The 447,817-nt window shown below is 68.4% G+C and carries 457 protein-coding genes, 5 tRNA genes and 1 riboswitch (1 of these 463 running past the window's edge); of the genes, 231 read left to right on the forward strand and 231 right to left on the reverse strand.

The features are described from left to right. Both VV02_RS05855 and VV02_RS05860 read left to right on the forward strand, forming a co-directional pair. A protein-coding gene (locus tag VV02_RS05855; RefSeq protein ID WP_083449951.1) for an MFS transporter crosses the window boundary here: on the forward strand, positions 1-1,501 show its 3' portion. The gene continues 224 nt to the left of window position 1, outside the view; 1,501 of the gene's 1,725 nt are visible here — the last part of the coding sequence; its start codon lies off the left edge, out of view; the stop codon is at positions 1,499-1,501. Further along, positions 1,498-2,154: a nucleotidyltransferase domain-containing protein gene (locus tag VV02_RS05860; RefSeq protein ID WP_083449952.1), complete on the forward strand. Its 657-nt coding sequence runs from the start codon at positions 1,498-1,500 to the stop codon at positions 2,152-2,154. The genes VV02_RS05855 and VV02_RS05860 overlap by 4 nt, the downstream gene beginning before the upstream one ends. A gap of 7 nt (positions 2,155-2,161) precedes the next feature. Here the strand turns inward: VV02_RS05860 and VV02_RS05865 are convergent, their stop codons facing one another. From VV02_RS05865 to VV02_RS05875, 3 genes are all read right to left on the reverse strand, one after another. After that, the gene (locus VV02_RS05865; protein ID WP_052590417.1) at positions 2,162-3,634 is read right to left on the reverse strand and encodes a flavin-containing monooxygenase; all 1,473 of its coding nucleotides are present in this window, start codon (positions 3,632-3,634) and stop codon (positions 2,162-2,164) included. Between the two features lie 101 nt (positions 3,635-3,735). After that, positions 3,736-4,326 carry a superinfection immunity protein gene (locus tag VV02_RS05870; protein WP_052590418.1) on the reverse strand — a complete coding sequence of 197 codons (591 nt, stop codon included), beginning with the start codon at positions 4,324-4,326 and terminating at the stop codon, positions 3,736-3,738. Positions 4,327-4,415: 89 nt separating this feature from the next. Further along, positions 4,416-5,399, reverse strand: a complete 984-nt coding sequence (locus tag VV02_RS05875) for an N-acetylglucosamine kinase (protein WP_052590419.1) — start codon at positions 5,397-5,399, stop codon at positions 4,416-4,418. Between the two features lie 192 nt (positions 5,400-5,591). Here VV02_RS05875 and VV02_RS05880 point away from each other — a divergent pair, with 192 nt between their 5' ends. From VV02_RS05880 to pntB, 7 genes are all read left to right on the forward strand, one after another. Continuing rightward, positions 5,592-6,518 carry a MurR/RpiR family transcriptional regulator gene (locus VV02_RS05880; protein ID WP_052590420.1) on the forward strand — a complete coding sequence of 309 codons (927 nt, stop codon included), beginning with the start codon at positions 5,592-5,594 and terminating at the stop codon, positions 6,516-6,518. After that, entirely contained in the window at positions 6,515-7,273 is a 759-nt protein-coding gene (locus VV02_RS05885) for a sugar isomerase domain-containing protein (RefSeq protein WP_052590421.1), read from the forward strand. Before VV02_RS05880 ends, VV02_RS05885 begins: the two co-directional genes overlap by 4 nt. Positions 7,274-7,324: 51 nt before the next feature. Continuing rightward, the gene (ngcE, locus tag VV02_RS05890) at positions 7,325-8,743 is read left to right on the forward strand and encodes an N-acetylglucosamine/diacetylchitobiose ABC transporter substrate-binding protein (protein ID WP_052590422.1); all 1,419 of its coding nucleotides are present in this window, start codon (positions 7,325-7,327) and stop codon (positions 8,741-8,743) included. After that, positions 8,740-9,744 carry a carbohydrate ABC transporter permease gene (locus VV02_RS05895; RefSeq protein WP_052590423.1) on the forward strand — a complete coding sequence of 335 codons (1,005 nt, stop codon included), beginning with the start codon at positions 8,740-8,742 and terminating at the stop codon, positions 9,742-9,744. The genes ngcE and VV02_RS05895 overlap by 4 nt, the downstream gene beginning before the upstream one ends. Next, complete coding sequence (locus VV02_RS05900; RefSeq protein WP_052590424.1) at positions 9,744-10,664, forward strand: carbohydrate ABC transporter permease; 921 nt, start codon at positions 9,744-9,746, stop codon at positions 10,662-10,664. Before VV02_RS05895 ends, VV02_RS05900 begins: the two co-directional genes overlap by 1 nt. A 137-nt stretch (positions 10,665-10,801) precedes the next feature. Beyond that, a complete protein-coding gene (locus VV02_RS05905; RefSeq protein WP_052590425.1) occupies positions 10,802-12,370 on the forward strand; it encodes a Re/Si-specific NAD(P)(+) transhydrogenase subunit alpha in 1,569 nt (522 codons plus the stop codon). Continuing rightward, a complete protein-coding gene (pntB, locus tag VV02_RS05910; protein WP_052590426.1) occupies positions 12,367-13,758 on the forward strand; it encodes a Re/Si-specific NAD(P)(+) transhydrogenase subunit beta in 1,392 nt (463 codons plus the stop codon). Before VV02_RS05905 ends, pntB begins: the two co-directional genes overlap by 4 nt. A 107-nt stretch (positions 13,759-13,865) precedes the next feature. Here pntB and VV02_RS05915 read toward each other — a convergent pair whose 3' ends face one another. The 4 genes from VV02_RS05915 to VV02_RS05930 form a co-directional block, all read right to left on the reverse strand. Next, a complete protein-coding gene (locus tag VV02_RS05915) occupies positions 13,866-16,301 on the reverse strand; it encodes a serine/threonine-protein kinase (RefSeq protein ID WP_052590427.1) in 2,436 nt (811 codons plus the stop codon). A 126-nt stretch (positions 16,302-16,427) separates the two neighbouring features. Then, on the reverse strand, positions 16,428-16,955 hold the full coding sequence (locus tag VV02_RS05920) for a TIGR03086 family metal-binding protein (protein WP_052590428.1): 528 nt from the start codon (positions 16,953-16,955) through the stop codon (positions 16,428-16,430). Between the two features lie 85 nt (positions 16,956-17,040). After that, positions 17,041-18,366: a serine/threonine-protein kinase gene (locus VV02_RS05925; RefSeq protein ID WP_157063288.1), complete on the reverse strand. Its 1,326-nt coding sequence runs from the start codon at positions 18,364-18,366 to the stop codon at positions 17,041-17,043. Positions 18,367-18,433: 67 nt separating this feature from the next. Continuing rightward, entirely contained in the window at positions 18,434-19,456 is a 1,023-nt protein-coding gene (locus VV02_RS05930; RefSeq protein WP_052590430.1) for a hypothetical protein, read from the reverse strand. Positions 19,457-19,605: 149 nt separating this feature from the next. On the opposite strand from VV02_RS05930, the gene VV02_RS05935 reads away from it, so the two are divergent. From VV02_RS05935 to VV02_RS05945, 3 genes are all read left to right on the forward strand, one after another. Next, positions 19,606-20,112 carry a GNAT family N-acetyltransferase gene (locus tag VV02_RS05935; RefSeq protein ID WP_052590431.1) on the forward strand — a complete coding sequence of 169 codons (507 nt, stop codon included), beginning with the start codon at positions 19,606-19,608 and terminating at the stop codon, positions 20,110-20,112. 129 nt (positions 20,113-20,241) lie between these two features. Next, the gene (locus VV02_RS05940) at positions 20,242-21,774 is read left to right on the forward strand and encodes an AMP-binding protein (protein WP_052590432.1); all 1,533 of its coding nucleotides are present in this window, start codon (positions 20,242-20,244) and stop codon (positions 21,772-21,774) included. A 175-nt stretch (positions 21,775-21,949) separates the two neighbouring features. Continuing rightward, complete coding sequence (locus tag VV02_RS05945; RefSeq protein WP_157063289.1) at positions 21,950-22,408, forward strand: hypothetical protein; 459 nt, start codon at positions 21,950-21,952, stop codon at positions 22,406-22,408. Here the strand turns inward: VV02_RS05945 and VV02_RS05950 are convergent. Next, positions 22,399-22,752 (reverse strand): hypothetical protein, encoded by a 354-nt coding sequence (locus VV02_RS05950; RefSeq protein ID WP_157063290.1) that lies wholly within the window; start codon positions 22,750-22,752, stop codon positions 22,399-22,401. The genes VV02_RS05945 and VV02_RS05950 overlap by 10 nt on opposite strands. 223 nt (positions 22,753-22,975) lie before the next feature. Between VV02_RS05950 and VV02_RS05955 the strand changes: the two genes are divergently transcribed. Next, positions 22,976-24,091, forward strand: a complete 1,116-nt coding sequence (locus tag VV02_RS05955; RefSeq protein ID WP_169787648.1) for an integrase core domain-containing protein — start codon at positions 22,976-22,978, stop codon at positions 24,089-24,091. Between the two features lie 90 nt (positions 24,092-24,181). On the opposite strand, the gene VV02_RS05960 is transcribed toward VV02_RS05955, so the two are convergent. After that, positions 24,182-24,973 (reverse strand): exodeoxyribonuclease III, encoded by a 792-nt coding sequence (locus tag VV02_RS05960; protein WP_052590436.1) that lies wholly within the window; start codon positions 24,971-24,973, stop codon positions 24,182-24,184. Positions 24,974-25,003: 30 nt separating this feature from the next. Beyond that, positions 25,004-25,438: a GNAT family N-acetyltransferase gene (locus VV02_RS05965; RefSeq protein ID WP_052590437.1), complete on the reverse strand. Its 435-nt coding sequence runs from the start codon at positions 25,436-25,438 to the stop codon at positions 25,004-25,006. A 23-nt stretch (positions 25,439-25,461) separates the two neighbouring features. Between VV02_RS05965 and VV02_RS05970 the strand changes: the two genes are divergently transcribed. Then, positions 25,462-27,264 (forward strand): S9 family peptidase, encoded by a 1,803-nt coding sequence (locus tag VV02_RS05970; protein WP_052590438.1) that lies wholly within the window; start codon positions 25,462-25,464, stop codon positions 27,262-27,264. A 60-nt stretch (positions 27,265-27,324) separates the two neighbouring features. Then, positions 27,325-28,098 (forward strand): SDR family NAD(P)-dependent oxidoreductase, encoded by a 774-nt coding sequence (locus VV02_RS05975; RefSeq protein ID WP_052590439.1) that lies wholly within the window; start codon positions 27,325-27,327, stop codon positions 28,096-28,098. Positions 28,099-28,246: 148 nt separating this feature from the next. Here the strand turns inward: VV02_RS05975 and VV02_RS05980 are convergent, their stop codons facing one another. Further along, on the reverse strand, positions 28,247-29,695 hold the full coding sequence (locus tag VV02_RS05980) for a Gfo/Idh/MocA family protein (RefSeq protein WP_083449954.1): 1,449 nt from the start codon (positions 29,693-29,695) through the stop codon (positions 28,247-28,249). Between the two features lie 152 nt (positions 29,696-29,847). Between VV02_RS05980 and pyrE the strand changes: the two genes are divergently transcribed. Beyond that, positions 29,848-30,408, forward strand: a complete 561-nt coding sequence (gene pyrE / locus VV02_RS05985) for an orotate phosphoribosyltransferase (protein WP_052590440.1) — start codon at positions 29,848-29,850, stop codon at positions 30,406-30,408. Then, entirely contained in the window at positions 30,405-30,923 is a 519-nt protein-coding gene (locus VV02_RS05990) for a GNAT family N-acetyltransferase (RefSeq protein WP_052590441.1), read from the forward strand. The genes pyrE and VV02_RS05990 overlap by 4 nt, the downstream gene beginning before the upstream one ends. 19 nt (positions 30,924-30,942) lie before the next feature. Here VV02_RS05990 and VV02_RS05995 read toward each other — a convergent pair whose 3' ends face one another. Continuing rightward, on the reverse strand, positions 30,943-31,428 hold the full coding sequence (locus VV02_RS05995; RefSeq protein ID WP_052590442.1) for a TY-Chap domain-containing protein: 486 nt from the start codon (positions 31,426-31,428) through the stop codon (positions 30,943-30,945). A 36-nt stretch (positions 31,429-31,464) separates the two neighbouring features. Then, the gene (locus VV02_RS06000; RefSeq protein ID WP_157063292.1) at positions 31,465-32,403 is read right to left on the reverse strand and encodes a hypothetical protein; all 939 of its coding nucleotides are present in this window, start codon (positions 32,401-32,403) and stop codon (positions 31,465-31,467) included. Between the two features lie 191 nt (positions 32,404-32,594). Between VV02_RS06000 and VV02_RS06005 the strand changes: the two genes are divergently transcribed. Continuing rightward, complete coding sequence (locus tag VV02_RS06005; protein ID WP_052590444.1) at positions 32,595-32,843, forward strand: hypothetical protein; 249 nt, start codon at positions 32,595-32,597, stop codon at positions 32,841-32,843. 34 nt (positions 32,844-32,877) lie between these two features. Here the strand turns inward: VV02_RS06005 and VV02_RS06010 are convergent, their stop codons facing one another. After that, a complete protein-coding gene (locus VV02_RS06010) occupies positions 32,878-33,909 on the reverse strand; it encodes a phosphotransferase enzyme family protein (RefSeq protein ID WP_052590445.1) in 1,032 nt (343 codons plus the stop codon). Positions 33,910-34,158: 249 nt separating this feature from the next. Here VV02_RS06010 and VV02_RS06015 point away from each other — a divergent pair, with 249 nt between their 5' ends. The 10 genes from VV02_RS06015 to VV02_RS06060 all read left to right on the forward strand — a co-directional run bounded on the left by VV02_RS06015 (position 34,159) and on the right by VV02_RS06060 (position 47,468). Continuing rightward, a complete protein-coding gene (locus tag VV02_RS06015; protein WP_052590446.1) occupies positions 34,159-35,517 on the forward strand; it encodes an HNH endonuclease signature motif containing protein in 1,359 nt (452 codons plus the stop codon). Between the two features lie 169 nt (positions 35,518-35,686). Next, positions 35,687-37,093 (forward strand): MFS transporter, encoded by a 1,407-nt coding sequence (locus VV02_RS06020; RefSeq protein ID WP_052590447.1) that lies wholly within the window; start codon positions 35,687-35,689, stop codon positions 37,091-37,093. Then, positions 37,093-39,216 carry a molybdopterin oxidoreductase family protein gene (locus VV02_RS06025; protein WP_052590448.1) on the forward strand — a complete coding sequence of 708 codons (2,124 nt, stop codon included), beginning with the start codon at positions 37,093-37,095 and terminating at the stop codon, positions 39,214-39,216. Before VV02_RS06020 ends, VV02_RS06025 begins: the two co-directional genes overlap by 1 nt. Next, complete coding sequence (locus tag VV02_RS06030) at positions 39,213-40,913, forward strand: FAD-dependent oxidoreductase (RefSeq protein ID WP_083449955.1); 1,701 nt, start codon at positions 39,213-39,215, stop codon at positions 40,911-40,913. Before VV02_RS06025 ends, VV02_RS06030 begins: the two co-directional genes overlap by 4 nt. Beyond that, positions 40,910-43,519, forward strand: coding sequence for a nitrite reductase large subunit NirB (gene nirB, locus VV02_RS06035; protein WP_052590450.1), 2,610 nt, complete (start codon positions 40,910-40,912; stop codon positions 43,517-43,519). Before VV02_RS06030 ends, nirB begins: the two co-directional genes overlap by 4 nt. After that, a complete protein-coding gene (gene nirD, locus VV02_RS06040) occupies positions 43,516-43,932 on the forward strand; it encodes a nitrite reductase small subunit NirD (RefSeq protein WP_052590451.1) in 417 nt (138 codons plus the stop codon). The genes nirB and nirD overlap by 4 nt, the downstream gene beginning before the upstream one ends. Continuing rightward, positions 43,919-45,073: a uroporphyrinogen-III C-methyltransferase gene (cobA, locus tag VV02_RS06045; RefSeq protein ID WP_052590452.1), complete on the forward strand. Its 1,155-nt coding sequence runs from the start codon at positions 43,919-43,921 to the stop codon at positions 45,071-45,073. Before nirD ends, cobA begins: the two co-directional genes overlap by 14 nt. Positions 45,074-45,089: 16 nt before the next feature. Beyond that, positions 45,090-46,202 (forward strand): uroporphyrinogen-III synthase, encoded by a 1,113-nt coding sequence (locus tag VV02_RS06050; RefSeq protein ID WP_083450477.1) that lies wholly within the window; start codon positions 45,090-45,092, stop codon positions 46,200-46,202. Beyond that, positions 46,199-46,918 carry a sirohydrochlorin chelatase gene (locus VV02_RS06055; protein ID WP_052590454.1) on the forward strand — a complete coding sequence of 240 codons (720 nt, stop codon included), beginning with the start codon at positions 46,199-46,201 and terminating at the stop codon, positions 46,916-46,918. Before VV02_RS06050 ends, VV02_RS06055 begins: the two co-directional genes overlap by 4 nt. Positions 46,919-46,928: 10 nt before the next feature. Beyond that, a complete protein-coding gene (locus tag VV02_RS06060) occupies positions 46,929-47,468 on the forward strand; it encodes a YbhB/YbcL family Raf kinase inhibitor-like protein (RefSeq protein ID WP_052596586.1) in 540 nt (179 codons plus the stop codon). 65 nt (positions 47,469-47,533) lie between these two features. Here VV02_RS06060 and VV02_RS06065 read toward each other — a convergent pair whose 3' ends face one another. Beyond that, a complete protein-coding gene (locus VV02_RS06065; protein ID WP_052590455.1) occupies positions 47,534-48,301 on the reverse strand; it encodes a S1 family peptidase in 768 nt (255 codons plus the stop codon). Between the two features lie 278 nt (positions 48,302-48,579). Here VV02_RS06065 and VV02_RS25895 point away from each other — a divergent pair, with 278 nt between their 5' ends. The 7 genes from VV02_RS25895 (at position 48,580) to VV02_RS06100 (ending at position 54,338) form a co-directional block, all read left to right on the forward strand. After that, a complete protein-coding gene (locus VV02_RS25895) occupies positions 48,580-49,452 on the forward strand; it encodes a LemA family protein (protein ID WP_083449956.1) in 873 nt (290 codons plus the stop codon). 324 nt (positions 49,453-49,776) lie between these two features. Next, positions 49,777-50,466: a LysM peptidoglycan-binding domain-containing protein gene (locus VV02_RS06075; protein ID WP_052596590.1), complete on the forward strand. Its 690-nt coding sequence runs from the start codon at positions 49,777-49,779 to the stop codon at positions 50,464-50,466. A gap of 291 nt (positions 50,467-50,757) precedes the next feature. Then, positions 50,758-51,906 (forward strand): MacS family sensor histidine kinase, encoded by a 1,149-nt coding sequence (gene macS / locus VV02_RS06080; RefSeq protein ID WP_052596592.1) that lies wholly within the window; start codon positions 50,758-50,760, stop codon positions 51,904-51,906. 5 nt (positions 51,907-51,911) lie between these two features. Next, on the forward strand, positions 51,912-52,592 hold the full coding sequence (locus VV02_RS06085; RefSeq protein WP_425412255.1) for a response regulator: 681 nt from the start codon (positions 51,912-51,914) through the stop codon (positions 52,590-52,592). Positions 52,593-52,674: 82 nt separating this feature from the next. Beyond that, positions 52,675-53,703: a hypothetical protein gene (locus VV02_RS06090; RefSeq protein WP_052590456.1), complete on the forward strand. Its 1,029-nt coding sequence runs from the start codon at positions 52,675-52,677 to the stop codon at positions 53,701-53,703. A gap of 27 nt (positions 53,704-53,730) precedes the next feature. Further along, positions 53,731-53,952, forward strand: a complete 222-nt coding sequence (locus VV02_RS06095; RefSeq protein ID WP_052590457.1) for a type II toxin-antitoxin system Phd/YefM family antitoxin — start codon at positions 53,731-53,733, stop codon at positions 53,950-53,952. Then, entirely contained in the window at positions 53,943-54,338 is a 396-nt protein-coding gene (locus VV02_RS06100; RefSeq protein ID WP_052590458.1) for a type II toxin-antitoxin system VapC family toxin, read from the forward strand. Before VV02_RS06095 ends, VV02_RS06100 begins: the two co-directional genes overlap by 10 nt. A 34-nt stretch (positions 54,339-54,372) precedes the next feature. Here the strand turns inward: VV02_RS06100 and VV02_RS06105 are convergent, their stop codons facing one another. Beyond that, positions 54,373-55,287, reverse strand: coding sequence for an acyltransferase domain-containing protein (locus VV02_RS06105; RefSeq protein WP_052590459.1), 915 nt, complete (start codon positions 55,285-55,287; stop codon positions 54,373-54,375). 139 nt (positions 55,288-55,426) lie between these two features. On the opposite strand from VV02_RS06105, the gene VV02_RS06110 reads away from it, so the two are divergent. Next, positions 55,427-57,160, forward strand: coding sequence for a DUF2339 domain-containing protein (locus VV02_RS06110; RefSeq protein WP_083449958.1), 1,734 nt, complete (start codon positions 55,427-55,429; stop codon positions 57,158-57,160). 69 nt (positions 57,161-57,229) lie between these two features. On the opposite strand, the gene VV02_RS06115 is transcribed toward VV02_RS06110, so the two are convergent. After that, positions 57,230-57,910: a DedA family protein gene (locus VV02_RS06115; RefSeq protein ID WP_052590461.1), complete on the reverse strand. Its 681-nt coding sequence runs from the start codon at positions 57,908-57,910 to the stop codon at positions 57,230-57,232. Positions 57,911-57,979: 69 nt separating this feature from the next. On the opposite strand from VV02_RS06115, the gene VV02_RS06120 reads away from it, so the two are divergent. Then, the gene (locus VV02_RS06120) at positions 57,980-58,846 is read left to right on the forward strand and encodes an ABC transporter substrate-binding protein (RefSeq protein ID WP_052590462.1); all 867 of its coding nucleotides are present in this window, start codon (positions 57,980-57,982) and stop codon (positions 58,844-58,846) included. Between the two features lie 9 nt (positions 58,847-58,855). On the opposite strand, the gene VV02_RS06125 is transcribed toward VV02_RS06120, so the two are convergent. Further along, on the reverse strand, positions 58,856-59,329 hold the full coding sequence (locus VV02_RS06125) for a nitroreductase/quinone reductase family protein (RefSeq protein WP_052590463.1): 474 nt from the start codon (positions 59,327-59,329) through the stop codon (positions 58,856-58,858). 45 nt (positions 59,330-59,374) lie between these two features. Next, positions 59,375-59,971 carry a DinB family protein gene (locus VV02_RS06130; RefSeq protein WP_052590464.1) on the reverse strand — a complete coding sequence of 199 codons (597 nt, stop codon included), beginning with the start codon at positions 59,969-59,971 and terminating at the stop codon, positions 59,375-59,377. Positions 59,972-60,067: 96 nt separating this feature from the next. Between VV02_RS06130 and VV02_RS06135 the strand changes: the two genes are divergently transcribed. From VV02_RS06135 to VV02_RS06170, 8 genes are all read left to right on the forward strand, one after another. Further along, a complete protein-coding gene (locus tag VV02_RS06135; RefSeq protein ID WP_052590465.1) occupies positions 60,068-61,024 on the forward strand; it encodes a helix-turn-helix transcriptional regulator in 957 nt (318 codons plus the stop codon). A gap of 91 nt (positions 61,025-61,115) precedes the next feature. Then, a complete protein-coding gene (locus VV02_RS06140) occupies positions 61,116-61,784 on the forward strand; it encodes a TrmH family RNA methyltransferase (protein WP_245633003.1) in 669 nt (222 codons plus the stop codon). 41 nt (positions 61,785-61,825) lie between these two features. Continuing rightward, on the forward strand, positions 61,826-62,257 hold the full coding sequence (locus VV02_RS06145; RefSeq protein ID WP_083449959.1) for a YciI family protein: 432 nt from the start codon (positions 61,826-61,828) through the stop codon (positions 62,255-62,257). Then, the gene (locus tag VV02_RS06150; RefSeq protein WP_052590467.1) at positions 62,254-62,613 is read left to right on the forward strand and encodes a YciI family protein; all 360 of its coding nucleotides are present in this window, start codon (positions 62,254-62,256) and stop codon (positions 62,611-62,613) included. The genes VV02_RS06145 and VV02_RS06150 overlap by 4 nt, the downstream gene beginning before the upstream one ends. Further along, positions 62,610-63,866, forward strand: a complete 1,257-nt coding sequence (locus tag VV02_RS06155) for an RNA polymerase sigma factor (RefSeq protein ID WP_052590468.1) — start codon at positions 62,610-62,612, stop codon at positions 63,864-63,866. The genes VV02_RS06150 and VV02_RS06155 overlap by 4 nt, the downstream gene beginning before the upstream one ends. 95 nt (positions 63,867-63,961) lie before the next feature. Further along, positions 63,962-64,993 carry a class II fructose-bisphosphate aldolase gene (fbaA, locus tag VV02_RS06160; protein WP_052596600.1) on the forward strand — a complete coding sequence of 344 codons (1,032 nt, stop codon included), beginning with the start codon at positions 63,962-63,964 and terminating at the stop codon, positions 64,991-64,993. Positions 64,994-65,164: 171 nt separating this feature from the next. After that, complete coding sequence (locus VV02_RS06165; RefSeq protein ID WP_052590469.1) at positions 65,165-65,569, forward strand: DUF3151 domain-containing protein; 405 nt, start codon at positions 65,165-65,167, stop codon at positions 65,567-65,569. Positions 65,570-65,698: 129 nt separating this feature from the next. Further along, a complete protein-coding gene (locus tag VV02_RS06170; protein WP_052590470.1) occupies positions 65,699-66,661 on the forward strand; it encodes a helix-turn-helix domain-containing protein in 963 nt (320 codons plus the stop codon). 8 nt (positions 66,662-66,669) lie between these two features. On the opposite strand, the gene VV02_RS06175 is transcribed toward VV02_RS06170, so the two are convergent. After that, positions 66,670-67,773 carry a carcinine hydrolase/isopenicillin-N N-acyltransferase family protein gene (locus tag VV02_RS06175; protein WP_052590471.1) on the reverse strand — a complete coding sequence of 368 codons (1,104 nt, stop codon included), beginning with the start codon at positions 67,771-67,773 and terminating at the stop codon, positions 66,670-66,672. A gap of 196 nt (positions 67,774-67,969) precedes the next feature. Between VV02_RS06175 and VV02_RS06180 the strand changes: the two genes are divergently transcribed. Genes VV02_RS06180 through VV02_RS06190 form a run of 3 tightly spaced genes read left to right on the forward strand, consistent with a single transcriptional unit; the run spans position 67,970 to position 70,129 of the window. After that, a complete protein-coding gene (locus VV02_RS06180) occupies positions 67,970-69,271 on the forward strand; it encodes an adenylosuccinate synthase (RefSeq protein WP_052590472.1) in 1,302 nt (433 codons plus the stop codon). A gap of 2 nt (positions 69,272-69,273) precedes the next feature. Further along, positions 69,274-69,660 carry a nitroreductase/quinone reductase family protein gene (locus VV02_RS06185; RefSeq protein ID WP_052590473.1) on the forward strand — a complete coding sequence of 129 codons (387 nt, stop codon included), beginning with the start codon at positions 69,274-69,276 and terminating at the stop codon, positions 69,658-69,660. Further along, entirely contained in the window at positions 69,653-70,129 is a 477-nt protein-coding gene (locus VV02_RS06190; RefSeq protein ID WP_052590474.1) for a DUF3592 domain-containing protein, read from the forward strand. Before VV02_RS06185 ends, VV02_RS06190 begins: the two co-directional genes overlap by 8 nt. A gap of 62 nt (positions 70,130-70,191) precedes the next feature. On the opposite strand, the gene VV02_RS06195 is transcribed toward VV02_RS06190, so the two are convergent. Beyond that, a complete protein-coding gene (locus VV02_RS06195) occupies positions 70,192-70,890 on the reverse strand; it encodes a TetR/AcrR family transcriptional regulator (protein WP_052590475.1) in 699 nt (232 codons plus the stop codon). Positions 70,891-70,975: 85 nt separating this feature from the next. Here VV02_RS06195 and VV02_RS06200 point away from each other — a divergent pair, with 85 nt between their 5' ends. The 3 genes from VV02_RS06200 (at position 70,976) to lysS (ending at position 74,076) form a co-directional block, all read left to right on the forward strand. Further along, positions 70,976-71,521 carry a dihydrofolate reductase family protein gene (locus VV02_RS06200; protein ID WP_052590476.1) on the forward strand — a complete coding sequence of 182 codons (546 nt, stop codon included), beginning with the start codon at positions 70,976-70,978 and terminating at the stop codon, positions 71,519-71,521. A gap of 30 nt (positions 71,522-71,551) precedes the next feature. Beyond that, positions 71,552-72,109, forward strand: a complete 558-nt coding sequence (locus VV02_RS06205; RefSeq protein WP_052590477.1) for a dihydrofolate reductase family protein — start codon at positions 71,552-71,554, stop codon at positions 72,107-72,109. A gap of 119 nt (positions 72,110-72,228) precedes the next feature. After that, positions 72,229-74,076, forward strand: coding sequence for a lysine--tRNA ligase (lysS, locus tag VV02_RS06210; RefSeq protein WP_425412256.1), 1,848 nt, complete (start codon positions 72,229-72,231; stop codon positions 74,074-74,076). A gap of 29 nt (positions 74,077-74,105) precedes the next feature. On the opposite strand, the gene VV02_RS06215 is transcribed toward lysS, so the two are convergent. The 4 genes from VV02_RS06215 to VV02_RS06230 form a co-directional block, all read right to left on the reverse strand. Then, positions 74,106-74,537 (reverse strand): type II toxin-antitoxin system VapC family toxin, encoded by a 432-nt coding sequence (locus VV02_RS06215; protein WP_052590478.1) that lies wholly within the window; start codon positions 74,535-74,537, stop codon positions 74,106-74,108. 4 nt (positions 74,538-74,541) lie between these two features. Next, entirely contained in the window at positions 74,542-74,778 is a 237-nt protein-coding gene (locus VV02_RS06220; protein ID WP_052590479.1) for a type II toxin-antitoxin system VapB family antitoxin, read from the reverse strand. A gap of 65 nt (positions 74,779-74,843) precedes the next feature. After that, positions 74,844-75,629, reverse strand: coding sequence for a helix-turn-helix domain-containing protein (locus tag VV02_RS06225; RefSeq protein WP_218917358.1), 786 nt, complete (start codon positions 75,627-75,629; stop codon positions 74,844-74,846). Positions 75,630-75,645: 16 nt separating this feature from the next. Beyond that, positions 75,646-76,041, reverse strand: coding sequence for a VOC family protein (locus VV02_RS06230; protein WP_052596606.1), 396 nt, complete (start codon positions 76,039-76,041; stop codon positions 75,646-75,648). A gap of 199 nt (positions 76,042-76,240) precedes the next feature. Between VV02_RS06230 and VV02_RS06235 the strand changes: the two genes are divergently transcribed. The 3 genes from VV02_RS06235 (at position 76,241) to VV02_RS06245 (ending at position 80,446) form a co-directional block, all read left to right on the forward strand. Continuing rightward, positions 76,241-77,365, forward strand: a complete 1,125-nt coding sequence (locus VV02_RS06235) for a DUF4185 domain-containing protein (RefSeq protein ID WP_052590481.1) — start codon at positions 76,241-76,243, stop codon at positions 77,363-77,365. 127 nt (positions 77,366-77,492) lie between these two features. Continuing rightward, the gene (locus tag VV02_RS06240; RefSeq protein ID WP_052590482.1) at positions 77,493-78,659 is read left to right on the forward strand and encodes a DUF4185 domain-containing protein; all 1,167 of its coding nucleotides are present in this window, start codon (positions 77,493-77,495) and stop codon (positions 78,657-78,659) included. Between the two features lie 92 nt (positions 78,660-78,751). Further along, positions 78,752-80,446 carry a galactose oxidase early set domain-containing protein gene (locus tag VV02_RS06245; protein WP_052590483.1) on the forward strand — a complete coding sequence of 565 codons (1,695 nt, stop codon included), beginning with the start codon at positions 78,752-78,754 and terminating at the stop codon, positions 80,444-80,446. A gap of 5 nt (positions 80,447-80,451) precedes the next feature. Here VV02_RS06245 and VV02_RS06250 read toward each other — a convergent pair whose 3' ends face one another. The 4 genes from VV02_RS06250 to VV02_RS06265 all read right to left on the reverse strand — a co-directional run bounded on the left by VV02_RS06250 (position 80,452) and on the right by VV02_RS06265 (position 86,711). After that, a complete protein-coding gene (locus VV02_RS06250; protein WP_052590484.1) occupies positions 80,452-80,796 on the reverse strand; it encodes a chorismate mutase in 345 nt (114 codons plus the stop codon). Continuing rightward, on the reverse strand, positions 80,793-83,009 hold the full coding sequence (locus VV02_RS06255) for a HelD family protein (RefSeq protein ID WP_052590485.1): 2,217 nt from the start codon (positions 83,007-83,009) through the stop codon (positions 80,793-80,795). The genes VV02_RS06250 and VV02_RS06255 overlap by 4 nt, the downstream gene beginning before the upstream one ends. Before the next feature lie 144 nt (positions 83,010-83,153). Continuing rightward, positions 83,154-85,535 (reverse strand): glycosyl hydrolase family 95 catalytic domain-containing protein, encoded by a 2,382-nt coding sequence (locus VV02_RS06260; protein ID WP_052590486.1) that lies wholly within the window; start codon positions 85,533-85,535, stop codon positions 83,154-83,156. Between the two features lie 114 nt (positions 85,536-85,649). Beyond that, a complete protein-coding gene (locus VV02_RS06265; protein ID WP_052590487.1) occupies positions 85,650-86,711 on the reverse strand; it encodes a response regulator transcription factor in 1,062 nt (353 codons plus the stop codon). 395 nt (positions 86,712-87,106) lie between these two features. Between VV02_RS06265 and purD the strand changes: the two genes are divergently transcribed. Further along, entirely contained in the window at positions 87,107-88,375 is a 1,269-nt protein-coding gene (purD, locus tag VV02_RS06270; RefSeq protein ID WP_052590488.1) for a phosphoribosylamine--glycine ligase, read from the forward strand. Between the two features lie 147 nt (positions 88,376-88,522). Here the strand turns inward: purD and VV02_RS06275 are convergent, their stop codons facing one another. Both VV02_RS06275 and VV02_RS06280 read right to left on the reverse strand, forming a co-directional pair. Next, the gene (locus VV02_RS06275; RefSeq protein WP_169787649.1) at positions 88,523-89,962 is read right to left on the reverse strand and encodes an MFS transporter; all 1,440 of its coding nucleotides are present in this window, start codon (positions 89,960-89,962) and stop codon (positions 88,523-88,525) included. Positions 89,963-90,009: 47 nt separating this feature from the next. Then, on the reverse strand, positions 90,010-91,338 hold the full coding sequence (locus VV02_RS06280) for a 6-phospho-beta-glucosidase (RefSeq protein ID WP_052596609.1): 1,329 nt from the start codon (positions 91,336-91,338) through the stop codon (positions 90,010-90,012). Between the two features lie 151 nt (positions 91,339-91,489). Here VV02_RS06280 and VV02_RS06285 point away from each other — a divergent pair, with 151 nt between their 5' ends. The 4 genes from VV02_RS06285 to VV02_RS06300 all read left to right on the forward strand — a co-directional run bounded on the left by VV02_RS06285 (position 91,490) and on the right by VV02_RS06300 (position 96,851). After that, complete coding sequence (locus VV02_RS06285) at positions 91,490-92,596, forward strand: carbohydrate kinase family protein (protein WP_245633004.1); 1,107 nt, start codon at positions 91,490-91,492, stop codon at positions 92,594-92,596. Positions 92,597-92,719: 123 nt separating this feature from the next. Beyond that, complete coding sequence (locus VV02_RS06290; RefSeq protein WP_052590491.1) at positions 92,720-93,877, forward strand: sensor histidine kinase; 1,158 nt, start codon at positions 92,720-92,722, stop codon at positions 93,875-93,877. Positions 93,878-93,894: 17 nt separating this feature from the next. Beyond that, on the forward strand, positions 93,895-94,560 hold the full coding sequence (locus VV02_RS06295) for a response regulator (protein WP_425412292.1): 666 nt from the start codon (positions 93,895-93,897) through the stop codon (positions 94,558-94,560). Between the two features lie 185 nt (positions 94,561-94,745). Further along, entirely contained in the window at positions 94,746-96,851 is a 2,106-nt protein-coding gene (locus VV02_RS06300) for an MMPL family transporter (RefSeq protein ID WP_052590493.1), read from the forward strand. Positions 96,852-96,924: 73 nt separating this feature from the next. Here VV02_RS06300 and VV02_RS06305 read toward each other — a convergent pair whose 3' ends face one another. Both VV02_RS06305 and purL read right to left on the reverse strand, forming a co-directional pair. Then, complete coding sequence (locus VV02_RS06305) at positions 96,925-97,764, reverse strand: Fpg/Nei family DNA glycosylase (protein WP_052590494.1); 840 nt, start codon at positions 97,762-97,764, stop codon at positions 96,925-96,927. A gap of 3 nt (positions 97,765-97,767) precedes the next feature. Continuing rightward, positions 97,768-101,934: a phosphoribosylformylglycinamidine synthase gene (purL, locus tag VV02_RS06310; RefSeq protein ID WP_052590495.1), complete on the reverse strand. Its 4,167-nt coding sequence runs from the start codon at positions 101,932-101,934 to the stop codon at positions 97,768-97,770. 205 nt (positions 101,935-102,139) lie between these two features. On the opposite strand from purL, the gene VV02_RS06315 reads away from it, so the two are divergent. Both VV02_RS06315 and VV02_RS06320 read left to right on the forward strand, forming a co-directional pair. Continuing rightward, positions 102,140-103,243 (forward strand): flavin-containing monooxygenase, encoded by a 1,104-nt coding sequence (locus VV02_RS06315; RefSeq protein WP_052596612.1) that lies wholly within the window; start codon positions 102,140-102,142, stop codon positions 103,241-103,243. A gap of 61 nt (positions 103,244-103,304) precedes the next feature. After that, positions 103,305-104,927, forward strand: a complete 1,623-nt coding sequence (locus tag VV02_RS06320; protein WP_052596615.1) for a helix-turn-helix transcriptional regulator — start codon at positions 103,305-103,307, stop codon at positions 104,925-104,927. Here VV02_RS06320 and VV02_RS06325 read toward each other — a convergent pair. Together VV02_RS06325 and VV02_RS06330 are read right to left on the reverse strand one after the other, a co-directional pair. Then, positions 104,920-105,948, reverse strand: coding sequence for a DUF4073 domain-containing protein (locus VV02_RS06325; protein ID WP_052590496.1), 1,029 nt, complete (start codon positions 105,946-105,948; stop codon positions 104,920-104,922). The two genes, VV02_RS06320 and VV02_RS06325, sit on opposite strands and share 8 nt — an antisense overlap. A 116-nt stretch (positions 105,949-106,064) precedes the next feature. Then, a complete protein-coding gene (locus VV02_RS06330) occupies positions 106,065-106,487 on the reverse strand; it encodes a PPOX class F420-dependent oxidoreductase (protein ID WP_052590497.1) in 423 nt (140 codons plus the stop codon). A gap of 145 nt (positions 106,488-106,632) precedes the next feature. On the opposite strand from VV02_RS06330, the gene VV02_RS06335 reads away from it, so the two are divergent. From VV02_RS06335 to VV02_RS06345, 3 genes are read left to right on the forward strand one after another with little or no spacing between them, the layout of a single operon-like run. Beyond that, positions 106,633-108,069: a DHA2 family efflux MFS transporter permease subunit gene (locus VV02_RS06335; RefSeq protein ID WP_218917359.1), complete on the forward strand. Its 1,437-nt coding sequence runs from the start codon at positions 106,633-106,635 to the stop codon at positions 108,067-108,069. A gap of 9 nt (positions 108,070-108,078) precedes the next feature. Then, positions 108,079-109,056, forward strand: coding sequence for a sigma-70 family RNA polymerase sigma factor (locus VV02_RS06340; protein WP_052590498.1), 978 nt, complete (start codon positions 108,079-108,081; stop codon positions 109,054-109,056). Between the two features lie 6 nt (positions 109,057-109,062). Continuing rightward, positions 109,063-109,434: a VOC family protein gene (locus VV02_RS06345; RefSeq protein WP_052590499.1), complete on the forward strand. Its 372-nt coding sequence runs from the start codon at positions 109,063-109,065 to the stop codon at positions 109,432-109,434. Positions 109,435-109,506: 72 nt separating this feature from the next. Here the strand turns inward: VV02_RS06345 and VV02_RS06350 are convergent, their stop codons facing one another. From VV02_RS06350 to VV02_RS06360, 3 genes are all read right to left on the reverse strand, one after another. Beyond that, on the reverse strand, positions 109,507-110,004 hold the full coding sequence (locus VV02_RS06350; protein ID WP_052590500.1) for a DUF6584 family protein: 498 nt from the start codon (positions 110,002-110,004) through the stop codon (positions 109,507-109,509). A 182-nt stretch (positions 110,005-110,186) separates the two neighbouring features. After that, positions 110,187-110,981: a spermidine synthase gene (locus VV02_RS06355; RefSeq protein WP_342667822.1), complete on the reverse strand. Its 795-nt coding sequence runs from the start codon at positions 110,979-110,981 to the stop codon at positions 110,187-110,189. Further along, the gene (locus VV02_RS06360) at positions 110,978-111,481 is read right to left on the reverse strand and encodes an ArsR/SmtB family transcription factor (protein ID WP_052590501.1); all 504 of its coding nucleotides are present in this window, start codon (positions 111,479-111,481) and stop codon (positions 110,978-110,980) included. Before VV02_RS06360 ends, VV02_RS06355 begins: the two co-directional genes overlap by 4 nt. Positions 111,482-111,537: 56 nt before the next feature. On the opposite strand from VV02_RS06360, the gene VV02_RS06365 reads away from it, so the two are divergent. Together VV02_RS06365 and VV02_RS06370 are read left to right on the forward strand one after the other, a co-directional pair. Beyond that, on the forward strand, positions 111,538-112,404 hold the full coding sequence (locus VV02_RS06365; RefSeq protein WP_052590502.1) for a S41 family peptidase: 867 nt from the start codon (positions 111,538-111,540) through the stop codon (positions 112,402-112,404). Positions 112,405-112,502: 98 nt separating this feature from the next. Then, on the forward strand, positions 112,503-113,126 hold the full coding sequence (locus tag VV02_RS06370) for a hypothetical protein (RefSeq protein WP_052590503.1): 624 nt from the start codon (positions 112,503-112,505) through the stop codon (positions 113,124-113,126). 51 nt (positions 113,127-113,177) lie between these two features. Here the strand turns inward: VV02_RS06370 and VV02_RS06375 are convergent, their stop codons facing one another. Beyond that, positions 113,178-113,792, reverse strand: coding sequence for a hypothetical protein (locus VV02_RS06375; RefSeq protein WP_157063294.1), 615 nt, complete (start codon positions 113,790-113,792; stop codon positions 113,178-113,180). A 72-nt stretch (positions 113,793-113,864) separates the two neighbouring features. Between VV02_RS06375 and VV02_RS06380 the strand changes: the two genes are divergently transcribed. Continuing rightward, the gene (locus tag VV02_RS06380; protein WP_052590505.1) at positions 113,865-114,479 is read left to right on the forward strand and encodes a TetR/AcrR family transcriptional regulator; all 615 of its coding nucleotides are present in this window, start codon (positions 113,865-113,867) and stop codon (positions 114,477-114,479) included. 8 nt (positions 114,480-114,487) lie between these two features. Further along, positions 114,488-115,270: a CPBP family intramembrane glutamic endopeptidase gene (locus VV02_RS06385; RefSeq protein WP_052590506.1), complete on the forward strand. Its 783-nt coding sequence runs from the start codon at positions 114,488-114,490 to the stop codon at positions 115,268-115,270. Here the strand turns inward: VV02_RS06385 and VV02_RS06390 are convergent. Further along, positions 115,240-115,878, reverse strand: coding sequence for a GNAT family N-acetyltransferase (locus tag VV02_RS06390; RefSeq protein ID WP_052590507.1), 639 nt, complete (start codon positions 115,876-115,878; stop codon positions 115,240-115,242). The two genes, VV02_RS06385 and VV02_RS06390, sit on opposite strands and share 31 nt — an antisense overlap. Before the next feature lie 35 nt (positions 115,879-115,913). Here VV02_RS06390 and VV02_RS06395 point away from each other — a divergent pair, with 35 nt between their 5' ends. Then, on the forward strand, positions 115,914-116,288 hold the full coding sequence (locus tag VV02_RS06395) for a sterol carrier family protein (RefSeq protein ID WP_052590508.1): 375 nt from the start codon (positions 115,914-115,916) through the stop codon (positions 116,286-116,288). 9 nt (positions 116,289-116,297) lie between these two features. Continuing rightward, positions 116,298-117,167: an LLM class flavin-dependent oxidoreductase gene (locus tag VV02_RS06400; RefSeq protein ID WP_052590509.1), complete on the forward strand. Its 870-nt coding sequence runs from the start codon at positions 116,298-116,300 to the stop codon at positions 117,165-117,167. A gap of 217 nt (positions 117,168-117,384) precedes the next feature. On the opposite strand, the gene VV02_RS06405 is transcribed toward VV02_RS06400, so the two are convergent. Beyond that, a complete protein-coding gene (locus VV02_RS06405) occupies positions 117,385-118,527 on the reverse strand; it encodes a hypothetical protein (RefSeq protein WP_052590510.1) in 1,143 nt (380 codons plus the stop codon). A gap of 111 nt (positions 118,528-118,638) precedes the next feature. Here VV02_RS06405 and VV02_RS06410 point away from each other — a divergent pair, with 111 nt between their 5' ends. The 4 genes from VV02_RS06410 to purM all read left to right on the forward strand — a co-directional run bounded on the left by VV02_RS06410 (position 118,639) and on the right by purM (position 122,277). Beyond that, a complete protein-coding gene (locus tag VV02_RS06410; protein ID WP_052596621.1) occupies positions 118,639-118,893 on the forward strand; it encodes a hypothetical protein in 255 nt (84 codons plus the stop codon). 25 nt (positions 118,894-118,918) lie between these two features. Beyond that, the gene (locus tag VV02_RS06415) at positions 118,919-119,371 is read left to right on the forward strand and encodes a carboxymuconolactone decarboxylase family protein (RefSeq protein ID WP_083449964.1); all 453 of its coding nucleotides are present in this window, start codon (positions 118,919-118,921) and stop codon (positions 119,369-119,371) included. 171 nt (positions 119,372-119,542) lie between these two features. Beyond that, positions 119,543-121,150, forward strand: a complete 1,608-nt coding sequence (gene purF, locus VV02_RS06420) for an amidophosphoribosyltransferase (protein WP_052590511.1) — start codon at positions 119,543-119,545, stop codon at positions 121,148-121,150. 11 nt (positions 121,151-121,161) lie between these two features. After that, positions 121,162-122,277: a phosphoribosylformylglycinamidine cyclo-ligase gene (gene purM, locus VV02_RS06425; protein ID WP_052590512.1), complete on the forward strand. Its 1,116-nt coding sequence runs from the start codon at positions 121,162-121,164 to the stop codon at positions 122,275-122,277. 54 nt (positions 122,278-122,331) lie between these two features. On the opposite strand, the gene VV02_RS06430 is transcribed toward purM, so the two are convergent. The 3 genes from VV02_RS06430 to VV02_RS06440 all read right to left on the reverse strand — a co-directional run bounded on the left by VV02_RS06430 (position 122,332) and on the right by VV02_RS06440 (position 123,376). Next, on the reverse strand, positions 122,332-122,538 hold the full coding sequence (locus VV02_RS06430) for a DUF3073 domain-containing protein (protein ID WP_052596623.1): 207 nt from the start codon (positions 122,536-122,538) through the stop codon (positions 122,332-122,334). A gap of 234 nt (positions 122,539-122,772) precedes the next feature. Beyond that, a complete protein-coding gene (locus VV02_RS06435; RefSeq protein WP_157063295.1) occupies positions 122,773-123,123 on the reverse strand; it encodes a hypothetical protein in 351 nt (116 codons plus the stop codon). 43 nt (positions 123,124-123,166) lie between these two features. Further along, a complete protein-coding gene (locus VV02_RS06440; protein WP_157063296.1) occupies positions 123,167-123,376 on the reverse strand; it encodes a hypothetical protein in 210 nt (69 codons plus the stop codon). Positions 123,377-123,593: 217 nt separating this feature from the next. On the opposite strand from VV02_RS06440, the gene VV02_RS06445 reads away from it, so the two are divergent. Genes VV02_RS06445 through VV02_RS06465 form a run of 5 tightly spaced genes read left to right on the forward strand, consistent with a single transcriptional unit; the run spans position 123,594 to position 127,530 of the window. Continuing rightward, positions 123,594-124,565 (forward strand): ABC transporter ATP-binding protein, encoded by a 972-nt coding sequence (locus tag VV02_RS06445; RefSeq protein ID WP_083450480.1) that lies wholly within the window; start codon positions 123,594-123,596, stop codon positions 124,563-124,565. Continuing rightward, complete coding sequence (locus tag VV02_RS06450; protein ID WP_052590515.1) at positions 124,562-125,419, forward strand: ABC transporter permease; 858 nt, start codon at positions 124,562-124,564, stop codon at positions 125,417-125,419. Before VV02_RS06445 ends, VV02_RS06450 begins: the two co-directional genes overlap by 4 nt. A 10-nt stretch (positions 125,420-125,429) precedes the next feature. Beyond that, positions 125,430-126,044: a VOC family protein gene (locus VV02_RS06455; protein ID WP_157063297.1), complete on the forward strand. Its 615-nt coding sequence runs from the start codon at positions 125,430-125,432 to the stop codon at positions 126,042-126,044. A gap of 8 nt (positions 126,045-126,052) precedes the next feature. Next, positions 126,053-126,619 (forward strand): flavoprotein, encoded by a 567-nt coding sequence (locus tag VV02_RS06460; RefSeq protein ID WP_052590517.1) that lies wholly within the window; start codon positions 126,053-126,055, stop codon positions 126,617-126,619. Continuing rightward, on the forward strand, positions 126,616-127,530 hold the full coding sequence (locus tag VV02_RS06465; protein WP_245633005.1) for a patatin-like phospholipase family protein: 915 nt from the start codon (positions 126,616-126,618) through the stop codon (positions 127,528-127,530). The genes VV02_RS06460 and VV02_RS06465 overlap by 4 nt, the downstream gene beginning before the upstream one ends. Positions 127,531-127,560: 30 nt before the next feature. On the opposite strand, the gene VV02_RS06470 is transcribed toward VV02_RS06465, so the two are convergent. Further along, positions 127,561-128,142 (reverse strand): TetR/AcrR family transcriptional regulator, encoded by a 582-nt coding sequence (locus VV02_RS06470; RefSeq protein ID WP_052596628.1) that lies wholly within the window; start codon positions 128,140-128,142, stop codon positions 127,561-127,563. Positions 128,143-128,315: 173 nt separating this feature from the next. Here VV02_RS06470 and VV02_RS06475 point away from each other — a divergent pair, with 173 nt between their 5' ends. Both VV02_RS06475 and VV02_RS06480 read left to right on the forward strand, forming a co-directional pair. Next, positions 128,316-128,939 carry an NADPH-dependent F420 reductase gene (locus VV02_RS06475; protein ID WP_052590518.1) on the forward strand — a complete coding sequence of 208 codons (624 nt, stop codon included), beginning with the start codon at positions 128,316-128,318 and terminating at the stop codon, positions 128,937-128,939. Between the two features lie 43 nt (positions 128,940-128,982). After that, entirely contained in the window at positions 128,983-129,819 is an 837-nt protein-coding gene (locus tag VV02_RS06480; protein WP_052590519.1) for a phosphoribosylaminoimidazolesuccinocarboxamide synthase, read from the forward strand. Between the two features lie 6 nt (positions 129,820-129,825). On the opposite strand, the gene VV02_RS06485 is transcribed toward VV02_RS06480, so the two are convergent. Beyond that, positions 129,826-132,519, reverse strand: coding sequence for a LuxR family transcriptional regulator (locus tag VV02_RS06485; RefSeq protein ID WP_052590520.1), 2,694 nt, complete (start codon positions 132,517-132,519; stop codon positions 129,826-129,828). A 275-nt stretch (positions 132,520-132,794) separates the two neighbouring features. Between VV02_RS06485 and VV02_RS06490 the strand changes: the two genes are divergently transcribed. Genes VV02_RS06490 through VV02_RS06510 form a run of 5 tightly spaced genes read left to right on the forward strand, consistent with a single transcriptional unit; the run spans position 132,795 to position 142,724 of the window. Then, entirely contained in the window at positions 132,795-135,077 is a 2,283-nt protein-coding gene (locus tag VV02_RS06490) for a TOMM precursor leader peptide-binding protein (RefSeq protein WP_157063298.1), read from the forward strand. Beyond that, positions 135,064-136,473: a SagB family peptide dehydrogenase gene (locus VV02_RS06495; protein ID WP_052590522.1), complete on the forward strand. Its 1,410-nt coding sequence runs from the start codon at positions 135,064-135,066 to the stop codon at positions 136,471-136,473. The genes VV02_RS06490 and VV02_RS06495 overlap by 14 nt, the downstream gene beginning before the upstream one ends. Then, positions 136,473-137,300, forward strand: a complete 828-nt coding sequence (locus VV02_RS06500) for an HlyD family efflux transporter periplasmic adaptor subunit (protein WP_052590523.1) — start codon at positions 136,473-136,475, stop codon at positions 137,298-137,300. Before VV02_RS06495 ends, VV02_RS06500 begins: the two co-directional genes overlap by 1 nt. Position 137,301: 1 nt before the next feature. Continuing rightward, positions 137,302-139,767 (forward strand): NHLP family bacteriocin export ABC transporter peptidase/permease/ATPase subunit, encoded by a 2,466-nt coding sequence (locus tag VV02_RS06505; RefSeq protein ID WP_052590524.1) that lies wholly within the window; start codon positions 137,302-137,304, stop codon positions 139,765-139,767. After that, entirely contained in the window at positions 139,764-142,724 is a 2,961-nt protein-coding gene (locus VV02_RS06510) for an NHLP bacteriocin export ABC transporter permease/ATPase subunit (protein ID WP_052590525.1), read from the forward strand. The genes VV02_RS06505 and VV02_RS06510 overlap by 4 nt, the downstream gene beginning before the upstream one ends. Before the next feature lie 97 nt (positions 142,725-142,821). On the opposite strand, the gene VV02_RS26315 is transcribed toward VV02_RS06510, so the two are convergent. The 3 genes from VV02_RS26315 to VV02_RS06520 are packed head-to-tail and all read right to left on the reverse strand — an operon-like array spanning position 142,822 to position 145,222. Continuing rightward, entirely contained in the window at positions 142,822-143,019 is a 198-nt protein-coding gene (locus VV02_RS26315; RefSeq protein ID WP_157063299.1) for a hypothetical protein, read from the reverse strand. Further along, the gene (locus tag VV02_RS06515) at positions 143,016-143,864 is read right to left on the reverse strand and encodes a class I SAM-dependent methyltransferase (protein ID WP_052590526.1); all 849 of its coding nucleotides are present in this window, start codon (positions 143,862-143,864) and stop codon (positions 143,016-143,018) included. Before VV02_RS06515 ends, VV02_RS26315 begins: the two co-directional genes overlap by 4 nt. Beyond that, positions 143,861-145,222 carry a cytochrome P450 gene (locus tag VV02_RS06520; RefSeq protein WP_083449966.1) on the reverse strand — a complete coding sequence of 454 codons (1,362 nt, stop codon included), beginning with the start codon at positions 145,220-145,222 and terminating at the stop codon, positions 143,861-143,863. Before VV02_RS06520 ends, VV02_RS06515 begins: the two co-directional genes overlap by 4 nt. 269 nt (positions 145,223-145,491) lie before the next feature. On the opposite strand from VV02_RS06520, the gene VV02_RS06525 reads away from it, so the two are divergent. Further along, positions 145,492-145,857: a hypothetical protein gene (locus tag VV02_RS06525; protein WP_052590528.1), complete on the forward strand. Its 366-nt coding sequence runs from the start codon at positions 145,492-145,494 to the stop codon at positions 145,855-145,857. 114 nt (positions 145,858-145,971) lie between these two features. On the opposite strand, the gene VV02_RS06530 is transcribed toward VV02_RS06525, so the two are convergent. Continuing rightward, on the reverse strand, positions 145,972-147,045 hold the full coding sequence (locus VV02_RS06530; protein WP_052590529.1) for a cytochrome P450: 1,074 nt from the start codon (positions 147,043-147,045) through the stop codon (positions 145,972-145,974). 104 nt (positions 147,046-147,149) lie between these two features. Between VV02_RS06530 and VV02_RS06535 the strand changes: the two genes are divergently transcribed. From VV02_RS06535 to VV02_RS06550, 4 genes are read left to right on the forward strand one after another with little or no spacing between them, the layout of a single operon-like run. After that, positions 147,150-148,367 carry a flavin monoamine oxidase family protein gene (locus tag VV02_RS06535; protein ID WP_083449967.1) on the forward strand — a complete coding sequence of 406 codons (1,218 nt, stop codon included), beginning with the start codon at positions 147,150-147,152 and terminating at the stop codon, positions 148,365-148,367. Position 148,368: 1 nt separating this feature from the next. Beyond that, the gene (locus VV02_RS06540; RefSeq protein ID WP_052590531.1) at positions 148,369-149,247 is read left to right on the forward strand and encodes a Rieske 2Fe-2S domain-containing protein; all 879 of its coding nucleotides are present in this window, start codon (positions 148,369-148,371) and stop codon (positions 149,245-149,247) included. After that, positions 149,244-150,050 (forward strand): alpha/beta fold hydrolase, encoded by an 807-nt coding sequence (locus VV02_RS06545; RefSeq protein WP_052590532.1) that lies wholly within the window; start codon positions 149,244-149,246, stop codon positions 150,048-150,050. Before VV02_RS06540 ends, VV02_RS06545 begins: the two co-directional genes overlap by 4 nt. A 23-nt stretch (positions 150,051-150,073) precedes the next feature. Further along, positions 150,074-150,721, forward strand: a complete 648-nt coding sequence (locus VV02_RS06550) for a YigZ family protein (RefSeq protein WP_052590533.1) — start codon at positions 150,074-150,076, stop codon at positions 150,719-150,721. Positions 150,722-150,842: 121 nt separating this feature from the next. Here VV02_RS06550 and VV02_RS06555 read toward each other — a convergent pair whose 3' ends face one another. Next, positions 150,843-152,087 carry a phosphodiester glycosidase family protein gene (locus VV02_RS06555; protein WP_083449969.1) on the reverse strand — a complete coding sequence of 415 codons (1,245 nt, stop codon included), beginning with the start codon at positions 152,085-152,087 and terminating at the stop codon, positions 150,843-150,845. Positions 152,088-152,213: 126 nt separating this feature from the next. Here VV02_RS06555 and VV02_RS06560 point away from each other — a divergent pair, with 126 nt between their 5' ends. Both VV02_RS06560 and VV02_RS06565 read left to right on the forward strand, forming a co-directional pair. Further along, the gene (locus VV02_RS06560) at positions 152,214-154,166 is read left to right on the forward strand and encodes a neutral/alkaline ceramidase (RefSeq protein ID WP_052590534.1); all 1,953 of its coding nucleotides are present in this window, start codon (positions 152,214-152,216) and stop codon (positions 154,164-154,166) included. Positions 154,167-154,368: 202 nt separating this feature from the next. Further along, positions 154,369-155,313: an SGNH/GDSL hydrolase family protein gene (locus tag VV02_RS06565; RefSeq protein WP_052590535.1), complete on the forward strand. Its 945-nt coding sequence runs from the start codon at positions 154,369-154,371 to the stop codon at positions 155,311-155,313. A 68-nt stretch (positions 155,314-155,381) separates the two neighbouring features. Here the strand turns inward: VV02_RS06565 and VV02_RS06570 are convergent, their stop codons facing one another. Genes VV02_RS06570 through rpmG form a run of 3 tightly spaced genes read right to left on the reverse strand, consistent with a single transcriptional unit; the run spans position 155,382 to position 156,115 of the window. Beyond that, positions 155,382-155,639 carry a type B 50S ribosomal protein L31 gene (locus tag VV02_RS06570; protein WP_052590537.1) on the reverse strand — a complete coding sequence of 86 codons (258 nt, stop codon included), beginning with the start codon at positions 155,637-155,639 and terminating at the stop codon, positions 155,382-155,384. A gap of 2 nt (positions 155,640-155,641) precedes the next feature. After that, on the reverse strand, positions 155,642-155,947 hold the full coding sequence (gene rpsN, locus VV02_RS06575) for a 30S ribosomal protein S14 (protein ID WP_052590538.1): 306 nt from the start codon (positions 155,945-155,947) through the stop codon (positions 155,642-155,644). Beyond that, complete coding sequence (gene rpmG / locus VV02_RS06580; RefSeq protein WP_052590539.1) at positions 155,948-156,115, reverse strand: 50S ribosomal protein L33; 168 nt, start codon at positions 156,113-156,115, stop codon at positions 155,948-155,950. It lies immediately after the preceding gene. A 73-nt stretch (positions 156,116-156,188) separates the two neighbouring features. Here rpmG and rpmF point away from each other — a divergent pair, with 73 nt between their 5' ends. From rpmF to VV02_RS06600, 4 genes are all read left to right on the forward strand, one after another. Next, complete coding sequence (gene rpmF, locus VV02_RS06585; protein ID WP_052590540.1) at positions 156,189-156,365, forward strand: 50S ribosomal protein L32; 177 nt, start codon at positions 156,189-156,191, stop codon at positions 156,363-156,365. Positions 156,366-156,452: 87 nt separating this feature from the next. Continuing rightward, positions 156,453-157,550, forward strand: a complete 1,098-nt coding sequence (locus VV02_RS06590) for a GTP-binding protein (protein ID WP_052590541.1) — start codon at positions 156,453-156,455, stop codon at positions 157,548-157,550. Positions 157,551-157,716: 166 nt separating this feature from the next. Next, the gene (locus VV02_RS06595; RefSeq protein ID WP_218917360.1) at positions 157,717-158,820 is read left to right on the forward strand and encodes an SGNH/GDSL hydrolase family protein; all 1,104 of its coding nucleotides are present in this window, start codon (positions 157,717-157,719) and stop codon (positions 158,818-158,820) included. 141 nt (positions 158,821-158,961) lie between these two features. Beyond that, the gene (locus VV02_RS06600) at positions 158,962-159,585 is read left to right on the forward strand and encodes a tyrosine-protein phosphatase (protein ID WP_169787651.1); all 624 of its coding nucleotides are present in this window, start codon (positions 158,962-158,964) and stop codon (positions 159,583-159,585) included. 36 nt (positions 159,586-159,621) lie between these two features. On the opposite strand, the gene VV02_RS06605 is transcribed toward VV02_RS06600, so the two are convergent. The 8 genes from VV02_RS06605 to VV02_RS06640 form a co-directional block, all read right to left on the reverse strand. Continuing rightward, positions 159,622-159,697 (reverse strand) — tRNA-Phe (locus VV02_RS06605). Between the two features lie 13 nt (positions 159,698-159,710). Beyond that, positions 159,711-159,787, reverse strand: a tRNA-Asp gene (locus tag VV02_RS06610). Positions 159,788-159,815: 28 nt separating this feature from the next. Beyond that, a tRNA-Glu gene (locus VV02_RS06615) sits at positions 159,816-159,888 on the reverse strand. Positions 159,889-160,018: 130 nt separating this feature from the next. Beyond that, positions 160,019-160,507 (reverse strand): cupin domain-containing protein, encoded by a 489-nt coding sequence (locus VV02_RS06620; protein ID WP_052590545.1) that lies wholly within the window; start codon positions 160,505-160,507, stop codon positions 160,019-160,021. A 26-nt stretch (positions 160,508-160,533) separates the two neighbouring features. Beyond that, on the reverse strand, positions 160,534-161,094 hold the full coding sequence (locus VV02_RS06625; RefSeq protein WP_218917361.1) for a DUF6886 family protein: 561 nt from the start codon (positions 161,092-161,094) through the stop codon (positions 160,534-160,536). Next, on the reverse strand, positions 161,076-162,095 hold the full coding sequence (locus tag VV02_RS06630) for a PHP domain-containing protein (RefSeq protein WP_052590549.1): 1,020 nt from the start codon (positions 162,093-162,095) through the stop codon (positions 161,076-161,078). Before VV02_RS06630 ends, VV02_RS06625 begins: the two co-directional genes overlap by 19 nt. Positions 162,096-162,202: 107 nt before the next feature. Further along, a complete protein-coding gene (locus VV02_RS06635; protein ID WP_052590550.1) occupies positions 162,203-163,168 on the reverse strand; it encodes an LLM class F420-dependent oxidoreductase in 966 nt (321 codons plus the stop codon). Between the two features lie 51 nt (positions 163,169-163,219). Then, positions 163,220-163,837, reverse strand: a complete 618-nt coding sequence (locus VV02_RS06640; RefSeq protein WP_052590552.1) for an SGNH/GDSL hydrolase family protein — start codon at positions 163,835-163,837, stop codon at positions 163,220-163,222. A gap of 48 nt (positions 163,838-163,885) precedes the next feature. Between VV02_RS06640 and VV02_RS06645 the strand changes: the two genes are divergently transcribed. Continuing rightward, a complete protein-coding gene (locus VV02_RS06645) occupies positions 163,886-164,365 on the forward strand; it encodes a hypothetical protein (protein WP_052590554.1) in 480 nt (159 codons plus the stop codon). A gap of 5 nt (positions 164,366-164,370) precedes the next feature. Here the strand turns inward: VV02_RS06645 and VV02_RS06650 are convergent, their stop codons facing one another. From VV02_RS06650 to VV02_RS06665, 4 genes are all read right to left on the reverse strand, one after another. Further along, positions 164,371-164,925 (reverse strand): hypothetical protein, encoded by a 555-nt coding sequence (locus tag VV02_RS06650; protein WP_052590555.1) that lies wholly within the window; start codon positions 164,923-164,925, stop codon positions 164,371-164,373. After that, positions 164,922-166,172: an MFS transporter gene (locus VV02_RS06655; protein WP_052590558.1), complete on the reverse strand. Its 1,251-nt coding sequence runs from the start codon at positions 166,170-166,172 to the stop codon at positions 164,922-164,924. Before VV02_RS06655 ends, VV02_RS06650 begins: the two co-directional genes overlap by 4 nt. Positions 166,173-166,281: 109 nt before the next feature. Continuing rightward, entirely contained in the window at positions 166,282-166,944 is a 663-nt protein-coding gene (locus VV02_RS06660; RefSeq protein ID WP_052590560.1) for a maleylpyruvate isomerase N-terminal domain-containing protein, read from the reverse strand. Further along, the gene (locus VV02_RS06665; RefSeq protein WP_169787652.1) at positions 166,941-167,633 is read right to left on the reverse strand and encodes a DUF305 domain-containing protein; all 693 of its coding nucleotides are present in this window, start codon (positions 167,631-167,633) and stop codon (positions 166,941-166,943) included. The genes VV02_RS06660 and VV02_RS06665 overlap by 4 nt, the downstream gene beginning before the upstream one ends. 170 nt (positions 167,634-167,803) lie before the next feature. Here VV02_RS06665 and VV02_RS06670 point away from each other — a divergent pair, with 170 nt between their 5' ends. Together VV02_RS06670 and VV02_RS26880 are read left to right on the forward strand one after the other, a co-directional pair. Beyond that, complete coding sequence (locus tag VV02_RS06670) at positions 167,804-169,273, forward strand: LVIVD repeat-containing protein (RefSeq protein ID WP_052590571.1); 1,470 nt, start codon at positions 167,804-167,806, stop codon at positions 169,271-169,273. Between the two features lie 356 nt (positions 169,274-169,629). After that, entirely contained in the window at positions 169,630-170,760 is a 1,131-nt protein-coding gene (locus tag VV02_RS26880) for a TetR/AcrR family transcriptional regulator (protein WP_281177335.1), read from the forward strand. A gap of 78 nt (positions 170,761-170,838) precedes the next feature. Here VV02_RS26880 and VV02_RS06680 read toward each other — a convergent pair whose 3' ends face one another. Both VV02_RS06680 and VV02_RS06685 read right to left on the reverse strand, forming a co-directional pair. After that, the gene (locus tag VV02_RS06680; protein ID WP_218917362.1) at positions 170,839-172,218 is read right to left on the reverse strand and encodes an SPFH domain-containing protein; all 1,380 of its coding nucleotides are present in this window, start codon (positions 172,216-172,218) and stop codon (positions 170,839-170,841) included. Further along, positions 172,215-174,122: an SPFH domain-containing protein gene (locus VV02_RS06685; RefSeq protein ID WP_052590580.1), complete on the reverse strand. Its 1,908-nt coding sequence runs from the start codon at positions 174,120-174,122 to the stop codon at positions 172,215-172,217. The genes VV02_RS06680 and VV02_RS06685 overlap by 4 nt, the downstream gene beginning before the upstream one ends. A gap of 253 nt (positions 174,123-174,375) precedes the next feature. On the opposite strand from VV02_RS06685, the gene VV02_RS06690 reads away from it, so the two are divergent. The 3 genes from VV02_RS06690 to VV02_RS06700 all read left to right on the forward strand — a co-directional run bounded on the left by VV02_RS06690 (position 174,376) and on the right by VV02_RS06700 (position 179,323). Beyond that, the gene (locus tag VV02_RS06690; RefSeq protein ID WP_052596635.1) at positions 174,376-175,605 is read left to right on the forward strand and encodes a polysaccharide deacetylase family protein; all 1,230 of its coding nucleotides are present in this window, start codon (positions 174,376-174,378) and stop codon (positions 175,603-175,605) included. Positions 175,606-175,705: 100 nt separating this feature from the next. After that, a complete protein-coding gene (locus tag VV02_RS06695) occupies positions 175,706-176,206 on the forward strand; it encodes a hypothetical protein (RefSeq protein WP_052590582.1) in 501 nt (166 codons plus the stop codon). 210 nt (positions 176,207-176,416) lie between these two features. Next, a complete protein-coding gene (locus VV02_RS06700; RefSeq protein WP_052590584.1) occupies positions 176,417-179,323 on the forward strand; it encodes an AfsR/SARP family transcriptional regulator in 2,907 nt (968 codons plus the stop codon). Positions 179,324-179,387: 64 nt separating this feature from the next. On the opposite strand, the gene VV02_RS06705 is transcribed toward VV02_RS06700, so the two are convergent. The 3 genes from VV02_RS06705 to VV02_RS06715 form a co-directional block, all read right to left on the reverse strand. After that, positions 179,388-180,245, reverse strand: coding sequence for a phage tail tip lysozyme (locus tag VV02_RS06705; RefSeq protein ID WP_083449972.1), 858 nt, complete (start codon positions 180,243-180,245; stop codon positions 179,388-179,390). A gap of 151 nt (positions 180,246-180,396) precedes the next feature. Continuing rightward, a complete protein-coding gene (locus VV02_RS06710) occupies positions 180,397-181,296 on the reverse strand; it encodes a peptidase inhibitor family I36 protein (protein WP_052590586.1) in 900 nt (299 codons plus the stop codon). Between the two features lie 69 nt (positions 181,297-181,365). Then, on the reverse strand, positions 181,366-182,205 hold the full coding sequence (locus VV02_RS06715) for a peptidoglycan-binding protein (RefSeq protein ID WP_052590588.1): 840 nt from the start codon (positions 182,203-182,205) through the stop codon (positions 181,366-181,368). Between the two features lie 233 nt (positions 182,206-182,438). Between VV02_RS06715 and VV02_RS06720 the strand changes: the two genes are divergently transcribed. The 3 genes from VV02_RS06720 to VV02_RS06730 all read left to right on the forward strand — a co-directional run bounded on the left by VV02_RS06720 (position 182,439) and on the right by VV02_RS06730 (position 185,410). Next, positions 182,439-182,939, forward strand: coding sequence for a hypothetical protein (locus VV02_RS06720; RefSeq protein WP_052590590.1), 501 nt, complete (start codon positions 182,439-182,441; stop codon positions 182,937-182,939). Between the two features lie 54 nt (positions 182,940-182,993). Beyond that, complete coding sequence (gene cax / locus VV02_RS06725) at positions 182,994-184,100, forward strand: calcium/proton exchanger (RefSeq protein ID WP_052590592.1); 1,107 nt, start codon at positions 182,994-182,996, stop codon at positions 184,098-184,100. Between the two features lie 107 nt (positions 184,101-184,207). After that, positions 184,208-185,410 (forward strand): MFS transporter, encoded by a 1,203-nt coding sequence (locus tag VV02_RS06730; protein WP_052596640.1) that lies wholly within the window; start codon positions 184,208-184,210, stop codon positions 185,408-185,410. Between the two features lie 4 nt (positions 185,411-185,414). Here the strand turns inward: VV02_RS06730 and VV02_RS06735 are convergent, their stop codons facing one another. Beyond that, entirely contained in the window at positions 185,415-186,029 is a 615-nt protein-coding gene (locus VV02_RS06735; protein ID WP_169787653.1) for a response regulator, read from the reverse strand. A gap of 78 nt (positions 186,030-186,107) precedes the next feature. Between VV02_RS06735 and VV02_RS06740 the strand changes: the two genes are divergently transcribed. Next, positions 186,108-187,334: an NAD(P)/FAD-dependent oxidoreductase gene (locus VV02_RS06740; RefSeq protein ID WP_083449973.1), complete on the forward strand. Its 1,227-nt coding sequence runs from the start codon at positions 186,108-186,110 to the stop codon at positions 187,332-187,334. Between the two features lie 136 nt (positions 187,335-187,470). On the opposite strand, the gene VV02_RS06745 is transcribed toward VV02_RS06740, so the two are convergent. The 6 genes from VV02_RS06745 to VV02_RS06770 all read right to left on the reverse strand — a co-directional run bounded on the left by VV02_RS06745 (position 187,471) and on the right by VV02_RS06770 (position 194,212). Next, on the reverse strand, positions 187,471-187,926 hold the full coding sequence (locus VV02_RS06745; protein WP_052590603.1) for a carboxymuconolactone decarboxylase family protein: 456 nt from the start codon (positions 187,924-187,926) through the stop codon (positions 187,471-187,473). Positions 187,927-188,006: 80 nt separating this feature from the next. Then, positions 188,007-189,134 carry a glycerate kinase gene (locus VV02_RS06750; protein WP_218917364.1) on the reverse strand — a complete coding sequence of 376 codons (1,128 nt, stop codon included), beginning with the start codon at positions 189,132-189,134 and terminating at the stop codon, positions 188,007-188,009. After that, positions 189,131-191,002 carry a DUF2264 domain-containing protein gene (locus VV02_RS06755; protein ID WP_052590604.1) on the reverse strand — a complete coding sequence of 624 codons (1,872 nt, stop codon included), beginning with the start codon at positions 191,000-191,002 and terminating at the stop codon, positions 189,131-189,133. Before VV02_RS06755 ends, VV02_RS06750 begins: the two co-directional genes overlap by 4 nt. Positions 191,003-191,016: 14 nt before the next feature. Next, positions 191,017-191,910, reverse strand: coding sequence for a sugar phosphate isomerase/epimerase family protein (locus VV02_RS06760; protein ID WP_052590606.1), 894 nt, complete (start codon positions 191,908-191,910; stop codon positions 191,017-191,019). Continuing rightward, positions 191,910-193,067: a dihydrodipicolinate synthase family protein gene (locus tag VV02_RS06765; RefSeq protein WP_052590609.1), complete on the reverse strand. Its 1,158-nt coding sequence runs from the start codon at positions 193,065-193,067 to the stop codon at positions 191,910-191,912. The genes VV02_RS06760 and VV02_RS06765 overlap by 1 nt, the downstream gene beginning before the upstream one ends. Further along, complete coding sequence (locus tag VV02_RS06770) at positions 193,064-194,212, reverse strand: Gfo/Idh/MocA family protein (protein WP_052590611.1); 1,149 nt, start codon at positions 194,210-194,212, stop codon at positions 193,064-193,066. Before VV02_RS06770 ends, VV02_RS06765 begins: the two co-directional genes overlap by 4 nt. Before the next feature lie 184 nt (positions 194,213-194,396). Between VV02_RS06770 and VV02_RS26320 the strand changes: the two genes are divergently transcribed. Next, positions 194,397-195,488: a LacI family DNA-binding transcriptional regulator gene (locus tag VV02_RS26320; protein WP_052590613.1), complete on the forward strand. Its 1,092-nt coding sequence runs from the start codon at positions 194,397-194,399 to the stop codon at positions 195,486-195,488. A 123-nt stretch (positions 195,489-195,611) separates the two neighbouring features. Continuing rightward, positions 195,612-196,619 (forward strand): hydroxyacid dehydrogenase, encoded by a 1,008-nt coding sequence (locus VV02_RS06780; RefSeq protein WP_157063302.1) that lies wholly within the window; start codon positions 195,612-195,614, stop codon positions 196,617-196,619. A 242-nt stretch (positions 196,620-196,861) separates the two neighbouring features. On the opposite strand, the gene VV02_RS06785 is transcribed toward VV02_RS06780, so the two are convergent. From VV02_RS06785 to VV02_RS06795, 3 genes are read right to left on the reverse strand one after another with little or no spacing between them, the layout of a single operon-like run. Continuing rightward, a complete protein-coding gene (locus tag VV02_RS06785; RefSeq protein WP_052596645.1) occupies positions 196,862-197,965 on the reverse strand; it encodes a LacI family DNA-binding transcriptional regulator in 1,104 nt (367 codons plus the stop codon). Then, positions 197,962-199,938, reverse strand: coding sequence for a DUF2264 domain-containing protein (locus VV02_RS06790; protein ID WP_052590618.1), 1,977 nt, complete (start codon positions 199,936-199,938; stop codon positions 197,962-197,964). The genes VV02_RS06785 and VV02_RS06790 overlap by 4 nt, the downstream gene beginning before the upstream one ends. Further along, positions 199,935-200,990, reverse strand: coding sequence for a hydroxyacid dehydrogenase (locus VV02_RS06795; protein ID WP_245633006.1), 1,056 nt, complete (start codon positions 200,988-200,990; stop codon positions 199,935-199,937). The genes VV02_RS06790 and VV02_RS06795 overlap by 4 nt, the downstream gene beginning before the upstream one ends. A 202-nt stretch (positions 200,991-201,192) precedes the next feature. On the opposite strand from VV02_RS06795, the gene VV02_RS06800 reads away from it, so the two are divergent. The 9 genes from VV02_RS06800 to VV02_RS06840 are packed head-to-tail and all read left to right on the forward strand — an operon-like array spanning position 201,193 to position 214,549. After that, on the forward strand, positions 201,193-202,218 hold the full coding sequence (locus VV02_RS06800) for an ABC transporter permease (RefSeq protein WP_218917365.1): 1,026 nt from the start codon (positions 201,193-201,195) through the stop codon (positions 202,216-202,218). Next, positions 202,215-203,147: a carbohydrate ABC transporter permease gene (locus VV02_RS06805; protein ID WP_218917366.1), complete on the forward strand. Its 933-nt coding sequence runs from the start codon at positions 202,215-202,217 to the stop codon at positions 203,145-203,147. Before VV02_RS06800 ends, VV02_RS06805 begins: the two co-directional genes overlap by 4 nt. A gap of 44 nt (positions 203,148-203,191) precedes the next feature. Continuing rightward, positions 203,192-204,862, forward strand: a complete 1,671-nt coding sequence (locus tag VV02_RS06810) for an extracellular solute-binding protein (RefSeq protein WP_052590620.1) — start codon at positions 203,192-203,194, stop codon at positions 204,860-204,862. Beyond that, entirely contained in the window at positions 204,859-206,133 is a 1,275-nt protein-coding gene (locus VV02_RS06815; protein ID WP_052590622.1) for an alpha-L-fucosidase, read from the forward strand. Before VV02_RS06810 ends, VV02_RS06815 begins: the two co-directional genes overlap by 4 nt. 39 nt (positions 206,134-206,172) lie before the next feature. Next, a complete protein-coding gene (locus tag VV02_RS06820) occupies positions 206,173-207,609 on the forward strand; it encodes a M1 family metallopeptidase (protein ID WP_052590623.1) in 1,437 nt (478 codons plus the stop codon). Beyond that, positions 207,606-209,837: a galactose-binding domain-containing protein gene (locus VV02_RS06825; RefSeq protein WP_218917367.1), complete on the forward strand. Its 2,232-nt coding sequence runs from the start codon at positions 207,606-207,608 to the stop codon at positions 209,835-209,837. Before VV02_RS06820 ends, VV02_RS06825 begins: the two co-directional genes overlap by 4 nt. A 54-nt stretch (positions 209,838-209,891) precedes the next feature. Further along, on the forward strand, positions 209,892-212,318 hold the full coding sequence (locus VV02_RS06830) for a polysaccharide lyase 8 family protein (protein WP_052590627.1): 2,427 nt from the start codon (positions 209,892-209,894) through the stop codon (positions 212,316-212,318). Positions 212,319-212,363: 45 nt separating this feature from the next. After that, on the forward strand, positions 212,364-213,755 hold the full coding sequence (locus VV02_RS06835; protein WP_052590629.1) for a M60 family metallopeptidase: 1,392 nt from the start codon (positions 212,364-212,366) through the stop codon (positions 213,753-213,755). A 29-nt stretch (positions 213,756-213,784) separates the two neighbouring features. Then, positions 213,785-214,549 carry a hypothetical protein gene (locus VV02_RS06840; protein WP_157063303.1) on the forward strand — a complete coding sequence of 255 codons (765 nt, stop codon included), beginning with the start codon at positions 213,785-213,787 and terminating at the stop codon, positions 214,547-214,549. Between the two features lie 371 nt (positions 214,550-214,920). Here VV02_RS06840 and VV02_RS06845 read toward each other — a convergent pair whose 3' ends face one another. Genes VV02_RS06845 through VV02_RS06855 form a run of 3 tightly spaced genes read right to left on the reverse strand, consistent with a single transcriptional unit; the run spans position 214,921 to position 217,705 of the window. Further along, on the reverse strand, positions 214,921-215,511 hold the full coding sequence (locus tag VV02_RS06845; RefSeq protein ID WP_052590633.1) for a LutC/YkgG family protein: 591 nt from the start codon (positions 215,509-215,511) through the stop codon (positions 214,921-214,923). Continuing rightward, a complete protein-coding gene (locus VV02_RS06850) occupies positions 215,508-216,971 on the reverse strand; it encodes a LutB/LldF family L-lactate oxidation iron-sulfur protein (protein WP_052590634.1) in 1,464 nt (487 codons plus the stop codon). Before VV02_RS06850 ends, VV02_RS06845 begins: the two co-directional genes overlap by 4 nt. Further along, positions 216,968-217,705: a (Fe-S)-binding protein gene (locus VV02_RS06855; RefSeq protein WP_052590636.1), complete on the reverse strand. Its 738-nt coding sequence runs from the start codon at positions 217,703-217,705 to the stop codon at positions 216,968-216,970. Before VV02_RS06855 ends, VV02_RS06850 begins: the two co-directional genes overlap by 4 nt. A 35-nt stretch (positions 217,706-217,740) precedes the next feature. Between VV02_RS06855 and VV02_RS06860 the strand changes: the two genes are divergently transcribed. Next, positions 217,741-218,427: a FadR/GntR family transcriptional regulator gene (locus tag VV02_RS06860; RefSeq protein ID WP_052590638.1), complete on the forward strand. Its 687-nt coding sequence runs from the start codon at positions 217,741-217,743 to the stop codon at positions 218,425-218,427. 96 nt (positions 218,428-218,523) lie between these two features. Here the strand turns inward: VV02_RS06860 and VV02_RS06865 are convergent, their stop codons facing one another. The 4 genes from VV02_RS06865 to VV02_RS06880 are packed head-to-tail and all read right to left on the reverse strand — an operon-like array spanning position 218,524 to position 223,448. Further along, entirely contained in the window at positions 218,524-219,525 is a 1,002-nt protein-coding gene (locus VV02_RS06865; RefSeq protein WP_052590639.1) for an ABC transporter substrate-binding protein, read from the reverse strand. Between the two features lie 59 nt (positions 219,526-219,584). Next, complete coding sequence (locus tag VV02_RS06870) at positions 219,585-220,583, reverse strand: ABC transporter permease (protein ID WP_052590642.1); 999 nt, start codon at positions 220,581-220,583, stop codon at positions 219,585-219,587. Then, complete coding sequence (locus VV02_RS06875) at positions 220,580-222,175, reverse strand: sugar ABC transporter ATP-binding protein (RefSeq protein WP_052590644.1); 1,596 nt, start codon at positions 222,173-222,175, stop codon at positions 220,580-220,582. The genes VV02_RS06870 and VV02_RS06875 overlap by 4 nt, the downstream gene beginning before the upstream one ends. Next, the gene (locus VV02_RS06880; protein ID WP_052590646.1) at positions 222,168-223,448 is read right to left on the reverse strand and encodes an enolase C-terminal domain-like protein; all 1,281 of its coding nucleotides are present in this window, start codon (positions 223,446-223,448) and stop codon (positions 222,168-222,170) included. Before VV02_RS06880 ends, VV02_RS06875 begins: the two co-directional genes overlap by 8 nt. Before the next feature lie 188 nt (positions 223,449-223,636). Here VV02_RS06880 and VV02_RS06885 point away from each other — a divergent pair, with 188 nt between their 5' ends. The 6 genes from VV02_RS06885 to VV02_RS06910 all read left to right on the forward strand — a co-directional run bounded on the left by VV02_RS06885 (position 223,637) and on the right by VV02_RS06910 (position 228,401). Then, the gene (locus VV02_RS06885) at positions 223,637-224,512 is read left to right on the forward strand and encodes a fumarylacetoacetate hydrolase family protein (RefSeq protein WP_052590649.1); all 876 of its coding nucleotides are present in this window, start codon (positions 223,637-223,639) and stop codon (positions 224,510-224,512) included. Next, the gene (locus VV02_RS06890; protein WP_052590650.1) at positions 224,505-225,257 is read left to right on the forward strand and encodes an SDR family NAD(P)-dependent oxidoreductase; all 753 of its coding nucleotides are present in this window, start codon (positions 224,505-224,507) and stop codon (positions 225,255-225,257) included. Before VV02_RS06885 ends, VV02_RS06890 begins: the two co-directional genes overlap by 8 nt. Positions 225,258-225,266: 9 nt before the next feature. After that, positions 225,267-225,590 (forward strand): L-rhamnose mutarotase, encoded by a 324-nt coding sequence (locus VV02_RS06895; RefSeq protein ID WP_052590652.1) that lies wholly within the window; start codon positions 225,267-225,269, stop codon positions 225,588-225,590. Next, complete coding sequence (locus tag VV02_RS06900) at positions 225,590-226,582, forward strand: aldo/keto reductase (RefSeq protein WP_052596652.1); 993 nt, start codon at positions 225,590-225,592, stop codon at positions 226,580-226,582. The genes VV02_RS06895 and VV02_RS06900 overlap by 1 nt, the downstream gene beginning before the upstream one ends. Next, positions 226,579-227,427, forward strand: coding sequence for an amidohydrolase family protein (locus VV02_RS06905; protein ID WP_052590654.1), 849 nt, complete (start codon positions 226,579-226,581; stop codon positions 227,425-227,427). Before VV02_RS06900 ends, VV02_RS06905 begins: the two co-directional genes overlap by 4 nt. Before the next feature lie 62 nt (positions 227,428-227,489). Next, a complete protein-coding gene (locus tag VV02_RS06910) occupies positions 227,490-228,401 on the forward strand; it encodes a sigma-70 family RNA polymerase sigma factor (protein ID WP_052590656.1) in 912 nt (303 codons plus the stop codon). Between the two features lie 322 nt (positions 228,402-228,723). On the opposite strand, the gene VV02_RS06915 is transcribed toward VV02_RS06910, so the two are convergent. The 6 genes from VV02_RS06915 to VV02_RS06940 all read right to left on the reverse strand — a co-directional run bounded on the left by VV02_RS06915 (position 228,724) and on the right by VV02_RS06940 (position 235,897). Next, positions 228,724-229,383 (reverse strand): Pr6Pr family membrane protein, encoded by a 660-nt coding sequence (locus VV02_RS06915; RefSeq protein ID WP_052590657.1) that lies wholly within the window; start codon positions 229,381-229,383, stop codon positions 228,724-228,726. Next, positions 229,380-231,008, reverse strand: a complete 1,629-nt coding sequence (locus VV02_RS06920; RefSeq protein ID WP_083449977.1) for a dipeptide ABC transporter ATP-binding protein — start codon at positions 231,006-231,008, stop codon at positions 229,380-229,382. Before VV02_RS06920 ends, VV02_RS06915 begins: the two co-directional genes overlap by 4 nt. 5 nt (positions 231,009-231,013) lie before the next feature. After that, positions 231,014-232,693, reverse strand: coding sequence for an ABC transporter substrate-binding protein (locus tag VV02_RS06925; protein WP_052590661.1), 1,680 nt, complete (start codon positions 232,691-232,693; stop codon positions 231,014-231,016). 32 nt (positions 232,694-232,725) lie between these two features. Beyond that, positions 232,726-233,715, reverse strand: coding sequence for an ABC transporter permease (locus VV02_RS06930; RefSeq protein WP_052590663.1), 990 nt, complete (start codon positions 233,713-233,715; stop codon positions 232,726-232,728). 3 nt (positions 233,716-233,718) lie between these two features. Further along, the gene (locus tag VV02_RS06935; protein WP_052590665.1) at positions 233,719-234,660 is read right to left on the reverse strand and encodes an ABC transporter permease; all 942 of its coding nucleotides are present in this window, start codon (positions 234,658-234,660) and stop codon (positions 233,719-233,721) included. Between the two features lie 202 nt (positions 234,661-234,862). Further along, positions 234,863-235,897 (reverse strand): LacI family DNA-binding transcriptional regulator, encoded by a 1,035-nt coding sequence (locus VV02_RS06940; RefSeq protein WP_218917368.1) that lies wholly within the window; start codon positions 235,895-235,897, stop codon positions 234,863-234,865. A 201-nt stretch (positions 235,898-236,098) separates the two neighbouring features. On the opposite strand from VV02_RS06940, the gene VV02_RS06945 reads away from it, so the two are divergent. The 8 genes from VV02_RS06945 (at position 236,099) to VV02_RS06980 (ending at position 243,288) form a co-directional block, all read left to right on the forward strand. After that, positions 236,099-237,235: an ABC transporter substrate-binding protein gene (locus tag VV02_RS06945; protein WP_052590669.1), complete on the forward strand. Its 1,137-nt coding sequence runs from the start codon at positions 236,099-236,101 to the stop codon at positions 237,233-237,235. A gap of 1 nt (position 237,236) precedes the next feature. Next, positions 237,237-238,802 (forward strand): sugar ABC transporter ATP-binding protein, encoded by a 1,566-nt coding sequence (locus VV02_RS06950; protein WP_052590671.1) that lies wholly within the window; start codon positions 237,237-237,239, stop codon positions 238,800-238,802. A gap of 58 nt (positions 238,803-238,860) precedes the next feature. Further along, entirely contained in the window at positions 238,861-239,826 is a 966-nt protein-coding gene (locus VV02_RS06955; protein WP_052590673.1) for an ABC transporter permease, read from the forward strand. Further along, the gene (locus VV02_RS06960) at positions 239,823-240,875 is read left to right on the forward strand and encodes an ABC transporter permease (RefSeq protein ID WP_245633007.1); all 1,053 of its coding nucleotides are present in this window, start codon (positions 239,823-239,825) and stop codon (positions 240,873-240,875) included. The genes VV02_RS06955 and VV02_RS06960 overlap by 4 nt, the downstream gene beginning before the upstream one ends. Positions 240,876-240,941: 66 nt before the next feature. After that, on the forward strand, positions 240,942-241,376 hold the full coding sequence (locus VV02_RS06965) for an RbsD/FucU domain-containing protein (RefSeq protein ID WP_052590675.1): 435 nt from the start codon (positions 240,942-240,944) through the stop codon (positions 241,374-241,376). A 118-nt stretch (positions 241,377-241,494) separates the two neighbouring features. Continuing rightward, positions 241,495-241,851 (forward strand): hypothetical protein, encoded by a 357-nt coding sequence (locus VV02_RS06970; RefSeq protein WP_052590677.1) that lies wholly within the window; start codon positions 241,495-241,497, stop codon positions 241,849-241,851. Positions 241,852-241,908: 57 nt separating this feature from the next. After that, a complete protein-coding gene (locus tag VV02_RS06975) occupies positions 241,909-242,802 on the forward strand; it encodes an aminoglycoside phosphotransferase family protein (RefSeq protein WP_052590678.1) in 894 nt (297 codons plus the stop codon). A 162-nt stretch (positions 242,803-242,964) separates the two neighbouring features. Then, complete coding sequence (locus VV02_RS06980) at positions 242,965-243,288, forward strand: histone-like nucleoid-structuring protein Lsr2 (protein WP_052590681.1); 324 nt, start codon at positions 242,965-242,967, stop codon at positions 243,286-243,288. Between the two features lie 89 nt (positions 243,289-243,377). On the opposite strand, the gene VV02_RS06985 is transcribed toward VV02_RS06980, so the two are convergent. After that, positions 243,378-243,450 (reverse strand) — tRNA-Lys (locus tag VV02_RS06985). Positions 243,451-243,574: 124 nt separating this feature from the next. Between VV02_RS06985 and VV02_RS06990 the strand changes: the two genes are divergently transcribed. After that, positions 243,575-244,006 carry a TFIIB-type zinc ribbon-containing protein gene (locus VV02_RS06990; RefSeq protein ID WP_083450483.1) on the forward strand — a complete coding sequence of 144 codons (432 nt, stop codon included), beginning with the start codon at positions 243,575-243,577 and terminating at the stop codon, positions 244,004-244,006. A gap of 190 nt (positions 244,007-244,196) precedes the next feature. Here the strand turns inward: VV02_RS06990 and VV02_RS06995 are convergent, their stop codons facing one another. Beyond that, on the reverse strand, positions 244,197-245,345 hold the full coding sequence (locus VV02_RS06995; RefSeq protein ID WP_218917369.1) for a glycosyltransferase: 1,149 nt from the start codon (positions 245,343-245,345) through the stop codon (positions 244,197-244,199). Positions 245,346-245,445: 100 nt separating this feature from the next. On the opposite strand from VV02_RS06995, the gene VV02_RS07000 reads away from it, so the two are divergent. From VV02_RS07000 to VV02_RS07015, 4 genes are all read left to right on the forward strand, one after another. After that, positions 245,446-246,354 carry an aldo/keto reductase gene (locus tag VV02_RS07000; protein ID WP_052590684.1) on the forward strand — a complete coding sequence of 303 codons (909 nt, stop codon included), beginning with the start codon at positions 245,446-245,448 and terminating at the stop codon, positions 246,352-246,354. A gap of 42 nt (positions 246,355-246,396) precedes the next feature. Then, a complete protein-coding gene (locus tag VV02_RS07005) occupies positions 246,397-246,999 on the forward strand; it encodes a GNAT family N-acetyltransferase (protein WP_052590685.1) in 603 nt (200 codons plus the stop codon). Positions 247,000-247,049: 50 nt separating this feature from the next. After that, on the forward strand, positions 247,050-247,718 hold the full coding sequence (locus VV02_RS07010) for a helix-turn-helix domain-containing protein (RefSeq protein WP_052590686.1): 669 nt from the start codon (positions 247,050-247,052) through the stop codon (positions 247,716-247,718). Between the two features lie 125 nt (positions 247,719-247,843). Then, a complete protein-coding gene (locus VV02_RS07015; RefSeq protein ID WP_052590688.1) occupies positions 247,844-248,419 on the forward strand; it encodes a dihydrofolate reductase family protein in 576 nt (191 codons plus the stop codon). 43 nt (positions 248,420-248,462) lie between these two features. On the opposite strand, the gene VV02_RS07020 is transcribed toward VV02_RS07015, so the two are convergent. Both VV02_RS07020 and VV02_RS07025 read right to left on the reverse strand, forming a co-directional pair. Continuing rightward, a complete protein-coding gene (locus VV02_RS07020; RefSeq protein WP_052590690.1) occupies positions 248,463-248,684 on the reverse strand; it encodes a hypothetical protein in 222 nt (73 codons plus the stop codon). A gap of 3 nt (positions 248,685-248,687) precedes the next feature. Next, positions 248,688-249,062 carry a VOC family protein gene (locus tag VV02_RS07025; RefSeq protein WP_052590691.1) on the reverse strand — a complete coding sequence of 125 codons (375 nt, stop codon included), beginning with the start codon at positions 249,060-249,062 and terminating at the stop codon, positions 248,688-248,690. Between the two features lie 192 nt (positions 249,063-249,254). On the opposite strand from VV02_RS07025, the gene VV02_RS07030 reads away from it, so the two are divergent. After that, positions 249,255-250,583 (forward strand): HNH endonuclease signature motif containing protein, encoded by a 1,329-nt coding sequence (locus VV02_RS07030; RefSeq protein ID WP_052590693.1) that lies wholly within the window; start codon positions 249,255-249,257, stop codon positions 250,581-250,583. Between the two features lie 139 nt (positions 250,584-250,722). Here VV02_RS07030 and VV02_RS07035 read toward each other — a convergent pair whose 3' ends face one another. After that, positions 250,723-251,181, reverse strand: coding sequence for a MarR family winged helix-turn-helix transcriptional regulator (locus VV02_RS07035; RefSeq protein WP_052590695.1), 459 nt, complete (start codon positions 251,179-251,181; stop codon positions 250,723-250,725). Positions 251,182-251,259: 78 nt separating this feature from the next. Between VV02_RS07035 and VV02_RS07040 the strand changes: the two genes are divergently transcribed. The 5 genes from VV02_RS07040 to VV02_RS07060 all read left to right on the forward strand — a co-directional run bounded on the left by VV02_RS07040 (position 251,260) and on the right by VV02_RS07060 (position 259,252). Beyond that, on the forward strand, positions 251,260-251,745 hold the full coding sequence (locus VV02_RS07040) for a methyltransferase family protein (protein WP_052590696.1): 486 nt from the start codon (positions 251,260-251,262) through the stop codon (positions 251,743-251,745). Between the two features lie 68 nt (positions 251,746-251,813). Beyond that, positions 251,814-254,390, forward strand: coding sequence for a DEAD/DEAH box helicase (locus VV02_RS07045; RefSeq protein WP_052596658.1), 2,577 nt, complete (start codon positions 251,814-251,816; stop codon positions 254,388-254,390). After that, the gene (gene treY, locus VV02_RS07050; RefSeq protein ID WP_052590698.1) at positions 254,387-256,813 is read left to right on the forward strand and encodes a malto-oligosyltrehalose synthase; all 2,427 of its coding nucleotides are present in this window, start codon (positions 254,387-254,389) and stop codon (positions 256,811-256,813) included. The genes VV02_RS07045 and treY overlap by 4 nt, the downstream gene beginning before the upstream one ends. Next, positions 256,813-258,621 carry a malto-oligosyltrehalose trehalohydrolase gene (gene treZ, locus VV02_RS07055; protein WP_083449980.1) on the forward strand — a complete coding sequence of 603 codons (1,809 nt, stop codon included), beginning with the start codon at positions 256,813-256,815 and terminating at the stop codon, positions 258,619-258,621. The genes treY and treZ overlap by 1 nt, the downstream gene beginning before the upstream one ends. Further along, entirely contained in the window at positions 258,614-259,252 is a 639-nt protein-coding gene (locus tag VV02_RS07060; protein WP_052590700.1) for a hypothetical protein, read from the forward strand. Before treZ ends, VV02_RS07060 begins: the two co-directional genes overlap by 8 nt. Before the next feature lie 182 nt (positions 259,253-259,434). Here the strand turns inward: VV02_RS07060 and VV02_RS07065 are convergent, their stop codons facing one another. Then, positions 259,435-259,710, reverse strand: a complete 276-nt coding sequence (locus VV02_RS07065) for a hypothetical protein (RefSeq protein WP_218917371.1) — start codon at positions 259,708-259,710, stop codon at positions 259,435-259,437. Positions 259,711-259,833: 123 nt separating this feature from the next. Between VV02_RS07065 and VV02_RS26325 the strand changes: the two genes are divergently transcribed. Further along, the gene (locus tag VV02_RS26325) at positions 259,834-260,019 is read left to right on the forward strand and encodes a hypothetical protein (RefSeq protein WP_157063304.1); all 186 of its coding nucleotides are present in this window, start codon (positions 259,834-259,836) and stop codon (positions 260,017-260,019) included. A gap of 3 nt (positions 260,020-260,022) precedes the next feature. On the opposite strand, the gene VV02_RS07070 is transcribed toward VV02_RS26325, so the two are convergent. The 8 genes from VV02_RS07070 to mshD form a co-directional block, all read right to left on the reverse strand. Continuing rightward, entirely contained in the window at positions 260,023-260,547 is a 525-nt protein-coding gene (locus VV02_RS07070; RefSeq protein WP_052596660.1) for a GNAT family N-acetyltransferase, read from the reverse strand. A 225-nt stretch (positions 260,548-260,772) separates the two neighbouring features. After that, positions 260,773-261,549 carry a phosphate ABC transporter ATP-binding protein PstB gene (gene pstB, locus VV02_RS07075; RefSeq protein ID WP_052590705.1) on the reverse strand — a complete coding sequence of 259 codons (777 nt, stop codon included), beginning with the start codon at positions 261,547-261,549 and terminating at the stop codon, positions 260,773-260,775. A 42-nt stretch (positions 261,550-261,591) separates the two neighbouring features. Further along, positions 261,592-262,497, reverse strand: a complete 906-nt coding sequence (pstA, locus tag VV02_RS07080; protein WP_083450485.1) for a phosphate ABC transporter permease PstA — start codon at positions 262,495-262,497, stop codon at positions 261,592-261,594. Positions 262,498-262,508: 11 nt separating this feature from the next. Continuing rightward, complete coding sequence (pstC, locus tag VV02_RS07085; protein ID WP_052590708.1) at positions 262,509-263,525, reverse strand: phosphate ABC transporter permease subunit PstC; 1,017 nt, start codon at positions 263,523-263,525, stop codon at positions 262,509-262,511. Between the two features lie 79 nt (positions 263,526-263,604). After that, the gene (gene pstS / locus VV02_RS07090) at positions 263,605-264,756 is read right to left on the reverse strand and encodes a phosphate ABC transporter substrate-binding protein PstS (protein WP_052590710.1); all 1,152 of its coding nucleotides are present in this window, start codon (positions 264,754-264,756) and stop codon (positions 263,605-263,607) included. 217 nt (positions 264,757-264,973) lie between these two features. Continuing rightward, positions 264,974-265,930 carry an NUDIX hydrolase gene (locus VV02_RS07095; protein ID WP_245633008.1) on the reverse strand — a complete coding sequence of 319 codons (957 nt, stop codon included), beginning with the start codon at positions 265,928-265,930 and terminating at the stop codon, positions 264,974-264,976. Beyond that, a complete protein-coding gene (locus tag VV02_RS07100; protein ID WP_052590712.1) occupies positions 265,927-268,215 on the reverse strand; it encodes an RNA degradosome polyphosphate kinase in 2,289 nt (762 codons plus the stop codon). Before VV02_RS07100 ends, VV02_RS07095 begins: the two co-directional genes overlap by 4 nt. 19 nt (positions 268,216-268,234) lie before the next feature. Next, complete coding sequence (gene mshD, locus VV02_RS07105) at positions 268,235-269,113, reverse strand: mycothiol synthase (RefSeq protein ID WP_083450486.1); 879 nt, start codon at positions 269,111-269,113, stop codon at positions 268,235-268,237. Between the two features lie 125 nt (positions 269,114-269,238). On the opposite strand from mshD, the gene VV02_RS07110 reads away from it, so the two are divergent. Then, complete coding sequence (locus tag VV02_RS07110) at positions 269,239-271,080, forward strand: bifunctional metallophosphatase/5'-nucleotidase (RefSeq protein ID WP_083449981.1); 1,842 nt, start codon at positions 269,239-269,241, stop codon at positions 271,078-271,080. Positions 271,081-271,180: 100 nt separating this feature from the next. On the opposite strand, the gene VV02_RS07115 is transcribed toward VV02_RS07110, so the two are convergent. Both VV02_RS07115 and VV02_RS07120 read right to left on the reverse strand, forming a co-directional pair. Continuing rightward, positions 271,181-272,224 carry a GNAT family N-acetyltransferase gene (locus VV02_RS07115; RefSeq protein ID WP_052590715.1) on the reverse strand — a complete coding sequence of 348 codons (1,044 nt, stop codon included), beginning with the start codon at positions 272,222-272,224 and terminating at the stop codon, positions 271,181-271,183. Positions 272,225-272,297: 73 nt separating this feature from the next. Continuing rightward, complete coding sequence (locus VV02_RS07120; RefSeq protein WP_052590717.1) at positions 272,298-273,002, reverse strand: response regulator transcription factor; 705 nt, start codon at positions 273,000-273,002, stop codon at positions 272,298-272,300. A gap of 96 nt (positions 273,003-273,098) precedes the next feature. Here VV02_RS07120 and VV02_RS27060 point away from each other — a divergent pair, with 96 nt between their 5' ends. Together VV02_RS27060 and VV02_RS07130 are read left to right on the forward strand one after the other, a co-directional pair. Next, the gene (locus VV02_RS27060) at positions 273,099-273,353 is read left to right on the forward strand and encodes a MoaD/ThiS family protein (RefSeq protein WP_245633009.1); all 255 of its coding nucleotides are present in this window, start codon (positions 273,099-273,101) and stop codon (positions 273,351-273,353) included. A gap of 16 nt (positions 273,354-273,369) precedes the next feature. After that, positions 273,370-274,131, forward strand: coding sequence for a hypothetical protein (locus VV02_RS07130; protein ID WP_157063305.1), 762 nt, complete (start codon positions 273,370-273,372; stop codon positions 274,129-274,131). On the opposite strand, the gene VV02_RS07135 is transcribed toward VV02_RS07130, so the two are convergent. Beyond that, positions 274,128-274,622, reverse strand: a complete 495-nt coding sequence (locus tag VV02_RS07135) for a heme-binding beta-barrel domain-containing protein (RefSeq protein WP_052590721.1) — start codon at positions 274,620-274,622, stop codon at positions 274,128-274,130. The two genes, VV02_RS07130 and VV02_RS07135, sit on opposite strands and share 4 nt — an antisense overlap. A 25-nt stretch (positions 274,623-274,647) precedes the next feature. Further along, positions 274,648-276,168, reverse strand: a complete 1,521-nt coding sequence (locus VV02_RS27065) for an LCP family protein (protein WP_245633010.1) — start codon at positions 276,166-276,168, stop codon at positions 274,648-274,650. Between the two features lie 65 nt (positions 276,169-276,233). On the opposite strand from VV02_RS27065, the gene ygfZ reads away from it, so the two are divergent. The 4 genes from ygfZ (at position 276,234) to VV02_RS07160 (ending at position 279,920) form a co-directional block, all read left to right on the forward strand. Beyond that, the gene (gene ygfZ, locus VV02_RS07145) at positions 276,234-277,298 is read left to right on the forward strand and encodes a CAF17-like 4Fe-4S cluster assembly/insertion protein YgfZ (protein WP_052590723.1); all 1,065 of its coding nucleotides are present in this window, start codon (positions 276,234-276,236) and stop codon (positions 277,296-277,298) included. Positions 277,299-277,380: 82 nt separating this feature from the next. Continuing rightward, complete coding sequence (locus tag VV02_RS07150; protein ID WP_052590725.1) at positions 277,381-277,731, forward strand: helix-turn-helix domain-containing protein; 351 nt, start codon at positions 277,381-277,383, stop codon at positions 277,729-277,731. 35 nt (positions 277,732-277,766) lie between these two features. Beyond that, positions 277,767-278,432, forward strand: coding sequence for a hypothetical protein (locus VV02_RS07155; protein WP_052590727.1), 666 nt, complete (start codon positions 277,767-277,769; stop codon positions 278,430-278,432). A 318-nt stretch (positions 278,433-278,750) separates the two neighbouring features. Further along, entirely contained in the window at positions 278,751-279,920 is a 1,170-nt protein-coding gene (locus VV02_RS07160; RefSeq protein WP_052590729.1) for a DUF2382 domain-containing protein, read from the forward strand. Between the two features lie 69 nt (positions 279,921-279,989). On the opposite strand, the gene VV02_RS07165 is transcribed toward VV02_RS07160, so the two are convergent. Beyond that, positions 279,990-281,090 (reverse strand): peptidoglycan-binding protein, encoded by a 1,101-nt coding sequence (locus tag VV02_RS07165; RefSeq protein WP_169787654.1) that lies wholly within the window; start codon positions 281,088-281,090, stop codon positions 279,990-279,992. A gap of 179 nt (positions 281,091-281,269) precedes the next feature. On the opposite strand from VV02_RS07165, the gene VV02_RS07170 reads away from it, so the two are divergent. Further along, entirely contained in the window at positions 281,270-282,238 is a 969-nt protein-coding gene (locus tag VV02_RS07170; protein WP_052596670.1) for an asparaginase, read from the forward strand. Next, complete coding sequence (gene dtd / locus VV02_RS07175; protein ID WP_052590733.1) at positions 282,238-282,663, forward strand: D-aminoacyl-tRNA deacylase; 426 nt, start codon at positions 282,238-282,240, stop codon at positions 282,661-282,663. The genes VV02_RS07170 and dtd overlap by 1 nt, the downstream gene beginning before the upstream one ends. Before the next feature lie 12 nt (positions 282,664-282,675). Here dtd and VV02_RS07180 read toward each other — a convergent pair whose 3' ends face one another. Together VV02_RS07180 and VV02_RS07185 are read right to left on the reverse strand one after the other, a co-directional pair. Next, positions 282,676-284,169 carry a coiled-coil domain-containing protein gene (locus VV02_RS07180; protein ID WP_052590735.1) on the reverse strand — a complete coding sequence of 498 codons (1,494 nt, stop codon included), beginning with the start codon at positions 284,167-284,169 and terminating at the stop codon, positions 282,676-282,678. Positions 284,170-284,177: 8 nt separating this feature from the next. Further along, a complete protein-coding gene (locus VV02_RS07185) occupies positions 284,178-284,711 on the reverse strand; it encodes a hypothetical protein (protein ID WP_052590737.1) in 534 nt (177 codons plus the stop codon). A 134-nt stretch (positions 284,712-284,845) separates the two neighbouring features. Here VV02_RS07185 and VV02_RS07190 point away from each other — a divergent pair, with 134 nt between their 5' ends. Genes VV02_RS07190 through manA form a run of 4 tightly spaced genes read left to right on the forward strand, consistent with a single transcriptional unit; the run spans position 284,846 to position 288,165 of the window. Next, on the forward strand, positions 284,846-285,172 hold the full coding sequence (locus VV02_RS07190) for a DUF2516 family protein (protein ID WP_052590738.1): 327 nt from the start codon (positions 284,846-284,848) through the stop codon (positions 285,170-285,172). Further along, entirely contained in the window at positions 285,169-285,969 is an 801-nt protein-coding gene (locus VV02_RS07195) for an alpha/beta fold hydrolase (protein WP_245633011.1), read from the forward strand. The genes VV02_RS07190 and VV02_RS07195 overlap by 4 nt, the downstream gene beginning before the upstream one ends. Continuing rightward, positions 285,966-287,012 (forward strand): zinc-binding dehydrogenase, encoded by a 1,047-nt coding sequence (locus VV02_RS07200; RefSeq protein ID WP_052590740.1) that lies wholly within the window; start codon positions 285,966-285,968, stop codon positions 287,010-287,012. Before VV02_RS07195 ends, VV02_RS07200 begins: the two co-directional genes overlap by 4 nt. A gap of 10 nt (positions 287,013-287,022) precedes the next feature. Further along, positions 287,023-288,165 (forward strand): mannose-6-phosphate isomerase, class I, encoded by a 1,143-nt coding sequence (gene manA / locus VV02_RS07205; RefSeq protein WP_052590741.1) that lies wholly within the window; start codon positions 287,023-287,025, stop codon positions 288,163-288,165. Positions 288,166-288,233: 68 nt separating this feature from the next. On the opposite strand, the gene VV02_RS07210 is transcribed toward manA, so the two are convergent. Further along, positions 288,234-289,025, reverse strand: a complete 792-nt coding sequence (locus VV02_RS07210; protein ID WP_157063308.1) for a class I SAM-dependent methyltransferase — start codon at positions 289,023-289,025, stop codon at positions 288,234-288,236. A gap of 52 nt (positions 289,026-289,077) precedes the next feature. Here VV02_RS07210 and mshA point away from each other — a divergent pair, with 52 nt between their 5' ends. From mshA to VV02_RS07225, 3 genes are read left to right on the forward strand one after another with little or no spacing between them, the layout of a single operon-like run. Beyond that, entirely contained in the window at positions 289,078-290,382 is a 1,305-nt protein-coding gene (gene mshA, locus VV02_RS07215; RefSeq protein ID WP_052590744.1) for a D-inositol-3-phosphate glycosyltransferase, read from the forward strand. Continuing rightward, positions 290,379-290,873: a YbjN domain-containing protein gene (locus VV02_RS07220; RefSeq protein WP_052590746.1), complete on the forward strand. Its 495-nt coding sequence runs from the start codon at positions 290,379-290,381 to the stop codon at positions 290,871-290,873. The genes mshA and VV02_RS07220 overlap by 4 nt, the downstream gene beginning before the upstream one ends. A gap of 26 nt (positions 290,874-290,899) precedes the next feature. Beyond that, positions 290,900-291,643: a phosphoglyceromutase gene (locus VV02_RS07225; protein ID WP_052590748.1), complete on the forward strand. Its 744-nt coding sequence runs from the start codon at positions 290,900-290,902 to the stop codon at positions 291,641-291,643. A 73-nt stretch (positions 291,644-291,716) separates the two neighbouring features. Here the strand turns inward: VV02_RS07225 and phoU are convergent, their stop codons facing one another. Beyond that, positions 291,717-292,388, reverse strand: coding sequence for a phosphate signaling complex protein PhoU (phoU, locus tag VV02_RS07230; protein ID WP_052590750.1), 672 nt, complete (start codon positions 292,386-292,388; stop codon positions 291,717-291,719). A 196-nt stretch (positions 292,389-292,584) separates the two neighbouring features. Here phoU and VV02_RS07235 point away from each other — a divergent pair, with 196 nt between their 5' ends. Together VV02_RS07235 and VV02_RS07240 are read left to right on the forward strand one after the other, a co-directional pair. Continuing rightward, positions 292,585-293,922: a sensor histidine kinase gene (locus VV02_RS07235; protein ID WP_245633012.1), complete on the forward strand. Its 1,338-nt coding sequence runs from the start codon at positions 292,585-292,587 to the stop codon at positions 293,920-293,922. Continuing rightward, positions 293,919-294,602 carry a response regulator transcription factor gene (locus VV02_RS07240; protein ID WP_052590752.1) on the forward strand — a complete coding sequence of 228 codons (684 nt, stop codon included), beginning with the start codon at positions 293,919-293,921 and terminating at the stop codon, positions 294,600-294,602. Before VV02_RS07235 ends, VV02_RS07240 begins: the two co-directional genes overlap by 4 nt. 105 nt (positions 294,603-294,707) lie before the next feature. Here the strand turns inward: VV02_RS07240 and VV02_RS07245 are convergent, their stop codons facing one another. After that, entirely contained in the window at positions 294,708-295,265 is a 558-nt protein-coding gene (locus tag VV02_RS07245) for a hypothetical protein (protein WP_157063309.1), read from the reverse strand. A gap of 228 nt (positions 295,266-295,493) precedes the next feature. Between VV02_RS07245 and VV02_RS07250 the strand changes: the two genes are divergently transcribed. The 4 genes from VV02_RS07250 to VV02_RS07265 all read left to right on the forward strand — a co-directional run bounded on the left by VV02_RS07250 (position 295,494) and on the right by VV02_RS07265 (position 298,653). Continuing rightward, positions 295,494-295,976 carry a CarD family transcriptional regulator gene (locus VV02_RS07250; protein ID WP_052590756.1) on the forward strand — a complete coding sequence of 161 codons (483 nt, stop codon included), beginning with the start codon at positions 295,494-295,496 and terminating at the stop codon, positions 295,974-295,976. A gap of 55 nt (positions 295,977-296,031) precedes the next feature. Next, positions 296,032-297,246, forward strand: coding sequence for a 2-C-methyl-D-erythritol 4-phosphate cytidylyltransferase (gene ispD / locus VV02_RS27395; protein WP_342667823.1), 1,215 nt, complete (start codon positions 296,032-296,034; stop codon positions 297,244-297,246). Beyond that, entirely contained in the window at positions 297,239-297,739 is a 501-nt protein-coding gene (gene ispF, locus VV02_RS07260; protein ID WP_052590758.1) for a 2-C-methyl-D-erythritol 2,4-cyclodiphosphate synthase, read from the forward strand. Before ispD ends, ispF begins: the two co-directional genes overlap by 8 nt. Positions 297,740-297,801: 62 nt before the next feature. Then, positions 297,802-298,653 (forward strand): CYTH domain-containing protein, encoded by an 852-nt coding sequence (locus VV02_RS07265; protein ID WP_052596672.1) that lies wholly within the window; start codon positions 297,802-297,804, stop codon positions 298,651-298,653. Between the two features lie 58 nt (positions 298,654-298,711). Here VV02_RS07265 and VV02_RS07270 read toward each other — a convergent pair whose 3' ends face one another. Beyond that, positions 298,712-299,446: an SDR family oxidoreductase gene (locus VV02_RS07270; protein ID WP_052590760.1), complete on the reverse strand. Its 735-nt coding sequence runs from the start codon at positions 299,444-299,446 to the stop codon at positions 298,712-298,714. Positions 299,447-299,550: 104 nt separating this feature from the next. Between VV02_RS07270 and VV02_RS07275 the strand changes: the two genes are divergently transcribed. The 3 genes from VV02_RS07275 to VV02_RS07285 all read left to right on the forward strand — a co-directional run bounded on the left by VV02_RS07275 (position 299,551) and on the right by VV02_RS07285 (position 302,278). Beyond that, positions 299,551-300,396, forward strand: coding sequence for a LysR family transcriptional regulator (locus VV02_RS07275; protein ID WP_052590761.1), 846 nt, complete (start codon positions 299,551-299,553; stop codon positions 300,394-300,396). A gap of 152 nt (positions 300,397-300,548) precedes the next feature. Next, positions 300,549-301,634 carry an S-(hydroxymethyl)mycothiol dehydrogenase gene (locus VV02_RS07280; RefSeq protein WP_052590763.1) on the forward strand — a complete coding sequence of 362 codons (1,086 nt, stop codon included), beginning with the start codon at positions 300,549-300,551 and terminating at the stop codon, positions 301,632-301,634. Further along, the gene (locus VV02_RS07285) at positions 301,631-302,278 is read left to right on the forward strand and encodes an MBL fold metallo-hydrolase (protein ID WP_218917372.1); all 648 of its coding nucleotides are present in this window, start codon (positions 301,631-301,633) and stop codon (positions 302,276-302,278) included. The genes VV02_RS07280 and VV02_RS07285 overlap by 4 nt, the downstream gene beginning before the upstream one ends. A 6-nt stretch (positions 302,279-302,284) precedes the next feature. On the opposite strand, the gene VV02_RS07290 is transcribed toward VV02_RS07285, so the two are convergent. Continuing rightward, positions 302,285-302,737, reverse strand: coding sequence for a hypothetical protein (locus VV02_RS07290; RefSeq protein WP_052590766.1), 453 nt, complete (start codon positions 302,735-302,737; stop codon positions 302,285-302,287). Positions 302,738-302,773: 36 nt separating this feature from the next. Here VV02_RS07290 and VV02_RS26330 point away from each other — a divergent pair, with 36 nt between their 5' ends. Further along, entirely contained in the window at positions 302,774-303,052 is a 279-nt protein-coding gene (locus VV02_RS26330; protein ID WP_052590768.1) for a DUF6412 domain-containing protein, read from the forward strand. A 128-nt stretch (positions 303,053-303,180) separates the two neighbouring features. After that, on the forward strand, positions 303,181-303,726 hold the full coding sequence (locus VV02_RS07300; RefSeq protein ID WP_169787656.1) for a YidC/Oxa1 family membrane protein insertase: 546 nt from the start codon (positions 303,181-303,183) through the stop codon (positions 303,724-303,726). Here the strand turns inward: VV02_RS07300 and VV02_RS07305 are convergent. Further along, entirely contained in the window at positions 303,716-304,918 is a 1,203-nt protein-coding gene (locus VV02_RS07305; protein WP_157063310.1) for a hypothetical protein, read from the reverse strand. The genes VV02_RS07300 and VV02_RS07305 overlap by 11 nt on opposite strands. Positions 304,919-305,089: 171 nt before the next feature. Between VV02_RS07305 and cysS the strand changes: the two genes are divergently transcribed. From cysS to VV02_RS07320, 3 genes are all read left to right on the forward strand, one after another. After that, the gene (cysS, locus tag VV02_RS07310; RefSeq protein WP_052590771.1) at positions 305,090-306,520 is read left to right on the forward strand and encodes a cysteine--tRNA ligase; all 1,431 of its coding nucleotides are present in this window, start codon (positions 305,090-305,092) and stop codon (positions 306,518-306,520) included. A 1-nt stretch (position 306,521) separates the two neighbouring features. Further along, the gene (gene rlmB / locus VV02_RS07315; RefSeq protein WP_052590772.1) at positions 306,522-307,517 is read left to right on the forward strand and encodes a 23S rRNA (guanosine(2251)-2'-O)-methyltransferase RlmB; all 996 of its coding nucleotides are present in this window, start codon (positions 306,522-306,524) and stop codon (positions 307,515-307,517) included. An 88-nt stretch (positions 307,518-307,605) separates the two neighbouring features. Further along, positions 307,606-308,484 (forward strand): TIGR03560 family F420-dependent LLM class oxidoreductase, encoded by an 879-nt coding sequence (locus VV02_RS07320; RefSeq protein WP_052590773.1) that lies wholly within the window; start codon positions 307,606-307,608, stop codon positions 308,482-308,484. 51 nt (positions 308,485-308,535) lie between these two features. On the opposite strand, the gene VV02_RS07325 is transcribed toward VV02_RS07320, so the two are convergent. Then, positions 308,536-309,780 carry a DUF4032 domain-containing protein gene (locus tag VV02_RS07325; protein ID WP_052590774.1) on the reverse strand — a complete coding sequence of 415 codons (1,245 nt, stop codon included), beginning with the start codon at positions 309,778-309,780 and terminating at the stop codon, positions 308,536-308,538. Positions 309,781-309,986: 206 nt separating this feature from the next. On the opposite strand from VV02_RS07325, the gene VV02_RS07330 reads away from it, so the two are divergent. Next, positions 309,987-310,907 (forward strand): hypothetical protein, encoded by a 921-nt coding sequence (locus tag VV02_RS07330; protein WP_052590775.1) that lies wholly within the window; start codon positions 309,987-309,989, stop codon positions 310,905-310,907. Between the two features lie 142 nt (positions 310,908-311,049). On the opposite strand, the gene VV02_RS07335 is transcribed toward VV02_RS07330, so the two are convergent. Then, positions 311,050-312,129: an ABC transporter ATP-binding protein gene (locus VV02_RS07335; RefSeq protein ID WP_052590776.1), complete on the reverse strand. Its 1,080-nt coding sequence runs from the start codon at positions 312,127-312,129 to the stop codon at positions 311,050-311,052. A 310-nt stretch (positions 312,130-312,439) separates the two neighbouring features. Between VV02_RS07335 and VV02_RS07340 the strand changes: the two genes are divergently transcribed. The 6 genes from VV02_RS07340 (at position 312,440) to ggt (ending at position 321,105) form a co-directional block, all read left to right on the forward strand. After that, positions 312,440-313,777: a sugar ABC transporter substrate-binding protein gene (locus VV02_RS07340; RefSeq protein WP_052590777.1), complete on the forward strand. Its 1,338-nt coding sequence runs from the start codon at positions 312,440-312,442 to the stop codon at positions 313,775-313,777. A 105-nt stretch (positions 313,778-313,882) separates the two neighbouring features. Then, entirely contained in the window at positions 313,883-315,463 is a 1,581-nt protein-coding gene (locus tag VV02_RS07345) for an ABC transporter permease subunit (RefSeq protein ID WP_052590778.1), read from the forward strand. Next, a complete protein-coding gene (locus VV02_RS07350; protein WP_083449986.1) occupies positions 315,463-316,374 on the forward strand; it encodes a sugar ABC transporter permease in 912 nt (303 codons plus the stop codon). The genes VV02_RS07345 and VV02_RS07350 overlap by 1 nt, the downstream gene beginning before the upstream one ends. Beyond that, positions 316,371-318,209 (forward strand): glycoside hydrolase family 13 protein, encoded by a 1,839-nt coding sequence (locus tag VV02_RS07355; protein ID WP_218917373.1) that lies wholly within the window; start codon positions 316,371-316,373, stop codon positions 318,207-318,209. The genes VV02_RS07350 and VV02_RS07355 overlap by 4 nt, the downstream gene beginning before the upstream one ends. 3 nt (positions 318,210-318,212) lie before the next feature. Beyond that, a complete protein-coding gene (locus VV02_RS07360; RefSeq protein WP_052590779.1) occupies positions 318,213-319,223 on the forward strand; it encodes a LacI family DNA-binding transcriptional regulator in 1,011 nt (336 codons plus the stop codon). Positions 319,224-319,281: 58 nt separating this feature from the next. Then, positions 319,282-321,105, forward strand: coding sequence for a gamma-glutamyltransferase (gene ggt, locus VV02_RS07365; protein WP_052596683.1), 1,824 nt, complete (start codon positions 319,282-319,284; stop codon positions 321,103-321,105). A gap of 15 nt (positions 321,106-321,120) precedes the next feature. Here the strand turns inward: ggt and VV02_RS07370 are convergent, their stop codons facing one another. Beyond that, positions 321,121-322,008: a LysR family transcriptional regulator gene (locus VV02_RS07370; RefSeq protein ID WP_052596685.1), complete on the reverse strand. Its 888-nt coding sequence runs from the start codon at positions 322,006-322,008 to the stop codon at positions 321,121-321,123. A 96-nt stretch (positions 322,009-322,104) separates the two neighbouring features. Between VV02_RS07370 and VV02_RS07375 the strand changes: the two genes are divergently transcribed. Together VV02_RS07375 and VV02_RS07380 are read left to right on the forward strand one after the other, a co-directional pair. After that, positions 322,105-322,959 (forward strand): alpha/beta fold hydrolase, encoded by an 855-nt coding sequence (locus tag VV02_RS07375; RefSeq protein ID WP_052590780.1) that lies wholly within the window; start codon positions 322,105-322,107, stop codon positions 322,957-322,959. Beyond that, positions 322,956-323,798 carry an LLM class flavin-dependent oxidoreductase gene (locus tag VV02_RS07380; protein WP_052590781.1) on the forward strand — a complete coding sequence of 281 codons (843 nt, stop codon included), beginning with the start codon at positions 322,956-322,958 and terminating at the stop codon, positions 323,796-323,798. The genes VV02_RS07375 and VV02_RS07380 overlap by 4 nt, the downstream gene beginning before the upstream one ends. A gap of 3 nt (positions 323,799-323,801) precedes the next feature. Here VV02_RS07380 and otsB read toward each other — a convergent pair whose 3' ends face one another. Both otsB and VV02_RS07390 read right to left on the reverse strand, forming a co-directional pair. After that, a complete protein-coding gene (gene otsB / locus VV02_RS07385; RefSeq protein WP_052590782.1) occupies positions 323,802-324,581 on the reverse strand; it encodes a trehalose-phosphatase in 780 nt (259 codons plus the stop codon). A gap of 15 nt (positions 324,582-324,596) precedes the next feature. Then, positions 324,597-326,012 carry an alpha,alpha-trehalose-phosphate synthase (UDP-forming) gene (locus tag VV02_RS07390; protein ID WP_052590783.1) on the reverse strand — a complete coding sequence of 472 codons (1,416 nt, stop codon included), beginning with the start codon at positions 326,010-326,012 and terminating at the stop codon, positions 324,597-324,599. Between the two features lie 144 nt (positions 326,013-326,156). On the opposite strand from VV02_RS07390, the gene VV02_RS07395 reads away from it, so the two are divergent. The 7 genes from VV02_RS07395 (at position 326,157) to VV02_RS07425 (ending at position 333,057) form a co-directional block, all read left to right on the forward strand. Next, a complete protein-coding gene (locus tag VV02_RS07395) occupies positions 326,157-326,591 on the forward strand; it encodes a CBS domain-containing protein (protein ID WP_052590784.1) in 435 nt (144 codons plus the stop codon). Positions 326,592-326,654: 63 nt separating this feature from the next. Next, a complete protein-coding gene (locus VV02_RS07400; RefSeq protein ID WP_052590785.1) occupies positions 326,655-328,640 on the forward strand; it encodes a serine/threonine-protein kinase in 1,986 nt (661 codons plus the stop codon). 8 nt (positions 328,641-328,648) lie between these two features. Continuing rightward, the gene (locus tag VV02_RS07405; protein ID WP_052590786.1) at positions 328,649-330,190 is read left to right on the forward strand and encodes a threonine/serine exporter family protein; all 1,542 of its coding nucleotides are present in this window, start codon (positions 328,649-328,651) and stop codon (positions 330,188-330,190) included. 204 nt (positions 330,191-330,394) lie between these two features. Beyond that, a riboswitch (cyclic di-AMP (ydaO/yuaA leader) is annotated at positions 330,395-330,548 on the forward strand. Positions 330,549-330,553: 5 nt separating this feature from the next. Then, the gene (locus VV02_RS07410; RefSeq protein WP_052590787.1) at positions 330,554-331,273 is read left to right on the forward strand and encodes a transglycosylase family protein; all 720 of its coding nucleotides are present in this window, start codon (positions 330,554-330,556) and stop codon (positions 331,271-331,273) included. Positions 331,274-331,402: 129 nt separating this feature from the next. After that, complete coding sequence (locus tag VV02_RS07415) at positions 331,403-332,047, forward strand: prepilin peptidase (RefSeq protein WP_052590788.1); 645 nt, start codon at positions 331,403-331,405, stop codon at positions 332,045-332,047. A gap of 146 nt (positions 332,048-332,193) precedes the next feature. After that, positions 332,194-332,269 (forward strand) — tRNA-Thr (locus VV02_RS07420). A gap of 170 nt (positions 332,270-332,439) precedes the next feature. Next, positions 332,440-333,057 (forward strand): hypothetical protein, encoded by a 618-nt coding sequence (locus VV02_RS07425; RefSeq protein ID WP_052590789.1) that lies wholly within the window; start codon positions 332,440-332,442, stop codon positions 333,055-333,057. On the opposite strand, the gene VV02_RS07430 is transcribed toward VV02_RS07425, so the two are convergent. Next, positions 333,054-333,320, reverse strand: a complete 267-nt coding sequence (locus tag VV02_RS07430; protein ID WP_052590790.1) for a hypothetical protein — start codon at positions 333,318-333,320, stop codon at positions 333,054-333,056. The genes VV02_RS07425 and VV02_RS07430 overlap by 4 nt on opposite strands. Positions 333,321-333,459: 139 nt before the next feature. Here VV02_RS07430 and VV02_RS07435 point away from each other — a divergent pair, with 139 nt between their 5' ends. The 5 genes from VV02_RS07435 (at position 333,460) to VV02_RS07450 (ending at position 335,404) form a co-directional block, all read left to right on the forward strand. After that, the gene (locus tag VV02_RS07435) at positions 333,460-334,233 is read left to right on the forward strand and encodes a hypothetical protein (RefSeq protein WP_052590791.1); all 774 of its coding nucleotides are present in this window, start codon (positions 333,460-333,462) and stop codon (positions 334,231-334,233) included. Between the two features lie 83 nt (positions 334,234-334,316). Beyond that, positions 334,317-334,517 carry a hypothetical protein gene (locus tag VV02_RS07440; RefSeq protein WP_052590792.1) on the forward strand — a complete coding sequence of 67 codons (201 nt, stop codon included), beginning with the start codon at positions 334,317-334,319 and terminating at the stop codon, positions 334,515-334,517. Next, a complete protein-coding gene (locus VV02_RS27290) occupies positions 334,514-334,636 on the forward strand; it encodes a hypothetical protein (RefSeq protein ID WP_281177288.1) in 123 nt (40 codons plus the stop codon). Before VV02_RS07440 ends, VV02_RS27290 begins: the two co-directional genes overlap by 4 nt. 112 nt (positions 334,637-334,748) lie before the next feature. Continuing rightward, positions 334,749-334,964, forward strand: a complete 216-nt coding sequence (locus VV02_RS07445) for a type II toxin-antitoxin system HicA family toxin (protein ID WP_052590793.1) — start codon at positions 334,749-334,751, stop codon at positions 334,962-334,964. Further along, complete coding sequence (locus VV02_RS07450) at positions 334,961-335,404, forward strand: hypothetical protein (protein ID WP_052590794.1); 444 nt, start codon at positions 334,961-334,963, stop codon at positions 335,402-335,404. The genes VV02_RS07445 and VV02_RS07450 overlap by 4 nt, the downstream gene beginning before the upstream one ends. 165 nt (positions 335,405-335,569) lie before the next feature. Here the strand turns inward: VV02_RS07450 and VV02_RS07455 are convergent, their stop codons facing one another. The 73 genes from VV02_RS07455 to VV02_RS07770 form a co-directional block, all read right to left on the reverse strand. After that, positions 335,570-335,947, reverse strand: a complete 378-nt coding sequence (locus VV02_RS07455; RefSeq protein ID WP_052590795.1) for a hypothetical protein — start codon at positions 335,945-335,947, stop codon at positions 335,570-335,572. Between the two features lie 31 nt (positions 335,948-335,978). Then, on the reverse strand, positions 335,979-336,155 hold the full coding sequence (locus VV02_RS07460) for a hypothetical protein (RefSeq protein WP_157063312.1): 177 nt from the start codon (positions 336,153-336,155) through the stop codon (positions 335,979-335,981). After that, the gene (locus tag VV02_RS07465; protein WP_052590797.1) at positions 336,152-336,904 is read right to left on the reverse strand and encodes a hypothetical protein; all 753 of its coding nucleotides are present in this window, start codon (positions 336,902-336,904) and stop codon (positions 336,152-336,154) included. The genes VV02_RS07460 and VV02_RS07465 overlap by 4 nt, the downstream gene beginning before the upstream one ends. A gap of 9 nt (positions 336,905-336,913) precedes the next feature. Next, positions 336,914-338,050 carry a hypothetical protein gene (locus tag VV02_RS07470; RefSeq protein WP_052590798.1) on the reverse strand — a complete coding sequence of 379 codons (1,137 nt, stop codon included), beginning with the start codon at positions 338,048-338,050 and terminating at the stop codon, positions 336,914-336,916. A gap of 11 nt (positions 338,051-338,061) precedes the next feature. Further along, positions 338,062-339,204, reverse strand: a complete 1,143-nt coding sequence (locus VV02_RS07475) for a hypothetical protein (RefSeq protein WP_052590799.1) — start codon at positions 339,202-339,204, stop codon at positions 338,062-338,064. Further along, the gene (locus tag VV02_RS07480) at positions 339,204-340,274 is read right to left on the reverse strand and encodes a hypothetical protein (RefSeq protein ID WP_052590800.1); all 1,071 of its coding nucleotides are present in this window, start codon (positions 340,272-340,274) and stop codon (positions 339,204-339,206) included. Before VV02_RS07480 ends, VV02_RS07475 begins: the two co-directional genes overlap by 1 nt. Position 340,275: 1 nt before the next feature. Then, positions 340,276-340,467: a hypothetical protein gene (locus tag VV02_RS07485; RefSeq protein ID WP_052590801.1), complete on the reverse strand. Its 192-nt coding sequence runs from the start codon at positions 340,465-340,467 to the stop codon at positions 340,276-340,278. 14 nt (positions 340,468-340,481) lie between these two features. After that, a complete protein-coding gene (locus tag VV02_RS07490; protein ID WP_052590802.1) occupies positions 340,482-341,180 on the reverse strand; it encodes a peptidoglycan-binding domain-containing protein in 699 nt (232 codons plus the stop codon). After that, a complete protein-coding gene (locus VV02_RS07495; RefSeq protein WP_052590803.1) occupies positions 341,177-342,094 on the reverse strand; it encodes a hypothetical protein in 918 nt (305 codons plus the stop codon). Before VV02_RS07495 ends, VV02_RS07490 begins: the two co-directional genes overlap by 4 nt. A gap of 62 nt (positions 342,095-342,156) precedes the next feature. Beyond that, entirely contained in the window at positions 342,157-342,597 is a 441-nt protein-coding gene (locus VV02_RS07500) for a hypothetical protein (RefSeq protein ID WP_052590804.1), read from the reverse strand. 3 nt (positions 342,598-342,600) lie between these two features. Continuing rightward, entirely contained in the window at positions 342,601-343,032 is a 432-nt protein-coding gene (locus VV02_RS07505; RefSeq protein ID WP_052590805.1) for a hypothetical protein, read from the reverse strand. Then, the gene (locus tag VV02_RS07510; protein ID WP_052590806.1) at positions 343,029-343,682 is read right to left on the reverse strand and encodes a hypothetical protein; all 654 of its coding nucleotides are present in this window, start codon (positions 343,680-343,682) and stop codon (positions 343,029-343,031) included. The genes VV02_RS07505 and VV02_RS07510 overlap by 4 nt, the downstream gene beginning before the upstream one ends. A gap of 31 nt (positions 343,683-343,713) precedes the next feature. Then, positions 343,714-344,829 (reverse strand): hypothetical protein, encoded by a 1,116-nt coding sequence (locus VV02_RS07515; RefSeq protein ID WP_052590807.1) that lies wholly within the window; start codon positions 344,827-344,829, stop codon positions 343,714-343,716. Beyond that, on the reverse strand, positions 344,784-346,526 hold the full coding sequence (locus VV02_RS07520; RefSeq protein WP_052590808.1) for a sialidase family protein: 1,743 nt from the start codon (positions 346,524-346,526) through the stop codon (positions 344,784-344,786). The genes VV02_RS07515 and VV02_RS07520 overlap by 46 nt, the downstream gene beginning before the upstream one ends. Next, positions 346,526-351,472, reverse strand: a complete 4,947-nt coding sequence (locus VV02_RS07525) for an aggregation-promoting factor C-terminal-like domain-containing protein (protein WP_052590809.1) — start codon at positions 351,470-351,472, stop codon at positions 346,526-346,528. Before VV02_RS07525 ends, VV02_RS07520 begins: the two co-directional genes overlap by 1 nt. Before the next feature lie 47 nt (positions 351,473-351,519). Continuing rightward, positions 351,520-351,954: a hypothetical protein gene (locus tag VV02_RS07530; RefSeq protein WP_052590810.1), complete on the reverse strand. Its 435-nt coding sequence runs from the start codon at positions 351,952-351,954 to the stop codon at positions 351,520-351,522. Continuing rightward, positions 351,951-352,301, reverse strand: a complete 351-nt coding sequence (locus VV02_RS07535; protein ID WP_052590811.1) for a hypothetical protein — start codon at positions 352,299-352,301, stop codon at positions 351,951-351,953. Before VV02_RS07535 ends, VV02_RS07530 begins: the two co-directional genes overlap by 4 nt. Positions 352,302-352,402: 101 nt before the next feature. After that, positions 352,403-352,984 (reverse strand): phage tail tube protein, encoded by a 582-nt coding sequence (locus tag VV02_RS07540; protein WP_052590812.1) that lies wholly within the window; start codon positions 352,982-352,984, stop codon positions 352,403-352,405. Between the two features lie 73 nt (positions 352,985-353,057). Beyond that, a complete protein-coding gene (locus VV02_RS07545; RefSeq protein WP_052590813.1) occupies positions 353,058-353,300 on the reverse strand; it encodes a hypothetical protein in 243 nt (80 codons plus the stop codon). A gap of 3 nt (positions 353,301-353,303) precedes the next feature. Continuing rightward, positions 353,304-353,714 (reverse strand): hypothetical protein, encoded by a 411-nt coding sequence (locus VV02_RS07550; protein ID WP_052590814.1) that lies wholly within the window; start codon positions 353,712-353,714, stop codon positions 353,304-353,306. Continuing rightward, positions 353,711-353,986, reverse strand: coding sequence for a hypothetical protein (locus VV02_RS07555; RefSeq protein ID WP_052590815.1), 276 nt, complete (start codon positions 353,984-353,986; stop codon positions 353,711-353,713). The genes VV02_RS07550 and VV02_RS07555 overlap by 4 nt, the downstream gene beginning before the upstream one ends. Further along, positions 353,986-354,351 carry a hypothetical protein gene (locus tag VV02_RS07560; protein ID WP_052590816.1) on the reverse strand — a complete coding sequence of 122 codons (366 nt, stop codon included), beginning with the start codon at positions 354,349-354,351 and terminating at the stop codon, positions 353,986-353,988. The genes VV02_RS07555 and VV02_RS07560 overlap by 1 nt, the downstream gene beginning before the upstream one ends. Beyond that, entirely contained in the window at positions 354,351-354,875 is a 525-nt protein-coding gene (locus tag VV02_RS07565) for a hypothetical protein (protein ID WP_052590817.1), read from the reverse strand. The genes VV02_RS07560 and VV02_RS07565 overlap by 1 nt, the downstream gene beginning before the upstream one ends. A 7-nt stretch (positions 354,876-354,882) precedes the next feature. Then, positions 354,883-355,128 (reverse strand): hypothetical protein, encoded by a 246-nt coding sequence (locus VV02_RS07570; protein WP_052590818.1) that lies wholly within the window; start codon positions 355,126-355,128, stop codon positions 354,883-354,885. Positions 355,129-355,211: 83 nt separating this feature from the next. Further along, positions 355,212-356,444 (reverse strand): phage major capsid protein, encoded by a 1,233-nt coding sequence (locus tag VV02_RS07575; protein ID WP_052590819.1) that lies wholly within the window; start codon positions 356,442-356,444, stop codon positions 355,212-355,214. A 3-nt stretch (positions 356,445-356,447) separates the two neighbouring features. Next, on the reverse strand, positions 356,448-357,245 hold the full coding sequence (locus VV02_RS07580; protein ID WP_169787657.1) for an HK97 family phage prohead protease: 798 nt from the start codon (positions 357,243-357,245) through the stop codon (positions 356,448-356,450). A 13-nt stretch (positions 357,246-357,258) separates the two neighbouring features. Further along, positions 357,259-357,435, reverse strand: a complete 177-nt coding sequence (locus VV02_RS26335) for a hypothetical protein (RefSeq protein WP_157063313.1) — start codon at positions 357,433-357,435, stop codon at positions 357,259-357,261. 11 nt (positions 357,436-357,446) lie between these two features. Beyond that, positions 357,447-359,222: a phage portal protein gene (locus VV02_RS07585; RefSeq protein ID WP_052590821.1), complete on the reverse strand. Its 1,776-nt coding sequence runs from the start codon at positions 359,220-359,222 to the stop codon at positions 357,447-357,449. Then, the gene (locus VV02_RS26340; RefSeq protein ID WP_157063314.1) at positions 359,222-359,371 is read right to left on the reverse strand and encodes a hypothetical protein; all 150 of its coding nucleotides are present in this window, start codon (positions 359,369-359,371) and stop codon (positions 359,222-359,224) included. The genes VV02_RS07585 and VV02_RS26340 overlap by 1 nt, the downstream gene beginning before the upstream one ends. Positions 359,372-359,383: 12 nt before the next feature. Further along, on the reverse strand, positions 359,384-360,748 hold the full coding sequence (locus VV02_RS07590; protein WP_157063315.1) for a terminase family protein: 1,365 nt from the start codon (positions 360,746-360,748) through the stop codon (positions 359,384-359,386). Between the two features lie 34 nt (positions 360,749-360,782). Next, positions 360,783-361,091 (reverse strand): hypothetical protein, encoded by a 309-nt coding sequence (locus VV02_RS07595; RefSeq protein ID WP_218917374.1) that lies wholly within the window; start codon positions 361,089-361,091, stop codon positions 360,783-360,785. 95 nt (positions 361,092-361,186) lie between these two features. Then, positions 361,187-361,474, reverse strand: a complete 288-nt coding sequence (locus VV02_RS07600) for a hypothetical protein (RefSeq protein WP_052590824.1) — start codon at positions 361,472-361,474, stop codon at positions 361,187-361,189. Positions 361,475-362,065: 591 nt separating this feature from the next. Beyond that, positions 362,066-362,914 carry a hypothetical protein gene (locus VV02_RS07605; protein WP_052590825.1) on the reverse strand — a complete coding sequence of 283 codons (849 nt, stop codon included), beginning with the start codon at positions 362,912-362,914 and terminating at the stop codon, positions 362,066-362,068. Between the two features lie 83 nt (positions 362,915-362,997). Continuing rightward, on the reverse strand, positions 362,998-363,186 hold the full coding sequence (locus tag VV02_RS07610) for a hypothetical protein (RefSeq protein WP_052590826.1): 189 nt from the start codon (positions 363,184-363,186) through the stop codon (positions 362,998-363,000). After that, complete coding sequence (locus VV02_RS26345) at positions 363,183-363,353, reverse strand: hypothetical protein (protein WP_157063316.1); 171 nt, start codon at positions 363,351-363,353, stop codon at positions 363,183-363,185. Before VV02_RS26345 ends, VV02_RS07610 begins: the two co-directional genes overlap by 4 nt. Further along, positions 363,350-363,571, reverse strand: coding sequence for an invasion associated locus B family protein (locus VV02_RS07615; protein WP_052590827.1), 222 nt, complete (start codon positions 363,569-363,571; stop codon positions 363,350-363,352). The genes VV02_RS26345 and VV02_RS07615 overlap by 4 nt, the downstream gene beginning before the upstream one ends. Next, entirely contained in the window at positions 363,568-363,792 is a 225-nt protein-coding gene (locus tag VV02_RS07620) for a hypothetical protein (RefSeq protein ID WP_052590828.1), read from the reverse strand. The genes VV02_RS07615 and VV02_RS07620 overlap by 4 nt, the downstream gene beginning before the upstream one ends. Beyond that, complete coding sequence (locus VV02_RS07625; protein WP_052590829.1) at positions 363,789-363,980, reverse strand: hypothetical protein; 192 nt, start codon at positions 363,978-363,980, stop codon at positions 363,789-363,791. Before VV02_RS07625 ends, VV02_RS07620 begins: the two co-directional genes overlap by 4 nt. Next, a complete protein-coding gene (locus VV02_RS07630) occupies positions 363,977-364,285 on the reverse strand; it encodes a hypothetical protein (RefSeq protein WP_052590830.1) in 309 nt (102 codons plus the stop codon). Before VV02_RS07630 ends, VV02_RS07625 begins: the two co-directional genes overlap by 4 nt. Further along, positions 364,272-364,406, reverse strand: coding sequence for an MPN domain-containing protein (locus tag VV02_RS27295; protein ID WP_281177289.1), 135 nt, complete (start codon positions 364,404-364,406; stop codon positions 364,272-364,274). Before VV02_RS27295 ends, VV02_RS07630 begins: the two co-directional genes overlap by 14 nt. After that, a complete protein-coding gene (locus VV02_RS07635; protein WP_052590831.1) occupies positions 364,396-364,788 on the reverse strand; it encodes a hypothetical protein in 393 nt (130 codons plus the stop codon). Before VV02_RS07635 ends, VV02_RS27295 begins: the two co-directional genes overlap by 11 nt. Then, entirely contained in the window at positions 364,775-364,942 is a 168-nt protein-coding gene (locus VV02_RS26350) for a hypothetical protein (protein ID WP_157063317.1), read from the reverse strand. Before VV02_RS26350 ends, VV02_RS07635 begins: the two co-directional genes overlap by 14 nt. Beyond that, positions 364,911-365,207 (reverse strand): hypothetical protein, encoded by a 297-nt coding sequence (locus VV02_RS07640; protein ID WP_052590832.1) that lies wholly within the window; start codon positions 365,205-365,207, stop codon positions 364,911-364,913. The genes VV02_RS26350 and VV02_RS07640 overlap by 32 nt, the downstream gene beginning before the upstream one ends. Then, the gene (locus VV02_RS07645; protein WP_052590833.1) at positions 365,197-365,430 is read right to left on the reverse strand and encodes a hypothetical protein; all 234 of its coding nucleotides are present in this window, start codon (positions 365,428-365,430) and stop codon (positions 365,197-365,199) included. Before VV02_RS07645 ends, VV02_RS07640 begins: the two co-directional genes overlap by 11 nt. Next, positions 365,427-366,236: a hypothetical protein gene (locus VV02_RS07650; protein WP_157063318.1), complete on the reverse strand. Its 810-nt coding sequence runs from the start codon at positions 366,234-366,236 to the stop codon at positions 365,427-365,429. The genes VV02_RS07645 and VV02_RS07650 overlap by 4 nt, the downstream gene beginning before the upstream one ends. After that, positions 366,233-366,694 carry a hypothetical protein gene (locus VV02_RS07655; RefSeq protein ID WP_052590835.1) on the reverse strand — a complete coding sequence of 154 codons (462 nt, stop codon included), beginning with the start codon at positions 366,692-366,694 and terminating at the stop codon, positions 366,233-366,235. Before VV02_RS07655 ends, VV02_RS07650 begins: the two co-directional genes overlap by 4 nt. Further along, positions 366,691-366,828 carry a hypothetical protein gene (locus tag VV02_RS26355; RefSeq protein WP_157063319.1) on the reverse strand — a complete coding sequence of 46 codons (138 nt, stop codon included), beginning with the start codon at positions 366,826-366,828 and terminating at the stop codon, positions 366,691-366,693. Before VV02_RS26355 ends, VV02_RS07655 begins: the two co-directional genes overlap by 4 nt. 175 nt (positions 366,829-367,003) lie before the next feature. Further along, positions 367,004-367,399, reverse strand: coding sequence for a hypothetical protein (locus tag VV02_RS07660; RefSeq protein ID WP_052590836.1), 396 nt, complete (start codon positions 367,397-367,399; stop codon positions 367,004-367,006). Then, on the reverse strand, positions 367,396-367,683 hold the full coding sequence (locus VV02_RS07665) for a MerR family transcriptional regulator (RefSeq protein ID WP_052590837.1): 288 nt from the start codon (positions 367,681-367,683) through the stop codon (positions 367,396-367,398). The genes VV02_RS07660 and VV02_RS07665 overlap by 4 nt, the downstream gene beginning before the upstream one ends. Further along, entirely contained in the window at positions 367,680-368,105 is a 426-nt protein-coding gene (locus VV02_RS26650; RefSeq protein WP_169787658.1) for a hypothetical protein, read from the reverse strand. The genes VV02_RS07665 and VV02_RS26650 overlap by 4 nt, the downstream gene beginning before the upstream one ends. A gap of 29 nt (positions 368,106-368,134) precedes the next feature. Continuing rightward, positions 368,135-368,800: a hypothetical protein gene (locus tag VV02_RS07675; RefSeq protein ID WP_052590839.1), complete on the reverse strand. Its 666-nt coding sequence runs from the start codon at positions 368,798-368,800 to the stop codon at positions 368,135-368,137. Then, complete coding sequence (locus VV02_RS07680) at positions 368,790-369,356, reverse strand: HNH endonuclease (RefSeq protein ID WP_052590840.1); 567 nt, start codon at positions 369,354-369,356, stop codon at positions 368,790-368,792. Before VV02_RS07680 ends, VV02_RS07675 begins: the two co-directional genes overlap by 11 nt. 34 nt (positions 369,357-369,390) lie before the next feature. Next, complete coding sequence (locus VV02_RS27300) at positions 369,391-369,513, reverse strand: hypothetical protein (protein ID WP_281177290.1); 123 nt, start codon at positions 369,511-369,513, stop codon at positions 369,391-369,393. Beyond that, complete coding sequence (locus VV02_RS07685; RefSeq protein ID WP_052590841.1) at positions 369,510-369,773, reverse strand: YegP family protein; 264 nt, start codon at positions 369,771-369,773, stop codon at positions 369,510-369,512. Before VV02_RS07685 ends, VV02_RS27300 begins: the two co-directional genes overlap by 4 nt. Continuing rightward, on the reverse strand, positions 369,773-370,114 hold the full coding sequence (locus VV02_RS07690; RefSeq protein WP_052590842.1) for a hypothetical protein: 342 nt from the start codon (positions 370,112-370,114) through the stop codon (positions 369,773-369,775). The genes VV02_RS07685 and VV02_RS07690 overlap by 1 nt, the downstream gene beginning before the upstream one ends. Next, on the reverse strand, positions 370,114-370,698 hold the full coding sequence (locus VV02_RS07695; protein ID WP_052590843.1) for a hypothetical protein: 585 nt from the start codon (positions 370,696-370,698) through the stop codon (positions 370,114-370,116). Before VV02_RS07695 ends, VV02_RS07690 begins: the two co-directional genes overlap by 1 nt. Further along, complete coding sequence (locus VV02_RS07700; protein WP_052590844.1) at positions 370,698-371,384, reverse strand: lambda exonuclease family protein; 687 nt, start codon at positions 371,382-371,384, stop codon at positions 370,698-370,700. The genes VV02_RS07695 and VV02_RS07700 overlap by 1 nt, the downstream gene beginning before the upstream one ends. After that, complete coding sequence (locus tag VV02_RS07705; protein WP_052590845.1) at positions 371,381-371,563, reverse strand: hypothetical protein; 183 nt, start codon at positions 371,561-371,563, stop codon at positions 371,381-371,383. Before VV02_RS07705 ends, VV02_RS07700 begins: the two co-directional genes overlap by 4 nt. After that, a complete protein-coding gene (locus VV02_RS26360) occupies positions 371,560-371,697 on the reverse strand; it encodes a hypothetical protein (protein ID WP_157063320.1) in 138 nt (45 codons plus the stop codon). Before VV02_RS26360 ends, VV02_RS07705 begins: the two co-directional genes overlap by 4 nt. Beyond that, complete coding sequence (locus VV02_RS07710) at positions 371,694-373,256, reverse strand: DNA cytosine methyltransferase (protein WP_052590846.1); 1,563 nt, start codon at positions 373,254-373,256, stop codon at positions 371,694-371,696. Before VV02_RS07710 ends, VV02_RS26360 begins: the two co-directional genes overlap by 4 nt. Before the next feature lie 106 nt (positions 373,257-373,362). Continuing rightward, complete coding sequence (locus VV02_RS07715; protein ID WP_052590847.1) at positions 373,363-373,626, reverse strand: hypothetical protein; 264 nt, start codon at positions 373,624-373,626, stop codon at positions 373,363-373,365. 112 nt (positions 373,627-373,738) lie between these two features. Next, entirely contained in the window at positions 373,739-374,080 is a 342-nt protein-coding gene (locus VV02_RS07720; RefSeq protein WP_052590848.1) for a hypothetical protein, read from the reverse strand. Positions 374,081-374,219: 139 nt separating this feature from the next. Next, positions 374,220-374,693, reverse strand: a complete 474-nt coding sequence (locus VV02_RS07725; protein ID WP_052590849.1) for a hypothetical protein — start codon at positions 374,691-374,693, stop codon at positions 374,220-374,222. Further along, the gene (locus tag VV02_RS07730; RefSeq protein ID WP_052590850.1) at positions 374,690-375,091 is read right to left on the reverse strand and encodes a hypothetical protein; all 402 of its coding nucleotides are present in this window, start codon (positions 375,089-375,091) and stop codon (positions 374,690-374,692) included. Before VV02_RS07730 ends, VV02_RS07725 begins: the two co-directional genes overlap by 4 nt. Continuing rightward, entirely contained in the window at positions 375,088-375,402 is a 315-nt protein-coding gene (locus tag VV02_RS07735; protein ID WP_052590851.1) for an ead/Ea22-like family protein, read from the reverse strand. The genes VV02_RS07730 and VV02_RS07735 overlap by 4 nt, the downstream gene beginning before the upstream one ends. Then, a complete protein-coding gene (locus VV02_RS07740; RefSeq protein WP_052590852.1) occupies positions 375,399-375,689 on the reverse strand; it encodes a hypothetical protein in 291 nt (96 codons plus the stop codon). The genes VV02_RS07735 and VV02_RS07740 overlap by 4 nt, the downstream gene beginning before the upstream one ends. Next, positions 375,686-376,438: a hypothetical protein gene (locus VV02_RS07745; RefSeq protein ID WP_052590853.1), complete on the reverse strand. Its 753-nt coding sequence runs from the start codon at positions 376,436-376,438 to the stop codon at positions 375,686-375,688. The genes VV02_RS07740 and VV02_RS07745 overlap by 4 nt, the downstream gene beginning before the upstream one ends. Further along, positions 376,435-376,569, reverse strand: a complete 135-nt coding sequence (locus VV02_RS27305; RefSeq protein ID WP_281177291.1) for a hypothetical protein — start codon at positions 376,567-376,569, stop codon at positions 376,435-376,437. The genes VV02_RS07745 and VV02_RS27305 overlap by 4 nt, the downstream gene beginning before the upstream one ends. Beyond that, the gene (locus VV02_RS07750; protein ID WP_052590854.1) at positions 376,566-376,982 is read right to left on the reverse strand and encodes a hypothetical protein; all 417 of its coding nucleotides are present in this window, start codon (positions 376,980-376,982) and stop codon (positions 376,566-376,568) included. Before VV02_RS07750 ends, VV02_RS27305 begins: the two co-directional genes overlap by 4 nt. Positions 376,983-377,172: 190 nt before the next feature. Further along, positions 377,173-377,535: a hypothetical protein gene (locus tag VV02_RS07755; RefSeq protein ID WP_157063321.1), complete on the reverse strand. Its 363-nt coding sequence runs from the start codon at positions 377,533-377,535 to the stop codon at positions 377,173-377,175. After that, on the reverse strand, positions 377,517-377,678 hold the full coding sequence (locus tag VV02_RS07760; protein WP_157063322.1) for a hypothetical protein: 162 nt from the start codon (positions 377,676-377,678) through the stop codon (positions 377,517-377,519). Before VV02_RS07760 ends, VV02_RS07755 begins: the two co-directional genes overlap by 19 nt. Before the next feature lie 618 nt (positions 377,679-378,296). Then, entirely contained in the window at positions 378,297-378,506 is a 210-nt protein-coding gene (locus tag VV02_RS07765; protein ID WP_157063323.1) for a hypothetical protein, read from the reverse strand. Further along, positions 378,503-378,757, reverse strand: coding sequence for a helix-turn-helix transcriptional regulator (locus VV02_RS07770; protein WP_052590858.1), 255 nt, complete (start codon positions 378,755-378,757; stop codon positions 378,503-378,505). The genes VV02_RS07765 and VV02_RS07770 overlap by 4 nt, the downstream gene beginning before the upstream one ends. A gap of 99 nt (positions 378,758-378,856) precedes the next feature. On the opposite strand from VV02_RS07770, the gene VV02_RS07775 reads away from it, so the two are divergent. Together VV02_RS07775 and VV02_RS07780 are read left to right on the forward strand one after the other, a co-directional pair. Then, the gene (locus VV02_RS07775; RefSeq protein WP_052590859.1) at positions 378,857-379,201 is read left to right on the forward strand and encodes a helix-turn-helix domain-containing protein; all 345 of its coding nucleotides are present in this window, start codon (positions 378,857-378,859) and stop codon (positions 379,199-379,201) included. 330 nt (positions 379,202-379,531) lie between these two features. Beyond that, positions 379,532-379,900, forward strand: a complete 369-nt coding sequence (locus tag VV02_RS07780) for a hypothetical protein (protein ID WP_157063325.1) — start codon at positions 379,532-379,534, stop codon at positions 379,898-379,900. On the opposite strand, the gene VV02_RS07785 is transcribed toward VV02_RS07780, so the two are convergent. Next, the gene (locus VV02_RS07785) at positions 379,878-380,423 is read right to left on the reverse strand and encodes a hypothetical protein (protein ID WP_157063326.1); all 546 of its coding nucleotides are present in this window, start codon (positions 380,421-380,423) and stop codon (positions 379,878-379,880) included. The two genes, VV02_RS07780 and VV02_RS07785, sit on opposite strands and share 23 nt — an antisense overlap. Before the next feature lie 63 nt (positions 380,424-380,486). On the opposite strand from VV02_RS07785, the gene VV02_RS26365 reads away from it, so the two are divergent. Then, entirely contained in the window at positions 380,487-380,636 is a 150-nt protein-coding gene (locus tag VV02_RS26365) for a hypothetical protein (protein WP_157063327.1), read from the forward strand. Between the two features lies 1 nt (position 380,637). On the opposite strand, the gene VV02_RS07790 is transcribed toward VV02_RS26365, so the two are convergent. Continuing rightward, positions 380,638-381,840, reverse strand: coding sequence for a tyrosine-type recombinase/integrase (locus VV02_RS07790; RefSeq protein WP_052590862.1), 1,203 nt, complete (start codon positions 381,838-381,840; stop codon positions 380,638-380,640). Positions 381,841-382,038: 198 nt separating this feature from the next. Here VV02_RS07790 and VV02_RS07795 point away from each other — a divergent pair, with 198 nt between their 5' ends. After that, positions 382,039-382,557 (forward strand): hypothetical protein, encoded by a 519-nt coding sequence (locus tag VV02_RS07795; protein WP_052590863.1) that lies wholly within the window; start codon positions 382,039-382,041, stop codon positions 382,555-382,557. 47 nt (positions 382,558-382,604) lie between these two features. Here VV02_RS07795 and VV02_RS07800 read toward each other — a convergent pair whose 3' ends face one another. The 4 genes from VV02_RS07800 to VV02_RS07815 all read right to left on the reverse strand — a co-directional run bounded on the left by VV02_RS07800 (position 382,605) and on the right by VV02_RS07815 (position 385,863). Beyond that, positions 382,605-383,510, reverse strand: a complete 906-nt coding sequence (locus tag VV02_RS07800; protein ID WP_052590864.1) for a Vgb family protein — start codon at positions 383,508-383,510, stop codon at positions 382,605-382,607. A 55-nt stretch (positions 383,511-383,565) separates the two neighbouring features. Next, on the reverse strand, positions 383,566-383,847 hold the full coding sequence (locus tag VV02_RS07805; RefSeq protein ID WP_052590865.1) for a hypothetical protein: 282 nt from the start codon (positions 383,845-383,847) through the stop codon (positions 383,566-383,568). A 74-nt stretch (positions 383,848-383,921) separates the two neighbouring features. After that, entirely contained in the window at positions 383,922-384,686 is a 765-nt protein-coding gene (locus tag VV02_RS07810) for an SDR family NAD(P)-dependent oxidoreductase (RefSeq protein WP_052590866.1), read from the reverse strand. 25 nt (positions 384,687-384,711) lie between these two features. Then, positions 384,712-385,863 (reverse strand): acyl-CoA dehydrogenase family protein, encoded by a 1,152-nt coding sequence (locus VV02_RS07815; RefSeq protein ID WP_052590867.1) that lies wholly within the window; start codon positions 385,861-385,863, stop codon positions 384,712-384,714. 123 nt (positions 385,864-385,986) lie between these two features. Between VV02_RS07815 and VV02_RS07820 the strand changes: the two genes are divergently transcribed. The 8 genes from VV02_RS07820 to VV02_RS07855 all read left to right on the forward strand — a co-directional run bounded on the left by VV02_RS07820 (position 385,987) and on the right by VV02_RS07855 (position 393,884). Then, positions 385,987-388,113, forward strand: a complete 2,127-nt coding sequence (locus VV02_RS07820; RefSeq protein ID WP_052590868.1) for a DUF6421 family protein — start codon at positions 385,987-385,989, stop codon at positions 388,111-388,113. Then, positions 388,110-388,955 (forward strand): SDR family NAD(P)-dependent oxidoreductase, encoded by an 846-nt coding sequence (locus VV02_RS07825; protein WP_083449991.1) that lies wholly within the window; start codon positions 388,110-388,112, stop codon positions 388,953-388,955. The genes VV02_RS07820 and VV02_RS07825 overlap by 4 nt, the downstream gene beginning before the upstream one ends. Positions 388,956-388,995: 40 nt before the next feature. Further along, the gene (locus tag VV02_RS07830; RefSeq protein WP_052590870.1) at positions 388,996-389,547 is read left to right on the forward strand and encodes a DinB family protein; all 552 of its coding nucleotides are present in this window, start codon (positions 388,996-388,998) and stop codon (positions 389,545-389,547) included. A 31-nt stretch (positions 389,548-389,578) separates the two neighbouring features. Then, on the forward strand, positions 389,579-390,658 hold the full coding sequence (locus VV02_RS07835; protein WP_245633013.1) for a threonine aldolase family protein: 1,080 nt from the start codon (positions 389,579-389,581) through the stop codon (positions 390,656-390,658). Positions 390,659-390,964: 306 nt separating this feature from the next. After that, positions 390,965-391,750 carry a polysaccharide deacetylase family protein gene (locus VV02_RS07840; protein WP_052590872.1) on the forward strand — a complete coding sequence of 262 codons (786 nt, stop codon included), beginning with the start codon at positions 390,965-390,967 and terminating at the stop codon, positions 391,748-391,750. Further along, the gene (locus VV02_RS07845) at positions 391,743-392,534 is read left to right on the forward strand and encodes an NAD(P)-dependent oxidoreductase (RefSeq protein ID WP_218917375.1); all 792 of its coding nucleotides are present in this window, start codon (positions 391,743-391,745) and stop codon (positions 392,532-392,534) included. Before VV02_RS07840 ends, VV02_RS07845 begins: the two co-directional genes overlap by 8 nt. 37 nt (positions 392,535-392,571) lie before the next feature. Continuing rightward, positions 392,572-393,048 carry a hypothetical protein gene (locus tag VV02_RS07850; protein ID WP_157063328.1) on the forward strand — a complete coding sequence of 159 codons (477 nt, stop codon included), beginning with the start codon at positions 392,572-392,574 and terminating at the stop codon, positions 393,046-393,048. Further along, complete coding sequence (locus VV02_RS07855) at positions 393,018-393,884, forward strand: HTTM domain-containing protein (RefSeq protein ID WP_245633014.1); 867 nt, start codon at positions 393,018-393,020, stop codon at positions 393,882-393,884. Before VV02_RS07850 ends, VV02_RS07855 begins: the two co-directional genes overlap by 31 nt. Here the strand turns inward: VV02_RS07855 and VV02_RS07860 are convergent. The 7 genes from VV02_RS07860 to modA form a co-directional block, all read right to left on the reverse strand. Next, positions 393,864-394,238 (reverse strand): PH domain-containing protein, encoded by a 375-nt coding sequence (locus VV02_RS07860; RefSeq protein ID WP_052590876.1) that lies wholly within the window; start codon positions 394,236-394,238, stop codon positions 393,864-393,866. The two genes, VV02_RS07855 and VV02_RS07860, sit on opposite strands and share 21 nt — an antisense overlap. A gap of 9 nt (positions 394,239-394,247) precedes the next feature. Next, complete coding sequence (locus VV02_RS07865) at positions 394,248-395,285, reverse strand: SIS domain-containing protein (protein ID WP_052590877.1); 1,038 nt, start codon at positions 395,283-395,285, stop codon at positions 394,248-394,250. After that, positions 395,282-395,446: an acetylxylan esterase gene (locus tag VV02_RS25920; RefSeq protein ID WP_083449992.1), complete on the reverse strand. Its 165-nt coding sequence runs from the start codon at positions 395,444-395,446 to the stop codon at positions 395,282-395,284. The genes VV02_RS07865 and VV02_RS25920 overlap by 4 nt, the downstream gene beginning before the upstream one ends. Beyond that, the gene (locus VV02_RS07870; protein ID WP_052596688.1) at positions 395,446-396,735 is read right to left on the reverse strand and encodes a hydroxyacid-oxoacid transhydrogenase; all 1,290 of its coding nucleotides are present in this window, start codon (positions 396,733-396,735) and stop codon (positions 395,446-395,448) included. Before VV02_RS07870 ends, VV02_RS25920 begins: the two co-directional genes overlap by 1 nt. A gap of 78 nt (positions 396,736-396,813) precedes the next feature. After that, a complete protein-coding gene (locus tag VV02_RS07875) occupies positions 396,814-397,884 on the reverse strand; it encodes an ABC transporter ATP-binding protein (protein WP_245633015.1) in 1,071 nt (356 codons plus the stop codon). Positions 397,885-397,889: 5 nt separating this feature from the next. Continuing rightward, the gene (locus VV02_RS07880) at positions 397,890-398,678 is read right to left on the reverse strand and encodes an ABC transporter permease (RefSeq protein ID WP_245633016.1); all 789 of its coding nucleotides are present in this window, start codon (positions 398,676-398,678) and stop codon (positions 397,890-397,892) included. Continuing rightward, the gene (gene modA, locus VV02_RS07885; protein ID WP_052590878.1) at positions 398,675-399,436 is read right to left on the reverse strand and encodes a molybdate ABC transporter substrate-binding protein; all 762 of its coding nucleotides are present in this window, start codon (positions 399,434-399,436) and stop codon (positions 398,675-398,677) included. Before modA ends, VV02_RS07880 begins: the two co-directional genes overlap by 4 nt. 243 nt (positions 399,437-399,679) lie before the next feature. Here modA and VV02_RS07890 point away from each other — a divergent pair, with 243 nt between their 5' ends. Then, on the forward strand, positions 399,680-401,113 hold the full coding sequence (locus VV02_RS07890) for an HNH endonuclease signature motif containing protein (protein WP_169787660.1): 1,434 nt from the start codon (positions 399,680-399,682) through the stop codon (positions 401,111-401,113). A gap of 84 nt (positions 401,114-401,197) precedes the next feature. Here the strand turns inward: VV02_RS07890 and VV02_RS07895 are convergent, their stop codons facing one another. Both VV02_RS07895 and VV02_RS07900 read right to left on the reverse strand, forming a co-directional pair. Further along, a complete protein-coding gene (locus VV02_RS07895; RefSeq protein ID WP_052590880.1) occupies positions 401,198-402,031 on the reverse strand; it encodes an SGNH/GDSL hydrolase family protein in 834 nt (277 codons plus the stop codon). After that, positions 402,028-402,705 carry a uracil-DNA glycosylase gene (locus VV02_RS07900; protein WP_052596700.1) on the reverse strand — a complete coding sequence of 226 codons (678 nt, stop codon included), beginning with the start codon at positions 402,703-402,705 and terminating at the stop codon, positions 402,028-402,030. Before VV02_RS07900 ends, VV02_RS07895 begins: the two co-directional genes overlap by 4 nt. A 157-nt stretch (positions 402,706-402,862) precedes the next feature. Between VV02_RS07900 and VV02_RS07905 the strand changes: the two genes are divergently transcribed. Continuing rightward, a complete protein-coding gene (locus VV02_RS07905) occupies positions 402,863-404,212 on the forward strand; it encodes a pyridoxal phosphate-dependent decarboxylase family protein (protein ID WP_052590881.1) in 1,350 nt (449 codons plus the stop codon). Positions 404,213-404,294: 82 nt separating this feature from the next. Here the strand turns inward: VV02_RS07905 and VV02_RS07910 are convergent, their stop codons facing one another. The 3 genes from VV02_RS07910 to VV02_RS07920 all read right to left on the reverse strand — a co-directional run bounded on the left by VV02_RS07910 (position 404,295) and on the right by VV02_RS07920 (position 406,423). Next, positions 404,295-404,654: a YciI family protein gene (locus VV02_RS07910; RefSeq protein WP_052590882.1), complete on the reverse strand. Its 360-nt coding sequence runs from the start codon at positions 404,652-404,654 to the stop codon at positions 404,295-404,297. Positions 404,655-404,762: 108 nt separating this feature from the next. Beyond that, positions 404,763-405,650, reverse strand: coding sequence for a transporter substrate-binding domain-containing protein (locus tag VV02_RS07915; protein ID WP_052590883.1), 888 nt, complete (start codon positions 405,648-405,650; stop codon positions 404,763-404,765). 104 nt (positions 405,651-405,754) lie between these two features. Then, positions 405,755-406,423, reverse strand: coding sequence for a winged helix-turn-helix transcriptional regulator (locus VV02_RS07920; RefSeq protein ID WP_052590884.1), 669 nt, complete (start codon positions 406,421-406,423; stop codon positions 405,755-405,757). Between the two features lie 199 nt (positions 406,424-406,622). Here VV02_RS07920 and VV02_RS07925 point away from each other — a divergent pair, with 199 nt between their 5' ends. From VV02_RS07925 to VV02_RS07970, 10 genes are all read left to right on the forward strand, one after another. After that, on the forward strand, positions 406,623-408,266 hold the full coding sequence (locus tag VV02_RS07925; protein WP_245633017.1) for an MFS transporter: 1,644 nt from the start codon (positions 406,623-406,625) through the stop codon (positions 408,264-408,266). Positions 408,267-408,445: 179 nt separating this feature from the next. Beyond that, a complete protein-coding gene (locus VV02_RS07930; protein ID WP_083450492.1) occupies positions 408,446-408,733 on the forward strand; it encodes a DUF3263 domain-containing protein in 288 nt (95 codons plus the stop codon). 128 nt (positions 408,734-408,861) lie between these two features. Continuing rightward, a complete protein-coding gene (locus VV02_RS07935; RefSeq protein WP_052590885.1) occupies positions 408,862-409,245 on the forward strand; it encodes a hypothetical protein in 384 nt (127 codons plus the stop codon). Between the two features lie 92 nt (positions 409,246-409,337). Further along, on the forward strand, positions 409,338-410,021 hold the full coding sequence (locus tag VV02_RS07940) for a hypothetical protein (RefSeq protein ID WP_157063330.1): 684 nt from the start codon (positions 409,338-409,340) through the stop codon (positions 410,019-410,021). A 185-nt stretch (positions 410,022-410,206) separates the two neighbouring features. Continuing rightward, positions 410,207-411,835: a chaperonin GroEL gene (gene groL / locus VV02_RS07945; protein WP_052590887.1), complete on the forward strand. Its 1,629-nt coding sequence runs from the start codon at positions 410,207-410,209 to the stop codon at positions 411,833-411,835. Between the two features lie 227 nt (positions 411,836-412,062). Next, on the forward strand, positions 412,063-413,958 hold the full coding sequence (locus VV02_RS07950) for a potassium transporter Kup (protein WP_218917376.1): 1,896 nt from the start codon (positions 412,063-412,065) through the stop codon (positions 413,956-413,958). A gap of 53 nt (positions 413,959-414,011) precedes the next feature. Beyond that, positions 414,012-414,950: a universal stress protein gene (locus VV02_RS07955; protein ID WP_052590888.1), complete on the forward strand. Its 939-nt coding sequence runs from the start codon at positions 414,012-414,014 to the stop codon at positions 414,948-414,950. Between the two features lie 57 nt (positions 414,951-415,007). After that, positions 415,008-415,790 carry an SDR family NAD(P)-dependent oxidoreductase gene (locus VV02_RS07960; protein ID WP_052590889.1) on the forward strand — a complete coding sequence of 261 codons (783 nt, stop codon included), beginning with the start codon at positions 415,008-415,010 and terminating at the stop codon, positions 415,788-415,790. Next, positions 415,787-417,046, forward strand: a complete 1,260-nt coding sequence (locus tag VV02_RS07965; RefSeq protein ID WP_083449995.1) for an aminotransferase class I/II-fold pyridoxal phosphate-dependent enzyme — start codon at positions 415,787-415,789, stop codon at positions 417,044-417,046. Before VV02_RS07960 ends, VV02_RS07965 begins: the two co-directional genes overlap by 4 nt. Beyond that, on the forward strand, positions 417,047-417,517 hold the full coding sequence (locus tag VV02_RS07970) for a GNAT family N-acetyltransferase (protein WP_052590890.1): 471 nt from the start codon (positions 417,047-417,049) through the stop codon (positions 417,515-417,517). It abuts the gene before it with no gap. A 9-nt stretch (positions 417,518-417,526) separates the two neighbouring features. On the opposite strand, the gene VV02_RS07975 is transcribed toward VV02_RS07970, so the two are convergent. Continuing rightward, complete coding sequence (locus tag VV02_RS07975) at positions 417,527-418,363, reverse strand: alpha/beta fold hydrolase (protein WP_052590891.1); 837 nt, start codon at positions 418,361-418,363, stop codon at positions 417,527-417,529. 11 nt (positions 418,364-418,374) lie between these two features. Continuing rightward, entirely contained in the window at positions 418,375-418,965 is a 591-nt protein-coding gene (locus VV02_RS07980) for a TIGR03086 family metal-binding protein (RefSeq protein WP_052590892.1), read from the reverse strand. 62 nt (positions 418,966-419,027) lie between these two features. On the opposite strand from VV02_RS07980, the gene VV02_RS07985 reads away from it, so the two are divergent. Continuing rightward, the gene (locus VV02_RS07985) at positions 419,028-419,456 is read left to right on the forward strand and encodes a MarR family winged helix-turn-helix transcriptional regulator (RefSeq protein WP_052590893.1); all 429 of its coding nucleotides are present in this window, start codon (positions 419,028-419,030) and stop codon (positions 419,454-419,456) included. Between the two features lie 16 nt (positions 419,457-419,472). Here the strand turns inward: VV02_RS07985 and VV02_RS07990 are convergent, their stop codons facing one another. After that, positions 419,473-420,144, reverse strand: a complete 672-nt coding sequence (locus VV02_RS07990; protein ID WP_052590894.1) for a VOC family protein — start codon at positions 420,142-420,144, stop codon at positions 419,473-419,475. A 70-nt stretch (positions 420,145-420,214) separates the two neighbouring features. On the opposite strand from VV02_RS07990, the gene VV02_RS07995 reads away from it, so the two are divergent. Then, the gene (locus VV02_RS07995) at positions 420,215-420,781 is read left to right on the forward strand and encodes a PadR family transcriptional regulator (protein ID WP_052590895.1); all 567 of its coding nucleotides are present in this window, start codon (positions 420,215-420,217) and stop codon (positions 420,779-420,781) included. Then, positions 420,778-422,787: an NADPH-dependent 2,4-dienoyl-CoA reductase gene (locus VV02_RS08000; protein WP_052590896.1), complete on the forward strand. Its 2,010-nt coding sequence runs from the start codon at positions 420,778-420,780 to the stop codon at positions 422,785-422,787. The genes VV02_RS07995 and VV02_RS08000 overlap by 4 nt, the downstream gene beginning before the upstream one ends. A gap of 78 nt (positions 422,788-422,865) precedes the next feature. On the opposite strand, the gene VV02_RS08005 is transcribed toward VV02_RS08000, so the two are convergent. Then, positions 422,866-423,192: a WXG100 family type VII secretion target gene (locus VV02_RS08005; RefSeq protein WP_052590897.1), complete on the reverse strand. Its 327-nt coding sequence runs from the start codon at positions 423,190-423,192 to the stop codon at positions 422,866-422,868. Positions 423,193-423,411: 219 nt separating this feature from the next. On the opposite strand from VV02_RS08005, the gene VV02_RS08010 reads away from it, so the two are divergent. From VV02_RS08010 to VV02_RS08020, 3 genes are read left to right on the forward strand one after another with little or no spacing between them, the layout of a single operon-like run. Beyond that, a complete protein-coding gene (locus VV02_RS08010) occupies positions 423,412-424,581 on the forward strand; it encodes an alpha/beta hydrolase (protein WP_218917377.1) in 1,170 nt (389 codons plus the stop codon). A gap of 10 nt (positions 424,582-424,591) precedes the next feature. Beyond that, complete coding sequence (locus VV02_RS08015) at positions 424,592-425,347, forward strand: ABC transporter ATP-binding protein (protein WP_052596710.1); 756 nt, start codon at positions 424,592-424,594, stop codon at positions 425,345-425,347. Between the two features lie 54 nt (positions 425,348-425,401). After that, entirely contained in the window at positions 425,402-427,891 is a 2,490-nt protein-coding gene (locus tag VV02_RS08020) for an ABC transporter permease (RefSeq protein ID WP_245633018.1), read from the forward strand. A gap of 60 nt (positions 427,892-427,951) precedes the next feature. Here the strand turns inward: VV02_RS08020 and VV02_RS08025 are convergent, their stop codons facing one another. Then, positions 427,952-428,326 carry a cupin domain-containing protein gene (locus tag VV02_RS08025; RefSeq protein ID WP_052590899.1) on the reverse strand — a complete coding sequence of 125 codons (375 nt, stop codon included), beginning with the start codon at positions 428,324-428,326 and terminating at the stop codon, positions 427,952-427,954. 70 nt (positions 428,327-428,396) lie between these two features. On the opposite strand from VV02_RS08025, the gene VV02_RS08030 reads away from it, so the two are divergent. After that, positions 428,397-428,834: a MarR family winged helix-turn-helix transcriptional regulator gene (locus VV02_RS08030; protein ID WP_218917378.1), complete on the forward strand. Its 438-nt coding sequence runs from the start codon at positions 428,397-428,399 to the stop codon at positions 428,832-428,834. A 21-nt stretch (positions 428,835-428,855) separates the two neighbouring features. On the opposite strand, the gene VV02_RS08035 is transcribed toward VV02_RS08030, so the two are convergent. Next, positions 428,856-430,943, reverse strand: coding sequence for a HelD family protein (locus tag VV02_RS08035; protein ID WP_052590901.1), 2,088 nt, complete (start codon positions 430,941-430,943; stop codon positions 428,856-428,858). A gap of 103 nt (positions 430,944-431,046) precedes the next feature. Between VV02_RS08035 and VV02_RS08040 the strand changes: the two genes are divergently transcribed. Continuing rightward, positions 431,047-432,165 carry a glycosyltransferase gene (locus VV02_RS08040; RefSeq protein WP_052590902.1) on the forward strand — a complete coding sequence of 373 codons (1,119 nt, stop codon included), beginning with the start codon at positions 431,047-431,049 and terminating at the stop codon, positions 432,163-432,165. A 147-nt stretch (positions 432,166-432,312) separates the two neighbouring features. Here the strand turns inward: VV02_RS08040 and VV02_RS08045 are convergent, their stop codons facing one another. Next, complete coding sequence (locus VV02_RS08045; RefSeq protein ID WP_083449998.1) at positions 432,313-434,466, reverse strand: MMPL family transporter; 2,154 nt, start codon at positions 434,464-434,466, stop codon at positions 432,313-432,315. A 233-nt stretch (positions 434,467-434,699) separates the two neighbouring features. Here VV02_RS08045 and VV02_RS08050 point away from each other — a divergent pair, with 233 nt between their 5' ends. Next, complete coding sequence (locus VV02_RS08050) at positions 434,700-436,994, forward strand: hypothetical protein (RefSeq protein WP_052590903.1); 2,295 nt, start codon at positions 434,700-434,702, stop codon at positions 436,992-436,994. Between the two features lie 162 nt (positions 436,995-437,156). Here the strand turns inward: VV02_RS08050 and VV02_RS08055 are convergent, their stop codons facing one another. Genes VV02_RS08055 through VV02_RS08065 form a run of 3 tightly spaced genes read right to left on the reverse strand, consistent with a single transcriptional unit; the run spans position 437,157 to position 441,069 of the window. After that, complete coding sequence (locus VV02_RS08055) at positions 437,157-438,716, reverse strand: S1C family serine protease (protein ID WP_245633019.1); 1,560 nt, start codon at positions 438,714-438,716, stop codon at positions 437,157-437,159. Positions 438,717-438,763: 47 nt separating this feature from the next. Continuing rightward, complete coding sequence (locus VV02_RS08060; protein ID WP_245633020.1) at positions 438,764-440,368, reverse strand: sensor histidine kinase; 1,605 nt, start codon at positions 440,366-440,368, stop codon at positions 438,764-438,766. Then, positions 440,365-441,069: a response regulator transcription factor gene (locus VV02_RS08065; protein WP_052590904.1), complete on the reverse strand. Its 705-nt coding sequence runs from the start codon at positions 441,067-441,069 to the stop codon at positions 440,365-440,367. Before VV02_RS08065 ends, VV02_RS08060 begins: the two co-directional genes overlap by 4 nt. 264 nt (positions 441,070-441,333) lie before the next feature. On the opposite strand from VV02_RS08065, the gene VV02_RS08070 reads away from it, so the two are divergent. Then, positions 441,334-441,756 (forward strand): MarR family winged helix-turn-helix transcriptional regulator, encoded by a 423-nt coding sequence (locus VV02_RS08070; RefSeq protein ID WP_052590905.1) that lies wholly within the window; start codon positions 441,334-441,336, stop codon positions 441,754-441,756. After that, on the forward strand, positions 441,753-443,045 hold the full coding sequence (locus VV02_RS08075; protein ID WP_052590906.1) for an MFS transporter: 1,293 nt from the start codon (positions 441,753-441,755) through the stop codon (positions 443,043-443,045). Before VV02_RS08070 ends, VV02_RS08075 begins: the two co-directional genes overlap by 4 nt. Positions 443,046-443,234: 189 nt before the next feature. Here VV02_RS08075 and pepN read toward each other — a convergent pair whose 3' ends face one another. The 3 genes from pepN to VV02_RS08090 all read right to left on the reverse strand — a co-directional run bounded on the left by pepN (position 443,235) and on the right by VV02_RS08090 (position 447,817). After that, positions 443,235-445,835 (reverse strand): aminopeptidase N, encoded by a 2,601-nt coding sequence (gene pepN / locus VV02_RS08080; protein WP_052590907.1) that lies wholly within the window; start codon positions 445,833-445,835, stop codon positions 443,235-443,237. A 61-nt stretch (positions 445,836-445,896) separates the two neighbouring features. Beyond that, positions 445,897-446,649 carry a GNAT family N-acetyltransferase gene (locus VV02_RS08085; RefSeq protein ID WP_218917379.1) on the reverse strand — a complete coding sequence of 251 codons (753 nt, stop codon included), beginning with the start codon at positions 446,647-446,649 and terminating at the stop codon, positions 445,897-445,899. A gap of 718 nt (positions 446,650-447,367) precedes the next feature. Further along, entirely contained in the window at positions 447,368-447,817 is a 450-nt protein-coding gene (locus tag VV02_RS08090) for a pyridoxamine 5'-phosphate oxidase family protein (RefSeq protein WP_052590908.1), read from the reverse strand.

Consider the following 447,817-nt stretch of genomic DNA (forward strand, 5'->3'; position numbering starts at 1 on the left):
CCGGCAACGGGTGCTGCTCGCCTGCCTCGCGCTGTTCGTCGTCGGATCGGCGATCACCGCGCTGTCTGTCGAGCTGCCCGTGCTGGTGACCGGTCGGGTGCTGCAAGGTATCGGCGGCGGCGGGCTCGTGCCGGCCACGCTGGCGCTCGTCGCGGACTTGTGGCCGGTCGGCAAGCGAGGCACACCGCTCGGTGTCGTCGGCGCGGTCCAAGAGATCGGGAGTGTGCTCGGCCCGCTGCTCGGGGCCGCCGTGCTCGCGATCTGGGACTGGCGAATGATCTTCTGGATCAACGCCATTGCCGGGATCGTGCTCGGTCTGCTCATCTGGGCTGTCGGCGGTCGAGGCGAACGCAGCGAGACTCGCAGTCCACGTCACCGATGGTGGGTCATCGCCTCACTCCTCGCGTCGGCCGCGACCATCGTGCTGCTCGGACTGGCTCTCTGGGCACCCGACCGGCTGGTCTCGGACATCACCCTCGGCGAGCCGTTCGTGCCGTACGCCGGGCACACCTCGCGGCTCTACACGCAGATCGGGCTGTGGGGTGCGATCGCTCTCGCCATCACGGTCGCGGTGTCCGTGCCGCTGTGGTGGCCGGTGCTGCGTCGGGCCGATCTCATCGGCGCCGCGCTGATCACGGTCGCGCTCGGCTCACTGGTGCTCACCTTTTCTTCGGCCAACCCCGAGAAGCAGGTCGTCGGTCCGATGGGCTGGTGGCTGCTGCCGGTCGCGGCCGTCGCAGCGGCGGCGTACCTCTGGCGCCATCACACGGCGTCCGCTCCGCTGATCGCGCGGGGAGTGGTCCAGGGACGCGTACGCCCGGCGCTGGTCGTCTCGCTCCTCGTCGGCACCGCTCTCGTCTCGATCGTCGTCGACATCCCGGTGCTGGCCCGCCTCACCGGCACCGAGTCCCAGACCGACGCGGCCCTCGTGCTCGTACGTTTTCTGCTGGCCGTCCCGGTCGGCGCCCTCGCGGGCGGCTGGCTGCTGCGCCGCTACGGTCCAGGTCTCGTCGCGGCGCCGGGGCTGGCCGTGACCGCGGTCGGGCTCGGCTTCATGTCGAGCTGGGGCAAGGGCTCACTGGATGAGTTCCTCTCCACCGTGGTCCTCGTGCTGGTCGGACTCGGCATCGGCCTGGCGATCGCCCCGGTCAACGACGCCGCGCTCGCGGACGCACCGCAGACCGATCACGGCGTCGCCTCCGCGCTCGTGGTGGTCGGCCGGATGATCGGCATGGTGGTCGGCCTCGGACTGCTCACCGCGATCGGGCTGCACCGCTTCTACAACAAGATCCAGTCGCTGCCCAACCCCAATGGCGATCAGGTACGCGCCGCCGGAGTCGTGCAGGTACAGACCGTCTTCGTCGGCGCGGCCATCGCGGCCGGCGTGGCCGCGGTCGTCGCCCTGATGCTTGGTCGGCAGCGCGTCGCCCATCATGACCTGACGGACGAGACGATCCTGGACGAGCCGGTAGAGCTCTCGTCGTCGACGGGGGCGCCGTGAGTCAGGACCGCGTGCCGCTGCAGCGCACCGCGGAGGAGCAGGCCGAGGAAGACGCATTTCAGGCCTTGTACGGCGCGTGGGCGCCGATGAGCCCGACCGAGCTCGCACGCGAGCTGGCCGGCTTCGACCGTCCGTGGTGGGTGGTCGGCGGCTGGGCGATCGAAGCGGCCACCGGCTATCGCCGGGAGCACGAGGACATCGACATCTCGATCCTCGCGTGCGACGTGGCCCACCTCGTGTCGTTCTGGACCGATCGGTGGCATGTCTGGAACAACGTCGGTGGGGTCCTGCACCCCCTCGGGCGCCGGTGGCCGACGGTCGATGAGCCCGAGAGCCAGCTCTGGATCCGGGCGCACGCGACGGCACCGTGGGTCGCCGACATGCCCCTGACCCCGGATCGGGATGGCTTGTGGACCAACAAGCGGATGCCGTCCCACGTCGCGCCCGTTGAGGACGTCACGTGGGTCGCCCCGGATGGCATCCGCTACCTCAACCCCGAGATCGTGATGCTCTACAAGGCTGCGCTCAAACGGCCCAAGGACGACCCGGACTTCGAGGCCACTCTGTCGGTGCTGACCGACGAACGGCGGCGTTGGCTCGCCGATGCGTTGCGAGAGGTTGCACCCGATCACCACTGGATCGCCCGGCTCTGAGCTGCTGTCAGGCGAAGTGGTAGTCGACCATCTCGGGGCGGGTGGTGCGCTTCTCGTACTCCGCGACCGACCCTGGCCACAAGGTGCGGTTGCGGCCCTCCTCGTCGAGGTACCAGCTGTCGCAGCCGCCCGACGCCCACACCGTCTGCTTGCTCCGCCGATCCAGCTCAGCGAGGAACTCCGGCACCACCTGCGGACGGACGCCGACCGTCTTCAGGTGCCGACGGTCGCGTTCGCGGATCAGCTGCATGACCAGGCCGACCTGCGCCTCGATCATCTGCAGGTCTGAGGTGTGGCCGAGCAGAGTGTTGGGTCCGAGCAGCAGGAACAGGTTGGGGAAGTGCGGCACCGTGACGCCAAGGTACGCCGTCGCCCCGGCATCCCAGTCGCTGCTGAGCAGGTGGCCCTCGGCGCCCTTGATGCCGAGGTAGCGGTAGGACCCGAGGGGGTCGAAACCGGTGGCGAGGACGAGCACGTCGACCTGGTGCCGTTCGCCTGCAGTAACGATCGCGTCCGGCTCCACGTGGTCGATGGCCGCGGTCTCGACGGTCACGTTGGGGCTCGCCAGCGCCGGGTAGTAGTCGCTGGACAGCAGCACCCGCTTGCAACCCATGGCGTAGTCCGGGGTCAGCTTGGCGCGCAGCTCAGGTGACTTGATGGAGGCGTGCAGGTTTTCGAGTGCCAGCCGGGAGGCGGCCTTGAGCAGCTTGGGTGCGCTGGTGATCCCGCGCTCGCGCAGGTCGCTGGTGGCCTTGAGCTTGGCCCGATGAGCCCGCATCGCGGCAGGGTGCTGCTCGAAGGTATCGATGAGCCGGTCGGCGTACAGCGTGTTCGACCGCGGCATCACCCACGGCGCGGAGCGCTGGAACACGGTCAGGTGCGCGGCGTCCTCGGCGAGCGGCGGGATGATCTGGACACCGCTCGAGCCGGTGCCGATGACGCCGACCCGTTTGCGGCTGACCGTGGTGCCGCGGTCCCAGGTCGCGGTGTGCATCAGCTCACCCGCGAACGTCTCCAGGCCCGGGATCTCAGGGATGTGCGGCTCGTGCAGTGCCCCGACGCCGAGCATGACGTCGCGCGTCCGGATGGTTCGCAGCGTGCCCCAGGAGGTCGCGATGGTGAGCGTCCAGGTGCCGGTCTCGTCGTCGTACGCCGCATCCTGGACGGTCGAGTCGAACTCGAGGTGCCGACGGAGGTCGTACTTCTCGACGCAGTAGAGCAGGTAGTCCTGGATCTCGTCGGCGGGCGCGTACGACTGTGACCAGTAGGGGTTGAGTTCGAAGGAGTAGGAGTACAGGTGGGCGGGCACGTCGCACTCGCAGCCCGGGTAGCGGTTCTCGCGCCAGGTGCCGCCGACCTCGTCAGCCTTCTCGAGGATGGCGAAGTCGTCCCGGCCGGCTGCCTTCAACGCGATCGCCATGGCGATCCCAGAGAATCCGCTGCCGACCACGACGGCGTCGTGATCCACCTGAATGCTCATATGTGGCAAGGCTATCCGCGCCTCGCCCGAAGTCGTCGCACCCCGCGACGGCGAGCGCGTCGTACGCCGTCCGCACCTGGGTGCCGACGACCGGCGGTCGGTCAGTAGCGGGGCGGGTACTGCTGCCCGTAGTGCGGCTGCTGGTTGACCACCACGACGTTGGTGCTGCTCTCCGAGCCGCACGCCATGACCAGGGAGGCGACCCAGCCGAGGAAGGTCCAGCCGAGCAGGAAGTTCAGGATGCCGATAGCGCCCATGTTGGAGCGGTTGCGGGTCACCGCGACGGCCCACGGGAGCATGTAGAAGAACGTGATGACGGCGATGATCCAGGCCACCGCGACCAGCCCGCCCGACACCGGCTGCCGGCCGACCATGCCGACGGAGGTCTGCGGGTAGTAGCTCGGTGCGTACTGAGGCTGCGCGTACTGCGGCTGGGCGTACGCCTGCTGCTGCGGTGCGTACGACTGCTGCGGTGCGTACGACTGCACGGGGTAGGACGGCTGGCCCGGGTAGGGCTCGAGCGACCGGTGGTGCTGCTCGCTGTCCTGGAGGTGCTGCTGCACGTCCGCCGCGGAGTAGGTCTGGGTGTCCTGGTAGGCGTTGGGCGCCGTGTGAGTGGCTCCGTACGACTGGGCCCGGTGCACCTCTGTCGGCTCGTAGGCGCGCGACTGCTCCGGGTAGTGCTCACTCATGGCTGGTGTGTCTTCCTGTCGTCCCCGATGTGTTCGCCAGAGTACCGGTGCGTAGGGTCGCCCGCCTCCGTGTCACAGAGGTCGACAGCTCACGGTGAGCTGAGGGCGGCCAGGGTTGACCGGACCGTGTCATGGGTCGCCGCGTCGACTGTGATCCCGGCGGCGCGCAGCGCGAGCGTGGCAGCGCCGACCAGTCCGTCGTCGACCACCCGGACGTCCCGGCCGTCGTCCGACGACGCGAGGGAGTGGCGTACGGCATCGGAGAACGACTGCTGTCGTGAGAGCAGGGTGCCGCCGAGGACGATCGGCCCGTCGACGTCGTCGACCGTGACGCGGCGAAGGGTGGCCACGAGGGCCTCACGCGCCCGCTGCAAGATGTCCGACGCGACCGCGTCGTTCTTGAGGGCGAACGCCGCGGGTGCCAGGCGTGACAGTCGGACCGGCGGCATCGCATAGACCCGGTCGCCGAGATCCTCTAGTGCGACGGGGCGGCCCTCGTCGCCGATCTCGTCCAGGTCTGCCGTCACCTCCAACGCCTCGAGCGCGAGCCGGGTGAGCCCGGTGGATGGCCCGCCGTCGAGGTCTGCGACAGCGGCGAGCGCGACCTCGCGGCCGATCCAGAAACCGGACCCTGCATCACCGAGCAGCCACCCGAGACCGTCGGCCGTCGCGACGATCTCGCCGTCCGCGACGCGGACGGCGGCGGCACCCGTGCCCGCGACGAGCGCGTAACCGTGCTGCTCCGCGGCGCCACTGGTGAAGAGCGCGAGGACGTCGGAGGCCAGCTCGCACGGGGCATCGATACCCGCCCCGAGCAGCGCCTCACCGACGACGTGCTCCGCATCTCGACCCCCGGCAACCGCTCCCATCGAGAGCTCGATCGCGGACCCGGGCAGCTGCCCGCTCCGGAGAGCGGCGGCGGCTGCCTCGCGGATCGAGATCGGTGCGAGGTCCGGTGTCGCCGTGGGGTTGCCGTGACCGGATCGGCCGTAACCGAGGCAGGTGCCGGATCGATCGAGCACGACCGCACGCGTCGATGTGCCGCCGGCGTCAAGGGCGAGGAGATTCGGCATCGTTACCCAGTCGAGATGGCGGGCCGTTGACCCGGAAGTGGCTTGGGAATAGTTTTCTATCACTATCGCATGACCACGGAATGGATTTTCACTGTGCCTGACGAGACGACGCTGCCGGTCCGGGGGAGCCTGCGACCTCGGCCGGAGAAGGAGTCTCGTCCAGAAGGAACAGGTAACGGAGCGTCAGCCCCGATGAAGGCGCTGAGGGGCAGGGCGTACGGCGCCCAGCAGCGCATTCGGCTGCATCGCTCCGAGATGTCGTCGGCGATGGCCAAGCTCGCAGACTTGATCCTGGCTGACCCGGCGGCGCCGATCGAGCTGTCGATCACCGAGCTGGCCGAGCGGGCCGGTACGTCGGCGGCGACCGTGACCCGGTTCTGCCGGGTGCTCGGCTACTCCGGTTATGTCGCGCTCCGCGTCGGGGTGGCCTCGGACATCGGCCGGGGCGATGCGCAGGCGAGCTGGCGGACCGACATCGGGCAGGCGTTCGGACCGGACGACTCGGTCGAGGACGTCGTGCAGGCGCTGGTCAGCTCGCACACGCGGTCGATCGAGACCACGGCGAGCACGCTCGACCTCGCCGATCTCGAGGAGGTCGCGGTCCGGATCGCCGAGGGTCGGCAGGTCGACCTCTACGGCGTCGGCGGCAGCGGCGTGATGGCGGTTGAGCTGCAGAGCCGGCTCTACCGGATCGGGCTGAACGCGCATGCCTGGACCGAGGTGCATGCGGGGTTGGCCAGCGCGGCGATCCAGTCGGAGGACTCCGTGGCCATCGGCATCTCGCACACCGGAGCCACGCAAGAAACGATCCAGATGCTCGCTCAGGCGCGGTCAGCAGGGGCGTTCACGGTCGCGATCACGAGCAAGGCCGGGTCACCTTTGACTGATTTTGCACGAAAGAGCCTTACATCGGCCACAATTGAGCATTATCTTCAACCAGACGACCTGTCCGCCAAGCATTCGCAACTCTTTGTGGTCGACGTCCTGTACCTCTTGGTGGCTCAGCAGGACTTCGTCCGCACGACCACCAACCTGGCGGCATCGGCGATGGCCGTGAGTCCGCATCGCAAGGCGCCACGGGGCGTACGGCACAACGAACGGAAGGAAGGAGCGCGATGACCGAGCTGACCGAGAAGTTCCTGCACGAGACGACCTCACGCCTGGAGCGGTTGACCGCGCTCGCAGCCGACGGTGGGCTCGACGAGGCCATCACGCTGCTGGCTGACTCGATCAACGCCGGTGGTGTGGTGCAGGCGTTCGGGACCGGCCACTCGCAGGCCTTCGCGATGGAGATCGCCGGCCGTGCCGGCGGGCTCATCCCGACCAACGCGACCGCGCTGCGTGACGTCGTGCTCTTCGGCGACCGCGATCCGAGCGTGCTGTCCGACGGGATCCTCGAGCGCGATGCCTCCATCGGCGAGGAGCTCTGGGCCACGATCGTCACGGATCCTGCTGACGTCTTCGTGATCGCGTCCAACTCGGGCGTCAACGGCTCGATCGTGGGCCTGGCCCTGCTCGCGAAGCAGCACGGCCACCAGGTCATCGCGGTCACCAGTCTCGACCACACGAGCAAGGTCGAGCCCAAGGACCCGAGCGGCAAACGACTCAGTGAGGTCGCCGATGTCGTCATCGACAACCTCGCCCCCTACGGCGACACCACGCTCGCCCTTGACGACAACACCACCGGCGTAGGCGCCGTGTCCTCGATGACCGCCGCCTTCATCGCTCAGCTGCTGACCATCGGAGTGGCTGAGCGGCTCGCGGCGGGTGGCGACACGCCTCCCGTCTACATCTCGGCCAACATCCCGGCTGGGGACGAGCACAACCGGCAGCTCGAAGAACGCTACGCAGGCCGCCTCCGGCGACACGCTTGACCGCCACGCCTGAGCGCGTGGCGACACCATCCAAAGGAGAGAAGGAGCACCATGGTTGTTGAGAAGAAGGCGATCGACCGTCGCAGTGTCGTACGCGGCGCGCTCGGTCTGGCAATGCTGGCACCCCTGAGTGGGGTGCTGGCGTCGTGCGCTGGCAGCAGCAGCGACGACGACAAGACCACGGCTGCCGGCACCGCTCCGGCGTCGGGGGACAACCCGTTCGGCATGAAGGCCAAGTCGTCCGTCGACGCAGTCATCTTCAACGGTGGCTACGGGGTCGACTACGTGACCTTCGCCGGCACCGTCGTGCAGAAGAAGCAGGCCGGCTCGACCGTGAAGGTCGCGCCGTCGACCCAGATCGCCCAGCAGCTGCAGCCGCGCTTCGTCGGTGGCAACCCGCCGGACCTGATCGACAACTCGGGCGCCAACGCGATCGGCCTCAACACGATCGTCGACCAGCTCGAGGACCTCAAGGAGGTCTTCGCCGCGAAGAACTACGAGGGCACGGTCATCAAGGACACGCTGTACCCGGGTGTCGAGGCACCGGGCACAGTCGGCGACAAGTTCGCCGCGATCAACTACGTCCTGACGCTCTATGGGGTGTGGTACTCCGCGAGCCTGTTCGAGGCGAACGGCTGGACCGCGCCGAAGACGTGGGACGAGGCGCTCGCCCTCGGTGCCAAGGCCAAGGCCAAGGGCAAGTTCCTCTTCGTCTGGGGCAAGGAAGCAGCCACGTACTACCAGACGCTGGCCATCGGCTCGGCGATCAAGGAGGGCGGCGACCCGGTTCGCCTCAAGCTGGAGAACCTCGAAGAGAAGTGCTGGTCGGACCCGTCGATCCAGGCCGTGTTCGGCAAGCTCGAGCAGGCCGTCAAGTCCGGCTACTTCAAGCCGGGCGGCGCGGGCACCGTGTTCACCGCGGCTCAGGCGCAGTGGAGCAACGACCAGTCGGCGCTCCTCTACCCCTCGGGCTCGTGGATCGAGAACGAGATGATCAAGCAGACCAAGGCCGGCTTCAAGATGACTGGCGCGCCGGAGTTCACGGTCACGGCCACCTCGAAGAAGCCGTACAAGGCCCTGCACAGCACGGCCGGCGAGCCCTTCGTCGTGCCGAGCAAGGCAAAGAACGCAGCTGGTGGCAAGGAGCTGCTGCGGGCGATGCTGTCCAAGGAAGCCGCGACCAACTTCGCCAAGAAGAAGCTGGCCCCGACCATCGTCAAGGACACCGTGCCGGCAGACGGCTTCGGCTCCACGGCGCTCCAGTCGCAGACCGCGATGCTGTCGGCCGCCGGCAGCGAGGTCTTCACCTGGAACTTCGTCGACCTCTACGGCATGAACCAGGACATGCTCGTGCCGTGGAACAGCTTCCTCTCCGGCGACATCAACGCCGCGAAGCTGACGTCTGCGCTCCAGGCCATCACTGACAAGGTCCGTAACGACAGCTCGGTCAAGAAGGTCAAGGTGACATGACCATCATTCCCGTGGGTGAGACCACCCCGGGAGCACCGCCTGCACCCCCGAAGGTCAGGCGCCGCCGCCGGCGGCCCCTGACCTTCGGGCGGATCAGCTTCTTCGTGGTGTTCCTCGGCCTACCTCTGGCCCTGTACCTGGTGTTCGTCATCTGGCCGTTCGTGCAGGCGTTCTACTACTCGATGACCAACTGGTCGGGGTTCTCCTCGTCCATGGACTTCGTCGGGCTGGACAACTACAAGACGCTGTTCCACGACGACATCTTCATGAAGGCGCTGCGCAACAACATCATCCTGGGCATCGTCGTGCCGCTGGTGACGATCGTCCTCGCGCTCGCGCTGGCGACGATGGTCACCGTCGGAGGCGCGACCAGTGGCGCCCTGAAGGGACTGCGCCACTCCAGCTTCTACCGGGTGATCTCGTTCTTCCCCTACACGATCCCGGCGATCGTGATCGGCATCATCTGGTCGCGGATCTACGACCCCTCGAACGGCCTGCTCAACGGCGTCCTCACCAAGGTCGGGCTGAGCGGCTTCGCGTCGTACGCCTGGTTGGGTGAGACGGCTGTGGCGCTACCGGCGTCGGTGTTCGTCATCATCTGGGGATTCGTCGGGTTCTACATGGTGCTCTTCGTGGCCGCCATCAAGGGCATCCCGGCAGAGCTGTACGACGCCGCACGCGTCGACGGTGCCGGCCGGCTCCGGATGGCGTTCTCGGTGACGATCCCGCTGATCCGGGACACGATCCAGACGGCGTACATCTATCTCGGCATCCTGGCCCTCGACGCGTTCGTCTACATGCAGGCGCTCAACCCTGGCGGCGGGCCCGACAACAGAACCCTGACCATGTCTCAGGACCTGTTCAACACGGCGTTCAAGAAGGGCCAGTTCGGCCAGGCCAGCGCGATGGGTGTCCTGCTCGCCGTCGTCACTCTGGTGTTCGCGGCCCTGGTGTTCCTGGTCAACTACCTGACCGGCGGACGTGAGCGGAAGGGATCTTGATGAGCACCATCGATACGGATGTGCAGGACACACCGCAAGACACGCCGCCGCACGAGCCGCCGCCCGCCGGTCCGCCACGCAGGTCTGAGGGCGAGGGCGGGCGTCTGGTCGCCGGCATCTCGCACACGGTCCTGGCGATCTGGACGATCCTCATCATCGCCCCGCTGCTGTGGTCGCTCCTGTCGTCGTTCAAGACGACGAAGGAGATCTTCGCCTCGCCGTTCTCGCTGCCGAAGAAATTCAGCTTCGACAACTACGCGAACGCGTGGACCGACTCGCACATCGGGTCGTACTTCCTCAACACCGTCATCGTGGTCGGGTCCGCCCTGGTGATCGTCATGATCCTCGGCGCGATGTGCGCGTACGTCCTCGCGTGCTACCCGTTCCCCGGCAGCCGGGCGATCTACTACCTGATGCTGGCGGGACTGACGTTCCCGGTGTTCCTGGCGATCGTGCCGCTGTTCTTCGTGCTGAAGAACGCCGGACTGCTCAACACGCTGCCCGGGTTGATCCTGACCTATGTCGCCTTCGCACTGCCGTTCACGGTGTTCTTCCTCTATCCGTTCTTCAAGGGGCTGCCCAACGAGATCGCGGAGGCTGCCGAGCTCGACGGTGCGGGGGACTGGCGCACGTTCTTCCAGGTCATGCTGCCGATGGCCAAGCCGGGGATCGCGTCCGTCGCGATCTTCAACTTCCTCGGCCTCTGGAACCAGTTCCTGCTGCCGACCGCGCTCAACACGGTGCCGGGCAACTACGTGCTGTCGCAGGGCATGGCTGAGTTCGCCTCGCAGGCGGGCTACGCCGTGGACACCGGCGCGCTGTTCGCGGCGGTCGTGATCACGATCGTGCCGGTGCTGGTGGTCTACGTGATCTTCCAGCGCCAGCTGCAAGGCTCCGTCAGCCAGGGCGCGCTGAAGTAGAAGCGCGTTGCTGCACTGAATCCGCTGTCGCGATCGACGTTATGCGCACGCGTTCATGGGCATGCTGGCAGCATCAGTGCCGCCGTCCGTTCGGACGGCGGCACTGCGGAGACTGACAACGGCTCGGAAGGAACGACGTGCGGATCGGCGTACCAAGGGAGTACAAGTCCGGAGAGACGCGGGTTGCCGCGACCCCGAAGACGGTCGGGCAGCTGGTCGACCTGGGCTACGACGTCCTCGTCGAGGCGACGGCCGGCGAGCGCTCGTCCTATCCGGACGGGGCGTACGTCGAAGCCGGGGCTCGCGTCGTCAACGCGGTGAGCGTGTGGTCCAGCGAGATCATCATCAAGGTCAACGCACCGGATGACGCTGAGATCGGGTCCCTCAAGCAGGGCAGCACCCTGATCGCACTGCTCAGCCCGGCGCTCAAGCCGGAGCTGCTCCAGCGGCTGGCGATCCGAGGCGTGACCTCGCTCGCGATGGACTCCGTCCCGCGGATCTCGCGGGCGCAGTCGCTGGACGTGCTGTCCTCGATGGCCAACCTGGGCGGCTACCGCGCCGTCGTCGAGGCGGCGCACCAGTTCGGGTCGCTGTTCACCGGCCAGGTGACCGCAGCGGGCAAGGTGCCGCCGGCCAAGGTCTTCGTGATCGGCGCCGGTGTGGCCGGGTTGGCTGCCATCGGCACCGCCTCGAGCCTTGGAGCGGTCGTGCGGGCTTTCGACGTACGTCCGGAGGTCGCCGAGCAGGTCGAGTCGATGGGCGCCCAGTTCGTCACGCTCGAGGTGCCCGACGCGGATGACGCTCCTTCGGCCGATGGCTACGCCAAGGAGATGTCCGGCGACCTCGAACGTCTCGCCATGGAGATGTACGCCCGCGAGTGCGCCGACGCGGACATCGTCATCACGACAGCCCTGATCCCGGGGAAGCCCGCACCGCGTCTCGTCACCGCTGCCACCGTGGCCGCCATGCGCCCCGGCTCGGTCATCGTCGATATGGCAGCAGCCAACGGCGGCAACTGCGCGCTCTCGCAGCCCGATCAGATCGTCACCAGCGACAACGGCGTCAAGATCGTCGGCTACACCGACCTGCCCGGCCGGCTGCCGACGCAGGCCTCCCAGCTCTACGGCACCAACGTCGTCAACCTGATCAAGCTGCTCACGCCCGACAAGGACGGACAGCCGATCCTCGACCTCAATGACGAGGTCCAGCGCGGTCTCACCGTGACGCATGCCGGCAAGGTCACGTGGCCGCCGCCGCCGGTCACCGTGTCGGCTGCTCCAGCCGCGTCACACCAGCAGCCCGTGCCGCGCGGCGGGGCTCGCAAGATCGAGGCGCCACCATCACCACCTGACCCACGTCGCAAGTGGGCCGGAATGGCAGTGGCCGCAGGCGTTTTCGCGCTCGCTGCCGCCTTCTCGCCCGCGTCGTTCCTGGGTCACTTCACCGTCTTCGCGCTCGCGGTCATCGTCGGGTTCTACGTCATCTCCAACGTCGCGCACGCGCTGCACACCCCGCTGATGTCGGAGACCAACGCGATCAGCGGCATCATCCTGGTCGGCGCGCTCCTCCAGGTCGGCAGTGACGACATGCTCGTCCGCATCCTGGCGCTCGGTGCCACGGTGCTCGCGAGCATCAACATCTTCGGTGGCTTCGCGGTCACGGGTCGGATGCTCAAGATGTTCACCCGCGATGAGGTGCAGCGATGACCGACAACCTGGTCCAGGCGGCGTACATCATCGCTGCAGTGCTGTTCGTGCTCTCGCTCGCCGGCCTCTCCAAGCACGAATCTGCCCGGCAGGGCAACGCTTTCGGCATCGTCGGCATGGTGATCGCGCTCGTCGCGACCATCTGGCTCGCGGCTGATCGCGCCTCCAACTCCGGCCTGACGCTCTTCCTGATCCTGATCGCCATGGCGATCGGTGCTGGGATCGGGCTCTGGCGCGCACGCGTGGTCGAGATGACCGGCATGCCCGAGCTGGTTGCGATGCTGCACAGCTTTGTTGGCGCGGCCGCTGTCCTGGTCGGCTACAACTCCTTCAACACCGCCGACGGGCTGACCGGTTCAGAGGCCAACATCCACCTGGTCGAGGTCTATCTCGGGGTGTTCATCGGGGCGGTCACGTTCACCGGCTCGGTGGTCGCCTTCCTCAAGCTGAGCGCGCGCATCCCGTCCAAGCCGCTGATGCTGCCGCACCGACACCTGCTCAACCTCGGCGCGCTGGTCGTGTCGGCGCTGCTGCTGATGTGGTTCATGGCCTCGGAGTCGGTGTTCCCGCTCATCCTGATGACGTTGGTAGCGCTGGCGTTCGGCTACCACCTGGTTGCCTCGATCGGCGGCGGTGACATGCCCGTCGTCGTCTCGATGCTCAACAGCTATTCGGGATGGGCCGCGGCCGCAGCCGGCTTCATGCTCGGCAACGACCTGCTGATCGTCACGGGTGCGCTCGTCGGGTCCTCGGGTGCGATCCTCAGCTACATCATGTGCAAGGCGATGAACCGGTCGTTCTTCTCGGTCATTGCCGGCGGATTCGGTTCTGACGGCAGCGTTTCCGGTGAGGAGCGCGACTACGGCGAGCACCGCGAGACGACCGCCGAAGACGTTGCTGACCTGTTGAAGCAGGCGAAGTCCGTGGTCATCACGCCCGGCTACGGCATGGCCGTGGCGCAGGCGCAGTACCCCGTCGCCGACCTCACGTCCAGGCTGCGCAAGCTCGGCGTCGACGTACGCTTCGGCATCCACCCGGTCGCCGGTCGGCTGCCCGGCCACATGAATGTCCTGCTCGCCGAGGCCAAGGTGCCCTACGACATCGTGCTCGAGATGGACGAGGTCAACGACGACTTCCCCGACACCGACGTCGTCCTCGTCATCGGTGCCAACGACACGGTCAACCCGTCCGCCACCGACGAGCCCGGCTCACCCATCGCGGGGATGCCGGTGCTCAAGGTGTGGGAGGCGCGCAACGTCGTGGTCTTCAAGCGTTCGATGGCCACGGGCTATGCAGGCGTACAGAACCCGTTGTTCTTCAAAGACAACAGCCAGATGCTCTTCGGCGACGCCAAGGAGCGCGTGGAGGACATGCTCAAGTCCCTCTGACCGATCCGCTGGTTGAGCCGACCGGGAGCGCGTCTCGATACTCGGGCTCGCCCGGCTCAACCAGCGGGGACGGCTCGGGCTCGCCCGGCTCAACCAGCGGGGTCGGATCAGGTCGAGCCGCCGCCGGACTGCATCATGCAGCCCATCACCGCGTTCTGCGCGCCAGAGTTGTCCAGGCCGGGGATGTCGCGCTCGGTGGTCGGGTCGTCGACGAAGGACCAGAGCGCCGCATTGGTGCTCTTCGACTTGTAGAGCGCACTGCCCATGCAGTCGTACATGCTCTGGGGGTAGTGGTCACCGTGGGCTTCTGCGCCCCGGCGTTGCGCGGCAGCGAGCGTCGCCGGGCTCGGGCGTCCGGTGTGCGCGCCACCTGTCGGGGTCGGTGAGCTGGCCGGCGGGGCTGAGGTGTCGACGACGGTGAGCTTGCCTGCAGCCCAACGGACTTCGCTGTTGTGGCTGACCATCTCGAAGCTCGCGCCGTCGTACTCCTTCCAGGTCATCAGGACCTTGCCACCGCTCACGGTGAGGGTGTCGACGTTGGCGTGTTCCTTCTGATGGTTGACCGTCTTGAGATCGACCGAGCCGAGTAGCTTGCCGCCGTCACCGGTCAGCACGAGGACCTGCGGCCAGCCGACTCCGCCGGCGCTGCAGTCGTACGCGAACAGGCCCTGCTTGTAACCGAGTCCGGCCAGATCGGTGAAGACGACCTTGTCGCTGACCTGGCCGAGGCCGCCTCCGAACGGCTTCGGCGCCTTGCCGCCGACGAGTCGTTGAGCGGTGGCCTGGCAGGCTGCCGGCACCTGCGCGGTCTGCAGCGTGGCGGGCGTGACGTCCGCCGGCGGCTTGGCTGCGGATCCGGCGCTGAGGGTGCGAGCCGCGCCAGTGGCGACGTCCTGGATCTTGTAGTTGCTGAGAGCCTTCGCGGTCTTCTCGATCAAGCGAATTCGGCTGGGGCTGTAGCCCGCCCATGCGGTGCCGACCACCTTGCGGTCGTTGCCGCTCGGCGGTGCGAGCAGCGGGTTGCCGCAGTTGCACTTGGTGCGTGGCATGCCGTACTGGTCCACCAGGACGGCGGTGCCGGCCTGGAGGACGGCGGGGTAGGACTCGGGCTTGCCGTTCTTGTAGATCGTGTTGGTGACGTAGGTGTCGGCGCGCAGCACGACCGACGTGAAGCTCTTGATGGTCGCGGAGATCTGGTCGACCCGGATGCCCTGCAGCTGGGCCCACGCCTTGGCGACCGACGGCTTGGCCATGATCAACGAGATCAGCCGCTCGCTGTCGCACGAGACCTTGTCGCCCTCGCGGCCGTAGAGCCCGGCCTGGTCACCCGTGGTGCTCTGCGGGTCGAAGTCGCCCGACGCCGCGGTGTTGGTCGCGCCGCCGGCGGGTCCGTCTTGGCGCACATGCGGCTGCTTCACCGTGTCGGACGGCTTGTCCGTCACGACCGAGCCGGTGAACACCTCAGGCTGGGTCTTGTCGGCCGGGATGAGCTGCACGGCCTGCGCGTTGTTGTCGTCCGAGCCGAACACCTTGGGTCCGAGGAGGGCACCGATCAGCCCGACCGAGACGGCCGCGACGAGCAGCGGGATGATCCAGCGCTTCCAGCTGCCGGCCTGCGGGGGTACGCCGCCCGGTCCGGTCGCGAGAGCGTGCGCCCCGGCCCCGCCGGCAGCCCCGCCCGCGCCACCGGTGGCCGCGGAGGATGGCGGACCGTACTGGCCCGTCAGCGTGTGCTGGGCGGCCTGGGCGAACGCCTTGGCCGTGGGGTAGCGCTCACTCGGCCGCTTGGCCAGGGCATAGCCGATCACGTCGTCCAGCGCGGACGGGAGACCCGGCCGCAGCTGCGACATCGGTGGCGGTGGTTGCTGCATGTGGGCGTCGATCAGCGACCGTTGGGAGCCACCTCTGAATGGCGGTGCGCCCGTAAGGCATTCGTACAGAACGCAACCCAGCGCATAGATGTCGACAGCGCCCGTGAGCGGCTGGTCGTCGTCGAAGCGCTCAGGCGCCATGTAGGCGAACGAACCGATCGCGCCGCCGGCCGTCGTGAGGCGGGTGTCAGCCGTACTGCTCGCAATGCCGAAGTCGGAGAGGTACGCGTGGTCCCCGGCCAGCAGAATGTTGGCCGGCTTCACGTCCCGGTGCACGAGATGAGCGGCGTGCGCGGCATCGAGAGCGCCGGCAATCTGGGTGACGACCGACACCGCCTCCTGCGGGTCCATCGGCCCGCCGGACTGGATCCGGCTCTTCAGGTCGTGGCCGTCGATGAAGGCCATCTCGATGTAGAGGACGTCGTCGATCGCGCCGAACGTGTGGATCGGGACGATGTGAGGGTTCTGCACGCGGGCCGCGGTGAGCGCCTCACGACGGAAACGCGCTTGGTAGGACGGGTCTTTCGCGAGACGCGGCGGCAGCAGCTTGACCGCGACGATGCGGTCCTTCTCGGTGTCCAGAGCGCGGTAGACCTCGCCCATCCCGCCACGACCCAGCAGCATCTGCAGCTGGTAGGGACCGAACATCTCCCCCGAACGATCGTCCGCCATCAGCGGACCCGGTCGGACGCGTGACCCCAGGTGCTCATGGTGCGTGAGATTACGCGATCAGCAGGCGCCGCAGGCGGACTGGACAGCGAGGCGTCAACCGGCGGCCTTGCGCGGTGAGTGCCGTGCTCACACCGGCTGCGGGCGCCACTCCGGATCACGGCCCGTCACAGCGAGGATCCGGTGCAGGCTCGAAGCCCCGGGAGCAAGCTCGACCGGTGTGCCCCACAGCTCCGGGACCGGCGCGTTCGGGACGAAGGTGGCCACATGCGCCAGACATGCCTGCAGCGTGTCCTCGGGCAGCTCGAAGGTCTGGCCACTCGCGACGGCGAGGTCCCAGCCGTGCACGACCATCTCCGTGAGAGCGATCTTTCCCCAGGTCGCGTTCGAGAGGCCGACGTCGCCGCCGCTGCTCCCGTCCCAGGCGGCCGAGTCGTCCCATGCGTCACCGAGACCCATGACGTGGGCGACCGGCGAGTCCTCCTCGGAGGACGAGCCTCCGGCGAGGCCGATGAAACCGTGCGCCACCTGGTCTACATGCTCCACCAGGTCGCGAACTCGGTACTCGGCGCACGGAGTCGGTTCGGCCAGGTGTCGGTCGGTGAGCGCCGCGAGCACGTTGCGCATCTCAGCACAGGCCGGCTTCAGATCGATCATGTGTCCTCCTCGGTCGGGGTTGCACCGGTGACGTCGGAGTCGTCGATGCGATCTCGACATTCGCCTTCAGGGACGCATAGCTCGCTCAGCCGGCGTTGGGCAGGCTGGCGCACGACAGCGCTACACCGAGGGCGGTGCTCTGGTAGCCGGGCGGGTCCTCGGAGGGCTTATCGACGTACGCCCACAGCGCGGTGTCGGTGGTGCGCGAGGCGTACAGCCCCTTGCCGACGCAGGGGTAGAAGCTGGGCTGGTACGCCTGTGTCACCTTGCCCATGACCGCGGCCCGACGTGTGGCATCGGTCAGGATCTGCTCCGAGGGTCGACCCGTGTGCTTGCCGCTTGGCGCGCTGGTCACAGGTGCGGTCCCCGTTGCCGATGCAGTGGTGGGAAGAGGGCGATCGGACACGGTGGTGCTGACCGCAGGGAGGGCAGCCGGCGCGCCGTCGTCAAGCAGTCCGGGCGCGACGACGGCGCCGGTCAGCGCGACGGCCGCAGCGCCGACCAGTGCGGGTACGGCCCAACGTCGCCGGCGCGGCGCGCTGGGTGTGGACCCTGCGGCCAGCTGCGGTTGCGTGATGGGACGGCCGGCGAGGGCTTGCTGAGCCGCCCGAGCGAGATCACGCGCGGACGAGAACCGAGCGGCCGGCTCTTTCGCCAGGCAGGTGGCGAATACCGTGTCGAGCGCCGGCGGCAGACCCGGGCGGCTGGCCGACAACGGTGGCGGCGGATCGTCCAGCTGCGCGCGGATGAGGGCACGCTGCGACGTGGCACGGAACGGAGGCGCTCCGGTGAGGCATTCGTACAGCACGCAGCCGAGGGCGTAGACGTCCACCGCGCCCGTCGTCTGTCCGTCGTCCTCGAACCGCTCTGGCGCCATGTACGCGACCGAGCCGACCGCGACGCCGGTGGACGTCATGCGAGTGTCGGTGTCGTTGCTGGCGATTCCGAAGTCGGACAGGTAGGCGTGCTCGCCGGTCAGGAGGATGTTGCCGGGCTTGACGTCCCGATGAACCAGACCGGCCGCATGGGCTGCGTCCAGGGCCGCCGCGATCTGTCCGACGACAGCGACGGCGTGACGCGGGTCGAGGGGACCACCCGAGCGGACGCGGGTCCCGAGGTCCCGGCCATCGACGTACGCCATCTCGATGAAGAGCACGTCGTCGATGGCGCCGAAGGTGTGGATCGGCACGATGTACGGACTCTGGACCCGGGCGGCCGCGTGCGCCTCCCGGCGGAACCGAGCCTGGTAGGTCGGGTCCTGCGCCAGGTCGGGTGGCAGCAGCTTGACCGCGACGATCCGGTCCTTCTCGGTGTCGAGCGCGCGGTAGACCTCGCCCATACCGCCGCGACCGCGCAGCGACAGCAGCTGATACGGGCCGAACATCTGCCCTGAGCGATCGGTCGCAGTCACGACGAGCCAGCGTAGTCACCCGCTGGTTGAGCCGGCATGGTCTCCGGCTCAACCCGGCGGTGTGCGGTCAGTCCTTCTGGCCGTACAGACCAGCGAGGGCGGAGCCGCCTGCCCAGTGGATGTGCTTGATCTTGTTGAGCGTCTTCTTGTCGCCGAAGTACGTCTTGGAGCCGCTCTCATAGAGCGCCCACACGTGCTTGTTGCCGTCGGAGTTGCCGTACGCCAGGCCCTCCATCATCGAGGGGGCGCGCATGCAGAACGACGTGCCATCGGTGAGGTCCGAGGTGTACTTCGAGGGGCGTACCCACACGTTGCTGCGGTTGTCGCGGCCCGACGAGGTGGCGAAGACGTACTTGTCGCCGACGACGGTCATGCCCTGGGTCTTCGAGGGCACCCAACGCTTCTTGCCGGTGTAGGTCAGCTTGCCGGAGCTGCTCGGCTTGTACTGCCACATGCTCTGGTGGCTCTTCTCGGAGAAGTCGCCGGTCCACAGGGTGGTGCCGTTGCCGCCGCCGAGTCCGAGGAACGAGCCTTGGCCGGCGAGGTTCTGCTTGCCCTTCGGCTTGACCGTCTTGCTGGAGTTGGCGCCCGACAGCGCCTTGCGGACCGTGCTGGTCGACCAGTACTGCACGCCGCCCTCGCCGCTGACGTAGACGTGACCGCCGGTCACGACGATGCCGCCCGCGTGTGTGTTGGGGATCAGCATGTGACCCAGGCTCTGGCCGCGGTGCGGGCCGCTGAGCGCGATGCCCCAGATGGCGCTCGAGCCGTCGGGCGTCTTGTTCTGGTTGCCGTCGTGGTAGGCCGAGACGAGCAGGATGTCCTCGCTGGTGCCGTTCCAGTTGTTCCAGTACGCCAGACCCTGCGGCGTGAACTCGCCGTCGTACAGGCCCTTCGGCACCGCCACGCTGTTGTGGAAGGTGCTGTCGTACGTCTTGCTCGCCGACGGGCCGTTGTACGTGTCGTGCGAGCCCGTGGTCGTGCGGCAGTTGGAGTCCTCGGCCGAGGCGGCCTGCGCCGAGACGGTGGTGATCACGCCTCCGGCCACCAGGGCGGTCAAGGCGATCGCTACGGGTCGGGTGGAAAGCATGGTGAGTCTTCTCCTTCGTCGCGCGGCGCTTCCTGTCATTGGTGCGTGCACCGCTTGGGGTCCGACGGGCCCGAGCCGGCTCAGGTTTCGTGCGATCTGATCCCGGATATCCCGTTGCGACGCGCCGTCGAGACTGCTTCGGTCGCGCTATGTCTGCCCTTCGCACCGCACGCCTCCAGCTGCACGCCATCGATGTCCCAGAGGGTGAGCGCATCGCCGAGCGGCAGCCCGCGCCCGACGACGCGTGGGCGGAGGACTTCCCGTGCGACGGCGACACCTTCGGGGCCAGGGCCTTCGTGAGTGCCACCGCCGAGCACGGTGACCAGCGACCGTTCGGCTTCTACCGGGTCACTCGCCTGGCTGACGGGCTCGCTGTCGGGGGAGTCGGGTTCAAAGGGCAGCCGGACGACGGGTGCGTCGAGATCGGCTTCGGCCTGGCCCCATCGGCTCGCGGTCACGGCTACGCCGCGGAGGCAGCCGCTGCCCTCCTCGGACTCGCGACCGAGCAGGGTCTGTCCCGTGTCATCGCCGACACGACCACGGACAACATCGCGTCGCAGCGCACTCTCGAGCGGGCCGGATTCCGCCTCGTGGGCACCGCGGACGGGCTGCGACAGTACGAGATCCTTCTCGGAAGCGGACACCCGGCGTCGTAGCCGCGGCCGCTCGCGAGCTGTTGACCGGGCTACCACCCAGCGAGATCCCCTCGGCGTAGGGGAGGACAGCGGCGACCGGGCGGCGTACAAAGGGGGTGACTGAGCGCACACCGTCCCAGGAGGTTCACCGTGCAGTACCCCCTGATCGTCCGCGACTTCCTCGATCGCGCGACCACCGTCTATCCCGACCGCGTTGCGGTCATCGACGAGCCGGACCAGCCGGCGCCGCCGCTGGGGGAGGGCGGTCGGCTGACGTACGCCGAGCTCGGGCGCCTCGCGCGGGCGCAGGCTGCCAACCTCGAGGCGATGGGCGTGCCCGTCGGTGGGCGCGTCGCCGTCGTGTCGCACAACTCGGCGCGGCTGCTCACGTCGTTCTTCGGCGTCAGCGGCTGGGGCCGAGTCCTGGTGCCGATCAACTTCCGGCTGTCGGTGCCGGAGGTGAAGTACATCGTCGAGCACAGCGGCGCCGAGGTGCTCATCGTCGACCCTGAGCTGAAGCACCTGATCGATGAGGTGGCGTGCCAGCGGTCGTACGTCATCGGTCAGGACGACGAGGCGATCTGGGGCGGGGACGGAGAGCCCACTGAGTGGGAGGGCGACGAGAACGCGACCGCCACCATCAACTACACGAGCGGTACGACGGCGCGGCCCAAGGGCGTACAGATGACGCACCGCAACCTCTGGCTCAACGCCACAGTGTTCGCGTTGCACGGGACCGTCACCGATCGCGATGTCTATCTCCACACGTTGCCGATGTTCCATGCCAACGGATGGGGAATGCCTTTTGGTGTCACCGGAATTGGCGCGCAGCACGTCGTCCTGCGCAAGGTCGACGGTGCCGAGATCCTCCGAAGGATCGACGAGCACGGCGTGACGTTCATGTGCGCCGCGCCGGCCGTCGTACAGGCTGCGCTCGATGCAGCTAAGGACTGGGACGGCGAGATCCCGGGGCGGGACACGGTCCGCATCATCGTGGCCGGTGCGCCGCCGCCGACCCGCACGATCGAGCGGGTGCGCGAAGAGCTCGGGTGGGAGTTCATCCAGATCTACGGGCTGACCGAGACGGCACCGCTGCTGACGATGAATCGCATGCGTTCCGAATGGGATTCGCTCGATGCGACGGAGATCGCGCGCAACTTGGGTCGTGCAGGCGCGCCGGCGATCGGCGTACGGCTGTCGGTGGATGTCGACGGCGAGGTGCTGGCTCAGTCCAACCACAACCTCGAGGCCTACTGGGACAACCCGGACGCGACGGCCGAGGCGCAGTCCGGCAACTGGTTCCACACCGGCGACGGCGGGACGTTCGAGGACGGCTACCTGGCGATCGCGGACCGCAAGAAGGACGTGATCATCTCCGGCGGCGAGAACGTCTCCTCGATCGAGGTCGAGGACGCGCTCATGTCGCACCCGGACGTACGCGAGGTGGCCGTCATCGGCATCCCGGACGAGAAGTGGGGTGAGCAGGTGACCGCGCTGGTCGTGCGTGACGGGGACGTGACCGAGGCTGACTTGGTCGCGCACTGCCGGGCGTCGCTGGCCGGCTACAAGTGCCCGAAGAAGATTGAGTTCCGGGACGAGCTGGCACGGACGGCGACGGGCAAGCTGCAGAAGTTCAAGCTGCGCCAGCCCTACTGGGAAGGCCACGACCGTCAGGTGAACTGACCCGCCCGCCGGCGGCGTCGGGAGAGCGCCCGTCGTATCGAGACCGGGCCGCATGAGAGTGGCCCACAACCTGCACGAGCGGCCCACCACTCGGTGGGCCACCGGTGACACTGGTGGGCCACTCTCGGAGCGGCCCGGCGAGCAACCTTTCGCTGACCTGCTGCGTAGTTCACGTATGGGTGTGTGTTCCCGACGGGTGGCGCTGGGCACGGTGGTGGGCTCCGCCGTGCTCAGCGTCGTCACGGGATGTGATGTCGGTCTGATGCCCGATGAGCCGGCCACCGGTGGCATCGAACCGCCCTCCCGCGATGCGCCCATCCATGCGTACCTGCCCTCACCGGACGGCCGGGTCCTGACGGTGTACGTCAACGGCGGGCTGGGCGACCGCATCGCCTGGATGGGGGTCGCCGCCCTGTCCGCCGCGGAAGTGCGGGTCGAGGGCCATGTCACCAACTCGCTTCCGTCGGGCCCGCGGCCGGCGATCGGCTACACGATGTCCTGGCAGCTCCGGCTCGAGCAGCCGCTGGGGACACGCGTGGTGCGTACGGCCTCGGGCGCCGCGATCCGGCGACTGTCGAAGCCGCCGTTCGACAGTGCTTATCCAACGGCGGCGCCGACTCGGATTCAGAGCTGACCGGGGCCGCCCGCCACGCTGATCGGCGCGAGTGCGGCGCAGGCTGCGACGAGCCATGCCCAGCGCAGAGACCACTCCTGGCGCAACGAGTGATTCAGCAGCAACCAGCCGCCCAGCAGCACGAGGTTGGCGGCCACAGTGACATTCCGCTCGAGGCCAGGGTCGAGGTAAATGAAGCCAGGATCGTTCGACAGCCCGAGTGGCGCGAGCACCTCCGCCTGGAGGATCGGCCAGCCGAACACCATGGGGACGATCGCCACGGAGCCGAGCACGACGTTGACGCCGACGAGCAGCAACCATCGGCCCGCTACTGAGCGCGGGTGGTCGGTGCTGGCGAGCGTCACGTCGACAGACTGGCACGGTCGGCGCATCCACGAGGAGGTCCTGGGAAGCGCGCGCTCCAACGCGCTGTCAAGGCTCAGGACATCGGTAACACTCTTTCGGTCCAGGACATCGGTGACGGTGTCCTGGACCGGATGATGAGTTATGGGTAGAAGTGATGCTGAGCCGATCGGTCCTGAAGTAGCGGCGGCGGTAGCTGCGAAGCATCGAGGCGACTGTGTGAACGTGGCGGCATTTTGTGCCCAGCAGGGCCTGTCGCGTAAGTCGTTCTACAAGTACTTGGCCCGGTTTGCCGCTTCAGGAGTGTCGGGCTTCTACCCCGATTCGCGCCGCCCGCACGCCTGTCCGACAGCCGTCTCGTCCGTTGTCGAGGACCTGATTGTGTTGGCCCGCAAGCGTTTAGAGGATCAGGGCTGGGACGCCGGAGCGAACTCGATCGTGTACTGGCTGCTGGATCACCCCGCTGAGTGGCCGGTCACGATGCACGGTGTCCCATCGCGGTCGACGATCAACCGAGTCCTTAAGCGTCGCGGTCTGCTGGTCCTGGTGCCACGGCGGGCTCCCAGCCGGCATCGGCGTCGGTTCGAGGCCGCCCACCCCAACACCCGTTGGCAGATGGACGGATTCGAGTACACCCTGGCCTCCGGAGCCATCGTTGTCGTGCTGCACCTCGTGGATGACTGCTCACGGATGGACCTGGCTTGCCACGCCGCTCGCAGCGAGAACTCCCAGGACGTGTGGGCGGCATTCGCCGGCGCAGTCCAGAGGTACGGGCTGCCAGCACAGCTGCTCACCGACAACGGCACCGCGTTCTCAGGTCGCCGTCGAGGCTGGACATCGACCCTGGAAACGAACGCCAATGTCCTCGGCGTGCACCACTTCACCTCCTCGGTCGGACACCCGCAAACCTGCGGCAAGGTCGAACGAGCCCATCAGACCTGCTTGAAATGGCTCCGCAAACGCCCGCCTGCCCAGGACCTCGCACAGTTGCAAGACCTGCTGGATCGCTACCGCGAGCACTACAACCATCGGCGGCGTCACCAACATCTCGATGGCCTGACACCAGCCCAGCGCTACGAGCTAGGTCCCAAAGACCAGCCCGGGCCAGCCACGACTGCACCGGTCTATGTAACCCGCCGCATCGTGGCCAAGAACGGCTCCATCGGGATCGAAGGCGTCCTGGTCGGCGTCAGCAAGAAAGTCGCCTCGCAGGAGGTCCTCGTGATCCACCGCGGACGCCACCTGGCCATCTTCATCGGCAACAACCTCATACGCGAGATCACCCTCACTGTCGCCAAAGGTGGCTACCAACGAATCGCCAAAGCGTCACCGAAGTCCTGAACCGCAAACTGTCACCGATGTCCTGAGACATCACAGCGCGTTCCAGCGCGCGCTGCCCAGGACGCAGACCGGACGTGGTCGCCAGCCGCGTCAGTCGGAGAGGTCGACGATCACGGGGGCGTGGTCGGACGCGCCCTTGCCCTTGCGCTCCTCGCGGTCAATCGAGGCGCCGGTCACCCGCGCGGCCAGGGCCGGCGTACCGAGGACGAAGTCGATGCGCATCCCGCGCTTCTTCGGGAACGCCAGCTGCGTGTAGTCCCAGTAGGTATAGACCCCCGGGCCAGGCGTGTGCGGCCGCACCACATCGGCAAAACCCGCGTCCACCATGCCGTTGAACGCCGACCGCTCCGGCGCGCTGGTGTGCGTCCTGCCCGCGTAGTACTCCACGCTCCACACGTCATCGTCCGTCGGCGCGATGTTCCAGTCGCCGGCCAGCACGATCTGCGCCTTGGGGTCATCGGCCAGCCAACCCGCGGCTACCGACCGCAGCTGCGCCAGCCAGTCGAGCTTGTAGCGGTAGTGGTCGTGCTCGAGCTCGCGGCCATTGGGGATGTAGAGCGACCACACGCGTACGCCGCCGCACGTGGCACCGAGGGCCCGCGCCTCCGCGACGGCTGGGTCGCCATAGGTCGGCATGCCAGGAAAGCCGCGCTCGACCTCGTCGATGCCGACGCGGGAGATGATGCCGACGCCGTTCCACTGGTTGAGGCCGTGGTTGACGTAGTCGTAGCCCGAACCCTCCAGCGCCAGCGCCGGGAACTGGTCGTCGCGGCACTTGGTCTCCTGCAGCAGCAGGACATCGAGGTCGTGCCGCTCCAGGACACCGACCACGCGGTCGATACGGGAGCGGACGGAGTTGACGTTCCAGGTCGCGATACGCACGGCCTCACTGTAGGAGCGGCCGCCGACAGCTCAGAGCGTGGTCTCGTAGACGATGAAGCCGCGAAACTCTGCGACCCGGTCGTACAGCCGGCGCCCGGTGACGTTGCTCTCGTGTGTCTGCCAGTAGAGCTGGCTGCACCCCTGCTCGCGCGCCCACTCGCGGACGGCTTCGATCAGCGCGCGAGCGACGCCTTGCCCTCGCGCTTCAGGAGCGGTGAACAGGTCCTGGAGATAGCAGACGTCCGGCGTCGTCGTGCTCGCGTGCACCAGGAAGTGCACGATCCCCACCAGCCGCCCATCGAGCCACGCGCCCCTGGCGTGCATCCGGCTGCCCGTCTCGAACTCCTGCCAGGCGCGCTCGTTGATCTCCGGCGAGCGTCCTCGCCCGTAGAACTCGTGGTAGCCGTCGAACAGCGCCTCCCATTGCTCACGATCTGCCGGCTTTAATCGTTCGATGGTGATCATCTGCCGAGGCTAGGCTCGCGCCGATGCCCAATGACAACGATCGCCTCATTCAGACCCTCCTCAACCTGCGCACCTGGAGCCTGTTCGATGTGGACGATGCGGGTCATGTGCTCGCCGGTCACGATGAGCTTGGCACGATCCAGCTGATCGAGATCGCGCCGGACGGCACCCGAACTCCGTTGACACGCATGCCAACTCGCGTTTCTGGCAAGTACGTGCCGGGGAGACGTGCGGTCGTCGTACAGCATGATGCGGGTGGCAACGAGCTGCATCAGCTCGGTCTCCTCGACCTCACCGCTGCCGCGCTTCCCGCCGGGCCGGACGCCCTCACTCCCCTGGTCGACGACCCCGAGCACATGAACGTGCTGCGTGAGGTCACCGCGGACACGCTCGTCTACTCCAGCAACCGCCGCAACGGCGTGGACATGGACGTGTACGCCCGCGACCTGGCCTCGGGTGAGGAGCGCGCGGTCTACGAGGAGGGCGGCTTCGTCGCCAACGTCGCCCTGTCGCACGACGGCGCTCATCAGGCCGTGACGTGCTACAGCCTTCAGCCGGCATCAACCTCGGTCTCGATCGACGGGGAGCCCCTCACCGCGCCCGACGAGCAGGCGGAGCACGGCGGCGTCGCCTGGTCCGCCGATGACGCGACGGTCATCATGTCGAGCAACCACGATCGCGACATGGCGGCCATCGCGCGCGTGAGTCTTGATGGTTCCCAATGGAATTGGCTCGTTGAGGACGACGAGCACGAGCTCGGCTGCTGGGTGTCGCCGGACGGTCTGGCGATGGTGGTCGGGCGCCACGTGGATGGCGTCTTCGAGCTGGCGGTCCATGAGGCCGACGGCACGCTGCGCTGCCCGATCCGTACGCCCGTGGCCGGCGTGCCGGAGGTCGTCTGGGCGCCCGACGGGTCCCGGGTCGCGATGAGCATCTCGGCTGCCACCGATCCTGGCTCGATCCATCTGGTCGACGCCCGCACCGGCGAGTCGACCGTTGTCGTCGATGCCCTCGAAGGCGTCGACGTCGCAGCCCGCGAACAGCTGGTCACGCCGACCGGTGGCCGAGTGCCGACACCGGACGGCGAGCAGGTCCCGTGCTTCGTCTACGCGGGCTCGTCCGATGCCGACCCCCAGCTGCAGGGTGCGTCAGTCCTGCTGATCCACGGCGGACCTGAGGCGGCGGCGTACCGCAACTTCATGCCGGTGCCGCACGTGCTCGCGGCGGCCGGCTTCACGGTCCTGGTCCCCAACGTGCGTGGCTCGGCGGCGTACGGCAAGCGCTGGGTCTCCCTCGACGACGTCGAGCGTCGGCTGGACTCCGTCGCTGACCTGGCCGCGATCCGCGAGTGGCTGCCGAGCCAGGGTCTCGATCCGGAGCGCGCGGCGCTGTGGGGCGGCTCGTACGGCGGCTACATGGTGCTGGCCGGTGTCTCGACGCAGCCGGACCTCTGGGCGGCCGGCGTGGACATCGTCGGGATGAGCTCGCTGGTCACCTTCCTGGAGAACACGTCGGACTACCGGCGAGCGCTCCGCGAGCGCGAGTACGGCTCGCTGGAGCATGACCGCGCTGTCCTCGAGAAGGCGTCACCGCTGACCTACCTCGACCAGATCCGCGCGCCGCTCTTCGTCATCCACGGCGCCAACGACCCACGCGTGCCGCTGTCGGAGGCCGAGCAGATCAAGGCTGCACTCGACCAGAAGGGTGTCGAGTGCGAGCTGCGGGTCTACGCGGACGAGGGCCATGGGCTGGCGAAGCGTGCCAACCGCCTGGACGCCTATCCGGCCGCGGTCGCCTTCCTCGTACGCCACCTGACGAGAGCCTGACTGGCCGGTCCACGGCGGTGCGAGGCGGCGTACGACGGCCGCGCTCCTAGACTCGCGGCCATGGCTACCGCACTGATCACCGGCGCGAGCGCCGGCATCGGGAAGACCTTCGCCCAACAGCTGGCCGCCAAGGGCCATGACCTGGTCGTCGTGGCGCGCGACGAGGCGCGCCTCGCTGATCTCAAGTCCAGACTCGAGTCCGAGCACGGCATCTCGGTCGAGGTGCTGCCCGCCGATCTGACCGAGCGGCTCGACGTGCAGGACGTCGCCGCTCGACTCGCTGACCCGGCCAAGCCGGTCGACATGCTCGTCAACAACGCCGGCTACGGCCTGAAGAAGGGCTTCCTCGACAACGACATCGTCGACGAGGAGCACATGCTCACGATCCTGGTGCGTACGCCCGTGGTCCTCAGCCACGCGGCTGCGAAGGCCATGCGCGAGCGCGGCCACGGCGCGATCATCAACGTCTCGTCGATGGCCGGCTTCCTCGCGACGGGAACCTACGCCGCGGCCAAGAGCTATCTCACGACGTTCTCCGAGTCGCTGGCCGCTGAGCTCGACGGCACCGGCGTGACCGTCACGGCACTGTGCCCCGGGTTCACTCGCACGGAGTTCCACCAGCGCGCGGGCATCACCCGTCAGCAGCTCCCGGATGCCTTGTGGCTGGATGCCGACAAGCTGGTGTCCCAGTGCTTGCGGGACGTCGACCGCGGCAAGGTGATCTCGGTGCCGGGCGTGCACTACAAGGCCGCGGCCGGACTGCTGGACGTGCTGCCGCGCGGGGTCGCACGCAACTCCGCCTTCAAGTCACGGCACCGCCCGCAGGCGCGATAGCTCTGGAAGGTGCCGACACCGCCCACGGGCTGAACGTGGGCGGCGCCGACTGGCACGGTGTGACGACGCGATGGCGACGCTGAACACGTGCAGCGACCCGGCGCCCGGTAGGACGTCGAGGTCGACAGTCTTGGCCGGATCGATCCGGCTAGCGTGCCGGGACCGGCGGCATCGCCGAGGGCTTGGAGTCCAGCCCCGGACGCAGCTTCTGCCACTGGCCACGAGTGAAGTCCGGGATGGCGACCGGGCGGCCCTTGTCGGCGAGCGACACGACGCTCAACGGGACGGGTGCGCACCAGGCGGCGGAGTCGTACACATCGATGTCCGGCACGAGTCCTGCGCGCATCTGCTGGATGATGCGCCACTGGAGGACGTAGTCCATCCCACCGTGGCCGCTGCCGGCAGCATCGTCCTCGAGCTCCTTCCAGAGCCAGTGGTCGAATTCGCCTCGTAGTGCTTCAAATCCGCGCCATGCGTCGCCGCTGTGGTTCGGCTCGACGTAGACCCGAGCGCCCGTCTTGTCGCCGCCGACGTAGTCCTCGAAGACGCCGTGGCTGCCCTCGAGGCTGTTGATCCTGCTGTACGGCCGGGGCTGGCTGACGTTGTGCTCCGCGCGGATCGTGCGGCCCTGGGCGGTGTTGATCATGCAGGTGGTCAGGTCACCGTTGACGTAGGTCTCTTTCCACGATCGGTGGTCGCGGGGCACGAACCGCTCGCGGTAGTCGGCCAGACCCTTGGGCTCGGTGGACGTCGCGGACAGGGTCGTCATCCGGTCGCCGCGGTTGATGTCCATCGCCGCGGCGATCGGAGCCAGTCCGTGCATCGGGTAGAAGCTGGCTGTGCTGCGGGTGTGCCAGAGGCGACGCCAGTCATCGGTGTAGTAGCCGTCGTTGAACAGCAGTGAACGCAGGTCGTGCAGGTAGCCGCCGTGACCCGAGGTGACATCACCGAAGACGCCCTCGTGGGCCATCTTGAGCATCGCGAGCTCGTTGCGGCCGTAGCTGCAGTTCTCCATGAGCCACAAGTGTTTTCGCGTCGACTCCGACGTGTTGACCAGGTCCCAGAGCTCGCTCAGCTGCGTGGCGATGGGCAGCTCGACTCCGACATGCGCGCCGGCCTTCAGGGCCGCCTTGCCATGGGTGTAGTGGAACTCCCAGGGCGTCGCGATGTAGACCAGGTCGAGCTCTTCGCGGCTGAGCATCTGCTCGTACGACGTGCTCGTGCCGCCGTACTCCTTCGGCCGGGGCTTGCCCTTGGCGGCGACACGGTCGGCAGCCGTCTTGGCGCGGTCGGCGCGGATGTCGCAGACGGCGACCACCTGCGTACCGGGCACGTCGGTCCAGCCGGTGACCATTCCCATGACGCGGTTGCCGAGGCCGATCAGACCGATCTTGACGGTCTCGACGGCGGCGAACGGCACGTTGGCCATTGATCGCTGGCCGGTCGCGCGTGGGGGCTCGGCAGCTGTGGCGCGAGCGCTCGCGCCGAGCAGAACGCCTCCGGCCACAGCCCCACCGAGCACGGTCCGGCGGGACCAGCCTGAGGGCTCGGCGGTCGCTTCGTGGTGAGCATGACCAGGTGCGGATGCATCGTGCATGACTGACTCCCTGGGAGGTGGCTGCGGTGTCCATCACCCTGATGGGGGCCGGCGAGCGTGTCAACAAGTGCACGAAAACTTGGACAAACAATCACTAACGATCATTCAGGTGGTATCGAGCGCGGACCAGCGCCCGGCTAGGCTCGGGAGCCGTGACTGACGCTGCCAACTCCGCCGACCGCGACGCGCTCCTGCAGATCATCCGTGACGAGGCCATCGTGCACGGCACGGTCACGCTCTCCTCGGGCAAGGAAGCCGACTACTACGTCGACCTGCGCCGCGTCACCCTGTCCGGGGCCGCCGCACCGCTCGTCGGTCGGGTGATGCTCGAGCTCACCCGGGACCTGTCGTACGACGCCGTCGGCGGCCTGACCATGGGAGCCGACCCGGTCGCGACAGCGATGCTGCACGCCGCCTCCGAGGACGGTCGGGCGCTCGACGCATTCGTCGTTCGCAAGGCAGGCAAGGCGCACGGTCTCCAGCAGCGCATCGAGGGCCCGTCGATCAAGGGTCGGCGAGTGCTCGTCGTCGAGGACACGTCCACCACCGGTGGCTCTGCTCTCGAGGCTGTCGCCGCCTGCCGGGAGGCCGGTGCCGAGGTCGTCGGGGTGGCCGTCATCGCTGACCGCGCGACCGGTGCCAAGGAGCGCGTCGAACAAGACGTGCCCGTCTACGAATTCGCTTACGGCCTGGACGATCTCGGGCTCGCGTGACTCTCACGATCACGTCCCATCTCGGGCTGGCCAGCCCGCCTGATGGCGCACTCGACGTCCTGACGGACGCGTTCGCCGAGCCGCCGTACGGCTACGACCGCGCGAGGTTCGAGCGACGCCTCGAGCAGTGGTCGTCGTACGCCGAGGTGCCCGGCTTTCGTACGGTCACGGCCCATCGCGACGGTCAGCTGGTCGGCATCGCTTGGGGTTGGAACTCCGGTGTCGGCAGCTGCGCCGGACTCCCTGGATATCGCGAGCTCTACACACGTCTGGAAGCCAAGCCGTGGGGCTCCGAGCTGCGAGGGGTCGAGGTTGTCGAGCTCGGCGTCGCTCGCAGCGAACGCGGCACGGGAGTGGGGCGTCAGCTGCTCGATCGTCTGGTCAGCGGTGGGCCGGGCTGGCTGATCGCCTATGCCGAGGCGCCCGCAGCGCAGTGGTACGCCCAACGTGGCTGGCGTCGTCTCGGGCCTCTCGAGGGCGAGCCTCCGCTCCTCGTCTTCGCGGCGCCGGAGTGAAGGGCGCCCGACTGAAGAGTCAGCCGACGTTGGCCTGGGTGACGTCCAGGTCGGCGGGTGCGCGTACGACGGCGACATCGCGCATCATGCGCGCCACGATCTGAGCCGCCTCCCTCGCCGCGTCCTCGGCCAGCCCGATCCCGACCGGCTTCGTCCGCGGCAGCCACAGCTGCAGGGTTGCGGTCTCGCGCGCCTGAGGCCAGCCCAGTGCCTCCAACGACTCTCGCTCATCGGGAGACCACACCTCGGCGACGGAGTCGAGGAGCACGCAGTCGTCGTCGCGGAGCAGCTGCACCCATGGGGCCGCGACCGACCGGACCTCGCTCTCGCGCCAGAAGGCCCACGCGCTCGGCTTCTCCTCAGCCGTGAGTGGTGTGCTGCGCGGCGGTGCGCCGATCACGATGTTGTCATCCACGCGATTGGCCAGAAGGGCACTGGTCAGCGACTGCTGCCACGACTCCCAGGACGCGGTCTCGAGCCGAAGCGGGCGGTAGTCGGTCCCCATGGGCTGAGCCTCGCACGTCCGTCCACGGACTGTGGGTCAGTCCTCGCTGAGGCGCTCTCCGCCGCGGATCGTGTCGGGGTCGATCTCGCCGTTGCGCACGCGTGCTTCCAGATAGACGCGAGCCATGATCGCCACGACGAACGGCGACAGTACGAAGCTCGCGACCCCGGTGCCGATCGAGCTGTTGGCCATGAAGCGTGCGCCCTGGGCCAGGTCGGTCGCGTGCGAGAACCCTTGCGACGGCTCGACATAGTCCAGCGCGACCCGCTGGACGACCTGGCCGATGGCCGTACCGATGACACCGACCACGACGCCCGTGCTGATCAGCACGCCGAACACCCGCGGTTTGAGGTCGCCGGACGTCAGCTCGACCGACCGCCAGGGTGCGAGCAGTGGGCCGACCCGCTCCACGGACATCACCTGTGGCGCCAGGATGAACCGCAGGAACAGGTAGAAGAAGAGACAGGCGGCGGCGAGCAGGACGAGTCCGGCGAGCACCGCGAGGAGAGGGTGATCGTTGCCGATCGCCCACGCGACGCCGGCGCCGAGCGCACCGTTCACCAGGACGACGGGGATCAGGCCCGGCAGCATGAGCGGCCACGCCCGCAGGACCGAGTAGGTGCCGACCGGGAGGAGCCGGCTGACCGGCGTACGCAACCGTTGTGCGTCATCGATCGTGGCCGGGTTGAGCACCATCGAGACGCCGATCCCGAGCATCACGGCGAGCGTGCCGACGGCGAATCCGAGCCCGCTGATGGCGACGAGGGAAAAGTCGGTGTCCGCGGCGCCCTTCGCCTCTGCCCGGTCCTGCGCGAGCCGCGACATGAGCACCGACGGGAGGGTGCCGACGAGGGCGGCCACGAGGGAGACGCCGAAGTAGAGCAACGGTCGCCTGAGCACCGCCTTGATCGCATCCGAGACGAGCCGCGCATCACGGAACTCGGCTGCCGCGGCCGCCCTGCTCGTCGTTGCCATGGCCGCACCCTCCCACGTGATGGCGGCCACGAGTTGGCTGCGAACCGCGTGCTTGCGTCGCGATGGGCCGGCATCATCTGCACATGAGGCAGGTGCTGGTCTGGTGCGGAGCGATCTTCGGCGTGGCCGTGGTCCTGTACGGCTCGTTGATCTGGTGGCTGCTCGCATCGACAGCAAACGTGGACTGACAGGTGGACGGTCCTTCGCGCTTCGCCCGGCTACGCAGCTGGCGGGAGCGGCACCGGGTGATGTCGACGTTCGTGCTCCTGCTGGTTCTCTTCATGATCAAAGGCCTCCTCGAGCTCGATGCCCGAGACGACTTCGTGGGCTTCGTGCTCCTGGTTGTGCCCGCTGTCGCCGCGCTCACCCTGTTCGGCGCACTCTTGAACCGTGCCGAAGGCTGGGTGCGAGCCAGGTGGAGTCGACGCAAGACCGGGTGAGGTCGGCCTCGCCTGTCGGGCCGACCGTGGGTGGTCAGTCGTCGATGCGTTGCAGGGCGTACAGGGCGGTCCTGGCGATGCCGGTCGAGCTGACCTGCTTGCGCAGCATGGTGAGCGCGTGGCGGCGCGCGGCCGGATCGTTGGTCCGGTCTCGAACTTCGGCGCCGTACGCCGCGAAGTCCTGGACCGCCCACGAGCACAGGTAGTACGCCAGCCTCAGCGGATCGACCTCAACGTCGCCATAGCCGTCAAGGAACCACTCCTGCTGTCGCGCGCTGATCGGTGCCGTTGCGATGACACCGCCGAGCACGAACATCAGGTCGCGCTCACGAGGCGCTATCACGGCCCCGTCCCAGTCGATCAGATTGAGCGAATCATCCTCTGCCAACAGGAGATTCGCCGCATGTGCATCGCCGTGACAGAGCACCGGAATCATCGGCTGCGAGCGCAGGCGGGCGCCGATGACGTCGATCGCGTGCAAGATCGTGGTGATCTCGTCGCGGTGCGCCTCGAAGAGTTCCAGGAGCGCCGCGGTCAGCTCGTCGACGGGACGAAGCCGTACGCCGGCCGCCTCGCTCGCGATCGACCGCACCGTCGCGCGACCGGGCACGTGATGCGTCTCGCGCGGCAGCAGGCTGTCGAGGTCGCAGGGGAGACGTGTGGTGTGCACCCGAGCCAGCAGCTCGCCGTACGCCCGCCAGTGACCCTCGGTCATGTCGACGGTGTACGCCGGCCGCCCGTTGATCCAGGGCGTCACCGTCACCTGGAGTCCGCCGAGGTCGAACCACGGTCGACCATCGCGTGCGGGCAGGGGGGCCGTCGCGCCGTCGATGCCGCGGTCGACGAGGTAGCGAGTGACGAGGAGCGTTGCAGGAGAGACAGATCGGGTGATCTTGATGGCGTACGCACGGCTATCGACATCGACGGCGCGCAGCACGCGCGCGGAGATGTCCTCGCCACCATCGACGTCGGTCAGGCGAACCACCTCGAGGTGGTGCTCGCGACGTACGGCATCGAGCACCGCCTCCGTCGAGACGGATGTCCGAGTCAGCCGCCAGGTGCTCACGCTCCGAGCCTATCCACATCCCCCGTCTCGGCGGATCAGGTGTCCTGTGGATGAACATGGTTGCTCAGAGGGGATGTGGATATCTTTGATGCGCGAATAGCGCTGGTAACAAACAAGATTCGATAGATTCGATCTTGCGTCGACGATGCGAACACCTGTACGGTCGGGGCATGGCTCAAGTGACCATCGACCATCGACCAACGGCTGGAGTGGCAGGACCGGGTGCCGCCCGGTCCTGCAGCTGAAGCCGTGCATGCTGCCGTCGAGGCGGCGCGGGCGCTGGCCGGGCTGCCGGAGGCGTTGCATCAGGTCGGGTCGGCGGATCTTGCGGGGTTGGTGGAGCTGCTGGGTGCCTTGAGTGATCGGGTGCAGGCGTGTGTGGTGATGGTCGCGGCGGAGGCGTTGGAGCGGGGTGTGGTGCGGGAGTCGCAGGCTGCCAGCGCCAGCCAGTGGGTGGCCACTCATGCGGGCCACCTTGAGCCGGGTGAGGCGTCGCGGGTCGCGACTGTTGCTGCTGCTGTGAATCAGCCCGACAACGTGCTGCTGCGGGAGGCGGTCGCGACGGGGGCGTGTAGTGCGCGGGCGGCGCAGGTGGCGTTGCGGGAGCTGGGCAGGATCCTGCCGGTGCTGCCGGGTTTTGCTCGCCAGGAGTGTTTGGCGTACTTCGTGCAGGTGGCCGCGGCTGGTGGTGGTGCTAGGGAGCTGCGGCATCTGTCGCGGTGGTTGGTCGCCACGTATGCCGGTGACTGGCTTGAGGATCAGGATGCGGCGTTGGAGCGGGTTGAGGAGTTGTCGTGGTCGGATCTGCCGGGTGGGTTGCGGCGGTTCATCGTGGATCTGGCGCCGGGGAACGCGGCGCGGTTGGTGGCTGCGGTTCAGGCGGGTGCTGCACCCCAGCCGACCGTCGACCCGGATACGGGCGGGCAGTGCCCGGATCCGCGGAGTCCGGGGAAGCGGCGCGCGGATGCGTTCATGGACCTGCTGAACCTGGCTGAGTCGGCGGACGCCTCGACCTCGCACGGTTCGACGACCAAGCTCGTGGTCACGATGGGCTTGGACGACCTTCGCGCCGAACAGACGAGCGGTCGAGCGGGTGGTGGGCTCGGGGTGACCAGTCTGGGTGACACGATCGATGCCGGCACGATCCGGCGGATGGCCTGCGACGCGGACATCATCCCGATGGTCCTGGGATCACGCTCCGAACCGTTGGACGTCGGCCGGGAGCAACGCCTGGTCAAGGACGGACTACGCACCGCGGTCGTGGCCCGAGACCGGTGCTGCACCTTCCCCGGATGTGATCGACCGCCAGGGTTCTGTCAGGTCCATCACGTGCAGCCCTGGTACCTCGGCGGGAAGACCTCGCTGCTGAACTCAGCCCTGCTCTGCCGCCGCCACCACACCATCGTGCACCGCGACGACCTGACCGCCACCGTCACGCCCTTCGACGTGACGTGGACCGTGAACGCGCCTCCTCGGCGGGATATGAGCGCCGTCCTTCGCGGTGACACCGGTGATGCGGGGTCCGGCCCTGACCCTGGGACGCCCGGCTCGGCGCCGCGATGTGACTCAGGTCTCGTCGGGTCGCCGGCCGGCGCTGAGGGGACGTAAACCCGCAGGTCAGCGGGGTCGTACAGACACTTCTCACGGCCGTGTCGTCGTGGTGTGAGCGAAAGGTGACACCCGCGAAACGGAACCGAGGTGCTGGCGGTAACAGCCCGCTCCTTGACTTCCGGGCAATCGCTCGCCACCCAGGTGGGCGCTGCTCCGGGAGGCCCGCATGGCAGCAACCGTGGCCGAGTCCACCACCACAGCACCCCCGTCCGTCGCTGGGTTGCACCGCAGGTCCGGGCGCTGGATCGACGGCTGGGACCCCGAGGACACCATCCAATGGGCCGCCGAGGGCCGTTCCGTCGCCCGGCGCAACCTGTGGCTGTCCGTCTTTGCGGAGTTCCTCGGTTTCGGGGTCTTCGCCCTCTGGGGCATCGTCGTCCCGCAGCTGAAGAACTATGGGTACGCCGGCGCCGCAGCTCTGTCGGACACACAGCAGTTCTGGCTCATCTCGATCCCCGTGCTCGTCGGGGCGACACTGCGCATCCCGTACACCTTCGCGGTCCCGAAGTTCGGCGGCCGCAACTGGACCATCGCCTCGGCGCTGCTCCTGCTGTTCCCGACGGTCGGCCTGGCACTTGCCGTCGGCGCGACGGCTCCTTTCCCCGTCCTGGTCATGATGGCGGCCCTCGCCGGGCTCGGTGGAGGCAACTTCGCCTCGTCGATGGCCAACATCTCCTTCTTCTTCCCGCAGGCGGAGAAGGGAAAGGCGTTGGGATTCAACGCGGCTGGAGGGAACCTGGGTACGGCCGCTGTCCAGTTCGCGGTGCCGCTGGTGGTTGTCATCGGTGCGGCTGCCACGACCAAGAACCCAAATCTCAACCTCGCGGGTTGGATCTTTGTCCCCTTGATCGCGCTGTCCGCCTTCCTGGCCTGGCGGTGGATGGACAACCTGTCGTCAGCCAAGGCTGACCCGCGCAGCTTCGCTGTCGCCGCTCGCCGCAAGCACACCTGGGTGCTGTCGTTCATCTACTTCGGCACGTTCGGCTCGTTCATCGGCTTCGCCGGCGCGTTTCCCAAGATCATGACCGACGCGTTCCCTGATCACGGTCTGAAGCTGGCCTTCCTCGGTGCGCTGGTCGGCTCCGTCGCGCGACCGCTGGGCGGCATCGTGTCCGACCGGTTCGGCGGGTGGATCGTCACCGTGATCTCGTTCGTAGCCATGGCGATTGGCGCACTTGGAGCCATCTATGCGCTGAAGGAGCACAGCTTCGGCCTGTTCATGGCGACCTTCCTGCTGCTGTTCGTGTTCACCGGTGTCGGCAACGGCTCGATCTACCGGATGATCCCGGCGGTCTTCCACGCCACCAGTGGGGATGACGCGGAGGCGCAGCGCATCACCCGACGTATCGCGGCGGGTGCGATCGGGATCGTCGGAGCGGTCGGTGCGTACGGCGGTTTCGTGATCCCCCAAGGCTTCTCGTACGCCAAGTCGCACACCATCGACGCCGCGCACAAGACCGGGACGATCATCCCCGCGCTCTGGGTGATCATCGCGGTCTACCTGGTGATGGCCGCGACGACGTGGGCTGTGTACGGCCGCAAGGGAACTGATCTCAGCGAGGCTCGAATCTGATGGCCCCCGCGACCGTCACGGACACTCACTGCCCGTACTGCGCGCTCCAGTGCGCGATGCGGCTGACCGTGGACGACACGGGCGTGACGGTCGAGCCACGAGACTTCCCGACCAACCGGGGCGGGTTGTGCCAGAAGGGCTGGACCTCGGCCGCCCTCCTCACAGCACCCGACCGGATCACGACGCCACTCATCCGCAACGGCGCGGGTGAGCTGGCTCCGGCGAGCTGGGACGAGGCGTACGACCTGATCGTGCGCACCGTGGCCACGGTGCAGTCGGAGAGCGGGAGCGATGCTGTCGCAGTGTTCGGCGGCGGGGGTCTGACCAACGAAAAGGCATACGCCCTCGGCAAGTTCGCGCGAGTGGCGCTGGGCACGGCGATGATCGACTACAACGGTCGGTTCTGCATGTCATCCGCCGCGGCCGCCGGCAACCGGGCCTTCGGTCTCGACCGCGGCCTGCCATTCCCTCTCGCGGATCTCGGTGACGCGGACGCCATCCTCCTCGTCGGCAGCAACCTCGCGGAGACGATGCCGCCTGCGGTCCAGCACATCGCCCCGGTCCGGGAGAGGGGCGGACTCATCGTCATCGACCCACGTCGTACGCCGACCGCGCAGCTCACCGAGGACGGTGGCGGTATCCATCTGCAGGCTCTCCCCGGCACCGACATCGTGGTCCTGCTCGGACTGCTCCACGTCGTCATCGCCGAGGCCGGTGTGGACGAGGAGTATGTCGCAGAGCGTGTCAACGGTTGGGAGGCCGTGCGACGCTCGGCCGCACAGTGGTGGCCGGAGGCTGTCGAGCGAGCCACAGGCGTACCCGCTTCTCAGATTCGTTCTGCAGCAAGGGAACTGATCGCCGCGAGCCCCGCGCGCGGCGGTCGTGGAGCGTACATCCTCACGGGTCGCGGAGCGGAGCAGCACGCGCACGGCACCGACACGGTGACCGCGGCGATCAACCTGGCTCTGGCGCTCGGCCTGCCGGGACGCGTCGGCAGCGGTTACGGGTGCGTGACCGGTCAGGGCAATGGGCAGGGCGGTCGCGAGCACGGTCAGAAGGCCGACCAGCTGCCGGGGTACCGCAAGATCGATGACCCCGCCGCGCGGCAGCACGTCGCGAGCGTCTGGGGGGTCGACGTCGACGCGATCCCGGGACCCGGCGTACCCGCTGTCGAGCTGCTGTCACGGCTCGGCGAGGCCGACGGGCCGAGAGTCCTGATGGTGCATGGCGCGAATCCGGTGGTGAGCGCGCCAGATGCCGCCCAGGTGCGACGACGGATGGCGGCGCTCGACCTGCTTGTGGTGTGCGACTTCGTACCGTCCGAGACGACTCAGCTCGCTGACGTCGTGCTGCCGATCACCCAGTGGGCTGAGGAGGCAGGGACGATGACATCGCTTGAGGGGCGAATCCTGAGGCGGCACAAGGCGGTCGAACCGCCGACCGGAGTACGTGATGAGCTGACCATCCTGCATGACCTGGCGGAGCGGCTTGGGTCGGAGGCGGCGTTCTCCGTCGAGCCGTCCGAGGTCATGGACGAGCTCGCGCTGGCCAGCGCCGGGGGAGTTGCGGACTATGCCGGTGTCAGCCACGACCGACTCGACGACGGTCCGCCGCTCTACTGGCCGTGCCCGACGCCCGAGCATGAAGGCACCCCAAGGCTTTTCCTCGATCGGTTCGCGCACGCGGACGGCAAGGCCGTCATGGTCGACGTACGGCCCACGCCGGTGGACGACGACCTGCGCGCCGACGCTCCGATGTACCTCATCACCGGCCGGCTGTTGCAGCACTACCAGTCGGGCGCGCAGACCAGGCGGGTGCGAGCCCTGGTCAAGGCGCAGCCGCACGGTTTCGTCCAGATCCACCCGGTTGCCGCGCAGCGTCTGGGGATCGAGGAGGGCGAGCGGGTCCAGGTCACCTCCTCCCGTGGCACGGCGGTCGCGCCCGCTCGGCTCTCGGACGAGGTCCGTCCGGACACGGTGTTCATGCCGTTCCACTTCGGCGGCGACGCCTGCGCCAACGACGTGACCAACCCCGCCACCGACCCGATCAGCGGGATGCCCGAGTTCAAGGTCTGCGCCGTCAGCGTCTCCCGCCTCGACCCGGCCGCAGAGGTCGTCGCATGAGGCCACACCGCGTGGTCGTCGTCGGGCACGGCATGGTCGCCGCGCGCTTCCTGGACGATCTGGATCGACTGTCCCGTACGACGTCCGCTCGCCTTGACGTCACGGTGCTGGGTGAGGAGCCGTACGAGCCGTACAACCGGCTCATGCTGAGCGAGGTCATCGCTGGGAGGGCCGATCTCAACGCACTCACGCTGCCCGCGGCGCCCGCCGCGATGGCGGTTCATCGAGGCAGCCGGGCTGCGGTCCTCGACCGCGACCGCCACTTGGTCATCGATGAGTTCGGCCGCGAGCACCCTTATGACACAGCCGTTCTCGCGACCGGATCAGCCGCGCGCATCCCTCCGATCGAGGGACTGCACGATGCTGAGCACGGCCTGTCCGGCGTCCGTGCGCTGCGGAGCATCGACGACTGCCGCGAGCTGCTCGCCGCGTGCAGCCGGGTCCGTCATGTGACGGTGCTGGGGGCGGGATTGCTGGGCGTCGAAGTCGCTTGTGGGCTTCGCACCCGCGATGTCGAGGTCACTGTCGTGCACCTCGGTGAGCACGTGATGGATCGTCAGCTCGATAGCACCTCAGCGGCGGTTGCCAGCCGGACGCTGCAGGACCTCGGCATCGACGTACGTGCGGGGGTCGGCCTCGACCAGGCCGTCAGGGACGGTGCGAGTGTCACCGAGGTCGTCCTGAGTGACGGTTCACGTGTCCGCACGGACCTGGTCGTCCTGACCGCGGGCGTGGCTCCGCGCGTTGAGATCGCTTCTGCGGCAGGGCTTCCCGTCGATCTCGGCATCGTTGTCGGCAGCGACCTGCGCTCACCGGCGGACCCATCGGTCGCCGCTATCGGCGACTGCGCCCAGACACCCGACGGCTGCCCAGGTCTACTCGCTCCCGGATGGGACCAAGCCCATCGCCTCGCCACCGACCTCGCTGGTCGAGTAGGCGAGCCCAACCCCTCCGGTCGAGTAGGCAAGCCCAACCCCGCTGGTCGAGTAGGCGAGCCCCCCAGGGCGAGCCGTATCGAGACCACCGACACGGCGGACGTCGAGTCTCCCCAGGACTCAACGGGTCTCGATACGCCCTCGGCTAGCGCCTCGGGCTACTCGACCAGCGGTACGAGTGTGGTGAAGCTCAAGGCGGTTGGACTGGAGATGGTGACGCTCGGCGAACCGCTGCCCACGGACGAGCTCGCCCCCGACGCCGGTCGCGTCGTCTCGCTGGTCGACGCCCGAGCCCGCCGGTCCGTCCGCGTCGCGATCCGCGACGAGATGGTCGTGGGCGCGGTCTGCATCGGTAGCCCGGACGTTGCCGCGGACCTCACGGTGGCGTACGAGCGTCGTACGCCGATCCCGACCGACCCGGCACTGCTGCTCGTCCGCGGACCGGCGGGCGCCGGCGTACCCACGGTTCAGACCCCGACGGCGATGCCCGGGTCGGCGACGGTCTGTCGCTGCAACGGCGTCACCAAGAAGGAGATCGTCGACGCCCATGTCTGCGGCGACCGCTCCGTGGCCGAGGTCGCCTGCCGGACCCGCGCGACGACCGGCTGCGGCGGCTGCACCGGCATCGTCCAGGGCCTCCTCGACTGGATGGACGACGTCAATCCCACCTCGATCGAACCCGACGATCGACCTGCCTTTCCGTCAGCCCTCGTGCACCAAACGTCACAACGATCGTCAAGGCAGCAAGGAGAGACGGTATGAGGCATCCCCAGCAGGTTGTCGTTGTCGGGGGCGGCATGGTCGCCCACCGATTCGTCGAGGCCCTCCGCTCCCGCGACGACGAACGGCGTTGGCACGTAACGGTTCTCGCGGAGGAACCACGCCCGCCGTACGACAGAGTCGCCCTGACGTCGTACTTCACCGGCCGTGACCCCGAGGATCTCAACCTCGGTCACGAGGACTTGTGGGCCGACCCGTCGGTCCGGCTGCGCAAGGGCATCGCCGTGACGAGCATCGACCGGGACGCGCAGCAGGCGACGCTGTCCACCGGCGAGACGATCGCGTACGACCACCTCGTGCTGGCAACCGGGTCGTACGCCGCCGTGCCGCCGGTCAAGGGCAAGGACACTCGGGGCTGCTTCGTCTACCGCACCATCGACGATGTCGCCGACCTGCGCGGCTACGTCGAGAAGCTCCGCGCCGACCACCCCAGCCGGCCCGTCCGCGGCGCCGTCATCGGTGGCGGTCTGCTCGGGCTCGAAGCCGCCGGCGCGCTGCAGGCTCTCGGCGCCGAGTCGACGGTTGTCGAGTTCGCGCCTCGCCTGATGCCGTTGCAGGTGGACCCCGGTGGCGGTCAGGAGCTGCGCCGCCTCATCGAGAACCTCGGCGTCGACGTTCGTGTCGAGACCGCGACCTCCGAGGTCGTCTCTCGTCGCGGTGTCGTCAGTGGGATGAAGTTCGCCGACGGCGAGCGGATGGAGGTCGAGGTCGTCATCTTCGCGACGGGCGTCCGGCCCCGCGACGAGCTCGCTCGCACCGCCGGCCTGGACGTGGGCGAGCGCGGCGGCGTGATCGTCGACGACGCCTGTGCCACCAGCGATTCCGCGATCAGTGCCATCGGTGAGGTGGCGTGCATCGAGGACCGTGTGTGGGGGCTGGTCGCCCCGGGCTACGCCATGGCCGAGATCGCGGTCGACCGGCTGCTCGGGGGTGACGCCACGTTCCCCGGCGCTGACTCCTCCACCAAGCTCAAGCTCCTCGGTGTCGACGTCGCATCCTTCGGCGACGCCTTCGCCACCACGCCCGGCGCGCTCGAGATCGTGTACGCCGACTCGGTCACCGGCGCGTACAAGAAGCTCGTCGTCTCGGACGACGCGAAGACCTTGCTGGGCGGCATCCTCGTCGGTGACGCATCGGCGTACGCCGCGCTCCGGCCCATGGTTGGGCGTGAGCTCCCGGGCGACCCGTCGTCGTACATCGTGCCCGAATCTGCAGGCGGTGCAACAGGACTCGAGCTGCCGGACGACGCTCAGGTCTGTTCCTGCAACAACGTGGACGCCGGCCGCATCCGGTGCGCGGTCAGCGAGGACGGCTGCGACCTGGCCGGAGTGAAGGGCTGCACCAAGGCGGGTACCAGCTGTGGTGCCTGCGTACCGCTGGTCAAGAAGCTCGTCGAGGCCGAGCAGGAGAAGGCCGGCATCACGGTCGACCGCAGCCTGTGCGAGCACTTCGCCATGACGAGAGCGGAGCTGTTCAAGGCCGTACAGGTCAGCGGCCACACGACTTTTACGCAGATCATCGAGCGGCACGGGAGCGGCCGCGGCTGCGACATCTGCAAACCCGTCGTCGGCTCGATCCTGGCCAGCCTCAACAACGGCCACATCCTGAGCGGTGAGCAGGCGACGCTGCAGGACACCAACGACCATGTCCTCGCGAATCTGCAGAAGGACGGCACCTACTCGGTCGTCCCGCGCATCCCCGGCGGCGAGGTCACGCCCGAGGGCCTGATCGTCATCGGTGAGATCGCGCGGGACTTCGGGCTCTACACCAAGATCACCGGCGGCCAGCGCATCGACATGTTCGGTGCGCGCATCGATCAGCTGCCGGCCATCTGGCAGCGGCTGGTCGACCACGGCTTCGAGTCGGGCCACGCCTACGGCAAGTCGCTGCGCACGGTGAAGTCCTGTGTCGGATCGACGTGGTGCCGGTTTGGCGTCCAGGACTCGGTGGGCATGGCGGTGGAGCTCGAGCTGCGTTACCGCGGTCTGCGCAGCCCCCACAAGCTCAAGGTCGGCGTCTCCGGCTGTGCCCGCGAGTGCGCCGAGGCGCGTGGCAAGGACGTCGGTGTGATCGCCACCGAGAAGGGCTGGAACCTCTACGTCGGCGGCAACGGCGGCCAGACGCCGAAGCACGCGGTGCTGCTGGCGGAGGACCTCGACAGCGAGACGCTCATCCGCAGCATCGACCGGTTCTTCATGTACTACATCCGCACCGCCGACCGGCTGCAGCGCACCGCCCCCTGGCTGGAGGAGATCGAGGGCGGGATCGAGCACGTACGAGCCGTGGTCCTGGAGGACAGCCTCGGTATCGCCGACGATCTCGACCGGGCGATGGCCGAGCACGTCGGCGCCTACCGCGACGAGTGGGCCGAGGTGCTGGCCGACCCGGCCAAGCTGGCCAAGTTCACCTCCTTCGTCAACGCTCCCGACCGCGCGGACGCCTCGCTCACCTACGTGATGGAGCGCGGCCAGCGCCGCCCGGCCAACGCGCACGACCGCGAACGTGCGGCCAGGGGAGAGGTCGAGCTGATCACCGCCGACCGCGATCCGGTCGTCATCGCGGGCACCCGTCTCGAGGTGCGATCATGACTTGGACGGCGGTGTGTCGGCTGGAGGAACTGCAGCCGGAACGCGGCGTCGCGGCCCTGGTCGGCGAAGCCCAGGTGGCGCTCTTCCGGCTGCTGGACGGCACGGTGCTCGGGATCGACCACACGGACCCGTTCAGCGGGGCCAACGTGATGGCCCGCGGCATCGTGGGCACGAAGGTCGTGGAGGGCGAGGAGGTCCCTGTGGTGACCTCACCGATGTACAAGCAGGTGTTCGACCTGCGTACGGGTGTCTGCCTCACGGACGGGGCGACGATGCCGGACCGAGGGAGCCTGCGACCTCGGCCGGAGGAGGAGGGTCGTCACATGGACTCAGGGAACGAGACCGTCACCCTCAAGACCTGGCTCGTCCGTGTGAACGGCGAAGCGGTGGAGGTGAAGGATGCACGCACTTGACCTGACGGGTCGGTGGGTTCTGGTGCTCGGCGGCGGTCCGACCGCAGAGCAGCGAGTACGCACCCTGCTCGCCGAGGGTGCCCGCGTGCGCCTTGTCGCGCCGCATGCCTGCGAGGGCGTACGAGACCTGGCCGCCCACCATGACGACGTCACCTGGGAGCGGCGCGATGTCGTACGCCGGGACCTCACCGATGTCTGGCTCGTCTCCTTGCAGGAGGTCGACTCCGCCCGCGACGAGCTGGTGCGGACTTGGTGCGAGGCCGACCGGATCTGGTGTGAGGGCATCGACAGCCGAGTCGTGACGACCACCGACCTGGACGGCTACTCCATCGCTGTCGACGGACCCGACACCGAGCTGGCTCGGCAGGTGCTCGCCCAGCTCACCACGGCACTGCAAGAGGGCGACGTCGCCCTACCGGCCCGGCGTACGGGCCAGGGCAAGGTCGTCCTCGTCGGGGGCGGACCCGGCAGCCCCGAGCTGCTGACCCTGCGGGCGCGCCGCGAGCTGGCCCGCGCGGACGTCGTGGTCACCGACCGTCTCGCTCCGACCGAGGTGCTGGCCGAGCTGGCGCAGCACATCGAGGTGATCGACGTCGGCAAGACGCCCTACCACCACCCCATCCCGCAGCCCGAGATCAACCGCATCCTCGTCGAGCGCGCCCAGCGCGGCCAGCACGTCGTCCGGCTCAAGGGCGGCGACCCGTTCGTCCTCGGCCGCGGTGGCGAAGAGCTGCTCGCCTGCCGCAAAGCGGGCGTCGAGGTCGAGGTCGTGCCGGGCGTGACCAGTGCGCTCGCAGCACCCGCAGCCGCCAATATCCCTGTGACACATAGGGGTACGGCGACCGGTTTCCTCGTCGTGTCCGGCCACGACGAGATGGAGACCTCCATGCTCGCCGAGTGGCCAGGCACGATCCTCGTCCTGATGGGCATGAGCCGGCTGCACGAGCTGACCTCCCGGCTGCTGCGCGACGGGCGCCCCGCGGAGACTCCGGCAGCCGTCGTACACAAGGCGTGGACGTCCGAACAGCGAGTCGTACGAGGCACATTGGCCGACATCGCTGAGCGCGTGACCACGGCCGGCGTCGCCAACCCCTCTGTCATCGTCATCGGCGACGTCGCCACGGTTCTCGACCAGGCCTGACCGCATGGTCCCCAACATGCAGGACCAGCTGTCGGGCTGCACCGTCGTGCTGACCGCCCAGCGCAGGGCCAACGAGCTCGCGGCCGCGCTCGAACGCCGAGGCGCCGACGTCGTGCATGCGCCGTCGCTGTCTGTTGTCCCGCACGTCGATGACCCGGAGCTGATGGAGCGGACGCGGGAGCTGCTGGCGCACCCGCCGGACGTGGTGGTCGTGACCACGGGCGTCGGCTTCCTCGGCTGGGTGGAGGCGGCCGACGCGGTCGGCTTGTCGCAGCAGCTCACCGACATGCTGACCCGTAGCCGCATCGTGGCGCGTGGGCCCAAGGCGAGGGGAGCCCTGCAGGCTCAAGGCCTGACGGCGGACTGGGTGGCCGAGTCCGAGACCAGCGCGGAGATCCAGGACCTGCTGCTGACCGAGGGCGTCCAGGGTCAGCGCGTCGCCGTGCAGCACCACGGTGCCGGCGCAGATGGGCTCGACGAGGCCTTCGCGCTCGCAGGCGCTGACGTGGTGTCCCTCGTGGTCTACCGCTGGGGGCCGGCCCCCGACGCAGATGCCGTACGGGCCGCAGCGCACCGTGTGGCCGAACAGGCTTGTGACGCAGTCGTTTTCACGAGTGCACCTGGCGCGGTGGCGTTCCTCGACGTGTGTCGCACCGAGAAGGTCCTGCCTCAGGTCATCGCGGCGTTCAACGCGCCTGACGGGGTCGTGGCAGCGGCAGTCGGCACGGTCACCGCCGGGCCGCTCGACTCGGTCGGCATCCGTGCCTTGATCCCGGACCGCTTCCGTCTCGGCGCTCTCGTACGCACCCTCGTCCGCGAGCTCGCCGAGCGTCGCGGGCTGCGGGTGCTGACCGCGCAGGGTGAGCTGCGAGTACTCCGCGGAGCGGCCGTGCTCGACGGCGAGGTCCTCGCGCTGTCGCCCAATTCCCTTGCGGCACTGAGGGTTCTGGCCGCCGCGGGCGGGAGCGTCGTGTCGCGCACGGACATTCTCGAGGCGCTCCCGGGTTGCTCCAGCGACCTGCACACCGCGGAGGTCGCCGTCGCGCGGCTGCGCGAAGGGCTCGGGTCGCGCGACCTCGTGGCGACAGTGGTCAAGCGCGGCTACCGCCTCGCGGTGACGGACGCATGACACCACTTGTCCTGTGCGCTCACGGGACTGCTGACCCTGACGGGCGGCGTACGGTCCTCGACATTCTCGACGCAGTCCGTACGGCGCGTCCCGGCATCCGGGTCGAGGTCGCCTACGTGGACGTTCAGGAGCCGAGCCTTGCCGATGTCGTCGCCCAGGTGCACACGCAGGATGGTCCGCCCCTGATCGTCCCGCTGCTGCTCAGCACGGGCTATCACGTCAGGGTCGACATCGCGGGTGTCGTCGAGGCGTACGCCGGCACCCGGGCCGCGCCTGCGCTCGGACCTGGGGAGCGGCTGGCTCACGTCCTGCACGACCGACTGGTCGAGGTCGGCGCGACGCCCGATGACGAGGTCGTCCTCGCGGCGGCCGGTTCCTCGCGCTCGGAGGCGGCCAACGATGCCGAGGCGATGGTGGCGCTCCTCGCCGCACGCTGGCAGGGGCCGGTGCGGCCGGCGTACGGCTCAGCGGCGCAGCCCGATGTCCCGACGGCCGTCGCGAGCGCGCGTGAGGCGAGACCTGGCGTACGCGTGGTGGTGGCCTCCTATCTTCTGGGGCGTGGTCACTTCCACAGCCAGCTGTTGCGTGCTGGTGCCGACCTGGTGACGGAGCCGCTCGGGGCTGATCCCCTCGTGGTGGAGCAGGTCCTCGCCCGCGCGGGCGACCCCTTTGGCCTAGGCCGAAATGGTGGTGACGCTCGGCCAGCGTCTGGCTAGGTTCGCGACCATGAACCTCGACCGGCCGCTCGCGCCGAACCCCAACGACCTCCACCCAGCACCGGCGACGTTCGTCGTCACCAGCACCGATCTGGTGGACGGACAGGCGATGCCGGCGGCGCAGGTGGCCTCCAGCGCTGGTGGCGAGAACCGCAGCCCCCAGCTGAGCTGGTCCGGAGCGCCGGCCGAGACGCAGAGCTACGTCGTCACCTGCTTCGACCCGGATGCGCCGACGTTCAGCGGCTTCTGGCACTGGCTCGCCGGGGACATTCCCGCGACCGTGACCGAGCTGGCGGCCGATGCCGGCGCTGAGGGCGGTGCGGGCCTCCCCGAGGGCGCAGTGCAGCTGCGCAACGACGGCGGGGCCAACGCCTACATGGGTGCCGCGCCGCCGCCCGGAGACCGCGTGCACCGCTACATCTTCACGGTGCACGCCCTGAACGAGGCCGACCTGGAGCTGGAGTCGGACGACGCCGCGGCGTTCGTCAGCTTCGCCGCCCTGGACTGCGAGATCGCTCGCGCCACCCTCACGGTGACCTACCAGCGCTGAGGGCTCCTGGCGAGGGCGCCGGTGGGCTTTGGAGGTCCAAAAGCCCACCGGCGAGATGCGTCCTACTACAGGGTCGGGATCCCGGTGGTCTCGCGGATCCAGGCTCGCCATGCGACCACGTCGGTATAGATCGTTGGAGCCTGGCCGTCGCCATCGTCTTGGACGAGACGGCTCGCAGCCCCGACCAGCTGCCACTGACCGTCGACCTTGGTGAGAGCCGGACCGCCCGAGTCCCACTTCGAGCTCGTGGGGCTGTAGCAGTTCTCTTGGTAGACGTGAATGATGCCCTGCCAGCAGTCGAGGTCCGGCAGACGCGGAATGTCACGCTGGTTCAAGGTGATCGACGGTGGGCAAGCAGCGGTGTCACCAACGCACTGACGTCCCCAGCCGACCAGCCGGGTCTCTCCCTCGCTGACGGTCGGCGCGATCTGGACAGGCTTGTTCAGAATCGGTTCCTTCAGCTTGAGCAACGCGATGTCCGTGCCGTAGCCCGGGAACGGGTTGCCCGGTGGCGTCGGAATCTCAGCAACATCGGCCCAGACGCCACCCTCCAGCAGGCTGAGGCTGCCGAACCGCACATGCAGCTGGTCGGGAGTGTTGTACACGCCGGTGTCGATGTTCATGATGCAGTGTCGTGCGGTGACCGCCCACTGCGGCGCGATCAGCGAGGCGCCGCACACGTGGTTGTGCTGCGAGTCCCGGTTGATGGAACCCATGAATGAGTACGGCTCTTGAACTGGCTCGCCGCCGATCACAGCCTGCGCCGGTCCGATGCCACTCAGTGCGGCCAGTCCGACAGCGGCTACGACGCCGAGTGCTATGCGAGATCTCATCGGGCTCTCCCCTTGGTGTGATGCGGTCACATGGTGGTGCTCGGCCCGCGATATCACGGACAATGGTAATTCTTACCGTAAAACCGACCAGTCATGTAAATCACGAGGCGGCAGGTGATCCATGGGTGGGTGAGCCTGAGGGCGTGCGGTGCTTTGGCCCCCGGTCGTACGTGGTTGATACCGCCGACCGAGGGCGCGCTGTGGATGACCTCTGCTGGGGCCTCGCGCTTGACTAGGCTCGGCGCCAGTCCTCAAGTCCCGAGAAAGCTGGTATTGCCATGGTCTGGGTCCTGATCGGCATCGTCGTGGTGCTGGTGCTGCTCGTCCTGTGGGCGGTCATGTCCTACAACCGCCTGATCAAGCTGCGCAACCTGGTGCAGGAGGCCTGGCACCAGATCGACGTCGAGCTCAAGCGACGGCACGACCTCATCCCCAACCTGGTCGAGACGGTCAAGGGTTACGCCGCCCACGAGCGCGGCACGCTCGAGGAGGTCATCCGGGCCCGTGGCGCGGCCATGGCAGGCGCCTCCACGCCGGCCGCCGCCGCGCAGAACGAGAACATGCTGACCCAGGCCCTGGGCCGCCTGATGGCGGTGGCGGAGGCCTACCCCGATCTCAAGGCCAACCAGAACTTCCTCTCCCTGCAGGCCGAGCTGTCCTCCACCGAGGACCGCATCGCTGCTGGCCGGCGCTACTACAACGCCAATGTGCGCGAGCTCAACACCAAGGTCGAGACCGTGCCGACCAACGTCATCGCCGGCTTCGCCAAGATCGGCAAGGAGGAGTACTTCGAGGTCGAGGACCAGGCCCGCAATGCTCCCAACATCAGCTTCGGCGCGGGTTCGGGTGCGGGTGGCCCGGGGTCGCCGACCATCGCTGATGCGGGTTCGCCGGTCCAGCCCTCGTCCGTGGAGTTCGGCCAGGCCGGTACGCCGGCTGGCCCCGGCCAGGCACCTCCGGCCGGCCCCGGGCAGACGCCTCAGGCGCCCCAGGCACCTCAGGCGGCCCCCGGTCAGGTGCCTCCTGCGGCACCTCAGCAGGGCCAGATCCCGCAGGATCAGCCGCCGTATGGCCAGCCGCCCGTGACGCCGCAGGCGCCGATTCCGCCCGCTGAGGGCAATCCGCCGTTCCAACCGCCGCAGCAGCCCTGAAACCGCTGGTCAGAGCGGGTTTCCATATACCTTCGGAGGGCTTTTCAGGCTCCTCATCTGTGTGATGCCGATCACAATTGGGTGTTTTCGGGTAACGATTTGGTGCTACCGGACGGTTACCCCCTGACCTCACGGTCGTACTCGGTCCGTCCCCAAGATCAGGACCGAGTACTGGTGCGCCCCCGCCGAACCCTCCTGAGGGCGCGTAACCGGAACTTCCGGAGCCATTTTCGAGGGGCGGCGTACACACGCAGCTGGCACACCCGTTTGACGGGTGCGCCTGGTGCCGTGCGCCGCGAGGCGGCAACACCGAAGGGAAACACCTTGCTCATTCGTACCGAGAGCAACCGCAAGGCACGTCTGACCACTCTCGCCGTCACCGGCGCCGCGGCCGCAGCTGCGGTCTCGGCCGGCACCGCTGGCTCCGCTTCCGCGGACAGTGGCGTCTGGGACCGCGTGGCACAGTGCGAGTCCGGTGGCAACTGGAACATCAGCACCGGCAACGGCTTCTACGGCGGCCTGCAGTTCACTCAGTCGACCTGGCGCGCCTACGGCGGCAGCGGCTCCCCGCAGAACGCCAGCAAGGCCGAGCAGATCCGCGTTGCGAAGCGCGTTCTCGCGGGCCAGGGCGCCGGCGCATGGCCGGTCTGCTCCAAGCGTGCGGGCCTGACCAGCGGCAACGGCGGCTCCGCCTCCTCGATCGACCGCTCCTCGCGCAGCACCGAGAAGCGCGTCGAGACCAAGCGCACCGTCAAGGCTGCGCCGAAGCACACCGCCAAGACCGAGCGCAAGGTCGTGCGTCACCAGGCCGCGGCCCCGAAGCACTCCGCTCCCGCGACCCCGTCGGTCAAGGCCAGCGGCAACACCGTCACGGTGCGCTCCGGCGACACCCTCTCCAAGCTGGCCGAGCGTCTCGACGTCTCGAGCTGGCGCCAGCTGTGGGCCGCTAACAGCAAGACCGTTAGCAACCCCAACCTGATCTTCGTCGGCCAGGTCCTGCACCTGCCTGCGTGATCTCTCGCGCGTAAGCCCCGGGAAGCCTCGTGCTTCCTGGGGCTTTCGCATGTCCCGAGCCGGCCGTCGAGCGTCCGCCCGACTGTGCCCGTAGGCCGGGGTCGGCCGGCCTGCCATGCCCGTCCTGAGGCACTTCCCAGACTTCTTTCAACTTCTCTGCCCTCCGACGCAACCTTGGGGAGGGGTCAATGCGTCTATGGGAGTAGCAGTGACAAGCCGAGGGGTCGGTGATGGGGCTGGGCGTCGGGGGGCGCCCGGCCCCTTCTGCATGTTCGGGCCATGATGTGGCTCATGCGCGAAGACAACGAAGAGGCCACCCGCCCTCTGTGGCGCGCTGCCCAGGCCTTCCGCATCGCTACCGTGATCTACGCGGTCGCCACTCAGATCTCCTCCGATCAGTTCCACACCCGCCCAGGGCTGAGCTGGACGTTCATCGCGCTCCTGGTGGTCTGGTCCGGAGTCGCTGTCGTGGCCCTGACCGCCGGCCGGCACCGCGCCGAGATCGTGATCGCCGACCATGCCGTGGCGATTGCGCTGCTGTACGCGAGCCGGCTGGTCAGCGACGAGAAGTTCTGGAGCCAGCACCAGCCGCTGCCCACCACGATCTGGGTGACCAACGCCGTGCTGTCGGCGGCCGCTCTGTGGGGGCCGTGGGCCGGTGTGGGGAGCGGGCTGCTCGTCGGGCTGGCGAGCCTGTCCGCCACGAACGACCTGCCCAACGTCCTGAAGGACTCCACCGTCCCGGTCCTCGTGACCGCCGGTCTCACCATGGGGGTGGCCGCCGCTGCGGTCCGCCGGGCCAACGAGCAGGTGGCCGAAGCCATCCGCATCCGGGCCGCGACCGCCGAGCGTGAGCGGCTGGCCCGTGAGGTGCACGACGGGGTGCTGCAGGTGCTGGCGCTGATGCGCCGTCGCGGCGCCGGCGCTCCGGGCGAGCTCGGCGAGCTGGCCGAGCTGGCGGGGGAGCAGGAGCAGGCCCTTCGGGTCCTCCTGTCCGAGCAGGCGACGCCGATTCATGGCCCGGGAGGTTCGGTCGACGTACGACGTCTGTTGCGTGGCGTCGCGCCGTCCGGTGTCGATGTCTCCGCCCCTGCGTCCGCCGTGCTGGTTCCGCGACGGGATGCGGAGGCGCTGGAGGGTGCGGTGCGTACGGCGCTGGCCAACGTCGAACGGCATGCCGGACCCGAGGCCCGGGCCTTCGTGCTCGTCGAGGATCTGGACGACGAGGTCGTCGTCACGGTGCGAGACGACGGCGTCGGGATCCCGCAGGGCCGACTTCGAGAGGCTGAGGCAGAAGGCAGGATGGGCGTCAGCAAGTCCATCCAGGGGCGGATCGAGGAGCTCGGCGGCACCGCCGTGCTCGTCACCGCGCCAGGGGAGGGCACCGAGTGGGAGCTGCGCGTCCCACGCCAGCGCGACGTGGACCCGAGAAGGAAGTGACCAGGGTGGGAGATCCAGGGCAGGTCGGCGAGGACGAGTCTCGGGTGACGGTCATGGTGGTCGACGACCACCCGATGTGGCGCGACGGAGTGAGCCGTGACCTGGACGCGGCCGGCTTCGAGGTGGTGGCCACTGCCGATGGCGTCCAGGCGGCGGCGCGTCGGGCCGCCGCGACGTCGCCGGACGTCGTGCTGATGGACATGCAGCTCCTCGACGGCAACGGCGCCGAGGCGACGGCTGCCGTGCTCGAGGTCGCGCCGGATGCTCACGTGCTGGTGCTGTCGGCCTCATCCGAGCGGGACGACGTGCTCGAGGCGGTGAAGGCCGGGGCGTCGGGCTACCTCGTGAAGTCCGCTTCCTCGGCCGAGCTGATCGACGCGGTGACCGCTACGGCCGCCGGGCAGGCGGTCTTCACGCCCGGTCTGGCGGGCCTGGTCCTGGGCGAGTACCGCCGGATGTCGACGGCGCCCGCACCGGCCGACGGCCCCGCGCTGCCGACGCTGACCGAGCGGGAGACCGAGGTGCTTCGGCTGGTGGCCAAGGGTCTGACGGCGCGGCAGATCGGCACCCGCCTCAACCTCAGCCACCGCACGGTCGAGAACCACGTGCAGTCGACGTTGCGCAAGCTGCAGCTGGCCAACCGGGTCGAGCTGGCCCGCTATGCGATCGAGCAGGGCCTCGACTGACCGGCCCTGTGGATAACTTCGGAGCCGCAAGGCTCGCTCCTGGCAGCGTGGGCGCCCTACCCACGAGACGCAGGAGGGGCGCATGCCCGACGACAACATCCACTCGATGTACGACCGCCAGACCACCTGGGTCGAGCCCTGGGGCTATGAGGACCTGGGCTACGACGAGGGGCCGACGAGGTCGTACGGCAGCGGGTCGTACGGCGCTAGCTCGTACGGCGGCAGCTCGTACGACAGCGGGTCGTACGGCGCCGGCCCGGGCAGTCGGTCCGAGCCCCTGTCGTACGACGACCTCATGCCCGAGCCGGACGGCGTTCGGGGTCGGCTGACGCAGCTCAGCCTGGTCGATGGTCGCGTCGTCGACATCACCTCAGGGCCGGTGGCGGGCACCCGGTTCCTGGAGTACGCCGATGAGCATGACCGCGAGATCCGGCGGCTGGCCGACCAACGGCTCCGTCGGATGGCGCCGCCGCCCGAGCCCTATGAGGTCATGCTCGGCTGGCTCGACGGTCTGGTCGGCGGTCGGGCCAACCTGGAAGCGCTCGACACCGCGACGCTCTCACCTGCCGCACCCGACCTGGGCCTCGCCGATCGCACGGCGTTCCAGCGACAGGTCGTGGTGAGCGTGGCCGAGCACCTCGATCGAGTGGCGGATCGCTGGTTCGACGACGAGGTGCGCTCGGCGCTGCACGGCGCCCTGTCCGCGGTGCTGACCCATCACGCTGTTCGAGTGCTGACCGCGAAGTCGCCTGAGCATGCGGCGGGTGCGCTCTGCTGGGCGGTCGGCAAGGCCAACGACCTGCTCGGTCAGGGCAAGGTCGTCACCCAGACCGCGGTCGCCGAGCAGCTCGGGCTGGGCTCGCTGTCGAGCGGCGGCTCGCAGATGGCCGAGTCGATCCGCGGGCTGAAGCCGCAGGGCGCACATCGGCCACACCTGCTGTCCTGCCCCGACCTGCTCGCGCTCGCCAGGCCCGAGCTGCTGGTCGCCCGGACGCGGGCCCAGATCATCGGCTGGCGGGATCAGGCGCTGGCAGCGCAGGCCGAGCACCGCGCCCAAGGCGGGATGTGCAGCAGCTGCCGACGCGAGGCCGCTCTCAACACCACGGACTAGGTTGACCAGACCAACTAGACTAGGCACATGGTGACGGTCAACGTGCAGCACGCCAAGACGCATCTGTCGGACCTGCTGGCACGCGTCGAGCGCGGTGAGGACGTCGTGATCGCGCGGGCGGGCGCGCCGGTGGCGCGGCTCGTGGCAGTCGGCAGCGCTCCGGGTCGGTCCTTCGGGCCGATGACGTTCGAGGTGCCGGATGACTTCGATGCCCCGCTGGAGGGCGAGGAGCTGGCGGCGTGGGAGTGAGCTACCTGGTCGACACTCACGTGCTGCTCTGGCTCCTCGGCAGCCCTGACCGGGTGCCGGCCGGAGTACGCGAGACGCTCAGCGACCCGACCGTCGCGCTGCACGTCTCCGCGGCGTCGGCGCTGGAGGTGGCCACCAAGACCCGGACCGGCAAGCTGCAGGCCGTGGGCCTGGTCGAGTCCTGGGATCGGCGGCTGTCCGACATCGGCGTCACCGAGCTCACCGTCACCAGCGAGCACGCGCTGATGGCCGGATCCATGACGTGGGAGCACCGTGACCCGTTCGACCGCCTCCTCGTCGCGCAGGCTGTCATCGAGGGACTGGTCCTCGTCACGGTGGACCGGGCGATGACGGGGCTCCCGGCGCCGCGCGTACTCACCTGGTGACGGTGCCCGTACGCGGCCAGCGTGAGACGCGAGCTCAGAGCGGGAACCAGCCGTGCCCCATGTGCCAGTGCCCGCCCGCCCGCAGGTGGTCGCCGACAGCCCGCTCCACGGACGTACGCCGGGGCAGGCTCTCGACCGCCAGCTCTCGGTTGCCGAAGACGAACATGACCGGCTCGGTGTCGACCGGCTCCGTGTCCTCGCGGATCACCCGGAACCGGTCCTGGAAGCGGGCGATGTTGGAGGTGTCGGACAGATATTGCTTCAGCTGCGGGTCGAGCAGCCAGGAGTGGCAGACCACGATCTCGTGGCGCTCCTCAGGGAAGTGCTGAGCGAAGAACGCGCGGGCCAGGCTCACCGAGCGATCGCAGGCGGCCGGCGAGAACGGCCCGAGGAAGTCGGGGATGTGCAGGTTCAGGCAGGCCGCGCCCGGCTCCACGTCCAGCCCGGCTGCTAAGAGCGCCTGCCCGGTGCGCTCACCGAGCCGCGCACGCTCGTACTGCAACCGCCCGAGCTGGTAGAGCTCGCCGCGGAAGTGCGGGACGAGCCACTGCGGGATCGGCACCCCTCCGCCGCCGAACCGTCGGTGGTTCACCGCGATGTTGCGTCCCAGGTCGGCGAGGGTGCGACGGGAGATGTCGGCGGAGATGCCACGCTCGCGGTGATAGGCGCGCGTGTAGGGCAGGGCGGCGACGAAGGCGTACACGGCGAAGTAGGTGCCCACGTCCGCTGGGGCGTCGGGCAGCCGTGCCACGAACAGCTCGGTGAGGTGCGGCCAGTGGCCGAACTCTCCGATGTCCTTGACCAGCGCCTCGACACACTCCTCCAGGAGTCGCATCGCGTCGGCATCCGACGTCACCACCCGCCGCAGTCGGATGAGCTCGTTGATGTCCTCGTGGGGCACGGCGAGGTCGAGCAAGATCTCGGCCAGCTCGTCGGATTCCGGCAGCATGGTGCGCTTCCCCTCCCTCTGGAACGCCCTCTGGAGAACGTCGACCCGAAGATTACGTGGGCCGGACGCGTCACTGCCTAGGTGATGCAGGGGGAACTACGCATCCGCCGGACCACCCTCTGGAGCGAGCCTGGTCAGCATGAGCACTCCGACCTATAACCCGTACTCCGCGCCGAGCCCGTCGCACGCCGCGGTCCCTCCTAGTACCTGGCCCTCTGGTGGACCCGCCAGCCCAACCGCGCCGGGCCAACCAGACCTCTTCCCCGGCTGGTCCGCTGACTCGCGGCACCGCCCACTTCCGCCGGCTCCGCCGCCCGCGATCCCGTGGTGGCAGCGCGACGGCATGGTCAGTCGACTTCTCGTCCTCGCCGGCGTCGCCGTCACCCTCGTCGGTGTCGTGATGCTCCTGGTCCTGGCTGCTCAGCACGGTCTCTTCAGGCCGCCGATCCGGGTCGCCGGCGGTGCGCTCCTCGCGGTCGCACTCGTCGTCACCGGTTGGCGCGTCATGGACCGCCCCGGTGGTCGAGTGGGCGGAACCGCTTTGATGGCAACCGGATTCGCGGGCGCCTACCTCGACGTCCTCGCGGTCACGACCGTGTACGACTGGATCGCCCCGCCCGTCGGCCTCGCCCTCGCGCTGGTTTGCGCGGTGTCCGGTGTCGTGGTCGCGATGCGCTGGAACAACCAGCTGCTCGCCCTCATCGTGACCCTCGGCTGCGCGGCTCTCGCGCCCGTCCTGACCTCGGGTCTCACCCTGACGCTGGTCGCTTTCTTGGCCGTCCTGCAGATCGCGGGCAGCGTCCCGGAGCTGGTCCGCAGCTGGATGTGGCTCGCCCCGGCGCGCACCGTGCCGGCAGTCGTCGCCATCCTGGTCGTCATCCCGATGAAGTCGATCGGCACGGACGCCGTGCACCCGCAGCTCCTCGCGGCCGCAGCAGTCATCGGCGCAACGGGCTTGTCCTCAGGTCTGCTCGCGCTCCGTCGGCGCTCGGATGACGTGGTCGCCGCCGTGAGCATGGTGCTGTCCTGCCTGCCGGTCGTCCTCGTCGCCAACACCCTGGGTACGACCGCAGCCGCAGCCTGGTCCGCGGGCGTTGCCGCCATCGTCATCGTCGCCGGGTTCGCCACGCGTCCGCTCGGTACCCCGGCCCGCTTCGCTCTGGCCTCAGTGATCGTCCTCGCGGTCTTCCAAGGCTGCGCGCTGCTGTCGGCCGACTACTCCACGGCGATGCCCTTCCTGGTCACCGCTCTCGTGGTCGCCGCTGCCGCGGTCCAGCAGCGATCGGTCCTGGCGCTCGCCGGAGCCAGTGCGCTGTACGCCGTCGGCATGCAGCTGCTGCTGATGGATGCCGGTCCACGGACCCTGAGCAGTCAGCGCCAGGCCATCGCGCGGCTCGACGAAGGAGCCCTCCTGAGTGGTCTCCTCGGCGTCGCCACCGCGGCCCTCCTCGTGCTGGCGGTTCTGCAGATGCGGACCAAGCTCGTTGCCGACCTCCGCCGCGGCATCGTCGTGAGTGCCGGCCTGGCTGCGCTCTACTCAGCCACCGTCGTTGCCGTTGCTGCTGGTGTCACGGCCATGACCGACGAGGACGGCTTCTACCTGGGCCACTTCCTCGCGACCGCGGTCTGGATCGCGGCGGCGTACGGCCTGCTCACCCTGGGACTGAACCGACCGGCGTACGCGCACCTCACGCTGGGCGCCGGCCTCACCTTGGTCGCTGCGGCCCTGACCAAGCTGTTCGTCTTCGACCTCGCGGCACTGGGCGGCGTTGCACGGGCCGGGTCGTTCCTGGTGGTTGGTCTGCTGCTGCTGGTGGCCGGCACCCGGTACGCCCGCTCGTTCGCCGAGCGTGAAGCGGGCACGCACGCCTGAGTCAAGGAAGGAGTGCCGACAAGGAACGAGCCCGCGGGAAGTCTCCCGCGGGCTCGTTGCTGTCTGAGGTCAGGCTCCGCGGCGCCGCTCGGCGCGCGTGCTGCCCTCGCGCTCGACGGGCGGCTCGGCAGCCTTGTCCTTGCGGTGCTTGTAGTACTCCCACACCATCGGCAGCACCGACACCAGCACCACCAGCAGGATCGCGATGTCGATGTTCTTGCCGAGGCCGGGGAACGCTTTGCCGAGGATGTGACCGGCCATGACTACGACCGTCACCCACAGGACGGCACCGACAGCACTCCACGTGAAGAAGCGCTTGCGGTCCATCCGGGTGGCACCGGCGACGAGCGTGATGAAGGTGCGGACGATCGGCACGAAGCGGCCGATCACCAGAGCCTTGTTGCCGTACTTGTCGAAGAACGCCGACGTCTGGTCGAAGTACTCGCGTTTGAGGATCTTGCCGTCGCGCTCGTACAGCGGCTTCCCGGCCAGCCGGCCGATCTCGTACCCCGCCACGTTGCCCGCGAAGGCGGCCAGCATCAGCAGCGGCAGGGCGACCCAGATCGAGTAGTCGATCTTGTCCGTGGCGATGAACAGACCCATCGCGAAGAGCAACGAGTCGCCCGGCAAGATCGGGAAGAGGACACCGCACTCGATGAACACGATGAGCATCGAGACCCAGAAGAAGGCGCCGCCGAACTCCTTGAGCAGGTAGTTGGGGTCCATGAAGTCTGGGCCGAGTGCGTGCATCACGAGGCCCAAGGGTACGGCGTCGTGGTGGGTGCCTCGTCACATTCGCGGACTGACTAGGGTCGCTGCATGAGCTCTCTGCGCTCGTCCTTGCCGCTGCTCGCGGCGGTTGTCGTGACCCTCGCATCGTGCTCGGAGCCGGCCGACTCCGCGAGCAGCCCCACCGACACAGGACCGACGCAGACCAAAGGGTGTGACAAGGACAGCCTGCGGACCGTCGAGGACGGCCGGCTGACCATCGGGACGAGCGATCCGGCGTACGCGCCCTGGTTCGTCGACAACGACCCGGGCAACGGGCAGGGCTTCGAGTCGGGGATGGGTTATCGCCTGGCGCAGCACCTCGGCTACGACCCCGCTGACGTCCGGTGGGTCCGGGTGCCGATGGGCGAGGCGATGGCCCGCGGTCCGAAGAGCTTCGACCTCGCCCTCGTCGAGGCGTCGATCACGCCGAAGCGTCGCGCGGCCGTCGACTTCTCGACCCCGTACCACGCCGTGCGACAGGCAGTCGTGACCTATGAGGGCAGCCCCATCGCAGGCAAGCACTCGGTCGCCGAGCTCAAGGGTGCGCGGCTCGCCGCCGCCCAGGGCACGACGTCGTACGACGCGATCACCCGGGTGGTCGCGCCCACTCAGGCTCCGGTTGCCTACCCCACCGTCACCGAGGCCGGCAACGCGCTCGCCGCGCACCAGGTCGACGGCCTCGTCACGGACGTACCGACAGCGATCTACCTGTCGACCGCCGTCGTCGACGACGCGAGCGTGCTCGGCGAGCTCCCTGCTGGGTCGGACGAGCAGGTCGGCGCGGTGCTGGCCAAGTCGTCCTCGCTGACGCAGTGCGTGAGCACCGCCGTCCGGCAGCTCAAGGCCGACGGAACGCTCGACCGGTTGGGCGAGCACTGGCTCTCGTCCAGCAAAGAGGTGCCGACCCTTTCCTGACCGGACGTCTCAGTCGCGAGTCGTCAGGGCGAAGACCCGCAGCTCGCGACCGGCGCGTTCGGCATAGGTGTCGTACGCCGGCCACACCCGCACGACTGCGGGCCAGACCCGTTCCCGCTCGGTCGGTGTGAGCTGTTCGGCGCGCACGGGCGTCGACCGTCCCGCGATGGTCACCGTGGCATCCGGATTGGCGCGCAGGTTGCCCGACCAGGCGGGATGGTTCGGCTGCCCCCAGTTGGACGCGATGACGATGTAGCGCTCCCCGTCGCGCGCGTAGAGCAGCGGCACGGTGCGCTCGGCACCCGTCTTGCGACCGATCGTGGTCAGCAGCATCTCCGGCAGACCGGCCCTGCCGATGACGGTGAGGCGGCCGCCGGTTCGGCGCTGGATCGCGCGGTCGAGGGGTACGGCCTGACGGCCCAACCAGGCGAACCAGGGCTGGTGTCCGAGCCGGCGTACGACCGTGCCGTAGCGATCACTCATAGGCCGGAGTCTGCCCGACGCCGGCCTACGAGCGGTGCTGAAGGGTCAGACGGTCTGTGGTTTCCAGGGCTTGAGCCAAGCGGTCTCGGGCCAGCCCTCGACGCCGGCGAGCAGCTCGTACATCGTGGCCTGGTCGATCGACTCACGGATGATGTCCGCGTGGCCTGCGTGGCGCGCGACCTCTTCGACGATGTGCAGCAGGACCCAACGGACGTCCCACGCGTCGAGGTCCTTGGGGAACCACGGCGCGTCCCGTGGCACTGGGACCGGTGTGCTCGCCTCGAGGTTCGGCACCTCCTCGCGGACGCGGGTGATGACCTGCTCGAGTGCCGCGATCAGACCGACGGCCGTCTCGTCCGTGATCTTGAAGTCGTCGCCGTACGCCGCCGCCTGGGCCTCGAGGTCGCCCTCCGGCTTGGGCGGTGTGCTGGGGCCGGCGAACGCCATGTCAAGCCAGCCGGTCGCGCACGCTGTCGTGTGCTTGATGAGGCCGCCGATCGACAGGGCTGAGGTAGTCGGGGTGGCGCGGATCTGCTCGTCGGTGAGCCCGTACGCGGCAGCCTTGATGCCGTCGAGCTGCTGGGCGACGTAGCCCGCGAGCATCTCGATCTCGTTGCTGGTCATGGGTGCTTGTGCAGGCATGGCGGGCTCCTCAGAATCTGGCGGTTCGGGCTGTTGGATCCACTGTGGCGAGGATGGCGGACAGGATCTGTCCGCTACGTCCAGCACGATGGACCTATGTCCGACACCACGGCCCGCATCCTCCAGCTCCTCGGCCTGCTCCAGTCGCGTCCGGTCTGGACCGGTCCGGAGCTGGCCGAGCGTCTCGGCGTGACGACGCGCAGTGTCCGCCGCGATGTCGAGCGTCTGCGCGATCTCGGCTACCCGGTACAGGCGTCGCAAGGCGTCGGCGGCGGCTACCAGCTCGGCGCGGGTCGCGCTCTCCCGCCGTTGCTGCTCGACAGCGAGGAGGCCGTCGCGGTCGCCGTCTGTCTGCGGCTCGCCGCGGGAGGCACCGTCGCCGGCGTCGGTGAGGCGGCCGTACGCACCATGGCCAAGCTCGACCAGGTCCTGCCCGCGCGCCTGCGCGCTCAGGTCGCGGCGGTGCAGCAGTCCACGATCACGCTCGAGTACAACCCGGTCACGGTCGATCCGGCGGCGCTGCTCGCGCTCGCGCACGGCATCCGCGAGGAGGTGCGGGTGACGTTCGGCTACGAGGCACGCGGCGGCGAGCGCACCGAGCGGCGGATCGAGCCGTATCGCCTCGCGGCAACCGGAAGGCGTTGGTATCTCATGGCTTTCGACCTCGACCGTGAGGACTGGCGTACGTTCCGGCTGGACCGGATGGAGAACGTCGAGGTTGGCACCTGGCGGTTCAAGCCGCGCGACGCACCTGACGCCGAGGAGTACATCCGGCGTTCGGTGACGCACGGCGCGTACGAGAGCACGGCTCGTCTCAGGATGGCCGTCAACGCCGAGACGATGCAGAAGATGGTGCCGCGATCGGTCGGCACTGTCACGCCCGTCGACGACGAGTCCTGCATCCTCGAGATCGGCGCTGAGGACCTGGACATGATGGCCTCGCACCTGCCGCGATTCGGTGTCGACTTCGTCGTGCTCGACCCGCCGGAGCTGCGAGAGGCCCTGCAGCGGGTCGCCGATCGCATCTCCCGTATTGCCGCGACCACCGCCTGAGCCGGCGCCACACCGCTGGTCTCGATACGGCTCGCCCTGGGGGCTCGCCTACTCGACCGGCGGGGTGGCGGGTCGGCGTAGGGTGCGCGGCGTGGACGAGAGAGCGCCCGAAGAGGTCGGGGTCGGGCCCTGGACCGGGGCGTGGCCGACGCTCGCCGACGGGAGACCGGATCCGGCGTACGACACGGAGCTGTTGCGTGAGGGAGACCGGCGCAACGTCGTGGACCGCTACCGCTACTGGACCCACGAGGCGATCGTGGCCGACCTCGACGCGCAGCGGCACGACTTCCACGTTGCCGTCGAGAACTGGGGTCACGACTTCAACATCGGCTCGGTCATCCGCACGGCAAATGCGTTTAACGCCAAGGCTTTTCACATCATCGGCAAGCGCCGCTGGAACCGTCGCGGCGCGATGGTCACCGACCGCTACCAGCACGAGCATCACCATCCGACGGTCGACGACCTCGTCGCCTGGGCGGACGGTGTACCCCTGATCGGGATCGACAACCTGCCAGGGTCGCGGCCGCTGGAGACGTACGACCTGCCGCGCGAGTGCGTACTCGTCTTCGGCCAGGAGGGCCCCGGGCTGAGCGACGACATGCGAGAGGCGTGCGACGTCGTACTGCACATCGAGCAGTTCGGCTCGACCCGGTCGATCAACGCCGGCGCGGCGGCGGCCGTCGCGATGCATGCGTGGGTGCGACGACATGTTTTCGGGCAGGCTGTCGATATCGGGCCGAGTCGCTCGTCAGGGGAGTGAGGTCGCGCCCGCGGCCCGGACTCAACCGAAGGAGCACAGCCATGAGTGCCGACGATGCCGGATCGACGGAGCCTGCGACGGCGACCGGAGGAGGAGACGCGCGAAAGGGCACAGCGACGTATGTCGTCCTCATCGTCGGAGACGCGGACCGCTGGTGGACCTCGATGAATGAGGAGCAGCGCAAGGCGGGGTACGCGGAGTACAACCGTTTCGGTGAGGAGCTCACCAAGCGTGGGCACAAGATCACGGGCGGTGCCGAGCTGCACCGGACCGACGAGGCCAAGCGCATCGCCCCCGGAGGCGGACCGGCGACGGACGGACCGTTCGCCGAGCTGACCGAGCAGGTCGGCGGTTTCTACCAGATCGAGACGGACGACCTGGACGACCTGCTCGACTGCTGCCAGATCATCGCCAAGGTCGGCGAAGGCATCGAGGTGCGGCGAACGGTCAGCGCTGAGGATCGCGACTCGTGAGATACGTCGTGCTCATCGCCTACAAACCCTGGGACTGGGAGCACGCCGACGAGGCCACGCAGCAGGAGTACTTCGAGGCGCACCGTGCCTTCGAGAAGTACGTCGAGGAGCGCGGGGGACGGATCGACGGCGCAGCACTTGCGGGGACCGATCTGGCGACCACGGTTCGTCACGGGGATGACGGTCCAGTGGTCACCGACGGGCCGTTCGTCGAGCTCACTGAGCAGATCGGTGGCTACTACGACGTCGAGCTGCCCGACCTCGACGCCGCGATCGAGGCGGCCAAGCTGCTGCCGCGCAGCTACACACTCGAGATCCGTCCGACGGTGAAGATCGAGGGGTACTCGGACGCATGAGTCCTGGTGCCGACGCGCATCAGGCACTCACCGACGCGGTGCGCGAGGAGTGGGGACATCTGGTGTCCCTGCTCCTCGCGCGCTTCCGTCGACTCGACCTGGTCGAGGACGCCCTGGCCGATGCCGTCGAGTCGGCGGCCAGACGATGGCCGGTCGATGGCGCTCCGGACAACCCGGCCGGCTGGCTCCACACGACCGCTCGCCGTCGGATCCTGGACCGGTTGCGGGCCGAGGCGATGGCACAGCGCAAGGCGCCGCTGCTCCTCGTCGAGCATGAGCACCGAGAGACGACCGTGCGGGCGGATCCGGGTGATCTCGTGGAGGACGACCTGCTCCGGCTCGTGCTCATGTGCACCCACCCCGCGCTCGACTCTGCTGCGGCCAGCGCACTCACGCTGCGACTCGCTCTCGGCGTGAGCACCCACGACATCGCCAGGCTGTTCCTCGTTCCTGAGCCGACCATGGCGGCGCGACTGACCCGAGCGAAGAAGAAGATCGTGGCCGCCGGCATCCCCTTCGCGCTGCCGTCCGCGACGGAGCTGCCGGACCGGCTCGACGTCCTCGCGCAGACGGCCTACCTCGCCTTCACCGCCGGCTACGCCCCCGGCAGCGGTCCCGATGCCGTACGAGTCACTCTCGCTGGTGAGGCGATCCGGCTCGTACGCGTCGTGCTCGGTCTTCGTCCCGCCGAACCTGTGCTGGTCGCACTGCTCGCGCTGATGCTGCTGCAGCACTCGCGGCGAGACGCGCGGGTCGACGCGGACGGGCGGATCGTGCTGCTGCCCGAGCAGGATCGCGACCGGTGGCACGACGACGAGATCGGCGAGGGCGTTGCTCTGCTGGCGTCGCCCTCGCTGGTCGGTCCCATTCCGTTGCGCGCCGCCGAGTACGCCGTTCAAGCCAGGATCGCCGCCGAGCACGCCACGGCCAGGTCGGCGGATGCGACGGACTGGGAGCGGGTGGTGGCGCACTACGACAGCCTGCTCACGCTCGCACCCAGCCCGAGCGCTCGCCTGGCGCGCGCCGTCGCGGTGGGGGAGGCGTACGGCCCTGGGGTGGGACTCCTCGCCCTGGACGGGCTCGAGGCCGAGCTGCCGCGCAGCCATCGGCTGCCTGCCGTGCGGGCGACCCTGCTGGAACGCGCGGGCGACCTCGCTGGTGCGCGAGCGGCGTACGGCGAAGCGATCGATCGGTGTGCCAACGACGCCGAGCGCGCGGACCTGACCCGCCGTCGTGACGCACTCGTACGCTGAGACCCGCACCTTCTGGGGTACGCCCCGTGGAAGACTGGCGGGCGGACCTGGCCGGTGGAGCACCCCGGCCGATCGCACATCACGAGGGAGTGACCATGCCCATCGCGACCCCTGAGGGCTACGCGGACATGCTGGACCGGGCCAAGAAGGACGGTTTCGCCTACCCGGCGATCAACGTGAGCAGCAGCCAGACCCTGAACGCCGCGATCCGTGGCTTCGCCGAGGCCGGCAGTGACGGCATCATCCAGGTCTCGACCGGCGGTGCCGAGTACTTCTCCGGCTCGACGATCAAGGACATGGTCAGCGGCTCGCTCGCGATGGCGGCCTTCGCCGAGCAGGTCGCCAAGAAGTACGACGTGCAGATTGCCCTGCACACTGACCACTGCCCCAAGGACAAGCTCGACGGTTTCGTGCGCCCGCTGCTGGCGGCCTCGACCGAGCGCGTCAAGGGCGGCGGACTCCCGTACTTCCAGTCGCACATGTGGGACGGCTCCGCGGTGCCGCTCGATGAGAACCTCACCATCGCCGAGGAGCTGCTGGCGCTCGCCGCCGCGGCCAATGTCATCCTCGAGATCGAGGTCGGTGTCGTCGGTGGTGAGGAGGACGGCGTCGAGGGTGCAATCGACGACAAGCTCTACTCCACGCCCGAGGACGCGATCGCGACCGTCAAGGCACTCGGTGCTGGTGAGAAGGGCCGCTATCTGACGGCGCTCACCTTCGGCAACGTGCACGGCGTCTACAAGCCGGGCAACGTCAAGCTGCGTCCGTCGATCCTGGACGACGCCCAGAAGGCTGCTGCCAAGGAGCTGGGATTGAATGGCGCTGCCGGGAGGCCCTTTGATTTGGTCTTCCACGGTGGCTCCGGCTCGACGCCGGAGGAGATCAAGGAAGCGGTCTCGTACGGCGTCGTGAAGATGAACGTCGACACCGACACCCAGTACGCCTTCACCCGCCCGATCGCCGGCTGGATGCTCGCCAACTACGAGGGCGTGCTCAAGGTCGACGGCGAGGTCGGCGACAAGAAGAAGTACGACCCGCGCGCCTGGGGCAAGGCCGCTGAGACCGGCATGGCGGCTCGCGTCGTCGAGGCCTGCCAGAACCTCGGCTCCGCCGGCACCAAAGCCTGACACCCCGCCGGTCGAGTAGCCGGAGCGCCAGCGGAGGCGTATCGAGACCAAGGGGCCACGCGCACCTGGTCTCGATACGGCTCGCCCTTGGGGGCTCGCCTACTCGACCGGCGATTCTGGGGCGCTCGCCCTACTCCACCGGCGATGTGGCGGGTGGGTGATGATGGCGGCATGACGGACAACTTGCTCGGGATCCCCGAGACGCACCTGCCCGAGGACCCGGCCGCGGCCAAGCTCGCCGACGGCGTCGACCCGCGTGAGGTGGCTGCGGCGTACCCGACGTCGTCGCTCGCCTGGGCCCAGCTCGCCGAGGACGCGTTCGCGGACGACCTGACCATCGAGGCGTACGCCTTCGCCCGCACCGGCTACCACCGTGGCCTGGATGCACTGCGCAAGTCGGGCTGGCGCGGCCAGGGTCCGGTGCCGTGGGAGCACGAGCCCAACCGGGGCTTCCTGCGCGCACTCGCCGCCCTGTCGAAGGCGGCCGGCCAGATCGGTGAGACCGAGGAGCAGCGCCGGTGCGCCGACTTCCTGCGCGACTCCTCGACGACAGGCGCGCGCGAGCTCGGCCTCTGAGCTCGCCGAGAGGCAAACCAACACACCGAGAGGCACACCCGGCGGGTGTGCCTCTCGCGTGATCGGTGTGCCTCTCGGTGGAAGGTTCTGAGCCACCGTTGGGATGGGCTCCCTGCGTAGGGTGAAGGAGTGACGGGGCGACTGCTGGTTCTCGGGATCGGGCCGGAGGGTGAGGAGCTCTACCGGCACGTGCTCCGTACGCCGGGGCTCGCCTTGACGGCGTACGTCGCCCGCCTCGGCTGGACCGACTACGAGGCCGATCACGCGCTCGAGCAGCTCCGCGCCCGACGTCTGGTGCGCACCACCGAGGCCGGCGAGCTGCACGCCGACCATCCGCGCGCGTCACTCGAACGTGTCCTGAACGCCGAGGAGGCGCGCCTCGCCACCCGCAGGCAGGACCTGGCTCGCGTGAGGGACGCCATCGATCAGTTCGCCGCTGACCATCGAATGGGCCAATCCTCTTCTGACACAAAGCAACCCGCGCGTGAGCGGGTCGACGCCAGCGCGGTGCAGTCGGTCCACGAGCACCTGGCCGCCAGCACGGTCGGCACGATCCGCATCGCACACACGACGGCGCCGGACCCGACCGAGGCGCTCCCCGTCGTACGACAGCTGCTCGAGGGTGGCCGCGAGCAGCGCGCGCTGTACGTCCCCGATGCCGCGCAGGGCGTCACCGAAACGATCCAGGGGTGGGCAGCCGCTGGGGAGCAGCAGCGCGTAGCCCCTACTCTCCCTTCACGATTCGTGTGCTTCGGCCAGGACGTGGCGCTGGGTACGACGGAGTGGGGCAAGGCGGACGGCGACTTCGTCGTGCTGCGCGACCCGATGGTGGTGTCCGCGTTCGTCGAGCTCTTCGACCGGCTCTGGGTGACCGCCGCGCCGCACGAGTCCGACGGGCAGGACGCCTCGGCACTGATCGAGCTGATGCAGCAGGGACTGAAGGACGAGGCGATCGCGCGGGTGCTCGGCATCTCGCTGCGCACCGTCCGCCGCCGGATCGCCGGGCTGATGGACGAGCACGGCGTGGACACGAGGTTCCAGCTCGCGATCGCCCTCGCCGAGCGAGGCGGGTTGCCCGGCGGCAAGGCCTAGGCCGCCGGTCAGAGCGCGATCTGGTGCACGCGGTCCCGGCGTTGACCGGCGTAGATCCACGACTCGCATGTGGCGAGGTCGTAGACGATCGACCACTGCGTGTGGCCCTGCTTGACGTCGTGCAGAAGGTCGAGCGCCCCTGGTACGCCAGGCTTTCCGCGCGTTGCGGCTAGTCGTGACTGACAGCCGTTCCAGCGGGAGAAGGATGACCACTGATCGCGCGGCGTACTGAGACTGAAGTTCTCCAGGACCCACCACGGCTGCGCGGCAGGCCGGTCGTGGAAGCGCAGTGCGCCCTCGCTGAACTCCGCCACTGTTGCCGCTCCTGAGCGGTCGGCGATCAGGTAGTGCAGCGCCGGCCCACCGTCGAAGTCGAGGTTGTACGACGTCATGAGCGTCCGTGCCTGCGCGACCGTCCGGCATCGATCCAGGACGAGTCGTTGGACGCCAACGCCGCCGACCGCGCTGTGCCCCGGTGTGGTTGTGGCAGCTGCACCTTCGTCGGCGGCCAGCCCGATGAACAGGCCGTGCTCGTTGATGCCGTCGAACGGCAGGCTGGGAGCGCGTTCGAGAGGAGCGCGTCGGGCCGGGTCGTCCAGTGCGCCGGTCTTGCCGGGACCGAGACCGTAGTAGGTCAGATCGGTCACTGCGAGAGACCGCGCTGCTCCGGCGGGCCGTGCATGTACGACGAGGGCAGGGCTCGGCTCCCAGTCGAAGTTGCGTCCTATCAACGGTTTTCGCGGGTCGCCGAACGCTGCGAAGAGTGTGCAGCCGAACGGCGGCCGCTCGTCACCGGAGCGAGACGCCGGCGATGGCGTACCGCCCACGACGGTCGGAGCCTGTCCCCACCACGTCATCTCGTACAGCGGATGCTCGTCGAGGCGTTTCACCGTCGCGAAGGACTGCGCGCGCTCGGCCTGGCTCTGGACGATCCGGAGCGGTTGCGCAACGGCTGCGGCGACACCTTTGGCGCCCGCGCCCGGCGGGGGAGCGGTCTTCGACGCCGACGCGCGCGGCGAGAGCCGGTCGGTCGACCCGCACCCGGCGATGAGCGCCGCACCGATGCCGGTGGCCGCCCCCGTGAGGACCTGGCGTCGCGACAGTGCGGTCATAGGTCGAGCGTCCATCGCGGGCATCTGATTCGCAACCGAACTAGTTGTGTCGTGTCCGAGCTGAGACCTGGCTGCAGCCGGTCGGGCGGAGCGTTCCAGGGCGGAACTCGTGGTCCGGGTAACCTGTGGCTGCCTTCGGCCGCCGTCAGGGCGGGCTCGGGCGGACCGACACACCGACGTAAAGGCGGATCGACGTATGCCAGGCATCGTGCTCGTGGGGGCCCAGTGGGGCGACGAGGGCAAAGGCAAGGCGACCGACCTGCTGGGTGACCGCGTCGACTACGTCGTCAAGTTCAACGGCGGCAACAACGCGGGCCACACCGTCGTCATCGGCTCGGGGGACCAGGCGGAGAAGTACGCCCTGCACCTCCTGCCGAGTGGCATCCTCAGCCCCAACGTGGTGCCCGTCATCGGCAACGGTGTCGTCGTTGACATCGGCGTGCTCTTCGAGGAGCTGGACGGCCTCGACAAGCGTGGCGTCGACACCTCGCGGCTGCTCGTCAGCGCCAACGCGCACGTGATCACCAGCTATCACACGACGATCGACAAGGTGACCGAGCGTTTCCTCGGCAGCCGCAAGATCGGCACGACGGGGCGCGGCATCGGACCGGCGTACGCCGACAAGATGAACCGCGTCGGCATCCGCATCCAGGACCTCTACGACGAGTCGATCCTGCGCCAGAAGGTCGAGGCCGCCCTCGACGTCAAGAACCAGATGCTCCTGAAGATGTACAACCGCCGGGCCATCGAGGTGGACGAGGTCGTCGAGGAGCTGCGGTCGTACGCCGAGCGCTTGCGTCCCATGGTCGCGGACACCTCTCTTGTCCTCTCGAAGGCGCTGGACGAGGGCAAGAACGTGCTCTTCGAGGCCGGCCAGGCAACGCTGCTCGACGTCGACCACGGCACCTACCCCTACGTCACGTCCTCGAACGCGGTGTCCGCCGGCGCGTGCACCGGCTCGGGTGTACCGCCGACCCGGGTGGACCGGGTGATCGCGATCCTCAAGGCGTACGCCACGCGCGTCGGTGAGGGCCCGTTCCCGACCGAGCTGAACGACGACAAGGGCGAGTTCCTGCGCAAGACGGGCGCCGAGTTCGGTGTGACCACGGGTCGACCGCGACGCTGCGGCTGGCTCGACGTCGTCGTCGGCCGCTACGCGACGCGGATCAACGGTGTCACCGACTTCGTACTGACCAAGCTCGACATCCTCACCGGCTTGGACAAGGTCCCGGTGTGTGTGGCGTACGACGTCGACGGCGTCCGCCATGACGAGATGCCCATCAGCCAGACCGACTTCCACCACGCGAAGCCGATCTACGAAGAGCTCGACGGCTGGTGGGAGGACATCTCCAAGTGCCGCACCTGGGACGAGCTGCCGCCCAACTGCAAGGCCTACGTGGAGTACGTCGAGAAGCAGATCGGCGCGCGCATCTCCGTGATCGGCATCGGCCCGGGCCGTGAAGAGGTCATCGTGAGGCACGACCTGCTCAAGGACTGACGGTGGCTGACGCCGCAGGCACCATTCCCGCCGTGCTCCCAGTGACGGGGACCGTGGACCTCCAGACGACGGGTCGCCGCACCGGTCACCAGCGCTGGGTCGAGATCTGGTTCGTGTACGTCGACGGGCAGCTGGTCGTGACGGGTACGCCTGGTGCGCGCAACTGGCTGGCCAACCTGCGGTCGACGCCGGAGGCCAGGGTCCGCTTCCGCGATCCGCTGCGTGAGGTGGCTGTGGTCGCGCGGCTCGTGAAGGACCCGGCGGAGCGACGGCGACTGGTGCCCCTGATCTGGGAAGCCCAGCCGTGGTACGCCGAGCAACCGTTCTCGATGGAGGACTGGGTGGCTGATGCACCCCTCGTGGTCTTGACCGGGACAGACCATGGGTGACCCGGTCATTGCCATCGCGCCGTTCCTGCTCGCCCTCGGTGCCTGGCTGCTCATCAGGTTCGGCTGGCGGGTGACTCGGCTCACGATCGGGCTGATCCGGCGGGCCAGGTGGCGCTCGGTGCAGGCGGTCGTGACCGACGTGTCTCTGCGTGAGGGCCGCGACGCGTCAAGCCGGGGTGATGGCGTTGTCAGGCCCGCAGCGTGGGCGACACCTGATGCGTGGTTCGTGACGTACAGCTACGACATCGGTGGCGAGCCGTATACCGGGCGAGCGCGTTGGCACACGTTGCCGCCGCCCGCGGACGGGATCACACTCACGGTGCACGTAGACCCCGAGCGCCCGGGTCATTCGGAGTTCCTCGACTTCTCCCACCCGGCGTGGACGCTGGTGGGCTACGTCGTGGCCGCGGCCATCGGAGCACTGCTGGTCGGCCGGTCGGTACTGGCGTTCACGCACATCGGGGACTGAGTCCCGGCGTCATGCAGCACGCGGGCTATGGCGCCGGTTCTGCATGACCGAAGCGACCGCGGCTAGGCCTTCTTCTGGAGGTGCTGGTCGATGCCGTCGAGGATCCGTTCGAGCCCGAAGGTGCGCCGATCGGCTGAGACCGCCCGGCCCTTGAGGATGTGATCCAGGGCGGGGTAGTCAGCGCCCGCGCGGGACATCACGTCGGCCAGCACCGGGTCGGCCCGCAGCTCAGGAGTCCACGGCTGCGACCCGGCGGTGCTCGGCGCATGTGAGTTGTGCAGGTGAGCACTGAGCAGGGCGACTGCGTCGACGGCCTCAGCACGCGTCAGCGCCGTGCCGGTGAAGATCGAGAGCCCGGCGACGGACCAGCCGACCTCGTTCGGCCCGACCGCGCGCTCGCCGACCGTCACGACAGGTACCCACGGGTGACGGTCCCACGTCTCCCACATCAGCGTGGCCCAGCGGCGCGCCTGCGCACGCCAACCGCCTTTGACCCCAGTCAGATCCGGCGGTTCGTCGATGGCGAGCTCGATCATCACTGCAAGCAGCTCGGACTTGCTCTTGACGTAGCGGTAGAGCGACATCTTGGTGTAGCCGAGTCGCGCCGCGACCTGCTCCATCGAGACCGCGTCGACTCCATCCGCGTCGGCGATAGCGACCGCGGCTGCGGCGATGTCGGACACCTCAAAGGCTGCCTTCGGCCCGCGCTTCGCCGGTGTGCGAAGTCCCCAGAGCAGCTCGAGTGTGGTGTCGGAATCCATGTGCAACTTCCTCTTGGCAATTATGTGTCCTCTGGATACTGTATCCCACAGACACGGTTCACCGACCACCACGAGGGGTAGCAAAATGGGCACCATCGCAGTTCACGAGTTCATCGCTCTCGATGGAGTGTTCCAGGACCCGACCTGGACCTTCGAGTACGGCTTCGACCCCAAGATGGGCGAGACGCTCGGCGCCATCATGGGCGATGCGAAGGCACTCCTGCTGGGGCGCAAGACGTTCGAGATGTTCGCGCCAGCCTGGCGGGACCGTACGGCCGAGGACGACCCGGGCGCACCGTTCTTCAACGAGAGCACGAAGTACGTCGTCGGCTCCCAGGAGCCGAGCGAGGAGTGGGGTCCGTCGGAGCGACTCGGCGCGTACGACCCGGACGCGATCCGCAAGCTCAAGGACGAGACCGACGGCACGCTCTACATCAGCGGCAGCGGGCAGCTCGTCCGTGGGCTGCTCAAGGAGGGCCTCGTCGATGAGCTGCACCTCTTCGTCTACCCGATCGCTCTCGGCGAGGGCGACCGCCTCTTCGGCGACGGCGTGGATGCGACCAAGCTGAAGCTGAACGGCCAAGACACCTACGAGAACGGCGTGGTCCACCTCAACTACGGGCCGGCCTGACCGGCGTACGAATCAGAGCGGAGCAGAGCAATGGGCAGAATCGTTTCCAACTTCTTCATCTCGCTCGACGGCGTCGTCGAGTCCCCTGAGAACTGGCACTTCCCGTACTTCGACGACGCGATGGGTGAGGTCGTCTCCAGCGGTATGGGAGGGTCCAAGGGCCTGCTCATGGGCCGCCGGTTGTACGGCGAGTGGTCGCAGTACTGGCCGACGTTCACCGACGACCCGGACCTGGCGACCTACTTCAACGACATCCCCAAGTACGTCGTGTCCCATCGCGACGGCGACGCGGACTGGAACAACACGACCGTGCTCACCGGTGCGGACGATGAGGCGGTTGCGGCGAAGGTCCGTGAGGTCAAAGACCAGGTGGACGGCGACCTGATGATGTCGGGCTCGGCCACGACGGTCCGCTGGCTGCTCGCCAACGACCTGCTCGATGAGCTGCGGCTGCTGATGCACCCGATCGCGGTCGGTCAGGGTCAGCGGCTGTTCGAGGAGACGCCGACCCACAAGCTGGAGCTCGTCGACAGCAGCGCGCTGCCGAGCGGCGTCCTCAACCTCACCTACAAACCGGCCACCACCTGACTTGGCCGACAGTGCAAGCCGCGTCGCTACCCGGAGCTGGGTAGCGACGCGGCTTGCACTGTCGGCCCGGAAGGGCTGGGATTCGGCGCCCGACGGCGTACGGCATAAACTTCACCGTCGTGGCTGAGGTGCAGAAGGACGAGACGACGATGCCGGACCGAGCGAGCCTGCGAGCTCGGCCGGAGGAGGAGCCTCGTCGGGACAGCGCAGGAGACGACTGGGTTTCCCGACTTGCCGACGAGGCCATCGCCGAGGCGGAGAAGCGCGGGACCAAGGTCGTCTGCGCCTCGGGCATCAGCCCGTCCGGCCCCGTTCACCTCGGCAATCTGCGCGAGGTGATGATGCCGCACCTGGTCGCGGATGAGGTCCGTCGCCGCGGCATCGAGGTCGAGCACATCATCAGCTGGGACGACTTCGACCGCTTCCGCAAGGTGCCCAACGTGCCCGGGGTCGACGAGTCGTACGCCGAGCACATCGGCAAGCCGCTGACGGCCGTCCCCCCACCCCAGGGCTCGTCGTACGACTCCTGGGCCGCCCACTTCCGCGCGCAGTGTGAAGACGGCCTCAAGCAGCTCGGCATCGTCTACCGCGGTATCAGCCAGACCGAGCAGTACACCTCGGGCGCGTACGTCGAGCAGGTGCTGTTCGCGATGTCGCACCGCACCCAGATCGACAAGGTCCTCGACCAGTACCGCACGCTGCCCAAGCAGACCGGCGCCCCGCAGAAGGGCGGCCAGAAGAAGCTCTCCGAGGACGAGGCTCTCGCCGCAGCCGAGGCCGCTGAGGGCTCGGGTGCCGCGGCCGAGGACGACGGCTCGAGTGGCGGCGGCTACTACCCCTACAAGCCGTACTGCTCGGTCTGCGGCACGGACCTCACCACCGTGACGTCGTACGACGACGCGTCCACCGAGCTGACCTACACCTGCCAGTGCGGCCACACCGAGACCGTGCTGCTGCGCGAGCACCGCAACGGCAAGCTCGTGTGGAAGGTCGACTGGCCGATGCGCTGGGCGTACGAGAAGGTCGTCTTCGAGCCGTCCGGCGTCGACCACCAGAGCCCGGGCTCGTCGTACGTCGTCGGCAAGGAGATCGCGCCGATCTTCGGCTGGGAGCGCCCGCTCGGCCCGATGTACGCCTTCGTCGGCATCCGCGGCATGGCCAAGATGTCGTCGTCCAAGGGTGGCGTGCCGACGGCGGTCGAGGCGCTGCAGTTCATGGAGCCGCCGCTGCTGCGCTGGCTCTACGCCCGCAAGCGCCCCAACCAGGCGTTCGACGTCGCGCTCGACGCCGAGATCCAGCGGATGTACGACGAGTGGGACAGCCTGGTCCGCAAGGTCACCTCGGGCGACGCTCAGGCCGGCGATATCGCGGCGTACACCCGTGCATCGTCCACTGCGGAGGGCGAGCTACCGCTGACGAAGCACGTGCTGCCTTACCGCGCGATCGCGTCGGTCGTCGACATCACGACGGGTGATGAAGAGCAGACGCTGCGCATCCTGTCGGCGCTCGACCCGAGCGACCCCATCGGTTCGCTGGACGAGCTGCAGCCGCGCCTCGGTTGCGCGACGCGTTGGGTGGAGCAGCAGGTCGCGCCCGAGGACCGTACGGTCGTGCGCGCCGAATCCGACAGCGAGGCGCTTGGTGCGCTGACCGACGAGCAGCGCGAGAGCCTGCGAATCCTGTTGGACGGCAACGGATCTGACCTCGACCGCCTCGAGGACGACTGGACGATCGACGGGCTCACCCACCACGTCTACGGCGTGCCCAAGGTGCAGTCGGGTGAGTCCGCCGACTTCAAGCCGGACCGCAAGGCCGAGCCCGAGAAGGCGGCCGCGCTGGGCGCAGCGCAGCGTGAGTTCTTCAAGCTGCTCTACAACCTGCTGATCGGCAAGGACACCGGCCCCCGCCTGCCCACCCTGCTCCTCGCCGTCGGCCCCGAGCGCATCCGTGGTCTCTTGACCCCATAGCTGTTTTTCGGTGTCAACGTCCGGCAGGGTCAGTGCAGTGGGTTGCGCGTCCGTAGCTGCGGGAAGGCACTGAAGTCGCGATCCGCGCTCCACAGCTCGGTCACACCGTGACCCAGGCAGATGGCGGCGATGCGGGCGTCGTGGATCTTGGGTCCGACGACACCTGACCTGCTGAGCAGGGTGGCCAGGATGCGCCCGTGGTCGGCAGACTCCGACAGCATCGCCACGCCCGGAAATGCCATGAGGTCGTTGATGGATTCGAGGGCCGCGTCGGGAGCGGACGGTGGGTCGTAGACGCGGGGATGTGTTGCTATGGCGAGAAACTCGTGAGCACATGGCCATGGCACCGCGATCGCCCGTGGGCCTTCGGCGAGCCCGGCCAGCGCGGTCATCGCGGCAACGTGGTGTGGACTGTCCTCGCGGTGGGCGTACACGAGGACGTTGGTGTCGACGGCGATCATCGAGTCACTCAGGCAGGTCGTACGCCAAGGAGCTCACAGGGCGCCCGACCGCCTCAGCTCTCATCCCTCGCCCGCCTACGGTGCGGAAGCGAAATGTGCGCTCCGCCGGATGCTCGTCTCTGCGTGCAACCTCGGCGCGCAGGCCGACGACGACCAGCTCGCGCAACGTCGTTCCCTGGGACAGAGCGATCCGCTTCGCCTCCGTGGCCAAGGCGTCAGGGATCTCGATGGTCGTCTTCATACGGATAACCGTATCAAGTGACCCGTACTCCCGTACTGGGTGGAATCATGCCAGCAGTGAGCGGATCAGGCGGGGGTGAACTCCTCGAGCGCGCGCCAGCTGCTGGGGGAGAGGCCCGCCATCTCGCGCCACTCGCGGGCGAGGTGCGCCTGGTCGGCGTACCCGCACCGCGCGGCCACATCGGCGAGACGACCGCCCTCGCGGACCTGGCTGATCGAGCGCCCGAACCGGAACAGCCGTGTTGCCGTCTTCGGGCCGACGCCCATCTCCTGGGTGAACTGGCCGCTCAGGTGCCGGACCGACCACCCGGACTCCCGTGCAAGATCGGCGACCGTCGCCGCTCCCTGCGTGGCCTCCAGTCGGCGCCACACCTGAGCGGCGAGGCCGTCGTCCGGGCGGTCGGGGAGTCGGGCCAGCAGGGCGTCGCCGAGGATGTCGAGGCACGACCATCCGGGCGCGGAGCGGAGTCGGTCCTCGAGGGCAGCGGCTTCGGGGCCGATGACGTCCGACAGGTGCACGGCGCCGTCGACCAGCTCCGCGGCAGGCATCGCGAACAGATCGCGGAGTCCGAGCGGCGTGAGATAGAGCATGATGCCGTGCTGCGAACCGTCGTGGTGGATCCGTGCGGGGATCGTGGACAGCCCGGAGAAGACGGACGAAAAGCGTTGCTGTCGTTGCAAACCCTGGCCGCTGAGGACGATGCCGTCACTCAGGTCGAACACACAGGTCAGGCTCGCGGACGGCAGGCCGATGTGGGTGCCCGGACGGAAGCCGTCCATGCGATAGCCCGAGATGCGTTGGACGTACGGCCGCAGCACAACAGGCAGAGGATGTTCGACGTAGTCCTCCACGCCCCCACGGTACGACTCAGCCGGCGTAGGTGCCGAAGCTCCAGCGGTTGCCCTCCGTGTCCTTGATGCTGAACCCGCGCGAGCCGTAGTCGGAGTCCGCCAGGTCGCGGACGACCTGGGCGCCGAGTTCCCGCGCTCGCTGCCACACCGCATCCGGATCCGCGGTGACGACATAGATCTGCCCGGACCCGGGCGTCGTGTCGAAGTCGGACCCGGTCTCGGTGCCGCGAGTGCTCACCATGACCCGACCGCCCTCCGGCCAGAGCATCTCGCTGTGGTGCACGGCCGTGCCGTCGTCGCCCTGCACGAGGGTGCCGTCCTCGAAGCCCAGCGCCTTGAGCCACGCCCGCGCAGCGATCGCGTCGTCATAGCTCAGTCCGGGCCAGATGTTGCTGTCCTTGCGCTCTGTCATGAGCACCACACTCCTCCGCCCAGCCGGCGCGGGCTTGAACGAATCGGCACCACTGGTGTCGGAGTGTCCCGATGGGCGGAACCTGACCGGAACTTTGCCGTCGCGACCTTGTGCCCGTCGCCGTGAGGTGTGCACCATGGCGAGGCCAACCCCTCATGGTGCACGACTACGAGAAATCGAATCCTTCAAGGAGTTTCGCATGTCGGAGTCAAAGACCCTCCGAGAGTTGGGGCTCAGCAGCAGACGCACTGTCCTCAAGGGCGGGCTGGCCGCAGCTGCTGCCGTCGCGCTCCCCGCGGGCGTCGCACGAGCCAACCCCAGTCGTACGCCAGCCGCGCCTCTGCCGCTCGGACCGACGGCCACCCGCATCAAGAACCTCACCGGCCCGAACGAGACCGGCCAGTGGGGTGCAGCCCTGACCGACCTCGGCATCCCCGCGCTCTGCCCGAACGGCACGATGCTGTTCGTCTGCGGCGACACGTTCGAGGGGCCGAACGTCGGCGACGGCCAGTGGACGGCGCCCGCGGGCCTGCGCTCGAGCAGCGCCGACCTGGGCAACCTGACGATCGATGGCGCGGTCGGTGGCGCGCATGTGCAGTCGATGGTGCCCGAGCCGCACACTCCGGTCCCGCCGGACAAGGCGACGACCGCCATTCCCTCTGACGCCTTCACGGTCGGCGACACGATGTACATGCACCTCATGCGTGGCGTCATCTACGACACCCACCACACCGAGCTCTGGAGCTCGAAGGACAACGGTGACACGTGGACCCTCGCGTGCTCCTGGGACGACCCGGGCCTGCATCGCGGCAACTTCCAGCAGAAGACGTACGCGATCGGGGACAACGGCACGGCGTACGTCTTCTCGGGACTCTTCAACCGCGGTCCCGTCAGCGAGCTGTTGCTGCACCGCGTTGCGCTCGACCGTCTCGGCGACCCGGCGGGCTACGAGCCGTGGGGCTGGGACGGGTCGAAGTGGGGCTGGGGCATTCCCCCGACGACGGTCGCCACGCCGCGCAAGTGGGGTGAGATCTGCTTCCGTGCGATGGGCGGCAAGTTCGCCTTCAGCTTCTTCGACGAGAGCGCTGCACAGATCAAGCTGCAGGTCTTCCCGATCCCGGAGTCGGATCTGTTCACCACGCCGGAACAGGTGCTGATCCAGGGCAGCGACCACGACGCCGGCAACGATCTGCGCGCCCCCTACGGCGGCTGGATCGTGCCCGGGTCGACGTTCGACAACTTCCACGCGGTGATCAGCCAGTGGATCTATCCGACACCGGACTACCGGGTCATCCACTACAAGTTCGACGGCATCGCCAGCTGAATGCAACCGCCGAGGCGGCATACGACGTCCCAGACGGGTATGCCGCTTCGGCGCGTCCCTTGCGGGGGAGCGAGAGCTGCGCCGGGCGCTCACATGACCTCGAGAAATCGAATACTCAGGAGCACCCATGTTGGAGAAGAAGACGCTGACTCAGCTCGGTGTCCCCAGCCGCCGCGCAGTACTGAGGGGCACCGTCGGTGCCGCAGCAGCCGCCGCCCTCGGGGGAGCGACGATCAAGGGTGCGTCCGCAGCGGAACGCGGTTCGTCGCGGACGCAGATGCCGATCGGCGGCACGAGCGCGACCTTGCTGCAGGACCTCACTGGCCCTGATCTGACCAGCCGGTTCGACGCGCCGTTCACCGACCTCGGTATCCCGGTTCGTTGCGCGGACGGCTCCATGCTGTTCATCGGTGGCGACACCTACGCCGGAACCGATGTTCTGCAGGGCCGCTGGAGCTGCCCGGTCGGGCTGCGCTCGAGCAGCCGAGTCATCGACGAGCTGGCGATCGACAGCTGCGTCGGCGGAGACCGGGTCCGACAGCTCGTCGACGAACCGCACACTCCGGTCCCGGGGACCAATCCGACCACCGCGATCCCGACCGATGTCTTCCGCGTCGGAGACACCCTCTACATGCACCTGATGCGGGGCCCGATCTATCAGGCCCACCACACCGACTTCTGGAAGTCCGACGACAACGGCGAGACCTGGCAGTTCCTGTGCAAGTGGGACGACGTTGGGCAGTACAAGGGCGCGTTCCAGCAGAAGACGTACGCCGTCGCGGACAACGGGACTGCCTACGTCCTCTCGACCCGGTTCGATCGAGGGCAGGACAGCGATCTGCTCCTGCACCGCGTCGCGCTCGACCGCCTGGGTGACCCGTCGGCGTACGAGCCGTGGGGCTTCGACGAGAACGACAGCGGCTGGGCCTGGGGCCATGAGCCGACCAGCGTCGCCAAGCCGCGGCACTGGGGTGAGATCTGCTTCCGTGCGATGGACGGGAAGTACGCCTTCACCTTCTTCGACGACTCGGCGGCACGCATCGCGCTGCAGATCATCCCGGTCCCGGAAGGCGACCTGTACGCGACGCCGGAGCAGCCGTTGCTGTTCGGCGCCCCCTTCGACCACGGCAGCTTCCTGCGCAACCTGTACGGCGGCTTCATCGTGCCCGGGTCGACCTTCGACGACTTCCACATCATCGCGAGCCAGTGGGTCGGACACCCCGAGGCGAACACGCCCGACGAGTACCACTTCATGCACTACCGCATCGACGGTATTTCGAATTCTCACCCGTAGCCGCGGGTCCTGCGAATCCTGGGTGACGCCCCTCTGCGAGTGGTTACCGTGGCCCTCCGCCATGGAGGCGGAGTGCCACGGGGGAGTCGGAATTGAACACACAGACGCGTCGACGCATCGTTCTCGGAGGAGCGGCGGTCACGGTGGCCGGAGTGATCGGCTACGCGATGGCTCAGCCAACATCTGCCGTCACATCGAGTGGCCATCACCACGGCCAGACGTCGGGGCCGGCCCATCAGCAGCATGTGATGGCGGCGTTCACCGCCAACGGCCTGGACCCGTCGTACGAAGAAGCCCAGCGGGTGCCGGACGGTCCGGTGATGCGCGGGGAAGGCGTACGCCCATTCGTGGGCGTGCCCGCGTCGGGTGACCCGGTCAAGGGCAGCTTCTCTCCCGTGGTGGACTGGCCGATCATCGGCATTCACGCGGTGGTGCTGCCGGATGGGCGAGTGTTCAGCTATGGCTCGAACGCTCAAGGGGCGCAGACCGGCCAATACATCTACGACGTCTGGGACCCGAAGAAGGGCACCGGGGCCGATGCGCACCAGGTGCTGCCGAACCGCACCAGTGTCGACATCTTCTGCAGTGCGCAGCTGCTTCGGCCGGATGGCAAGGTCGAGATCTACGGCGGCGACGTGGATGTCGACGGGGTCACGACCAATAAGCCGAACGCGGACATCACGACCTTCCAACCCTCCACCAACACGCTGACCCGCACCGGTGAGATGCAGCGCAAACGTTGGTACGCCAGTGCCACGACGCTGCACAACGGACAGGCCTATGTGCAGGGAGGCTCAGGTGGCGCTGACCACCCCGAGGTGCGTGAGGCCAGCGGAGGCACTCGGCTGCTCACGGGCGTCGACACCTCCCAGCTCGCCAGCGGCTACCCGCGCAACTTCGTGCGGACCGACGGCACGATCTTCGGCATCAGTGCCAAAGCGATGTACTCGGTCAACACGGCGGGCGTCGGGTCTTTGACCACCAAGGGGACGTTCCCGGCGACCAACACCGGCGGCACCTCCAGCGCGGTGATGTACGAGCCCAACAAGATCCTGCAGGTCGGCGGTGGGGTCGTCTCGGGGCAGGCGGGCAGCAAGGAGGCGCGCGTCGTGGACATCAGTGCCGCGGCCCCGGTCATCAGCAGCGTCCCGTCGATGGCCAGCGGTCGGCACTGGAGCAACGCCACCGTCCTGGCGGACGGACGCGTCTTCGTGGACGGCGGTAGCAGCAAGGCCAATGCCGTCGACCCGGCGTTGCCCAATGGCGGGGTGGCTTACACCAGCGAGCTGTTCAACCCGAAGGCAAAGACGTGGGCGAGCGGTCCGACGGCCAAGCGGATGCGGCTCTATCACGGCACGTCCACCCTGCTGCGCGACGGCTCGGTGCTGACCATGGGAGGTGGAGCGCCAGGCCCGCAGCGCAACCTCAACGCCGAAATCTATTATCCGCCATACCTTTTCACCGCAACCGGACAGCGTGCCGCACGTCCCAAGATCACCTATCTGAAACCCAGGCTCGCGCCTGCGTCGGCGTTCTCCGTGGCCAGCGACCAGGCGCGCTCGATCCGCAAGATCGCTCTGGTGAAGACCGGCTCGACCACGCACTCGTTCAACCTGGACCAGCGCCGACTTGAGCTGTCGTTCTCCATGCGGCCCGGCGAGCGTCGGATGATGCAGGCGCAGCTGCCGAGCGCCGGCTACACGCCGCCCGGCTACTACATGGTGTTCCTCATCGACGACAAGGGAGTCCCGTCAGAGGCGGGCATCGTCAACATCGCCGCACACTGACCTGGCTACTCCTGCGCAGCCTGGATGCTCTCGTGGTGGTGGATGACCTCATCGATCACGAAGCGCAGGAACTTCTCGCTGAACTCCGGATCGAGCTGCGCCGCGCTGGCCAGTGACCGCAGCCGGGCGATCTGCTTCTCCTCGCGCGCGGGGTCGGCCGGCGGCAGGTTGTGACCGGCCTTGTAGTGGCCGACGGCCTGGGTGATCTTGAAGCGCTCCGCGAGCATGTGGATGAGTGCGGCGTCGATGTTGTCGATCGACTGCCTGTACGCCGTCAGCACCTCGTGCGGGTCGGCGTCGCCTGCCGCCTGGGCCAGGTGCTCGTGCGCATTGCCGGAGACCTCGCTCATGGCTGCACCTCCAGCACCGTCATCCGGTGGGCCGCGCGCGTCAGCGCGACGTAGAGAACCCGGATGCCACCGGGCGACTCCCGGGTGATCTCGGGCGGATCGACGACGACGGTGGCGTCGTACTCCAGACCCTTGGTCGACATCGGGTCGATGAGCATGGCCCGCTCAGGAGCAAGGTCGGCCACGTGCTGCAGGTGCGGGCGCCAGCGGGCCGGTGCAATCACCGCGATGGCTCCTTCGACCTCGTCCAGCAAGAGCTTGGTCGCATCGAGTGCCGCGTCCGCGACCGCCGATCCGGCCACCCGCGTCACGACCGGATCCACACCGGTCTCGCGCACGGCATCCGGGATGTCCGCACCCGGCACCTCACGACGGATGACCTCGGCGGCGTAGTCGAAGATCTCGCGGGCGTTGCGGTAGTTGGTCGTCATCTGAAAACGCTGTCGCGGCTTGGTGCCGAACGCGTCCTCGCGAGCCGCGGTCGACTCGGCCTCGTCCGGCCAGGACGACTGGGCTGCGTCGCCGACCACCGTCCATGAGGCGTAGCGGCCGCGTCGTCCCACCATGCGCCACTGCATCGGCGAGAGGTCCTGCGCCTCGTCGACCAGCACGTGCGCGTAGTCCTCGGACTTGGCAATCCGCCCGGCCAGCAAGCGTTCTCGCGCGTCGGTCGGGTTGCGCTCGAAGGTCACGTCAGCGGTCTGGGCTCGTGAGCCCGCCACCTCGACCTCCGTGACGCCGTACTCGGAGAGGTTGCCCATCTCCTCGATCTGATAGAAACCGGCCTCCTCGCGCGGACGCTCCTGCACGATGCCGAGGCGGAGCGAGACGTCGTCGATAAGCGCGGCGTCCGCGACACTCCACGTGCTCGACTCCAGTGCCTCGACCATTGACTGCCGCAGCACCCGCGCGTCCGCCTCGGAGAGGATGCCCTGGGTGTAGCGCGCGATGCGTCGGTCGTCCGCGAGCCAGAGCAGCACCTCGCGCGGATCGATCGGTCGCCACCACTCGCGGACGAACGCCTCGACCTCGAGGTGGTCCTCGAACCGGTCGATGAACTCAGCCTTCTCGAGGCTGGCGACGTGCGGGCGGACCTGCAGCCAGGCCGCGTCACCCAGCGCCTCGACGACCGCGTCGTGGGCGAGGTTGTGCTGGTGGTTGCGCAGCACTCGACGCCGAATCTGTTGCAGCTGTTGACGATCCAGCCGTACGGGCTGTCCGGCAACCATCGTGCGCAGCTGGTCCGGGGCCTCGGGAGGCAGGTCACGCGCTGCGCGCGAGAGCACCTGGCGGATGGTCAGGGAGCCCTTGACGCGAGCCGCCTCCGGCTCGTCCAGGCGAGCGGCCGTCGTACCGTCCACGACATCGCCGAGCGAGCGGAGGGTGACGGTGTCCTCACCGAGTGAGGGCAGCACACGCTCGATGTAGGCGGTGTAGGCCGACGACGGTCCGACCACGAGGATCCCGCCGCTCTCGTAGCGGCGGCGGTCGGAGTAGAGGAGGTAGGCCGCACGGTGCAGCGCGACGACCGTCTTGCCGGTGCCGGGTCCGCCGGTGATCTCGGTGATACCGCGCGCGCTGGCCCGGATCGCTTCGTCCTGGTGGCGCTGGATGGTGGCGACGATGTCGCGCATCTGTGCCCCACGCGTACGAATGAGCGCGGCCATCAGCGCGCCGTCGCCGACGATGACCAGGTCGTCGGGAGCCTCGGCGACCATGAGGTCGTCCTCGACACCGATGACGACGGCGTCCCGGCAGCGCAGGACGCGCCGGCGCAGCACGTCCATGGGCTCGACGGGCGTGGCCCGGTAGAACGCCGACGCGGCCGGTGCTCGCCAGTCGATGACCAGCGGCTCGTAGTCGTCGTCACGAACCCCGATGCGGCCGATATAGCGCAGCTCGCGACCGTCCTGGTGTTCTAGGTCCAGCCGCCCGAAGACGAGACCCTCGTACTGCTGCTCCAACGACGCGCGGCGCTTGCCGGCGCTGAACATCAACGCATCGCGCTCGAAGAGACCAGTGATCTCCTCGTCCCGCGCGACTCCTGTGCGATCTGTACGCCCTCGCGCCAGACCCTCGGCCTCGACCAGGCTGACTCGGTCACCAGCTTTGCGGAGCTCGGAGTAGACCCGGTCGACGTGGGCCTGCTCCAGCTCGATCTCGGCGGCTACTTCCGGTGGAATTCCCGGCGCGCCGGTCTGTTGTGCAGTCACGCTCACATGCCCCCATGGTCGAGTGATGTCCACACGCTCGAAAGAGCGAACGGGCAAGTCTACTGTTCCCGGCGGCGTGCAAGATCACCGTCTCATCGTGTATAGACGACGGCTCGGTGGAGATTCCGTGACCTGCGGCCAAACTCAGGCGTGGCGCGGCGGCGTGATGGTCACCGAACGTCCGCGTGCCAGCCGTATCTGCTTGGACCACGCGCCAACTCGCAGGGCGGTCGAGGTGCCGCCGATGCTGTGAATGGTCACGCGGCTGACCTGCCCGTCGCTCCAGTCGAGGTCGACGACGAAGCCACCTCGGGCGCCGAGGCCCTTGGCGTGGCCGGACCGCCACGCGTCCGGCGTGGCAGGCAGCAGCTCGATCACTCCAGGCCGGGAGTAGACGAGCATCTCGAGCATCGCGGTCGGCGTGCCGTAGTTGGCATCGATCTGGAACGTCGATCGGTCGCCGAAGGAGTACATGTCGAAGAAGTTGATGGCCGCGCCGTTGCTGAAGTCGACCGACGGCTTCATCACGGTGAGGACCGCTTGGTAGGCCTTGTCGGCGTCCTTCAGGCGCGCCCAGCACAGGCCACGCCAGGCCATCGCCCACCCGAAGCTGTTCATGCCGCGCGCGGTCAGCAGGCTGCGTACGCCGGTGAGCAGCTCGGGCGGTGAGGTGTCGGCGGTGATCCGGTCGCCGGGGTGCAGACCGATGAGTGGCGACAGGTGCCGATGGGTCGTCTCGCCGAGGTTGTCGGGCGACATCCACTCCTCGAACCAGCCGCTCGTCGGGCTGACGGCCGGGAGATAGAGCTTGGCGCGGAGTCCGTCGACCGTCCGGGCGTAGCTCGCGTCGCGGCCGAGAACCTTTGCTGCTTCTGCAAATTCGCGGAACAGCTCCCAGACCAGCTCTTGGGAGTAGGTGTTGCCGCGGGTGTCCTCAGGCCCGTGCTCCGGTGACCAGTCGTGGTCGTCGACGAGCACCTCCTTGCCGTCGACCGTGGTCGTGACGAGGCGGCTCTCCCAGAACTCGCAGGCGCCTTTGAGCAGCGGGTAGATCTTGCGGAGGTAGGCCTTGTCCTGGGTGAACTGGTAGTGCTCGAACAACGAGTGGCACAGCCACGCGCTGCCGGCCGGGTGCCACCACCAACCGTTGCCGCCGAAGATGTTGGTCGAGATCGCCGTGGTCCAGCCGGCGACCTTGCCACTGGTGTTGCGGAACCTGTTGCGGCTGTCGTTGAAGAGCTTCTGCGTGTTCGACGTCCAGCAGGGCAACTGGGAGACGCAGTAGTCGGCGAACGCGTCGAAGCACCCGCCGAGGCCGGCCCGGTCGGGCAGCCAGTAGTTCATCTGCAGGTTGATGTCGGTGTGGTAGTCGGCCATCCAGTCGGGGTCGTTGCGGTCCAGCCACAGTCCCTGCAGGTTGGTCGGCACGCTGTCCCGTGAGCCCGTGATCGTCAGGTAGCGCCCGAACTGCAGGTACGACGCCTCCAGCTCGGGGTCCGGCGTCGCCCCCGCCTCCGCTCGGGTCGCGAGTCGTGTGGGCGTGTCCAAGGCGCGCTGCGCCGGAGTCGAGGCTCCGAGGTTGACGGTCGAGGCGTCGTACAGCCGCCGGTAGTCCGCCACATGGGTGGCGAGCAGGTGGGATGCCGACACCGCGGCGGCGTCAGCGACCTTGCCGCGGGAGACCGACACGGGATCGAGGCCGGGGTTCTTGAACTGGGTCTTGGGGTTCGGCACGTAGTTGGTGCCGCCCGCGATGAGGATCAGGACTTCCTCGCAACCGGTGAACGTCACCCGCGAGCCATCGGTCGCAATGGTGCCGGTCTTGCTAACTGCCGTCAGGGCCGCGCCGTAGCGCAAACCGTTGCCCAGCGTGCCGCCGAACGTCGCAACCTTGCCGGCCGCGGTGGTGGACTCGCCGTGCGTGCCGGCCAAGGCGACGCTGCCGGTGTAGCTGCCGCCGCCGGACTGCGTGAGCCGGATGACGAGGACGTCGTCCGGATGGCTGACGTAGACGTCGCGGCGGTAGGTCACGCCCTTCGCCGTGTATCGGGCGGAGACGAAACCGTTGCTGAGATCGAGCTGCCGTTGGTAGTCGGCGATGGCGGTGCTCGTGTGGCCAGGCACCTCGACCGTTGCCTTCGCAAGCATGGACAGGGTGCCGAAATTCGTTGTCTCGTAAGAGAACTGGCCGTCCGACTGCAGTGAGTCGTTCAGGCCCCCCGTCCAGAGGGTCGCGTCCGTGACGTAGAGCGTGTCGGCCGCCGGATCGCTGGTGACCAGCGCGCCGAGCCGGCCGTTGCCCACGGGCAGCCCCTCTTCGAGGATCTTCGGGACGGAGCCGGGTGCGCGGTACCAGAGCGTGGTCGCCGCGCTGTCGGGTACGAGGCCGGCCTCGGCCGGTCGTACGACGGCGGCGGCCCGCGGCGCGAAGGCGGGCAGGCCGCCGAGGGACAGGGCAGCGCCGAGGCCGCCGAGCTTGAGCAGGTCTCGCCGTGAGGGGGAGGGCAGCTTGGACTCGTGGGTCATCGGGACTCCTGTGTCAAAGGCGACGTTGCCGTTCAGTGACCCGATGTTAGAGCGATTGACGCCTCGCGTGTGATCGATAACACTCAAAATTTGCCAAATTAATCCGATGTCTGGTCAGATCCAGCCGCGCTTGCAGGCCTGGACGCCGGCCTGAAAGCGGGTCTCTGCGTTGAGGAGATCGAGCATCCGGCGTACCCGACGCTCGACGGTGCGCTGCGAGATCCCCAGCTGGCGCGCGATCGTGGCGTCGGCGGCGCCGCTCGTCAGCAGGGTCAGGATGTCGAGGTCCTTGGTGTCCAGCGCGGCTGTCGGTTGCTGAGCGAGGTCGGCGCTGCCACGCCACGGCACACCCATCTGCCAGGTGGAGTCGATCACTCGCTTGATCGATGCGCTCACGCCCGGGTGGGTGATGCGCAGGCCGGCGGTGCTGCCGTCGGGGTTGTCGATGTCGACCACGGTGACGCCCTCGTCGGAGACGGTCGCGGTGAACGGCACCCGGCTGTAGAACCGGATCTGGTCGCCGACGCGGCTGCGTGCCTCCACGGCCGCGTGCAAGTTGGGGTGCTCGAGCAGGGACGAGTCGAAGGTCGTCCGCACCTGGAGCTGGTGCCCCTCGGCGTTCAACGTCGGCTCCTCGGGAGAGTTCAACGAGTCATCCAGCAGCTGCAGGACCCGCGGCGAACCCCGACGCATCGACACGAAGCTCTCGCGCGCGCCGGCCAGGAGCTCGTTCGTCGCCTTCTGGATCCCGTCGATCGAGCGCAGCAGGTGCACCCCGAACGGCATCTCGTCCTCGGCTTGCGCAGCGGAGATGGTCTCGTGCAGGCGAGTCAGGCCGGTCATCGAAGAGCGCACGGTCCGCGCGCGCTCCTCGAGGCGGGTGGCGTACGACGCGAGAGCACGCTCCGGCGGGAGCACGGCCCAGCGTCCGGGCTCGATGTACCGGACCAGCCGCCCCGCCTCCAGCGCACGTAGCGCGAGAGAGACCTCCTCGGGATCCTCGCCCTGCGAGATCAGCTCGACCTCGGTCATGGTCGGGCTCTGCAGGAGCATGAGGTAGAGGTTGGCGGTCAGGTCGCTGCCCAGCAGGTCACCGAGGCCACGCCGCTGCTGGCGCGTTGGCGGGGTGCGCTCTGCGGTGTCGCTCGCGTTTCCGGTCGGGGGCTCGTCGGCCATGTGGTCGCCTCTCGGAGGTGGCGGATTCCCGACATTGACTGTAGTCCGACATCCTCAGATGGCCCATGGGTGACAAGTCGTGCAATATTTGATCTTGCCGGTCTCCGGACCGGGCGAGCAATCTGGACGTGTCGCCGACCCCCGTGGCTGACCCCTTTGCTCGTAACACGGGCTCTCCCGGGAGACCTCCCCCCTGACTTCCGGGGGAGCCCGTGTCATTCATGTTGCTTCTTGTCGCAGCGCCTCTTTCTTCGGGCTTCGCAGGCTCTGCCCGAAGACATGGCCTGAGCCTTTGGCTGCGACTCCTCCTCCGTTCGGCGTCGCAGGCTCCGCCGAGCCGGCATCGTCGGCGCAGCATGTGCGACGGCGCGCATGTGCCCTCTACGCTCTTGGGCGTGAAGATCCTTGTCATCGGCACTGGTGCTCGTGAGCACGCCCTCGTCCGCGGCCTGGCCCAGGACCCTGACGTCGAGGTGGTGATCGCCGCACCGGGCAACCCCGGCATGGCACTGGTCGCCGACTGCCGTCCTCTCCCGATGGGAGTGCTCGACGGGGCCGGCATCGCCGACCTCGCCGAGGAGCTCGGCGCGGACCTCGTCGTGGTCGGCCCCGAGGCGCCGCTGGTCGCCGGTGTCGCCGACATCGTCCGGGAGCGTGGCATCGCCTGCTTCGGTCCGTCGGGAGAAGCGGCCCAGCTCGAGGGCTCGAAGGCGTTCGCCAAGGAAGTCATGGCCGCGGCCGATGTGCCGACCGCCCGCGCGTACGTCTGCGACACCCCCGACCAGGTGCTCAACGCGCTCGACGCAACCGGTGCGCCGTACGTCGTGAAGGACGACGGACTGGCTGCCGGCAAGGGCGTCGTGGTGACCGACGACCACGAGGCCGCGGTCGCTCACGCGCAGTCGATCCTGGACGCCGGCTCGTCCCTCGTGATCGAGGAATACCTCGATGGCCCCGAGGTCTCGCTCTTCTGCATCTCGGACGGTACGACGGTGCGGGCGCTCGAGCCCGCGCAGGACTTCAAGCGGGTCGGCGACAACGACGAAGGGCCGAATACCGGTGGTATGGGCGCGTATTCGCCGCTCAACTGGGCGCCCGATGGCTTGGTCGAGGACGTCGTACGCCGGGTTGCGCAGCCGACCATCGATGAGATGCGTCGGCGTGGGACACCGTTCGCAGGTGTGCTCTACGTCGGGCTCGCGCTGACGCCGCGTGGCCCGCGAGTGGTCGAGTTCAACGCGCGGTTCGGTGACCCGGAGACGCAGGTCGTGCTGGCTCGCTTGAAGTCGCCGCTGGGCGCGCTGCTCGATGCGGCCGCACGCGGTCAGCTCGCCGACCACCCTGAGCTGACCTGGAGCCGTGATGCGGCCGTCACCGTCGTTGTCGCATCCGACGGCTACCCGACAGCACCGCGCACCGGCGACGCGATCGCGGGCTTGGACGACCTCGTCGACGCCTATGTCCTGCACGCCGGCACTGCGCAGGATGCGGACGGCGCCCTGGTGTCGGCCGGCGGCCGAGTGTTGTCCGTCGTCGCGGTGGGGCAGGACCTCGCGCAGGCGCGGCAGCGGGCGTACGCCGCGGTCGAGCAGGTCGAGCTCGCCGGCTCCCACCACCGCACCGACATCGCCCTCAAAGCCGAGCGCGGCGAGATCACCGTCTGACCCCACCACGCTCGCTCGCCAGTCGACCCGCTCCCACCCTTCTTGGCCGACAATGCAAGCCGTGTCGCTACCCAGTTCCGGGAAGCGACGCGGCTTGCACTATCGGCCCGGCGCGGTGGGCGGCTAATCGACCGGCGGGATGTTCGGCTAGTCGACTGGCGCGGGCGGGCGTACGCCGGCTTGTGGGGCGAAGCGGAAGCCGAGGGCTCCCATCAGCACGGCGACGCCGATGATGGCGGTGAAGACCCAGCCGGCCAGGTCGTCGGCCTGGGTGGCGATCAGTGCGCCACCGACTGCTGCACCGACCGCGCCGGCGAGCGAGGCGGCCATGTTCGAGGCCGCGCTGTTGGCGCCCTCGTCGCCGTGTTTCGACAGCGCGAGCATCTGCGTGGAGAGTGTCGGCGATACGACACCCATGCCGAGGCCAGACAGTGCCCACAGGGCCAGGCCGGGCACCAGCGGCAGCACATCGATCGCGATGAGTGCCGGCCCGATGAGCCCTGTGGTGATCGCCCCGAACCCGATGCGCAGCCGCAACGTCGGCGCCAACCGGGCCTGCACGACATCGAGACTGTGCACGAACGAGCCGGTCGCCCAGAACACGCCGGTGAGCGTCAGCGTGATGCCGGCCAGGGCCGGGCTCAGCCCGCGCGTGGTCGTCAGCATCAGCGGGAGGAACGATCCGGCCGTGCCGAACGCGGCCGCCGCCAGCCCGCGCGACGCGGTGACGGCTGGGATGCCGGTGGAGCCGGTCAGCGTGCCTGAGGGGAGCACCCGGCGTACGAGCAGCACGAGACTGGTGAGCGCCGCGAGCATGGCCGCGAGGGCGACGACCGCCCACGTGGTGCCCGCAGCCGACCCGGTCGCCGTGAGGACGGCAAGGAGCGCAGCCGCCCCTGCCGCGCTGCGGGCCACCGTGCGCTGACGGTCGGACCACGTGCCGAGAGGCTCCACCGGCGTACGACGCATGGACGGCACCAGCAGTGCGAACGAGGGCACGAGGAGGATCACCGCCAGGAGGAAGACGGCTCGCCAGCCGACATGGTCGGCGATCAGCCCGGCGATGGACGGGCCGAGCAGTGACGGCAGTACCCAGGCCGCCGCGAACGTGGCAAACACCTTGGCGCGCAACGACTCCGGCAGGGCGCGTGCAATCAGCACCGTGAGTCCGATGTCGAGGAACGCCTCCGCGAACCCGGACAGCAGCCGGCCGAGGACGAACACGACCATCGTCGGCGCGAGGCTTGCCAGCAGCTGGCCGACCGCGAACGTTGCCGCACCGATCCGCAGCACTCTGGTCGGTCCGCCACGGTCACTGAGCGCGCCCGCGATGGCGGTGGCGACGACGTACGTGATCATGGGCGCGGCGCTCGCGGCTCCGAACAGCGCCAACCCGTCGAGCTCATGGGCGACGACGGGGAGCACCGTGCCCGTGGCGCGGTTCTCGAAGGCGCCGAGCGTGACGAGGGAGACCGCGCCAACTGCGAACGGCAGGTACGCCGCGGACAGCAGGCGGGCGGGTGCGGCGGGCGAGCCGGGTGAGCCGGGCACGTCAGGGCCGGCGGAAGAGGTCTCGGTCGTGGTCACCTGCGCCACTCTGGATCCTCAACCCGACTTGAGGTCAAGAGGTGGGGTTAGGTGAAGACGGAGTCCAGGGAGGGGATGCGGTCGCGGTAGCCGTCCAGCAGCTGCCGCGCGACGGTGACGGAGTCGACCAACGGGTGCAGCGCGAACGCCTGGCGCGCCAGCCGCTCCGAGCCCTCGCGGGCGGCTCGAATCGTGAGCTGTTCCACGGCTTTCACCTGCTGCACCAGCCCCGCCTGATGACCGATCAGGGGCGGGATGTCGACCGGGCGCGGGCCCTTGTCATCGACCGTGCACGGGACCTCGATCACGGCGTCCGGTGGCAGGTCGGGCAACGTGTGACCGTTGCGAACGTTGAGGATCAGGCGAGTCTCCTCGCCGCGAGCGATGGCCGACATGATCGCCAGCGCGACGCCCTCGTAACCACCCTCCATCAGGTCCGCGTCGTCGCGCTGCTCGCCCTCCTCGCGGCTCTCCTTCATGTACGACGCATCGCGCTCGCTGCGGACGAACCGCCACTGCCGCAGCGCGTTCTTGGGGTTGTTGTAGACCCGGTTGTAGAAGCGCGTCTGCTGGTAAAGGAGGTACTCGCCGCGCGTCTCGGGGCCGCCCTTGATCGAGGCGATCGCATCGCGCGTGAAGTAGTAGTAGTAGAGGTACTCGTTCGGGATCATGCCGAGGTCCTGCAGCCACTCGACGCCGAACAGCCGCCCTTCCTCGATCGAGCCGAGTCGCGCGGTGTCGGCCAGCAGCGCGGGCAGCACGTCGGTACGCCCGAGAGGCAGGGTGCGTAGCCAGCCCAGGTGGTTGAGTCCGACGTAATCGATCGCGTCGGCCTTGATGTTGAGCGCCCGCGCCGCCCGCTTGCCCAGGCCGATAGGCGAGTCGCAGATGCCGACGACCCGGTCGCCGAGGACGGACTGCATCGCCTCGGTGATCATCCCGGCCGGGTTGGTGAAGTTGATGACCCATGCATCAGGCGCGTTCTCCGCCACGCACTGCGCGACCTCCAGTGCGACCGGGACGGTGCGCAGGCCGTACGCCAGTCCGCCCGGTCCGGTGGTCTCCTGGCCGAGCAGGCCGAGGTCGAGAGCAACGCGTTCGTCGGCGGTGCGGCCCTCAAGACCGCCGACCCGGATCGCCGAGAACACGAAGTCGGCACCCTCGACGGCATCGGAGAGCGTGGTGGTGGTGCGGACGGTCGGCCCGCCCGACTTCGTACGCATCTGGGACAGCACGAGATCCATCACGAGGAGGCGGACCACGTCGACGTCGTACAGCACGACCTCGGTGATGCGGTCCTCATGGGTGTCCTGCTGGAGGGCGCCGTAGACCAAGGGGGTGCGGAAGCCGCCACCACCGAGCATGGCCAGCTTCACCGTCACCCACCTCCTGCGGATCGGGTCTTCAGGCGGTCCGGGTGGGGGACCCGGACAAAACGCCCTTTGCCTGGGCAGTCTCTCAGGTGAGGATGGAGGCCGAGTGCCGAGTTCGGAGTACTCCCGCAATATGAGCGAAAGGGCGAGGACGGTGTCGGAGACGGGGTACGACCCGCTGGCGAGGATCCGAGGCGAGGGCGGTCCGGATTTCGATGTCGCGCTGTGGGGGACGGTCTTCCTCGACATCGTGCTGACCGGCCTGGACGGCAAGCCCGCAGGTGGCACCGAGGTCTTCGCCACAGGCATGGGCTCGTGCCCGGGCGGCATCGCCAACCTCGCGGTGGCGGCCAGCCGGCTCGGTCTGCGTACGTCCCTGGCCGCGGCGTTCGCGGAGGACAGCTATGGCGAGTTCTGCTGGGAGACGCTGGCCGATCAGGAGCACATCGATCTGCAGAGCTCGCGGCGCTACTGCCGCTGGCACTCCCCGGTGACCGTGTCGTACGCCATCGACGACGACCGCTGCATGGTCACCCACGCGCACCGACCGCCGGATTACCACGACAACCCGGTCACCGCGCCGCCTGCAGCGAGGGCGGTCATCGCCGACCTCGGGAGTGATGACCTGCGTGAGCCGGCGGGTGTCGCGTGGCTCGAGCAGGCCCACGCCAGCGGCTCGCTGATCTTTGCCGACGCGGGCTGGGACTCCAGCGGTGCGTGGTCCCAGGAGATGCTCGACCGCCTTGATCACTGCTATGCGTTTACGCCCAATTCCGTTGAGGCCATGGCCTATACGCGTACTGCGACTCCGCAGGACGCGCTCTACTCGCTCGCCGATCGGGTCCCGCTCGCGGTCGTGACGAATGGCGCGCACGGTGCGCTGGCGATCGACAGCGCCACCGGCGAGGAGGTCAACGTGCCTGCCCTTCGCGTGCCGGCGATGGATGCGACCGGTGCCGGTGACGTCTTCGGTGCAGCTCTCGTGGTCGGCACCCTCGCGCAGTGGTCGCTGACCGAGCGGGTGGCGTTCGCGACGTTGTGCTCATCGCTCGCGGTGCAGCAGTTCGGCGGCTCGCTGGCTGCACCCGGCTGGGGAGACATCGCCCAGTGGTGGCACGAGGTACGCGACAGCGGGGGCACCACGTCGTACGACCTGGCCGTGCGGCGACGCTACGGGTTCCTGGAGGACATCGTGCCGACCGTGCCGCAGGGTGCGGTGCACCGCGCGCAGGCGACGATCGCCCGGCGCTCCGACGTCTGACCCTCCTCCACAAATTGACTGCGGTAGCACGCATGCGTGTTGCTCCAGTCAATTTGTGGAGGGTGGCGAAGATCGGTCGTACGAGGGAGTCGCGGCCCGGGTCCCCGATGCCAGACTCCGGACATGATCGAGCGGCTGCAGGAGCAAGCGCGGCGGTTGAGCCCTTTGGCCGACCCCGCGCTCGCGCTGATCGTGCTGCTCGTGTCCCTGCAGGCCTTCATCCAGCCGGACGACTGTGTGGGCTGCGAGCCGTGGCCCTGGTGGGGCTACGCGATCGTGCTGGGGGAGTGTCTGCCCCTGGTCGTACGCCGCCGCTGGCCTTTTCAGGTCGTGTTCATCACGGGGATCCTCACCGCGATCTACGGGCTCAGCGACCTGCCGGACCCGCAGATCGAGTACGCCGGCCTCGTCGCGCTGTACTCGTGCGCGGCCCACGCGTCGCGCAAGCAGTCCAACATCGCTGCCGTGATCGCCGCGGTCGTCATCGTCGGGTCGCTCGCGGCGGATCCGCGCGCCGACACGGAGGACTACACCGTCACGCTGCTGATCTTCACCACGGCCTGGCTGCTCGGTGACGCGGCGCGGCGACGTCGGGAGATCGCGGCCGTGCTGACCCAGCGCACCGAGCAGCTCGAACGCACTCGCAGCGCCGAGTCAGCCGCCGCGGTGTCCGCCGAGCGCAACCGGATCGCCCGCGAGATGCACGACGTCGTCGCCCACCACCTGAGCATGATGGTCGTCCAGGCGGAGGCGGGCGCCGCGACGGCGCAGCGCGACCCGGCTCGCGCCGAGCAGGTCTTCGACGCGATCGGTGGGGCCGGCAAGCAGGCCCTGCGCGAGATGCGCCGGCTGCTCGGCGTGCTCAAGCAGGACGGGCCGGCGGAGCTGGCGCCCCAGCCGAGTGCGGCCGAGATCCCGAGCCTGGTGGACGGCGTACGGTCTGCGGGCCTTGACGTGGACCTACAGGTGGAGGGAGAGGCGCCGTCGTTGGCTCCCGCGGCTGACCTCGCCGTCTATCGCGTCGTCCAGGAGTCGCTCACCAACTGCATCCGGCACGCGCACGCGTCGCGAGCCGTGGTCGTCGTCAGGTACGACGCGGGTGCTGTGCGAATCACGGTGTCGGACAACGGGACTGGCGGCTCGGTATCCCCTGGCGGCGGCGGAGGGCATGGGTTGATCTCGATGCGCGAGCGTGTGGGGCTCGTCGGTGGGACGATCGAGGCCGGCCCCGCGGAGGGTGGCGGCTGGCAGGTACACGCGGTCGTGCCTACGGATTCTTGAGGAGGCGTCGGGTGACGATCAGAGTGCTGCTGGTGGACGACCACACGCTCGTGCGTGACGGCTTCCGGATGATCCTGGAGATCCAGGACGACATGGAGATCGTGGGGGCGGCGTCCGACGGCGCCGAAGCGGTCGAGCTGGCTGCGTCGCTGAAGCCGGACGTCGTGCTGATGGATATCCGGATGCCGCGGATGGACGGCATCGCCGCGACCCGCGCGATCACGGCCGCCGACCCGAGCGCGCGGGTGCTCGTGCTGACGACATTCGACCTGGACGACTACGTCTACGACGCCCTGCTGGCCGGCGCGTCCGGCTTCCTGCTGAAGGACGTCGGCCGGGACGACCTGGTGTCGGCGGTACGCGTCGTGGCCGAGGGCGAGGCGCTGCTCGCACCGACCGTGACGCGGCGGCTGCTGGGGGACTTCGTCCGCAGCCGGGGCGCTCGCGGGCCTGGCGAGACAGGGTTTGCCGGCCCGGACGTACTCACCGCTCGTGAGCTGGACACCCTTGAGCTGCTCGGCCAGGGCCTGTCCAACCTGCAGATCGCCGAGCGGCTGGTCGTCAGCGAGCACACGGTCAAGACGCACGTGTCCAACGTGTTCCACAAGCTCGGGCTGCGCGACCGGGTGCACGCGGTGATCTACGCCTACGAGCGCGGCATCATCAAGCCGAGCTCGCCCTGACCCTTCTGGGCCGACAGTGCAAGCCGCGTCGCTTCCCGCTTCTGGGTAGCGACGCGGCTTGCACTGTCGGCCGAGCTCGTCTCACTCTCGCGAGGGAGGCGAAAGATGGGTCGGTGAGGCGATCCGGCGGACCGACGGAATTCCTAACGTCGTAGGTAACACCACGGCCACCTCAGGAGCCCGTCATGATCGCCCGCATCGCCTCCGCCTCCATCGCTCACCGTCGCCTCGTCATAGTTGGCTGGCTACTCGCCGTCATCGCCGGATTCGCAGTAGTACCAGGTCTTTTCGGCAATCTCACGAGTGACGTCGCCGAGATCTCCAGCACCGAGTCGGTCCAGGCACACCGCGACCTGCGGGCGGCCGAGCCCAAGGGAGACGAGGTGTACGCCGTCGCGGACGGCCGTGCCGCGTCCGACCCCGGCCTCAAGGCCTCCGTCACGAAGGCGGCGTCGGACATCAAGGCGATGCCGGGCGTGCTGGCCGTCCAGACCCCGTGGAACTCGTCGAGCCCGAATCCGCAGGCGGTGTCGCGCGATGGGCGCGCGGTCGCGATCGCGGTGCAGTTCACCGCCGATGCGCCGGACGGGTCGGGTGACCGAGTTGTCAGTCGCATCAAGGCTATTGACGCGCCGCGGGTGATCGTCGGCGGCGGCTTCCTCCAGGACGAGGAGATGGACGCGCAGGCTGCCAGCGACCTGGCGAAAGCCGAGACGATCTCCATGCCGATCGTGCTCGTCCTCCTGGTCGTGGTCATGGGCGGGATCCTCGCCGCCGGTCTGCCCGTGCTCGTCGCCATCCTCGGGATGGCGCTGACGCTCGGCCTTCTGGCGGTTGCGAGCTGGATGACTGACATCTCGGTCTACTCGATCAACATCGTCACCATGCTCGGCCTCGGCCTCGCGATCGACTACGCACTGCTGATCGTCTCCCGCTACCGCGAGGAGCGCGCCACGAACACCGATCCGGTGGCTGCCGTCGTCGCCACGATGTCGAACGCCGGTCGTACCGTGACATTCTCGGGCCTCACGGTGGCGGCATCGCTCGCCGGACTCCTCGTCTTCCCGGACCCGTTCCTGCGCTCCGCCGGACTCGCCGGCATGGGGGTCGTGCTGCTGGACCTGGCACTCACTCTGACCCTCCTCCCTGCCCTCCTCGCGATCGTCGGCGGACGCATCCGGCCGGCGAAGGCGGTCCGCACCGATCGTGGGTTCTTCGTCCGCGTCACCCACCTGGTCGCCGCCCGCCCGGTCATGGTGATCGTGGCGACGGTGCCGGTCCTGCTGCTCGCTGCTGCACCGTTCCTCGGCGCCCGGTTCGCCGAGCCCGACGCCCGATCCCTGCCCTCCTCGTCCGAGAGCCGGCAGCTGTCCGAGCTGGCCACGTCCCGCTTCGGTGTCGACGCCGACGTGGACCCCGTGACGGTCGTCGCCCGCGGAACCCTGCCCCCGTCGTACGCCGACCGGCTCCGGACCCTGCCCGGCGTCCAGTCGGTCAGTGTCCGGCCCGACGTAGCCGGGCTGACCGTGATCGACGTGGTGCCGCAGGGGGAGAGCCAGGGAGACCGAGCAATGGCTCTGGTCAAGGAGATTCGGCACCTGGACGGGCCGGCCGTGCGGGTGACGGGTGACGCGGCCGTCCTCACGGACTACCAGGCGTCGCTCAAGGCGAGGGCACCGTACGCGCTCGGCATCGTCGTGCTCGCGACGTTCGTGCTGCTGTTCCTCTTCACCGGATCGGTCATCGTGCCGCTGAAGGCGTTGGTGCTCAACACGTTGAGCCTCGGGGCGAGCTTCGGTGCGCTGGTCTGGGTGTTCCAGGACGGGCACCTCGGCGGGCTGATCGACACCCCGGCTCTGGGTTCGTTGAGCATCACGACTCCGGTGCTGCTGTTCGCGATCGCGTTCGGGCTGTCGATGGACTACGAGGTGTTCCTGCTCGGGCGCATCTCGGAGACGTGGCGGCGTACTGGCTCGAACACCGAGGCGATCGCGGTGGGTCTGCAGCGGACCGGGCGGGTCGTCACGGCGGCCGCGTTGCTGATGGCGGTCGTGTTCGCCGGCTTCGTGGCCGGCGGCTTCTCGCCGGTGAAGCAGGTCGGGCTGGGGCTGCTGCTCGCCGTCATCGTGGACGCCACCGTCGTACGGCTGCTGCTCATGCCGGCCGCGATGACCCTGATGGGTCGCTGGAACTGGTGGGCGCCGGCACCGCTGCGCCGGCTGCACGACCGGGTCGGTCTGACCGAGGAGCCGGCGCGAGTCGATCCGGCTCGGACGCTCAGCCCGGTCTGACTCACCAACACGAATTGACTGGAGCAGCACGCATGCATGCTGCTCCAGTCAATTCGTGTTGGAGCCCACGACCTCAGCTGGGGGTGCGGCGCCGCGAGCGCGGCTGACAGGTGCGGCACCAGAACAGGTTGCGACCGGTGAGGTCAGCTCGGCTGACTGGTGTGCCGCAGACGAGGCACGGCAGTCCCTCGCGGCGGTAGACGTAGACCTCGCCGCCATGCTTGTCGACGCGAGCGTCGCGGCCCATCGCTTCGGGAGTGTGCTCGGGATAGACCGTGTCGATCCGGCCGTCACGTACGCCGAGCGGCATCAGCTCGACGAGGTCGTCCCACATCGCCTCGAACTCCGGGCGGCGCAGGAACCGGCCCTGCATGAGCGGATCGATCCGATGCCGGAACAAGACCTCTGCCCGATAGATGTTGCCGACTCCCGCAAAGATCGTCTGCTCCATCATCAGAGCACCAATCGGTTTGCGGGACTTACGGATTCGCGTCCAAGTCACCTCTGGATCGGCATCCGCCCGCAGCGGGTCAGGTCCGAGCTTGGCGATGATCGCGGCAACTTCCGCTGGCGACCGAACAGCCACGACGATCGCGCCCCGCAGGTCCATCGTCATCGGCGGGGCATCCGTCGACAGGCGCCAGCGCACCTCACCGACCACGAGCGGGTCCACCTCGGGCGTGAAGAAAAACTTCCCGATCAAGCCGAGGTGGATGTTGACCTGCTCCTCGACATCCTGGAAACGCACGAACATCTGCTTGCCCCACGCCTCGGAGCGGTCGAGCACGTGCCCGTCAAACAGGGCAGCGTCGTCGGAGAAGCGACCCTGAGGGCTGGTCGACCGCATGACCCGGCCGCCGAACGAGCGGGTGAGCTCGCCGGCGATCCGGTGCGTGACGTGACCTTCGGGCATGCCTCAGTCGATGAAGACGCGCGCGTTGCGGAACATCCGCAGCCACGGGCTGTCCTGCTCGATCGGCCCGTCGGTCCACGACATCTGCACATTGCGCTGGACACGCTCGGGGTGCGGCATCATCGCGGTGAAGCGGCCGTCCGGCGTCGTGACCGCCGTCAGACCGTCGGGGGAGCCGTTCGGGTTCGTCGGGTACGTCTTCGCCACCTCTCCCGCGCCGTCGATGAAGCGCGCGGCCCGGTGCACGGACGCAAGGTCGCCACGCGCGGAGAAGTCGGCGAAGCCCTCGCCGTGCGCCACCGCGATCGGCAAGCGGCTGTCGGCCATCCCGTCGAAGAAGATCGACGGACTGTTGAGCACCTCGACCAGGGACAGGCGGGCTTCGTACTGCTCGGAGACGTTGCGGGTGAAGTGCGGCCACGCCTCGGCGCCAGGGATGAGGTCGGCCAGCGCGGCGAACATCTGGCAGCCGTTGCAGATGCCGAGGCCGAATGTGCCTGTGCGGTGGAAGAACTCGTGGAACTGGTCGGTCAGCCGGTTGTCGAACAGCACCGATCGTGCCCAGCCTTCACCGGCACCCAACGTGTCGCCGTAGGAGAAGCCGCCGCAGGCGACCAGACCGGTGTAGTCGGCGAGTGAAGTGCGACCCGTCTGCAGGTCGGTCATGTGGACGTCGTAGGTGTCGAAGCCGGCCTTGTCGAACGCGAACGCCGTCTCGACGTGGGAGTTGACGCCCTGCTCGCGCAGGATCGCGACCTTGGGACGCGTGCCGAGGTTGAGGTAAGGCGCAGCGATGTCATCGGCGGGGTCGAACGTCGGACTGACCTGCAGGCCAACGGAATCCGCGCCGAAGGCCGCGTGCTCCTCATCCGCCGACGCAGGGTTGTCGCGCAGCGCACTGATGCGCCACGACACCTCGTCCCAGGCCTGGGCCAGGTCGCGCAGCGGCTCGTCGATGACAGTCTCGCCGGCGATCTGGACGCGTACCTGGCGCTCGGTGGTCGGACCGCCGACGACGCTGGTGATGCTGTCGCCGAGACCGGCTGCCTCGAGGCGGTCGAGGATGTCCTCGAGGTGCTCGTCCGGCACCTCGATGAGCGCGCCGAGCTCTTCGGCGAACAGCTCGGACACCGAGCTCAGGCCGAGCAGCTCGACTCCGCAGCCGCCGGCGAACGCCATCTCGCACGCGGCCGCCCACAGGCCGCCGTCTGAACGGTCGTGATAGGCCGTGACGAGCCCGTCGGCGCGCAGCCCGTTGACGGCGTCGACCAGTCGTACGAGGTGGGCGGGCTCGTCGAGGTCGGGCACCTCACCGCCGAACTCGCCTGCCACCTGGGCGAGTACGGACCCACCGAGGCGGTTGCGCTCAGCACCGAGGTCGATCAGCAGGAGCGAGGTCTCGGGGCGGTCGCCACCGCCGCCGCGCAGCTGGGGGGTGAGAGTACGGCGTACATCAGGGAGCGAGGCGAAAGCTGAGACCACCAGCGACACCGGCGAAGTCACCTGTCGCGTCTCGCCATTGGCGTCCCACTTGGTGCGCATCGACAAGGAGTCCTTGCCGACCGGCACGCTGACCCCGAGGGCCGGACACAGCTCGAGCGCGACGGCACGCACGGTGTCGTAGAGCGCCGCGTCCTCGCCAGGCTCACCGCATGCGGCCATCCAGTTGCACGACAGCTTGACGCCGCGCAGCGTGATCGGCGCAGCGAGCAGGTTGGTGATCGCCTCGCCGACAGCCATCCGCCCGGAGGCGGGCCCGTCGACGGCGGCCAGCGGCATCCGTTCACCCGTCGCCATGGCTTGGCCCGCCAGCCCCGACAGGTCGGAGAGCGTGACCGCGACATCAGCGACCGGTACCTGCCACGGGCCGACCATCTGGTCGCGGTGCGACAGACCGCCGACCGTGCGGTCCGCGATGGTGATCAGGAATCGCTTGCTGGCGACGGTCGGGTGGCGCAGGACGGCGTACGCCGCCTCCCGGACGTTGAGGTCACTGGTGTCCAGTGCCGGGGCGGTCCGCTCGACGTGCGTGACGTCGCGCGTCATCCGCGGCGGCTTGCCCAGCAGCACCTCCATCGGCATGTCCACGGCACGCTCGCCGGTCGAGTAGCCCGGAGCCCTCGCGGCGTTGGTCGAGTAGCCCGGAGCCCCTGCGGCGTTGGTCGAGTAGCCCGGAGCCCCCGCGGCGTTGGTCGAGTAGCCCGGAGCGCTAGCGGAGGGCGTATCGAGACCTGGTGACGGCTGGGGAGACTCCGCGTCCGCGCCTGCGGTGGTCTCGATACGGCTCGCCCCTGGGGGCTCGCCTACTCGACCAGCGTTGGGGTCGAGCTCGCCTACTCGACCAGCGTTGGGGTCGAGCTCGCCTACTCGACCAGCGTCTTCGAGGACGAGGTGGCCGTCGGCCTTCGCGACGCCGACGACGGCGTACGGGCAACGTTCGCGATCGGCCAGCGCGGCGAAGCGAGACAGCGAATCAGGAGCAAGCGCAACGACATAGCGCTCCTGGCTCTCGTTGCACCAGATCTCCTTGGGCGCCAGGCCGGACTCCTCCAGCGGCACCGCCGACAGGTCGAACCGCGCGCCGAGCCCGGCGTCGTCGACCAGCTCGGGGAAGGCGTTCGACAGGCCGCCCGCGCCCACGTCGTGGATGGCCAGGACCGGGTTGTCGGAGCCCAGCGCCCAGCAGTGGTTGATGACTTCCTGTGCGCGGCGCTCGATCTCGGGGTTGCCCCGCTGCACGGAGTCGAAGTCGAGGTCGGCCGCGTTGGTGCCCGACGCCATGGACGAGGCCGCGCCACCACCCATCCCGATGCGCATGCCCGGTCCGCCGAGCTGGACGAGCAGCGTGCCGTCAGGAAAGCGGACCTTCGCGGTCTGCGAGGCGTCGATCGAGCCGAGCCCGCCGGCGCACATGATCGGCTTGTGGAAGCCGCGGCGTACGCCGTCGACGGTCTGCTCGTAGACCCGGAAGAACCCTCCCAGGCCCGGCCGCCCGAACTCGTTGTTGAACGCAGCCGCGCCGATCGGGCCGTCGAGCATGATGTCGAGCGGCGAGGCGATGTGGTCGGGCCGGCCGTAGGAGTCACGCTCCCACGGCTCGTCGGTGCCGGGCAGGTTCAGGTTGGAGACAGCGAACCCGGTCAGGCCGGCCTTCGGTGCCGAGCCGCGACCCGTCGCACCCTCGTCACGGATCTCGCCGCCGGCGCCGGTCGCGGCCCCGGGGAACGGGCTGATCGCCGTCGGGTGGTTGTGCGTCTCGACCTTCATCAGCACGTGCGCCTCGGTCTCGCGCGCGACGTAGCGCCCTGGCCCGTCGTGCGTGTCGGGCTCCCAGCGGGTGATCTGGCCGCCCTGCATGATCGAGGCGTTGTCGGTGTAGGCGACGACCGTGCCCTCGCCGGCGACCTTCTCGGTGTGCCGGATCATCCCGAACAGGCTGGACGTCTGCGGCTCGCCGTCGAGCACGAAGTCGGCGTTGAAGATCTTGTGCCGACAGTGCTCGGAGTTGGCCTGCGCGAACATCATCAGCTCGACGTCGGTCGGGTTGCGCTGCAGCCCCTGGAACGCCTCGACCAGATAGTCGATCTCGTCGTCCGACAACGCCAGGCCGTACGACTTGTCGGCCTCCTCGAGCGCCGCCCGTCCGCGGCCGAGCACGTCGACGTGCTCGAGCGGCTCCGGCGTGCGCTCGTCGAACAGCGCGGCCGCGTCCTCGCGGTGCGCCAGCACGCACTCCGTCATCCGGTCGTGCAGCAGCGTCGCGACGGCGCTGCGCTGGTCATCGTCGAGCAGCAGGTCGAGGCGGTGCACGACGTCGTACTCCGTGACGCGCTCGACCCGGTGCACCTCGACGCCACAGTTGTGCAGGATGTCGGTTGCCTTGGACGCCCAGGGCGAGACCGTGCCGAGCCGGGGGCCGACGACGAACGTGGTGGCGCTGCCGGGGACGGGCGGCGCCGGCTGGCCGTAGGTCAGCAGCTGGGTGACCCGCTCGGACGCCGCGTCGTCGAGGGCAGACTCCGACGCCACCCAGTGCACGTGCCGGGCCACGACATCGGTGACCTGCGGCGCGACGGCCTGCAGCCGCTCGACGAGCGCGCGGGTGCGGAAGGGAGAGAGTGCGGCGCCACCCTCGACGGTGGTCAGCACAGGCACGTGCGACGAGGACATGTCAGGGGTCTCCGGGGGTGGGAAGGGGGGGCTGGTGGAATCCCGGCGGGACCGCCCAAGGTTACCGAGCGGCGTACCCACGCCCGAATCGTGGATGGGTAGAACGACCCATGCGGCCGGCGTACGAGATGGGACTCGTGGCCGATGGCGTGTCCGAAACCGCTCCCTAGCGTCTCTTGTACGAGGACGAAGGGACGTGGACGTGATGGCCACACAGCACATCGAGACACTGATCATCGGCGCGGGGCAAGCCGGACTATCGACGGGTTACCACCTGCAGCGCCAGGGGCGGCCGTTCCTGATCATCGACGGCGGCGACCGAGTTGGTGACAACTGGCGCCACCAGTGGGACAGCCTCCGGCTCTACACGCCGGCGAAGTACGACGGCCTGCCCGGGCTGCCGTTCCCGGCGGACGACCCGTGGCACTTCCCGGGCAAGGACGAGGTCGGCGACTACCTGGAGGCGTACGCCCTCCGCTGGGATCTCCCGGTGCGGATGAGCACACGGGTCGACCGGCTCGCGTCGGACGGAGATGGCGGCTACGTCGCCTCTCTCGGCGCCGACACGATCACCTGCGACAACGTGGTCATCGCGACCGGGACGTTCGGTCGTACGCCGCTCGTGCCCGACTTCGCGAAGGACCTGGACGAGCGGATCGTGCAGCTGCACTCCAGCGAGTACCGCCGCCCCGAGCAGCTGCCCGCCGGTCCGGTCCTGGTCGTCGGCGGCTCGCACTCCGGGATGGACGTCGCCTACGAGGCGGGCGAGACGCACGAGACGATCCTGTGTGGACGCGAGTGCGGTCAGATCCCGGTCCCCTTCAGCTCACGTCGGGGGCGGCTGTTCCTGCCAGTGATGTTCTTCATGTTCAAGCATGTGCTCACCCGGCGAACTCCTATGGGGCGCAAGGCAATGCCGCACGTCCGCTTCCACGGTGGCCCGAGTCTGAGGGTCAAGAAGGCCGACCTCGAGGCGCGTGGTGTCGAGCGGGTCACCGACCGTGTCGTCGGCGTCGAGGGAGGGCGACCGCTGCTCGCCGGCGGACGAGTGGTCGATCCAGCAGCAGTGGTGTGGTGCACCGGTTTCACCCAGGTGTTCGACTGGATCGACCTGCCGATCCTCGGTGAGGACGGCTGGCCCGTGGAGTTCCGCGGGGTCTCGGACGCCTCACCGGGACTGTTCTTCTGCGGGCTGAGCTTCCAGTACGCGTTCGCCTCGATGGTCCTGCCCGGCGTCGGCCGGGACGCGGCGTACGTCGCGACACAGATCGGGCGGCGGGTACGGCGTACGACACCAGTTGCCGCCTAAGCCGAAAGGGCGCCGCGGACGGGCGCCGCCCGCCGTACGCTCGACACGGGAAGTGATGTGCGTGGGCACAGTCGACCACCTGCGGTGGGCACGCGAGGCCTACGAGCGACGCGACTGGATGGCGGCGTACGACGCGCTGTCGGACCTGGACCCGTCCGCTCTGCGAGGCGAGGACTTCGCGCGCCTGGCGATCGCCGCGCAGCTGGTCGGGCGGCGCAACGACGCCGTCCAGGCGATGCAGCGGTCCTATCGCATCCACCTCGACGCCGGCGATCATCCGGCGGCCGCGATGTCGGCGTTCTGGCTGGCCATGTCACTCAGCCAGGCGGGCGAACCGACGGTGGGCGCGGGGTGGCGGGCCAAGGGCGAGCGAGTGCTGGCCGGGGGCGACGACGTGGTCGAGCGCGGCTACCTCCTGTGCCACGAGGTCTTCAGCTGTATCCACGGTGGCGAGCACGCCCGAGCGCGTGAGCTCGCTGTCGACGTCGAGGCATACGGGAAGCGCTTCGACAACGCGGACCTGACGGCCATGAGCCTCAACTGCCGAGGTCGGCTCCAGCTGTACGCCGGTGACGTCGCCGCAGGTCTGCACCTCCTCGACGAGGCGATGGCGACGGTGACGTCGGGCGAGCTCAGCCCGATCTTCGCGGGCAACATCTACTGCTCGGTGGTCGAGGCGTGCCAGGAGATCTGCGATATCGGCCGGTTGTCGGACTGGACGCGGGTGCTCACCTCGTGGTGCGACACCCAGCCGGACCTGCTGCTGTTCACCGGGCAGTGCGCCGTGCACCGCGGTCAGATCATGCTGCTGCGGGGCGAGTGGGCAGCGGCGATCGAGGAGTTCGATCGCGCTGTCGGCCGCTACCTGCTCGTCGGTACGCCCACGCCGGCCGGTTCGGCGCTCGCGGAGCGGGCCGTCGTGCTCCAGCTGCAAGGTGATCTGGATGGTGCGCACGAGTCGTTCGCGCGGGCGAATTCCTATGGATACGAGTCGCAACCGGCGCAGGCGCTGCTCTGGCTCGACCAGGGACGGGTGGACGCTGCGGTGACGACCATCCGCCGCCTCCTGGAAGAGCCGCGAGACCCGGTCCACCGGGCGCAGCTCTTGGCAGGTGCCGTGGAGATCCTGCTGGCGGGGTCAGCGACCGATGAGGCAGCGGCCGTTGCGAGTGAACTTGCTTCGGTAGCAGCACGATTCGGCTTCACGGCACTCAAGGCGCGAGCGTCGTACGCCACCGCTCGAGTCAGCCTCGCCCGTGGCGACCCCGGAGCGGCCGTGAGCTGCCTCAAGGAGTCGGCGCACCGTTGGGCGGAGCTCGGTGCGGTGTACGAGGTCGCTCGCTGCCGAGTCGGGCTCGGCCAGGCGTACGTCGGCCTGGGCGACCACGACTCGGCAGCCGAGGAGCTGGCTATGGCGGAGTCGGCCTTCCGCGGTCTCGGCGCTCGGCCGGCCGAGCGAGCTGCCGCCCAGGTGCTGCGGCCGGTGTCGCCAGGTGGGTTGACCGCGCGCGAGATCGAGGTGCTGCAGCACGTGGCGTCCGGGCTGAGCAACGCCGAGATCGCTCGCTCATTGGTACTGAGCGAGAAGACCGTGGCCCGGCACCTGAGCAACATCTTCGCCAAGCTGGATGTGTCGACGCGGACCGCCGCGGCGGCGTACGCCTTTCGCCATCACCTCACCTGAGGAGCGGGACCGTGGCCTGCTTGATCCAGATGCCGGTGTGGAAGTCGCGGGCCAGGATGACGACCTTGGAGCGGTAGACCTCGACCTGCAGACCCTGGTTGAAGGGACCCGACACGGGCACCTCGCCACCCGCGCCGTTGTCGGTGTAGCCGGTCTGGATCGCGCCGGTGTTGATGACCGAGAAGCCGTCGGGGTTGGCCGTGCCGGGGACGACGCGGCGCACGCACCAGTCGTTGAGATGCAGGTCCCAGTGCGTGTGCCCGCAGAAGAAGAACACATCCTTGTGACGGCCGAGGATCGACAGCAGCCGATCGCTCTGGAGGTAGTCGCGCTCGTAGATCGTGCTGTAGGTGCCGGACACCGAGTGCGTCAGCGGATGGTGACTGACCACCATGACCGGCTTGCGGCGGCGCTCCCAGTACGCGAGTCGCTGGGTCAGCCAGGTGAGCTGGGCCTCGCTCATCCACACCTCGTCCCAGAGCGTCGAGTCGTGGTACTTCATGTACTTCTCAGTGCCGATGCTCAGCACGGGGATGCCACCGAACGAGTGCTCGGAGTAGATCGTGTTGCGTCCGGCGAAGTTGTAGAAGCTGCGGAACAGCGAGTCCTCGGTCGTCCCGTTCGGCCACGTCTCCTGCGCCAGCGTCTGCGGGTCCTTCCACTTCGGCACGTAGAACTCGTGGTTGCCGATCGACCAGGCGAGGGTTTTCGGGTGCGAGCGCTTGCCGAAAGCTGTTCGTACGGCTGCGTATTCGAAGTCGTAGCCGCGCGGCGTGATGTCGCCGGCGATGGCGAGGCCGGAGCTGCCCGGGTTGGTCGCGTTCATGTCCTGCAGGGCGACGTCGAGGTCGCCCATGTCGCCCTGGATGTCGCTGATGACGTTGAAGCGGGTCAGCGGACGCGCGCTGCCGGGGCGCGATGCGGCGGCGGGCGCGGTGCTCGACTCGGCGTGCGCAGCGGTCGGTACGACGGCCGCGGCTGCCGCTCCGGCGGCGCCGACCAGCAAGGTTCTGCGATCCATGAGACTCCCTCTCTGCGAAGTTGTCTATACAAATTCGCAGCCGGAGGTGTCCTGGCCGTGGCCGACAGTTGGCGGCTGGCCCAACGTCGTTCGCCGGCTGGGTGCTTTGGTCGGTCTCAGCCGGCCATTCCGTAGAGGCGCTCGACGTGGAGATGCAGCGGCAGACGGTGGTCATTGATCATGGCCTGGCGGAACTCGTCCCACTCGGGGTGCTCTCCGCTGATGGTGCGGTAGATGTCGACGAGCTCGTTGACGCTCGCATCGTCCGGACTTGTGCAGACAGGAAAGAGCTCGGCGCGTACCTCCGCGACGGCAAACTTCCAACGGCCGTCGCCCTGGATGAGCACGGTGGCACGCGCGTCGCGGCGCAGGTTGGCGACCTTGGCGCGAGAGTCGGTGACGGAGACCCGCAGCACATCGCGCTCTGCGTCGAAGGTGTAGCCGACGTTGGACAGCTGGGGCCGGCCGTCTTGCTTGATCGTGGCCAGTACTGCGAGGTCGCTGCCGGACAAGATGGTGCGCAAGGCTTCGTCGCTCATACCCCCATCGTCCCCTCCGCCGGTTGAGCCGGGCACCCGCCCTGGCGCGAGCCCGAGTCGAAACAGCGAATTCGCTCGCGACCGATGAGTTCGGGCAGCGACGCCGGTATGTACCCGTGAACCTCCCTCCAGGAAGGACACGGACATGTCGATGAACACCAACCAGCGCTGGGTGCTGGTCCTGACCTCGGTCGCCTCGCTGGCGATCATGCTGGACGCGTTGGTCGTGACGACCGCGCTCAACGCGATACGCCTCGACCTCAACGCCTCGATCGAGCAGCTCGAGTGGACGATCAACGCCTTCACGCTGCCGTTCGCGGTCCTGCTGATGGCGGCCGCCGCACTCGGTGACCGCTTCGGGCGCCGTCGTACGCTCGTCGCCGGCCTGGTCCTGTTCGGTGTGGCCAGCATCGGTTGCGCTCTCGCGCCGGGGATCGGCTGGTTGATCGTCGCCCGGGCCGTGCAGGGCGCAGGTGCCGCCGCGGTCGTACCGGTCTCGATGACGATGCTCGGAACGGCCTTTGGTCCGACCGAGCGAGGTCGTGCGCTGGGCTTGTTCGCGGCAATCACGGGGATCGCGACGCTGGCCGGACCGCTGCTCGGCGGAGCCGTCGTCGAAGGGGCGACCTGGCCGTGGATCTTCTGGCTGAACGCTCCGGTCGTCGCCGTCCTCATCCCGCTCGTCCTGACCAGGCTCGAGGAGAGCCGAGGTCCCGTACGCCGACTGGACCTGGTCGGCATCCTCCTGGTGAGCGGCGCCGCGTTCGGGCTGGTGTGGGGTCTGGTCGAGGGCAACTCGGCCGGCTGGACCAGCGCGGAGGTGCTCGGGGCCCTGGTCATCGGGGCAGTGCTGCTGGTGGCCTTCGTCGCCTGGGAGCGCCGGGTCGAGGAGCCCTTGATCCCGATGCAGCTCTTCGCATCGCGTGCGTTCTCAGCGGGCAACGCGGCCGGGTTTCTTTTGTTTGCAGGTGTTTTCAGTGGAGCATTCTTCTTCGCCCAGTTCATGCAGACTGTCATGCACTACGGCCCGCTGGGCACCGGCGTACGCCTGCTGCCTTGGACGGCAACCTTGTTCGTGGTCGCACCGATCGCCGGACGCCTGGTGAACCGGGTGGGCGAGCGACCGCTCGTCGCCGGTGGCCTTCTGCTCCAGGCGATCGGCCTCGGCTGGATCGCCGTCATCGCGTCGCCTGACATGTCGTACGTCGCCATGATCCCTCCCTTCATCGTTGCCGGCGTGGGGGTCTCGATGGCCATCCCTGCAGCACAGAGCGCAGTCCTCGGCGCCGTGCCGCCGGCAGCTGTGGGCGCCGCCTCCGGCACCTTCAACACGCTCCGTCAGCTGGGCGGATCCTTCGGAATCGCCATCCCTGCAACGGTATTCGCGGCGGCGGGTGATGTCGGCTCGGTGACGGAGTTCACTGACGGGTTCACGGCGGCGATCGCCACAGCTGCGGTCCTGACCCTCGTCGGTGCGGCCGCAGCGATGCTCATCCCCGCGCGTACCCGGTCCCGTCTGATTCCTGGACGGATCGGTCAGGTGGCCGGCGACGCGGCCGCGCCCGTCGGGTCCGCCCGATAGGTTCGTGACGTGGCTGATGTCACTGACCTCCAGGCTCGGATCGACGGATACCGACCCGAGCTCCTTGCGCACTGCTACCGCATGCTCGGCTCCATCCACGATGCCGAGGATCTGGTTCAGGAGACGATGCTGCGGGCGTGGCGGGCGGCCGACCGCTATGACGAGCAGCGCGCCTCGTTGCGGACGTGGCTCTACCGGATCGCGACCAACGCCTGCCTCACCGAGCTCGAGCGCCGCGGGCGACGGGAGCTGCCGTCCGGCATCGCGGGCCCGAGTCCGGAGCTGGTCGAGTTCCCGGAGATGCATGCTGAGGTTCCGTGGCTGGAGCCGATCCCGGACCGCCTGCTCGGGACGGCAGCGGACGATCCCGCCACGGTGGTGGCGGCACGCAACGGCATCCGGCTGGCGTTCGTCGCTGCGCTGCAACACCTGCCGGCCAAGCAGCGGGCGGTGCTTGTCCTGCGTGACGTGCTCGCCTGGTCAGCGGCTGAGGTCGCCGACCTCCTCGAGCTCAGCCCGGCTGCTGTCAACAGTGCGCTGCAGCGGGCCCGAGCGACGATAGACAAGGCGGATCTCGTGAGCGACGACCTGCCCGAACGCCTGGACACCGGACAGCAGGCACTGATCGAGCGCTATGTGACGACGTTCCGTGACTCCGACATGGACGGGCTCAGCCGAATCCTCCATGAGGACGTCGTGCTGGAGATGCCGCCGGCGCTCGTCTGGTTCGCCGGGCGTACGCGGACGCTGGAGTTCTTCGGTCTCAAGGTCGGGCCGGACGCCGACTTCTGGCGAGCGGTCCCGGTCGGCGCGAACGGTCAGCCGGCCGTCGCGTACTACCGACGTCACGACGACGGCCAGCACCATGCACACGCCGTGCACGTGCTGACCACGTCCGACGACCTGGTCTCTCGCATCACGGTTTTCGTCGACGCGTCGTTGTTCGCCCGCTTCGGCCTACCGCCCACCTACGAACGCAAGGACTGATTCACCATGCCGTTGCAGCTGCATCACGTCGTTGTCGACACCCACGACCTGCCGTCGCTTGCCGCGTTCTGGTCGGAGGTGCTGCACTGGCCCGTCCTGTCCGAGCGCGAGCGGGAGATCGTGATTGGTCCGTCTCCTGAGGCGCCGGTCGGGATGTGCTTCATGCCGGTCGAGGACGAGAAGGTCGTGAAGAACCGCTTGCACCTCGACCTGACCACCGAGGGCGCCGACCGCGACGCCGAGATCGAGCGGATCTTGGCGCTTGGCGCGCGGCGGATCGACGTCGGCCAGACCGGGCAGGAGTCGTGGGACGTGCTCGCTGACCCCGAGGGCAACGAGTTCTGCGTCGTCCGCCCCAAGACGACCCTCATCAGCTGACACTCCGCTGGTCGGGTAGCCGGAGCGGGTCTCGATACGGCTCGTTCCTCGCCTCCTCGACCGGCGGGAGCCTCACCCGAGCCAGGACGCGATCACCTGTACGAGTTGGTAGATCGCGAGCACGAGCAGCCCGATGATCACGAGGACGATCAGCGCACAGCCCAGGGCGACCTGCCACTCGTCGGCTGCATGCCCCTCGACCTCTCGCTGCACGGACTTGGGGAGCTCACGGAACTCTTCGCGCAGGCGCCCGAGCCGGTCAGCACTCACCGAGCCTTCGGTGTCAGCGTTCAGCGACCAGGAAGCCGCCCGGACGATCTCTCGGGCGTGCCCGCCCCGGGACAGCTCGAAGGCGCGGATCTCCTCGGGCGTCGCGTCCTCCAGGACGTAGCCCCATCGGCCCGCTTCCGCCAGATCGTGCCCGGCTCGGCACGCATCACGCAGTGCCCGCCGGACAGTGAAGTCGGTCGGGTACGCCACCCGCAGGCTTGAGAGGCGCCGACGAGCCAGCCCCACGTCACCTCGCGCGACGTCCGCTGCCGCGCGGGCCAAGGTGTCCTCAACAGCCATCACGACCTCCCTTGCCGCACTCTATTGCGACGAACGTCGCAATCTGAGGAGGCGGTCGAGTGGTCACTCCCCAGGCGCCGGCCGGCTCTGACACCTGAGGAGGCAGCCGAGTGGTCGCTCCTCAGATACTCGCGTGCGAGCTCGTCCGTTCCGCCGCAGGCTCAACCGGCGGGCGGGCCTGTTTAGCGAAGGCGCCAGCGGCCGGGATCGGGTGGTTCGGGGGAAGGCTCACCGACCGCGTCAAAGGGCTTCGCCGCGCGGATCAGGCGATTCAGCTCGCCCTGTCCGCGTACGCCAGTGGGGAAGTCCGCGCGCGCCGAACGCCGCTGCAGCTCGCCGACGTCGAAGGTCGAACGAGCAGCAACCAGAACGACATTCCCGAATCGCTTGCCTTTGAGCACCTCATTCAGCCCGACCAACGCCTGCGCCGGCAGATGAGGCGCCAGCGTGGCGGCAACGCGACCGATGTAGCGAAGACCCGGTTCATCGGCCAGGTTCATCAGCAGCAACCCCTCCGGCCGCAGCACCCGCCCGACCTCAGCCGCAAACACAGCAGAGGTGACGCTCGCCGGGACCCGGCCCTCGTCGTACGCATCGAGCACGATCACGTCCGCGCTCGAGTCTTTAAGTGCTGCAACGCCACTCGCGCCATCCGTCGGCCGGACGCGGATCCGGTGACCGCGGGGGAGAGGCAGCTCCCGGCGTACGAGATCGGTCAGCTCGGCGTCCGGCTCCAGCACGATCTGCGCCGAACCCGGCCGAGTGTGCTCGATATAGCGCGCGAGCGTCAGGCCCGCGCCGCCGACGTGTGTCACGCCAATTCGCCCAGGCGTCAACGCATCCAGCGCCAGTGCGAGGTGCTGGACATACTCGAACACCAGTAGTCCGGGGTCGTCGAGCTGCACGTACGACTGTGGGTGCCCATCACGGACGACCGTCACGCCACCGCGCTCGTCGCGGACCAGCTCCAGGCTCACTGGCCCGCCACTCGCCAGACGCCGACGACGACGCCGTACTCGGCCTCGCGCTTGTTCGCCGGCTGCAGGTCGTTGACCACGCGGTCGAGGTGTTCGGACAGGGCGGCAGCCTGAGCGGCAGTCAACTTGAGGTGCCGATGGTTCAGCAGGTGATTGTCGTCGGGCGGGATCTCTTCGCCCATCGTTGCCAGCATGGCCTTGGTCGCCGCGCCGCCATCCCCGGTGCTGAACCGCAGCCGCCGGGCGACTCTTACGTAGTACTGCTCGGTCCCGCCGCGTACCGTCCGGGTCCGGTCCTTGCGCGCCAGCCCGGCCTCGACGAGCACGCCGAGGTGGTGAGCGACGTTGCCCTTGTTGGTCTTCAGTCGGTTCGACAGCTGGCTGATCGTGGCGCCCTCGTCACCGAAGGAGCTAAGGATCCGGTGCCGCAACGGATGCGACAGCGCGCGCATCTGGGCCGGCGAGGTGGCGTCGAGAGCGTCCGTGGGCTCGGTGTCCATGAGTCAAGCGTCAAGAGAAGTTGTCGCTTGGTCAAGCGGGTTGCTGAACTCGGCGCATGACACCCGCACTCAAGACCGACCTCATCGCTGACCTGGAACGCCTGGTTCGCGACCACTACGTCCTCGAGGCTGACATCGACGCCATCGCAGCCGCGTTGTACGACGACAGCTCGCCTCTCCCCGACTCCCGGGTGGACCTGGCCGGCGAGCTGACCCGACGGCTGCAGATCACCAACAACGACCGCCACATGCGGGTGCGGCACTGCCCCGATGGCCCACTCGGTGACATCTCAGGGGACGCGTACGAGCAGCGGTGGGAGCAGGAAGCGCGGACCAATTCCGGTGGCATCGAAGAAGTTCGACGGATCACGGACAGCTCGGGACTGATGAAGATCGCGCCCTACACCTCACCCGTCCACCTCGCCAGGCCGTACGTCGAGGCGGCTTTCACCCTGCTCGGCCACGTCGAGCACCTGGTGATCGACCTGCGCGAAGGCCACGGTGGGACACCAGAGACGATCGCCCTGATCTGCTCCTACCTGCTCGGACGGGAACCCGTTCATCTGATGGATGTGCTGTCTCGGAACGAGCCGCCGCGGCACTACTGGACCAGTCCGATGGCCGGTCGGCTCGGTGATGACGTTCGGATCGATGTACTCACGAGCGCGACGACGTTCTCCGGTTGCGAAGAGCTCGCGTACAACCTGCAGGCGGTCGGGCGGGCGACGCTCATCGGCGAGACCACGGGAGGCGGTGCCCATCCGGTCGGCGCCTTTGCGCTGGCGGGCGACCTGGAGGCGACGATCCCGGTCGCCCGGGCGCGCAACGCGATCACCGGGACGAACTGGGAGCAGGTGGGCGTCGTCCCCGACGTGCCCTGCGCGGCCACCGACGCTCTCGATGTCGCCCTGGCGCGCCGCTGAGGACCTGCACAACGGATGTACGGGCGCCTGTCCGTGGCCGTCGGCTGTCACCGAAGGGAGGGTGGCACCAGGACGAACCACGAGAGGGAGACCCTGACATGAAGCTCAAGAACGCGCGGTTCATCGGTGCGGTTGCGGCCACCGGCGGCGTGGTTGCGCTGGCGCTGTCGACGGGAGCCGGGGCCGCACAGGCCGCGAACTACACGCACCCCACGACGACGACCGGCGCCTGCCACGTCTACGGCAACTACCCGAAGGCTGGCATCGACGCGTACGGCTGGGACGTCGGACCCAACACCCCGCTCGGGGTGCGCTACACGTTCAACGACTACGCGCTCATCAAGGACAGCGCGCGGGCGAGCGACCCGCTGCACTGGGGCTTCATCGCCAAGTCGTGCCTGGCCGACCCGCACGCGTACGACAACTCCTTCACCACCCCGCTGCCGGACCTGCGCGCGGTCGGCGGGGACGGCAATGTGAAGGACGTGATCATCGCGCCGACGCCGGGCAACGAGGTGCACACGATCCACGTCACGTCGCCGGGCACGCTGCGGAACGAGCCGATGTCGTTCGCCATCGGCAACGTGCGCGACGGCGAGGAGTTCCACATCACGACCGCGACCTGTGGCGTGCACGACCCGGCGTCCTGGATCTACGGCCGCGCGACCACCACCGGCCGCTGGGGATGGGTCCAGGCCAGCCACCTGAACGCCTGCACCTGACAGCCCCTCCCGTACGACGCCCGCGCCCGCTCCCCAGCGGCGCGGGCGTTGTCATGTGCTCTGTCTGCGGACCTCGGCCGGGTCCATCGTGAAGACACGAGCTGCTGCCCGCTCGACGCGTGACCAGTACTCGTCGTTCGAGATCTCTGCCGGGTATCCGGCCTCGGCAAGGCGCCAGATCGCACCGAGGTAGTGCTCCGGCTCCAGATCGGTCGATGGCGAACGCACCAACCAGCACTCGGTGGCGGGCGACCACTCCGGCCGGGTCTCGGGCACCGATCGACGATGGAGCTCCGGCCAGACCCTCCAGACCTCGTCCAGGCCTGTCAGCTCCTGAAGCGGCACGAAACCCTGCGCGCGCAGCTCCTTCACACCGGCCGGGAAGTGGTCGTCGTACGGCGTCGCGGATAGCCCCTCGCCGGCGCGGCGCACGACGGAGACCATGAGCTCAGCCTCGTCGCCGAAATGCTCGTCCGAGTGGCGAAATCGCTCGATGAGCGTCGCGATGTCGTCGGCTTGCCAACGCTGCTCGCAGTCGTCGCACAACGTCATGTCGTGCGCGAATGTGTGGCCCTTGCCGTACATCCGGAAGGTCGCCTTGTCCGGATCGAGCTGGCGCACCCACACGGAGCGATCGCCGCAGAACATGCATGAGGTCCCAGGCATGGCTCGACGCTAGCCCTCAGCCGATCGCTTGGCAGGACAGAACGGCGGTGCTACGGTCTCGATAGTTTATGAATGACCGTTTACAAACCGTCGGGGGACACCATGGCACGACCGCGATCAGTGGATGACGAGGCGATCCTCGACGCCACGCGCGTCGTACTTGGCCAGGAGGGTCCGAGCGGTCTGACGCTCGCGGCGGTCGGTCGGCAGGTCGGTCTCGCGCCGGCCACCCTCATCCAGCGGTTCGGCTCCAAGCGCGGACTCCTGCTCGCGTCGGCGGCGCGGTCGCCGGAGATGGTGAGGCGGGCGTACGCCGAGTCCGAGGCCCGAGCGACCTCGCCGCTGGCGGCGCTCTACGACGTAGCGACCAGCAGCGTCGCCCACATCGTCAAGCGTGAGGAGATCGGCAACGGGCTGGGCTTCGTCCAGCTCGACGTCGGCGATCCGGACTTCCGGGTCCACGCGCTGGCGCACTCGCAAGCGATCGAGGACGGCTCGGCGCGCTTCTTGCATGCGGCGCGGGAGGCCGGCGAGCTGGTCGACGACGTCGACGTCGCGGCTCTCGCCCGCACCGTGCTCGTCACGTTCCAGGGGGCACTCATCATTTGGGCAATCCACGGCGGCGGCACGCTCTCGGACTTCGTCCGTGAGCAGCTCGACCGCATCCTCAATCCGTATCTGCCATAGGGGTTTTCATGTTCAAGCGTGTGTTTGTCTTCGTCTTCGCGACCTTCCTGCTGTCGGGTCTGCTCAACGGGGTGCAGTCAGCGATCGGCCTCGATCCCGACCTGATCCAGATCGTCCAGTTCGCCCCTGCCATCGGGGTCGGGTTGATGCTGCTGTGGTTCCGGCCAACGACCCCAGTGCTGAACCGGCTGTCGCCCGTAGGTGATGTAGCACGCCGGTGCGGTTTAGCCGTCGCCGTGGTCCTGGCGGTCATGCTCGTCGCCGTGCTGGTGCACGTCGTCTCCGGGAAGGACGTGCACGGCGCCTGGGACGACGGGCTGCCGTTCCCGTGGTGGTCCCTGGTGATCGCGATGACGATCGGTGCGGCCGGCGAGGAGATCGGCTGGCGCGGCTACCTGCAGCCCTATCTGCAGACCCGGTTCAGCGAGCTGAAGGCATCACTCATCGTCGGTGTGATCTGGGGGCTGTGGCACATCGGCGCCTGGGAGCACGGGCCGGTCTTCGTCCTGCTCTTCGTCGCGATGGCCGTCGCCATGTCCGTGACGCTGGGCGCGCTGCTCCGGACGGCTCGGGGCGCCAACGTCGCTATCGCCACTGCCTTGCACGCGGCCGTCAACCTCGGCCTGGTGTCGCTGTTCGACGAGGAGGACGGCGGCCTGTTCGCTCTCGGCGCCCTCGTCGGGGTCTGGGTCGTCGCCGCCGTCATCACGTACGTCCTCGCCGGACCTCGCGCCCCGCTCGCCTCATCCGGGGTGGCTCCTCAGGCGGTTGGCTCGCTCTCTTCCACGTAGACGCGCCAGAGTCTTCCCAGCGGGTGGAGGCCCAGGCGGGCAGCCACCCGCTGCGATGACGGGTTGCTCTCAGAAGTGCTGTAGAACAACGGGATTCGCCGATCGTGCAGCTGCTCAGCCCAGGCTGCAGTGGTGATCGATGCGAGGCCATGGCCGCGATACTGCTCGGCAGTCCGGACGCCGGCCTCGGCGCCGCGCGGGTTGAGGCGAGCGGAGAAGCACAGCGATGCCACACCGTGCGCGTCCGTCACGATCGCCCACGGGCCGAGTGTGCCGGCGAGCAGGTCGAGCCACTCGTCAGGCTCCCAGTCGGCCGGTCGGCGGGTGGCCAGCCACGCGTTGTCATCGTCGGTTCGGATCGACAGGCCGCTGGGCAGGGGCGGCGCCGCGATCTCGTTGATCAGGTAGGACACGCAGGAGGACGTCGCGCTGCCTCCGCCGTCAGGCAAGGCGGCGGCGCCTGGCCGTGTCCCGAGGCGTCCGTCGGTCGTACGCGCCGTGACGAGAACCGTGTCGCCGAGCAGCAATCCGTCGGTGTCCTCGTCCCAGATGACGCCCGCCTCTGCGAGGAGCAGGCCAAGATCATCGGACTCCTGGCGACCATCCACCGACCGATCGTAGGGCGATCGGCGAAGATGGCCCCATGCCTCCCCGCCGACGAATCGATCCGCGCGAGGGCCGGGCGGCCGTCGTACGGTGGCACGCCAGTCCGACCGAGGCCGACCGTACGACGACGGCGACTGCCGTCCGCTACACGCTGGAAGAGCTGTCGCTCCAGGCGCCGGGCAACAGCGTCGAGGTGCGGGTGCCGCCGTACGGCGCCGTGCAGGTCATCGAAGGGCCACGCCACAAACGGGGCACACCGACGAATGTCATTGAGATGACTGCGGATTCGTGGCTTGCGATGGTGACGGGAAGCATCACCTGGGAGGACGCGGAGGCGAGCGGACGGGTACGTGCGTCGGGCCAGCGGGCCGACCTGTCGGCGTACCTGCCGCTCGTGAAGCTCGACCCTTAGTCTCGGGGGATGCGATTCGGCATCACCATCTTGCAGGAGTACCCCTGGGCGCAGGCCGCCCCGATGTGGCGGCAGGCGGAGGAGCTCGGCTTCGATCACGCCTGGATCTACGACCACCTGATCTGGGGTGGCCTGCCCGACTCGCCTTGGTACGGCACGACGCCCACGCTCACGGCGGCCGCCCTGGTGACGTCGACCATCAAGCTGGGCACTTTCGTCACCTCGCCGAACTATCGGCACCCGGTGACGTTCATGCGCGATCTCCTGTCGCTGGACGACATCTCGGGCGGCCGGTTCATCTGCGGCATCGGGGCGGGCGGCGACATCGACTCGCGTCTGCTCGGCGGACCGGATCTGACGCCGCGCCAGCGGTTCGAGCGGCTGGAAGAGTTCACCGTGCTGCTCGACCGGCTGCTCAGCGAGGACCACGTCACCTCCGAGGGCACGTACTTCTCCGCGCGCGACGCTCGTACGCTCCCCGGTCCCGCGCGCTCGCGGATCCCATTCGTCATGGCTGCCAACGGTCCTCGCGCCTTGCGACTCGCGGCCCGGACCGGCCAGGGCTGGGTGACGTACGGCAAGCCAGGCGACTCGTACGACGCGTGGTGGGCTTCGCTGCGCGAGCTGTCGGGTCGGCTGGACGAGGCTCTCGAGAAGGAAGGTCGCGCGGCCGAGGGGTTCCAGCGGCACCTCAACCTCGACCCGGACGAGTTCTACTCGTTGGAGAGCGTGGACCGATTCGAGGACGCGGTCGGGCGGGCAGCCGAGCTGGGCTTCACGGATGTGATCGCCCACTGGCCGCGCGCCACCGAGCCGTACCGCGGCACGATCGAAGTGCTCGAGACCGTCGCCGCCGAAGTCCTGCCCCGCTGGCGCTGACGGTCACGGTCATCGCCCACGGTCATGCGGGACGCGACACATGCGTCGCGTTCTGCATGACGCCATGGTCCTGACCCGTACGTCGTCGGCCGCGGCTGCTCGGGCCGGTCCCGTCCGACGTGCATACCCTGTCTACGCATCGCCCGAGTCCGCGTGATTCCGGCCGCGCGGCGTCGGGAAGTCCGCCTTGTGCACGTCCGACGAGACAGGCTCGCGCCTAGTCGTTCAGCGGCGGTGGCGGAGTGCCCCAGTCGTCGCCGGTCGATGCCGCAGGTGCTGGCTTCGCAGCAGGCTTGTCCTCGGGCTCAGCCTCGGGCTCAGCCTCGGGCTCGGGCTCGGGCGGCTGGGCATCGCTTGGCCCCTCGTCCTCAGCCGATGTCTGAGCTGGTGCGGCGGTGGGAGCCGAGTCATCGAGTGGTGGTGGAGGCGTACCCCAGTCGTCGCCGCCTGACGCAGCGGGCGGGGGCGCGGCCGTTGGCTTGCCCTCAACGGGCTTCGGCTCGGCGGGCGCTGCCGGCGCAGGCTTGGCGTCGTCGAGTGCGGGTGGCGGGGCATCCCAGTCATCGCCGCCTGACGCGTTGGGCGCAGGTGCTGCGGCCGCGGGCTTGGCCTCGTCGAGGGCCGGGGGAGCTGCGTCCCAGTCGTCGCCGCCGGAAGCCGCCGCCGGCGTAGCGGCCTTGGTGTTGTCCAGAGCAGGGGGAGCTGCGTCCCAGTCGTCGCCGCCGGAAGCAGGTGCTGTGGCCGCGGGCTTGGCCTCGTCCAGAGCAGGCGGCGCCGCGTCCCAGTCATCGCCGCCGGAAGCAGGTGCTGCGGCCGCGGGCTTGGCGTCATCCAGGGCGGGCGGCGCCGCGTCCCAGTCGTCCGCGGCAGGAGCAGGCGCCGGAGCGGCAGGCTTCGCGTCCGCAACAGGGGCCGGTGCTGCGTCCCAGTCATCGGCAGCAGGTGCGGCCGGCGCAGCATCGGCGACGGGCGGGGGAGCGGCGTCCCAGTCGTCCGCGGCGGGAGCGTCAGTGGGAACGTCAGCCGGAGACTCGGCGGACGAGGACTCGGCGGTGGTCGCGGGCCCGGCGTTCGGCGTACCGGCTGCTCCAGCGGCAGCCACGGCACCGGCGGATCCTGCGCCGGCTGCGGCAGCCCCAGCCTTGGCAGCGTCAGCCTTCGCGGCGTCAGCCGCGGCGGTATCAGCCAATTCCGCGGCCGGCTCAGCCTCAGGCGCCTCTTCCGGGCGACCGAGCTTGTCCTTGGCATTGACGCCATGGATGCCGACAGAACCGCCACGAGACCGCTGCGGGTCGCGGATGAACCACCAGGCGATCACAGCGAGCACGACCAGGACGACGAGGAGCCAGACCCACTTCATGACCCCGAACCCTACGCAGCAGTAGTTCCGCGCACCACAACCGTCACCATGCTGGGACCCGTGGTGAGGACCGTCACCGGCCTCCCGAACACGGGCGACTACCGTGGTGGCGTGCCTGATGTCGAGCCCGAGCCCACCGCGAAGCCCACTCTGCGGCCCGTCCGCCGTGCGCCCAACTTCGCCCAGTTCATGATCACGGGCGGCGTCATCGGCATCATCGTCGGCTTGTGGATCGGATCGCGCGGCGACTCCGGCGGCTACACCGACACCACGGCGATGGGCTTCCTCGCGGTCATCTTCGGCAGTCTCGGCGTCCTGCTCGCCGGTGCCGTCGCCGTCATCCTGGATCGGCGCTCGTTGCGCTGACGCTCGCGTCGGTAGTTTGAAGCCCATGAGCAACGGGGGCGATCCGATCAGCGAGCTGCACCGCCGCGGCGTGCAGCACTTCTCAGAGCTGGTCGAAGGCGGCGAGGACCGGCTCTCGGCCATGTTCCGTACGGTTCCCGCGCTCGGCGAGGTCGCCGTCGGCGTGGTCTACGGCCACCTGCATCACCGGCCGGCCCTCGATCCTCGTACGCGCGAGGTCGCCACCCTGGCGGCCATCGTCGCCGCCGGGATGACCGGCCCGCCACTCAGCGTGCACACCCGCACGGGACTCGCCTCGGGCCTGGCACCCGCCGAGATCACGGAGACCGTCGTGCAGACGGCCGCTTTCGCCGGGTTCCCGCGCGCGGTTACTCACCGCCGCCGCCCGCGCCGCGCGAGGTGGTCCTCACGATGCTCGCGGACGAACCCGACCCCGAGATCGCTGCACTGGTCGAAGCGGCCGAGGAGACAGTCGTGACCGCCACCGGTCCGGATCGGGTCCTGGTCGAGTTCCGCGGAGCCGAGCATCCCTTCGCAATCCTGCACGTGCTCGTCGATGGCGATCGGGTCGGATCCACGCGGATCTACCGCTAGGCCGGCCCACGACGTACGGCGTGACACAGACCACACCGCCGGGCATGGAACACTGGTGACCGTGGCTGGTGACGGACGTCTCTCGCACGACTTGCTCCCTGGTGAGAAAGGCCCGCAGGACGCCTGCGGTGTCTTCGGTGTCTGGGCTCCCGGTGAGGATGTCGCCAAACTCACCTATTTCGGCCTCTACGCGCTGCAACATCGCGGCCAGGAGTCAGCCGGCATCGCGACCAGCGACGGGCAGAGCATCCTGGTCTACAAGGACATGGGGCTGGTCAGCCAGGTCTTCGACGAGACCAGCCTCGGCTCGCTGCGCGGGCACGTCGCGATCGGCCACACGCGCTACTCCACGACCGGTGGCAGCACCTGGGAGAACGCCCAGCCCACCCTCGGTGGCAGCGAGCGCGGCACGGTCGCCCTCGCCCACAACGGCAACCTGGTCAACACCGTCGAGCTGAGCGAGCTGGTCAAGGAACGCCTCCGCGGCCGCGCCAGCAAGGGCGAGCTCGCCCGCGGCAACACCTCGGACACCGCACTCGTCACGACCCTCCTGGCCGCCGACCCCGAGCAGAGCCTCGAGGAAGCCGCCATGGACGTCCTCCCGCGGCTGCGTGGCGCGTTCTGCTTCGTCTTCATGGACGAGCGCACGCTGTACGCCGCCCGCGACCCTCACGGCGTACGCCCCCTCGCCCTCGGCCGGCTCGAGCGCGGCTGGGTGGTCGCCTCCGAGACTGCGGCGCTGCAGACCATCGGCGCGAGCGTGATCCGCGAGGTCGAGCCCGGTGAGCTGATCGCGATCGACGAGAACGGTCTGCGCAGCCACAAGTTCGCCAAGCCGGAGCCCAAGGGCTGCGTCTTCGAGTACGTCTACCTCGCCCGCCCCGACGCCGTCATCCGCGGCCGGGTCGTCCACGAGGCGCGCGTCGAGATGGGCCGCCAGCTGGCCCGCGAGCACCCGGTCGACGCTGACTTGGTCATCGGTGTGCCCGAGTCGGGTGTGCCGGCGGCGACGGGTTATGCGCAGGAGTCGGGCATCCCGTTCGGCCAAGGCTTCGTGAAGAACGCCTACGTCGGCCGCACCTTCATCCAGCCCAGCCAGACGCTGCGCCAGCTCGGCATCCGGCTCAAGCTCAACGCGCTCGAGCACAGCGTCAAGGGCAAGCGGCTGGTCGTCATCGACGACACGATCGTGCGCGGCAACACCCAGCGCGCGCAGATCCGGATGCTGCGTGAAGCCGGCGCGGCCGAGATCCACGTGCGCATCTCGGCGCCGCCCGTCGAGTGGCCCTGCTTCTACGGCATCGACTTCGCCACCCGCGCCGAGCTCATTGCGCCCGGTCTGCAGGTCGAGGAGATCCGCGCGTCCATCGGCGCCGACTCGCTCGGCTACATCTCTGAGGAAGGCATGGTCACCGCGACCAACCAGCCGGAGTCCGAGCTGTGCCGCGCCTGCTTCACCGGGAGCTATCCGATCGATCTGCCCGAGGACGGCCAGGTCGGCAAGCACGTCCTGGAGACGCTGCCGATCGAGGTCCGCAGCGGCCACGACTCCTCGATCGAGCATCGCCCGCAGGACAAGGTGCCCCCGCACGAGTCCCAGGACGCCGAAGGTGTCTCGCTGGGCGTCGCCGGCGGCGCCGAGAACGCCCTGCTCCACCCGTGAAAGGTTCATCAGTGAGCGAAACCCCGATCACGTACGCCGAAGCAGGAGTCGACGTCGAGGCGGGTGACAAGGCCGTCGAGCTGATGAAGGAGTCCGTACGCCGGGCGCAGCGCCCCGAGGTCATGGGCGGCCTGGGCGGGTTCGCGGGTCTGTTCGATGCGTCGGTCCTCGCGCGGCTGGCCCATCCCGTGCTCGCCACCTCGACCGACGGCGTCGGCACCAAGGTGGCGGTGGCGCAGGCGATGGACCGGCACGACACGATCGGCTTCGACCTGGTCGGCATGGTCGTCGACGACATCATCTGCTGCGGAGCCGAGCCGCTCTACATGACTGACTACATCGCGACCGGCAAGGTCGTCCCAGAGCGCATCGCCGCGATCGTCTCCGGCATCGCCGCCGCGTGTGAGCAGGCTGGCGTGGCCCTCATCGGCGGCGAGACCGCCGAGCACCCCGGGCTCCTGGAGCCCCACGAGTACGACGTCGCAGGCGCCGCGACCGGTGTCGTCGAGCGGGCCGACCTGCTGACGCCCGAGCGCGTCCAGGTGGGCGATGTGGTGCTGGGACTCGCCTCCAGCGGGCTGCACTCCAACGGCTACTCGCTCGTCCGGAAGGTGTTCGAGAGCCGGGGCTGGGCGTACGACAGAGACGTGCCCGAGCTGGGGCGCACGCTGGGCGAGGAGCTGCTGGAGCCGACACGGGTCTACTCGGCCGATCTGCTCCAGCTGATCCGCACCGAGGGCATCGACATGCATGCGCTCTCGCACGTCACCGGCGGCGGACTCGCGGCCAACCTGGCGCGCGTGCTGCCGACAGGAGTGCTGGCACGAGTGGACCGAGCGTCCTGGACGCCGGCGCCGATCTTCGGCCTCGTGCAGGAACTGGGTCAGGTGCCGGTCGCCGACCTGGAGCGCACGCTCAACATGGGCGTCGGCTTCTGTGCGGTGCTGCCCGCAGAGCAGGCAGATCTCGCCATCGAGGTGTGTACCGATGCGGGGATCGACACCTGGGTGCTGGGAGAGGTCTCAGACCGGGAGAGCGGCGATCCGGCGTACGGCGAGATCGTCAGTGGGTCCAAGGGCGTCGACGCGGGGGCCTGTCAGATGGTCGGGCAGCACCCGGCTCACTGAGGGAAAGCGTGACCCCCGGCGTCGAAGGTCAAGGCAGAGTCTGAGGGACGACCGTCACCGGTCGCCCGACGCCCACTTGTCGTAGTCGCCGTACTCGTCGTCATCGCCCTTGTCGTCCTCGACTGGGGCCCGTTGGGCCTCAGGGGAGGAGTTCCCAGAGCGGAGCTCACGCTCCAGTGCGCTCAGGTCGGTGTCAGGGGAGAAATACTTCAGCTCCCGTGCAACCTTCGTCTGCTTGGCTTTGGCCCGGCCGCGCCCCATGGCGTGACCCCCTCTGTGTTTGCCCAAGGCGGCCAAACAATCCGCCACCCAATGCGGGTGCCGGACAGCTCGGAGGCCCATGGGGATCTTCGGTCATGTCGTGGGACAAACGGTACCTCAGCGAGTGGCGATCTCGCTCACCGGCCATACCTCCGATGGTGGGATCTTTCCCAAGACCCGCGGAAGCCGCGTCATGCCGCGGAAGGGGGTGTCCGGGCGACGCGCCGAGGAGGGTCAGTGCTGGTCGTCGGTGAGGCGTCGTCGGGCATAGACCGCGCCGCCACCGATGAGCACGAGGGCGCCGACAGCGCTGCCGATGACGAGCGTCGGATGGTTGGCCGTCGCGTCGGTGTCGACATGCTTGCCCGGCGTCGGGTCGGGCGTCGTCGTCGATGAGGAGGAGGAGCTCTTGGCGGCACTCGATGCCGCAGTGGCCAGCTTGCCGCCGACGGTCGCGGTCGCTGAGCCAGTCGCCGTGCCGCTGGGCGAGGCCGTCTCGGCGTGAGCCGGCGTCAGCCAGAGCCCGAAAGCCGCCAGCGAGACGGCGAGGGCGGCGGGGGCAGAGGCTCGAAGCTGGAGGTGCACGCCACCCATTCTGACGTGGCTCATCGCCCGTCGGGCGCGGGGCTCAGAACTCTTGCCGCCGGAAGACCGTGAAGCTGCGGGCGAGATAGGCCGCCAGACCGAGGCAGATCACGGCTCCGATGCCGAACACGACGCGGCTCCCGCCGTCGGCCTGGAACGCGTTGATGGCGGCCACGACGGCGCAGATCGCGAAGAAGATGGCGAAGAAGCGCTTGATCTGAGCGTTCTTGGCGTGCACTGGGTCGGTTGACATGTCGTGCGATTCCTTCCGTACGAAGTCGTCAGGGATCGCGCCGCACAGCGCCTGGACCCCGATCCATGGCGTTGCCAAACCTATCGACGCCGCGGGCCGCCTCGATGCGTACGTGGTGCGTAATCTCGGCGAAGACTTCCGATCGCCCGTGACACCGTCTGGTGAGCCCAGGATGATCGTGGGTGTTCCGGTCAGCGACGTCCAAGGAGCCGATGACATGTGTCCCGCCGCGCCACAGGCGTCGGTCGACATCACGTCCGACGACCCCGTCGTCGTCCGGGGGCTGTGCAAGCAGTACGCCGGCCGCAACGTCGTGGATCACGTCGACCTGGACGTTCGGGCGGGTGAGGTCTTCGGCTTCCTCGGACCCAACGGAGCCGGGAAGTCCACCACGATCGACATCCTGACCGGGCGCCGTGCGCGCACGTCCGGTGACATCAGCGTCCTCGGCGCCAGCCCCGCGGACGACGACCGCGCGTGGCGGGCCCGGATCGGCGTCGTACCGCAGACCACGGCGACCTTCGTGGAGATGACGGTGCGCGAAGTCGTGACGCTGTTCGCCGCGATGTACCCGCGTCCGCTGCCGGTCGACGAGGTCATCGACATGGTCGGACTGACCAGCAAGGCCAAGGCGCGTACCGAGGACCTCTCGGGCGGCCAGCAGCGTCGGCTCGACGTCGCGATCGGTGTCATCGGTGATCCGGAGCTGATCTTCCTGGACGAGCCGACGACCGGGCTCGACCCGGTCGCGCGCCGCGAGGCCTGGGACCTGGTCCGCTACTTCGGCGAGCGCGGGACGACGACCGTCCTGACCACGCACTACCTCGATGAGGTCGAGGAGCTGGCCCACCGGGCCGCCATCATCGTGGCCGGCAAGATCGTCGAGGTCGGCACGATCGCCGAGCTGAGCGGCCGCGGTCGTACGCCCACGACGGTCTCCTTCATCGTCCCCGAGGCACTGGACGCCGAGCCGCTCCCGTCCGGTCTCGATGGTCTGACCCGGGAGGACCGACAGGTGACCGTCTCGACGTACGAACCGTCCGAGGTCACCTATCGGTTGCTGTCCTGGGCGCGCGAGCACGGCGTACGCGAGCTGCCGGGTCTGCGGGTCCTGCAACCCTCCCTCGAGGACGTCTACCTCAACCTCGTCCATCAGCAAGACGTGGCCGCACCGGTGGACGTCGCATGAAGGAGGCCACCATTTCCGAGCCATCGGTTCGTGCCCAGCCCGAGGTCGTGACGGGCGGTCTGCTCCGGGCCACGCTCGCGCTGTCCGCCGTCGAGCTGCGCGGGTTCTTCCGGGACAAGAGGTCGCTGGTCTTCGTGCTGGCGTTCCCGGTCATGCTGCTGGTGATCTTCGCGGCGATCTTCTCCGGCACGGTCAGCGGTGGCGGGACGACGATCCCGGCCAAGCAGCTGTTCATGGCGGGGATCATCGCGGCGGGCGTGATGTCGTGCGGCTTTCAGGGGCTGTGCATCAACCTCGTGCAGGAGCGCGAGTCGGGTCTCGTGCGCCGGCTCGCCAGCTCACCGATGCCCAAGGCCGCCTACTTCATCGCCAAGTTCGTTCGCGTCCTGGTCACGACGATCATCGAGGTCGCGATCCTGATGGCGATCTCGCTGGCGTTCTTCGGCCTCCCGGTGCCGGAGACCGCAGGGCGCTGGCTGACGCTTGCGTGGGTGATCCCGCTGGGCGCCATCTCGTGCGCGCTGGTCGGGATGGCGTACTCCGCGATCGTGCCGTCGGCCAATGCGGCGGCGGCAGTCGTGACGCCGGTCTTCATGGGGCTGCAGTTCATCTCCGGGGTGTTCTTCCCGTTCTCCGAGCTGCCGGACTGGATGCAGTCGCTGGGTGCGCTGTTCCCCCTGAAGTGGATGGCGCAGGGGCTGCGGTCGGTGTTCCTGCCCGATGCCCTCGCGCACGCCGAACCCGCTGGCGCGTGGGAGCTTTCGCGCGTCGCTGCGGTGCTCGCGTTGTGGATCGTGATCGGCCTGGTCATCACGGCTCGCACGTTCAAGTGGCGTGGGCCGCGGGTCAAGTGAGGTCCTGACCATGCCCGTGCGATCGTCGTACGGCCCCGGCACGCCGTGCTGGTTCGCGTACGCCTGCCCTGAGCCTGCGTCCGCGCTCGAGTTCTACGGCGCGCAGCTCGGGTGGTCGTCGGTGCCGCACGGTCCCGGGCAGTGGCAGGCAGCCCTGCCGTCCGGGACCGTGTGCAGTGTGTCGGCCGGACCGCGCGCCGCGTGGACCGTGTGTCTGGCGACTGCGGACATCGATGCGAGCGTGGGACGTCTGGCTACGCACGGCGCGCGCGTGCTGATGCCTCCTCGCGATGTCGGCGCGGGTCACCTAGCGCTCGGACTGGATCGCGGTGGTCACGTATTCGGGCTGTTCTCCGGGGCGACCAAGGAGGGCATCGTGACGGTGGACGAGCCGGGTGCTGTGGTTGGCGTACAGCTGCGAAGTCCCTCCGCCGCGGGGCTGCTCGAGGACTACGCCGCGATCTGCGGCGGGCCGGTCGAGGGCGTACAGACCGTGGACTCGCCTGATGGCGTCAACGGATGGCTGCCGGTCTTCGGGACATCGGAATCCGTTGATCTGCAACAAGTTTCGGTTGTGGTCGACCCCTACGGCGCGGCGTACGGGCTGTCTGCGCGACCCGGGTGACGCGCGGCATGGATCGAGTTCTCGGCGTGGTGGCGTCCAGCACGGGAGGCGTGGAGACGCTGCGGGCGGGACTCGTCGAGCCGGCGATGGCACGAGGCTGGCGAGTGGGAATCACGTTGACCCCCAACGCTGGTCGCTGGCTTCGCGCAAGCGGAGAGGTCGATCGTCTGGAGGAGCTGACGGGACTACCCGTCCGCGACGCAAGCCGACTGCCGAGCGAGCCTCGGCCGCACCCGGACGCGGACTGCTACGTGGTCGCCCCTGCGAGCGCGAACACCGTGGCCAAGCTCGCGCTGGGTATCGCCGACAGCCAGGCGCTGACTCAGGTGACTGAGGCGTTGGGCGTCCCGGAGGTACCCGTCGTCGTGTTCCCGTGCATCAACGCTGCGAACGCGCGGCACCCCGCGTGGGCCGGTCACCTCGCGACGCTCCGGGAGGCAGGCGTACATCTCGTCCATGGTCCGGACGTGTGGCCGCTGTACGAGCCCCACGACCCTGCCGGGTGGCGAGAGCTTCCCTGGGCTGCTGTGCTCGAGGCGATCGAGAGCGCGTGCCCGGCAGCTGACGAAAGGTGACTCCCCTGAGCACCACACCTTCTGACAACTCGGGCGCGCGAGCGTTGGTCCTCGGCGGCGGCGGATCGACAGGCAACGCGTGGCTGATCGGCGTCGTCGCCGGCCTGCTCGAGTCCGGGTTGGACGTGACGGCAGCCGACCTGACGGTCGGGACGTCAGCCGGCTCGACGGCCGCGGCGCAGTTCTCCGGCGCGAGCCCGACCGACTTGCTTGCCGCCACCCTTGCCGTGCCTGCACCGCAACAGGGCGGTGCGGCCAGGCCCAGCCGGCCCCATCGGAGCGGCCCCGTGGTGGACCACCTGGAGAGACGACGCAAGATCATCGCGTCCTCTGGGGACGTGGCTGACATGCGCCGCAGGCTGGGCGCGGCGGCACTCGTCCTGGACGAGGAGTCGGATGGCACCTGGCAGGCACAGTGGCGCGCCACGGTCGCCGCGCGGCTGCCCAGTCGGGACTGGCCGGCGCGGAGGGTGCTTATCACTGCCGTCGACGCTCGGACCGGTGAGCCGATCCTGCTCGACCGCGACAGCGGCGTCGACCTGGCAGACGCGGTCGCCGCCAGCTGCGCGAGCGCCCTTCCGTACAGGATCGCGGACCGCCTCTACATCGACGGCGGCTTCCGCTCCAACGCCGAAAACGCTGATCTGGCAGCCGGATTCGGGCGAGTGCTCGTGCTTTCACCCTTCGGCGGCCGGACCCTGACGCCACGCGAGTGGGGCATGGATCTTGCCACTCAGGTCGACGAGCTGCGGGCCAACGGCAGCAGTGTCGAGACGGTCTTCCCGGACAGCAGTGCCGAGCACCTGTTCGGCACCAATGCGATGAATCCTTCGCTGCGTGCGCCCGCTGCTCAATCCGGCTACGACCAAGGCAAGGCCATCGCCGACCCGCTCACCGCGTTCTGGCGTTGACGTCACGGCTCCCGTCGCGACGAACTCGGCCTAAGGAGCTGACGCCGGGAGGGCGTTGTCGATGAGGACGGCGGCGATGGCGGCAGCGGTGGGGAAGGACTCGCTGTTGAGGACTCGGGCTCGGGCGGAGGCGCCGTCGAGGAGCAGCGCCAGCTGTTCGCCGAGTTGTTCGGGCTCGGCTGCGCCCGCTTCGCGAGCGGTCTCGGAGAGCCGGGCGGCGATGGCGGTCTTGTACTCGCGTGCGTACTGGGATGCGGGGTGCTGGGGGTCGTGGAGCTCGACGGCGACCGCGATGTAGGGGCACAGGGGAATGGACGCGGGCATCTCGAACGCGGCGAGGAGCCGCTCGCGAGGTGTGAGGTCGGTGCGGTCGAACACTCCGGGCATGACGTCGGGATCGATTCGGCGCAGGTACTCGGCGACGAGCTCGTCCTTGTTGGCGAAGTGCTGATAGGCCGTGCGCTTGGACACCTGGGCCGTCGCGCAGAGCTGGTCCATGCCGGTGCGGTTGATGCCCTGATCGCGGAACAGCTGCTGCGACGCGCTGAGGATGCGCTCGCGCGCGCCCCTGCCGCGGCGTCGGCCCCGAGGACCCTTCTCCAACTCCGTCATGAGCACCACTGTAGTCCGACGGGTACCAATCGGTGTACATAGTTGCGGGCGGCCGGGCAGCCGGATATGTTAAGCACACTGACTGGTGTACCTAGCACCGCAGCCTGTGCCGCCGGCGGCGGCACCTCCGCCATTTGAACCACGCATCTCGACAACACGAAGAGGCACATCTCATGGGCGACATCACCATCATCGGTACGGGGAACATGGCCCGCACGATCGGCACATTGGCCGTTGCGGGCGGCAACACCGTCGAGGTCCTGGGCCGCGATCAGTCCAAGGCCGATGACCTGGCCAAGGCCCTCGGCAGCGGTACGACGGCGGGAGAGTGGGGTGCCGTCCCGTCCGGGGACATCGTCATCACGGCGCTGTTGTACGACGGTGTCGTTCCGGTCGTCGTCGAGTACGGAGACGCTCTCTCGGGCAAGGTCATCGTCGATATCAGCAACCCCTTCAACGCCACGTTCGACGGGTTGACTCACAGCGAGGAGACGTCGATCGCGCAGGAGGTCGCCAAGGTGGCCCCGGCCGGCGCCAGCGTGGTGAAGGCGTTCAACACCATCTTCCGTGACGTTCTGGAGAAAGGCCGACCCCACGTCTTCATCGCGGGCGACAGCGCGGAGGCGAAGGCGAGCGTGAAGGCGTTCGTCGAGAGCCTGGGGCTGCGCGCCCTGGATGTCGGTGGCTTGCAGATGGCGCCCTGGCTGGAAGGAATGGGCCTGGTCACAGTGGGCCTCGCCGGCAACGGAGTGGGCCACGGGGACTTCGCCCTCGGCGTCAACGAATTCAACGGCTGAGCCCGCGCACCTGGCCGGCAGCGTCTCGTGCTAGAACTCGACCGTGGAGCTACTGCATCGAGGCAAGGTTCGCGAGGTCTACGCGGACGGCGACGACGTCATCTTGGTGGCCTCGGATCGGGTGAGCGTCTATGACGTGATCCTGCCGACGCCGATCCCTGACAAGGGTGCCGTGCTGACGCAGCTGTCGCTGTGGTGGTTCAAGCAGCTGGGCGACCTGGTGCCGAATCACGTGATCAGCGAGGACGTTCCGGCTGAGTGGGCGGGGCGCGCGGTGCGGTGCAAGCGGGTGCAGATCGTGCCTGTCGAGTGCATCGTCCGCGGCTATCTCGCCGGCCATGGGCTGGAGTCCTATCGCGAGTCCGGCACGGTGTCGGGTATCGCTTTCCCGCCAGGCCTGGTGGAAGGTTCGCGCCTGCCCGAGCCGGTCTACACGCCGAGCACCAAGGCGGAGATCGGTGAGCACGACGAGTTGGTGACCGTCGATGACGTACGCACTCTGGTCGGCCCGGAGCGTACGGAAGAGCTGGAGCGCCTCACGTTGGCGATCTACGGGCGCGGCTCCGAGATCGCGCGTGACCGTGGCGTGATCGTGGCGGACACCAAGGTCGAGTTCGGCACCGACGCGGACGGCACGCTGCTGCTCGCGGATGAGGTGCTGACGCCCGACTCGTCGCGCTTCTGGCTGGCCGACGAATGGAAGCCCGGCGGCCCCCAGAACGCCTTCGACAAGCAGGTCGTGCGCGACTGGAGCTCGACGGTGACCGACTGGGATCGTACGGCTCCCGGTCCGGCCATCCCGGACGATGTCGTCCGGGACACTCGGCAGCGTTACGTCGACATCTACGAGCGGATCACCGGCGAGCGCTGGTCCAGCTGAGCCGCCTCAGCTGGACGACGCGAGCGGCGGCGGGGTGCCGACGACGGCCGCCAGCTGCTGCCGCGAGTTGATCCCCAGCTTGCGGTAGATCCGGCCGAGGTGGGTGTCGATGGTCCGCTTGGACAGGTAGAGCTGCTTGGCCACCGCTGCGTTGCTCAGCCCCTCCATGACCTTGATGACCACCCGCCACTCGGCGGCCGTCAGGCCCGAGATCTGTGGGCAGGCGCTGCGCGTCGACCCGATCGGACGGACCTGGGCCACGGCGGCCTTGAGCTCGTCTGCGCGCGTCAGACTCGTGGTCGCCGCGCGCATGTCGCCCCGGAGGGCCTGCAGAGCGCTCATCTCGGACAGCGTGTGTGCGACCTCGGCCAGCAGCCCGGCCTCCTCCAGATGTGCCACTGAGTCCTCCAAGACTTCGAGTCGGTGCTCTCGGCCGAGCACCGTGGAGTGCGTACGCAGCGCTCGCCCGACCGTGGCCGGCGCGCCCCAGGTCCGTGAGGACTCCAGCTCGCGGGCGCACAAAGCGCGTGCGACGCCGTGCCGCTTGGTCCGCAGCATGATGCGTACGACTTCCGCCCGCCACGGGACCGCCACCGGGTTGCGGATGCCGGCGGCATCGAGGTAGCGCGGGCAGTCGAGCAGATGGGTCATCGCGCCGGTGTCGTCGCCCTGGCGTTCGCAGACCTGGCCCTTGACGCTGGAGATGATCGCGCTGAAGTAGGGGTGGGCGCCCTGGTGGACCTCCACCTCGGCCACCAGCGACTGCGCCTCCTCGTGGCGGCCGAGCTTGAGCGCGGCCCGCGCGGCCAACGCGCGCGCGACATCGGCGAGCCGGTCCGCAGAGACCTTGGCGAAGGCTTCCTCGGCAGCCAGCGCGTCGGCGTACGCCAGCTCGGGGTCACCGAGCCGGTCGTGAGCCTCAGCGCGCACCATCAGGTTGAGGCCCTCGTCGGCGTACCGCTGCTCCGAGCGCGCGACGGAGGCGCCCTCGGACGCCCACAGCTGCGCGGCGTCGAGCTCTTCGGCCCAGGTGGCTGTCAAGGCCGCGAGGGCGATCACGGTGGGGTCCAGCTGCGACAGCGTCACCAGGTCCGGCGCCACCTCGTGCATCAGGGCGCGGCATCGCTCGCGTTCCTTGCCGTGCGCGGCGACGGACAACGCCCACGCGGCGCGCAGGCCCGCCGCGTCGCGGTCGCGACCGGTCGAGGTGGTCGACGTCAGGGTGCGCATGAGCCGGCGTGCGGACGTCGCGTCGCCCATGACGAGGGCCTGCGCGGCGAGGTCGAACGATCGCCGTCGACAGGGCGAGCCCTCGTCGGCGAGCTCGTCCTGCTGCGCGAGGTCGCGGACCAGATGGCTGACCGGAGCGTGGCTGAGCACGAGGACGAGGTGGGAGATGGGTGCCAGCTCGCGGGCGATCTGGTGGGGCTCGAGCCCGGCGTTGACGAGGCCGACTGTGGACTGCAGGCAGGCGTTGACGTCCGTCCGGAGCTGGACGTCGTGCAGGTCGACCGCGAGCCCCGTGGCGGCAGAGCGGTCGGACGAGCGCAGGAGCGCGTAGCGCAGGGTCCGCAGCGCGAACGGCCAGTCACCGACCTGCATCGCCTCGTTGGACGCCCGACGGAAGACTGCGAGGTCGTCCGGTTTCAGCTCGGTCCCGGCGGCCATCAGGTGGTGGGCGACCGTCCGCGCCGAGCTGCCGACCTGGGTCGAGAGCTGGGCGGCCGAGGCGTGCAGCTGCAACGAGTCCTCGACGGGGAGCTGTCGGTAGTGGTGCGGGACGAAGCCACGATGCAGCAGATGCTCGCCCTCGCCGCAGATGAGGTTGTAGCGATGGAGCATGACTCCCGCCTGGAGCGCAGCGGTCTCACCGAGCCCCTGCAGGAGAGCCGCGCTGGACAGGCTGGCCTCGGGCTCCAGGACAAGCATCGCCCGATAGATCGCCGCGACCTGCTCGTCCTCGGCCACCAGCCACTGGTACCACGTCTGCCACGAGGTGATCGCGCACGCCGTGAGGACTGCGGCGAAGATGTCGCCGTCGTGCGCAGGCAGGCGACTCCCCAGCTGGCGGGCGAGGACTGCGACCGCCTGGCGTACGCCGCGGGTGGTGTGGCGACAGATCTGCAGCGTGTGCTCCGAGAGGGTCCGACCGCTCAGGGTCCGCAGCGCCTGCACCTCCTCGTCCGGTGTGTAGGCGGTCATCGACACCGTCGTCGTGTAGGTCAGCTGGCGCAGCTCGTCCGCGAGCGTGCCCGCGTGAGGGCCATCGCTGTCGAGGACCACGATGAGCGCGACGGGCAGGTTGTCCAGTCGCCGGCTGAGATAGGTCAGCGCCTGCAGCGAGGGCCCGTCGGCATGCCGCAAGTCGTCGATCACGATGGCGAGTGGCCGGGCGTCGCTGCGCCGGCGGGTGGTCCGGTAGAACCGCTCGGACTGCTCGTGGCTGCCGACGGACGTCCCGGACGGTAGATCCTCGACGTCATCCAGGAGCTGCCTGATGACGCCGTACGCGTGCCCGGACTCTTCGCGGTGACATCGCGCTCGCAGGATGCCGACGCCCGCGTCGTGCAGCTGCGCTGTGAGGTCGTGCAAGGTCGTGGACCGGCCGGAACCCCGGCCCCCCTCGACGAGGACAACCTGCGGTTTGCCCGCTGTGATCCGTGTCAGTACGTGGCCACTGACATCGGGTGCTTCGTCCATCGTTACCCCCTGGTCCAGACGGCGTCACGGTAACCCGCGCTTGGTGCCTGTCTGCCGAACACATACGTACTGATGGCAAACACTTGGCCTACGGCAGACCTTTCGCGTCTAAGCGAAATGCGGTCCTAGCCGCCGACGCGTCAGGGTGTCGTTCGGCTCCATACGTAGGCGCGAGTGAGGCATGCCGTACGCATCCGTGAGGTATGTACACCTGTTCTGGCTGGGAGCTTGACTGGCCGTACGAGACAGCGGTCGGGCGGACGGGGTGGTGGGCAGTGCTGAAGCGTCCAAGGATTCGAGGTCACTACCGGGTCGAGGCCACGGACGGTGAGCGGGTCTTCCTGCTGGCCGAGTCGGACCAGTTCGTGCTTGAGGGCCAGGTGATGGTCGCCCTCATCCCGCTCCTGGACGGCACCCGTGCGGTCGAGGACCTGGTCTCTGCGCTGTCGGACCGCTTCGACATCATGCGCGTGTTCGGCGCCCTCCAGCGTCTGTACGCCGCTGGTCACCTGACCGAGGGCCGACCCGACCTGCCGCTCGAGACCATGCAGTGGCTGGACGCGCTCGCGATCCCGGCGGCGGCGTACGACGTGGGTGTCCGGACCTTCCAGGTCGTCGTGACCGCGGTCGGCGACGTGGACCCCGGGCCGATGACGGCGGGTCTGAGCGAGCTGGGGCTGAAGGTGCGGGCCGTGCCGTCCGACGAGGTGGCCGAAGCGCAGGCGGACTTCGTCCTGGTGCTGGCCGACGACTACCTCAACGACGCACTCGCCGGCCTGAACGCCGCGTTTTTGCAGGCCGAGCAGCCCTGGGGTCTGGCCAAGCCTGGCGGCCGCGAGCTGTGGGCAGGCCCGTTCTTCGCGCCGGGCGAGACAGGTTGCTGGCGCTGCCTGCAGCAACGCTTGGCGGCCAACCGGCAGGTCGAGCGCTACGTACTCGGCAAGCGGTCCGGTCAGACGCCACACCTTCCGGCGTCCGCGCACCACGTCGCAGGTGACGCGGTAGTGACCGGGCTGCTTGCCGCTCCACTCAGCCGGATGATCGCGACGCGCGACCGGTGCGAGCTGACCGGCCGGATGCGCTCGATCGACCTGGGCACCGGAGCGGCGCTGGACCACGAGCTGATCCGGCAGCCGCAGTGTCCCGAGTGCGGCGACGTCACCCGGGCGAGCACGCCGGAGGTCAAGATCACGCTGACCCGAGGCGACGCGACGAACACCACTGACGGCGGCTACCGGATGTTCACGCCGCAGCAGACGTACGACCGCCTCGAGAAGCACATCTCGCCGGCGATCGGTGCGATCACCGGGCTGACCGGGCTCGATGTCGATGCCGAGGACGGCATCACGTACTCCTACGCCGCCGGGCACAACTTCGCGATGGTGCGTGACAACGTCGACACCCTCAAGCGCAACATGCGCTCGCAGAGCGGCGGCAAGGGACGAACCTCCATCCAGGCCAAGGTCAGCGCCGTTTGTGAGGCGCTGGAACGGTATTCGGCGGTCTGGCGCGGCGACGAGCGTGTGAGGCAGGCGTCGTACGACGATCTCTCGTCGGATGTCGCGATCCATCCAGACCGGCTGACGATGTACTCGGACGCGCAGTACGACGAGCGTGACACCTGGAACGACGACGAGATGCACCGGCTGCACCTCGTGCCGGAACGGTTCCGGACGGACCTGCCGATCGACTGGGCCAAGGTCTGGTCGCTGACCGACCAGCGCGAGCGCGAGGTCCCGGCTGCCTACCTCTGGTACGGGCACCCGGACCTGCGAGAGCACTTCTTCTGCATCTCCGACTCCAACGGCAGTGCCAGTGGCAACACGCTCGAAGAGGCGATTCTGCAAGGCTTTTGCGAGATCGTCGAGCGGGACGCGGTGGCGATCTGGTGGTACAACCGCACGCCCGTTCGCGGAGTCGATCTCTCCTCGATCGATGACCCCTACATCGCAACCATGCAGGGTTACTACGCGTCGATGGACCGCTCGATCTGGGTCCTGGACCTGACCTCCGACCTGGGCATCCCGACCTTCGCCGCCTGCTCGGCGCGCGACCACGAGGTCGAGGACATCATGGTCGGGTTTGGCGCCCACCCGGACGCGAACATCGCCGTGATGCGCGCTCTGACCGAGCTCAACCAGTTCCTGCCTGTCGTGCGTCGACGCGATGAGGACGGCAACACGGTCTACCTCGGCGACGACCCGGAGATGATCGGCTGGGCGAGGACCGTGCGACTCGGCGAAAACCGTTGGCTGCAAGCCGATCCCAGCATTCCGCTGGCTCGGATCGACAGCTTCCCGCAGATGCAGAGCTATGACCTGGTGGACTGCATCGAGCACTGTGTGGAGGCCGCGCGACAGAGCGGCCTCGACGTCGTGGTGGCGGACCTGAGCCGGCCGGAGATCGAGCTGTCCGTGGTCAAGGTCATCGTGCCGGGCATGCGCCACTTCTGGCGGCGCACGGGTCCTGGCCGCCTGTACGACGTGCCGGTTCGCCTCGGACGACTGGACGCTCCGACATCGGAGCACGACCTCAACCCGCGCAATGTCTTCTTCTGAGGTCGTCGAGCTCCTCGCGCTGGCCGGCGGCACCTCGCTCGCCGCTGTTGGCGAGGGCGGCTACGAGCTGCGTCACCGTGGCGGGCAGTTCCCTCTACGAGCGTCCAACCCCGGCGTACGCGTTGCCCTTGAAGCACTTTCGGTCGGTCCGCGCGAGGTGGGCGACCTGACAGTTGCAGTCGAGCGTGCGGGCTCCGTGGCGGGTCTCCTGCAGTGGAATGCGCTGCTGGACCGCCTGGACAGGGCGGGTGCGATCGATCGGCAGCTCGTCGTCGACGGCGCTCCGCTGCTGACCGTGCACGTCGTCGGGTCAGGCTCCAGCCAGCTCATGCGCCTGCCGGACGACCTCGGTGCCGTACGACTGTCGCGCCTGGCCACGCTCACCGCCCTGGACGGGCGGGTCCGGGCGAAGGCTCCCACCAGTGCCGTCGAGCTGCACCTGTCTGACCGCGCTCTCAAGATGTGGGGTGAGCTGGCGCAGAACGCGGATGTTGTTACTGCTCAGGCGGACTCGCCCGTCTGGACGTGGTTCGTGCGCGCGCTGCTCACGGCACAGGTCGCCACGGCCGCGAAGGACGACGACACCGAACGCTGGTGGTCACCGGCAGAGTGGGCGATGCACACGCAGAGCCGAGACCCGCGTACGGTGGCCGGTTTTGCCGGGACGTATCGGTTTGCAGGAGTAGTCGAGGCGCCACCGGCCGCCCTGCGTACGCAGCCGCTCCGCTCACTTGCCCTCTCGGTCCCAGACCTGGAGGCGGCACGACGCTCGGACCCGCCGCTCGCCGAGGTCATGGAGTCGCGCCGGTCGCGTCGCGTGCATGACGACGACCGTCCAATCACGGCTGACCAGCTGGGTGAGCTGCTCTACCGGATCGCCCGGATACGAAGGCAGTTCACGGCTTCGGATGGACAAGAGCTGCTCGACCGGCCGGTGCCATCCGGTGGATCCATCCACGAGATCGACGTGTTCCCGCTGGTCGGCCTGTGCGACGGGATCGAGCCCGGGCTGTGGCACTACGACGGCGCCGCGCACCAGCTCGACCTGATCGCCGAGCAGGACCCGCGGACGGAGCAGCTGCGCGAGTCAGCGGCATCGGCGTCACTGATGCCGGACGGACAGCGGCCCCAGGTCGTACTGCTCCTTGGCGCGCGCTTCGACCGGCTGATGTACAAGTACGAGTCGATCGGCTACTCGCTCATCTGCAAACACGTCGGGGTCATGTTCCAGTCCGTCTATCTCGCAGCGGAGTCGATGGGGCTGGCTACCTGTGCGCTCGGGGCCGGCCTGTCGCCGGTCTTCAACGATGTCAGTGGTTTTGACCCGTTCTCCTTGTCCACGGTCGGCGAGATCACCGTGGGCAGCCGAGGGGCCGAGCCGGACGGGAGCAGCTGATGCAGTTCCGTGGCCGCGCGCTTCAGAAGATGCGAGAGCCGGACGAGCTCGACCGGCCGGTCGTCCTGGTCGATCCACGCGGGTGGACGTCGGTCTTCGTCGTCCTGATCCTGGCGATCGGCGCTGGTCTGTGGGCCGTGACGGGTCGGTTGCCGCTGACGACGTCGGCGCCCGGATTCCTCACCAGTCACGGTGGTACGCATCAGCTCTCGAGCCCCTACGAGGGATCGGTGACCGAGATCAAGGCGCAACCGGGCCAGGTGGTCACAGCCGGGCAGACCCTGCTCGTCGTGTCCGGCCACGGCACCGCCGGCGCCTCAGCGCCCGTTGGGCCGCACTGGGTCAAGGCGCCCTTCGATGGCCGAGTCATCAATGTCAGCACCGCTGTTGGCGATCTGATCAGTCGCGGCCGACAGGTCATCACGCTGGAGCGAAGGCAAGGTGCGAACGACCCGATCATCGCCTACGTGTTCGTGCCGAGCGACAAGGCCGGCGCCATCCGAAAGGGGATGAACGTGCACCTTGCGGTCGACGGGATCCCGAAGGCGCGGTTCGGTCTGCTGCGCGGCACGGTCGAGGACGTGGGGGCGTACCCCGTCGACGAGGACGGCGTACGCGCTCTGGTTGGGAGCAGTGGCAACGCGAAGGAGCTGAGCTCGCAGGGCTCGGTGACCGCGGTGACTGTCGCTCTCAAGAAGGTGGACTCGACTTACGACTGGACGGCCGTCACGGGACGCTCCGTGCAGCTCACGACGCAACGCGTGGTCTCAGCGGAGTTCTCCCTCGGCTCGCGGACACCGTTCGACGTACTCCTGGGCGTGAAGTGACATGCCGGCGACACCGACTCCCTCTCGCCCGGAGGGTGAAGCGAGCAAGCCGGCTCGCCCAGAGGGCGAGGCGAGCAAGCCGGCAGGGGACTGGGGCCGGAGCGCGGCCCAGCAGGAGGCCGTCGCCAAGGTGGCCGACCAGCCGTCGGCAGGCCCGGCTACCAAGGCTCGTCGCCGATGGGGCGTCCTCGGAAGGGTCCTGACACGCGGCAACCAGCCCGAGACGCCAGGCGAGCGGGACGATCTCGACGAGCACGAGGAGTTCCTCCACTCCGCGGCCGGTCGGCCACGTCGTCCGCGACGGTTCGTCACACCGGTCACCATCCAGATGGAGTCGGTCGAGTGCGGTGCCGCCGCATTGTCGATCATCCTCGGTTACTGGGGCAGGGTCGTACCGCTGGAGCGCCTGCGTGCCGACTGCGGCGTCTCGCGCAACGGCTCGAACGCGCGCGACATCCTCGCCGCCGCCCGGCAGCACGGTCTGGAGGCGACCGGTCTGCAGATGGAGCTGGAGGACCTCAAGCGGATGAGGTCACCGGTCATCGTCTTCTGGGCCTTCCAGCACTTCATGGTCGTCGAGGGTTTCGCGCGCCGGTTCAACCAGATCGTGGTGAGCGTCAACGACCCGGCCGGTGGCAGACGGCTGATGTCCTGGGATGAGTTCGATGCCGGATTCACAGGCGTAGCACTGCTTTTCAAGCCTGGACCTGACTTCGCGAAGGGTGGGCGCCGGCCCAGCGTCACTCGGGCGCTGCGGGAGCGACGTGTGAGCTCCGGTCGTACGATGCCGCTCGTCCTGGTGGCGAGCCTGCTGCTCGTCATCCCCGGTGTGATCGGGCCGGCGTTCAACCGTGTCTTCCTGGACAGCGTGCTGTCGGGCATGGCACCGGACTACCTGTGGCCGCTCATCGGGGTCATGGTCGTGACGGTGGCCGTCGCATTCCTCCTGTCCGGGGTGCAGCGGCAGTACCTCATGCGCTGGGAGTCCCGGGTCTCTCTGGTGAGCTCGACCCGATTCCTGCGGCACACGCTCCGGCTGCCCGTGGGGTTCTTCCTGCAGCGCAAGGCGGCTGAGGTCAACCAGCGGGTGTCGTTCAACGACCGGGTCGCCGAGGTGGTCTCACGCGATCTGACGGTGAGTGCGGTCAACCTGCTGCTGGTCGTGTTCTACGCCGTCTTCCTCATGCGGTACGACGTGCTGCTGGGCTGCATCGGAATCGGCACCGCCATCGCGAATGTCATTCTCCTGCAACGGGTTATCTCCGCCAGGCGGGCTATCAACGACTCGATCAACGCCGACACAGGCAACATGATCGGGACGACGTTCCACACGCTGCAGACCATCGAGACGATCAAGGCGACCGCCGGTGAGGACACCGCGCACATGCGGTGGGCCGGCTTCTACGCCAAGGTCGTCGGCGCCAACCAGCGCATCGGCGTACCCACCGTCATCATCGCCGTCGTGCCGCCGCTGCTCGCCAGCATCAACACCGGTTTCATCCTGATGCTCGGTGGCCTGCGGGTGATCGACGGGGCGATGACCGTCGGCGTGCTGATGTCGTTCCAGAGCCTGATGGCGGGGTTCAACCGGCCGATCATCGAGCTCACCAACCTCAGCAGCCGAATTCAGAGCCTGGGCACCGAGATCGCCCGGCTCCGCGATGTCGAGAACTACCCGGTGGACGCGTGCTTCACCCAGACCGAAGGCCCGGTCGGCACCCGGCTCTCCGGAGCGATGAAGGCCGACAAGGTGGCCTTCGGCTACTCCGACAGCGAGCCGCCGATCATCGCCGAGATGAGCTTCGAGGTGGCGCCTGGTGGGCGCGTCGCGCTGGTCGGTACTTCAGGGAGCGGCAAGTCGACGGTCGGTCGCCTGATCGCCGGTCTCGTCGAACCCACAGGTGGCTCACTGGAATTCGACGGTCGGCCCCTGGGCAGCTATCCGCGCACGGTGCTGGCCGCCTCGATCGGCTACGTCGACCAGGACATCACGCTGTTCGAGGGCACGGTCAAGAGCAACATCTCGATGTGGGACGAGTCGATGCCCGACGACGTCGTGATCAAGGCGCTCAAGGATGCCGAGATCCACGACGCGATCTCGGCCCGCCCGGGCGGCATCCACGCGCGCATCGGTGAGAACGGCGGCAACCTCTCAGGCGGCCAGCGGCAGCGGCTGGAGATCGCTCGCGCTCTCGCGGCCCAGCCCACCGTGCTCGTGATGGATGAGGCGACCAGCGCGCTGGACCCCGAGACCGAGCGGCAGGTGATGGACAACCTGAGCCGCCGCGGCTGCAGCGCGGTCATCATCGCGCACCGCCTCTCCACCATCAGGGACGCCGATGAAATCCTCGTGATGGACAAGGGCCGGATCGCCGAGCGCGGCACCCACGACCACCTCCTGCAGCACGGCCAGATCTACCCCAACCTGATCAAGGCCACCGAGAACAACGAGGAGGTGGCGGCATGACGATGGTCAGCGGACCACGGCTGAGCCGGCTGTCCACCTGGGCCACCGAGGTCGCCGTCCCTCTCGAGCTGGCGGACGGCACCGTCTTCGTCTTCGACGACACGAGCGCGGCGTACGTCCTGCTCGAAGGTCACCTGGACCTGTTCGCGGTCAAGCTGGTGGACGGTACGCCGAGCGGTCGTTGGCGGCGGCTGTGCCGGATCGAGGGCGGGAGTCTCATCCCGACCGCGGGCCAGGGACCCCAGCATCGCCTCGTCGCCCGGATCGGCGCGGAGGCCTCGCTCGCCCGGCTCCCGCTGGCCGAGCTCGAGTCGTCATGGGACCAGGGGCGTACGACGCTCCCAGGTCAGGTGGCCGTGCTCGCCCGGCGGATGGCCCAGCAAGAGCTGGCCGATGCGGTCGACCGCACCCTGACGGCGCTGTCTGCTGCCGTCCGAGACGGCCTGCCGCCACGAGAGTTCACCGCCATCGACGGCGGCGAGGTCGAGGTGGAGGACGGCCACTTCGCGCGTACGGTCGAGGACGCCACGTGGGTGTCAATCTGCGAGGGACAGGTCCGGTACGGCGAGGGCATTCTCGGCGTATTCGGTTCTGGCAGCTGCCTGTTCGTGCCCAAGAACGACTGGCTGCTGGCCGAGGGTGACACCCGGCTGGTCGCGCGAGGCACCGCTGACCTGCTCGTGCACGGCGAGCTCTGGCCGAGCCTGCGCGAGCACATGGAGTGCTACCTCGTCGGCGTCGACGCGCACGTCGCGACCGGAGACGTCGCCGAGGCCGAGGTGCTGCAGGCGGCGGCGGAGGTCGACAGGCAGGAGTTCGGTCGGGTCGCGGACAGCATCGAGCGCTTCTTCGCCGAGCGCGAGTCGCGGGTCCGGCTGTCCGACGTCCAGCGGGACGACCCGATCGTCGGCGCGCTGCGGCTGGTGGCGCAGCAGATCGGGATGCGCGTACGACTGCCGCTGTCCGGACTCGGAGGTGGCCCGGACGCGCGCAAGCTGAGCCGCATTCTCCATGCGTCGCAAGCACATTCGCGCGATGTGCTGCTGACCAAGAACTGGTACAAGAAGGACAACGGCCCGCTGATCGGCACGCGTGCCGGCGGCACGGCGCCGGTCGCCCTGCTGCGCCACGGATCGTCGTACTACATGATCGACCCGACCGGCGAGCATCCCGTGGTCGAGGTCGGCCGCAAGACGCAGAGCGTGGTCGGGGACCGGGCGTACCAGATCTATCCGCAGCTGCCGCGCTCCGTGGACAGCACCGGTGCGCTGATCCGACACGGCCTCGAGGGCAACCGCTCCGATCTCATACGCACCGTCGTGCTCGCGTTCCTCGCCGGCCTGCTGACGCTGTCGGTGCCGATCATGACCGGCCGCGTGCTCGGCACCTTCGTGTCGAACGCCGATCGCAGCCTGGTCGTCAGCGGTGCGTTGCTCGTCATGGTCACGGCGATCGCGACCGCCGTGCTCGGTGTCGTCATCAACCTGTCCGTGCTGCGCGTCTCGGGTCGCACCGTCGCGCGTATGCAGTCTGCGGTCTGGAGCAAGGTGCTGTCCTTGCCGGTCTCGTTCTTCGAGCGGGAGTCGACCGGCTCGCTGTCGACCAAGGTGCTCGGCGTCCACCGGAGCCAGGAGCTGCTCACCGGCCCGCTGACCGTGAGCACGCTCGGCCTGTTCAGCGGACTGCTCAACCTGCTCGTCATCGCCTACTACAGCCCACGGCTCGCGCCCGTGGCCGCTGGTCTGGTGGCGGTGGCGCTGCTGGTCTGTTGGGTGGTCGGCAAGCGCACGGTCCGTGAGCAGGCGAAGGTCTACCAGGGCGAGAAGCGGCTGTCCGCGCTCGTGCTGCAGTTCCTGACCTCGATCCCGAAGCTGCGTGTCTCGGCCACCGAGGACCGCGCTCTGCGGGAGTGGTCAACGCTCCACCTCGCGCACGGGCAGCGCAAGATGGAGCTGCGTCGCTCGCAGAACATCCTGGTGACGTTCAACTTCTGCTTCCCGCTGGTCTGCTCCATCGTGCTGTTCGCCCTCGTCGGCGGGCTGTGGCGTGACTCGGTGCCGACCGCGAGCTTCCTCACGGTCTTCGTCGCGCTCAACTTGCTCATCGCGTCGGTGCTGCAGTTCACGTCGGCCGCGATCCTCGCGCTGGCGGCTGTGCCGATGCTCTCCGAGATCGAGAGCATCCTGCGCGAAGAGCCCGAGTCTTCCTCTGGGACAGTCGATCCCGGCGAGCTGTCGGGCAAGGTGGCGCTGGCCGGTGTGACGTTCCGCTACGGCGACGGACCCCTGGTCCTCGAGGACGTGTCGTTGACGGCCGAGCCCGGCCAGTTCGTCGCCATCGTCGGCCCGTCCGGCAGCGGCAAGTCCACGCTGCTGCGGCTCATCCTCGGTTTCGAGCATCCGCAGAACGGCAGTGTGCTCTTCGATGACCTCGACCTGTCCGAGCTCGACGTCCGATCAGTGCGCTCGCAGTGCGGCGTCGTCCTCCAGGGCGGCGGTCTGACTCCGGGCAACATCCGCTCCAACATCCTGGGTACGTCCGGGCTCACCGTGAAGGACGCCTGGGAGGCTGCCGAGATGGCCGGCCTCAAGGACGACATCAAGGCCATGCCGATGGGGATGGCGACCGTGGTCTCGGAGGGTTCGACCGCGTTGTCGGGTGGTCAGCGTCAGCGGCTGATGATCGCGCGTGCGCTCATCGCCCGACCTCGCATGGTCTGCTTCGACGAGGCAACCTCCGCGCTGGACAACCCGACCCAGCGCATCGTCGCCGAGAGCACCCGCCGCCTGAACGCCACTCGCATCGTCATCGCCCACCGCCTGAGCACGGTCGCCGACGCCGACAAGATCGTGGTGCTGGACCGCGGCCACGTGGTCCAGGAGGGGACGTACGACGAGCTGCTGGCTGACGAGGACGGCGTCTTCTCCCGCCTCGCCCGCCGCCAGATGTCCGCCTAGAACTTGGCCGACAGTGCAAGCCGCGTCGCTACCCAGAATTTGGAAGCGACGCGGCTTGCACTGTCGGCCGAAGTCAGTGCGGGGGCGGTGGCGGCCCTTAGAACTTGGGTTTGCGGATGAGGGCGTAGCCGAGGATGCCGGCGACGAGGGTGACTCCGAGCAGGAGCGCTGCGTGAGTCGTGTCGACGGGGCTGTCCGCGAGTGCCTGGGTCAGCGAGATCAGCGCACAGATGCAGCTGATGAACGCGAAGATGGCCCAGAACACGCGAAAGGGCCTGCGGTTGGCGGGTTTCATCGGTGATCTCTCCTCACTGATAGTGATCGGTTGTCGTCGGAGATGTCATCGAGGGCCAGCCGGCCACACACCACGAAGCCGAGCAGCAGGACCCAGGGCGCCTCGTGAGCGACCAGCTGATCCCACGCCCGCGTCGCGACCATCACGTCAGCCAGGGAGAGCTCACCCGAGGCGACGAGTGGAGCCAGACGTTCCGGACCCAGGTGAGGGCGGAAGTCCTGGACGTCATGGGTGTCGGTCGAGACGGCGTACGGCGTCGTCACCGCCTGCGGGAAACCGACGGCCCGCATGGTCCTGGAGAGGCGTCGCGCGACCAGTCGGTCGCCGTCTCGTGAGTGCTGCGCCTGAGCGAACTTCATTTGGACAGAAGCCAGCTCGGCGAAGCAGGGCTCGACTGCACCCCACATGCTGGCGTCCACGTCGATCACGAATACGGCGCCTCCGGGGCGCAGTACACGACGCGCCTCAGCGAGCGCACGCTCCGGGTCCTGGAGGTGCTGGAAGACGAAGCGGTAGACGAGCGCATCGACGGACGCATCGGCGTACGGCAGGGCGTACGCATCGCCCGCGGTCACGTCGAGTCCTCGCTCCAGGGCCGTACGACGGAGGTCGGGGTTCAGCTCGAGGCCACTGACCGCGTGGCTGGGGAAGCGTTCGACGAGCTGGGCCAGGAAAGCGCCCGTGCCGGGGCCGATCTCGACGATCGTCCGTCCCGGTACCCCCAGCGCGGCGAGCGTGTCCAGCTCGGCGGGCGCGGACAGCAGGGCCTGCGCGTCCAGGCGGTCCGACTCGTCGGTGAGGCCGGACCCGAACGTGTCCTGTGGGTCGTAGGAACCGGTCTTCATCGTCGGGTCACCTTGGTGGACAGGCCATTTCGTGGCCGCATGGTCACCAGGGCCTCGGGCTCCACTACGCAATCGGGCGTCACGCTGAATCGGAAGCGGGACAGCATGGCCAGCACGAGCGTGGCCTCGAAGATCGCGAGGTGCTGACCGATGCACACCCTCGACCCGCCGCCGAACGGAAGATAGCTGAAGGGGTGCATGTCCGGGGCGTCCGGCCCGAAGCGCGACGGACGGAATGCGTACGGCTCCTCGTGGAAGCGCGGGTCGTGATGCAACACCCACTGGCTGATCGACACCAACGTGCCGGCCGGGATGGTGTAGCCGCCGAGCTCGTCGTCCGCCACCGACCGCCGGCTCATCAGCCAGACGGGCGGGTAGAGACGCATCGACTCCGAGATGACGTTGCGGCACAGCTGCAGGTCGGGGAAGTGAGAGGCGTCCGGGACACCATCGCCGACCACGCGCTGCACCTCCTCCGCCAGCTGATCCGCGACATCGGGGTGCTGGTCCAGCAGGTGCAGCGCCCAGGTCAGCGTCTTCGCCGTCGTCTCGTGGCCGGCCATGATCAGCGTGAGCACCTGGTCGCGCAGGTCATCGGTCGACGCGATGTGGTCGGCGCCGATGATCTGGCCGAGCAGGTCGTCCGCGGACGCGCGCTGGCCGTTGCGTGCGGCGATGAGCGTGCCGGTCACCAGATGCAGGAACTTGCGCGCCTGGAGATACGCACGCATCCGTTCCTTCGCCTGCTCCTCGCCGCCGGCTGCCGGGTCGAACTCGCCGATGAACCGGTTGACGGCGTCGACGGCTTCACCGAAACCGTTGCCGATCTCGCCTACGTCGGTGCCTGAGATGACACGGATCAGGATGCCGAGCGTGAGCCCGGTGAGGTGGTGGTCCATCGGCAGCGGCTCGCCGGACTCGGCGGCTTCCGCCAGGTGCTTCACCAGCGCCTGCGTGCAGTCCGTGACGACCTCGTCGTATGCCGTGATGCGCGCCGGGCGGAACGCGGGCGCGTACATCTTGCGCTGCAGCTCCCAGTCGCGACCGCTGCTGGTGAGCAGCCCGTTGCCGAGCAGTGGGCGCAGCATCATGTCGTCCGGAGTGCCCTGCTTGGTGTAGCCGTGGCCGTTGTCCCGCAGGACGCGCCGGACGAGGTCGGGGTGGTGGACCATCACCAGCCGCTGCCCGTGCAGCAGGTGCGAGGTGATGTCGCCGTACGACGTCGCCAGGTCCGTGACGAACTCCAGCGGGCGGCCACGCATGGTCTGCCCGTCGACCGGCTCGCTGGGGCCAGGAGGCCACTGCCCGACACTCGCCGGCGGCGTACTCCCGTGCAGATCCGTCGCTGATGCGCTCATGCGTGCCCGCCCCCGGGTAGTCGGTTGCTGTCGACGCTACGAGGGGGTCGAGAGGGTCACAAGACGTCACTTTGGGGACCGGTCCCATTACGTATTCAGACCTCATGAGTGCCCTTCATACGTAACGGAACTCGCAGGGACGCATTACGCCTCCGAACTGTCGTTGAAGTCTGTTGCTCGCAGCCCCGACCGGCACACGATGGCTCTGCCGGCAAAGCAAATGTCACACAGTCTCATCGCAGGAATCCCACGACGAAAGGAAAGTAGTCATGGCACTCTCCGAGCAGGCTCGCGCAGACTTCGTCGGCGCCTACACCCGTACTTTGATCGCCGCGTGGTCGAACGAGGAGTTCGCCGCCAAGCTGGAGTCGGACCCGCGTCCGGCCCTTGCGGAGAACGGCATCGAGCTCCCGGCCGACGCCAAGATCAAGGTCGACCGCAGCGACCCCTCCGACGGTCACCAGGGCACCCTGGACACCCAGGTTGCGCTTTTCGAGGAGGGCCAGAAGACGGGTGTGTACGAGTTCCACATCCCGACCAGCCCTCAGGTCGACATGGCGGAGCTGAACGAGGACGAGCTGGCCGGTGTGGCCGGCGGCGACTTCTACTGCTGCCCCTGCTGCTGCTGCACCTGATCAACCCTCACGCCCGTGCAGACCGGGCACGCTGGTGGATGGCACGCTTCGCGCGTGCCATCCACCACAGGCGTTTCTGCAGGACTTTGAAGCAGGACCTTCAAGCGCAGGACTTCAGCGCAGGTACAGCCGGTAAGGCTGCAGCCGCCGTGGGATGAGCGATGGCTCCCAGGACCACTGGTCACTCACCGGCCGCACCTTCGGATGCAGCTCGAGGAGCACCTCATGGACGAGTGCGGACGCGTCACGCACCAGGATCGCGCCCATGCAGTAGTGACTGCCGGCACCGAACCCGAGGTGCAGGGAAGGGTCGCGTCGTACGTCGATCGCGTCGGGTTCGGGAAAGACGGCCGGGTCCCGATTGGCCTCGGACAGCATCACGACGACTCGTTGACCCTCTTCGACTGCTTGTCCGTCGATCACGGTGTCCTGCAACGCAACTCGACTGACCAGCGGGATCGGCGCATGCAGCCGCATCAGCTCCGACTCGAGCCCTTCCGGGTCGTCCAGGACCGACGTCCCGACGCGGGCGTACTCCTCGAGCAGCAGCGGCAGACCGTTGACGATGAAGTCGGCCAGCGGCTGCCAGCCGCCCACGATCGCCAAAATGACGACGCCGACCTGCTCGCGACGATCGATGCGGTTGTCGGTCGCCAGCGCGTGCAGGTGGTCGTCGGGACCGGCCGAGGCAAGACGCTCCGCCACGATCTTGGCCAGCCGCGGCATAGCGGCGGCCGACCGCGCAGCCGCCGCCCCTCGTACGCTCGGGTTGAGCACCTCACCGGCCGCCGCGGCGACCTCTTCGAACTCCGCCACCTGGTCCGCCCGCAGGCCGAGCATCTCGGCGAATACCGCTGTGGCGCAAGGAAGTCCGATGCCTTCGAGCGCGTCGAGATCGCTGTCTACGTCCGCGATGATCTCCCTGATCCGCGGCGTCGATCGGACGAGCAGCTGTGCCGTGGCGCGTACGCCGAGAAGGCTCGCCGCCGGCGTACGCAGCCTCTGATGGGCCGCACCGTCGGTGTTGAGCATCGTCGGAGGCAGCTTGATCGCGGCACCGCGCTCGCGCTGACCGCCCTCCGCGGAGAAGCTCTTGGAGCGCAAGGTCTCCACAGCGGCCGCGTGCCCAGTGATCAACCAGACCCGGCCGCGGTCGTCCCAGCGAACGGACTGCCTCTGCTCGTTCATGGCACAGCACTATCACGCACTCGGCGCGCCAGGCCCGATGCGTACGACCGGTCGGCGGACTTACGCACGCAAGCACACGACGTACGTACCCGGAAGGGGAGCAGATGAGTACCGCAGTGGTTGTCGGGGCCGGGCTCAGCGGACTGACCGCCGCGCGCCGGCTGCAGGAGGCCGGGTGGTCGGTCCAGGTGCTGGAGGGTCGGGACCGCATCGGTGGCCGGGTCCGCACGGTCCGTACGCCTGGCGAGCCTCCCGTCGAGCTCGGTGCGCACGTGGTGCACGGGTCGGGGAGTCCGGCGCTCACTCTGGGGGTGCCGAGCGAGCCCGTTCCTCGCGCCGCCCGGGGGCACTTCCTTCAGGGCGAGACCCTGCTCGCTCCCCGGATGCTCGCGGTCGCGGGGCTGTTGCCGATGCGCGCCCAGTACGAGCTCACGGCCGAGGCGGGCAAGCTTCCTGCGGAAGAGACGGTCGCGACGTGGGGTGCGCGTACGGCGCGCAACGCCGACCATCAGCGCTTGGTTCGCTCCTGGCTGGAGCAGAACTGGTCCGCAGACCTTGACGAGATGAGTGCCCGCGGGGCAGCGCTCGCGCACGCGGACAAGGGGCTGGTCGACGGCGAGTTCCGTTTCACCACAGGCTTTTCCGCGGTGGTCGACAACCGTGCCAACAGTCTCGAGATCCGCACCGGTTGCCCGGTGCGCTCGATCAGTGTCGAGCGCGACGGCGTACTGCTCGACCTCGGCGAGGACGAGTTGCGTGCCGACGTGTGCGTGGTGAGTGTGCCGCCGTCGGTCGTCGTGTCGGGCCTGCTCAAGCTCGTCGGTGCCGAAGACAAGCGAGAGGCAGCCAGGGGGCTCGCTGCCGGCGACGGGTGTTCGGTGGCCGTACGCCTGAGTCGCCCGGCCGAGCGCGATGAGTTCGTCTTCGATGCGGGAGGGCCGCTCGGGTTCGTGCAGACGTTCACCGGTTCGTCCGTTGTCTCGGTCGATGCGAAAGGCGCTGGTACGCCGGCGCTTCGGGCGCTCCTCGGAGATGTGGAGGCGCTCAGAACGCGTCTCGGCACAGCTCTGCCGTGGACGGCCGGCTGTGCCCTCGAGGACCTGACCATCGCGGACTGGGGCGCGGATCCGTTCTCTGGAGGCGTGTTCGCCTACCCGCGCGTGGGCTGGGAACGCGACGTCGAGACCTGGCGGCGCCCGTGGGATGACCGAGTGTTCTTCGCCGGCGAGTCGACGGCCGCCGGCAGCCAACCACCCTTCGTCGACGCGGCGCTGCTCTCCGGGGAGCGTTCGGCGGCGGAGATTCTGGAAAGGAGCGCATGAGATGAGCACACATGCTGGTTGGTACCTCGCCGCGTATGACCGCGAGGTCCCCGAGGGCGTGAGCCCCTTGGCGTTCGGCGACCGACGGCTCATGACGATTCGCGACGGCAGCTCGATCCGGGTGCTGGACGCGACGTGTCCTCACCGCGGCGCCCACCTGGGCCACGGCGGAACGGTGTCGGGCAACTGTGTGGTCTGCCCCTTCCACGGCCGCCGCGTCGCCATCGACCGGCCCGACCGGCCGTACAGCATCAGCGAGCACGAGACCATGCTGATCGGCGAGATGCTCTTCGTACGTTTCGGCCAGGGCCTCGACGGCGAGCTCGGCTTCGCAGACCTGATCCAGGCGTACGCCGAAGAGCGTCACCTCGTCGAGGTGATCAACGAGCCGGTGCGTGCGAGCGGGCCGATGGTCATCGAGAACGCTTTCGACGCAGAGCATTTCGAGACTTTGCATCACATGCCTGGTGTGTCCGGCTTCCGCATCGCGCCGTCCGAGAACGGTGAGATCGTCATGACCGGGACGATGGGTCGCGCGGGTGACGCGTCGTTCTTCGCACGCGCGTTCAGCCCGACGCTGGTGGTCACGGAGCTGCGGTTCCGTGAGCGCACGCAGGTCATCATCACCGGCACCGTCCCGAGCGCCGACGGGTGCCAGACCCGCATCGGCTACGCCGTTCGCCACGAGGACGGCGAGCTGTGGCGGACGTGGGCCATCGGCACCAAGGTGGGCTTCCAGCAGGACCTCGTCGTGTGGAACAACCTCGACGAGACGATCACCCCGGTGCTGACGGCGGCTGATGACGCATTGAGATCGTTCTGGGAGTTCTGCGACAAGTTCCCCAAGCTGGAAACTGTTGAGCATCAGGAGAACTCATGATTCCCCGGCTGGCAACGCACGAGCTCCGGTCGGCTGATGGCGAGGCCGTTACCTGGCTGCACGGTTACACGATGAACAGCGATGTCTGGGCCAACCTGTGGTCGCGGCTGCCCGGGCACCACATCGGCGTGGACCTGCCAGGGCACGGCGCGTCCCGACCCGGGTCACCCGCCGACGACCTCAGTGCGGTGGCGCGCGAGGTCGCGCGCGTCATGGCCGAGCACGGCAGCCGGACCTTGGTGGCGATGTCGTTCGGTTCGTCAGTGGGGCTTCAGGTCGCGATCGACCATCCGGAGCTGGTCGCGCGACTGGTGCTGGCCGCGCCGACGATCTCCGAGCCGGCGGTCGACGACGCCGCACGAGATCGCATGACCCAGCTCGTGCGCGCCAAGGCAGCCGGCATGCGGCCGAGCTGGCTGACGCAGATCTGGATGAGCGCGCCACCGGACATCTTCACGGGTCTGCACAGCCATCCGGCGCGACTCGCCGCCGTCCGCGCCGTCGTCGAAGCTCATTCGTACGACGAGCTTTTGAGCGGATCGATGGGTGGCATGTTCGCTTCCGTCCAGACTGAGGAGGACCTGGCGCGCATCGCCGCCGCGACCCTGGTCATCGTTGGGGAGCAGGACATGCCACGGTTCGTGACCAATGCCGATCGGCTGCGGGCGGCAGTCCCGAGATGCCGGGTGCGGCGGATCCAGGACGCCGGGCACCTGCCGCTCCTGGAGCTGCCGGAGGTGTGTGCTCCGCTGATCGCGGAGTTCCTCCCGTCCGCCGTCGCTTTGGCCCCGTCATCCGCCTGACCTGACCCCGTACGCTCGGCTGGATGACGCGCTCGACCTACCTCACTGTGCGCGACAGCGTCGAGGCTGAGCACGAAACGAAGCGGTCGCGGTTCCTCTGTCGGGTGGAGCGGGTCGCCGACGAGCCCGCAGCGCGCGCGGTCGTCGATCGGGCGCGCTCCACGCACTGGGACGCGCGACACCACGTCTCGGCATTCATCCTCGGTCCGGACGGCGCGATCCAGCGCTCCTCGGATGACGGCGAGCCGTCCGGCACTGCGGGTACGCCCGTGCTCGACGTGCTCCGCGGCCGCGAGGTCAGTGACGTGGTCGCCGTCGTGACGCGCTGGTTCGGGGGCACGTTGCTCGGCGCCGGCGGGCTCGTCCGGGCGTACGCCGAGGCCGCTCGCCTCGCACTCGACGACGCAGTCCTGGTGTCACGGCAGCTCATGCTGCTCGGGACGGTGAGCGTCGACCATGCCGAGGCGGGTCGGGTCGAGCATGAGCTGCGGTCACGTGGCCTCAGCGTCCTCAGCACGGAGTACGCAGCGCTCGCCACGGTGCGGGTCGGCGTACGTCCCGAGGAACTCAGTCAAGCGCGAGAGTGGGTCGCGGCCGCGACGAGCGGCCGCGCGACTCTCGACCTGCACGGTGAGTCCTGGATCGACGCCCCGCCCCCGCTGGTCGAGTAGGCGAGGCGCTAGCCGAGCCGTATCGAGACCTGGTGACTCGAAGGGAGACTGAGCGCTCGCGGTAGCCCGGTCTCGATATGCCTCCGCTGGCGCTCCGGCTACTCGACCAGCAACGGGCGGGTCAGGGGCGGGGGATCCAGACGAGGGCGTCGCCGACAGCGCGCTCACCACTGCCGGCCGGATGGTTCAGCGGACCGTCCTGCGTGGCCATGGTGGCGGACCCGCCGCCGTCGAGGTTCATCGAGTCCACCAGACCAAGGCTGTGGGCGACCGCCGCGGTCTCGTCGGTCGTGGTACCGACCGAGGTGGTCTGCCGTCCGTCGAGGACCGCGAGAACCGTCTTGCCGTCATCGGTCTTGCCGGCGATAGTGCGGGGGTTGCGGCCGAAGAGGGGTCCGCTGCCGCTGGGGACCACGATCTTGCCACCGGCTGTGAGCTGGAAGCGGCCGTTCACCCCGGATACGTTGCCGGACAAGGGAACTCGCTCCCCGCGCTCGTCTCGCAGGTCCTGCGTGACAGAGACACAGCCGTGGGACACGACATCTTTCAGCTCCTTGGCGTCGGAACCGGTCGCCTGCAGGCTCGACTGACCCTTCGCGAGCGCGGTGCCGCGAGTCGATGCCGTCCGTACGACGCAGCCACGGGAGTCGAGCACGACCTCGACTCCCGCACCCTTGGGCGTGGAGGAACCGAACCTGTTGCTGATCCGGACCAGGTCGCCGTCGGTCGTGCAGTGCGTCTGGTCCGGCAGCGTGCTGCACGCATCAGGCACAACGGGCGGGTGGTCGACCGCGGTTAGTGCGAGCCTTCGGTGCGAGTCGCGATGTGTCACGGTGGCGCTCCATCGCAGATGCCCGATCAGCATCCGACCAGATGCGGAGTCGTAGACCAGGTCGGACTCCGTCGGATCGGTTGTCGGCTCGCTGTGCAGCACACCGCCGTATATCCCGAGGCCCACTGGGTCACCGGGGTAGTCCTTGCTCGCGGAGAACGTGTAGAACGACGCGTTGACCCCGATGAGCGCCTTCGCCCGGCGAACGAGCTCGGTGGGCTTCTCGGTCCGCGCAATATCCGGGCCGTACGTCGAGAGCAGTCGCCCGCGGGCGCGCTTCGGGTCGATGGTGAGCACCTTCACGACCCAAGGCCCGCGCGGCGTCGTGTTGATCTCATCGGGGTCTGCCGGCGTGTCCCCACGCACGATCGAGGTGACGGTGACACCGGGCGCCAACGTGGACGTCGTACGCGTCTCAGGCAGGTCCGCGTCGCCGATCGGCAAGTGATCGGTCCCCGCCCGCGCAGGGGCGACGACGGTGATGGCGGCGATGGTCGAGAGAGCGGCAGCTGCGAGCGCGCGGAACCTGGTCATCCCGCCGACCCTGACGGCCGGGGGTTCCACTCGAGAGAAGCCGACGTGAAGCCTCAGCGAACATCCAGATGCGACGGTGCACTATCGGTCGTACGACCCGGACATTTGACCAAGTAGGCTCGCGGGATGGACGGTCTTCTTGTCGGTCGCGGTATCTCGGATGTCACTGGCGAAGCTGCCGAGTGTGAGCTGCTCGGATACGGCAAGTCGTGGCAGCGCTCAGCGGGGATCCACACTCGACTGCGTGCGCGGGCCTTCGTGTTCGCGCAGGGGGCCGAACGGGTGCTGCTGGTCGTCTGCGACCTTCCGCTGATGTTCGCCAGCGTGCATCAGGCCGTGCTCGCTCGGCTCGCGGCGGAGTACGGGGATCAGTACACCGAGCGGAACGTGATGCTCACGGTCACGCACACCCACTGCGGTCCCGGCGGGTACGCGCACCACGGGTTGTACAACCTGTCCAACGGCTTTCACCCGCAGACGTTCGGCGCCATCGTCGACGGCATCGTCGAAGCCGTCCAACGTGCGCACGCCGATGTCGCACCTGCCGACCTGACTCTCGCGCGCGGCGAGCTGCACGACGCCAGCATCAACCGCTCGCGCGTCGCCTTCGACCGCAATCCATCTTCAGATCGGGCGTTCTTCCCCGCATCGGCGATCGACCCGCAGACGACGCTGCTGCGTATCGAACGCAACGGCACGTTGGTTGGCGCCATCAACTGGTTCGCCACGCACGGCACCAGCATGACCAATCAGAACCTGCTGATCAGCTCGGACAACAAGGGCTATGCGGCACTGCACTGGGAGCGTCACGTCGAGGGCGTGGACTATCTCGCCGAAGAGCCGCCGGAGTTCGTGTCAGCGTTCGCGCAGACCAACAGCGGAGACATGTCCCCGAACCTGAACCAGCGTCCCGGCAGCGGACCCACGGAGGACGAGTTCGACAACACCCGGATCATCGGCACCCGCCAGTACGAGGCGGCCGCCACGCTGCGCACCGAGCCCGGCACCCCGGTCACCGGTGGCCTGGCGAGCGCGCTGACCTACGTCGACCTGTCCGATGTGGACGTCGCACCGGAGTTCACCGGCGACGGCCGCAGGCACCGGACCTCTGGTCCGATCGCCGGCGCGGCGGCCCTGGCAGGGACGGACGAGGGCAAGGGCTTCGCCGGCTTCCGTCAGGAGCGCAACCCGGTGCTGGACGCCGTCTCCGCTCAGGTGCTGTACCGCGTGTCGCCGCGACTGCAGGACTCTCAAGCGCCCAAGGCGATGGCCGTCCCCGGACGACTGATCAACCGGCTGCGTCCGCTGATGGGGACTCGGTATCCGGTGCAGCTGCTACGGATTGGGCCGCTGGTGCTGATCGGCATCTCGGGTGAGGTCACCATCGTCGCCGGCCTACGCCTCAGGCGGACGGTGGCCGAGATCCTCGGCGTCGACCTTCCGTACGTCCTGGTCGCCGGTTACAGCAACGGCTACTTCCACTACGTGACGACACCCGAGGAGTACGACGCGCAGCGTTACGAGGGCGGCAGCACGATGTTCGGCCGCTGGCAGCTGCCCGCGCTGCAGCAGACCGTCGCGGGCCTCGCCAGAGCGCTGCGCGACGGTCGTTCGGTTGAGCGCGGCACGCCGGAGCCGGATCTGTCACGACGACAGAAGCCTGCCAAGGCGCGCACGTCACCGGACTCCGCTCCCAGTGGCAGACGGACGGGCGATGTGCTCGAGCAACCAGCAGAGAGCTACCGCGCAGGCAGTCAGGCGCGTGCCGTGTTCGCCGGGGCCTACCCGAACAACGACCTACGCCGGGGTGGCACGTATCTCGAGGTGCAACGCGAGGTCAGCAGTGCTCCCGAGCGCTGGGAGACCGTGGCCGTCGACAGCGACTGGTCGACCACCTTCCGCTGGTCCGAGGACAAGCACTCCGGGCAGACGATCGCAATCACCTGGGACATCCCTGAGGGCACGGCACCGGGTCGCTATCGCATTCGATACCTCGGCGATGCTCGAGGAGCCGACGGCCGAGTCAGCTCGTTCGTCGGCGTATCGACCGCATTCGACGTCGATCACCCCGAAGGGTGAGCGACTCCGAGTGCCGCTGATCCACAAAAGGATTCGACGAGAGAGCCTCAGCCATCAGATCAGGTCTCGATGCTCGGGCGTCCGGGCGGCGGATCGCCCCACACAACTAGGTCGTACGACTGGGACTCTTGACCTATTCGTTCATCGTGCGCCAAGGTCTGTGACGTCAGTCACACCGGAGCATTGAGCGATCGGAGACACGATGTCCAGACGTTCCATGGGTAGCGCCTTTGCCGCCCTGACCCTCGCAGTTGCAAGTGCGGCCGCCGGTATGACCTCCGCGAGCGCGACGCCGGACCCGGGGCCTGGGAGCCGTCCGACGGCCACGACCTCGTTCACCAAGTACGTCGCGCTGGGCGACTCGTACTCGGCCGGCCCCTTGATCCCGACGAACAGCACGTGGTGCTTCCGCTCGACCAACAACTACCCGGCGTGGTTGGCGACGGACCTGGGCCTGTACTACAAGGCCGGTGCGTTCAACGATGTGAGCTGCTCGTCAGCGGACACCACCAATCTCACGCAGTCTCAACCGATTCCGACGCCTGATGCGCCTCAGGGCACCGCGGCCCCTCAGGCCAACGCCTTGAAGTCGGACACCGACCTCGTCACCTTGGGGATGGGCGGCAACGACTACTCCGTGTTCGGCTCGCTCGTCGGCACCTGCCCCGGTCTGCGGGACAGTGACCCCACGGGTGCTCCTTGCCAGGCGCACTTCACCGTCAACGGCGTCGACACGTTGAAGGCTTCGCTGGTCAAGACGGAGAAGAATCTCGAGGGCAACATCGACACCATCCACAAGCGCTCTCCCAAAGCGACGGTCGTCCTGGTCGGCTACCCGCGGCTGGTCCCGCCAAGCGGATACTGCCCGGATCAGGTGCCGTTCGCCGAAGGTGACTACGCCTGGGCAGACAGCATCAATCGGGCCTTGAACACGGCGGTCTCCACGGCGGCCAAGAACAAGGGCGCGCTCTTCGTCGACACCTACGGTCCTGCCCTGGGGCATGACGCGTGCGCCGGGAGCGCGGCCTGGGTCAACGGGCAGTACTCCAACGTGCTCAAGGCCGCGGCGTACCACCCGCTCGCGGCCGGCATGCGCGCGGAGAGCAAGCTGATCTACGCGGCTCTCACCGGTATCAAGACGGGGTGATACCGCACTGCGCCTGACCTGCCCCGCTCCTGCACAAATTGACCGGAGTCAATTTGTGCAGGAGGTCGTCAGGCCTTCTGGTCGCCGCGCTGATAGCGCCGGTTGAAGCGCTCGACGCGTCCGGCGGTGTCCATGACGCGCGTCTGGCCCGTGTAGAACGGGTGACTCGCGCTCGAGACATCGACCGTGATCAGCGGGTAGGTGTTGCCGTCCTCCCACTCGATCGTGTTCGCACTCGTCGCGGTCGACCGCGTCAGGAAGGCGAAGTCCGCGCTCGGGTCGCGGAAGACGACGGGGTGGTAGTTGGGGTGGAGATTCTTCTGCATGCTCACCAGCTCGATTTCGTGATTCCAGGGAGCTCGCCGGCGTGCGCCATCTCGCGAAGGCGGATACGGGAGAGCCCGAACTTGCGGTAGACCGACCGAGGTCGGCCGTCGACGACGTCGCGGTTGCGCAGCCGGGTCGGGCTCGCATCGCGAGGCAGCCGCTGCAGTGCGACCTGCGCCGCTTCGCGGTCGGCGTCGCTGGACTGCGGAGACGCGATGGCGCGCTTGAGGGAGAGCCGCTGCTCGGCGTACCGAGCGACGACGTCTCGACGCTGCTGATCGCGAACGACCTTGCTGCGCTTGGCCATTCAGCGTTCCTCGCGGAACTCGACGTGCTGTCGTACGACGGGGTCGAACTTGCGCAGCGTCAGCCGGTCGGGGTCGTTCCTGCGGTTCTTCTTGGTGATGTACGTGTACCCGGTGCCCGCCGTGGAGCGGAGCTTGATCTTCGGGCGTACGTCGACGGACCTGGCCATCGGAGACCTCCTTGTGTCGTTCTGGACTGTGCAACCATATGAGAACGGTTTTCATTCCACGAAAGGGTGACCCATGGCCGTCCCCAAGCGCAAGACCTCTCGCAGCAACACCCGCAGCCGCCGGGCCAACTGGAAGGCGACGCCCACTGGCCTCGTCCCGATCGCGTACGACGGCGAGGTGCGCAGGGTGCCGCGTCGCTTCGTGCGAGCCATCGAGCGAGGCTTCATGGAGCCGCCGGAGCAGCTCTAGACCTTCTCGCCGCGAGCCTGGACGCGCGCCACCGTCACTCCTGTACGGTAATGAGAATTGTTCTCAGTTTAGGCATGGAGGTGTCAGATGGACAGCCGGGTGCCGGTCGTCGTACTCACGGGGCTCGATCGGCTCGATCTGGACAGCGCGGCGCTCGCGATCCAGTGCGATCTGCCGGGTTCGGTGCTGCTGCGGGTCGAGATCGATGAGGAGGCCGGGGCCGTACGCAGGGTGGCCAGCGACCTGACCGGGGTCATCGAGGATGAGGCCACCCCGCTCGAGCACCCGTGCCTGTCCTGCGCGATGCGCGAGGTGATCCTGCCGGCCATGATCGCGCTCGCTGAGGCGGGGCGGTGGTCGGCGATCGTGGTCGAGCTGCCCGTCGCGGCCGAGCCGCTGCCGCTGGTCGTCGGCATCACCGGGCTCCTGCGGGACGAGGGTGCCGCAGTGCCGCTTCGCCTGGCCAACGTCATCGCGGTGATTGGCTCTGACGTGGACGAATCGGTGTTCGGCCAGGCCGACCTGACTGATGTAGGGCTGGGTCTGTCCGAGGACGACCAGCGTTCGTACGCCGAGGTTTTCGTCGCCCAGGTCGAGCTGGCCGACACGATCGTGGTCGTCGGTAGTCGACCGACTCAGCTCGACCTCGACCTCCTGCATCATCTGCATCGCGAGGGTGCAGGAGTTGTGCTCGGCACCGGCCGGCTCGAAGGTCGAGAGCTGGTTCGTGCCGAGCATCATGCCGATGCGTCCCGCGCCTTCGTCGACCCACGGCGACGCCGTCGCCCGGCGCACGCTGTGGACGACGCCACGATGGTCACCGTCGAGCTGGCGAGCTGGAAGCCGTTCCATCCGCAGCGGCTGCTTGACCGGCTGCGCGATCTGGCAGAGGGCGAGATGCGTGGACGGGGCGCCATGTGGCTTCCGGGTCGACCTGACGCGGCCATTGCCTGGGAGGCGATCGGTGGTCGCCTCAGCCTTGGGGGCGTGGGCGACTGGGACGGCGCGCAGCGAGCCAGTCGGTGGGTCGTGACCTGCTGTCCGGAGATCGCCGACCGAGTGACCCGTGCCTTCCGGACTGCCCTGCTGACTGATCAGGAGATGCTCACAGCGCGTACGTCGTGGGCGGGTCGTCCTGACGGTTTCGAGCAGTGGTTGGGGGACGCCTCGTCGTCGGCCGCGTAGGTCTTCGAGGCGTTTGCGGGCGCTTGGCGGAGAGGCGGGATTGGCCAAACTTTACGACTCGGACACTTGACCAAGTCGGCTGTGCAGGGCACTCTGCGTGAGCACCATCACACCGGAGCCCTGACTCAGCGGAGGAACAGTGTCACGACGACTACGACGGGGGCTCGTGGGAGCCGCCGCATTGAGCCTCGCCTGTGCGACGGTCGCCTCGCCGGCCAAGGCAGGCGCCAGCGACAGCGACTCGCAGACAAGCGCCTCGAAGACCAGCACGGCGTCGAAGGTCAGTGGGCCGCGCGTCGCGCCGCTGGCCGGGAAGACGTTCACCAAGTACGTCGCCCTCGGCGACTCCTACTCGGCCGGACCGCTGATCCCCTGGAACAGCTCCTGGTGCTTCCGCTCCAACAACAACTACCCGTCGTGGCTGGCCACCCAGCTCGGTCTGTACTACAAGTCCGGCGCGTTCACGGATGTCACGTGCTCGTCGGCTGAGACCACGCACCTCACGCAGCCGCAGCCCACACCGACGGCCGACCTGAACCTCGCCAACCAGGCGCCCCAGCTCGACGCCCTGACGCTGGACACGGACCTGGTCACGGTCGGTCTCGGCGGCAACGACTACAGCGTCTTCGGCAACATGGTCTACGAGTGCCCGAAGTACCGCGACTCGGACCCGACTGGCTCGCCGTGCAAGGACCACTACACGGTCAACGGCGTCGACACCTTGACGGCCGCTCTCGGCAACACGGAGAAGAACCTCAAGCGTGCGGTCAAGGCGATTCGCGAGCGTTCGCCGGGCGCCACGATCGTGATGGTCGGCTATCCCCGGATCTTGCCGCCGACGGGCTACTGCCCGGACGTGGTCCCACTCGCGGATGGCGACTACAAGTGGGGTGACAGCCTGAACCGGCGGCTCAACCTCGCCGTCTCCAACGCCGCCAAGTCGATCCCGAACGTGCAGTACGTCGACACGTACGGCCCGGGTCTGGGCCACGACGCGTGCGCGGGCGATGCAGCCTGGGTCAACGGCCAGTCGACCAATCTGCTCGCAGCTGTGTCCTACCACCCCTTCGCGGCAGGTATGAAGGCGGAGAGCAGCCTGATCTACAAGCAGCTGACCGGATCGGCCCCGAACGCAGCGTTGAAGGTGCCCGCGGCCTCCAAGCAGCGGACCTCCAGCAAGACGGACCAGGACGCCCAGAAGTGGCTGCGTAGCCACCCGAAGGCCGTCCTGCCGACGAGTCCGAAGGCCGCCCTGCCGAAGAGCCCGTAGGCCCGGATCCCACGGCCCATCGCTGGGCGCGGGAAGAGACGTACGACGAAAGCCGCAGCCCCACGGGGCTGCGGCTTTCGCGCGAGGTGAAGCGGCGATCACGTCACGCGCGCGCCGCCCGGCGGAGCTACGGTGATCGCTGTGCGTCCCCTGACCTGGCCCGACTGCCGCAACGTGAGGGACGTCGGCGGGCTACCGACAGCAGCCGGCAAGCTGCAGCTGGGGCGCATGGTCCGCAGCGACAACCTCGACCAGCTCAGCGCAGACGGCCTCGCGGCTGTCGAGACCGCCGGCGTCAGCAGGTTCGTCGACCTGCGAAGTGCGTGGGAGTGCGCGAAGTACCCGTCGCCGTACGCCGATGATCCGCGGTGGCTGAACGTACCGCTCCTGGGTGACGACGATGACCTGCCTGGGGCCGACGTGTTCGAGCAGTACCGAGCCCTCATCGACGAGCACCGCGACCGCATCGCTCTGGCCGTCGTCGCCATTGCGGATGCGCCCATCGGGTGTGTGGTCGTGCACTGTCATGCGGGCAAGGACCGAACGGGCATCGTCATCGCCCTGGTCCTCGATCTCGTCGGCGTGCAGCCGGAACTGATAGCTGCTGACTACGAGGGTTCTGGGGCTGACGGCGAGACGATGTGCCGCCTGCTGGAGCACGTCCATGAGCGCTACGGCAGCACGGCCGCGTACCTCGCGGGGGCCGGGGCGACCACCGAACAGCTGGGCGCGGTGACCGACCGTCTGATGGTCGTGCCGACATGACGAAAGCCGCAGCCCGTGGGCTGCGGCTTTCGGTGATGGTGGCCAGGGACGGGGTCGAACCGCCGACCTAGCGATTTTCAGTCGCTCGCTCTACCAACTGAGCTACCTGGCCAGGTAGTGAATACTGGCGACCCCGACCGGGCTCGAACCGGCGACCTCCGCCGTGACAGGGCGGCGCGCTAACCAACTGCGCTACGGGGCCTCGTGAAAGGCTTCTTGCAAGTACTGCGTATCCCCAACGGGATTCGAACCCGTGCTACCGCCGTGAAAGGGCGGGGTCCTAGGCCGCTAGACGATGGGGACCTGTCGACAGGTCCCGGCCCGCCAAGCGCCAGCTCGGATCCGTCGAGGACTCGGTAAGCATAGGGGGAGCCTGGCCGATCCGCCAAAACGGCCCCGTGGAGCCTGATCTGGGCCCGGACTGACGCGGTTTTCAGAGCCAGTAGTTGTCGTGCGCGAGGTAGAAAGCGTCCTTCTCCTCGTCGGTCATGGTGAGGCCGTCGCCGAGCCTCTTGAGCGTCTCGAAGTACTCCTCGCGCGGGGCGCCCGGCGTGAACATCAGCAGCATCGAAGCGGGCGCTCCTGACTCGTTGCGGAAGCCGTGTACGCCGCCCGGCGGGACGTGCACGAAGTCGCCTGCCGTGCGCTCGCCCCAGTCGTGGCCGTCGTGGATCTTGACGACACCGGACAGGATGAAGAACGACTCGGAGATCGTGCGGTGGAAGTGCGGGTCAGGCCCGCTGACCTGGGTGCCGAAGTTCCACCGGTACATCCCGAAGGCGCCACCCGTGCTCGCGCCGGTCGCCAGGTAGTCGACCGTGCCACCCTTGGTGTACGTCAGGTCTGGCTGGGCATCGCCGCGTCGCAGGGTGGCGGTGAGCTCGCCGTCATCGCCGAAATAGACCGGGTCGGGGTAGGACATGCCTCCACTCTTCCCGACCAGCGGCGTCAGCGCTCACCCTTCGGCTGCGCGTGGCGGAGGCGAATGCCACTGAAGCCGAGCGAGCTCTCGATCACTGCGTCCCAGAACGCCCACAGATTCGGCAGGACCCGCAGCTGGATGCCGGCCTCCTCGTGGAGGGCGAGGAGATCGCCCACGGGCTCTGGGGGAGCCAGCGGTTCGACAGGGACCGTGGCGACCATGGCATGCAGCTCCGGCGTGCCGAACGGCGAGAAGTGTTGCGCCGGAAGGCGGTAGGCGTACAGCTCGACCGTGCGCACGCGGTCGAGCCAGGCGTACTCAATGGCGTGCACTCGTTCGCCCCCGCCAGGGCCGATGATTCGCTCGCGGTCCGCGTCCGCCGTCCGGTCCGTGGTCCAGGCCATGGCGCGCGGACACTGTCGCGGGAACCAGTAGTCGGGAGACCGGTCAGCGTCGACCGCCCAGACGTACGCCTCGGCCTGCTGGGCGGTCGCGGCCACGTGGGGGACGAAACGAGTGATTGTCGGGTCCTCGGAGAAGTGCAGGACCTGGCCGGGCTCAGGCCGCATCAGGACTTGTCGGCCCACGCCAGGAGACGGTCGCGCTCCCAGGTGTTGACGATGCGCTCGATCGGGACGCCGAGGCGCTCGGCGCGCTCGCAGCCGTACTGCTGGAAGTCGAGCTGCCCGGGGGCGTGCGCGTCGCTGTCGATCGAGAACAGGCAACCCATCTCGAGCGCCTGGGTGAGGAGGTTGTCCGGAGGATCGCAGCGTTCGGGACGGGAGTTGATCTCGACCGCGACGTCGTTGTCGAGGCACGCCTGGAAGACCTGGTTCGCGTCGAACGTCGACTGCGCGCGCGTCCCGCGCTCGCCCTCGACGAGGCGGCCGGTGCAGTGGCCCAGGATGTTCGCGCGCGGGTGCTGCACGGCGGCGACCATACGGCGGGTCATCGCGTCCGGGCCCATCTTGAGCTTGGAATGGACCGAGACGACGCGCACGTCGAGCCGCCCCAGCATCTCTTCGGTCTGGTCCAGCTCGCCGTCATCGAGGATGTCGACCTCGATCCCTTTGAGGAGGGTGAACTCACCGTCGAGGTGCGCGTTGATCTTGTCGATGATCTTCAGCTGCTGCGAAAGTCGTTCTGCCGAAAGGCCATTCGCGACTCGCAGCTTGGGGGAGTGGTCGGTGAGCACCAGGTAGTCGTGGCCCAGCTCCATCGCCGTGGTGACCATCTCGGGGATCGGTGAGCCCCCATCGCTCCAGTCGGAGTGGCAGTGGCAGTCACCCTTGAGCGCGGCGCGATGCTCGGCTCCGCCCTCCACCAGCGGCTTGTCCCACTTCTCTTCCAACGTGGTGAGGTACGCCGGTCGCTTGCCTTCGAGGGCCTCGCGGACGACCGCTTCGGTGGACTTGCCGATACCGGGCAGCTTGGCGAGTGTCCCGTCCTTCGCGCGCTGCTCGAGCTCGTCGCGCGGCGTGCTGAGCACGGTGTCGGCCGCCTGACGGAACGCCTTCACCCGGTAGGTGCCCGCGCGAGATCGCTCCAGCAGGAAGGCGATCCGCCTCAGTGCGTCAAACGGCTCCACCCGCCGAGCCTACCCATCCGCGCCTCAACCCACTTGGCCGACAGTGCAAGCCGCGTCGCTACCCAGATCCGGGAAGCGACGCGGCTTGCACTGTCGGCCAAGAAGGGTCAGAAGACGAGGGGCTTCAGGGCCTCGCCGGCGGCGGTGATGATGCCAGGCTCGTGACCGTTGCCGATCAGGTTGATCACGATGCTGTCGACACCTACGTCGATGACCTTCTCCTTGATCTGGCCAGCCACCTCGTCCGGCGTGCCGATGAACAGACGCCCGCCATCGGTGAACGCCGCTGGGTCGAGTCCCAGCTTGCCCGCGTGCGCCACTGCGACCTCGCGCGCCCGGTTGCCGTCAGGGTCGGTGAATACCGTTGCCAGGTAACTGGTCTCGAGGGTCGACCGGTCTCGTCCGACCTCCGCGCAACGCTGGTCGAGGGCCTCGAGCTTGCGCGGCAGCTCGTCCGGACCGCAGATGATGTTCAGGTGGTCGGCGTACTGCGCCGCCAACCGGAATGTCTTCTTCTCACCGGACCCGCCGAGCATGATCGGCAGGTCATCGCGAAGCCGCGGCTCATTGCGGACGCCGTTGACGGCGTACCACTTGCCCTTGAACGTGGGGTTCTCGCCGCGCAGCATCGGCTGGATGATCTGCAGGCCCTCCTCGAGGCGCTCGAAGCGGTCGGTGAAGGTGCCGAACTCGTAGCCCATCTCGTCATGCTCGAGCTCGAACCAGCCGGCGCCGAGGCCGAGGACGGCGCGGCCACCGGAGATCACGTCGAGGGTGGTCACGGTCTTCGCGAGGTGGGCCGGGTTGCGATAGGTGACGCCGGTGACGAGCGTCGACAGCTGGACGGACTCGGTCGCGCCCGCGATGGCGGCCAGCGCGGTGTACGACTCCAGCATCGGCTCCTCGGGCTTGCCGATCATGGCCAGCTGGTAGAAGTGATCCATCACGAGGACGGTGTCGAAGCCCGCTGCCTCGGCCTCGCGCGCCTGCGCGGCAACCGTGGGGAAGATGGCGTCCGGCCGCTCGCCGGGATAGGTGAAGTTCGGGATCTGATAGCCGAGACGGATGCTCATGCTGCCGACGCTACGACTTAGAGCGCGCTCTAACGCAAGGGCTGGTTCGCCTCAGCCGAGATCGCCCAGGCCGACCGTGCGGAGCATGTGACGAGCCATCGCCTCGTGCCCGGCCGCGTTGGGATGGATCGGATCGTCCAGCCAGGCGACCGGCTCCTCATCCCCGAAGTGGTCCTGCCAGTGCCCCTCATGATCGACCAGGAGGACGTCGTACGTCGTCGCGACCTCGCGGGCGACGTCGCCGTAGGCCGTCATGTCCGGTCGGCCCGCCGCGGCCGCTCCGGCGGTGATCAGCGCGGGCGTCTGCAGGGTCACCTGAGCGCCGAGATCCGTTGCGCGAGTGACTATTTCGCTCAGCGCCTGACGGAAGCGCGGGATCCCGTCGGCGCCGTCCATCGCGTCGTTCGTGCCCAACGAGATGCTCACGACGTCGGGCTCGAACCGCCCGACCAGATGGTCGAACCGGTCCAGCACTTGCGGCGCGGTCCAGCCGGACATGCCGGTGTTGATGACGACATCGTCCAGTCGCCCGAGCTGGAATCGCACACGCTCGTGCACGTGCTCGACCCAGCAGCGGGCACCGTGGGTGTGGAAGACGCCCTGCGTGATGCTGTCGCCCGTCATCACCCACGTCATCGGTTCGTCGGTCAGACGAATCGGTTGTGACATCAATGCTCCTGCAGTGTCGGGTCCGGACGATGGCTAGGGTCAACGGCCATGAGGACCTGGTTGATTCCCGTCACGCTCGTGCTCGGCGGGCTCTGGGTGTGGTGGGTACGCAACCGGATCCGGTCGGCGTACCTCACCCGGCTGGTGCGCGCGGCCAAGGGTAGTGCCCTGCGAGCTCGTACGCTCTCGCTCACCTGGCAGCTCGTCGCCGCGGTGGTCGCGACCGCAATGGTCGTGCTCGCGATGGTCGCGCAGATCAGCTGGGATGCGCCGTACCTACGAATCCCGTTGCTGCTGCTGGTGATTGCGCTGTACGTGCCGCTCACCACGCTGGCGAGCGGCCGGGACGCGACGGCCGGGAAGCAACGCAAGGTTCAGGTCCGCAAGTCCGTGCAGCAGCGGCTCACCGAGGCTGGGTCCACCCCGGACGTCACGCACGCGATCATCAGCGTGAGCCGACCGTTCTCGTACTACGGGCTGATCGTGTTCGTCGTCGCGACGGTACTGCTCACCTGGCATGACACCTGAGCCGGTCAGGTCAGCCGAGTCGCGCCGCTGCCGGGCAGCTGACGTGCCTCAGCGGGCTGGTCCGGCTCGGACGGCTCATCGCCCTTGTGCTGCATCTTGGCGGCGGCCTCCTCGGCCATCTTGGCCGCCCGGTCCTGCAGGACCTGCGCGACGAGCACGACGCCGACCACGCCGACCGCCATCCAGATGCGCGGCCGCTTGACGCCGCGACCCACCAGGAACTGCTCGGCCTTGGCGTCGGCCTTGAGCCCGATACCTGAGGTCACCAGGGTCAGCCCGCCCGTGACGGCTGCGAGCGCCCCGGCCGTGGAGCCTGCGCTCGCGCCCTTGCCACCGAGGCGACCAGCGAGCAGCGCCGGAGAACCGGTCGGGTCAGCCGACCCTCCCGTGCCCAGCAGCATCGAGGCGCCCGTGCCGGCGGTGTTGGTCGCCAGCATGCTGCGACGCAGCCACTTCGGAAAGCGCGCGGGACGCAGCAGGGTCACCGCGCCCGCAGCACCGGCCGCGGCGAGGTTCTTGGCCAGAGGGGAGCTCAGGAAGGAGCTCTTGGTAGTGCTCATGGGTGCACTGTATTGACGAGGGGTGCCCCATGTCGCGCACGCTCGTCGGCACGTCCCAAGAGGCTTCGGCCGGACCACGAGATGAGCACGGCCAGTACGCCGGCCGCCACCGTCACCGCGAACGCCGGTGTGTGGCCGCCCCAGTCCGCGAGCCGGCCTGCGATGGCTGCACCCGCGGCGTAGCCGAGACCGGTCGCCGCGGCCAGGAGAGTCATGGCGGCGCTGGTCCGCGACGCCGGTGTCAGCTGCTCGCCGAGCGTGAAGGTCGTGATCATGTAGGGCGCGACGCTCAGCCCGAGGACGAGCAGCACCGGCGCCAGCGTCGCGAGCGACCTGACCATCAGCAGCGGCAGGGCGAGCGCGAGGAACGCGACCGCGAACCAGCGCAGCCGGGTCGGCAGCGCGAACCGGTCGGGCAGGCCGGCGAGAGCCAGTCCGGCCGCGACACTGCCGATGCCGAGCAGCGCGTGGAAGATGCCGGTCAGCCCGGGCGCTCCCGCATCGGTCGCCAGCACGGAGGTGCCGGTCTGGACCGAGCCGAACACCATCCCGATCGCCAGCTGGGCGAGGCACAAGACGGTCAACGCCGGCGTGAGCAAGCGGCTCGCGCCCTCAGCCGAGGCGCGGGGCGCGGCGTGGGCCACGCGCGCCGTCTCGTGCAGCGCGAACCACGTCCCGAAGACGGCCAGCAGGACCGCGGCCGTGGCGAGCGCGAAGGTCGGGCTGACGATGCTGACGCACAACCCGACCAGGGCGGGGCCGAGCACGAACGACGCCTCGTCGGCCGCACCTTCGTAGGAGAAGGCGGTGCTGACGAGCCGCGGCTGGTGCGGACCACTGTCGGCGGTGATCGGGCGCCAGCGCACCCGCGCGAGCGGACCGACCTGCGGCATCAGGAACCCGGCGACCGCACTCGCGACTGCAGCCCACGCCCAGGACAGATCGGAGTGCGCAGTGATGAGCAGAACGGCGAGAGCAAAGGCTCCGGTCACCGACTGGATGAGGACGACGAGCCGCTGGCCGGCGCGGTCGGCCCAGCCACCCCACATCGGGGCGCCGATCGCGTTGGCGACTGCGAGGGCACCGGCACAGGCACCGCCCGCGCCATAGCTGTCCGTGGTGTCGGCGATGAGCAGCAGGACGCCGAGCTGGCTCATCGCGAGGGGGAGTCGACCGAGGAAGGCGACGAGGACGTACGTCAGGCCGGTGGAGGCGAACAGACGTCGATAGGACTGTGTGGGGGACACGGGGCTGGGCTCCAGGGGTAGCGCGAACTAAGTCGCGCGCCTTCCCACCCAACAGGCACGCAGAGCCCTGTGCAGCCTCCAGTTTACCGCCTGCAGGAGGGTCCCAGGTTCACCCCAGGACGAAGGGCAGCCGAGCGGCCAGGTCACCCAGCTCCGCGGTCTCCGCGGCTGTTGGAGTACGCCGGCCGGTGCCGATCAGGAGGGCGTCCGCGTCGGAGAACGACGCGGGGAACGAGGCTCCAGCGATCTGCTCGAGCATCGCGCGCGTCCGCGCCAGCGCGTCCGGAGGCGGCCCGGTGACGTCGGTGAGATGTGCCACCAGATCGAGGTGATGCAGCGTCCACTCCAGGACGTACGCCGACAGGTAGTCGCCGGCCGTCAGCACCATCTCCTGGGTGCTGACCCGCAGAGCCGGGTCGGCCAGCTCGGCCGCGCGACCGGCCGCGGAGCCGACGTCGTCCAGGTGGAACTTCAGCAGCTCGGGGTGCTCGTACGCCGCCGCCAGACGGACGATCAGCGCATCGAGCGGGTCGTAGCCGGTGGGCGGCGTCTGGGAGACCGTCCAGTAGGTCACCGCGTCGTGCGTGGGCTCCGTGTCAGCGGGAGTGACGAGCGTGATCAGGACGTCCTGCGCGTCGATGACCAGGTGGCACACGAGGTCTTGTACGAGCCATCCGGCGCAACCGGACGGCTGCGCGAAGTCCGCGTCCGAGAGCCCGGCCACGGTCGTACGCAACGCAGTCCATGAGCGGGAGAAGAGATCGACGGTCACTGGGGGAGCCCGCTTCGGATCGACTTCATCCGGGTGATCTGCGATGTCTGCACCGAGCCGATGTCGTTCGCCATCCGCTCGGCGTCGTCGTCGGTGCCGGATCTGCCGCGGGTGCCGACCATCGTGAGCGCGCCCTGGTGGTGACGGATCATCAGCGTCAGGAACTGTCTGTCCTTCGCCGGACCCTTGGCGCCCTGCAGGTCGATCAGCTGCTGTTGCGTGGCCATGCCGGGCATCATCCCGTGATGGCCGTCGGCCTTCATCCGGGTATTGGTGGCCTGCGGCGGCACCGCCTTGTGGTGCTTCTCCAGCCAGGTCTTCATGACCCGTATCTCCGGGCCCTGCTCAGCCTTGATGCGCCGTGCCAGCGAGCGTGCCTGGGAGTCGGTCAGACCCGGCAGCGCGATGTCGACCATCGTGATGGCCTGGGCGTGGTGAACGATCATGTCCTGCATGAAGGTCACGTCGGCCGGCGCCGGCTCGGCCTTCTTGCCGGGCACCGCCTGCGTCCCGCTCAACGAGGAGTTGGCCTCGCCGGGTTTGCCCGGCTGCAGCACCGGGGCGCTGGGTGACGTGGCGGTCGAAGTGGGGCGCGCGGAGTCGTCACTGCTGCAGGCGACGAGCGCGAACGTGAGGAGCACGGCCAACCCGGCGAAGGTCGTACGACGGCGGCCTGGTGCGAAGGACATGGCTCGATGATCGCTGCGTACGACGGCTGCGGCGGCCATTAGACCGCCGCTTTACCCAGCCTTGACCTTGCTCTCCTTGTTCTGGTGCTCGGCCGCAAGGGAGGGTGGTCAGACTCCCATCCTCCGTACAGGCGGCAGTCAGCCACGGGAGTACGAGACAGGAGCCATCTATGCGATCAAGCAGAAGGTTCGGCCTGGCGCTGATCACCAGCGCCGCGCTCGCGACGTCAGCGGGTGTCAGCATGGCAGCGGCTACCGGCGATCCCGGTGACGGCAGCGGACCGGTCGGCGACGAGCAGATCCGGTCGCACCACGCGCCGGCTGCCAAGCCAGGTGACCCGCTGAACGACCCCGCCGAGATCGGACGGTCCGGCCTCGGCCTGCAGGCCGACCAGATCGGCCGCAGCGCCAACGTCAAGCGGGCCGCGAGCGTCGCGCCGAGCGGTCCGCTCGCCGACGGCACTGGCACCGACATCGCCTTCCAGGGCAACAAGGCGTTCGTCGGCAACTACAACGGCTTCACCATCTTCGACGTCTCCAAGCCGTCGAAGCCCAAGATGCTCGCGCAGGTCCTGTGCCCGGGCTCGCAGAACGACGTGTCGGTCTCGGGCAACCTGCTCTACCTGTCGACCGACTCCTCGCGGTCGGACGACTCCTGCGCGTCGACGCCGCAGCCGGCGACCGAGAAGTCCAGCTGGGAGGGCATCAAGATCTTCGACATCTCTGATGTGCGCAACCCGAAGTACATCAAGTCGGTCGAGACCGCTTGTGGCTCCCACACGCACACGCTGATCCCGGGTCGCTCGAGTGAGTTCCTCTACGTCTCGAGCTACAGCCCCAACGAGACCTACCCGGACTGCAAGCCGCCGCACGACTCGATCTCGATCATCGAGGTCCCCAAGAAGGCGCCGACGCAGGCCAAGGTCGTCGCCGAGCCCAACCTCTTCCCCGATGGTGGGACGCCCAACGCCGGGACGACCGGCTGCCACGACATCACGGCCTACCCCTTGAAGAACCTCGCGGCCGGTGCGTGCATGGGTGACGGGATCATCCTCGACATCAAGAACCCGGCGGCGCCCAAGGTCATCGAGCGGGTCTCGGACAAGAACTTCGCCTTCTGGCACTCGGCGACCTTCAACAACGCCGGCACCAAGGTGATCTTCACCGACGAGCTCGGTGGCGGTGGCGCGGCGACGTGCAACGAGAAGACCGGTCCGGAGCGCGGTGCGGACGCGATCTACGACCTGAGCAAGCGCAACAAGCTCACGTTCAAGTCGTACTTCAAGATCTCGCGCTACCAGACCGACGACGAGAACTGCGTCGCCCACAACGGCTCACTCGTGCCGGTCAAGGGCAAGGACATCATGGTCCAGTCCTGGTACATGGGTGGCACCCAGATCTGGGACTTCACCGACTCCGCGCACCCCAAGGAGCTCGGCTACTTCGAGCGGGGTCCGGCTGCTGGCGAGGACGGCGGCGGCACCTGGTCGTCGTACTACTACAACGGCCACGTCTACTCCTCGGACCTCGGCAAGGGCTTCGACATCTTCAAGGTCAGCGGCAAGGACTTCGACCAGGCCGCGAAGGTGAAGATGGACCAGTTCAACCCGCAGTCGCAGCCGTACGTCGGCAAGCACTAAGCACTGACGGCACGTACGTCGAGGGCCGGGTCTCCCCGCGGGGGAGACCCGGTCCTTTCGTGTGCTGCCGCTGCAGCCACCGGTGCTCAAGCTGCACCGAAGGAGGGCCAACGCGTCACCGACGAGGAGGTACGGGGCGTACTGCCGTGAGCGGATTGCGGATATAGGGTGCCGCGAAGCGTGGAGTTCGCGACGGACCTCCCGATGTCCGAGGCCGGCAAGACCCTCAAGCGAGAGCTGCGCGAGCCCTACTGGGACGGTCACGAGAGGCGAGTGCACTGACGGCGCAACGGAATTCAACGCAGCGGGCGGTCGCCCCTGCTCGGGGCACGCGACCGCGCAACCGCCGGGCGCTGATCCTTGCCGCCGCCGCCGAGCTCTTCGCGGAGCGCGGCTATCCCCAGGTGGCGATGAGCGACATCGCCGAGGCGGTGGCTATCGGCCCCTCCGCGCTGTACCGCCACTTCCGGGGCAAGCAGGAGCTGCTGCACGAGGTCATCAGTACGGCATTCACCGCGCTGGGTGTCGCGCTCGAGACGGACCTCGCCGACGGTCGGGCAGGACTGGACACGATCGCGGCCGCGGCCCTCGAGCACCGCGGGGTCGGAGTTCTCTGGCAGCGCGAGGCCCGGCATCTGGAGCCTGAGCGACACGAGGAGCTGCGTGCCGAGCTGGTCGCCATCTCAGGACGCCTGGCCGCCAAGATCAGCGGAACGCGCGTGGACCTCCACAACCAGCAGGTCGACCTGCTGGCGTGGGCGACGCTGGGCAGTCTGATCAGCGTGTCCTACCACCGAGTTCAGCTCCCACGTGCTGACTACGTACGTCTACTGGCTCAGCTAGGTGCTGACGTGCTGGCCACCACGTTCTCTGCGGAGTCGGGGCCGGCGGCTGCATCCCCGAGCCAGGTCGAGCCCACGTCGTCGACCAAGGACGCGGTCGTCAGTGCGGCGATGCAGCTGTTCTCCCAGAGGGGCTACCACGGGACGAGCGTCGATGACATCGGTGCGGTTGTCGGAATCGCAGGGCCGAGCATCTATCACCATTTCCCGAGCAAGCCAGAGGTGCTGCTCGCGACGATCGCCGAAGGTGAGCGCTGGTTGACCGACGACCTCGCTCGTACCCTCGCCGAGACGACCAGTCCGGTCGAGGCACTCAACCGGGTGGTTCGGTCCTTTGCCGAGTACGCGCTGAGCCACCCGGACGCCATGGACGTGCTGATCGCCGAGACCGACGCGCTGCCGTCATCGGAGCAACGACGGGTCCGGAAGGTTCAGCGCGACTACATCAACGCCTGGGTCGACCTGCTGCGCGACCTGCACCGGCTCGACAACGGCCCGGCCAGGATCCGAGTCCAGGCGGCGTTCACCGTCATCAACGACGTCGCTCGGACCCCGCACCTGCGCGGGGCGCCCGACATCGGCCCGGCCGTCGTGGCCATTGCGTCGTCGATCCTGGGTCTGACTGTCCAGGCGCCGGTCGAGTAGGCGAGCCCCAGGGCGAGACGTATCGAGACCAGGTGCGCATCTGCACCTGGTCTCGATACGTCTCCGCTCCCGCTCCGCCTACTCGACCGACGAACGGTCGATGCCGCGAGCTGCCTTCTGCGCCAACGACTCCACGCGCTCCGTGGTCTCCTCGGAGAGCGCCGGCGTGCGCTGACCCTGACCCTGACCCTGACCGAGCCGCGGCAGCAGCTGCGCCAGCATCAGCGTCGACAGTGCCGAGCTGTCTGTCGAGCCGGAGTCGGTCTGCACGATGACCGGCTGTGGTGCACTCCGAGCGAGCTGGGCGCCGACGTCGAGCCGCCGCCTCGCCAGCTCGTAGCCGAGCACCGCACGGTTGTCGCGGTACGCCGTCGCCAGCTGCTCCTGAGCCCGCGCCTCTCCTTGTGCTGCAACGAGATTCGTACGACCACGCGTCTCGATCTCGTACTTCACCCGCTGCGCCTCGGTCTCCTGCTCCTCCAACATCTGTGCGACGTCCTTGCGCGCCTTGTTGAGGGAAGCGTTGACCTCGATGACCTTGGCGTCCCGCACCTTCTTGGACCGCTCGATGTCCATCAGCAGCGTGTCGATCCGACGCTTGCGAGTGAGCTCCCACTCCTTCTCGTACGCCGACAGCTCCTTGGCCACGCGCTCGCGCGTCGAGATGTGCTGGCGGTACTGCGTGGGCAGCTGCACGTCGGGGATGTTGCAGCCGAGGATCTGTACGCCGTAGCGAGCCAGCTGGCGGTTGAGCAGCTCCTGCATGTCGGCGACATCGGAGCCGCGCAGGTCGTACGCCTGCTCGGTGCGGACCAGGCGCGAACGCTGACGGATCGCGTCCTGCACCGAGTTGGACAGCACCAGGTCGAAGTTGCCCGCGCCGATCGTCTGCACGAACTGGATCGCGTTGACGATGCGGAACTTCAGGAAGAACTCGATCGACTTGAGCGGGACGTTCTCATGGGTCGGGCACGCGAGAACCGGTGCGTTGTAAGGGATTTCGGTCGTCACGTCGACGACATAGGCGACCCGCGCCCAGGGGTGCCACAAGTAGTGACGCCCCGGCGAGAGGCCCGGGCCGGTGATCGCACCGAACTTCGTGAGGACCCCGACCGTGCCCTCCTCGATCTCCACGATCGACGAGCGCCACCACCACAGGAACGCCAGCAGCAGGAACGCGAGCCCGCCGACAGCCGCCGGCACCGTGAGCCAGTCGGCGTCCGTGGTCGCCGAGATCGCCGCGGTCGCGAACGCCCACAGTGCGATCCAGACCAGCGTCAGCCAGCGCAGGCCGCGGCTGTCCTTGGGGATGACCACGGGCACGATCGCGCCGGACTCGCCACCGCGCAGCAGCTGTCGAATGTCGCCCCATGAACCGAGGACTTCCTTGATCGAGGACATGCCTCGTGGCCGGCCGACGCCGGCGTCCTGCATCGTCTCCTGCGTCGCCTGGCTCATCGCTGGGTCCCTTCGGTGCCGTCGTTCGTCCTGCGGTGCCGTGCAGACCTGGTCGCCAACGGCGTACTGCCGCCCTCGTTGGTCGAGGAGCCCGAGGCCTCCGCCGCGTTGGTCGAGTAGTCCGGAGCCTCCGCGGCGTTGGTCGAGTAGTCCGGAGCCTCCGCGGCGTTGGTCGAGTAGTCCGGAGCGCTAGCGGAGGACGTATCGAGACCCGGTGCCTTGTCGGGAGACTTCGCGTCCGCGGTGTCGGTGGTCTCGATACGGCTCGCGCCAGGGCGCTCGCCTACTCGACCAGCGGTTTCGCCGGAGGGTGGGGCCTCGACGGAACGACGGATCGCGTCCAGCCGGTCGGCGCCGGGCAGCGCCTCGTCGGCGGTCGTCTCCGGTACCTCGTCCAGCAGCGTCGGCTCCGGTGGCTTGAGGAGCTCGGCAATCGAGTCCTGACGGCCGTCGATGCGGGTCGAGATGACGTCCTTGCGCTGTCGGATCCCGTCCAGCTCCTCGGCGGAGAACAGCTGCGTGCCGCCACCACCGACCAGGCCCTGAGCGATCTTGAGGTAGTCGACGCTCTCGTCCTGCCCGCCGATCTGCACGATCTGCGGAAGGCTGCCGCGCACCTCCTCCAGCCGCGAGAGCAGGTCCTGCTGGTAGCGGTAGTCGAGGATCTCCGGTGCCTCAGCGGCACTCATCGCGCGGATGTCGAGCGCCTGCGCCTCGAGCAGCGCCGCGTTGGCGTTGGCATCGGACTCGGCCTCGACGAACCGCTGACGAGCCATCGCCTTCGCACGGTTGGTCTCGCGCTCCAGCGCGGTGTCCATCTGCGCCTGGTACTTCGCGATGTCGGCCTGGATCGAGCTCAGCGTCTCGTTGAGCGAGGCGAGGTCCTTGTTGACGTCACCTTCGTTCTGCTCCTTCTTCAGCTGCAGCTCGTACTCGTACGTGTACGCCTCCTTGGCGACGCGCACCATCTCGGGCGCCGCGAGGTCCATCCGGTACTCCTGGCTGGACGGCTCGGCGTGCGTGATGTTGGCGTGCGTGAACTCGACCGCCGGCGAGAACTGGTGGTTGAGCTGCTCCAGCAGCCGCTGCGTCGACTCACCGACGAGGTCGTAGATGCCGGACGCCTCCTGCTCGTAGATCAGCGAGCGAGTGGTCTCGGAGATGGCGTTGTTGAGCTTGTCCTGGAAACCCTGGACAGCTCCGAGCGCGAAGATGAAGTTGCGCGGCTCGACGATCCGGAACTGCAGGAACAGGTCGACACTCGCCTGCACGCCGCTCTTGGTCGGCGCCTGGTGGATCGGCGCGTTGAACGGGTACTCACGCGTGGTGTTGACGATGTACGACACCCGCTTCCACGGGTTGAAGAGCGTCACCAGTCCGGGGCCGACCTGGTTCTCGACCTTGCCGAACCGGCTGATCAGCGCCTGACACCCCTCCGGCACCATCACCATGCCGAGCCGCCACCACAAGAACGCGGCCATCAGGACCAGGATCACCCAGAAGTGCGGCCCGAACAGTGCCAGGGTCAGCCCGTCCACCGGCAGCAGGACGATCGCTCCGACTGCGCCGAGCACGGCGAGCGCCAGGACGGGGAGCATGCCGATGAAGCGGCGGCCCTTGGGCATCACCATCGGTGTGATCACGTGGACCGGGCCCTGCGGACCGGGTTGATAGCTGGACTGGTTCAGCGTCTCGCTGGCGTTGTCGAGGGAGCAGGTCTGCTGCACGATCCGGGTTCCGGTTGAGAAGCCGTGCTGCCTCGCGGTAGCGAAGTCCCCGGGGTCCAGTCCGGCAGGGAGTCGTTCTCCGGCCGCTTGCTGCACGGCGTTGCCGACGACCTCCCGGATGTCACCGCCTTGCGCGATCTGTGTTGCGGCCTCTCGGACCTGGCCTGCGCGACCCATCGATGTCCCATCTCGAAATGTTGTTCCCCCAACCACGACATCCGTGACGGGGCGGCGTGGTGCTGACGGAGTTTGGCATATGGCAGGTTCCTGACCGGGGCGAATCCGTGCCAATCGTGCGACGGGCCGGTCATGTCCTCGACTCGACTCTCGTTTAGCCCCAACCTGGTTGGGGAGCCGAACGTCGTACGGCACGTATGACGGTGTCGAAGGACGACCGCACCACAGACGGTCGTCAGTTGGGGTGAAGGCCATGTCGGATGTCAGCCGCCGGTCTGCGCTGGGCGCAGCAGCGGTCGGAGCAGGCGCGGTGCTCGCGTCCTGCTCGAGCGAGCCCGAGGCAGGGCGAGGTGCATCGACAAGCCCCAGTCGGCGTACGACGAAGCCCAGCTCTCCCACCCCGTCGCCGACGCCGACGGGCAAGACGATCGGCGACGGCTCGATGTCGGACACCGGGCCGCAGCCGCACCAGCCGCCCGCTCCCACACGGCTCAAGGCCGGGCAGAAACCACCGCAGTTCGTGGTCATCTCGTGGGACGGTGCGGGGGAGTCGAGTCTGAAGCTCAACTCTCACTTCCAGGACGTGGCACGTGAGTACAAGGCGTCGATGACGTTCTTCCTGTCGGGCATCTACTTCCTGCCGCGCTCGAAGAAGGCGCTCTACCACCCGCCACGGCATCGGGTCGGCGCCTCGGACATCGGCTACTTCCCGGATGACTGGATCCACGCGACGATCGAGCAGACCGGCAAGGCCTGGTTGGCCGGCCACGAGATCGGCACCCACTTCAACGGGCACTTCTGTGGCCCGACCGGCGTCTCGCAGTGGTCGCCCGCGGACTGGAAGGTCGAGATCGACTACGTCCACCGGTTCGTCTCGCAGTGGCGCACCAACACCGGCTTCACCGATCTGCCGTCGCTCCCGTTCGACTACACCAAGGAGCTCGTCGGCGGCCGCGCTCCGTGCCTCGAGGGCTTCGAGAACCTCCGCAAGGCAGCCGGTCAGCTGGGCTGGCGCTACGACTCGAGCGGCACTCGTCCGGCCTCCTGGCCGTCGAAGGTCTCGGGTGTCTGGGACCTGTCGATGCAGCCAATTCCCTTGCCTGGCACGCGAGCTGGCGTGATCTCGATGGACTACAACTTCATGGCCAACCAGTCCAGGGTGACGCAGGGCGACCCGGCGATGCGGCCGACGTGGAAGAAGCAGACCGTGAAGTCGTACGCCGACGGCTTCCGCCGGTCCTACAACGGCAACCGTTCTCCGCTGGTCATCGGCAACCACTTCGAGCACTGGAACGGTGGCATCTACATGGACGCCGTGACCGAGGCGATGGCGACGATGGCGAAGTGTGAGGACACCCGGTTCGTCACGTTCAAGCAGCTCTGCGACTGGCTCGACGCGCAGGACCCCGCCGTGCTCGACAAGCTCCAGCACCTCAATGAGGCACCGACCGGCGGCTGGGACGAGTACCTCCAGCTCACCTGAACTGGTGGCCCAGTGGTCGCCGCGCATTTACCTGCAGCAGACCCGAGGCGTCCTAATCTCGGGCGACGAGCAACCGTGCTCCCCGAGGTCAGGAGATGTGATGCGCGTTCCCGTACGCCGAGCAGCACAGATGGGTGCAGCCGTCACGGCTGCTGGACTCGCGGTCTTTGGACTCGCACCGTCCGCCTCCGCAGTCACCAAGCTGACCCAGGCGCAGGCGGCCTCGTTGCTGTCTGCAGCCGGGGTGACGCACTCTTCCAGCGGCGGATGCACCAACCGCAACAACGCCTCATGCACGTCGTACGAGCAGATCAACCAGACCACGGTGGACGGCGTCAAGACGCTCAAGCGGGCCAGCGGCTGCGCGATCAACATCACCGGCGGCACCGAGACCGGCCACGCATCGGGCACGTACAGCCACTGGAACGGCTACAAGGTCGACATCACCAAGTACGCGTGCGTGGGCAGCTACATCAAGAACACCTTCACTTACATCGGTCTCCGCGGAGACGGCTACCCGCAGTGGAAGGCGGCCTCGGGCAACCTCTACTGCGACGAGGGCAACCACTGGGACATCACCTACTTCACCAGCGGCGGCTGACCGGTCGGCTACGACTACCCCGCCGATCTATCCACTACCCCTCGTGAAGTAGCCGGTCACTTCACGAGGGGTAGTGGCCGTTTCGGCGGGGTAGTGGGCGAGGGCAGGGGAATCCGTCGCTCGTTGATCGCCGCTCGTTCACCGTGGGCGGCTAGGTTCCATCTCATCGGCGTGGGCCGATGCTCTGGGGTCACGAGCGGAGTCAGGGTGATGCGGATCAGGGTGCTCGGGCCGGTCGAAGTGCTCGAAGGTGGGGACTGGCACCGGGTCGGTGGAGCCAAGTGCAGGGCGGTCCTGGCCGCGCTGGTCGCACAGGCGCCCGCTTCCGTATCGATCGACACTCTCATCGACGAGGTGTGGGGCCAGTCGCCACCCAAGACTGCATCGACGCAGATCCACGGCTACGTCCTACGACTGCGCCGCCTGCTCGACGACACGTGCGGCAAGGTGCTGGTGACGGCGCCACCCGGCTATCGGCTGGAAGTCGAGCCGGAGGAGGTCGACGCCCAGGCCGCGAGCGCGGGCCTTGCCGACGGGGCGAGCCTCCTGCAGGCCGGAGCGCCCGACGAAGCGGCGACCGTGCTGACCCAAGCGCTCGCACTCTGGCGCGGAGAGCCGTACGCCGACGTCGACTCGAGTGTGCTCGTCCAGCCACGTGTCGAGCGGCTGCGCGAGCTGCGGATCTCGCTGGTGGAGACCCGTTTCGAGGCCGAGATCGACGCCGGGCGGCACGCCGAGGTGATCGGTGAGGTCCGCGACCACATCGGTGCGCATCCGCTGCGCGAGCAGCCGTGGCAACAGCTGATGCTCGCGCTGCACCGCAGCGGTCGGCAGGCGGATGCGCTCCAGGAGTACCAGCGTCTGAGGCGGCTGCTGATCGACGAGCTCGGTGTCGAGCCGTGCGCCTCAGTGCAGCAGCTGCACGAGCAGATCCTCGCGGGTGAGGTGGAAGACCATGCCGTCGCTTCGCCCGTGCGGGTCGCCGCGCTCACGGCGGTCTGCCAGCTGCCGGCCGACGTCGCCGATTTCACAGGGAGGCACGAGGAGTTTCGTACGGTCGTCGACCTGACGACCGCCTCTGACCCGGCTCAGCCGCCGAGCGTCGTGGTGGTGCACGGCGCGCCCGGTATGGGCAAGTCGACGCTGGCGTTGCGGGCCGCGCGACATCTGGCTGATGCGGATGTCTTCCCGGACGGGCAGCTGTACCTCGACCTCGCCGGGACCTCCGACCCGCCACGCGGGGCCCCGGCCCTGCTCGCCGAGATCCTCGGCTCACTCGGCGTCATCGGCCGCGCCCTGCCCGACGAGTCCGCGTCCCGATCCTCCTTGCTGCGCTCCATCCTGGCCGAACGTCGCATCCTCGTCGTGCTCGACGACGCGGCCTCGGCCGAGCAGGTACGACCGCTCCTGCCGCCCAACGGTGGCAGCGCACTGATCGTGACCAGCCGCAGGCTGCTGACCGGGATCCCGGGAGCGCGCCACGTCCAGCTCGACCCGCTCGACGCGACATCGGCGTACGAGCTCCTCGGCCGGATCGTCGGGCCCGAGCGGGTGGCTCGGGAGGAGGAGACCGCGCACGACATCAGTCGCGCGTGCGGCTACCTGCCGCTGTCGATCCGGATCGCCGGCGGCAAGCTGCTCGGTCGGCCGGGCTGGTCCCTCGCGGTGCTGCGCTCGAGGCTCGCGGACGAGTCGCGGCGGCTCAGCGAGCTGCGGCTGGGAGACCTCGATGTGCGATCCAGCGTGGACCTGTCGCTGCGGTTGCTGCCCGACGACGCGCGACGGGCGTTCGGGTTGCTGGGTCTGCTCGGGCCGTGTGACGTGCCGGGTTGGGTCGTCGCGCCGCTGCTCGACCGCGACGAGGCCGACGACATGCTCGACGCCCTCGTCGATGCCAACCTCGTGTCGCTCGCCTCGACCGATGCGCACGGTCAGCCGCGCTACCGGCTGCACGACCTGCTCCGCGTACGCGCCGTGGAGTCGTGCGATGACCTCGACCTCTCGGAGCGGCGGGCTGCCGTCGAACGTGTCGTAGCGACCTGGCTGCACCTGGTCGAAGAGGCGCAACGGCGGCTGCCGCCGAGCCCGCTCGACCCGCCTCGGGGCAACGCCCCTCGTCGGCCGCTTCCCGAGCCGGTGGTGGCGGTGCAGGTCGCGGATCCGTTCTCCTGGCTCGACGCCGAGCGAGGCACGTTGCTCGCGATGGTGCAGCTCGCGGCTGACTGGGGTCTGGTCGAGCTGTGCTGGGAGCTCGCGGCCGGGATGTCGGCCTACTTCGACGACCGAGCGCTGCTGGATGAGTGGCGACGCAACCACGAGACCGCGCTCGATTCGGCCACCGAGGACCGTCTCGGTCAGGCCGTGCTGCTGCGCGGCCTGGCGCAGATCCACCTCTACCGCTCCGAGCTCGATGAGGCGGCGCAGCTGTCCGAGCGCTCCCTGGCACTCTTCCGCGGACTCGGTCACCGCCGTGGCCAAGCCATGGCGCTGACCGGCCTGGTCTCCTCGCACCGGCTGACGGGGCGGTTCAGCACGGCGTTCGACCTGATCAAGCAGGCTCTTGAGCAGGTCGAAGATCTGGACGACCGGGCGTTCGAGGCGCACCTGCGGTGCTCGGCCGGGATGATCCGCGTCGCCCAGGGGCGGCTGCCCGATGCGCGCCGGTGGTTCCGGCAGTCGCTGGCAATGGCGAGAGAAGAGAGCGACGTCCACCGCGAGGCCGTTGTCCTGCGCGAGCTCAGTGAGCTGCAGCACCGGTCCGGTGAGTCGGCCGAGGCGTTGACGGGGCTCCGCGACGCGACCGCGATTCTGGCCGAGCTGCAGGACGAGCGCTGCCTGGCGTTCACTCTCACTCGGCGCGCGCAGATCCACTCTGAGCTCGGCTGCCCGGAGGAGGCGTGCGCTGACCTCTCCCAGGCGGCCGCGACCTTCCGCCGCAACGGCACGTGGGCGGACGAGGCGAGCTGCTACCACGCGATGGCCCAGCTCGAGGTCGCGCGCGGCGACGTCATCACGGCCCGGGAGCACCTACGTCGGTCGACCGAGCTGTGGCGCGCGACCGGTCACACAGAAGAAGCCGAGGCCTCGGCCTCGGCGCTGCAACAGCTCACCGCGTGACCGGTGGGTCGGCGCTGGGGAGCGGCCGACCCACCGGGGATCTCACGGGTTGTGCGTCACGGGTTTACGCGTAGTTGTCGTAGACCTGGTGGGCGTACGTCTTGCGGGCGGCGGTGTTGCAGGTGCCGCATCGCTCGAAGTAGTCCTGGAAGACCACCACGGCCGTGTCGACCGTCGTGGACGCCACGAGCGGACCCTTGCCGTAGGTACTGAACGTATTCAGCTCGTACTGAATGAATTTCAGCTGCAACGTCAGTGACCAGGGCGACATGCCGAGCTTGTTGGCGTACCAGACGACGTTGTCGTTGGCGGAGGTGTCCCAACGCCCGCCGGTGCTCCACTGGGCGATGCCGCGACCGGCTCCGCCCGACTGGTTGGCGTTCGGGTTGACGCTCGTGCCGGACTCCTGCATCAGGTTGCCCACCACGCCGGCAGCCTGCTTCTTGGTGTAGCCGATGCCCACGAAGAAGTTGAACGCGGCCAGCTGGTTGTTCGAGTAGGACCGGTGAGAGGCGTTGTTGTTCTTCAGGGTGGAGTTCAGGTTGGCCTTGGTGCCGGCCGCGATCGTCTGGCTGGAGCCGCCGTAGTCGCTGTTGAAGTACACCGTGACCGGCTTGCTGGACTTGTTCCAGACCGAGGCCGCGTTGTTCTTGACGCAGAGGCCCTTGCCGGCGCCGGCACCCTTGAAGTCGTAACAGCTGGGCTGGGTGGCGCCGTAGTCAGCAATGTCGCCGGTGAAGTCGGAGATCGAGCCGGCCTGATTGCTGTTGTAGTAGTAGCAGAACTCGCCGCTGTCGCAGACTCCGTCACGCCCGGCGGCTTGCGCCGCCGACGGTGCGATGATGCCGGCCCCCACGATCCCGAGGGTCGCGAGTGGAGCAAGGGCCAAGGTCGTACGGCGAGTCAGTGAACTTAATCTCATCGGAGCTCTCCTTGAGGGAAGGAAGCGATGCCGTACGCCACTGCGTGCGACGTCGTCGTTCGAATCGAACTGGTACTGCGAGAAATTGGAGCTGCGAGGTCCGGCCTGGCCTGTCCTACAGGCCGGACCCCGCAGAGTGTGGGGGAGGGGCTCAGTCGGCGGAGATGTTGTAGCCGCGGGACTCCCAGAACGCGGTCGGGTTCTGGTTGGTCAGGTCGGGGTCGCCGACACTGACGGCTGCCGCGGTCTGACGGCCCAGTCGCATCTCGACGTGGGTGTGTGCGCCGCTCGCGGCGGAGATACCGCGCCAGTCCTCGACCGCGATCTGCTGACCCTGACTGATCGACTGGCCCACGCTCAGCGCGAGCGGGTCGGTGTGCAGGTAGACGATGGTCTTGTCCAAGGAGGCGTTGTAGATGGCGATCGTCGACAGTCCGTCGCCGCCGCGTGCGCCCTGGCTGACGCGGGTGACCGTGCCGGGCACCATCGCGTAGACCGGGACGCCGACGGCGCGGGCGATGTCGATGCCCTCGTGACGGCCGCTCTGGCTGAGGTAGCCGTCGAAGTAGCACGAGATGTGGCCGGCGGCGCCCTTGTACGGCGCGTTCGACAAAGCCGTGCGGCTGGCGCTGCCGTATCGATGACCGGCATTCTCGTTCTTCAGCTCAGCCTTGAGGTTGGCCTTGCTGTTGGCAGGGATGGAGTCGATGGCGCCGGCGTACCCGCTCTTGTAGAAGACCGTGACGACAGCGCCCGTGCGGTTCCAGACCGACGCGGCGTTGTTCTTGACGCAGAGGCCCTTGCCGGCACCGGTGCTCTTGAAGTCGTAGCAGCCCGGCTGGGCTGCACCGTAGTCGGAGATCGACCCGGTGAAGTCGGACAACGACCCGGCCTGGTTGCTGTTGTAGTAGAGGCAGAACTCGCCGGCATCGCACACACCGTCGCGAGCTGCTGCGTGCGCCGGTGACGCGGCGAACGCGGCTACTCCTGCGGTGAGGGTTGTTGCGGCGACAAGAGTGAGTGATGCAAGACGCTTGCTGACCTTGGGCATGACTTCCTCCTCATTGAAGTGGTGCAGGTTGCCCCTGGGCCGGACGGGGACCCGGCCCAGGAAGATCGATCAGGCGTGCGCGCGGAGGTAGTCCTCCCACGTCACCTTGGTCACCTTCGGCCCGTTGTCCGGGCCGTTGTTGGCCAGGCCGTTGAGGCCGAGGTAGTACTGGCCGACCTGCTTCTGCGCAGAAGGCGACAGGTCCGTGTCGTTCACCGCGATGCCGTGGATGTGCATCGGCCAGTCACCTTCGGAGGGCAGTCGGAGCCACGCTGCGAAACCGACCTGGCGCAGCGCAGTGACGAGCGCCGTCCGCTGCCCCGAGGTCAGTGCCTCGGCGTCGATGTCGACCGCGCCGCCACCGTCGTGCGTGCCAGCGGAGGTCGGGTCCTCTCCAGGTGAGTACGACCCCTGCTCCACCACGAGCGCCGCACCGGACAGCTGCTTGGCCTTGTTGAGCATGGCCACGGTGCGGGTGTTGAACGGGAAGCCCTGCAGCGTCGTACGCGCACCGATGGAGACCGGGCGGGTGACCGAGAACCGTTGTGCACCAAGGGCGGCCAGCGATGCCTTGCCCGGGAGCCCGTTGGCGGCGAGGCCGGTGTAGCCGAGCGACTTCTGCCACTTGATGTACGCCGTGCGCGTCACGGTGCCGAAGTGGCCGTCGACGTACTGGCTGGCCAGGAGACCCTGGGCGACCAGCGCGTCCTCGACGAGCGTCACGCTCGGGCCGGCGCCGGGAGTGACCGCCTCATCGGGCTTCACCGGGTCGCGCTGAGCAGCGAGCAGCGCCATCTCCATGTTGACCACGGGCAGGGCGGCGTGGGCGGCACCGGGGCGGAGGACCATCGCGGCGCCGACAGCGGCACCGGAGGCGATGAAAGTGCGGCGGCCGAGCGAGGGGACCATGGGCTCTCTCCTTGGGAAGTCGAGCTGATGGCTTCACCGTGGACCTGCTCGCTACTGCCCGGCTACGACCTCGCTACGGTCTCGCTGTAGTCGGCGCTGAATCGGCTGCGGCGCCAGTCATTTCTGCCTGTTCTGTCCGGAGGACGGACAGGGTCTGGCGAGGGGTGGTGGGGGCGGCTGTAGCGTTATCTGAAGCGGCCACCGGCGCGCGGTGGTCGGCCCCGGAGGCGACTGTGCGAGCACGGATCGTGGGCTATCTGGTCATCGCTGCGGTGGTGATCGCAGTCGGCTTTGCCGGCCGCGCGCTCTCCCAGGCCAGCGAGTCCGATCACACCCCCAAGCTCGACCAGACGCAGGCCATGGATCAGCTCGGTCTCGCCGGCGTCACCTGGAGCGCCACGGGCGGCTGCAACGACTGGTACGGCTCGTCATGCACCTCGCTCGAGCAGATCAATCAGTCCACCGTCGTCGGGCTGATCGGCCTCAGGCGGGCCAGCGGGTGCCCCGTGACGATCACGGCTGGCACTGAGGTTGGGCACACCGACGACGGCGGCGCGCACTGGGCGGGCGCCCAGGTCACGTTGGCCAAGAACACGTGTCTCGTGCAGTACTTCACCCGCGTGTACGACGGTGCGGACCCCGCGGGCGTCGACCGCCCCCAGTGGAAGACGTCCGCCGGCGTCACCTACCAGGACACGGGCAAGCACTGGGAAGTGCACTTCCCGTTGAGGTAGATCGGCACGGCCGCGCTACCGCCATCCGAGGCCCGCGCACGGCATGATCTCGCTGTGACCCTCGGATTCAGCGCTTCAGACTTCCGGCTCATTGGCATCTGCCTGGCGGCCGCGATCGCGACCTTCCTGACCGTCGAGGCGTTCCATCCCGGCGACGTCGTGCCGTTCGTCATCGCGGCGATCGCCCTGGGTCTGTTGGCGACCCTGGTCGGCCGGAGCGTCGAGGCGCTCGGCGACCAGCTCGGCGCGGGCGCGACCGGAGTCGTACAGAGTGCGCTGGGCAACCTGCCGGAGCTGTTCGTCGCGATCTTCGCGCTGCGAGCCGGCCTGACCGAGGTCGTACAGGCAGCAATTGTCGGCTCGATCCTGGCGAACGTGCTGATGGTGCTCGGCCTGGCGTTCATTGTCGGCGGTCTCAAGAACGGCACCCAGAAGTTCGGCACCGACGCCGCCAAGCGGATCGCGCTGATGCTGCTGCTCTCGGTGGCGGCACTGCTCATCCCGGCGCTCACCGCCGCGCTGCACACACCGGCCGCCGGGCACGAGACGGCCCTGTCCCGGGTGGTCGCGGTCGCTCTCCTCGTGCTGTTCGCGCTCTCCCTGCCGGCCGCGCTCCGACGTACGGGCGGGTCGTCGGGCGGGTCCTCGGGCGGCGAGACCGCCGGCGCTGCCGATGCGGAGGGTGAGGGTGAGGCTCCGGCGTGGCCGCTCCCAGTGGCGATCGGCATGCTGGCCGCCACGGCCGTTGCTGCGGCGTTCGTGTCGGACTGGTTCGTCACAGCGCTCCAGCCGGCGATCCACACGTTGCACATCAGTGAGGCGTTCGCCGGTCTGGTGATCGTCGCGATCGCCGGCAACGCGGTCGAGAACGTCGTGGGCATCCAGCTGGCCGCGCGCAACAAGACCGACTACGCGCTGTCGGTGATCCTGCAGAGCCCGGTCCAGATCGCTCAGGTTCTCGCGCCGGTCCTGGTGCTGATCGCGCCCGTGCTCGGTGCGGGCGCGTTCACGCTGGTCCTGCCGCCGCTGCTGATTGCGGCGTTGGTCCTCTCGGTCATCGTCACGATCGTGGTCGTGCTGGACGGTGAGTCGAACTGGTACGAGGGCGCTTGCCTGGTCGGGCTGTACGCCGTCATCGCCGCCGCGTTCTGGTGGGGCTGAGCTCACCCTTCGGCCCTCGCTGAATGGTGGTGACCTGACGACCGTCGTGTGCTCGGATATCGGCGTACGGACGATCGGGGGAGCCGGTGGACGCGTCGAGACCGACGATGACCGCATCGCTGCGCGTGACCGAGTTCCGCGCGCTCTGGCTGGCCGAGGCCCAGTCGGTCGCAGGTGACCAGCTGGCGAAGGTCGCGATGGCGATCCTGGTCTACGACCGCACCCACTCCGCGCTGTGGTCGGCCGGCGTCTATGCGCTGACCTTCCTCCCTGCGCTCATCGGTGGGCTCGGGCTGTCGCACCTCGCGGACCGCTACCCACGCAAACAGCTCATGGTCGTGTGCACCGTGACGCAGGCGGTGCTGGCGGGGCTGATGACGTTCACGTCGGCGCCGCTCGTGCTGCTGTGCGCGCTGCTCGTGCTCACCCAGCTGGTGCAGTCGCCGTTCTTCGCCGCCCAGAACGCCCTGACCCGAGAGGTGTTCGTCGACGACGAGGACCTCTACCTGCGTAGTCAGGACCTGCGTGGTGTCACCACGAACACGATGATGCTGCTCGGCCTCGCCGGCGGAGGCGCGATCGTCGCGCTGATCGGTACGTCCTGGGCGCTGGCCGTCGACGCCATCACCTATGCGATCGCGGCCGTGGTGATCCACCGCTGGGTGAAGGACCGGCCCGCAGCGGGTGGGCGAGCGGGACGTGCGCTGGACGGGGCGCGCTGGTTGTTCGGACGGCACGACATGCGCGTGCTGTTCACGCTGTCCTGGCTGGTGGGCCTGGCAGTCGTACCCGAAGGCATCGTGGCCCCGCTCGCTGACGAGATGGGCGCCGGCCGCTCGGCGGTCGGATGGTTGCTCGCGGCGGACCCGGCCGGCTACATCGTCGGCACGTTCGTGCTGTCGAGGTACGTCGCCGCTGAGCGTCGCAGGCGCCTCGCCGGGCCGCTGACGGTCGTCTCCCTGCTGCTGCTCGTCGGTTTCGTGATCGAGCCGAGCATGCCGGTTGCGCTGGCACTGCTGGCGGCCTCCGGTGCTGTTGGGGCGTACCAGATCACCGTGATGGCGACGTTCAACTCGTGGGTTCCCAACGAGATTCGCGGAGGCGCTATCGGTGTCGCGCGGACGGGGCTACGAGTCTCGCAGGGTGTCGGAGTCGCGTTGGGCGGCGTACTCGCTCAGCAGATCGGGCCGCAGTCGACGATCGCGGTGGCGGGTGTGCTGGGCGTGGTGATCGCCGTGCCGGCGGCGGTGGCGTGGTCGAAGGTTCTCGACCGGCACGCCGAGTCCGAAGCGGCCTCGTCCGAGGCCTGACACGTCAGGGCTGAGCGTCGAACAGGTCGCGTCGTGACTCCATCCCGAGCTTGCGCAGCAGGCTGCGGACGTGCGACTTGACCGTCGTGATCTCGACCGTCAGCGCCTCGGCGATCTGTTGGTTGGTCAGCCGGTCCAGCATCAGCCGCAGCACCTCGCGCTCGCGCTCAGTGAGTCGAGGGTGGTCCAGCAGCGCCGCGCCTGCTCGCTGGTCCGCGCGCGGGCCAGGCAGCCAGATGCGTTGTCCTCGCCGGATGGAGCGGATCGCGGACAGCAGGTCCTCCGGGGTGGCTGCCTTGCCCACGAGACCGTCGGCGCCTGCCAGCACTGCCGCTTGCACGTCCTCCGGGTCGGTGAACGAGGTGTAGACCAGGGCCTTCGCAGTCGTACTCGACTTGAGGTGGCGGCACAGCTCGATGCCGGCGACGCGGTCGCCGAGTCGTACAGGCAGCACGATCAGGTCGGGGTCGGTCGTCTGCACCAGGCGCCGCGCGACGTCAGCCGTCGTGGCCTGCCCGACGACGTCGAGGTCCGGCTCTGCCTGCAGCAGGTGAGCCAGCCCGAACAGGATCATCGGGTGGTCCTCCACCAGCATGATCCGGTACGCGTCTCCAGGCACGAGAGCCATTGTGCCGGTAGGGAGATCCTCCCTGAGGGATGAGGCGGCCGGCCGCGGCGGCTCGTAACGTCGCCAGCCGTGCTGGATACATATGACGTAATCGTGGTCGGTGCCGGAGTGGTCGGAGCGACCACGGCGTACGAGCTGGCGCGCGCCGGCGCGTCCGTCGCCTTGCTCGACGCTGCGTCAGACGTGGGCGGCGGGTGCTCCTACGCCAACGCCGGGGTCATCGCGCCCTCGCACGTCGGGCCGCTCGCAACACCTTCGCTGGTCGCTGAGGGCGCACACCAGATGTTCACGAATCCGCCTGCAGTCCGGGTCAATCCGCAGCCATCACTGGTGCCGTGGCTGGCCCGCCTCGTCGTGTCGGCGCGTCAGCGGCGGGTCGACGTCGTCACCGCCAGGCTGCAGGAGCTGGCCTACCGCAGCGCGGACCTGCACCGGGCGTACGCCGAAGCAGGCCTGAGCGAGACCTACCGAACGACCGGCGCGTTGGAGATCTACCTGTCGGAGGACGGGCCGAGCGGTGGGCTGACGGAGGCCGAGGCGCGCGAGCTGGTGCCCGCGCTGGGCCCGGTGCGGTCGGCGTACTTCCAGCCTGACGAGGCCGTGGTCGAGAGCCGCGCCTACGTGCGGTCCATGGTGACCGCGGCCGAGAAGGCGGGCGCCCTGGTCCGGTTCGGTACGCCGGTCGAGCGGGTTCTCATGGACGGCGATCGGGTACGCGGGGTGGTCACCTCCGCGGGCGTGCTCCGCTCTGAATCCGTCGTGCTGGCAACGGGGCTCGAGACATCGGCGCTCGCGGCGACAGCCGGTCTACGAGTGCCGCTGCGTGGTGGTCGGGGCTATGTCATCGACCTTGAGGTTGATGGCGCACCGACGCTGCCCGTGCGGTTCAAGGAGCGGCGGATGGTGGTGTCGCCGATGCCGGGGTTCATGCGCGTGTGCGGCCTGATGGAGTTCGGCGCGGAGGGGCGTCCGGTCGATGCTCGACGAGCGGACGCGATGGTGGACGTGGTGACCAAGGCGCTCCCCGGCGTACAGGTCCGTCAGGTTCTGGACGTCTGGGCGGGAGAGCGCCCGTGTGCGCCCGATGGGGTGCCGGTGATCGGCAGCAGCAGTCGAGCGCGTGGTCTGACGATCGCCGCCGGGCACGGGATGTGGGGCCTCGTGCTGGCGCCCGTGACCGCGCAGATGGTGACGACCGGTCTGCTCGACGGAGCGCCCACGCTGCACGACCCGATGCTGACCCCCGACCGCTTCAGCCCGCTCCGCCGCCGTCGAGAAGCATCCGCTGCCGCCTGACCCCAACGCCGCTTCCTCGCTGGTCGAGTAGCCGGAGCGCTAGCGGAGGCGTATCGAGGCCAGGTGCAGACGCGCACCTGGTCTCGATACGAGTTCGCCCAGGGGCTCGCCCTACTCGACGAGCGGTGGGCGGCGCTCAGGCCCAGGTGCCGGCGACCTGGCGGACGCTGACGTTGAGTCGGTTCCAGACGTTGGTCATCGCGACGTGCATCACGAGAGCCGCGAGTCCTTCCTCGTCGTAGTGCTTGGCCGCTTCCTCCCAGATGTGGTCCGGTACGGCGTCGCTCGTGTCAGCAATCCGGGTGATCGACTCGGCCAGCGCGAGGGCGGCTCGTTCGGCGTCGTCGAAGTACGGTGCCTCGCGCCAGGCCGCGACCGTTGAGAGGCGCTCGTCGGTCTCGCCCGCCTTCTTCGCCAGCCGGTGCCCATACTCGAGGCACCACGCGCACCCGTTGATCTGGCTGGCGCGCAGGTGCACCAGCTCGAGAGTCGCGTCGGGTACGCCGTGCCCGTGGGGCATGGCTGCGATCGACTGCAGGGCCTCGACCGAGCCCTCGATGTAGGCGGCCGGGTTCTTCATACGCTGTTCCATCGTGCTGCTCCTCCGTGAGTCAGTGGCTTGATATCTCCCTGACGGAGCGCACGGCAGAAGTGTGACGGGCAAGCCAGCAGCTAGCTGTACGAGCCTGATTCGCGGCCGATCCGCGCGCCGACCTGGGTGAGCAGGTCGGCCGCGTCCGACATCGCCTGCTGCTGATCGGCACACAGGTCCGTGAGGGCGTACGTCGCCGCGAGACCCAGCGTGCGTGCTTCGGTCTGGCGCAGATCGACGCGGCCGGCGACCGCCACGACGGGTACGCCGGCGGCACGGGCGTGTGCAGCCACGCCGGCCGGCGCCTTGCCGCGCAACGACTGGGTGTCCAGCCGCCCCTCGCCGGTCACCACGAGCGAAGCCGTTTCGAGCGCGCGGTCGAAGTCGAGGAGCTCCAGCACCAGGTCGATGCCTCGGGCGATCGTGGCGCCGCATCCGGCGAGCGCTCCGAACGCGGTCCCACCCGCCGCGCCCGCTCCCGGTCGCTCGGCCAGGGCCCCAGCGACGGGGTGTGCGGTCTCGCAGCACTCGACCCACTGGTGAAGGCCGGCCTCGAGCGCCCTGATGTCGTCGCGGCTGGCGCCCTTCTGCGGGCCGAACACCGTTGCTGCGCCTGTTGGTCCGAACAATGGGTTGTCGACGTCGCAGGCGAGGACGACCTCGACGCCGTCGCACAAGCGGAGGCACGGTCGGAGGTCCACCGAACTGAGTACGCGCAGCACTCCGCCGCCGCGGCCGAGTTGCCCCCCGTTGAGGTCACGGAGCTCGGCTCCCAAGCCTTCGAGCAGACCGGCGCCGCCGTCCGTACAGGCGGAGCCACCCAGGCCGAGCACGATGCGGCGTGCGCCGCGCTCGATCGCGTCGCGCATCAGCACACCCGTGCCGTACGACGTCGCGTCCAACGGTGCGAGGTGCCCGGCAGGGAGTTGGTTGAGTCCGCTCGCCGCGGCCAGCTCGACGACCGCAGTGTCGCCGCGGACGGCGTACGACGTGTCCAGGGGAGCGCCGATGGGGCCGGAAGTCTCTATGGTCACCGGTCGGAAGCCCGCTGGCTCCAGGACTTCCAGCAACGAGTCGCCGCCGTCGGAGACGGGCATCTCGAGCACCTCGACATCCGGACTTGCCTGACGGATGCCGCGTGCGATCGCCGCCGCAGCTGCGGGTGCCGACAGCGATCCTTTGAACGAGTCCGGGGCGACGATGATCACAGGAGCACATCCTGGTGCTTGAACTCCACCCGGACGGGTCTGCCGTCCGGCAGGGTCGCCTCGATCCTGCCGTCAACGACCTCCGCGGCGGCTTTGCCGCGGTCGAGATCGGCGCCGAGCCCGACCAGAGCTGCGCTGTAGGTGACAGGGGCACCGCGGACCGACCGGATGAGCGGGGTCGCGGCATACCTGCCGAACGCGCTCGTCGACTCGGTCTGTACGACCTGGGCCGAGCCGTCGTGCCCGGCCAGCGGGAGGAGGGCGCTGGTCAGCCCTGCAGCTCGTACGACCGCGTCATCGATCTTTGGTGGAGGGTCGTCGGACGCGAGCTGCCAACCACTCTCGAAGACGTCCAGCTCGGCGGGTGCCTCGATCCGGTGACAACGCAGCTCCCAGGGGCCGGCCGAGACCACCACCGTGTCGATCCGCCCCGGTCCGGTCGAGCCGTCCGGCCACATCGGCTCGTGCCAGGACGCCGCGAACGAACCCGACACGGATGTGCGATGGATGCGGCTCCGTCGAGAGAGTGCGCCCGCTGAGTCGATGAGCCCAATGTGGTTGTCCGCCAACGACATCGAGTCGTGCACGCCGAGCATCGGGGCAGTCGCTGACGAGTAGGCCAGGCGGGAGTAGTGCGGGTCGTCGAGGCTGGACAAGGTCGCATGGTTGTCGCTGCCGTGGTTGCTCAATCGGACCACGCCGTCGCTGCGGGTCGCGCTGATCGTGAAGCCAGGAGCAGCGAAGGACGCCTGCTGGTCGGCGCGCTCGACGGGCAGATCAGCCTCGCGGTCGACCCAGCACGGGTGGTCCGCGGGCAGCAGCAGACCGATGAACCCCTTGGCCAGCCAGTAGGGCGAGGCGGGGGCAGAGTAGCTCTGAACCATGGGCGAGAACGGTTGGTACCAGCCAAGACTCGGCACTCCGTCGGGCGTGGTGAAGCCGCGGTCGACGAAGTGCCGCAGCATGCCGCTCGCCAGTCGACGGGTCAGCCCGGGCTCCAGCGGCGTTGCCCCGACCAGCGCACCCGTCCACGGAGCGGCAGCGGCCGCGAATCGGTAGATCAGCGAACGCCCCTGGTGCATAGGTGCGCCGTCAGCGCCGACCAGATGGACGTAGTCCTCCAGGAACCGGCGAAGTCGCGGACGCGTCTCGGGGAACTGGCCGATGTCGCCGAACAGGTGGTCCAGCAACGCCGGGTAGGTGTGCATCGCCCAGCCGCAGTAGTGGTCGAAACGATCACTGGTCTGCGCGTCACCCCCGTCGCGGAACCAGCCGTCTCCGACGTAGAACTCCTCGATCCGTGCGACATCGCGCTCGATCTCGGCGGCGCCCAGAGGCGCGCCAACGCTGCGCAGGAACCGATCGACGGCCACCCGGAAGAGGTGCCAGTTGTTGTCCGGGATCTCCAGCCCGCTCGCTCCCGTCAGCCAGGCCACCGCCTGCTCCTGGGTGCGGCTCGAGAGCCCGTCCCAGAGCCACGGCCGGGTCAGCTGGAGCCCGAGGACGATCGAGCAGGCCTCGACGATCGTCTGCCGGCAGTCGGCGTCGATCCGGGGCCACGCCTCCGGGTGCGCCGCGTCGACCCCGTGAGCCAGGCCGTCGGCGTACGCCTGAAGCAGTCCCGCCGGATCCTCACCGTCCGCGCCGCGCACCCTCAGGGAGAGGAGGAGGAACGTACGCGCGAAGCCCTCCAGTCCGTCGGACCTCGGTCCGGACTGGGATGGTCGGCCGGGCAGCGAGATCAGCGCGTGTCCTGGGCTCGCGAACGGCTGCGCTGGTGCGAGCAGTCCGTCGGCGGCCGCGAGCCAGTGTGCTCGGGTGTAGCCGGTCCGCGGGCTGACTGCGAGGTCGAGCGGTGGCAGTAGCACTTCTGACCTCCGGGTCAGCTCAGGGAGGGCTGGACGTGCTGCACGTAGCGACGTGCGACAGTCTCGACGACCTCGACCGGATCCGCCTGCCAGACGGCCTCATTGAAGATCTCGACCTCGACGGGACCGTCGTAGCCCGCGTCGGAGACCCAGCGTGTGATCGACGCGAAGTCGGCGTAGCCGTCGCCCATCATGCCGCGGCTGAGCAGCACGTCCTGCTGCAACGGGAGCACCCACTCGGCCAGCTGGTAGGACGCGATCCGGTCGCCGGCGCGACGGATCTGCCGCTCGAGATCCGGGTCCCACCAGACGTGGAACGTGTCGACCACGACGCCGACGTCCTCCGACGGGAAGGGCTCAGCGAGGTCGATCGCCTGGCCGAGAGTGGAGAGCACTGCGCGGTCGGCGCAGTACATCGGGTGCAGCGGCTCGAGCGCGAGACGTACGCCGTGGCGGTGCGCGACGGGGACCAGCTCGGCCAGGCGGTCGGCGACTCTCTTACGCGCCTCAGCGACGTCGAGTCGAGGCTGGTCGGCGCGGTCCATGCCGCCGACCACGAGGACGAGGCAGTCCGCCTCGAGCTCGGCGGCCTCCTCGATGGCTGCGACGTTGTCGGCATGCGCCTGCACTGAGTCGTCACCGGTGAGGAAGCCGCCGCGGCACAGGGACGAGACGTGCAACCCGGCGCGCTGCACGAGGGCCGCGGACTCCGCGATGCCGTACGCCTGCACGGGTTCTCGCCAGAGTCCGACGTGGCCGATCCCAGCTCTCCCGAGGCCGGCGACCAGGTCCGGCAGTGACCAGTGCCGGGTCGTCCACTGGTTGAGTGAGAGCCGCGCCAGCCTGATGTCGCCTGCGGTCGGCGTGGCGATGGCGGCCGGCGCGCCGGACGGGATGTCGACCGGCATCAGACGAGCCCGTTGACGGCGAGGAACTGACCCATCCGCTCCGCGGCCAGATCCGGGTCGGGCAGCAGCCCGGCGGCATCGGCGAGCCGGAACGTGTCGATCAGGTGCATCGGGCTCCGCCCGGACTGCAGCCCGCCCACCATGAGGAACCCGGGCTGATGACCGGACAGCCAAGCCAGGAAAGCGATTCCGGTCTTGTAGTAGTAGGTCGGCTCGCTGAACAGGTGCCGGGCCAGCGGCACGGTCGCCGCAAAGGCCTCGTCGTACGCCGCGTGATCGCCCTGATCGAGTGCGGCCAGTGCCGTGGCCGCCGCCGGGGCGATGGCAGCGAAGATCCCGAGCAGCGCGTCGCTGTGATGGGTGCCGTCGCCCTTGATCAGCTCGGGGTAGTTGAAGTCGTCGCCTGTGTAGAGACGTACGCCGTCCGGCAGGCGCGAACGCAGGCCCTGCTCGTGCGCGGCGTCCAGCAAGGACACCTTGATCCCGTCGATGCGATCGGTGTGCGCCGCGATGATCTCCAGGACGACATCCGTTGCTGCTGCAACGTCTTCGTGGCCCCAGTAGCCGGCCAGGGCGGGATCGAACATCGGGCCGAGCCAGTGCAGGATCACCGGCGAGGCGACCTGACCGAGGAGCTTGTCGTAGACCGCGAGGTAGTCCTGCGGGCCGTCGGCCGCGGCAGCCAGATGACGGCTGGCCATCAGGATCGGCGTGGCGCCCGCATCCTCGACGACCGCGAGCTGCTCGGTGTATCCGGCGATGACCGCGTCGAGCGAATTGGCCGATGGCAGTAGGTGATCGGTGCCCGCACCGCAGGAGATCTGACCGCCGACCGAGCGTGCCTCGGCCGCGCTTCGCCGGATCAGCTCCTGGGTCGACTCCCAGTCCAGACCCATGCCTCGCTGTGCGGTGTCCATGGCGTCAGCCACACCGAGCCCCCATGACCACAGATGGCGACGGAAGGCGAGCGTGGAGTCCCAGTCGATGCCGGCGGGAGCGCCCGGGCGGTTGTCCAGGCGCGGTTCTGCGACGACGTGCGCGGCAGCGTACGCCCGGCGACCAGCAGGTGGCCCGGAAACCGTTGCCCAAGAGGCAGGTTCGCGCAGTTGGTACGTGCTCCATCCGCCGTCGGCAGATGGCAGTCGGACGCTGGTCACAGCGCGATCTCCGGGACCTCAAGACGACGGCCCTCGGCCGAGCTGCGCAGTCCCAGCTCCGCCAGCTGGATGCCACGTGCGCCGGCGAGCAGGTCGTACGGGTGATCGCCCTCGCCGAGCACGGACTTGATGAACTGCTCCCACTGCGCCTTGAACCCGTTGTCCAGGTCGGCGTTGTCGGGGACAGCCGACCACTGGTCGCGGAACGGCTCCGTGACAGGAAGGTCCGGGTTCCACACGGGCTTGGGCGTATTCGCGCGGTGCTGAGTCACGCAGTTGCGCAAGCCGGCGACCGCGCTGCCGTGGGTGCCGTCGACCTGGAACTCCACCAGCTCGTCGCGGAAGACCCGCACAGCCCACGAGGAGTTCACCTGGGCGATCACGCCGCCCTCCAGCTCGAAGATCGCGTACGCCGCGTCGTCGGCCGTTGCCTTGTACGTCCGGCCCTGCTCGTCCGCGCGCTCCGGGATGTGGGTGACAGCCTTTGCCGTCACGCCGGTCACGCGGCCGAGGATGTTCTCCAGGACGTACGACCAGTGGCAGAACATGTCGACCACGATGCCGCCGCCGTCCTCGGCGCGGTAGTTCCAGCTCGGACGCTGCGCCTGCTGCCAGTCTCCCTCAAAGACCCAGTAGCCGAACTCGCCTCGTACCGAAAGGATCTCGCCGAAGAACCCGGAGTCGACGAGACGCTTGAGCTTGACGAGTCCAGGCAGGTAGAGCTTGTCGTGCACGACACCGACCTGAACCCCTGCGTCGCGCGCGAGGCGAGAGAGCTCGATGCCTTCGTCAAGGGTCTCGGCGGTCGGCTTCTCCGTGTAGACGTGGATGCCGGCGGCGATCGCCTGCTTGATCGCGGTGTAGCGCTGCGAGGTGACCTGCGCGTCGAAGTAGATGTCCGGCGAGGAGGCGAGTGCCTTGGTCAGGTCGGTCGTCCACTCGTTGACCTGGTGCTCCTTGGCAATCGCAGCGAGCTTGTCCTCGTTGCGCCCGACCAGCACGGGCTCGACCTGCACGCGTCGACCGTCTCCGAGGTCGACGCCGCCCGCATCACGGATCGCGAGGATCGAGCGGACCAGGTGCTGTCGGTAGCCCATGCGTCCGGTGACGCCGTTCATCACGATGCGCAGGGTTTGCGGTGACATGTCACTCCTCAGGACGACGAGAGGGCCACGGACACGTGGCACCCACCGCCGGCACGGGCGGTGTGACCACCATCGAGAACTGGCGCGGTCGAAGCAAGGGGATCGAACACAATCGAAAGAGATCCTTCCAAATCGTTCAGATGCGGCCGTAGAGTGGGCCCGCCCACGAGCAGAAGGACGTCTGATGAGGCTGGCAGCCGAACGCCGGGCGGCGATCCTGCGGACCGCACGCCTGCGCGGATCCGTGCGCGTGACGGAGGTCGCCGAGGCGCTCGGTGTCTCCACCGTGACGATCCGGCGGGACGTCACGGCCTTGGTCGACGAGGGCGTCCTCGAGCGGGTGCACGGTGGTGCGACGCTCGCCCCGGACCCCGACCAGCCGGCCGCCGGTCCGCGTCGAGCGCTGCGCGCGACGATCGGGCTGGTGGTGCCGTCCGCGACGTACTACTACCCCGCGGTGATCCGCGGCGCGGAAGCAGCGGCAGCAGCCCAGGGCGTACGACTCGTGCTAGCCATCTCGAACTACTACGAGTCCGAGGAGCGCCGGCAGGTGTCCCGGCTGATCGAGATCGGTGTCGACGGCATCCTTCTGGCCACGAGCAAGGCACCGGACGACGATGCCGAGCTGACCCGCTGGGTCGGGTCCGTCCCGGTCCCGACCGTGCTGATCGAGCGCCAGGCTGACGTGGATGCCGGCGTGGATGTGGAGCACGTCCGCAGCGATCACGCCGCCGGCGCTCGGCTGGCGATCCGGCACCTGGTCGAGCTCGGTCACTCCGCCGTGGCACTGGCCTCGCAGGAAGGCACGCCGACGGCGCGGTGGCTCTTTGAGGGCTATCGCCAGGCGGTCGCCCGCGGAATGATCGCCGACGGGATCGACCCGATCCTTCTACCGCCGGCGGATGCTGTCCCCGAGCTCCGGGCCGCGGCTCTGACCGAGGTCCTGGACCGGTGCGAGCAGCACGGCATCCGCGCGGTGCTCGTCCACAACGACAAGGACGCGATGGACCTGGTCCGGATCGCGGCGGCGCGTGGTCTGCGGGTGCCCGACGACCTGGCGATCGTGGCGTACGACGACGAGGTGGCCGCGCTCTGCGACGTCCCGCTCACCGCGGTCGCCCCGCCCAAACGGGAGGTGGGGCGTCTCGGTGTCGAGCTGATGATGCAACGCCTCACGCAGGCTGATCACTCGGTGTCGCAGCGCATCTCCTTGCTGCCGCGCCTCATCGTGCGATCGTCGTGCGGCGGCGACGCATCGTCCTCTTCTGATCGATAACGATCGATTGATCGAATGAGACTTGACCTGCTTCGGCGTCGGCTGCGTTACTGAGCGCACTCGCGTCGTCAAAGGCGTACGCCATGCAGCTGGGCCTGCATCCTGAGTGCAGGGGAGCGTGACATGACTGAACGGCTTGTTCTCGGGCTCGCGATGCGACCCGGTTTGCAGCACCGGCTCTTCACGGAGGATGCCTGGGTACGGCTGGCCGCTGTCGCGACCGTCGATCCCAACGAGACGGTGACCTCTTTCGATCCCGACGTGCAGCAGGGGATCGCGGACATCGACGTGCTCGTGACGGGATGGGGTAGCCCCGCCCTCACCGCGAGTGCGCTCAGCGCGATGCCGCGGCTTCGTGCTGTCGTACATGCCGCCGGATCGGTGAAACCCCATCTGCCAGAAGACTTCTGGAGACACCACATCCCGGTCAGCTCGGCCGCTGATGCCAATGCGATCCCGGTGGCGGAGTACACCTTGGCGACGATCATCCTCGCCAACAAGGCCATCCTGCCGATCGCGGACCGTTATCGGCAGGAGCGCGCCCATCGCGACTGGGACGCGCTCTATCCGCGAATGGGCAACTACCGCAAGCGTGTTGGGGTCGTCGGCGCATCGAAGATCGGACGGCGTGTGCTGGCCCTGCTGCAGCAGCTGTCGGTCGAGGTGGTGGTCGCTGATCCCTACCTCGACCCCGATGCCGCTCGTGCGATGGGCGCCGAGCTCATGGATCTCGACGACCTGGTCGCCTCGAGCGATGTCGTCAGCCTCCACGCGCCCGACATCCCCGAGACGCAGCATCTGATGAACGCCCGGCGCCTCGCCTCCATGAGGGCCGGAGCCACATTGATCAACACTGCGCGTGGCGCGCTCGTGGACCACGACGCGTTGGTCGAGGAGCTCCAGACGGGTCGGATCAACGCCGTGCTGGACGTGACGACGCCGGAGGTGCTCGCCGCCGACTCTCCGCTGTACGACCTCCCGAACGTCCTGCTCACACCTCACGTCGCGGGGTCCTTGGGCACCGAGCTCGCCCGTCTGGGTGACTCTGCGGTCGTGGAGGTCGAGCGCCTGGCGCACGGCCTGCCGATGCTGACCGAGGTCGACGCAGACCAGCTCGGACGCAGCGCCTGACCCGCAATCGTTGGTCGAGTAGGCGAGCCCGACCCCGCCGGTCGAGTAGGCGAGCCCGACCCCGCCGGTCGAGTAGGCGAGCCCGACCCCGCCGGTCGAGTAGGCGAGCCCCCAGGGCGAGCCGTATCGAGACCACCGCAAGCGCGGACGCTGAGTCTCCCAAGACCTCACCGGGTCTCGATACGCCCTCGGCTAGCGCCTCGGGCTACTCGACCAGCGGTGGCGACCAGCGAGGGGTCCGCTCAGCCGGCGTTGCGGGGAGGGCCGACCGAGTCGCGTACGACGACGTGGGTGCCCAACGTGTCCTTGTCTCGGGATCGGACCATCGGGTCGTCCTCCCTCAGACTGTCCAGGGCGGCGCGTACGGCGGATCGTCCCAGCTCTTCGAGGGGGACTCGGACCGTGGTGAGCGCGGGCGTGAGCTCCACGGAGACCGGCATGTCGTCGTACCCGATGATCGACAGGTCCTGCGGGATCTGGAGCCCGGCCTCGCGGACGGCCTGGTAGACGCCGGCGGCCAGCAAGTCGTTGGCCGCGAAGACGGCAGTGAAGTCCAGCCCGGCGTCTAAGGCCTCATGGAGATGCTCCTGCCCCCACCGACGTCCGAACGCACCCGTGCGGATCAGCTCGGGATCGGGCGTGATGCCCCGTGCCTCGAGCGCTCGTCGATGGCCCGCGACCCGGTGCCTGGTCGTGGACAGCTCGGTCGGCCCACCGAGGTAGAGGATGCGGCGATGGCCGGCGTTCAGGAGGTGGTCCGTCGCTGCGAAGGCGCCACCCTCGTTGTCGTAGTCGACGGACACGACGGGCGCGTCCGTCCCCAGCGACGGTCGACCGCACAAGGTCAGCACGGAGCCGAGAGACGCCAGCGACCGCGCGTGCCGGGCCATCTTGGCCACGTAGTCGGCGTCGTCGTACGACCCGCCGACGAGTACGACGACATCGGCGCGCTGCTGGATCAGCAGCTCGACATAGGCGAGCTCACGCTCCGGACGACCCTGCGAGCTGCACACCAGGCACAGGAGATTGCGCTCGGCGGACTCCTGCTGGACGCCACGCGTGATGTATCCGAAGAACGGGTCGACGACGTCGTTGACCACGATGCCGACGATGCGGCTGCTCGACCCGGCGAGGGCACGGGCGTGGGCGTTGACGGTGTAGCCGAGGCTGTGCATCGCGGACTCGATGCGTTCGCGCGTCGCTGCTGCCACTGGGTAGTTGCCGTTGACAGTCCGGGACACGGTGGCGGCTGAGACGCCGGCCTCGCGGGCGACGTCGGCGATCGTGACAGGACCGTCGGCGGTGCCCCGCCCAGCGGAGCGTCGGCGGCCGGGCCGTGTCGTCATCGCTGCACCTCCGGGCCGTCCGGTGAGAGCCAGACGCACGTCATGTCGTGATCCTCCGAGCCCACCGCGAGGATCACCTCCCTGTCATCGGGGAAGCGTATCCGCACCTGGTCGCCCTGGACGCGGGCGGAGATGGACCGTGCGAGTGCGTCGGGCCAGCAGGCATCGCCGGTCAGGACGACGGCGGCGACGGTCGTGGTGGGCGTGTCCGGGCCAGGTGCGGACTGGAGGTACGGCGTGGCTGAGTGCGGACCAAAAGCGTTGGTGCCCATGGAGTTTCGGATAGATGCGGTGTCCCAGCCATGCAGGCCGATGACAAGGGATGTGAGGCCGTCCGCCCGCCGGGCGAGCGCCCACGGAAGCCCTGCGGCGCTGTGGCCCGTCTCCAGCGGAGAGTGCGACGCGATGGCGTACCCGCCCGCGAGTGTCGTACAGCCGGCGGGCGCATCGACGCGATGGACGCGTACCTCGATCGACCCGTGCACGACGCTGGCGGTCTCCAGCCGGCAGAGCCGATCGGTGTCGATGGGGTGGGGCGCCTGCTGGCAGGAGCGGGCGTAGCGCTCGCCAGTGCCGAGCCGTCGGATCTGCGTCGGGGCCGTACGCGCTCCGTCCGGCGCGCGCAGGATCAGCTGGTTGTCCAGCGCCTCATGAGCATCGGTCTCCGGGCCCGTACGACTGGAGAAGGCCAGGCGTCCGTAGTGCGGATCCGCTTCTGGTGGTTGAAGACTCGTGGTTTCGTCAGGTAGTGGAAGGTGATCCGATCCATGGTTGAGGAGCCGGACGATGCCGTCGTGGTGGGTCGCCTGGACCAGCTGGCCGGGTGCGGTGAGGGTGACCTGCTGGTCGGCGAGGTCGAGTGGCACTGCGCGTTCGGGCGCGGTCCAGACCGGGTGGTCCGGTGGGAGAAGTAGGCCGAGGAAGCCTTTGCTGGCCCAGTAGGGCGAGCCCGGGCCGGAGTACGGCTGGGTCGCGGGCAAGAACGTGTCGTACCAACCCAGGGTGAGCAGGCCGCGGTGGTCGGGCACGCCACGCTCGACGAAGTGCCGCGCCGCGCCTGATGCCAGCCGTCGGGTCGCGCCGGGTTCGAGCGGTGAGCAGCCTTCGAGCTCGCCGAGCCAGAACGGTGCGAGACACCCGATCCGGTAGGCCAGTGACCGTCCGAAGTGCACGGGCGCGCCGTCGGTCCCGAACAGATGCACCGCGTCCTGAAGGTGCCGTTTGAGCCGCTCTTGGTACGCGCCCCGGCGAGTCGCCGTGTCGACGTCGCCGGTCGCATCGGCGATTCGTGCCCACAGCAGCGGATAGAGGTGCAGCGCCCAGCCGTTGTAGTTGTCGAAGTTCTGCCCGGGGCCGTCGGTGTACCAGCCGTCGCCGACATACCAGTTCTCGATGCGGTCCAGTCCGCTGTCGATCTCACCGCGGTCGAACGGGCCGCCGACGGAGGCTAGGAATTCCTCGACGACGACCTGGAAGAGCACCCAGTTGTTGTCCCAGGTGCGTGCGCCGACGAAGCCGGCCAACCAGTCGACCACCAGAGCACGTTCGCGGTCATCAAGCTGGTCCCAGATGCGAGCACGGCTCTCGTGCAAGCCGATTGCGACCGCGGCCGCCTCGACGAGCTGCTGGGAGCAGTCGGTCAGGCGTGGCCAGGCATCCGGATGGTCGGGGTCCGCGCCGGCGACGAGACCGGCGGCGTACCGCTCGGCCAGCTCATCGGAGCCACCGTGCGCGAGCCGGAACGAGGCCAGCATGAACGATCGGGCGAAGCCTTCGAGCCCGTCGCTGCGCAGCCCGGACCAGCTGGCGCGGCCGGGTGGACTGATCAGTGCACCGCTCGGACTGGCCCAGGGCGCCAGGGAGTTCAGCAGGTGATCGGCCAGCGCCTCCCAATGGTCCCTGGTCCACCCGGTGCGCGAGGACTGCACCCGGTTGGTCGGTGGCAGGAAGGGTGTGGCGGGCGGATGGTTCATGCGATGCGGCTCAAGTCGTCGAGGTGCACGAGATGCTGCATGGGAAGTCCGGCGACCAGGCGCTCGATCTCGGCGACCGCGGCCTCCCCGAGGCGGGCGCGCTCGTTGCCGAGTGCGCCCGAGATGTGTGGAGTGAGAACCACATTCGGCAGATCGTAGTACGGAGATGTCGGCGGTAGGGGTTCCGGATCGGTGACGTCAAGGACCGCGTCGAGGCGGCCCGAGGTGACTTCGGGCAGCAACGCGTCGTGGTCGACCAGTGACCCTCTCGCGGTGTTGATGAGGACGCCGCGGTCCGGCATCAGCGCCAGCCGCGCAGCGTTGACCAGGTGATGGGTCTCGGGCAGTGCCGGGGCGTGGAGCGTGACGACCTCGCTGCGGCCGAACAGCTCATCGAGCTCCACCCGGCGCGCACCGAGACGACTCGCTTCCTCAGCGCTCACGTGCGGATCGAACAGCAGGACCGTGGCATCGAGGGTGGCCAGGCGCTGCAGGACCAGGCGCCCGATGCGGGAGGCGCCGACGACGCCGACGGTGATCCCGTGCGTACCGAGGTCGCCGACCGGCTCCAGGTCGCGCAGGGCGTGCTGCTGGTAGTGCCCGTCCAGCTGGAAGGCCCGTTTGCGGGCGAGAACGATTGATGCGAAAGCGAATTCGGCCACTGGTACGGCGTTGGCGGCTGCGGCGGTCGAGACCTGGAGACCGGACGCGAGCACCTCGGGACTGACGAGCCCTTTCACCGTGCCAGCCGCGTGCACCACGGCCTGCAGGCGTGGCGCCGCGGCCAGAACCTCACCGGTGATGGGCGGGCAGCCCCAGCCGGACAGGAGGACGTCGCTCTCACCCAGGGTCGCGGCGAGGTCCGGGGCCAGCAGGTCTCGTACGGGCCGGATCGGGAGGACGTGCGCGACCTGAGCCAGGCGCCGACGGCTCGATGCGGTCAGTACGTCGTCAAGGACCCGCGGGCTCATGGCCACGAGCACGTTGGGCACGTCTCCGGATGCGGGCGAGTGCATCGCTCTGGACGAGGCATCGATGGATCTGTGCGTCACGTCCGTCCCCCTTCGCCTGGTTGGTGGCGCTCGGTGTCGAGCGCGATCAGCAGAAGCAGCAGCATAGTAAGCGTTTTCTGATCTGCACAGTACGGCCGCCTCATCAGCCCCGTCAATCTCAGAATTCGCGTATCCCTTGACAGGAAATCAGGGCCTCCCTAAGGTCCGATGTCTAATAGAAAGCGGTTGCTACGGAGGTGTCATGAGATCGACTTTGTCGCCGCCGGTCGACGCCTCTGGGCGGTCGGCCGGAGACCAGGTGGAGGACGGGCAGAACGCCGGGAAGGACCGTTCCGGTGCAGTTGACCTGACCATCGCCCGGCACGTCCCGTGGTCCAAGCGGCTGCGGCGCGACCGGACGATGCTGCTGCTCGTCCTGCCCGGGTTCTTGTACTTCGTGGTCTTCCACTACGTGCCGCTACTGGGCAACGTCATCGTCTTCAAGGACTACCAGCCCTATCTCGGCATCCAGGGCAGCCCGTGGGTCGGCCTCGACAACTTCCAGATCTTCAAGGACCCGGAGTTCCTGTCGGCGCTGGGCAATACGGTGAAGTTCGCACTGATCCAGCTGGTGCTGTTCTTCCCGGCACCGATCGGGCTCGCGCTGATGCTCAACAGCCTGGTCGGCACCAAGGTGCGCCGGTTCGTGCAGTCGGTGGTCTATCTACCGCACTTCATCGGGTGGGTGATCCTCGTGTCGATCGCCCAGCAGCTGCTCGGGGGTGCGGGGCTGGTCCCGCACCTGCTCGGCTCGCTCGGGCTGCCGCAGGTCGACGTGATGTCGTCCGAAGGCTTCTTCCCCTGGCTGCTCGCGCTCCAGGTGATCTGGAAGGACGCCGGCTGGGGCACGATCATCTACCTCGCCGCGATCCTGAACATCGATCAGGAGCAGTACGAAGCCGCCGCGATCGACGGCGCGAACCGGTGGCGACGCCTCTGGCACGTCACGCTGCCTGGGCTGATGCCGGTCACGATCCTGCTGTTCATCCTCAACCTCGGCACGATCCTGTCGGTCGGGTTCGAGCAGATCCTGCTCCAGCGGGACGCCGTCGGCGCCGGCGCCTCAGAGGTGCTGGACACGTACGTCTACATCCACGGCGTGGTCGACGGCGACTGGGGTACGAGCGCGGCTGTCGGTCTCGCCAAGGGTGTCGTCGGCCTCGCCATGATCCTCGGCGCCAACAAGCTCGCCCACCGACTCGGACACGACGGGGTGTACCAACGATGACGACCAGCACCCGACCGGTCACGCCGGTCACTCTGCGCAAGTCGACCGGACGTCCGCCGTGGATGGAGCGACCGAGCCGAATCGGCCTGGCCTTCAAGGTGATTGCTCTGGTGGTCGTCTGTTTCCTGGTGATCTATCCGTTCCTCAACATCGTCGCCACCAGCTTCGCGACGGAGCAGGAGATCACGCGCTCAGACGGTGTCATCACGCTCTTCCCGCATCACCCGACGCTCGAGGCGTACCGCGCGATCTTCGAGGGCGGTGTCGTCACCCGCGCGCTCATGGTGAGCATCGGCGTGACCGTCATCGGCACGGCGCTCAACATGATCTTCACAGTGACGATGGCCTGGGGCTTGTCCCGGCCGATCGTCGCGGGCCGATTTGTCCTGACCACGGTGCTGCTGACCATGCTGTTCGGGGCCGGGATCATCCCGAACTTCCTGCTGGTCAAGGCGCTCGGTCTCTACGACAGCTACGCGGCTCTCGTCCTGCCGGGCCTCATCAGCGCGTTCAACTTCCTGGTCCTGCGCAACTTCTTCATGAACATCCCCCAGGAGCTCATCGACAGCGCTCGCATCGACGGAGCAGGGGAGTTCTCGATCCTGATCCGCATCGTGCTGCCGCTGTCGAAGGCCGTGCTCGCGGTGGTCGCGCTGTTCTACGCGGTCAGTCACTGGAACGCCTTCTTCAACGCGATGCTCTACCTCAGCGACACCGAGAAGTGGCCACTGCCACTGGTGTTGCGCCTCTACGTCCTGCAGGGGCAGCAGGTGGGTGTCGACAGCGGCGGTGTCGCCGAGGCAGTTCCGTCCATCCAGGCGATCCAGATGGCCGTGGTCGTCGTCGCCCTGGTCCCGATCCTGCTGGTCTACCCGTTCTTGCAGCGCTACTTCACCAAGGGCGTTCTCACCGGCGCCATCAAGGGCTGACCGGGCCCGCCCCTGCCCATCACTCATCCGAGGAGATCGCTCCCATGGCACCACTCCAGAACGTGCATCCCGCTCGCCGCGACGTGCTCCGCGCCGGCATCAGCACCGCGGCCCTGGTCGCGCTGGGTTCGCCGCTGCTCGCCGCATGCGGTGGCTCCGACAGCGCCGCGGCCGGCAAGGCGCGCGCCAGCACGGTCAAGCCACCGACGTACGTCCCGTTTGCCGGGCCGAAGCCGGACCTGGCGGGTACGTCCCAAGGTGTACCCCCGGCGTACCTCACGTATCCGAAGGACCTGGTCCGTAGCGTCCCGAAGCCGCCCCTCTCGGGCGGCACGGTGAAAGTCCTGACCACGACATTCACGCCACTGCCCACGCCGCGCGGCGGCAACGCCGCATGGAAGGAGGTCGAGAAGCGGCTCGGCGGGACCCTCGACCTGACGATCGTGTCGGACTCCGACTACCTGACGAAGTTCCCGACGACGGTCGCGGCCGGCGATCTGCCCGACGTCTTCCTCTATGAGGGCGGCCTCAAGAACCTGCCGCAGTTCCTCAAGGCCAGCTGCGCCGACCTCACGCCGCACCTGAGTGGTGACGCCGTGAAGGCGTACCCCAATCTGGCGCACATCCCGACGGTCGCGTGGGAGACCTGCATCATCGACGACAAGATCTACGGTCTGCCGATCCCGCGTGACATCGTCGGAGGATCCGGGTTCTACAACGCCAAGCACTTCGCCGACGCAGGGGTCGAGTTCCCCACGAACGCAACAGAGTTCATGGCCGCGATGAAGAAGCTGACCAATGCTAAAAAGGGACGCTGGGGCATCGTCAACGCCAAGGGCAACACGATCATGACTCCTGTGAGCCACATGTTCGGCGTCCCCAACGTCTGGCGCGTCGAGGGCGGCAAGCTGGTCCGCAGCTTCGAGACGCCGGAGTACAAGGAGGCGATCGCCTTCGCTCGTCAGCTCGTGCAGGCCGGCGTGACCGTGCCCGGCTCGGACGCGTTCACCACGATCCAGCGGAAGAACGCGTTCAACGCGGGCAAGGGGTCGTTCGTCTACGACGGCCTTCCTGCCTACCGGGAGTACGCGATCGCCGCCAAGCACGTGGACCCGAAGGCTGACATCCGGCCGGCGCTCATGCCCGGCGCCAAGGGCGGCACTGCCAAGGTCTGGGCCGACAACATCGTGCTGGCCTACTCGTTGGTCAAGAAGGGCTCGCCCGAACGGATCAAGGAGATCCTCAAGGTCGCCGACTTCCTGGCGGCGCCCGTGGGCAGCGAGGAGTCGCAGCTGCTCGTGTTCGGCGTCGAGGGCGTCGACTTCACCAGGGATGCCAAGGGCAACCCGTCCCTCACCAAGAAGGGTGAGGCGGACATGACGGTGCCGTGGAAGAACGTCGTCGCCGGCCCACGAGCGGTCTTCTTCGACAACGACCCGGAGCTCGCACGGCGAGTCCACCAGACCCTGTCGACGCAGATCCCGACGGCCGTGGCGGACCCCACCGCCGCGCTCATCTCGCCGACTTACGACAAGAAGAACGAGTCGCTGACCTCCGACTTCAATGACACGAAGAACGACATCATCGCCGGTCGCAAGCCGCTGTCGGCGCTCGACGGCGCCATCAAGAAGTGGCGCAACGGTGGTGGGGACAAGATTCGCGCGGAGTTCGAGAAGGCGCTGTCGGCCGGCTCCTCTCCCAGTGCGACGTCATGAGCGAATCGCCTGCCGACACAGAGTGGTTCACCCACGACCGGTTCGGCATGTTCATCCACTGGGGTGCGTACGCCCTCGCGGCACGCCACGAGTGGGTGCGGGCGTACGAACGCCTCACCGATGAGGAGTACCAGCACTACGTCGACCACTTCGACCCGGACCTGTTCGACCCGGTCCAGTGGGCTGACGAGGCCTGGAACGCCGGCATGCGGTACGTCGTCGTCACGACCAAGCACCACGACGGCTTCTGCCTGTGGGACTCAGCGGAGGGCGACTACACCGTGGCGAGCACGCCATGGGGCAACGACCTGATCGGGCCGATTGTCGAGGCGTTCCGTGCCCGCGGCATGAAGATCGGTCTCTACTACTCGCTGCTGGACTGGCACCATCCCGAGTTTCCCCTGGACCTGTATCACCCGGAGGGCAAGGACGAGGCAGCCGTCGCAGCGGCGACCGACCGGGACATGACGAAGTACACCGAGTACCTCCATGCGCAGGTCCGGGAGCTGCTCACCCGGTACGGCAAGATCGACCTGATGTGGTTCGACTTCTCTTACGAGGGAAGGGGATTCGGCGCAAAGGGGCCGAAGGAGTGGCAGTCCGAACGACTCGTGGAGATGGCGCGCGAGCTGCAACCCGAGATCCTCATCAACAACCGGCTCGGTCTGGGATCGGGCGACTTCACGACTCCCGAGCAGGTGCAGCCGCCCGGTCACCAGCTCGACGGTGAGGCGGCTGCGCCGTGGGAGGCGTGCCAGACGCTCAACGGCAGCTGGGGCTACCACCGCGACAACCTGGACTGGAAGTCCAGCGAGCTGATGCTGCGGATGCTCGTGGACGGGGTGTCCAAGGGCGGCAACATGATCCTCAACGTCGGGCCCAACGGCCGCGGTGACTTCGAGCCCAGAGCCGTCGAACGCCTGCGCGAGATCGGCGCGTGGATGCGCCTCAACGAGCGCTCCGTACGCGGCTGTGGGCCGAGCGAGTACGTCCCGCCGGTCGACGCCCGCTACACGCAGAACGGCAATCGCCTTTATCTGCACCTGTTCTCGTGGCCGATGCGCTTCGTCCATCTGCCCGGTCTTGGTGGCCGGATCCAGTACGCCCAGCTGCTGCACGACGCCTCCGAGGTGCGGCAGATGGTGATCGATCCGCACGAGCCGGCGCACATCTATCTGCGTGGACTCCCTGCCGATACCGCGACCCTCCAGCTGCCGGTGACGCCGCCGGACATCACCAACCCCGTCATCGAGATCTTCCTCGCTGACTGAGCAGATCCCGTCAGTCGCTCCGACCCCGAAGGAACAGCGATGAGAGCACGGATTGTCTGTAGTGCCTTGGCCCTGGCCGTGATTGCCGGCGGGAGCATCGGAGTGCAACCGGCTGCCCACGCCGCCTCGGACGAGCCGTCACCGGGTTCGTCCGGCCTCGGCGACCCGCTCTTCCCGTTGCTGGGCAACGGCGGCTACGACGCGCTGCACTACGCGTTGACCTTCGACTACGCGCCGAGCACGCGCACCTTCGCCGCAGCCAGCGTGATGACCGCCCGGGCGACGCAGAGCCTGTCCCGGTTCAACCTCGACTTCGACGGGCACACGCTGCGTTCGGTGAAGGTCAACGGCCGGATGGCGACGTGGGTCCGCGACGGCGGCGAGCTGGTGATCACGCCCGGACGGCCGCTGCACCGTGGCGAGAAGTTCACGGTCGAGACGGCGTACGACGGCACACCCACTGATCCGTACGTCGGCCTCACCGGCTGGGTGCTTGCACCGGACGGCGGGTTCGCCTCGGCGGTGCAGGCTTCTCGAGCGGACACCTTCCTGCCGGTCAACGACCATCCGTCCGACAAGGCGACGTGGTCTCTGCACGTAGGCGCACCAAAGGGATTCGTCGGCGTGGGCAACGGCATCCTCGACTCGGTGCGCCCGCGTGCGGACGGCGGCAACGTGTGGTCGTTCACGGAGCGGGAGCCGATGGCGTCCGAGCTGCTCGGTGTGAGTGTCACGAGCGGCACCTACCTGCGCGCCAAAGGACCGCACAACCTGCCGCTGAGGCACGTCGTCCCGGTCGGCCAGGAGGCGACGTACGCGCCGGTGGTCGCGCAGACATCGCGTCAGATTGCTTGGGCCGAAAAGCGATTCGGCCGCTACCCCTTCTCGACGTATGGCGTGCACATCTTTCCGGGCTACCGCGATGCGCTGGAGAACCAGACGATGTCGCTCTTCGGCCCCAACTGGTTCACCAACGCATCGACGTCCACGAGCTACACCAACGTGATGGTCCACGAGCTGGTTCATCAGTGGTTCGGCGACTCGGTGACGCCCGCGACCTGGCAGGACGCGTGGCTCAACGAGGGGCCTGCTGTGTTCTACGCGGCGCTCTGGGACGAGGAGGAGGGCCGGAGCACGCTCGAGGGCAAGATGCGGACGGCGTACACCAAACTCGATGCTGTCCGTAAGACCGACGGCCCACCCGGAAAGCCGCATGGGCTGGGCGGATTCAACATCTACGACGGCGGCGCAGTGGTCCTCTACGCAGTCCGTCAGCAGATCGGTACGACCGCTTTCGACCGAGTGATGCGCACGTGGGTGCAGAAGCACCGGCACGACAACGCCTCGACCGAGGACTTCATCGAGCACGTCACCACGGTCGCGCCCCAGCCCGGGCTCGACGCCTTCTTGAGGGACTGGCTCTACGGCCTGTCCAACCCGGCGATGCCCGGACATCCCGAATGGAGCCAGTCATGACCTCGACCGCTTCTCGCGTCCTCCTGGCCGCGACCCTCGCCGTGGCCGGCGCTGTCCCGGCCGCCACCGCGCACGCGGCACCCGGACCGAAGACGTTCTACGCCTCGGCCGACGGGCGCGGTTCGGCGTGCAACCAGGTGCGACCGTGCTCGGTCTCGTCGGCCAAGGCCAAGGTCGCCGGTGCGATCGCGGACGGTATGACCCGCGACATCCGGGTCGTCATGGCAGGCGGCCGCTACACCACGCCGCTCACGCTGGGATCCGCCGACTCCGGACGCGGGAAGCAGCGCGTGACCTGGGCCGCGGCAACCGGTGCGCGGCCGGTCTTCGACGGGGGCGCCCGGCTGACTGGGTGGCAGCCGGGATCCGACGGCCGATGGGTGGCGAAGGTCCCCGCCGGCGTCACGCCGCGACAGCTCTTCGTCAACGACGTGCGCGCCGAGCGCGCTCGCGGGGATGCGTGTGCCAAGACCGTGTGCGACGCGACCAAGGACGGCATGACCGGAGCGGTCGCGTCCGGCGTCGCTGGGTGGTCGCGACCGACCGACGCGGAGGCGGTCATCAAGGTGAGGTGGCGCAACTACCACTGCCGCATCGCCGGTGTGACGGGCGACGTACTGACCTTTGCGCAGCCGTGCTGGACGAACTCCAGCAGCGGCACCAACCGCACCGGACCCGCCTGGGACTCGACCACCGTCGACTCCACGCGGTACGACGGGGTCGCCTTCTTCGAGAACGCACCCGAGCTGCTCAACAAACCAGGCGAGTTCGTCTGGAACTCCGCGAGTCGTACCATCACCTACCTGCCGCGACAGGGCGAAGACCTGCGCCACGCAACGGTTGTCGCGCCACAGCAGGAGTCGATGATCGTCCTCGACGGTGCGCGCAACGTCACTCTTGAGGGCCTCGCGATCCGGCACACGGCGTACGACCAGCCGAGCACGGACGAGGGGTACGCCGGGATGCAGGCGGGTCTGACCCTCACCGGTGCGACGGGTCCGGTTGATCACGCGGGTCGCTACTACACCAAGCCGGCTGCGGCGATCCGTGTCTCTGGTGGGCGTGGAATCTCGTTGACTGGTCTCGATGTTCGGCATCTCGGTGGCGCGGGAGCGATCCTGGAGAAGGGCACTCAGCAGTCGACGATCACACGGTCGACGTTCGATGACCTGTCCTCGGGCGCGGTCTATGTGGGAGACACCGAGCCGAACCCGGCAACCGACCTGCAAAGCATCGGCAACACGGTGTCGTACAACACGATTCGCGACATCGGTGTCGACTACACCGATGCGGTGGGGATCTGGGGCGGCTACGAGATCGGGCTGAAGGTCGAGCACAACAGCCTGGAACACCTGCCGTACAGCGGCATCTCGGTCGGCTGGGGCTGGAACCAGCCGGAGGCCCAGAAGCCCGTCTCACGGGACAACATCATTCGCGCCAACCGCATCCTCGACGTGATGCGCGTCGAGGACGGACAGCACGACGGCGGTGCGATCTACACGCAGGGCCCGCAGCCCGGCACGGTGATCAGCGAGAACTACATCAACCGTTCGGCGTACGGCAACACCGAGCGTGACGGCAACGGGATCTACCTGGACGAGCAGTCGTCGTACATCACGGTGGAGCGCAACGTGATCACCCGCGCCGCATACAAGTGGGTCTCGAACTGGGCCGGCTACGGCATCGAGAACATCGCGCGGCACAACTGGGTGGACACGGATGCACCCGCGCTGTCGGGCCGCGGGTCGCAGCTGGTGGACAACCTCACCAAGCTGGAGACGCTGCCTGCCGATGCGGTGGCCGTGGCGCGTGCCGCGGGTGCGCGGCCGGACGCGGTCGAGCAGCTCAAGCCCAACCTGGCCCGCCACGGCGTCGCATCACAGTCGTCGAACGAAGGCTCCGCCACGGCTGCTGCGGCCGTCGACGGCAGCACGGTGACCGATAGCCGAACGCAGTCAGCAGCAAGCTCCTGGTGGCAGGTCGACCTGGGCAGCGAGCAGTCGATCAAGCAGGTCGTGCTGTGGAACGACGCCGGCATGACGACCCAGAACGTCGACGTGCTGGTGTCCAGTAATCCTGACTTCGCCGGCGCGACTCGCGTCCACCTCGACGGCAAGGCACTCCGACCGACCGAGGTCGACCTGTCGACCACGGGTCGATACGTGCGAGTGCAGGGTTCGGCGTCGGTGGGCCGAATTGGTCTCTCGGAGGTGCAGATTCACCCTTGATCGGCAGGAGCCTGGGGGAGTGACAGAGCCATCCACAGCTAGTGAGGACTTCTCATGGACCACAACACGACCCCCGGTGTGCGACGGCGCACGGTGCTGCAGCTCGGCGCTGCTGGAGCGCTTGGCCTCACCCTGGCCACCCGCGGCGTCCCGAGCGCGGCAGCGGACACCGCGAGTGAGCTCGCCACGCTGCGCGCCCGTCGCCGCGACATGCTGACGGGCGGCGTTCTGGACACCACCCACCCGGCGGTTCGCAAGGGACTCGCCACCCTTGCGGACGACGTGACCGAGGTGAGCTCCGCACTGCTGCGCGCCACCGATCGCACCAGTCTGTTCGCGGACCTTCCGTTCGCTGGTCAGACGTCGACGGTTCGTACGGCCAACATCGGCACCAGCTATCGGCGTCTGACCACTCTCGCGCTCGGTTGGGCGACACCGGGACTGACGACGTCAGGGAGCGAGTCGATCAAGGCTGACCTGGTCGCTGCGCTGAGGTTCCTGCACGACGTCGGATATCGCGCGGGCCTGAGTCCCGTTGGCAACTGGTGGTTCTGGGAGATCGGCAACCCGGCCGAGATCGCGAGCATCCTTGCGCTCGCGTACGACATCGTGCCGGCCGCGGACCGGACGGCCTACCTCGCCGACGTGCGGTACTTCGCACCGAATCCCAACCGCCGGGGGCGTGGCGGCAGCATGGCCGAGACCGGGGCGAACCGCAGCGACAAGGCGCTGGCGTGCGTGGTGCGTGGCATCCTGGACGAGCGGCCTGACGAAGTCGTCCTCGGCCGCGACGCTCTCAGCGACGTGGCGGACGGCGGGCGCAACAGCCTCTTCCGGTACGTCACCAGCGGCGACGGCTTCTACCGCGACGGGTCGTTCATCCAGCACGACAAGCTGCCCTACGTCGGGACGTACGGCAACGTGGCCCTGGCCGGTTCGGGCCAGCTGATGTCGCTGCTCAGCGGCACGACCTGGGCGGTCACCGACCCGCAGAGGTCTGTCCTGCTGGACGCCGTCGAGTCGAGCTTTGCGCCGTTCGTCCGCAGCGGTCGAATGATGGAAACCGTTCGTGGACGGGCAGTCTCACGCCAGAAGGAGTCGGACGCGGTCGACGGGTTCGGTGCCGCGATCAACTCCCTGATGCTGGCGACGACCACCGGCGAGCCGTACGAGCGCCGCTTCAAGAGTCTCGCGAAGGGCTGGATCGAACGATGCTCCGCCGACTCCCTCGGCACCGCGACGCTCCCGCAGCTGCGGCTGGCGCTGCCGGTCCTGGACCAGTCGAGGGTGAAGCCGACGCCTGAGTGGGTCGGCCATCGTCAGTTCGCCGCTCAAGAGCGATCGGTGCACCACCGACCCGGCTGGGCGTTCACGGTCAGCACTTCGTCCTCGCGCATCGGCCGTTACGAGTGGGGCAACCGGGAGAACAACGAGGGCTGGTACCAGGGCGACGGGATGACGTACCTGCACCTGGACTCCGACCAGGACCACTACGCCGACGACTACTGGCCGACCGTCGATCCCTACCGGCTGCCCGGTGTGACCAACGGTGACGAGCCACGAGCCAACGGAGCGACCGACGGCACGGGGATCCCGTCCGCGTACCGCCCGTTCGCCGGAGGTGGATCGATCGATGACCGCTACGGCCTGATCGCGATGGATCACGAGGGCTACGACCACAACGTGCGCGCACGCAAGTCGTGGTTCTGCCTCGACGACATGGTCATCGCGCTCGGCTCGGGCGTGACAGCAACCGGCGGCCGTCATGTGTGGACCACGGTCGAGCAACGCAACCTCGGCGCAAGCGGCAGCAACGCCGTGCAGCTGGACGGCGCGATGGCTGTGACGAAGGCCGGCGACACCACGGCGGGGCGGCCGTCGTGGGTCCACCTCGACGGAGTCGGCGGCTACGTCCTGTTGGGCGACAACAGGATTCAGCTGACTCGGCGGGAGCGGTCGGGCACGTGGCGCAACATCAACTCGGGTGGCGACACGGCCGGAGACGACGTCAGCCGCACCCGCTCGTACGTCTCGCTGGCCATCGACCACGGGACGGACCCGACCGACGACACGTACGCGTACGCCCTCCTCCCCGGGGCGTCCGTCCGGACCACCCGCCGGCTTGCGGCCAACCTGGGAGCCAGGGTCCTCACGAACACACCCGACGCCCACGTGCTCGAGGTGCGACGACCGAAGCTCCTCCTGGCGAGCTGTTTCGCGGCGGCGAACACCCCTGACCTCGTCACAAGTGCGAGCTGCGTCGTCCTCGCACGCGAGACCGGCCCGCGGACCCGCATCGTGATCGGCGACCCGAGCCGTACCACTCAGACCGTGACCGTCACGTTGCCGAAAGTCAACAGCCGCAGGGTCGTTCGCGCCGACTCAGGAATTCGGCTGATAGCCACCAAGCACGGCACGACGATCGAGGCCGACCTCGGCGGTCGGGCTGGAGCGACCCTGTCCATCGACCTGTCCCACTGACTTGACCCGCTGACCGACCCGTCAAATCCCAACCCTGGAGGAACGATGATTCGTCATGCCCTGAACCGATCCGTCCGCCCCGGTGTCGCGGTGAGCGCGGCCGCCGCGCTCACCGCGCTCGGGCTCGTCGCTGCACCAGCAGTCTCGGCAGCACCGGTCGCCGAGAGCCACACATCGTGCAGCACCTGCGTGGCCAAGCGGTCGCATACCTTCACGATCCCCGCGCTCGAGAGTGCCCGGGACACCGAGCTGCTCCGCACGCAAGACTCGCTCAGCGCCAGTGACCTGCGCTCGACGGGGTTCTACCTCCCCGCGGGCACCGCCCTCAACGTCGTCGTGCACAGAGGCAGCACCCCACCCACCCTGGTGGTCGGCGCGCCGGACGCTGACGCGCGGACGGAGTACAAGGCGCCGCGCGAGTACCCGCTCGCCGTCGGTCGCAACACCGTCACCGACCCGGGTGGTGGTGTGGTCTACCTCAAGCTCGTCGGATCCGCAGGCGGCGCGAAGGTCAGCATCGGCGACGCGGCCCAGCCGATGCCGTACTTCAAGCTCGGCTCGACGACCGAGGCCGACTTCCAGCGTCAGCTCGACACCCAGCTCACGCCGTACGTCGAGCTCAAGAGTCCGCACGCGACGGTGACAGTCGAGCGGGCGTCCGCGTTGACGTACCGAAACGAGAACCACGCCGCTCTGATGTCGACGTTCGAGGACATCATCGGCATCGAGGACGCGACCAGCGGCTACGGCACGGGCAAGCCCCAGGATGCGCGACTCGTGCACCCCTACCATTTCGTCGGCTTCCCCTCGGCGATTCCGAACGTCGGTGCATACGCGACGCACGGCCACATGTCGTTCCCCCCGCCGATCCAGGACCGGCTGCTCACGGTCGAGGGACTGCGTACTCGTGGCTGGGGGATCTATCACGAGCTGGGGCACCAGCATCAGCAGATCACCTACAAACCGGACTCGCTCACCGAGGTGACGGTCAACATCTACTCGCTCGCCGTGAACGCGTCCTTCGCCAAGAAGTACGGCCAGGTGCCGCGTCTGCACGTGGCCGACGCCAAGACGGGAAAGACGCCGTGGGAGAGCGCGATTCCCAAGTTGCGCTCTGCCGGAGTGAGCTACAAGACCACCTTCGACCCGTACGAGAAGCTGGTCATGTTCGAGCAGCTGCGCCTGACCTTCGGTGACGACTTCTGGCCGCGGCTGCATCAGCTGGTCCGGCAGGAGAAGCCTGCGGCCGGCACCTACACCGACGAGGCTCTGCGCCTGCGCAACTTCGTCGTCCTCACCAGCCGCGTCGTCGGCTACGACCTGAGCGACTTCTACCGGGCCTGGGGCTTCCCCGTCGATGCAGATGCAACCGCACAGCTCGCAGCACTTGGCCTCGGCACCTCGCCGATCGATCCAACAACCACTACCGAGAGCTGAATCCATCTGGAACTGAAGGGAATGCAACGATGATTTCCACACTTCGCAAGGCTGTCCTGGTGCTGTCCGTCCTCATGGTCGCAACGGTGTTCAACGGGCCGAAAGCCCTCGCATCGCCGACCGGCACACTCGACTGGTCGATACCGAACGCACCGACCAGCGGGTTCAAGCAGATCAACTACTACCTGACCGTGCAGGGCATGTCCGACCAGAGCGGTTGGTACTTCGCCTACCAGTTCACCACTCTGGCTGGGCAGGGTGGCTACATCGGCCTGCAGCCCAAATCTCGTGATGCCAATGGCAATCAGGTCCTGCAGGCGGTGTTCAGCAACTTCTCGTCGGGCTCGACCGAGAACGACGCCAACTGCGTGCCCGGCGCCGACGGTGGAGCGGGCGTCAGCTGCTCGACACGGTTCACGCCGACGATGGGGCACACCTATCGGATGCAGGTACTTAATCGCGGCGGCGGCACCTGGGAAGGTGTCGTCTCCGACATGACGTCGGGCGGCCCGTTCATCCACATCGGCACCTGGACCCTCACGGACCCGGCGCTGATGCGGGCATCGCAGGTCTCGTGGGCCGAGCGCTACATCGACGGGTACAACTGCAATCTCGCGGACATCCCGTACTTCAAGGTCACCTACCGGTCGCCGATCGGCTGGGGCACAGACAACGTGCAGCGCGACGGCACGCTGTCGTCGGCTCGTGAGGGTGGCCCGTGCACCGGTTCGCAGGGTTTCTCAGCCAGCGGCTCCGGCACCGCCGTCACCGTCCAAGGAGGCTCCACCGGCTGATCCTCCCGCTGGTCGAGTAGGCGAGCCCGACCCCGCTGGTCGAGTAGGCGAGCCCGACCCCGCTGGTCGAGTAGGCGAGCCCGACCCCGCTGGTCGAGTAGGCGAGCCCGACCCCGCTGGTCGAGTAGGCGAGCCAGACCCCGCTGGTCGAGTAGGCGAGCCCGACCCCGCTGGTCGAGTAGGCGAGCCCGACCCCGCTGGTCGAGTAGGCGAGCCAGACCCCGCTGGTCGAGTAGGCGAGCGCCCTGGCGCGAGCCGTATCGAGACCCGGTGAACGCGTGCACCGGGTCTCGATACGTCTCGGCTAGCGCCTCGTCTACTCGACCAGCGGTGGGCGCGCTCCGGCTACTCGACCAGCGGTTTCGGGCCGGCTACTCGTCGATCAGGACGACGTGCAGCGTGCGGGGGCCGTGCACGCCCTCGACGCGCTGCAGCTCGATGTCACTGGTCGCGCTGCCGCCGCTGATCCAGGTCTGAGGACGCGTGGGGTCGAGCACGCTGGTCGCGTCGGGCACATCGGCAACGATCTGGTCCGCGCGGACGATGCACACGTGCAGGTCCGGCAGTAGCGAGATCGCCCGACGCCCTTGTCCCGCACCGTGATCCAGCACGAGCGTGCCGGTCTCGGCGATGGCGACCGTGGCGGTGGTCACCACCGCCCTCACCTGATCGAGGGCTGCCCAGCTGAGGTCGTCATCCGGTACGCCGTCCGGGAGATCCCACGGCAACCCCGCGGGGACGACGTACGACTCTTCGGCGGGCAGCGCGGCCCGGATCGTGTCGACCACCTCGTCGGCAGCGCATCGAGTGACCGTTGCGCCGTAGTCCTCGACTCGCTCGACGAAGAGGGCACTCGCATCGCCTTGGTCACGAGTTCGCTTGCGCAGCAACGGTGCCGGTGCCTCGACCGCATCGGTGAGCGCACGTCGTACGGCGCCGAGGACGCCCTCGCGACTGGTCATGACTCGCTCCCGGACTGCTTGCGCCACCACGAGCGGAACGGCTCCCGCGCGGGCAGCGGCAGGTCGCGCGCGCGTGTCCACGCCGCTGCACCTGGAAGCGGCACGGTCTGAGAGACGCGATCTCGCGAGCGACCGAGAGCAGCCCGCGCGACCCCCGACGTACGGAGTGCTCGGTCAAGTCGGCGCGAGTCGGACAGCGTCCAACTGGCGGCCTTCATGGCGAGCGCCTCAGCCTTCGGACGCCGGTCACCGCGATGCCCGTCGACCACCTTGCTGCGTAGGTGCACCAAGACCTCCGGGATGTCGATCCGCACCGGGCACGCCTCGAAGCAGGCGCCGCACAGCGTGGATGCATAAGGGAGAGAGTCGGTTTGGGCGTCCACCCCGGTGCCCTTGAGCAGCGGGTTGAGGATGGCACCGATCGGGCCGGGATAGACCGAGCCGTACGCGTGCCCGCCGGTCCGTTCGTAGACCGGGCACACGTTGAGGCAGGCCGAGCACCGGATGCAGCGCAGCGCCTGCCGGCCGACCTCGTCGGCGAGCGCGCGGCTGCGTCCGTTGTCGAGCAGGACGACGTGCACTTCCTGCGGCCCATCGCCGGGCGTGACGCCGGTCCACATGGACGTGTAGGGGTTCATCCGCTCGCCGGTGCTGGACCGGGGGAGGAGCTGGAGGAAGACCTGGAGGTCGTCGTACGTCGGCACGATCTTCTCGATGCCGACGACGCTGATGAGCACCTCGGGCAGCGTCAGGCACATCCGGCCGTTGCCCTCCGACTCGACGACCACGAGCGTGCCGCTGTCCGCGACGGCGAAGTTGGCGCCCGAGACCGCGACCTTGGCGCGCAGGAATTTCTCGCGCAGGTGCAGCCTCGCGGCGGCCGCGAGATCGGCGGGAGCATCGGACAGATCCGGTGGCGCGGCCCGGCCCGAGTCGCCCATCCGAGCGGCGAAGATCTCGCGAATCTCCGCGCGGTTGCGATGAATTGCGGGCACGAGGATGTGTGAGGGGAGGTCATCGCCGAGCTGGACGATCAGCTCGGCGAGGTCGGTCTCCCAGGCGGCGATGCCTTCCTCGGCGAGCGCTTCGTTGAGGCCGATCTCCTGAGTGGCCATCGACTTCACCTTGACGACCTCGTCGGCGTCGTGCGCGTGAGCGATGGTCGCCACGATGGCGTTGGCCTCGGCGGCGTCGCGCGCCCAGTGCACAGTCGCCCCGGCTCGCGTCAAGGACTCCTCGAGCTCGACGAGGTAGTGATCGAGGCGGGACAGCACGTGATCCTTGATGGCAGCGCCGTCGACGCGCAGCTGCTCCCAGTCGTCGACCTCGGCGACCACGCCGGCCCGCTTGTCGCGGATCGTGCCGGTCGCGTGGGCGAGGTTGCGGCGCAGCTGGGTGTCGCGCAGCGCGTGCGCGGCGGCGGTCGGGAACGGCGGCATCCCGACAAAGGTGCGGCTCATGATCCGACCTGCGTGCTGGCGAGGACCTCGGCCAGGTGCATGGTGCGTACGCCGGCCTGCTGGCGGGAGAGCAGCCCACCGATGTGCATGAGGCACGAGCTGTCGCCGGCCACGAGGACCTCCGCGTCGGTGTCGCGCACGTGGCGCGCCTTGTCCGAGCCCATGGCAACGGAGGTGTCGGAGTTCTTGACCGCGAATGTGCCTCCAAAGCCACAGCATTCGGTCGCCTGAGGCAGCTCGACGAGGTCGATCCCGCGTACAGCCTCCAGAAGTCGGCTCGGCCGGTCACCGACGCCAACCATCCGCAGAGAGTGACACGTCGGGTGGTAGGTCACGCGGTGCGGGAAGTACGCGCCCACGTCGGTGACACCCAGGACGTCGACCAAGAACTCGGACAGCTCGTAAACCGTTGGTGCCGTTGAGCTCACAGCGGCCACGAGGGCTGCGTCACCGGATCGCCTTGCGACGATGGCGTGTTGATGACGAGCGCAGCCCGTGCACGAGCCGGACGGCGTGACGACGGCGTCGTAGCCCTCGAAGACATCGACGAAGTTGCGGACGACGGGCACCGCCTCGTCGAGGTAGCCGGTGTTGATCATCGGCTGCGCGCAGCAGGTCTGACCGAGCGGAACCTCGACATTGACGCCGAGTCTGCGCAGGAGCGTGAGGGTCGCGCGTGCGGTATCAGGGAAGAGGCTGTCGTTGAGACAGGTCACCTGCAGGGCGACGTTCACCGGCGTTCCTCCTTTGTCCTCGTAGGATCGCACTCATGGCCGTGACGGATGAAGCCATTCTGAGCATCAAGGGCATGCTCCTCAGTGGCGAGCTCAAACCGGGAGACCGGCTGCCCCCGGAGAAAGAGCTGAGCGATCGGCTTGGGTTGTCCCGCAACTCGCTGCGCGAAGCAGTCCGAGCGCTCGAGCTGATCAAGGTGCTGGACGTCCGTCGTGGCGACGGCACCTACGTGACCAGCCTGGAGCCCCGGCTCCTGCTCGAAGCGATGACCTTCGTCGTGGACCTGCATCAGGACGCCTCCGTGCTGGAGCTGTTCGAGGTGCGCCGGATCCTCGAGCCCGCTGCAGCCGCGCTGGCCGCGCGACACGCGACTCGTGAGGACACCCAGGCCCTGCGGGCGATGCTGAGCGAGGTCACTGAGCAGACGCCCATCGAGGATCTCGTCGCGCACGACATGGCGTTCCACCGGCTCATCAACGGCCTGTCCGGCAACGTCTCGCTGAGCAGCATCTTGGAGGGGCTGTCCGGAAGCACGCTGCGAGCCCGAATCTGGCGCGGCTTGACCCAGGACAACGCGGTGGCCCGGACACTGGCCGAGCACCACGCCATCGTGGACGCGATCGAGTCCGGGGACGCCGACCTGGTGCGTTCGTGCGTCACGGTCCACATCAGTGGCGTGGAGCGGTGGCTGCAACAGCAGGCCGGCCCGAACCCGAGTTGATTGGCGCGGCTCCTCCTCCGGTCGCGGTCGCAGGCTCCCGCGCGCCGGCATCGTCGCAGCTTGCTGGATGCGGACGACGAGCCGGCGCGCTGAGCATCACTTGTAGAGGACGGCCTGGATCTTCGGGTCGGTGATGTTGGTCTTGTCGTACCAGTAGTAGCCCGTGTCGATCGTCTTGGGCAGGGTCTCGCCCTTGATGGCCTTCATGGCCGCGCGGACGACCTGCTGGCCGATGCCGACCGGGTTCTGCGTGATGGCACCGGCCTCGGTCCCGTTGCCGATGGCCGTGAGTTGCGCCTGACCAGAGTCGAACCCGACCACCTTGATGTTCTTCTTGCCGCTCTCCTGTACGCCCTTGATCACGCCGACGGCAGAGCCCTCGTTGGCGCCGTAGATGCCGGCGATGTCGGGGTGGGAGGAGATGATCGACTTGGTGATGTCGGCGGACTTCGCCGGGTCACCGGCGCCGTACTGCACCGGAAGCACCTTGATGCCAGGGGCATTGGCCTTCATCCAGTCCAGGAAGCCGTCCCGGCGGTCCTGACCGGTCACGCTCGTCTGGTCGTGCACGACCAGGCCTACGGTGCCCTTGTTGCCGATCAGTGCGGCCATCCGCTTGGCGGCCTCGGCTGCCGCAGCCTTGTTGTTGGTCGCGGCGGTGGTCAGGGGGATGTCGCCCTCCACGCCCGAGTCGAAGGCGATGACGGGGATGTTCTTGGCCTTGGCGTCCTTGAGTGCGCCGGCGGCCGCCTTGCTGTCGAGCGCGGCGAAGCCGAGCGCGGCCGGCTTCTTGGCGAGCGCGTTGGTCAGCATCGTCATCTGACCCTCGACGTCCTGCTCGGTCGGCGGGCCCTCGAAGGTGATCCGCGCGCCCTGCTTGGCCGCCTCGGTCTCCGCGCCCTTCTTGACGGCCTGCCAGAACTGGTGCTGGAAGCCCTTGGACACGATGGCGATGTACGGCTTCTCGCCGGCGGCAGGCTTGGACGTGCCACCTCCTGCCGAGCTCGTCGACGAGTCGTCGCTCTCGAATCCGCACGCGGCGGTCAGACTGACGGCGGCGACAATGGCGACGGCTGCGCCGAAACGACTGCTACGCATGGTGACTCGCTCTCTCTGGGTTAGGGATGTCGTACGAGCGTGGTGGGCCTGGCGGGCCCTCACGCTTCCTTCTTGCGGACCATGTCCGCATACACGGCGGCGATGATCACAGCGCCGAGGATGACGCTCTGCCACTCCTGGGGGATGGACATGATCTGCAGCCCGTTGTTGAGCACCGAGATGATCAGTGCGCCGATGACGGTGCCGACGATCGAGCCCTTGCCGCCGGCCAGCGAGGTGCCGCCGATGACGACGGCCGCGATCGCCTGCAGCTCGTAGCCGCTGCCCGTGGCGGGCTGGGCCGAGCCCAGTCGGGCTGAGATCATCACGCCGGCCAGACCGGTGAACAGGCCGGCGAGGGTGTAGATGATCAGCTTCCACTTGCGGACGTTGATCCCGGACAGCGCGGTCGCGTCCTCGTTGCTGCCGATCGAGTAGGTGTAGCGACCGAGGACGGTCTTGCTCAGCACTACTCCGGCGACCACGGCGGCTATCAGGAGCACCACGACCGCGTTGGGGAAGTTGACTCCGGGGAGCACGTCGCCGGTCGAAAGGCGTTGGTACGCCGGGTCATCGGTGAAGTAGATCGGTCGGCTGTCGGCGATGACGAGGGCCAGCCCCTGGGCCACGAGCATCATGGCGAGGGTCGCGATGAACGGCGGCAGCTTGAGCACCGCGACGTTGAACCCGTTGACGAGACCGATCAGTCCACCGAACAGCACCGCGCACAGCACGCCCAGGGGGACCGGCAGGCCCCAGTTGACGATGAACACACCGGACATCACGGCACACAGGGCCATCCCCGTCCCGATGGACAGGTCGATCCCGGCGGTGATGATGACGAACGTCGTGCCGAGCGCGAGGAGTCCGATCACCACCGTCGCGAACAGGATGCTGGTGATGTTGTCGTAGGTGAAGAAGTTGTCGCCGGCGATTGAGAAGAACGCGAAGATCACGATCAGGCTCGCGAACGCAAGGAGCTGCTGGAGCCTGTCCTTCACCGCCTGGCTCAGGCCGGTAGCCGGCGCGGCCTCGTCGGGCTGGAGCACGGTCGTCATCGGTCGGTCCTGTCCTGGTCGGTGCTCGGGTCGGTGCTCTCATCAGATGCGGGCGGGGCCACGAGTCCCAGCTCGACGGCGTCCTCGACGTGCTCTGCCGGTCTCAAGGTGGCGAGGTGCATGACGGCCTCCGGAGTGGCCTCGTCGTGGCTGAGGATCCCGCTGACCCGGCCCTCGGTCATGACCACCACACGGTGCGACATGCGCAGGACCTCTGGTAGGTCTGAGCTGATCATGATGATCGACTTGCCTTGTGCTGCAAGGTCGTTCAGCAGGTTGTAGATCTCGGACTTTGCTCCGACGTCGATGCCACGAGTGGGTTCGTCGAAGATCAGCACGTCGCAGTCCTTGACGAGCCACTTCGCGATGACAACCTTCTGCTGGTTGCCGCCGGAGAGGTTCTTGGTCGTCTGGCGCACGGACGGTGTCTTGACGCCCAGCCGCGTGACCATGTCCTGCGCAGTCGACTGTGCGGCCTTCGCTCGCACCAGGCCCCAACGGCTGAACTGGTCCTGCAGCGAGGTCAGCACGATGTTGCTGGTGACCGTCTGATTGAGCAGCAGGCCCAGCTGTTTGCGGTCCTCGGACAGATAGCCGATGCGGAGATTGGCCGCCTCAGCAGGGTTGGAGATGCGTACGTCCTTGCCGCGCAAGCAAATTCGCCCGCCGCTCATGCGGTCTGCGCCGACAACGGCCCGGGCGACCTCGGTCCGGCCGGCACCCATGAGTCCGGCGAAACCGAGGATCTCGCCCTCGCGCAGGTCGAAGGAGACGTCTCGCAGCAGATCGCGGGTGCTCAGGCCGTCGACCTCGAGCACGACGGGTCGGTCCGGCTGGATGCCGACCGGCGTTGCGGAGGTGTCGACCGCGCGCCCGACCATCAGCGAGATGACCTGGTCCAGCTCGGCATCGGCGGTGTCGACGGTGTCGACGTAGTGGCCGTCCCGGATGACGGTGATGCGATCGCTGATGGCCTTGAGCTCGTCCATCCGGTGGGAGATGTAGATGATGCTCGTGCCCGCGTCGCGGTAGCGGCGGATGAGGTCGTGCAGGGTGGCGACCTCCGCGTCGTTGAGCGCCGCAGTCGGCTCGTCCATGATCAGCACGCGCGTCTCGTGCGACAGCGCCTTGGCGATCTCGACCATCTGCTGCTTGGCGACGGTCAGGTTGCTGACGAGGGCGGTGACGTCCAGCGGCAGGTCCAACCGCTCGACGATCTCGCGCGCCTCACGGTTGAGCTGTCGCTCCGAGATCAGCACCCGCCCCTGCCGGGGCTCGCGTCCGATGAGGATGTTCTGGGCCACCGTGAGGTGCGGCATCAGGTTGAGCTCCTGATGGATGATGCCGATGCCCAGGTCCATCGCGTGCTTCGGGCTGGTCGGCGCGTAGTCCTGCCCGTCGAGCACGAAGCGTCCGGAGTCGGGGGTGTAGATCCCGGACAGCAGCTTCATCAGTGTGGACTTGCCGGCTCCGTTCTCGCCGACCACGGCCAGCACCTCTCCGTGGCGGAGATTGAGGTGCATGTCCTCCAGCGCACGGACTCCGGGAAATCCTTTACTCACATGCTCGACCTCGAGCAGGAACTCAGACATCAGTGGCATACCTGTGGGCTTCGATGGACGTGGCCAGCATCTCGGCGCCCGCACCGGCGGCCCGCGGTGCTTCGTAGCATCCCGCACGAATGACCACCGGTGTGACGAAGTGCTCATGCAGATGGTCGACGTACTCGATCATCCGGCCATCCGTCGTGCCGGAGACCGCGACGAAGTCGAACATCGACAGGTGCTGCACGGCCTCACACAGCCCAACACCCCCGGCGTGCGGGCAGACTCGCACGCCGAACCTCGCCGCGAGCAGCAGGTTGGCGATGTTCTCGTTGACGCCGGCCACGCGGGTCGCATCGATCTGGAGGACCTGCAGTGCGTCGGCCTGGAGGAACTGCTTGGCCATCACGCGGTTGGCCATGTGCTCGCCCGTGGCGACCGGGATCGGAGCGACACCGCGGGCGATGGTCGCGTGGCCGAGCACGTCGTCAGGGTTGGTCGGCTCCTCGACCCAGGCGATGTCGTACGCCGCCAGGTCCTTCATCCAGTCGATGGCTTCCTGGATCTCCCAGCGCTGGTTGGCATCGACCGCGATGGCGATGTCCGGACCGACGACCGAGCGGGCGATCTCGAGCCGGCGGAGGTCCTCGGACCGGTCGCCGCCGACCTTCAGCTTGATCTGCCGGAAGCCCTCGTCGACGGCCTCCTTGCACAGCCGGGCGAGCTTGGCGTCGTCGTAGCCGAGCCATCCGGGAGTCGTGGTGTACGCCGGGTAGCCGTCCGCGAGCAGCTGCGCCGTACGCGCCTCCCGGCCGGGCGCCGCGCGGCGCAGGATGTCCAGCGCGTCCTGCGGGGTGAGGGCGTCGGTGAGGTAGCGGAAGTCGACGAGGTCGACGATGTCCTCGGGCGTCATCGAGCTGAGCAGCTGCCACAGGGGGAGGCCCGCGCGCTTGGCTTTGAGGTCCCACAGCGCGTTGACGGCGGCGCCGATGGCCATGTGCATGACGCCCTTCTCGGGCCCGAGCCAGCGCAGCTGGGAGTCGTGCACGAGGCGGCGCCAGGTGGTTCCCATGTCGTCCAGCAGCGGCTCGACCTCCTGCCCGACGAGGTAGGGCGCGAGGCTGCGGATGGCGGCCACCTGGACGTCGTTGCCACGTCCGATGGTGAAGACGAACCCGTGCCCGGAGGCGTCGTCGTCGGTGCGGATGCGGACGTAGGCCGCGGAGTAGTCCGGGTCCGGGTTCATCGCGTCCGAACCATCCAGCGACACCGACGTCGCGAAGCGGATGTCGTCGGTGTCGAGCGCCACGATGCGGCTCAAGCCAGGCTCCTCTGGGTCGCGGGTACGGTGATGGGGCTCACAACAGCCGACACTAAACATCGGATGTCTGTGTGTCAATCGATCTCAGGAAGTCCGAGATCTGCTCGACAATCCGCATCTCCCATGGCACGTTTGACTCCTCAGATCCGATGTCTGCGGATCGCGTGTCGCCAAGGAGGCGGTCCCTTGTGAAGCTCGCTCGTCTCGGCCCACCCGGAGCCGAGCAACCCGTGCTGGTGGACGGGGACCGGACGTACGCCCTCGCCGGGATCGTGGATGACATCGACGGCGCGTTCTTCGAGAACGGCGGGATCGAGCAGGTGCGTCGCGCCCTGGCGGACGGTGATCTTCCGCTCCTCGAGCGAGCCGAGTCGCTGCGGATCGGCCCGCCGATCGCCCGGCCCAGCGCCGTGATCTGCATCGGGATGAACTACGCCGCGCACGCCGCCGAGTCGGGAGCACAGCCGCCCGAGGTGCCGATCATCTTCCTCAAGACACCCAACACCGTGGTCGGACCGTACGACGAGGTCACGATCCCGCGCGGCAGCACCCAGACCGACTGGGAGGTCGAGCTCGGCGTGGTGATCGGGCGGCGAGCCTCCTACCTCAGCTCGCCGGAGGCGGCGCTCGAGCACGTCGCCGGGTACGTCGCGGCCAATGACCTGTCCGAGCGGCAGTTCCAGCTGCAGGAGTCCGGTGGCCAGTGGAGCAAGGGCAAGTGCGCGCCCGGTTTCAACCCGCTCGGCCCATGGCTCGCGACCGCGGACGAGGTCGACCACGGCAACCTAGCGCTGCGCAGCTGGGTCAACGGCGAGCCTCGCCAGGACTCCAGCACGGCGGACATGATCTTCGACGTGGGCTTCGTCATTCACCACCTCAGCCAGTACCTCACGCTCGAGCCGGGCGACCTCGTCCTGACCGGGACGCCCCAGGGTGTCGCACTGTCCGGGCGCTTCCCCTACCTGCGTCCCGAGGACGTCGTCGAGGTCGAGATCGACGGACTCGGGCGACAACGACAGGTCATGCGCGCCTTCCAGGACGCGGAGGTACTGGCACATGGCTGAGTACGACGGCGTCCGGGCTCTCGTGACCGGCGGCGCCTCGGGCATCGGCCGCGCCACCGCCCTCGCACTGATGGAGCGGGGCGCGACCGTTGCTGTCCTCGACCTTCAGCCCGACCAGGCCCCACCGGGCTCCGTCGGTGTGCTGTGCGATGTCGCCGATGCCGCCAGCGTTGACTCTGCCGTCGCGACCGCGGTGTCTGAGCTGGGCGGTCTCGATGTCGTGGTCAACAACGCCGGCATCGGGGCCCAGGGCACCGTGGCGGACAACCCCGATGACGAGTGGCTGCGGGTCCTCAACATCAATGTCATTGGTATTGCTCGTGTCTCGCGCGCGGCGCTCCCGTCGCTGCGAGATTCCGAGCACGCCGCGATCGTCAACACCTGCTCGATTGCCGCGACTGCTGGCCTGCCTCAGCGGGCGCTGTACAGCGCGAGCAAGGGCGCCGTGCAGTCACTCACCTTGGCGATGGCTGCCGATCATGTCCGCGAAGGGATCCGGGTTTGCTGCGTCAACCCGGGCACGGTCGACACCCCCTGGGTGGGGCGGCTACTCGACAGCGCAGCGGATCCGGCGGCTGAACGAGCTGCTCTGGAGGCGCGCCAGCCGACCGGGCGCCTGGTGTCAGCGGACGATGTCGCCCGCGCGATTCTCTACCTCGCCAGTCCGTTGAACGCGAGCACGACGGGCACTGCCCTCGCGGTCGACGGTGGGATGCAGGGTCTGCGGCTGCGGCCGCGCACCTGAGGCGACCTGATGGACGTCATTGCGCTCCACACGGTGCTGCGCGCTGGTCGCGAGCAGGACTACGACCGCATCCACGCACAGATCCCGGCCGCCCTCGACGGTGCCCTGCGCGAGGCCGGCGTACGGTCCTGGCGCATCTTTCGCGACGGACGGGACCTGTTCCACCTGGTCGAGTGCGACGACTACGCCGCCATGCGCGCAGCGCTGCGGGATCTCCCGGTCAATGTCGAGTGGCAGGCTCAGATGGCTGAGCTGCTCGACGTGCAGGACGACTACTCCGGCCAGGACCGTGGCATCCCGATGGTGTGGCAGCTGCCGGAGGGCGCGCCGTGATGGATCAGGTCGGTCTGCCTCATCGGACGCGAGTTCGGCTGTCGCGCTTGGGCTTTGGTGCTGCGATGCTCGGCAACCTCTACCGAGCGATGGACGACGAGACAGCTCGGGAGACGGTGGCGGCGGCGTACGACAGTGGTGTGCGTTACTTCGACACCGCACCGCACTACGGCCTCGGTCTCGCAGAGCGGCGGCTGGGAGACGCGCTCTCGGCGTACCCACGCTCAGACTATGTCGTCTCCACCAAGGTGGGACGGCTGCTCGTGCCGCGGGACGTCGCACCCGGCGAGCGTGACGCCGAAGGCTTTGATGTGCCGGCCACGCACGACCGGGTTCGCGACTACAGCCGTGATGGCGTGCGGCGGTCCTTGGACTCGAGTCTCGAGCGAATGGCCTTGGACCACATAGACATCGCACTCGTCCACGACCCCGACGAGCACTGGGAGCAGGCGAGTCGCGAGGCAGTGCCCGCACTGTGCGAGCTGCGCGATGAAGGCGTCATCGGCGCGGTCGGGATCGGGATGAACCAGTCGGCCATGCTGACTCGCTTCGTCGACGAGACCGACGTCGATGTCGTGATGTGTGCTGGACGCTTCACTCTGCTGGAGCAGCCGGCTCTCGCTGATCTGCTACCTGCCGCGCTGGCCCGCGGGGTGGGCGTTGTTGCGGTGGGAGTGTTCAACTCCGGTGTCCTGGCTGCGGATTCGGTGCCGGACGACGCGACGTACGACTACGTCCAGGCCGACCGTGAGGTTCTCGACCGCGCCCGCCGCATCCGAGACATCTGCCACAGCCACGGAGTCGAGCTGCCCCGCGCTGCAGTGCAGTTCGCGTTGTCGCATCCCGCCGTCGTGAGTGCAACCGTCGGTATCGGCACTCCGGAGATGGCCCGTCAGGACGCAGCGCTCCTCGAACCGTTCGACACCACGGCCCTGTGGTCGGACCTGGCTGCGAGCGGTTTGATCGACGCCCGGATCCTGGAGGCCGTATGACGCTCCGAGTCGACGCTCACCACCACCTCTGGGATCCCGCGCGACGGGCCTATCCATGGCTCGACGGCGCCGCCATGACCCCGATCCGCAGGCCGTTCGAGGTGGCCGACCTGGGTGCCATGGCGGACGAGATCGGTGTGACACGAACGGTTCTCGTGCAGACGGTGCCGGACGTCGGTGAGACTAGGCAGTTCCTGCTCGACGCGGACGACAGCGACGGGCTGATCGCGGGCGTGGTCGGTTGGGTCGATCTGACGGCGGACGATGTTGCGGACTCGGTCGAACGGCTGCGCAGCGGTCCGGGCGGTCGCCATCTGGTCGGTCTGCGGCACCAGGCGCAGGATGAGCCGGACCCGACCTGGCTGACGAGACCGGACGTCGTACGCGGCCTCCGCGCCGCCACGGCGCTCGACCTGGCGTACGACATCCTGGTCACTCCGCCCCACTGGGAGGCGGCGCTCACGGCGGCTCGATCACTGCCACAAGCGAGGCTGGTCCTCGACCACGCCGGCAAGCCGCCCATCGCGTCGGGTGACCTCGAGCCGTGGCGTCGATGGATCGCCGAGCTGGCCAGAGAGCCGCAGGTGGCGGTCAAGCTGTCCGGGCTGGTGACCGAGGCTGACTGGCATTCGTGGGTGCCCTCGGACCTGCGACCGGTGGTCGACCATGTGCTGGAGTGCTTCGGCCCGGACCGGGTCATGCTCGGGTCCGACTGGCCGGTCTGCGAGCTGGCTGGTCCCGTTACGGTGTCCTGGCGTACGACCGTCGATCTGCTCCCGGTCGAGGTGCACGATCGGGTGCTCGGCCAGAACGCCGCTGAGTGGTACGCACTCTCGGCCACCTGAGCCGGGCACATCTGCCGCGTGCCGTTCGTCAGGGAGATGACGGCACTTCGGAAGGGTGAGGCATGAACGACAACGACCTGTTGGCGGCGCAGTTCGAGGAGCACCGGCTGCACCTGCGAGCGGTCGCGTACCGCATCCTCGGGACCTACGGCGACGCTGACGATGCGGTGCAGGAGGCCTGGCTGCGGCTCAGTCGCTCGGACGCCACCGCGATCGACAACCTCGGCGGCTGGCTGACGACGGTCGTGTCCCGCATCTGTCTCGACATGCTGCGCTCACGGTCGACGCGCCGCGAGGACCCGCTCGATGAACGTCCGGTCGAGACGGCTGGCGCGGACGACGGTGCGGACCCGGAAACCGAGGCAGTGCAAGCGGATTCACTCGGGGCGGCGCTGCTGGTCGTCCTCGACACCCTTGCCCCTGCCGAGCGTCTGGCGTTCGTGCTGCACGACCTGTTCGGGATGCCGTTCGACGAGATCGCACCCATCGTGGACCGTACGCCGGCTGCCGCGCGTCAGCTCGCGTCGCGGGCTCGGCGTCGGGTGCAGGGAGCATCGACCGAAGCCGACCAGGCGCGCCAGCGGGAGGTGGTCGAGGCGTTCCTCGAGGCATCTCGCAACGGTGAGTTCCAGCGGCTGCTCTCCCTGCTCGACCCCGACGTGGTCCTGCGTGCCGACCAGATCGCCGTCGAGACCGCTGCAGCTGCAGTCGCACAGGGTGGACCGGCGGCCCAGGGTGCACCGCTGCTCGCGCGCTTGGTCCGCGGTCAGAACGCGGTGGCCGAGGCTTTCTCCGGTCGCGCGAAGGCGGCGCAGGTGGCGCTCATCGATGGTTCGTTCGGTGCGGTCTGGGCAGTGGAGGGCGTCGTGCGCTCGGTGTTCATGGTGTCCCTCCGCGACGGACGAGTGGCTTCGCTGGATGTCGTGGTCGACCCCGAGCACATCGCCGACCTCGACATCCAGATCCTCGCCTGACCCACCACCCCGTCATCCCGCTGGTCGAGTAGGCGAGGCGGGTCTCGATACGGCTCGTTCCTCGCCTACTCGACCCAAGTAGCCGAGCCGTATCGAGACCTGGTGACCGTGTGGCCGAGTCTCCATGCGGCTCACCAGGTTTCGACTCGGGCTCGTATGCGCCGTTCGGTCGAACGTGCATTGGCCGTCGAGCGCGCCTCGCGCTCGGCGGGGAACCGTGCGCCGATGGCGATGCGTAGACAGCCTTTGCACGTCGGACCGGACATCGCAACCGCCTCCCAGCAACTCACCGGGTCTCGATACGCCTCCGCTGGCGCTCCGGCTACTCGACCAGCGGGTGGTCGGCTACTCGACCAGCGGGGGCGGGGAGGCGGCGGTCGGCGTACCAGGCGATGGCCGAGACGCCGAGCAGAAGCGCAGTGATGCCGAGGCAGTTGACGGTCACCAAGCCGTATCCCTGGTCGTCGGCGTCGAGGAACGGGTATGGGTACCAGCCCGTGATAGCGCCGCGGATCAGCGTGTAGGCCAGCCAGACGATCGGGTAGATCAACGATGGCAGCAGATCCGACGCCTGCACCCGCCCGCGCGGCCCGAACACCACCCAGCCGATCACCGCGAGCAACGGGACCACCACGTGGAGCAGCTTGTCCGCGACATACGACGAACCCTCCAGGTCGAGCAGCGGCCGCAGGAAGAACCAGTGGATGATCCCGGTGACCGTGATGCCGACGATCCCGCTGAGGCGTACGACGTTCCAGACTCGTCCCGAGCGCTGCGGGTCGCGAGTCAGCGTGGCTGACGCGTAGGCGATGAGCGCGTTGCTGAGCACGGTGAAGTAGCTGACGAACCGCACCAGCCGCTCGGTCATGGACGCCGGCTCGAGCTGGTTGAGGACCGACTCGCCGCGCACGATCAGGACGAGCTGGAAGACCAGCGCGAAGGTGGCCACTGCGGCGACGAGTCCGTGCCATGCGCGCGTCATGTGAGCAGTGTGGCGCGTTCCTCGCGTCGACGGCGTTGTACGACCGGGTCTGGCACCGGCGCGGCGGCGAGCAGCCGTCGGGTGTAGTCCTCGGTCGGATCGGTCAGTACCTCCGAGGTCGGGCCCTTCTCGACGATCTGGCCATGGCGGAGCACGGCCACGTCGTGAGCGACCGCCTGCACCACGGCCAGGTCGTGACTGATGAGCAACGCGGCGAAGCCTTGCTCGTCCTGGAGGGCCACGAGGAGGTCGAGGACGGTCGCCTGCACCGACACGTCGAGGGCGCTGGTGGGCTCGTCGGCGATGAGCAGCCGTGGGCGCAGGGCGAGCGCCCTCGCGATCGCCACGCGCTGGCGCTGGCCACCGGACAGCTGGTGCGGGTAGCGCTCGGCGAGAGCCGGATCCAGGCGTACGGAGGTCAGCAGCTCGGCGACTCGTTCCTCGATCGCCTGCCGCGACCAGGATGCCAACCTCAGCGGTTCGGCGATCGAACGCCCCACTGGATGCTTGGGATTCAGCGATGACGCCGGATCCTGGAACACGATCCCGACATCACGCTGGATCGCGCGCAGCCCTCGTCGAGAAGCGCGCGTGACGGACTCTCCGCCGATCTCCACATCACCCGAGGTCGCCGGCGTCAGGCCGGCGAGCGCCCGCCCGATGGTCGACTTGCCCGAGCCCGACTCGCCGACCAGACCTAGCGTGCGGCCGGCGTACAGCGTGAGGTCGACGCCGTCGACGGCGACGAGGTCCTGGCCGCGTCGCCGCTGCGAGTCGTAGCGAACGGTCAGATCCCGGACGGCCGCCGCCTCCGAGTTCGCCTCTGCCTCAACAGGTCTCGAGGACCCATCGAGGCGCGGCACGGCGGCGAGCAACGAGCGGGTGTACGTCTCCTGCGGGTCTCCCAAGACGTCGTCGACCGAGCCGCTCTCCACGACCGTGCCGTCGCGCAGGACGATCACGTGGTCGGCCAGGTCGGCGATGACGCCCATGTCGTGGGTGATGAGCAGGATCGCCGTGCCACGATCACGCAACGACCGCAGCAGGTCGAGCACACCCGCCTGCACGGTCACGTCGAGCGCGGTCGTCGGTTCATCGGCGATGAGCACAGCGGGGTCCTTGCTCATCCCCATCGCGATCATGGCGCGCTGCAGCTGACCACCGGAGAGCTGGTGCGGGTAGGACGCCGCGATGCGTTCCGGGTCGTCGATACCGGCCTCTGCGAGCAGCTCCTCGACTCGACCAGCCGGCACCGAGTCTCCATGTGCTGCAAGGGCTTCGGCGATCTGGTCGCCGATCGTAAAGACAGGGTTCCAAGCCGCCATCGGCTCCTGGAAGACCGCACCGATCTGGCGGCCGCGGATGCCACGGATGGTCTCCGCGTCGGCCGTCAGCAGCTCCAAGCCGTCGAGCTGGATGGAGCCCTCGACAGACGTGTCCGGTTCGAGCAGACGCAGGATCGACATCGCCATCACGGACTTGCCCGAGCCGGACTCGCCGACCAGGCCCAGCACCTGCCCCGGGCGCAGCGTGAGGTCAACGCCGTGCACGACCTCACGCTGCGTCTGCCGACCGTCCGGGAACGCGATACGCAGTCCCCGGACGGTCAGCACCGGCGTACTCATCAATGTCACTTCGTCAGCGAGACGCGCAGGTAGTTCGGGTAGTTCGGGAAGCCCGAGACGTCGAAGTTGCTGACGCCCGACCCGCGCAGGAACGCGTTGCGGGTGTAGATCAGTGGCACGACCGGGGCGTCCTGCAGGATCAGCTTGTCCGCCTTGGCCCAGATCGCGCCGGCCTTGGCGGGGTCGATCTCGCCCGTGGCCTGCTTGATGAGCGCGTCGACCGCCGGGTTGGAGTAGCGCGACAGGTTGTAGTTGCCGCCACCGATCTGCGAGCTGTCGAACAGCGGCTGGATGTTGCCGTTGGCGCTGGGGAAGTCCGGCTGCCAGCTGCCGACGGTCAGGTCGTAGTCACCCTTGTCGTCGGTCTGGGCGTCCGCGGTGTTCTCCTCCTCGAGCGGCTTGATGGTGACGGTGATGCCCGCCCGCTTGAGGCCCTGCTGGATCGCCTCGGCCTTCGCGACATCGCTGGGCTTGTTGGAGGTGATCAGCTTGAGATTCAGGTTGGTTGCGCCGGCCGACTTCAGCAGGCCCTTCGCCTTGGTCACGTCACCGGTCTCCGGCGCCGGGTAGAGGTCGTACGCCTGCCGTCCCGGAATGCCCGGCGTGATCAGCGTCGTCGCCGGGGCGCCACCCTGTGCTCCGCCGACGGCGAGCTGGAAGGCCTTCTTGTCGACGGCGTACGTGATCGCCTGACGCACCCGCTTGTCGGCCAGCTTGCCGTGCTTGGTGTTGATCGCGAGATAGGCGAGTGCGCCCGGATTCGACAGTGCGAGACGGGATTTCGCGGACGGGTTGCTCGTGATCTGCTTCAGCTGGGCCGGCGGGACAAAGCCCGACCCGAATGCCGTACGCGCCTCGCCCGAGTCCGCGATCAGCGACTGTGCCGCGACGGACTCGTCCTGGCTGAGCTTGTAGACGATCTTGTCTGGTCCGCCGAGGCGGACGCTGTCCGTCTTGGTGCTCCACTGCGGGTTGCGCTTGAGAGTCAGCGACGTGCCCTGCTTGTAGTTCTCGACCTCATACGGACCGGACGCCACCGGCTTGTTGCCGTACGACGCAGGCGTGGTGTCCGCAGCCTTCGGCACCGGCGAGAACGCGCCCATCGACGCGATCCACGGCCAGTCGCCGTAGGGCACGTTGAGGTGGAAGACGATGGTCTTGGCGTTGGGAGTCGCGATCGAGGGGAGCTGCTGGCCCTTGTAGGGCCCCTTGTACGACGCCGCGCCCGTGAGCAGCGCCTTGTGGTAGCCGAGGCCACCGGACAGCTCGGGTGCGAACGAGCGCTCGATGCCGTACTTGATATCGGCGCTGGTGATCGGCTGTCCGTTCGAGAACTTCAGGCCGTCCTTGAGCGTGAACGTCCAGGTCTTGCCGCCGTCGCTGGGCGTGCCCGTCGTGGTTGCGAGGTCCGGGACGACCTTCGGCTGCTGACCCGGCTTGATGTCCCAGGTCGTCAGTCGGCGGTGCACGAGGCCGAGTGACGTGATCGCCAGACTCTGACTCTTGGCCGGCTCGAAGCTCAGCTCGCTGGAGGAGTTGTAGATCGTGAGCGTGCCGCCCTTGGCGGTCGCCTCGGGCTTGGAACCGGCCGACGACGAGTCGTCCGATGACGGGTTGGCGTTGCAGGCGCTGATCGCCAGCGCCGTGCTCAGGGCGACCACCGCGGGGGTGATGGCTCGCTTCATGAGGGTTCCTTTCGACAGGTGCTGGCAGGCGCTCAGCTGGTTTGGCGGACACGAGGGTCGAGCCGCGAATAGGTCAGGTCCACAACGAGATTCGCGAGGACCACGAGGCAGGCGGAGAAGAGTGTGACGCCGAGGATCACGGGGAGGTCGAGGTTGCCGACCGCCTCGATCAGCAAGGAGCCGAGGCCCGGCATGCTGAAGATCTTCTCGGTGATGACGGCACCGCCGAGGAGCGTGCCGAGGTCGAGGCCGAACACCGTGACGATCGGCAGCAGGGCGTTGCGCAGGCCGTGACGAGTGACGACGCGACGCTCGCGCAGACCCTTGGCGCGGGCGGTGCGGATGAACGGGTCACCCATCACCTCGAGCAGCTGGCTGCGGGTCAGGCGGGTGTAGACGGCGGCCGACGCGACGGCGAGCACGATCCACGGCAGGACCAGGTGCCAGGCCCACTGCACCGGACTCTCGGTGAGCGGCACGTAGGTGCCGACCGGCAGCACGTTGGCCTTGAACCCGAGCAGGTAGATCGCGACCAGACCGATGAGGTACGTCGGTGCCGACACTCCCAGCGTCGTCGTCGCCATGACGGAGCGGTCCAGCCACGTGCCTCGCTTGAGCGCGGCAAGCACACCACTCGTCACACCGATGACCGACCAGAGCACTGCGGCGCCCAGCGCGATCGACAGGGTGACCGGGAAGCGGTCGATGATCTGACCGGTGACCGTGTCGTTCAGGCGGAACGAGTAGCCGAAACACGGTGCGCTGCAATGGACTTCGCTCGCGCCGCTGCCGAACGTGCGGCCCACTGCCAGGCCGCGCAAGAAGTCGACCAGCTGCGCGAGGGTCGACTTGTCGTAGCCCAGGAGATGGCGTACCTCCTCCTTGCGCTCGGCCGTGCACGGCTTGCCGCAGGACGCCTGCGACACGTCGGTCGGCAGGAGATGGAACATCAAGAAGGTCAGGAAGGTGACCACGAGCAGGACCACCAGCGCGCCGAGAAGGCGACGGACGACGTACGGCATGGGTCACCTCCTCCTGGTCAGGCGCGGGTCGAGCGCGTCCCGCAGGCCGTCCCCGAGCAGGTTGAACGCGAGGGTGATGGCGAAGAGCGCGGAGGCGGGCGCGAGGAGGTACCAGGGGTCCGAGGCGATCCAGCCGATCGCCGTGCCGATCGTGCGGCCCCATGCGGGTGTCGGTGGTGGGACGCCGACGCCGAGGAAGGACAGCGCGGCCTCGGCCCCGATGCTGCTCGGGATCCGCATCGTCGTGAACACGATGATCGTGCTGCCGAGGTTGGGGAGCAGCTGCTCGCGGAGCACGTGCCACGGGCCGGCGCCCATCGCGCGGGAGGCACTGACGAAGTCGCGCCCCATCAGGGCGAGCGACTGCCCTCGGATGACGCGTGCGACCGGCGGCCAGCCGAACAGCCCGATGACGAGGATGACGAGCAGCCAGCGCGGCACCGAGTCCGGTGCGAGGGCACCGAGCGAGATCATGAAGATCAATGACGGGAAGCCGAAGAGGACGTCGATCACCCGGCTGGCCACGCGGTCGTACCACCCGCCGAAGAGCGCTGCGGTCGCGCCGACGAGCACGCCGAGCGTCACCGCGATGAAGGTCGCCCCGATGCCGACCAGGATCGAGGTCCGCGCGCCGTGGACGACGATCGCGAACAGGTCGCGCCCGGTGAGCGGCTCGACGCCGAACCAGTGCGCACCGCTGACGCCGCCGAACGCACCGCGCGGTGAGCCGTCCTCACCCAACACTTCGTGATGCCAGGTGGTGGGGTCCTGACCGCTGAGGCCGGCGACGAGAGGAGCGGCCAGGGCAGCCAGCACCATCACGACGATCACGATGAGCCCGACCATGGCTGCACGGTCGTGCCGCAGCCGGCCGAGCACGGACGCCGCCTTGGCGCTGGGTGCGTCGATGGCGGCCTGGTCGGGCGGGCCGGGTGAGAACGTCACGGTGGTAGGGCTTCCTGGTCAAGTAGTCACATCAGCACAGATTATGTGCTCGACAAGGAAACGTTATACGGACGGTCAGACAGAGGTCAGCACCGGGTCAGGCTCGGCCGCTGGTCGAGTAGCCCGGAGCGGGTCTCGATACGAGGCTCCGCAAGCTCCGCCTCTACTCGACCCAAGCACCGGAGGGCGTATCGAGACCCGGCTACGACTCCTGGGCGCCGGTTGTGCTCTGGCGGGCCTGGAGCACGAACGGCGGCTCGACGACCTCGAACCCGGCACCGTCCAGGCGGCTGCCGCGCTCGCTGATCAGGCGTACGGCCCCGGCGGCGATCGCCGTCTTGTCCGGTGCGATGGTGCTCAGCGGCGGCAGGCTGTAGCGGCTCTCGTCCGAGCCGTCGAAGCCGATGATCGCGATGTCCTCGGGCACCCGCAGCCCCGACCGGACGGCCTCGTGGAGGGCGCCGACAGCCAGGAGGTCGTTGCAGCAGAACACCGCATCCGGTCGGTCGTCCGCCGGACCGTCGAGCAGCGCGCGCATGGCGAGCATGCCGTCGTGACGGTGAAAGCTCTCGGCGCCGGCGACCCGGTCGTCCGGAGCGGTCAGCCGCGCGGCCTTCAGCTCTTCGCGGTAGCCCTGCAGTCGCAGCGCAGCGGTCGCGCGACGCGGGTTGTCACCGATGAACGCGATGCGGGTGCGCCCCAGGTCGATCAGGTGACGGGTGGCGGCACGGGCTGCGGCGACGTTGTCGATCGCCACCCGGTCGAGCGCGAAGCCGGCGGTCTGCTCGCCCAGGAGTACGACCGGGAATCCGTCCGGCAGGGTGGCCAGGTCGTCTGCGACCAGTGCCTCGGGGCTGACGATCGCGCCGTCGACCATGTGCGGGCCGAGAGTGGCGATGCTCTCCAGCTCGCGCTCGCGCTGGCCTTGGGTCTGCTCGATCAGGACGTTCCAGCCGTTCGTCTGCGCGGCCGTGATGACCAGCCCGGCCAGCTCGCCGAAGTAGGGGATCCCGAGGTCCGGGACGACAAGACCGAGGAATCCCGTACGGCCGCGGCGCAGGTTGCGCGCGCCGATGTTGGGTCGGTATCCGGTCTGCTCGAGCGCAGCCTCGACCTTGCGGCGGTTGTCCTCGCGGACGAACTCGTAACCGTTCACGACGTTCGAGACGGTCTTGACCGAGACCCCCGCCAGCTCTGCGACGTCCTTGAGCGTGGCCACCATCAGCTCCTCCTGCACGACGGGCCCCTGCCGAGGCGTACGCAACGGCCCGAGGCAACACGCAGCGACCCCACGGGCCGCATCTCGCGGCAGCGTAACAATGGTCCGATCTCTTTACAACGTCGTGCCAACGATGTAAAACAGTGGCCGAACCCGACTGTGTGGCTCAGGTCACATCGGTTGCACGGCCGGGGCCCACCCTGTGTCAAAGGAGTGCTCATGCTCGGCAACCCGTCCTCGCCTCGATCCCCGGGCCTGCGCACCGTCGCAGTGTCTGCCGCCGTCGCGCTCGCCTGCACCCTGTCAGCGTGCTCCAAGAGCGAGTCCGACTCCGACGCCACCGGCAGCGCCGGCAGCGGCTCGCCCGCCGCGGCTGCACCGTCCGCCCCGGCCGCGTCGACTGCCACCACTCAGCCGTCCCAGACCGGCACCGGCTGCGCGCTGTCGGCCACCGGCTATCCCAAGGTCGATCTGAAGACTGCGAAGGTCGGCTTCTCCCAGTCCGAGAAGGAGGGCAACCCGTTCCGGATCGCAGAGACCAAGTCCATCCGCGACGAGGCCGCTCGCCTCGGCATCCCCAAGGGCAACCTGCTCACCACCAACGCGCAGAGCGACCTCAACAAGCAGATCAGCGACATCAAGTCGCTGCTGTCGCAGGGCGTCCAGCTGCTGATCGTGGCGCCGCTGAACTCCGACGGCCTGCAGCCGGCGCTCGATGCGGCCAAGGCCAAGAAGGTGCCGGTCGTGACGATCGACCGCCAGGTCACCTCCAAGCCGTGCACCGACTACCTGACCTTCATCGGGTCCAACTTCGTCAGCCAGGGCCAGCGCGCGGCCGACGCCATGATCAAGGAGACCGGTGGCAAGGGCAAGGTCGCGATCCTGCTCGGCGCCTCGGGCAACAACGTCACCACCGACCGGACCAAGGGCTTCAAGGACCAGCTCGCCGCCAAGGGCCCGGGCCTCAAGATCGTCGCTGAGCAGACCGGTGACTTCGAGCGGTCCAAGGGCCAGTCGGTGATGGAGCAGCTGATCCAGTCCCACCCGGACATCACCGCGGTCTACGCGGAGAACGACGAGATGGGTGTCGGCGCTGTGAACGCGCTGCGCTCGGCCGGCAAGACGCCTGGCAAGGACGTCAAGATCGTCTCCGTGGACGGCACCCGCAACGCGGTCCAGCTCTTGGCGGACGGCAAGTACAACGGCGTGATCGAGTCCAACCCGCGCTTCGGACCGCTGGCGTTCAAGACGCTGCAGCAGTTCGAGAGTGGCACGGCGATCCCGCCGAGCATCGTCATCACCGACGACGCGTACGACCCGTCCAACGCCAAGCAGAAGATCAACAACGCCTACTGAGATGGCGAGCACCCACGAGGAGCGGCGGGAGGACGTACCCGTCCTCGAAACCGTAGGCGGCACAAAGCGATTCGTCGGCACGCTGGCGCTCAACGACGTGTCGTTCCAGCTGCGTCCGGGTGAGGTGCACGCCCTCGTCGGCGAGAACGGCGCCGGCAAGTCGACGTTGATCAAGGTGCTGACCGGCGTCTACCAGCTCGACGGCGGTGAGCTGCGGCATCGCGGCGAGCCGGTGTCGTTCGGGCGTCCGGTCGATGCGCAGCGGGCGGGGATCTCGACCATCTACCAAGAGGTCAATCTCATCCCGCTGCGCAGCGTCGCGGCCAACGTGTTCCTCGGTCGTGAGCCGACGCGATACGGCCTGGTCGACCGCAAGCGGATGCATCGTGAGGCAGCCGAGCTGCTCGAGCGGTACGGCATTCACGGCGACGTGGGTCGGCCGCTCGGCACGCTCGGTGTCGGTGCCCAGCAGATGGTGGCGCTCGCCCGTGCGGTGCACGCGGAGGCGCACGTGGTGATCATGGACGAGCCGACGTCCTCGCTGGAGCCCCGCGAGGTCGAGACGCTCTTCGAGGTGATCGAGCGACTGCACGAGGACGGCATCGCGATCCTCTACGTCAGCCACCGGCTCGATGAGCTCTACCGCATCTGCGACCGGGTGACGGTGCTGCGCGACGGGCGGCTGGTCCACACCGGCGACCTCGCGGACCTGAAGCGCATCGACCTGGTCTCCAAGATGCTCGGCCGCGAGGTGAGCGACATCCGGCGGCACGGCTCGACGACCTTCGGCGAGACCGACCACGCAGTCGTCGACGAGGGCCGCGGTGAGCCGCTGCTGCAGGCGCAGCGGCTGGTGAGTGCGCCGAAGGTACGCGATGTGTCGGTCGAGATCCACGCCGGCGAAGTGGTCGGTCTCGCCGGCCTGCTGGGTGCGGGTCGCAGTGAGACGGCGCGGGCGATCCTCGGAGCGTTGCCGTTGAGCTCGGGCACCGTCCTGCTCGGCGGCAAGGCGCTGCCCAGCGGCAATGTCGGTGCGGCGACTCGGGCCGGCATCAGCATGCTCGCCGAGGACCGCAAGCTCGACGGGATCATCCCTCACCTGTCCATCCGCGAGAACATCGTGCTCGCCGCCCTGCCCCGCCTTTCCCGCTTCGGCGTGGTCGACCGCGCACGCCAGGACGAGGTCGTACAGACCTTCATGGAGCGACTCCGGATCAAGGCGTCCAGCCCCGACCAGAAGGTCGTCGAGCTCTCCGGCGGCAACCAGCAGAAGGTGCTGCTCGCGCGCTGGCTCTGCACGCAGCCGAAGGTCCTGCTGCTCGACGAGCCGACGCGCGGTATCGACATCGGCGCCAAGGCCGAGGTGCAGGCACTCATCGACGAGCTCGCGTCCGATGGGCTCGGGGTGCTGCTCGTGTCGTCCGAGCTGGACGAGCTGGTCGACGGCTCGGACCGAGTCATGGTGCTGCGCGACGGCGAGGTGGTGGGCGAGCTCAGCGGCGACGACCTCACCCGTGACCGCATCCTCGACGCGATCGCCGGCGACCACCAGGAGGAGAGCGCATGAGCACCCCACGATGTTTCTCCTCCGCTTTGCTCCTCCGAATACATCGAGGGGACCCCGCATGACCGACCTCACCGTCCGTGGCCGCTCGCTCGACAAGAGCGCCGTCTCCCGATGGCTGCAGGAGTACGGCGTCTACGCGGCCGTCGCCGCCCTGCTGGCCTTCAACATCGCCTTCACCGACAACTTCCTGTCTGCTACCAACTTCCGCACCCAGCTCGTCCAAGCAGCGCCGATCTGCATCGTCGCGCTCGGCATGGCCCTCGTCATCGGCACGGAAGGCGTTGACCTGTCGGTCGGCTCGGTGATGGCGCTGTCGGCCGCGCTCGTCCCGCTCTACCTCGGCTATGGCCTGGTGCCGGCCGTCCTGGCAGCCCTCGTCGCGGGGCTCGCAGTCGGTGCTCTGAACGGCGCGCTCGTCGCGTACATCGGCATCCAACCCATCGTCGCGACCCTCGCCCTCCTGGTCGGCGGGCGCGGGCTCGCTCTCGTCATCGCACACGGGCAGCTCGTCGACGTACACGACGCCAACCTGCTCTCGCTCGGCTCCGGCGAGCTCCTCGGAATCCCAGTCGTCGTCGTGATCGCCGCAGTTCTCGCCGTCCTGGTCTGGCTGCTCGTCGCCCGCACAACCTTCGGTCGACAGCTGGTCGCGATCGGCGACAACCGCACCGCGAGCACCCTCGCGGGCCTGCCCGTACGCCGGGTGCTCGTCGGCGTGTACGCCATCTGCGGGGTCCTCGCGGCCGTCGCCGGCGTGCTCGCCACGGCTCGCCTCGGAGCGGGCGACCCGGCGAACACCGGTCAGCTGATGGAGCTTTCGGCGATCACCGCGGTGGTCGTGGGCGGCACCCCGCTCAGCGGCGGCAAGGTGCGCATTCTCGGCACGATCTTCGGCGCACTGCTGATGCAGCTGCTGCGCGCGACGCTGATCAAGAACGACCTGCCGGACTCCACGGCGCAGATGGTGCAGGCCGTGGTGATCATCGGCGCGGTCTACGTCGCGCGAGAGCGAGCGACACGATGAGCGCGCCCACGCCGACGGATGCGGACACCGACATGACTTCACCGGACGCGCCGGACACGATCGAGGAGCAGCCGGCGAGCTCACCTCAGGTCCGGCAGCAGCTGTTCGCGAGTCTGCTGCAGCGACAGGGAGCGGCGGCCGCACTGCTCCTCGTTGTGGTGATCTCGTGGATCACGCTGCCGGACTTCGGCTCGACCGACAACCTGCGCGACATCGCGCTGCAGAGCTCGTTCCTCGCGATCATCGCGCTCGGCATGACGTTCGTGATCATCACCGGCGGCATCGATCTGTCGGTCGGCTCGGTCTACGCACTGGGAGGCGTGCTGGCGGCGTACGGCGCGCAGTCCGGTTTCCTGATGGGCCTGCTGCTCCCGCTCGTCGTGTGCGGGGCGATCGGCCTGGTCAACGGGCTGCTGGTGGCGCGCCTCGGGCTGCCGCCGTTCATCGTGACGCTCGCGTCGCTGCTGTTCGCGCGCGGGCTGCTGCTCGCGATCACCAACGAGGGCGCGACGACCCGCAAGATCACCGACTCCACGTTCCTCGCGCTCGGACGCAACTCGTTCCTGGGGCTCGGTCTGCCGGTGTGGTTCGCGATCGGGCTGTGCCTGGTCGGTGGGCTCGTCCTGCGGCGGACGCGTTTCGGCGAATCGCTTTTCGCGACAGGCGGATCCGAGGGCTCCGCCCTGTTGATGGGCCTTCCAGTCATGCGGGTCAAGATCACGGTGTACGCCCTCAGCGGCGCGCTCTCCGGCCTCGCCGGGGCGCTCACTGCGGCCTACCTGCAGTCAGGCGTCACGGTCATCGGTGTCGGCGTCGAGCTGGACGCGATCGCGGCTGTCGTCATCGGCGGCACGCTGCTCAGCGGCGGTGCCGGCACGGTGCTCGGTACGGCTGTCGGTGTGCTGCTGCGCAACGTGATTCAGAACGTGATCAACCAGATCGGCGGTCTCGACAGCAACTACCAGTCGGTCATCAGCGGTGCGTTCCTGCTGGTGGTGGTCATCGTGCAGCGGCTGCTGTCGCAGGCTCGACCGGGACGCCCTCGATGAGGGGACGCCGACGATGAGCCGAGCGATCACCCGAGGCGGGCGTACCCCGCGACAAGGAGCCGCCCTGTGCTGCGCTACTCGCTGATCCATCCGCAGATCCTTGGCGCGCTCGCCGCGGCCGGTCACGGGAGCACGGTGCTCGTCGCGGACGCCAACTACGCGCACAGCACCGGTACCAACCCGGCCGCGCCCGTCGTACAGCTCAACCTCGCGCCCGGCCTGGTCAGCGTGCAGCAGGTGCTCGGTGCACTGATCGGAGCGGCGCCGTTCGAGCGCGCGCGGCTGATGGCGCCGGACGACGGGAGCGCGTCACCGTGCGCCCACACGTACGCTGGCATCCTGGGTCCACAGGTGCCGGTCGAGGTTGTCCCGCGGGAGCAGTTCAAGACCGCCTGTCGCAGCGTCGATCTTGCGCTCACCATCGCCACCGGCGACGACCGCTACTACGCGAACGTGCTGCTCACGATCGGTGCCATGCCGCCCGGCGGGGAGTCGTCATGATCGGTGGACGCGGTGACATCGTGCTCGAGCCAGTAGCCAAAGGGCCGAACGTGCGTTGGGTTGTAGGAGCACATACCCGAACGGATCGTTAATCGTAGGGCGGACAGGAAAGTAGGGCATGAAACCACTTTCGACCGAACGGCTGCCTAAAGATTTCTGGTACCCGACCGGTTATATTCGGGTGCTAGAGTCCGGCTTGGTTGATTTGGAGCCCTGGAAGATTCTTGATGCCGAGCAGGTGGAATTCCATCGAGAGGGGCTGGCGCTGCGGTACCCAGCGCGACGCTTGCTTCCATTTGCAAACCGCCAAGACATGGATGATATTGCGTGTTGGGATCTGGAGCGTGGAAACCAGCCCGTTGTCATCATTCATGACTATGCGTCTCCCGGGTGGGAGAGCCGTGGAGAGTTCGCTGACTTCTATTCCTGGCTCCGAGAAGCAGTTGAAGACTTCATCATCTTCGATCAGGTGTAGGCATCGACCAGCATCATGGCTGCGGCTCGACGCGAGCAATGGCGCGGACGAAGCTCCATGGTGATGCCGCTGACAGAGCTGACCTTCACACCTGCTACGACTGGCCCCGTTTTGGACGCCGTCTGTGGCCAACTGCTACTCGACCCTTCGAACGCCGTGCTCTTGCGGCATCACACGAACGCCGTCTACCGGCTTGTGAGCGCTCCGATCGTCGTCAAGATCTCTCGCCCGGGCGCGAGAGATGTTGAGTCGACAGTCAACCTCGTCCGTTGGTTGGCCGCGCACGATGTGCCGTCCGTATCCCTTGTTGATGAGATCGAGCAGCCAATCACGGTCGCCGGTTGCGAGATCACGTTGTGGAAATACCTGCCGCAGATACATGAGATCTCAGCAGGGGATATCGCCACCCCGCTCGCCGCATTGCACCGTACGCCGCCGCCTCCAGATCTGCCGCGGTTGGACCCGATGCCCGACGTCGAGCGATCTTTGGCCGCGTCGCGATTCCTGAGCGACGACGAGAAGACGATCCTTCAACAGAGGTCTGACGAGCTAACAACAGCATGGGTGAACCTCAAATTCGACAGCGGTGGTGTGTTGTTGCATACCGACCCACAGCACCGCAATACGTTGTGGGAAGAGTCCGGCAAGCGTGCGGTCTTATGTGACTGGGAGAGTGCGACCATTGGGCCGGCAGAGTGGGACCTGGTCACCATCGAGATTCACTGTCGCCGCTTCGGACACGAGACCAGTCAGATGGATGAGTTCTGCCGCTGGTACGGCCGCGACGTTCGGGACTGGCCCGGCTATGTTGTCGTCCGCGATATCCGTGAGCTGAAGATGATCGCCTCGAACGCGCGGAAGTCTGCTCCGGGCACACCGCATGCGGACGAGGTCCGTCGTCGTATCGCGCTCCTCGATGACGGCCCCGAGCGTCGCTGGTACATCCTTTAAGACACAGGTCTTCGTATCCGGGTGGCCGAGCGCGCTGGCGTTTTGATATCTGTCTGCCGCCCTACGCTTAACAGCGCGCTGGAATCATGTGGCCATTCGTCTGCGCACGCGACGTGTCGTTAAGGTGACAACCCTGGGGTCCGCGTTAAAGGAGAGAATCGCATGGCACAGAAGGTTCAAGTTCTGCTCGTCGACGACGTCGACGGCTCGGAGGCAACAGAGACAGTGACCTTTGGCCTGGATGGTGTGAGCTACGAGATCGACCTGTCCTCAAGCAACGCGGCCAGTCTTCGTGACGGGTTTGCTAAGTGGGTTGACCCGGCACGTCGCACTGGTGGTCGTCGCGCCACGGGCAAGGCCGCCGCGGCCGGTGCCCGACAGGATCTCAATAAGATGCGCGAGTGGGGCCGGGCCAACGGCTACACGGTGAGCGATCGTGGCCGCGTCTCGGGTGAGCTGCAGGAGGCGTACGACAAGGCGAATTAGGCGTACCGCGCAGACCAAGAGAGCCATCCCTCAAGACCGGGATGGCTCTCTTGCGGCGTTCGGGCTGCGGATAGGCCGGACACGATGAGTGGGCCCCGTGGGGCTCGAACCCACAACCTACGGATTAAAAGTCCGCAGCTCTACCAATTGAGCTAGAGGCCCCGGCGCCGCAGACGGATCCTGGCGCGCGCAGGCAAGCGTAGTCGCGTCCGCCGGGGACCGACCGCCCGGCCCGCGGGAGCGTACGCGTGCGGAACCCGTGTCGTACGCCGACCGTTGGCCGACCATGAGCCAGTCCCTGACCTGTCCCAAGTGCCAGAGCGACATGCGCAGCTACGAGCGCAACCGTGTCCTGGTCGACCAGTGCACCGGGTGCGGCGGCATCTTCCTCGACAAGGGCGAGCTGGAGGCGTTGGCTGCAGCCGAGAACGCCTGGCACCAGCAGGCTCAGCCCGAGCCGCAGCAAGCACCGGGTGTCGCCCACCAGCAGCAGGCGCCGGCGCCCCCGGCTCCACCCCAGTACGCCGCGCCCGCTCCGCAGCAGCCGGCGTACCCGCCGTCCGGTTACGCCCAGCCGCAGCAGCCGGCCCCGGCATACGCCACCTCCAAGCAGCGCTACGCGCAGGGCTACCCGGGCGGTCAGCGCTACGCCGGCTCGAAGGCGCGCTACGGCCAGCACGGCAAGCGCAAGTCGTTCCTCTCGGAGCTGTTCGACTGACCGACCCCAGCGCGTCGCAACCGTGAGGCGTGTCGCGCTAGGGAGGGATGGGTCCGTCGCTAGGGAGGGATGGGTCCGTGGAGAAGTACAACGAGGTTGCGCATATGTACAACCTCGTTGTGCTTCTCCAGACACCCCCTGGCCAGCAGCGCGCGACACGCCCGAGCCGGGCACCGCGGAGCGACGGCACCTAGGCCGGGCGGCGTGCGCGTACGACGTCGGCGAGCTCGCGATGGATCGTCAGCATCGCGAGTTCGCAACGTTCCCAAGCGAATTGGCCGGCTCGCGCCCGTGCCGCGGCACGTGTCGCGCGCGCCGGACGGGCCGCCAGACGCAGCACCGCGTCAGCCAACGACTCGGGATCAGGCCGACCCCACGCGCCCGACGACTCGTCGATCAGCTCACGCCCGCCGCCGACATCGGCCGTCACCACCGGCGTACCGCACGCGAGGGCCTCGAGCACCGCCAGCCCGAACGTCTCGGCCGGGCAGACCGACAGGCTGATGTCGGCCGCGGCCAGGAGGGTGGCCAGCCTGGACCGCTCACCGATGTGCCCGTGGAACGTCACTGGCGCGTCGGCCGCGAGCTCCTCGAGCTCGTCGCGATGGGGACCGCCGCCGAGCACGTCGAGGTGCACGGGTACGCCGCGCTCATGGAGGGCGACTGCGGTCGCCACGGCCAGATGCGGACTCTTCTCCCGCGAGAGCCGGCCAGCGTGCACCAGCCGCAACGGACCGTCGTACGCCGGTCGCACCACGGGACAGAACGTCGCCAGGTCCACCCCGAGCGGCACCCGCAGGAGCTGCGCGGTGCGCGGGCCTGGCACCCGCTCGAACTCAGCAGCCGCGTAGTCCGAGGTGACCACGATGGTGTCGAACTGGCGGAGCAGGATGCGGTTGAGCAGCGAGATCGGGGCGGCGACGGTCGTCTCCAAGCCCGTGCGCAGCTGGAGCATCGCGCCCATCCGCTCGTGCGAGAAGAGCACGGTCGGCACGCCCGCCCGGCGTGCCCAGCGCGCGACCGGCAGCAGCGTCGATTTGTCGGAGATCTCCAGCGACGTCGGCGCGAACTCCTCCAGCACGTCAGTCACGCGCCACGGCTGCACGATCATCCGGTAGTCGCCCCGCACCCGAGGGGCCCTGATCTGTACGACGGTGCCGGCCGCCGTACGGGCGCGCGCGTCCTCCGGGCCGGGGATGACGAGCAGGCGTTCGACGCCGTCGCGGTGGTAGGCGGCGCCGAGCCGGTCGACGACGACCTTCATGCCGCCGGACACCGGCCCGATGAAGTTGGCGAGCTGCGCGACGCGCACGAGTGGTCGGTCCGGACCGGAGATCACGCGCTCACCCTGGCGCTTCCGGGTGAACAGCGGGTGCCCCTGGCGTCGCGGGTCCCTGAAGACGTGGGGTCCTGACGTTGCGGCTCCTACAGTTGGCCGCATGGCTGAACAGCTCGTCCTCGGCACCATGTACTTCGGCGGACGCACCGACGCCGCGACCTCCCACGCGCTCATCGACCGGTTCGTCGAAGCCGGTGGCCGAATGCTCGATACGGCCAACTGCTACGCCTTCTGGGCCGGGGGCAGCGGCCTCAGTGAGGCTGCGCTCGGCGAGTGGTTGCGTGCCAAGCCGGGCGCCGACGTCGAGCTCGCCTCCAAGGTCGGCGTGAACCCGGCCGGTGACGGCATCGAGGGCTTGGGCGTCGCGGTCGTACGCCGTGAGCTCGCCGCCTCCCTCGAACGCCTGGGCCGGGAGCGGCTCGACGTCTACTGGGCGCACGGTGAGGACCGTTCGACGCCCGACGAGGAGGTTGTGGCGACGTTCGGATCGCTCGTGCAGGAGGGGCTGGTCGGTCGGATCGGCCTGTCCAACCACCCGACCTGGCGGGTCGAGCGGTTCCGGCAGTTGGCGTCCCAGCAGGGGCTGCCGGCGTTCGACCTGCTGCAGCTGACCACGTCGTACGTCGAGCCGCGGCCGGGTGCGGCGGTCGAGGGCAAGGACCATCCGTACGGCTTCGCCAACCTCGAGACGGCGGACTATCTGGCGACGCACCCAGATGTGCAGCTCTGGGCGTACTCACCGCTGATCCAGGGCGCGTTCGACCGCGAAGACCGCCCGCTGCCCTCGGCGTACGACCACCCGGGCACGACGGCACGGCTGGCCGCGCTGGGCGCGGTCGCGTCGGAGGTCGGGGCGAAGCCAGGGCAGGTGGTCCTGGCATGGCTGCTGGCGCGCGGCGTACGCCCGATCATCGGCGCGAGCTCGGTGGCTCAGCTCGATGAAGCGATCGAGGCGGCGTCCCTGACGCTCACGGGCGACCAGCGGCGACGGCTCGACGAGCCTGCTTGATTCCGGACGCGGACCATCCGCAACCCGGCCTACGTTGAGGTCATGGTGACGACCAAGGCGACGGTGGGCGAGCTGACCGTACGACCGCTCAGCGCGGACACGTGGGACGCCTTTGCGGATCTCGCGGAGCGGCACAACGGGGTGTGGGGCGGCTGCTGGTGCACGTTCTTCCACACCTTCGAGGCGGAGAAGACGCACACCGTTGAGGGCAACCGCGCCCTCAAGGAGCAGCTGGTCCGCGAGGGCCGTTCGCATGCGGCGCTCGTCTTCGACGGCGAGGTCGCGGTGGGCTGGTGCGAGTACGGTCCGCCCGCCGAGCTGCCGAACATCAACCACCGCAAGCAGTACGAGAAGGGCGTCGACCAGCCGCCCGACTACCGGGTGACATGCTTCTTCGTCGACAAGCACTACCGACGGAACGGCGTCTCGCGGACGGCGCTGACCGGCGCGCTGGACCTGATCGCCGAGGCGGGTGGGGGAGTCGTCGAGGCGTACCCGCAGGACACGGGCGGCAAGAAGATCACCGCGTCGTTTCTCTACAGCGTGACCCGCAGCATGTTCGAGCAGGCGGGCTTCACCTACTCGCGGCCCAAGGGCAAGAACCACTGCGTCATGACCAAGATCGTGACTCCGCTGGTCGAGTAGGCGAGCCCCAAGGGCGAGCCGTATCGAGACCTCCGGCCTACGCTGACGTCGTGGTGGTGCGCTACGAGGCACGCGGCTCCGATCACACGCTCGTCGACAGCGTGATGGTCGGTGAGATCGACGCGTCCGTCCTCGTGCAACGTCCGGCCGAACCCCGTTGGCACCTGGTCGTTCTCGACGGTCCGGGCCCGGCGCGCGTCGTGCTCGCCGGACCGAAGTCGACGTCCGACTCGTTCGTCGTCCCGGGCGACGTACGCGGCACCTGGGTCCAGCTGCGACTAGGCACCTATCTGGCCGGTGCCCGGATGAGTGACCTCGTCGATGCTGAGCTGACCCTCGCCGAAGCCGGCCGACGGACTTTCGACCTGCGCGGGTCGTCAGTCGAGATCCACGAAGACGACGACGCGGAGGCGATGGTCGAAAAGCTAGTGCTGGATGGGGTTCTCGCGTTCGACCCCCTGGTAGGCCGCGTACTGGCGGGGACGACGACGAGCGTGCCGGAGCGTACGGCACGGCACCGGTTGCGTACGGCCACCGGCCAGTCGCGTGAGCAGATCCGCCAGATCGAGCGGGCCAAGCACGCAGCCTCGCTGATCACCACCGGGATGCCGCTCGCGGTCGTCGCCGCCGAGGCGGGCTACACCGACCAGCCGCACCTGACGCGCTCGGTGAAGCGCTGGCTCGGCCGCACCCCCGGACAGCTGCGCGCGGACGCCTGAGGATGACCGCCTGAGCGCAGCCGCGTGAGGGTTGCCGTCTCGTACAAGACCGCGCGCCACCGCCCCTCATAACGTTCTTCTCAGGCAGCCGCACCACACGAGCGGCACGGACAAGGGAGCACAACATGAGCACGGTCAGCGCAGGTTTCTCGGTGTCACTCGACGGGTTCGTTGCCGACGAGAAGGACGACATCAGCGCGCTCTACGGATGGATGGTCGGTGCGGTCCAGCAGGACACCGAGCTCGACGACATGGAGTACACCGACCAGGGCAAGGACGCCAACGAGGCGCGGTCGGCGGCGTTCGGCGCCATCGTGAGCGGCCGTCGTACGTTCGACCTGGCCAAGGGCTGGGGCGGCCAGCACCCGCTCGGGGTGCCGGTCGTCATCCTGACCCATGAGGTGCCGACCGAGTGGGCCAATGACGGCAAGCCGTTCACGTTCGTCACCGGCGGCGTGGCGGAGGCCGTCGCGAAGGCCAAGGAGATCGCGGGTGACGACACCGTCGCCGTCTGTGGGCCCGATGTCATGCGGCAGTGCTTGGAGGAGGGCCTGCTCGACGAGATCGGCGTGGATCTGGTGCCGACCCTGCTCGGCAAGGGCGTCCCGTTCTTCGCCGGCGAGGGGCCGGTGCAGCTCGAGAAGGTGTCGGCCGACGACGCCGACGGCGTCACCCACCTGCGCTACCGCGTGGTGCGCTGACGCTTGACCTACGTCACGCAACCGCGGCTGGTGCCTCGCAGGCTCACCGGCCGCGGTTGCGGGGGCTCTTGAAGAGCCGCTCGTTGCCCCGCTTGTAGTTGCCGGTGACGCGGGCCATCAGCTCCTGAGCGTCACCGGACTCGACATCCTCGAGGAAGTCCGCGGCCCGCCGACCCCGCAACGTCGTCGCGCGACGACCGTGGTGGAAGATCACGACCTCGTCGCCCTGTACGACGTACTCGAAGCCCTCCGGCCGACCGGCCATGGCTCAGCCCTCGCGCTCGGCGGCGCTGCGCTCGATGCAGAACTCGTTGCCTTCCGGGTCAGCCATGACGACCCAGCCACGCCCGTCCGGACGGCGCTGGTCATCGAGCTGGGTGGCGCCGAGCCCCTTGACCCGCTCGACCTCCTCGTCGCGGCGCAGGCCGGGCTGCAGGTCCAGGTGCACGCGGTTCTTGATCGTCTTGGCCTCGGGGACCTGGATGAACAGCAGCGTCGGCCCGCCCTCGACGCGCACGATCGACTCGGGATCGCCCGGCTGGTCCTCCGGGTCCATCGATACCTCGAACACGGCGCACCAGAACTTGGCCTGCTCGTAGGTGTCGTGGCAGTCGAACGAAACGTGATTCACAGCAGTCTTCATGCCGCTGACCCTGGCGCGTACGTCGTCCGCCCGCCACCTCTTTAGCTGCAGTGCCGCGTCCGGCCGTCGTTGTCCACACGCGGTGGACAACGCTGTGGATAAGGGAGGGGGTGTGGAAAACGTTGTGGCGCAACGGTTTTCGGCCCGCTTGTCGATGTCGGGCTGTCGGTACGTGTCGCTACGTTGTTTGGCATGGCCGTTCAACCCACCGATCAGGAGCCGTCCGCCGGGCGGCTCCTGCAGGCTGCCCGGTCGGCGGTCGAGGCGCTGTCCGAGATCGATGGAGCGCCGCTCTGGCCGGCGGCCGGTGCGCAGGTCGAGGAGCTGCTGCAGCTGATCGGCCAGGCGCGTGCGGCGGTCGATCGCGTGGAGGTCGCGCTCGTGCGGGAGGGCAAGGATCGCGGTTTGCACCGCGAGCAGGGCTTCGGCGTCGTGGACTGGGTACGCCTGGTGCAGGGTCGCGCCGGACTGTCGCCTGATCCGGCGCACGTCGCGCGGTTGAATCGCGTTGCCGACACTGCGGTTCGGCCCGCGGCTCGCGCAGTATGGGAGCGGTTCGCTGCCGGTTCATTGCCGCTGGGCAAGGCGGACCGGCTGGCGAGGTTCGAGGCCGACGTATCGCCGGTGGCGGGTTCGGGGGAGGTGGCCGAGAGCCTGGACATCCTCCTCGGCGCGGCCGAGGAGACACCTCAGCAGGCCGGCCTGACTCCACGAGAGCTGCAGATTGCCATCCGTCGCGCGGGCCTGCTGCTCAAGCCCGAGCGGGATCTGGTCGCGGAGCAGGATGCGGCGCGACGGGGTCGGGCGCTCTACAAGCAGCCCGGTCCGGCCGGGTTGAGTGCCTATCGGGTGCTGCTCGACCCCGAAGGTGCAGCTGTTGTCGACGCCGCTATCGCTGCCCTCTCGACACCCATTCCAGGTGAAGGTGGCGAGCCTGATCCGCGGTCGGTGGCGACACGTCGAGCGGATGCGTTGATCGAGGTCGTGCGGCGTGGAGTCTCATCTCCGGGTGAGCAGCCCAAGGCGGCCAAGGCCCAGATGGTGGTGACAATCCCCTTGGCGCAGCTGATCGAAGAGCTCGCGGGGGCGGGCCCGAGCGCAACGGGTCCGGGTCGTTGCTCGAGTTTCGGCGCGAGTGGTGCGGGCATCACGGCGACTGGCGAGGTCCTGGCCGCCGATGTCGTACGCCGGATGGCCTGCGATGCAGGCATCATCCCGATGGTCCTCGGTTCAGCCGGTGAGGTGCTCGATGTCGGGCGCGAGGAGCGCTTGTTCACACCCGCCCAGCGCAGGGCGCTCTGGCAACGGGACGGAGGCTGCACGTTCCCGGGCTGCACGATTCCGCCGCAGTGGTGCGATGCCCACCATGTCGTCTGGTGGTCCCGAGGCGGCTCGACCAGCCTCGACAATGCCGCGTTGCTCTGCCAGCGACACCACACGCTCGTGCACCGACGCGACCTGAGCGCCACGGTGACCGGGACGCAGGTTGTCTGGCAGATCGGTGTCACGGGCCACACCTGATGTCCCCGCCTCGCAGCCCGCCAGTGACGGCGGGCTCGTCGGCATGCCACGCGCGCCAGCTGCATAGCGGTGCCGCGCCAGGTGAGCCCTGGTCGGTGACGCCTGCCGAACGCCACACGCGCGGCGGTGGAGCCCACGGTCACGCGCGGTTCAAGTCCGGCCCATCCTCGGCGGTGCGTGCCAGTGTCGCGGCGAGCGCGTCCCGGATATCCACCGCTACGCCGGCCTCGCGCAGCCGGTCCGACCATGCGGCGTCGATCGCCGCGACCCTCGCGCGCGCAGCCCGGATGGCCTTGTTCCCGCGTGGGGTGAGGACGACCAGCCGGGCCCGACGGTCGCTCGGGTCGGGCTCGCGATCGAGGTAGCCCAGGTCGACCAGCTTGCCCACAAGCTCACCCATCGCCTGATGGGTCATCCCGGCGCGCGCAGCCAGCGTGGTCAGGCGCGTGCCCTCGAGGTCGAGGTTGTAGAAGACCGGATGGTGCGCGGTCGTGATGTCCGCGTAGCCCGCGCCGTGCAGGTGCTCGATCAGCTCGTCGACGATGCGCCGGTCCAGCGCACGGAGCAGGACGACAAGCGGTGCGCGGGCATCGGCCATGCGCGAAGTCTAGCCAGTGCGCAGGCTACCTGCGTAATATGTGCAGGTAACCTGCGCATATCGGGAGAGGATCACGCCATGAGACGTCCGGCGGCCGTCGTAGGAAGTGCGGCCTTCTTCGTCCTCGCGCCGGGCACCGTCGCCGGTCTCGTCCCCTGGACGATCACGCGATGGTCGCTCGGCGGGACCTGGATCACCCAGCTGGCGGGCGGCGTACTGATCGTCCTTGGTCTGGTGCCTCTGGTGTCGGCCTTCGTGATGTTCGTCCGCGCGGGCGGCACCCCTGCACCCGTCGCCCCCACCGAACGGCTGGTGGTCAGCGGGTTCAACCGCTTCGTGCGCAACCCGATGTACGTCGGTGTGGTCGCGATCATCCTGGGCCAGGCGGTGCTGAGTGCCAGCGTCGGCGCCGTGGTGTGGGCGGTCGTGGTGTGGGCGGCGACCGAGCTGTTCGTCCGGACGTACGAGGAGCCCACGTTGACGGCGACGTTCGGTGCTGGGTACGACGCCTACCGCCGCCACGTGCGCCGCTGGCTCCCGCGCCTCACGCCCTGGCGCGGGTGACGTACAGACGTTGCTGACCTCGCCCTTGCGCCACGATGCGGCGATCGTGGGCGAGGATGGAGCGCGACATGACATCTCCTGCCTCGCTCGCCGACCGTATCCCCGCCAAGCCAGACGCCGACACGCTGTACGACGCGTTCGCGGCCTGGGCGACCGAGCGCGGCCTGACCCTCTATCCCCATCAGGAAGAAGCGGTCATCGAGATCGTCGGGGGAGCCAACGTCATCCTCGCGACGCCGACCGGCTCGGGGAAGTCGCTGGTCGCGACCGCAGCGCACTTCGCCGCACTGGCCGAGGATCGCGTGTCCTTCTACACCGCACCGATCAAGGCGCTGGTGAGTGAGAAGTTCTTCGCCCTCTGCGAGACGTTCGGCGCAGACAACGTCGGCATGCTGACCGGTGACGCGGCCGTCAACGCCGACGCCCCGATCATCTGCTGCACCGCCGAGGTGCTGGCCAACATCGCGCTGCGCGAGGGATCGACCGCCGATGTGGGGCTGGTCGTGATGGATGAGTTCCACTTCTACTCCGAGCCGGACCGAGGCTGGGCCTGGCAGGTGCCGCTCCTGGAGCTGCCGCAGGCGCAGTTCGTGCTCATGTCGGCGACCCTCGGCGATGTCGCGATGTTCGAGGAGGACCTCACCCGTCGTACCGGCCGACCAACCGCGACGGTTGCCACGGCCGAACGACCGGTGCCGCTGTCGTTCTCCTGGGCGATGACACCGCTGCACGAGACGCTCGAAGAGCTCCTCACCACGCACCAGGCGCCCGTCTACGTCGTCCACTTCACCCAGGCGGCCGCGCTCGAGCGCGCTCAGGCGCTGATGAGTCTGAAGGTCGCCTCCAAGGAAGAACGCGAGCAGATCGCCGAGATGATCGGTGGCTTCCGTTTCTCGGCCGGCTTCGGCAAGACGCTGAGTCGGTTGGTACGTCACGGGATCGGCGTCCACCACGCCGGCATGCTGCCGAAGTACCGCCGGCTCGTCGAGACGCTTGCGCAGGCCGGGCTGCTCAAGGTCATCTGCGGCACCGACACGCTCGGTGTGGGCATCAACGTGCCGATCCGCACGGTGGTCTTCACCGGACTGGCGAAGTTTGACGGCACGCGGCAGCGGGTTCTCAAGGCGCGCGAGTTCCACCAGATCGCCGGACGTGCGGGGCGCGCCGGCTACGACACCAGCGGCTCGGTCGTCGTCCAGGCTCCCGAGCACACCATCGACAACGCGCGCGCCATCGCCAAGGCCGGTGACGACCCCAAGAAGCAGCGCAAGGTCCAGCGCAAGAAGGCGCCCGAGGGGTCGGTCAGCTGGTCCGAGGAGACCTACGAGCGGCTGGTCGCCGCCGATCCCGAGGCGCTGCAGTCGAGGATGCGCATCACCCACTCGATGCTGCTCAATATCATTGCGAGAGCGGGCGATCCGTTCACCGGCACACGTCGGTTGCTGCGCGACAACCACGAGGATGTACGCCGACAGACTCGCCTCTCCCGCAAGGCCATAACGCTCTACCGCGAGCTGCTGGCGGCCGGTGTGGTCGAGAAGCTCTCAGTGCCAGAGGCGGACGGCAGGCAGGTGCGGCTGACGGTCGACCTGCAGGACAACTTCGCGCTCAACCAGCCGCTCGCGCCGTTCGCGCTCGCAGTGCTCGACGTGCTCGATCCAGAGAGCGACACCTACACGGTCGACGTGGTGTCGGTCATCGAGTCGATCCTCGAGGACCCTCGACCGATCCTGCGCGCGCAGCAGTTCAAGGCGCGTGGCGAGGCCGTGGCCGAGATGAAGGCCGACGGCATCGAGTACGAGGAGCGGATGGAGCTGCTCGAGGAGGTCACCTGGCCCAAGCCGCTCGATGAGCTGCTTGAGGCGACCTTCGAGACCTACCGCAGCAACCAGCCGTGGGTCGGCGAGACCGCTCTCTCACCGAAGTCCGTGGTGCGCGAGATGTACCAGAACGCTTGGACTTTCGGCGATCTGGTCAAGCAGTACGAGCTGTCCCGGTCCGAGGGCATCGTGCTGCGCTACCTGACCGATGCCTATCGCACGCTGCGGCAGACCGTCCCGGACAGCCGCAAGTCCGAAGAGGTCGACGACCTGATCGAGTGGCTCGGCGAGAGCATCCGCCAGACCGACTCCAGCCTGCTCGACGAGTGGGAGCAGCTGACGAATCCTGACGCTATTGCTGGTCGAGTAGACGGAGCGCTAGCGGAGACGTATCGAGACCCGGCGACACCGCGGCCCGTCACTGCCAATCCGCGCGCCTTCCGGGTGCAGGTGCGCAACGCGATGTTCCGTCGCCTCGAGCTTGCGTCCCGTCGCGACTACCCCGGGCTCGCAGCGCTGGACCGCGCTGCTGCCGAGTCGACCGAGCCACCCACCGAGATCGTCATGGACGAAGGCGCCTGGTACGAAGACATTTCCGCCTACTTCGACGAGCACGACGAGATGGCGACGGGTCCGCAGGCGCGAGGTCCGGCGTACCTGCAGGTGACGGAGGGCAAGACGATGTGGGAGGTGCGGCAGGTGATCGACGACCCGGACGACGACCACGACTGGGGCATCGACGCGCAGGTGCCGCTGGCCGCGTCCGACGAGGCGGGTTACTCCGTGATGGTGGTGCTGGGGCTCAACCGGATGGATGCCTCTTGAGCCGGCCTGTCACTGGGACCTATCGGCTGCAGCTGCATGCCGGGTTCACGTTCGCTGATGCGGCCGAACAGGTCTCGTACCTGGCCGATCTCGGCGTCTCGCACCTCTACCTGTCGCCGATCCTGCAAGCCGTCCCCGGGTCGATGCACGGGTACGACGTCGTGGACCACTCGCGCGTCAACGGCGAGCTGGGCGGGCTCGATGGCTTCGAGGCGCTCGTCGAGCGCGCACACGAGCACGACCTGGGTGTGGTGGTCGATGTCGTGCCCAACCACATGGCGTTCAAGACGCCAGAGAACCACGAGGTCTGGCAGGTGCTGCGCGACGGTCGTGACGCCGCGACTGCGGACTGGTTCGACATCGACTGGATGGCCGGCGGTGGACGTATCGGTCTGCCGGTCCTCGGTAAGTCGACGCTGGAAGTGTTGGGGGACAACGAGATTCGCCTCGATGACCTCGATAGTCAACCAGTGCTGCGCTACTACGACCAGGTCTATCCCGTCGCACTCGGCACCGACACGGGCGACAACGTCGGTGAGATCCTGCAGCGCCAGCACTACCGTCTGACCAGCTGGCGTGACAAGGACGACGTCCTCAACTACCGGCGCTTCTTCGAGGTCGACGACCTGATCGCGATTCGGGTCGAGCGGCCCGAGGTCTTCGACGCGACGCACGCGCTGCTGCTCGACCTTCATCACCGCGGCCTGATCGACGGCTTCCGCATCGACCACCCCGACGGACTGGCCGACCCGACGGCGTACCTCGAACGCCTGACCGCGGCCTGCGCCAAGGGCACGCCGATCTGGGTCGAGAAGATCCTCGAGGGCGACGAGCGCCTGCCCCGGGCTTGGGCGTGTGCGGGTACGACGGGCTACGACGCGCTGCGTGCCGTGCAGGTCGCCCTGACCGATCCGGACAGTGCGCAGGTCCTCGACCAGACGTGGGCGGAGGCCGGCGGCAACCCGTCGTTCGAGACCACGGTTGAGGAGGCCAAGCGGCAGGTCGTCGACCAGTCGCTCGCTCCTGAGGTCGACCGGCTCACTCGGCGGGCGCGGGAGTCGCTGCCCGATCTCGACCCGGAGCGACTGCGTGAGGCCGTCGTCGAGCTGCTCGTCGCCGGTGAGGTCTACCGCGCCTACGTACGCCCGGACCACCGCATGACCCGGACGACCCGGGCTCGGATCACCGATGCGTTCACCGGCGCCGTCGCGGCCCGACCGGACCTGCACACCGAGCTCGAGGCCCTGGTGCCTTTGACCGTGATGGCCGACGACGAGGCGACCGACTTCGGGGTGCGACTGCAGCAGACGTGGGGACCGGTGATGGCCAAGGGGATCGAGGACACCTCGTTCTACCGCTGGCACCGGCTGGTCGCGCTCAACGAGGTGGGCGGTGATCCCACCGTGGTGGCCACGGCGTCGCCCGAGCGCCTGCACACGTGGGCGGGCCAGCAGCAGGACCATTGGCCCGGCGGCATGACCACGCTGTCGACGCACGACACCAAACGCAGCGAGGACGTACGCGCCCGCCTGCTGGCACTCGCCGGCGACCCGGCGAACTGGGAGGCGTGCTCGACCGCGGCCCGCAATGAGGCGTGCAAGGCCGACGTCGACGCACCCACTGCGCACCTCGTCTGGCAGACGCTGGCCGGCGTCGGTGACATCAGCGACGAGCGGCTGGCCGACTACCTGCGCAAGGCGTTGCGCGAGGCCAAGGTGCACACCGCGTGGGTCGACGGGGACGAGGCGTACGAGCAGCGCGTCATCGACTTCGCCGTCGCCGCTGCACAGGGCGGCCCGGTGAAGGCGGCCATCGACGCGGCCCTCGCGGCCAACTCCGGCGTGATCCGGGCAGCCGTGCTCGGGGCCAAGCTGATCCAGCTGACGCTGCCGGGTGTGCCCGACGTCTACCAGGGCTGCGAGGCCGTCGACCTGTCGCTCGTCGACCCGGACAACCGGCGCCCCGTCGACTTCGTCGCCCGCCGAGCCCTCCTCGACGCCGGTCCGATCGCGCGAGGTGCCCGCCGAGCGGGTATCGAGACCACCCTCGATGCGGAGAAGGTCCAGGTCACGACCGCTGCCCTTCGCCTGCGCCGCCGGGCACCTGAGGCGTTCGGCGCCGACGGGTCGTACGAACCCGTCCGGTCCACCAGTGAGCACCTCCTCGGTTTCGTACGCCGGCACGAGCCGGGCCTGGTCGCCGGAGTCCTCGGTCGCGGACGGCGTACGACGGTGGCCGTCCTGACCACCCGAGCCGCCGGGCGCTTGGAGCGTTCTGGCGGGTGGGCGGACGCTACCGTCGAATTGGAACTCGGCACGTGGGAGGACCTGCTCGACGGGAGGCAACACGTGATCGACGGGCCACGTCGTTGCGCCGACCTGCTGGCATCGCGACCTGTAGCGCTGCTGGAGAGGCACGTTTGATGGATCCGATCCGCGTGTGGGCGCCTGCCGCCCAGGAATCCGTCGCGCTCGTGCTCGGAGACGGTGAGGGCCGTGAGCTCGAAGACCGTGAGGTCGGCGACCGGGAGGTCGCGATGCAGCGTGATCGGGACGGCTGGTGGGTGGCACCCGAGCCGGCCGAGGTCGGCCAGCGCTACGCCTTTCGCATCGACGGTGGCGACCCGCGACCGGACCCACGATCGCTCCGCCAACCGGACGGCCCGCACCAGTCGTCCGCCGTGGTGGACCTGTCGGCGTACGACTGGCAGGACGGCTCGTGGCGTGGTCGGTCGCTCAAGGCCGCCATCATCTACGAGCTGCACGTAGGCACGTTCACCGAAGCCGGCACCCTCGACGCGGCGATCGAGCGGCTGGACCACCTCCGCGACCTCGGCGTGACGCTGGTCGAGCTGATGCCCGTGGTGTCGTTCCCAGGGGAGCGCGGCTGGGGTTATGACGGGGTGAGCCCGTTCGCCGTGCACGAGAGCTATGGGGGAGTGGCGGCGCTGCAGCGCTTCGTTGACGCCTGCCACCGGCGTGGGCTCGGGGTCTGCCTCGACGTCGTCTACAACCACCTCGGGCCGAGCGGCAACTACCTGTCGGAGTTCGGTCCCTACTTCACCGATCGCTATCACACGCCGTGGGGCTGGGCGGTCAACCTCGACGGGCCGGGCAGCGACGAGGTGCGGCGCTACCTGTTGGACAACGCGCTGATGTGGTTGCGCGACCTGCACATCGACGCGCTGCGCCTCGATGCGGTGCACGCCCTGTTCGACGAGCGGGCGACGACGTTCCTGGAGGAGCTCGCGGCACAGGTGGACGGGCTGTCTGAGACGCTCGGTCGCCGGATGTTCCTGATCGCCGAGTCGGACCGCAACGACCCGTCCACGGTCGCCAAGCGTGGCGTCGGTGGGATCGGCGGCACTGGGCTGCATGCGCAGTGGGCCGACGATGTGCACCACGCGCTGCACGTGCTGCTGACCGACGAGACGCAGGGCTACTACGCCGACTTCGCGGACGAGAAGGCGCTCGCGAAGGTGCTCAACACGCCCTTCTTCCATGACGGCACCTGGTCGGCCTTCCGGCAGCGGCGACACGGTCGGCCGGTGCCTCCCGAGATGCCCGGGTGGCGGTTCATCGCGTCGCTGCAGACGCACGACCAAGTGGGCAATCGCGCTGCAGGAGAACGACTTTCGCATCTTGTCAGCCCAGGACGGCTGGCCTGCGGAGCGGCGCTGCTGCTGACCGGGCCCTACACGCCGATGCTGTTCATGGGTGAGGAGTGGGGCGCCTCGACGCCGTGGCAGTACTTCACCGACCACCAGGAGCCCGACCTCGCGCAGGCCGTCTCCGACGGTCGGCGAGCAGAGTTCGCGGAGCATGGCTGGACCGAGGGCGTACCCGACCCCCAGGACGTCCGCACGGCCGAGATGTCCACGCTGCGCTGGGACGAGCTGGAGAAGCCCGAGCACGACGACCTGCTTCACTGGTACCGCTGGCTGATCCGCCTGCGGCGGGCCATTCCCGACCTGCAGAACGCGCGTCTCGGCTCCACGCACGTCGAACGTCAGGACGGGGTGGTGACCGTACGCCGTGGCGCGCATACCGTGGTCCTCAACCTGTCCGCTCGCGACGTGCCGATCGACCTGCCTGAGGGTGAGGTCGTCCTCGGCTCGCGCGGCGCCTCGGAGATGGACGGCGGTGACGTCATCCATCCCGACGGAGTCGTGATCCGCGGGCCCAACGGCGGCACCGAGACGCACCTCAAGGAGACCTCCCACCATGGATGACAGCACGGCGCCTCGTCACCGGCGCCCGGCGTACCGTCCCGGTGACGAGATGGACGTGGGCGGTGAGTCACCGGACCCGGCACAGCTGAGCGAGATCGCGCACGAGACGGCGGCCGTCCTTGTCGGCGCCGGTCGAGCGAGCACCGATCCGGAGGTCCGGCGGCGACTGATCCACCTCGTCGACGAGCTGGGTTTCTCGACCGTGGCCGAGCTGTGGGCCGGCCGTCCGGCGACGAGCCTGCCCGGTGCACTCTGGCGCCTCTACACCCTGCGTGAGTGGGTCCAGCGGGATCCCGTGGGCGCGTCCGCGGACTACGACGCCGGCGTACGGCACGCGGATGTCGCGCACGCCGTGGCCGGACCCGCCGAGCCGTTCGGGCCGACGGAGATCAAGGACCTCGGCGATGCCATCCTGCGCGGTGTCTTCGAGGGCGACCTGGCCGTCGCGCTCGACCGGGCCGCCGCGTTCTGCCTCGTCATCTCGACCGGCCGGGCCCACCGGGCTGACGACCGGGACGGGCACGACGAGCTCGGCGCCGAATCGGCCACGCGCAGCGCCTCTGCCCTGCTCACCACAGCGACCGATCTGCAGCGCTGCGCTGCCCTCTGGCGCGACGACAAGCTGGACTGAGCAGGGTCCGCCGCACGAGATTCACCGGACCGGGGAACACATTGGCCGGTTCGCGGGTTAGCCTTGTTCGTGCGTCGGGCCGCGGTAGCCCCGGGTCCCAATATTTGCCGCTCCGAGCGGCCATGCGCCGTGAGGCGCTTCCCGGCCCGACGCACCAACCTCTTGCTAGCGCTCTGCGCGGGCTACTTCTCGTCCGTCGTGGCGACGCGGATCTTGTGCTTGCCCTCGCAGGTCAGCTTGTGCTCGAGCGCATCGCGGCGGGCCTTGTCCCGGGCGCGGCGAGCCCGCCCCTGCCAGTCGCAGCTCTTGCAGTAGCCGTACGTGAAGCTCCCGTGCTCCCTGATGTGGTGATCCTCCTCGGGCTCCTCCAGCGGGACCTTGGCCTTGATCTCCTGGTGGCTGAGCCGCTTGAGCTGCTCGTGCAGCTTCTTGCGCTTGCCGCTTCGACTCGGGCCCACGAACTTCATTGTGGGACGTGATCGGCGTCACGTCACCAGGCGGTCCACGTTTGCTACTCGAGGGTTGGGACCTGGTAATCCGTAATGGCCCGTTACCGCGGGTTACACCCTTACTCTGATGCCATGTCGAGGGTGCTCCGGTCAGCGGCGGCAGCAGCCACTGGTGATGACGAGGTCAACGATCCTGACCTGCGCGAGGAGATCGAGCTGGTCTCTGTCCTGGTTGCCGCTGCGCAGCGCCGCGCAGAGCACCTCTCGCTCCGCGAGATCGACCGGCTCCTCGGCGTGCCTCGCGCTGCCACCACCTGACCGTCAGCGCGGAGCCGGCGGCTCGTCTGCGCTCGTCGGCACCAGCGCCTTCTGTGCCCAGGCCACGTCGCGCCACTGACCGTGCTTCCAACCGATGCGACGGTAGGTCCCGACCGGCTCAAAACCCATCGACCGATGAAAGCCCTCGCTCGCGTCGTTGGGCAGCGTCATGCCCGCGGCCGCCATCCGGAAGCCGCGCTCGACCAACCGAGCCAGCAGCACGTCGTACAGCGCCCGTCCTGCTCCACCGCGCCGCCGCCCGACCTCGAGATAGACGCTCACCTCGCACGACCACTGGTAGGCCGCGCGCGCTTTGAACGGACCGCCGTACGCGTAACCCACCACCCGCCCGTCCTCCTCCAGGACCACCCAGGCGTGCGTACGACGCGCGCTGGCGATCCGCTGCGCCATCACCTCGGCGGTGGGCGGCTCGGACTCGAACGTGATGGCGGTGTCGCGGACGTACGGCTCGTAGATCGCCGCACACGCCTCCGCATCCGAAGGCCGGTCAGCGTCCCGAACCTGCATCGTCGTCACCCCACCGACCCTATGATCCGGTCGACCACCGAGGAGAGCGGCCCACATACGCCACGAGCGGCCCACCACTGGGTGGGCCGCTCGTCATGCGTCTGGGCCACTCTCGAGTGGCTGTCGTCGATCAGCCGATCCCTCTGGCTGATCTCCTCGGCGCTCCGGTCCTCGCTCCGCTAGCGCTCCGCTAGCGCTCCGCTGCGATCCTCACGCTGTCGTCGATCAGCCGAAACGACCGGAGATGTAGTCCTCGGTCGCCTTTTCGTTCGGGTTGTTGAAGATCTGCTGCGTGTCGTCCATCTCGATCAGTTTGCCGGGCTTGCCGGTGGCCGCGAGGTTGAAGAACGCCGTGCGGTCCGAGACGCGAGCGGCCTGCTGCATGTTGTGCGTCACGATGACGATCGTGTACTCGTCCTTGAGCTCGTTGACAAGATCTTCGATCGCGAGGGTGGAGATTGGGTCGAGGGCCGAGCAAGGCTCGTCCATCAGGAGCACCTGCGGCTCGACGGCGATCGCGCGGGCGATGCAGAGTCGCTGCTGCTGACCACCGGACAGTCCGGCACCCGGCTTGTCGAGGCGGTCCTTGACCTCGTTCCACAGGTTGGCGTGCTTGAGCGACCGCTCCACGACCTCATCGAGAGCTTTCTTGCCCTTGACGCCGTTGAGCCGCAGTCCGGCCACGACGTTGTCGCGAATCGACATGGTGGGGAACGGGTTCGGGCGCTGGAAGACCATGCCGACCGTCCGGCGTACGCCGACCGGGTCGACGTTGGAGGCGTACAGATCCTGGTCGTCGAGCATGACCTTGCCCTCGACGCGGCCGCCCGGGATGACTTCGTGCATCCGGTTGAGGGTCCGCAGGAAGGTCGACTTGCCACAACCCGACGGGCCGATGAAGGCCGTCACGGAGCGCGGCTCCACGGTCATGGTGACGCCCTCGACCGCTTTGAAGTCTCCGTAGTAGACGTCCAGATCTGAGACGTCAATGCGCTTGGCCATGTGTTGCTACTTCCTCGGTCGGTCGTGTCCGGTGGGACGCGGTCAGTTCTTGATCTTGCTGAAGCGGCCGACGAGCCGGCCGACCAGGTTGAGGATCAGGATGAGCAGGATCAGCGTGCAAGCTGCGGCCCAGACCCTCTCGGCGTTGGGCGCCAGGGCCATGTTCTCCCGGCCGGCGTTGATCATGGTCGGGAGCGTGCCCATCTGGCCGCTGAACAGATCCGTCGAGATCGACCGGAAGTACGGCGCCAGGATGATGAGTGGCGCCGTCTCGCCCATGACGCGCGCGAGACCGAGCAGGATGCCGGTGATGATGCCCGACAGGGCAGTCGGCAGGACGACCTTGGTGATGGTCTTCCACTTCGGGACACCCAGGGCGTACGACGCCTCGCGCAGCTCGTTGGGCACGAGCTTGAGCATCTCCTCGGTCGAGCGCACCACGACCGGCACCATCAGCAGCACGAGGGCGAGGCAGACGGCGAACGGCGCCCGGCCGAACCCGAAGGTGCTGAACCAGACCGCGTAGATGAACAGGGCGGCGACGATGGACGGCACGCCGGTGAGGATGTCGACCATGAAGCTGACGATCCGCTTGAACTTGCCGCCGCCGTACTCCACGAGATAGACCGCGGTCAGCACGCCGATCGGCACCGCGATGATGGCCGTACCGAAGGCCTGGAGCAGCGTGCCCTGGATGGCGTGGATCGCACCGCCGCCTGATTCGCGGTTGGTGATCCCCTGCTGGGAATGGGTCCACCACTGCGACTCCAGGAGGAGCGAACCGCCCTTGATGACGACCGTGGCGATGATCCACACCAGCGGGACCAACGCGACGAGGAAGGCCAGCCACATGACGACCGTCGCGGCCCGGTCCTTGATCGCGCGCGAGGACGACTTGGGACCCAGCCCGGCCGGGACGTCGACGGAAGGAGGAACTCTGTCGGCCATGTCGACGGTGCTCATTCGGTGAAGGCCTTCCGACGCTCGATGACGATTCGCGCGATGGCGTTGACGATGAAGGTGAGGATGAACAGCACCAGGCCGGCGCTGATGTAGGCACCTGTCTTGGAGGGCGAGTCGAACTCGCCAGCGTTGTTGGCGATCTTGGATGCGAAGGTCTCACCGCCGGAGAAGATGGACCAGCTCCACGGCGCTCCGTCCGGCAGCGACGAGACGATGATCATCACAGCGACGGTTTCACCGAGCGCGCGGCCGAGCCCGAGCATGGCGGCCGAGATGACACCCGGCTTGCCGAACGGCAGCACCGCGGTGCGAATCATCTCCCACTTGGTGGCGCCGAGCGCGAGCGCGGCCTCCTTGTGGGCGGTCGGCGTCTGGGCGAACACCTCGCGGGAGAGAGCGGTGACGATCGGCAGGATCATGATCGCCAGCACGACGGAGACGAACGCAACCGTGCTGGCGGCCGTCGCGCTGGTGTCCTTCTCGAAGAGGGGGAACCAGCCGAGCACCGCGGTGAAGAAGTTCTGGATCGGCTCGAAGTACTGGCCGACGACGTAGGCGCCCCAGAGGCCGTACACGATCGACGGCACAGCAGCGAGCAGGTCGACCAGGGTGGCCGCGGACCGTGCCATCCAGCGCGGTGCGTAGTGCGTGATGAACAGCGCGATGCAGACCCCGAGTGGCACGGCGAGCAGCATCGCGATGAGCGAGGAGATCGCGGTGACCCAGAACAATCGGGCGATACCGAACGCCATGTTGTTGGTGTCGGTGACGTCCCACTTCTGGGAGGTGATGAAGTTCGCCTTGTTGTCGGTGAGGGCCGGGATGGCCTGCACGATCAGGAAGACCCCGATCAGGGTGACCAGTGCGACCACGAGGATGCCGGCGCCTTTGGCGAGACCTCCGAAGATTCTGTCGCCTACCCGACCGGTCGAGGCGCTGTCGCCCCGAAGGGGCGCCTTGCCGTCGGGGTCTGGTGTCTCGTCAGCGATCGACACACCCGTCACGGAGGTCATGGGGCTACCTATCTGAAGTACTGGTCAGAATGCCCGTGTGCTGGGACATCCCGTCAGGATGCCCCAGCACACGAGTGAATCACTGAATGGCGTTGATCGCGGTGCTGACCCGGCCGCGGATCTCGTTGGGGAGCGGCGCGTAGCCGATCTCCTCGATGCCCTTCTGCGTGTCCTCCGAGCTGAAGTGGTTGAGGAACGCCTTCACGCTCTTGGCAACCTCAGCGTCCTTGTACTTGGAGCAGACGACCTCGTAGGTGACCAGGACGATCGGGTACGCACCCGCCTCCTTGGTCGCGTAGTCCAGCTTGAGCTTCAGGTCGTTGCCCTGACCGTCGACCTTGGCCGCACTGACAGCCTTGCCGGCCGACTCACCGGTCAGCTCAACGGCGCCCGCGCCGTTGTCGATCTGTGCGACGCCCAGCTTGTTGTCCTTCGCAGCGCCCCACTCGGCGTAGGTGACGCCACCGTCGGCACCCTTGACCGCAGCGGCGACACCGGCCGTCTTGGCCTTGCCCTCGCCCTTGCCCGACCACTTCTTGGCGGGCTCAGCGGTCCACTTGTCCTTGGCCGACGCCGCGAGGTACTTGGTGAAGTTCTCGGTGGTGCCCGACTCGTCGGAGCGGAAGAACGGCTTGATGGCCGTGGCGGGCAGCGTCGTGCCCTTGTTGACCGCGACGATGGCCGGGTCGTTCCACTTGGTGATCTTGCCGTTGAAGATGTCAGCCAGCAGGGCCGGCGTCAGGACCAGCTTGTCGACACCCTTGAGGTTGTAGGCGATCGAGATCGGGCCGGTCACCATCGGGATGTTCCAGGCCGGGGAGCCGCACGCCTTGGCAGCGTCCTGCACCTCGGTCTTGCCGTCGGTGCCCTTGAGAGCCGAGTCCGAGCCGGCGAAGTTGATCTGGCCGGCGATGAACTTCTTGATGCCGTCGCCGGACCCGGTGCCGTTGTAGGTCACCTTCTCGTTGGCGCAGACGTCCTGGAAGTTGGAGATGGCTTCCTGGATCGCGTTGTCCTGGGCGGTGGAGCCCTCCGCGGTCAGCGCCTTGCTGCCGCAGGCGACGTCGCCGGAGCCAGCAGTGTCGGCACCGGTGCCGGATGCGGACGAGCTCTTGTCGCCGCCGGCGCTGGACTTGTCGCCGCCGGCGTTGTCGTCAGAGCCACAGGCCGACAGGGCGAGCGCCCCGACCAGGGCGATACCGGACACTCGGCCGATGCGCGTGATCTTCACGTTCGAAACCTCTCAAGAGGACAGGGTTTGTATGGACGAGCATTGACCCGTCGCGGTGACAGTAGGCAGGTCGTATGAAGTGATATCCCCGCGTGGGTAAACACGAGATGAACGTCGCGGGAGCCTCTGGGCACGATCCGGAGACGCGAACATGAGCGGAGGGTGAACCACGCCGCGTCGACTCGTGCTGCTCAGCGTCCGTGCACTCGCACAGAAGTCAGACCCGGTGCCGTTCGACCGTAGCGATTTTTGCCTCAGCACCGCGTCGTATGACCTGACAGACCAGGGCCTCGCCCTTCTGCAGGCCGTCCTCGACCAGGTCGGTCAGCGTGCTGAGCGCGGCCGAGCCTGGCAGCGCCTGGTCGGCGAGCCGGGTGAGCATGGCGGGCAGCAGCGGCCGGTGCGTACAGATCACGGTGGCCTCGGCGCGAGTAAGGGCCTTCTCGACGTGCTTGATCGCCTTGCCCGGGTCCTCGGCGTAGCCCTCCTCGGACAGTCCACCCTTGCCGCGTACGGCGATGTGCTGGCTCTTCGCGAACGCCGACACCGTCGCCATGCATCGCTCGGCCGGGGAGGACAGCACCCGGGTGATGCCGTACGCCGCGATCAGGGGTGCGAGGACCTCGGCCCGAGCGCTTCCTTCCGCATCGAGCGGGCGATCGTGGTCCGGCCCGTCCCACTTGCCGCGGGCGATGGCTTCGGCATGGCGGACGACGAGCAGTGGCCAGGTCTGCAGCAGCCCGCGGCGCTCGGCGTCCACGAGCGCCTGCAGCTGCAACCCATCCCGCACGTGAGTCAGTCGCCCGAACGCCTGGGCATCGGTCATCCATCGCACGTCGTCGACCTCGTGGTCGAGCGCGCCGCTGCCGCCGATCGCCTCGGCTGCCCAGTAGCGGACCTCCTTGAGGTCGCCGCGCGGCAACGGGTAGACCGCGCGGGGCAGAGGCATGCCGAGCCGGGCGACGAGCCCGGTCTCCTCCTCGACCTCGCGGACGGCGGCGCCGGCCCAGGTCTCGCCCGGGTCGAGCTTGCCCTTGGGCCAGGACCAGTCGTCGTACCGGGGCCGGTGGATCATCGCGACCTCGAGGCGACCCTTGCGACGACGCCAGAGCAACGCACCCGCAGCCGCGACGGGCTGCTGGCCGTTGATCCCTGGACCGGACGAGGACGTCACCGCCGGCGAGCCTTGCGTCGACGCTTGGCGTACTGGGCGACGAGGTCGGCCTGCAAGTCGGTCAGCGGTTCACCGTCCGATGCGAGGTGGTGGCGCTCCCACTCGCCGTCGCCCTGCAGGTGCCAGGAGGAGGTGTCGTCGGACATGCCCTCGTCGAGCATGGTCGTCAGCGTCGCGACGTGGCGGGGGTCGGCCAGCCGCACCAGTGCCTCGACGCGGCGGTCGAGGTTGCGGTGCATCATGTCCGCGCTGCCGATGTAGACCACCGGGTCGGCGTCCTCGATCTCGAACAGGAAGACCCGGGAGTGCTCGAGGAAGCGACCCAGGATGGACCGCACCCGGATGTTGTCCGACAGGCCCTCGATGCCGGGGCGCAGCGAGCAGATGCCGCGCACCCAGATATCGACCGTGACACCGGCCTGCGATGCGCGGTAGCAGGCGTCGATGATCTTCTCGTCGACCAGCGAGTTGACCTTGATGGCGATCCGCGCACGCAGACCCTGCCGCGCGGCCTCGGCGGCACTGTCGATGCGCTCGATCAGCCCGGTGCGCACCGAGCGGGGCGCGACCAGCAGGCGCTTGAACTTCGAGCGCGGAGCCATGCCCGACAGCTGGTTGAACAGCCGGGAGAGGTCCTCGCCGACGTCCGGGTCGCAGGTCAGCAGGCCGAGGTCCTCATAGAGGCGGGCCGTCTTGGGGTTGTAGTTGCCGGTGCCGACGTGACAGTAGCGGCGGATCTTCTCGCCCTCGGACCGTACGACGAGGCACAGCTTGGCGTGCGTCTTCAGCCCGACCATGCCGTAGACCACGTGCACGCCCGCGCGCTCGAGCTTGCGGGCCCAGACGATGTTGTTCTCCTCGTCGAAGCGCGCCTTGATCTCGACCACGGCCAGCACCTGCTTGCCGGCCTCGGCCGCCTCGATGAGGGCGTCAATGATCGGCGAGTCACCGCTGGTGCGGTAGAGCGTCTGCTTGATGGCCAGCACGTTGGGGTCGTCGGCAGCCTGCTCGATGAACGCCTGCACCGAGGTGGAGAACGAGTCGTACGGGTGGTGCAGCAGCACGTCACCCGAACGCATCGCCCCGAAGACGTCGGGAGCCGTGGCCCGCTCGATGGGAGCCAGGTCGGGGTGGGTCATCGACCCGAACGCCGGCCAGCGCAGCTCCGAACGGTCAAGATCCGCAACGATATTCAGGCCGCGCAGGTCCAGCGGCTCGGGCAGCCGGTAGACCTCCTTGGCGTGCATGCCGAGCTCGCGCACGAGCAGGTCGAGGACGTGCTCGTCCATGTCCTCGGCGACCTCGAGGCGCACCGGCGGACCGAAGCGGCGCCGGGTCAGCTCCTTCTCGAGCGCGGTGAGGATGTTCTCGGCGTCGTCCTCCTCGACCTCGAGGTCTTCGTTGCGCGTCACTCGGAAGGTGAAGTGCTCGCGTACCTCCATGCCGGGGAAGAGGTACTGGAGGTGCTCGGCGATGACGTCCTCGAGGGAGACGAAACGGGCGTCGTACAGCTGGTCGGCACCCTCGACGTCGGGCAGCTGGACGAAGCGCGGCAGCAGCGGCGGCACCTTGACCCGCGCGAAGTGCTCGCGCTCGGTCTTGGGGTTGATGAGCAGGACAGCGAGGTTGAGCGAGAGCCCCGAGATGTAGGGGAACGGGTGCGCCGGGTCGACCGCCAGGGGCGTCAGCACCGGGTAGATCGTGCCGCGGAACAGGTCGTTGAGGTATTCGCGGTCGGCATCGGTGAGGTCGTGCGGACGCAGCAGCGTGATGCCTTCGTCCTCGAGGGCCGGCCGGATGTGGCGCTGGTAGACCCGGGCGTGCACACCCATCAGCTCGTGCGCGGCACCGGAGATCTCATCGAGCACCTCGCGCGGCTCGAGGCCGGACATCGACGGTGTGGCGATCCCTGCCGCAATCCGGCGCTTGAGACCGGCCACCCGGACCATGAAGAACTCGTCCAGGTTGCTCGCGAAGATCGCGAGGAATCGGGTCCGCTCCAGCAGCGGCACCGTCGGGTCGCTGGCGAGCTGCAGCACGCGCTCGTTGAACTGCAGCCAGGACACCTCGCGGTCCAGGAACCGGTCCTCGGGGAGGTCCTTCTGCTGCGCCGGCAGGTCGGGCGCCAGGCGGATGAACTGGCCGTTCTCAGCCCGCGCGCGGGGGACCCGCTGCTTGAGGCGGACGACCGAACCGCCCTCGGTGACCGTCTGCGTCGCCGCTTCCACCGCGTCCTGGGTGGGGTCCTGCACGGCTTCGCTCGCGGTGTCCGACTTGGCGTTCATGGACCCATCGTTGCAGGCGTTAGTGAACCGCGCGCGAATACATCACGTCGAGCGCGGACCGCTGGAATCCAAGGCGTGAATAGGTGGCGATGGCGGGGGCGTTGTCGCCTTCCACATAGAGGTCGATGGTGCGGGCACCACGTCCCGCGAGGTGGCGCAGACCGAGTGCGGTGACCACGCCGCCGAGCCCACGACCTTGGTACGCCGGGTCGACCGCCACGACATAAACCTCCGCCTCGTCAGGCGTGCGCTTGGTCCAGTGGGAAGCAGCCAGCGCGCCCGTCTCCTCGTCTTCGATCAGGATCAGCCCGGCCGGGTCGAACCACGGTTGTGACATTCGGTCCTGCAGGTCCGCCATGGTCATGCGCCCCTGCTCGGGGTGAAAGCTGAACGCCCGTGCGTTCACGTCGAGCCACGCCTGCTCGTCCTGGCCTGGCTTGAACGTCCGAACGTGAAAACCCTTGGGCACCAACGGTTCTGCTGGCGGATGCGCTTCGACGTCGAGTGCCATCTGCCACAGCTCGCGTACGACCTCCAGGCCCGCCGAGCGCGCCAGCGCCTGAGCGCCGTCGAGGTTGCCGTGCGCCCACACCCGGGCGTCCGGGCGGGCCTCGAGCAGAGCGTCGAGGACGGCTCGGCCCTCGCCCTGCTTGCGCCGTGCCGGGTGGACGACCAGCTCCGCGGAGCCGTCCGTCCCCACATGCCCGTACGCGCCCAGGTCGCCGTTGGCGCGCACGATGAGGTGCGTGGGTACGGCCGACCCGGGCTCCGGCGTACGGCCCAGGGACAGGAGGGTCTCCTCCGACAGGGGCGCGACGCGATCGGCGGCCTCGGCCGCGCTCGCGAGGGTGCGGACCGCGTCCACCTGTGCCGGTTCTAACGACGATGCCTGTTGCATGGTCGGCATTCCATCACGTGGGGTTCACCGAAGGTTCTGCCAGGACGGCCGTGCAGGTGCTCCGGCGGCGCTAGCCTGCGCGGGTCGCGCGTACCCCGCGCCGAACACCTCGAGGAGTATCCGTCATGACACGACGACTGACCCAGGGCCTGGCCGCTGCGGCGATTGCCGGTGCCTGCGCCGTCTCGCTCGCCATGCCCGCGACCGCCAGCGGACACGGGCCCGACAGCTCTGGCAAGGGGCACGGGTTCGACCCGACCATCCCGATCCAGCTGCTGTCCTACAACGACTTCCACGGCAACCTCGAGGCCCCGTCGGGCTCCGGCGGTCGCGTCGTGGTCGACCACAAGCTCGACCCCACCACCGGCCTGCCCGTCGATGTCACCGTCGACGCGGGTGGCGCCGAGTACATGTCGACTCATCTGAAGCAGCTGCGCAAGAACAAGTGGAGCTCGTTCACGGTCACCGCCGGCGACCTGATCGGCGCGTCGCCGTTGCTTTCGGCGGCCTTCCACGACGAGAAGACCATCGACGCGCTCAGCATGATGGGCACTGACGCCTCGGCGGTCGGCAACCACGAGTTCGATGAGGGCTCGACCGAGCTGCTGCGTATGCAGAAGGGCGGCTGCCTCAATGACGGGGACGGCGCCAACAACCAGAACTCCTGCCCGGACGGCGCGGGCACCTACAAGGGCGCGAAGTTCGCCTACCTCGACGCCAACGTCATCCGTGAGGACACGGGCAAGACGCTGCTGCCGTCGTACACCGTGAAGTGGAAGGGTGGCATCCCGGTCGCATTCGTCGGGCTCACCCTCAAGGAGACGCCCGACATCGTCACGGCGTCGGGCATCAAGGGTCTGAAGTTCGAGGACGAGGTCAAGTCGGCCAACGCTCTCGTGCCAGTGCTCAAGCGTCGCGGGATCAACGCGATGGTCATCCTGATCCACCAGGGCGGCAACCTTCCCAAGGAGGACTGGAAGGGACCGGATGGCAAGACGTACCAGGTGAATCCGTCGTACAACTACGTCTGCGGCAAGGGCGGCGCGCTCGCTCCCGACTCGCCGATCATCCCGATCGCCAAGGGTCTGGACCCGGCGTACGACGCGATCGTCACCGGCCACACGCACCAGTCGTACAGCTGCAACATCCCGGACCCCAAGGGTCAGCCGCGCACGGTGACGTCGGCGTCGTCGTTCGGTCGGCAGATCACCGAGACCACGCTGCCGTTCAGCCTGCGCACGCTCGACATCGTCCGGTCCAAGGTCACCACGCGCGACGTCATCGTCACGCGCGACGTCGCCAAGGACCCGAAGATGACGTCGCTGATCGCCAGCTCGCAGGAGAAGGTCGCGCCGATCGCCAACAAGGTGCTCGGCACGATCACCACGGACGTCACCAAGACCCAGAACGCCGCGGGTGAGTCCCCGCTCGGCGACCTGATCGCGGACGCGCAGCTGGCCGACCCGTCGACCGTGACCGGTGGCAAGACGCCGCAGATCGCGTTCATGAACCCGGGCGGTATCCGCGCTGACCTGCCGTTCGCGCCGGACAACGGGTCGGTGACGTTCGGTGACGCCTTCACGGTGCAGCCGTTCAACAACTACCTCGTGTCGCTGGACCTGACGGGCGCTGACATCTACGCCTTGCTCAACCAGCAGTGGAACGGCACCAACGCGGCCTCGCCCAAGGTGCTGCAGATCTCCAAGGGCTTCACCTACTCCTGGTCCGCCGCGACCAAGCAGGTCGTGCCGGGCAGCGTGAAGCTGAACGGTGCGGCCATCGACCAGGCCACGTCCTACCGGGTGGTGACCAACAACTTCCTGCAAGGCGGAGGTGACGGGTTCGCGGCCTTCACCAAGGGCACCGGCGTCTACTACGGCGGGCTCGACATCGACGGGTTCGCGGCGTACCTGCAGAAGGTCTCGCCCTACACACCGGCCGCGCTGGACCGCATCACCGTCCAGTAGTCCTTCGCTGATCGAGTAGGTCGAGGCGCTAGCCGAGGCCGTATCGAGACCACAATGCCCCGGTCACCGCAATGGTGACCGGGGCATCGTCGTACGCCGCCTATCCCGCGCCCGGGAGCGTCTCGTCGAGGAGCAGGTGCCGGGTGCCGGACGTCTCGGCGAACCCGAGCGAGGTGTAGAGGCCGAAGGCGCCGGACGGGTTCTCGCTGTCGACCCCGATCTCGGCGGCCTGCATACCGTCGGTCTGCATGACCCGCATGGCCTCGAGCAGCAAGGCCGTCCCGATGCCACGACCGCGGTACGCCGCGCGCGTGCCCAGCTCGTCCAGGTAGCCCGCGGTGTAGCCCTGAGGCTCCCAGTCCTGCTCGTACGCGCAGCTGACCAGGAAAGCCACGAGCGAGCCGTCGGTGTTGTCCACGGCCACCCGCGACCAGCCCGGACGGAACGCCGAGTCCTGCAGCTGCTCGCGCCAGACATCGAGGGGCCGGTGCGCGAATCCCCAATGATCAGCGAAGGTTTCGTTACGCAGATCCAGGATCTGGGCAGGGTCTGCGTCCTCCCACGGCTTGATCGTGATGCCGTCGATCGTCGGGACCGCCACAGTCTCATCGAGCCGGTAGTGCCTGGTCAGCTCGGCGTAGTAGCGATGCATCGTCAGCCCGAATCGCTGCGCCAGTCGACTCTCACTGTCGGCCTTGCTGTCGCTGTAGACGCTCATGCGCAGGGGGCCCTGGTCGGGTGCGTGGCTCTCGGCGTACCACGCACGGGCGGCGGCGACCTGCCACGCCATCACCGCACGTCCGATGCCCTCGCCTCGGCGGCTCGGGTGTACCGACCCGCGGAACCAGGCACGACGAAGGGAGCCGTCACGATCGGCACAGCGGCAGGACGCGACAGCGACGATCTGGCCGCCGGAGTCTCGACCGGCGAGCGTGTCGCGCTCGGGTCGGTTGCGAGGTGAGGTGAGGTACGAACGGAGGTCGTCCGCCCCCACGCGCTCACTTGGCTGGTCGGCCCCTTCGACGTCTGCGTAGTACGCGTGCAGCGCCGGGACGTCCTCGAGCGTCCAGGGCTTCCAGCTGAGGCCGGCGGTGCGGTCGAGAGCGGCGCGGGTCTCGTCACGAGCGGTCTGGGCGGAGGTCACCGGCCCAGCCTGGCGTACGTGCGAAGCAGTTCGCCGTCAGGGGCGTCGGCCCGGCCTCTTGCCGTACGTCGACTCAGGCGTCGGCGGCCATGCGCTGCTGGCGCAGCTCCTGGCTGCCGACGAAGCGGTAGCCGACGTTGCGCACCGTGCCGATCAGCGCCTCGTGCTCCGGGCCGAGCTTGGCGCGCAGCCGCCGGACGTGGACATCGACCGTGCGGGTGCCGCCGAAGTAGTCGTAGCCCCAGACCTCCTGCAGCAGCTGGGCGCGGGTGAAGACCCGGCCAGGATGCTGCGCGAGGTACTTCAGCAGCTCGAACTCCTTGTAGGTCAGGTCGAGCGAACGACCACGGACACGGGCGGCGTACGCCTCCTCGTCGATCACCAGCTCGCCGGCGGTGATCTTGACGGGCTCCTCGTCCTCGTCCTGCTCGGTCCGCGACATCGCCAGCCGCAGCCTGGCCTCGACCTCAGCAGGCCCGGCGGTCTTCAGCACCACGTCGTCGACCTGCCACTCGGCGGTCAGCGCGGTGAGACCGCCTTCGGTGAAGATCGCGATCAATGGCGACGACAGGCCGCTCGAACGCAGCACACGGGACAGGCCGCGCGCCCCGGCGAGGTCCTGACACGCGTCCAGGAGAACCACGTCGCACTCGGGCGGATCGACCAGTGCCTGCGGCTCAGGAGGCAGGATGCGCACCCGATGGCCGAGCAGTCCGAGCGCTGGCAGCACATCGACACTCGCGCCCGGCGAGTTGGTGAGCAGCAGGAGTCTGGCCATTTGCCGGCTAAGAATACTGGCCGGTTGGACGGGTCTGACCCAGATCGCCGTACCGTGGGACACGCCACATCCCGTCGAATCCGGAGACAGACTGCTGTGACGACGTCCACCACGACCCTCGTGACTGTCCGCTACTGGGCCGGCGCACGCGCTGCCGCAGGCGTCGATGAGGAGCGGTTCGCCGCGACGACCGTGGGTGAGGCGCTCGCCGCCGCACGGTCGGCTCACCCACAGCTGGAGTCCGTCCTCGAGGTGGCTTCCGTCCTCGTCGACGGAGTGGTCAGCCCCGCTGAGCGGGTGCTGTTCGCGGGGGAGGCCGTTGAGGTTCTGCCGCCGTTCGCCGGTGGGTGATGGCAGGATTCCCCGCGTGCCCCGCACTGAACCCCGTGTGCTGACGCCTGTCGCCACGCTCTCCGCACTCGTCGTCTGTGCTGTCCTCGCTCTCGGGGCCGCCGCGTCCGAGCTGTCCATGGCGGGTGCGCTGCTCTTCGCCGTGCTCGTGCTCGCGCTCGGCTGGCCTCACCTGCTCGACCTGCCGAGCCCACGCGGCGTCCAGCTGATCCTGATCGGCACCGCGGTCGTCCTCGCTGCGATCAGTGAGCTCGGTGACGACGAGCGTGGTCTGCGCTGGTTGCCGACGGTCCTGGGTGGCGGGTTGATCGCGGCGTTCCTGCATCAGCTGGTGCGCCAGGACGGACGGGCCCGGCTGGTCGCGACCCTGGCCGGCACCTGCCTGGGCCTGGGCGTACTCGGCAGCGGCGCGTTCTTCCTGTCCGCGCTCGACGAGAATATGGGCGAGGAGCTGGTGCTGGCCTGCCTCGCGGCGTCTGCGATCGGGATGATCGTCGACTGGGTGCTGCATCGCTTCGGCGCAACGGCCGAGTGGGCCGTGCCCATCTCGATGGTGCTGTCCGGTGGCGCAGCCTTCGTGCTCGCCCAGTCCTTGGATGTGACCTGGAGTGCCATGGTGCTCGTCGCGGCGGGCACACCCCTGGTCTCGCATGCCGTACGCCGGCTGCTCAGCTTCGCGGTCGGCGCCCGCGGTGCGGCCGGTCAGCTCGCGCTCGGCGCGGCCTCGGTGCTCGCCTCAGGCGTCGTGGCGTACGCCGTCGCCTGGTTCTACCGCTAAACGCGCTTGAGCTCGCCGGACAGGTGGCTCTGCAGCTGCTGACCCATGGCGGCCATGTCCATCGCCCACATCAGGTTGGAGTTGACCAGGCCGTACAGCCGCGACCCCGCGGCGTACTCCTTGGCGTGCGGGCTGCGGATCACTCCGTCAGTGCTCAGCTCGACCTTGGCCGGTGACGTCCGTCCGTAGTAGAGCTCGACGATGCCCGTGGCGTGCGACAGGACCAGCTCGACCTCGCCGTCCGGCAACGGCCGCCAGAAACCCAGCTCGGTCGCGAGCGGGCGCACCCGCTCACCCTTCTCATCCAGCAGCCAGGTGTGGCTGTGCCACTCCAGGAACGGCCGCCCGTCGTGCGAGCAGGTGATCTCGTGGGCGAACGTCGCGGACTCGATCGTCGGGTAGCCGACGACGCCGGTCCCTTCCCAATGCCCCACCAACCAGGCGAGTGGGGCCAGCGCGGGCGGCAGATCCAGGTCGAGTTCGAAGGGCACGCCGCGATGCTATCGCCGGAGCGGATCAGCCCGGGTTGGCGATCTGGTTGGGCAGGTCCTTGACCTTGTCCGTACGCAGCGCGTCACCGAGCTGCTTCATCTTCGTCTGGTCGACGGTGTCCACCGAACCGATGCCGTTGACCGTGTCGAATCCGGTGAACGGAGCCGTCAGGAACGTCACGCCACTGCTGCGCAGCCCACGCAGGCTGAACCCGAGGTCGCGCATCTTGCCGGTGCTGAAGGCGTTGTCGACCACGAGGTTCTTGGTGGTGTCATCGATCATCGAGGCCAGCCGCGTCGGGTTGGACAGCGTGCCGCGCTTGAGCGACTTGGTGAGCAGCGCCTTGATCCATGCCTGCTGCCGCTTGCCGCGGCTGATGTCACCCTCGCTGAGCTGGTGGCGCTCGCGGACGAACGCCAGCGCGGCGTCGCCCTTCATGTGGTTGATGCCCTCGGTGAAGGTGAAGTGCCCGGACGTCGTCGCCTGGTCCACGTTGACGTCGACGCCGCCGACGGTGTTGGTGAGGTCCTTGAACCCGTCGAAGCCGATCTGGGCGACGTGATCGATCGGCACGTCGAGCATGCCTTCCATCGTCTGGACGAGCAGGGGAGCGCCACCGAGGGCGTACGCCGCGTTGATCTTGTTCTTGCGGTGGCCCGGGATGTCGACATAGAGGTCACGCGGAAAGTGGATGACCTGCACGGTCTTGCGGTCGTCACTGACGTGGACGAGCTGGATGACGTCGGCGCGGCTGGAGTCGCCGAGGTCCTCGGTACGGCTGTCGGAGCCCAGCAGCAGGATGTTCTGCGAGTTGCCGGCCGTCGTCGCGCGGCTCAGTCGCGACTCGTTGGGCGGCAGCAGGCCGGAGCGGCGCACGTTGGAGTCCAGCAGGTGGTTGAGGTAGAGCGCGAAGCCGGCGACCGCGAAGACGACCACGGCGAACATCGCGATCAGGGTGTAGATCACGATCTTCAGCTTGCTGCGTGACTTCTTGCGCCGCCGCCCGCGACGTCGGGGGAGCGGCTCCTCACCGTCGGGCAGGTCGCCGTCGTCGTCGCCCGAGTCGGGTGGCAGCGGTGCCCCACCGTCCCCGTCGTCGGCGGCGGCGCTCGTCGCGCCGGCACCCGTGCCAGCGCTCGCAGCAGAGCTCGCGCTCGCACCGATCGGCAACCGAGTCGCTTCGAGCGGCTCGCCATAACGGGTGGGGAGGTCCGCGCGGGGGCGAGTGCCTTCGTACGCCGGCGGCAGGTCGACCTGAGTGAGGTCGTCGGCGTCGAGCGGCGGAACCACTCGGCGCTCGCCAGTGGTGCGTTCGCCAGTGGTGCGCTCGCCGGCAGCGCGTTCGCCAGTGGTGCGCTCGGGTGGGGGCTGCTCGGTCGTGGGCGGTTCCCACAGCCCGTTGGTCAAGTCGTCCTGGCCGTTCGGGGTCGAACCCGCCCGGTCGGCGTGCTGCGAGGGCTCCCCCGAGCCGGTCTCGTCGTCGCGTCCTGCGCCCATCAGCGCATCTCCTGTTCCAGGCTCCCCGGAGCCGGCATCCGTCGTCACGTCCCGGGAGAGTGTAGGTGTCCCTCGTGTAAGAGAGCCCAGACTTGACACGTACGCTCGTGGTTATGACCTCGGTCGACTCCACTCCGGCGCACGTCACGCCCAGCCCGCTGCTCCAGCGGCCTGGCGCTGTCGAGGCGAACGGTGTGGATGCCGGCGTCGCGGCGCACTACGGCGACCCGTCCCGCGAGCAGCGTCTGCTGCAGGAGGGCCTGGCCGTCGTCGACCTGTCGAACCGCGGCGTCGTCCAGATCACGGGTCCGGACCGGCTGTCGTGGTTGCACTCGATGACGACGCAGCAGCTGACCGCCCTCGCGCCGCACCATTCGACGGAGTCCTTGGTGCTCAGTCCCAAGGGTCACGTCGAGCACGCGCTGCACCTCGTTGACGACGGGACCACGACGTGGCTCTCGGTCGAGCCCGGCACGGCGGGCGCCCTTGTCGCGTGGCTCGACTCGATGCGCTTCATGCTGCGCGTCGAGGTCTCCGACGTGAGTGATTCGTACGCCGTCCTCGGCGAGCCCATCGCGGCCGAGTCGACTCAGGACGAGCTGCAGACCAAGGGCACGATCGCCTGGCTCGACCCGTGGCCGACGATCGGCGAGGGCGCGGTCGCGTACAGCTCGGTCGATCCGCACCCAGGGGTGGACAGGGCGTGGCGCGAGCTGATCGTGCCGCGCGCCGACCTGGCGAACGCCGTCGGTGACCGTCCGCTCGCGGGACAGTGGGCCGCGGAGGCCGAACGCGTCGCGGCCTGGCGCCCACGGCTCGCGTTCGAGACCGACCACCGCACCATTCCGCACGAGGTGGACTGGATGCGCACGGCGGTGCACATGCAGAAGGGCTGCTACCGCGGCCAGGAGACCATCGCGCGGGTGCACAACCTCGGGCGCCCGCCGCGCCGCCTCGCGTTCGTGCACCTCGACGGGTCGGGTCACGTACTGCCCGAGGCCGGTGCCGAGGTCGAGCTCGAGTCGGGCGGACGAGCGATCGGTCGCCTGACCAGCGTCGTACGTCATCGCGAGGACGGCCCGATCGGCCTCGCCCTGATCAAGCGGTCGGTGCCCGTCGACGCACCCCTCGTCATCGGCGGCGTGGCGGCCGCACAGACAGTCGTCGTCGACGCCTGAGAGCGGTTCCGCACGCCGCTGTGATCGAGGTCACGCTAACTGGGGCTTGCATAGTGCTAACTACAGCAAGCACTATGGACACATGAGCTCAAAGATCCCCGTCCCCGATCTCGGGGGATACCTGCGGGAGCAGCGCCAGGCCGCAGAGCTGTCGATCCGTCAGCTGGCCGACCGCACGGGGGTCAGCAACCCATATCTGTCACAGATCGAGCGTGGACTGAAGAAGCCCAGCGCCGAGATCCTGCAGTCCCTGGCCAAGGGCCTGCGCATCTCCGCCGAGCAGCTTTACGTGCATGCAGGCATCCTCGACGCCCGCGACGAGGAGCTCACCGACGGACTCGATGTCCGCGCGGCGATCAAAGCCGACCCGAGGCTGACCGACCAGCAGCGCAAGGCGCTGCTCGACGTCTACGCCTCGTTCGTGGGCGAGTGAGCCCAGCAGTACACACCCTTTTGAAAGGACCCCTCATGCCTGTTCTGACCGACCTGCGCAAGACCCTCGCCAACCCGACCCCCCTGTACGCCGCCGTTGGCGTTGCAGACCTGGCCGTCTCCTCCGCCAAGACCGCCTCCGACGAGGCCGGCGAGCGCGTGACCGAGCGTGTCAGCGGCCTCTCCGAGCGCGTCTCGGGCCTCCGCTCGGACATCGAGGGCCTTCGTACGGACCTCGAGCCCAAGCAGCTGTCCGCCAAGGTGCAGACCTTCGCCCAGGAGACCGTCGCGCAGGCCAAGGCCATCCCGACCACCGTCGCCGAGCGTCGCAAGGCCCTGACCGGCCAGGCCGAGAAGTCCTACACCGAGTTCAGCAAGCGCGGCGAGAAGGTCGTCACCGAGCTGCGCAAGCAGCAGGACAAGACCACCCAGCAGCTCGTCGCGCAGGGCAAGGACGTTGTCGCGACCGCTCGCAAGACCGCGGACGACACCCAGGCCCGCGCGCGTCGTACGGTCCTGCTCGGTCGCAAGGAGGCCGCTGAGGCCGTGACCGAGGCTGCCCAGGCCGTGCAGGACGTGGCCGGCAAGGTCGAGGCCGACGCCAAGACCGAGGTGCGTTCCACCACCGCGCGTACCCGCAAGGCGCCGGTCCGCAAGGCGACCGCCAAGAAGGCTCCGGCCAAGAAGACGACCACCAAGTAAGTCGTCTGTTCAGACCCCCGCCTCGAGACCCCACGAGCCATGTGCTCGTGGGGTCTCGTGGTTTTGGTGGGGCAGATGGGTCTACTGATGTCCCGATCCGGGGCCAGGTGTGCGATCGCGCACCCTTAAGGATGAAGTGGCCAACCCCTCTGGGTATGCCACCCCCGACTGTTACCGCGATTAACGCCGTTCCCGGACGCTCAGGTCTAGACACGACGGTGTCAAGGTGCTCGGCTGTCAGGTGAGGGCGCGCTCCATGAATCAACCAGCGCGCCCGCGACGGCTCAGTCATTCCGATCACGAAGAGGGGTCTGGCAAATGATCACTACGGATCAGGTACAGACGGTACGCGGCGGGCACGCGCTCGACAGCAACGGCGAGAAAATTGGTTCGATCGGCGAGGTCTACCTCGACGACCGAACGGGCAACCCGGCCTGGGTCACCGTCAACACAGGTCTGTTCGGCACCTCGGAGTCGTTCATTCCGTTGCAGGACGCATCCGTTGAGGGCAAGGATGTCAAGGTCCCCTACACCAAGGACAAGGTGAAGGACGCTCCACGCGTTGATGCCGAGCAGCACCTGGACGTCGAGCAGGAGAAGGCGCTCTACCGCTACTACGGCGTCTCGTACGACGGCGCGGCCAGCAACAGCAACGGTGGACCCGGTGCTGCAGGCGGCCAGGGCGACTCGACCGAGGCCCGTACCGAAGCCATTAGCACGACGGACGCGACCTCCGACGCAGGTGCCGGCGGCACCGCAGCGGCAGGCACGGCGGCGGCAGGCACGGCGGCAGCGGGTACAGCGGCTGCCGGCACCGCCGCAGCTGGAGGTCTGGGCAACCGCGACGCTGTCGCGCCCGCGCCCGCTCCTGAGCGCGCGGCCGACGACTACTCCACCAACAAGGCCGGCTTCGACGCCGGTCCGGGTCGGGCAGCCGAGACGACGTACGAGCCCCCGAAGGCTCCCGAGGCCAAGGCTCCGCCGGTCGAGGAGAAGGCTGCCGACAAGGCGCCCGACACCAAGGTCGGCGTGACCGCTGACAAGGCCACCGCAGGGGAGCGCGACCCGCGCGACCTCGACGGTGACGGTGTCGTGACGCGCTACGAGGAGCAGCTGCACGTCGCGACCGAGCGTCGCGAGGCCGGCCGCGTACGTCTGCGCAAGTCGGTCATCACCGAGGACCAGACCGTGACCGTGCCCCTCACCCGCGAGGAGGTCAGCCTCGAGCGTTTCACGATCGAAACGCCAGAGGTCGTCGAAGGCGACCCGTTCGGCGACGACGTGCGTGAGTTCGTCCTCTACGAAGAGGTTCCGGTCATCAGCAAGCGGGCGGTCGCCGTCGAGCGCGTCGGCCTCCGCAAGAACACCGTCCAGGAGAACCGCCAGGTCACCGACAAGATCCGCAAGGAGCAGATCGACCTCGATGGTGACGGCATTCCGGACAACCTCAAGTCAGGTCTCAAGGCTGACGACAAGGGCCGTTCCTAAGAGCGCCCCAGCAGCCTGAAGAAGGGCCCGGTCGACGTATGCGTCGACCGGGCCCTCCTGCGTCCTCCGTCAGAACTGGCGCAACGAGCTGGCGCGAATCAGGATCGAGTTCTGCTTGGCCGACTCGGGCGGGTGTCCCGGGTTGGTCGCGGCGTATTTCCGCAGGTGCGTCGCGGTGAGCCGGTGGACGTAGTCGACCGACGGCGCTGAAATCGGGTCGACGACCAGGTAGTACGTCCCGTCGTAGCCGAGCACGGCGACCCAGTGCGAGGTCGGTTTGCTCACGGAGACCGGGTAGGGCATCTGGAAGACGTCGCCGCCTGCGATCGAGGGCCGACCCGCCCGCGCGTCGGTGAGCGTGTCCTCAATTCCACCGTGCCACAACGAGATTCCGTACTTGCCGAACCCGGTGACGAAGTCGGGGTACTCCGTGCCGATCTTGTCGCGCGCGGTGGTGTGCGCAACCTCCATGGCGTCGTACCGGAACTTCTCGATCGCCGTACGCCGCGTGGTCACGTCCCACGTCCAGCTCGTCGGGGTTTTGCCCTGGTGAAGCAAGGTAGCCACCGCGACGACGGGGCCGCAGTTGGCCCACTGCGCGGTGCCGGTGTCGCGCTGCAGCATCGGGTACAGCGCCCCGGACGTCCTGGCGCCGAACAGGGTCGACCAGGTGAGCAGCGAGACCTTGTCGGAGTGCGCCATGCCGTGGCCGATCTGGAAGGACCAGATGTTGCGTCGTGTCTTGTCGCCGTAGTAGCCGGTGCCGTCCATGACGTAGCCCTGCCGCGTCAGCAGGACCTGTGACGCCGTCACGAAGTAGCTCGTGTTGCCGTAGGTGATGAGGGCGAGGTCGCCGATCAGCTTCCGAAAGGTGGCGTCATTGGCGATCCCGGTCACCGGCAGGGCGCGACGCGTCTGGAAAGCGCGCACCGCGCTGACCGTCCCGGCGTCGTACGTGTCGCCGATCCCGCAGTTGTGACCGCGGTGGAAGAGGATGTAGCGCAGTGCGCGCACGGGGATCCCGGTCATTCCTGCGGACAGGGTCGGGAAGGTCGTCATCGGATAGTTCGGCGCGGCCGCCGCCCCTGGCGCGGTGGCGAGGAGAGTTGCTCCTGCACCGGCGAGAGCGCCACTCCCGAGCAGCGCACGACGACTGATGGATGCTGGCATGGCGTTCCCCTTGTCGGTCACGGCGTCATCGCGAGTCCCCCGACTCCCGTGATGGAGGAAGGACGCTCGGTCCTCCCAGAGGTTGCTGGCTCTTCCACCATGCAATGCCGGACGGCGAACATGTGGGATTGGCCGATGTCCGGCGTGTGACTCATTCCTGGTCGTCCTACGCTCGTGTCGTGACCGAACCCCTCGCTGCCTTGTCATCCGCACCCGTGCTGGCCCGCGTCGAGCGATCCGGATTCGTGGAGTCGGTGCACCACGGAATGGCGGTCGAGGTGGCCGCGGACGGATCGGTGACGAGGGCGTACGGCGAGGTCGACGCACCGACGTTCCCGCGCTCGTCCAACAAGCCCATGCAGGCCGTCGCGATGCTGCGCGCCGGCCTCGACCTCGACGGCGAGCTGCTTGCCCTGGTGTGCGCGAGTCACTCGGGCGAGGACTTCCATCTCGAGGGCGTACGCCGAATCCTCGCCTCGGCGGGGCTCGCCGAGGGAGACCTGCAGAACACCCCCGACTACCCCTACGACGACCAGGCGCGGCTGGCCTGGCTCCAGGCCGCTCGCCCCAAGGCGGCGATCGCGCAGAACTGCTCTGGCAAGCACGCGGGCATGCTGGCGACCTGCGCGGCGGCCGGTTGGGACCTCGCGACCTACCGGGATCCCGATCACCCGCTGCAGCAGCTCATGGCCGAGACGCTCGGTGAGCTGGCCGGTGAGCCCGTCGCCGCGACCGGGATCGACGGCTGCGGCGCGCCAGTCATGGCGATCAGCCTGGCGGGCGTGGCGCGGGCCTTCGGGCGGCTCGCCGCGGCTGCTGACGGGACTGGCGAGGGGCGCGTACGGGACGCGATCCGCGCCTTCCCTGAGTTCCTCGGCGGCAGCCGGCGCGACGTCACCGAGCTGATCCGCGGGGTCGACGGGTTGATCGCCAAGGACGGCGCGGAGGCGGTCTACGGCGTCGGACTGGCCGACGGTCGAGGTTTCGCGGTCAAGATCGTGGACGGAGCCCAGCGTGCTCGTACGCCTGTGATGGCGGCCCTCTTGCGTGGCACTGGCGTCGATGAGTCGGTGCTCGACGAGATCGGCTACGTGCCGGTTCTTGGCCACGGCGCGACCGTGGGAACCGTTGTGGCGCAAGGAATCTGATGCGCGCAGTCCTCCAGCGTGTGACGTCCGCATCGGTGACCGTCGAGGGTGAGCTGGTCGGTGCGATCGATCGGCCGGGCCTCGTGGCTCTGGTCGCCGCGACGCATGATGACGGTCCGTCGCAGGTGGCGGCGATGGCTCGCAAGATCGCCGAGCTGCGCATCCTGCCCGAGGAGCAGTCGGTGCTCGAGACCGGTGCGCCGGTGCTGATCGTCTCTCAGTTCACGCTCTACGGCGAGACCCGCAAGGGGCGCCGACCATCGTGGTCAGCGGCTGCGCCAGGGCCGGTCGCGGAGCCGCTCGTCGATGCGGTGGTCGAGGCGTTGCGCGCGGCTGGTGTCGAGGTCGCGACCGGACGGTTCGGCGCGATGATGCAGGTCGCCCTGGTCAACGACGGCCCGTTCACGGTGCTCGTCGACGTCTGACGTCGCGCGGGTCTAGCGCTCCAGGTCGTGGCCGCGAGCGAGAGTCCTGTGCTGACCGTGCACGGCCAGAGCCCGCGGCGGGACCGCGGGGGATCGTTGCTGGACGTACTGGCTCACGACGCGCTCGCGGATCGTTGCAGGGTCCAGTCCGGACGAACGAAGGTCGCCCACGCGGGCATCGATCTCGTGCTCGGGTGGGCTGCGCCACGGTCCTAGATCCGTGCCGAACCCACGGTCGAGCCGGTGGTCGCGGGTGATTCTGGCGCCGGCTGGAGCAGCGGGTCGGGTCAGGTCCCGCTCGGCCTCGTCGAAGGCCTGACGGGCCTGGCTGATCGGGTCGGTGCGGCTTGCGCGGGCCTCGCTGAGGGGAAGGCTTGCGGTGCCGAGTGTCCGCCGCTGCCAGTCGCGTCGTTCCAGGTCGGCCCGGACCTCCGCTCGATCGGGCGGGCCATGTCGCCCCGTGAGCTCGTCCTGAAGGCCCTGGTTGGCGAGGTCGAGGCGGTCCAGGTCGCGGCGGAGGGTGCCCAGCCGGTCGTGGTGAGTGGCCAGCTCAATGACCGGTGCCCTCACGCTCCGGTCGCGCGCGATGTCGTCCTCGATCTGCCGAGACACCTGCCCGGTGCGACCGGTGACCCGGCGGATGGTGTCCCTGACGACGTCACGGGTTTCGGCGATCCCTTCGACCGCTTCGGCCAGCTCGCTGCCGCGGGCCTCATAGCGTTGCTCGGCCTGGGCGACGGCCCTGTCGAGACGCCGCTCGCGCTCGGTGACCCGTGCCCGGGTCGCGTCGAGATCCAGCGTGATCTGGTCGCGTTCGAGGGTGACGCGTTCGAGCTCTGCGGTCATGTCGCGCACCCGCTGGGCTGCCAGGTCGGCCGCGGGTGTGTGCTCGGTCCGCTGCTCGAGTTCCTCCCGGGCGATGGCGAGGTCGTCGGCGAGCTGCATCGCGCGCACCTCGAAGTGCTTGAGCTCCTGGCCGCGCAGCAGCAGGCCCACCTCGTCGAAGGCCCGCTCACGGCTGAGGTCGGTCACCTCGCGGAGCATGAACGTCTCGGGGTACGTCCGTTCCAGCTCCCGGGCGCGCTCCAGCGCCGGTGGTGGCAGCTTCGCCAGATCTTCCACCAACCAGATCGCGACGCCGCGCCGCTCCAGTAACCGCGCGTCCTTCTGCAGCTGTTGTTGTGCAGTGTGGTCTGCGGCCCGGCCTGCTTTGGCCTCGATCGCCACACGTATTTCGAAGTCGACCGCGTGGTCGTGGAAGCGGGCGCCTCGACCGGTGTCGTAGTACGTGCGAGTGCGCCAGCCGCGCACCGGCTGCAAGCCCAGAGTGCGGCCGATCTCCGCCTCCCAAGCGGCACCGACCTTGCCGATCGCCTCCATGCGCTCGGCCGTGGCCCGGTAGTCGGCCAGGTTCCTGGGCTGCTCGCCCTTCGCGACCCTGTCCGGTGCATAGACCTCGCGGTGGTGCTGCTCCCACTGCTGATCAGACCAGTCCGACCTCGACATCACAGGCCTTACAGGCCGTGCTCGACCTGGTAGTCGAACCACTCATCTGGCGACAGTCGACCGGCAGCGACCCAGTCGTTGTAGGCCCTGCGCGCATAGCCGAAAAGCTGGACCCAGGCACCGCCGGTGCGATCGCCCAGCGCGCCGTCGACCTGTCCTTCGACCTGGAGATACTCCGGATTGGCCGGCTCGCTCACAACGGGCGCCTTGGTGCCGTTGCGGTTCACATCGATCCACATCCAGGTGCCCTCGAAGTTGCGGACGAACACCTCGCCGAGATAGCGCCGGAACCGCTTCTCCCGCTCCCGCCGCCACGACAGGTCACCCGGCTCGCGGTCCCAGAAGTAGCGCAGCGCCGCCTGCTCGGCATGCCGCAGACCCTCCTCCGACCACGGATCGGCGGGCATGTCGGGCACATCGCGCTCGAAGAACAGGGCCAGCTCGTCATCCATCGCTGCGAGCCAGGTCAGGAACTCCGGGTCCTGCTGGTCGCGCTCACGCTGAGCCAGCTCTGCCTCGGTGTAGGGCCGATCGCCACCCACGTGCACTGCCTCCCTGTGATGAACCGGACGTCACCAGTGTCGCCGATGCCACCCACACGGTGCGAGGCCGACACCGACGAGTGTCCGCCAGCGTGGTTGAGGTCCGAACCCGGCCCGGCACGTACTCTTGCGTCATGGTCGATGGTTTGTGGCAGGTACAGAACCTCGTGGCGTTGGTGCTCGGCATCGCGCTCTTCGCGATGCAGGTCTACGCGTTCGTCGATGCCCTGCGCCATCGGGAGGATGCCTACCGTGCAGCGAGCAAGCTCACCAAGACCTGGTGGTGCGCCATCACCGGTGTCTGCGCCGCGCTCGGCCTTCTGAGCATCACAAACCCGCTGCAGATCTTCGAGATCATTGCTGTGGTCGGTGCGGCGGTCTATCTCGCCGATGTCCGTCCCGCCCTCCAACGCGTCATCGGCCGCGGTGGCCGCAATGAGGGCCCCTACGGCCCGTGGTGAGTGTCGCCCCACACACGCTGACCTCGATCCTGCCGACCCGAGAGGGCGGCCTCGAATACCTTCTGACCGGATCCGGTTCTCCCACCACAGTTTTCGCGCACGGACTCGCCGGATCGATCGACACCACGCGACCATTCGGCAGTGCCGTCTCCGGCACCCGAGCCTTCTTCCACTTCCGGGGCCACGGCGCCTCCTCCTCACCCGAGACACCCTGGACGTACGCCGCCCTCGCCACTGAGCTGCGCGCGGTCGCCGATCATGTCGGGGCTACTCGAGCCCTCGGCGTGAGCATGGGTGCCGGCGCCCTGTGCCACTGGCTGGCCAAGGAGCCGGACCGGTTCGAACGCGTCGTCCTCGTCATCCCGGCCGTGCTCGACACGCCTCGTCAGGACGCGGCCCTCGACCGGCTGCTGCGCATGGGCGAGCTGGCCGACGCACGCGACGTCGACGGGGTGACCGATCTCCTCCTGGAGGAGCAGCCCGAGACGGAGCGCAACAGGGCCGCGGTGCGAGCATGGTGCCGGTCGCAGGCCGAAACCATCGTCCGCACCGACGTGAGCCGGGCCCTGCGGACCATCCCGCACGAGGTGGCGATGACGTCCCGCGAAGCCCTCACCGGCGTACACGTGCCGGTCCTGGTCCTCGCGCAAGAGGATGATCCGGCGCACCCCGTGTGGGTCGCGGAGCAGGCAGCGGACCTCCTGCCGGAGGCGACGTTGGAGGTGCTGCCGCCGGGAGGGATCCTGTGGAGGCACCGCGCACACGTACGACAGCTGATCGGAGACTTCTTCGCATGAAGGCCACACTCATCCACGGTCCGGGCGACATCCGTCTCGAGGACGTTCCGGACCCCACGCTCGTGCAGGACACCGACGCCGTCGTACGCGTGGTCGCGGCCTGCGTGTGCGGCTCGGACCTGTGGCCCTACCGTGGCGAGAACCCCGTCCACGAGCCCCGCCGCATCGGGCACGAGTTCGTGGGTGTGGTCGAGGAGGCCGGTGCAGGCGTACGCAGCCTCAAGGCCGGCGACTTCGTCATCGCGCCGTTCATGTACTCCGACAACACCTGCCCCAACTGCGAGGCAGGCATCCAATCTGCTTGTGTCGCAGGCGGATTCTGGGGTGACGAGGACCGCGACGGCCGTCCGCTGGACGGCGGCCAGGGCGAGCTCGTACGCGTTCCGCAGGCTGACGGCACGCTCGTCTCCTTGCGCGATCAGCCGGATGAGGAGCACGTTCCGTCGCTGCTCGCGCTCTCCGATGTGATGGGCACGGGCTGGCACGCCGCCGTCGTGTCCGGGGTGTTGGAGGGCGACACGGTGGTCGTCGTCGGTGATGGAGCGGTCGGGCTGTGCGGCGTCCTCGCGGCGACGCGCCTGGGCGCCGAGCGGGTCATCGCAATGTCTCGTCACGAGTCACGCCAGCAGGTCGCCCGTTCGTTCGGGGCGACGGATGTGGTGGCCACCCGGGGCGAGGAAGGTGAGCACGACGTCCTTGAGCTGACAGCCGGCGTTGGTGCTGATGCGGTGCTGGAGTGTGTCGGTACGGGTCAGGCGATGCAGACGGCCCTCGCGGTCGCGCGGCCGGGTGCGACGGTCGGCTACGTCGGTGCTCCGCACGGCGTCGAGCTGCCGGTGCGCCAGATGTTCAACCGCAACGTGGGTGTGGCCGGCGGGCTCGCCCCGGCTCGGCAGTACCTTCCCGCGCTGCGTGACGACGTGCTGTCTGGAGCCATCAATCCTGGTGCCGTGTTCGACCTCGACCTGCCGCTCGCCGATGTGGCCGAGGGCTACCGCGCCATGGACGAGCGGCGCGCCATCAAGACGTTGCTGCGCCCCTGAGGACACCACGATGGATCAGCTGACTCCGGTCATCCGCAACTACGCCTGGGGCTCCCACGACGAGCTCGCGCGACTCACCGGTCGTCCGCACCCGACCGCCGAGCCGGAGGCCGAGCTCTGGATGGGCGCGCACGAGGGCGCGCCATCCGGGCTCGAGCGCGACGGCGTGGCGACGACGCTCGACCAGGTCGTCGCTGCCGACCCGGCCGCAGTCATCGGTCCCGACGTCGCCGACCAGTTCGGCGGTCGGCTGCCGTTCCTGCTCAAGGTGCTCGCGCCCGTCAAGGCGCTGTCGATCCAGGCTCACCCCAACGCGACCGAGGCTCGCGAAGCGCCTGCCGGCACCTACATCGACGACTGGCCCAAGCCGGAGGCGTTCGTCGCCGTGACGCCGTTCGAGGTGTTCGCCGGGACGCGGCCGTTCGACGAGATCGCCTCTCTCGCAACGCGTTTGGATGTCGCTCGTCTGAGTGAGCTGGTGGGCGAGGCAGCCGCCGCGGAGACACCGGCGTACGACCTCCTGCGACGGATCCTGGACGTGCCTGCCGACGAGCACTCCGGGCTGGCAGACGAAGTCGTCGCCGCGGCGCAGCGGCTCGGGTCGTCGGACCCGGACGCTGCGACCCTCGCGGCGGTCGTCCGGATCGCCGGGCAGTTCCCGGGCGATATCGGCGTCGTCGTGCTGCTGACCATGGCCTTCCAGGTGGTCGACCCCGGCAAGTACGTCTTCGTGCCGGCGGGCGTGCTGCACGCCTATGTCCACGGCGTGGCCGTCGAGATCCTGGCCAACTCCGACAACGTCGTCCGAGCAGGCCTGACACCCAAGCAGATCGACGTACCCGAGCTGCTGCGCATCGTCGACGTCGACCGGCCGATGGTGCCCGAGACCGGCACGGTCGAGGACGGGTGGACGACGTTCCCGGCCGACGCGTCGTACTTCCGGCTTCGGCTCGCGACTCTAGGGACCGCTGGACTCGCCGTGCCCGGCGACGGCCAGCCTCGAATTTTGTTGGCACTCAACGGATCTGCGCGGTTGACCGGTGCGGGCGAGCTCGAGCTGGCCAGCGGCGAGTCGTGCTTTCTTGCACCGGGTGACCAGGTCCAGGTCGCCGGCGACGCGACCGTCTACCTCGCGTCACCCGGGCTCGACTGACCCTCTCGGCAAAAGTTGCCCCCGAGCACATGCATGCGTGTGCTGATGAGCAACTTTTGCCGGGAGGGTCAGAGGGTGGAGACGGCGTCCCAGGCGACGGTGACCTCGCCCAGCCGCCACCGGCTGGGTCCGTCCAGCAGGGGCCAGCCCTCGTCCCGGAGGGCTGTCGCCGTGGCCCGAAAACGCTGGCGGGCGCCGTACGACGCGTGCGGACTCGACCTGGCCCACGCAGTACGCAGCGCCTCCAGGTAGGCGTGCACCCGCTCGCCCGGGACGTTGCGGTGGATCAGCGCCTTGGGTAGCCGCTCGGCTACCGCGGCGGGGTCATCGAGTGCGGCCAGCCGCAACGACAAGGTCAGCGAGATCGGACCGGTGCGGTCGACCGCGACCCACGTCGCCAGCCGCCCGACCTCGTCGCAGGTGCCGTCGACGAGCAGGCCGTCCGGAGCGAGCCGGCTTTGCAGCCGCGCCCAGGCGTCCGGAACCTCGCCCTCGTCGTACTGCCGGAGCACGTTGAACGCCCGGATGATGTTGGCGTCACGTCCGTCGAGCGGCACCTCGAAGCCGCCGAGGCGGAACGAAAGGCCCTGGTGCTCAAGCGCTTTGGCGGCCCCGACTCGCGCCGGGTCGATCTCGATGCCGACCACCTCGAGGTCGGCGCGCACCGGACGCAGGCGGTCGTACAGCTCGACGGCGGTGGTGGGGGACGCGCCGTACCCCAGATCGACGACGACGGGTGGAGTCGGCGACCGGCGGAGCCGCCAGGCTTGGGGGCCGGCCATCCAGCGGTCACAGCGGCGCAACCTGTTGGGGTTGGTGGTGCCGCGGGTGATGGCGCCCACCGGCCGCTGGCTGCTCACGGGCGCCACCGTAAACGAGGCGCTCCCGGCGCTGCGTGGGACACTCGCAGAGATGAGCGTTCAACCATGCCCACGCCGGGTCGCGATGATCAGCGTGCACACGTCGCCGCTGGAGCGGCCGGGCACGGGTGACGCTGGAGGGCTCAACGTCTACGTCGTCGAGACGGCCAAGCACTTGGCCCGGGCCGGTGTGGAGGTCGAGGTCTTCACCCGTCGTACGACCGCGGCGCAGCCGGAGTCCGTCGAGCTGATGCCCGGGGTCCTGGTCCGCCACATCGATGCCGGCCCGTTCGAGGGTCTTGGCAAGGACGACCTGCCAGGGCAGCTGTGCGCGTTCACCGTCGGCGTCCAGCGGATCGGTGCCGCGCAGCCCGAGGGCTACTACGACCTCGTGCACTCCCACTACTGGCTCTCCGGGCAGGTCGCCTGGCTCGCCGCCGACCGCTGGCAGGTGCCGCTCGTGCACTCGATGCACACGATGGCCCGCGTCAAGAACGCGCTGCTGGCCGAGGGTGACCGGCCCGAGCCGCCCGGGCGTGAGATCGGCGAGGAGCAGGTCGTCCGCGCCGCCACCTGGCTGGTCGCCAACACCGACCGCGAGGCCGATGAGCTGATCGACCTCTACGACGCGGCGCCCGACAAGGTGCGCGTCATCTCACCCGGCGTCGACCTGGAGACCTTCACTCCGGGCGAGCAGGCCGAGGCGCGCGCCGCCCTCGACCTGCCCGCCGACGCCGAGGTGCTGCTGTTCGTCGGCCGGATCCAGCCGCTCAAGGCGCCCGACGTGCTCGTCCGCGCCGCCGCGCACCTGCTCGAGCAGGACCCGGGGCGCCGCGACCGGCTGGTTGTGGCCGTGCTTGGCGGACCGAGCGGCTCCGGCCTCGACCATCCCGAGGCGCTCGCGGACCTCGTCGACGAGCTGGGGCTGGGCGATGTCGTACGCCTGGTGCCGCCGGTCTCGCGCGATGCCCTCGCCCAGTGGTACCGCGCCGCCGACCTGCTCGCCGTGCCCTCGTACAACGAGTCGTTCGGGCTCGTCGCCATCGAGGCGCAGGCCTGTGGCACTCCCGTGGTGGCCGCGGCGGTCGGTGGCCTGCCGACCGCGGTGGGCGACGGGGGAGTGCTGCTCGACACCCACGACCCCAAGGAGTGGGGCGCCGCGATCGCCGAGCTGCTCGACGACCCGGCGCGCCGCCGTGCCATGTCTGCGGCCGCGCTCACACACGCGGCGGCGTACGGCTGGCAGCACACCACTGATCAGCTCCTGGAGCTGTATCGCGCTGCGTGCCATGCGGATTCGAGTGCAAGCCCCAAGTCGCAGCACCTGACCGGCGTGCCCGCGGCGGTGATCCCGTGAGCGATGTTCCGGCCATCATCGAGGCGTTCTTGAAGGATGCCGAGATCGAGTGGGAGCCCGGTGCGTCCGACGGCGAGTACGTCGTCACACTCCCCGGCGAGCGCAAGCTCAAGACGGTCGCGTCGCTGATCATCGGCGACCAGGGGCTGTCGGTGTCGGCGTTCGTGGTGCGCAACGCGGATGAGAACCACGAGGCGTTCTACCGCTACCTGTTGCGTCGCAACCTGCGCCTGCCCGGGCTCGGCTATGCGATCGACAAGAGCGGCGACGTCTATGTCGTGGGGCAGCTGCCGCTGGAAGCCGTCACGCCGGCCTACCTCGACCAGCTGATGGGCGTGCTCCTGGAGGCGAGTGACAACGCGTTCAACGAGCTGCTGGTCCTCGGCTTCCGCACGTCGATGCAGAAGGAGTGGGACTGGCGGATCTCGCGTGGCGAGTCCACCCGCAACCTCGAAGCCTTCCGCCACCTGTTGGAGCACGACGACTCCTGAGGGAGCGGCATCTCTAGACTTCGGGCATGACCTACACGCTTGTCCTGCTGCGCCACGGCGAGTCGGAGTGGAACGCCAAGAACCTGTTCACCGGCTGGGTGGACGTCGACCTCACCGAGAAGGGCCGCGCCGAGGCCGTGCACGGCGGCGACCTGATCCGCGAGGCCGGCCTGACCCCCGACGTTGTCCACACCTCCCTGCTGCGTCGCGCGATCTCCACGGCCAACATCGCCCTCGACAAGGCCGACCGGCACTGGATCCCGGTCAAGCGCGACTGGCGCCTCAATGAGCGGCACTACGGCGCCCTCCAGGGCAAGAACAAGAAAGAGACCCTCGAGGAGTTCGGCGAGGAGCAGTTCATGACCTGGCGACGGTCGTACGACACCCCGCCGCCGCCCATCGAGAAGGGCTCCGAGTGGAGCCAGGACGCGGACGTCCGGTACGCCGAGCTCGGCGACGAGGCGCCGCTCACTGAGTGCCTCAAGGACGTCATCGAGCGGTTCCTGCCCTACTGGGAGTCGGCGATCGTGCCCGACCTGAAGGACAGCAAGACCGTCCTTGTCGCGGCGCACGGCAACTCGCTGCGCGCCCTGGTCAAGCACCTGGACGGCATCTCCGACGACGACATCGTCGGCCTCAACATCCCGACCGGCATGCCGCTGGTCTACCGCCTCGATGAGTCGCTGAAGCCGACCGTCAAGGGCGGGGAGTACCTCGACCCCGATGCCGCCAAGGCCGCTGCCGAGGCCGTGGCCAACCAGGGCCGCTGACCCGACGCCTGAGCCCAGACAGCCGAACGCCCGCCCGGATCAGATCCGGGCGGGCGTTCGTGGACCCCCGTGGTCAGGCCTGGTGGATGAGCCCCTCGTCCTCGGTGCCGTAGCTGCCGGTCACGAGGTAGACGATGCGGTCCGCCACGGAGACGGCGTGGTCGCCGAAACGCTCGTAGTAGCGGCTGATCAGCGTCAGGTTGACGGCCGCCTCAGTGCCGTGATCCCACTTGCCGTCGAGCAGGGTGTTGAAGATCGTGCGGTGCAGCTCATCGAGGGCGTCGTCGTCCTTGGCGATCTCGACGGCTGCGTGGACGTCCTTGCCCGCGATCGCATCGCCGGTCTTCTTGACCAGCCCCTCGGCGACCTTCTCCATCTCGGAGATGATCGAGGCGACGTCCTCCGGCACCGCACCCTCGGGGTAGCGACGGCGCGCGATCTTGGCAACGTGCCGGGCCAGGTCGCCCATGCGCTCGATGTCGGAGGCCATGTGCATCGCCGTGACGACCATCCGCAGGTCGGTGGCGACGGGCTGCTGGCGGGCGAGCAGGTCCACACAGCGGTCGTCGACGGTGCGGCGCAGCTCGTCGATGTCGTCGTCGGCGGCGATGACGCTCTCGGCGATGCCGAGATCGGCGTTCAGCAGGGCCGCTGTGGCGCGCTGGATGGCCTTGCCGACCATGGTGGTCATCTCGACGAGCTCGTCCGAGATGCGATCGAGGTCCTCGTGGAACGCATCGCGCATAGTGGTCCATCATCCTTCGGTGTGGGGCCAGCGACGTGCCGCAGCCAGCAGTGGCGCCCCGAACGGCGCGCTCGGGGCAGACGATCTCAGCATGGCATGAACGGTTATCGGACCCTAGATGAACAGTCAGCGTCTCCGGCGCCACCGGACGGCTCAGTGGTCAGGGCACCGGTAAGGCGCCCGTACATTGGTCGGCGTGTCTGACCTCGGTATGACGCTGCTGTGGCTGCTCGTCGGCGTTGCCGTCGGCGCCCTCGGCGCCTGGTTCGTCGTACGCCGTGCGCGCCCGTCCGTGCCGGCCACGACTGCTCGTTCGGCGGCACAGGGCGGCAACAGCCTGCGCCCTGGCGCCCAGGACGTCCTGCACGCGCTGCGTTCGGTGACGATGGTGCTGGACAGCTCGGACTGCGTCATCCGCTCCACCCCAGCGGCTCAGGCGCTCGGCCTGGTCCGGGGCTCGGAGCTGATGCACGAGGAGCTGCGGTTCCTGGTCCGGCAGGTTCGCCGTGACCGGGTCATCCGTGAGGTCGAGATGGAGCTGCCGCGCGGCCCGCTCGGCCAGGGGCGGCTGACGCTCGGGGTTCGGGTCGCGGCCATGCACGGTGACGTGGTGCTGGTGCTCGTGGAGGACCGCACCCACTCCCGCCGGGTCGAGGAGACCCGCCGCGACTTCGTCGTCAACGTCAGCCACGAGCTCAAGACGCCGGTCGGGGGTCTGTCGCTGCTCGCCGAGGCCGTCGAGGACGCGAAGGACGACCCCGAGGCCGTCGCGCGGTTCGCGATGCGGATGCAGGTCGAGACGCGGCGGCTGGCCAACCTCGTACGCGAGATCGTCGAGCTGTCCCGGCTGCAGGTCGCCGACACCCTGCACGAGCCGATCCTGGTCGACGTGTCCCGGGCTGCATCGGACGCGATCGACCACCTTCGAGTGGTCGCCGAGGACCGCGAGATCGAGCTGGTCAGCGCCACCAACGGCGACGGTCCACCCGTCGTCTACGGCGATGCCGAGCTGCTGACCACGGCCATCCGCAACCTGGTGGCCAACGCCGTCAACTACTCCGACTCGGGCACGCGGGTGGCCACGACGGTCCGCCGCCTGGACGACATCGTCGAGGTGTCCGTCACCGATCAGGGCCCGGGTATCCCGGCCGAGGACCAGGACCGGATCTTCGAGCGGTTCTACCGCGTCGACCCGGCTCGCTCTCGAGAGACCGGCGGCACCGGTCTCGGGCTGGCCATCGTCAAGCACGTGAGCGTCAATCACGGTGGCGAGGTCACCGTCTGGAGCGAGGAGGGCCAGGGCTCGACCTTCACCATCCGGCTCCCGGCTGCTGACGCGAGCCAGACTGGGCTGGAGCCGAAGGACGACGAGGCTGATCCGCCCAACCCGTTCGACCCAGCTGCCCTCCCCACGACGTCCGCCGGCGCGACGAGGGTCGCGACCGTCGTACCGGGCTCTGCGCGCACCGCACCGGCGCAGCCGCCCACTGAGTCTGACCCGCCTGTGTCCCCCCGAGGAAGGACCCACGCATGACCCGCATCCTGGTCGTCGAGGACGAAGAGTCCTTCTCAGACCCGCTGTCCTACCTGCTGCGCAAGGAGGGATACGACGTCTCCGTCGCCGAGACCGGCCCGGACGCGCTGGTCGAGTACGACCGTGGCGGAGCCGACCTCGTCCTGCTCGACCTCATGCTTCCGGGCATGTCCGGGGTCGACGTGTGCCGCAACCTGCGGCAGCGCTCCAACGTGCCGGTCATCATGCTGACGGCGAAGGACACCGAGGTCGACAAGGTGGTCGGGCTCGAGCTGGGCGCCGACGACTACGTCACCAAGCCCTACTCCAGCCGTGAGCTGCTCGCCCGCATCAAGGCCGTGCTGCGACGCGGTCAGGAGGCCGAGGAACTGCTGCCGGCCACGCTGGAGAGCGGGCCGGTCCGGATGGATGTCGAGCGGCACACGGTCGCGGTCAACGGCGGCACCGTCCAGCTCCCGCTGAAGGAGTTCGAGCTGCTCGAGATGCTGCTGCGCAACGCCGGCCGGGTGCTCACCCGGATGCAGCTGATCGACCGCGTCTGGGGCAGCGACTACGTCGGCGACACCAAGACGCTGGACGTCCACGTGAAGCGGCTGCGCGCCAAGATCGAGCCCGACCCGGGCAATCCGAAGTTCATCGTCACGGTGCGCGGACTGGGCTACAAGTTCGAGACCCCGTAGGCGCTGGACCGACAGTGCAAGCCGCGTCGCTACCCGGATTGCGGTAGCGACGCGGCTTGCACTGTCGGCCAGGAACGTGACCCGGCCGAGGTCGTACGACGGGTGTCAGTGGCCGCCGGCTTCGGCGACGTCGCCCTGCTCGGTCGGCTGCTCGTCGGGCGCGTGCGTAACGGTGGCCGTGCCGTAGGGGTGCTGGTCGAGCAGGACCGGCGTCTGGACGGCCGTCGTGCCTGCAGGGGTCTTGAAGCTGATGGTGAGCATCGCACCGGGCGCTGTCGTCACCGACGCGATCTTGAGCGGCGCGGAGGGGGCCGTGGAGTTGCCGGACGGCTGGCCATCGAGGCGGACGGCGCTCAGCCCGGGCACGGAGATCGTGCCGGCCTTGCCACCCTGCGGCTGGATGCTCAGCTGGGCGGGAGCCTCGCCGTTGTTGGTGACCATGCCGTGGAGGGAACCGACCGTCCCCTTGCCCGAGGTCACGACGAGGAGGTCGGAGACCTGAAGGTCGCCGACGGTCGCGGAGACGCCGTCGGCGGCGTCGTACTTGAGCTCGGTGGTCTGCTGCGACAGGGACATGCAGCTGCTGAGCAGGACGGCGGCGCCGAGCGCTCCGGCGCTGGCGAGGGCCCGCGCACGACGGGGACTGGTGGCTGGACGCATCACGCGCGTCAGCCTAGCGGGCCTACGGGGCGTGTAGTACGTCGGCCGCAGCCTGGCACGCGCGTGACGGATGTGCCGTGTGTCACCGCGCGCGGAACACGAGAAGTGGCTTCTGTCAAGGTTGTGACTGGTGGCTGTGGACCGGGCCATTAGGCCTCTGACCTGCACAAACGATTCAAGACCCCTGTGAATCCGTGGTATTCTGGGGGTCGCGAAAGGGGCAATTACCATATGGCTTTCAAGGTCGGCGAGACGGTCGTGTACCCGCACCACGGGGCGGCCCTCATTGAAGAGATCAACGTTCGCAAGATCAAGGGAGAGGACAAGTCCTACCTCAAGCTGAAGGTCGCCCAGGGCGATCTCACCATCGAGGTCCCAGCCGAGAACTGTGATCTCGTGGGCGTGCGTGACGTCGTCGGCAAGGAGGGCCTGGACAAGGTCTTCCAGGTACTGCGTGCCGACCACACGGAGGAGCCGACCAACTGGTCCCGCCGTTACAAGGCCAACCTCGAGAAGCTCGCCTCCGGCGACGTGATCAAGGTTGCCGAAGTTGTCCGCGACCTGTGGCGTCGCGATCAGGACCGCGGCCTGTCCGCCGGCGAGAAGCGCATGCTGGCCAAGGCCCGTCAGATCCTCGTCTCCGAGCTCGCGCTCGCTGAGCACACCAACGAGGACAAGGCCGAGGCCACCCTCGATGAGGTCCTCGCTTCCTGACCTCGCAGTACCCAGAACACCGGAAACGCCCGCGACTATGGTCGCGGGCGTCTTCGTGTCCGCAGCACAACAGGAGGTGGCGGTGAGCGTGGTCGGTGTCGTCGTGGTGGCCGGTGGTCTCGGGACCCGGCTGGGAGCCGACCGGCCCAAGGCGCTGGTGGAGATCGCGGGCGAGCCGTTGGTCGTCCATGCCGTACGCCGGGCTGCCGCGGCAGCGGGCGTACGCCAGATCGTCGTGGTCGTCCCCGCCTCGCACCGTGCCGAGTTCGCGGCGCTGCTGCCCGAGGGCGTGACGCTGGTCGAGGGTGGCGCCGAGCGCACCGACTCGGTCGCTGCCGGCCTGGCCGCTCTGGTGCCCGAGGTCGAGGTCGTCCTGGTGCACGATGCCGCGCGGGCGCTGGCGCCGACGGCGCTGTTCGATGCCGTGAGCGCAGCCGTGGCGGCCGGCTCGGACGCGGTGGTGCCGGGTCTGCCGGTCGTCGACACCGTCAAGCAGGTCGACGAGGCGGGTCAGGTGGTGGCGACGCCCGATCGCGCGACGTTGCGGGCGGTGCAGACGCCGCAGGGGTTCAGCCGCTCAGCGCTGGCTCGTGCGCACGCGGACGGGCACCAGGCGACGGACGACGCGGCGCTCGTGGAGCGGCTCGGCGGGCGCGTGCACGTGATCGACGGTGACCATCTCGCCCTCAAGATCACCCATCCTGCCGACCTCGACGCAGCCGAGCGACTGGCTGCCCCGGCTTCCGGCGGCCCGGTCCTGATCGTGCTCGGCGGCCTGCCGGGCGTCGGCAAGACGACGCTCGCGCGGGCGCTCGCCAGGCGTACGCCCCTCACGCACCTTCGGGTCGATACCGTCGAGACGGGTCTGCGCCGCGTCGGAGCGACCGACGTGCCGGCGGCGGCGGGTTACGGCGTGGCCTATGCGATGGCCGGCGATCAGCTCGACCTCGGGCAGTCCGTGATCGCCGACACCGTCAACCCGCTCCCGGTCACGCGCGAGGCTTGGCGAGGGGTGGCCGACGAGCACGATGCGCGGGTCTTCGAGATCGAGCTCATCTGCTCCGACACCGCCGTGCACGAGCGCCGGGTGACCGAGCGCGTACCCGACATCCCCGAGCACATCGATCCAACCTGGCAGCAGGTGCAGGACCGCGACTACGCCGAGTGGCAGCCGGACCTGCGCCTCGACACCGCGTCGGCCACGCCCGAGGAGCTCGCGGCGACCGTGCTCGCCGCGCTGCGTCACGTGGGACGATCGGGGCGTGACTGACCTGCCGCGTACCGGGATCGGGGTCGACATCCACGGCTACGCCGATGACGACCGCGCTCTCCACCTCGCCGGGCTGGTGTGGCCGGGCGAGCGCGGCATCGAGGGTCACTCCGACGGTGACGTCGTGGCGCACGCGATCTGCGATGCGCTCTTTTCTGCCGCCGGCCTCGGCGACCTCGGTCAGCACTTCGGCACAGGTCGACCCGAGATGGCTGGCGCACGTGGCGTCGACATGCTGGCCGAAGCCCGAAAGATCCTGCAGGACAACGGGTTTCGTATCGGCAACGTTGCGGTTCAGGTCATCGGCAACCGGCCGAAGCTCGGCCTGCGACGCGATGAGGCGCAGCTCGTCCTCGGTGACGCGCTGGGCGGCGTACCCGTCTCGTTGTCGGCCACGACCGCCGACGGCCTCGGGCTGACCGGTCGTGGTGAGGGCGTGGCCGCGGTCGCCACCGCCCTCGTCGTGGCTCACCCGGAGTCGTTCGTCGGCTGACGGCCACGAAGCCGACAGGCGTGCGCCACGGTGACGTCACCCGGTGTCGCCACGGTCAGCACATGACTCTCCTGACCCGACGCCGCCCCGTCCTGCTCACCGTCGCCCTCACGGCCACGGCTCTCGCCTCGGCAGCCCAGGCTCCGGCGCACGCCGATGCCAACGCGACCCCGTCGTACGAGGTGAAGCTCAACCTGGGTACGAGCGCCCTCACTTCCGGGGCGCCGTCGGCGGCCGTGCGGTCGGCTTTCGGACTGAGCAGCACCAGGACGAAGCGGTCGTACGAGTACTTCGACACCTCGGGTCTGGCGCTGGACCAGCAGGGCTGGAGCGTGCGGCTGCGGCACAAGGACGGCAAGGACTTCGAGGAGACCTTCAAGAAGCGGTACGCCGTCTCGGGCGGCAACATCGACGCCGCCCTGACGCAGGCGAACGGTGAGGGCTTCGACTCCTCCGACACCAACTACGACGCCGAGGTGGACTGGGGCTACAGCAAGCAGACGCTGAGCTTCAGCAACGAGAAGGGCCACTCCGACAGCGGCTACTCCGGCACCAGCATGCCGAGCGAGGCGACGGGCCGCGGCTGGTTGGTCGCTGAGATCCCCGGCAAACTCGACGACTGGGGCTCGGGCGGTTGGGGCGGCGACACCCTGTCGGCGTCACGTGCGCACGGCCCGGTCACCTCGACCGTCTGGAAGGGCACCTGGAAGGGCGTCGAGACCGAGGTCGAGGTGCTGCCGATCAAGAATGCGTCCGGCACCGGCACCGAGAACGTCGTGGAGCTGTCGTTCAAGACCGACGACTACAGCACCGCGTCCTCCCTGCGCGGCCAGGCCATCAGCACGAGCGACGCGCCGGGCTGGTTGCTGCACACCGACATCCTCAAGACCAACCTGATCCTGAACCGCTACTGACGGTCGGCGGACATCACGTCATGGCCTCCGCTGCCGCGAGCTCAGGTTGCCCTCGCCCTCACCAGGGTTGAATGCCCGACTCGTCACGGAAGGTGCCGCTAGGCCCGCCGTCGGGCAGGGTCGCGAGCTCGAGGAAGATCGCGGCACCCTGCTCCGGCGTACGGAGCCCTTGGTGATTGTTGAGGTCGGTGGCGACGTAGCCGGGGCAGCCGACGTTGATCAGGATGTTGGTGTCGGCGAGCTCCTTGGCGTACTGGATGGTGATGGCGTTGAGGTAGGACTTCGTCGGTGAGTACGCCGCGGAGATCGGTCCGACCGCGTCGGCCTGCGCGGTCTGAAGAGTGAGAGATCCGACCGTGCTCGAGACATTGACGATCCGCGGCGACGGTGCCTGCCGGAGCAAGGGCAGCAACGCGTTGGTCACCCTGATCACGCCGATCACGTTCGTGTCGACGACCGCGAGGACCTGATCTGCGCTCACCATGGTCGGCTCCTGCGGCATCCCGCCGGTGATGGCAGCGTTGTTGACGAGGACGTCCAGGCCGCCATGCTCAGCCAGCTGGGTCGCCGCGGCGGCGACGCTGGCATCGTCGGTCACATCGAGCGGTACGCCGAACACGTCGAGTCCTTCGGCGCGCAGCTTGGCGACCGCCTCCTCGCGCCGCCCCGCGTCGCGGGCGCCGATCCCGACCCTGAACCCGAGGCGGGCCAGGCCCGCGGCGATCTCGTACCCAATGCCCTTGTTGGCGCCGGTGACCAGTGCTGTCTTCGTGCTGTCAGTGCTGTTTGCCATGTCTCGATGCTGTGCCCGTGCCGGTGGGCCGGTCCAAGACCGATCGGGTCGGGGTCGATACCGCCACGGTATGAAGCCAGCGGCAGCGGCATAGGCTTGACCGGGTGGAGACTCGCGAGCTGCGCTACTTCCTCGCCGCTGCCGAGGAGTTGCATATCGGGCGGGCCGCTGAACGACTCGGGATGGCCCAACCACCTCTGTCGCGGGCGATCGCCCAGCTGGAGCGGCGCCTCGGAGCCGCGCTGTTCATCCGTACGCCGCGCGGCGTCACCCTCACACATGCAGGCGAGACCCTGCTGCGCGAGGGTCGAGCGGCGCTCGCAGCAATCGAGGCGGCCGAGCGGCGTACCCGCCGCACGATCAAGGCCGCCAGTCGAGCGTCCGTCGTGCTGACCGCGAAGGCCGGTGCGTCGAGTGAGCTGATGGCCAAGCTGCTCGACGCCTACGCAGCCGAACCCGACGCCGCCGAGGTCGAGGTGCTGCTGAGCGCACCCGGGCACCAGGCGCCGATGTTGCGCGATGGACGCGCCGACGTGGCGATCCTGCACGGCCCGTTCGACGATCTGAGCGGGTTCGATGTGGACACGCTGACGGTCGAGAAGCAGGTGCTGGTCCTGCCTGCCGGACATCCGTCGAGCGCCATGACGTCAATGACGGTTGAAGAGGCGGCCTCGATCCCCGATCTGCCGCTGCCGCGGTGGCCCAACATCGACGGAACATACCCGGACGGGCCCGGGCCCGAGCTCCGGGACCAGACGCAGATCCTGCAGCTCGTGCGTCTCGGCCGTGCGGCGATCATGCTTCCTGAGTCCGTTCGCTCGAGCTTGCGCGAGGGGTTAGCCGCCGTACCGATCTCGGACGCCCCGCAGGTCACGACGGTCATCGCTTGGCCGCCGCACAGCACCTCACCTGGTGTGGCCGGCCTGGTACGTACCGCGTCTCGACTCTGAGACGCCGCCCCGGGAGCTCCATCGAGAGGCAATCCAAACGCTCGAGAGGCATACCCGCACGGTGTGCCTCTCGATGCGCAGGTGTGCCTCTCGGCGGGTGAGCTCGGCGCATAGGCTCTGACGGCACGCTGTACGCCGACGAAGGAGTCTCCATGTCCCAGACCGTCAAGGGTGTCATCGCTCGCGCCAAGGGCGCCCCGGTCGAGCTGGTCGACATCGTCGTCCCCGATCCCGGGCCGGGCGAGGCGGTCGTGAAGGTCGAGGCGTGCGGGGTGTGCCACACCGACCTGCACTACCGCGAGGGTGGCATCAACGACGAGTTCCCGTTCCTGCTGGGGCACGAGGCGGCTGGCACCGTCGAGGCGGTCGGTGAGGGCGTCACGGACGTCGAGCCCGGTGACTTCGTGATTCTCAACTGGCGGGCCGTCTGCGGGCAGTGCCGCGCGTGCGCCAAGGGCAAGCCCTGGTACTGCTTCAACACCGCCAACGCGACCCAGAAGATGACGCTGACCGATGGCACCGAGCTGTCGCCGGCGCTGGGCATCGGGGCGTTCGTCGAGAAGACCCTCGTCGCAGCCGGTCAGTGCACCAAGGTCGACCGCGAGGCCGAGGCTGCAGCGGTCGGACTGCTCGGTTGTGGCGTGATGGCCGGCTTCGGCGCGGCAGTCAACACCGGTGGCGTCGGTCGCGGCGACTCGGTCGCCGTGATCGGGTGTGGCGGCGTCGGCAATGCGGCCATCGCCGGAGCCTCAATCGCGGGCGCGACGCGGGTGATCGCGGTCGATGTCGATGACCGAAAGCTGGCGCACGCCAAGGACTTCGGAGCGACGCACACGATCAACAGCAAGACCCAGGACGCGGTCGAGGAGATCCGAGCGCTGACGGACGGCTTCGGCGCAGACGTGGTCATCGAAGCAGTCGGGCGACCCGAGACCTACGAACAGGCCTTCTACGCAAGGGATCTCGCGGGCACGGTGGTGCTGGTCGGCGTACCCACGCCTGACATGAAGATCGAGCTGCCGCTCATCGAGGTGTTCGGGCGAGGGGGCGCGCTCAAGTCCAGCTGGTACGGCGACTGCCTGCCCTCCCGTGACTTCCCGATGCTGGTCGACCTCTACCGGCAGGGCCGCTTCGACCTCGATGCCTTCGTCACCGAGAAGATCGGGATCGGTGATGTCGAGGCGGCGTTCGACAAGATGCACGGCGGCGACGTGCTGCGCTCGGTGGTCGTGCTGTGAGCGTCATTGAGACAGGCGGGATCCGCGTCGAAAAGGTCGTGACCTCAGGGACATTCAGCCTCGACGGTGGCACCTGGGACGTCGACAACAACGTGTGGATCATCGGCAACGACGATGAGTGCGTGGTCATCGATGCCGCACACCAGGGCGAGCCGATCCTCGACGCAGTGGGAGACCGGCGGCTGCTGGCCGTGCTCTGCACCCACGCGCACGATGACCACATCAGTGCGGTCGGTGAGGTCTACGACGCCACCCAGGCTCCGTCGTACCTCCACCCTGCGGATCGCGAGCTGTGGGACCGGGTCTACGACGAGGTCGGTCCGGATCGCGAGCTCGCCGATGGCGACCGCATCGACGTCGCGGGCGTGACGCTCGAGGTGCTCCACACGCCGGGCCACGCGCCTGGTGCGTGCTGCTTCTACGCTCCGACGCTCGGCGTGGTGCTCACCGGGGACACGCTCTTCCAGGGCGGGCCCGGTGCGACGGGCCGCTCATTCAGCGACTTCCCGACGATCATCGAGTCGATCAAGACCCGGCTGCTGACGCTGCCGCCTGAGACCGTGGTCCTCACCGGGCACGGCGACTCGACCACGATCGGCGACGAGGCCCCACACCTGCAGGAGTGGCTCGACCGCGGCCACTGAGCCGCGCTACTCGGCGTAGAACCAGCGGGTGACGGCCGAGCCGGCGAGGAGCCGTCGGGACCAGAGCAGCATGGCGCTCACCGCGGCCGTCGGCAGCAGATAGAGCGCGATCTGGCCGATGGCTTCGTGGGTGGCGATCGCCAGCACCAGGAACACCAGCACCGAGAAGGCGAACAGCATCCCGAAGACTCCGGCCGCGAACTTCGCGAACACCCACGCCGTCGGCCCGCCCCACCAGCCGCGCGCGAACCAGGCCGAGATCGCCACGAGCCAGAAGATCGTCCAGCCCAGATCGCCCTTGGAGCCTCGGTCCGTCGAGGACCAGAGTGCGACCCCGCACAGCGCCAGCCACACGAGGGCCAGCAGCCCAAAGCCGAGATGCAGCTCGTACGGCCGTGGTTCCGACAGGCGTCGACGTCGCCTCGGAGGTCGCTCCCGCAGAGCTGCGAACTGCGTCACCCCGGGACTCTAACCCCGGCGTCGTAGGGTGCTGGTGTGCACCAGCTGAACGATCTCGACGTAGCCGCAACCCTCGCGCTGCTGCTGCCGGTCGCTCATCTGCTGCTTGGCGCCTCGCTGGCCGCGGGTACGGCCGTGCTGCTCGTCTCGCTGGCCATCGCCGCCCTGGCCGCGATATCGCCGGATGGGTCTCGTTCGATCGCCGTTGAGCGTCGCCGTCGTGCATGGCGCTCGTTGTTGGTCGCTCTACGCCGGCCCGACCTGCCCGGTCGACCACAGCCGCGCGCCCCTGGGTTCAGCCCGGCGGGCGCCTGACCTCAGCCGGGCTCTCCCGCCTCCGAATTCCCTTTTCCTGCTTGACCTTTCGGAGGTTACTCATGCTTGCTGTGCTCGATCCCATCGTGGTCCTGTTTCGATCCGCACTCGAACCGCTCACTCATGTCATGCCTGCTGGGCTGGCCGTCGTTGCACTCACCGTCGTGATCCGGGCGGCCCTCCATCCATTGGTGCGGCACGCCTTTCGTGCGTCACGTGACGGGAGAGCGGGGTGTCTGCCGATCCTGGTGCAGATCCCGATCGTCTCGGCGGTCTATCGACTCTTCACGGCGTCGGTGATCGCGGGGCATGCCAACGCTCTGCTCGCGCAGAGCTTCCTCGGCGTACCTCTCGGCCAGCACCTGCTGGCCAGCGCCGGGCCTGACGTGCTGGTGTTCCTCGTCCTTGCGGTGGCGATCGCCGCGGTGGCGTGGGGCGCGTACCGGTTCAGTCGGCGTACGACGTCCGCACCTGTTCTCCCGGACGGCACCTCTCCCGAGGTTGCCGCGGCCATGGCCAGGACAGCGCGGTTGCTACCCGCGCTGTCCTTCGGCTCAGTCCTGGCGGTGGCGGTCGTACCTCTCGCCGCCAGCGTCTACCTGCTGACATCGACGGCGTGGTCCCTGGCCGAGCGGATGTGGCTGCACCACACCCTGAGCGCGGTCAGTAGCTGACGGTCCCGAGCTGGGTGATTCGGCCGTTCACCACGGTGATCGCCCCGATGTCGCCGTCGGAGAACGTCTGGAACACCCAGCTCGGCGTCACCATCCACGGGCTGAACGGCAGCGCTAGCTCGGCCAGGTTGGACTTCGCGTCCGGACCGAACGCGAAGTCCATCACGCGCCGCGGAGCCGTGATGCTGAGCTGCCTCGGCGGTGAGTTCGGCTCGCTCGGCGGCAGGAATCCGTCGACCGAGTAGGTCGCCGACGGAGCGAGGTTCAGCGTGCGCTGCGGCCCGACGTTGGCGAAGCAGTCGTCGTGGTCCATGTCGGGGACACATCCGGTCGTACGGATCGCGGTGGTGAAGGTCACCGAGGAGTCGAAGACCGACACCTTGCGGATGAAATAGGTGCCGTCCGGCAACGCGCCTTTGGTCGGGACCGAGTCGGCTCCGTGCGGCGTCGGGACCTGCTTCGGAGTGAACGTGTTGTCGCTGGAGCGCTGCAGCTTGGAGTGCGTCGGGTCCGTGATGCCTCCAGAGCCCCACGCCCAGTCGGCGATGACGGGCATCTGCTTCTGGAGGTAGAACGATGCGTCCGCCTCCGGTCCCCACATGTCGGTCGTCCGTAGGCCGTGCGCAGTGAAGGCAATCATGAGGGAGAGGCCCGGCTGGTCCTGTCCACCGTGTCCAGAAGGCGCCAGCTGGCCACTGTTGGCCTCATGGGTCAGGACTGACCAGCGCACGCCGTCGCTGCCGTACGCGATCGCCTGGCCCGTGCCGTCGCCGGTGAACTCGCCGGTCGCGATGAACACGGCGTGCCGCAGGCCGGGCGGGCGGTTGCCGGACAGCGCAGGTGCGGCGGTCGTGTCGACCGTGTCCGGGGCGGTGCTGCGGTTGACGAGGGTCCACCGGTCCCCAGTCCCCGGGCCGTGGGCGTAGAACGCGATCCGGCCATCGCCCTGGGCGATCGCGCCCTCGAAGCTGTTGCCGATGCGGACGACCGCGATGGTGCCGTGTCCGGCGATGGCGCGCAGCTGCGCGGTCGCGGTGCCCGTGGAGACGTACGGGCGTTCCACGGTCGGGTTGACCGCGGCAGGTCGCGTGTCGGCCGCCGCGGTGCCGATGTGCGCGCCGAGCGCGGTGAGAGCGATGACCGAGCCGACCATCGTCGTACGGAATGAGCGTGAGCAGAGATGAGAACGCATGCTTGCTGAACCCCCTGTGTGAGGCGGCCGACCCCCCAATGGTCCGACTCGCCGGCGCCGCTCCCCAGCGGGCGCCTGTTGTGAGGACGCGCCAGGACCCGCGAGGTTGCTCCCATAGGTGCCGGTGATCGCGTGACCGTCACAGGTCGCGACCGTCGTTAGACTCTGCGGGTGACTCTGCAGATCTATGACACCGCGACCCGTTCGCTGCGCGCCTTCGTGCCGCAGCACGAGGGCAAGGTCGGTATCTACATCTGTGGGCTCACGACACAGGGATCGCCCCACATCGGCCACGTCCGGTTCACGGTGGCGTTCGACATCCTGCGCCGCTGGCTGACGACCGGGCACGGCTACGACGTGACCTTGATCCGCAACGTCACCGACATCGACGACAAGATCCTGCGTAAGTCGGCCGAGCACTCCGCCGACTGGTTCGCCTGGTCCTACCGTCACGAGCGAGAGACCAGCGACGCCCTCGACACGCTGGGAGTCCTGCGGCCGTCGTACGAGCCGCGCGCGACCGGGCACGTGACCGACATGGTCGAGATCATGGAGACCTTGATCGAGAAGGGTCACGCCTACCCGGCGGCCGACGGCAGCGGCGACGTCTACTTCGATGTGCAGTCGTGGCCGTCGTACGGCGAGCTGACCCGCCAGCTGCTCGACGACATGGAGCCCGCGGAGGACGCCGACCCCAGGGGAAAGCGTGACCCGCGCGACTTCGCGCTCTGGAAGGGGCGCAAGCAGGACGAGCCCGCCTCGGCGTCCTGGCCGACGCCGTTCGGTGAGGGACGGCCGGGTTGGCACCTCGAGTGCTCCGCGATGGCGCGGCGCTGGCTGGGCGACACGTTCGACATCCACGGCGGCGGCATCGACCTGCGCTTCCCGCACCACGAGAATGAGCAGGCCCAGTCCCGTGCAGCCGGAATGGGTTTCGCGCAGTACTGGATGCACAACGGTTGGGTCACGCTCAGCGGTGAAAAGATGAGCAAGTCGCTCGGCAACACACTGACCGTCGAAGAGCTGACCAAGACCGTGCGGCCACTCGTGCTGCGCTACTACCTCGGAGCGGTGCACTACCGCTCGACGATCGAGTACCACGAGGGCTCCCTCGCGGAGGCTGGTGCGGCGGTCGAGCGCATCGAGGGCTTCCTGCAGCGGGCCGAGCCGTCGTCGTACGCCGACCGGTCACCTTCGGTGCCGGCAGCGTTCGCCAAGGCGATGGACGACGACCTCAACGTGTCAGGTGCACTGGCAGCAGTGTTCGACGCCGTGCGGGACGGCAACACCGCGTTGGATGACGGTGACCACGAGAAGGCTCGCGACCGGGCTGCCGAGGTCGTCGCGATGACCTCGGTGCTCGGTGTCAATCCTCTTGATCCTCAGTGGGGTTCGTCAGGAGATGACCCTACGACGGCCGCTCTCGGCTCCCTCGTCGAAGCCCTGATCGCGCAGCGCAAGACAGCGCGGGCCGAGAAGGACTTCGCGGCTGCGGACACGATTCGCGACCAGCTGACCGCGGCCGGCGTGGCGGTCGAGGACACACCGGACGGGGCGCGTTGGTCGCTCGTCCGACCCACGCGTGATGACGAGAAGGACTGACATGGCTGGCAACTCGAAGCGCCGAGGCGCCGTTCGCAAGGCAGGATCCAAGAAGGGCATGGTCGTCGGCAGCGGCGGTCAGCGTCGACGCGGGCTCGAGGGCAAGGGTCCGACGCCTCGTGCTGTTGAGCGCCCGAACCACAAGGCATACAAAGATTCCAAGCGCGCTGACAAGGCCGGTGGATCCGGCCAGTCCGGCTCCTCGGGAGGCGGTGGCAGCCGTCAGGGCAGGACCTCCGGTGGCAAGCGCAACCGGCAGGCGTCCGAGGTCATCGCCGGGCGCAACTCCGTCGTGGAGGCTCTGCGCGCGGACATTCCGGCGGCGACGCTCTATGTCGCCGGGCGCATCGACTCCGACGACCGGGTCCGCGAAGCGCTGAAGATCGCGGCCGACCGGGCCATCCCGATCCTGGAGACGCCGCGTGGCGAGCTGGACCGGCTGACCGATGGCGCGGTCCACCAAGGTCTCGGGCTGCAGGTGCCGCCGTACGAATACGCCCACCCCACTGACCTGATGAATCCCGAGGCACCTGGTGCGCCGCTGGTCGTCGCGCTCGACGGCATCACCGACCCGCGCAACCTCGGTGCGATCATCCGCTCGGTCGCGGCGTTCGGTGGGCACGGCGTGATCGTGCCTGAGCGTCGCTCGGTGGGCATGACCGCTTCGGCCTGGAAGACGTCGGCCGGTGCTGCTGCGCGCATCCCAGTTGCGTTGGCGGGCAACCTGACTCGCACGCTGGAGGAGTTCCGCAAGGCGGGCTTCTTCGTGCTGGGGCTCGACATGGACGGCGATGTCTCCCTGCCCGAGATCACGCTGGCAGACGAGCCGCTGGTCATCGTGGTCGGCTCGGAGGGCAAGGGCTTGTCGCGGCTTGTCGGCGAGACATGCGACCAGATCGTGTCGGTGCCGATGAGCTCGGCCGTCGAGTCGCTCAACGCCGGTATCGCGGCGTCCGTCACGCTGTACGAGATCTCTCGCCAGCGCGCCGGTCGCTGATTCGCTGGTCGAGTAGGCGAGCGCCCTGGCGCGAGCCGTATCGAGACCAGGTGACATGAGCGCGGGCCGCGCTGACTACCTTGGCCGCATGCGCTTCTCGATCTGGCCCTCGTCCGCGCACTCGTGGGATGCGTGGCTTCGGATGACGTCTGCCGCGGAGGCCTCGGGTTGGGACGGCGTATGGGTGGCGGACCACTTCATGCGCAACACCGACGACGCTGCCGGAGACATGCAGGAGTGCTTCAGTCTGCTGGCTGGGCTGGCGGCGGCGGTCCCACGTCTGCAGCTCGGGTCCCTGGTCGCCGGCAACACCTACCGACACCCGGCCGTGCTGGCCAACCAAGCCCGCACGATCGATCACATCAGCAACGGCCGGCTGACTCTCGGGATGGGAGCCGGCTGGCAGCGGAACGAGCACGAGGCGTACGGGATCGACCTTCCGCCCACGCCCGAGCTGCTCGCACGTTTCGAGGAGGCGTGCCAGGTCGTCCGCGGGCTGCGTGATGAGGACTGGGTCACCTTCGACGGCGAGTACTACCAGCTGGCCGGAGCGCGCCTTGACCCCAAGCCGGTTGGTGCGCTGCCGCTGCTGATCGGTGCGGCAGGCGAGAAGGTGATGCCTCGGATCGTGGCGCAGTACGCCGACCAGTGGAACACGTGGGGCACGCCGGAGAGGTTCGCGCACAAGAGCGCCATCATGACCAGAGCGTGCGAGGTCGCTGGACGTGACCCCGCCACGTTGGGCCGCTCGACCCAGGCGCTGCTGGTCCTGGACGGTGACGGCCCCGATGTGACTGCACCCGTCATCGCCGGTGGTGTGCAGGGGATCGTCGATGCCGTCGGCGCGTTCTCGGAGGCTGGGCTGGACGAGCTCATCGTTCCGGACTTCCATCTGGAGTCCGTCGAGGAGTCAATGCACTTGTGGGACACCGTGATTGGCGAGGTCGCGCCGCACTTTCGCGACTAGCTCGCGCTGGGGCGCGTTGGGCCCGGGAGAGCCGACCGGTCGGCGTACGGCTCAGTCGGTGCGCGCTCGCACGGGGACCGACTCGGTGTCGACGCCGACGATGGCCTTCTCGTCCGGCTTGGTCGGCAGCACGTTGTCGACGTAGTCGCGGATGGCCTGCTCGATGGTGACGTCCGTGCCGGCCTGTTCGGACATGTACCAGCGGTGTTCGAGCACCTCATGGAAGATCTCCGCCGGCTCGAGCTTGGCACGCAGGGTGGCCGGCACCGTACGCGTGATGGGTTCGTAGATCTTGGTCAGCCAGTCGTACGCGACCATCTCCTCGTCGTCGTTCTGACGGTCCTGCGAGGCGCGGTAGGCGTCGAGGTCGTTGAGGAGACGGCGAGCCTGGTTCTCACCGACGTCGAGACCGGTCAGTCGCAGCAGGCGGCGCGAATGATGGCCAGCATCAACGACTTTCGGCTGGATCTGGATCTGCGCGCCATCGATGTCCGTGGAGATGTCCAGCTCACCGACGTCGAAGCCGAGCTCGTTGAGGCGACGGATGCGCTCCTCGACACGCCACCGGTCGCCCTGCTCGAAGCGCTCCGACTTGGTGAGCTCCTCCCACAGGTCGCGGTAGCGGGTCATGATCCGCTCCGACACCTCGACGGGATCAAAACCCTCCTCGATGAAGCCGCCCGCCTGCAGATCCATCAGCTCGCCGGCGATGTTGACCCGGGCGATGTCGAGGTCGTGCTCTCGCTGACCGTTGCTGAGGGTGTCGTGCAGCTCGCCGGTTTCAGCGTCGACGAGGTAGGCCGCGAACTCGCCTGCGTCCCGGCGGAACAGCGTGTTGGACAGGGACACATCGCCCCACCAGAAGCCGCTCAGGTGGAGGCGTACGAGCAGGACCGCGAGGGCGTCGATCAGCCGGTCGGCGGTGTCCGGGCGCAGGGTCTGGCTGAGCATCGCCCGGTAGGGGAGCGAGAACTGCAGGTGCCGGGTGAGCAGGCAGGCATCCAGCGGGTTGCCTTCGGGATCGGTGCGTGAGCTGACGACGCCGACCGGCTCGACGCAGGGCTGGTTGAGCTTTCGGAGCATCCGCAGCATGGAGTACTCGCGGCGCGCGATATCGGCCTTGATCTCCTTGATGGCGATGACCCGGCCGTCGACCTTGACGAACCGGACGACGTGCCGCGAGATGCCGCGGGGTAGTGCCGCGAGCAGATCCTCGGGCCACTCCTCGAGAGGCAGGTGCCAGGGCAGGTCCAGCAAGGCCGGGTACGGGCGTGCCGCGGTGAGTTCCAGAGCCACGCCCTCGATCGTCCCACCGTTACCCCGCCAACGCACCCACTCCCGTACGCCTGCCCGCGCTTCTCCCGCCCTCGCCTCGGCCAAGAGACTGCGTCTTCCGAATCTGACGCACTTGTAAGGCGGTCAGACTCAGAAGACGCAGTCTCTTGGGCGGTTATCCACAGGGCGACGAACGCGTTCGTCGACGTTCGTCCACCCTTGCCTCCATGATCGATCCAGCACTCGTCCAGCTCGCAGCCGAGCAGTCGATGCTGTTTCGGCGCGCGGACGCCGAACAGCTCGGTGTCACGGACTTCGACCTGCGGCAGATGGTCCGCTCGCGACTGTGCCGCCCGGTGATCCGCAGCGTCTACAGCGTGATGCCGAAGCCGGCGCTGCCGTCCGAACGGCTCGTCGAGAAGACGTTGGCGATGTTGCTTGCGAACCCTCACGTGGCGGCAGCCGGACGATCAGCTCTCGCCCTCCTCGACGTCGACCTCTTCGGAGTGAACTACGAGAAGGCACAGGGCATTTGGCTGAACAAGTGCGCGACCCGGTCGACCACGGACCTCGTGATCCGGCGTCCGCTGGTCATGCCGGCGGTGTCTGACGTGGACGGGCACCTCGTCGTGACCGCACCGTGGGCGATCGTCGATGTGGCTCGGGATGCCGGGGTCGTCGCAGGGACTGTGTCTGCTGACAACGCTCTGCACCACAAGAGGGTGACCGTCGAGGAGCTGGAGGACGTCATACGAGCACAGCGCGGGGCATCACGGATCAGCCGGGCGACACGGGCGGTCGAGCTTTCCGATCGGCGCAGCGAGTCGGTGGGCGAGACACGTCTGCGGCTCCTGCTTCAGTCGGCCGGGATCGATGTGGAGCCGCAGTTCAAGGTGACCGTCGGCAAGCGGGTCCTGGCACGAGCAGACTTTCGGGTCAAAGGGACTCGCCTGCTGATCGAGTTCGACGGCATGGTCAAGTACCGCGGTGACGAGGGCGCCGACGTGCTGGCGAGGGAGAAACGGCGCGAGGACGTTGTTCGACCTCACGGGTGGACGTTCGAGCGCGTCGTACACACTGACTTCGATCAGCCACGGGTGCTCATCGCGCGGCTTCGAAGCGCCGCGGACAACGCCCCAGACGGCTAAGAGACTGCGTCCCCCGAGTCTGACTGCATTACAAGTGCGTCAGATTCGGAAGACGCAGTCTCTTAGCGGGGGCAGCACGAAGGCGGGGTACGCCGGGAGGTGAGTCCCGGCGTACCCCGCCTTGGGTCGTGCGTGAGAGCGGTCAGTCGCCGAGGCGCTCGCCGGACTCGGGGTCGAACAGGTGGACGTGGCCCTCCTTGGGCGTGAAGTGCACGGTCGCGCCCTTCTCGGGAGGTGTACGCCCGTCGACGCGAGCGATCATCTGCAGCACCTCGTCGTCGACCGTGGTGTGGCCGTAGACGTAGGCGTCCGCGCCGAGCTCTTCGACGACGTCGACCTCGACGGCGATGCCCTTGCCCTCGGAGTTCGGCTCCAGGTCCTCGGGCCGGACACCGAGCGTCACGCGCTGACCGGCGCCGGTGAGGGCCTCACGCTCGACGGGGTGGACGACCGAGCCGAGCTTGACTCCGCCGTCGGTGACCGGGGCATTGAGGAGGTTCATCGCGGGGGAGCCGATGAAGCCGGCGACGAAGACGTTGTCCGGGTGGTCGTACATCCGGCGCGGGGTGTCGCACTGCTGCAGCAGCCCGTCCTTGAGCACGGCGACCCGGTCGCCCATCGTCATGGCCTCCGTCTGGTCGTGCGTGACGTAGACCGTGGTGACGCCCAATCGCCTTTGGAGAGAAGCGATCTGGGTGCGCGTCTGCACACGCAGCTTGGCGTCGAGGTTGGACAGCGGCTCGTCCATGAGGAAGACCTGCGGCGAGCGGACGATCGCTCGTCCCATCGCCACACGCTGACGCTGACCACCGGAGAGGGCCTTCGGCTTGCGGTCGAGGTAGGGCTCGAGGTCCAGGATCTTGGCGGCCTCGAGGACGCGCGACTTGATCTCGGCCTTGGGCGTGCCGGCGATCTTGAGCGCAAAGCCCATGTTGTCGGCGACCGACATGTGGGGGTAGAGCGCGTAGTTCTGGAACACCATCGCCACGTCGCGGTCCTTGGGGGACAGGTCGGTGACGTCGCGCTCGCCGATCAGGATGCGACCGCCGTTGACCTCTTCGAGGCCCGCGAGCATGCGCAGGGAGGTGGACTTGCCGCAACCGGAGGGGCCGACGAGGACGAGGAACTCGCCGTCCTCGATGTCGATGTTCAGAGCATCGACCGCGGGGGTATCAGAACCGGGGTAGACCCGGGTTGCCTGGTCATACGTGACTGTTGCCATGTCTCTTGCCTTCCGTCACCGGCAGGAACGTGCCGGACGATCCGTTGTGAGGAACACCGCGCCCATGGGGAGCCCGGATCCCACGATCTTGCCTCATGTGACCTGCGTCATGCCGCGAACTGTTCAGAAATCGTTCTCGCGTTCGACAGGTGGGACGGCGGGCGAGCGGCGAGTGGTCGGGTCGGCCGCTGCGGTGCGACGAACTCGTGTTTGCAAGATCTTGCACAACCTTGCAAACATCGGGCAGTATGACCCACGTCACATTCACCGCATCTGGACGTCGAGGTCCAGGCCCGTGAGGAGAACTCCCGTGTTGAAGCGCCCCTTCGCCATCGCCGTCGGAGGATCGGCAGCTCTGCTGCTGGCCGGCTGCGGTGGCTCGTCCGACTCCGGCAACAGCGGCACCACGCCGGCCGCGGGCACCCCGACTGCTGCCACCTCTTCGAGCGGCGCCGGTGCCCCGGCCGCCGCTCCCACCACCGTTTCCACCAAGGATCCGGCTCGCGACGCGAAGGCCGACCTGGTCATCTGGTCCGACGCCGACCGGGCGCCCGTGCTGAGCAAGTACGCCGCGCAGTTCGGCCAGGAGAACGGCATCACCGTGGCGGTGCAGATCGTCACCGACGCCCGCCAGCAGTTCAAGGACGCCACCAAGGTCGGCAAGGGTCCCGACGTGCTGGTCGGCGCGCATGACTGGCTGGGCGAGCTCGTACAGAACGGCACCGTCGCGCCGGTCAACCTCGCGGCCGCCGACCAGGCGAAGTTCGCACCTCAGGCGATCGCCGCGGCGAAGTACAACGGCCAGCTGTACGGCGCCCCGTACGCCGTCGAGAACATCGGCCTCATTCGCAACACCGCGCTCGCGCCCACCGCGCCCAAGACCCTCGATGACCTGCTCACCACCGGCAAGTCGCTGGTCGCCAGCAAGAAGGCGACCAACATCCTCGCGCAGCAGATCGGCAAGAAGGGCGACGCGTACAACGCCTACCCCTACCTGTCGGCGTACGGCGGCGGCATCTTCGGCACGAAGGCCAACGGTGACTACGACCCGGCCAAGGTGATCGTCAACAGCGCCGCGACCGTCAAGGGTGGCGACGCGCTCGCCAAGATGGGTCAGGCCAAGGCGCTCTCGACCAACATCGACGACAAGAACGTCGACACGCTGTTCGGCGCCAAGAAGACGCCCTACATGATCAGCGGCCCCTGGGCGATCGACAAGATCAAGAAGGCCGGCATCAAGTACGCCATCGATCCGCTGCCCAGCGTGGTCGGCGGAGGCGCGATGAAGCCGTTCCTCGGTGTGCAGATGTTCTACGTCTCGGCCAAGGCCAAGAACGCCGCGTTCGCGCAGGAGTTCGTCACCAAGTACGTCCCGCGCGAGGACGTGCAGGTGGCGCTCTTCACCGCCGGCAACCGGCCGCCCGCTCTGACGGCGGCGTACAACAAGGTCGCCGCGACCAACCCGGACGTGAAGGCGTGGTTCGAGGCGGGCAAGGAGGGCAAGCCGATGCCCAACATCCCGGCCATGAACTCGGTCTGGGAGCCGCTCGGCCTCGCGACCGCGGACGTCATCTCCGGCAAGGCGCAGCCCCAGGCCCGCTTCGACGCGGCCCAGAAGGAGATCGTCGCCAACATCGCCAAGGGCTGATCGGTCCTACCGATCAGCCAGGTGAGGTACGACGGGTGCCAGCATCCGTCGTACCTCACCTCCTCCCTCCTCCCGCGCACGCGCCTTCTCTCCACGGAGTAGCTGATGAGCACGTCGAGCACTGAGTCGACGCTGGGTCCGGTGAAGACCCCGATCTGGGCTATTGCCTTGAAATGGTTGACGATTGGGGCGGCGATCGCCCTCGCGTTCTATGTCGCGACCCGCCTCGCCGATGACGGCCACTGGCTCGCGGTCAGCATGGTCGCGATGGTCGCCATCGCGATCCTCGCGATCTACGGCACGCGCCGAGCTGTCCCGTTGAAGTACCTGTTGCCCGGGCTGCTGCTGTGCCTCGGGTTCCAGGTCTGGCCGATCGCGTACACGGTGATGACGTCGTTCACCAACTACGGCGACGGCCACCTGGTCAGCAAGCAGGACGCGACTGAGCAGAACATCGCCTACTCCGTGCGTGAGGTGACCGGCGCGCCCCGCTACCAGCTCTCGGTCGCGGTCAAGGCCGGTGATCCGATCACCACGGGCGATCCGCACTACCTGCTGACGGCGCCGGACAAGAAGACGTACGACGGCACTGCCACCGGTCTCGAGCCGCTGGATCCAAAAGGCTTGGTACGCCTGGGAGCTGGGCGCATCACGCAAGCGCCCGGGTTCACCGTGCTGACGCCGAGGCAGGTCAACGCCCGTTCGGACCTGACGAAGTTCGCGGTGCCCACGGACGACGGCGGCGGTATCAAGGCGGTCGGCCTGTCCGAGGCGTTCGAGGGCAAGCCGACCCTGGTCTGGGACAAGGGAGCCAACACACTGACCGACTCCGCGACCAAGCCCAAGCGGGTCTACGTCGCGAAGAACGCCCAGTGGGTCCCGCAGAACGGCCAGGGTGAGGCGCTGCCGGTCGGGTGGAAGGAGAACGTCGGGCTCGACAACCTCAATGAGGTCGCGACCAACAGCACGATCCGCACCGGCTTCCTGAAGATCTTCGCCTGGAACATCGTCTTCGCGATCTTGTCGGTCGCCACGACGTTCATCCTCGGCATGCTGATTGCGTTGCTGTTCAACGACCGTCGGCTCAAGGGGCGCAGCGTCTTCCGCTCGCTGCTGATCCTCCCGTACGCGATCCCCAGCTTTGTGACCGCGCTCGTCTGGGCATCGATGTTCAACCAGGACTTCGGGCTGATCAACGATCTGACCGGTCTCAACATCGACTGGCTCGGCAACGCGTGGGCGGCCAAGGCGGCGATCCTGATCACCAACCTGTGGCTCGGCTTCCCTTACTTCTTCATCGTGTGCACCGGTGCGCTGCAGTCGATCCCGGCGGATGTGATGGAGGCGGCGAAGGTTGACGGCGCGTCGCCATGGCGCACGCTCCGCTCCATCACGACACCGCTGCTGATGGTCGCGGTCGGCCCATTGCTGATCGCGTCGTTCGCCTTCAACTTCAACAACTTCGGGCTGATCTACCTGATGACCAAGGGCGGCCCGTTCGTCGAGGGTGACGCCACGATCGGCTCGACGGACCTGCTGATCACCTATGCGTTCCGGTTGGCGTTCAGTGGCAACAACCCGAACTACGGTCTCGCGTCGATGGTCTCGATCTTCATCTTCGTGATCGTGGCGCTGATCAGCATCCCCGCCTTCCGGCGTACGAAGGCCCTCGAGGAGGTCAACTGATGTCCGCGATCTCACAGCCCACCGCCATCGTCGTCCCCGAGGTGATCGAGGACCGAGAGCCGCCGCGATCGCGCGGAAACAACTGGTGGCGTTACGTTCTCGGCGTCATCGCGCTGATCTGGTCGCTGTTCCCGGTCATCTTCCTGCTGTCCGCAGCGCTCAACAAGACGGGCTCCCTGTCGACCAGCGAGCTGTTGCCGAAGTCGTTCTCCTTCGACAACTTCGACACGCTCTTCAACGACCCGTCCCGACCGTTCAGCACCTGGTACAAGAACTCGCTGTTCGTCGCCGGCGGGGGAGCGCTGGCGACCGTCTTCATCGGTGCCTGCGCGGCGTACGCGTTCTCTCGCCTACGTTTTCGCGGTCGCCGACCCGGGTTGCTGGCTCTGCTCCTGCTGCAGCTCTTCCCTGGTCTGCTGGCCGTCGTCGCGCTCTACCTGACGTTCTCGCACATCGGCGACGTGCTGCCCGGCCTCGGGCTCAACACCACGATGGGCCTGCTGCTCGCCTACCTCGGCGGCGCGATGGGCTCCAACATCTGGCTGCTGAAGGGCTACTTCGACACCATCCCGCGCCAGCTCGATGAGGCAGCGTTGGTCGACGGCGCCTCGCACGCGCGGATCTTCTTCACGATGACCCTGCGTCTGGTGCTGCCGATCCTCGTCACGGTCTTCATGCTGGCGTTCGTGGGGCTGTTCGGTGAGTTCATGCTGGCCAGCATCTTCCTGGTCGACAGCGATCAGCAGACGCTCGCGGTCGGCCTCTACGGGATGAGCCAGGGCAACGAGGCCAACCGGCTGTTCGGCCAGTTTGCGGCCGGTGCCCTGCTGGGCTCGGTCCCTACTGTGCTGCTCTACCTGGCCTTCCAGAAGCAGCTGATCAGCGGTGCGACGACAGGGTCGGTGAAGTGACTGGGGACCTGCTGAGCCGTCCACACCACGACGGCTCAGCCCTCTACGTCTCGACGCAGGCTCCGACGCCGGGCGAGAGCGTACGAGTTCGGGTGCGGGTGCCGCACGAGGCCGACGTACGCGAGGTGCACGTTCGCCAGGTCACCGACGGCGAGCCGGAGTTCCGTGCGCTGCACGAGATCTCCCGGAGCGACTCAGAGGCCTGGTGGGAGGGTGAGGTCGTCTGCCACAACCCGGTGACGTCGTACCGCTTCATCCTCGAGGGCGGGCCGGGCGGCTACCAGTGGCTCAACGGCACCGGTCTCCATGAGCGTGACCTCCCGGACGCTGCGGACTTCCGGCTGGTCACCTATCAGGCGCCGCCCGAGTGGTCACTGGATTCTGTTGTCTACCAAGTGTTCCCGGACCGGTTCGCACGAGCAGCGGGCCGTCCGCCGATCGCGGACTCCGCGCCCGACTGGGCTCTCCCCGCCGACTGGGACGACGCGGTCTCGACCGAGCCGGACACGGTGGCGCGACAGCTCTACGGCGGCGACCTCGACGGGATCGGCGAGCACCTCGACCACCTGGAGCGGCTGGGCGTCACCACGCTCTACCTGACGCCGTTCTTCCCGGCTCGGTCCAACCATCGCTACGACGCCGAGACGTTCGACGCCGTCGACCCGGTGCTCGGTGGGGGCGAGGCGTTCCGCCGACTCATCGCTGAAGCACATCGTCGCGGGCTCACCGTGCTGGGCGATCTGACCACCAATCACACGGGCGACTCGCACGAGTGGTTCGTTGCGGCACAAGCGGATTCGCAGTCGCCGGAGCACGACTTCTACCTCTACGACGAGTCCGGTGACTACGTCTCCTGGTACGGCGTGAAGTCGCTGCCCAAGCTCAACCACGACAGCGAGGGCCTGCGCGAGCGGATGTTCGACACTCCGCAAGCTGGCGTCCAGAAGTGGTTGGCCGGACCCGACGGTCTCGACGGGTGGCGGGTCGACGTCGCCAACATGACCGGCCGCTGGCAGGCGCAGGACGTCAACCATCGCGTCGCCCGCCACCTGCGCGACGTCGTCGTCGACACCAAACCCGATGCGCTCCTGGTCGCAGAGCACTGCCATGACCACAGCCAGGACGCGATGGGCGACGGTTGGCACGGCGTTATGAACTACTCCGGATTCACGAAGCCGCTGTGGACCTGGTTGCGGGGCAAGGACTTTGCGCCTCGCTTCCTCGGATCGCCGTTGCGCGTGCCACGTCTCGGCGGTGGAGCCGTTGCCGCGATGATGAACGAGTTCGGAGCGATCGTCCCGTGGCGTTCTCGGATGCACAGCTTCACGTTGGTCGGCTCGCACGACACGACCCGGGTTCGGACGCTGGTGGGTGATGACGCGGCGCAGGTCGTCGTCGCAGCCGGCCTCCTGCTGACGATGCCGGGCATCCCGATGATCACCTACGGCGACGAGATCGGCATGGAGGGCGTCTGGGGCGAGGACGGTCGCCGACCCATGCCGTGGGACGAGTCGCGTTGGGACGCAGACCTTTTCGAGGCGTACCAACAGCTCATCCGAGCCAGGCGAGATCTCGAGCCGTTGCGGCACGGCGGCCTCCGCTGGGTGCACACGAGTGACAACTCGCTGGTCTACCTCCGCGAGACGGAGGGGGAGACCGTGATGGTGCACTGCGCTCGGGCAGCGGACGAGGTGCAGGTTCCGGCGACTCATCTGGCAGGCGTTGAGAGTGCACGTGTCGTCGTCGGAAATGCCCTGCAGCACAATGGTTCTCACGTGACGATGTCGGCGGAGGGGCCGGCAGTGTCGATCTGGGTGTGGAGCCATGAGGGGTGACGGATGAGCGCGCGGCTGGCTGATGTGGCACTGCACGCGGGTGTCAGTGAGGCCACGGTCAGTCGGGTGCTCAACGACAAGCCGGGTGTCGCCAAGGCCACTCGTGACGCGGTGCTGACCTCGGTCGACGTGCTCGGCTATGACCGGCCGAGTGCGCTGCGACGGCAGATGGTCGGCATGGTGGGGCTCATCGTCCCGGAGCTGACCAACCCGATCTTTCCGCAGTTCGCGCAGACGATTCAGACCAGCCTCGCGGCCTCGGGCTACACGGCCGTGCTGTGCACGCAGGCGCCCGGCGGCGTACACGAGGACGACTACCTCGACATGCTGCTGGACCGCGGCGTCGCCGGCGTGCTCTTCGTCAGCGGCCAGCATGCCAACCTCGATGTCGGCGTCGAGCGCTACGTCCAGCTGCGCAGTCGCGGTCTCCCGATGGTCCTGGTCAACGGTCATCGGCCCGAGATCGATGCACCGTCGCTGTCGAACGACGAGGCGGCCGCCGTGGATCTCGCGGTCTCGCACCTGATGTCGCTGGGTCACAAGCGGATCGGCCTCGCGACCGGACAGCACCGCTACGTGCCGGTCGTCCGCAAGGTCGAGGCGTTCGAGCGGGTGCTCGCCGAGCGGCTCGGTGTGCAAGACCCGCGACCGTTCGTGGCGCAGACCTGGTTCACCGTCGAGGGCGGCACCCTAGCCGCGAAGTCCCTGCTCGAGCAGGGTGTGACTGCGGTCGTCTGCGGGTCCGATCTGATGGCGCTGGGAGTGGTGCGCGCGGCCCGCCAGGCCGGGTTACGCGTACCCGAGGACCTCTCCGTCGTCGGCTACGACGGTGCGCTGCTGTCCGGTTTCACCGACCCGCCCCTCACCACGGTCAGGCAGGACGTCAACGCGATGTGCGCGGCCGGCGTACGGGCTCTGGTCGATGAGATCGCCGGTCGTCCGCACGCCCGGGGTGATGCGTTGTTCACCCCCGAGCTCGTGGTGCGGGCATCGACGACAGCTGCGCCTTCATAGGCCCACGCGAGCCTGGCGCCTGCCTATGCTCGGAGGACGCCTGACGAAGGGATCGACCATGTCGTACGCTCCCCGCCCTCAACTCCTGCGTCGCGCCCGGCCGGCGGTGCTCGTCACAGCCGCCGCCCTGCTGGGCGCCACGACCCTGGCACCTGCCCGTGCGGCAGAGCCGGTCCCACCCAAGACACCCGTCGCCATCGGATCGGGCGGCGCTGTCTCCAGCGTTGATCCTGACGCCACGGCCGCCGGGCTGAAGGTGCTGCGCCAGGGCGGCAATGCCGTTGACGCGGCGGTCGCCACGGCCGCTGCCCTGGGTGTCACCGAGCCCTACTCCGCCGGCATCGGTGGTGGCGGCTACTTCGTCTACTACGACGCCCGCAGCAAACGCGTCAGCACGATCGACGGTCGCGAGACCGCGCCCGCGACGATGCCGCACGACGCCTTCATCGACCCCAAGACCGGCAAGCCCTACCCGTTCACACCCGAGCTGGTCACCAGCGGTGTCTCGGTCGGCACGCCGGGCACGGCGGCTACCTGGGCGGCCGCCCTCGAGTCGTGGGGCACCCGGTCCCTCAAGCAAGCCCTGCAACCCGCAATTGGCATAGCCAGCAAGGGTTTTGTCGTGGATCAGACCTTCCATGACCAGACGAACGACAACAAGGTGCGCTTCGCTGCCTTCACCCCAACGGCCAAGCTCTACCTGCCCGGCGGCGACGCGCCTTCGGTCGGCACCCGCTTCAAGAACCCCGACCTGGCCAACACCTACAAGCTCCTCGGTGACAAGGGCACGTCGGCGTTCTACCGAGGCCCACTCGCCCACGAGATCGCCCAGAGCGCCCAGCACCCACCGAAGGCTCCGGACACGACGCTGCCCGTGCCGCCCGGCTACCTCACCGAGGCGGACCTCAAGGCGTACGACGTCATCCACCAGAAGCCGACCAAGGTCGGCTACCGCGGCCTCGACGTCTACGGCATGGCGCCGTCGTCCAGCGGAGGATCCACGGTCGGTGAGGCGCTGAACATTCTTGAGAAGCAACGACTTTCGAGCATGCCGCGAGACAAGGCACTGCACTACTACCTCGACGCGAGCGCCCTGGCCTTCGCCGACCGGGGTGCGTACGTCGGCGACCCGGCCTACGTCGACGTGCCGCTCAAGACGCTGCTCTCGGACAAGTTCGCTGCGACGCGCGCCTGCCTCATCAAGCCCGACAAGGCGCTCCCGACGCCCACCGCTGCAGGCTCGCTCAAGGGCAAGGGTTGCCCCACTGCAACGCCGAAAACCTTTGAGGACAATGGCAAGTCGACCACGCACCTCACGGCGACCGATCGCTGGGGCAACGTCGTCTCCTACACGCTCACCATCGAGCAGACCGGTGGCAGCGGCATCGTCGTCCCGGGCCGTGGCTTCCTCCTCAACAACGAGCTGACCGACTTCTCGACCGAGTGGAAGGCCGACGACCCCAACCGGATCGAGGGTGGCAAGCGTCCGCGGTCATCGATGTCGCCGACGATCGTGCTGCGGCACGGCAAGCCGTTCCTGGCGGTCGGCTCGCCTGGTGGCTCGACGATCATCACGACGGTGCTGCAGACGCTGGTCAACCGCGTCGATCTCGGGATGACCCTGCCCGAGGCGATCGCTGCACCACGTGCCTCGCACCGCAACAACGCGACGGTGACGGCGGAGCCGGAGTTCATCACGGCGTACGACAGCACGTTGAAGCCCTACGGCTACACGCTCGTGAAGAGCGGCGATGAGTTCACCAGCGCGGCCGAGATCGGTGCGGTGGCGGCGCTGGAGTTCCTGCCGCACGGACGTGTCCTGGCGGCTGCCGAACCCGTCAGACGCGGCGGTGGCGCGGCCGGAGTCGTGAACCCCCGCTGACCGGCCGGCGCCGGGTCACGCGATCTCGGCGGTGACCTCGACAGCGATCTCGATCGCGCGCGCCGCGAGGGGCGAGTGGGTGCGACCTGCCTGCCACAGCAGGAAGATCTCGCGTGCCGGGAGAGCCGGCCGCAGCTCATGGATGGACAGCGACTCGTCCGATTCGATCTCGGCACCGCGGACGATGAGCTGTGGCAGCACCGCCGAACCCATACCGGCGCGCACCATCGACAGCACGGTCTCGTTGCCAGCGGTGCGGAACACGATCCGCGGGCGTACCCCGCGGCGTACGAGCTCCTCCTCCATCCGGGCCTGGTCGCAGATCGGGGCGGGCGCCACGAGAGGTACGCCGTCGAGCCGGGCAGTCCGCACCGGGCCGTCGGGGAACGTGCCGCGTCGGGCCACCAGCAGGTAGGGATCGTCGAGCAGCTTGAGGTGCTCGACGTCGCCGTCCACGCGTCCGTCGAAGAACATCAGGTCGAGCTCACGGACGTCGGGCTGGTCGGTCTCCTCCTCGAACAGCCTGATGTCGCAGTCCGGGTGCTCGTCGCGAAGCCGGCGTACGACCAGCGGCAGGATCACGTTGGACACGCTTTGGAAGGTGCCGATGTCGACCCGACCGTCGCCGGCCTTGAACCGGTCGAGCGCGGTCGCCATCGTCTGAGCGCGCTCCAGCAGCTCGCGTCCGTGTGCCAGTACGACTGAGCCGAGTGGCGTGATCCGCACCGGTTTGGGCCCGCCTGGCCGGTCGAACACGGCGCCGCCGACCGACCTCTCCAGGGCGGCGATCTGCTGGCTCACCGTCGACTGGGTGTAGCCGAGTCGGGCAGCCGCTCGTCCGAACGAGCCCTCGTCGGCGACGGCGGCCATCGTGGTGAGGTGTCGCAGCTCGACGTCAGACATGAGGGTCACCATAGCCGTGTGAGCATCGCTTGTAGCGATCATGGCAATCGAAAACTATCGCTTTTCACGATGGCTCAGTCGACCTAGCGTGACGTCATGACCACTCACCTTTCGAACGGCGAACAGCTCCTCGAGATCCGCGATGTCGAGCTCTGCGTCGAGACCTTCGGCAACCCCAACGACCCGGCCGTCCTGCTCATCGATGGTGCAGGCGCCTCGATGTTGTGGTGGGAGGACGAGCTGTGCGAGCGGATCGCGCGTAGCGACCGGTTCGTCATCCGCTACGACAACCGGGACACCGGCAGATCCACCAGCTACCCGCCGGGAGAGCCGGGTTACGCGTACACCGACCTGGCCGGTGACGCGCTCGGCATCCTGGACGCGCTGAACGTCGAGCGGGCGCACATCGTCTGCCGGTCCATGTCCGGCGGCATCGGGCACATCATCGCGGTGGACCACCCCGACCGCGTCGCCTCGCTGACGTTCGTCTCCACCTCCACAGGTGCGGACGACCTCCCACCGCCCACGAACGACATCAACCTCACCGTCGCCGCGCCGGACCCCGCTGACTCGACCGCGGTGGTGGACTACGTCCTCGCCTGGACGAAGGCGTACGCCGGCGGCTCGCCCTACTTCGACGAGACCGGCACGCGCACGCTGGTCGAGCGGGACGTCGCTCGCGCTCGCAGCTTCGCGTCCACCCTCGTCAACCACGACATGCTCGACTTCGAGGGGTCAGCCCGCGACTTCGGCGCCATCACGGCGCCGACCTTGGTCGCGCACGGCGACCACGACCCTCTGCTCCCGCTCCCACACGGACAGGCACTGCGCGACGCGGTGCCGGGTGCGCAGCTGCTGGTCCTCGAAGGCGCGGGCCACGATCTGCCGAAGCCTCTGTGGGACTCGTTCGTCCCGGCGCTGATCCAGCACACTGAAGGTGGCCGGTCATGACCCGGCTGCGTTCGGCACTCTGGCTGCCGATCTTCGACGAGCTCGCCGACCCCGCCGCGGTCGTACGTCTGGCCGTCGAGGCCGAGGAAGCCGGCTGGCACGGCGTGTTCGTGTGGGACCACCTGCGCTGGCAGGCGCCCGTCCGGCAGGTGGCGGACCCGTGGATCACGCTGGCCGCCATCGCCACCGCGACCGAATCTCTCCGGTTCGGCCCCATGGTCACCCCGGTGGCCCGGCGCCGTCCAGCCAAGCTCGCCAAGGAGACCGCAACGCTGGACCGGCTCAGCGGTGGCCGTCTCACGCTCGGCGTCGGCCTTGGCAGCGACCGGTTCGCTGCGGAGCTGTCCGCGACCGGCGAGGAGGTCGACGATCGGCGGCGTGGCCAGATGCTCGACGAGTCGCTCGAGATCCTCACCGCTGCATGGTCGGGCGAGCCGGTGCACCATCGCGGCGAGCATTACACCGTCGACGGAATCTCCTTTCTTCCCAGGCCTGTTCAGCGTCCGGGCGTGCCGGTGTGGGCCGCGGGACGTCCCGGCAAGGCGAAGCCGTTGCGCCGCGCCGCTCGGTACGACGGCTTCTTCCCGGTCAATCTCGAGCACCCGGATCAGCTCGCCGAGGATGCCGCCACGATCCGCGATCTCCGCGGACAGACCGGGCGGACGACGCCGTACGACATCGCCGTCGGTCTCCCATCCGGCACCGATCCGACGCCCTACGTCGAGGCGGGCGCCACGTGGTGGCTGGCCGAGTTCGAGCCCGAGACAGTGTCGCTGGACGAGGTGCGGGGCGTGCTCCGCGATGGCCCGGCCGTCCTCGATATCGAGGGGACCAGGTGAGCGTCAGGCGGTACGCCGTGCCAGCACCTCACGAAGGACGGCCACCGCATCCGTGGGCTCCAGCACGCGGTGCTGGGCTGCGGTCGCGCCCTCGCCGACCTTGATGGTCACGTGACCCTCGTTGGTCCGGAGCACGTCGAACGCCTTCTCGTCGGTGGCGTCGTCGCCGAGGTAGAGCGTCGCGTCCGTCGAGGCAACCCGCGAAAGCGCTTGCAGCGCAATGCCTTTGGTGACCGGAACGACCGTGAGCTCGACGACGTCCTTGCCCTGCATGGCGTGGATGCCCGGGTCTGCATCCGGGATGCGCAGCGCGGCAGCGGTCGCCGACTCGGCCTGAGCGGCATCGATGCCGCGGGTGTGCAGGACGACGCCCGCGGGTTTGCGCTCGACGCGAGCGTCCGGATGCCCCGCGACGATCTCGTCGACATAGGCGGTGGCTGCGAGCAGCCGGTCGTGCGCGTGATGGTCGAGCGGCGCGCTGATGTCGAGATCGACGCTCGACTCCGCGCCGTGCGAGCCGATCAGCACCACCGGTGAGTCATCGGGCAGCCCCGAGAGCGTGCGCAGACTGGCGAGGTCGCGTCCGGACACGAGAGCGGCCGTCACGCCGGGATGCTCGGCGAGAGCTGCGAGCGTCTCCATGGCGCCAGGCAAGGGACGGGCCGACATCGGATCGTCGACCAGCGGAGCCAGGACTCCGTCGAAGTCCGTGGCGACGAGCGGGCGCGGGTGGCCGGCGTACACGGCCAACGCCTCGGTGAGGTGTACGGGCAAGGCGGCCATGGCTACTCCCAGGGGTCAGGCGGGCGGTTTGTCGGGTGCGTACTTCAGAGCATCGAGGTAGTTGCTGGCCCAGCGCTGGACATCGTTGCGAGCCACCTGCCGGCGCAAGGCACGCATCCGCTTGGTCCGCTCGGCCTCCGGCGCGTCGATGGCGGCGAGGATCGTGTGCTTGAGCGCCTCGATGTCGTGCGGGTTGCAGCGGAACGCCTGCTTCAGCTCGTTGGCGGCACCGGTGAACTCGCTCAGCACCAGCGCGCCGGGCCCGTCGTGGCAGGTGACGTACTCCTTGGCGACGAGGTTCATGCCGTCGCGCAGGGGAGTCACGAGCATGACGTCGGCGACGCAGTAGAGCGCGGCCATCTCCTCGCGCGGGAAGGACCGGTGCATGTAGGTGACGGCCGTCGACCCGATGGGGGAGTGCGCGCCGTTGATGTTGCCGACCGTGCGCTCGACCTGGTGGCGCAGCTCGCGGTAGGCGGCAACCCGCTCGCGACTCGGCGACGCAACCTGCACCAGCATCGTGTCGGCCGGGTCGAGTCGTCCGTCGGTGAGCAGCTCACCGAACGCCTTCATCCGGTGCCGGATGCCCTTGGTGTAGTCGAGCCGGTCGACGCCGAGCAGGATCGTCTTGGGGTTGCCGAGCTGCTCGCGGATCTCGGCCGCCCGAGCCTGGACCCCGTCCGTCTGGGCGAGCTCGGACAGCCCCGCTGCGTCGATCGAGATGGGCACGCCCGCGGCCCGGACACGCCGGTCGGTGTCGGGTACGTCGACCACATCGCCCTTGGTCTTGGCGCCCAGCAGCCGCCGGCAGGCGCGCAGGAAGTTCTCAGCGTCCGCGGGCCGCTGGAAGCCCAGGAAGTCCGCGCCCAGCAGCCCCTTGAGGATCGTGTGGCGCATCGGCAGCTGAGCGAACAGCTCGACGGGCGGGAACGGGATGTGGTTGAACCAGCCGATCCGCACATCGGGCCGCAGCACGCGCAGCATCCGCGGCACGAGCTGCAGCTGGTAGTCGTGGATCCACACCGTTGCCCCCGGCGCGGCCACCTCGGCGCACTTCTGCGCGAAGCGTCGATTGACCTTCTCGTACGCCGCCGCCCACCGCCTCCTGAACGTCGCCGGCACGATCACGTCGTGGTAGATCGGCCACAGGCTGTCGTTGCTGTGGCCCTCGTAGTAGGACGCGACTTCCTGGGCGGTCAGCTCGATCGGCACCAGCAGCAGGTCGTTCTCCAGGAACGGCTCGGGCGCCTCGTCGGCCTGGCCGGACCAGCCCACCCAGGCCGCCTCGCGACCCCGCATGACCGACTCCATCGCGGTCACCAGACCACCCGGGCTGCGCTGCCACTCGACCTCGCCGTCATCGGTGACCACACGGTCCACCGGGAGCCGATTGGCCGCGATCACGAAGTCGTACGTTCGCCGAGCAGTCACTACATCAACCCCTGGGTTCTTTTGTGACAGAGCCTAGTCCGGCCGAGCGGCTCACCCGTTGGGGTCTCCGTCGACTGCCCTCGACGTCTCAATCCACTGCCCTCGACCCGTGACTCGGCGTGGCGCCGGGCGTTACATTCAGACATGCGCATCAGTGATGTCATTCGCCTCAAGGGCCAGTCCGTCGTCACGATCCGCAGTGACGCGACCATCCGGGACCTCGTCTCGCTGCTCGCCGAACACGGCATCGGAGCGGTCGTCGTCTCGGACGACCCGGACGCCGGAGCCATCGCCGGGATCGTCAGCGAGCGCGACGTCGTACGCCGCCTCGAGGGTGCCGGGGACGGGTTCTTCGCCACTCCGGTCGGCGAGATCATGACCTCGGACGTGCACACGTGTGAGCCCGGTGACGACATCGAGAACGTCGCTCGCGAGGTCACCGCCCGCCGGATCCGACACGTCCCGGTGCTCGTGGACGGCAAGCTCGCCGGCATCGTCAGCATCGGCGACATCGTCAAGCACCGCATCGACGAGCTGCAGACGGAGCGCGACCAGCTGACGACGTACATCCAGGGGTAGTTCAGGGCCGACCCGGAGGCGGATTGAGCGGACGTTCAGGCTCGACGGCATACCGTTGGGGTCATGACGGCTGATGCTCGCCCGGGGGGAGACCGGGAAACGGCTGCGCACCGACTGCCCAAGGGTGGCCTGTTCCGCGGCCACCGTGCGCCTGAACTCGACGACGACCCGACCACTGAGCTGCCACCTGCCTACGAGCAGCTGGGCCCGTACCGCCTGGTCGCCAAGCTCGGTGAGGGTGGCATGGGTGTCGTCCACAAGGGACTGGACGAGCGCGGCGACGAGGTCGCCATCAAGGTGCTCAGGGCCCACATCGCGCACGACGCGGACGCCCGTGACCGCCTGCGCCGTGAGGTGAGCACGCTGTCGAGGGTTCGGCACGACTCGGTCGCACCGGTGCTGGACGCCGACGTCGACGGTGACCGGCCCTACCTCGTCACCCGCTACATCCCTGGGCCGCCGCTCGATGAGGTCGTCGAGGAGCACGGTCCGCTCGGGCCGCAGCAGCTCGTTGTCCTCGGTCGCGGCCTGGCGGCTGCCCTGCGCGAGATCCACGCGGTCGGTGTCGTGCACCGTGACGTGAAGCCGGGCAACGTGCTCATGGTGGGCGACGATCCAGTGCTGATCGACTTCGGCATCGCGCACGTCGCCGACGACGTACGCCTCACGATGACCGGTCTGGTCATGGGTACGCCCGGCTATCTGTCTCCCGAGGTCGTCGAGGGCGCTGAGGTCACCGAGTCGACCGACTGGTGGGGCTGGGCAGCGACGCTGGCCTTCGCTGCATCCGGGCAGGCGCCGTTCGGGCGCGGCCCGATGCCGGTCGTGCTCGACCGCGTGACGCGCGGCCAGCCGGACCTCTCGGGTGTCGACGAGCGGTTGCGTCCGCTGCTGGAGAGCGCCCTGTCGCCGGTCCCCGAGCACCGCCCGTCGGCCGAGCTGGTGCTCGCTCAGATGCAGGAGTACGCCGCTGGTGGCCACACCACCGGCATCCCGTTGATGAGCCGCCCGCCGGTCGTCGACAAGCCCACGACAGAGCGCATCGAGCAGGCTGCCCCGCCCGCGCAGTCCGTCCCGCCCGCGCCGGTGGGTCGCCCGGTCACGGAGCCGATCGCGACCGCACCGGCTCGCGGGGCGGCGTCGAGCACCCAGCACACCCCGGTCGTACCCGCGACGCAGGTCAACCCGGTTCGCCCGCTCGACCCGACCGGTCTGCTGCCGAAGCCGGCCGTCGCTCCGAACCCTGGACAGCGTCCGCCAGGCCCGCAGCCGATGGGCGGTCAGCCCGCGCCGTACTCCGTGTCGCAGCCGCCGCTGGGGACGTCGCCGTACGCCGACCCGGCCGGCACGCAGGCCGCGCGCTGGCGGGGCGGTCCTGGCCCTGGACCGGCGCCCGCAAGTCGGTGGTCGCCGCCTCAGGCCGATGGCCGCATCGGGAAGCCCGCGCGCAGCTGGACGCTCATGGCGCTCCTCGCGGCAGCGGTCGGCATCAGTGCTGTCTGGCCCGTCCTTGGCCTCACGCTGATCGTGCTGTGGAGCGTGGGCGCTCGACTGCTGGACCGCTCGATGACCGCGATGGTGATGCGGCGGTTCGAGGGTGGACGCCGCAAGACCGACGGCGTGATGGCTGTCGTCTCGTCCCCGTGGCACGCGATCCGGGCGGCGCTTGCGACCCTGTTCGCCCTGCTCGTACCCGTCTTCGTCGGCGGATGTGCAGCCGTCACCACGGCGCTCGTGCTGGCGATGCAGGGCAACGACGACCCGCGGCTCGACCGCTCCTTCCCGATAGCCATTGGCGCGCTGCTGGCGTGCTGGGTGCTGTGGTGGGGTCCGGGCGGCACGTCTATGCGGCGTGGCTCACGCAGCATCGTGCGTGGTGCCCTGCCCAGTGACCCGCTCACCAAGATCGTGGTCGGGCTCCTGGCCGCGATCGCGGTGCTGTGCTTCATGGTGGCGGCCGGCAAGGGCGGCGAGATCAGCTGGTGGCCGCTGAGCGGTGGACCGAGCTGGTCCCTCAACGACTGGCTGCCGGACCTCCCCGAGGTCTAGGCATAGGCATGACGGACGACGACCGCTCGGTGGAGCCTGCGACGCCGGCGGGAGGGGGAGTCGGTCGAAAGGGCGCAGCCAACGACCGCGCCAGGCAGCAGCTGCGGCGGTCGCGCGCTCGCTTCATGAAGGGTGAGGCGGTCACCGAGCCGCTGCCGATCGCGGACGCGCTGCGCCTGACGCCCTACCGCGACCCCCGCATGGCTGTCGCTCCGGAGGCCGAGGCGGAGGTTCGCAAGAGACTCGACCTGGCCGTACGCGTGGGCGAGCTGCTCCTGCGCTGTGGAGCTGGCACTCGTGACGTCGAGTCGAGCGTGGTCGCGGTTGCTGCCGCTGCCGGGCTGCGCCGACTCGAGGTCGACATCACCAACCAGTCGTTGCTCGTGCAGTGCCCGAGTCCGACCGGTACGCCGGTCACGATGCTGCGGGTCGTACGTTCCTCGACGCGCGACTTCGCTCGCCTCGCGGCAGTGCACCAGCTGGTGGACCGGCTCGTCAGCAGCCCGTTCGAGGTCGATCAGGCTGCCGAGGAGCTCAAGGGGATCCAGCGCGCTCGACGGCTCTACCCGCGCTGGCTGGTGACGCTCGGCTACGGCGGTCTGGCCGGTGCCGTCGCGGCCCTGCTCGGCGGTGGCGTGACGGCCATCGTCGTCAGCGTCCTGTCGTCGGTGCTGATCGATCGGCTGGGACGAGTGCTGGCGCGGCGCGGCCTGCCGGCGTTCTACGTCGCGGCAGCGGGAGGCGCGATCTCCACAGTGCTCGCGTGGGCGGCGTACAGCCTGACGGAGTGGGCCACGTGGATTCCTATGGAGCGCGAGGACTTCGCGTACGCCGTCGCGGCCGGGATCGTCGTCATGCTGCCCGGGCGTGCGCTCGCGTCGGCGGTGGAGGACGCGATCACGGGCTACCCGGTGACGGGGGCCGGACGGATGCTCACCGTGCTGCTCACCGCGGCCGGCATCATCGTCGGCGTTGCGGCCGGACTGCAGCTGACCCTGCGCCTCGACGACGCGCTCGACCTGCAGCTCACCGCGCCCGGCTACCTCCAGATCAACAGCTCCACCCCGGCGCTCTGGCTGCCCATGGTCTGCGGCGCGGTCGGAGCGCTGTCCGCGGCGATCACCATGCGTTCGCGACCACGCATGCTGCTCCCGACCGCGCTGCTCGGGCTGGCTGGCCTCGGGGTGTCCGGCGCGCTCACCCGCTACGTCGACGTCGGCGGGACGACGGCCATCGCGGTGGCCGCGATCGTGGTCGGCGTGGTCGGCCGGCTGCTCGCGCTGAGGCTCGGTGCCCCGGCACTCGTGCTCGTCGTGCCCGCCGTCTCCCCGATGCTGCCGGGCCTCCGGATCTTCCGCGGGATGTACGAAGCCATCGCCGGCAGTGCGCTCGGCGCGCAGTCCGTGGTGCCGCCCTCGGCGGGCGTGACGTCCCTGGTCGGCGCGGCTGCAACGGCCCTGGCCATCAGCACAGGAGTCGTACTGGGCGACGTGCTGTCAGCCCCCTTGGATAGGCCAATCGTGAGGCGCCGCAGGGCTCGTCGCCGGTGAACGAGCGCTCTTATACCGCATGAACCAGTGTTATGACCGACTTTGACGGAGAACTGGCGGGCGGCGCGAGTCTTTCGTAACGTTTGCTCGGCGCAGGTCGATGTTCTGGCCAGTGCCCGCCTTCCAGAGGCATGTTCGATGACAACTGCAGAGCAGTCCCTATGCGTGCGCCCGAACGCCGAACCTCGTCACTTTCTGGCGCAATTCCTCGGACCGTCCGAGGCGCATGACGAGGGTGGGGGAACCACTTTCGACGCACCAGCTCCACGCGTCTTGGGGTGAAGTCGGCACGACGCCGGCCGGGCACCTGACAGCCCGAACCCGACAGCTCACCTCACAGGCGTTCGTCAGGAAGGATGCAACGTGCGCTATACCCCCAAGCACGGCGCCGAGACGCAGTCTCAGAGCCAGACTGGTCGTCGCCTCGTCGGCGTCGTCGTCGCCTCTGCAGCTGCTGCCGGAGCCGGCATGGCCACCGCTGGTGAGGCCAAGGCCTACACCCCCAGCAACGTCTGGGACCGCGTCGCCTCGTGCGAGTCCGGTGGCAACTGGTCGATCAGCACCGGCAACGGCTACTACGGCGGCCTGCAGTTCTCCTCCAGCACCTGGCGTGCATACGGCGGCGCCAAGTACGCCTCCACCGCCAACCGCGCCTCCCGTGAGCAGCAGATCCTGATCGCCCAGAACGTCCTGCGCTCGCAGGGTCCCGGCGCCTGGCCGGTCTGCTCCAAGCGTGGCGGTCTCACCCGCGCCAACGGCCTCGCGGTCCGCGTGGGCGGTGGCGGCTCCACCCAGCCCCCCTCGCGCAGCGACAACCGCAAGCTCTCCGTCGACGGCGCGTTCGGGCCGGCCACCACCCGAGCCCTGCAGAAGTGGGTCGGCGCGACGCAGGACGGCTCCTTCGGCCCGCAGACCAAGCGCGCTCTGCAGCGCAAGGTCGGCACCACCGCTGATGGCGACATCGGCCCCAAGACCATCGCGGCCCTCCAGCGCAAGATCAGCACCACGCGTGACGGTGCTTCCGGCCTGAACTCGCGCACCACCGCGGCGCTGCAGCGTTACCTCAACGCCTACGTTCTCTGATCTCGCGAGGTCGCAGCAGCAACTGATTTCGGCAGCAGGTCCGGGTGTCACGACACCCGGACCTGCTGTCGTTTCCGCTTGTCCACAGGGCCTTCACCGTCGGCGGGTGGATCCGGGCAAGATGTCCGGGTGCCTGCCACCGTGTGGATCCTCGTTGCCGTGGTCGGTGGTGCCCTCGTCGGCCGTACGACGTCCGCCTGGCTCGCGCGCGGCTCGTGGCGGCTGACATCTGAGTCGGCTTCAGCGCCAACCACATTCGGCTGGGTCGTGCCGGCTGTGGCAGCCCTGTGGGGTGTGCTCGCGTGGCGGCTCAGCGAGCTCGACCACGGAGGGGCGTGGCCGGCGTACGCCGCCCTGTCTGTGCTCGGTGTCGCGCTCGCGGCGATCGACCAGCAGGTGCACCGGCTGCCGGATCTGCTGACGCTGGGCGGGCTGGTCGCGGTTGGTCTGCTCCTGGTGCTGGCCTCGGTGGTCGAGTCGGACTGGCACGCGTACTCCAACGGGTTGTGGTCTGCCGGGCTGGCGTTCGTGGCGTTTGCCGTGCTGGTGATCGGCGGGCTCGGGCTCGGCGACCTGAAGCTCGCGGTGCTGCTGGGCCTGGCTCTCGGGTGGCTCGGGCTGTCGGTGGCGCTCGTGGGGCTGGCCGGCGGTTTCGTGCTCGGCGGGTTGTGGGCGGTGGTCCTGGTCGCGCGAGGTGCGTCGCGGAGCACGCGGTTCGCGTTCGGGCCGTGGATGCTGCTCGGCGCGCTGGTCGCCATCCTGACCGTGTCGTAGCGCGGACACCCGCGCTGCTCTCGCACGGACGCGCTGCTACAACAGTGCGCCAATGCCAGAGCTGCGCGGGTGCCAGGTCATTTCGGGCGGAGCCGCTCGTGCGGGTAGCATCGACGCGGCTGCCGCGCCCTCGAGTGCGGCTGCTCGCCGGTGTAGCTCAGTTGGTAGAGCGCTTCACTTGTAATGAAGATGTCGCAGGTTCGACTCCTGTCACCGGCTCCAGTGTTTACGCGGATATCTGAGGTTCGCGGGGCACGGCAACGCACATCCGTTAGCCATCCGGATAGCCATCTTGACCAGGCCCCCAGGATCGGAAAGATCCCTGCCGGACCCCGACTCCCAGACGTACAGTCCTGAGCAGGGGGAACTTCTAGGGGAGAAGGACAGGGGCTATGGGCATGCAAGGTCACGCGACCAGACCAGAGGACAACGAGGACGACGAGAGCCAGGTGGCGCCACCACCGGTCAAGGTGAGAGTGCGGCCGAGCAGGACCGTCATCATCGTCATCGCAGCAGCCGCGCTCGCGCTGGTGCTCGCAGGGTGCGGTTCATCAGGCTCGCCATCGAAGCCGGCGCAGGAGTCGCAGCCGACCCCTGCGTCTGCGGCTCCTGCCGCCTCAGACCCCGCGCCGGTCGCGGAGGTCGAGAGCGAGGGGTTGCCGGAAGCGGCCAACCCCGTCGACATCGCCAAGAAGATCCCGATGTGCGAGCTGGCCCCGGGAGCCCAGGTGGGAGTCGCGATGGGTGAGGCGCAAGCGGTGCAGTGCACGATCAAGGGCAACGATGCCGACCCGTCGTCCTCGTATCCGGGGTCAGAGGCGTCGGTGTGGGTCTACACGTACGCGCGCCCGACGACGGCAGCGGACTCGAAGGAAGGCATCAGCGACTACGGCTCGATCATCCTCGGGCCGAAGTTCGTCATCGACGTCGGGATTGGCTCGGCGGACGCGGGCAAGTACGACGTGACCGTGGAGCAGATCGCCAAGGCTGTCGGGGGTGCGGTCACCTAGTTCGTCTCGGGCGGCCGGTCCTGGGGTCGCTCGATGTCGCGCACGTGCAGCCAGGCGCCGGCGTACCCGGCTTCGTCCCAGTAGCGGAACAGGACGCTCTGGCCGTGCGTCTTGTCGATCTGGCCCTCGACCATCATCTCGCCGTGCTTGGCGAAGACGATGCGTGCTCGGCACCGGGTGTCGCCGTGGGTGACGGGGATGCTCGAGTAGGACGGGTGCTCTGGCTGGTGCATGTTGGTCACGCGGTCGAACGGGTAGGCCATGGGACCCATCGTCTACCGGAGGTCGGACAGCGGGCCTACGATGAACGGAAAGCCATCCGCGTTGAGGTGAGGCCGCCATGGTCGATGAACTCGCAGGGAAGACCGTAGGCCGCAGCTGATCCGCGATGCCGAGCGGGCCGTGCGCGTGCTCGACGGGCGTGAGCGTCGGACGGCGGCGGCCGTGCTGTCGGAGACCTACGCACTGTGCGAGCAGGCGTTGGCGTGGCTGGCTGAGCCGTCGCTGGTGTGGCTCGTCGCGGACCGGTGTATGCAGGCCGCGCAACAGGCTGATGACCCGTTGGTCATCGCGGGCGCGGCGTGGGTCGTGGGGAACGTGCGACGCAACGCGCAGGAGGACGAGGCGGTCGAGCTGGCCGACGACGCCGCGACGATGCTGCGGCCGTTCCTGGCAGACGGCGCCGACGAGATGCGCGCGATGTACGGCGCGTTGCGGATCCACGGCGCGATCAGTGCGGCACGTGCTGGCCGCGAGGGTGACGCGTGGCGACTGATGGACGAGGGCGTCGATGTGGCGCGCGCGCTGCCTGAGGGTTACACCAACGCGTGGACGGTCTTCGGTGTGCCGAACGCGGACATCACCGCGGTGAGCGTCTCGGCCGACCTGCTGCACGGGCGCAAGGCGTTGGAGGACGCACGCCGCGTCAACCCTGACGCGATGCCGTCGGTCGACCGGCGTGCGCGTCTGTGGCTGGAGATGGCGCGGTCGTACTGGCAGGCACGCGACTCGGCTGGCGCGCTCGGCGCGCTGCAGCGCGCGACGTCGGTAAGCGAGGAGTCGATGCGCTCCCACCCTCTGGCGCGCAGCCTCGCCGGCGAGCTGGTCACCGAGGGCGGCCCGCTGGTGGGCAGTGACTCGCGTGCGCTCGCGACGCGTCTCGGCCTGACCGTCTGACCGAGGGGTCCCAAACTGGGACCCCTGAGGTAGTGGCCCAGTGGTGACCCCCTGGGCTCGTCGCGCGCTCATACGTTCGATGCATGACGACGCCACAGCGACGTGTGCAGGTCTGGTTCGGGTCCCATCTGATGTACGGCTACCGCGCTGAGCAGTCGGTCGCGGAACGGTACGCCGCCGAGATGGGTCGCCTCTGGCCGGGCTTGCGCGTCACGGTCGATGGCGTTGTCGCCGATGGTCTGCGCCCTCTCCCGTGCGAGCGTCTGTGGACTCTCGCGCCGTGACGGACTACGGCATCGGATCGGGCGGCCTGGACGATCTCGAGGACTTGTCGGCGCACTGGCTCGGTGCTCCCGATGACCCGTCCGACGAGGACGAGGTCGAGGCGCGGGAGCCCGTCTAGAACGGCGCGGCCGGCGTGCGTGGAATCCCCCGATAGCGCGCGTCGGTCGCGTCTTCCACATTTGTCTAGGGCACACTTGACTTGATAGTCAAGTGTGCCCTAGACTATTCTCATGACGCAGCGACGGGCACTCATCAAGCAGATCAGCAAGGCAGCGCGAGCCGCTGACCTGACCTGGGAGGTCGAGCGCGAAGGCGGTAACCACACGGTCTACAGCCTCGACGGCGTGAGGATCCCGATCCCGCGCCACACCGAGATCGGTGAGGGACTGACCGCTGCGATCCGCAAGCAGGCGGCCGAGAAGTTGGGAGAGGGATGGTGGCGATGAGCACCTACACGGCAACCGCCGAGCGCGACGGCCGGTTCTGGCTGATCCGCGTCGAGGACGTCGGAGTCACGCAGGCGCGTCACCTGCGCGAGGCCGACGCCATGGCGCGCGACCTGGTCGCGGTCACCCTCGACTTCGACCCGGAGGACGTAACTGTCGACATGACGATCGTTCTGCCGACGGAGGTTCAGAAGGACATCGACGAAGCGGCCAGGCTGCGAGTCGAGTCGGAGCGTGCAAACCACGACGCGGCGGACCGTGCGCGCAGCGCCGCACGACGGCTGTCCGCGATGGACATGCCGATCCGCGATGTGGGGGCCGCGCTCGGGGTGTCACATCAGCGGGCGCAGCAGCTGGTCTCGGCAGACAAGGCGGCGGCTCGGAAGACTGTCGCGCGGAAGACGGCAGTCTCTCGTCCGCAGCGCGGCGAGAAGGTCTGACCCCTCCGGACAGACGAAAGCGCCCCACCTCCGAAGAGGTGGGGCGCGTCGGCGGGCCTACAGATCCCGAGCAGTTAGTAGCGCGTCACCAGGCAGGCGGTCACTGTCCGCTCCCTGGTGCTACGACTTCCGATCCCGTAGCGGAGTCAACGCGACCATCGTACGTCAGGGCACCGACAGTGGGTCGCCGATGACGGTCCGCCACGGCCCGAGGATCAGGTCTCGTGACTCGGCGTCAGCGCTGGACCGCAGTGCGGCGATGACGAACCGGGTGTTGTCCTGCACTCGACGCAGGCCGCCCACCAGCTCGGGAGCGTCGTAAGGCCGTTCGCGGCGGGGCTCGTTGTCGAAGGCGTCCCAGTGCTCACGCCAGGATCCGTCGTCGACGGTGTCGGCGGCCATGACCGTGGCGTACGCCGTCTCCCACACTGCGGGGTTCTCGTTGTACGCCGCGTCGTACGCGTCGTTGAGTGCCTGCTGCTCGCCGTCCGTGATGTTCGAAGCACGGTCGAGTACGGCGATGATCTGCTCGGAGGTGGTCACGGCGTCTCCTGTCTCAGGTGGTCAGCGTAGGTCACGGGACGGTCACTCTCGCGAGCTCACGCGACATGTGCAGGCCGACGGCGGACACCAGGAAGCACGCCGCGATGAGCAGCGCGCCGGCACGCGGGTGGCACAGGCCGTACTCGAAGCCGTCCCAGAACGTCTTGTCTGCGGCGCGACCGATCGCGCGCACGTCGGCGGAGGTCACGCGATCACCTCGAGCGTCGTCGGCACCCACGACGTGCCGTTGTAGACCTCGCGGGTCGTTGGGTCCCAGGTGCTGCCATTGAAGACGGAGCGCTCGATGTCGGGGTCCGGCACGGCGGTCGGGAAGGTGAGCGCGACGGTGCCGTGCGTCCAGTACGTAGTGGCCGACAGGGTCGCCGTGGTCGAGTAGCTGCCGGCATCTTCGACGAGCGCGCTACTGACCGAGACGAGATAGTTGAACGCGCCGCCCGCGGTGGACGCATCGGAGTTGATGATGCTCACGAAGTCGGCGACATCGGAGACGTCATCCGCCCACGCCGTGACCGCGCCCGGCACGCCAGCCTGGTAGCCGGCGAACAGGATGGACAGGACGCGGATGTTGCCGGCGTCCACGTCGATCTCTGGGCCGACTGCAGTTGTGCCGGGTGAGCCAGACGCTGTCGTCTCGGGTGTGCCGAACGTGGCCACGCCGACGAACTCGACCGCAGCCCATGCGACACGGACGGGAGAGGACCACCCGAACGTGAACGTTGTACCCGTCACGGCCGTCGCCTTGTACACGAAGTTGCCTGAGAAGCTGGCTACCGACGTGAACCCGGATGGGACGGTCGTCGGCTCGGCGTCACCCGCGAACATGACGATGGCCGTGTTGCCCGAGACCACCGACGAGGGGAATGTGGCGTCCGCCGTGGTGATGCCCGACGAGTCAGAGTCGCCCTTGGTGGACTGCCGTATGGCTGCTGCGGGCATGTCCCCTCCTCAGTAGTTCGACAGCAGGACGGAGTGGTCGGTCATCGTGTTGTTGATCCATGTCGAGTCGGGGTCTTGTTCGGGGAAGTCGACGTAGGGGCCGTAGTAGCCGCAGTTGCTGTGACTCCCGACGCCGTCCTTCTCCCACACGTTGTTGGTGACGTCGATGTCGATCGTCTGGCCGGAGTACGCCTTGCCGGGGGTGTCGCCGAAGTAGGCGCAGAACGCCATCGAGAACACGCCCTCAGGTGTGGCGTAGGTGTTGGCGACGAAGAAGTTGCCGTCAATCTTGTTGTGCTGCACCGCTGCGAAGTCGGGGTAGCCGGTCAAGGCCGCTGAGCACCCACCGTCGGGTGCGACGAAAGGCGCGTCACACGCGATTCGGTTGTGCGTGATGGTGCTGTACGCGCCGACGCGGATGCCGCTCTCGTGGAAGCTGCCGGACGGGTCGGTGAACTGGCCGTGGACCCATGAGTCCTCGACGGTGCACTGCCATGCGCAGTCGATCGAGCGGTTGCCTCCGGTGACCTCGACACGGGTCGCCGTGAACGGGCCGTGTCCGATGCCGGTCCCGGACGTGTTGCCGACGTTGACCGTGCTGTCGGTGATGGTGAACGACGCGTCCGGGAAGTCCTCGGCGTAGTTGGCGATCTGGCCGTTGACGACGCTGTTCTTGATGATGACGTTGGACGCCTCGATGTCCAGGTCGCCCGTCACGGTCTTGCCGTCGATCACGGTCCCGTTGACCGTGATTGTGTTCGGGCCGGTGTACGCCGTGAGCAAGGTTCCAGCAGGGACACCAGTGTTCGACGCGTCCGGCCACTCGTCAGGCGCGGGCGTAGTCGTCGGCGACGATGTCGGGCTCGCCGTCACCGTGTGCGTGACGGTCTGCGTGACGGTCGATGTCCCGCCGGCCGTGCCGGGGATCGTGCAGACGACCGAGATGCGGGTGCCCTGCTCGACCTGGTACGCCTTCGGCGACGCCGTGCAGTTCGCGGTCCCGTTCGAGGTGACGGCCGATGCGACGGTGCCGCCTGCGAGCAGGAGCAGGCCGGCCGTGGCGATCCCGATGGCGGTCTTGGCCCGCTTCGACCTCTTCTTGGTCGGCATCAGTCCCGGGATGGGGGTGTCGTCTTGGAGGGTCATGGCGCCCCGTTTCATGATGTGTGGTCCCAGAGGTCGCCAGACAGCGCCCCCGATGGTGCGGTGGAGCCGCCGACCCACTGCACGGTGATGTCCGTGCGCGAGGTGGGGCGTGATGGCCAGGCCGAGCCGGTCCAATGGACGGCGAGCGTTGACGTAGCGGGCAGGTCCGCGATTGTCGGCGTGTAGTTGCCGGCCTTGGCGGTGGTGCTCGTCGTGCCGACGATGGGCGCGAACGTCGTTGGCTTGCCTGTGATGTCAGCCCAAGCGCTCGATCCGCCACCGGTGCCCGCGCCAATGGCGGTGCGTGCGGCGGCCGCGTCCGTGGCCTTCATGAGCGCGCGGCCTACGGTGGTCGAGTCGGTCAGGTCGCCGACCTCGAGGTCGACGTCGCCCTGCTTGCCCGCGACCGACAGGACGCTGCCGCTGCCCGCGACGATGCCCTCCACCGTCGCGACGAGACCCGACACCTGGGACACGGCCACAGTGAGCGGGTCGGCGCCGGCCGCGGCGTGTGAGCTCGCGTGCGCGGCAGGAGTGAACGTCGCGGGCTTTCCCGTGACCTGCGCCCAGCTCGGCTGGTAGTCCCCGGCCTTAGCCGTGCTGGAAGTGAGGCCGATCGTGGGCGGGAACGTCGATGGCTTCCCACTGATCTCCGACCAGATGGTCGACCCACCACCACCGCCACCGCCGGGCAGCACCTTCACTCCGGCGGCGTTCAGCACGTCGCCGTCGGCGTCGAGCTCGGCGATACCGCCAGGCTCGCCCTTGAGCAGGACGGGCGCCGGAGGCGGGAGGGTCTGCGGGAGCACGACCTCCCGGAGATTGACGCTGCCACCGAGCGGGGTGTCGATGACGTACGTCTCCGTAGCGACCGAGCCGACGAAGACCACCTTCACCGTGATCTGCCAGCCGAGCGGGGAGTTGTCCGGGTCGTCGTTCGCAGGTAGGGCCAGGTCCAACGACGGGTCGCCCGCGGTGACGTTCAACGTGCCCGTCGCGAACTGCCCGGCAGGGACGATCACGTCATCGATGGCGTTCGTGATGCGCACCGGGACGGTCACGTAGTACGTGCCCGCGAGCAGATCTCCGCTCTGAGATCGCCACGTGCCGTGCGCCTGGCACGTGCCCCAGGATGGTGCCCCAGTCGGCGCCATCAGCTGCGCTCCACTACGTCGCCCATCAGCGCGCCGGAGGGGTTGGCGGAGCCGATCGGCCCGTACCAGGTGACCTGTACGTCGGTGCGTGATGTCGGTCGCGCCGGCCATGCGGACCCGCTGTAGGTGGCGTACATGACCGAGCCGGCCGGGATGTCCGCGGCCGTCGGGGTCCAGCTGCCGACCTTGGCCGTGCCGACCGTCGTACCGATCGTGAGGTTCGACAGCCCGGCGCCGATCGCCGTGCGGGCGGCAGCGGCGTCGGTGGCCATCATGACGGCCTTGCCGACCGTGGTTGCGTCGGCGATGTCCGCGGTGGCGTGGACGTGCGACGTGGCCGCCTTGCCCGCGAGGCCGGCCGTCAGGTCCGCGGACGTGGCGTACGACCCGGCGACCTGGGCACCGACGTCGGCGTAACCCAGGACGACGGTGCCGGTGTGACCGTTGACGGAGTCAACGGCTCCCGTAGTGCCGACACCGAGCACAGTCCGAGCCGCGGCAGCGTCAGCCGCGGTGAGGACGCCCTTGCCGACCGTCGACGCGTTGCTGATGTCGTTGGCGACCAGCGTGACCGCGCCCGTCTTGCCCGCGACCGAGGTGACGTCGCCACCGCCACCGCCACCGACGCCCGACATGTACAGCGCATAGAGCTGGCTGTACTGGGTGGGCGTCAGATCGGGACCGATCGGCGGCGCGGCAACGGACAGGTCGAGCGGGGTGTCGTCGTCGTACTGCGCGAGGACGTCGATGTCGTGCGACCCGATCGTCGGCCCGCCACCCGCAACGGCGTACGTCACCGAGTACTGGCCGGTGATGAGCCAGATCCCCGTGGCGTTCTGCGAGTCCACAAGCACACCAGACGAGTTCGTCTGGGCGCCGATCGTCGGCCGCAGAATCGTCACGGGCGTGCTGCCGGCGATACGCGAGACGGAGTTCTTCGGCACGAACGTCAGCCCGACGAGCGGGACCGCAGCGTCCGGGAGCCTGCCCGCGTCGGCGCTGTCCGGGTCGGCGGCCAGGACGGTGAAGACGACCTTCCCGTACGCCAGTCCCGAGGGGAGGTCGGCCATGTCAGAGCTCCTGGTCGCTCGCAGGCACGTTCAGCGCCGCGAGGATGTTCACGACGGCGACCTCGCCAGACCAGAGCGCGACCTCGAGCTCGCCGATGTATCCCTTGGCGTTGAGGTACGCGACGACCGGGGCGCCGACCGCGGTGGCGACGTACGCGACCTTGCGGACCTTGGGGGAGAGGTTGAGAGTCATGATGAATTCCCTTCTCAGAGAGCGCGGTTGAGCATGAGGTAGATCTGCACGGCGGTGTTTCCCTGGTTTGTCCCGCCGGGTCGCGGGGAGACCTTGGTGCCGACTCGCTTGGCGAGGGCCGCCGCAGTGGCGGGACCGAATGCGCCGTCTTGCTTTGCGCCGCATCGGGACTGGATCCAGCGGACGGTGGCGGCGTCGCCGTTGCCGGTGATGGGTAGGCCCGCGACCTTCTGGACCTTGCGCCAGGTGTTGGCGCCCCAATTCCCATCAATGGCAATGGGATTGCCGGTCGCGGCGAAGTTCGGCGAGCCGATGTGCGTGGACTGGCTGTGCAGCGAGGCGGAGTCGCCGAATCGCTCGTCGCCGCCGCAGTCGAGGTGCGCGTGCGTGCCGCCCTCGAACCGTGACGCGATGCCCCAGTACGCCGAGTGGTGGAAGAGCTCGCTCAGGAAGAACGCCCGCTCGCGGCTCGTCGGGGTGACATTCAGGTCGGCAGCCGAGCCGTACTTGCGGCCGGCGTACTTGAACGCCCGCAGCGGCGAGTGCCACGTGAAGGCTCTGGTGAAGTGGCCCGAGAAGTCGATCGGGTCGTAGTAGCCGTCCTCGTAGACGACCGAGGACAGGCCGCGCTTCTTGGCGAGCGGTAGGAACACGTCGCGGATGAAGCAGTGCAGGACGACCTGGTGCGTACGGCGGGTGAATCGCAGGCTCATCGCGTGAACGCCCCGTTCTTGTTCAGCAGGTAGTCCTCGCAGGCGGCACGGGTCGCGGTGTCCCAGGCCCCGGATGCCTTGAGCGAGTAGCCGATCGAGTCGTCGGACAGGTACGCCTGGACGGCTGCGACGAGGGAGGACGGGTTGGACACGACGCCGTCGTCGGTGGTGCCCATCCGCTGCTGCCAGGGCGTGACGGTGTCGACCTTCAGCACGCCGACCGTGGGGAACGTGGTCTGGCCGAGGACGTACCGAAGGCGGGCGTGAGCCGCCCACGACATCTCGAGCGTCTGCGTGGCCGGCTTCGGCTGCATCAGCTGCAGGACGCGTGTCATGTTCAGCGCGCCGGGGTCGCCGTGGAAGTTGGGGTCAGGCGCGTGCTGGTGGCCGAGCCATCCGGCGTACGACTTGAACGCCGCCAGTGACAGGCGGATCCCGTTGTCGACGCCGGCGGACGCCGGGTATGCCTTCCACTTCACCGAGGACGTCGCGGGGATGCCGCACGCCTTGCCGATGATCGCGAGCGACTCGGCCAGATATTTCAGGCCAGCCTCGCCAAGGTCTGGCAGGTAGTACGCCATGTGCCCGCGCTTGGTGGCGGTCGCCTTGTCGCAGTAGCCGACGATCTCGACCTGAACTGCGGCGCACGCGATCGCGACAGACCCTCGTAGCGCACGAGATCCGACATTGGCCGGGACGTGCTGCCGACGCGCCATGCGGTACGGGTCGATGGTGAAGTTCGGGTTCGTCGCTCCACCCTCGTAGCCGGGCAGGTTCGGAGACTCCGTGGAGTGCGCGAGCCCGCAAGGGGTCGCATCCATCGCGGCCGGCTGGCCTCCGCTCAGCGCGGGGTAGAAGGCGAGGGACCCGTACGGGTGCGCGTCTCGGGAGAACTCGGGTAGCCAGGTGGGCATGGCAGGCTCCTTGGGCATGGGAAAGCCCCCGTCGAATGACGAGGGCTGTAAGGGGTGTTCGGTCAGTGGCCGGCGTCCCACTGGGTTTGCTCGGCGAGCTCGAGGACCCAGTCCGGGGTGTCCGGCGGCGGAGGGTTCGCACCCTCCTGAAGCCAGCGGTAGATCGCGCGTGCCCAGGTCTCCATGTGCGTGATCCGCGAGACGAGGACCTCGCGGTCCTGCTTCCAGGCGTGGCGCTCGGCGGAGTGACGCTGCTCCAGGGCCTCGACGCGCTCCTCCAGGCCCTTGATGGTCTTGCCCTGGGCGGTGATCGTTTCGCCTTGGCCGTTGATGGTCAGACCGGCCTTGTCGCTGATCTCTTGCCAGACCTTGTCCGCCTGGGCCTTGGTCAGGGTGGTCACGGCCGCGTCCTGGCGGTGCTTGAAGATGTAGCCGATGAGCGTTGCGAGTGTCGGCGTTCCCACGAGGACCACGAGAACCTTGACGACATCGTCGACGTTCACGGCTCAGTCCTCGCGGGTGATCTGCTCGACGGACTGCAGTGCGCGGCCCCGCTCGCGGATGGCCTGGGCTGAGCGTCCGAAACAGCCTGCGGCGATGAAGCCGAACACCAGCAGCGTTGCCAGCGGGCCGAATCCGCGGTCCAGGTAGATCGACCACACGTAGGCGCCGACCTCCGCACCGAGGATCGCTACACCGACGCCCTCCAGGAACAGCCCGAACAGGCGGCGGGGGAGCAGGGCGCCGACGAACGCGGCGCCCGACCCGACGAGCAGTGGGATCTGCCAGGCGAGCTCAAGACCCCCGGTGACCTCGTCCATGGCGTGCGCCTCGGTCCGCCCGATGAGATAGCAGATCGACAGCGCGAAGAAGCCGGCGTACACGGCGATGGCGATCGGGTGCCGTGCCGTGGTCGGCGAGAACGGGTCGCGGTTCACGACGGCGCGACCTCCTGCTCAAGCTGGAAGAAGATCTTGTCGTTGGGGACCCACGTGAACGACGTCGAACCCACGCGAGTCTGGTTGTGGCAGAACGTGAGCGCCACGCGCTGGTTCTGCGTGGCGACCACCGTGCATGGCCACTCATCGCCATTCGCCCGGCGCACGAGCCCGGTGCCGGTCCAGTCCTGGTTCCCGGTCATCACCAGGGGAGTGCGCCAGGAGTAGTTGCCCGCCCCGAGGTTCGACGACGACCCGCGACGCATGGAGATCTTCGTGACGGCGGTGCTCAGCCCGATCTTGCTGTACTGGCACGTTCCCGCGCCGTCGCCGATGCTCAGCGCCGCCTCGGATGTGCCCGAGTACCAGAAGAACCCGGCCGTGTTCCATGCAGAGGACGCCGCCCAGATCGTCGCCCATCCGGCGCCGGTCCACGCGTACAGAGACTTCGTCTCGATAACCCAGACCAGACGGCCATCGCTCGGACCGAGCCCCGCGTAGATCGTATTCCGCTCGGCCACCGTCGCCACGGTCGGCACAGCGCGCTCGTCGACCCAGAAGCCCATCTGCTCGATGGTCGTCGGCAGATCGCGCCGCGGTGAGTCGGTCGTGGTGTCGATGAGCGGTGCGCCCGTTGCGGACCTCAGCATGGGGAACCTCCTTGGGCGTGAAGGGGATTGGTCATGACACTTCGATCTCGGGCAGCTGCGTCGGTGTGCGCCCGGTGGCCTGCATGCCGGCACCGAACAGGTCGAAGTTCACTGAGTCGATGACGACGCGGCGGTTGTCCTCGGACGTGCCGATCTGGTGCACGTCGGACGCCTCGACCCCGGGGTGCCTGGTCATCTCGTAGGACACCGAGACCCGCTCGCCCTGGGAGCGCAGCACCGCGGCGTGTGCCGCGGTCACGCACTGCGCGTTGGTCGCGACGGCGTCCGTCGTGATCTTCCCGAGCACCCGGCCGCACCGATCAATGCCGGACGGTGAGTCATAGTCGGCGTACTCGCCGCGGGCCGTGCCCGCCTCGTTCGTGACGACGATGTGGTTGTAGGACTTGGAGCGGTCCGTCTCGTACTGCGCCTTCGACAGCCGGGCGCCCTGCTGCACGTGCCAGTACGGCGCGGTGCGGATGGATGGGATCTGCTGGAGCACGACGACGCCGTCCGGGCGTAGCCAGGTCTCGCAGCCGATGGACCCGGCCAGGTCGGCGATGCCCTGGGCGCGGTCCTCGTCCCAGGTGATCGAGTGCATCGGAGTCGCGTCCGCCGACTGGTCGTCCCAGCCGCACCAGGGGATCGAGTCACGCCACAGCGCCAGGATCATCTCGGGGACGGTCGGCGGCTTCTCGGGCAGCGTCGGGACCGTGAACACGCGCGGCGTCGGGAACCGGTCGCGTACGACGCGGGTAGCGAGGTCGTCCAGCGGGATCGACAGTGACGCGCCACCCCAGTCGCGCGAGGTCTTCGCGACCACACCCCACATGACCGGGATGCGCGAAGAGACGCCCTGAACGCCGGACCAGAGGCGCACGCACGCGCCAGGCTGCTGCAACATCTCCCGCGTCTCGCGGGTGCTGACGATCTCGACCGATCCCTCACGCCGGGCGAAGCTCGACCCGGACTGGCTGACGTTGCCGTCGGCGATCTCGATCGTGCCGCGGGGGATACGCGAGCGGCCGATCCACACCTCGCCGTACACGGCCGGCGAGTGTGGTGCGGACAGCGCGGCCTCCAGGCCCGCGGACCCACGAATCACGCGGGCATCTCCGCCCACGACGTCGGCATCGTCTGCATCCACGGCGGGTCCGGCATGGCGTCCCAACCGGTCAGTGACGTCGACAGGTCAATCGGCCGCTCCACCTCGGTCAGCGTCATGGACCAGTTCCACGCCGGCGTCTTCTGGATGCCGCGGGGGGTCTCCTTGACGCCTGACACGTCCACGTACGAGGCGCCCTCGAGCATCCAGAACCGTGACGGCGCAGACAGGAAGTAAGAGCCAGGTGCCAAGAGCGCGGCGCGGATCCGCTGCGCGTCCTCAGCTCCGTAAGTGAAGGCGTCGATGCTGGTCGACCGGCCGGGGGAGCGTCGCGTGACGATGAACGGCTTGGCGCCGGGGATCTCCAGCACCGACCGCGTCTCTCCGCGCTCCCACGCGCTGAGGGATTCCTTGTCGGTGTCGAACCGGCAGCCCAGCGACGGGCGGCTGCAGGGGATCAACCACTTGCCGACGTCCGGCATGGTCACCGGGGCAGACGAGGCGTACCCGTCGTCGTAGGTGACCGGCGTTTCCTGCGGGCACTCGTAGTCGTAGATGACCAGCGCGTCCGCCGCCGACAGCGCCGAGAACCTGCGAGTACGGATGTCGGCGTTGGTGTTCGTGGTGGTCTCGACCGAGTAGAACGCCAACAGGTCGGAGCCAGCGGTCTGGCAGAACTGGCCGTAGCCCATCCGCCCGCCGGTCTCGAACTGGCCGCCGACAGACCACGTGCGGCCGTCGTCCCGCGAGTACGCCCATGTGTGGCGGCCGGTCGTCTGCGCTCCACTGGAGTCCTGCTCGGGCACGCGGAGATCCGTGACGAGCACGCCATCGCGCGAGGCGCACAGAGTCGGCTGGCCAGCCAACCCATTCAGGGCGGTCGAGGGCACCGACCACGTCGCGCCGTAGTCCGTGCTGCGCGAGACCATGATCCGGTACGTCGTCGCGCCGCCGCCCGTGCCCTGCTCGAAACGAAGCAGCATGACCAGCTCGCCCGACGTCGGCGACTGCACGATCTGCCCCTCGAGGTAGGCCCGATTCGTGCCCGCGGTCTGCTCGCCGATTGTGGCCAGGTGCGACCAGGTGAGTCCGCCGTTGCGCGACACCTCGACCATCGTCGAAGCCGAGTTCACGTCCACCGCACCAGTGCCGCCGTACCCGATCGCGAGCAGCACCATGGAGCCTGTGCCGTCCGTGATCCGCGCCAGGCCGCACGGGAAGAACCACGTGCCAGCTGGACGCGAGATCTCCACGGGCGCGGACCAGGTGGTGCCGTTGTCGGCCGTGGTCGTGAACCAGCCCTGATACGGAGCCTTGGCCATGAAGTGCAGGCCGAACTTGCCGCCCGGCAGCGGCACCACGCCGGCGGCGCCTTGATCGCGAGCGCCCAGACCGGGGTTCACGATCTTCGGCGTGCTCCACGTAACGCCATCGTTCGTGCTGACCGACGTCGCGCACCGAGCACCGGTGTTGTCGACGTGCGTGGCCGACGTACGCCAGGCACCCATCATCACGCCCGTGTCCGGGTGCCGCACGACGAACGGGAACGCCTCGTAGAGCGCCGTGTCCCGCACAACAGACGAGCTCGCAGCCGCGGTGAACGGAGGCGGGACCTCGGACTGCAGCGACCCACGCACCACGACGCGCGAGCCGTCCGCACCAACGCGCGCCACCGACGACGACGGGGTCTCGATCCGCACCCGCGGTGGCACGTTGTTGGGCTCGACCGTGACAAGCATCAGACCGCCCCCGCCGTGATGTTGAACCCGGACCTACCGCGGGCCTGCTGCCGCTTCTGACGGTCGGTGACCTTCTCCGTCACGACGCTGCCGTCCAGGACGATCGCCACCTTGGCGATCTCCTCGGCGAGGCGTTCGTAGTCGATCGGTTCACCGCCGAGCAGCGCCTGCGTGTCCTGGTTGTTGTGGACCCGCTCGCCGCCTCGGAAGTCGACCAGCTCTGTCCCACGCTCGCCGACCAGATGCAGACCGCGGGTTGCCGATGACGTGCCGTTGGCGTAGCCGCCCGGCCGTGTGACCTCGCCGCCGCCGGAGTACCAGTGCGGGCTACGCGACAGCCACGTCGAGTAAGCGTTCGACGGGCTGCCGTAGCGGCTACGGATGTAGTTCAGACCCCACTGCGCCTGCCCGGCGATGGTCGACTCGAGCGGGCCGTTGACCGACGTCAGCTTCTGGAACAGGCCCCGCGCTGAGGACGACGGGTTGGCCGCATTGGGGTTCCAGCCGGACTCGCCCTGGACGAGCGACTTCAGCGCATCCCACTGCGCGCCCGAGCCCCAGCCGTACTTAGCCGCCACGCCCTGGACGACAGCCTGAGCCTGGAGCGCGGACGCCGACTGCGAGATGCCCGACCCCAGGCCGGGCGTCAGGACGTCGCCGAGCGCGGAGAGCTTCGACCCTGCCCAGTCCCACACCTTGCCGATGGCCGACTTGGCCAGACCGGCGGCCCCTTGCGCGAAGACGCTGTCGTCGAACTTGCCCGTGACACCGTCGAGCATCCCGCCAAACTTCGACTTGATCGCGTCCAGAGGGTTCAGGCTGAAGCCACCACCGCCGCTCTTGGACGAGCCGCCGAGCATGGCGTGAATGTGGTTGAAGTGACCCGCTACCTGCCACAGGTAGTTCAGCCCGAAGGCCTTGATCGTGGCCAGGGCTGACGGTGCGTGCGCGACCTCCTGGGGCGAGTTGTTGCCAGACTCGCCGGGCCAGTTGATGTCGATCGCACGACCCGAGTAGTGGTCGCTGCCCTTCATGTGCACCGGGTGCACCCCACCGAACGCCGGGTGCTCGGAGACGAGCCAGCCCATCTGCTGCAGCTTGTGACCCAGGGCAACGATGCCGCCAGCCGCGAGACCGGGGAGCGTGCCGTGACGGTTGATGTAGTCGAGCACGCCGGGGTGCTTGCGCTCCATCTTCTGCGTGGACGCCACGCGCGTGATCCACTCGCCAGGGTTCACCCGCGCCGTCGGCACGCCCCTGTCGGAGATGCCGAGCACGTTGTCGGCCGTCGCGCCTCGCCACGGGCCGCGGATCCGCCCACCAACCGCCGCCGTCTGCAGGTTCCGGTTCTGGCCCGACACGTTGCGGACGGTGTTCTTCGCGGCGCCACCGTGCAGGTTGATCGGGATGCCGATTGCCGACTTGATCCCGTTCATCGCGCCACCAAGACCGGGGATCTTGCCGATCGCTCCGAGCAGGCCGCCGAACACCGTGTTGACCACGAACTCGACTGGCCCGGCAGCGAGTCCACGGATGGCGTCCCAGGCCTTGCCGATGCCTTCCGCGGCGCCCTTGAATCCGCCGACGATCCATCCGAGCACCGTCTTGAAGCCGGGCCAGATGGTGTCTCGCATGTACGAGAACACGGCTCCCACGACGAGCTTGACGAAGCCGACGTACTTGTTGACTCCGTCCCACCAGAGCTTGAATCCGCCCACGAGCCAACCGATTACGCGGGAGATGCCGGGCCAGATCGTGTCCCGTGCGTAGGAGAAGAGGGCACCAACGATCGTGCTGATGAAGCCGATGTAGAGCTTCACCCCGGACCACCAGAGCTTGAAGCCACCGACCAACCAGCCGATGACCTTGGAGACCCCGGGCCAGATGGTGTCCCGCACGTACGAGAACACCGCGCCGACGATCAGCGAGATGAAGCCCACGTAGAGCTTCACGCCGGACCACCAGAGCTTGAACGCTCCACCAAGCCAGCCGAGGATCATCTGGAAGCCTGGCCAGATCGTGTCGCGGAAGTAGGAGAAGACCGCGACGGCGACGGTCTTGATGGCGTTCCAGGCGCCAGTCACGATGGCGCGGAATGTGGAGCTTCGCTTCCACATCAGCACGGTGGCGACACCCAGCGCCACGAGGCCGACGATGAGAAGCCCAATCGGGTTCGCTGTGAGCGCGGCGTTGAGCAGCCACTGGGCCACTGCCATGGCCTTGCTCGCGACGGCGGCAGCCTTCTCTGCGACTGTCTTCGCGACCGTCGCCGCGGTGGTGCGGATCGTCGTGAGTGACAGCGCGTTGGTGGCGGTGACGTAGAGCCAGGTCGCTGCCGTCGTCGCCTTCGACGCAGCCGCTGCGGCCTTCTCCGCGACGGTCTTCGCGACCGTGGTGGCGGCCGACCGGATCTTGGTCAGGATGCCGCTCTTCTCGGCCACGTCGTGCAGCCAGACAGCCCTGGTCCAGACCCGCTGCACCAGGTTCGCCGTACCGACCACGACGTTGTAGAGCTTGATCGCGACGAGTAGTCCGACGATGCCGATAGCGAGGTTGCGGATGGTCGTCGGGTCCATGCCGGCGATGAAGCGCAGCGTGTTCGTGAGCACGCCGAGCAGCACGAGGCCCAGAGGGGCGAGCGCCACCGTCACGCGAGCGAGCGCCGCACCGAACGCGGCGAGGAACGCGCCGACCTTCGGAAGCGCGACCTGCGCGTACCGCAGGACGCCCTGGAAGCCGGAGTTCGGGTCGCCGCTGCTCTGCCCGAAGGTGGCGAACCGCTGCGACAGGGTCTCGAGGATCCCCAGGAAAGACGTCCCAGCTGGTGCAGCGGCCAGGAACAAGGCAGCGAAGCCCTTGGCGACGTTGCCGAGGATGCGACCGAAGGTCTCCATCCAGGGGCCGGCGTTGGTCGCGATGAAGGTGAAGAACCGCGTCCAGAACGGTCCGGTCAGGGCCTTCGACGCGGCCACAGCCATGTTGCCGAGCCGGGTCGAGATGTCGGTGACGAACGCCTTCAGTGGGGTCGCCAACGGCAGCAGGTTCTTGAGCGCCTGCTCCGCGCCGGGCAGGAACCCCGTCTGCGCGGCCTTCGACAGCCCACCGAACGCCGGGATCAGCTGCCCACGCAGGAACGTCACGAACGACCGGCCGGCCGGGGTCAGCGCCGCCATAGCAGCGGCTGCCTTGGTCTGTGCCGCGGTCGCCTCGCCGGACTTAGCGCGAGCCAGGGTGAGGCTGCGCTGCGCGGCCGCCAAAGACGCCTGAGACTGGCCGACCTGGAACGCACCCTGCCGCGCCTGCGTCTGCTGCGCCTTCATGGCGTCGGTGACCTGCTGCTGAGCCCTCAGCACACCGCGCGATGCGTTGATGCGGGCGTCGGCGTACTTGCGCTCGGCGTCCGCTACCGACTTCGCTGCGTCCTTCTGCGCCTTGACGACACCGGCCTGAGCCTTGGTGATCTCGCCCTGGGCATCCTTGACGCGCTGGTTCGCGTCGGCGACGCCCTGCTGCGCATCCTTGACCTGCTTCGACCCGTTGACGCCGGCCTTGTCGGCGGCAGCCTTCTCATCGCGCAGACGCTTGTTCTGGACCAGCGTCTCCTGGTACGCCTGCCGGGCCTGGTCGAGCGCGAGCTTCGCCTGCTCCTTGTCCAGGGTCGTCGAGTTCTTGTCGGCCAGTACCTCGTTCAGGCGCTGCTGCGCGTCAGCGATCTGCAGCTTTCCGGACCGCTCGTTGAGCGCGGCGTCCTGCACGCGCAGCGCGAGGTCTTCGAGGTTCTGCTTCGCGGCCTTGCGCGCGTCGTTCAGAGCCTGCTGCGCGGTGAGCGATTGCCGCTGCGCCGAGGCCAGACCCTGCTCGGCGGACTTCACCCGGGCGACGGCGGCCTCGACCTGCTGAGCACCACGCTCACGGGCATCAGACACCGCACGCTGCGCGGCACCGATCTCCCGGTTGCCCTGCACCTCTGCGTCACGCACGCTCTCCTGGGCGCGCTTGATGCGCGTGGAGGCGGCTACTGCCGCGTCAGCGACCTGAGCTCGGGTGTTCGCCAGGCTCTTGGTCGCCGAGGTGACCGAGGCCTGAGCCGAGGCGATCGCGGCAGCCTGAGCGGTCTGCTGCTTGCCGGCCTGCGCGTTCGCCTCGTCTGCGGCGTTGAGCGCCTGCATCGCCTTGACCACTGGCGCGATCGCGAGCGCGAGTACGCCCATGCCAGCGCCGGCGCCGATGGCCGCAGCCCCGATTCCGGCGATCGCCGGGATACCCACTGCCGCAATGGGAATCAGCGCCGGCGCGAGCGCGAGTGCCGCCAGGACCAGCGTCGACACGCCGCTACCCGCGGACACACTCTGTGCGCCCATGGCCGCGAGGCGCGTCTCGGCACCGCCGGTGTCGACGTCGACGTTGATCTCGGCGTGACGGCCGTCGATCCGGGACACCTCTGCGTCGACGCGCTCCAGCGCAGCTGATGCCGCGCCGGAGTCCACGCGGACACCGATGTCGGCCGAGTCAGCCCCGAGGCGATCGAGCTCGCCCTTGATCCGGGTGATCTGGGCCTGCGCCGCGCCGGCGTCGAGGTCGACACCGATCTTCGTCTTGCCGATCGCGGCCAGGTCGGTGCGCAGTTGCGCGATTGCCTTCTGGGCAGGCGTCGCGTCGGCGTCGACCTTCGCGTCCGGCAAGGAGTCCAGCGCGCGCTTGACCTGGGTCCTGATGATCTTGTCGAAGGCCGACGCGTACGCGTTGCCGGCCTTGGTGCCGGACTCGCGCGACTTCTTCTCCGACCCCTTGCCAGGGTCTGGTGCGTCCTTGCCGGAGGTCTCATCGAATCCGCGCTGATACTCCTGACCAGCCTTGCGACCGGCCTCTCGAGCACCCTTGTCCGACTCTGACCCGTCGACGAGGAAGGTGACGTACGCGGTCGCAAGCTCAATGCCATTGGGCACGCGCCATCACCCCGCCTCTATCGACTTGTGTTGTGCTGGAAGGTGATTCAGGCGACGGCAGTGAGTTGTGCGCGCTTAAAGGCTGCGACCATGCGCGGGTCTCCACCGAGGCGTTCGGCGGCCTCGTCGAGGGTCATCGCGTCGAACTTGCGGTGCTCCACCCGGTCGGTGTCCTCGACCCGATCGTCCTCTTCCCACGCGAACTTGATCGGCGGCGCGCTTGCTGTGAACTTGCTCTGCAGCAGGTACCGCGTCAGGTCGAGCAGGGCCATCTCGCGCGAGTACCGGTCTGGCACCTTCGGATTCATGACCCGGAACAGGGCCGTGTCCGGCGTTCGGCCGGACACCCGCACCAGGACGGCCAGGTCGTGCCACGTCACCTCGGCCGAGGGGAAGTCCTGGAGTCGGGCGCCGGACCAGGCGCGGAGCTCGTAGTCGAGCTCGTCGGGGTGCTCGTCAATCAGCCTGACGAGCCCGATCATTCCCCCGACGAAACACCCGCCTCGGCCTCGACCTCTTCGTGCATCTTGCCGATCTCACGCATGCTCATCCGGCCGATGTGCTCAAGCGCGACTGGGTCATCCCGGTAAGCCGACTTCGTCAGACGGACCAGGAACTGCATCCGCTGCCAGGACGAGCTCTCGCCGGGATCCGGCTCCTGCTCGATCAGGTCGGCCGTCAGTGCGTCTTCCATCGGCAGTGACTCGTACGTCGTGCCTTCGCGATCGAACGACATCCGAACGTCTCCGGGCGACTCGGTCTCTTCGACCTTCTTGGCCTTGCGGTCGGCAGGCTTCTTGGCGTTGGCGTTGGCGGGGACGGTGGGCATGGCAGGCCCTCTCTTCTGTGGGTGGATCTGGTTGGCAGGCAATGGGATTGGGACACCGGGCCGGGCGGGGCCTGCCGGAACGCCCGGCCCGGTGGATCGGGTCAGCCCGTGGCGTCGTCCAGCACCGAGTAGGTGTAGGAGAACGACCCAGAGCTGTCCTTCTGCAGGCTGAACCGGGCCGTCCAACCACGCAGACCGCCCTTGGTGATCGCGTTGCGATCGGTGATCGTCGGCTGGCACACCGGACCCACGTCGCGGATCTTCTTCAGGCCGTACGCGGTCTCGATGAACATGACGCACTTGGGCAGCTGGCCGCCCTTGTCGGCGACGGCGATCTTGGTGCCGACGGTCGTGGTCGGAGGTGTGATGGTGACGTTGCCGGCGCCGTAGACGAACTCGAGCGCGTCCTCATCGAGGAAGCCGAGCATGGTCGCCTCGAACGAGCGCGACTCATCCGTGAGCAGCTCCGCCAGGGTCGAGCCGTCCATCTCGCGGACCTCTTCGGTGTTGGTGTCACCGCCCGGCTTGATGCCCTCGTCGCTGATCGGCCCGAGGCACACGGCCGCGACAGGAAGCGTCGCGCTGGCGTCGGTCGGGAGAGTGGTGCCTTCAGGTGCGATCCAGAGCGCACCGCCGGAGCGGGGTGCGCCGTTGGCGACGCGGCTACCGTTGTTGACTCCCATGGCGGGATTCCTTTCGAGTGCTGGCAGGCCCTCGAAGTGGTGGTGCTACCCGCGTCGCCGCGGGGGTCTGTGGCTACTTCTTGGCGGGCTTCTGGGCCTGCGCCGTCTCCTTGGCGACCTTGTCGAAGGCGGCGACCATGCGCGGGTCGCCGCCGAGCACCTGGGCGAGCTCGTCGAGGGGCATGTCGTCACCGCTCGGTGGAGTCGCCTCGGGCGCGCGCTCGGAGATCCAACCGGCCTGGACCCACTCAGCGACGTCGGCGTCAGGGACGTCCTGTGACACGTTCTTGAGCGTGGGGTGCTTGACGGTCGCCATGGCTCAGCCCTTCAGGTTGGTGGTGAGAGTCGCGAGGAACTGGTATCGCGAGGTGCCCGACTCGGGGTCGGGGAAGTTGACGGGGTCGGTGAGCCGCGCGTCGACCACGAAGACGCCGAGGGGAAGCGGACTCGACTGGTACTGCAGGGCGTCCAGCGCGTCGTACGTCGCCGAGACGAGCGCCCACGCGTCGGCATCGCCACGGACCGTGACGCCGTCGACGACCTTGTCGGCCGCCCAGCAGCGGATGATCAGGATCGGGTCGGCCTGCACGAGGTTGCGTCGAGAACCGTTGGAGCGGAACAGGTGCACGAACTTCGGAGGCCGCGGGTTCGGAACTCGGGAGGCGACCGGGACCGACAGGAGCGGACCGAGGTGGGCCACGAGCGCCTGCTCGAGCGGGGCAGGCTTCATGCGTCACGCCCCGCGGCGAGGTTGCGGATCATCCGGTCGGCGCGAGTGTCGGTCGACGGCTCGGCGATGTCGATGACGACCGCTCGTGCGGGGATCGGTTCCTCGCTGTCGTCGGCGACTTCGTAGCCACCCCAGGAAGATTCGGCGTTACAGGCCGCCGCGACCGCCTCGGCCTTGTTGCGGATCATCCGGTCGGCTTCGTCGGACTGCTCGATGTCACGCAGGACTTGGTCGTGCACGACCACGCGGACCTTGGCCCTTGCTCGCACCATCAGCCGTCCGCCCTTCTCAGCTCGACCACCAGGCCCGCCGTTGGGTGCTCCCAGGGGCCGCGGGTCCAGTCGTCGGGGTGGCCGTCGATGTCGTACCAGTCGGCGTCACCGGGCAGCTTGATTCGCGAATGCTCGGTGGTCGGGTAGTTGCCCGCCTTCGGCCCGTAGACGGACCAGATGATCAGGGAGAGGTCGCGGTTCGGCTGCGACGGCTCGCTCATCGCGCTCAGGGCGCCCGGAGCGATGGCGTGCACGGCCCAGGGCTTCTCGTTCTCCACTGGCCACGTCTTGGTCGGGTTGCCGAAAGCGTCCGGATCACCGAACTCGGGCGTCCCGACGATGACCGTGTACGGCGTGGGGAGCATCAGGCGAACACCGGGAGTCGGTAGCGCGCCAGCTCGGCCGGGATGCGAGCCGCACCCGTCACGTCGTCGATGCTCAGGTCGTACGACCTGTTGAAGGGGCCGGCAGCCTCCGCCGAAACGTTCGTGTCGCGTGCGGCGTCACGAGTCTGCGCGGCGATCAGGGGCAGCAGCTCGGCCGGGCACTCTGCGTACCCGTGGACCATGTCTACCTCGAGCACCTTGAAACCGCACGGCCAACCAGCCTGGCGGAACACCAGGCCCGCCTTGTCGAACCGGTACCCGTCGAGCACCCGCGGCGTGTCACCGGACACGTCACGGACCGCCGCCACCCCAGTCAGGCGGAGCGTCGGCAGCGCGAGGTACTGGCCGCCCGGGCCGTCGATCGAGATCGTCTCCGTGACGCTCGGGGCGATGTGCCACTTCGCGATGCTGCGGATGGCCTCGCACGCCGACTCCACCAGCTGGTCGGAGAACGGCGAGCCGGGGAACCCTTCCAGCTGGGCGGGCACGACGAGGGAGACCATGTGTGTCCTACTTGTCCTCGGGCGGGGTCTCGACCTTGGTCTCGGTCGGTCCCGGCTTGCGGCCGCGGGGCTTCGGGTCGGCCTTGGGTGTCTCGGTCGGGGTCTCCGACTCGTCCTCTTCGGACCGCACGACGCCGGCCTCGATGAGCTGCTTGGCGAGCGAGTCCGACAGGTCAACAGCGACGCCGACCTGCAGGGAGGTGTACGAGCCGCCATCGTGCGACACGGCGTTCATGGTGGGGATGACGCGCATGGTCTCTCCTGGTGTAGGCGTCGGCTGGGGAGTGCGCGCGCAGAGGCCGGGCGGTTCGGCCCGACCCCTGCGCGTGCGGTGACTCAGACGTTCAGGAACGCCAGGGCCTTCGGGCGGATCACGCCGCCGCCGACGCGGTGACGGAAGATCAGACCGACCTTTCCCTCGTCCGCGAAACGCTCGGCGAGGCGGGTGACGCCGATCTGGCGACGGTCGGCGATCATGTAGCCCGAGTAGTGGTCGCCGAAGAAGGCGCACTTGCTCGCGGTCGCGTCCGACGTGAACGCCGGCAGACCGTCCATGGCCTGCCACTCGTAGCCGAGCAGACGGGCCGGGAGACCATCGCGGACGCTCTCGCGCCAGATGTAGTCACCGTCACCGTTCTTGACGAGCGCGACGGCCTGCTCCAGCGTGGAGTTGCCGACCCACTTGCCGCGGCGGCGCGCCCACGCGGGCACGGAGTACGTGACCTTGACGAGGTCGTCGAACACCAGCGTGCCCGCGGCGGCCGCGGTCACGCCCTGCGTGATGCCGGAGCCGGTCGCCGAGATGCCCAGGGGCATCTTGTTCGCGTCACCGGTACCAGAGGCGAACGCGTCGTCCTCCTGCTCGGCGAGCTTCAGGCTGACGGCGGAGCGGATCAGCTCCTCCAGGCCCTCGTCGGAGTCGTCCAGCTCGTCGACACCGAGCTTCACCAGGGCGTTGAGGTCCCAGACGGTGATGGTGTCCTTGTTGGCGGCCGGGCTGCCCAGGCCGTCAGAGGCGGTGTCGCCCAGCTCGAGCTTGCCCCACGAGGCCGCGGAGACAAGCACGGAGCCGACGTCGACCTGACGCTTCGTGGTCGGACGAACGAACGCCATGCCGCGGTAGACGGCGTCGCGCGGCAGATCCTTGAGGATCGTGCCGGCGAAGTCCGTCGGGATCAGCTTGTTGCCGTCCGAGTCCTCCACGAGGGCGGCCTTCTGCTCGATCGTCAGGCCGGACTCGCCCTTGCGGACGTAGTCGAAGAACGCCGACTTCGCGGCCTCCTTCTTCTCCGACGCCAGGATCGGCGCACCGTGACCGAACTCGGCCGCGATGGCGGACCCCCCGGTCATGTCGTGCTTGTACTGGGGCTCCTCCAGCCATTCCTCGGTGGACTTAAGAGCAGCCTCGCGCTCCACCTGACGGCGGTACTCGCTGGCCTTCTGGAGGTGCTTCTCCATCTGGTTCGCGGCCTCGGCCGGCATAGCCTTGCCCTCGAACTCATCGTTGATCGCGCGCGCCTGTGCAGTGTGCTGGGCGGCGCGCTCCAGGAACGGGTGAACCGTAGTCATGGTTCAGTCCTCTCGGGGTGTGAGCTGGTCCGCGAGCGCGGACTCGTTCAGCTCGAGTCGGGTGCGGATGCCAGCCAGGCGGGCCGGGTCCGCTACTGCGTTCGGGTCGCCGCCGTTGAGGATTGCCTCGCTGGCGTAGCGGTCCCATCCGGCCGGAGCGTCGCCACCTGCGGGGGTGTCGTCGGTCTCGTCCGGGTTCGCCTCGACGTGCGCCGCCTCGGCGTCACCCTCGCTCGAGAGGGTGGAGTCTGTGGTCTCGACGGGCTCGGCCTCGTCGGTGGTCGTGTCGTCCTCGACGAGCGCGTCAGCCAGCGCCTTGCGCTCGTCCGGAGTCATCGCGCCGGCAAGGGACTTCACGCGCGAGATCGTGGCCTCGGGGTTCATCGGGAAGACGACGACCGAGGTCTCCCAAAGCTTGGCCTCGTCGATGTTCCGAACGGTCTTGCCGTCGACCTCAGCGAAGCTGTACTTCGTTGCCTCGTACCCGATCGACAGCGACTTCAGGTGGCCCTCGATGAGCTTCGTCCGGACGTCCTGCGCGGACGGGGCCGAGGAGAAGCGTGCCTTGATCCGCAGGCCCTTCTCGGTCTCCTGAGCGTCGTAGATCGTGCCCAGGACCGACGCCGTCGAGGCGACGTGGTCGGCCAGGAGCGGGATGCCATTGGCCTTGATGTCGGGGATGGTCGCGGCGAATGCGCCCTTGGTGACGACGTCGGCGCCCAGGTCGACGTTGCCGAACGTGGAGGCCCAGCCCTCGAGGGTGCCGTCGTCGGCGGCCTTCCACTCGATGGGCACGCTCATGCGCTCCATGACGTCAGTCCTGCGCGATCAGGCCGGCGCTGCGGAGGGTGGCCAGCGCAGCGTTGAACTTGGTTGCGAGAGCGTCGAACTCGGCCTTCGTCGGTGCCGCTGCGGCTGGGGCAACATCGGCGATCGCGGGGCCGTGGACGGGTGCCGAGGTGTCCTCGTCCCAGAACTTGGGCTCAGGCATGACTGCGCTCCCTACTCGGTGGTGTCGTGGTCGCGGCGTGAGGCCTGACGGCCTGCTTCGGCGACGCCCCAGGCAAGGGACTCGTCGGTCATCTCTGCTGCGATCTGCTGTGCTGTGGACGCCTTGAGCGCGTCGAACAGGTCGGCGACGGCGGCGTGCGGGTCGGGCGAGACGAGCGCCTCGCGTGCGCGTTCGGCGATGGTGTAGTTCAGGGCCTTGGCTGCGTTCTCGGCGCGACGGTGCTGGTATGCCTTAGTGCGCTCGATGTCGTACGTCTCCGAGGTGGACGCGCCGGCCGCAGACGATGCGGCTAGTCCGAGCGTGGCCAGGACGCCAGTCAGGTTCGCGTTCCAGGTAGCCGGGTCGATGCCGACTGCCTTGCCGTGGATCTGGCCCAGAACGTCGGCACGACGGCCCTCGAGGTAGGCCACGAGGGCCGCCTCGGCTCGCTCGGTCTCCCGATCGCGCAGCGCCGCCTTCGCGTCATCGGCTGGCGGGTCCGGATCCGGCTTGGGGTCCGGCTGGGTAGCGGGCTGGGCCGTTCCCACCTGTTGCAGCTCGCCGGCCGCGTCGCGGGTAGCGATCACGCCGGAGGGCATCAAGAACACCTCGCCGCCAGGAACCTCGGGCAGGCCGACCTCGCGGCGCCAGTCGTTCATCGTCATGCCACCCGCACGCAGGCCCTCGGTCGCTCGCGTCCAGCGAGCGCTCTCGGACTCCTTGAGTGCCAGCACCTCGGACGTGTCGTTGCGCAGGATCACGCGACGACGGCCGGCGCCAGAGGGGAACATCGGGAGCAGCTGACGCTCGAGGGTGTCCCGGATGCGGCGCTGCAGCGGCATCAGCGTCTCTTCCCAGAAGGAGACGCGCGCCTCGGCGTAGTTGGCGAACGTGGATCGGTCCAGCCCGACCTTCGCGCCGACGAGGATCGGTGGCACGCCGAACGACATGCAGATCCGCGACTCGCTGATCGTGCGCAGGTCGGGGAACTCGAGATCCTTGAGGTTGAGGCCGAGCTGCTTGACGTCCATGCCGGTCTGCAGGAACGCGGGCTCGCCACGCTTGCGCCCGCCGTAGGCCGACTTCCACATCGCCTTGAGTCGGTTCGTTGTCTCCTGGTCGAGGACGTGCTGCAGGTCGGACATCGTCACGACGACGCCAGGGACCGCGCTGTTTTGCAACAGCGCCTTGACGAAGTCGGTCGCCTCGTTATCCAGCGCCGTGGCGCGCAAGGCTGCGCGCATCGGGGGAGTGCCGACCATCGGATCAACCGGGTTAGGCAGCTTGAAGTGGATCGCCTCGACCGGAACCGTCCGACCGCCGACGACGTAGCCATACGAGACCTGCCGCGTACCCCGCTTCATCCGCACCAGATCGGGGCGAAGCGGCCACAGCTCGACGGGAGTCCCCGCGCGATCGCGCACAACCTCCCAGAACCCATTGCCGGCCAGGTCCAGGTGTAGGTAGAGCAGCTCGAACAGCTCGTACTCCGACAGCAGCGGGTTCGGCGACGCCAGCAGCCGGCGCATCGGGTGATCCTCGATCGGCTCACCGCGGCGGCCGAGCGCGTCGTACACACGCACCGGAGCCTCAGGGCCAGACGTCGCCTTCTCGACGATGCACGCGTAGGCAAGCTCGTTCTTGTCATACCCGTGCGAGACGTGGTTCAGGAACGTCGACGCCGGGAACTCCGGGTCTGGCGTCGAGGGGTTGAAGAACCTCAGCAGCCCAGACGTCGTGTCGTTCTTCGACTCGGCGGGAGCGGGCGAGCTGGACAGCCAACCCATCAACGCCACCCGAGCAGGACGGCCACGCCACACGCGGCGACGCCAGCAGCGATCAGCGAGAACGCGATACCGAAGGCCAGGCCGACGCCGACACTGATCAGCAGGACACCCAGAGCCATCAGGGCGGCAGCAACATCGTTGCGCTTCACGTCACTACCTCCTCAGAAGATCTCGGGTGGCGGAGCGGCTGGCCGAGCCAGAGCCCACACGGCCCAGGTCGCTGCCTCGAGCGGGGTGATGTCCGGGACCTCGGCGCCCTTCGGCGGCCGCCGCTCCCACTTCCACCGGTCGCCCGACGCCTTCTTCACCGCGTCATCCACGGCCTGGTTCAGCTCGGGGTAGTTCGCGTGCCGGAACGTCTTCTGCCGCGCACGCTCGACGATGTCGGCGCACGCATCCAGCGAGTCAGCCGCCTTCGCCACCACGACGCGCAGACCGGCCGTCTTCAGCTTCGGGATGAGCACTGCGGCCGGACCTGTGCCGTCCACGACGAACGGGGCCGCCTTCTTCGCGTTGAGCGCGACCGCCTTGTCCACCACCCAACCGGCACCTTTGGCGTGCTCGACCGGCTTCACGTGCACCACGTCGCCCTCGACGTACGCCGCGGTGATGGCCGCGTGCTCGAGGTCCAGGTCGGCCGCGATGCCGTACGCCGCGACCGGCAGCTTCTTCGACGGCCGCTCACCACCACAAGCAGCCCACGCGGGACCGAACGCTGTCGCGCCAGTCGTGTCGTCCCAGATTCCCAGACCCTCGCGACGGAACGAGTCCTCGTTCGTCAGGTTCTCCCGCATCCGCTCCATCGACTCGATGGGCGTGTGATGCGGGAAGCTCGGGTTCGCCTTCGCCCACTGCTTGTGGTCATCCAGCTTCGCGGCACGATCCGCACCGAACTCGATGTAGACCATGTTCTTCGACTTGCCCGACAGGGCCTTCTCGCGACGGTTCGCGAACTCCTCGCCCGCGTCGCTCGGCCGGGGGGGAGTGCCCATGAAGAACAGCAGCGCGCCGGCTTCCTGGCGGGACTGGTTCGTCGCCGCGATCATGTCCTCGAGGGCCTTCTCGGACAGGATCTGCGCCTCATCGAAGACCTCGATGTCGACCTCGTCGAACCCGCGACCGAAGCCGTCCGCTCGAGCGCCGAACATGATCACCGAGCCGTTGCGGAACCGGATCTCCTGCTCGCCGTTGACCGACCGGATGCCGAGGATGTGGGGCGCGATCTTGCGCCGCTTCACGTAGCCCTGCATCGACTGGAACGTCTTGGAACCCGTGCGCGTACGGTGCGCAGTCCACAGCACCGTCATCCCCGGATGCAGGATGCACAGGGCGATCACGATCATGCCGACCAGGAACGTCTTGCCGACCTGGCGCGGGATTGACAGCACCACGCCACCGACCGTCGCCGCGTACTTCCCGTCCGCGCGCTTGCCCAAGATGATCGAGCCGGCGCCGTGCTGCCACTGGTCGAACACGATGCCCATGTCCGCGCACTGCGCGACAACCCTGGGCCAAGCCGTCGTCACGATGCCCTCAGGCTTGACGACCTCGCGCGCAACCTCAGATAGCCGAAGCGTCGAACGGCTGGTCCGTTGCAGCGGCGGCACTCTCGCTCGCCTCCTCCGAAGCGCGAGCGTCGTACGCCTCCAACTCCTTGCCGATCTCCATCAACCGACGCGACAACGCCGCCAGATCAGCACCACGGATGCCAGGGTCATCGATCGCCTTCGCGATCCGAGCACGCATCGCCACCAGCTCATCCCGCCGCGTGCCCTCGGCGACAGCAGCCTCGACCTTCATCGGCGGCTTCCTCGCGGGCGCCTTCTCGCCAGGAGCCACAGTCCGCAGCGGCGTCTTCCGAGTCGTCATGGCACCCCCTGAAGCGAAAAAATGGCGGGGAGGGACAGGACGACAGCACTCACTGGCACACTCCAGCGGCCGAACTTTCGACCCGCCCCTCCCCCTCAGGGTTCGCGGCTGGTGCTGGCCTGTCGCAGCGTGCCGATGCGCTTGAGGCCGCCGGCTCGTCGGTTGCAGCTCTTGTGCTCGGGGCCGGTGTAGCGGTCCTTGGTCGTGTCGTCGTGACCGAGTTCCCACTCGGCACCCGGCGCGATCAGTCCGGGGCAGTTGGGGAACTGTGGGTGTCCGTGGCGTGTGCACATGACGTTGCCGGTCGCAACGGTCGGTGCCCAGCGTGCTCGTAGCTTCTGGTGCGCCTTGCCATACCCGTTGGCTGTGGTGCGACCGGTCATGCGCGCTCGTCTAGGTCGGCATCGCATGCTGTGCACCATGGTTGCCCTGGCGCTACCTGTCGCGCACTGCACAGTGGGCACCAGATGGGAGCGGCCATGGTCACCAACCCTGGGCATGACAAAGGCCCAGCCGCTATGGGCTGGGCCTGATTCAGGGAACACTTGTCCCCCGATATGTCACAGGGTAACTCACAGATCGGCTATCGACCCACACGTCAGACCTCGGGCGTTTCCGACCGAGGTCTGACGTCTTGCGGCACACCATCGTTCTCGTAGCCGCACTCCGTAGACAACTCGGTGATCGTCATGCTCCCTTCCTGCCTTCCCTGTGACGCTGGTTCTTCTCGATCCACGCCTTGGTCAACCCCCCGGCGCATCGCATCGCACCGCAGGCGCAACGGTCGACCTGCGTGATGCCGGACCACCCTGTGGTCCATGGCGAGCATCGGTGCAGGCGCTGGGGGAGAGGCGCTTGGTACCACCACAAGCCGTTCTTGTGGGTGTATCCGTCGTCGAGCGTGGTGCTCGTTAGCCCTATGAATATCCGCCATTCATCAGCGAAGCCGGGGTCACGGGGGTTCGGTATTGCCGTCATGCACCCTTCCTCTCTCGTCGTGCCAGTGCGCCGTAGACCTCGAACCGGTCGAACAGCGCGCGTCCCTGGTCATCGGTCATCGGCTGCCCGTTCTCGTCGCGCGTGGCGCTGATGATGCCGCGTCGCACCCACTGTCGGATGGCGACGCGTGTCGTGACGATCCCGAGCTTCTTCTTCAACAGCGGCACGAGTTGCTCGGCCGTCACCGGATGATTCTCGCCGACGATGCGCACGATCCAGCCGTCGATGGTGTCGTCTGTACCGCAGCCCTTGCAGATGATCGCCTTGCCTGGATAGACCCGGATCGGGGTGCCGCACACGACCTTGTCGCCTTGGTGACCGATCGTCACCGGGCAGTCACCGATCCAGACCCACTCCTTGCCGGCGCCTCGTGGCTGCCATCGCTGGACCTTGCGTGCGCAGTCGCCCAGCTCGTCGAGGATCTCGGTGATCGCGTCGTGTGCTGCGAGGTGGCGTGCCCAGCGGTCGAGGAACCGGCACATGCCGTCCACGTCCTGGCCGTGGGGGAGCACCGTCGTCACGCTGAAGTCCTCCATCGCCACGCGCGACCACGAGTTGAGGAAGAACGCCACGTGTGCCCGGTCGGACACGTACGCGTCCAGGCTCGACACGTCCTCGTTCTCTTCGTGGTTGTCGCGGATGACGGCCTGTAGACCCTCATCTGATCCGCGGCTGCTGGTGCGTGCCCCGTGCCCACCTGATCCGGTGAACGAGCGCGATGTGGTCTTGCGGTGGCTCATCGTGCGCCACCCGTAGCGGATGGCGGAGAGGTCGGCCTTCAGCTTGTCCTCGGCCTGCGCTCGGGAGAGTGTCTGCTCGGTCACGTCGGGTCCTTCCGCTGTTGAGTTGTGGTGATCGGGCGGTGGCGCTGGCTACCTGACCAGTTCGCAGGAGCCGACGAGGCTGGTCATGTGCCCCCCTTGGATGGGCCGGCGAGTGTGTAGTCGGCTTTGGTCAGCACGGGCCGCAGGGCGCGTCTCATCTCGCGAACGAAGACGTGGCATGCCAGCCCGAGGTCGTGCAGCGGCAGATCAAGCCGCGGGCCGATGAAGTCGCAGGTGGCGCAGTGAGGCTCGTGCTTGGGGTGCTCGCTCACTGGCCCTCCCGCTTGTCGGCCTCGCTGTTGGCGAACCCAGCAAGGAAGGTGAGCACCAGGCCCGTGAGTAGCCACTGCCACCACGAGCCCAGCAGCCAGATCGCGGCGAGCAGGCACATGCCGGCGAGGGTCATCAGGACGTTGCAGGCGAGTCGGTAGGGGTTCATGCGGTCTCCTTGGTGGTGGTGTCGAAGTGGCGCCTGTCGAGGTAGTGGCTCCAGGCGTTGTCGAGGTCGTCTACGTCGGGTTGGCCGGCGAGCAGGTCGGCCCAGTAGCACCCGGCCTGGTTGCATCTGAGCCAGTGCGTGACCTCTTGCCCGTCGCCGATCTCGACGGTGGTGACTCGGTGCTCGATGCCGGGTGGCAGCCCGAGGCCCTGTGTCATGGCTCGTCGCTCATCAGGCGTTGGGCGTAGTCGTCGCATGCGATCTCGGCGAGGCGCGCGAGCCCGAGGTCGATGTGTGCGGGCGTGGACTCCGGGCGCAGGACGACGGGCACGGAGCGGCCGTCTTCGGCGCGGTAGACCTCGACCGAGAGGACCCATCCGCCGTGCAGTCCGAGGATGTCGGTCAGGGCGTCGTCGATCTTGTCTGTGCGCTCGCTCATCGCGGATCCTCGAACCGGTCGGCGTAGGGCTGCGCGAGATGCGCCACCAGATACGAGCCGTTCGGGACGTTCAGCCGACCCCACTTCTCGGCTTCTGAGCGGGCGTAGAACGGGCCAACGAGGGTCGGGAGGTCCGGGGCTGCGGTGTCGCTCCAGATGATCGTCAGCGCGTACTGCTTCCTGTTCACGATGCCTCCTCTCGTCGTACGCCGTGCTGGGCGACGTGCAGCCACGTGCTCCATGCGACCAAGTGCTCGTCCGGGCTGACGTCGATGGAGACGCCGCAGATGGTGCACCTGGTCGACAGGACGGCCGTCCCGTGCTCGTTGATGTACCAGTAGACGTACGCGACCTCGGGGAACGTGGGGTCTCCCGTGACGCGCTCGGCCACGGCGATGACCACGGGCTTGTCGTCGTACGCGGTGGTGCGGTTGGTGACTCGCATGGCCCGGTCTGCCGCTGCGACGCGGGTGAGCAGCTCACGTGCCTTCATGGCGCTCCTTCCGGAACAGGGCGGGGTGGAAGCGTGCCGAGTGCAGATCGGCCAGGGTGGGCGCCGGGCTGCCGACGGGCAGGATCCAGGCGCGACCCTTCACGGCGGTGTCAATCGGCATGGCTGCCCTCCCGGTGCTCGGCGGCGCGCTCTCTCCGCAACGCCTGCGTCGTCGGGCACGGCTGGACGACGTTGCAAGTTCGGCAGACGCGCTGAGACCGAATCCCCGGGGCATCACCGTGTATGGCTAGGGCTTCTACCTCGCGCTCGGCCATGAACTCGGCCATCGCCTCTAGGCGGTCACCTCGCTCGCACTCGTCGGCCCGTACGGCTTTGCGGTCGGCCTCGATGAGGGCTGCGATTGCCCTCCGTCGGTCGGTCGCGTCCAGGCAGCAGACGAACGTGTCCGGGTCGTCAGGGCAGGCGTCCATGTCGTGCTTTCGGCACGGCGCGGTCTTTGCCGCCAGGTCCAGCGCGGACGGGATCGGGTCAGCGGCGCTCATTAGCCTTCCTCTCATTGATCTCGTGCAGGACCGAGCGCACGTAGGCGATCTGATCGCGAGTGCGGCCGTCCAACTCGGGGTGCTCCTCGGTGGTGAGGTCCGCGAGCGTGCGCAGCGCGGCCTCAATGCGGCTCCGGGTCACAGTCCTGGTCATCGTCGGCTCCCTTCTTGTACGGGTTGAGCGCGATGTGATGCCCGTCGCGTAGGTCTTCAGCCCATTCGCGAAGCCCGCCCGCGTGACCGTTGTCCCACGCGTCGGCCAGCAGCCCTTGCACGGGTGCGGAGTCGGCCAGGGCCACGGCGGAGGCGCAGCCACGGTCGGTCCAGAGTTCGTCGTCTCCCAGGCAGGATCCGGTGCCGTCGTACTCGCAGTCCATCCCGGCCATCAGGGCAGCCACCGTGCGCTGGTCAGCGGTCATCGCGGGCCTCCATGGCTCGCACCGACGTCTTCGTGGTCATGCTCTTGGGTCCTTCGGCTCGGTGGGCGCGCTCAAGGGCGCGCAGGCTGATGCAGGTAGGGCAGCTGAGTTGGCCGGCGCGGAACGCTATCCACTCGTCGTGATCCCGGCGCGGGTCGGTCGGCTCGTCGCACGAGGTCTCGGCGACGTCGTGGGCTACCCCGTGGCGGCGGCAGTACGTCATGACGGGCTCCCGTCTGTGTTGAGTCCCGAGGCGAGTCGGCATCCGTGACGACTTCCCGGTGGGCACTTAGGGCATCCGTGCGAGAGGTACGCGCACGACGTCGCCATCCGGTGCCGGGCGTAGATGTTCGGGCAGTCGATGCCGTCGTTTCGGCCATGGCACTCGCCCGAGCCGTCCGCGTGGACGGTCACGAAGCCCTCGCAGCGCAGCGTCAGTAGTGAGCGCTCCCGTGACGCGTCGGCGGCCACCCACTTCTCCTCGTAGGCGGCTGCCGCGCCGCGGCACTTGGTGCGCTGATGGAAGCGGACCATCGGCGAGCCGAGCGGGTTCAGCAGGTTTTCGCCGGCGAACCGGAACACCTTCTGGCGGTGAGTGATCGGCTCACGGCAGGCGGGGCAGAATCCGTCAGGGAGTTCCATCGCCTCGGATGCGCGCTCGATCTCGCGTGCTGCCTCGACGGCCGAGAGATGACCGATGCACGGCGCAGGCTCGCCGCACTCGGCGCAGATCGCATAGTGCTCGGGCAGGACGTGCCAGGTGATGAAGTGCCAGGGCTCGACGGTCATCATGTGCTCGTCGCCGCCCTTGACTGGCGTGACGATGACCCGGAACGGTGCTCGCTGCCACGGGTCGGGCATCCGCTCGTCGTGCCACATCTGCACGGCGCGTTCGGACCAGTCGCCGGGGATGAGGTCTTCCACGCGCACGATGCGCCAGGCCTTTTGTCCGTGCCCGATGAGCACGCCCGCCTCGGGTGGTCTGCGGTGGTAGCTGGTCGTGCAGATCGCCGGTCGCCATCCACTCATGACGCCGCCAAGGGGATCGGGTCGCCGTAGCCAGCGGTCCGCAGCACGGCCGTTACGCACGCGACCGTCGTGCAGATTGGGTCAGGCATGTCCGGCTCGACCTGCGCGCCGACCATCGCCAGGAACGCGGCCGGGTGGACGTAGGCGAACCAGCGGCCTACGTCGGTGGAGCCGGCACGCTTCACGACGAGCACGCCGTGGTCAGCTCCGGCGTTGTTGACCTCGCGTTCGACCTCGGCCATCCAGCCGGCGAGCATCTTCGTGGCGGGCTGTCCGTTGCCGGCGGCCGAGTACGACTTGACCTCGACGATGACGGCGTGGCCGGGTAGCAGGCTGATGTCGCCTCGGTCGTACGCGCCGCTGAGCGTGAGGCGTTCGGCCCAGGGGAATCCGTGGGCGCGGAACCAGTTGACGCACGCGGTCTCGGCCAGCGTGCCCTTGGCCTTGCTGCGGTTCATGCTGCTGCCCTCCGCTCGGTGATGCGTTGCTCGACCTGTTCGCGGGACCATCCGCCGACGAGGAGTCGGCAGCCGCAGTTGCACCAGGCGATCCACCGGTCGCCGTGCTGGCGGATCTGGTCGCGGTGATTCACGCGTCGGCTCCCCGGTTTGGCACCCAGCGCTGGATGCCTCGCGGTCCGGGCACCCATCGGCCGTCGGTCAGTGGCACATCGACGCGGCAGACGGGACAGAAGCCGTCAGCGTCGAGGTGCTCCTTCGACCGTGCGCACCCTTGGCATTGCATCGGGTTCTTCGGGCGCGGCGGGGTCATGAGGCCCACGCCCTCTGTGCGTCGCTGGCCTTGTACGCGCGTGACTTGTTGAAGCACGACGTGCACAGGCCGCTGGTGTTCTTGCGGCCGAGGTAGTTCCCGCACCCCGTCGGGCAGGGGCGGCGCTTGGCCTCTTCGTAGGCGCGGCGTACGTCGGTCTGGACGTGGACGGCGTGGGCTAGGTCGCGGCGGCCGGCGCGGTGCATGCTGCGTTCGAGTGACTCCAGCGTGAGCCCGAGGCGGCGTGCGATGTGGTCAGGTGACTCGCCTGCTTCGAGGAGGAACTCGACGTCTTCGACGCGGTCGCGCAGACGCTGCTCACTGGCGGCTGCGTTGGCGGCTGCTGCTCGCTGGCGTGCGGCCTGTCGCCCTGGGGTGTACTCGTAGGTCATGACGCCACCTGCTCGACGGTGAACGGGCCGACGCGCCACGAACCGGTGGCGCGGATGCTGACGGACGCCTCGGATGCGGCGGACGGCGTGAATCCGGCGCGGACCAGTTGGGCCATGACGCGCAGGTGCTCGATCTGGTCGCGGGTCAGCTTCCGTCGGTGCCCGGAGCCGAGCCGTTCGGGCTGGCCGGGGATGAGTCCGAGGCCGCACCAGTAGTCGAACTGCCGGTAAGTGAGGCCCGCGGGGAGCGATGCCTTGGATGATGGGCGCTGGTCGGTGGTCATGTCTCCTCCTCGTCTGCCCGTGCTCGGGCTGCGGCGTACGCCTCGGGGTCGAGCCCGGCGTCGTCGATGGGGTTGGTGTGGTCGTGCTTCGCAGCCTTGGGGATGCCGTCGCGCCATCCGGGCGGCGGAACCGACGCGACCTCGGCCGCGCACGCGGCGCAGCGCAGAGCGTGCTGGCCGGGGTGGTCGGGGCACTCCTTGGGCCGAGTGAGCGCGGCTGCGGTCGTCTTCTCCCAGTGCTGACCGGGCCGAGCGATGAGCCCCGGTGTGCGGGCGTGCTCGTTAGCCGCGCACGCGATTGCGGCACGGCACACGTCCAGCGCGGGAGCGATCTCCGCTGCCTGCGCGAGTGCCGACTGGATGCCGGGCAGGTCCCAGTCCCGTCGCAGCAGGTGCAGCAGCTCTGCGAGTCGTTGGGCCATGGGTGGAGTCATCTTCATCATGGCGTCGCTCACCCGGCCCTGCGGTCGGGTGACGGCTCGTCTCCGGCTTCACCGTCGTCTCCCTGGTGAGTACCTGGGAGATCAGATGATGAGGATGGAGAATGGAGTGTGGAGTATGGAGTATGGAGTTCGGCACGATTCTCGGAACCCTGTGGCGAACCCTTTACGGAACCCTTTGGGGAAGGGTTCCTCGACAGGATTCGGGAACCCTGGTCGAAAGGCATTGACCTCTTACTCAGCAAGGGTTCGACAAAGGCCCAGCCCGAGTCGGTGGGACCCTTCTCGTGCAGCCCCTTCAGCTGATCGACGATGACCGCGCGCAGCACCTTGGACGCCACTCGAGCGTGGTCCTTGACGAGCCGCTTGGACATGTTCGGAGACCGCAGTAGTCCGTCGTGCTTGATCCACGACCGGATTAGGACCTCTTCCGACTCGGCGTCAGCGAGGATGAACCGCTCGCGTGTCAGCTCCTCTGCGAACGTCTCCACGTCGGTCGCCTGGAGCTCGGCCGTAGCCGCGGCGATCCTCGAGGGTCGCCAGTCGGTCGTCCCGCAGAAGGTGAGGGCCGGCGACGAGAGCAGATGAAGGTAGAGCCACTGCGCGGGCGAGGTGAGGTCGCGCCAGTCGTCGTCACCCCAGATGTCGCGGCGGATGCGGGCATGGTCACTCGCCACCTGGGACCTCCTCGTCCAGGATCTGCTTGGCCCGCTCCTGGAGGTCGCGAATGTTGCTCCAGCAGATGCCGCAGAAGTAGCGGAAGTGGTTACGTCCGGACCATGGCGAGAGACGGCTCGCGGTGATGTGCACGGCGTCCGTGATGTCCTCCGTGGTCAGCCCGCCTGCGAGGAACCGACGGACACTCGACTCCCAGTTCATCGGCAGCTGAGACGTGACCGTCGCCGCATCCCAGGTCCGGCGGAAAGCCTCGATCTGCTCACGATCACCGTCGCGGTCGGCGGCCCGCTCTTGGGCGGCGGCTTGTAGCGCCTTAGCCCATCGCAGGGCGTCCTCCGTCACGGCGGCAACCGACTCGGCGTCGGGGCTAGAGCTGCCCTTGCCGGCGTTGCAGTCCTTGCAGCACGCGACGAGGTTGTCCGGGTCGTCGGTGCCGCCGAGCGCGACCGGCGTGACGTGGTCGATGGTCAGCGCGCCCTCGCTCGAGCGGCAGTACCGGCACGTGTAGTTGTCGCGGCGGAGAACTTCGAATCGGGTGCGCTTGGTGACAGCCATCAGGCAGCCTCCTTTTCAGTTGTCGGTGGGCGGGCTAGGCCGCCTGCTCCTGTGGTCGGATGAGCACGGACCATGACCCGTCGGCGTGGATCGAGAGCGTGTCGCCGGCCGCCGTGAGCACCTGGTACACGACGCGCGTCCCGTCCTCGGCGCTCAAGGAACGACCTCGACAAACACGTGCGAGTACGCGCCGCGCCACATCCGCCCCTGCTCGTAGATGCCGCCGTCGGGTGTGCGCAGCCGGTTGCGGCACTCGTAGGACGTGCCGCACACGGCTGCCATGGCACGCACGCAGTCGATGCGGCGGACGTAGCCCTCGCTGCTGCCGGCGAGGGTCTGCCCGTTTGCTGCGACGTACCGCCAGCGCCAGTCCCCGAGCACGTCGCGGTAGACGGTGATCTTCGGTGCGCGCGCCATCAGTCGGCCTCCTTCTCGGTGTTGTCGAAGTCGCGGCGCGGGTCTGCCTTGGCGATGGCATCGGTGAGCAGGTCGCGGAGCTTCACGGCAGACGCCTGGTCGAGGCGATACGTGTACTTGCCGTCGGGTCGCCGTGTGGTGACGTTGATCCCGAGGGTCTTCCGTGACGCGAGCCCGGATCCGTCGGGGCGGACGGTGGTCTCGCGCGCGACTGCCACGGCGATGCCGTTGTCGTCCTTGCCGATTCGACCGATGCGCTCGACTGGGTGGTTGCGGCGCGTGCCCCTGAGCACGTCTTGCACGTTGCTCAGGACGTCCTCGATGTAGCGGGCGGTGTCCATCAGTCGGCCTCCTGCTTGGGCTGCTGCAACTCCTGGTAGTAGGCGAGCAGCGACGTGACGTCAGCCTCGGTCCACTTGCCCACCGGCTTGCCCAGTCGCTCGCCGAGCTGCTCGACTGTGACGCCGACGTCACGGAATGCGTTGATGGCTTTGTCGATTCGGTCCGACAGCCCGGGTGCCGCCGGTGCGCCTGCGAGCGGCTGCACGCGGAACGGTGCTCGCTTGCCGCGCGTGACGGTCAGGGCCACCGTGAGCGCCTTGCCGTCCTTGAGGTCGGACAGGTGGCTGATCTTGATGCCGCCGACCTTCTCGCCGCCGAACTTCACCTCGGGGTCGCGGTAGATGGTCATGCGCCGGCCGACGTAGACGTCAGTCTTTGGTCCCCAGGCCATGATCATCACGCGCCGCATGGACTTGGACGGCTTGTACGGGCGGCGTGGTCCGTACTCGTCGGTGACGATGTCGACGGGCTGCTCGGCGTTGCCCTTGCGTACCTCGACGACTGTGACCGTGCGCGGCCCGGACATCAGGTCGTCAGCGTTCAGCTGGTCGCTCTTGGGGACGACGGTCTCGGTCAGGTCCATCAGGCGATCTCCATCTCTCCGAGTTCGGGGATGCGTTCGGTGGCGGGGTAGCGGGTGGCGGCTACCTCGTAGGCGGCGACCATGGCGGCGGCGTTCTCCTCGAACTGCGCGAGCGCGGCGACGATGGCCTCGCGCCATGCGGGGTCGCGCTTGACCCGCTTGACGTACAGGGGCAGGCCGCCGGAGTAGGACACGTAGTCGCACCAGGAGCGGCCGGAGACGAGTAGCCCGGTCTGGATCTGGGCCATGTAGCCGGCGGGCACCTCGTCGGCGAGCAGCACGCGGACGTGCTCCTTGGGCTGCGGGCACTTGATCTCGATGGCCCCGTCCTTGGCTACGAGCCCGTCCGGGGAGTAGCCGAGTCGGCGTCCGTCGATGCCGTCGCGGACCATGAAGCCCATCTCGTGGACGGGCGTGTGGGCGTACCGCTCGGCGTAGATCTCGCGCGCGTACGGCTCCATCTCCACGCCTCGCCACATGTCCGGCGTGCGTACGGTGTCCTCGACGTGGCCCGTAATCCGTTCTGCCACGAGCGTTCTCAGCAGGCCACGTGAGGTGTCGTTGTCGGCGACCTTGAGGGTGGGTGTGAGCAGCTTCCCAACGACCGAGGCCGTGACGATGCCGCACCGTGCTTGCAGCCACTCGTCCGTTCCTTGGATCAGGTTTGGGTACGTGGTGAGGGTCATGCGGACTCCTTCCGTGCTGCCTGGTACCGGTCGCAAGCGCCTTGGTATGCGGCGCCCCCGAGGAGTGCGCGTGTGCTGGTGGGGCTGGTCTCGCGCATCACCTGGGCGAGGTGTCCCCAGAGGCGGTCGCGGTCGGCTCGGAGTGCGGCGAGGTGGGCCGCGTGCATGGTGCTGGTCATGTCTGCTCCTTGAGTCCGAGCATGCGTGCGATGGTCGGCCCGTCTGGTTCGCGCATGACGAATCGGGTTGCGGCTGCTCGCTGCTCGGGTGTGATGTGCAGGGAGACCAGCGCGGATGACGTGGTGTCGCTCATGCGGCGTACTCCTTCGTGAAGTCGTAGGCGAACGCCATGCACGCGGCGTACGCCTGCTGGGGGACCACGCCGTTGCCCGCTGCCTTCAGCTGGGCGTTGCGTGCGGCGCTGGGCTTCATGCCGGCCCAGATGGCGGGGTTGGTGATGTGCCCGTCGGGTAGTCCCATGAGCCACTCGGAGAAGGCGGGGGACAGGCGCGGGTTTCCCTTGGGTCCTGGCTCGGTGGGTGCGGGTGCGGGTCGCCCGAACATGGCCTCTTGGCGACGGATCGCAGGGCCGTACTCGCGCCAGTCCTGCTGGTTGCGCACGGTGGCGTCGGTGAGCGTCGTGCCGTGCGTTGCGGTCGTGTCGGGGTTCCCACCACTGGCCTTGTGGTCGCTCACTGTCGTCGTCGGCAGCAGCTTCGCGACCGCGCTCGGCAGCATCAGGTCCCCAGATGAGCCCGCCTGGTCGGGGCCGCCCTTGGTGCCGTCGCCAGCACGCGGTGTCGGGAGCATGCGCTGCGCCTCGATGGACAGTGACTTGCCGTGCCCGTTGCCGTTGCCGTGCTTGGCCTGCATAGCCTCGGCCCAGGCGTCCCAGGCGTCCGGCGTCTTGCCCTCGCCCATGTCGTTCACGGCGGGCGTGGGGAGCAGCACGTGCTCGACGACGTCCTGCAAGCCGACTGAATGGCCGCCCGAGCGCCGCTTGTCCGGGTGCTGGCCTGCATGCTTGCTGGTGCCGCTCGCCTCCGGAGTTGGCAGCATCGTGACCGCCGAGCGAAGCTGCGCCTCGCGGTTGTCCACGCTGCCAGCCTTGGCGTCCGAGCGGATCGGCGTTGGTAGCAGGCTCATCCAGCTAGGTACTTCGCCACACCCGGCAGCAGCAGCTCGTCCGACCGCTCCCCGCTGCGCGTCAGATGCCCACCCATTGAGTCGGCCACTGAGGGCGTGTGCACCATCTGCGGGAAAGGCGAAGATGAAGACCCGTAACCGGTTGTGCGCCGCGCCCACGTCGGCCGCTCGTAGGCCGTACCAGAACGCGTCATACCCGATGTCGGCCAGGTCTGCGAGAACCGCTCCGAGTGCCCGCAGATCAGGTTGACCGTCTCCGTCTCCCAGACACCACGGGCACGGTTCCACGTCGCTATCGGCTTCGGCACTGAGGAGTCCTCTCACGTTCTCGGCGACGACCAGCGAGGGCCGCAGCTCGTCGATGGCGCGGAGCATCTGGCCCCACAGCCCGGATCGGGTCTTGCCCTCGCCGTCTCGGATGAGCCCGGCGCGTCGGCCGGCGTGGCTGACGTCCTGGCAGGGGAAGCCGCCCGCGATGATCTCGACGAGGCCGCGCCAGGGTGACCAGTCCACAGTGGAGACGTCACCAAGGTTGGGCACGTCAGGCCAGTGGTGGGCGAGGATGCAGCACGGCGAGCGATGCGGCTCGTAGTGCCCGACCGTGCCGTCGTCGCTGACCTTGCAGACGTCGGCGACGGCGACGGTCTCGGCGTTGAAGGCAGCTTCGAGCGCCATGTCCAGGCCGCCCGTCCCGCTGAACAGGGAGACCAGTCTCGGCCGGCTCATGGCTTGTCGTCCTTCCGTGTGCGGCGTGCGTCTGCGGTCCATGACGCGAGGCCGATGCCGAGCGCGATGATCAGGCCGACGACGAGCGCGCCGGTTAGGTGGCCACTCATGGCCACACCCGGATCTCGATGAACTGGTAGCGACCGGGGTGGTCGCGCAGGATGCGCCTGGTCTGGCCGTACAGGACCGGCTTGTCCGACAGCCACCGCACGGGCTCACATCCGGTCGTGGCGAGTGCTCCTGCGAGGCAGTCGATCCGGCGCGTGTAGCCCTGACCCGAGTCACTGAGACAGCGGCCGTTGCTCATGAACGCCCAGCGCCACTGGCGGTCATGCGCTGAGCGGGTGACTTCGATCCGAGGGTTTCTCATTTTCGGTCCTTCTTGGCTGGTGGTGGGACGGGCGCGGCGCAGTCCTTGAGCAGGTATGTAATCTCGCGGGTTGCCTTGGAGCGCCCTGGGTTTCGCGCTTTCCTCTTGCTGCTCACAGGTACGCCCCGATCCGGTCGGTGGGGGATGCCTTGGCGCAGCGCTCAGCCCACGCCCGCATGCGCCCCTGGAGGCACTGGTCGTAGTCGCCCCACCCGTTGGCGGGGTTCATGGCGCGCCACTTGTCCGGCTCCGTTGCCATGTGGTTGAGCACACCGAGGATGTGCTCGCCGACCTCGCGAGCGGGCTTGCCCTTGATCTCACGCCACCCCAAGAAGCCCGCCTCGCGGAGCATCTTGGACAGGTTGTAGGTGACGTTCAGTTCGTCATCGGTGGACTCGTTGCCACGGCCGCAGTGTGGGCAGGCATCGCGCAAGATCCAGACGTCGGCGCTCATCGCCGTCCCCTGCCGATCTGGTCGAGGTTCGATGGCTCGTTCCATGAGTGCTCGTCCGGGACTAGCGGCGCGGACACGAACGCCGTTGCGAGCCAACCGGTTACGGCACCAATGACGATGCACACGACGATGGCGGTGATCACGACTCGGCATCCGCGATGTCGTGACCGTCGGCGTAGAACCGCGCGAGCCGCCAAACGCCATAGGGGAGATCGGCGGTCTTCAAGAACTCCCGCCACCGTGCGGCGTCGTAGCCCTTTAGCGCGTCGCGTCGGACGGGAACGTAGTAGGCAGGGTCGTACGTCTTGTGACCCTCGGGAACGGTCGCGATGATCTCGACCCTGACGACGTGCTCGTTGCTGACCAGCGTCGTCTCGCCGTCAGTCCACTGACCGCCGCTCATCTCGCCGACGTAGCGGTTGCCAGATACGGCCGTGACGAACGCGAGCGTCCCGTCCGGATGCGTTGGTCGCGGGTCGGCCACCTCGGCCAACGTCCGCAGACGCCGTGCGGCAGCTTCGTACTTCCCGCCCTGCCGGTCGAGCAGCGAGGCAGCGTCGCGGTAGGAGGCAGCCTCAGCCTTGTTCTCGTCTGTGGTCTGCCCGATGCTCATGCTGGCGTCCCTTCGTAGTGGTCGTCATAGGTGGCGTGGTCGTCGCACGGGCGGCCGAACAGGTCGGCGTCGCAGCGTCGGCACGTGGCGTCTGGGTGGTCGTCGCATGCACCGGACACGGAGCACGCGCAGGCCGCGCACTCGTCGTCGGCGTCCATCTCGGACAGGTACGTGCCGTGCTCGGCCTGCAACCGGTTGAGGTGCCCGAGCAGGTCAAGCACCTGGGACTCGTCCAGCAGGAACCCGGCGACGTCGCACGTGCCCTCGTAGACACCGCCCGCGTATCGGCGTGCGGCTGCGTCGAGGTCGCTGCGCCAGATGTCGCGGCCTGCGTACGTGACCAGGCGTGCCCCGGTGGACTGGGCGAGGATCAGCTGCGGCGCCTCGGTGCGGGTCATGACTCACCACCGAGGATCAGGTCAGCGAGGGCCAGCGCGTCCGTGTCGTAGTCCACGTCCAGCCGCCAGGACTCGGCGCGCTCGTCCAGCAACTTGGCCATGCCGATCCCGACACCGGGGTGCATGGTGGCGATGTACTCGGCGTCGGCGCGCTTGTCGAAGTCCTCGGACACGGCGACGTCATCCCCGGAGCCGCGGCCGGAGAAGACCACGTTGTACAGGGTCGGGTCGCTGTACCAAGGTCCGGCCGTCGCCGCCGCCGCTCGCTCGCGCAGCACCTTGGCCGCCTCACGCAGTCGCTCGGCGTTCATGACGCGGGCCTGTGGATCCAGCAGCCCTGGCCGCCGACCATCCGGCACTCATCGCAGCGCGCCTTCTCGTCGGCGCGCACGGCATCGTCCAGGACGGCTTCCATCTCGGCAAGCTGATTGACCGTGACCTGATGACCGGCCAACTCGACTGTGGGCCGGGGGTGTTCGCGGTGTGCGCGTTGTGCGTAGCCCACCTGGGCGTACGTGGCCGTGGACTCGATGCCGTTGTCCCAGCCGAACGCGATCCGGTCGCCGCCGTTGATGGCGCGACACTTGAATGAGGTCATGACGCGCTCCGAGTCCAGAAGTCGTCACACGTCTCGGGCGTGGTCGAGTCCTCGGTCAGCGGGTGCGCCGCGATCGCCTCAGTGTCCGACGCGTAGACCGGGACGTCCGGGTAGTTCCGCAGCACCTTGCGCACACGGATGGAGGTACGCAGGTCGTCCTCGATGTAGGCAGGCGGAACGATCAGCGCAACGATGCGAGCCTTGGATGCGCGGAACCCGCGTGACCCGGTGGTGCAGACGCCGTACCCCTCGATCACGGCGGCAAGGGCAACGCCCTCGTCGCGCGCAGTCTCGTAGTAGTCGGCGCTGCCGTCGAAGTAGGCGTAGAACCCGCACTTGCAGTCGAGCGCCGCGACCGTGTGCATGGACTCCTCGGCGTTCTCGGCCTGCTCGGCGTCGATCAGTGCCTGTGCTCGACGCTGCGCCTGGTCCGCCTGCTGACGGAGTGCCGCTGGGCTCGTCCGGGACGACGGCCACGACGACGACCAGAACCGGGTCGACGAGGACGTGGGCGGCGGTGTGGTGTGGATGCTGTAGCCGCCAGCGCCGTACAACGAGTTGAAGAGGTCGGCCTGGAGCCTCGCGTAGATGTTCACGGCCCGGTCCTGGAGGCACTCAGCCACGTTCTCTCCGGGCGTCCACACAGACTGATGGGAGACGCCAGTCAGGCGACCCAACCCATCGACTCGGAACGCGCGCAGGCCGAACATCGAACCGGCCGCGAACGGGCGGTCAGAGAAGTCGCTCATGCCGGAACCGCCTCACGGTCAGGCACCTGCACCGGTGCGTGCTCGGGAACGGGGACGGTCAGCGGCTCCAGCTCGATCTCGCGCTGGTCCTCGCCGATGTCGCCGCAGATGATCAGGGTCAGGTGGTTCATGACGTTGCGACCTCTCGCTTGTGCGTCGCGAAGAACTGCGACTGACGCTCGTTGGATGCCTCGATCAACGCGGCCTGGATATCGGCCGCCACGTCATCGGGCATGGGATCGGCGGACCGGACGCGGACCCACCAGTCAGCGAGGCGCAGCTTGTGCTTGGCCTTCGCTGCGGCGACCTCGGGTGCGTCGCCGGACACGAGGTGTACGTGACCCTCGGCGACGGCCTGGTCCTCGATGCTGCGCTTGAACTTGGCCGAGCGGCCGTGGAGCGCACGGGCTGCGGCGTGGCATGCCAGGCAGTTGGCGACCCTGGTGTCGGAGTGGAACGCGCATGTGGTCGGACGACGGCGTGCAGCGTGCATCGCCGAGAGGTTGTGCTCGTGCTGGTCGTGCCGGTTCTGGAGCGTGTCCATCGGTAGACTCCTTGGATAGGTGAGGGCAGACCTGGTGGCTTGGCGTCTCCGGGGTCTGCCCTCGCTGCTGTGTGCTGAAGTGGTCCGGGACGACGCCGCGGCCTGGCGAGCGAGGCGTACGCCGTCCCGTGGTGTGTGACCCGGTCGGCGGCGGGGGGACCCACATCGGGTGCAACCGCCGACCGGGAGATCAGGAAGACGCCCGCCAGACGCCGTTGCGCGAGTAGCGGCGCGACGTGCGCTCGGAGTGGTAGTCGCCGACGCGCTGGATCCGTTTGGCCGACGCGTAGCCGCCGAGGATCGCTGGCAACAGGCTCGGCGAGTGCGGGGCGAACGCGACGCCGTCCAACTCGGCTGCAAGGACTGCCTCACGCCTGACGTCGTCGGCCGTAAAGGTCTCGCCGTCAGTCCGGTAGTTGAGGATGCAGACCTCGATGCCGATGCGGATGTACTCGCCGTGACCACGGTGGGCTGCCTTGTCGGCGGCCTGCACGGCTGCGATGCCCTCGGCGCGGAGCTTCTCGCCCGTGACGGTCACTTCGACGTGACCCACTGGACGAGTGCGACCACAGCCCAGACCCCGACGCCAGCGAGCGCCAAGGCGAACAGGACGCAGAAGACGAACCAGGCTCCGAAGGCGGCGCGCGCTCCACCGGATGGGCGGCCTACGTGGTCGAAGCACTTGTCGCGGTCCATGAACGGACGGGCGGTGCAGTTACGAACGGCGCATGAGCGCATGGCTGAGTCCTCTCGTTGGGTGGTGCCCCCGGTCGAGCGGCCGTCACCGCCAGGTGTCCACGCGGGTTCGTGGGTTCACTGCTCGACCGGGGAGATGAAGTGCCCGGCCGCTCAACCCGTGGGGGTGGGGAGCGACCGGGCCGTGCGACACATCCGAGCGACCCGTTGCTAGGACACGACGGGGGCCACGTGCTCGGCAGTCGCAGCACCCCCAACCGGTTCTAAACCGTGCCGAATCAAGTTCGGTGAAGGGGGCTCAATCCCGTTGGTAGTGCTCAGGATTGATAAGCCTGTTCAGTAGGGCTGATGCACGTCTGCGTTCCCTGGCGGGGCCTTGCGCTGGTCGGTGTGCCCTCTCGGCAGTCCGTTGCGCTCGCTCCCACTCGCCGTGTAGCGCCCGTACCAATAGGGCCCCGTACCTTCGGCGTGCTCAGCTATTCAGTTCTCAAGTTGCACCCCGCTCGTGGCGGGGAAGTCGTTAGCGCTTGCGCTCACCGTTCGTGCACATCGGGCACCCATAGCCGCCGCAGTACTTGCACTTCCAGTACGCGGCCCACATGCACGAGGTGGCGGTACTCATGACGGCCACCGGTCGAGCCACTCGTCGACGTGCTTGCGGAGCGAGACCTTGCCCTTCTCGCCCTTCCGCTTGAACTCCAGCGGCGGTGGGAAGGAGCCGTCATCAACGCCGGTCTCCCACTTCGCCCACGCGCGGCGGACGGTGGACTCGGACGTCTGCGTGTCGGTGGCCACGTCGCGCAGCTTGAGGACGGTGGTGGTCATCACGCGACGACCTGCTCAGCGACCGCCATGAGCGCGCTCGGCCGAGTGCCGAGAAGCGTTGCGAGCCGGACGATTTCGTCGGCCGTCAGCGGAGAGTTGCCCGTCGGCGAGAGCCGCCGGTTCAGGGTGGTGGAGGGAATCCCGGTCTTCTCGGCCGCTTCTCGCTGGGAGATGCCTGCCTCGGCCAGGGCCTCGAGTACGACGCTGGCCAGCGAGCGGGCAGTGTCATCGGGGGTGGATCGGGGGTGCTCCATGTGGAACACCCTATGCCCCACATGGGGCACAACGCAAGAGGGTGGAGCCAAAAATCTTCAATAGGTCTGGTGCCCCATATGTGGGGCATAATGATCCGTATGGACACCACGCACGACAACGCGCGGGAGCGGACGCCCTACGCGGACATGGTCAGCGCACGGCTACGAGCCGAGCGCGGAGACAAGCAGCTGACGCTCGACGGCCTCGCCGAAGCGGCGGGCATTCCAAAGGCCACGCTGCGACGAATTCTGTCTGGCGAGAGGGTCGCTGACGTATCGCAGCTGGTCCGCTTGTGCCGCGCACTCGGGCTGCAACCGTCGAAGTTCCTCGAGGATGTCGAGCGACGCCTCGACGGCGCTGACCCGATCGTGCCGGCTACGCCGCAGGTGCGCCGGGTAACTGCAAAGCGTGCAGGACGTGCTCGACAATCTCCCGACGACTGAGGCACGGGTCGGCGACTGCGGTGCGCTCTTCCTCGATCACGAGGACATCGCCGTGCAGGTGTGGCGCGAACGCCACATGCCACCCCAGCGCGTTCAGCTCATCCAGCGGGTCGATCCCTGTCGCCTCGCCGTTCTCAAGTGCCACGATGTTCCCCTCGTGCTGACTCCCGTGACCGCCGCATCGTTGCGGCGCCCTCCCCCTTGGGAGCACGCTAGACCAGCGACGCGTAGTTGTGTTGGTTACTTCACGGTATTCGTCAGATCAGGTCAGTAAGCGTCGCGTAAAGGATAGGTATACGAATGGTCAAGGCTGCTGCTAGCGTCAACGGCATGGCCGAGCGTGCCCTTCCAGGGTTCCCCGACAACCTCAACAGGTTGCTCTCGCTGGTGTGCTGGATCGAGGACCGATCACGCGGCCCGCAGCTGGTCTACTTCTCGCTCACCGGCCTAGCCGAAGCGGCGACCGAAGCGGGGTGCCCCATGAGCGCGAAGTACACGGCGATGTGCGCCAACGGTGAGATCCCGTCGCCGGCCGCCGTGATGGTCGGGGCGATCGCCGACGCGTTCAGCGCCAGGACGACCGTCGAGGTCTCGCCGCTGCTGTTCTTCCGACCCGACGTCGCGGCCCGCACGTTCGACCTGCTGGAGTTCGAGCGGTCGCGCCTGGCCGACCAGCTCAGGTCCGCTGGTACGGCGTAATCGCGAACGTCACCAGTGCCGGCACAGCGCCCGGCTTCCTTGGTGTGTCTCGGATCTCGCTGATCATGTCGGCGTAGCCCTGCTCGATGTCGTCGGCCTGCTCGGGTGTGAGCCACAGCAACGAGTCCCGTGACGCAGCGTTCTTCCAGGCAGGGTCACTCCGCCGCTCGTGGGCGAAGTCCAGCTGCGCCTCGGACCGACATCGCAGGAACGCGCGCTCCATCCGCAACGCGGCCTCGACGAGGTCGTCGTCCTGCCCTAGGTCTTCGGGGATCGTCATGTCCTGCATGTCTGCGCGCCATACGGTGTTGCGTGACTTCCCGTCGCCGTCCTCGATGGCGACGTGGCCCACGGCGTGCAGCATCCCCAGGTGGTAGCCGATGGATGCGCGCGCTTCGACGACGCGCCGGCCGAGGTCGGTCCCGGTCTGTGGCCCGTGCAGGATCAACGCGTGCAGAAGGCGAATGCGCGCCAGGTCCGACGCCGCGTGCATCCGGTCGAGTAGTTCACTACGCGTCGTCATACTGCGAACCATACTTCTCGGCTTCGCTTACGTGGGCCGGATAAGTCCGTTACCGTGTGAGACATGAAGACCGCACTCGCTGCCCTGGCCGTTGCTGGCTGCCTGTCACTGCTCGCGCTTCCCGCCAGTGCAGACGGCGAGCAGCGGCCGACGCCGACCACCACAACGACACATCCGCCCGCGACGACCGACGTCGTGTGCAGCAACTGCTGAATCACTCCGGAGCGGTCAGCTGCAGCCTCTCAGCGACCGTCTCAAGCGCCTTACGTGACATCTCCTGCGAGACGTGTTGGTAGCCGCGTGAGACCACGATCGACGAGTGACCCAGGATCGCCGTGATCACGTGCGGGTCGATTCCAGCCTCGAGCAGCAGAGTGGCCGTGGTGTGCCGGGCCTCGTACAGGTCGTATCGCCGACCCTCGTCGTCCTCTACTCGCGCTACCTGGGCTTCGTCGTTCAGCGCGACCCACGCGGCCCGGTCGACGACAGCGCGCATGGGTCGTCCTTCCTCGGCCCACACCAGGCCGTGCTCATTCTTCGGTGCGTCCTCGCGCCACTTCATCAGCGCGGCCACCAGCCACGGCACCATCGGCACGACGCGCTTGCCCTTGGACGTCTTCGGCCGCACCAGGTGTGCCGCGCCCTTGAGCTGCTTCGCCTCGTACGCATCGGGCACCCGGAACGTGCCAGCCTTCTTGTCGAGGTAGGGCAGCCGCTTGAGCTGCCATGACACGTCGATAGTCTTCTTGTCGAAGTCGATCGCCGCCCACGTCAGGCCGCGGCACTCAGCCGGGCGCATGCCCTCGAGCAGGGCGGCGACCCACCGTGCGGCATCCGGCCGCTTGCTGGCGACCTCGAGCAGCGCGAGCGCGTCGGGCAAGGGGATGGCGTCACGGTCACTCTCGGCCCTCGGCGGCCGGCGCACGGAGAACGCGTTCTGAGGAACCGTGTGCCCCTCCGCTCGTGCGGCGTTCAGCATCGTGATCAGGTTGGCGTGGACGCGCAATGCCGTCGACGTCGAGTTGGCCCCATCGCGTAGGGCCGCGTCTTGGACCGCGCGCACGTGAGCGGGTGTGAGGTTGGCGAGCTGCACCTTCCCGATGGCCGGCACGATGTGGCACTTCACGGCGGACGCGGCGGTCGTGTAGGAGTCGGGCCGAGCGTGCCGGACGTACTGCTTGAGCCACTCCTCAGACCAGCGGCGGACGGTCATCTTGGCGGTGATCTCCGGGACGCCCTTGGCGGCGTACTCACGGTTGGCTTTCGCGAGGCCAGCCTCGGCCGCCTTGCGTGTGGCGAACCGCGTCTTGGTGACGCGACGTCGGCCACCGGAGGCGGTGAAGCCCACGTCGATCTGGTAGCACCAGTTGCCCGGCTCCTTCTCGAAGACCGAGCCCGTACCCTTGCTGCGTGCCATCACAACCCTCCAGGTTAGCCATTCGTTAGCCATCCTGAGATTAGCCTATGGCTAACCGGAGGCCAGAAAACCCGCGGAATCACTGGGGTCTCGTGGTGTCAGGGTACTCGATGTTTTCACTTGTAATGAAGATGTCGCGGGTTCGACTCCTGTCACCGGCTCCAACTCCGCACCATCGTGACGACCCCGGAGGCTGTCGTGACTGTGCCCAGCGATCTCGTACGACGGCGCCGACGGCTCGTCCTGCTGCCCCTCACCGTCCTCGGATCGGTCCTGCTCGTCCCGTGGACCATCTACCTAGCGTTTGCGCTGCCGCACCACTACGTCGCGCGGCGGTGGGACTGGACCTGGACGGGCTTCGACATCGTGCTGACGCTCGCCCTGGGCGCGACGGCGCTGCTGGCCTGGAAACGACGACTGATGACCGTCGTCACCGCAGCCGTCGCGGGCACGATGCTGCTGATCGATGCGTGGTTCGACGCGATGACGGCAGCGGCCGGCGATCTGGGCGAGTCGCTGGTCGCCGCGCTCGTCCTCGAGGTCCCGATGGGATTGCTTCTGCTCAGTGTCGCCGCACAGATCACCCTGAGGGTGGCGCGAGCACTCGCGGCGGCGCAGGGTCAGCAGTACGCCCCCTGGTGGCGAGTCCCGATGCATCGATCCGCGGACAAGCCCGCCCCGGTCATGCAGAAACGGGACTCTGACGCCTGTGCCTGACGGGGGACGCGGCTGCTCCCGGACGCGCGTTCGGGAGCGGCCCGAGATCAGTCGGCTTTGCGGGGAACTCGGGCGAGGGCACCGATCTCCAGTGCCGCCCACAGTGCGCGGTCGGGCCCACAGGTGATGCCATGCGGCTCGGACGCAGGCGTGGGCAGGTCATAGAGAGTGACGGCTCCATCGCGGGTGATCGATCCGATGCGGTTGCCCTGCCACTCCGTGAACCACGCGACGCCTTCGTCATCAACGGTGATCGCGTGCGGTCGCGCGGCGCGGTCGGGCAACGGGAACTCAGTGATTTGTCCGTCCGGCGTCATCCGACCGACCTGGCCCGCGCCGATCTCGACGAACCACAGCGCGCCGTCAGGGGCCGACGCGACCCCGACGGGTGCTGCAGCCTCGGTCGGCAACGGGTGCAGATCCACGGCACCGTCCATGCTGATCCGGCCGATGGCGTTGGCCTGGTTGAGGGTGAACCACATCGCCCCGTCGCTGCCCGCCGTGATCGCCGACGCGAATGCTCCTGTGGTGGGGAGTGGGAACTCGCTCACCTGTCCATCGACGGTGATGCGGCCGATGCGGTCCGTCGTCGTCTGGGTGAACCAGAGCGCGCCATCCGGGCCGGCCGCGATGCCGAACGGCCCGCTCTCCGGTGTCGGAATGGTGAACTCGGCCACCTCTCCGGCAACGGTGATTCGGCCGATCCGGTGCGCCTGGTACTCGGTGAACCACAGTGCGCCGTCGGGTCCGGGCACGATGACGGTCGGTCCGCACTCGGGGTCGAGCCGGTGGAAGGTCGGTGTCTCTCCGGGAACGAGGCGGCCGATCAGGCCGTGGTGCACGACCGTGAACCACAGCGCGCCGTCCGGGCCGGTCGTGATCGCGTACGGTCCAGCGTCACCTTCGGTGACGACGAGCTCCTGCGCGGTGGTCTGGTGTCCGTGAGCTGCCATGCCCACGATCCTGACCCAACGAGTGCTCGCCGGGCACAGCGGGTGAGCACCCGTGTCACGCAGAAACGGGACTCTGGCGCCGCTTCTGCATGACGGTGGACGCGGCCAGACCGACGCGCGCCCGCGAGTAGAGCGCGAACCCCGCGAGACCGGCGACAGTCGCGGCGTGCATGAGCAGCCCGGCCAGGATGTCGTAGGCAAGGAACCACGGGCGGCCGCTGCTCGGGGCGTACGAGTCCGGCGGGCCACCGCGGCAGCCCGCCGCCCACGCCATGTGAACACCGGCGAAGCCGAAGCTCCAGATCGCTAGCACGATGCCGAGAGTCCGTGTCTTCATGCCTTCAACATGGCGAGGCGCCGTGGGAGGCGCCGGACCCCTCTTGAGGGGGAAAGTGCTCCCCTGGAGGGGCGTCAGCGGGGCGGCATCCGCAGCGCGCCGTCGAGGCGGATGACCTCACCGTTGAGCATCGGGTTGTCCACGATGTGCGCCACCAGCGCGCCGTACTCGGCCGGGTTGCCGAGGCGGGACGGGTGCGGGACCTGCTGCTCCAGCACGGTCTTCACGTCGTTGGGCAGACCAGCCAGCATCGGCGTCTCGAAGGTGCCCGGCGCGATGGTCATGACGCGGATGCCCTTGTCGGCGAGGTCGCGGGCCGACGTCAGGGTCAGACCGACCACGCCGCCCTTGGACGAGGCGTACGCCGCCTGCCCGATCTGGCCGTCGAACGCCGCCACGGAGGCGGTCATCACCACGACGCCGCGGTCTCCATCGACCGGCTCGTTGGTGAGCATCGCCTGCGCGGCCAGGCGCAGCACGTTGAAGGTGCCGATCAGGTTGATCTCGATGACGTTGCGGTAGTCCTCCAGCGGCAGCAGCCCACGCTTGCTGATGATGCGGCCGGGAGTGCCGATGCCGGCGCAGCTCACCACGATGCGCAGCTCGCCGAGCTCGCCCGCAGCGTCGACAGCAGCCTGGACCTGAGCCTCGTTGCGTACGTCCGCCGCCACGAAGCGGGCGCGGTCACCGAGCGATGACGCGACGTCCGCGCCGTGCGAACCCTCGAGGTCGACGATGACGACAGCCGCGCCATCGGCGTACAGCCGTCGTGCGGTCGCCTCGCCGAGGCCGGAGCCGCCGCCCGTGATGAGTGCGACGGTGGAGTCGTTGATCTGCAAGGGAATTCGCCTTTCGAGGGAGGGGCTAGCCGCGCAACAGCTGGCGCGAGATGACCAGCCGCTGGATCTGGTTGGTGCCTTCGAAGATCTGCGTCACCTTGGCGTCGCGCATCATGCGCTCCGCCGGGAAGTCCTGGGTGTAGCCCGCGCCGCCGAGCACCTGGACGGCATCGGTGGTCACCTTCATCACGGCGTCAGTGGCGGTGAGCTTGGCAACGGCTGCTTCACGCGTGAACGGTCGGCCGGCGTCACGCAATCGGGCGGCGTAGAGATAGGCCGTACGACCGGACGAGACCGCGGCCTCCATGTCGGCCAGCAGGAACGCCAGCCCCTGGTTGTCCGCGATCGCCCGACCGAACTGCTGACGCTCCTTGGCATAGGAGATCGCCAGGTCCAACGCGGCCTGGCCGAGTCCCGTTGCGGCTGCTGCGATTCCGAGTCGTCCCGAGTCGAGTGCGGACAGCGCGATCGGCATGCCCTGACCCTCGTCGCCGATCAATCGGCCCGCGTCGACGACTGCGTCTTCCAGGATGACCTCGCGCACCGGGTCACTTGCCAGGCCCATCTTGCGCTCCGGCTCACCGAACGACAGACCCTCGACATCGGCCGGGATCAGGAGGCAGGACAGGCCGCGTGTCGGGTGGTCACCCGTGCGGACGAACGTCGTGTAGAAGTCGGCGTAACCCGCGTTGGAGATCCACGCCTTGCGGCCACGGACGGTGTACGACGCCCCATCGGCAGCCGCCCGTGCGCGGGTCGAGATGGCGGAGACGTCCGAGCCGGCATTGGGCTCGGACAGCCCGTACGCGCCGAGCAGGGTGCCGCCCAGCATGTCGGGCAGGAACGTCTTGCGCTGCTCCTCGGACCCGAAGGTCGCCAGCGGGTAGCAGCTGAGGGAGTGCACCGACGTGCCGACCGCGACCGACATCCAGGCGCCGGCGATCTCCTCGACGACCTGGAGGTAGACCTCGTACGGCTGCCCACCACCGCCGTACTCCTCGGCGTAAGGCAGGGACAGGAGGCCGGCCTCACCCAGGGTGCGATAGACGTCGCGAGGCATCTCTGCGGACCGCTCGGCAGCATCGACGCGTGGGGCGAGCGCCCGCGAGCAGATCTCGCGAGTGAGCTCGATGAGGTCCTCCGACTCCGGTGTCGGCATGAGGCGATCGACGGGCATGGCGACGACTGTAACTGCGATGGCGGCGAGGGCGTGACCGGCCTCACGGACCGTGTGGAAAGCGCAAAGATCGTCGTCTACCCTGGTTGCGACAACAGATCTTGCTGGCCCAAGGGGTGAACCGTGAGTGTATTTCCTAGAGTGACCTTCGAGCAGTCGCACAGCAGCGCCTGGTCGATCAGCCGTGAGACCGCAGCGCGGCTCAACCCGGCCAACCCGGCCGATGCCAGCCTGGCCCGCGCGGTCGAGTCGCTGACCGCCAAGGGCCTCGAGGTGTCCGCGCACGACGCCGGCCCGTTGACGCTCGAGGCGCTTGCCGGTCAGGACGTCCTCGTCATCGCTCACCCGGCGGACGCCAAGGCCGAGCGGGTCGTCGGTGACCTCCCGCCCGTGCTCGACGCGGACGAGATCGGCGTCGTCGAGGAGTTCGTACGCCTGGGCGGCGGCCTCGTGGTCCTCGCCGAGTGCGATCAGGACACCTACGGCAACAACGTCAACGACCTGCTCGCCCGCTTCGGGCTGAGCGTCACGAGCACGCTTGTGCACGAGTCGGCCGACGGCGGCCGGCGCCACCAGGGCAACGCGACCTGGGTGCTCGGCGAGCCGGGCGCAGGCCTTGGACAGGGTCTGCTCGCGGGTGTCGACGAGATCTGCTTCTACCGCGCCGGCGTGATCGACGTGTCCCAGGCACCGGGCTCCCTTGTCCTGGCCCGCACCAGCGCCACGGCCTACCCGTCCGGCCAACCCCTTGCCACCGCAACGCGATTCGGTGACGGGCGAGTCGTCGTACTCGCCGACTCCGACATCGTCGGTGACGACTCCATCGACGAGCTCGACAACGCTCGGCTCTGGACCAACGTCGTCACCTGGGCGTCCGGCGGCAGTCGGCGATCGACCGCCTCGCCGACGCGTGACAGCGAGACGGCTGCCGCACCGGAATGGCTGCGTCTCAAGGCGGCCGTCGAGGAGCTGCGCCTGATGCAGGCCAAGGACGGGTCCGTCGAGGACGCCGGTCAGCACCCGCGTGCAGCAGAGCTCGTCGATGCGATGAAGACCGAGATCGCAGCGCTGGCACCGCGATTCCCGCATGACGAGGCCTACCTCAAGGCGCTTCCTGTCGACCTGACGACGTGGGTCGAGAGCGGGTTCGCCAAGCCGGACTTCCTCGACTCCCTCATGGCGTTCCGGCCCGATCTGTCCCGTGAGGACGGCATCGAGCACCTCGTCGTGTTCCCGATGTACACCCAGAACGGCAACCCCAACCGCGTCTTCGAAGCGCTGCTGATCTCGGTGCAGTGGCCGGACTGGTTGGCCAAGGTCGAGGCGACCTACGACAACCCGATGTTCCTGGCGGTCAACTTCATTGACTTCACGCCGGGCTACGACACCAACTCGGCGGTCCTCTTCCCCGAAACCGTTGCGGTGCGGGAGGTTCCGAAGTTCAGCTGGGGTGCGATCTTCTGCGACCGTGAGGGTGCGCGCTTCCGCCGCGTCGTCTCGTCGGCGTCCGAGCTGCTCAGTCTGCAGCTGCCGCCGGACGCGGAGCGCCTGATCGCATCGCAGGAGCTCGCGCAGTCGACCTTCGCGATGTGGGACCTGATCCATGACCGCACGCACAGCCACGGTGACCTGCCGTTCGACCCGTTCATGATCAAGCAGCGGATGCCGTTCTGGATGTACGCGCTCGAGGAGCTGCGCTGCGACCTCAACGCGTTCCGCCAGGCGGTGGAGCTGGAGAAGCAAGGACAGGCGTACGCCAAGTCCGTGCAGTACGCGATCCTCTTCGACCGGCTGTTCCGTTTCCCGATCACGGGTGACCGGGTGCGCAACTACGACGGTCTTGGCGGCCAGCTGATGTTCGCCTACCTGCACAAGAACGACGCGCTGCGCTGGACCGACAACAAGCTGTCCTTCGACTGGCGTCGGGTGCCCGAGGTCGTCGTCGCGCTGTGCGAGGACGTCGAGCGGCTCTACCGCTCCGGCATCGACCGGTCGCGCGTCGGGCACTGGCTGGCGTCGTTCGAGTTCGTCAGCGGCTACGTCGCGCCGCATCCGGCGTCGACGTGGGCTCAGGGTGCCAAGGCGTTGCCGCTGGACGGTCCGCCGAAGGGCCTCACCGACCTGGTTCAGCCGGACGAGTTCCCCCTCAACGTGTTCTATGAGGCGCTGCGTAAGAAGATGGCTGACGTGATCGCCTCCACCTCGGGCATCACCGCCAGCACCCCCGAGCGCCAGAAGGAGTCCGCATGACCAAGCCCGATCCCGCTGGTCGAGTAGGCGAGCCCCCTAGGGCGAGACGTATCGAGACCACCGCAGGCGCGGACGCAGAGTCTCCCCAGAACGCACCGGGTCTCGATACGCCCTCCGCTAGCGCTCCGGGCTACTCGACCAGCGGGTTGTCGGGGCTTGTCATCGTCGTCACGGGGGCGGCGGGTGCGGCAGGTCCGCCGGTCGTACGCCGGCTGGTCGCCGCCGGGGCCACGGTGGTGGCCGCGGACGTCGACCCCGACAAGCTCGCAGCGCTGGCCGCTGATGTCGAGGGACCCGGTCGGGTCGAGACTGCGGTCGTCGACCTGCTGGACGAGCCGGCCACGCTCGGCTGGGGGCATGAGCTCCTTGAGGACCACGGTCGGATCGACGGGCTGCTGCACCTGGTCGGCGGCTGGCGTGGCGGCAAGGGCATCGTCGAGAGCGATCTGTCGGACTGGGATGTGTTGCACGACAGCCTGATTCGCACGCTTCAGCACGCTTCGCGTGCCTTCCATGACCCGATCAAGGCCTCCCCGCGGGGTCGGCTTGCGATCGTCTCGACCATCCAGGTGCCGAAGCCGTCGGCGACCAACGCGTCGTACGCTGCCGCCAAGGCTGCCACCGAGACATGGACCCTGGCGGTCGCGGACTCGTTCACCGGCAGCGAGGCCGCGGCGACCGTCGTACGGATCATGGCGCTGCTGACTCCTGCGATGCGGGAGGCCAAGCCGGACGCGAAGTTCAAGGGCTTCACCGCGGTCGACGACGTCGCGGCGACGCTGGTCGGGCTCTGGGACCAGCCGGCGAGCGAGCTCAACGGCGCGATCGTTGACGGTCGTTAATCCCGTTGCGGCCGATGGTCGAGCGCGCGAAGTTGGATGTATGACCACGGAGCGGAAGTACCCCGACATGTGGGTCGACCCCGAGGACGACCCTCGTGAGACCGACCATCAGCCGCGCGGTGAGCGAGAGATCCTGCTCGACTACCTCAAGAGCTATCGGCTGACGTTCGAGATGAAGTGCGAGGGTCTGGACGCCGAGCAGCTCGCGCGACGTTCAGTGCCACCGTCGACGATGTCCCTGCTCGGGCTGATCCGGCACCTGGCCCAGGTCGAGCACGACTGGTTCGTCATCAACATGGGGCAGCAGGACGTGCCGCGGCTCTATCGCACCGAGGAGGACCACGACCTCGACTTCAACGGAGCGGTCGCCGACCCGGCTGTCGTCGAGGACGCCTGGACGTCGTGGCGTCGCGAGGTGGCGAACTCCGAGGCGTTCGTCAACCGTGCCGAATCACTTGACCTGTCAGTGCCGTACGACGGTGGGCAGCTCGAGCTGCGCGACGTGCTCGTGCACATGATCGAGGAGTACGCCCGCCACTGCGGCCACGCGGACCTGCTGCGTGAGTGCGTTGACGGCCGCACCGGCCAATAGCCCGACAAACCGACACTGAGACGATGAACTGGTGACTGAGCAGACTCCCACGCTGAACCCCTTGCACGATCCGACGGAGCGCGGCTTCGCCAGCGACAACTACTCCGGGGTGCACCCGGAGATCCTGGCGGCGATCGTCCGCGCCAACGGCGGCCACCAGGTGTCGTACGGCGATGACATCTACACCGCTGAGCTGCAGAACGTGTTCCGGAAGCACTTCGGTGACCAGGCGGAGGCGTTCCCCGTCTTCAACGGCACGGGCGCGAATGTCATTGCGCTGCAAGCGGTTACGGACCGTTGGGAGGCCGTGGTCTGCACCTCGACCGCGCACATCCACGTCGACGAGTGCGCCGCTCCCGAACGCATGGGTGGCCTCAAGCTGCACGTCATCCCCACACCGGACGGCAAGCTCTCGCCGGAACTGCTGGACACGATGCCGCAGGGCAAGGAGGGCGACGAGCACTTCGCCCAGCCCAAGGTTGTCTCGATCACGCAGACGACCGAGCTCGGCACGGCCTACACCGTGGACGAGATCAAGGCCATCGCCGACTATGCGCACAAGCGCGGCTGGGTGCTGCACGTCGACGGCTCGCGGCTGTCCAATGCCGCAGCGTCGCTGGGAGTGCCCTTCCGCACCTTCACCACGGATGTCGGCGTCGACATCGTGTCGTTCGGCGGGACCAAGAACGGCCTGATGGTCGGCGAAGCCGTGCTCGTGCTGAACCCCGGCGCGGTGCGTGGCATGAAGTACCTGCGCAAGCAGTCCATGCAGCTGGCCTCCAAGATGCGGTTCATCTCGGCCCAGCTCATCGCGCTGCTCGATGACGACCTCTACCTGCGCAACGCCTCGCACGCCAACGCGATGGCGACCCGTCTCGCCGAAGCCGTGCGCGACGTACCGGGCGTACGACTGATGCGGCCCGTGCAGTCCAACTCCGTCTTTCCGGTGCTGCCGCACGACGTGTCGCGGCGACTGATGGACAAGTTCCACTTCTACTTCTGGGACGAGGCGGCCGGCGAGGTGCGCTGGATGTGCGGCTTCGACACGACCGAGTCCGACGTCGACACGTTCGCCGCGGCCGTCCGCGCGGAGATGGACGCCCAGGCGTAGCCCGTACTGCTCACGCCTGGCTCGGCCCGGCGTGTCGCCTGCCGGGGGGCAGGGGTCTCGTGGAGAAGTACAACCTCGTTGTAGATGTCCGCAACAAGGTTGTACGTCTTCACAGACCCCATGCCCGGGCAGCCGCGACACGCCCACCGCGAGGCAACCGGGCGTGCTGCTCGGGCGTGCTCCCATTCAGACGGGTGAGGAGGGCCGGCCATGGGCGCCGACCGGATGCCGGGAGGCCGAGTGAGGCCGACTCGCCCTGTAAGAATCGTGCGTGCACTTTGCCGATGAGCAGCGCATACTCAGAAGATGGGGCGCGGGGGCGAAGTTTCACGGAGGGCGGCCGTCGGACTGTCCGTCGGTGCAGCGGGATTCGCCGTCGTCGGCGCGGCTGCGGGACGAGGTCTCGACGACTACCAACGCACGCACCGACCACCGTCCTACCGGGTCGCCCCGTTGACGGAGACATCAACGCACGGACGCGAGGCGCGACTGGTGTGGCGCGGTCCGGCAGTCGGCCGCGGGGTGGCGTTGACGTTCGATGACGGACCCGATCCGCGATGGACGCCCAAGGTCCTGGAGCGGTTGGCCAAGCACCATGTGCACGCGACATTCTTCATGCTGGGCAGGTCCGTCGAGCGCTACCCGGACGTCGCCCGGCAGGTCGCGGAGGCCGGCCACGAGATCGGCATCCACGGCTGGACCCACAAGGACATGACGACCATCGGTCTGCCCGATCTCACCAAGATCATGAAGCGCACCCACGCACAGATCAGCGAAGCCACGGGTCGTAGCCCGGTGCTGCTACGTCCGCCCTACGGTCGCTTTGATGCCGAAGTCATATACGCCGCAACCGGTTTCGGCTACACCATCCCGTTGTGGTCACACAGCCTGCCGAGCAAGAACTCGCTGTCCGCCGCGACCCACAACGTTGAGGTTGCCTCGCCGGGCATGATCGTGCTCGCGCACGATGCCCGGGCTCGGGCCTCGCAGGACGTGGTCGTTGCCGCCGACTGGATGATCGATCGGATGCAGACTTCCGGCTACACCTTCCAGACCGTCACCGCGATGCTCGATGCTGGTGACCGTGGCTGACAAGAGCGTGATCGGGCTGCTCCACCCGGGCGCGATGGGCGCAGCAGTCGGCGGCTGCCTGGTGGACGGTGGCCGGACCGTCATCTGGGCCGCAGAGGGACGGAGCGCCGAGTCGCGCGCACGCGCTGCCGAGGCAGGCCTCAAGGAGGTCGACCGCGTTGAGGACCTCCTCTCAGAGGCGAGCGTGATCTTGTCGATCTGTCCGCCGCACGCCGCGCTCGATATCGCGGCCGCGGCGGGCGACTTCGCCGGCACCTATGTCGATGCGAACGCCGTCTCGCCCGAGACCGTACGACGCGTCGCCGCGGCTCTCCCTCGGGCGACGTTCGTCGACGGTGGCATCATCGGCAGCCCGCCCCACGTCGGGACCGGCACCCGGCTGTACGTCTCGGGAGACGAATCTGCAGTCGTACGAGATCTTTTCGCCGGTACGGCGTTGTCGGTGCTGCAGGTCGACGGAGGTGTCGGTTCGGCCTCGGCGCTCAAGATGGCGTACGCCGCGTGGACCAAGGGCAGCGGTGCCCTGCTGCTGGCCGCGCGCGACCTAGCGCGGTCACACGGCGTCGAGGCCGACCTGCTCGCGGAGTGGGACCACTCGCTGCCGCAGGTCGCAGACCGCCTGACCCGGGCGGAGCGCTCCGCGACGGCCAAGGGCTGGCGCTGGGTCGGTGAGATGGACCAGATCGCCGCGACGATGCGCGGGGCAGACCTGCCGGATGGCTTCCATGTCGCCGCCGCGGACGTCTACCGCGGCTACCCGCGGCCGGAGCCGACCTTGCCCTGACCGGCGCGCGGAGAACGGCGCGGCTACGGTGGTCGCCGTGTCGGAACAGGCTGGGGGAGCGCAGTCCCTGTCGCGCGCCAGCCGCGTCTGGCGGGTGGTCGCTCTCCTCGCTGTGGCCGTCGGCATCACTGCCGGCACGCTCGGTGAGGACGACCGCTCGTGGCCGTTCTCACCGATGACGCAGTTTGCGTTCAAGGTCGACCCCAACAGCGAGATCCACTCCCTCGGGCTCGAGGCCGACGACACCTCGGGTGCCCGAGTGACCGTCCCGCTCGGCGGTGGCGGCATCGGGCTGGAGCGTGCCGAGATCGAGGGGCAGGCGACGCGGATTGAGGCGGAGCCGCACCGCTTGCAGGCCGTCGCCGTGATGTACGCAGACCACGCGCCTCACGCGCCGCGGCTCACCAAGATCTACCTCGTCGACACCGTCAGCAAACTGCGCGACTCCGAGGTCGTCAGCAAGAGCCAGACGACGAAGACGACGTGGACCGTCCGTCACCCGGGGAAGCCCTGATGAACTGGTTCTTCCCGGAGATGCCACTGGCCCGGATCGCCTGGCTGCGACGGCTGGTCTACGCCGTGGTGCTGCTGGACGTGCTTGTGCTGACGGCTTTCCCGATCGGTCACGGTGACGTGCCGACCGAGCTCTACAAGCCGCTGCCGTTCCGCGAGCTGTTGCACCTGCCGCAGCCGTCGCCGGTCTACGTGCAGGTGCTGCGTGTGGTGATCATCGTGTCGGCGCTGGTCGCGATGTCCGGGCGGCTGCCGCGTCTGGCGGGCTGGGTCTGCGCCGCGGGGATGCTCGACTGGCTGAGCAACGCCTACTCCTACTCCAAGATCAACCACGACCACTTCGCGCTCGTTGTGGCGCTGTGTGTCCTCCCGCTGGTGGGCCGCGCGCTGGTGAGCGACCGACGTACATCTGACTCGGCGGGCTGGACGCTGCGCATCATCCAGGTGTCCGTCGTGGCGACGTACTTCCTCGCGGCCGTCGCGAAAATCCTCGATGCCGGCTGGGGTTGGGCGTCCTCGGCCGTGCTCGTGTGGGCGCTGACCCGGCGTGGCTCGTTCCTGTCCGAGTGGCTGGTCGACATGCCCTGGCTGACCTACGTCTTCCAGTGGATCTCGTTCAGCGCGGAGCTGCTCTCCCCGATCATGCTGTGGCTGCGCGGGCGGATGCTGTACGCCGTCGTCGGCTTCTGGCTGATCTTCCACGCGTCGACGTATCTGCTCCTGTCGATCCACTTCCTGCCCACGGTCGTCTGCCTGCTCGCGTTCCTCCCGCTGGAGCGGCTGAGCGAGCTCAAGCGCGGGCGTACGGCAGTGCCCTCAGAGAATGTGGTGGGCTAGCAGCCGGCCGATCTGCCGGATGTCCACGTCACCTCTGAACTCCAGCCGCGCCAGACCCAAGCCGCTGAACCAGATCTCCAGCTCGGAGTCGAGGTCGAACGAGCCGGCTGTCTCGATGGAGAACGCCTGCACCTTGGAGTACGGCAGCGACGTGTAGTCACGTTTGCGGCCCGTGATGCCCTGCACGTTGACGGCCACGAGGCGCTTGTTGGTGAAGACGACGAAGTCGCGGGCTGCCTTGAAGCAGGAGAGGATCTGCTCACCCTCGATGAGCAGCTCGGCGACGTCAGGTGCGATCGCAGCAGGATCGGTGGCGGCGAGCTTGAAGACCATGCCGTTCTTGAAGTCGATCATGACCTCACGCTAGGTCGTCTTGGTGACCTTCTGTAGTCCTCGCGGGTGGTCGGGGTCATAGTGCCGCGACACCGCGAGCTGCAGAGCGAGCTGCTGCAGCGGCACGATCTGCGCGATGGGCGCCAGCCGCTCGTCCATGCCGGACGGCAGCGGGATCCGCATCTGGGAGGTCGCGGTCACCTCCATCGGGGCGACCAGGCAGACGTCAGCGCCGCGAGTGCGCAGCTGCTCCAGCACCGGCTCCAGGGTGCGGCCGCCCGCGCCGTCGGGCGCGATCACGACGACTGGCCGGTCCTCGTCGACCATCGCCAGCGGCCCGTGCAGCAGGTCAGCGCCGGAGAAGGCGTGCGCCGAGAGGTAGCACGTCTCCATCAGCTTCAGCGCGGCCTCGCGGGCCGTTGGGTAGCCGAACCCGCGCGATGTCGTCACCAGCCGCTCGACGAACCGGTAGCGCGAGGCGACCTCCGCCACCTCGGGCAGGTCGACCGCCGCATCCACCCAGTCGGGTACGCCGGCTGCCGCACTCAGGTCGCCCTCGGCCCAGCCCTCGACGAGCAGCCACAACCACAGCAGCGCGGCCGTGTAGGTCTTGGTGGCCGCGACGGAGAGCTCGTCACCGGCGAGCATCGGCAGGTGCAGCTCAGTGGCGTCGGACAGCGGGCTGGTCTCGGCGTTGGTCAGCGAGATCGTGAGTGCGCCGCCGGCGCGGGCCGCTTCCGTCGAGGCCACCAGGTCGGGCGATCCACCTGACTGGCTGACCGCGATCCAGACGACGCCCTCGAGGGCCGGCTTGGTGTCGTACGCCGTGTAGGTCGAGGTCGACACCAGGCCGACGGGCAGGCCGAGCCGGGTCTCGATCAGGTACTTCGCGTAGAGCGCCGCGTGGTCCGACGTGCCGCGAGCCACGAGCAGCACGGCCCGCGTGTCGTGTGTCCGCAGCCGCGCGAGGACCGGGGTGAGGTACTCGCCGTACGACGACAGCACCTCCGCGAGAACCTTTGGCTGAGAGGCGATCTCGTCCGCCATCAAGTGTCCGGGTGTGGTCATGTCCAGTGCTCCTGAAGCCATAGCACGGAGGCGATCTCGGCATCAGCCGCGCCGCCCTCGTGCGCGTTGTACGGATAGACATCGAGCTCTTTCGGCCCGGCATAGTGATCGTAGGCGGCGAAGACGTCGCACCGCTGGCACGTCTGGTCCTTGAGCACCATCACCAGAGCTGGACCGACGCCTTGAAGATGGCGGCGATGTCATCCTCGGTGGCCGGGCGCGGCGACGTGGTGAGCAGGCGCTGCTGCTTCATGGTGCCTTCGACCAGGCTCGGGATGTCGCCCTCGTCGTAGCCGACCGCCCCGATCCCCGCGGGGATCCCGATGTCCCGCATCAGCGACGTGAGCACCGACGGCAGCTGGTCAGCAGGATCGTCGGTCGTGGCGGCGTCCGGATCGAGCAGCCGCGCCGCCTTGAGGTGACGGTCCTCCGCCGCCTCGAACGTGAAGCGGAACGCCGCCGGCGCCGTCAGCGACACAGCCATCCCGTGCGGGATCATCGGCTCGTCCTGCGGATAGTCGGCCGGCCGAAAACCCTTGACCTGACCGGCAATCGGATAGGCGTTGGCGTGCGGGATGTGGACGCCGGCGTTGCCGAAGCCCATTCCCGCGAAGGTCGCGGCCATCGCCATATCGAGCCGCGCCTGCCGGTCGTCACCGTTGCGGACAGCACGCCGGAACGCGCCGGCCAGCAGCTCCATCGCCTTCTCCGACCACATGTCCGCGATCGGGTTGGAGCCGCAGTAGGGCACCCGCTCGGACGCCTCCTTGTGCTCGTACGACGTGTAGGGCCGCGCGGTGTAGCTCTCCAGCGCGTGGCACAGGATGTCCATGCCCGCACAGGCCGTCACACCGGCCGGCTGGCTGAGCGTGAGCTCGGGATCGATGACGGCCTGGGTCGGTCGCAGCCGGGCGTGCGAGATCCCGGTCTTGACCTTCTGCGACAGCACGTCGAGGACGCAGATCGTGGTGCTCTCGGAGCCCGTGCCGGTCGTGGTCGGGACCGCGATGAGGGGTTTGAGCGGCTGGCTCGGCGCCCGGCCGCCGCCGACAGGAGCGTTGATGTAGTCCATCAGCTCGCCGTCGTTGGTGGTCATCAGGTTGATGGCCTTGGCCGTGTCGATGCTGGACCCACCACCAACGGCGACGAACGCGTCGTACGGTCCGTGCTCGCGCGCCCAGGCGATCGCCTGGTCAAGACTCTCGTCCGTCGGCTCGACGTGGCTGCCGTCGAAAACCGTTGCCTCCACACCGAACTGGCTCATCTGATCGGCAACTCGCTGGGGTCCGCCAGTGGCTGCGACACCCGCATCAGTCACGATGAGGGCGCGCTTGGCACCCGTGACGCTCAGGTCGTAGCCGATCTCGTCGCTCGCGCCCGGGCCGAACTTCAGCTGGGGTGCGCCATAGGTGTAGATCTGCTCGGGTCGGGTCGGGTTGTACTGCGTCATCCAGGCTCCCGGGTTTGTCGCGGTCACATCCACTGTCACTCATGTCCGACGTCCGCGCGATCGAGTCGCCCCGACATCTCAGGCTTCGTACGCCGCCGCCTCCGTCGCCTTGACCGTCGCCCAGACGAGGCGTCCTTGGGCGAGGCCGAGCTCGGCGACCGCAGCCGCAGTCACCTCGGCGACCAGGTCGAGCTGCCCCGTGAGGCTCACCCTGGCGGACTGGCCGGCCAGCTCGACGGAGGCGACTTCGAGCTGCCACGCGTTGCGGGGGGAGCCGTGCGGTTCCTGCGGCCAGAGCGCGACGGCGCTCGGGCGGACCGTGAGCCACAGGTCGCTGCTGTCGGGGAGCTCGGCGACCTGGATGCTGACGTCGGTGTCGAGCGGCGCCACTGTGTGATCGGAGGTACGCCGCACTCGCCACAGGTTGAGGCCGACGACCCGCGCGACGTAAGGGTTGCGCGGACGGGAGACGACCTCGGCCGGCGTACCGGTCTGGACGATCTGCCCGGAGTCGAGGAAGACGAGCCGGTCAGCGAGTGTGAGGGCGTCGAGCGGGTCGTGCGTGACCAGCACGGTGGAGCCGGCGAAGTCGGCCAGCCTGCGAGCCAGGGCCACGCGTGTCGTGCCGCGGGTCTCGGGGTCAAGCGCCGACAGCGGCTCGTCGAGGAGGAGTACGCCCGGGCTGGTGGCCAGCGCACGAGCGAGTGCGACCCGTTGGGCCTGACCGGTCGACAGCTGCGCAGGTCGCGCCCCTGAGCGGTCGGCCAGCCCCACCGCTGCGAGCTCGTCGGCCGCCCGGTCTCGGGCAGCACTGCGGGCGGCCCCGCGCGAGCGCGGCCCGAACGCCACGTTGTCCCGGCACGTGAGGTGCGGAAAGAGCAGGGCGTTCGCCAGAACGAGCCCGACGTGGCGGTCCCGGGGCGTGACCCACCGGCGCTCGCCGGGAGCATCCCAGACCGAATCCGATTCCACTGCGACGGCATTCGGTCCGGTGAGGGTGCCTTCGGCCAGACCGCCGAGGCCGGCAATGGTGTTGATCAGCGTGGTCTTGCCGCTGCCGTTGGGGCCAAGGATCGCGACCACTTCGCCAGGCGCGACATCGAGCTCGACGTCGAGCGTGAAGTCCTCGCGTCGGGCGACCCCAGCCATCCGCATCATCGCCACCACCGGCCTCGGAGGAGCGCCAGCACGACGACGCAGACGATGAGCATCACCATGCTGAGGGCGGTCGCGGCGTCTGGATCGATCTCCAGGGCCTGGTAGACCGCGAGAGGGGCGGTCTGCGTACGACCGGGGAACGACCCGGCAAAGGTGATCGTGGCCCCGAACTCGCCCAGCGCCCGGGCCCACGCGAGCGTCGCCCCGGCCGCGATGCCGGGGAGGGTGAGCGGAACCGCGACGGTCCGGAAGGTCCGCAGGGGTGAGGCGCCGAGCGTGGCCGCGAGGTCGTCGTACCGCCGATCGAGTGAACGCATCGCGCCCTCGACAGCGAGGACGTAGAACGGGATCGACACGAAGGTCTCGGCCAGGACGACCCGCACCCAGGAGTAGGGGATCGTCCAGCCGAACCAGTCGGACAGCGGTCCGCCGACGACGCCCTCGCGCCCCCACGCCATCAGCAGCGCCACGCCACCGACGACCGGCGGCAGCACGAGCGGCACGGTGACGAGCGCGCGTAGCCAAGGGAGCAGTGGACCCGATGAGCGTGACAGGAGCCAGGCGAGCGGGGTGCCGAGCACGGCGCACAGGACCACGGTGGTGAGCGTGGTCCGCAGCGACAGTCGTACGGCCGCGCCGGCGTCCGCGGTGCCGAGGTGGGTCCACAGGTGCGGCCAGTCGACCCGGATCAGCAGCGCAATGAGCGGGAGCATCAGGAGGAGCAGCGCCAGGACGGCCGGCAGCGCGAGCAGGCTGCGGGCCGGATGGTCGTGCCGTTGCCTCACGGGGTGCCGAAGCCCCTGTCAGTCAACACCTTGCGGCCTGCTGAGGAGTTGAGCGCGTCGAGGAAGGCCTTGGTCGCCTCGTCGTTGTTGAGGGAGTAGACCGGGAGGCGAGTGGTGACGTTCTGGTCCGGCTTGATCGTGATGCCGTGGACCGACTTGCCCGCGGCAGCGACGTCGGTGACGTAGACGATCGCTGCGTCCGCCTCGCCGAGGCGAACCTTGGACAGGGTGGCCTTGACGTCCTGCTCGTAGGACACGACGTGCGGCTTGACGTGGCCCTTGTCGAGCACCGACTTGGCGGCTCGGCCGCACGGCACCTGCGGCGCGCAGAGCACGGTGTCGATCGACCCGGACTGCAGGCTCGCGAGGTCGGCGACTTTGCCGGGGTTGTCGGCCGGCGTGGCGATCATGAGCTGGTTGGTGGCGAACAGCGTGGGCTTCGCGCCCTTGATGGCGTCCGGCTTGAGCGTCTTGCCCGCCTTCTCGTCCGCGAGGGCGACGATGTCGGCGTCCACGTGATTGTTCACCTGCTGCACGATCGTCGAGCTCGCCGCAAAGCTCACTCGCACCTCGACGTCCGAGTGCTCGGCCTCGACCTTCTTCTTGATGTCGCCGAACGCCTCGGTCAGCGACGCCGCTGCGAGCACGGTGACCACCTTCGTACGCCCCGCGGGCTTGTCGTCGTCGCCGCAGCCGCTGAGGCCGGCAGCGAGCGTCGTGGCGGTCAGGACGGCCGTGCCGGTGCGGAGAGCGCTCATGGCTCTGAGCGTACGGGGGCGGGGATGGCTTCGTCGATGCGATCGCCCGTGTCGCCGCGACTGTCGACGCTTGGACGCCCCGGCTGTCCACAGGCGTGCCTCCGGAGCTCTTTGCCCTGTGGACAGTCCGAGGTCGCGCGAGGGGGATGTGGACAAGTCACATTGACGAATTATGTTGGTAATAAAGAAGATTCGGCGCCTTTGAAGGTTGTCGAGAGATGCGAACACGTGTACGGTTTCGGCATGGCCGAGGCGACTGCGCAGGTGCGCGATGAGCTGCTGGACCGGGTCCCACCCGGTCCAGCAGCCGACGCGGTGCGCGCCGTCGCCTCCGCTGTCGAGGCATTGGGCGCGCTGCCGTCTTCGTTGCACCAGGTTGGGTCGGCTGAGCTGGCCGGTGTGGTGCAGCTGCTGGGTCAGGTGACCGACCGGGCGGAGGCGTGCCTGGTGATGGCCACGGCGGAGGCGCTGCAGCGGGGCGTCATTCGTGAGTCGCAGGCGGCCAGCCCTGCCCAGTGGGTGGCCTCGCACGCGGGACGAGTCGAGCCGGGGGAGGCGTCCCGGGTCGCGGCGGTGGCCACGGCGGTCAACGACCCGGACAACGTTCTGCTGCGCGATGCAGTCGCGACGGCCGAGTGCAGTCCACGGGCGGCGCAGGTGAGTCTGCGGGAGCTGGCCAAGATCCTGCCCGTGCTGCCCGATTTCGCCCGGGCTGAGTGCCTGGCCTACTTCTTGCAGGTCGCCGCGGCTGGTGGTGGGGCTAAAGAGCTGCGGCATCTGTCGCGGTGGTTGGTCGCGACGTATGCCGGTGACCGGCTCGAGCGTGATGACGCAGCTCTGGAGCGGGTCGAGGAGTTGTCGTGGTCGGATCTGCCGGGCGGGTTGCGCCGGTTCATCGTGGATCTGGCGCCGGCGAACGCGGCACGGTTGGTTGCTGCGATCCAGGCCGGTGCCGCCCCGCGACCGGTGATCGACCCCGACACCGGGGCCTCTTCCCCGGATCCGCGCAGTCCGGGTAAGCGCCGCGCGGATGCGTTCATGGACCTGATTGATCTGGCGACATCCGCCGACACCTCCACCTCGCATGGTTCGACGACCAAGCTGGTGGTCACGATGGATCTGGACGACTTGCGTGCCGAGGCCACCGGCAACGCCCAGGCAGCCGCAACCAGCGCCGGCCGGGACGCAGGCACCGCAGGCCGGGACGCAGGCACCGCCGGCCGCCGTAGCCGTGGTGGTCAGGGCGGTGGCGGGTTGGGGGTGACGAGTCTGGGCGACACGATCGATGCTGGCACGATCCGGCGGATGGCGTGCGACGCGGACATCATCCCGATGGTCCTCGGCTCCCGCTCCGAACCGCTGGACGTCGGGCGGGAGCAACGCCTGGTCAAGGATGGGCTCCGGGCCGCGGTCGTCGCCAGAGACCGGTGCTGCACCTTCCCGGGCTGCGATCGGCCGCCCAGCTTCTGCGAGGTCCACCACGTCCAACCCTGGTACGCCGGAGGCCGCACCAGCCTGCTCAACTCCGCGCTGCTCTGCCGGCGGCACCACACGATCGCGCACCGCGATGTCCTGACCGCGACCGTCACGCCCTTTGAGGTCAGCTGGCACCTGGACGGCAGTCTTGGCATAACGGCACGGTCCGTGGCTATGTCCGCTCCGACGCGCGGTCCGTGACTCGTCCTGGTGGCTTTGTGCGTCAGCGGTGGCCTTGTGCGTCAGCGACGGAGCGAGCTGATGATGGCGCGCGTGCGACGGTCGCTAGGTCCGAGGGCTCTGGCTGACCGGCGGGATCGGAGCGACATCTGGACGCTTTGGCTGCCGGCCATCGCCGGAGCTGCGGCCCTGCACTCGACGCTGGACCCATGGAGTGAGCTGGGTCCGAGTCCACGCCGCATTCGCCTGGGCTGCCTCGATCTTGGTCGGTGCTGCCATCGGAGGTAGTGGCGCTCGCCAGTCGAAGCCGTCGTCGGGCAGTCCGAGCAGCCAGGCCGCCTGGGCCGCCACGCGTTGGTGGCCGCCCGTCGTCAGATGGATACGGTCCGGCGCCCACATCCGCGGGTCGCGCAGCGGCCGCATCGTCCACAGGTCGAGGACGTAGCAGCCCTGTCGTTGACCGATGCCCCACAGATTGGCGGCGTGGACGGCCAGCCGGCCACGAACTCGTTTCAGGACCGGCGCGTCGACCGGGTCCGCAGTGGTCGCGAGGATGACGTCGGCCCCGGTGGCCCGGACCTGTGCGACCGCGTCCTCGAGGCGGTCCGCGACGGAGTCGAGGTCGACGCTGGGTCGCAGGCAGTCGTTGGCGCCGCCCACGATGCTCACGAGGTCCGGGCTCAGCGCCAACGCCGTCTCGACCTGAGGCCCGACCACGTCGGCGAGCAGCCGACCACGGATGGCGAGGTTGGCGTACCCAAAAGGCTTGTCCTCCAAGCTATTTCGCGCGGCAAGGCGAAATGCGAGGCGGTCGGCCCACCCGACGTACGAGTCCGGATCGCTGGGCGACGGATCACTCATGCCCTCGGTGAACGAGTCGCCGATCGCGACGAACCGCTGCCAGACGCGGTCGGGTGTGGGGCGAGGAGACAACGTCATGCCAAGGACCAATCGATCGGGCCGGCTCCCTGCTGCTCCAACAGCTCATTGGCGCGGCTGAAGGGTCGCGAGCCGAAGAAGCCGGAGCGAGCCGACAGCGGAGAGGGATGGGCACTCTCGATCCGCGGGATCGCCCCGAGGTGAGGTGCCAGGTTGCGGGCGTCGCGACCCCAGAGGACCGCGACGAGCGGACCACCACGGTTGACCAGCGCACTGATCGCGGTGGCGGTGACGTGCTCCCAGCCCTGTCCGCGGTGGCTCCCGGGGGCGCCGGGTCGGACGGTGAGCACGCGGTTGAGCAGGAGTACGCCCTGGTCGGCCCACCGCGACAGGTCGCCGTGCTCGGGCTTGGTGAGGCCGAGGTCGGACTCCATCTCGGCGTAGATGTTCTGCAGGCTGCGCGGCACCGGCCGTACGTCTGGGGCCACAGAGAAGCACAGTCCGACGGCATGGCCCGGGGTCGGGTAGGGGTCCTGACCGACGATGAGGACGCGTACGTCGTCCAGCGGCCGGCCGAAGGCGCGCAGCACGTGCTCGCCTGCGGGTAGGTAGGGCCGCCCATCGGCGATCTCGGTGCGCAAGAACTCCCCGAGTCGGGTGAGGTGATCCTGCGCGGGGGCGAGGGCAGCCGCCCAGCTGGGGTGAACGAGCTCAGTGAGCGGCCGTGCGGGCATGAGGGCCAATGTATCGACGGGCTCAGCTTCTCCTCCGGTCGGCCTCGCAGGCTCGTCCGAGCCGGCATCGTCGCCTCGCAGGCTCGTCCGAGCCGGCATCGTCGCCTCGCAGGACGACTGGTCTTGGCTCTCCATCCGGTCGGCCTAGACTCCGGGCGTGCATGGGTTCACCGATGAGACCAAGGCGTTGGGCGAGGACATCCTCCGCTACGCCGCCGAACGACTCGCGCTCGACCCGGTGCCTCTCGACAGCTCGGCGACCAAGGCCGATCTCGACGCGGTGGCCGGCGGAGCGATCACGGCCAAGGGCCGCGGCGGGCGACCCGCGCTCCAGCTGTTCGAGGAGCATCTCGCGCTCGCCTGCCTGTCGACCGACCACCCGCGCTACCTATCGTTCATCCCGTGCGCGCCGACCCGTGAGGCCGCGATGTTCGACCTCGTGGTCGGCGCCTCGTCGATCTATGCCGGCTCGTGGCTCGAGGGCGCCGGCGCGGTGTACGCCGAGAACCAGGCGTTGCGCTGGATCGCCGACCTGGTCGGCCTCCCGGACGAGGCCGGCGGCTCCTTCGTGCAGGGCGGCACGATCGGCAACCTGTCCGCCCTCGTCACGGCTCGTGCCGCCGCGCGGGAGCACGCGGCCGAGGGCGTACGCCCCTATCGCATCGCAGCGACCGTCGGCTCGCACTCCTCGATCGCGACCGCCTGCCGGGTGATGGATGCCGAGCAGGTGCCGGTGCCGATGAACGACCGCATGCAGATGACTGGCGCCAACCTGCGAAAGGTGTTGGAGGACAACGGTCCCGAGACATTCTTCGCCGTCGTCGCGACAGCTGGCAGCACCAACTTCGGCGTCATCGATGACCTCGACTCGATCGCTGATGTGTGCGAGGAGTTCGGCATCTGGTTCCACGTCGACGGTGCGTACGGCGGTGCCGGGCTGGCCGCGCCGTCGGTCCGCGACAAGTACACCGGTGTCGAGCGGTGCGACTCCTTCATCGTCGACCCGCACAAGTGGCTGTTCGCGCCGTTCGACTGCTGCGCGTTGCTCTATCGCGAGCCGGCTCTAGCACGCGTCGCGCACACCCAGCACGCGTCGTACCTCGACGTCCTCAACGACGCACCCGACTGGAACCCGACGGACTACTCCGTCGGGCTGACCCGGCGCGCGCGAGGGCTGCCGTTCTGGTTCTCGCTGGTGGCCAACGGCACCGACGCCTACACGACCGCGATCGAGCAGACGCTCGAGATCACGCGGTTCGCCGAGGCCGAGGTTGGCCGACGGGACTACCTCGAGGTCGTGCGCGATGCCGATCTCTCGGTGCTGGTCTTCCGCCGGCTCGACTGGTCGACTCAGGACTACCACGCGTGGTCCGACGGTCTGCTGGAGCGGCAGGAGGGCTTCGTCGTGCCGACCTCGCACGAGGGCGAGACGCTGGCCCGCTTCGCGATCGTCAACCCCCGGACGACGCGCGAGGACATCACCGCCATCCTCGACTCCATGGCCTGACGCGACTCGCTGGTCCTTCGGGCCCCCAGGTCCGGCCCGCACTGGGAGCCACCGACCGCGTCGGGCTCAGCCCGCGTCGGGCTCAGCCCGCGTCAGGGTGCGACCCGAACTCGCGTACCTCCTGCGGCCAGCCGCACGCCACGGCGAGCTTGCCGGCCCACACCTTGGCGGCGTCCAGGTCCGGCACCTCTACGACCGCGAGCCCGCCCAGGTGCTCCTTGGACTCCGCGAACGGACCGTCCGTGAAGAGCACCGTGCCGCTGGTGGCGTCCGCTGTGACGGCCTCGTCGACGTCCTCGACCAGTCCACCGGCGAAGACGTACACGCCCGCCGACCTCATCTCGTCGACGACGGCCTTGGCCAGCGGTGCGCGTCCTCGGAACCACTCCTCGTCGTGGTCGCCCACCCACTGCTGGTTGAAGTAGATGAGGTATTCCGTCATATCTGCTCCTCGTTCAGGGCGCGGCCGAGTGCCCGCCTCTACCTGGTCTACGAACGGCGCACGCCGGATGCGACACGCTTCCGGCAGAAGACTCCACGGCTGCCACAATCAGGACAGCGTCGTGGCTCCGAACCACGGTTTGGTCGCCTTGGACCAGGTGCCGTCGTGGCGGGCTGTGGTCAGCCACTGGTTGACGTACTCCTGAAACACCGTGTCGCCCCGTGGCACGAGATAGGCCTTCTGGCTGAAGTTGAACGGCTTCTCCGGGTGCACTGCGCACAGCTGCGGGTGGGTGTGCGCGACCCAGACGGTCTCCGACGCATCAGTCGTCATCACGTCAGCCTTGCCCGCGATGATCTGGTCGAAGATCGTGTTGTTGTCCTTCCACGTCGTCACCGTCCCCCGCGGATAGTTCGCCCGCGCGAACTTCTCGTTGGTGCCGCCCTCGGGCGTGATCGACCGGACGCCTGGAGCGTTGATCTCAGCGACCGTGTCATAGCGAGCGACGTTCTTGCACAACGTGATCGGCGTCTTGCCCTCGGTGAGGACCGGCTCGCTGAAGAACGCTTGCTGGGCTCGCTCGGTCGAGATCGAGACGCCGCCCATCCCGATGTCGCACTTCGTGGTGAAGTCGGGCATCAGCGTCTTCCACGTCGTCGGCACCCACTGGATCCGAGCGTCGAGTGAGGTCGCGAGGCTCTTGGCCATGTCGACGTCAATGCCTTGGTACTGCTTGGTTTTCGGGTCCAGATAGGTGAACGGCCGGTAGTCGCCTGTCGTGCAGACCGTCATCACCTTGCGTTGCCGGATGACATCCAACCGGGACGCCGGCGCGCTCGCCGAGGATGCCGTACGACTGGGCTGGCTCCTGCTGGAAGCGGCGCCCTCCGTGGCGGATCCGTCCGAGTCAGAGCTGCACCCGGCAAGCGCTACCGCTGAGAACGCGAGGCCGGCGATGCCGAGTCGCACCGAACGTCCGTTGATGGTGTGGCTCATAGTGTCCCTCTCGCAGTGATCGGCCCTGTCGAGTCACCGTGTCACCGGGAGGACGGGAGCGGTGGATTCCGCACGCACCGTTCGCCGTTCGGACGACGCGCCAGTCAGGCAGGCACCGCGGCCTTCTCCGGCAGGGTGAACAGCCCGACCAGACGGCGTACGGCCGCTCGGTTGCCGTCGATCGTCACCTGACCGCCACGCTCCGCGTCAGTCAGCGGCAGGCCGCCGTAGAGCATCCCGGCCAACGTCATCGGGTCCGTGGTGAGGGTCGCCGACGGTGAGTCCGGGTCGCCTCGCTGGATGTCCAGCTCCTGGTCGGAGATCCAGATGGCGAAGTGGTCCTGGTCGAGCACGAGGCCGTACGACGCGTCGACCCCGCCGCTCGCACCTGCGTCGAAGTTGGTGCGTAGCGACAGCACGGCCGAGCTCACGCTCAGGTGCAGATCGGGTCGGTGCTGCGGCGAACGCGCGCCCCACCGGCCGATCGCCTTGATGATCGGCTCGAGCTCGTAGCCCCACTCGGTCAGCTCGTAGACCTTGGACGCGGCCGGCGGCGCGAGCTGGGTGCGCATGAGGATGCCCGACTCGGCGAGCTCGCTCAGCCGGTCGGTGAGGACGTTGCGGCTGATGCCGGGCAGGGCGTCCTTGAGGTCGGTGAAGCGCTGCGGTCCGAGCATCAGCTCGCGAACCACCAGAAGGGACCAGCGCTCACCGACCAGGTCGAGCGCGTGCGCCATACCGCAGCTGTCGTCGTACGAACGGTGCGTAGCCATGCCAACGAGAGTAGCACTGGAGTAACTAAAAATGACTAAGTAGTTGTTTTTTAGGACTCAAGCCCGCTAGCGTCAGCAACACCCGCCGAGATTGTTCGTCGTGGTCTGTCGCATCCGGGACAGCCCGTTCGTGGAGGTGGTGAGGGCACGCAGAGCCCGTTCCGATCTGGGCATGACGAGAGACAACGGAGAAGGCGACATGAGCATCACGACCAAGACCGCCCCGGCGGCCGCCACCACACGGGAGTGGGTGGGGCTCGCGGTGCTGGCACTGCCCACCTTGCTGCTGTCAATCGACATGAGCGTGCTCTACCTCGCGCTCCCGAGCCTGGCCGAGAGCCTTCGGCCCAGCAGCACTCAGCAGCTGTGGATCATGGACGCATACGGCTTCATGGTCGCCGGCTTCCTCGTCACCATGGGCACGCTGGGCGACCGCGTCGGCCGCCGCAAGCTGCTCCTGATCGGCTCGGCCGGCTTCGCCGCCGCGTCGGTGCTGGCGGCGTACAGCACCTCCAGCGAGATGCTCATCGTGGCCCGCGCGCTGATGGGCGTCACCGGCGCCACGCTGATGCCGTCGACCCTCGCCCTGATCAGCAACATGTTCCAGCGGCCCCAGCAGCGCGCGATGGCGATCGCCGTCTGGATGAGCTGCTTCATGGGCGGCATGGTCGTCGGCCCGCTGACCGCCGGTGTGATGCTGCAGCACTTCTGGTGGGGCTCGGTGTTCCTGCTCGCCGTGCCTGTCATGGTCCTGCTCTTCATCGCCGCGCCGGCTCTGCTGCCGGAGTACCGCGACCCCAACCCGGGGCACCTCGACATCACCAGCGTGGCCCTCAGCCTGACCGCGATCCTGCCGGTCGTGTACGGCCTCAAGGAGACCGCGCGGCACGGCTTCGAGTCGGTGCCCGTCCTCGTGGCAGCCTTCGGTGTCGCGATGGGCGTGCTGTTCATCCGCCGCCAGAGCCGCCTGACCCACCCGCTGATCGACGTGCGACTGTTCAGGATTCGCCGCTTCTCCGTCTCGCTCGGCATCAACGTCGTCAGCGGCCTCGTCATGGCGGGCACGTTCCTGCTGACCACCCTGTACCTGCAGCTCGTCCTCGGGCTCAGCCCGCTCGCGTCCGGCGCCTGGATGGTCCCGGTGCAGCTGCTGATGGTGGGCGCCTCGCTGTCGGCGCCGCGCGTCGCCCAGCGCATCCGGCCGGCGTACATCATGAGTGGTGGACTGCTCGTCAGTGCGGTCGGCTTCGTCGTGATCGGGGTGGCAACCCTGGCCACCGGGTACGGCGACAGCCCGCTCCCGCTGGTCGTCGGCTTCGCGCTCTGTGCCGTCGGGCATCGCGTTCCCGGTCGCGTTGATCATCGACCTGGTCGTCGGCTCGGCGCCGCCGGAGAAGGCCGGCTCCGCCGCATCGGTGTCCGAGACCGCCGCCGAGATGGGCATCGCGTTCGGTATCGCTTTGATGGGCAGCCTGAGCGCCGTCGTGTACCGCTCCGGCATCGCGGTGCCGAACGGTCTCAGCTCGGACCAGCAGGCCCAGGCGCGCGACTCCATCGGTGGAGCCGTGGACGTCGCCAAGCACCTGCCGTCCAGCACCTCGGCAGCGCTGATGGGCAGCGCGCGGGACGCTTTCAGCTCGGGCCTGGTGATCGCATCAGCGATCGCCGTGGTGGTCTTCGTCATCACCGCTGCAGTCGCCCTGGTCAGCCTGCGCGACGTGCCGGCGTACACCGAGCCCGCCGCGGACGAAGCCGCGAACGCAGAGGTCCAGGCGGACGACGAGGGCGACGCGAACGAGGTACGTGGGCTCGGTCACGAGTCGCTCCCGGCGCCCCACGGTGACCTGGTTGGTGCCGTATCGTCGCGGGGTGAGTGACCTCAACGCCTCATTGGCCACAGCCGTCACATCAGTCCCAAACGCCTCAACCATGAATGACACCGTTGTGATTTCGGCCCTATCATCGGAAGCGGACATCGATCACGACGACGTCGTTCAGGCGTCGATGGAGGACCGGACATCCATGAGTGCCGCGGAGCAGGCCCAGCAGCCGCACAGCGACGAGCTGAGCCAACGCGACCAAGAGATCTTGTCGTTCGAGCGCCAGTGGTGGAAGTACCCCGGCGCCAAGGAGCAGATGATCCGCGAGCGGTTCGACATGAGCTCCACTCGCTACTACCAAGTTCTCAATTCTTTGATCGACAGCTCGTCGGCTCTGGCCCACGACCCGATGCTCGTCAAGCGGCTCCGGCGGCTGCGGGCCTCACGTCAGAAGCAGCGGTCGGCGCGCCGGCTCGGGATCGAGCTCTGAGCCCCACGATCAAGTAACGCCCGTCTCGGTGCAAGGCCGGGGCGGGCGTTACTCGTGTCCTCTGTACCTCACATTCCGCCCAGCCAAGCGGTCGGAACGATCTGGCGGGGTCGACCCGTCGCACCCACATGGCTACCGACACAGTGAGCAGCGACGGACTGGGTGAGCGTGACCCGTCCCGTGCGGCGTTCGTTCGCCGCGTCGACCGTAACGCCCATCGCTCCGTACGAGAGCTTCTCGATGACCTTCGTGCGGAGTTCGCCCTCTGCGACACGATCGTCGCCCGGTGCACCGGTCTCGAGGCTGACAGCCTCCATCGGGCCCGTGCCACGAGCGGCCTCACCCTCGACCAACGACACGATCTCGTCGAGCTGTTCGCGCTCTGCCAGACGGTGGAGGACCTCCTCGGCGTGAGCGTCGAGGGCTGGCTCGAGGCGCCGGCACCGATCGGCGACCTCCTCGACCGGCTCGCCCACGACTGCACACCGGTCCCGGCCGCGCTCGCCGCCTGATCCGTTCGTCGGTGGCGCCGACACCAAAGTCGACAGCCACCTGAACCCTCGGCCGATGCGCTCGGCGGCCCGCGGCCGGCACCATGGCAGACGTGGCGACCGAGCAGCGATACCTGATCACCGTTGGCGGGCACGACTACGTCCTCAGCAAGCACGAGCAAGGGCTTAGCCAAGTCCTCGTCCTCACCGTCGACGGTGAGGAGATGGCCCGCGCGAAGTCCTCTGACAAGCGCGTGACGCTCGGCGACGACGATCGCCCCGACCTCGGCCACCTCACGATCCGACTGACCACCCTCGGTTCAGTGCGCCGCGCGACGCTGACCCGCGGCGACCTGGACGTCGACCTCGATCCCGAGCCCGGGTCGAAGGCTGCCCGGCTTGAGGCCAAGGCGCGCGAGCACCCGCGGTTGTACGCCGCCCGTCACGTCGTCGGTGCCGTCGCCGGCCTCCTCGTGCCCCTTCTCGGGCTGGGGCTGCTCGTCAAGCTGCTGCTGGGCTGGCTGACCGACCGGCTCCCGGATGTGAACCTGCCGTCGATCGACCTCCCATCGCTGCCGCTGCCGGACTGGGACCTGCCCGACTGGGAGCTCCCGGGCTGGGTCACGGCAGCGGTCGCGGTGGCGAAGTACGTCGTCCCGGTGGCGATCGCGATCGGCATCGCCGCGCACGAGGTGCGCCGCCGGCGTCAGCAGGACCAGCTCAAGGAGCAGCTGCGCGAAGGTGCGGTCGCCGCGGAGCCGAGCGGTCGGCGTACCGGAGGCCCGAACACAGAGTGACTCGCATTTGCACTCGGAGGGGTCGAGTGCTAATCATGGCCTTAGCACTCTCCCTGTGAGAGTGACAGACCAGACCGTACGTCGAGGGGCTGGCCTCATAGGCGACGTGAGCCTGCGGGGATCGGTCTCGTCCGTCGCGGGCGTCGTGCGGTCGATTCGCTTTCGTGTGGGAGGAACCACCGCGCATGGCAAAGCTCATTGCATTCGACGAGGAGGCGCGCCGCGGTCTCGAAAAGGGTATGAACACCCTTGCCGACGCCGTCAAGGTGACGCTTGGCCCCAAGGGCCGCAACGTCGTGCTCGAGAAGAAGTGGGGCGCCCCCACCATCACCAACGATGGTGTGAGCATCGCCAAGGAGATCGAGCTCGAGGACCCCTACGAGAAGATCGGCGCTGAGCTGGTCAAGGAGGTCGCCAAGAAGACCGACGACGTCGCCGGTGACGGCACGACGACGGCCACCGTCCTGGCCCAGGCCATGGTCAAGGAGGGTCTGCGCAACGTTGCGGCGGGTGCCAACCCGATGGCCCTCAAGCGGGGCATCGAAGCCGCAGTCGCTGCTGTTTCTGAGTCGCTGCTCGACCAGGCCAAGGACATCGAGACCAAGGAGCAGATCGCTGCGACTGCCTCGATCTCCGCTGCTGACCCCCAGATCGGCGAGCTCATCGCCGAGGCCATGGACAAGGTCGGCAAGGAAGGCGTGATCACGGTCGAGGAGAGCCAGACCTTCGGTCTGGAGCTCGAGCTGACCGAGGGCATGCGCTTCGACAAGGGCTACATCTCGGGTTACTTCGTGACCGACACCGAGCGCATGGAGACGGTCCTGGAGGACCCCTACATCCTCGTGGTCAACTCGAAGATCTCGAACATCAAGGACCTGCTCCCGCTGCTGGAGAAGGTCATGCAGTCGGGCAAGCCGCTCGCGATCATCGCCGAGGACGTCGAGGGCGAGGCCCTGTCGACCCTGGTGGTCAACAAGATCCGTGGCACCTTCAAGTCGGTGGCTCTCAAGGCTCCCGGCTTCGGTGACCGTCGCAAGGCCATGCTCGGTGACATCGCCATCCTCACCGGTGGTCAGGTCATCTCCGAGGAGGTCGGCCTGAAGCTCGACACTGCCGAGCTGGACCTGCTGGGTCGCGCTCGCAAGGTCGTCGTGACCAAGGACGAGACGACGATCGTCGAGGGTGCCGGCGAGGCCGACGCCATCTCGGGTCGGGTCGCTCAGATCCGCGCCGAGATCGAGAACAGCGACTCCGACTACGACCGCGAGAAGCTGCAGGAGCGCCTGGCCAAGCTGGCCGGTGGCGTCGCCGTCATCAAGGCGGGTGCCGCGACCGAGGTCGAGCTCAAGGAGCGCAAGCACCGCATCGAGGACGCTGTCCGCAACGCGAAGGCTGCTGTTGAGGAGGGCATCGTCGCCGGTGGTGGCGTCGCTCTGCTGCAGGCGACCGACGCTGCGTTCAAGGGTCTGAAGCTCGAGGGTGACGAGGCGACCGGCGCGAACATCGTGCGCGTGGCCGCCGAGGCTCCGCTGAAGCAGATCGCGTTCAACGCCGGCCTCGAGCCGGGCGTCGTGGTCGAGAAGGTTCGCTCGCTGAAGCCCGGCGAGGGCCTCAACGCTGCGACCGGTGACTACGTCGACATGATCAAGGACGGCATCATCGACCCGGCCAAGGTGACGCGCTCCGCGCTGCAGAACGCCGGCTCGATCGCTGCGCTGTTCCTGACGACCGAGGCCGTCATCGCCGACAAGCCCGAGAAGGCTGGGGCGGCTCCGGCCGACCCGTCGGGTGGCATGGGAGACATGGGCTTCTAAAGCCACGAACCCGTACGCGCTGGGCGGCTCTCCCTTCGGGGAGGGCCGCCCTTCGTCGTACCCGCCGATGTCCGGTCCGACGTGCACAACCGTGGTCGCCCAGGACCCGCGAGGCGGACTTCCGCGCGAGTTCGCTGATATGTAGACACGTTACGGACGTCTCACCGAACACGTCGGCGGACCCGGGTGCATGGACGGTGACCTTACGTGGGTGCAGAATCGCGCTCGTGACCTCGTCCCGGCAGATTGCGCACCGTTCGCCTGCTGGAGTTCTCTTCCTCGGTGCGTTGGGCGTCGTGTTCGGCGACATCGGCACCAGTCCGCTCTATGCGATGCAGACGGTGTTCAGCATCGACCACAACAAGGTGCAGCTCACCGAGAGCGACGTCTACGGCGTGGTGTCGCTGATCTTCTGGGCCATCACGCTGATCGTCACCATCAAGTACGTCGGGCTCATCCTGCGTGCTGACAACGATGGCGAGGGCGGCATCCTCGCGCTCGCGGCTCTTGCCAGGCGGTCACTGCCGCGCGGTGACCGGCGCGTCCCACTGGTCATGGTTCTCGGCGTCATCGGCGCATCGCTGTTCTTCGGTGACAGCCTCATCACGCCGGCGATCTCGGTCCTGAGCGCCATGGAGGGTCTGGAGGTCGCGGCGCCCAGTGTCGAAGGCGTCATCCTCCCGGTGGCCGTCGTGATCATCGTGGCGCTGTTCGTCGTGCAGCGGTTCGGCACCCAGGTGATCGGTCGCGCCTTTGGCCCGGTGATGGTCGTGTGGTTCCTGACGCTCGGCGTCCTCGGGATCCGCCCGGTCATCGACCGGCCCGGGATTCTCGCGGGCCTGTCACCGACGTACGCCCTCGCGTTCGTCCTCGATCGCCCGTTCGTCGCCTTCATCGCCATGGGAGCCGTGGTCCTGGCGATCACCGGAGCCGAGGCGTTGTACGCCGACATGGGCCACTTCGGCCGCGCGCCGATCCGCCGGGCCTGGTTCTTCATGGTGTTCCCGTGCCTGACGCTGAACTATCTCGGCCAGGCGGCTCTGATCCTGAACGACCCGAAGACCGTCAGCAGCCCGTTCTTCGAGCTCGCGCCGGGCTGGGCGCAGCTCCCGCTCGTGGTGCTGGCGGCGGCGGCGACGGTCATCGCGTCCCAGGCGGTCATCTCCGGCGCGTACTCGGTGTCACGGCAGGCTGAGCGCCTCGGCTTCCTGCCGCGACAGACCGTCATCCACACCTCGAACGAGGGGGGCCAGATCTACGTCCCCGCCATCAACTGGATCCTGTTCGTCGGGGTCCTCCTGCTGATGTTCGCGTTCCGATCCTCCGCCAAGCTCGCGACGGCGTACGGCCTGGCGGTCACGGCGACGTTCATCCTGACGACGACCCTGTTCCTGATCTACGCCCAGGCGGCGTGGAAGTGGCCGCGTTGGCGAATCGTCCTGGTGGCCGTGCTGTTCGGGGTACCGGAGCTGACGTTCTTCAGCGCCAACCTCACCAAGGTCGTCCACGGCGGCTGGTTGCCGGCCCTCATCGCAGCGCTGGTGGCCACGGTGATGTTCACCTGGCGCCAGGGCGGTCGCATCGTCAGCGCGCGCCGAGCGGAGAAGGAGGGTCCGCTCATGCCGTTCATCGACAAGGTCAACGCCGGCGGTCTCACCAAGGTCCCGGGCACCGCGGTCTTCCTGCATCCCAACGCCGCCACGACGCCGTTGGCGCTGCGCCAGAACGTCAGCTTCAACCACGTCATCCACGAGAAGTCCTTCATCGTGACGACCGTCTCGGACAACGTGCCGCATGTTCCGCTCGAGGAGCGGGTGACCTTCGACGACCTCGGCGATGCCTCCGACTCCATCGACCACGTACGGCTCCGGTTCGGTTTCCAGGACGACCAAGACGTGCCCGCGGCGCTGCGACAGGCACAGGCGCAGGGCCTGCCGATCGACCCGGACGAGGCGTACTACTTCTTGTCGCGCATTCGCGTCGAGCCAAGCCGGACACCGGCGATCTCGCGCTGGCGGGCGCGCATCTTCGTCGGGCTGGCCCACAACGCGGCCAACCCGGCCCAGTACTTCGGCCTGCCTGAGTCCCGCACGATCGTGATGGGTGCGCACATCGAGATCTGATTGCCGCGTTGTCGCCCTGGACCTCGGTCGGGAGGGCCCCCACATAATGAGACATGAGCGCTCACGGATACGTGTACGTCAAGGGTGGGGACCCGCACGGACCAGTTGTGGTCGGGGTTGATGGCTCCGGGACCGACAACGCGGCCGTCGCGTGGGCCGCTTCAGCGGCGGCCTTGCACAAGCTGCCGCTGCACCTCTTGCACTCCAACGAAGTCGCGGCCGTCGGCGCCGTGCAGGACGACCCGACCATCGCCAGCAGCGAGACGCTCGATGCCCTCCGGGCGCAGGGTTCCGCGCCGCGGGTGGCCGACGAACTCGTCGGGCGGGTTCGTGCCGCGCACCCGGACCTGGAGATCGTGGCGACCGAGACGGCCGGCGCCGCCTCGGCTGCGCTGCTCGCCCGGGAGGACACCGCCCTGATGCTGGTGGTGGGGTCCGGTCGCAAGGGCGGGCTGGGGGAGCGGGTACTCGGTACGACCTCGCTCAACACGGCGATGCACGCCACCTGTCCGGTGGCTGTCGTCAACGCCGGGGTCGATCCCAGTGCGCCGCCGAAGAAGCGCATCGCGGTCGGCATCGACGGCAGCCGCGACAGCGCAGCAGCCGCGGAGATCGCCTTTGCTGCCGCGGCGGCTCGTGGGAGCACGGTGGTGTGTGTCTCCAGCTGGTACCTCGAGGTGGTCGACGGGTTCGTTGTCACCGACCGTGACGGTGAGCCCTGGCAGCGGATCGAGAAGCGGCAGCGTGAGCGGGTTGAAGCTGCCACCAAGGTTGCTCGGGAGGCGCATCCCGATGTCGACGTCGTCGTCGAGGTGGTCAACGGGCCGAGCACCAAGGTGCTGGCTGCTCAGTCAGAGCAGTCGGACGTGCTCGTGCTCGGCAGCCGCGGGCGAGGCGGATTCACCGGCAAGCTGCTCGGCTCGGTCAGTCAGAAGGTGTTGCAGGCGGCGCGTTGCCCGGTGGTCATCGTCAAGGCCAACGAGCAAGGCTGACAACAGAATCCGTAGTCGGAGGCGCCACCGCCACCGCCTCGGATACTGTCGAGCGCAATGACTCGCACTGTTCTTGTGACCGGGGGATCGAGCGGCATCGGCGCCGCGACGGTTCGGGCTTTTGCCAGCCAGGGCGATCAGGTGATCTTCACCTATCGCAGCGGAGCCGACCGCGCACAGGCCCTCGTCGCCGAAGTGAGCGCAGCCGGTGGTTCTGCCCTGGCGCTGCCGTTCGATCAGGGTGACCTGGACAGTCAGGAGGCGCTGCTCGCGCAGCTGCCGGCTCCGGTTGACGTACTCATCAACAACGCCGGCTTGGGCTCCAAGACGGTCGACTCGTACGCCGACACGCCCGCCTCCCAGGACCGAGCGCTGTTGCAGGTCAACGCTGTTGGCGTCCTGTGGCTGACGCAGGCGATCGTGCCGGGCATGGTCGAGCGCGGCTTCGGCAAGGTTGTCTCGGTGGCGAGCGTGGGCGGGGGAGTGACGCAGTTCCCGAGCTTCCGGCTGGCCGACGGCATGAGCAAGGCGGCGGTGGCGTTCATGGGACGACAGCTCGCGGCCGAGTTCGCCAAGACCCCGGTCGACGTGTTCACGGTCTGCCCAGGTGCCACGGACACCGCGATGTTCGCGGCGAGCAGCCTTGACGGGCTCGACCCGGCACAGCGCGTCGCCTTCGAGGCGGGGCTGCCCAAGGGACGTCTCATCGAGCCGGGTGAGATCGCGGAAGTGATCAGATTCCTGTGCAGCGACGCGGCGCGGGTCCTGCACGGCGCCGTGATCGACGCGTCTATGGGTCTCGGGGTGCACCCGGGTCTGATCACCGGAGGCACCGCATGACGGAGGATCTCGTCAGCGCGCTGCCGATGTCGGAGCGTGGCCGGCGCTTCGTCGGCCAGCCCAGTCATCTGGTCGAGGCTCACTTCACCGCCGTTGCGGATCCCTTTGACCCAGAACGCAATCCAGGTGGCTACGTCAATCTCGGCACGGCCGAGAACCACCTCGTCTTCGACCTGCTCGAGCCACGTCTGGCGGCCGCGCGGCCGGTCACTGCGGATGACACGCATTACGGCGTGCTGCACGGCACACAGGAGTTCCGGGCCACCGTTGCTCGGGTGCTCGGCTCGTCCGTCGCGGTGTCCCTCGACCCCGAGCACCTGATCGCCATGTCGGGCACCTCAGCCATCCTCGACGCGGTCGCCTACGCGACCTGTGATCTCGGGGACGCGGTCATCGTGCCGGCGCCGTTCTACGGCGGTTTCGAGATCGACTTCTCCGTCCGCGCGGGCGCCACGATCGTGCCTGCGCAGCTGTCCAGCGACGATGGCTTTGCGCTGTCGCCGGCCGCGGTGGTCGCCGCGATCGAGGCGACCCGAGCCGAGGGTCGCCGGGTGGGCGCTGTCGCACTCATCTCGCCGCACAACCCGACGGCCCGAGTGCACTCGGCCGACGCGATCGCCGAGCTCGTCCGCGTGACGCGAGAGCTCGGCGTACACCTGATCGTGGACGAGATCTATGCGATGTCGGCGTTCGGGGAGACTCCGTTCGCGTCCGCCCTCGCGCACGGCGCGGAGCATGTGCACGTCGTGTGGGGGTTCGCGAAGGACTTCGCGTTGTCCGGCTTCAAGGTCGGCATCCTGCACACCACCAACGTCGAGCTGCATGCCGCGGTGGCGGCTCAGGCCTACCTCGCGCCGGTGTCGACCGACGTCCAGCGCACGATCATCGAGCTCCTCGCCGACGACCAGTGGATCAGTGGGTTCCTCGCCGAGAGCCGGCTCCGGCTGGCCGCCTCGTGCAACCACCTGGAGCGCGGGCTCGGCCGGCTCGGTCTCCCGCCGACCGGTGCCGAGGCGGGTGTCTTCTCGTGGGCGGACCTGCGCGCTCATCTCCCTGAGCAGACGTGGGAGGCAGAGGAGGACCTGCGGCGGCGGATCTTCGACGAGGCCAAGATCAACATCGCGCCGGCCTCGGTGTTCCACGGTGACGAGCCAGGCTGGTTCCGGATCACGCACGCCTGCGAGCCGGCTCTCATCGATGAGGCGCTGCTCCGGCTGGGCCGGGTTCTTAACTCGTCTGGCGACGGAAGTCGTTGAGTGGCAGAGCGATTCGTACGCCGGGCAGTCGCGGCTGACCGCGACGCGTTCGTCGCCCTTCGGACCACGATGTTCGAGGCGATGAACAGCCCTGGTTGGGACGACCCGTCGTGGCAGCAGGCCGCCGGCGAGTGGTTCGACCAGCACTGGAGCTCGCCCGACGTCTGCCTGGCCGTGGTCGAGGTCGACGGTGAGGTCGTCGCCTCCGCCATGGGGTCGTTGCGCGCGATCGTGCCGTCACCCGGGAGCGACCGCGGGCGACAGCTCTATGTGCACAACGTCGCGACGCTGCCGCACGCACGGCGCCGGGGGCACGCGCAGCTCGCGTTCGATGAGGTCATGCGGTGGGCTCGCGAGGACGCGGGTGCCGAGTCCGCCGAGCTCCATGCGACGTACGAAGGACAGGGCATGTACGCGCGGGCCGGCTTCAACGTGTCGAAGGCACCGACCATGCGGATGTGGTTCGACTGACGCGCCGCGTCAGGACAACGACTCCTCGACCCGGTCGAGCCACTCGTGGACGAGGGCGCTGAACAGCACTTCCTGCTCGATGTGCACGTTGTGGCCGCCGCGATCAAGGACAGCCGACGTCAGTCGCGAGAACTGCTCGGTCAGCGACCACTGGTCGACGTAGCCGACAATGGCGTCCTGCCGGCCCGTGACCAGCAGGCTCGGGCGGTCGAACACCTGGACCGGCGCATCCTCGAAGGACCCGGTGTAGCGCTTCTCGATGCGTTCGAGGGTGGCCGTGTCGGACAGGTCGATGCCCGGTTGCACCTCCTGCTGGGTGCGCTCCAGCGTGCGAGCGTCCTTGACGACAGAGACTTCCTCGAAGGCGCTGTCCGGGGCCAGCGTCACGTCTGCGAGCGCAGCGTCATCGCGCGCCAGGACCTGGTGCTCGGGCAGGATCCGGCGATCGTGCTGAGCGATCGTCGGCGGAGCGACCATGCAGGCGCCCGCGTAGCGCCCCGGGTCGGTGCGGATCATCCCCTGGATGAGATAGCCGCCGTACGACTGGCCGGCCAGCAGGAGAGGACCGTCGGGAATCAGGCGGGACGCCGCGATCGTGACGGCCCTGAGTACCGCGTCGGTGGAGTCGATGTCTGGACCGGCGATGCTGCGGCCATGGCCCGGCAGGTCGAGGTAGACGCGGCGCCAGCCGTCACGAGCGGTGAAGACCGGCTCGAATCCCCCTGTCATCAAACGGTGGTCGCACGAGAATCCGTGCATCAGCAGGACGGTGCCATGCTGAGGACGAGCATCACCGTGCTCGACGAAATGAACCAGCGTGCCGCCTGCGTCGACGAAGTCACTCACAAGACGCGAGGTTAGCCTCCTGCGCCGACGGTGGCGGGATCGCGGCCGAGAAGGGCAAGTGCGCGGTGCCATCCCGAGCTCGCGGACGGAACCGCGTGGGCGAAGGCCGCACCGGGTCGTTCGCGACCGTCGTCGTCGGGAATCTGCTCAGCGATCGCGAGGACGGCATCCGCCAGCGCGGGCGATGGCTCGAAGCGTTCGCCAAGTCCCCATGCCAGGTCCCAGGTATGGACCACGGTATCGAGCAGCTGCGCGCCCAACAGGACATGGACCGGCAGGGGTTGGGTGGGATGCAGCTCGATCTCGACAAGCGTCCTGTCCAGATCTACGCCGGCGAATGCACTGATCAGGTCAGCGACGGACCCCTGCCACGCTGTCTGAGTGAAACGCTCTGGTGAATAAGCGGATTCGGGCGCCGCTCCCTGACTGAGGAGGGTGGCGAAGCCACGGTGCTGACCGACCATGTGGGCGAGGAGTGTTGCCAGGTCCCAGCCGGCGCACGCACTGGCGTTCGTGAGGTCGGCGTCGGTCAGTCGTACGACGTGGGTGGTCGCGGCGGCCAGGGCTTCTCGGTGCAGGTCTCGCTGGTCCGTGGTAGTCATAGATCTAGATAATCACCAAGTGGTGACTATTGCAATGGGTATCGGTCGGTAGCATCTGCGCCATGCCTGCCGAGCGTCGCGACCTGCTCTCCTCGATCCATCCCATCGCCAAGGCGCTGCGCCGGATCGAGGACGATGCGGCGGAGAGCCACGGTCTGACGATGTGGCAGTACGCCGTGCTGGCGGTCGTCTGCGCGCGACCGGCGCTGAACCAGAACGAGGTCGCCGGGCTGCTCGACTACAGCCGCAACCGGATCGTGGCCGATCTGGACCATCTGGAGTCGATGGGATGCCTGGTCAGAACGCCCGGTGCGGACCGGCGGGCGAACGCGTTGACCGCCACGGACGCAGGTGCGGATGTCATGCGCGCCGTGCAGCGCGAGATCCACAGTGGAGAGGACGAGCTCTTGGCGGGTCTCTCGCCGACAGCGCGCGCGGCATTCGGGCGGGCGGCCGATCAGCTGGCAGACCACCTGGGGGGCCAGGACTGACGGCCGAACTGGTGGCCTACTCGCGGTCCTGCCAGGTGCAGATGCAGGCCTCGTTGCCCTCGGCGTCCGCGAGGATCCAGAACGCCTTGGCGCGCGTGTCGCTGACGAGATGGCCACCGGCTGCAAGGGCATCGGCCAAGCGCTGCTCGGCTACGTCGTGGGGCATCAGGACGTCGAAATGGATGCGGTTGCGCTGCTCTCGCGGCTCGTCCATCTGCTGGAACCACACTGCTGGACCGACGCCGCGCGGATCGGAGATGGCGCGGATGGTGTCGCCCTCGACCCACGGCGGCTCGTCCTCGTAGGCCAGCAGGGCCTTCCAGAAGGGCCGGACCGCGTCGATGTCGAGCGCGTCGATCGCCAGCTCGACCACGAGGGAGGCGCGTGGGTCGGAGACGACGGACGCACCGATGGCCAGCTCGCTCAGCTTGCGCGCCAGGGCGAGGTCTCGCTCGGACACTGCGTGGATCTCGTGGGTGGTCGTGACGACGTGCACGACGCCGGGGTAGCGCACGTTGATCGCCGGGTGGTGACCCAGCTTGTCGGCGGCGGCCGCGACGCGGGACGCGAAGGCGCCGGCCTCGGCGTACGACGTGAGACGGAACGTCGCTTCGAGGGTCCCGGCGACGTAGCGCCAGTCATCGAGCCCAAGGGTGGCGAACTCTGGTGCAGGGACGCGGGTAGGCATACCTGCACCGTACGGCCGTTTGCTGACATCGGCCTTGACTATGCAACAAGGTGCATATGAAACTTGGCGCATGTCGTTGGAGCACGCGATCCTCGTGTCGCTGGCCGAGCAGTCGGCCAGCGGCTATGACCTGACGCGTCGCTTCGACCTGTCCCTCGGCTTCTTCTGGCGCGCGAGCCACCAGCAGATCTACCGGACGCTGGCGCGGATGGAGACCGACGGCACCGTCGCGTCGGAGGTCGAGGCCGGAGGCAGCCGTCCGGACCGCAAGGTCTACGCGCTGACCGATCAGGGCCGCCACGAGCTCGAGGCGTGGACGCGCAAGCCGACACCACCCGAGACCGTGCGCAGCGAGTTCGCGGTCAAGGTGCGCGGCATGCAGTACGGCGACCGCGCGGCTGTCGTGGACGACATCCGGCGACAGCGTGAGCACCACGTCAAACAGCTGGACTACTACGAGCGCAACGCCGCCAAGCACTACCCCGACCCATCTGCGGTGGCGGAGGCCGACCTGCCGGTCTACCTCGTGCTCCGCGGCGGCATCCGCACCGAGCAGACCTATGTGGCCTGGTGCGACGAGATGCTCGATCTGCTTGGACCCCAACCAAATTCAGCACCACCTCAGGAGAAGCCGTGACCTACGACCACCTGCTCTCGCCTCTCCAGGTCGGCCACCTGACGTTGCGCAACCGCATCGTTATGGGGTCGATGCACACTGGCCTCGAGGACCGTTCGAAGCACCTCCCGGAGCTGGCCGCTTACTTCGCCGAGCGGGCCAAGGGCGGCACCGCGATGCTGATCACCGGTGGCTTCGCACCCAATGTCGAGGGTTGGCTGCTGCCGGCGGGATCGCTGATGCGCACCGGCCGCGCGGCCGACAAGCACAAGCAGGTGACCGAGGCCGTACACGAGCACGACAGCCGAATCCTGTTGCAGGTGCTGCATGCTGGACGCTACGGATATCACCCGCTGATCCGGTCGGCGTCCTCGCGCAAGTCGCCGATCACGCCGTTCAAGCCGCGCGCGCTCAGCACCCGCGGCGTGGACAAGACCATCGACGCGTTCGTCCGAGCGGCCACGCTCGCCAAGCGGGCGGGTTACGACGGCGTCGAGATCATGGGCTCCGAGGGCTACCTGATCAACCAGTTCCTGGCGGCACGTACCAATAACCGCACGGACGTCTGGGGCGGATCCGCTGAGAAGAGAATGCGATTCCCGGTCGAGATCGTGCGGCGCACGCGCGACGCTGTGGGTGACGACTTCGTCATCGACTACCGCATCTCGCTGGTCGACCTGGTCGACAAGAGCCAGACCTGGGATGAGGTCGTCCAGCTGGCGCACCAGATCGAGGAGGCCGGCGCATCGATGCTCAACACCGGCATCGGGTGGCACGAGGCGCGGGTCCCCACGATCGTCACCTCGGTGCCGCGCGCAGCGTTCGCCGACTGGAGCGCGCGGATCAAGGCCGAGGTCGGCATCCCCGTGATGACGTCCAACCGGATCAACACGCCTGAGGTCGGCGACGAGATCGTGGCGAGCGGCAAGGCCGATCTGATCTCGATGGCGCGCCCGATGCTGGCTGACCCGGACTTCGCCAACAAGGCAGCCGAGGACCGCGCGGACGAGATCAACACCTGCATCGCCTGCAACCAGGCCTGCCTGGATCACACCTTCGCCAACAAGCGGGCCACCTGCCTGGTCAACCCGCGTGCGGGCCGTGAGAAGGAGCTCGTGCTGCTGCCGGTCCCGAAGGCGCGGGCCAAGCAGGTCGCGGTCGTCGGTGCCGGTCCGGCCGGCCTGGCCGCCGCGGTGTCGCTGGCCGAACGCGGCCACCAGGTCACCGTCTTCGAGGCGCGCGACGAGATCGGTGGCCAGTTCCAGATGGCCATGCGGATCCCCGGCAAGGAAGAGTTCCGCGAGACGTTGCGCTACTACACCCGGCGACTCGAGGTCCTGGGCGTGGATGTACGCCTCTCGACGGTCGCCAGCCAGGCCGACCTCGCGGCGTACGACGACGTGGTCCTCGCGACCGGGGTCAAGCCCCGACTGCCGAGCATCCCGGGCATCGATCACCCCAAGGTCGTGGCGTACGACGCCCTGCTGCGTGGCGAGGTCGAGGCCGGCCACCGGGTGGCTGTCATCGGTGCCGGCGGGATCGGTTTCGACGTCAGTGAGTTCCTGCTGCAGGACCCGGACGAGAAGTTGCACGACTGGATGGACCGGTGGGGCGTCACGGAGGACCCGGAGGCCGTCGGTGGGCTGACGGAGAAGAAGCCGCACGAACCTCGGCGCGTGATCTACCTGCTGCAGCGCAAGACATCATCGCTTGGCAAGGGGCTGGGCAAGACCACTGGCTGGGTGCACCGGCAGACGCTCAAGGACAGCAAGGTCGAGATGATCGGCGGCGTGACCTACGAGCGGATCGACGACGAGGGCCTGCACATCAGCATCAAGAAGGATGAGAAGGCGACGCCGGTCAAGCGGGTGCTCGAGGTCGACACGATCGTGCTGTGCGCCGGCCAGGAGTCGGTGCGGGACCTCGTGGCTGATGGCGTCCATGTCATCGGCGGCGCGGACGTCGCGGCCGAGCTCGACGCAAAGCGGGCCATCAAGCAGGCGACCGAGCTGGCGGCCTCCCTGTAGCCCGCGGCCTCTCCGCCAGGAGCCGGCCGCCGAGTCACCTGCGACGGGCCCTGCCGCAGGTGACTCGAGAGGCGCCGATCAGATCGGGGTGAACGTCCGGCGTACGTCGCTCTCGGTCGTTCGATAGACCGTCGCGGCGCTGCCGAGCGCTCGACTGATGCGCCCCAGGCTCTCGGCGACATTGCGCTGCTGTCGCTGCCAGTCGCTGTGCAAGGCGGTGTACTGGTTGGCCGCCGTGCCCTTCCACTGCCCCTGCAGTGTGCTCAGCTTGCGGTTGATCGCGCCCATCTGCCGCTGGATGTCGCCGGCCACGGTGCCGAGATCGGTGCCGTGGCCGGAGATCGCGTCGGCGTCGACGGTGTAGCCGCCGCCTCCGCCCCCGCCGCTGCCGCCCTTGGGTTCCATGAGCCCTCCTTGGTCTCGGTCCTGCCGTGGGTCGGCGAGGACGATGGGCGGCACGCTACGCAGGTCGGCGACATCGGCCGGCGAGTTATCCACAGCCGTGGCAGGACAAAGGTCACTGTGCCCAGGGGACATGCGTGTCTACTCATTGGCCGTGGCCTCGGCCTACGTTTGCGAGCAGGCACCCGGGCTTCGGGAGCCGACGGAGGGAGAGGAGATGCAGTGGGCATCGGCTACCTGATCACCACGCTGCTCAGCACTTTCCTCACCGCAGCGGCCGTCGCGCCGGTGCGCCGGACGTGGGCTCTCGGCCAGCTCAGCTGGCGGCTCGGCATGCAAGTCAACGAGCTCCCCTTCTTGCTCGGCGTGTGGGTGCTCCTGTCGACCGGCCTCGCCCAGGCCGAGGGCGATGTCCGTACGCCGATCGGCGCAGTCGGCCTGGTGCTCGCTGCCCTCACGCTCGTCGGGCTCTGCATCGTCGTACGCCGTTCGCTGGCTGCCGCACCGGCGGTCGCCGAGGCCCTTCGGGTCGGCCTCGGTGAGGACGCCCGATCGCGTGGCCGGCGGTCCTGGGCGCCAATTCTCTTGGCACCATTGCCTTTCCGGCCGCGCAGCGTCAGCATCCGACGCGATATCTCGTATGACGCCGAGCACCCTGAGAACGTCCTCGACATCTACTCGTCCCGCACGCCCGTCAGCGGAACACCGACGCTCGTCTACTTCCACGGGGGTGGCTACCTGAGCGGTCGCAAGAGCCGTGAGGCACGACCGCTGCTCACTCGTCTCGCGGGCCAGGGGTGGGTCTGCGCCACTGTCGACTACCGACTCAGCAGGACCGCGCCCTATCCCGCAGCGCTCGTGGACGCCAAGCGAGCGGTGGCCTGGATGCGAGAGCACGCGTCGACGTACGGCATCGATCCTGGGACGGTCTTCGTCGCAGGGAGCTCAGCGGGCGCCCACCTCGCGGCGATGGTGGCGCTGAGTCCCGGTGCGGCCGACCTCCAGCCCGGGTTCGAGACGGCGGACACCCAGGTCGCGGGCGCTATCTGCCTGTACGGCTTCTACGACACCCCGACCTGGATCGATCGGGAGCCGGGAGCGCCGTCGTCGCCCCTCGAGCTCGTCTCCGTGTCAGCGCCGCCCTTCTTCGTCGCTCACGGTGACCGGGACTCCTTCGTTCCGGTGGAGGACGCCCGTGAGTTCGTTCGGTGTCTGCGAGCGGTCTCCAGCAGCCCAGTCGTCTATGCCGAGCTGCCGGGAGGTCAGCACACCTTCGACCTCTACCACTCGCTCCGTCTCGAGGCCGCCGTCGACGGGGCTGAAGCCTTCACTAGCTGGGTCCGGGACCGGTCAGGGGAGATCCGGAGTGCGGCCGACAGGGGCCTGGCATAGCGTCGTGGTCATGACGACATCGGTGGCTGCGCGCGCGATCGGGCTCACCAAGGCTTACGGCGAGGGCGAGGCCCGCGTGCTCGCCCTGGACTCGGTCACGGTGGACCTGCAGGCGCACCAGTTCACCGCGATCATGGGGCCGTCCGGATCGGGCAAGTCGACCCTGATGCACTGCCTGGCAGCCCTCGACACCCCGACCTCCGGGCGGGTCTTCCTGGGGGACTCCAACCTCGGCAGGCTGAATGACAAGAAGCTCACGCAGCTGCGGCGCGACCGGGTCGGATTCGTCTTTCAGTCGTTCAACCTGGTCCCGACCCTGACCGCGCAGGAGAACATCTTGCTGCCCCTCGCGATCGCCGGGCGCGACCCTGAGCCGGGCTGGTTCGACGAGGTCATCGACACGGTCGGTCTGCGGTCGCGGCTGCAGCACCGCCCCAGCGAGCTCTCCGGTGGACAGCAGCAGCGGGTGGCCTGCGCGCGGGCTCTCGTCAGCCGTCCCGAGGTGATCTTTGCGGACGAGCCGACCGGCAACCTCGACTCCACGTCCGGCTCGGAGATCCTGCGGTTCCTGCGCCACAGCGTCGATGCGCTCGGGCAGACGATCGTGATGGTGACGCATGACCCGGTGGCGGCCGGTCACACGGACCGCATCGTCTTCCTCGCCGACGGCCGCGTGGTCGACGAGATGCACGAGCCCACGGCCGAGCGCGTTCTCGATCGGATGCGCGACCTGTCGACCGACCCGCGCGCTCTCGGCTCGGCCTGAGTCATGCTGCGCGCGTCGTGGAAGTCGTTGTGGGCCAGGAAGGTTCGCCTCCTGATGAGCACGTTCGCGATCGTGCTCGGGGTCGCCTTCGTCGCCGGCTCGCTGGTCTTCACCGCGACTCTCGACCGAGCCTTCACGAGCATCATGAACGGCACGGTCGGCGACGTGATGGTTCGTCCGGCGGGCCAGAAAGCGAACGACTCCTTCGCCCAGACCCGCACGGTGCCCGCGTCCGTGGTGGCGAAGGTGCGCAAGGTGCCAGGTGTCGCGCGGGCGGAAGGCGACGTGACGTCGTACTCCACGTTCGTGGTCGGCAAGAACGGCAAGATCGTCGGCGGCCAAGGTGCGCCGGGGATCGCGGTGAGCTTTCATGATGCGCCGGCCGGTCACGACACACCGGGGCTAACGGTGCGCGAGGGTCGGGCACCGACCCGAGCCGGCGAGCTCGCCCTCGACCCGGCCACTGCACGGCGCGCGGGCTACCACGTCGGGGACACGGTCAATGTGGTCACCAGCGGCGAGAAGCCAAGGGTGACAGGCAAGCTCGTCGGGCTGGCGTCCTACAGCGCGGGGAGCATGGTGGGCGCGAGCCTCGTCGTCATGGACTCGGCCTCGGCGCAGGATCTCTACGCCGGTGGTCGTGACGTGTTCACCGATGTCTGGGTCACGGCCGAGCCAGGGCACGATCAGGCAGCGCTCCGTGATGCCGTGGCCAAGGTGCTCCCGGCTGGGTCCGAGGCGGTCACCGGCGACCAGGCCGCCAAGGAGGCCGGCGACGACATCAAGAAGGCGCTCGGCTTCATCAGCACCTTCCTGCTCATCTTCGCCGGCGTCGCGCTCGTGGTCGGGTCGTTCCTGATCGTCAACACGTTCTCGATCCTGGTCGCGCAGCGCAGTCGCGAGCTGGCTCTCCTGCGTGCTCTCGGAGCGTCTCGCCGACAGGTGACCCGGTCCGTCCTGTTCGAGGCGGTGGTGGTCGGATTCGTCGGCAGCACAGTCGGTCTCGGCCTCGGATTCGTGCTGGCCATGGGCATCAAGGCGCTGTTCGCCAACCTGGGTCTGGATCTCAGCGGAACCCCGCTGGAGTTCACCCCGAGAGCGGTCGTCGCGGCGTACGTCGTCGGCATGGTCGTGACCGCAGTCGCCGCCTATCTGCCGGCTAGGCGTGCGGCGCACATCGCTCCGGTCGCCGCGCTGCGCGACGAAGTCGCCCTGCCGGAGGGCACCGTCGTACGTCGAGCGCTGGCCGGCGCGCTCATGGCGCTCGCCGGAGCCGGTGCTCTGGTCTGGGTGCTGGCGGGAGACCGTGACCGGGAGACGATCTGGCTGGGCGGCGGGCTGCTCGCGGTGATCCTGGGCGCCGTCCTGATGAGTCCCGTCATCGGCCGGCCACTGATCCGGACGATCGGCGCGGTCTATCGCAAGCTCTTCGGAGCGGTCGGGACGCTGGCCGAGCAGAACTCGTTGCGCAACCCACGGCGTACGGCCGCCACAGCGTCCGCGCTGATGATCGGCCTGACGCTCGTGGTGATGATGTCGGTCTTCGGGGCGTCGGCCAACAAGAGCGTGGACGCTCTCATCAGCAAGAACTTCACCGGTGACTATGTCGTGTCGGGGACGTTCGGGACGCCGTTCTCGCCGCAGGTGGTCGACCAGGTCAAGCGGGTCCCGGGCGTTGATGCCGTTGCGCGCACGAGGTTCACGCAGGCCGAGATCGGTTCGGAGAGAACGGGTCTCGGCGCTGTCGACCCCAAGCCACTGGCTCAAGTCGCTCGTCTCCAGGTGCAGCAGGGTTCGCTCGACCAGCTCGTCGGGAAGTCGGTCTTCGTGACCGACAAGGCGGCGAAGGACAAGGGCTACCGCGTCGGCGATCAGCTGGACGTCAAGCTCGGGGGAGTGACCACCTCGATGCAGGTCGTCGCAGTGGTCAAGGCGATGCCGGCGCTGCTCGACGTCACGACCTCGATCCAGGGCTTCGAGGCGGCGGGCGGGCCGAGGCAGGACAACTACGCGTTCATCTCACGGGCGCCCGGGGCCGACGCCGCGCAGGTGCGATCCGGCGTCGAACGCATCGTCGCCGGCATCCCGACGGTCGCAGTCAAGGATCAGGGCGAGTTCGCCGCGGAGCAGCGCGAACCGATCGACCAGATGCTGATGCTGATCTACGCGTTGCTCGGGCTGGCTGTGATCATCGCGATCCTCGGCATCATCAACACCCTCGCGCTGTCCGTGATCGAGCGCACCCGCGAGGTAGGACTGCTGCGGGCGGTCGGCCTCAGTCGGCCGCAGCTGCGACGGATGGTGCGGCTGGAGTCGGTGGTGATCGCCCTGCTGGGCGCCCTGCTCGGTGTGGCGCTGGGCATCGGGTTCGGGGTGGTGCTGCAGCGCTCGCAGTCGAGCGCAGGCGTCGCTGAGCTCGCGATCCCGTGGGGGCGGCTCGGGTTGTTCGTGGTGCTGGCCGGCGTCGTCGGTGTGCTGGCGGCCTGGTGGCCGGCCCGCCGCGCGGCTCGCCTCGATGTCCTCAAGGCCATCGCGACCGACTGACGATCGTCCCGACATTCCGTGCACCCTCGTGCACGGAGTGCCAGGTCGATTGTCGGGTGCTCACTGGGTCCAGGGCGGCGTGACCTGGGTGCCATCCGGGAGCGACGCGTGCAGGCCGACAGACGTTGTCACCCACAGGCGCGCGGACTGGTCGTGCGGATTGTCGAGACGCACGGTCGCGCCGGCCGGGAAGCGTACGACGTCGCTCGGCGCCGCCTTGTACGTCACTCCGTCGACGGTTGCCTCGACGTTCCCGTCGAGGAGGAGCAGGACTTCCTCGTGGCTGACGGTGTGCTCCTGGCCCGTCGTCTCGGGCGCGATGGCCAGCTCCCAGGCACACAGCTGGGTGCTCCCGGAGCGAGGCGCGACGTACGACCGGAACTCGCTGCCGTGCATGGAGAAGGCTTGGACATCGGACTGCTGAATGAGGTTCATGAGACTCCTAGGTAGTCAGGCTGACTGACTAAATAGTCAGCCACGCTGACTGATGTGTCAAGGTGGAGCGGTGAGTGACGACGACCTGCCGTTCCTGCTGCTGGCCGCGGGCAATGCCGTGGTCGAGAGTGTTCAGAGCGCGATGCAGGCGCACGGATTCGAAGACATCCGACCCGCGCACGGATTCGCCTTTGTTCGGATCTCGGGGCCTGGCTGCACGCTCGTCGACCTCGCTGAGCACATGGGCATGACGAAGCAGTCGACGAGCACGTTGGTGGCAGAGCTGGAACGCAAGGGGTACGTCGCGCGCTCGCCTCATCCGCTCGACGGTCGGGCCTTCCTGATCCAGCTCACGGAGCGCGGCGTCGCGGCGACCGTGGCCGCGACGGAGGCGACCAGCGGAGTCGTACGTCGGTGGCGGCGTGAGCTGGGCGCCGGTCACGTGGAGGCGCTGACGGCTGACCTGCGGGTGATCGCGCGGGAGGGCCGGGTTCGCCCTACCTGGTGAGCCGCCCGGCGTCGCGGGAGGTCAGGCCGCGAGGGCGTCGGGGAGCGGCTTGGCGTGCAGCACCGTGAGCGCGGACACCGCGCGGGTGAGCACGACGTAGAGGCGGCGCAGCCCGGTGCGCTCGTCGGGCTCGGCGGCGGCGATGTCGGTCGGCTCGATGACCACGACGCGGTCGAACTCCAGGCCCTTGGCCACGGTCGCGGGCACGAGCTGAACCTGGTGATCCTCGTCGTCACCGTGCTCTTGGTCGAGGCGGCCGTGCTGGATCCCGTTGTCCTGCAATGCTTTTGAGAGACGATCGATGTCAGCGTCCGGGGCGATCACGCCGATCGATCCTGGCACGTGGCTGGTCTCAGCGAGTACGGCGGCGAGCTGAGCATCGAGCTCGCGCGCATCGACGGCCACCAGGTCCAGGCGTCCGGGGTTGTCTCGGACCGAGACCGGGGCGCCGAGCCCGGGGGCCATGGTCGGAAGGAGGCGGGCGGCGTACTCGATGACAGCGGCCGGGACCCGGAAGCCGCGGTCGAGGATCTCGAGGTGATGGCTCGGCTTGCCGAGGTGCGTCATCGTCTCGTCCCAGGACGAGGTCGCCCACGGCGTGGTGCCCTGGGCGATGTCGCCCAGCACGGTGGCCGAGCCGGTCGAGCAGCGTCGCCCGACGGCGCGCAGCTGCATGGGCGACAGGTCCTGCGCCTCGTCGAGTACGACGTGGCCAAGGCTGGTCATCCGGCTCAGGACGTCCTGAGCCTCGTCCAGGAGTGCCATATCGGCGAGCGACCAGCGAGCCGCACCCTTGCTACGAACTGGCTTTTCCCACAACAGGATTGACTGCTCGTCGTTGGTGAGCGTGTCCGTGGCCGCCACACCCAGCGCATCGGGTGAAGACCACAGCTCGAACAGCACCTGCGCGGCGTCGACGGCCGGCCACACGGTGGCGACGAACTTCTTCATTGGTGCCGACCGCGCGACGGCGTCCTGGACGCGGTCATCGGGGGAGTCACCCGCCTGCTCCATCAGCAGCAGCACAGCGTGCGCGAGGCGCTGGGGGAGCATCTGGCGCGCGGCGTCGTAGCGGACCCCTCGTGAGACGAGCTCGTCGAGGATCTCCTGCACCTCGTACGCCGGCACCCGCCACTTGCGAATGCCCCTGGGCACGATCAGCGGCTCGGTCGCGCGCCGGACGTGCGACCAGACGGCTCGCCGAATGACGTCGGCCAGCCGCGAATCACCTTTGAGAACACCGACATTCGCCGACTCAGTCGCCCGGATCCGACCGTGAGCGAGAAGATCCTCGATCGTCGCGTGCCCGACCCGGATCTCACCGAGAGCCGGCAGCACGGCGCCGATGTGGTCGAGGAACGCCTTGTTGGGTCCAACGACCAGGACGCCCGTGCGGTCGAGCCGCTCGCGGAAGGAGTAGAGCAGCCACGCCGCGCGGTGCAGCCCGACAGCGGTCTTGCCGGTGCCAGGCGCCCCCTGGACACAGATGGTCGTCGCGACGTCGGCGCGGACGATCTCGTCCTGCTCCGGCTGGATGGTCGAGACGATGTCGCGCATCGGACCGGTGCGCGGTCGCTCGATCTCGCTCGCCAGAATGTCGGACTTCTCTTCGGGTTCAGCGGGGTCCGTGAGGTGCTCGTCCTCGATGGCGGTCAGCGCACCGTGGTCGACACCGAAGCGACGGCGGAGGACGACATCCATCGGCGCGGAGTGCGAGGCGCGGTAGAACGCGGTCGACACCGGCGCGCGCCAGTCGATGACCACGGGGTTGCCACGCGCGTCCGCGACGTGGCGGCGGCCGACGTACCAGCGGTCGCCACTGCGCGAATCTGCTGAGGCCGCAACGCTGCTGGCGTCCTGCGGGCCACCCGTTGACATGTCGATCCGGCCGAAGAACAAGGTGGTGCGCGGGTCGTCCTGGAGCGATGCGATACGTCGGGCGAGGGTGTAGCTCAGGGCTTCGCCGGAGATCGCATCACTCGCCTTGGAGGCGTCGAGGGACTCGGCTGAGGTACGCATCCGGGCCAGCTCGGCGCGGGCGTTGTCGAGGTAGGTCTGTTCGGCAGTGAGGTCGTCATCGAGGCTGGGTGCGCTGGTAGGTCCAGACATGACGAAGGAAGGCGCCTTTCGTTGGCTGGTGTGTTGAGGGGGAAGGGCGACGCTACCCGCGAACGCTGAGGCTGTCGACTGATTTCCGGGGTAACCTCGCGCGGTGCGGATCCTCTTTACGTTCATCGGCGGCCTCGGCCACTTCCGACCGCTCATCCCGATCGCCCGGGCGGCCCAGGCCGCAGGGCACACGGTGGCCGTCGCGGGTACGGGCAAAAGGACCCAGGAGATCACGGCCGCCGGCTTCACGGCCTTCCCGACCAGTGGCCCACCCCAGCCGACCAGCCCTTCCGAGCGCGCTCCGATGGAGGCACCGGACCCCGAGGCGGATCTCCGGCAGCTGGCAGAAGGCTTCGCCGGTCGTGGGGCACGGCGCCATGCCGCAGCGATCACCGAGATCGCCCGTTCGTGGCGACCTGATGTCGTCGTGCGTGATGAGGTCGACTTCGGCAGCGCGATCGCCGCGGAGCTGCTCGGTCTGCCGTGCGCCACGGTGATCGTGCTGGCCGCCGGAGGATTCCTGCGGCCCGAGGTGGTCGCGGCCTCGCTGCGCGAGGTGCGGTCCGAGGTCGGCCTGCCGCCAGACCCGGAGATGACCATGCTGAGTCGTGGACCGATCCTGGCGCCTTTCCCGCAGAGCTTTCGGGACCCGCAGTTCCCGTTGCCGCCCGACACGTTCTCTTACCGGTCGGCCGTCGTCCCCGCTCCCGGCCCTCCGCGGGAGAAGCCGACCGTCTACGTCACGTTCGGCACGGTCAACACCGCCATCGAGCCCTTCGGCCCCGTCCTTGGCGGCCTCGCGACACTGCCCGTCGACGTCGTCGCGACCGTTGGGAACAGCATCGAGCCGGCGGAGCTCGGGCCGGTGCGTGACGGCGTACGGATCGAGCAGTTCATCCCGCAGGACGAGGTGCTGCCGCACTGCGACCTCGTCATCTCGCACGCCGGCTCGGGCAGCGTCATCGGCGGTCTGACCCATGGGCTGCCGTCGGTGCTGCTCCCGATGGGTGCGGATCAGCCGTACAACGCGCGCCGCTGCGCCGACCTCGGCGTCGCGCAGGTCTTGGACCCGATGACCGCCACCGCGGATGAGGTCCGGGCCGCAGCGTCCACCGTTCTGGCCGACGCGCGATACCGCGAAGCAGCGGCCGAGATCCGCGACGAGATCAGTGCGCTTCCCCTGCCGGACGAGACGATCCCGCTGCTCGAAGCGCTGGTGTAGACGCGGGACGGCGCCCGCAGGGATCTCCCTGCGAGCGCCGTTCCGCCCCTCCGTGCACGGTGCTCGTCGCCCCCGATCGGGCACCGCCTGCTCCGCTGCAGGACAACCCGGTGCCAGCCGCCCCCGACCGGCACCGGATGTCCTGACTCAGCGGCGCGTACCCACCAGCTCGAACTCGCGCTCGGGCGGGTGCTCCTTCGACGAACCGCCACGTTTGGCGTCGCCGTGACCGGGCCACCAGGCTGCGTGACCCAGCAGTGCGGTCAGCGCCGGTGTGAAGAACATCGCCATGATGAACGCCGCGACTCCGATCCCGAAGGAGATCGCGAAGCCCATCGACACCATCAGCTCGTTGCCCGCCAGCATCAGCGAGGCGAACGAACCCGCCAGGATCAGACCGGCTGCGGCGACCGTCGGTCCCGCGTGCTGGAACGCCTTGGCTGCGGCATCTCGAGGCGAGAGCCCTTCTCGTGCTTCTTCACGCAATCGAGCCACCATGAGGATGTTGTAGTCGGTCCCCAACGCGACCACGAACAGGTACATGTAGATCGGAAGCATGAAGATCAGGCCGCCGGTGGACGAGCTGTTCTGGATCAGCAGCACCGTCGCACCCAACGTCGCGCCGAAGCCGAGCCCCACCGAGAGCATGAGGTACAGCGGTGCGACCAGGCTCCGCAGCAGCAGCGCCAGGATCACCATGATGATCAGGGCAGCGACCGGGAACACCACCTTGTAGTCGCGCACCATCGCGTCATCCAGGTCCACGAACACCGATGTCGTTCCCCCGACATACGCATGTGTTCCTGGTGGTGACTGGTGCGCGGCATCGCGCAGCGGTCCGGACACGACGTCCAACGCCTTGTCAGATCCCGGGTCGTCGTCCAACGTGACCTGGTAGGTCGCGGTGGACTTGTCCTGGCTCAGCTCAGGCGGCGAGATCGTCCCGACGCCAGGCACCTTGCCCAGACGAGCGGCGTACGACGTGAGCTCGCCCTGGTTGAGCGCGCCCCTCTCGCTGGTCACCAGCACCGTGCTCGGGTCGGTCGATCCTGCAGGCAACCCCTTCTTCAGGGTGTCCAGCGCGATCGTGGACTCCGCGTTCTTCGGAAGGCTGCTGGAGCCGAAGTCGAAGGACGGTTTGAACCCGAGTGAGAACACCGAGAGGGCGATGAGGATGCCGCCGGTGACGATGGCGTACAGACCGGGACGGCGACCGAGCGAACGGCCGATCCGCGCCGACATCGCACGCTTCGGCTCACGCTTCCACGCCTTGCTTGGCCAGAAGACCTTGCTGCCCAGCAGCGACACGACGGCCGGTACCAGGGTGAGTCCTGCGACGAGCATGACGGCCACTGCGATGGCAAGAGCAGGACCGATGGCTCGGAAGAGACCCAGCGAGGAGAGCACGAGCGCCATGAAGGCGGCGATGACCGCACCGGCAGCTGAGGCGATGGCCTCGCCGACGCGCCCGACCGAGGAGACCATGGCGGTCTTCTTGTCCTCGCCCATTCGGAGACGTTCGCGATAGCGGAACATCAAGAACAGGATGTAGTCGGTACCGATACCGAACATCACGATGATGAGGATGACGCTGATCGAGCCGTCGGCGTTGAGGTCGAACGCCTCGTTGGCGAAGGCGATCAGGCCGGTCGCGACCTGAGAGACCAGCAGGATCAACACAATCGGGAGCAGTGCGATAACCGGGCTGCGGAAGATGATGAGCAGCAGCACGATGATCAGGCCGATGGTGGCCAGACCGATCAGGGCCTCGGACTTGCTGTCGGCCTCTTCACCATCGATCGCCTGAGCGGTCGAACCGGTGACGGCGGCACGCAGGCCGGTGTCTTTCACCTGATTGCTCAGGTTGGTCCGCATCCCCTTGATCGTGTCGCGGGCGTCATCGCCGTACGCGTCGGCGTCCTTGACGTAGTTGATGCCCAGGGTCTGCACGAGATGGTTGGGCGCAGGGGGACCGGCGACGACCGAGCTGACCGGAGCCTTCGGGCTCTGCCCGAGCTCACTGGTGATCTGCTTGATCTTCGCGTTGTCGGCGGCGGTGAGTGCCTTGCCGTCCTTGCGGTCGATGACGACGATGCCACCGAGCGTGGTCGCGTCGGGGTACTTCGACTCCTGCAGCTGAGCCGCCTTGATCGACTCGTAGTGCTGCGGCAGGAAGTCCGACTCCTCATTGGATGTGGTCAGCTTGGGCGCCGTGGCGATGATCGCGGCCGCGATGATGATCCATGCGCCGATCACCCACCACGGGTGGCGCACCACGCCCTTGCCGAGCTTGGCAAACATGTGTCTCCCCTGAGTCAGGCTTGGTTGATGTTGACCAGCCTGCCCGCGCGCCGGGGCAGAGTCATCACGCCAGAGGTGGTTTCAGGGGCGACTCAGGGATGGTTCGGGGGTAGCCCTGAGGGGTGACATGCAGACCGCGGGACGTCATACCAAAGTCTGGTACGACGCCGCGTCGAGAGGCGTGGGCCATAATCAACGCGCCTCGCTTCGGGGCGTGATCAGGAGGGGGCCGCGTGACGACACGCACCAGCACGCGGGCGTCACGTAGGACCCAGCAGCACGCACCGCTTGACCGTCTGGTCGCGCTGCTTCCGTGGGTGATCACCTTCGTTGTGCTTGCCTTCATCAGTCATGCCGGTGGCGCGCGCTGGCGTGAGATCGCCGTGTACGTGATCGCGCTTGCGGTGTTCGTCTCCCTCCCCGGAGTCATCACGTGGCGACTCCTGTGGTCCCGACGCGATGAGGACACCTGGCTCGACCAGGTCGTGTTCGGCACGCTCCTGGGCCTGTGCCTGCAGCTGCCGGTCTACGTCGTGGGGCGTGTGATCGGCGTACCCTTCCTGCCTGCGGCGATTCCGCTGGTCGCCCTGGCGATCGCGCTGGTCCGCGACGACCGGCGTTCCCTCTTGCGGCCCCGATTGCAAAGAGTGCCAACGGTTCTCGCCTGGGGAGTCGCGACAGCAACGACCTTCGCGATGGTCTGGCTCGGCGGCATCGGCTGGCTGACCTGGGCGTACCCACGCACGGACCCGGCCAGTCCCAACGGTGACGAGCCCTATCAAGTGGCCCTCGTCGCTGAGCTCAAGCACCACTTCCCGCCGCAGATTCCGATGGTCGAGGGGCAGCCCCTGGACTACCACTGGTACGTCAACGGCCACCTCGCCGCGATGTCGTGGCTGACCGACCTCACACCGACCGTGCTGCTCGATCGGCTCTTGCTGCCGATGACGACCTTCTTGGTGTTCGCAGCGACCGGGCTCATCGCGTACCGGCTGACCCGCTCGGCGTGGGCAGGCGCGGGCGCGCCCGTGATTCTCGGGCTCGTCGGTGACTACTCGCCCTTCCATGGCAGCAACGCGATGTCGTCGTTCAACGAGCTGTTCTTGTCGTTCTGGGAGCCACTCAGTCCCTCGCTCGGATTCGGGCTGGCTCTCATGTTGCTCACGGTCCATGTGCTCTTGAAGGTGCTGGGTGAGCGTCGCCCTACGCGAGGCGACCTGGCACTCCTGGCCATCGCCACCTTGATGCTGAGCGGTGCCAAGGCAACCTGCCTGCCGATGATGCTGGCCGGCTTGCTCCTGGTCGGCGTGGTCGTCCTGATCCGGCGCCGCCCTCGCCGGACGGTGCTGATCGCGTGCGCGATCACCGCAGTCGCCTTGGTGTTCGCGCAGGTGGTGCTGTTCCGCGGCGCCAGCCAAGGCATGTGGATCCAACCACTGCACCTGGGTGAATACATCACCTGGAAAATGAAGCTCCCCGGTCACGGGCTGCCGCTCGTCGGAGCGACGGCGTTGATGGTCATCTCGTGGGCGTGCGCCTGGGTGGGTGCGGCGTTCCTGGCCGGCCGGGCAACGCGTACCGATCTCCGTGTCGTCTTCTTGATCGGCTGCGGAGGCTCGGGCGTGGCAGCAGCGCTCATGCTCGGTCACCCCCACTACAGCGAGGACTACTTCGCGAGGTTCGCCGAACCGTTCCTCGCCATCGCTGCCGCGTGGGGTCTGTGGACCGTCCTCTCTCGTTGGCCCGCCCGCCAGCGCGCGCGGCTCCTGCTCATCGGAGCGACGGCCGGAGTCGTCATCGCCTACCTCGCCCGCAGCAGCACGTCGAGGCCGATCGCGTACGAACCAACGCGGGCGTCGTACGGCCAGCTCGCCCTCCCGTACGTCATCACCGTCGCCGCCCTGATCGTCGTCGGCGCCGTCGCCTGGTTCGTCGTACGCCGACAGCCTCACGTCGGGCGAACGGCGATGGTCGCGGCGCTGGTGACCATCGCCGTGACCTCTCTCGGACTGATCCGCGTCCCGGACACCGCGGTCGCTGTCGCCGATCGGCCGTGGCGCAAGGTCGCGACGCCCCCGCGAGCGACTGCGCCCATCGGACTCGGTGGTCTGGCGGCCGCGCGCTGGGTGCGAGAGCACAGCTCTCCGAATGACCTGCTTGCGACGAATGCCCATTGGCGTCAACCGGGTTCGCGAGTCACGCGGGACAACAGGAACATCTGGATCGCAGCCCAGACGGAGCGCCGTGTCCTGCTCGAAGGCTGGGCTTACACGCCTCCGATCCTCGCCGAGGCAGCGCGTCGACGTATTCGCACACACGCCATCGGCTTCTACGATCCGCCCCTGCTGGCTGCGAATGATGCGGCGTTCACCCGACCGAGCAACGCCACCTTGGGTCTGATGCGAGATCGCCACGTCCGCTATCTCGTGGTCGACCTGCGCTACCCGTCAGACCTGCCCGGACTGCAACGAGTCGCCGACCTGCGCTTCCGCACTGGCGACTACGCCGTCCTTGAGGTGCGCCGCTGAGCGCGGTCGGTCGAAGACTGACCTGCGGGGTGCGTACAGCACGAAGGCGCCTCCCGGCGTAAGCCTGGGAGGCGCCCTTGGACCTGGTGTGAGCCCGTCACAGCTCCCAGGTCTACCCCGTACTGGCCGGCCACACGGAGGAAGGGCATGACCGGCCATTGATCACGACGACGAGGAGTCAGCGCCTAGCGTCGCCGTGATGTTCTGACGCTTGCCGTCCCGCACGACGGAGAGCGTCACCTTCTGGCCGACGGTGCGCTCGCGCACCTGCCCGACCAGAGAGGTTGAGGAGTCGACGGACTCGCCGTCGATGGAGACGATCGTGTCGCCTTCCTTGAGCCCGGCCTTCGCAGCAGCGCTGCCCGGGTTGACCTTGGAGACCTTGGCACCTGTCAGGGTGGCCGCGCCGTCCTTGACCTGAGCGCTGGTCGCCGAGATGCCGAGCTGGGCGTGCTGCGCCTTGCCGGACTTCATCAGCTGGCCGGTGATGTTCTTGACCACCGTCACCGGGATCGCGAAGCCGATGCCGATGTTGCCGGCCTGGTCCTGACCCGAGCTGCCGGCGTTGGGGATCGAGGAGTTGATCCCGACGAGCCTGCCACTGCCGTCGACCAGCGCACCACCGCTGTTGCCGGGGTTGATGGCCGCGCTCGTCTGGATCGCGTTGGTCACGACCTCGTCCGACTGGGTGGGCTGCTGCGGATCCTGCTGCGGGTTCTGCTGACCCTGGCCGGGGGTCTGCGGCTGGTCCTGGCCACCGCCGCTGCTCTGCGTGCTCACCGGACGGTTCAGCGCGCTGACGATGCCGGTGGTCACGGTGCCCGACAGGCCGAGCGGGTTGCCGACCGCCATGACCGGCTGGCCGACGACGAGCTTGGAGTCGTCGCCGATCGTCACGGGCGTCAGGCCCTTGGGCGGGCTCGTCAGCTTGATGACGGCCAGGTCGGTGGACGGGTCCTTGCCGACCACCGTGGCGTCGTACTGACGGCCGTCATTCAGGGTGACCGTGAGCTTGCCGCCGTCGGCGACCACGTGGTTGTTGGTGATGATGTTGCCCGCGGTGTCGAGGATGACGCCCGAGCCCTGGTCACCGCCGCCACCGTTGGTCTCGAGCGTGATCGAGACGACGCTGGGCGCGACCTTGGCAGCCGTAGCCGACCAGTTCACCGAGCCCGCATCAGCGAAGTCGGCCGGGTTGGCCTTCACCACCGTGGTCGGGCCGGCGGCCGACGGGCTGCCGCCATTGTTGTCGTCCCGCGTCGCGGCGTAGGTGCCGCCGCTGGCGAGCGCGGCCGCGAGGAGCGCGGCGAGCGGTACGGCGACCCAGGGTGCCCGTCCACTGCGCCCGGTGCTCGTGGTGCTGGCGTGCTGGGCGTACGCCGGTGCTTGCGCTCCGTAGGGCTGGTGGCTCGACGTGGGGGCGCCCCACGTCGAGGCCGGCGGCCCATGGTGCGCAGCTGCGGGATGTCCCTGCTGAGGAGCCATGGGCTGCGGGCCAGTGTGCTGCGGACTAGTCGGCTGCGGGCCGGTGTGCTGTGACTGCTGAACCGGCGCGTGCTCAGCCGGCGTCGGCGGTGCGGGCACGGGCTGAGCCGGCGACTGCTGGGGGTGAGCGCCGGCGGCAGGTGAGCCCTCAGGCGCTGGCACTGCCGGGGGGACAGGCGGAATGGGCTGCGTGTGCTCGGGATTCGAGCCCTGGGGCTGCTGGTCGTCCTGCGTCATCACATGCTCCTCAGCTGCTACGGCGCACTCTCTAGGAGCGCTAGGTCTTACTGAACTGCTTGGGTCTGGACGGGTCCTGGCCGGTCACTGTGAGACACCTGTGGAATGCGCACGATGAAGGTCGCGCCACCGCCTGGTGTCTCCTCGACATGCACGGTGCCGCCGTGGCTCTGCACGATGGCGGCTGCGATGGCGAGTCCGAGGCCGCTACCGCCGCTAGCGCTGTTGCGGCTGGCGTCGGCTCGGTAGAAGCGCTCGAAGATACGTCGGCGCTGGTCGGGCGGAACGCCGTCGCCGTGGTCGCGCACCTGGAGCTCGGCGTTCCAGCCGCGGGTGCCGACCGCGATCTCAATGGGGGTCTGCTCAGGGGTGTATCGGATGGCGTTGGCCATCAGATTGGTGACGACCTGGCGGAGTCCGGCCTCCTCGCCGAAAACCACGGCTGCCTGCACGGGTCCATCGAGCCCGACCAGGCGGATCTCGCGGTCGTGGTCGAGCGCCTGAGCATCCTGCGTCGCGTCGGCTCCGATGACCGTGAGATCGACCGGGCCGAGGTTGCGGGGCTGCTCGCCCGGTGCGGGCTGGCGGCGTTCGAGCCGTGTCAGTGTCAGCAGGTCCTCGACCAGTACGCCCATGCGCGTCGCCTCGTCCTCGATCCGTCGCATCGCGGAGCGGACGTCCTCAGGCTCGGACACGGCGCCCTGGCGGAACAGCTCGGCGTACCCCCTCACGGTGGCGAGCGGCGTACGGAGCTCATGAGACGCGTCAGCCACGAATTGGCGCATCCGGTCCTCCGAGGCGGCCCGCACGACGAACGACTCCTCGATCTGCGCGAGCATCACGTTGAGCGAGTGCGACAGGCTGGAGACCTCGTCCTTGGTGGCTGCCTCGGGGACGCGTCGGCTCAGGTCTCCCGCGGCGATCGCCTTGGCGGTGTCCTCGATCTGGCGCAGCGGCCGGAAGGCCCGCCGGATCGCGAACCACCCGAGCAGCGCACAGGTCGCCAGCGCCAGCAGCGCGATCAGCACGCTGAACCAGCGCACCTTGGTCACGATGATGTCGACCCGATCGAGGGAGACCGCCACCGCGTAGAGGCCACCGTCGTCGGTCGTACCGGCAACCACCATCCAGCGCGTCGAGCCGCCGCCGGCGGACTGTACGACGAAGGGCTGGTGGTCAATGACGCGCGGCGAGGTGATGGTCAGGTTGGGGAAGCGCGGCTTGGGCCCGTTGGTCGTCGGGGTGGTGTCCGTCGAGTCCTCGTTGATGGGCGAGACCGGTAGGTCGCGGATCTCGGCGACGGGCCGGTCAGCGGTGGCCGGAAGGATGATGCGGGTGGCGTAGGTGTTCTCGGGGACGACCGCATCGATCGTGGTGTTGCGGTTCTCGACGACGGCGTCGTGGGCGGCCTTGGCGATCGGTCGGTACGACTGCCGCAGCTCCGTGGACTGGCGCTCCTCGAGATAGCTGCGCAGCTGGTGCGCGCCGGCCGTGCCCGTGATGGCGAGAGCCGCCGCCAGCAGGCTGAGCATGACGGCCACGAGCCGCAGCCGCAGCGGCATCTCGTGCAAGGGCTCGGTCAGCTTGTCGCGGGTGCGCTGGGCCGCCGCCGACGTCCTGGCTGCGGCTGGCGCAGGCGCCGGAGAACTCACTCCCGAGGCTCGCGCAGGACGTAGCCGACGCCGCGCTTGGTGTGGATCAGCGCGGGCCCGTCGACGTCGATCTTGCGACGCAGGTAGGAGATGTAGGACTCGACGATGCCGGACTCACCGCGGAAGTCGTAGTCCCAGACGTGGTCCAGGATCTGCGCCTTGGACAGCACGCGGCCGGAGTTGAGCATGAGGTAGCGCAGCAGCTTGAACTCGGTCGGGGAGACGTCGATGACCTTGCCCGCCCGGCGTACCTCGTGTGAGTCCTCGTCCAGCTCGAGGTCGGCGACCGCTATCGCCGCCCGGTCGCCGGGCTCCTCGGTCTGAGTACGTCGCAGCACGGCTCGGATGCGCGCCACCACCTCTTCGAGGCTGAACGGCTTGGTGACGTAGTCGTCGCCGCCCACCGTGAGTCCCTTGACCTTGTCGTCGACAGAGTCGCGAGCGGTCAGGAACACGATCGGCACCTCGTGGCCGTTGCCCCGCAGCTTGCGGGTGACGGTGAAGCCGTCCATGTCCGGCAGCATCACGTCGAGGACGGCGAGGTCGATCTCGTTGTCGTCAGCCAGCTGGAGCGCATCGCGTCCGTTGGCGGCCGTATGGACCTCGAAGCCGGCGAACTTCAGGCTCGTCGCCAACAGCTCGCGGATGTTGGTCTCGTCCTCGACGACGAGGAGGCGTGCCTCAGGTGCGGATGTGCTCATAGGACCACCCTCCGCCTCATTCCTGAGAGTCGTCTGGGAGTCCCCTGGGGGGCGAACCACCGCTGGTCGAGTAGCCGGAGCGCTAGCGGAGGCGTATCGAGACCTGCTGCGCGCGGTCGCCGGGTCTCGATACGTCTCGGCTAGCGCCTCGCCTACTCGACCAGCGATGGAAGGGTTACTGAAATAGTTAGCGAAAGTAATGAGTTATCCTAGTTACCTAGGTTAACTAGTTCAGGAGGGGCCACGTCACAGGCACCAGCACAGATGAGTCCAGCCGCACGCCGCCGGCTCGCCGGAGAGCTGCGCTCGGTCTGCATGCGGATCAGCCGCAGAGCACGATTCGAGAACACCGAAACCATTGCGCCGCACCAGTTCTCGGTGCTGGCCCGGCTCGAGAAGAGCACCGCCACCGCGCGTGAGCTCGCCGAGTACGAGTGCGTGAGCCCGCCGTCCATGTCACGCACGATCAACGCCCTGGTCGAGAAGGCGTACATCAGTCGGTCGGACAATCCCGACGACGGACGACAGGTGATTCTCACACTGACGTCCGAGGGGCGTACGGCGCTCAAGGCCACCCGCCGCTCGCGAGACGAGTGGATGCTGAAGCGTCTCGGCGACCTGACCGAGGAGGAGTGCCGAGTCCTGGAACAGGCCCGCGACATCCTCACCCGCGTGGCAACCCGATGAGTCCTACGTTCGCCTCCCTCTCTATCCGCAACTACCGGATCTACTTCTTCGGGGCCCTCGTCTCCAACGTCGGGACGTGGATGGGCCGCGTCTCGCAGGACTGGCTGGTCCTGACCGAGCTCACCGATCACGACTCGACGGCGCTCGGCATCGTGACTGCGTTGCAGTTCGCGCCCGTCGTGCTGCTGGCGCCGTGGGCGGGGGCGCTGGCCGACCGCTTCCGCAAGCGCCGCATCCTCTTCGGGACCCAGACGGCGCTCGCCGTCACCTCCGCGATCCTGGCTGTCCTGACGCTCACGGGCGTCGTACAGCTCTGGCATGTCTACCTGCTCGCCCTCCTGCAGGGCATCGCCACGGCCGCGGACAACCCGACGCGCCAGGCGTTCGTGTCGGAGATGGTGCCGCAGGACCGCATCAGCAACGCCGTCGGCCTCAACAGCTCGTCGTTCAACGCTGCGCGCCTCATCGGTCCGGGGTTCGCCGGGCTGCTGATCGCCTGGATCGGCACCGGCTGGACGCTGGTCTTCAACACCGTGTCGTTCGTGTCCGTGCTGTTCGCGCTGAAGATCATGCGGGGGAGCGAGCTGCAGACGCCACCGCTGGCCAAGGGACGTGGCGGCCTGCGTGAGGGCTTCGCCTACGTGCGGCACCGCCCCGACATCATGCTGATCATGGCCATGGTGTTCATGCTCGGCACGTTCGGGATGAACTTCCAGATCACCACCGCGCTCATGGCGACGACCGTGTTCGGCAAGGGGGCGGGGGAGTTCGGGCTGCTCGGCTCGATCATGGCGATCGGGTCGCTGTCGGCCGCGCTGATGTCAGCCGGTCGAAGCCAGCCGCGGCTGCGGGTGCTGATCGTGGCGCTCGTCGGCTTCACCATCGCGTCGGGTGCGGCTGCGCTCGCACCGTCGTACGTCTGGTTCGCCATTCTGCTCGTGCCGGTCGGACTGACCGCCATGACCGTGATGCCGACCGCGAACTCGATGGTCCAGCTCAGCGTCGCACCGGAGATGCGCGGTCGCGTGATGGCGCTCTACATGGCGATCTTCATGGGCGGTACGCCGATCGGTGCGCCCCTCATCGGCTGGGTCGGCGCGACGTACGGTGCCCGCTGGACCATCCTGGTGGGCAGTATCGCCACGGGTCTGACGGCCATAGGTGCGACCATCTACGTCATGCGACGCGACGACATACGACTCCGCTACGAGTGGGACCGTGGGCCGCACCTCGACGTGCTCCGGCCACGCGACCGTGCTGAAGCTCTGACGCCGGAGCAGGTCCGATGATGTCGCCGCGGTTCCGCCGGACGATCGTGATCGTCGCGTTGGTGGCCTTCATCGGTACATCCGTGCTCGCCGCCCTCATCTCCTGACCGACCCACCGCCGGTCGAGTAGGCGAGCCCCCAAGGGCGAGCCGTATCGAGACCAGATGCACGCGCGCACCCGGTCTCGATACGCCTCCGCCAGCGCTCCGGCTACTCGACCAGCGAGGGGGCGGTGGCTTGGGCGCGGAGGTTGCGCTGCAGGTCGTCGAGCAACTCGATCACGATGCGCCGCAACGCTTTTGGCGCGTCCGGGTGCTGCTCGAGCCAGCCCTGCGCCTGTCGTACGACGGGGTGCTCGGCGGGATCCTGACCCTCACTGAGCGAGCCGCCCGGGAACAGCCCGCGCGCCAGGATCGAGGCCATCACCATCGTCCGCGAGCCCCACCAGTCGCCGATTGAGGCGAAGTAGCGCTCGACGTATTCCGGAGCCGGATCGCCGCTGGCGTGGTTGAAGCCCTGGACCAGCGATCGCAGATGGTCGTTGGTGACTGTGTCATCCGTGGTCGCCTTGTCCCAGGCGGCCGCCTTGGCGTCCGCCGTCGGACGGCTGGCGAGGGCGAGGACGTACGCCGTCCGACCCGTCATGGTGTCGTCCGCAGCCAGAGCACCGCTCAGCTCCTGCGCCGTTGCGGCGTCCTGCGCGGCCAGCGAGGCCCAGGCGTTCCAGCGCAGGTCGGCGTCGACGGACAGTCCGTCCGGGGCGGCACTCCCATCGAGGAGCCCGCGCACGGCGTCGACGCCGTCCGAGGAGGTCGACGCTGCGTAGGTGAGGTGCCGCGCCCAGATCAGCTGGGCGTCCGACTCCGGGGCAGCTGCAGCCAGACCCGCGGCGCAGGTCTCGACGAGCCGCGTGCGGGCCGCGTCGCGCTGGGCCACGGGCAGGTAGCTCTCGATCGCCGACTTTGCATTCGTCAGCACGGTCCCCATCAAGGCCGAGTCGGGCTCGCGGCTCGCCTGGGCGGTCACGATGTCGAGGAAGTCCGCCGCAGGCAGCACGGCGTCGCGGGTGGCATTCCAGAGCGAGGTCCAGACGAGTGCGCGTGACAACGGCGACTCGATGGTCGCGAGGTGCTCGTGCGCGGTCTTGAGCGAGGTGGCGTCGAGCCGCACCTTGGCATAGCTCAGGTCGTCGTCGTTGATCAGCACCAGGGTTGCGCTGACACCGACCGCCTCAGGGATCTCGGTGGCATCGCCAGAGATGTCCGTCTCGATCGCCTTGGTGCGCCGCAACGATCCGTCGACGACGTCGTACAGGCCGATCACGAGGCGGTGTGGCCGCGAAACGGCTTCTCCCGTAAGGGGATCCGTGGCGACCTGCTGGACCGTGAGTCGGCTGATGCGGCCCTCGGAGTCGACGTCGACCACAGGGGTGAGCTCCGACGTACCGGCCGTCTCCAGCCACACCCGCGACCATGTCTTGAGGTCCCGTCCGGACGAGCGCTCCAGGCAGCCGAGCAGGTCGTCGAGCTCAGTGCTGTCGAAGGCATGTTGGACGAAGTACTCGCGCGCGCCGGCGAAGAACGCGTCGCGCCCGACGTACGCCATCAGCTGCTTGAGCGCGGAGGCGCCCTTGGCGTAGGTGATGCCGTCGAAGTTCTGGCGAGCGGCCTCGAGGTCGTCGATGGTGGCGACGATCGGGTGCGTGGTGGGCAGCTGGTCCTGGCGGTAGGCCCACGGCTTGCGACCGCTCGCGAAGGTCGTCCACGCGTCCTTGAACTCGGTCGCGGCCTCGCACACGTGGTAGCCCATGAGGTCGGCGAAGGACTCCTTGAGCCACAGCCCGTCCCACCAGCGCGGCGTCACGAGGTCGCCGAACCACATGTGCGACATCTCGTGCAGGATCACCTCGGCGCGCGACTCCTTCTGCGCGCGGGTCGCCGCTCCACGATGGATGTAGTTCTCGGTGAAGGTGACCAGGCCCGGGTTCTCCATCGCGCCGAGGTTGTACTCGGGCACGAAGATCGAGTCGTACTTGCCCCACGGGTAGGGGTAGCCGAACTCACGGTCGAAGAAGTCCAGACCCTGCTTGGTGACCTCGAAGATCGACTCCGCCTCGAAGTACTCAGCCATCGACTGGCGGCACAGCGCGCCGAGCGCGACCTCCTGTGTCGAGCCATCCGCGCGCGCGATCGACCAGGTGTCCGTCGCGCGGTGGTAGGGACCAGCCGCGATCGCCGTGATGTACGTCGACTGCCGGGGCGTCGGCTCGAAGGTCACCGTGGCGAGATCACCGGTGCTCGTACGCGACTCCTCGGCCTGGCCGGACACGATCTGCCAGTCCTGCGGCGCTGTGATCACGAACGTGAACGCGGCCTTCAGGTCGGGCTGCTCGAAGTTGGCGTAGAGCCGGCGGGCGTCGGTCGGCTCGAAGTGCGTGTAGAGGTAGGTCTTGCCATCCACCGGGTCCGTGAAGCGGTGCAGACCCTGCCCGTCACGACTGAACACGCAGTCCGCTTCGACGACCAGCTCATTGCGCTCAGCCAGCCCGCTCACGGGGAGCCGGGCACCGTCGTACGACGCCGGATCCAGGGCCTGGCCGTTGAGCGTCACGCTGACGACACGGTCGGCGATCAGGTCGATCCAGGTGCTGGCAGTCGTTGCCGTGAAGGTGATGGTGCTGGTCGAGCGGAACGTCTTGACGTCCGCGTCGGCAGCCTGAGCAAGGTCGATCTCGATCCGGTAGCCCTCGACGGCGACGGTGGTCGCGCGCTGTCGGCACTCGGCGTGAGTGAGGTTGATGTTCGCAGTCACAAGAAGGCAGTCAACCAGCCCTGAGGCCCGGAACGACAGGGTGTTTCACGTTCACACGTGATCAGGATGCCTCGGCGATGCAGGCCGTTGCCGTACGCCGGAAGCCGACCGTTTCGTAGATGCGCGCGGCGTCCATGGAGGCGGCCGAGAGGAAGATCGTCTCAAGTCCGCGGCCGAGCGCATCCGTCACGAGCGCGCTGGTGACGGCCGATCCGAGCCCGTGGCGGCGGGCTCTGGGGAGGACGGCGATGCCGGCCAGCTCGGTGATGCTGCCCCTCGGTCCGTGTCCTCCACCGCCGACGGCCTGGCCGTCGCTGTCGAACACGCCCACTTGGCTGAGGAGGCCGTCGCGGATCATGTCCGGGCGGTTGCCGGCGTCGGGCGCGCCGACCTCGTCCGTGCCGCTGAACGCCGCGTGGACAGCCGCGTTGACGGCGCCCAGCCGCTCGTCATCGGCGGCCAGCACCTCGACGGTGAAGTTCTCCGGTGGTTGGTGCGCGCGATGGGCGTCGAGGATGAGGCAGGGGCACTCCTCGATGGTCAGAGTCGCGCTCGCGCGGGCCGCCTCGAGCAGGCTCGGGGTCGTCTCGTGCACCCACTCGATGGCGCGGGGTACGTCGAGTTCGCGTTGGCGGGCGAGGACGGCTTCGACGTCGGCGGTCGTGATCTCGCTGCTGGCGCCGAGCCTGGGGCGCGCGTAGTACTGGAAACCGCTGGGGCTGTTGCGGATGAACAGCGTGAACGGCCCGACTTCCTCGGTGGTCGCACGCGGGCGAGGGGCGGCGTCGTAATAGGTCTCGAGAGTCTCCAGCACGGCGCCACTGTGCTGGATAGCGGCACCGTCAGCAACCGCTTTGCCGGCCAGCGTCATGCAGATCGCGACACATGGGTCGCGATCCGCATGACGCCAGCTGTCCACTGCCCTCGTCGATCGTGTGGGCGATCCACAGCGGGCAGCTGCTCGATTGCGTGTTGCTGACTCGCCGGCGTGAGGTCAGCACATGACGCAGCGCGTAACGTCCAGACGGTTGGCTCGTGGCGACATCGCTAGGGCTCTGGCCGACCAGCACGGTGGCGTCGTTCATCGAGCCGATCTACGTACTGGGGGCATCACCCGTGACGACGTTCGAGCTGAGGTGAGAGCAGGGCGCTGGTCAACTGCCGGTCGGCACACGGTGGTGCTTGATGGTGAGAAGCCGCGGGACGAAGGTCGCCTCTGGTGGGCAGTCTGGGAGAGCGGTTCCGGTGCTGTGCTCGACGGTGTTTCAGCCTTGCTCGCCAAGGATCTGACCGGCTTCGAACCAGAGACCATCGACGTCTCTGTGCCACGGCCGTCTCGGGCGTATCGATGTGATGGCGTTCGGCTGCATCGACCGCGAGCTGTTCAGCGCGCTGCTGGAGTGGGCATACCGCGGGTCGGCCTCGAACTCGCCACGATCCATGCAGCGCAGTGGGCACGTTCGGACAGGCAGGCGGCCCTCCTGCTGTGCTTGCCGATCCAGCAGAGGCGGCATGAGACCTGGTGAACGGGGTCAGGCGAGCCAGGTGCCGTCGCGCATCAGGTCGCGGCCCGCGAGCTCATCGACCTCACGCCAGGCCTGGATGCGCTGCGGCGTGACTCGGAAGAAGCGGTAGCCACGCAGAGTGCGCGGCTCGAATCCCGTGTGCGCCGCGAAGGCGTCACCCACCTCGGTCGGCAGGTCAGCTACCTCGATCGTCTCGGAGACACCCTCGACCAGCACGACATCCCGCGTCGCCCCGATGCCGAGCCGCACCTGCTGTGACGCGTCGAGGTTTCGGCCGGTGGCGCTCCGGGCCGGCGTGGCGAGCAGCACGGTCGCGCCGTCCCACAGGTACGACAGCGGCACGAGGTAGGGGCCTTCATCGCCGGCCGTCGCGATCCACGCATCGACGTCCTTCTCGAGCCGGGCGAGCGTGTCCTGCTTGCGCTGCTCGAACGTCCGCGGTGCGGGATCGGTCAT

Source organism: Luteipulveratus mongoliensis (assembly GCF_001190945.1).
GTDB lineage: Bacteria > Actinomycetota > Actinomycetes > Actinomycetales > Dermatophilaceae > Luteipulveratus > Luteipulveratus mongoliensis.

What these genes read in the sequence shown, in the direction of transcription:
- VV02_RS05865 (WP_052590417.1), bottom strand. Translation starts at nt 3,634, where the DNA reads ATGAGCATTCAGGTGGATCACGACGCCGTCGTGGTCGGCAGCGGATTC.
- VV02_RS05870 (WP_052590418.1), bottom strand. Translation starts at nt 4,326, where the DNA reads ATGAGTGAGCACTACCCGGAGCAGTCGCGCGCCTACGAGCCGACAGAG.
- VV02_RS05875 (WP_052590419.1), bottom strand. Translation starts at nt 5,399, where the DNA reads ATGCCGAATCTCCTCGCCCTTGACGCCGGCGGCACATCGACGCGTGCG.
- VV02_RS05880 (WP_052590420.1), top strand. Translation starts at nt 5,592, where the DNA reads ATGAAGGCGCTGAGGGGCAGGGCGTACGGCGCCCAGCAGCGCATTCGG.
- VV02_RS05885 (WP_052590421.1), top strand. Translation starts at nt 6,515, where the DNA reads ATGACCGAGCTGACCGAGAAGTTCCTGCACGAGACGACCTCACGCCTG.
- ngcE (WP_052590422.1), top strand. Translation starts at nt 7,325, where the DNA reads ATGGTTGTTGAGAAGAAGGCGATCGACCGTCGCAGTGTCGTACGCGGC.
- VV02_RS05895 (WP_052590423.1), top strand. Translation starts at nt 8,740, where the DNA reads ATGACCATCATTCCCGTGGGTGAGACCACCCCGGGAGCACCGCCTGCA.
- VV02_RS05900 (WP_052590424.1), top strand. Translation starts at nt 9,744, where the DNA reads ATGAGCACCATCGATACGGATGTGCAGGACACACCGCAAGACACGCCG.
- pntB (WP_052590426.1), top strand. Translation starts at nt 12,367, where the DNA reads ATGACCGACAACCTGGTCCAGGCGGCGTACATCATCGCTGCAGTGCTG.
- VV02_RS05915 (WP_052590427.1), bottom strand. Translation starts at nt 16,301, where the DNA reads ATGGCGGACGATCGTTCGGGGGAGATGTTCGGTCCCTACCAGCTGCAG.
- VV02_RS05920 (WP_052590428.1), bottom strand. Translation starts at nt 16,955, where the DNA reads ATGATCGATCTGAAGCCGGCCTGTGCTGAGATGCGCAACGTGCTCGCG.
- VV02_RS05930 (WP_052590430.1), bottom strand. Translation starts at nt 19,456, where the DNA reads ATGCTTTCCACCCGACCCGTAGCGATCGCCTTGACCGCCCTGGTGGCC.
- VV02_RS05935 (WP_052590431.1), top strand. Translation starts at nt 19,606, where the DNA reads ATGTCTGCCCTTCGCACCGCACGCCTCCAGCTGCACGCCATCGATGTC.
- VV02_RS05945 (WP_157063289.1), top strand. Translation starts at nt 21,950, where the DNA reads ATGGGTGTGTGTTCCCGACGGGTGGCGCTGGGCACGGTGGTGGGCTCC.
- VV02_RS05965 (WP_052590437.1), bottom strand. Translation starts at nt 25,438, where the DNA reads ATGATCACCATCGAACGATTAAAGCCGGCAGATCGTGAGCAATGGGAG.
- VV02_RS05970 (WP_052590438.1), top strand. Translation starts at nt 25,462, where the DNA reads ATGCCCAATGACAACGATCGCCTCATTCAGACCCTCCTCAACCTGCGC.
- VV02_RS05975 (WP_052590439.1), top strand. Translation starts at nt 27,325, where the DNA reads ATGGCTACCGCACTGATCACCGGCGCGAGCGCCGGCATCGGGAAGACC.
- VV02_RS05980 (WP_083449954.1), bottom strand. Translation starts at nt 29,695, where the DNA reads ATGCACGATGCATCCGCACCTGGTCATGCTCACCACGAAGCGACCGCC.
- VV02_RS05995 (WP_052590442.1), bottom strand. Translation starts at nt 31,428, where the DNA reads ATGGGGACCGACTACCGCCCGCTTCGGCTCGAGACCGCGTCCTGGGAG.
- VV02_RS06000 (WP_157063292.1), bottom strand. Translation starts at nt 32,403, where the DNA reads ATGGCAACGACGAGCAGGGCGGCCGCGGCAGCCGAGTTCCGTGATGCG.
- VV02_RS06020 (WP_052590447.1), top strand. Translation starts at nt 35,687, where the DNA reads ATGGCAGCAACCGTGGCCGAGTCCACCACCACAGCACCCCCGTCCGTC.
- VV02_RS06025 (WP_052590448.1), top strand. Translation starts at nt 37,093, where the DNA reads ATGGCCCCCGCGACCGTCACGGACACTCACTGCCCGTACTGCGCGCTC.
- VV02_RS06030 (WP_083449955.1), top strand. Translation starts at nt 39,213, where the DNA reads ATGAGGCCACACCGCGTGGTCGTCGTCGGGCACGGCATGGTCGCCGCG.
- nirB (WP_052590450.1), top strand. Translation starts at nt 40,910, where the DNA reads ATGAGGCATCCCCAGCAGGTTGTCGTTGTCGGGGGCGGCATGGTCGCC.
- nirD (WP_052590451.1), top strand. Translation starts at nt 43,516, where the DNA reads ATGACTTGGACGGCGGTGTGTCGGCTGGAGGAACTGCAGCCGGAACGC.
- cobA (WP_052590452.1), top strand. Translation starts at nt 43,919, where the DNA reads ATGCACGCACTTGACCTGACGGGTCGGTGGGTTCTGGTGCTCGGCGGC.
- VV02_RS06050 (WP_083450477.1), top strand. Translation starts at nt 45,090, where the DNA reads ATGCAGGACCAGCTGTCGGGCTGCACCGTCGTGCTGACCGCCCAGCGC.
- VV02_RS06055 (WP_052590454.1), top strand. Translation starts at nt 46,199, where the DNA reads ATGACACCACTTGTCCTGTGCGCTCACGGGACTGCTGACCCTGACGGG.
- VV02_RS06060 (WP_052596586.1), top strand. Translation starts at nt 46,929, where the DNA reads ATGAACCTCGACCGGCCGCTCGCGCCGAACCCCAACGACCTCCACCCA.
- VV02_RS06065 (WP_052590455.1), bottom strand. Translation starts at nt 48,301, where the DNA reads ATGAGATCTCGCATAGCACTCGGCGTCGTAGCCGCTGTCGGACTGGCC.
- VV02_RS25895 (WP_083449956.1), top strand. Translation starts at nt 48,580, where the DNA reads ATGGTCTGGGTCCTGATCGGCATCGTCGTGGTGCTGGTGCTGCTCGTC.
- macS (WP_052596592.1), top strand. Translation starts at nt 50,758, where the DNA reads ATGCGCGAAGACAACGAAGAGGCCACCCGCCCTCTGTGGCGCGCTGCC.
- VV02_RS06090 (WP_052590456.1), top strand. Translation starts at nt 52,675, where the DNA reads ATGCCCGACGACAACATCCACTCGATGTACGACCGCCAGACCACCTGG.
- VV02_RS06095 (WP_052590457.1), top strand. Translation starts at nt 53,731, where the DNA reads ATGGTGACGGTCAACGTGCAGCACGCCAAGACGCATCTGTCGGACCTG.
- VV02_RS06105 (WP_052590459.1), bottom strand. Translation starts at nt 55,287, where the DNA reads ATGCTGCCGGAATCCGACGAGCTGGCCGAGATCTTGCTCGACCTCGCC.
- VV02_RS06110 (WP_083449958.1), top strand. Translation starts at nt 55,427, where the DNA reads ATGAGCACTCCGACCTATAACCCGTACTCCGCGCCGAGCCCGTCGCAC.
- VV02_RS06115 (WP_052590461.1), bottom strand. Translation starts at nt 57,910, where the DNA reads ATGCACGCACTCGGCCCAGACTTCATGGACCCCAACTACCTGCTCAAG.
- VV02_RS06120 (WP_052590462.1), top strand. Translation starts at nt 57,980, where the DNA reads ATGAGCTCTCTGCGCTCGTCCTTGCCGCTGCTCGCGGCGGTTGTCGTG.
- VV02_RS06125 (WP_052590463.1), bottom strand. Translation starts at nt 59,329, where the DNA reads ATGAGTGATCGCTACGGCACGGTCGTACGCCGGCTCGGACACCAGCCC.
- VV02_RS06130 (WP_052590464.1), bottom strand. Translation starts at nt 59,971, where the DNA reads ATGCCTGCACAAGCACCCATGACCAGCAACGAGATCGAGATGCTCGCG.
- VV02_RS06135 (WP_052590465.1), top strand. Translation starts at nt 60,068, where the DNA reads ATGTCCGACACCACGGCCCGCATCCTCCAGCTCCTCGGCCTGCTCCAG.
- VV02_RS06145 (WP_083449959.1), top strand. Translation starts at nt 61,826, where the DNA reads ATGAGTGCCGACGATGCCGGATCGACGGAGCCTGCGACGGCGACCGGA.
- VV02_RS06155 (WP_052590468.1), top strand. Translation starts at nt 62,610, where the DNA reads ATGAGTCCTGGTGCCGACGCGCATCAGGCACTCACCGACGCGGTGCGC.
- fbaA (WP_052596600.1), top strand. Translation starts at nt 63,962, where the DNA reads ATGCCCATCGCGACCCCTGAGGGCTACGCGGACATGCTGGACCGGGCC.
- VV02_RS06165 (WP_052590469.1), top strand. Translation starts at nt 65,165, where the DNA reads ATGACGGACAACTTGCTCGGGATCCCCGAGACGCACCTGCCCGAGGAC.
- VV02_RS06175 (WP_052590471.1), bottom strand. Translation starts at nt 67,773, where the DNA reads ATGACCGCACTGTCGCGACGCCAGGTCCTCACGGGGGCGGCCACCGGC.
- VV02_RS06180 (WP_052590472.1), top strand. Translation starts at nt 67,970, where the DNA reads ATGCCAGGCATCGTGCTCGTGGGGGCCCAGTGGGGCGACGAGGGCAAA.
- VV02_RS06190 (WP_052590474.1), top strand. Translation starts at nt 69,653, where the DNA reads ATGGGTGACCCGGTCATTGCCATCGCGCCGTTCCTGCTCGCCCTCGGT.
- VV02_RS06195 (WP_052590475.1), bottom strand. Translation starts at nt 70,890, where the DNA reads ATGGATTCCGACACCACACTCGAGCTGCTCTGGGGACTTCGCACACCG.
- VV02_RS06200 (WP_052590476.1), top strand. Translation starts at nt 70,976, where the DNA reads ATGGGCACCATCGCAGTTCACGAGTTCATCGCTCTCGATGGAGTGTTC.
- VV02_RS06205 (WP_052590477.1), top strand. Translation starts at nt 71,552, where the DNA reads ATGGGCAGAATCGTTTCCAACTTCTTCATCTCGCTCGACGGCGTCGTC.
- VV02_RS06215 (WP_052590478.1), bottom strand. Translation starts at nt 74,537, where the DNA reads ATGATCGCCGTCGACACCAACGTCCTCGTGTACGCCCACCGCGAGGAC.
- VV02_RS06220 (WP_052590479.1), bottom strand. Translation starts at nt 74,778, where the DNA reads ATGAAGACGACCATCGAGATCCCTGACGCCTTGGCCACGGAGGCGAAG.
- VV02_RS06230 (WP_052596606.1), bottom strand. Translation starts at nt 76,041, where the DNA reads ATGACAGAGCGCAAGGACAGCAACATCTGGCCCGGACTGAGCTATGAC.
- VV02_RS06235 (WP_052590481.1), top strand. Translation starts at nt 76,241, where the DNA reads ATGTCGGAGTCAAAGACCCTCCGAGAGTTGGGGCTCAGCAGCAGACGC.
- VV02_RS06240 (WP_052590482.1), top strand. Translation starts at nt 77,493, where the DNA reads ATGTTGGAGAAGAAGACGCTGACTCAGCTCGGTGTCCCCAGCCGCCGC.
- VV02_RS06250 (WP_052590484.1), bottom strand. Translation starts at nt 80,796, where the DNA reads ATGAGCGAGGTCTCCGGCAATGCGCACGAGCACCTGGCCCAGGCGGCA.
- VV02_RS06260 (WP_052590486.1), bottom strand. Translation starts at nt 85,535, where the DNA reads ATGACCCACGAGTCCAAGCTGCCCTCCCCCTCACGGCGAGACCTGCTC.
- VV02_RS06265 (WP_052590487.1), bottom strand. Translation starts at nt 86,711, where the DNA reads ATGGCCGACGAGCCCCCGACCGGAAACGCGAGCGACACCGCAGAGCGC.
- VV02_RS06290 (WP_052590491.1), top strand. Translation starts at nt 92,720, where the DNA reads ATGATCGAGCGGCTGCAGGAGCAAGCGCGGCGGTTGAGCCCTTTGGCC.
- VV02_RS06300 (WP_052590493.1), top strand. Translation starts at nt 94,746, where the DNA reads ATGATCGCCCGCATCGCCTCCGCCTCCATCGCTCACCGTCGCCTCGTC.
- VV02_RS06305 (WP_052590494.1), bottom strand. Translation starts at nt 97,764, where the DNA reads ATGCCCGAAGGTCACGTCACGCACCGGATCGCCGGCGAGCTCACCCGC.
- purL (WP_052590495.1), bottom strand. Translation starts at nt 101,934, where the DNA reads ATGTCCTCGTCGCACGTGCCTGTGCTGACCACCGTCGAGGGTGGCGCC.
- VV02_RS06315 (WP_052596612.1), top strand. Translation starts at nt 102,140, where the DNA reads ATGGCCACACAGCACATCGAGACACTGATCATCGGCGCGGGGCAAGCC.
- VV02_RS06325 (WP_052590496.1), bottom strand. Translation starts at nt 105,948, where the DNA reads ATGGATCGCAGAACCTTGCTGGTCGGCGCCGCCGGAGCGGCAGCCGCG.
- VV02_RS06330 (WP_052590497.1), bottom strand. Translation starts at nt 106,487, where the DNA reads ATGAGCGACGAAGCCTTGCGCACCATCTTGTCCGGCAGCGACCTCGCA.
- VV02_RS06335 (WP_218917359.1), top strand. Translation starts at nt 106,633, where the DNA reads ATGTCGATGAACACCAACCAGCGCTGGGTGCTGGTCCTGACCTCGGTC.
- VV02_RS06345 (WP_052590499.1), top strand. Translation starts at nt 109,063, where the DNA reads ATGCCGTTGCAGCTGCATCACGTCGTTGTCGACACCCACGACCTGCCG.
- VV02_RS06350 (WP_052590500.1), bottom strand. Translation starts at nt 110,004, where the DNA reads ATGGCTGTTGAGGACACCTTGGCCCGCGCGGCAGCGGACGTCGCGCGA.
- VV02_RS06360 (WP_052590501.1), bottom strand. Translation starts at nt 111,481, where the DNA reads ATGGACACCGAGCCCACGGACGCTCTCGACGCCACCTCGCCGGCCCAG.
- VV02_RS06365 (WP_052590502.1), top strand. Translation starts at nt 111,538, where the DNA reads ATGACACCCGCACTCAAGACCGACCTCATCGCTGACCTGGAACGCCTG.
- VV02_RS06370 (WP_052590503.1), top strand. Translation starts at nt 112,503, where the DNA reads ATGAAGCTCAAGAACGCGCGGTTCATCGGTGCGGTTGCGGCCACCGGC.
- VV02_RS06375 (WP_157063294.1), bottom strand. Translation starts at nt 113,792, where the DNA reads ATGCCTGGGACCTCATGCATGTTCTGCGGCGATCGCTCCGTGTGGGTG.
- VV02_RS06380 (WP_052590505.1), top strand. Translation starts at nt 113,865, where the DNA reads ATGACCGTTTACAAACCGTCGGGGGACACCATGGCACGACCGCGATCA.
- VV02_RS06385 (WP_052590506.1), top strand. Translation starts at nt 114,488, where the DNA reads ATGTTCAAGCGTGTGTTTGTCTTCGTCTTCGCGACCTTCCTGCTGTCG.
- VV02_RS06395 (WP_052590508.1), top strand. Translation starts at nt 115,914, where the DNA reads ATGCCTCCCCGCCGACGAATCGATCCGCGCGAGGGCCGGGCGGCCGTC.
- VV02_RS06400 (WP_052590509.1), top strand. Translation starts at nt 116,298, where the DNA reads ATGCGATTCGGCATCACCATCTTGCAGGAGTACCCCTGGGCGCAGGCC.
- VV02_RS06405 (WP_052590510.1), bottom strand. Translation starts at nt 118,527, where the DNA reads ATGAAGTGGGTCTGGCTCCTCGTCGTCCTGGTCGTGCTCGCTGTGATC.
- VV02_RS06415 (WP_083449964.1), top strand. Translation starts at nt 118,919, where the DNA reads ATGAGCAACGGGGGCGATCCGATCAGCGAGCTGCACCGCCGCGGCGTG.
- VV02_RS06430 (WP_052596623.1), bottom strand. Translation starts at nt 122,538, where the DNA reads ATGGGGCGCGGCCGGGCCAAAGCCAAGCAGACGAAGGTTGCACGGGAG.
- VV02_RS06440 (WP_157063296.1), bottom strand. Translation starts at nt 123,376, where the DNA reads ATGTCAACCGACCCAGTGCACGCCAAGAACGCTCAGATCAAGCGCTTC.
- VV02_RS06445 (WP_083450480.1), top strand. Translation starts at nt 123,594, where the DNA reads ATGTGTCCCGCCGCGCCACAGGCGTCGGTCGACATCACGTCCGACGAC.
- VV02_RS06450 (WP_052590515.1), top strand. Translation starts at nt 124,562, where the DNA reads ATGAAGGAGGCCACCATTTCCGAGCCATCGGTTCGTGCCCAGCCCGAG.
- VV02_RS06455 (WP_157063297.1), top strand. Translation starts at nt 125,430, where the DNA reads ATGCCCGTGCGATCGTCGTACGGCCCCGGCACGCCGTGCTGGTTCGCG.
- VV02_RS06460 (WP_052590517.1), top strand. Translation starts at nt 126,053, where the DNA reads ATGGATCGAGTTCTCGGCGTGGTGGCGTCCAGCACGGGAGGCGTGGAG.
- VV02_RS06470 (WP_052596628.1), bottom strand. Translation starts at nt 128,142, where the DNA reads ATGACGGAGTTGGAGAAGGGTCCTCGGGGCCGACGCCGCGGCAGGGGC.
- VV02_RS06475 (WP_052590518.1), top strand. Translation starts at nt 128,316, where the DNA reads ATGGGCGACATCACCATCATCGGTACGGGGAACATGGCCCGCACGATC.
- VV02_RS06485 (WP_052590520.1), bottom strand. Translation starts at nt 132,519, where the DNA reads ATGGACGAAGCACCCGATGTCAGTGGCCACGTACTGACACGGATCACA.
- VV02_RS06495 (WP_052590522.1), top strand. Translation starts at nt 135,064, where the DNA reads ATGTCTTCTTCTGAGGTCGTCGAGCTCCTCGCGCTGGCCGGCGGCACC.
- VV02_RS06500 (WP_052590523.1), top strand. Translation starts at nt 136,473, where the DNA reads ATGCAGTTCCGTGGCCGCGCGCTTCAGAAGATGCGAGAGCCGGACGAG.
- VV02_RS06505 (WP_052590524.1), top strand. Translation starts at nt 137,302, where the DNA reads ATGCCGGCGACACCGACTCCCTCTCGCCCGGAGGGTGAAGCGAGCAAG.
- VV02_RS06510 (WP_052590525.1), top strand. Translation starts at nt 139,764, where the DNA reads ATGACGATGGTCAGCGGACCACGGCTGAGCCGGCTGTCCACCTGGGCC.
- VV02_RS26315 (WP_157063299.1), bottom strand. Translation starts at nt 143,019, where the DNA reads ATGAAACCCGCCAACCGCAGGCCCTTTCGCGTGTTCTGGGCCATCTTC.
- VV02_RS06515 (WP_052590526.1), bottom strand. Translation starts at nt 143,864, where the DNA reads ATGAAGACCGGTTCCTACGACCCACAGGACACGTTCGGGTCCGGCCTC.
- VV02_RS06520 (WP_083449966.1), bottom strand. Translation starts at nt 145,222, where the DNA reads ATGAGCGCATCAGCGACGGATCTGCACGGGAGTACGCCGCCGGCGAGT.
- VV02_RS06525 (WP_052590528.1), top strand. Translation starts at nt 145,492, where the DNA reads ATGGCACTCTCCGAGCAGGCTCGCGCAGACTTCGTCGGCGCCTACACC.
- VV02_RS06530 (WP_052590529.1), bottom strand. Translation starts at nt 147,045, where the DNA reads ATGAACGAGCAGAGGCAGTCCGTTCGCTGGGACGACCGCGGCCGGGTC.
- VV02_RS06535 (WP_083449967.1), top strand. Translation starts at nt 147,150, where the DNA reads ATGAGTACCGCAGTGGTTGTCGGGGCCGGGCTCAGCGGACTGACCGCC.
- VV02_RS06540 (WP_052590531.1), top strand. Translation starts at nt 148,369, where the DNA reads ATGAGCACACATGCTGGTTGGTACCTCGCCGCGTATGACCGCGAGGTC.
- VV02_RS06545 (WP_052590532.1), top strand. Translation starts at nt 149,244, where the DNA reads ATGATTCCCCGGCTGGCAACGCACGAGCTCCGGTCGGCTGATGGCGAG.
- VV02_RS06550 (WP_052590533.1), top strand. Translation starts at nt 150,074, where the DNA reads ATGACGCGCTCGACCTACCTCACTGTGCGCGACAGCGTCGAGGCTGAG.
- VV02_RS06555 (WP_083449969.1), bottom strand. Translation starts at nt 152,087, where the DNA reads ATGACCAGGTTCCGCGCGCTCGCAGCTGCCGCTCTCTCGACCATCGCC.
- VV02_RS06560 (WP_052590534.1), top strand. Translation starts at nt 152,214, where the DNA reads ATGGACGGTCTTCTTGTCGGTCGCGGTATCTCGGATGTCACTGGCGAA.
- VV02_RS06565 (WP_052590535.1), top strand. Translation starts at nt 154,369, where the DNA reads ATGTCCAGACGTTCCATGGGTAGCGCCTTTGCCGCCCTGACCCTCGCA.
- VV02_RS06570 (WP_052590537.1), bottom strand. Translation starts at nt 155,639, where the DNA reads ATGCAGAAGAATCTCCACCCCAACTACCACCCCGTCGTCTTCCGCGAC.
- rpsN (WP_052590538.1), bottom strand. Translation starts at nt 155,947, where the DNA reads ATGGCCAAGCGCAGCAAGGTCGTTCGCGATCAGCAGCGTCGAGACGTC.
- rpmG (WP_052590539.1), bottom strand. Translation starts at nt 156,115, where the DNA reads ATGGCCAGGTCCGTCGACGTACGCCCGAAGATCAAGCTCCGCTCCACG.
- rpmF (WP_052590540.1), top strand. Translation starts at nt 156,189, where the DNA reads ATGGCCGTCCCCAAGCGCAAGACCTCTCGCAGCAACACCCGCAGCCGC.
- VV02_RS06590 (WP_052590541.1), top strand. Translation starts at nt 156,453, where the DNA reads ATGGACAGCCGGGTGCCGGTCGTCGTACTCACGGGGCTCGATCGGCTC.
- VV02_RS06620 (WP_052590545.1), bottom strand. Translation starts at nt 160,507, where the DNA reads ATGTCCTACCCCGACCCGGTCTATTTCGGCGATGACGGCGAGCTCACC.
- VV02_RS06635 (WP_052590550.1), bottom strand. Translation starts at nt 163,168, where the DNA reads ATGAGCATCCGTCTCGGCTATCAGATCCCGAACTTCACCTATCCCGGC.
- VV02_RS06640 (WP_052590552.1), bottom strand. Translation starts at nt 163,837, where the DNA reads ATGTCACAACCGATTCGTCTGACCGACGAACCGATGACGTGGGTGATG.
- VV02_RS06645 (WP_052590554.1), top strand. Translation starts at nt 163,886, where the DNA reads ATGAGGACCTGGTTGATTCCCGTCACGCTCGTGCTCGGCGGGCTCTGG.
- VV02_RS06650 (WP_052590555.1), bottom strand. Translation starts at nt 164,925, where the DNA reads ATGAGCACTACCAAGAGCTCCTTCCTGAGCTCCCCTCTGGCCAAGAAC.
- VV02_RS06665 (WP_169787652.1), bottom strand. Translation starts at nt 167,633, where the DNA reads ATGTCCTTCGCACCAGGCCGCCGTCGTACGACCTTCGCCGGGTTGGCC.
- VV02_RS06670 (WP_052590571.1), top strand. Translation starts at nt 167,804, where the DNA reads ATGCGATCAAGCAGAAGGTTCGGCCTGGCGCTGATCACCAGCGCCGCG.
- VV02_RS06680 (WP_218917362.1), bottom strand. Translation starts at nt 172,218, where the DNA reads ATGAGCCAGGCGACGCAGGAGACGATGCAGGACGCCGGCGTCGGCCGG.
- VV02_RS06685 (WP_052590580.1), bottom strand. Translation starts at nt 174,122, where the DNA reads ATGGGTCGCGCAGGCCAGGTCCGAGAGGCCGCAACACAGATCGCGCAA.
- VV02_RS06690 (WP_052596635.1), top strand. Translation starts at nt 174,376, where the DNA reads ATGTCGGATGTCAGCCGCCGGTCTGCGCTGGGCGCAGCAGCGGTCGGA.
- VV02_RS06695 (WP_052590582.1), top strand. Translation starts at nt 175,706, where the DNA reads ATGCGCGTTCCCGTACGCCGAGCAGCACAGATGGGTGCAGCCGTCACG.
- VV02_RS06700 (WP_052590584.1), top strand. Translation starts at nt 176,417, where the DNA reads ATGCGGATCAGGGTGCTCGGGCCGGTCGAAGTGCTCGAAGGTGGGGAC.
- VV02_RS06705 (WP_083449972.1), bottom strand. Translation starts at nt 180,245, where the DNA reads ATGAGATTAAGTTCACTGACTCGCCGTACGACCTTGGCCCTTGCTCCA.
- VV02_RS06710 (WP_052590586.1), bottom strand. Translation starts at nt 181,296, where the DNA reads ATGCCCAAGGTCAGCAAGCGTCTTGCATCACTCACTCTTGTCGCCGCA.
- VV02_RS06715 (WP_052590588.1), bottom strand. Translation starts at nt 182,205, where the DNA reads ATGGTCCCCTCGCTCGGCCGCCGCACTTTCATCGCCTCCGGTGCCGCT.
- VV02_RS06730 (WP_052596640.1), top strand. Translation starts at nt 184,208, where the DNA reads ATGACCGCATCGCTGCGCGTGACCGAGTTCCGCGCGCTCTGGCTGGCC.
- VV02_RS06745 (WP_052590603.1), bottom strand. Translation starts at nt 187,926, where the DNA reads ATGGAACAGCGTATGAAGAACCCGGCCGCCTACATCGAGGGCTCGGTC.
- VV02_RS06760 (WP_052590606.1), bottom strand. Translation starts at nt 191,910, where the DNA reads ATGCCGGTCGACATCCCGTCCGGCGCGCCGGCCGCCATCGCCACGCCG.
- VV02_RS06770 (WP_052590611.1), bottom strand. Translation starts at nt 194,212, where the DNA reads ATGTCACCGCAAACCCTGCGCATCGTGATGAACGGCGTCACCGGACGC.
- VV02_RS26320 (WP_052590613.1), top strand. Translation starts at nt 194,397, where the DNA reads ATGAGGCTGGCAGCCGAACGCCGGGCGGCGATCCTGCGGACCGCACGC.
- VV02_RS06780 (WP_157063302.1), top strand. Translation starts at nt 195,612, where the DNA reads ATGACTGAACGGCTTGTTCTCGGGCTCGCGATGCGACCCGGTTTGCAG.
- VV02_RS06785 (WP_052596645.1), bottom strand. Translation starts at nt 197,965, where the DNA reads ATGACGACACGGCCCGGCCGCCGACGCTCCGCTGGGCGGGGCACCGCC.
- VV02_RS06790 (WP_052590618.1), bottom strand. Translation starts at nt 199,938, where the DNA reads ATGAACCATCCGCCCGCCACACCCTTCCTGCCACCGACCAACCGGGTG.
- VV02_RS06800 (WP_218917365.1), top strand. Translation starts at nt 201,193, where the DNA reads ATGAGATCGACTTTGTCGCCGCCGGTCGACGCCTCTGGGCGGTCGGCC.
- VV02_RS06805 (WP_218917366.1), top strand. Translation starts at nt 202,215, where the DNA reads ATGACGACCAGCACCCGACCGGTCACGCCGGTCACTCTGCGCAAGTCG.
- VV02_RS06810 (WP_052590620.1), top strand. Translation starts at nt 203,192, where the DNA reads ATGGCACCACTCCAGAACGTGCATCCCGCTCGCCGCGACGTGCTCCGC.
- VV02_RS06815 (WP_052590622.1), top strand. Translation starts at nt 204,859, where the DNA reads ATGAGCGAATCGCCTGCCGACACAGAGTGGTTCACCCACGACCGGTTC.
- VV02_RS06820 (WP_052590623.1), top strand. Translation starts at nt 206,173, where the DNA reads ATGAGAGCACGGATTGTCTGTAGTGCCTTGGCCCTGGCCGTGATTGCC.
- VV02_RS06825 (WP_218917367.1), top strand. Translation starts at nt 207,606, where the DNA reads ATGACCTCGACCGCTTCTCGCGTCCTCCTGGCCGCGACCCTCGCCGTG.
- VV02_RS06830 (WP_052590627.1), top strand. Translation starts at nt 209,892, where the DNA reads ATGGACCACAACACGACCCCCGGTGTGCGACGGCGCACGGTGCTGCAG.
- VV02_RS06835 (WP_052590629.1), top strand. Translation starts at nt 212,364, where the DNA reads ATGATTCGTCATGCCCTGAACCGATCCGTCCGCCCCGGTGTCGCGGTG.
- VV02_RS06840 (WP_157063303.1), top strand. Translation starts at nt 213,785, where the DNA reads ATGATTTCCACACTTCGCAAGGCTGTCCTGGTGCTGTCCGTCCTCATG.
- VV02_RS06845 (WP_052590633.1), bottom strand. Translation starts at nt 215,511, where the DNA reads ATGACCAGTCGCGAGGGCGTCCTCGGCGCCGTACGACGTGCGCTCACC.
- VV02_RS06850 (WP_052590634.1), bottom strand. Translation starts at nt 216,971, where the DNA reads ATGAGCCGCACCTTTGTCGGGATGCCGCCGTTCCCGACCGCCGCCGCG.
- VV02_RS06860 (WP_052590638.1), top strand. Translation starts at nt 217,741, where the DNA reads ATGGCCGTGACGGATGAAGCCATTCTGAGCATCAAGGGCATGCTCCTC.
- VV02_RS06865 (WP_052590639.1), bottom strand. Translation starts at nt 219,525, where the DNA reads ATGCGTAGCAGTCGTTTCGGCGCAGCCGTCGCCATTGTCGCCGCCGTC.
- VV02_RS06870 (WP_052590642.1), bottom strand. Translation starts at nt 220,583, where the DNA reads ATGACGACCGTGCTCCAGCCCGACGAGGCCGCGCCGGCTACCGGCCTG.
- VV02_RS06875 (WP_052590644.1), bottom strand. Translation starts at nt 222,175, where the DNA reads ATGTCTGAGTTCCTGCTCGAGGTCGAGCATGTGAGTAAAGGATTTCCC.
- VV02_RS06890 (WP_052590650.1), top strand. Translation starts at nt 224,505, where the DNA reads ATGGCTGAGTACGACGGCGTCCGGGCTCTCGTGACCGGCGGCGCCTCG.
- VV02_RS06895 (WP_052590652.1), top strand. Translation starts at nt 225,267, where the DNA reads ATGGACGTCATTGCGCTCCACACGGTGCTGCGCGCTGGTCGCGAGCAG.
- VV02_RS06900 (WP_052596652.1), top strand. Translation starts at nt 225,590, where the DNA reads ATGGATCAGGTCGGTCTGCCTCATCGGACGCGAGTTCGGCTGTCGCGC.
- VV02_RS06905 (WP_052590654.1), top strand. Translation starts at nt 226,579, where the DNA reads ATGACGCTCCGAGTCGACGCTCACCACCACCTCTGGGATCCCGCGCGA.
- VV02_RS06910 (WP_052590656.1), top strand. Translation starts at nt 227,490, where the DNA reads ATGAACGACAACGACCTGTTGGCGGCGCAGTTCGAGGAGCACCGGCTG.
- VV02_RS06915 (WP_052590657.1), bottom strand. Translation starts at nt 229,383, where the DNA reads ATGACGCGCGCATGGCACGGACTCGTCGCCGCAGTGGCCACCTTCGCG.
- VV02_RS06920 (WP_083449977.1), bottom strand. Translation starts at nt 231,008, where the DNA reads ATGAGTACGCCGGTGCTGACCGTCCGGGGACTGCGTATCGCGTTCCCG.
- VV02_RS06925 (WP_052590661.1), bottom strand. Translation starts at nt 232,693, where the DNA reads ATGAAGCGAGCCATCACCCCCGCGGTGGTCGCCCTGAGCACGGCGCTG.
- VV02_RS06930 (WP_052590663.1), bottom strand. Translation starts at nt 233,715, where the DNA reads ATGCCGTACGTCGTCCGTCGCCTTCTCGGCGCGCTGGTGGTCCTGCTC.
- VV02_RS06945 (WP_052590669.1), top strand. Translation starts at nt 236,099, where the DNA reads ATGCTCGGCAACCCGTCCTCGCCTCGATCCCCGGGCCTGCGCACCGTC.
- VV02_RS06950 (WP_052590671.1), top strand. Translation starts at nt 237,237, where the DNA reads ATGGCGAGCACCCACGAGGAGCGGCGGGAGGACGTACCCGTCCTCGAA.
- VV02_RS06955 (WP_052590673.1), top strand. Translation starts at nt 238,861, where the DNA reads ATGACCGACCTCACCGTCCGTGGCCGCTCGCTCGACAAGAGCGCCGTC.
- VV02_RS06960 (WP_245633007.1), top strand. Translation starts at nt 239,823, where the DNA reads ATGAGCGCGCCCACGCCGACGGATGCGGACACCGACATGACTTCACCG.
- VV02_RS06970 (WP_052590677.1), top strand. Translation starts at nt 241,495, where the DNA reads ATGAAACCACTTTCGACCGAACGGCTGCCTAAAGATTTCTGGTACCCG.
- VV02_RS06975 (WP_052590678.1), top strand. Translation starts at nt 241,909, where the DNA reads ATGGTGATGCCGCTGACAGAGCTGACCTTCACACCTGCTACGACTGGC.
- VV02_RS06980 (WP_052590681.1), top strand. Translation starts at nt 242,965, where the DNA reads ATGGCACAGAAGGTTCAAGTTCTGCTCGTCGACGACGTCGACGGCTCG.
- VV02_RS06990 (WP_083450483.1), top strand. Translation starts at nt 243,575, where the DNA reads ATGAGCCAGTCCCTGACCTGTCCCAAGTGCCAGAGCGACATGCGCAGC.
- VV02_RS07000 (WP_052590684.1), top strand. Translation starts at nt 245,446, where the DNA reads ATGGCTGAACAGCTCGTCCTCGGCACCATGTACTTCGGCGGACGCACC.
- VV02_RS07005 (WP_052590685.1), top strand. Translation starts at nt 246,397, where the DNA reads ATGGTGACGACCAAGGCGACGGTGGGCGAGCTGACCGTACGACCGCTC.
- VV02_RS07015 (WP_052590688.1), top strand. Translation starts at nt 247,844, where the DNA reads ATGAGCACGGTCAGCGCAGGTTTCTCGGTGTCACTCGACGGGTTCGTT.
- VV02_RS07020 (WP_052590690.1), bottom strand. Translation starts at nt 248,684, where the DNA reads ATGGCCGGTCGGCCGGAGGGCTTCGAGTACGTCGTACAGGGCGACGAG.
- VV02_RS07025 (WP_052590691.1), bottom strand. Translation starts at nt 249,062, where the DNA reads ATGAAGACTGCTGTGAATCACGTTTCGTTCGACTGCCACGACACCTAC.
- VV02_RS07030 (WP_052590693.1), top strand. Translation starts at nt 249,255, where the DNA reads ATGGCCGTTCAACCCACCGATCAGGAGCCGTCCGCCGGGCGGCTCCTG.
- VV02_RS07035 (WP_052590695.1), bottom strand. Translation starts at nt 251,181, where the DNA reads ATGGCCGATGCCCGCGCACCGCTTGTCGTCCTGCTCCGTGCGCTGGAC.
- VV02_RS07040 (WP_052590696.1), top strand. Translation starts at nt 251,260, where the DNA reads ATGAGACGTCCGGCGGCCGTCGTAGGAAGTGCGGCCTTCTTCGTCCTC.
- VV02_RS07045 (WP_052596658.1), top strand. Translation starts at nt 251,814, where the DNA reads ATGACATCTCCTGCCTCGCTCGCCGACCGTATCCCCGCCAAGCCAGAC.
- treZ (WP_083449980.1), top strand. Translation starts at nt 256,813, where the DNA reads ATGGATCCGATCCGCGTGTGGGCGCCTGCCGCCCAGGAATCCGTCGCG.
- VV02_RS07060 (WP_052590700.1), top strand. Translation starts at nt 258,614, where the DNA reads ATGGATGACAGCACGGCGCCTCGTCACCGGCGCCCGGCGTACCGTCCC.
- VV02_RS26325 (WP_157063304.1), top strand. Translation starts at nt 259,834, where the DNA reads ATGTCGAGGGTGCTCCGGTCAGCGGCGGCAGCAGCCACTGGTGATGAC.
- VV02_RS07070 (WP_052596660.1), bottom strand. Translation starts at nt 260,547, where the DNA reads ATGCAGGTTCGGGACGCTGACCGGCCTTCGGATGCGGAGGCGTGTGCG.
- pstB (WP_052590705.1), bottom strand. Translation starts at nt 261,549, where the DNA reads ATGGCCAAGCGCATTGACGTCTCAGATCTGGACGTCTACTACGGAGAC.
- pstA (WP_083450485.1), bottom strand. Translation starts at nt 262,497, where the DNA reads ATGGCCGACAGAGTTCCTCCTTCCGTCGACGTCCCGGCCGGGCTGGGT.
- pstC (WP_052590708.1), bottom strand. Translation starts at nt 263,525, where the DNA reads ATGACCTCCGTGACGGGTGTGTCGATCGCTGACGAGACACCAGACCCC.
- VV02_RS07100 (WP_052590712.1), bottom strand. Translation starts at nt 268,215, where the DNA reads ATGAACGCCAAGTCGGACACCGCGAGCGAAGCCGTGCAGGACCCCACC.
- mshD (WP_083450486.1), bottom strand. Translation starts at nt 269,113, where the DNA reads ATGCAACAGGCATCGTCGTTAGAACCGGCACAGGTGGACGCGGTCCGC.
- VV02_RS07110 (WP_083449981.1), top strand. Translation starts at nt 269,239, where the DNA reads ATGACACGACGACTGACCCAGGGCCTGGCCGCTGCGGCGATTGCCGGT.
- VV02_RS07120 (WP_052590717.1), bottom strand. Translation starts at nt 273,002, where the DNA reads ATGGCCAGACTCCTGCTGCTCACCAACTCGCCGGGCGCGAGTGTCGAT.
- ygfZ (WP_052590723.1), top strand. Translation starts at nt 276,234, where the DNA reads ATGACCTCGGTCGACTCCACTCCGGCGCACGTCACGCCCAGCCCGCTG.
- VV02_RS07150 (WP_052590725.1), top strand. Translation starts at nt 277,381, where the DNA reads ATGAGCTCAAAGATCCCCGTCCCCGATCTCGGGGGATACCTGCGGGAG.
- VV02_RS07155 (WP_052590727.1), top strand. Translation starts at nt 277,767, where the DNA reads ATGCCTGTTCTGACCGACCTGCGCAAGACCCTCGCCAACCCGACCCCC.
- VV02_RS07160 (WP_052590729.1), top strand. Translation starts at nt 278,751, where the DNA reads ATGATCACTACGGATCAGGTACAGACGGTACGCGGCGGGCACGCGCTC.
- VV02_RS07165 (WP_169787654.1), bottom strand. Translation starts at nt 281,090, where the DNA reads ATGCCAGCATCCATCAGTCGTCGTGCGCTGCTCGGGAGTGGCGCTCTC.
- dtd (WP_052590733.1), top strand. Translation starts at nt 282,238, where the DNA reads ATGCGCGCAGTCCTCCAGCGTGTGACGTCCGCATCGGTGACCGTCGAG.
- VV02_RS07180 (WP_052590735.1), bottom strand. Translation starts at nt 284,169, where the DNA reads ATGTCGAGGTCGGACTGGTCTGATCAGCAGTGGGAGCAGCACCACCGC.
- VV02_RS07190 (WP_052590738.1), top strand. Translation starts at nt 284,846, where the DNA reads ATGGTCGATGGTTTGTGGCAGGTACAGAACCTCGTGGCGTTGGTGCTC.
- VV02_RS07200 (WP_052590740.1), top strand. Translation starts at nt 285,966, where the DNA reads ATGAAGGCCACACTCATCCACGGTCCGGGCGACATCCGTCTCGAGGAC.
- manA (WP_052590741.1), top strand. Translation starts at nt 287,023, where the DNA reads ATGGATCAGCTGACTCCGGTCATCCGCAACTACGCCTGGGGCTCCCAC.
- mshA (WP_052590744.1), top strand. Translation starts at nt 289,078, where the DNA reads ATGAGCGTTCAACCATGCCCACGCCGGGTCGCGATGATCAGCGTGCAC.
- VV02_RS07225 (WP_052590748.1), top strand. Translation starts at nt 290,900, where the DNA reads ATGACCTACACGCTTGTCCTGCTGCGCCACGGCGAGTCGGAGTGGAAC.
- phoU (WP_052590750.1), bottom strand. Translation starts at nt 292,388, where the DNA reads ATGCGCGATGCGTTCCACGAGGACCTCGATCGCATCTCGGACGAGCTC.
- VV02_RS07240 (WP_052590752.1), top strand. Translation starts at nt 293,919, where the DNA reads ATGACCCGCATCCTGGTCGTCGAGGACGAAGAGTCCTTCTCAGACCCG.
- VV02_RS07250 (WP_052590756.1), top strand. Translation starts at nt 295,494, where the DNA reads ATGGCTTTCAAGGTCGGCGAGACGGTCGTGTACCCGCACCACGGGGCG.
- VV02_RS07265 (WP_052596672.1), top strand. Translation starts at nt 297,802, where the DNA reads ATGACTCTCCTGACCCGACGCCGCCCCGTCCTGCTCACCGTCGCCCTC.
- VV02_RS07270 (WP_052590760.1), bottom strand. Translation starts at nt 299,446, where the DNA reads ATGGCAAACAGCACTGACAGCACGAAGACAGCACTGGTCACCGGCGCC.
- VV02_RS07280 (WP_052590763.1), top strand. Translation starts at nt 300,549, where the DNA reads ATGTCCCAGACCGTCAAGGGTGTCATCGCTCGCGCCAAGGGCGCCCCG.
- VV02_RS07300 (WP_169787656.1), top strand. Translation starts at nt 303,181, where the DNA reads ATGCCTGCTGGGCTGGCCGTCGTTGCACTCACCGTCGTGATCCGGGCG.
- VV02_RS07305 (WP_157063310.1), bottom strand. Translation starts at nt 304,918, where the DNA reads ATGCGTTCTCATCTCTGCTCACGCTCATTCCGTACGACGATGGTCGGC.
- rlmB (WP_052590772.1), top strand. Translation starts at nt 306,522, where the DNA reads ATGGCTGGCAACTCGAAGCGCCGAGGCGCCGTTCGCAAGGCAGGATCC.
- VV02_RS07320 (WP_052590773.1), top strand. Translation starts at nt 307,606, where the DNA reads ATGCGCTTCTCGATCTGGCCCTCGTCCGCGCACTCGTGGGATGCGTGG.
- VV02_RS07330 (WP_052590775.1), top strand. Translation starts at nt 309,987, where the DNA reads ATGATCGATCCAGCACTCGTCCAGCTCGCAGCCGAGCAGTCGATGCTG.
- VV02_RS07335 (WP_052590776.1), bottom strand. Translation starts at nt 312,129, where the DNA reads ATGGCAACAGTCACGTATGACCAGGCAACCCGGGTCTACCCCGGTTCT.
- VV02_RS07345 (WP_052590778.1), top strand. Translation starts at nt 313,883, where the DNA reads ATGAGCACGTCGAGCACTGAGTCGACGCTGGGTCCGGTGAAGACCCCG.
- VV02_RS07350 (WP_083449986.1), top strand. Translation starts at nt 315,463, where the DNA reads ATGTCCGCGATCTCACAGCCCACCGCCATCGTCGTCCCCGAGGTGATC.
- VV02_RS07360 (WP_052590779.1), top strand. Translation starts at nt 318,213, where the DNA reads ATGAGCGCGCGGCTGGCTGATGTGGCACTGCACGCGGGTGTCAGTGAG.
- ggt (WP_052596683.1), top strand. Translation starts at nt 319,282, where the DNA reads ATGTCGTACGCTCCCCGCCCTCAACTCCTGCGTCGCGCCCGGCCGGCG.
- VV02_RS07370 (WP_052596685.1), bottom strand. Translation starts at nt 322,008, where the DNA reads ATGTCTGACGTCGAGCTGCGACACCTCACCACGATGGCCGCCGTCGCC.
- VV02_RS07375 (WP_052590780.1), top strand. Translation starts at nt 322,105, where the DNA reads ATGACCACTCACCTTTCGAACGGCGAACAGCTCCTCGAGATCCGCGAT.
- VV02_RS07380 (WP_052590781.1), top strand. Translation starts at nt 322,956, where the DNA reads ATGACCCGGCTGCGTTCGGCACTCTGGCTGCCGATCTTCGACGAGCTC.
- otsB (WP_052590782.1), bottom strand. Translation starts at nt 324,581, where the DNA reads ATGGCCGCCTTGCCCGTACACCTCACCGAGGCGTTGGCCGTGTACGCC.
- VV02_RS07395 (WP_052590784.1), top strand. Translation starts at nt 326,157, where the DNA reads ATGCGCATCAGTGATGTCATTCGCCTCAAGGGCCAGTCCGTCGTCACG.
- VV02_RS07400 (WP_052590785.1), top strand. Translation starts at nt 326,655, where the DNA reads ATGACGGCTGATGCTCGCCCGGGGGGAGACCGGGAAACGGCTGCGCAC.
- VV02_RS07405 (WP_052590786.1), top strand. Translation starts at nt 328,649, where the DNA reads ATGACGGACGACGACCGCTCGGTGGAGCCTGCGACGCCGGCGGGAGGG.
- VV02_RS07425 (WP_052590789.1), top strand. Translation starts at nt 332,440, where the DNA reads ATGGGCATGCAAGGTCACGCGACCAGACCAGAGGACAACGAGGACGAC.
- VV02_RS07430 (WP_052590790.1), bottom strand. Translation starts at nt 333,320, where the DNA reads ATGGCCTACCCGTTCGACCGCGTGACCAACATGCACCAGCCAGAGCAC.
- VV02_RS07440 (WP_052590792.1), top strand. Translation starts at nt 334,317, where the DNA reads ATGACGACGCCACAGCGACGTGTGCAGGTCTGGTTCGGGTCCCATCTG.
- VV02_RS07445 (WP_052590793.1), top strand. Translation starts at nt 334,749, where the DNA reads ATGACGCAGCGACGGGCACTCATCAAGCAGATCAGCAAGGCAGCGCGA.
- VV02_RS07450 (WP_052590794.1), top strand. Translation starts at nt 334,961, where the DNA reads ATGAGCACCTACACGGCAACCGCCGAGCGCGACGGCCGGTTCTGGCTG.
- VV02_RS07465 (WP_052590797.1), bottom strand. Translation starts at nt 336,904, where the DNA reads ATGCCCGCAGCAGCCATACGGCAGTCCACCAAGGGCGACTCTGACTCG.
- VV02_RS07470 (WP_052590798.1), bottom strand. Translation starts at nt 338,050, where the DNA reads ATGACCCTCCAAGACGACACCCCCATCCCGGGACTGATGCCGACCAAG.
- VV02_RS07475 (WP_052590799.1), bottom strand. Translation starts at nt 339,204, where the DNA reads ATGGCGCCGACTGGGGCACCATCCTGGGGCACGTGCCAGGCGCACGGC.
- VV02_RS07480 (WP_052590800.1), bottom strand. Translation starts at nt 340,274, where the DNA reads ATGGCCGACCTCCCCTCGGGACTGGCGTACGGGAAGGTCGTCTTCACC.
- VV02_RS07485 (WP_052590801.1), bottom strand. Translation starts at nt 340,467, where the DNA reads ATGACTCTCAACCTCTCCCCCAAGGTCCGCAAGGTCGCGTACGTCGCC.
- VV02_RS07490 (WP_052590802.1), bottom strand. Translation starts at nt 341,180, where the DNA reads ATGAGCCTGCGATTCACCCGCCGTACGCACCAGGTCGTCCTGCACTGC.
- VV02_RS07495 (WP_052590803.1), bottom strand. Translation starts at nt 342,094, where the DNA reads ATGCCCACCTGGCTACCCGAGTTCTCCCGAGACGCGCACCCGTACGGG.
- VV02_RS07510 (WP_052590806.1), bottom strand. Translation starts at nt 343,682, where the DNA reads ATGCTGAGGTCCGCAACGGGCGCACCGCTCATCGACACCACGACCGAC.
- VV02_RS07520 (WP_052590808.1), bottom strand. Translation starts at nt 346,526, where the DNA reads ATGCTTGTCACGGTCGAGCCCAACAACGTGCCACCGCGGGTGCGGATC.
- VV02_RS07530 (WP_052590810.1), bottom strand. Translation starts at nt 351,954, where the DNA reads ATGATCGGGCTCGTCAGGCTGATTGACGAGCACCCCGACGAGCTCGAC.
- VV02_RS07535 (WP_052590811.1), bottom strand. Translation starts at nt 352,301, where the DNA reads ATGCCCACCGTCCCCGCCAACGCCAACGCCAAGAAGCCTGCCGACCGC.
- VV02_RS07540 (WP_052590812.1), bottom strand. Translation starts at nt 352,984, where the DNA reads ATGGGAGTCAACAACGGTAGCCGCGTCGCCAACGGCGCACCCCGCTCC.
- VV02_RS07545 (WP_052590813.1), bottom strand. Translation starts at nt 353,300, where the DNA reads ATGGCGACCGTCAAGCACCCCACGCTCAAGAACGTGTCACAGGACGTC.
- VV02_RS07550 (WP_052590814.1), bottom strand. Translation starts at nt 353,714, where the DNA reads ATGAAGCCTGCCCCGCTCGAGCAGGCGCTCGTGGCCCACCTCGGTCCG.
- VV02_RS07555 (WP_052590815.1), bottom strand. Translation starts at nt 353,986, where the DNA reads ATGGTGCGAGCAAGGGCCAAGGTCCGCGTGGTCGTGCACGACCAAGTC.
- VV02_RS07560 (WP_052590816.1), bottom strand. Translation starts at nt 354,351, where the DNA reads ATGCTCCCCACGCCGTACACGGTCATCGTCGGGACGCCCGAGTTCGGT.
- VV02_RS07565 (WP_052590817.1), bottom strand. Translation starts at nt 354,875, where the DNA reads ATGGTCTCCCTCGTCGTGCCCGCCCAGCTGGAAGGGTTCCCCGGCTCG.
- VV02_RS07570 (WP_052590818.1), bottom strand. Translation starts at nt 355,128, where the DNA reads ATGCGCGTCATCCCCACCATGAACGCCGTGTCGCACGATGGCGGCTCG.
- VV02_RS07575 (WP_052590819.1), bottom strand. Translation starts at nt 356,444, where the DNA reads ATGACTACGGTTCACCCGTTCCTGGAGCGCGCCGCCCAGCACACTGCA.
- VV02_RS07580 (WP_169787657.1), bottom strand. Translation starts at nt 357,245, where the DNA reads ATGAGCGTGCCCATCGAGTGGAAGGCCGCCGACGACGGCACCCTCGAG.
- VV02_RS26335 (WP_157063313.1), bottom strand. Translation starts at nt 357,435, where the DNA reads ATGCCTGAGCCCAAGTTCTGGGACGAGGACACCTCGGCACCCGTCCAC.
- VV02_RS07585 (WP_052590821.1), bottom strand. Translation starts at nt 359,222, where the DNA reads ATGGGTTGGCTGTCCAGCTCGCCCGCTCCCGCCGAGTCGAAGAACGAC.
- VV02_RS07595 (WP_218917374.1), bottom strand. Translation starts at nt 361,091, where the DNA reads ATGACGACTCGGAAGACGCCGCTGCGGACTGTGGCTCCTGGCGAGAAG.
- VV02_RS07600 (WP_052590824.1), bottom strand. Translation starts at nt 361,474, where the DNA reads ATGACCGGTCGCACCACAGCCAACGGGTATGGCAAGGCGCACCAGAAG.
- VV02_RS26345 (WP_157063316.1), bottom strand. Translation starts at nt 363,353, where the DNA reads ATGAACCCCTACCGACTCGCCTGCAACGTCCTGATGACCCTCGCCGGC.
- VV02_RS07615 (WP_052590827.1), bottom strand. Translation starts at nt 363,571, where the DNA reads ATGACACAGGGCCTCGGGCTGCCACCCGGCATCGAGCACCGAGTCACC.
- VV02_RS07620 (WP_052590828.1), bottom strand. Translation starts at nt 363,792, where the DNA reads ATGAGCGAGCGCACAGACAAGATCGACGACGCCCTGACCGACATCCTC.
- VV02_RS07630 (WP_052590830.1), bottom strand. Translation starts at nt 364,285, where the DNA reads ATGAAGGCACGTGAGCTGCTCACCCGCGTCGCAGCGGCAGACCGGGCC.
- VV02_RS27295 (WP_281177289.1), bottom strand. Translation starts at nt 364,406, where the DNA reads ATGCCGATTGACACCGCCGTGAAGGGTCGCGCCTGGATCCTGCCCGTC.
- VV02_RS07635 (WP_052590831.1), bottom strand. Translation starts at nt 364,788, where the DNA reads ATGAGCGCCGCTGACCCGATCCCGTCCGCGCTGGACCTGGCGGCAAAG.
- VV02_RS26350 (WP_157063317.1), bottom strand. Translation starts at nt 364,942, where the DNA reads ATGACCAGGACTGTGACCCGGAGCCGCATTGAGGCCGCGCTGCGCACG.
- VV02_RS07640 (WP_052590832.1), bottom strand. Translation starts at nt 365,207, where the DNA reads ATGACCGCTGACCAGCGCACGGTGGCTGCCCTGATGGCCGGGATGGAC.
- VV02_RS07645 (WP_052590833.1), bottom strand. Translation starts at nt 365,430, where the DNA reads ATGACGTACTGCCGCCGCCACGGGGTAGCCCACGACGTCGCCGAGACC.
- VV02_RS07650 (WP_157063318.1), bottom strand. Translation starts at nt 366,236, where the DNA reads ATGAGTGGATGGCGACCGGCGATCTGCACGACCAGCTACCACCGCAGA.
- VV02_RS07655 (WP_052590835.1), bottom strand. Translation starts at nt 366,694, where the DNA reads ATGAACCGCAGCAAGGCCAAGGGCACGCTGGCCGAGACCGCGTGCGTC.
- VV02_RS07660 (WP_052590836.1), bottom strand. Translation starts at nt 367,399, where the DNA reads ATGACCTACGAGTACACCCCAGGGCGACAGGCCGCACGCCAGCGAGCA.
- VV02_RS07665 (WP_052590837.1), bottom strand. Translation starts at nt 367,683, where the DNA reads ATGACCACCGACCAGCGCCCATCATCCAAGGCATCGCTCCCCGCGGGC.
- VV02_RS26650 (WP_169787658.1), bottom strand. Translation starts at nt 368,105, where the DNA reads ATGGCCCAACGACTCGCAGAGCTGCTGCACCTGCTGCGACGGGACTGG.
- VV02_RS07680 (WP_052590840.1), bottom strand. Translation starts at nt 369,356, where the DNA reads ATGGCTGTCACCAAGCGCACCCGATTCGAAGTTCTCCGCCGCGACAAC.
- VV02_RS07685 (WP_052590841.1), bottom strand. Translation starts at nt 369,773, where the DNA reads ATGGCGCGCGCACCGAAGATCACCGTCTACCGCGACGTGCTCGGGGAC.
- VV02_RS07690 (WP_052590842.1), bottom strand. Translation starts at nt 370,114, where the DNA reads ATGGACACCGCCCGCTACATCGAGGACGTCCTGAGCAACGTGCAAGAC.
- VV02_RS07695 (WP_052590843.1), bottom strand. Translation starts at nt 370,698, where the DNA reads ATGGACCTGACCGAGACCGTCGTCCCCAAGAGCGACCAGCTGAACGCT.
- VV02_RS07700 (WP_052590844.1), bottom strand. Translation starts at nt 371,384, where the DNA reads ATGACCCTCACCACGTACCCAAACCTGATCCAAGGAACGGACGAGTGG.
- VV02_RS07705 (WP_052590845.1), bottom strand. Translation starts at nt 371,563, where the DNA reads ATGACCAGCACCATGCACGCGGCCCACCTCGCCGCACTCCGAGCCGAC.
- VV02_RS26360 (WP_157063320.1), bottom strand. Translation starts at nt 371,697, where the DNA reads ATGAGCGACACCACGTCATCCGCGCTGGTCTCCCTGCACATCACACCC.
- VV02_RS07710 (WP_052590846.1), bottom strand. Translation starts at nt 373,256, where the DNA reads ATGAGCCGGCCGAGACTGGTCTCCCTGTTCAGCGGGACGGGCGGCCTG.
- VV02_RS07715 (WP_052590847.1), bottom strand. Translation starts at nt 373,626, where the DNA reads ATGAGAAACCCTCGGATCGAAGTCACCCGCTCAGCGCATGACCGCCAG.
- VV02_RS07720 (WP_052590848.1), bottom strand. Translation starts at nt 374,080, where the DNA reads ATGAGCGCCGACGTCTGGATCTTGCGCGATGCCTGCCCACACTGCGGC.
- VV02_RS07725 (WP_052590849.1), bottom strand. Translation starts at nt 374,693, where the DNA reads ATGAGCATCGGGCAGACCACAGACGAGAACAAGGCTGAGGCTGCCTCC.
- VV02_RS07730 (WP_052590850.1), bottom strand. Translation starts at nt 375,091, where the DNA reads ATGACCCGCACCGAGGCGCCGCAGCTGATCCTCGCCCAGTCCACCGGG.
- VV02_RS07735 (WP_052590851.1), bottom strand. Translation starts at nt 375,402, where the DNA reads ATGAACGCCGAGCGACTGCGTGAGGCGGCCAAGGTGCTGCGCGAGCGA.
- VV02_RS07740 (WP_052590852.1), bottom strand. Translation starts at nt 375,689, where the DNA reads ATGACCTCATTCAAGTGTCGCGCCATCAACGGCGGCGACCGGATCGCG.
- VV02_RS07745 (WP_052590853.1), bottom strand. Translation starts at nt 376,438, where the DNA reads ATGAGCGACTTCTCTGACCGCCCGTTCGCGGCCGGTTCGATGTTCGGC.
- VV02_RS27305 (WP_281177291.1), bottom strand. Translation starts at nt 376,569, where the DNA reads ATGAACCACCTGACCCTGATCATCTGCGGCGACATCGGCGAGGACCAG.
- VV02_RS07750 (WP_052590854.1), bottom strand. Translation starts at nt 376,982, where the DNA reads ATGGACACGCTCCAGAACCGGCACGACCAGCACGAGCACAACCTCTCG.
- VV02_RS07760 (WP_157063322.1), bottom strand. Translation starts at nt 377,678, where the DNA reads ATGGACCGCGACAAGTGCTTCGACCACGTAGGCCGCCCATCCGGTGGA.
- VV02_RS07770 (WP_052590858.1), bottom strand. Translation starts at nt 378,757, where the DNA reads ATGGAGCACCCCCGATCCACCCCCGATGACACTGCCCGCTCGCTGGCC.
- VV02_RS07775 (WP_052590859.1), top strand. Translation starts at nt 378,857, where the DNA reads ATGGACACCACGCACGACAACGCGCGGGAGCGGACGCCCTACGCGGAC.
- VV02_RS07780 (WP_157063325.1), top strand. Translation starts at nt 379,532, where the DNA reads ATGGCCGAGCGTGCCCTTCCAGGGTTCCCCGACAACCTCAACAGGTTG.
- VV02_RS07785 (WP_157063326.1), bottom strand. Translation starts at nt 380,423, where the DNA reads ATGACGACGCGTAGTGAACTACTCGACCGGATGCACGCGGCGTCGGAC.
- VV02_RS26365 (WP_157063327.1), top strand. Translation starts at nt 380,487, where the DNA reads ATGAAGACCGCACTCGCTGCCCTGGCCGTTGCTGGCTGCCTGTCACTG.
- VV02_RS07790 (WP_052590862.1), bottom strand. Translation starts at nt 381,840, where the DNA reads ATGGCACGCAGCAAGGGTACGGGCTCGGTCTTCGAGAAGGAGCCGGGC.
- VV02_RS07800 (WP_052590864.1), bottom strand. Translation starts at nt 383,510, where the DNA reads ATGGCAGCTCACGGACACCAGACCACCGCGCAGGAGCTCGTCGTCACC.
- VV02_RS07805 (WP_052590865.1), bottom strand. Translation starts at nt 383,847, where the DNA reads ATGAAGACACGGACTCTCGGCATCGTGCTAGCGATCTGGAGCTTCGGC.
- VV02_RS07815 (WP_052590867.1), bottom strand. Translation starts at nt 385,863, where the DNA reads ATGCCCGTCGATCGCCTCATGCCGACACCGGAGTCGGAGGACCTCATC.
- VV02_RS07825 (WP_083449991.1), top strand. Translation starts at nt 388,110, where the DNA reads ATGACCAAGCCCGATCCCGCTGGTCGAGTAGGCGAGCCCCCTAGGGCG.
- VV02_RS07830 (WP_052590870.1), top strand. Translation starts at nt 388,996, where the DNA reads ATGACCACGGAGCGGAAGTACCCCGACATGTGGGTCGACCCCGAGGAC.
- VV02_RS07840 (WP_052590872.1), top strand. Translation starts at nt 390,965, where the DNA reads ATGGGGCGCGGGGGCGAAGTTTCACGGAGGGCGGCCGTCGGACTGTCC.
- VV02_RS07860 (WP_052590876.1), bottom strand. Translation starts at nt 394,238, where the DNA reads ATGATCGACTTCAAGAACGGCATGGTCTTCAAGCTCGCCGCCACCGAT.
- VV02_RS07865 (WP_052590877.1), bottom strand. Translation starts at nt 395,285, where the DNA reads ATGACCACACCCGGACACTTGATGGCGGACGAGATCGCCTCTCAGCCA.
- VV02_RS25920 (WP_083449992.1), bottom strand. Translation starts at nt 395,446, where the DNA reads ATGGTGCTCAAGGACCAGACGTGCCAGCGGTGCGACGTCTTCGCCGCC.
- VV02_RS07870 (WP_052596688.1), bottom strand. Translation starts at nt 396,735, where the DNA reads ATGACGCAGTACAACCCGACCCGACCCGAGCAGATCTACACCTATGGC.
- VV02_RS07875 (WP_245633015.1), bottom strand. Translation starts at nt 397,884, where the DNA reads ATGGCTGGGGTCGCCCGACGCGAGGACTTCACGCTCGACGTCGAGCTC.
- modA (WP_052590878.1), bottom strand. Translation starts at nt 399,436, where the DNA reads ATGAGCGCTCTCCGCACCGGCACGGCCGTCCTGACCGCCACGACGCTC.
- VV02_RS07890 (WP_169787660.1), top strand. Translation starts at nt 399,680, where the DNA reads ATGGCCGAGGCGACTGCGCAGGTGCGCGATGAGCTGCTGGACCGGGTC.
- VV02_RS07895 (WP_052590880.1), bottom strand. Translation starts at nt 402,031, where the DNA reads ATGACGTTGTCTCCTCGCCCCACACCCGACCGCGTCTGGCAGCGGTTC.
- VV02_RS07900 (WP_052596700.1), bottom strand. Translation starts at nt 402,705, where the DNA reads ATGCCCGCACGGCCGCTCACTGAGCTCGTTCACCCCAGCTGGGCGGCT.
- VV02_RS07910 (WP_052590882.1), bottom strand. Translation starts at nt 404,654, where the DNA reads ATGACGGAATACCTCATCTACTTCAACCAGCAGTGGGTGGGCGACCAC.
- VV02_RS07915 (WP_052590883.1), bottom strand. Translation starts at nt 405,650, where the DNA reads ATGAGCCACACCATCAACGGACGTTCGGTGCGACTCGGCATCGCCGGC.
- VV02_RS07920 (WP_052590884.1), bottom strand. Translation starts at nt 406,423, where the DNA reads ATGGCTACGCACCGTTCGTACGACGACAGCTGCGGTATGGCGCACGCG.
- VV02_RS07925 (WP_245633017.1), top strand. Translation starts at nt 406,623, where the DNA reads ATGAGCATCACGACCAAGACCGCCCCGGCGGCCGCCACCACACGGGAG.
- VV02_RS07930 (WP_083450492.1), top strand. Translation starts at nt 408,446, where the DNA reads ATGAGTGCCGCGGAGCAGGCCCAGCAGCCGCACAGCGACGAGCTGAGC.
- VV02_RS07935 (WP_052590885.1), top strand. Translation starts at nt 408,862, where the DNA reads ATGGCTACCGACACAGTGAGCAGCGACGGACTGGGTGAGCGTGACCCG.
- groL (WP_052590887.1), top strand. Translation starts at nt 410,207, where the DNA reads ATGGCAAAGCTCATTGCATTCGACGAGGAGGCGCGCCGCGGTCTCGAA.
- VV02_RS07955 (WP_052590888.1), top strand. Translation starts at nt 414,012, where the DNA reads ATGAGCGCTCACGGATACGTGTACGTCAAGGGTGGGGACCCGCACGGA.
- VV02_RS07960 (WP_052590889.1), top strand. Translation starts at nt 415,008, where the DNA reads ATGACTCGCACTGTTCTTGTGACCGGGGGATCGAGCGGCATCGGCGCC.
- VV02_RS07965 (WP_083449995.1), top strand. Translation starts at nt 415,787, where the DNA reads ATGACGGAGGATCTCGTCAGCGCGCTGCCGATGTCGGAGCGTGGCCGG.
- VV02_RS07980 (WP_052590892.1), bottom strand. Translation starts at nt 418,965, where the DNA reads ATGACTACCACGGACCAGCGAGACCTGCACCGAGAAGCCCTGGCCGCC.
- VV02_RS07985 (WP_052590893.1), top strand. Translation starts at nt 419,028, where the DNA reads ATGCCTGCCGAGCGTCGCGACCTGCTCTCCTCGATCCATCCCATCGCC.
- VV02_RS07990 (WP_052590894.1), bottom strand. Translation starts at nt 420,144, where the DNA reads ATGCCTACCCGCGTCCCTGCACCAGAGTTCGCCACCCTTGGGCTCGAT.
- VV02_RS07995 (WP_052590895.1), top strand. Translation starts at nt 420,215, where the DNA reads ATGTCGTTGGAGCACGCGATCCTCGTGTCGCTGGCCGAGCAGTCGGCC.
- VV02_RS08005 (WP_052590897.1), bottom strand. Translation starts at nt 423,192, where the DNA reads ATGGAACCCAAGGGCGGCAGCGGCGGGGGCGGAGGCGGCGGCTACACC.
- VV02_RS08015 (WP_052596710.1), top strand. Translation starts at nt 424,592, where the DNA reads ATGACGACATCGGTGGCTGCGCGCGCGATCGGGCTCACCAAGGCTTAC.
- VV02_RS08020 (WP_245633018.1), top strand. Translation starts at nt 425,402, where the DNA reads ATGAGCACGTTCGCGATCGTGCTCGGGGTCGCCTTCGTCGCCGGCTCG.
- VV02_RS08025 (WP_052590899.1), bottom strand. Translation starts at nt 428,326, where the DNA reads ATGAACCTCATTCAGCAGTCCGATGTCCAAGCCTTCTCCATGCACGGC.
- VV02_RS08035 (WP_052590901.1), bottom strand. Translation starts at nt 430,943, where the DNA reads ATGTCTGGACCTACCAGCGCACCCAGCCTCGATGACGACCTCACTGCC.
- VV02_RS08045 (WP_083449998.1), bottom strand. Translation starts at nt 434,466, where the DNA reads ATGTTTGCCAAGCTCGGCAAGGGCGTGGTGCGCCACCCGTGGTGGGTG.
- VV02_RS08055 (WP_245633019.1), bottom strand. Translation starts at nt 438,716, where the DNA reads ATGACGCAGGACGACCAGCAGCCCCAGGGCTCGAATCCCGAGCACACG.
- VV02_RS08065 (WP_052590904.1), bottom strand. Translation starts at nt 441,069, where the DNA reads ATGAGCACATCCGCACCTGAGGCACGCCTCCTCGTCGTCGAGGACGAG.
- VV02_RS08070 (WP_052590905.1), top strand. Translation starts at nt 441,334, where the DNA reads ATGAGTCCAGCCGCACGCCGCCGGCTCGCCGGAGAGCTGCGCTCGGTC.
- VV02_RS08075 (WP_052590906.1), top strand. Translation starts at nt 441,753, where the DNA reads ATGAGTCCTACGTTCGCCTCCCTCTCTATCCGCAACTACCGGATCTAC.
- VV02_RS08090 (WP_052590908.1), bottom strand. Translation starts at nt 447,817, where the DNA reads ATGACCGATCCCGCACCGCGGACGTTCGAGCAGCGCAAGCAGGACACG.